Raw genomic sequence first — 461,373 nt, 5'->3', positions numbered from 1 at the left:
GAACAGTCGCTCTGATTTTCCGCATAGCTATGCCAGCGCGACCAGTGATGAGTACGCGCGTTTGGCTGTCGTCGGGAGAGCTTCCCGAACGCTCCTTCGAACGATCCTGGTTCTGCTGAACTTTGCGTGGCCACTTGGCGTGCGCACTGTCGAGCGAGCCGCCATAAGGGGAGCTGCGATGGTCCATGACTCCGAGGCACTCAGGGCGGGAGCTGCGTTGTTCGCCGTGTCTGTACTCGCGGGTGGCTATGAGCCCAGTCTGCCCGTCGAATCATCCGTCCGTCACTTCTCGGATCACGTCGGAGTAGGTGCGGAACAACCGCGGCGATGCAGCAGGGGTGTTGGTGCGCAGCAGGTGTGACCAGCAGTCGGCGACCAGGGTGCGGGCTTGTGTTCCGCTCCAGGGCTGTGGGAGCAACTCGGCAGGCAGTAGGGGGTCCGGGCTCATGGCTCGGGTGAACTCTGCAGCCAGTTCGATTGTGATGGTGAGCAACTCGGTATGCGTCAGTCCTCCGCCGCGTAGGCGGTCGAGGCGGCGTTGTGCGACGTCGGTGAGGCGTTGATGGCCTGCTGCGATCGCGTCCAGCGGCCACAGTCGTGCGGCCACCTCTGTGGGTGTGTCGGTTCGGCCGGTGCGGAGTTCGGAGGTGGTGAAGAATGTGAGGTGGTCGAGTACGTCGAGCTGGATCGCCGCGTCCTCGATTCGGGGTTCCCAGTGGTTTGCCGAGACATACAGGCCGCCTTGGATCGGTGCCCCGCCGAGGTGGACAATGGTGTCGCGCAATGAATCTCGTGCGATTCTGGCTTTTTCGGGAACTGCGAATGCAACCAGGTGCCAGTTGCCATCCCACGGCGCCGCGCCGCGGTCCTGCTGGTACATGTAACGCAGGAACTCGACATCGGGTTCGATCGAACGGCGCGTATCCTCGGTCGGTTGCAGGATCGCCCTGCGCCCACGGCCTTCCTGCGTGAACTGCCCGTCGGCGACCATCCGTTTGATGCACAGTCGGACCTGCTGATCGGTCATTCCGAGCGCTGCCGCGACCGAGTAGAGCTCACCCGCATCGACCGTGGCGTCCGCCCGGACCATGCTCTCCACGAGAACGCGGGTCGGCACCTCAACCTTGTCGTGGGACCACTCGTCCACTCGTCACTCCTGCCTGTCCTGCGGGATTCCTCCCGACCGCAATTCGTTCAACTATAGTACGTTCACTATCAATACGACCGTTTATGATCTGATAGTTCAACGAGGTGGAAGTTTCCGTGAATCCTGACGTGTCCCGATCTGAACGCCCGGAAACAGACGGCCCGCCGCGGCGGCGGCTCACCTGGTTGCTGGGCGCCCTGCTGGGCGTGGTGCTGCTCGTCGTCGGCGCGGCGGGATGGATTCTCGACCAGAACAGCTACGAGATACGCGAAGAAACTGTCACCATCACCGGCGGTCCGCAGCCGCTGCAGGGAGTGCTGGCGCTGCCCCAAACCGGCGCGGGGCCATACGGACTCGTAGTATTCGTGCACGGCGACGGGCCGATCGACGCGACTCATGAGACCTTCTACCGGCCGATCTGGGAGTCGCTCGCACGAGCCGGCTACGCGTCTTTGTCCTGGGACAAGCCCGGTGTCAACGGCGCTCCCGGCAATTGGCTGGACCAGAGTATGGACGACCGCGCGGCCGAGGCTCTCGCGGCCATCGCCTGGTCCAGGTCGCGGCCGGAGATCGATCCGCACCGCATCGGACTCTGGGGAGCCAGTCAGGCCGGCTGGGTCCTCCCCAAGGTGGCCGCGCAGGATCCGAGCCTGCAGTTCATGATTGCCGTCTCACCCGCTGTCAACTGGCTGCAGCAGGGCCGCTACAACACCCTCGCGGAAAGCCGCGCCGCGGGAGCCTCGTCGACGGAAGTCGAGGCGGCGCTGTCGAGGAGCGAGGCCACCTTGAACCAACTGCGCACGGGCGCGACGTTCGAGGAGTTTGCGGCGGCCGGCGGCGCCACCGACGGACTGACGGCCGACCGGTGGCGGTTCATTGCCGAGAACTACACCTCGGACGCGTCGGCCGACCTTGTCGCGGTGCGGATCCCGGTACTGCTGATCGTGGCGGGCCACGATCAGAACGTCGACGTAGTCGATACCGAGGCGACGTACCGGGCACTGTTGCGAGAGCCGGGGCAGTTGTCTGTCAAACACTATCCGGACGCGACGCATTCGCTGGTGCGTAAGGACATCGAGGACAGCGACGTGAAGACCGTGGTTGTCGCGACCGTCGCGCCCCGCTCCCTATTCGCCGACGGCTTCCTGACCGACCAGCGCCACTTCGTCGAGGCTCTCCAGAACCGTCCCTAGAGAAAGAGGAAACCGATGAAGGTGCTGGCTCTGGGTGGGCCTGGCCCGTCGACGTTCCCGGCACCGGCGACCAGGTAGACGCCGATGCGCAGCTGGCCGGTCCGGCTGGCCCGACAGCGGCGGCGGTGCACTGGATGCAGCAGATCAGCGGAACGGTAGCAGTCGTGCACGGCGGCACCCTCATTCAGCAGGCCCCGCTTCGTCCGGTTACCCTTTCGTTGCCGGGCAGGCGCCGCGGCACCGCCTACACGGTCGGCCATCTCGAGCCCGTCACTCTGCACCGAAGCCATTCGCCGAGCGGCAACGCTGCGAATCTGATGGTCATCACGCCGGGAACTGTCGCCTATCTCGACGTGCTTCGCTCCGATATCGACAGGGGCCGACTCACCAACGAGTCCGCTGCTGCCGATCTGGCCAAGCCGACACTGCGACGCGCGCTCCGCTCGATGGCAGGTGCCACCAAGTCTGCCTCGCCCGGTTCGCTGCCGCTCTTCTTCGCGGCGGCTACCGGCGCGAAGGGGAACGCGCACCTCACGGTCCTCGCTCACCTGGCGGGCGGCTCGGAGGTGAACTCGCCGACCTCGTCGTTGATGGCGAACATGGCCGAGGCAACCGGAATCCCATTGGCGCTCGGCCTGTCTCAGCTCGTCGACGGTACAGCCGCCCGTCCCGGTGTTCACGCGCCCGAAACCGTAATCGACCCCGACCGCTTCTTTCAGGATTTGGACCTGGTCATCGGTCGCGGCACCGGGCGTGGCAGTGTCCTGGTCGAGTGTGCCCTTACCGAAACCCTGCCGCGGCGGTGAGGTGCCTCCGACAACTGCAGAAGACACCTCCGCGGGGCCTGTCTCTTGACGCTCTCATGAGCGGTGACTGGTGCGGCCCCGCACAGGGCGGCGGCCCGTTCCGAGGTGTCCTTCCCTCCGCTCCGTGGCCATTTTCGTTGGCCGTGTCGATAACCGCGCGGGCGCACCTCACCCCGGTTTTCGTATCAGCGGTCGAGTTATCGGCGGGTAGCGGGCGGCCATTCCCCTCGAGCCGTCCAACGCGGCAAGGAGACCTGGGCCATACCCGCCACCCGCAACTCCAGGCGAGCACGTATGAGGCTAACCAGTTCGAGCCGGGGCGACGCAAACCGTCTCAGATCGTCTGGTGTGAATTCACCGCACTACCAGGTCGTGATCCGTAGCGCTGAGGGTGATCGGCACGATCCGTTTACCCCGACCCCAGTCGCGGATGAACGTGTCGAGGGCCGGATCGGTGCTCCGCGAATCGAAGGCCGCACGGGGAATCTCGATGGCGCCCACCAGCTGCCGCGGCTGATCGTCCAGACCAGCACCGCGTGGAGCGACCCGGAGCCCGTCCGCGGTGTGTATCAGCACCGGCAGAGTCTTTCCGTCCGGCGTCGTCACTGTCCCAGGACGGGTGGTGGCCACGGGATCGAAGTGCTCCACCGAGAGTCGGTACCCGGAGGGCCCCGCCTTCAGTCCGGCCTCGTCCAGCAGGCGTGGATCGAGAATCGAATACGGAACCTGCCAGTCGACGAGCAACTGCCCGTCGACGAGGGTGTCGCGGGCAGGCAGGGTTGCAGACAGGTTCCACGGCACTGCGGGCGCGAGCGTGTCCGAGGATCGGTCGGCCGGTGAGTTCGCCAGCTCGGTGCCGGGCAGCGGAGCGTCGGTGGGCGTGAACTCCCACACCGGGGCGGTCAGATCCTTGTGCCAGAACCCGGTGCGTCCGTCCTGCTTCCCGGCCACGCGCAGCTCCCGACGATTCGGGCCGACCCCGGTGGAGTGCACGCTGATCGCCGAGGTGATCTCGCCCGGGATCTTGGGCTGGTGGACCCAGTCCTGCGCCGGCAATTGGATTGCGGCGTAGTTCTTGAACCACGCTTCGAAGGCGGAGTTGGGAGCGGTGGGCTTGCCCGTCTGGTCGTCCCAGCTGTAGCGGAAGAATACCGAGTCGCCTCCGGAGGAGTCGATGTCGAAGTTGCGGGTGTACATGTCGCCGTATTTATTCGTGACGAAGGTCGTCGAGGCCGATGAGGAAAGCGCCATCGACTGGAACCGGCCCCCTACGGGCCCGCCGATTTCATAGCTGGAGTCGTCGGGCAGCCACGGGTCCGCGTAGGTGATGCGGCTGCCGTCGCCGGTGAGCGCGGGAATCATCGTCATCTTCGCCAGCCCGAAGTAGTGGAGTCGACCCGCGACGTCGGCGTAGGTCTGGTTGTCCCACGGGGAGCCGACGCTCAGCGCCCATGTGCCTGGATCGCCGCCGGGTAGCTGCTTGCCTTTACCGGTCCACATGGGGGCGCCGAACGCCGACGTCCAGTTCCACACAGTTGGTTGCTGTGACGCATTGTCCATGGTGTAGATCCAGCCGGACTCGTCGACGGCGATCAGCTCGTCATCGTCCACCGAGATCCCAACGAGGCGATCCCGCATGCATTCCGGCAGCGGCGCGTAACGCCACGGCTCGAGGTTGGGTCCGTTCCACACCCGGGGCCGCGTCAGCAACGCGTGGTCGACGAGTGCGTAGTCCCAGAACCTGTTGAACTGTGTTGTCTGCGTTCGCAGTTCGATGCTGGTCGGGGCGGTTTGATCATTGAACACCGGGAGGTTGGTAAGTCCATCACGACTGCCGAAGGACGGAAGCCCAGGCGGTAACTGCGCGGTGCCGAATGGCACGCAGGCCGCGGGAGCGTCGGCTGCGGGAGCGGCGATTGCGGCAGGGGCGGATGCCAGCAGGGCGGCCGTCATTACCGCGCAGAGGGCCGATGAACGAATGGGGATCTCGCAGAGGCGGTTGCGATGGGGAAGGCTAGTCACAGGAAAAGAGATCGAGTCTCAGTGACGAATTGTTACATTCCAGCTAATCCTTCCGCTGGGCTCGTCCGAAACCAGTTGCGATATCCACACCGGCGCCTCGGATGAAGCGGGCAACGGTGTCACTGCGGAGGTCGAGCGAACATCCTTGCCTGAGAGTGGTTTTCAGGAGATGGTGTAATAGCGATTTTCCGGAGATGCTGGCACGTTCTACGCATGGATCTTCCGCCTGAGTGGCCTCGCCAACGACGACGCCCGATCGTGCGGCTGAGGTTGTCGCACTGTGGCACCACTGGTGGCGATGACCGGCTTGGGCTGCTCTTCGAACAGCTGAAGGCATTCCGACTTCGGACCTACGCGATCACATTCGGGCGGGGAGCGGTTGTCAGCTCTACGGGCATACGTGCGGCAGGGGTGACTCCGGAGGTGACCGCTGATGCCGGGGACTCGGTTGCCGAGACAATTGATTTGCTGCTCGAGCGGACCCCAGGCGTGATCGTCTCGGCCCCACGCTCGAGGAATGCGAGCGGGGGATCGGCAACTGCGAATCCGGCATTGCCCTGTTGTGCAACGCATTTTGCTGAACCCTGGTGTGAAAACCCGCACACGAACACCGTCGTGGCCGACCCTCCGATCGCCACGATCACGGCGGCGATTGCAATGCCGAAGTAGCGCCACTCGGACGCGCTGCTGTAAGGGAAAGTGTCTGCCCAGTGCAAGCCGAGGCGCACGGCGACGGCACTGAGGGCCAAGCTCAGCACTCAACCGGAGATGATGAACAGAATGCGCTGCATCAACCGTAAGCACCAATTTCTCTATACCCTGGAACGCGAAGAACTCTTCGACGCCGTCGACGCTCTGACCGAAAAACCTTTCACCCGAAGCCAATCGCGCTCTCGAACCGATCATCGAGGAAACGTTGGATGACTGAACGATGCACGGCAATGGAGTGCAGAGCGACGAATGAACCTCCTACGGTCATCTGACAATCGGACAGGGAACCCTCGGCATGGCACCATCCAGCGATTCCGTGTCAACACTCTGGTCTCTACCCATACCCAGACACACCGGCACTCAGGCACTCCGGCAAACCCGTCGCCCCGACTTTGCCGCAGCGGGCGTCGCCCAGGCTCAATGGGATAGTGAGGCATGGAAACGACCATCACTACGCGACGAGCCGGACAACTCACTTTCGATACTTTCGAGGGGTATGCAGGTGACGTCACCTTCCACACCGATCACGGTCCTGTGCAGGTTTGGGTGCATATCTTCGAAAATGCCAGCGAAGACGACACCCTTCTTAGCCGGGTCAGCGGTGTTCTGGATGCTTTTCCCGAACTACTGCAAGCCGGTAGGGGAGCTCTCGAGGGCGATATCGCCGATGGTGGCCAAGCACTTCCCTTCGTCGAGTTCCACACCGAGGAACTTCCCCGCCCCTATCTGGACTCTGTCCTGCAGAAGTTCCGTACCGGCAGCATCGGCGCAAGGCAACTCATCACACAGTTCACTCCGCACGCGTTCGTCGTGATGCGTGATGATTCAAACCAATTGGCCTGCTGGATCGACTTCATCCTTCCGCCGTTCGAGTCGGACCAAGTTTTGACAGTCAAGTTCATGCCGGATCGGACGGTGAGAAGCGTTAGCTGGGAGAGCTGAAGCCGGCTCCCGGGGTTGTCTTCAGTAACGGTGCTTCTGCCTGGACGCACTGACCTTGTCTGGTGAACCCGGTCCCATGATTCGCCTTCCTGATATCAGGACGAGGGCCGCTTGCTCAGAGCTGAGAGGAAGCGAAGTCGATCTGCCGACGGGCGTTAGACACTGCGGTGACCACGCAGGTGCCGAGCGGGCCGGTCCTGTCGTAGAGCGTTGCAGTGCCGATCGAGATGCCTTCGGTGGCAATAGTGTTGTCCGCGCGCAGGCCCAGTTCGTAACCGAGAGGCAGTCGCGACAACGTGAGGGTCATGTCCGCGTTGATGTACCCGGCACCCTCGGATCCCCAGTGACATACGAGGTTCGTGGTGTCGCCGAGCACCGCCGCGCGCTGGAACGGCGAAATCGGTTCACCGTCGACGAGCGCGGGCAGGCTGTACCACGAGATTTTGCGGTCGGCGTTCTGATTCGCCGCAAAATCGTGTGTCCACTCGCGGTCGCTGCTCTTGAACAGCGGCGGAGATCCCAGTGGAGAGACGCATCCTTCCGGAGGCACAGGAAGGTCCACCTCCGGACTCCACACCTGCCCCGCCGGCTCGGCTCCGGTTGTCAAGAACACCACCGAGGCTCGTGCCCGCACCTGCTCGTCTTGGACGATGAAAGCATCCGCGGCGGTGATTCTCGTGCCTTGGCGGACGACCTCGCTGCGCACCTCGATCGGGGCGTTCGAGACCGGCTTGAAGAGGTCCACCGTCAGCCGGGCCGGGACGAACCCGGGCGGACAGTGAGTCTCGAGCTCGCGAGCAAGGAGACCACACACGGCGTGACCGCCCACTTGGGTCGGCGCCCAGGCGCTGACCGCCAACGCTTCCGCTGTGAGTAGGTCCCCGTGCTTAGTGAAGAAACTGACCATCGTTGCCGGCTTCCTTTTCAGTTCATCCACTCGAATAGTAAAAACGTAACACGTTACAGCTTTTTGGCGGATGGATCACCAATCTTGCCGACGTTTCTCGCAGAGCTCAGCACACTGCCCACGACGAACGTCCGCGCCCATTTTGCAAAGTGCAGGGAAGGCAACTAGCGGATGAAGGTTCGCTCGGCGTGCTGAGATGAGCGCATGAGTCGTGCTGAGATGAGCGCATGAGTACAGTCGACCCCGTCGCCGCGCGGTTACAGCGGCAGAATCGGCGAACGGGAGCTATCCAAGTTTCTGTAGCCCTCGCGCTGGGCTTTGGTTTGTCCTCCATGCTTGGCGGCGCCCCGCTTGGCCGCCGAAAGCGAGTTCGAGCCGGACGCGCGGCCGTCGCGTTCGCTATGCCCCCCACTCCGACAGTGGCACTTGCCGAGGACACGTCGCGGACCAGGCCCGTCCGAGTTTCCCGCCTGCCGGCCTGAGGTCGACGCCGAACTGCGCACCACCCCACAGGGATTGAGGAGGACTCGCGTTGACCGGAACCGCGCCGCTCTTTCGTCTTGGACACAGCACCGCCCAGTACCCACACCCCTCAGTGCGAAGCATGTGGCGTTGCCCACGGCGAACTTTGGGGCGAGGAGTTGCTCGCGGCCCTGCACCCCCTGGTCGTGGGGCCTGTTTTATGTGCTCGGACCTACCCTGCTGGCAGCTGCGGCAACCGGTGGCTGTCCGTCCGGCTCGTGATCTCAGTGGTCGTGATCATGCGCGTCCCTTCACCCGACGCTTGCTCACGGCCGTAGTGCTGCACAACGAGGCGGGTGAGCGGGTCGGGGAATTCCCAGAATGCCTCGTCCAACTTCTCCAGATGTTCCTTGTCGACCTCGGTAAGACGGTCGTGGATGTCCGAGATCGACTCGATCCCGCCGACGGCGAAGTGCAGTTCAACGACATTGAACATCCTCCGCAGGATGCTGGCGGCCACCGTGGCGCCGATGGCCTCCAGTGCGGCGACTGCGGTGTCATGATTGCAGATACCCCAGTTTCCGAGGAACTGCAGAAACCCTCCGTTGTTGATGTCGGCCTCCGCTCGCCACAGAGCGACCAGATCGCAGTCACGCGGCGAGATTGCATCCATGTTCCAATCGGCGGTCTTGAGTCGGGCCAGTGCGGCGTCGTAGAGGCGATCCTGCAGGATCGCCCACACACTCACCATTCCCTCAGAGCTCGGCTCCCACAGCTTCGGCCAGTTCACGCCGTGCCCGTCATCGGTCAGCCGCCACTGCTCTCGCTCTGCGGGTGTCGCCTTTTCCAGTCGAACATGGCGCCGGAACGGCTCCGTGAGTGTTTGCATATCGGCAAGGGTCAGGACGATGGCGGTATCAGTGAGGTCGACGCCGGTGACGCGGTACGTTACGTTGGCGTCGAATCGTTTCTCTGTCACGCGGAGATCCTAGTCGGCGTCCTGAACTGGGGTGATTATACGTTCTTGGGTCCAGCGCCGGGGCGGCCAGTCGATGACCACATTTCCCGCCTAACTACCGAGATCGACCGTGCCGCGCACGGTGGCGTCCGGCGTCGATGACCGTCTCCGTCCTCGCGGACTGATGAGTGGTCCAGACGGCACGCGCGAACGGGTAGTACGCGATTGCGTGCGATTCCCCCGGGGCGGGGCCCGCCGATCAGCGGAACGTCGGGGCCGTCTGGTTTAATATCGCCAGAATCGGACGCGGGAGGGTACGGACACCATGGGGACCTGGGGCAGCGGTAACTTCGACGACGACACCGCCGCCGATCATCTTTCGGACCTGACCGGCAGGCTCGTCGACGAGGTAACCACGGCTATGTCCGGCGACCTGGTCGATATCGAGCCGGACGAGTACTGGGGCGTTGCAGTGCCGTGCAACCTGGAGTTACTCCACTTGATCGCGCAGCAGCGTTATGTCGGGGTCTGCCTGCCCGACCCGGAGACCATCGTCGGCTGGAAAGACCGGTTCCTGGCAGTGTGGGACGGGGCGATCGACGGGTTGGAGCCTAAGCCTGACCACAAGGTGCAACGACGCGAGGTGCTCGTGCGAACTTTCGACCAACTGACTGAGGTGGCGAGGCGCGAGGGCTGAGGAGCCGGGTTGGCTCCCGACTGCCGTCTGCACGCCGGGCTGCGGGCGGCACGCTCACTGGCGTGGATGTTCGCGACAGGCCGTCAGGGCGGCATACGTCGGTTACCGCAGGACGATTGTTCGGCAGGAACGGCGCTGCTGCTCTAGGGTCGGTGCCATATTGATTTCGATTACGAATTCTGTTGTTGCCATAGTTGTTTCGCGGATCGTTCCTCGCGTTACCGTTACACCGCCACCGCGTCTGCCGACTGAAATCGAGGGGAAAGGCAACTCGTAGAGCATGTCGTCGACAATCGCCAGCCGTCAACGCCACCCCGTCATCTCTCTGGCGACGGCAACATTGGCTACACCGGACGCTTCTTGTGAGCGGTGAACTGCTCCCCTCGCTGACGCAAGCCCAGCACGCTGAAGTGTTATTCGCCGGACGGCGACTCAACCTCGGCTCCATCATCGCTGTCTGGGTATCGAACCGTCGGTTCGTCTCGACGGGGGATCGACTTCTGCCGTGCTGAAAACGCTCATGGTCGCGACGAACCCGGGTTCTGGGGGTGAGGTCGGTCAGGTGATCTCATATGTGCATGGCCCCGACTGGATATCGGTAGTGGCACCTGATGGTGAGGCGTACCTTGACGCATCACCTACGTGGTTCCGCGATCAAGTAGAAGAGTTGATCCAGGTCAGGGTCGCTGCGAGGCAGATCGCGGCGCGGTAGTTGGGGCGAGTTTGAGCGCATCACACCATGTTGCCTTCGTGGCAACGCTCGGGCGGGTTGACTGTCAATGATCCGGAAACCTATACCCGAGAACGGCTCTCCCTCGTCGCCGTTGCATTCGCTCAATCCGTGGGCAATCGAAACACACTGTCAGTCGGATCTGATTCAATGCACGCATGACATCACCTTCGATCGAACCTCTGCAGCTTTTCGAGACGTCACCGGGAAAATGGTCACTGATGCTCACGGACCAGCACTTCGGCAGAGTCGCAGCTGTATTCGAGCAAGTTGAAGGGTTCGAGGGGGGTGGATACGACTGGGCTTCGGTGGCTCACGCAGTGGTCGGACGCGATGCGCCGAATCTGGAAGGCCGATTCAGCACCGATCCCGAAGCCGGGATGTTTGTTGCATACGGCGGCGACCACGAAGCGCTCAGTGAGCTCGGAATCCTTCTCGCCAAGGCGTATTCCGATGCTGGGTATCTCGGCGGACTGGTCGCGATTTCCGAACTTGATTAGTCGGACTCAGAACTAGTCGGACGAGAACGATGAAGGCCCCACAGCGTGAATTGTGGTTAACACGGTGGTCGCGACATTCTCACATGAGGGGTTGCGACGACCGTGTTGATTTCGGAGGACTGTGCCCGGTTCGGTGATTCGGTAAGCGAACGTGCTCACGCCGTCGCGCAGGCAAGTGGGAACCGGAAGTCCACTCGGCAGAGGCGAATCGAAAGAATGCGAACCGCTGCTGACCGGGCAGTGTGGCTTTGTCATGTTAATCAACTACCTGGCCCTAAAGGGCCGGGTTTGCTGCTCACCAACCTAGCTGGATGCTAGAGCGGTGGCTGCTATAGGCACGGTTGATTGAGCGGCCCAATGCTTTTCATGCCCGAGCGCGGCAATATTGCGGGCAGCATTGTGATCCGCATGTGCGGTCCACCCACATTCTCGGCACTCGAACCTAGCTTGACTGCGGCGGTTTTTCTCATCGCAGAACCCACACTGAGAGCAGGTGCGGGAGGTGTTGCGCGGGTTGATTACCTGCACTGGGACTCCCGTCATCTCCGCCTTGTAGGTGACGAAGTCCCGCAACTGGGCGTAGGCCCACGAATGCACCTGTGCTCGTTGTTTCTTGGCCAGCCGTACCCGATCGCGGATCCCCGATAGATCTTCTATCGCGATACCCCGGTCGGTGCGTTGTGCCGCAGCGACAATTGTTTTCGACAGTTGGTGGTTGATGTCGGTGGCGAACCGTTGTTCCTTCCGTCGCCGTGTCTTCAACTTCCGTTTCGCGGACTTGGTACCCACCTTCTGTAAGGCTGTCCGCATGACCTGGTTCTTTTTCCGGCGGGCGGTGACGGCACCGCCGGACCACCGGACATCGAGAGCCTTCGGATCGTCGTCGGTGGTGACCGCCAGGTTCACGATCCCCAGATCCACTCCCAACCAACCATCTATCGGATCTTTCACCGGCACACCCGGTGTCGGCGCCGGTTGATCGACGGTGGCATACATGTAGAACGCGCCGTCGCGGTACACCAGATCGGACTCACCCTGGCGGTCTGCGAGGAGTTTGTGTTGCCACAGCGCGCACACGAACCGCACACCCTGCATCCGGCCCGAGCTCGTCCAGATGGAGACGGTCGAGGAATCGATCTTCCAGGACAGGCACCAGTCGTCGAACGGCTGCGCAGCATTCGACCGGAATCCGATCGCAGTATCAGCCACTGACACATACCGTTTCGACCCCGGACGCCCGTAGTTCCCGTTGGTCAGGTTCGCAGCTCGGGCGACGTACGCGTCGGCAACTTTCCGCAGAACATGCAACGACGGCTGCGCCGACAATCCCCGCGCCTTCACCATCGGGTACATCGCAACCTGCAAAGCCCGACGTGACCGCAGCTTCATCGACTGCGCCAACCCTGCTACCTCGTTGGCAACGTCGTTGCACAACACCAGCGTCGATTCCAGTGCAGCGAACTGCTCGGGCGTGGGTACGAGCTTGACCACGACAATCCGTTTCACCTCGCACCCACCCCCTCTCCACCACTCACGCCCATGTGGTCTAGTCACCAAATATCGTCGGGGAGCTTTCACTGACCCGATGCTGACACGGTGCGAATCGATCATGGCAGAGGTGTGCGACAAGTTCGGCGCTACGCTCACCGAATTTGACGGCGAATCCGATCACGTGCACCTTCTGATTCACTATCCGCCGACCGTTCAGCTCTCCACGTTGGTCAACAGTCTCAAAGGCGTCTCTGCCCGATACCTACGGCAAGAGTTTCCGGAACATATTCGCAAATACTTGTGGGGCAACCATTTTTGGTCGCCCTCAATCCGCGGCACCCGTACACCAAAGCGCTCATGGACTCCGTTCCTCATTCAGACCCAGGTGCATCACTGGCAACCGTCCGGTTGAAGGGAGAACTTCCCTCGCCGATCAATCCACCCAGCGGTTGTCGGTTCAACACCCGCTGCCCTCGCGTGGATGCACTGTGTACGGAGAGGGAGCCGGTTTTGGAAGACGTGTCGGCAGATCATGAGGTCGCCTGTCACCACCCGTTACCTGCTTCGTCGGAGCTGACACTACTGGAATTATTACCTGTGATTGATACACGCGGGTTTCAAGGAGGTTCTGCTTCGGTCAATGCTGTTGAAGCTAATGAAGATTGAGGAGATCTGCGTCCACTCCGATGGTGTAGCGGTGGAGCAGGTAGTCACGGTCGTGGGGGAGTTCTGACAGTCCTCATTGAAAGAGGATTCGGCACGCTGTCTCTGCAGACATTGGGTGTGTTGTCTATCGGCGCTGGGCCGATTCCACGATTTGCATCTGCCGCACGATCCATGGCGGTGGGATGTTCGCCGGAGGCTATGAGCCGGCCCGGCGCATTCCCGCTACCGACGATAGCTTTCGGATACAGGCGACTGCCGGGTATCCCGGCGTGATCGACAGGGGGTTTGCCGGACACTTTGAGTATGTATGGTTTGTAGCAACGGCTTTCATCGATTCGGCCATCGGTGCGGGGAGTCCACAGTATCGGGCGCGATGACCGGGGTACTCGGGCTGACCGAAGGTGATTGTTCCGTGGCCGGGCCGGTGACTTTGTCGGACCATTCAGGGGCCGTCGCGCCGGCCACGGTGGGATGCAGAACTCCACCACTTCTACGCCCGAGTCATGACAACTCCTCGATTACTGTGTCGTCACATCGAGGAGTTTGCCGTGCTGATGGAAAGTCGTGTTGGCGCAAGACTTTCCATCGACATCAGTTCCCGAGCTGAACCGGGACTGCCGCCGGGTACCCGTGTTAACTACGGTCCGCCCAGCGAGCCGACCACGCTGATTCGTCGGTATCGCCCCAACTTCAGCGATTACGCCCCTTTCCTGAATCTGTTTCGAGGCGAAAGAGTTCCACCGTCGTGTCCGGTAACTCGTTGTCGCAGCGCGCGAATCGGAACGCCATTGCTCCCTCGCTGTGTCCCAACGTCTCCAACCAGGTTGCGCCCGGAATCTTCGGGTCCCTGTGCGCCAGAACCAATTCGATGCGTCCGGTTTTGTCCGCTTTGGTGTCGAAGCTGGTCGCGTATACGCGGTTTCCGAAGCGCCACTCGAGGGACTCCATCCAGTAGTTCATCGGGACGAAGCTCCAGTACGCGCCACCTGGTGGCGTGAACGAGATGCGTAGCGCGTGTCCCTCCGGAATCGACCAATAGCCGTTCAGGTACTTGTGACCGGCTGGGGTGAAGATGTCGCCCGAGTCGTGCATGAGAGTGAGCTGATTCAGCTTCTCTGCTTTGTCTTTGCTAACCCACTCCGCCCAGATCCGAGTGTTGAACCAGGCGAACTGTGCGGCGCGCTCGAGACCTACTGCCAGGGTATCGGCGGTGACAGGCGGCGGGTTCACCGGACCACCGACTCTGCGAATCGACAACGGCCGCGGCTTGTCGAGGCGTGGATCACGGAGATAGCGCCTAACGGAAAGGGAGCTGGCATCGTCGTCGAGCCTCAGCCCGTTGCCTCCGACATGTCCGGCGGCAATTGTGAGGGTGAAGTTGCCGTCCGGTCCGGTATCGATGTCTTCTTCTGTGATCGCATCGATGAGACGGCGGGGTGTTTTGTTCGCGCCGCTCAAATCGCCGGAGTAGACGGTGAACTCGATGAGCTTCGTCTCGAGCATGTTTCCGGTGACGATGTACTGGTACTCCGACGACACGGGGCACGCGTCGTATAACTGTGCAGGGCTGTCGCCCGCAAACTTTCGCACACCTGCACGCGTCTTCTGATAGAAGTCGGGGTAGGCGGGGTCGGCATACTCGATAAATTGATCGATCCCGATCGATAGGTATCGTAGGAACAGTCGACTTCCTTCGGCGGCATCGATGGCATGCTCCGGCATCGGCAGTTGCGCGAATTTCTCGGGGAAATCCCTGATCGTGTCGGCAAGAAAGGTGAATGCCTCGACCGGCAGGTGAACGCGCTCCGGCGAAATCATGAGGGAATCTCCGGCGAGGCGCAACTGCCGAGCACTCGAACGGCAAGGACGGTGACAGACCGGGTTGTGCTTGCGGGTAGTCGTCTCAAGGTCGTGTGTCCCTTTTCTGTGTCCGTCTTCGTCGAAATCTCAATACTGTCGAAATGGGTGCAACGGGCCAGGTGAATATTCTGAACTGGTGGGAGTGTCCCTACTTTCCGGGCATCGATTCACAGCCACGACATCGGAATGCCCGTTGGCTTCGCGGAGTCCGTGAGGCAGGAGGTTCAGCTCTTCCATGCTTCGTCGAAGAGCATGATGCCGTCGATGCTCTGCATGAGGCCGTGAACGTTCTGGTTCCACACGTCGAAGGTCGGAACGTTGCCCCAAATCTGCCACGGCACGGTCTCGGTGGCACGTTGCTGGATCTTGGCGAGGACGGCCGTTTTGTCCTCGTCGGTGGTGGCGACACCGAGCTGATCGAGCAGAACGTCCATCTGGGCATCCGAGTAGCCGGTGGCGTTGTTGCGGCCACCAGTCTTGAGGCTCGCGTACAGCCGTTCGAACGGGTCGGCTTCGGAGAGGCTGAGCGCGCCGGTAGCCATGTCGTAGTCATGATCGACCAACACGCGTTTGGTGACGTCGCTTGCTCCGGTGACGTATTCGATCTGTACGTCGAATCCGATTGCGTTGAGCATGGCTTGTACAGCGAGAGCTGTTGCCTGTGAGGACGGTTCCTGGATGGAGAGGAACGTGACCTTGCCGTCGAAGCCGTCAGCCTTGGCCTGATTGAGCAGTTCCTTCGCCTTGGCCGTGTCGACACCGATCGGTGCGACGTCGTTGTGCCAGCGCGAGGTGTCCTGGAAGATGACCTGTCCGGGAAGGCCTTTGCCGTTGTTGACGCGGGTGTTCAGCGTCTCCGGGTCGATGGCCAGCGCCATCGCCTGCCGAACGCGCAGATCCGCGCCGGGGCGACCCGGAGCCATGTTCAGGTTCGCAATGTAACCGAGCGACGGGATGTCGATGAAGCCCGGGTTACCGTTCTCGATCAGATCCAGGATCGGGGCGAGCGTACGCATGTACGCAGCGTCGATGCCGCCCGACTTGAGAGCTTCAGCGGTGGGCTGAGCTCCCACGATGCTGATCAGCTTGAGCTTGTCGACGTTCGGTGCGCCGCCGTAGTAGTCGGGGCGAGCTGCCAGGACGAGTTCCTCGTTGGGGGCGAACTTCTCGAGGGTGAAGGCGCCGGCGCCGATCGGGGTGAACTGGTCACCCTTCTGTGCGGTGGGGGCGACGATCATGCCCGGTCCGGTAGCGAGCATCGACCGAATGCCGGTCCACGGATCAACGAGGTTGAAGACAACCGTCGTCGCGTCCGGGGTGTCGATCGAGGCGACCTTGGCAGCCCAGAGGCTGGACTGCGGTCCCTTGTTGGTGACGTAACGAGTGATGCTGTCGGAGACGGCTTTCGAGTCGAAAGGTGTTCCGTCGCTGAACTTGACGCCGTCACGAAGCTTCAATGTCCAGGTCTTGCTGTCGACGCTCGGCTCGAGCGACTTCGCCAACTGCGGCGCGAATGTCTTCTCGATGGGGTCGTAGCGCACCAGCGAGTCGTAGATCGCGCCGAGTTCGCTGCCACCGGCAGCTCCCGCGACCTGGCTCTTGGCGGGGTCGAGCGTCGTCACCGAAGAGAAGCCACTGAACGTCAACGTGCCACCCTTGGTGGGGGTGCCAGGGTCAGCCTGCTCGTTGACCAAACCGATCTCGAGCGCGGAACCCGACTCGACGGTTTCACCGCCGCCGCTCGACCCGTTGTCGGCGCACGACGCCAGGAACATGCTTGCGGTGACCGCCAGGGTGACCGCGGTCAATCGGCGGCGAGGGGATCTACGAGTCATGTGACGCCTCCAGATAGGATAATCGGTGAAATCTTCCGCGAAGATTCCCCATTGTGTGATGTGGATCATGATGAATGTCGTGTTGTCTCGCTCATCGGAATGTGGCGGACATCGGACCCGATTGAGGACAGCATCCGCGTTAGAACTCACAATCATCCGTGGGACTGTTCCAAGTTCCTGCTGCAGTCATCTGACTTGATGCCCGCAGGGAGACTGACCGAACAAATTGGCGGAGAGAGTGATTCGTGATTGTGTGCAGCGTGTGAATCGAACGACAACTGGTCGCGGCGATTCATCCCGGCCGGTACCGCGGTGATCGAAGTGCTTTTGGTATGAACTACTTTTGAGATTGGCAGCGCTCGATTATGAAGAGACGAATCGAGTCCCGCGGTGGGTCTTGCCCGCAAGGTCGATCCGACAAGTCGATCACAACGTGCGACCCAATCGGCTCGATCCGGAACCGATAGTTGCGCTATCCGGTGTACCGACGTACGTAGTCGTTGGCTCTCGAAGACTGCTGTTGTTCACGTTGCTGCATTGTGAGGAAGGAAGTACCTGCAGGCATTCGCTTGACAAGCTGTTCAAGTTTTACAATCTCGACGCTGCGGACGGCCAAGTTGATGGCAGCCTCCGCTGGCAGGGACTGCCAACGGACTGCAACCATCCCCGAATTATGACCTTCGGGGTCGAGCCAATTGTAGGCGCCCGGATCCTCACGGCAGATGACGAACGAGTACGTTCCATCCGAATTGGCTTCTGCTTGAACAGTATTCAGGCTACTCGTTCGGTGGATGTACTCGTACGCTACGCCCCACGGGTCAGAGATTTGAATACCGAGGGACTTAGCACCCAGAGGATCGACGGTGACAACCAACGCTTCTCCATCGTTCACGTCAAACCATCCCCCCGTTGACAGTCCGCGACCTGCGGGACGGCGGCGGGCTGACCGAACATGGTTCGCTGCCTCGGTATAGAAGTACTGGTTGAAGTAGTCGAGCCAGAACGGCGCTAATTGCGTCAGCAACTCCACCGAACGTGTAGTGAGCTGTTCCAAGCTTTGCGGCTCGCGAGCCGCAGGACCTGCAGTCCTGACCAGATCGAGTCGGACAACATTCTCGGTTGACCAGTCGTTGAAGAGATCCCGGACGATCAAGAACGAATCCTGCTCTGCGGGGATCTGGATGTGGTTACTCCGCCCGTTGGCAGGCTGGGCGTCCAGTGTGATGACAAAGGAGCCGTCTGCCGTGGCCACGATGTCATCGCTGTGCAGGCCTGCGAGCTGTGTGCCGCCTTCGGTGGTGAGGGCGGTGGTCCCGGGGACAGCGTCGCGCATCTCGAAGTGCTGCTCTGTCGGTCCCGGATAGTTGACCTTCCCGCGAATCTCGTAGGTCGAGGCGCCCGATATGGCTGCGTGCCGGTAAACATTGTCTGGGTTCTCGATTCCGAAACCGGACCTCGGGGAACTCAGTCCTTGAAACTCGTGTGGAGCGGTTACGCCCCACATGAGCCTCGGATCACCGGGGTCTGCGCAAATAGCGTATTGGGTCACTGCGGTAGCGAGGGAATGGGCAGCCCTGCTGATCGTCGCTTTTCCGGCCGGTGTCGAGCCCTGCGGGTCCGCCGCGTAGAGCATCTCGACATGTCGAATTGCGTTGCGGTAGGCGTCTGTCTCCAGAATCCTTCGGGTCAGTTCTTCACCTTCGCGTTGAACTGGGGTAGCGAGGGCGCCCACATAATCGACGTCAATCGATGTTTCCATTCGTTTCATCTGGAATTCCATTCTTTCCGGCTGGTGTCTGGCAACACAGACGGTAAAGACTTTGTCGCCAATGTCATTCCTGACTTAAATCTGTTGCAGCGCAGTCACTGTCAGGTTTCGATTCATTCGCGGCGGATCGACAGCTAGCCAGGATGAGAGTTTTCCGAGCGAGGCCAGCACGTAGGCGCATGTGACCTTGGGCGGTTTGCTTCACAACCTTCAATCAACAGTGTTACGTCGAGCTTTTCGGGCCTGCCTGTGACCTGTGGTTTACAAGTTCGGACGATTTCTTTGGTGCGAGGTCGGGCCGTGCGTATCGGCACGACCCGACCTCGCACCAGCAATTGAGAAATTGTGCGCAGTTCGCCTAAAGAGTGAACCGTTGTCAGGCGAAGGTTCCTTCAAACAAGGGCTCCGACGCTCCGTCCGGACGGTAGGAGGGACGCCCGCCCTCGACCGTGCAACGGCGCATCAGCCGATACTGCGGGTAGTGATCCGACAGTGCACGATGATTTGTGCAGCGCTCATCCCAAATCGCGACGTCACCGGCTTGCCAACGCCAGCGGACTTGGTAGTTGGGGTTTTCCACGAGATTGCTCAGATATCCGAGCAGCACGTCGCTCTCAGGCTTGCGCATGCCGACGATCTGATCAATGAAAGAGCTCAGGAACAGCGCCTGACCCCCAGTCTCCTCATGGGTGCGGACCAACGGCATTACGGAGCCCTTGAGTTTCTCCCGGATAATCTGCTCTGCTTCCCGGCCGTACACCTCCACGCTCGCCTCAATGAAGTGCTCGGAGGGCTTATGCAGAGCGCGCAGGCTCTGGCAGATCCGCTTCATCTCGTCAGAGAGGTTGTCGTAGACGGCGTACAGGCTGGCCCAGAGGGTGTCACCGCCGACGGGCGGGATGTCCAGGCCACAGAGGATCGCCAGGTTGGGCGGCTCCGGCCAGTAGGTTAGGTCCGTGTGGAATCCATCTGCGGCTGGCCGCTTCGTCGCGGTGTTCTCGACAGAATGCAGCACCGTATCGTCGCCCATGAGCTGCGCCACCGGGTTTGCCATGGGAGTGCCCCACCGTTTCGCCAAGGCGACGTGGTCATCCTCGGAGAGGTGCTGATTGCGGAGAAAGACCACATGGTGTTTGAGCAAGGCCTGATGAAGATCGGCAAACTCATCATCGCTCAGGTCGCTGAGACTCACCCCTTCGATAATCGCCCCAATGTTGGCGTTCAACGGCGTCACGCGCAGATTTCTGCCTTGATGAGGATCGAGGACCTGCGGATCACTGGCCAGTTGAGACGAATTCATTGTTATCTCCTTCTTGGAAATTGATCACTTCAATAGCGAGCTCCGGTATCCACGTCCAGTGGCACCTACAAGCGCGCCCCTAGCGAGGGCTCGGCGCCTTCTCGCCATCAGTGGTTGGCGCCGGGCGAGTCCTGCCCTGCCGGTCAGCCGTCCGATATGGAGCACCACGCCTCGGGTTGGCCCCAGCGCTGTCATCTCCGGTGCTGGGTCTTCGGGCCGCCGCCAAAGAGTAAGCTGACTCACATATGTTAGTCAACTACCAGTTTTGTGGCGGGTGCGCCGAGGACGCCGCCGTCAGCTCCGCGTCGGCTCACGCCGAGGTGCCCCTCGGTCAGCCGTAGTCTGGAGCCACTATGGGCCTACGAGAACGTAAGAAGCTTGCAACGCGCAATCGCCTCGTCGATGCCGCGCTACGCCGATTCGCCGAAAACGGCTACGACGCAACCACAGTCGAGGAAATCGCTGCCGACGCCCAGGTGTCGGTGACGACCTTCTTCCGATACTTCCGGTCTAAGGACGAGATCCTCTTCATCGACGCAGACAGCGCGACCCCGGACTTTTGCGCTGCGCTCACGGCTCGGCCGGCAGATGAGCCGGATCTCGAGGCGATCCGCCAGGTGATGCGCACTTTCCATGTGCGCGAAGATCCCCACGACGATCCACAACGCCGACTTCGCCAGCATCGTGTTGTGGCCGCGACTCCGGTGTTGCGTGGTCGGTATCACGAGGTCTCCGCACGATGGCAGCACGAGGTCGCCGCAGGCCTGTCTCAACGGCAGGTCGCGTCCCCCGGCGACCGTAATGTCCGACTCACCGCCGCTATCGCGTTGGCTATTGTCAGCTTCGCCGACGATGAGTGGTGCGCGCACGAGGGGGCTCTCGACTGGGTCACCATCCTCGACGAAGCCTTCGAGTCACATGCGGCACTCGCCCAGAGCAGTCTCGACCCTTGAACGCTCATATACTTCGCCGCGCGCGGCGGCGCACCTCTTGCGAGCACTGTCACGTTGATTGAAAGAACTGGCGGCGTCGTCGTTTGGAGTGAGCGGCGATGTAATCCCGTTGGGGTTGTTCACGTTTCAGGAGGCAACACCGCTCGCGGTGACTTCCGGCCAGACCGCGAATCGGTTGGCCATCTCGGGCGCGGTCAGTCGATGCTGGCAGGGCCGGAAATGCGGTGAGATCGAGCTGTACGCGGACGGGAACGTTGCGCGTGTGCGACCGATGTGAAGCGTTTCATAGCCTGCTCCCGCCTTGGGTCGGGGGATGGAATTCCCGGCCCGGTACTTGGATCGGCGACCACCGACCCCACCGTGCCTCATACGGAGTCCGATAGCTCTCATTAGAGGAGCTATAAACAGCCCCTCGGAACTGGATTTCTCAGTCCAACGGCAGGGGAGCAGTGCACTCAGATAGTGGGTATCCGTGTGGTGAAGAGAACTCGGACGTCACCGGATGGACGATATTTCGATGGCGGTGCCGATGTCAATATTCGCGGTGACGCCGTCTTTGTCCGACCGTATCCAATGTCGCGGGTGTAAATCGCCCGCGTTGGGTGAATCGCGGCAAAACTGGGGAGAGACGTGGTCGGGAAGTTCGGACGATCCAACACAAATCATTATCCTTGCCGACTGAGCGTAGCTACAGCCCAGAGATCCTGATCAGTTGTCGGCCCGGGCAAGCAAATCACGAGCGGGAGAGCTTCCGTCGAGTAGTCGGGTGGTGCGTTGCTTGATTTTCCACTCGCCCAGGACCTTCACAAGATCGAATCGGTTCGCTGCGACACGCCAGACGCGGAACGAATCGTCGCCTTCGTTTCGTCGTAGCAACTGAGAATGGCCTGTCGCAGTAGCCTTGTCTCCGTCGACGACGATGTTGAGCGGGGCCAGGAGATGACCGCAACCGGTGTTGATGTAGTCCTGGTGGGGTTTAGTGCGGACCATCTCGATGATCTCGGCGCGGCCGTTCAGGTTACGAATATCGATGTCGTACACGGCATCCTCGGTCCACATGGCGCCGACCTTGTCTGCCTCTCCGGCGTCGACGGCGGGACCGTACGCGGTGATGAGCTTCTGGATCGCAATCTCATCTTCGAGTATTTGCACTCGCTCGAGCAGTGAGTTGACTAGCGCGGCAATTTCGGTCATCGGATCTCCTTGGCGTGGTAAGGCAATCAGGTGTGTCGGCCGAGCTTGGGATGGAACATGCACGTATGTAAGCGAATTCGACGTGCGCTCCGCAGAGTAGCAGGTAGCCTTTGATTGCTGCCGCTGCGGCAGACCTCACCGATTTCTGCGATGCTCGGGGGACTTTTCTTGTTTCTTCTGGACTCGGTCACAGCGATGGGTCACGGTTGTTCTGGGTTCACAGCAGGCACGTGACGGCGCGGTGGTGTGGGAGATCGGGATGAGGTCGGAATCAATGATCTCTATCCGACGAATATTCGACTTTCTACGTCTCGGTGAACGGGCAACGCCCTTTTCGGTCACTGAGTTTCCTGCACTATTGCGTAGGACCGGAGGTGCCATTAGGTGCGCACGAATCCAACCCGCCGAGGCTGGTGCGATTGAGTGCAATCCACTGGGCGCGAAACATCTTGAGGTCTAGAAAACACGGCTTGCTACGGAATCTATCTACGCTACTGGAAAGGCTTCACTCGATGCCACACCGACCATTCGCCTTGCGTCAACAAGCCCGGACGTGCGTCGCACTCGCTGCGGCAGGTTCATTCCTGCTCGCCGGCACCACTGTTGCTACCGCCGAGCCGAGCACCCTCCCGTCATTCGGGTCGTCGGACTTCGGCTCGAGTGCACCGTCCGCCGTTGTGGCACCACGACTTGCATCGATAGACAATTTCCGCGATGTCGCAGGCACAGGATCCGGCTACGTCGGCACCGGCGGCCTGCATGTACGCCAGGGCGTGTTCTACCGCGCAAACGCGATCACCCCAAACGCCGAAGACCTGGCGACCCTCGAAACGCTGCATCTGACGGCGGTATACGACCTGCGCACCGAGGGCGAGATTGCCGCGAACCCGAACACCCTGCCCGACGGCGTTCGCTACGAGAAGATTCAGGTCCTCGCCGCTGATCCGAGCGGTGACGTCGCCTCCATCACCACGAAGCAGCAAGCCCTCGAGTATGTCCAGTCGGGATACCGGTCCACCGTCAGCGATCCCGTCTCCCGCGCCGGATTTGGTCAGCTGTTGACCGAACTCGCCGACACCCCGGGTCCGCAGGTATTTCACTGCACCGCCGGCAAAGACCGCACCGGATGGGGATCGGCACTGCTGCTGAGCATCGCCGGTGTCCCGCGAGAGACCATCATGGCGGACTATCTGCTCACGAATGAGTACTCTGCGGCAGCCATCGAGGCAAAGTTAGCTCGGATCGCCGCAGCGAAAGGACCGGAGTACGCGGAGGTCTACCGTCAGCTTCTCGGCGTCGACTCCAGCTATCTGCAGGCAGCGTTCGACGAATTGGACAGCACCTACGGTTCATTCGACCGCTATCTTGTTGACGGGCTCGGGCTTGACATGGCAACGATCGCGAACCTGAAGCTGAAGCTTCTCGTCGGACTCGTCTGAGGTGCCGTCGGGGTCGTGTGAGGTGAATTGAAAACTGATGGGCGCGTGATCGATGTGGTGGATCACGCGCCCAGCACCGTCAGGCCGCCTACATGTTCGCGGATTGCAGCAGCGAGTGGTTTCCATGAGTGCTCAGGCAGGTCGTGCCCGACTTCGGGGAGGATGAGCATGTGTGACCCGGGAATCCTGGCCGTGATGGCATGCGCGGCTTTGGGTTTGATCAGAGGATCGTCCTCACCGTGCACCACCAGGGTGGGCTGTGTGATTGCGGTGATCGGTGGTCCGCTCCACTGAGCGCCGATCTGTCGGCTCTGTGCCTCCTGGTCGTGAACCCCAGGGTCGGGACTGCTTTCCAATCGTGCTCGCATTGCGGCCTCGTCGAACTCGCGGCGCGGAGACGCCAGCAACCGTGCGACCGCGAGGCCGGCCTCGATCGCGCCCTCTCTGGTATCAGGAAACTTGAGGCGCGCAAACTTCGAGAGAGTACGCAAACGGATGTAGCGGAATGTGCGCAACCCGGTGACGTCGCCCGGGACGGCCGCGACCGACGTGAGAGAACGCACTCGGTCGGGATGCCGAAGGGCGACGCGTTGCGCGAGGGCGCCACCGAGCGAGACTCCGAGCACGTGCGCCGAGCTCCAGCCGAGTTCGTCGATCACCGCAATTGCATCGTCCGCCATGTCTTCGGCGGTGTATGCCTCACCGCGTTTGGCCAGCAGCGCGGCGATCGGGTTTCGTACGGCCGTCGGCGGCAGGTGAGTCGACTCTCCGCCGTCACGCTGGTCGTACCGCACGACAGCGAAACCGTGTTCGGCCAGTTGCTCACAGAACCCGTCGGGAACTGCGTGGCGATTGACGCCCAGTCCGGTGGCGATCAGTAACGGTTCTCCGCTGAGTTCCGGCCGGAATTGATCGAACGCGAGACGTACCGATTCGTTCTGTGCCCATCGCCGCGGTCCCCATGCGTTGTCGAGTGCCATTTTGAACCTCCCTTTACTGTGTTCACTGAACGCAGTTTTAGTATAGGTCACGACAGACAGCAACGAATGGAGAGTGGCGTCGAGTGACACAGTCCGGAATGGAGCAACCGCACACGACAGTGTGGGACCGCTCGTACGGCAAACGCGGTCCGGCGCCGGCCCATAGTCGCAACGATGTCGCCGACGCGGCGATCGAACTTGCAAACGAGGGGGGATTGTCCGCAGTCTCCACCCGCCGGATCGCGCAGAAACTCGGGGTGAGTCAGTCGGCTCTGTACCGTTACGTGGCGGGGCACGACGAAGTGTTCGACCTCATGGTGGATGCCGCTGCCGGCGAGATCGACCTCGATGTGGCGCTGCGCGGCGAGGCGATCGACGACCTCACCGCCCTCGCGGCTCGCGCGAGAAGCGTCCACGTGAGATACCCGTGGCTGCTTGATATTCCGGTCGAGGCGATGCGCGTCGGCCCTCGCGGAATCGACTTTCTCGAGTATGCGCTGCGCGCTATGGCGGTGGTCGAAGTGCCGGGGCCGGTGAAGCTGCAGGCGATCGCCGTTCTGAACACGCTTGTCCAGCAGTTCGCCCGCGCCGAGGTCGGTGGCGGAACGGCAAGTCGGGAGCGTCGAATCTCTCAGGTGATGTACTTGCACAAGACGGCCGCGGTCGGCGATCATCCGTATCTTGCGGCGGCGCTCCATATTTCGGATCCAGGCGCCGACCAGCCGGGCGACATGTTCGAGCCCGTAGTGCGCCGAGTCCTCAAGGGTGTATTGACGTCGGACTGAACCGCGACCCTTGCCGTGTGGCCTCCGATGCCACGGTCGAAGTCCGAGCGGACTGTCCTCGTTGAGGATTGAGCCGCCCCTGTGGCCTCTGATCCAGGTGTGCCGAGTCGATGAAGAAGATTGAGTTCGACGGCCAGTGGTGTTGGGGGACGACGGCCCGGATCGATCAGGAGGATAGGGTCCTGGAAGAGTCCTCGATCGATCACGGATTCTGTGTGGTTGTCGATCGTGACGTTGTATGAGGGAACGCGGCAAGTCAGGGTTTCGCGAGGAGCTGCGTGCAGGTTCTTCAGGGCCGCTTGGCGTCTCAAGCCTCGTCGTTCTTAATTGGGACTAGTCGCAGTGGTGAACTAGGTCGCTTCGTCGTATTCTTTCGGCCGTTCTTGCTTCCGCACACTCGCCTGCTGTCCATGAGGATGGGATGGCGTCGGATCACTCTGCTGGGCAACGCGGACCGACGCCGCACCACTCCGCAGAACGCTTAGCTTGCGATGTCATTCATTCCGATCCCGGAGAATGCCGGTAGCCGCGAACTGCATTCTTGGCCCTGCAGTCCGCCGCGCACCAGGCAGTCAGCGATTCACCGCGTGGGTCCCACACAGTCTGAGAAGTCGAATCGTGGGAGGTGGATCCATTTGCATGGAATCCGAGAGCTGCATCTGTCCCTCCTTGGCGGTTGCGGCGTAAAGACCAGCCAGCGCTTCGGTTATGTCTTCGGCCTCAATGTCGTACACCGCAACGTACGGGCCGTCATCCTGCACCGGAGCGAATCGCCGGGCTCCTGTAAATCCCGGTATTGCGCAGACCTCGCGCAGATGTAGGCCGTACCACTCGTTGTACTCGGCTTCTCGCTCGCGAGAGCTCGGGCGGGAGGTGACGTAAAGGATTCCTTGTTCCATACGGCTGAAAGTTAGATGACAGATTCTTCGAAATCAATGACGGGTGAACAGTTTTCGGGGGAGTGCCGGGAAAAGGGTGTAACTGGTCGGGCTACGCGAGCGTGAGTTGGAGGGGAGGCAACTGACCGTACCTGCAGGTCAAGGCTCTGGCGGCCACAAGGACTGCGGGCAGGAGTTCGTCGGTGAGGTTCATGATGAAGGGTTGGAGTCTGTTGGTGCCGGCTATTCAACCTGCAGGCGCACGAGTGGCCGGTTTAGTTGACTCATCGGCGAATTCGGGTGCACGAGTGCATCGGACTCAAGGGTTGTAGATAACGTAGTCATTGTCGGCGGCGGTCCTCGGAAATCAGCGCATTTCTTGATGAGTCTCCGCACTCCCTTGCCAAATGCTGAGACGTTTGACATCCTCGGGTTTGGATCTTGCTCAGCTGTGAACGCATCCATCCGAGCATGTGCGGTCTACTAGCTGTCTCCCAAATATTAAGTCGTGCACAGGTTATCGAGGTCAGATCCCATCGGTCGGCGCAACGTGTCGCCGTGGGTGCGGCTCCCGATCAAGACTGTCCGGGTCTCACATCGCCGGTGACGTCACGTCATCGCACAGCAGTCGGAGTCTTCGGGCGAACTCTCGCCGGTTCCGGCGAACGAAGGAGTTTCACATGAGCATCGACCCCGCATCCCCCACTGTGCCTGGCATCCCCGGAGCATCCGCTGGGGGCCGAAAACTCCTCCGACTCGAGGTTCGCAATGCCCAGACCCCGGTGGAGAGGAAGCCTCCGTGGATGAAGGTCAAGGTGCGTACGGGACCGGAGTACCGCGCGCTCACTGCGCTCGTCGAACGAGAGAACTTGCATACCGTATGTCAGGAAGCAGGCTGCCCCAACATTTTCGAATGCTGGGAGGACCGTGAGGCAACCTTCCTTATCGGTGGGGACCAGTGCACGCGGCGCTGCGACTTCTGTCAGATCGATACTGGTAAACCCGTCGATCTGGACCGCGATGAGCCACGACGGGTCGCCGAATCCGTCCGCTCGATGGGCCTTCGATATGCGACGGTGACTGGCGTTGCCCGCGACGACCTCCCGGACGGCGGATCCTGGCTCTATGCCGAAACTGTGCGTCAGATCCACCAACTGTGTCCGGACACCGGTGTCGAACTGCTTATCCCGGACTTCAATGCGGATCCCGCCCAACTGCGAGAGGTGTTCAACACGAGGCCAGAAGTGTTGGCACATAACGTGGAAACCGTACCCCGAGTATTTCGGCGGGTCAGACCAGCATTCACCTACGAACGGTCGCTCGAGGTGATCACTCGGGCTCGCGAGGAGGACCTGATAACCAAGTCGAACCTCATCCTCGGGTTGGGTGAGAACACCGATGAGGCGATCCAGGCCTTGCACGACTTGCATGGCGCCGGTTGTCAGCTGATCACGATCACCCAGTATCTGCGACCGTCTTCCCGGCACCATCCGGTAGAGCGATGGGCTGAGCCCGGGGAGTTCACCCACCTCGAACAGATCGCGCGCGAGATCGGATTCTTAGGCGTCATGTCCGGCCCGCTGGTCCGGTCCTCTTACCGCGCCGGCCGCCTGCATGCGGAGGCTGTCGCCGCCACCTCATCCTGCTAGATCCACCCCACACGATTTCACACTTCCGTCCCTGCACTTCCGTCCCCGTACAAGGAGATTCCCATGTCCATACCTTCCGCAGATGTCGTCGAACTCGGCGGCGTTTCCGGCGGGTCTGCCGCCGCACTCCGGTCCGCGGAACTAATCCAGTTCGGCGAACTTTGGGCGCCGTACGGCGGCGGAACTGACGAAGATATTTTCACTACCTTCGGAGTGCCGTCGTGCATCTACTTCACGCGGCTCGCGAATCTTCTCATCACTCAAGCCGGCCTGGTTCCAGACGAATCGGTACGGGCTGCGATGCTCGCTATCTGTGACCGTCGAATCGGCGGAGAGCCGTACAATAGGCGTTCGCATAGTGGGTGCCTCATGTTCTGCGACACTGAAGAGACATAACAGCGCAGATCGAACCGTTTGGGTTCTCGACCGTTTCCACGTGAGCTGAAACTTCGATGTAAGAGTGGAGAACTCGACGTCGCGAGGGGTTTGCGGTCCTTAATGGGGGGCGGCTGCCCGTGTGTTCGGTCTGTACGCGTCAGCCACGGTCTCTGTCAGCGCATTGTCGTAGGCATCGACGGAACTGCAGCTTCATATCTGCGCCCAACGCCTTCGTGATCACCTCGTCAGCTGACTGGGGCTCAAAAGAATTCAGCAACCGGATCGGAAATTTACACCGTTTTTCTGATACTCCCTCGATCCGCTTACACCTTTTTGGCAAAATTTGCCGTTACGGTTCAGATGATGGTCGATACCCCTTGACATGTCCTATCGATTCCGGGATGTTTGTGAAATGCCTATTGGCTCCTGAATGCTTGTGAAACGCACTCTTCATGAGAGTGAGGCGTCGGGAGTTCTTGTTTCAGGTTGGTTCTTTGTACGGGTTTTCGGCGCTTTCGATTTGTCGGCCTTATCAGAAGGAGTCTCATGGTCAGAAGGAATGTCATAGTGGAGCAACAAACCGATTATGGCGCCGTGATTGTGGGCTTCGAAACGGTGCCGAATCTTCGATGAAGCAAAGAAATCTCTAGAAGCAGTGCTTACCAGGTGGGTTGAAAATAGCTGGAAGGATATGTTTTGACTACTCAGATCGAGCAAACAAATTTGGCCGGAGATGGCGAATTGCCGCTACCAGATTTGGAGGTAAATCCGTGTCTCCCGGATCCCGATGTGGACACGTCCGAGGTTCCGTTCCGTATGGTGGATGGGATACATATCCCTGCTGAACGCTATTACGACCAAGAATTTACGAATCTCGAGAACCGTAAGCTGTGGATGCACACGTGGCAGTGGGCAGTCCGGGTGGAGGACGTCCAGTTACCTGGCGACTACATGGAGTACAAAGTCGCCGAAGAGTCTGTGATGGTTGTGCGGGTCGATGAGGAGACCATTAAGGTTTTCCATAACGTCTGCCCACATCGTGCCACACAACTCGCGCTCGATTGTGGCTCGTTCAGTGGCAAGCAGATTGTGTGCCCGTTTCATGGGTGGCGATGGGAGCTGGACGGTACGCAGTCATACCTTTATGCCCGGAACGGCTTCATTCCAGAGTCAATTGAGCCTTCAAAGATAAATCTAAAAGAGGTTCGTTCCGAGATTCGGTACGGATTTGTCTGGATCAATTTCGACGATGACGCGCCCTCGTTCGATGAGTTCATCGGTTCGATGGATAGGCATCTCGAGCCGATGTGGATGGACCGTATGCGGGTCCGGTGGTGGAAGTACCTGGACCTTCCTGCGAACTGGAAGGTGGCTACCGAGGCATTTATCGAGGCATACCACGTCATGCAAGCGCATCCGGAGCTGGCATTCGGTGCTGTCGGTGACGACTACAACGCGGACATGTTGGCGTACAGCCCTAAGGGTATGGGGCATTTCAATGTGGGCGCGCAGGAAAGTGCGCCTGACGTCGTAGGCACTTCGATGGAGTCTTTGCTTAATCCGCCGGTAAAGCATTTGCGATTCGGTGAATATTTCTTGGAGCAGAATAGAATTCTGTTCGAGGGAACCGCCGGCGCGTACGTTACCGAGCGCGAGGAATTCATCAGCGATCGAGTCCGCAACCAAGGACTTCCTGATGAGGAATTGGTGCCGGCGTTTTTCGAGGAGTATTTCGCATACGCGCAGGATGCCGGAATTCCGTTGCCTCCACCCGATCCTGAGGCGTCGTCGTATGGATTTGTCTTTCCGAACATGGTGTTTCTCGGCTTGACCGGGAATCTTCTGTTGTATCGGGTGCGTCCGATCGGGTCCGATCCGAATATGTGTCGTTTCGAGGTTTTTGCGCTGCAGATTCCGGTAGAGGCTGAAGGGGAGCAGGCTCCGGCACGTGCGGAGGGTCCGCTCGAGGTGGAGGATCTGCCGTTCGTTCTGCGTCAGGACGTCGAGAACATTGCACGTCAGCAGGCTGGGTATCGGAGCAGTGCGTTCCACGAAACAACGATGTCTCCTCGGTTCGAAAAAATGATCTACGGCATGCAGAACGAGATCGACCGCTACCTAGCGCGATGACGGGACCGCGTGGTGAGGGAAAACGGATGAGCAAGTTGCCACCGGACGACGTCGTTACCGGCCACATGACCGTTCAGCCAGCGGGCCATGTCATCGAAGTTCGGACGGGTGAATCCCTCATGCAGGCAGCGTGGCGCGAGGAGTATCACTGGCCGACATTGTGTTTCGGGGTCGGACAGTGCACGGCATGCCAATTCGAGGTTGTCGAAGGACTCGATCAGGTATCTCCGCACACAGAGCAGGAAAGAGAGATGCTCAGGGATCTCGCCGGTCGGAGACGACGGATAAATCCGCAGAGAATCAGGCTCGCCTGTCAGGTGAAAATTCGCGGCGATGTAGTGGTGAAAAAGCCCGGTGTCCGCAAAGCCGAACGAGATAAATAACTTCCAGATGACCCGATATGAAGTCCCCACTCGTCCACTCTCGAAGCGGACAGCCGAAATACGTGGGGCAGCGCAAAGGGAGGACAGCATGACGATTCAAATCGCTGCCGAGGATGAGCACGTGGTAGAGGCGGATATCCTCGTTCGCATCTTCACGACGGCCTCGAAATGCAAACTTTACGACGAGAAATACCGCGCGACGATGAGTGCCGGGAAGGTCAGTGGCATGTACTACTCCGCGCGTGGCCAGGAGATCATTCCGGCGGCTATCAATGCGGTTCTGGTACCGGATGACTACGTGTTGACGATGTACCGCGGCGTGCATGACCAAATTTCAAAAGGTGTTCCCCTGCGCACCTTGACGGCGGAATTTTTCGGTCGAGCGAGTGGTAGTTGTAAAGGCAAAGGCGGTCCGATGCACATCACGGACGTCAAGTCCGGCCTGATCGTGACGACCGGTGTTGTCGGCTCCGCAATCCCGATCGCAGTAGGCGTGGGATTGTCGGCCCAGATGCGGCGGAGCGGTCAAGTCGCTGTCGTCAACTTTGGCGATGGCGCCGCGAACATCGGCGCGTTCCACGAGGCACTGAACCTGGCTTCACTCTGGAACCTTCCGGTTATTTTCGTGTGCCAGAACAACCGCTATTCCGAATACACGCCCTACAGCGAGGGAACGTCCGTCGATCAGATCGCGAAGCGTGGAGCGGCTTACTCGATGCGTTCCATACATGTCGACGGCAATGACGCCGAGGCGATGTACCGGGCGGCGCGGACCGCAATCGATGCGGCGCGCGCCGGCGAAGGCCCGACGCTCATCGAGGCGGTTACTTATCGGTTCAACGGCCATCTCATGGGTGACGCCATGGAGTACATGCCGAAGGAAGAGTTGAAGGCCGCGATCGAGGCGGACCCGGTCCCACGACTTCGAGAACGCATCATCGCCTCCGGGCACCGCACGGAAGCTGAGCTCGCAGAGATCGAGCGCCAACTGCAGGCGGAGATCGACGACGCGTTCGAGTATGCGATGGCAGCACCGCTGCCTGATATTGCTGATCTGACCACCGATGTGTACGGAACGGAACCTCGATGACAGTGAAGAGCAAGACCCGCGACGACGCGGGGACTGGACGTCAGTTGAAGATGATCGACGCAATCTCCGAGGCCCTCGATATCGCGATGGACATCGATGACACAGTCTTCGAACTTGGTGAGGACATCCAAGACCCGAAGGGCGGTGGATTCGGGATACACAAGGGCTTGTCGACAAAGTACGGCCTCGAGAGGGTACGTCCGACGCCGATCTCCGAACAGGCGATCATGGGTGCGGCGATCGGTGCGGCGATTACCGGGATGCGGCCAGTTCCCGAGATCATGCTGATGAACTTCATGGCGGTATGTGCGGATCAGCTGATCAACCACGCGGCCAAGCTTCGCTATATGTCAGGCGGGCAGACCAACGTCCCGCTGACGGTCCGCACCGTGTCCGGTGCCGGCGGCGGGTTCGGAGCGCAGCACTCGGACATGCTTGAAGGACCGCTGGTTCATACCCCGGGCTTGAAAGTCGTCATTCCCTCGACGCCGGCAGACGCCAAAGGCCTTCTGCTGTCGTCAATTTTCGACGACGACCCGGTCGTATTCATCGAGATGCATCACCTGTACTTTTCGCCTACCGGTCATGTACCGGAAGGTGACTATCGAGTACCGCTCGGCGTAGCGAGGACCGCGCGCGCAGGGTCCGACGTCACCCTCATCAGCTGGGGCCGACAAGTCCACGAGTGCCTGGCTGTTGCGCAAGACCTCAGTGCTGCGGGTATCGAGGCGGAGGTACTCGACCTGCGTTCGCTCGTTCCTCTCGACCTTGATCGAATTCTCGAATCGGTCGGTAGGACGCGCCGCGCTGTCATCGTGCATGAAGCGGTCCGCCGCAACGGGTTTGGTGCGGAGCTTGCAGCAACGATCAGCGAAGAACTCTTTGGCGACTTGCATGGCCCGGTGCGCCGTGTCGCGGCCGCCAACACTCCGGTCCCTTACGCATCGGTGTTGGAGCAGGCGTTCATGCCGAGTCGCTCTGCCATCGAACAGGCAGTCCTGGGATTGTTCCGCTGAGCTGAACGTAGTACTGACGGCACGCCACCGCGTGCCGTCGAGGATTTCTTAAGGAGGCACAAGAACGATGGAACTGAGCATTCCCCAGTTGGGGGTCACGATGGTTGAGGGCACGTTGTCGGAATGGCTTGTTGCAGATGGGACGGCAGTCAGCGCCGGTGAGGGTATCTACCTCCTTGAAACAGACAAGATTGAGACTGAGATCGAAGCACCCGTCGACGGTGTCTTGAGAATCAAGGCCGAGGCTGACGAAACGTATGCAGTCGGCACCGTGGTCGGAGAGCTGATCTAGCTGGCCTTGTGCGGCGGCGATGCTCCGTCGGAGCTTCGCCGCCGCACAAGGATCTGGTTGAGCTTCCGCATCGCACACGCTGGTGCACTTTCAGCCTCAGCTGTCTTGATGCCGCAAACGCTCCTTGGCCGATCATCCGGCAAGGGCGTGATTCGGAGACCGTGTTATCGGAAATAGGGGAGTCTGGAATGGACAAGGTTGTCGGCACTGTCGTCGAAGCCCTCGACGGAATAGACGATGGAGCCAAGTTGTCGGTGGGCGGCTTCGGTCTGTGTGGCATTCCGAGTCTGCTGATTGCGGGGCTTTTGGAAAAGGGCGTGCGCGATCTTGTGACTGTTTCGAACAACTGCGGTGTCGACGACTGGGGTCTCGGGTTGTTGCTCCGCGAGGGTCGGATCAAGCGGATGGTGTCCTCGTACGTCGGTGAAAACAAGGAGTTCGAGCGCCAGTTCTTGGGTGGTGAACTCGAAGTCGAGCTCGTCCCACAGGGGACGTTGGCTGAGAAGTTGCGCGCCGGCGGTGCTGGGATTCCCGCCTTCTATACCGCGACCGGCGTGGGTAGCCAGGTCGCTGAAGGGGGCTTGCCTTGGTTGTTCGATCAAGACGGCAATGTCGTCGAGCAGAGCCCGCCCAAGGACACTGCGCAATTTGACTTCAACGGTCAGCAGCGGACTTTCGTGCTCGAAGACGCAATCACGTGCGACTTCGGACTGGTGCGGGCATGGAAGGGCGATCGACACGGCAACCTGGTATTTCATCGGTCGGCCCGAAACTTCAACCCGCTAGCAGCCATGGCCGCCCGGATCTCGATTGCCGAGGTCGAAGTGCTCGTTGAACCTGGCGAGCTAGACCCCGACGAGATTCATCTGCCCGGCATTTATGTGCATCGCGTGCTTGCGATGACATCAGCACAAGCGGCCGACAAGCGGATCGAAAAACTGGTGACTCGCAATCGTGCCGTAGACGCTGTCGCTGGAGTCGAATCATGCCCTGGCAGTATTGAATATGGTAGCTCGCGTGTAGGTCTCAGTCGTGATCAGATGGCGGCCCGGGCTGCGCAGGAATTATCGGATGGCAACTACGTCAACCTCGGCATCGGATTGCCGACGTTGGTTCCGGCTCACGTTCCCGATGACGTCGAGATCGTGCTGCAATCGGAAAACGGTGTCTTGGGTACCGGCCCCGCGCCGTACGTCGGCGACACAGATCCTGACCTGGTCGACGCAGGTAAGGCCACCGTCACGCTTCGCCGGGGCGCATCGATATTCGATTCGGCGGCGAGCTTCGGCATGATCCGCGGCGGGAAAATTGATGCAGCGATTCTCGGGGCAATGCAGGTCTCGGCCACTGGCGACATTGCCAACTGGATGATTCCGGGAAAGATGGTCAAAGGCATGGGCGGCGCGATGGATCTCGTGGGTGGAGCCCAGAAGGTTATCGTGCTCATGGAGCACGTTGCCAGGGACGGCAGTTTCAAGGTCGTCGACTCGTGCACATTGCCGATCACCGGCACGGGTGTGGTCGACCGAATCATCACCGACCTCTGTGTTTTCGATATCACCGAACAGGGGCTCGTCCTCCGGGAGTTGGCCTCGGGTGTCACGCTCGACTACGTCCGCGACCGCACCGGTCCGCCCTTCACTGTCGCGCTGTCAGTGGCCGATGTTGCGGCACTCGTCCGAGAAACACCGTGACTGGCTCCGCCGTCGCGGCTCGCTCACAACAGGTAACGGTCCCAGTATGGGCACTTATCGCGTTGATGACCGTCATCGGGCTGAACCTGCGTGCCTCGCTCGGCTCGATACCGCCGCTGCTTCAGGAAATGACTCGTGACCTCCAGCTGTCCGGCCTTACCCAAGGGCTGCTGACATCAGTTGCCGTGGCCTTCATGGGGATTGGCGCGCCGATGGGGCAGAAGGTCGCCGCTCGCATCGGAGTGAACAACGCGATGACCGTGATGCTCGGTGTGTTGTCGATCGGCTGCCTGGCCCGCGTTATCCCTGTTGGTATGCCACTGTTCCTCGTCTCATGCGCGGTGGTCGGGGCAGGAATGGGGGGAGCGTCCGCCTTGGTCCCGAGCCTGATCATTACTCACGTTGCGCGGAAGCGTGGGTTCGCGCTGGGTCTGTATTCGGTCGGAACTTCGGTGGGTGTGGCGCTCGCTGCATGGATTGCCGTGCCCACAGATCACTGGCTGGGCGGCTGGCGGCCCGCTCTCGCCCTCTGGGGCGCAGTCGCTGCGGTGACTTTGCTGGTCTGGGCAGGCACAGTGCGGAGGCTGCACAGCGTCCGGCCGGCAGATCCAGTTGTCGATCATCGCTTGCCTTGGCGCGCGCCGACTGCCTGGTGGATTACCTGGTTCACCGCATCCGCGATGATGATCGGATTCAGCGGGCTGGCCTGGGTTTCGCCGCTCTACATCCATGTGGGCGGCTCACAGCAGCAGGCCGCTGGTTACTTCGTGATTTTCCAACTCGCCGGACTCCTGGCGATGTTGACGCTGCCTTTACTCGCTGACTACACGTCGGACAGGCGACCGCTGCTCGCGCTCGTCGTGGCACTGTCAGCCGCCGGCATGCTTTGCCTGGTCATTGCGCCGCTGGAGCTTGCCATACCCGCAATGGTCATGTTCGGGCTGGGCGCCGGCGGCAGTTCGACACTGGCGATGGTTGTATTGGTGGACGTCACACACACGCAGGCGGACGCAGCGAGGCTCGGCGCCATGGTCATGTTCGTCGCCTACCTCGTCGGCGCCGCCGGCCCGGTGATGCTCGGCGTGCTGGCGCAGGTCACGGGAAGCTTCACCGCCGGATATGCAGTTCTGCTGGGACTCGCGTTTGTCTCATTGGCGACGGTGCCGGCATTTCATCCACGACGAAGTCTCGAGCCTATGTCTTGAGTCGGAAATCCGCTCGAAGATCGGTTCAGAATTCTCTTTCGCACCATAGTCGCGTGAATGCGAACTGTCGCTACGAAGTGTGTCCGGGGTAGGTTCATGCGGGAATCTAAGTGGACGGAATCCTCAGTCGTGGAGACTCGCTAAGCGACGGTAAATCGATAGGATCAATCGAGCGTCAGCTGCTGGGTATTCGCTTCTTTAACGAATATATCTGGTTCCCATCGCAGGGGACTTCTCGGCCGCGGGTGCTGCTTTGTCGCCGGAATTGATCTGCGACCTGTGTGGTTCCTCTCCGTGGTGCTCAGAATCTTGATGGAAGTAGTTACACCATTTTTCTGGCACTCCCTCGATCTGGTTACACCATTTTTCTGGCACTCCCTCGATTTAATTACACCGTTTTCTGAAATTCTTGATTATTATCTAAATTAGCGGCCAACGCCCTTGACATGGTCAATCGGTTCCTGAATCTTTATGAAATGTCGATTTCATGAATGCGGATCCGTGGTGTGGTCCTGCATCGAGTTGGTCCTTTGTTCAGTTTTCGGCGCTTTTGATTTATTCGTCTGTTATCAGAAGGAGTCTCATGGTCAAAAGGAGTGTCACGATGAAGCCGCAAAACGATTATGACGTTGTAATTGTGGGCTTCGGTGTGGCGGGAGCATCAGCAGCTATCGAGGCTGCTGATTCCGGTGCGCGGGTTCTTGTACTCGATCGCGGTTATGGCGGAGGTGCGGCTGCACTCTCAGGTGGAGTGATCTACGCCGGCGGCGGAACGCGGTACCAGCAGGCTGCCGGTGTGCAAGACAGCCCGCAGAACATGTTCAACTACCTTCGTCAGGAAGCGAACGGTGTGGTCTCGGATGAGACACTCCGTCATTTCTGTGAGACGAGTCCAGCCATGGTTGATTGGCTGGAACAGCAGGGTGCGCAGTTCCAGGGAACGTTGTCGCCCTACAAGGCGTCCTACACGCCCGACACGCACTACCTGTACTACTCGGGTAACGAAACAGCGTGGCCCTACAACCTCGAGGCCGTGCCGGCCGCCCGCGGGCACCGGCAGGTCGCCAAGGGCGTAAAAAGTGGTCATACGCTCACGATGAGCCTGTGTCAGTCGGCCATCGCCAAGGGCGTTGAGTTCAAGCCGTTGAGTCGTGTCAGCGAGCTCATCATCGAAGATGGCGCCGTCGTAGGTGTGGTTTATCGGAGCATGGATCCTGACGCCGAAAGCGGGGACAGCCACCGGAAGCTGAGCAAGGTCGGGGGCAAACTGGGGAACTGGATTCCGCCTGTCGGCGCCCGACTCAATGCCAAGGCAGAAAAGCTTTGGGAGAAAAACGCTGTTGAAACCAGCGTGCGCGCCAGTGCCGTGATTTTGGCGGCCGGCGGATTCGTCCTCAATTCCGAGATGATGGCCAAACATGCGGGCGTCGTCGAGGACCCCGGTTTTCTCCCGTTGGGCACGGTGGGCGACGACGGTACGGGAATCAAGCTCGGGATATCGGCTGGCGGTGTGGCCACCAACCTCGATCGGTTGGCGGTGTGGCGGTTCCTTTCGCCGCCCAGTGCCTTCCTGGAGGGTGTGACAGTGGGCCCAACAGGCGAGCGAATCATCAATGAGGATGTGTACGGCGCGAGGCTGGCCGAGGTCATGATCGCCGAGCAGCAAGGGCGGGGTTTTCTTATCCTCGATGCCAAGAGTTGGAAGAAGGCCCGCGGGCAGATCCGCAAGCAGTGCCGGCAAGCTTTCCAGTTTCCGCAGACCATGTATCTGTTCACAGCCGGGAACAAAAAGGCGGGCAGCCTGGACGCGCTTGCTGCCAAGATCGGGGTACCGTCGGCTGGCCTTACCCAGACAGTGCGCGCCTACAACGACGGAATCGCAAGTGAGAAAGGCGATCCGGGTCGCAAGGCGGCCGGACTGTGTGCGCCGATCGAGCAAGGACCCTTCAGAGCGATCGAGATCTCGATCAAGAACTCGTCGCTGTATCCGGCAACGGTGTTCACGCTCGGTGGTCTGCGGGTGGACGAGTCCTCGGGCCATGTCCTCAACAGTGAAGACCAGCCCATCGCCGGGATTTACGCCGTCGGTCGGTGTGCAATCGGTATTTGCTCCTACAGCTATGTCAGTGGCCTGTCACTTGCGGATGGTGTTTTCTCGGGACGCCGGGCCGGCGCGCACGCGGCGAAGAGCGCGCAGTTCCGGCGGATATCGCCCGTTCAAGAAAGAACTGGCACGTGACCGGCCGACGGTCATGCACCAACAGGATGACACCCCTGGATTTCCGCCACATCGTTCATAACGCAGGCCTTGTCAGAGGTCGAAATGGACACCAACTACTTCGGATTGGAACGCAATGAGTTCTGCATCTACTCCCCGTTATGGGGTCTTCGCATTGTCCACCGTTCCGCCGTGGCACAGCCACAACGTAGCGGTGAACAAAGCACTCGAGCAGATCAAACATGCCGACAAGCTCGGCTTCGAAGATGCCTGGGTGGCCGAACACAACGGTCGCAAGTACGGAATCACGGCTTCAGCGCAACTGTTGCTGGCCGCGGCCGCAGCCGCCACGACACGGATTCGTGTCGGATCCGCGGTCTCACGGTTGGCGATGCACCACCCACTGCGCCTGGCCGAGGACTACGCCTACATTGACCAGTTGAGTAGTGGCCGACTGAACTTCGGCATCGGCAAGGGTTACGATCCGGTCGAGTTCCAGGCTTACGACATCGACCTGACCGAGCGTGAGGAGCGCTACAACGAGGTCCTCGAAATCGTCATGCAGGCATGGCGGACCGGGAAGGTCAATTTCCAGGGCAAGTACTACCAGGTGCCCGGTGTCGGTGAAACGATCGACGAAGTCGAACTTTTCCCGGAGGTGTTCCAAAAGCCCATTCCGCCGACCTACGTCATGGTCAGTTCGAGCGAGGAGTCACTCCGGTCGGCCGCACGCCAAGGTTTCGCGTTCGTGCTCGGAGGTGCGACCCGTGACCAGGCGAAGTCGTTGGTCGAGGTCTATCGCGAGGAGGCACGTGCGGCAGGACACTCGTTCGACGCGATCGATGAAAACCTCGCTCGCAGTTCGCAGTTCAAAGCAACCCATGTCGCCGATACCGCCGAGCAGGCCAGACGCGAATTCCGCGAGGGCTATATGTGGTTCGTTGGGGAGAAGAAGAACCGTGCCAAGGTTGGCCTCAGCATCGAGGATCTCACTTTCGAACAATACGTCGAACGCAAGATGCTCATTCTGGGGTCGCCAGATGACGTCGCGGAAGAAGTGGCATCTTTCCACAGCTACACGGGCCTCGGAGGTTTGGTTCTCTGGTTCGACGGCGGCGGGAGCCAGCCGCAGGAGCAGGTTCTCCAGTCGATGACCACATTCGCCGAGAAGGTTCGCCCGCAACTCTGACGCTGTCGCGATCGAACCGGGGCCGCAGGTCGACCCCGGTTCGATCGCAAGAATTTCGGGTCTGTCCCTCGGTTGACTTGAAGCCGTAGAGACTTGCCCACTTGTAGATAGATTCCACAGTTCGTGCACATGGAGGAATTCACACCGATGGCCACTGTTCAGACCGTGACCGGCGACATCGACTGCCGGCAACTCGGGCGCGTGCTCATGCACGAGCACGTGTTCGTGATGAACCACGAGTATCAGGTCAATTACCCCGAGACCTGGGACGACGACGAACGCACGGACGACGCGGTCAAAAAGCTGATTGCGCTGAAAGACGCCGGTATAGACACGATCGTCGACTTGACGGTGTTGGGATTGGGTAGGGACATTCGGCGGGTGCGGGTGGTGGCGGAGAAGTCACCAGTGACGATCATCGCTGCGACAGGGTTCTATACCTTTGCCGAACTGCCTACCTACCTTCGTGTGCAGGGGCCGGGCAGGTTGTTCGGGGGTGAGGAGCCGCTGGTCGGTATGTTCGTCAAGGACATCACGGAGGGCATCGCGGGAACAGGGATCCGAGCGGGAATCCTCAAGTGCGTGACCGATTCTCCTGGCGTAACTCCCGATATCGAGAGAATTCTGCGGGCTGTAGCCCGTGCGCATCTCATTACCGGGGTTCCAATTTCCACGCACACCGATGCATTGTCGGAGCGCGGTCTGGACCAGCAGAAGATCTTCGCGGACGAAGGGGTAGATCTGGGTGCAGTGGTCATCGGCCACAGTGGGGACACCGACGATCTGGACTATCTGCAGCGATTGATCGATGCGGGTTCTTACCTCGGCATGGACCGATTCGGGCTCGACGGCATCATGACGTTCGAGAAACGAGTGGCCACTGTCGCCGCACTAGTACAGCGTGGATATGCGTCGCGAATGGTGTTGTCCCACGACACTTCATGTCACACCCAGAACGTTCCGGACGAGTACCGTGCGAAGAACTGGCCCAACTGGCAGTTTCAACACATCGTGGACGACGTCGTCCCCGCATTGCTGAACGCGGGCGTCACACCTCGAGACATCGAGACCATGCTTGTGGATAACCCGCGGGAGATTTTCGCAGGTTAGTCAGCACTTTTCATTCCCGGGACGAGTCAATCGCCTCCGAGGCGGTGTTGTCGAGGTAAGGACCAGCAGATCGCGGATGTTTCCCGATCTACTGGTCCTTACCTCTTTGTCCTGTACCGCGGCACGCCTGGTAACGACGGGCGGCTCGGCCTTCAGGAACGGGGAGCTTTGGGATTCGCGGCCCGAGTTATGGAAGCGTGTGGAACTTTCGCTTGAAATAGATCGTCGGGTTGCCGGCTCCCAGATATGTGTCGACAACCTCGCCGACCAGGATCGTATGGTCACCAGCGACGACCTTTTCGTGAGCGACGCAGTCCAGGCGTATAGACGCGTCAGACAGGACCGGCACGCCGTCGCAATTGACCTCGAACCCGGCGTTTGCAAACTTGTCTTCGCCACGTGTCGCAAACCGAACCGCGAGCTCGGAGTGGTCGCTGTGCAGGATGTGGATCGTCCACCGGTTAGCCGCGGCAAATGCCGGATGACATTGCGCTGTGTCTGCGAGGCATACGAGCACCAGTGCTGGGTCCATTGATACCGAACAGAATGATGTCGCGGTGAATCCCCAGAATTCGCCCGCGTCGTCGGTAGTCGTAACGATGGTGACGCCACTCGGGAACGAGGACATCGCGTCACGAAAGCGGGCACGTCCGTCGACGATCTCGTCGGTGGTCATTGTTATTTCACTCCTTCGGCCAGAGAATTGCTGATCTCTTCATCCAGGTGATGCTGCATCCGCAACCGCTTGGTTTGGAGGTAGTGCTCGTTCTCGGTGTTCGGCTCAACGGTCAACCGCTCTCGGCCGACGATGTTCAGTCCGTATCCGAGAAGGCCACGGAATTTGGACGGGTTGTTGGTCATCAGTCGGACGGACTTCACTCCTAGATCCCGAAGGATGTGCGCACCGATGCCATAGTGTCGGCTGTCCACAGGCAACCCCTGTGCAAGATTTGCGTCGACCGTGTCCAAGCCGGTGTCCTGCAGGTTGTATGCGCGCAACTTGTGGCTCAGGCCGATGCCTCGTCCTTCATGCCCCCGCAGATAGACAATCACTCCCTTGCCCTCGTTCGCGATGCGCCGCATCGCGAGCTCGAGTTGTTCACCACAGTCACATCGAAGCGAGGAAAAGATGTCTCCGGTGAGGCACTCCGAATGTACTCTGACCAGTACGGATGTTGAATTCGTGTCGATTTGCTCAACGTCGCCCAACACGAGCGCGACGTGTTCGGTGTCGTCAACAAACGAGCGGTAGGTAACAGCGGTGAACTGCCCGTATTTGTTCGGTATCCGCCCATGCGCGTCGCGGCGGACGAGCGTTTCCGTGCGTAATCGATACCGCACGATGTCGGCTACCTCGAGCGTCACCAACTGATGACGTTTCGCGAAGGCTGCCGCGTCGTCGCGGCGTGCCATGGTTCCGTCATCGTTGGTGACTTCGCAGAGCACGCCCGCCGGGAAAAGTCCGGCCAGTACACAGAGGTCGACAGCGCTCTCTGTGTGGCCACCACGCTGCAGAACGCCACCTCTGTGAGCTCGCAAGGGAAAGACATGACCGGGGCGTGAGAAGTGGTCGCCATCGACACCCTGCGCTGTAAGAGCCCGGATAGTTGCACTGCGATCTGACGCCGACACACCGGTACTGGTTGCGGACTTCAGGTCGATGGAAACTGTGAAAGCGGTTCCCCGTGGATCGTCAGCGTCAGACACCATCAGTGGAAGCCGAAGTCGATCGGCATGCTCCTCGGTGATCGCGACACACAACAGGCCACTCGAGTGGCGAATCATGAAGGCTACTGACTCCGGCGTCGCGAACTCTGCCGCAATGATCAGATCGCCTTCATTCTCGCGGTCGGCATCATCGACCACCAGAACCATACGACCAAGCTTCAACTCGGCGATGGCAGCCTCGACCGCACGGCAAGACCGCTTCTCACGCGCGTCCGCAAACTCGTTCAGTGCCATATTTGTGCTCCTTCTGGATGCAGTAGCTGCTTCGAGCCTGACACCGGGGGTCTGCCTGAGAAATGGTGTAACTGGCAGTTCCCATCGCAGGTTTTTCGGATTCGATCTGCCCTTGGCAAGCTGTGATGGGCATACGGTCGCCGAAGGTGATCGCGAACGCGTTGAGCGCTGGTTGCCAGCGCGTGGTCCATCGTTGCTGGCCAGTGCCCTTGGGATCCAGTGATCTGGTGACCAGGTACAGGAACTTCAACGCGGCCTGCTCGGTCGGGAAGTGCCCGCGGACGGTCACCGCACGCCGATAGCGCGCGTTCAGGCTCTCGACGGCATTCGTGCTGCAGAGCACTGTTCGGATCTCCACGTCGAAGTCCAGGAACGGAACGAACTGTTCCCAAGCGTTGCGCCACCGTTGGCCGATTGCAGGGTAGGCCTTGCCCCACTTCTCCTCGAAGTTCTCGAATGCCACCCATGCGGCCTCCCTCGACGGGGCCCGATAGATCGGCTTGAGATCTTCGGCGATTGCGCCCCAGAACTGCTTCGAGACATTTTTGAACGTGTTCCGGATCAGATGGATCACACACGTCTGGACTGTCGCTTGGGGGAACACCGACCCGACGGAGTCGGGGAGTCCTTTGAGGCCGTCGCAGACAATGAAGAACACGTCCTCGATGCAGCGGTTCCTCAGTTCGGTCAGAACCTGAAGCCAAAATTTCGCCGACTCCCCACCGCCGGTCCCTGCCCACAGTCCGAGGACGTCTTTGTGCCCAGTCAGGTCGACGCCGATCGCAGCGTAGAAGGGGCGGTTGACCACGTGCCCGTCGCGAACTTTGACGTAGACGGCATCGATAAATACTGCGGCATAGACCTTTTCGAGGGGCCGGGCGGCCCAATTCGCCATCTCGGTCAGGCCCCGGTCGGTGATCTTGGAGATGGTGTCTTTCGACAGCGACGCCCCGTAGATCTCCTCGAAGTGGGCAGAGACCTCCCCAGCGGTCAGACCCTTGGCGACCAACGAGAGCACGATCGTGTCGACTCCGCCTAGACGCCGCTGCCCTTTCTTCAGGATGGACGAGTCGAAAGTGCCGTCGCGGTCCCGCGGGACGTCGATTTTGACGGGGCCGACGTTGTCGGTCAGTACCGTCTTGACTCGGGTGCCGTTGCGGGAGTTTCCGCTGTCACGGCCGGTGGGGTCATGCTTGCTGTAGCCGAGGTGCTCGATCATCTCCTCGTCCAACGCGGTCTCGATCACCGTCTTGGTCAACGCTTTCAGAATTCCGCGTGGTCCGGTCATCGCGACGCCGCGGGCATGAGCAGAACGGACAAGCTCCTGGGCGATTGCCAGTTCCTCGGCCGTGAGCTCGGCGCTCTTGAGATCGACACCAGATTTGGGTTCGTCGGTGCTCACCACGCGATCCTCCGCTGGACCTCGGTGAGGGGCTGGTCCAATCGCCGCCCATCGGAAGCGACGAAGCAGCCTGTGTTGATCACCTTTTGAATTGCGGCACTGCCGCGGGGGAGCGTGGAACGAGCTTTCGACTTGGGCATTCCGACCAACCCTTCCTGGGCGGTCGCCATGAAGACAACGCCCGACCGACTATGTCCGATCAGAAAGACTGTACGACCTGTCTACCAAGAAGACAATGTGTTTTGACAACTCATTGGAATGTTCGCGTGGAGCGTGCCCGCCGCCCGTTCCCAAGCCATCTGGGTGATTGGGTTCGGACGGAGGTGATTACGCTGCGTGCGTAGTTGCACAAAAGTCGGGTTGATGGTGAAATTGCAATCCTGTTCCACAGCTGGATATTTGGGGCTGAGCCGCACTCGAATTCGAGGAGATCGCACTTTGCGCAACGTCGCTGCGCCCGGGCATGAAAGATCCACCCGTCGCTCCGGCAGGTCCGCAGCCACAACCGCTGAAATTGGTCCAGTTGTTAGGTTCTGGGTTGCCTCGGGAAGAAATCAGGCGTCTTGGTCTGCGGCCTGGGTTGGGGCTAGGTGGGCGGACTGACAGCTTTCATGCAGATATCAGCGAGCATTTTCACGAGTTGGTCATTGGTTAGCCCCGAGGAGGACAGCCATGTCCGATTGAGCAGCAAGGCCATCAACCGAATCCGTGCGCTCGCTTCGGGTCGACGTTCTGTCGGCCAACTCGACATGAGCAACGGCATGCAGTCGCTGAACTCAACTGTGGTGTTGAACAAGGTTGTGTACTCGGCTCGCTCGGTCGCGAGCACCTCATCGAGCACGAACATCAAGGTGCGATGCTGCTCGAAGTACGACAATCCGTCGCTGACCCAAGCTTCGATACCCGCGGTGTCGCCAGTCGCGAAGGACGAATCGGCCCGCTCGAAGTATGCCAAGATCTCGGGCGTCGCGTCCGTCATGATCGACTGCAGGAGATCGAGCTTGCTGCGAAAGTGAAGATAGAACGTCGCCCGACCGACGCCGGCCGCGATTGCGATTTCGTCAACGGTCGCCGCGGGGTACGTCGTATGTGCGAAAACATCCATGGCTCCGTCGATCAGCCGAGCCCGGGTTATCGCACGCTGCGCCTCGCGCAGCGACACTCGGGCGGGTCCACTCGGCGTCGTCGTGGCTGGCGCAGGATTGGCTGGGGCGGCCTTGGTTGACCTCTTCGTTGATCCACCTTCGAGTAGCTCGATTGGTGCAGGAGCGCCATCCGACCTCCCGGCCGCAATTCGCTTCGCCATGGCAAGAATCCTACATTGGCAGGTGCGTGTCTCACGGTAGTAGCGATGTCCGGCGTGCAAGCCCCGCGAACGATCCGTTCATGAGTTGGTCCAACCTGCCCCCGAGGCGACGCAACCGCATTGCCCGCTGAGGGTACGGAGCGCCCCAACGGTCGTCATCCTGCGAGCTGTAAGCGGTAGCTGACCTGAGTGGTGGCCGGCTCCGAGGCCGAGATGGACGGGAATGAAGACGGATCATGTTCTCCTGCAGTGGATTGTGACTATTATCGTCACAGCGATTCGTTTCGCGTCTGCTCCACCACCCATGCCGCGATCTGGGCGCGGGATGTGAATCCGAGTTTGGTGAGAAGGTGCTCGACATGTCCTTGCGCGGTTCGCGGCGAGATCACGAGTCGGGCGGCAATCTCCTTATTGGTCATGCCCTCGGCCACCAGTTCGGCGACTTCCTGTTCTCGTCTCGTCGGAGTCGCCGACGCATGACTGGGTGGTGCCTCCGGGAGCTCCTCACGCAGGGCATATGCGATGGCAGCGTCGAAGCCCAGCGACCGGCCCTTCCGTCGGGCGGCGTCGAATTCGCGCTGACCAAGTGCCTGGTGGCATGCCCGGTCGGACTCCTCGTGGTGGACGAAGAGGGCGGGAAACATGATCGTGACACTGCCGACTTCTCGCACAAGCTCCTCGCCCGCGGCCATCAGAATCACGGCACGACGTGGGTCGTTCTCACTGGCCGCGATCCAGGCCAGTGCCTCAAAGCACGTCGGGGCCATGAGGCGGTCTTTCACCTGTCGGCACAGCTGCAGAGAATGCTCGAGCAGCTGTATCGTCCGGGACCGGTCGCCCTGACGCCACATCGCAACTGCCATCGACCACAGTACGTATGACCGGTATACGGACTCTCCGCGTGACTCGGTGACAGCGAGCACACGTTCGTAGCATTCGATTGCCTTCCGTATTTCGCCCCCCTGCTCATACGCGATTCCGAGCATGTGCAAAATGCCAATCTGTGGCGCGTCGTCTCCCGGGCCAAATAATTCAAGGGCTTGTTCCAGGCGTGCACATGCCCGGGGGATGTCACCGCCGAACACCGCCAAGATCCCGTCGGAGTGCGCGATGTAGGCATGAGCCCGTGGGTCGGCGATCCGCGCCGCGAGCCCGCGCCCTTCCTCAGCCCGTTCGGCGCCCGCATCAATATCGCCTTGAACCTCGGCAAGCACACTGCTCGAGTAGAACGCTATGGCTCGCTCGGCCGTTACCTGCCCTGGTTGGCGCGCCAGGAGTCGGTCCAGCCAGTGCCGTGCCTCAGTGAACGGCCCACGCGAACTCCAAAACGGTAAGAGAGCGGCCGAGATGCGTAGCCCGGCGTCCGGGCTGTCGGACATGCAGAACTCCAGTGCCTCACGGAAATTCGGCTGCTCTTGCTCGAGGCGCGCGATCCACTGGAGCTGCCGTGCGCTTATCCACTCGGATTCGGCGTCAAGTGCGAGTTGCTGATACCAATCTCGGTGCATGCGACGGAGTTCCAGAAACTCATCGCGCCGCTGCAGTTGTTCCCGGCCGTAGTCACGGAGGGTTTCGAGCAGCCGGAATCGAACCGTGCCATTCGATTCCTCCCGTACGAGGATTGACTTGTCGACCAGGGAAATCAACGTTTCGAGCACGTCGTCGGGATTCATCCCTGTACCGCAGACTCCTTCCGCCGCATCGAGTCCGACACTGCCGGCGAACACCGACAGTCGTGCCCACACCAACTGTTCTTGTGGTGTGCACAGGTCATGGCTCCAGTCGATGCACAGTCGAAGGGTTCGCTGCCTCGACGGCGCACTCCGGTTGCCGCGTGTGAGCAGGGAGTACCGGTCGTCGAGTCGCTGCAAGATCTGCTCGGGCGACATGGCGCGTAGCTGCGCTGCCGCCAACTCGATCGGGAGGGGCAATCCGTCTAATCGGTTGCAGATCTGTGTGACCACACTGCGGTTGTCATCGGTGAGTTCGAAGTGGGGGACCGCAGAGGCAGCGCGTTCGACGAACAATGTCACCGCGTCGTATCGGGGAAGTCCACGAAGTGACGGTTCACAGTCGGGATCAGGAACAGTGAGGGGTGGAACTCGCATGACCGATTCGGCGCCGATTCCGAACGCCTCTCGGCTCGTCGCGAGAATACGCACGCCGGGGCAGGACCGAAGTAGCGTCTCCGACAGGGAAGCTGCCGCGTCCACCACCTGTTCGCAGTTGTCGAGGAGTAGCAGCACCTCGCGATTGGCGAGGAAATTGAGGAGGAGAGTGTTCGGAGACAGGGCCGACTGGTCCCGCAGTCCGAGCGCCGCCACGACGACGTCGACGAGCAGTGACTCGTCCGACAGTTCACCGAGTTCTACGAGCCAGACGCCGTTGCTGAAGTTCTGCTTCGCGTTTGCCGCTGCCCGCAATGCCAGTCGCGTTTTCCCGACGCCGCCGATCCCTGTCAACGTCACCAGTCGCGATGAATTCAGCAATACTTTCAGTTCTGAGAGTTCGTTGCGGCGGCCGACGAAACTGGTTAGTTCGAGTGGAAGTGTCCCGCTGGGGTTATGGGGGGTGTACGGATGGATTCTCGGGCGACTTCGTTGCGGTTCCGAGGGTGGTTCAGATTGTGCAGGTACGGCCCTGTCGTCGGCCGGGATATCTTGGCGCAGTTGGAGATCGCGAATCGCCTCGCCGAGTGTGGCTGCTGTGGGCTGTCTGTCGTCCGGATTTGCGGACGTTGCACGCTCGATCGCCGCGCACAAGGCGTCGGCGATGCCCTGCCTGCGCGGGTCTGGAATGGGCTGCGTGGCGATTGTCATGGACAAGTGCTCATCGGTGGGGCGTTCGAATACTGAGTGACCGGTCACGGCGCAATATAAAGTGGCAGCGAGACCGTAGATGTCAGACGCGGGGCTCGGAGATTTGCCCGCGAGGACCTCGGGTGCGGTGAATGTGGACGACGCAATCGGCGCCCCAGTCGTTGTCTCGAAACTGCTTGCAGTGTAGGCGATCTCGAAGGCGGCGAGTGCAGGCTCGTCGTAGTCCGTGAATAGGACGTTCGCGGGCTTTACATCGCGGTGCACGATCCCGAGTCGGTGCGCCGCTTCGAGTGCGCCGGCCAGTTTTACCCCTAGCCTCAATGTGTCTTCCAGGGACAGCGGGCCTTGTTGGCGGAGTCGAGCCTCAAGGGAGCTATGCAAGAGGTCTCGCGTCACAAGGAATGGGTGCCCGCTTTCGGTGACGTCGGCCTGTAGGACGGTGACGATGTGGGGGTGCCCGGCGAGTCGGCCCATTGCCTGTTGTTTCCGGAGGAAGCGCTTCTGGTCGCCGACGTCCAGGTTGGAGAGGAGGACCGTGACTGCCACTGTGCGATTGAGTGAGGTTTGATAGCACCGATAGACCGCACTGAAATCGTCATGCTCGATCTCGCGGGCGTTGTCGAATCCCGCGGCACTTAGTTCAATGCTGACGTCGGGGACCATGTCACCCCGCGTCTCGAACGGATTTCTGATCGGCCATCGGCTTCTGCGCACTTCACCCTCTTCGTGTCATCGAAGCAGGTGTGACGTATGCCACCTTGTCAACGATATTCTCAGGATATCTCTGCCCGGTGGCTGCCGGTAGTTTCGGCACTCGGAGGGGTGAGACTACGTGCCGATGGCGCAAATCTACGGAACCGCTCGGGGAGGGCGCTACAGGTTCCGTGCATGCAAAAGCCGCGCGCCGCTCTGCAAGTCAGCGCACCGAAGTCCCGAGGGAACGATCAGGAACTGCCGTAGTCAAACAACTGTCCATTAGTGGTGACAATCGTACAGTTGTCCGTTAGTGTCTGGTTGAGGGGCGCTGATCCCAACCCAACACGAGCTTGATAGGACGACGATGTCAACGATGAACATGATGGATCCTGAACTGGCCGCAGTCTGCGCTGCACTTGCTTCGGAAGCCATGGCGAACGGCGCGATGACAATCCCCGAGCGGGGCGACGCGTTGGGGCTTCGGGCCGTGCTCGAAACTGGGATGGCGGCCGTTCCTTCCCCTCCCTCAACCGGCGTCTCCGTAAGTTCGCACTTCGCCCCGACGCCTGACGGCTCAGAAATTGAATTACGTTTCTACAGCACCGATACCGGGACGACGACCGACCGTCCAGCAGTCGTGTACTTGCACGGCGGAGGGATGATCTCCGGCAAACTCGACCACTACGACGGAATCGTTCGCTACTACGTGCAGGAGTCGAATGTTCCACTGCTGCTTGTCGATTACCGACTGGCTCCCGAGCAAACGGGCACGGCGCTCGCGGAAGACGGATTCACCGGTCTTCAGTGGCTTGTCGACCACGCCGATGAACTAGGAGTGGATCCTGCTCGCATTGCAGTCATGGGCGATAGCGGCGGCGGCGGCGTCGCCGCAGGAACCGTGATTCTTGCTCGCGACAGAGGCGTACCGATTGCGAAGCAAATCCTCATCTACCCGATGCTCGATGACCGCAATACCGAACCGGATCCGATCCTCGAGGGTGCCGTCGCATGGACCCATGACAACAACTGGACCTCGTGGAGGGCGGTACTCGGAGCGGACTTCGGAAGCGACAGGGTCTCACCGATCGCCGCGCCGGCACGTCTCGAGGACTTTGCCGGTCTTCCTCCTACCTATATCGAAGTGGGTGAACTCGACATCTTCAGGGAAGAATCGATTGCCTACGCGCGCCGTCTGTACGAGGTGGGAATCTCATGTGAATTGCAGGTTCTTCCTGGTGTAATCCACGGACACGACCGCATGAGTCTCGATATCGGGGTGACCCGCCGCACTCTGGCGGATCGCTGCCGGGTAATCGCGGACCTGTAACCGTTTTCAGGGGAATCCCGCCGGTGATGTCGTGATGCCGGCGGGATTCGAGTCGTAGCGGCACTTGTACGGCGCAGTTGCGCACGGCTTCTGATCCGCTGACGTCGGGTCCAACGATGTACTGCTCCACGCCAGTAGGAAGGAACGAGATTGACATGACCGTCTCGCCGAATGCATCAGACGTCCCGCAGGCGTACCCGCCCAGCGCAGAATTTGCCGCGGCCGCCAACGCCGGACCGGAACTCCAAGCTGCCGCCGACACCGACCGCCTCGGCTTCTGGGCCGACCAAGCCGAACGTCTGCACTGGCACGAAAAATGGACCGACGTCCTCGACTGGACCGACGCACCCGTAGCCAAATGGTTTGTCGGCGGCAAACTCAACGTCGCCTACAACTGCGTCGACCGCCACGTCCTCGCCGGCAACGGCGACCGCGTCGCAATCCACTTCGAAGGCGAACCCGGCGACAGCCGCGACCTCACCTACAACGACCTGCTCGCCGAAGTCAGCCGCGCCGCAAACACATTCACCGACCTCGGACTCGTCGCCGGTGACCGCGTTGCCATCTACATGCCGATGATCCCCGAAGCGATAGTCACGATGCTCGCCTGCGCCCGCCTCGGACTGACCCACTCCGTCGTCTTCGCCGGATTCTCCGCCACCGCCCTACGCTCACGCATCGACGACGCACAAGCCAAACTCGTCGTCACCGTCGACGGCCAATGGCGCCGCGGATCTGCAGCCCCCATCAAGGAAGCCGTCGACGAATCCGTCGACGGCGCGCAATCCGTCCAAAACGTGTTGGTAGTCAACAGGACCGGCATCGACGTCGCCTGGACGCAAGGCCGCGACCTGTGGTGGCACGAAACCGTCGCTACAGCTTCCCCCGAACACGAAGCTCAGCCGTTCGACGCCGAGCATCCCCTGTTCATCCTCTACACCTCCGGCACCACCGGTAAGCCCAAGGGCATCATCCACACCTCCGGCGGCTACCTCACCCAGGCGTCGTACACCCACCACAACGTCTTCGATCACAAAGCCGGACAAGACGTTTACTGGTGCACCGCCGACATCGGCTGGGTCACCGGACACTCCTACATCGTCTACGGCCCACTCTCGAACGGCGTCACCCAGGTCGTCTACGAAGGCACCCCGAACTCCCCGAACGAGCACCGCCACTTCGAGATCATCGAAAAGTACGACGTCTCCATCTACTACACCGCCCCCACCCTCGTGCGCACATTCATGAAGTGGGGGCGCGAGATTCCCGACGCCCACGACCTGACCTCGATCCGCCTCCTCGGCTCCGTCGGCGAACCCATCAACCCCGAAGCGTGGCGCTGGTTCCGCGACGTCATCGGCGGCGGCAAGGCGCCCATCGTCGACACCTGGTGGCAGACCGAAACCGGCGCGATCATGATCTCGCCGCTGCCCGGAATCACCGCCACCAAGCCCGGATCCGCGATGGCACCACTACCGGGTATCTCCGCGAAAATCGTCGACGACGACGCAAAGATCCTCGGCGCCGGCGGAAACGGCTACCTCGTGCTCGACCAGCCGTGGCCGGCGATGCTGCGCGGCATCTGGGGCGACATGGAACGCTTCAAGGACACCTACTGGTCCCGCTACGCCGAAGAAGGCTGGTACTTCGCCGGTGACGGCGCCAAGTACGACGACGACGGCGACCTCTGGGTTCTCGGCCGCGTCGACGACGTCATGAACGTCTCCGGCCACCGCATCTCCACCTCCGAGGTGGAATCGGCACTGGTCAACCATCACGGTGTGGCCGAAGCCGCCGTCGTCGGAGCAGCCGACGAGACCACCGGCCAGGGCATCGTCGCCTACGTGATCCTGCGCGAAGGCGTCGAAAACACCGGAGAAATCCTGATCGCGGAACTCAAGGCACAGGTGTCCAAGGACATCAGCCCCATCGCCAAGCCCCGTCAGATCACTATCGTTCCCGAGCTTCCGAAGACCCGGTCCGGCAAGATCATGCGTCGACTCCTGCGTGATATCGCGGAAGGCCGCGACCTCGGAGACACCTCAACGCTGGTGGATCCCAAGGTATTCGACGCTCTCGTCGGAGAATCGTCCAGATAGGTGGTACCGGGTAGGCGGGAAAGTCACGTCGTCTCGACCTGAGTTTCTTGGTGTTCGGCACCCGTTTCCTCAGCCTTGTCATCCCGGCAGGGTCGGTGCGATCGTGTGATAGTTTTTGAACAATCGCACGTCTATGTCTCGTATTCAGGCTCGTGAGCGACCCTGTGAGTTATGTACTAGGAGCAACCGATGACGCAATCGGATCAATCGCAGACCGTGCTCCTCAGCGAGCCAGCGCCCCATGTTCGGCTGTTGACTCTCAATTTGCCTCGTCTGCGAAACGCGATGACGGAAGAGATGACTTCGGCCTGGTCCGAAGCGCTCTCTGACATGGAAAGCGATCGCGACGTACGAGCGTTGGTGGTGACAGGTGGTGGTACGTCATTCTGCTCGGGGGCGGATTTGTCATGGCTCGATGAGGCGCCTGCGACCGCACGCACGCCCGACCGTCTCCAGGGCAAGATGAGACCCTTCTACCGCGCGTGGCTAGCGCCGCGGGAGCTGCCGTTTCCTGTGATTGCCGCGGTTAACGGGCCGGCAGTCGGCGCCGGAGTCTGCCTCGCCCTTGCTTGCGATCTGCGTTATGCAAATAACAGTGCAGTGTTCAAGACGCCTTTCAACTATCTGGGCACGCATGGGGGGATGGGAATTACGGCGCTTTTGCCGGAGGTCATCGGTGCCGCGCGAGCGCGGGAAATGCTCTATAGCGGACGCGATGTCGGGGCGGACGAGGCTCTCGGATGGGGTTTGGTGACCGGAGTGCACGACGACGTACTCAGCTATTCGATTGATGTGGCGCGCACAATTGCCTCGGCGGCGCCCATTCCGACCAAGCTGACCAAGATGGGACTCGAACAGGGACGTGCCGGGCTGGCGGCTGCGGTGACCTGGGAGTCTCTGGCGCAACCCGTGACGATGGCCACGGCGGATCTGCACGAGGGGATCGCAGCGAGTCAAGAACGACGACGCCCGGTGTTCACCGGCGACTAGCGGGGGCAGTGCCCGACGCGAGTCGGGGGAGTCGGCCGAGTATGTGTGGTCGACGATCCCGGCAGAATAGGGCAGGAGAGACAGTGGCGCCGAGTTACGGTCGTCACTAATTTGATCTGTTTCATAGTTAACGACATGTTGTGGTTTATGATTGACTCATGTTGGGTGCAATGGAGTGGTCACACGATCGAACCGATTCCATGTCCGATGCGGGTGCGTCAGTCGACTCACTGGCTGAGGTCGGTCCGATGGACCTGCTCCGTGCTCTCGGAGACCCGGTCCGCTGGAGCATCGTTCGCCAACTGTGCGCCGTTGACGAGCTTCCGTGCAGCACACTCGAACACACATTGAACGTATCCAAGCCCACAATTTCGTACCACACGAAGATCCTTATACAGGCGGGTCTCATGTACCTCCGTAAAGAAGGTCGCAACAACTTCTACACGCTTCGCCCCGAAGCGTTGCACGCACTGATCGAGGCAGTTTCGGTACTTGCTCCGGATATCTCGCCGGCTGATGACGGCGTACTGAAGTTTCCCGCGGCTTCGGGCAGGGTACACGGGCAGACGGAGACAGATCGCACGGATCATCCGATAGCCGTTGGCGCGGAGCATGTTCCGGTCGTTACTACCTGGTAAGCGGTAGTTCGTACAGTTCAGGTACGTGGGCTATGGCTGCACCGCCGGGCGCACCACACGGTGCAGACCCGGCCTGTGGGCCTCAACGTATCCCGGCTAATTCGTCATTCAGTGAACGACTGTGCGTGTGACGGCTCTTCTTCTGTGCCCGCAACAATGTCCATCCATCTCGAATTTGCTTGTGCGATAGCGATATCCGTGAAGACTTGTTGAATTACAGCCGCCGTTGGACGGGGTGTGATCAGTCTGGTGCACGCGATTACAGCGTGAATGATGAGCATTCGCATGAGAAACTTCCAAGTCTGCGTGCGGTGCCGATACTCGGCCTGCTTTGCTATCGGGAGATGTTCTGGACTCATCGTGAAGGCGATGGCAGTCAGACGTAGCAGGTCAGTCTCTCCGTTGATCAGCTTCTGCTCCGGTGAGTGCCGCAAATCTGGCGCATTCTGCGGCACTCACCTGGGGACTATTGGCCTACTGGTGGCGGAGAGGTTGAGAATTTATTGACTCGATACGCGAATCTTGTCTTCCGATCTTCACGGACCGGTTGCGCTATTTCAACATGCAACCAGCGTCGACTGGCATTGCAACGCCGGTGACGTAGCGCCCTTCATCTGAGGCAAGGAACAGTACGGCGTTGGAGATATCCACGGATTCCAGCCACGGCAATGGAAGCGCATGGGACATGGCAAACCTGTCGGCCATCGTCTCCATTGTCCGTTCCTCTGGGGTCAAATCAGGAGCGTATACCTCGTACATGTAGGGATTCTGAATGATCGGTGTGTCAACCATGGCTGGGTGAACAGTGTTGACGCGGATATGATCCTGGGCGAGTTCGAGTGCGAGGCTGCGCATTAGCCCGACCACGCCATGCTTCGATGCAACGTAGGCACCGGCGTTTTGTGCGCCTCTCAATCCTGCAACCGAGCTGGTAATGACAATCGCACCGCCGCCGGACTCGCGGAGATGTGGGATCGTAGCTTTGGCTGTGTGCCATGCCCCCGTGAGATTTACGTCGATGATTTCTCGCCAGGCATTTTCCTCGAGGTCTTCCATACGGGCAGCACTGAAGATTCCGGAGTTGGCGGCGACGATATCGAGTCGTCCGAGTTGCGCAACCCCCTCGTTCACGGCCGCCTCTACCGCGTTGAAATCGCGCACGTCGGCCTGAGTGGCAACGATGCGCCGGCCGAGGGCCTCGACCAACCGCACTGTTTCGGCCAAATCGTCGGGTGTCGCCAGCGGATAGTCGACTGAATCCATGGGGCTGCAGATGTCGATTGCGATGATGTCTGCACCTTCTTCGGCTAGACGTACGGCGTGACTACGTCCTTGCCCTCGAGCAGCGCCCGTGATGAATGCGACTTTGCCCTGAACTCTTCCAGTCATGTGAAACCTTCCGGTTTTGGAATATGACGGCCATCACGATCTTCGCGGAACCGCCAGAAGTGAAGTAGGATCCGCATCCATATTTAGATGCATTTGCAATCATCTAAATATTCTTGAGGTCTGTCAAGGGCATGTACCGCGCCGGCCTCAGGAAAATGCAAGCCTCCATTCCCGGGATGTACTGCGCGGGAATCGAGTGAAACTCGATGATGGTCAACGACTTTCGCATCCCGTCTATGCCTGAGGTTGGAGGGCTCGAATTGGCTGTCACGTGTCCCACTACTCCCGACGAAGGCTGATGCACTCGGAGACAACAGGTTCCAGGGTCCATCGGGTCAATGATGTTGGGAGTGGAGGGCGCAGGTCTCGCTCGCCCAGGCTTCTCCACCGGTGCGTCCTCATTTTGAGAAGGGTGGATCGAGCGTCGTCGTTGGCATCGAGACGCGCTTCGCACTGCGATGGTTTCGAGAAACGCTAACGGACAACTGTCCAGTGCCAGCTGTTAGTGTTTATGGGACAAGGAGGTGACCTCATGGGCTTGACTGGCATTCCACCTGCAGTTTTCATGCGGGGGGAGATCCGATGGATCCGCGCTCGATGCGAACTCGTCGACAACTTTTGGAGGCCTTCGAACGGTCGCTGGAAGCAGACAAGATGCCGACGGTCGCCGAACTCGTCCGTGAGGCCGGGGTGAGTCGCAGTTCGTTCTATGCGCACTTCACGGGTATCGAGGAAGTGGGAGTCGCAGCGCTCCGGTCCATCTTGGACGAATTCGAGCCGGGGGAGAGTCTCGATGTGAATCGTCAGGACGGAACATCTGCCTCGGTTACCTTCGAAGATCTGTTTGCCCATCTCGGGCAGCATCGCCGCCTGTGTTCCGCAGTTCTAGTCTCCGATACACATCTGCCGGCACTGGCCGAGTTGAAGACAACGCTGGTGGACCAACTCACTGAGGCGATCCATCGGTCGCCCGGCAAGCCCGGCAGCCTGGACGCGGGGAAGGCCGCGTCGTTCTTGGTGGGAGGCATCCTTGCCATTCTGCTGGAATCGCTGCAAGAGGCTGGGCGAGACGACGACTTGGGCGCAACATTGGCCGCGATGCTGCCAGAATGGCTCACGCGGGAACCCACACTTGCTGCACCGATCTTGTTCGCGCCCAAAGCAGACGCTTCGCCGCAATAAGATTGCGGCGAAGCGTCTGCCGCGGGGTTCGAGGTCAGTCCTTACTGCAGTCCAACTACCGGTTCGTGAACGGGTCAGGCCAGCCGTTCGCGAAAGTAGGCTCGCGCTTCTCGGCGAAAGCGTGAGCGCCTTCGACGAAGTCGCCGGCGAGTAGCACTCGCTGCATGACCGACTCGTAGTACTTCTGCTGCTCGGCCAGCTGTACGTCACGCCAGTAGCGTAGGACTTGCTTGGTGCCCCGGACTGCAACCTGAGAATGTGATGCGATGGCGGCAGCTTTTTCGAGTGCTGTGTCGATGAGCTTCTCGGAAGGAACAACCTTCTGTATCAGTCCGAGACGAAGCGCATCCTCGGCGGAAAGACGTTCACCGGTCAACATCAGATCCATCGCAGCTCCGAAGGGCATTAGCCGCGGCAGGACGTTGGCGGCCACACCGGCCAGAAATCCTCGCTTGACTTCGAAAACACCGAACCATGCCGTATCGGCGGCGATTCTGATGTCCGCACAGATCGCTAACTCGAGCCCGCCCGCGACGGCCAAGCCGTTGACCGCGGCGATCACTGGCTTCTCGCTTGCGGCCACACCTGCGATGTCCGGTTGGGGAGAGAGCGGGACTGCATTCTTCGCCGGTCCTGAAGCCATGGCCTTCAGGTCTCCGCCAGCGCTGAATGCTCTGGTGCCGGCGCCGGTAATGATGGCCACTCGTTGGCCGTCGTCAGCGTTGAACTCTCGCAGGCCCTCCTCGAGTTCCGACATGATCGTGCCGTTCAACGCGTTCATCGCGTCCGGACGGTTCAGCGTGAATACGGTCGTGTCCTTGAGTTTGTCCACCAACAGATCAGTCATTGCATCAGCCTCTCAATAGTTCGATTGATGCAAAACTGTAGCATGACGTGCGCCACAAAATGGGGCGAATGTGAACTCGGACGGCGCTTTTTGGGTCTTCATCAAACTAAAACCTTGACTTGTGATGCAAATCATTAGAAGATCATCGAAGCTTCGAGTAGCGGGGGTGGTGCTAGTGCTAGAAAGCCACCGAGTCCGACAGTTTGCATTCGCGACAGGACCCGACTTCCCTGCGTTGATCTCGTCGCACAGCCAACGGCATCGACCGTGACGGCACTTGCTTCGAAAATTCCGACCTGACATCTGGTTCATTCGGAAGATGTGGGAGTGGGGCCGGCGCGTCGCAACCGTCTTCGGTCGCGCGTTCTGCGCGGCCCACTGTTATCCCCTGCCATCACAACAGTTACCTCGGAGGGCATATGAATCTAGAACTTGCGGGAAAAACGGTCATCGTGACCGGCGGTGCCCAGGGCATCGGCCTGGCGACTGCGCAAATCTATGCATCGCGCGGTGCACAAGTTGTCGTCGCAGATCTGAACGGTGACGCAGCCAAGGCGGCTCTCGAAACCCTGGAGTCGCACGGAGTTACCCACTTCGCTGTCGATGTCGACGTTTCGTCGTCAGCAAGCGTCGAGAGCATGAAAGAACGGGTGATGGAGGCCGTCGGCAAGGTTGATGTACTCGCCAATGTCGCTGGTATTTACCCGAACTCGTTGATGACGGAGACTCCGGATGATGTCTGGCGGCGCACGCTGGCGGTAAACCTCGACGGAACCTTCTTCATGTGCCGCGCCTGGGCGCCGGTGCTGAGCGAACAAGAGGGTGCGGCGATCGTCAACGTTATTTCAGGCGCGGCCCGCATCCCGTATCCCGGACTCTCTGCTTACTCGGCGAGTAAAGGTGGGGTCATTTCGTTCTCCCGTGTGATTGCGGCAGAACTCGCTCCTTCGATTCGAGTGAACTGTATCGGTCCCGGAGGCACGCTCGCCGACGGCAAGGTCGACTCGGACACCGATCCGCAGATGATGGCCTTGATCCCGATGGCGCGACTCGGGCGTCCCGAGGAGATCGCCGAGGCAATCGTTTTCCTCGGTTCGGACCGCGCACGCTATGTCACAGGGCAAATCCTTCATGTCAACGGTGGACGTTCGATGCATTGACATCGCCGCCACTGCCCAATGGCTCAAGTCTCAGAAAACGACACCCAATCATTCAAGGATAGGAAAACTGCAATGAAGTTCGGTATCTTCATGTCTCCGTACCACATTCCGGGGAAGAGCCCATCGGTATCGCTCGCACACGACCTCGACATCATCGAGCATATGGACCGACTCGGATACGACGAAGCGTGGATCGGTGAACACCATTCCGGCGGGTTCGAGATTGTTTCTGCTCCGGACCTCCTCATCGCGGCAGCAGCGCAGCGCACGAGTGACATCCGTTTCGGTACCGGCGTCACCTCTGTGCCCTATCACCATCCTCTGGTGGCAGCTGGACGTATTACACTGTTGGACAACATTACTCGTGGACGTTTCATTTTTGGTGCCGGTCCAGGTGCGCTCGTAACCGACGCGCACATGATGGGTATCGAGCCGAATAATCAGCGTCGCATGATGGAAGAAGGCTTGGACGCGATCAGCAGGTTGATCAAAGGCGAGACCGTCGACATGGAGACCGATTGGTTCACACTGCAGGACGCTCGTCTGCAGGTCCTGCCGTACAAGGGCCGCGAAGTGGAGATTGCAGTTGCTTCAGTCCGCTCACCATCGGGTGTCAAGCTCGCCGGCCGGTACGGATTCGGACTGCTGTCGATTGCCGCGACCGATCCGAACGGTGGCTTCTCGTTTGTCGGAGAAACCTGGCGCCTGATGGAGGAACGGGCTAAGGAATCCGGACAGTCGGTGAGTAGGGACAACTGGCGCGTGATGGCCCCGATTCACATCGCCGAAACGAAGGAACAGGCGTACGAGGATGTACGTCACGGCATGGTTCCGATGGCGAAGTTCGGTTCGACCGGCCCCTTCGCCGCTGAAGGCATGGATATCGAACAGGTGCTTGCCGCGACGACCCATGAAGAAATGGTTGACAACTTGAATACGAGCGGCGCGGGAGTGGTGGGAACACCCGAGATGGCCATCGAACTTGTCAGCCGCCTCGAGAAGCAGTCGGGCGGATTCGGAACACTGCTGCTTGCCGGGAGCGACTGGGCGAATCAGGCAGCAACGAAGAAGTCGTTGGAACTGTTCGCCCAGTACGTCATTCCCGAGTTTCAAGGCACCTCGGCGCCGCTGCTGTCGTCGTGGGATCGCCTGTACTCGGGTCGAAAAGCGTTCGGTGCGGAATTCCGCGCGGCGCAGGACAAGGCAATCGCAGATGATGCCGCGGAGCGCACCACGCTGGCCGGGGCTGTCCCGACGAGCTAGTGCGGACTTCGGTCGGCAGGAAAGTTGCGAGAGCGTCTTTTCATAACTGACTGGAACCGTTGTGACCGTTCTCATTACGAATGCGAATGTGATGTCACTGGGACCCAAAGCGGAGGTAGGTCCACCGTGATCAGGCTGGCAGGCTTGGACATTTTGCGGCCCGACCGAGATTCACTGCCGGCCCGACTCCGCGCCGTTCAATGCTCATCCGCTCGCCGGTCTTGATCGATCGTCGAGCGGATGGGCAGCGGTCGCCGTCCCAGCGACGCGTCCAGCTCGCAGGCAGTTACGCGGCCGGCGAGATCCCTGAAATGCTGGAGGTTTTCCCTTGATCATCCCGAACCCTTCCGAACCGATGGCACTACGCGCCGTCTACGGCACCTTCCCGAGTGGGGTGACAGCTGTCTGTGCACTGCGCGACGGTTCCCCGGTGGGTTTCGCAGCGAGCTCCTTCGTCTCGGTCTCGGTAGACCCACCTCTGGTGTCGGTGTGTGTGCAGGACACGTCGACGACATGGCCGCTACTTGTCGACCGCCCCCGACTCGGTCTGTCCGTGCTCGGAAGCGACCAAGGGCTTACCTGCCGCCGGCTCGCATCCAAGTCTGGGGACGACCGGTTCGCGGATACGTCCTATACGGTCACCGACGGTGGCGCGGTGCTCCTGCATGGGGCAGTTGCGTGGCTCGAGTGCACCATCCACGAGATCGTGCGGGCTGGGGACCATGATGTGGTTCTGCTTCGGGTTGAAGCGATGCAGGACCATCCGGACATCGCACCATTGGTCTTCCACGGCAGTAGTTTTCGGGCACTTGCGGTTGAGGCAGTGTGATGTCCCTGACGCCGGCCCTGCCTCGCAGCCATGCCTGGCAAGGCAGATCCGCAATCCAATCGGCTGTGTCGGCGTTGCAGGCCGGCCGACCCGTCCTTTTGCGCGCGGAGTCCGGTTCCGGTGGAGGATACGACGTTGTCCTGCCCGCCGCGCTTGCAGATACTGCGTGGACAGCCTGGGCAGTTCGGTGGTCGTCCGGCTTTTTGTACGCCCCGCTGCCCGCAGATCTGGCCGAGGCCCTCGACCTGCCTCTGATGGTGCGAGGTGGAGACAACCCCGCAACCAGGACGCACACTGTCTCGATCGACGCGGCGGTTGGGATCACTACGGGCATAAGCGCACTCGACCGGGCTCGGACCGCGCGGGTGCTTGCTGATCCGGGTTCCACACCCGCCGACTTCACCCGACCCGGACATCTCATGCCCGTCGTCGCTTCCAACGGGGGCGTCACGGTCAATCCGGGGCGTGTCGAAGCTGCAGTGGACCTTTGCCGCTTGGCCGGCCTTCCGCCGGTCGCCCTCACCGGGCAACTTGTACGTGACGACGGTGAACTCGTCCGTGAGCTCGACATGGCGGATCTCGGTGACAGTCACGATCATCCGATCGTTGATGTCGCTGATCTCGTCACGCACCGTCTGTTTGTCGGTGACGGTATTCGCGGCCGTGTCACCCGCGCTCTCGGCCTACCGTGGCACGCCGTCCGCAGTGCCCTCGAGGTCGTGGGCTTCGTCGACGCGGTCACCGGCGCCGAGCACATAGTGTTGCGCGGTCCGGGTACACCGTCGCGTCCTGTTGTGTCGGTACATGCGGAGTGCACGATGGGCGATATCTTCGGGTCGGACTCGTGTTTCTGTGGGCGCGAACTCGCCGAGGCCACCGAGCGAATCGCGGTCGACGGAGGTTTGCTCGTCTACCTGAGACGCCCCCATGGTCGCGGCGCTCCGGTGCCGACTGGACACGCTTGGACAGAGGCCGACGACGGCGCGCTCGCAGCAATTCTGCATAGTCTCGGGGCCACTTCGATCAGTCTGTTCGACGGGCCCGCCAGCCGTGACCGGCTTTCGCGGGCCGGTGTCACGTCACTGGATGTTGCGCGGGGCGCAGCTGAGAATGAACCCGAATTCTGAGGTTGTGTGAACGATGATCGCGAGCCTGGCGCATTCAGCAACGCCAGCACATCATTGCATATGCGGGATTACTGAAATGTGTTCCGCAGCTAAAACATCCACGAATAGGTAGATGCTGTTCGAAGCGGTTGGGGATCCGATCGCTCGGGCATCCGCATCTGCCAATCGGTAGTGGAAGAACGTCCTGTCCGGGCGACTACGTGATACAGGTCTGCGTCGGACACCGAAAGTTGCGAATTCATCCTCCTTACTTCTGAATATGAGGCACTTTCCATGGCTACTACTGCAACTCGGGCGCAGACCCAGGTCGGGCGTGCGCGCTGGTACCGAATTGGCGTCATGCTGTTCCTGATCTATCTCATCACGTTCGTCGACCAGTCCAGTTTTCCGATTGTGACTCCGCTGATCTCAACGGACTTGCAGATCACCGCGGCAGCGGCCGGTGTTCTGCTCAGTGCATTCTTCTGGGGCTACGTCATCACCCAAATTCCCGGCGGCATCCTGGCGACCAGATTTGGACCGAAACGCGTAATACTTGCGTCCTTGGCGATCTGGGGCCTGTGCGCCATTCTTTGTGTCATCGTTCCGAATTACGGTGCGCTCGTATCCATTCGATTCGCTATGGGCCTCGTTGGGGGCGCATTGTGGCCGACTTTCGCGGTGATCGTAGCGAACTGGTACCCGATGCGGGAGCGTGGGCGGGCGGCCACCTTCACCATGATCTCGATCCCTCTGGCCGCGGTAATCGCGAGCCTGTGCAGCGGAATACTGACCCAGGCGGTTACCTGGTACTGGATGTTCATCAGTCTCGGACTGGCTGCTTTCGTGATGGCCATCCTGTTCGCAGTCTTCGGTGCAGATTCTCCCGAGACGGATCGGCGACTCTCGGAAGCGGAGCGTAACTATATTCTGGCCGGCCGGCTGTCCGAATCGGCGACTGGACCGTTTGTTGGAGGCGTTTTTCGGCGTCCGATGGCATGGATCCTCGGCGGCATCTTCCTTCTTTGGCAATCTGCCTTCTACGGCATGGCCCTCTGGATGCCGAGTATGATTGCGCAGGCGTCAGGCATAAGCGTCGCAACGGTCGGACTTGTATCGATCGCACCGTTCGTCATTGCCGTTATCGCGATGCTGCTGAATTCTTTGCTGTCCGACAAGACCCCGTGGGGTCGGGGATGGCATGCTGCTGTCCCTCTGCTGATCGGTGGTGCCGCGCTGCTCGCGGGGGGATACATCCACGGAGGATTCAGTGTGGAGTTGCTTCTCCTTTACGTTGCTGTGGCAGGGCTCTATGCCGGACTCGGGTCCTGGTGGGCGTGGGTCATCGACAATTTCTCACGAAACTCGTCCGGCGTTGTCAGCGGATTCGTCAATTTCTGCGGCAACCTAGGTCTTGTCTTCGGGCCGATCCTGATCAGTGTCGTGGGCGGAGCCGCCCAGCTTTCCTCGAGTCTGTTCGTACTCGGTGGTTGTGCCCTGACGGCGGCCATCGTGATGATCGCGCTGTCGAGCAGGCGCAATATTCGGCCTGCCGGGGACGGGCCGGCGCCGGACGTGCCGGCCGAGTCTCGGGAGTGCGATCCGTCGAATACCAACGTGTAGTGGGTAATTGCCGAATCGCCGCGGGTGTGAGAATCCAGCGGCCGAATATGTGCAACGTCGGTCTTCGACACTTTGCTCATGACGAACAACTAGCCAACCAACCACCAACGAATGGAGTGCACTGATGTGCGAGACGCATGCGATCACCTGGGCGGCGCCTGATATCTGGCAATGCCCTTCTGCTACTGGCGATCCCAACACTGTGAGTACGAAGCATCGGCGAACCGAGGTCGGCCGATGATGCGTCGGAGCGCCGCGGAGATGAGGGATCTGGTCATCGATCCGGGATCGTGGCGGTGCTGGGACGAATCCCCACGGGACACCGTCGCGGATGACGACTATGTGGCCGAATTAGGCCGTGCCCGTGCAACAACGGGAACGGATGAGTCTGTCACGACTGGTCAGGCCACCGTGCAGGGCAAGCAGATTGCACTGATATTCGGTGAGTTCGGTTTCATGGGCGGCTCGATCGGTGTTGCGGCGGGTGAGCGGATTGTCGCGGCAATCCGCCGCGCAACTGCAGCTCGTCTTCCACTAGTCGCGCTGCCGGCCTCAGGTGGCACCCGAATGCAAGAGGGCACCACGGCCTTCCTTCAGATGATTCGGATTACTGCCGCTGTCAACCAACACAAGGCCGCACATCTGCCGTATCTGGTGTATCTACGTCATCCCACTACCGGTGGGGTCTTCGCCTCTTGGGCCTCGCTCGGACATATCACGTTCGCCGAACCTGGAGCGCTGCTTGGGTTCCTCGGACCCCGCGTGTACGAATCCCTCTACGGTGAGTCCTTTCCGGCGGATGTGCAGGTGGCCGAAAACTTGTTCCGGAACGGACTGGTCGATGCCGTTGTTCCGCCGCAGGAGTTGAGCCAACTCATCGCCCGCGCGTTGTCGATCATCTCGTTGCCGAGGACTGCTCGGATTGAGCCTGCAGGCGACGACATCGGTGCGCCCGTTCCGGATGACGATGGTGACGCCTGGGAGTCGGTGGTTGCGTCGCGAGCGGCTGAGCGACCCGGTGTGCGAGAACTACTCGAGTACGCCGCTACGGAGTCATTGGCTCTCAACGGGACCGGTCAAGGCGAGAAGGACCCGGCGCTGTTGCTTGCCCTGGTTCGCTTCGGTGATGTTTCGTGTGTGCTGCTTGGGCAGGACCGACGCGGTCAAACTACGTCGACGCCGTTGGGTCCGGCCGCCCTACGTGAGGCACGCCGTGGCATGAAACTCGCCAAAGATCTCCAGCTACCCCTGGTGTCGGTAATCGATACGCCAGGCGCAGCGCTGAGCAAGGCAGCCGAAGAGGGCGGCCTTGCTGGCGAAATCGCGCGCTGTATCTCCGATTTGATCGCTCTGGATGTGCCGACCGTATCGGTACTACTCGGACAAGGGACCGGCGGTGCTGCGGTGGCGCTGCTACCGGCTGATGCCGTCATAGCCGCCCAACACGGATGGTTGTCTCCTCTACCTCCGGAGGGTGCCAGTGCGATTTTGTTCCACGACGTCACACACGCGCCGGAAATGGCAGCGCGCCAACGTATCAACTCCGGCAACCTTCGCAAGGTCGGCTTGGTCGACGTGATCGTGCCGGAGTATCCGGATGCGGCGACGGAACCGGATTTCTTCAGCGTGCGGGTGGGTGCCGCGATAGCGGCGGAGCTTCGGAGATTGATGGCCCTGGAAGACGGGTTGAGGTGTCAACTGAGGATGGAGCGTTTCGAGAGCATCGGAATTCCGAGCGAAAATGCAACCCTCGGCTGAGGGTTTCGGGCGTTGGGACACATCGACGTGCAGGACGGCACTCGGAGTGATCGAGCGGCAGAGGCGACGCGGCGTCGTCTGACGTAATTAATTTGAAGATCATCAATCTATTTTCGGAAAATATGGCTCCGCACCTTGACAGAACCGCAATACGTTCGATTATTATCGAAACATCAAATTTATTCTGAGCTTTGTGTCTCGACGAATACGTACCGCTCAGAGTTTCGGGCTACCAACGGACGCTGCAATGGCACACAGCTGTATCGAGTCCACTGCGACTGACACTCACGCTGCGGCCCAGTCGAATTGAAACTGCAATTGGCTTACGCACGTGCGCGAGATTGATCTTTCACGACCACGAAAAATTCATCCATCAGCTCTCCTAGGGGTTCACTGTGACCGAAGTACATGCCGCCGGATCCGTATTAGCTCCCATAGTGACCGAAGTACCTGTGGTCACGTCGATCTTCATCAACGGAACGTGGAGTCCCGCTCGGACAGAGCGAACTTTCACGGTGACCGACCCCTCTAGCGGACGGTCGATTGCAAATGTTGCGGACGCAAGTGTTGACGAAGTTCGCTCGGCGATCGACGCAGCTCATGATGCCCTCGACGCGTGGAGCGCGCGCACCGCCTACGAACGCTCCGCCATTCTCTATCGTGCACACCATCTGATGTTGGAGCGCGCGGACGAATTGGCGGTGTTGATGACAACGGAGCAGGGTAAACCGCTTCGTGCCGCGAGGACCGAAGTCCAGTACGCCGCTGACTTTCTCATCTGGTTTGCCGAGGAAGCCAAGCGAATCTACGGTCGGACCATCCCGTCGGCCCGTCCCGATCAGCGTTTCGTGGTGCAGCACCAGCCCGTCGGGGTGGTGGGCGCTGTAACTCCGTGGAACTATCCGATCTCCATGATCACCCGCAAAGTCGCGCCCGCTCTCGCGGCGGGATGCACCGTTGTACTCAAGCCGGCCGAGGCGACGCCGCTCTGTGCGGTGGAGGTATTCCGGATCTTGGAAGAAGCCGGCGTCCCCCCGGGTGTGATGAACCTGGTGACGACATCCGACCCGCGAATGGTTGGAGAGGAATTCACGAGCAACGACAAAGTTGCGAAGGTGACATTCACCGGTTCGACGGCGGTCGGCCGGACATTGGCCGAGGGCGCCGGTCGTTCGCTGAAGCGCATTTCGCTCGAGCTTGGCGGGCACGCACCGTTCATCGTGTTCGGCGATGCGGATCCTGTGCATGCAGCAAAGGGCGCAGCAGCAATCAAGATGCTCAACACCGGCCAAGCGTGCATCGTTCCCAATCGGTACTTCGTACATTCGTCCATCGTTGACGAGTTCTGTGAGGTATTGACGTCCAGGCTTGGTCGGATGACCGTCGGTCACGGTCTGCAAGAAGGCGTTTCGGTTGGCCCCCTCATCAACGAAGCTGCCGTGGAGCGGATGGAACGGCACGTGTCGGACGCCGTGAACCACGGCGCGAAAGTGCGACTCGGTGGCCACCGTCTGACCGAGGGCGAATTGGCCGCGGGCAACTTCTACGCGCCGACAGTGCTGTCCGGGGTGACACCCGACATGCTGATCTACCGCGAGGAAACCTTCGGTCCGATTGCTCCGGTGATCGCCTTCGGCGACGAAGACGACGTTATTGCGATGGCCAACGACACCAGTTACGGGCTCGCGTCGTACATCTACTCACGTGACATCAGTCGCGTGCTGCGGACAGCCGAGCGCCTGAAGTTCGGCATGGTTGGCGTCAACGACATCAATCCCACTTCGGCGGCAGCACCCTTCGGAGGGGTGGGCGACAGCGGACTCGGTCGCGAAGGTGCGCAAGAAGGACTTCTCGAGTACCTGGAGACACGACTGCTTGGGATAAGCGTGTAACGCGGGCGGGCAAACGAGAACAAGGGCATTTTGGCTGCGCGTCTGGCAGACAGCGCTCCGATTCTCGAAACGAACACCTGCTCAATATTGCGGCGTTACGTCGCATGGTTAGCGAAATTACATGCAACAGAATGCAATTAGGCGATTTATAGCAGATCAGGAAGGCACAGCGGTGACGCAGACCGATAATTACCTTACGGCCACGACCCCGGCAGACAAGACGCTTCACAGGGTCCTGAAGCCGCGCTCCGTTGCCTTCGTCGGGGTCTCCGAGACCTCGCCGTTCGCCCACAGCGTGCATCGGACGATGCAGGGTGCGACAGAAGTACTTTTCGTTCATCCAAAACATGACACCTTGTTCGGGCAGCCATGTGTCCCTTCGGTTGCCGAACTCGGGCGCCCCGTTGACGCGGTTTTCAGCGCCGTGGCAGCCGCTCACACCGTAGGCATCGTCGAGCAGGCTGCGACCATCGGCGCCGGAGGAGTTGTACTTGTTGCGGGCGGTTTCGCCGAGGCCGGGGATACCGGTGCCAGGCTTCAGCAGCAAATAACGGCCATCGCGAACGGCGCGGGGATGCACGTGGTGGGCCCCAACGGAGTTGGCATGATCAACGTGCCGGACCAAGTCGACTTGACCGTGCTCGAAGCCTTCGGGCGCCGGCCGGGCGGACTTTCCGCTGTCACACACAGCGGCGCCATGATCGAGGCCATCGCAGCGGCGGCAAGCCGACCCGGCGGCGCCGGCCTGAATCTCCTCATTTCGGCGGGCAATGAGGCCGTCACGGATTTGGCTGACTATCTGGATTTCTTGGTCGACGACGAGCAAACCACGGTGATCGCGCTTGCTCTGGAAAAGATCCGCCGACCAGAAGCATTCTTTGCCGCCGCTGCCCGTGCACACGAGGCGGGTAAGCCGATCGTCGCGATCAAGATGGGTAGGTCGGAGCGAGGCCAGCGGATGGCAGCGTCGCACACCGGCAGTCTTGTCGGTGACGCCTGGGTCTACGAGGTGGGACTACGCCAGGCCGGAATCGAGCTTGCTCACGAGATCGACGAGCTCGTGGATCGGGTCCAGTTTCTCGAACAACTGGCCCCGCAGCGTTGGACTGAGGTCCGTGGTCTGGCTGTACTTACGGCCACCGGCGGGTTTGCCCAGCTCGCAAGTGATTTGGCAGAAGATACAGGCATCGATATCCCGGCGCTCGAGCAACTTCAGCCCTTCATCGATGAGAACATTCCCGGAAAGCCGCTCGCTAATCCGCTGGACGCCACCGGATTCGTCGGTTCGGTTCCAGGCCTGTGGGAGTCCATTGTCGATCGATATGCGGCCGATCCGGAGGTCGACGCGCTGCTCTACACAAGTCAGCACGCGGACTGGGATACAAATGGTCGCCAGCGAGCCGAGGAATTCGCCGAGCGTGCGCAGCTTTGGCCGGGTAAGCCGTTCCTCCTGGCGCCTCTTGCGGGAATCGGGGGCCAGTGGTTGGGCGACCTACGGAGAGACGGTGTCGGGGTCGGGAACGGGTTGTTGGGATGCCTACGCGGGTTGCAAACCATGGGCAATTTTGTCAGGTCACGCCACCAGGGGCCACGTGCTGTATCGGCCACTGATGTGCCTGTCCTGCAGATACGAGATGAAGAAGTCCTGGAGGTCGCGGAAGGGCGCATGTTGTCCTTCGGTGCCACCATGCGACTGCTGACCGAGGCCGGCATCCCAGTTGCACGCTGGGCCGTTTTCGACGGAGCCATCGAGTCCGTCCCATTCGCGGGCCCCTACGTCGTGAAGTTGGCCGATGTTGCGCACCGAACAGAGCACGATGCGGTGCGGGTGAACGTGGCGGAGAATGACGTGCAGACGGTGGCAGCCGAGTTGCGGGAGATCGCGCGCCGCGATGATCTGCCGACAACCGTTGCGGTGCAAGAAATGATCTCCGGCCACGGCGAGATTTTCATCGGCCTGCAAGGGGCGTCCGAGCTTGGACCATTGACTGTTTTCGGTCTCGGCGGCGTTTTCGTGGAGATAATGAAGAAGGTCGGCGGGCGCCTGGCACCCTTCGATCGCAGGGTTGCTCACGAGCTTGTCGGCGAAGTTGACGACACCGGAATAATGGACGGATTTCGCGGTGCGCCGGCCTGGGACCGCGAACGTCTCGCGGAAATTCTCTGCGCTGCCGGCGACCTGGCCGCACGAGGACGAGAATCGATCGATTCGCTCGATATCAATCCGCTGATCATCACGGCCGACGGACCCGTCGCCGTCGACGGACTGTGCCTGCTGCAGCAGACACAATAGTCGTTTCCAGAAATCGGGTTCCATCTGTCAACGGATACAAAACTCGCGGCCGCGTGCCCACTACTTCAGCAGAGCTAGTGCTGGCACTTGGTGAGTAGGCACGCGGCCGACCTTTGATTTGTCATGAGAGGAAACAACAAGTGATTCAGCGGAATCGGCCAGCAGTGATAGCTGGCATTCACCTGACAGAACAAGGTGACTTGTCCGACCGAGTCCAGTCGGAAGTATGGTGGGAGGCGGTAGCGGGAGCCTGCGCGGACGCAGGCCTCGAGGTAGGCGATATTGATGGTCTGGTGGGGGAAGCCCCGCAGGGTACCGGCATCCGTGCCGCACTTCCCGGTGCTGCGCTCGGCTACGACACGCTCGGAAAACCGTTGCGGTTTCATGCAACCGCAGCAATTGGTGCGGCGTCCGCAGCTGCCAACGTGCACCTTGCTGTCTACGCCGTGTCGGCTGGTTTGGCTGATGTAGTGGTGATCGCGACCGCAGCGGCTGGGAAGGCTCCCGGCTTGACCAGTGTGAACCGCGATGAAGCAGTCAAGACCATGGCGAAGCTCAGCGGGCCGTACGAGTACGTCTACGGAACGACGCGCGTATCCGACTATGCGGTGTTGGCGATGCGGCATATGTATGAATTCGGCACGACGCCTGAGCAACTCGCAGAGATCGCCGTTGCACAGCGTCAAGGCGCCGTCTTGCATCCGCTTTCCGTGTACGGGTCGAGGGGCGATCTCACAGTCGACGACGTCCTCAGTTCTCGGATGATCGCGGATCCGCTGCACCTACTGGATTGCTGTGCGATCAACCAAGGCGGCGGTGCGATTGTGGTGACGAGTCTGGACCGCGCTCGGGACTTGAAGCACCGTCCTGTGCAGCTGATGGGCTACGGCGAAGGCCACAGTCACATCGATCCCAATGCCAGCCCGGATCTGGCCACTTTTCCGGCGGCGAAGTTGGCTGCCGACACGGCATTCAAGACAGCCGGGGTTGCGCGTACCGATATCGATGTGGCCGGAATTGCCGATCACTTCACCATCAACGTTGTGTTCGGTCTGGAGTCGGCAGGATTTTGCGCTGTCGGTGAAGGCGGACCTTTCGCGGAATCTGGAGCACTGCGCGTGGGCGGCTCGTTGCCCACCAACACCGCCGGGGGCTTCCTTTCGTTCAGCCATGCGGGCTCTTGCAGTCTGTTTACCTTGATCGAGCTCGTCGAACAGCTCCGGGGCGATTCGGGAGAGCGACAGGTGCAGGGTGCCGAGCTGGCGTATCTCAGTGGAGTCGGCGGCGCAATGCAGAACAATTTCTCCGCAATCTTAGGAAGGGCGTAGCGGCGATGAACACTTATGACAAGTTCCTACCCGACGATATCCCGGCCTGGCAGACACCGTTCTGGCAGTCACTCAAGTCGAACAAGGTTGCGGTGCAACGGTGTGAGGCGTGCGGTACCTACCGCTATGTGCCCAAAGAGCTGTGCCCGTCGTGCCAGTCCGTCGCGGCAGTCTGGGCGCCGGTAGTTGGCGAAGGCACCATCTATACGTATTCGGTGATCCGTCGTGGGCCCACCGAAGCGTTTCAGGCCGATGTGCCATATGTGATTGTGCACGTAACGATGGCTGAAGGATTCCGGATGGTGGGCGGGTTGCTCGGTGTCGACCCCGAGGACGTAAAGATCGGGGCCCCGGTCCGGGTGCGCTACGTCCACGCTACTGATGATTGGACGCTGCTGGCGTTCGAACCTGCCTGATTCGGTTCTGGCCCTTGCCATGTTCTCTTGCTCCTCACAGGGGGAGGGAGAGAACATGGCAAGTCGTGTTCGGATAGGGCTGGAGTCGTCGGGCGATCCCGGGAGTCGCCGCTGAACCAGCCGTCGCGAATCCGAGGATCTCCACGTGGGTGTGTTCCGACGTTACTGAGACTCGATGTGCGCGACGATGCTTCGGCCGCCATCGCGAGTCCAACCCTTCTTGGTTGCGTAGTCCATCATTGCAGCCCAACGTCGCTCCCAATCCGGCGTCGGGTCAGTGCAGCGTGATCGTAGCGCTGCCGTATCGAGAACCACGCTGTTCTCTTCGCCCAGGTGGCCAAGCCCAGAGCTGCGTAGTGCGGTGTCGATTGCGATGTGGTCGGAGTCGGACTCTACGTGCATGCGGTTGAGGTCGTCGCTCTCGTGCACAGTGACCTCGAGGTCTGAGATGCGAATGATCATGTCGAACTCCTTAGTAATGGCGCCCAATGTATTTATCGGGTGCCGAGCTACAAATTGGCCGAAATTGGTGTGTAGTAAGAAGATTGTGATTCACAGGCAGGCTCTCGGGGCGGCTCTTTCTCTCCGAGGCCTCAAGCCAGCTGTTCGACGAAAGCGCCTAGTTGTTTGAGGTTGCGGAACTCGAAGACTCCACTGCAATGCTCACCATACCGGCCGATAATTGAATCGCCGGTGTCCCACATAGTCTTTGATTCTGGGTTGAGCCAGAATACATCGGCGGCCCGGCGACGTATGTCACCGACGATCCCTGCCCGGGTAGCGTGATAGTTGGTTCGCGCATCGCCCAGTATCAACACGATCGAGCGCGAATTGATCTGTTCCCCGAACCGCTGCCAGAACGTGTCGAGTGCATTGCCGTAGTCACTGTGACCGTTGAGCCAAACGCCGAGTCCCTCTTCGTTTATTCTCTGGCTCGCGCCCATGATCGTGTCCGACTCAGCGAGGATCGAGGTTACTTCATCGAGCCCATCCATGAAGACGAAGCTTCGCACCCGACTGAACTCGGAGCGGAGGGCGTAAGTCAGTTGAAGTGCAAAGGCCGCGAACGTCGCGACTGAGCCGGAAATGTCAGCGAGCACGTATAACTCGGGCTTGGCGAGTCGGGGGCGGCGAAACACGGGTTCGATCGGTGTCCCCCAACCGACATCGACCGCCGGACGGTTCGCCGGATGTCCAGCGCGCCATTACGGTGACTGTGACGCGCTAGCCGATCGGTGAGTTTCCTGCTCATCGGAGTGATCACCGGTCGCAATTCTTCGATGACCTTCAATGACGCGGTGAGAAACTCGACGTCCTCAGGCAGTGGCCGGCGCAAGGTCTCGGCGATGGCTTCGGCACCTCTGTCGGCAACGAGGAAGCGGCGAATCTCTGCCCCGATCTCCTGCTCGAATGTTGTCACATTCTGTTGGAACTTGTCGCGGCGCAACCGATTTAGCAGCGGATCGCTGATGCTCGAGCTGTCGCGGGCGATCAACTCGGCCAGCAGGCGATTCGGGTCGACCATCCTCAGGGTTCGGAACACGTAGTACGTGCCGGCAACTGCACGCCCAGGCTGGATTCCGGCATGCCGACCAATCATCTCAGCTGCAATCAAGCGGAGAAGCAGCGAAGGCTGTCCCTCCTCCTCGAGCGCACCGAGCAGAAGTTGTCGGAGTTCTGCTTCGTCGACGTCTTCGAACGGTCTACTCCTGGTGGCTGATTCCTCGGTCGGTACGATACTGCGCATGCCGAAATAGATATCGAAGACCGTTGAAAAGGCGGACTCGTGAGCATTGTTCTTGACGAGAACACTTGCGAGCGCGAATTTTACGGCTGTCCGGTTCCCCAACTCGATGTGGCGTAGTACGCGCAACGCGTCGATGTGTTCGGACACAGAGATCGGTAGGCCAATGTCGCGTAGCTCCCAGATCAGACCTTCGACAGCAGCTCTCATGAGGTGCTCACTACGGTCGATGTTTCGGATACGCTGATTCCATGCCTCATGAACCTGTCTTGATGGTCCACGGTGTCGGATCGTCCTTCGACCACAATTGGCAGGCCACCGGATGGGTCGATATTTTGGAAGGGGAGGGCCGCAACGTCATTGGCGTAGCGCTTCCCGGTCACGGAGTCGATTCCGTATCGGCATCGGAGGATCCGGCTGATGTTGTATTGCGGGGCTGTCCATCCGAGGGTAAACAGGTTGATGCGGTGGGCTTTTCGGCTGGCGGGCACGCACTGCTCAGGGCTGCAGCGCGGTGTCCTGCTGCATTCCGGAGAATCGCTGTGCTGGGCGTCGGGGATCCAGGTGAAGGCGCCGGTGACGCGATGCTGGGGACGATCGTGGATGCCCTCGAAGCAGATGACGAGCCTTCGGCAGGAACGGCCCGGACTATCCGCCGGCTCGTTGTCGGCGTGGGCAATGATCGATTCGCCGTAGCACGCTTCCTGCGGATGGATCGTCCGCAGCTCAGTGCCGAAGAATTGGCCGAGATCAGATTGCCGACGCTTGTTGTTATGGGCGAGAACGACTTTGCCGGTACTGCTGCAGGTCTGGTTGCGGCGCTGCCGACCGCAACGCTGGTGACGCTGCCCGGAACCGACCATTTTTCCACGCCGGCGAGTTTCTACGCCATCGAGAGTGTGCTGCGTTTTCTTTCGGACTGAGCGGTGCGGGTGGTTCATCGAGGTGTCTCGGCGAGTTCTTTCGTTGCCAGTGCTATGTCGGACTGATTTTTCAGCAGTACCGGCAGGGTGTCGAGGAGGACGTCCGAGCTGACCTCGTCGACGTTGAGAATCGTCAAAGTGCGGGCCCAGTCGAGAGTTTCCGAAATTGACGGCTTCTTCGACAGGTTCATCGAACGCAATGAACGAATCACCTCGGAAACGGTCTCAGCGAGCTGCAGTGAGATTCCCGGTACTCGAGCGGCGATGATGTCTCTTTCTCGCTCGGCACTCGGGTAGTCGATGTTCAAATACAGGCACCGGCGCTTGAGGGCGTCGGACAGATCGCGGCTGTTGTTGGACGTCAAGAACACGGCGGGGATGCGCGTTGCAGTGACCGTGCCCAGTTCAGGTATCGACACCTGGTATTCGGACAGCACCTCGAGTAAAAGAGCCTCGGTCTGAACGTCGATGCGATCGACCTCGTCGATAAGTAGGACAACCGAATCGGTGCTCCTGATGGCTTTCAGCAGTGGTCGAGTCAGCAGGAAATATTCGTCGAACAGGTCGAGTTCGGGTTCTGTTGTGATTGACCCTGGTTCTTTCTGCCCACGGGCTTGGAGGTGCAGTAGCTGTTTGCGGTAGTCCCACTCGTAGAGTGCCTTGGACTCGTCGAGTCCTTCATAGCACTGGAGTCGGATCAGTTGTGAATTAGTTGCCAGAGCAACAGATTTGGCTAGTTCTGTCTTTCCTGTTCCGGCTGGTCCTTCGACGAGAACCGGCTTTTGTAGCCGGTAGCCGAGATGAACGGCTTGGGCAATCCGATCATCGGCGAGGTATCCGACGGTGCGCAGTGCATCGCCCACCTCTTCGGCAGTGCTGAACACATTGTCGGGATCAACCTCGAGTGCCTTCATTTCTCCCTTTTCGGTCCATACTTTTTCAATCATTCAGGAAGTATCAAACTATGGGTCTTGCGATCTCTGGTCAAGTGGCAATTTCTGGGTCTTGACGGCGGTACCCACCCTCAATATATTGATGACATTCGAACATTCGATGCATCGTGTCGAGATTGCTCGAATCGGTGTCACTTCCACGCGCCGCTCTCGATAAGCCCCCCGACAGTGCGGCTGCGCCACTGGCACAGACCCCACGGTGGAGACGAAGAGATTTCTGTCGCAACAGTTTTCAGGGGCTTTAGCGGCGGCAAGTGACAGGCGCTCGATGGCCGTACCGGCGAAGCCCGGACGGGTAGGCATTTAGGAGGAGACTCGGTGGAGTTCGAACTAACCCCGGATCAGCAACTGTTCCGCGGGACGACAAAGGAATTTCTGGAAAAGGAATCGTCGCTGGAAAAGGTTCGTGAGCTGGCCGAAAGCGGCAAAGGCTTCGACCGCGACTGGTGGCAGCGAGGTGCCGAACTCGGCTGGATGTCGATGTTGGTGAGTGAGAAATCCGGAGGCGACAGCATTTCGGGGGCTGGTCTGCTCGACATGGCGATCGTCGCGGAAGAGATGGGTCGACTTGTGTCGCCCGGACCGCTTGTCGTGGCGAACGTGGTAGCTGCCGCTCTGTCGGAATCAAGCAACATGTCGGCGCACGTGAAGGTAATTGAACAGCTGATGGCAGGGGACGCGGTCGCTACCTACGCCATGTGTGAGATCGACCGAGGCTGGGATCCCGCTGGTACTCAGCTGGTAGCCGCTTCGGAAGGCGACGAACTCGTGTTGACCGGCGTCAAAGATCGGGTCGAGTCCGCCGAGCAATCCGAGTACATACTCGTGACTGCGCGCCGCGACGACGGACTCGCCCAGTATCTCGTGCCAACCGACTTGCCTGGATTGACGATCACGCCGCTGACCGGTATTGATCTCGTCCGCCAGTACTCGCAGGTCAGCTTCGATGGTGTGCGGATCCCCAGTTCGGCACTGGTCTTTTCGGGTGACGAGACCGGGCAGGCAATCGAGCGACAATTGCAAATCGCGGTCGTGCTTCAGTGCGCTGAACTGGTTGGCGTCATCAGCCGCGTGCTCGAAGACACGCTTCAGTGGATGTTCGACCGATACTCGTTCGGTCGCCCGCTCGCGTCCTATCAGGCGCTCAAGCATCGCGTCGCCGATATGAAGATGTGGCTCGAGGCTTCGCAGGGCACTACTGCTGCCGCGGCGCGAGCGGTAGAAAACCGATCACCGGAGGCCGCCGAAATGGTGAGCATCGCGAAGTCCTACATCGGACAGGTAGCAACCGACATCATCCAGGACTGTGTCCAGCTGCATGGCGGGATCGGAATCACCTGGGAACACGACATCCACCTATACCTGCGCCGCGCGACGGTGAATCGGGTCAGCTGGGGCACACCATCCGAGCATCGTGAGCGACTTGCCACGATCATCGGCGTTTGACACAAAGGGGAGTCATTATGGGATCACCGACCGAGATTGACGCTATCGAGGATGTCGAGTCCTTCCGATCGCGAGCCAAGAACTGGATCGCCGCCAACCTACCTCTGGCAAAGCCGGTTACGGGCGACGAACCTGAGAGCGAAGATTACGACGAAGCCGCGTGGGAACGCGCCAGCGAACTGCAGAAGTTGTTGTACAGCGGCGGTTTTGCAGGGTTGTGCTATCCGAAGGAATATGGCGGTCAGGGCCTGACGCCTGCACACCAGAATGCCTTTAACGAAGAGGTCGTCGGCTACGAGATGCCGCAGTTGCTCAACTCGCCGACGTTCAGCATTTGTGGCCCGACCATCCTCGATATGGGTACCGAAGAGCAGAAGAAGCAGCATCTGTCGGCGATGATCCGCGGCGAGGAAGCGCTGGTGCAGTTTCTCTCCGAGCCCAGTTGTGGATCCGACCTCGCCGGGGTGGTTACACGCGCCACCCGCGACGGTGACGTCTTTATTCTGAACGGGTCGAAGATCTGGAGTTCGTGGGCCTACGCAGCGGATTACGCACTATGCCTGGCTCGTACGGACTGGGATGCCCCCAAGCACCGAGGGCTGACAATGTTCCTCCTCAAGGTGCACCAGCCTGGTATCGAAATCCGTCGCATCAGGCAGGTGAACGGAAATGAGGAGTTCTGTCAGGAATTCTTCGACAACGTCGAGGTTCCTGTCGCGAACGTCGTTGGTGAAATCAACGGCGGTTGGGAAGTGGCATCGCGCCAGATGTTCCATGAGCGCAACTCCGTAGGCGGTGGCTCGCAGTACGTAAGCGGAAAGTTGATGGGGCCGAAGCGGCGTTCGCCAACCGAGGGAATGATCGATATCGCTCGCCGAACGGGTCGCTCGGAGGACCGTCACGTGCGGGAGCTGATCGCAGAGTCGCATGCGATGGGCAAGGTGCAGCAGCATCTGGTCGAGCGCGTTGTCACAGGCATGCGAACAGAGAGCCTGCCGGCGTCGTCCGCTTCGATCATTCGTCTGTTCAGTGGGCTGGGGCACCTTCGCCAAACCGAGATCGCACTCGAGATCGGTGGCTCGCACGGGATCGTTTCCCTTGCAGGCACAATCGGCGACCGCGCGATCGGCGAAACGTTCATCACGCGACAGGCAGCCTGTATGGGTGGCGGCACCACCGAGATTGCCCGCAACATCATCGCGGAGCGAGTACTCGGGATGCCGCGTGAGTATTCGGCCGACCGTGACCTTCCGTACAAGGATGTCCGTCGCGGTCGCTGAGGGTGCAGGCAACACAGGCATCACAGGCGTTTCAGGGGTTCCGCCCAGAACGAACGGCATGATCATGGCCGGCAATCAACGTGTCGGCTAACGATTGTAAAGTGTTAGTCCCCAGTGGATCTGACAACTTTCCATCGATGTTGGGCAGTAGTTTCCCAGAGCGACTCTGTTCAGACGGACAGAGTCGGCACATCTTTTGACCCATGAGGAGTGAACATGAGCAATCAAACCATCGACCCGACAGCAGACGCTGAGAAGTTCATCGATGCCTACAACAGCGGAGATCTTGGCCGCCTCGAGTCAGTGTTCGGTAAGGATGCTCAGCTGACCCACCACAATCGTGGGGGGACGTTGGCGGGACGGTCGGCGATCATGGCGATGTTCGAAGCGTCCGGGCAGATGATGCCGGGCAAGACCTTCGTCGACCGCCAATCACTGGACGTCCTTGGTCCCGATCGAGTCGTCGTTCGTCACACCTGGACAGTCACTCCGACTGTGGATGTTCCGGGTATGGCTGCTGCGGGCGAAAAAATCAGCCTCGATCTGGCCACATTTCTGACATTCCGTGACGGTGTGGTCGTGGACTACCACGACTTCGGATGATCTGTTCGGTTCAGGGCCCGGCGCACGGCGTCCGGGGCCCTGAACCGGATTTCCGTAGAAGACGGACCGGTAACACCGGACACTCGAATGATCTTGCCGCGCAGAAAATCTTCTAGAGTGCGCCGTGGGTAACTTCCAGGACGGCAAGCCGATCACATCAACGCTGCTGAGTTCCCCGACGGCTTCGAATCCATATCCCTGATGCTGAGTGGGCACTTCGAATCATCACTACCGAGATATCCCGTGTGACTGCGTCGCCACCGGGTGAACTCGAGATCGTTCCGTAACCGCCAAATCAGCTCTGTAAGAGGCATATTCAAGCCTGTTCCTCCTTGCAGATGCTCGAGACTCTTCGTGCTCGACTTGAAAAGGGATAAAGAAGAAAATGGATGGATCAACGGTGCCAACTACTTCGTCCGAGACTCGTCGGAAGCCGTACTTGCTGGTCCTCATGGCCATGGTCGCAGCAGAGTCGACCGGCGCGTTCGAGGCAGGCATGCTTATTGCGGTAGTCCCGAAACTGATCGCTGACTTCAATGTCACGACGGCCGATATCGGATGGGCATTTACCGGGTTCTACTTGATGGTCGGAGCATCCGCCGCGATCGGAGGCAGGCTTGGCGACCTCTTCGGACGTAAGAAGGTTCTGATAATCGTCCTGCTGCTGTCCATCATCGGCTCGGTAGTCAGCGTAGCTGTCGGAACGTTCACGGCAGTTGTTGTCGGTCGCACACTTCAAGGCGTTTCGGGGGCGGTGCTTCCACTTGTTCTCGGCGTCGCGCGCGAAGCTGTGCTGCCCAGGCGTGTACCGGTAACGCTTTCGGTTGTTGCGGGCGTTCAGACTTTGGCCGGTGCGGCCGGCTTCTACGTGTCGGGTCTACTGATCGAGCACGTCGGCTGGCAAGCAATCTTCATCGTCGCGGCGGCACTCGCGGCTTTCGCTGCCGTGGTGTGCGCAGTCGGTATCGAACGATCGCCCGTTACCCGGGTAAAGGGCGAACGTATCGATTTTGTCGGCGGTGCTCTCTTTGTTCCTGCACTTGCCCTAATTCTTTACGGCGCAACGTCTTCGCAGACCAAAGGATGGGGGAGTCCGACCGTGCTCTGCGGCATCGGCCTCGGAGTCGTCGTCGGAACGATCTGGGTCCTGTGGGAGTTGCGCGTGGAGAACCCCCTGCTGAACCTTCGTCTGCTTGCCAAATCGCAGTACGCACTGACTCTCGGAATTTTTGCCTTCGTGACATTCGGAGCGCTGGGCGGAATGCAATTGGTTCAACCAATTCTGTTCCAGGGGCCCACCTCTGCGCCTGTGGGGCTAGGGCTCACACCGTCTCAGTTCGGCCAAATAGCGCTGGTGCTTTCCATCGTGGGTTTCCTTTTCACTCCACTGTCCGGCAGGCTCGCCCGAATATCGGGGGCGAGGACGCCGATCGGGATCGGGATTGCGATCCAGTTGGTAACACTGCCCGGCTTCTATTTCCTACGAGAAAACCTGCCAGTGATGATTGCGCTGTTGATACTCGGCGGCACGGGTCTCACCTTTGTCCTGTCGGCGATTCCCAACTTGCTCGCAGAATTCCTTCCTCAGGAAAACATGGGAGAAGGGATGGGGGTAGTCGTCGTCGTAGGGGCAATTTGCAAGAGTGTAGGCATCTCGGCGTTTGCAGTCGTGTTGTCGAGCGCGGTCGTTCCAGGCACGCAGTTTCCACAAGTCAGCGCCTACGGCATTGCGATCGGTCTTGCGATCATCGGAGTTCTCATCGCGATGATTCTCGTCTTCCTGATACCTCGCCGGGCGCCTACTCAGCGCACTTTCGCTACCGGCGACGGCATCGGGACAAGTGCCCTGACGCACGAATAGCCCGGATGTCGTTACGCAACAGCGGTAATGAGGCAACTCTGAATCCAGCAGCTGCCAGGATTACGAGGGCGTCGGTGGCGGCGCCCCGACTTTGTCCGGGCAATCAAGCATGAAGTCCGACCCACACTCACACCTTCCGGAGGAATCGAAAATGGCAACGGAATCTGCGACACCCCGAGAGCTCCTCGCCCAACGAGTTGTCGAGTCATGCTCAACGCCGGACACGCACAGCCTAATCTTCAATGCAACACAGGGTTTGCTCCCTTCCTCTCCTGTGCATGGCGTCGTGGTCTACGGAGACCAGCGTGGTCGTCAACTTGGTTTCCCTACCGCCAACGTGCCGGTGGACTACCAACAGGACGTACCCACGGATGGTGTTTACGCCGGCTGGTTGAGGCGGATGGATACGCGGGACATTTACCCCGCGGCGATCAGCGTCGGCACGAATCCGACATTCGAGGGTGTACGCGATCGGCGTATCGAAAGCTACGTTCTGGACCGCACCGACCTCGAACTGTACGGAGTTGCGGTTGAGATCTCCTTTGTCGCACATGTGCGTGATGTGGAGTCCTTTGACTCGATCGAAGGCTTGATAGAGCAGATGGGCAGTGATGTCGATACGATCCGCAAGATTTTGGTCGGTGCCGACTACGTCGCGCAAGACGTCTGACCGCCGCTGGAGAATCGTTACGTCGAAATTTAGTGGCGGAAAGTAATTCGGACGGTTCATTCAGTGGCCTGATTCTGCCGCGTCGTAGTTCCCATGAACAGGAGAGAATCATGATGAAAAACAGTCAAGGTCAGATCGCTTTCATTCAGGCCACTTGGCATCGCAACATTGTCGACCGTGCGCGCAAAGGCTTTTCCGATGAGGTGACCACGCTGGGATACAGCAAGGAACGGGTGGAGTTCTTCGAGGTGCCGGGAGCATTCGAGATTCCATTACACGCCCAACGGTTGGCGCTCAGTGGTCGATACGATGCGGTCGTTGCCGCGGCACTGGTGGTCGACGGCGGCATCTACCGGCATGAGTTCGTATCGACTGCGGTCATTGACGGGCTTATGCGGGTTCAACTCGATACTGGTGTGCCGGTATTTTCAATCGTGTTGACTCCACATCACTTTCATGAGCACAGTGAACATACTGCCTATTTTACTGAGCACTTCGAGAAGAAGGGGGCCGAGGCGGCCAAAGCCTGTACGGCCACATTGACCTCATTGCGGTCACTTCCCGGCCTGTAGGCCTCGCCGGCCGCTGCGAGAATCGCCTGGAATGGGGGCCTTCCGCCGCAACGGATTCAGAGGGCACCAGTCCAATAGGTTTATTCGGCAGACTTTTCCGAAGGTGACTCGTTCGGTTGGCGGTCGGGGAATGCCGTGAACGGTGCTTTGGCGAGTGTTCGCAGAAAACGCTCGACTGGGATACCCCAGTCGAGCGTCATTGCGGTTACTGCATCCAGCAAAACAATCGCCGATGTTGCGAGGACCCTCGAGCTATCCGTTGGGGGTCTTTCGGTTTGATCTCATGCGAAGAGCGCGAGGTCTGAATGAAAAGAAGTCATCGAAGCAGGTCCCGCTACACGCCAGGACGCTTAGTTGCTCTAGTTCGAGCGATTCCACCACTAGAGCAGCATTGGGTGGCCACCTTGGATGGGGAGGGTGAACTGCGATCTACTGCTGTCGGGCGAAGATTGCATCGCCGCGGACAGTGGCGTCAGCTCCGCCATCGAGGAAGATTACTTGCCCGGTGACATGTGAGTTCTCTTCGCTGGCAAGCCAAGCCACCAGCTTTGCCGGGACGTGGGCATCGGCTGGGCCGTTGAGGGGCATCGGCACCATGTCGAGAAGTGATTGACGACTGTCCTCATTCTCCAGGATTGAGAAAGTCATCGGTGTGCGAATGATTCCGGGTGCCACGCCGTTGAGGGGAATGCCGTTTCCTGCCCATTGGGGTGTGATCGACTCACGTCGAAGCCACTGAGACAGTGCACGTTTCGAGGAAGGATAGAGAAGATCAGTTCTTCCTGACGCGGTGATTCGTTCGGTTTCTACCGCTGTTTTCTCTTCGTCTCCTTCGAGATAGGCGGCGAGAAGCCGGTCGTCGACCTCATTGAGCGCCGCGAACGAGGTCACGGCCACGGCTCGCGGCGCGGTTGAACCCGCGAGGAGTGGACGAAGTCCGTTCAGAGTCGCGATTGCTCCGAAGTAGTTGACGTTCGGAGGGCCGCCGGCGATTGCAAGGATGGCGTCGAGCCCGTCTGGGGCTAGCTCGGCCACCAAATCAGGGAGTGCGTTGCGGTCGGTGGGGTCGGACAAATCGATGTTGATGTCGGCGTCACGAAGATCGATCCCGATGATTCGGTGGCCTGACTCAGCGAGAAGATCTGCGGTTGCCTTGCCGATTCCTGATCCTGCACCGGTGATCGCGTAGGTCCTGGTACTCATGCGTGTTGCTCCGTTCGATGGACTGGTAATGGGTGGTGGGTGGTCTGCGCAATCAAGAGAGGTGGGGTTCTGCCGACGAGAAACGTCGCGACCGGTAGCGGGGCGCAGTGATTGTTGATCCAGCTACGCCACATTCTTGCCTCGGGTGAAGGCGAACGAGCTGGTGGTGCGGTTCGAGTGCGAAAGGTAGTTGGTGTCGTGTTCTAGTCGACCGAGGGTTTATCGGGTCTCTTTCACGTATAACTGGTACGGGAGGTATCCCGATTTTGCCCACTGACGCCTCCTAGATTCTCGGTGACACGACGACAAACCTACAGTTGTCCGTTAGCGAAAACAATCGTACAGCTGTTCGTTAGTTTCGCTTATCCAGTTCTCGGAGACTGGCCGAATCCTGAAGAGGACAGAAGATGGCATCGATGGACATGATCGATCCGGAACTTGCGGCGGTAGTCGCAGCGTTGACGGAGGAAATGATGGCCAACGGCATCCCGACGCTCCCCGAGCGTGGCGATGCACTCGGCCTTCGAGCGTTGCTCGATGAGGGTATGGCAGGGGTTCCCTCGCCGCCGTCGTCCGACGTCCTCATGAGTTCGTACATTACCTCTGCCCCCGACGGTAGTGACATCGAATTACGCTGGTACTTCATTGATTCCGACCCCTCGACTAGGTGTCCTGCTGTCGTGTACTTGCATGGAGGAGGGATGATCGGCGGCAAACTCGACTACTACGACGGGCTCGCGCGGTATTACGTCCAGGAATCGACTGTCCCGATGCTCCTCGTGGGCTACCGACTAGCTCCGGAGCGTACGGGAACTGGTTTGGCAGAAGACGGATTCACCGGTCTTCAATGGCTTCTCGAGCATGCCGGTGACCTTGGGGTGGACGGTACTCGAGTGGCTGTGATGGGTGACAGCGGTGGTGGCGGTGTCGCTGCCGGAATTGCGATCCTTGCGCGCGACCGAGGAGTGCAGCTGGCGAAACAGATCCTCATTTACCCGATGCTCGATGACCGCACCACTGAACCGGATTCGGGATTGGAGAACGTGGTCGCATGGACTTATGACAACAACTGGACGTGTTGGAAAGCTGTGTTGGGGGATGATTTCGGAACCGATGCAGTTTCCCCGGTTGCCGTGCCTGCTCGCCTGGAGGATTTCTCCGGGCTTCCCGCCGCTTATATCGAGGTGGGCGAACTCGACATCTTCAGGGACGAGTGCATCGCCTACGCGCAAGGTCTGCACGAGGCGGGTGTCTCTTGCGAACTGCACGTTCTTGCAGGAGTACTGCACGGGTATGACCGTATAAGTTTCGCAATTGAGGTGTCCCGGCGAAATCTTGCAGATCGGTGCAGAGTTATCGGCAGCTTGTGAGCCGGAGTTGTTGCCTCTCGGCAACGTGATGGTGGAGGTCGCTGTCGCGCAGACCATTCGATACGCCTAGGAACGCAGAAGTGCTCGGCAAGGGGTGCTCGTGCGGCAGGTTCTTATGTAGCCGGCATCGCGGCGTTCGTGATGAATTTGTGGGTGTGGTGAGCGATGTGGTCATGGAGTCGTGCCACGGCGGCGGTCGACTGATGATTGCCCGTTGCGAGTCCGATGGTCCGATCGCCTACCCGGGGCATGGGTATGGTCACGAGATCGGGATGTGGGGTTTCCGCGGATGGCAGCACAGCGATGCCGAGGCCGTGCCCGACAAGAACGCGGATCGTCTCGAACTCGCTGATCTCGAAGGCTACGTTTGGAGTGAATCCTTCAGTAGTGCAACATGAGTCGAGGGACTTCCTCAAGTGATAGGACGGCGGGTTGGCGATGAACTGTTCCTCTGTGAGTTCGGCGAGGTCGACCTCCGCTCGTCCGGCCAGGGGATGGGTGCGTGCGACATGAAGCAGGAGGCGTTGGCGCCCCAAGACAGTCACAGGCAGGTCGTCCGGTGGCGGGATCATCACCGCGAGATCGAGGCGACCATCGCGCACCATTCCGGCAAGTGCTTCGCCATGTGCTTGCACAAGATGAAGTCGGATTCTCGGTGCCTCCTGGTGGAACTCGGCGAGCATCGAGGGAATGCTCACAGGTCCGAGAGTGAGCGGGAACCCGAAACGCACGAGGCCGCTGTCGGGGTCGGCGTTGCTGCGCACCGCGTTCACCGCGTCGTCGAGGGCCCACACGAGGTCGCCGGTTCGTTCATGGAGTTCACGTCCGGCGGCGGTGAGGGCGACTCCGCGGCCGACCTGTTGGAACAGAGAAACTCCCAGCGTTTGTTCCAACGCTTTGAGGCGTCGACTCAATGACGACTGTGGCACTCCCAACAAGTCGGCGGCGCGGGTGATGTGGCCTTCGCGTGCTGCGGTGTCGAAGGCAGCCAATAACGGAACTGTAGCCGCAGCCTCGTCCGACAGAAACCGATCCATATTTAGATCATAAGACCTCGATTCATTCATTGGACGGATGAGTGCTGGGGGAGCACCCTGGATGCCACGTCCGGAGGCAAGGAGTGTGATCCCATGAACCACAGTGAATCGGTAAGCGGCGGAACGGGTATCGGAGACGAGGTGGTCGACCTCGTCCTCGTCGGAGGCGGCATCATGTCCGCGACGTTGGGGGCATTGCTTGCCAGGTTGCAGCCCGACTGGTCGATTGTCATGCTCGAGAGGCTCGACGAACTTGCAGGCGAGAGTTCGAGTCCGTGGAACAATGCCGGCACGGGCCATGCCGGGCTGTGCGAACTCAACTACATGCCTGATCCCGGCGACTCGACGAAGGCCGAGACCATCGGACGCCAGTTTCATCTCTCACGCCAGTTCTGGGCCGCACTCGTTGAGGATGGTGACCTCCCCGCTTGTGCGTCGTTCATCAACCCGACACCGCACATGGACGTCGTATTCGGCGACCGCGACGTCGAATACCTGCGAAATCGGTTTGTCACACTGCGCCGCTCGCCGTTGTTCTCTGCGATGGAGCACACCGAGGATCCCGACCTCGTCCGACAATGGGCGCCCCTGTTGATGGACGGACGCACCGATGCCGGGTCGATCGCCGCAACGCGCTACGAAGGCGGCACCGACATCGACTTCGGTGCACTGACTCGGGCACTGACCGACGTCATGGTCGACCGCGGCGCACAGATCCGCCTGCGACACGAAGTCATCGGGCTTTCCCGGGGAGGCACCGGTCAGTGGACCGTGACAGGCCGCGACCACAGTTGCGGCGATCGCTTCCGGATCAAGTCCCGGTTCGTCTTCGTCGGTGCTGGAGGATATGCCCTCAAGCTCCTGCAGAAGGCCAAGATTCCAGAGGTCCGCGGCTATGCAGTGTTTCCCCTCGGTGCGCAATTCCTACGAACCGACAACCCCGATGTCGTTGCACAGCACTCCGCGAAGGTTTACAGTCAAGCATCCGTCGGTGCCCCGCCGATGTCTGTACCCCACCTCGACAAGCGTGTCGTCGCCGGCATCGAGTCTCTGATGTTCGGTCCCTACGCGACGTTCAGCACCCGGCTTCTCAGGAGAGGTCGTCTCGTCGATTTGTTCACCACTATCCGGCTACGCAACATCGCCCCGCTCCTGGCAGTCGGCATCCAGAACCTGCCGCTTCTGCGCTATTTGATCGGTGAGTTGCTGGCCTCACGGAAACGAAAGTTCGCACAGCTGAGGCATTTCTACCCCGGCGCCGACCCCGCTGACTGGGAGTTGGTCCAGGCTGGTCAGCGTGCCCAGTTGATCAAGCCGCACCCCCGTAAGATCGGCGTGCTGACCTTCGGGACTGAATTGGTCGTCGGTGCCGATGGGACCATTGCCGGCCTGCTCGGCGCGTCACCGGGCGCCTCGATTGCGCCTTCTGTGATGGTCGACCTTCTCACTAGGTGCTTCCCGGCCTACCGCGAACGATGGGAGTCGACATTGCGGATACTCATGCCCGGCCTCGAAACCCAAGTAGATGCAGATCAGGATGCTGTTGACGTAAACCTCGACCGCACCGGCCGAATCCTCGGCGTGGCGTAGAGATCCAGCTTTCGAATCTACGATGCCGAGCTCAATAGAGTCAGCTACGCAGCGTCGACGGTGAATGACATTATCGAGCGGTCCGGCAGTGCTAGAGCGATGACGAACTTTCACTTCCGACCGCGAACGAGCCTGGCGGAGCACCTTGCGCAGGTGTGGGCAGGTGTAGTCGACACGGATTACATTGTCGTACAGGGCTTGTGAGGGCCGATGAGAGGTGCCACGTGCAAGCGGGTAGCATCTGGATCCAGTGATGGCACATCCGTGCGTCACAGACGTAGTCCACGGGGGCTCGCACCAGCGGGCTGAGAGGACGGCTAGGGCCGTCGACCGTCGAACCTGACCGGGTAATGCCGGCGTAGGGAGCATCCACAATGGGCACAGCTGTATCCGCAATCGCCTCTGTCACAACCGGCCCGATCCAGGGCAGCATCAAGAAATACACCGAAGGATTCGGCGGGATTCGGGTCCCGGCACGACGAATCCAACTCAGCAACGGCGACCATCTCGACGTGTACGACACTTCCGGCCCTTACACCGACACGGACGTCGTCATCGACGTCGCGGCTGGGTTGCCCCGCCGCCGCGGGCCGCGGTCGACCGAGCGAGAGGGCACTCAACTCGACGCTGCTCGCGCCGGCATCATCACCCCCGAGGTGCAGTACTGCGCTATTCGGGAAGATGTCTCACCGGAGTTCATCCGAGAGGAAGTTGCGGCGGGACGTGCAGTGATCCCGGCGAACCGTCGCCATCCCGAACTCGAACCCATGATCATCGGCAAGGCATTCGCGGTCAAAATCAACGCGAATATCGGTAACAGTGCCGTCACGTCTTCGATCACTGAAGAGGTCGAGAAGATGGTGTGGGCAATCCGATGGGGTGCCGACACCATCATGGACCTATCGACTGGGAAGAACATCCACGAGACCAGAGAGTGGATCCTGCGTAATTCGCCGGTTCCGGTGGGAACAGTTCCGATTTATCAGGCTCTCGAGAAAGTTAATGGTGACCCGACTGCTCTGACCTGGGAGTTGTACCGCGACACCGTGATCGAACAGTGCGAGCAGGGCGTTGACTATATGACCGTCCATGCAGGTGTTCTGCTTCGCTACATCCCGCTTACAGTCAAACGGGTGACGGGAATCGTTTCCCGGGGCGGTTCTATCATGGCGGCTTGGTGTCTCGCCCACCATCGAGAGTCTTTCTTGTACACCCACTTCGAGGAGCTCTGCGAGATTCTGCACCGCTATGACGTCACATTTTCGCTAGGTGACGGATTGCGACCCGGGTCGATCGCGGATGCCAACGATGAGGCTCAGTTCGCCGAGCTTCGAACTCTTGGCGAACTAACGAAAATCGCGAAATCTCATGGCGTACAGGTAATGATCGAAGGTCCGGGCCACGTGCCTATGCACAAGATCGTAGAGAATGTGCGACTTGAGGAAGAACTGTGTGAGGAAGCGCCGTTCTATACTCTGGGGCCATTATCGACCGATATTGCGCCTGCTTACGATCACATCACTTCCGCCATCGGTGCCGCGATGATTGCGCAGGCCGGGACGGCCATGTTGTGCTATGTCACGCCCAAGGAACATCTGGGTCTACCGAATCGAGACGATGTCAAGACAGGTGTTATCACCTACAAGATCGCAGCACATGCCGCCGATCTGGCAAAGCAGCATCCTCGGGCACAAGAGCGTGATGACGCCTTGTCCAAGGCTCGATTCGAGTTTCGCTGGCACGACCAGTTCGCGCTATCGCTTGACCCGGACACGGCCCGCGAATTTCACGACGAAACGTTGCCTGCGGAGCCAGCGAAGACGGCCCATTTTTGCTCGATGTGTGGTCCGAAGTTCTGTTCGATGCGCATCTCCGCCGATGTGCGTGAATATGCGGCTAAGCACGGACTGGATTCCGCGGAAGCGATCGAGGCGGGGATGGTTGAGAAGTCCAGTGAGTTTGCCGAGGGTGGTTCGAGAGTGTATCTCCCAGTGGAATCGAGATCGATCAGTGCCATTCGGACGGATCAACTCGACGATTCGACAATATGAAGTGACCGTCTTGTTTTGAGGGTTGTTTGCTGTTCGCCGATGTTCGGGGTTCCCGAGTGGGATCTACCCTGTCTGCTGATATCGACTGTTGCTAGGTTCCATGCAGGTCACAAAGCGTACGAGTGTCGATATTGATGTGACGGGGTGTCACTCAAGGTTGGCCATCTTGACAATCGTGCTGAGGTCACCAGATCGGGCGGGGCAGTCCTTCTCGCCCGATCTTCTCGAATGCAAGAATCAGCGGTGTCGTCGTGTCAGCGCGATTTCGTATTGCAAGCTGTTCCACAGCAATGAATTTCGCCTCCAGTGTGATCTGCTGGTCGGGGCCGACTGCCACATTGGCCGTGTGAGCAGCCGGTCCACGCCAGCCGACGCCAAAGTCTTTTCCGTCGACGTCGAGGAATTCGGTAGACCTCGCTGATTCTGCGGAATCGAGCGAAGCCGTCACCGAAAGCACGAAGCAACCGAATCGGTGCAGGACTGACCTGGCGTGCAAGGTCGGCTGACGATATGGACGTTGCCCGGATTCGACCAGCTGCGTTGCTATTTCTCTCCGATCAGTTGATGGCACGCCAGAGTTCTGGCCGCGCGCCCTGGACGGGGTACCGAGTTGAGGCAAAATGGTCGAATGGCCTTTTCTCAGAACACATTCGTGCGCGCGACAGGTGCAGTCGCCATAGCGACTGCAGTGAGTCGCGCGACCGGCTTCATCCGCACCCTCGCGTTGGCGGCGGTACTGGGTACAGCGGCCGTCGGCGACGCGTACAACGGCGCGAACAGCATGCCGAACATGGTGTATGAACTGCTCCTTGGCGGCGTGATGAGCAGTGTCCTTATCCCCGTGTTGGCTCGGGCACGGCTCCGCGGACGAACCTATTCGCGGGTTTTCACCCAACGTCTACTGCTGGCAACAGTTCTCGGAGCCGCGGTCGTCACGGCGATAGCGGTGGCGTGCGCCCCGTTGCTCGCCGTCGCATTGGTATCGGATGCCGAGCAGTCGCAGTTGGCGACTGTGCTCGCGTACCTGCTGTTGCCGGAGATTTTCTTCTACGCGATCGCTGCGACCGTGACGGCGGTGCTGAACGTGCGTGAGAGCTATGCGCCGGCGGCTTGGGCGTCGGTGGTCAACAACCTGATCGTGCTTGCGACGGTTGTGGTCTTTGCGGCGGTGCCGGGACCGGTGACATTGCTGCCGTCGACCATGACAACCGCGCAGGTTCTCGTCTTGGGTTTCGGGACCACGATCGGGATCGTGGGGCAGGCCGTGTGGACGGTGGCAGCGTTGCGGCGTACCGGATTCCGGTGGAGTTGGCGGGTTCGACCAGTGCCGTACACGTGGCGACCGGTCCGCGTCGGTGCGAGGTTGATCGGCTGGGTGCTGCTGTACGTCGCGATCAGTCAGGTCGGTGTCGCGGTCGTACTCAGAGTCGCGTTCAGCTACGGCGGAGTCTCGACCTATACGTACGCCGACCTGCTGTTCCAGGTGCCGTACGGCATCCTCGGGGTGTCCCTGTTGACCGTGCTCATGCCGCGCATCTCTCGTGCCGTAGCTGTCGGGGACCGTGATGCGTTGCTTGCCGACATCGGCCGCGCCGCCCGGTACTCGGTGCTCGCTCTCGTCCCTGCCGCAGTCGCGATGACCCTGCTCGGGCCGATACTGACCACGGTGATGTTTGTCGGCCGCGTCGATGTCGATGCCGCGCGCCTCATCGGTCTCGCGTTGGCGCTCTCGGCGTTCGGGCTTCCCCCGTTCGCGTTGGTCATGCTGCAACTGCGTGTCTTCTACGCGGGCAACGACATGCGCACCCCGGCATTGATCAACGCCGCCATGGTGGCCACAAAGATAGCTGCTATCGCGCTTGGTGTCGCCTGTCTTCCAGATCAGGCGATTGTGGTGATGCTGCCGGTCGCGAGTTCGCTGTCCTACATCGTCGGCGCGGTCACCGGGCACCTGGTGTTGCGTCACCGCTACGGCCTACTCGGCTTCCACGCTGTACTCGAGACGTTCTCGCGGGTGCTGTGGGCGTCGATAGCCGCCGGTGTTGTCTGCGTCATCGCAGTCTGGGCGTCGCATCAGCTGATCGACAATCCTCGCGCGGCCGCAGCAGCAGCGCTGGTGGCGGTACTCGTCCTCGGAGCACCGACATTCCTTATTTCAGCCAAGAAGATCGGCATCCCCGAAGTTCGCAACGCCAAAGCCTTGCTCAATCGGTAAACACGCAGCCGAGACTTTTGCGAAAAACTCCGCACCGTGCACCTTGTGGATTTGGCAGGTGTCGTGGAGTTGGCGGCTCTGTCGAGCGTGCGTTCACTCCAGTCGAGGTACGACCGGTAGGCACAACTGCACGCCGCCGACATGCATCTGCGCCTTCTCGTCTCCAGGCAGTCGAGGTACGTTTCCGTCTCCAGGATTGCGCACAAGACGCGGCCATCTAGGCGCACGTGGTGCATAACGTGCGCGCGGACTTCGGCAGACCCTAGAGAATCAACCGCCGGAGAGGTGTAATGGCCCCCCGTCAGCGGCGTGGGCAGCTGGCGTTGAGCAATGACGACTGATGTTTTTCAATCCGACTGATGTGCCCTGCCGCTCAACGCGTGACAGGCACCGTTCGTCCGCCCGGTTTCGACCGCTCGTCGGATATGCCGTGAGCGAGAACACGATCCGCGAAAAGGTAGGTCTTCGGCCACACTAAGCTGGTGGGCATGTCAGAAGCGCCCGCTGCCGTGTCGAGTGTCTACATCGCTTCCCCCGAAGGTGACACCGGAAAATCCACCATCGCGCTGGGTGTGCTGCAGATGCTGTGCGCGACCGTCGCTCGCGTCGGCGTATTTCGCCCGATCGCTCGGTCGACCGAGGAGACCGACTACATCCTCGAACTGATGCTCGAGCACACGACCGCGGGCCTGTCGTACGCCGACTCCCTGGGCGTGACCTACGAGCAAGCTCACACGAACCCGGAAGCGGCACTCGCGGACATTGTCGCCAGGTATCACACCGTGGCAGAGCAGTGTGACGCCGTCGTCATCATCGGAAGTGACTACACCGACGTCACGAGCCCAAGCGAACTCAGTTTCAACGCCCGCATCGCCGCGAACCTCGGCGCGCCGGTCCTTTTGGCGGTTCGAGGTGCTCGGCGCAGCGTCGACGAGGTCGCTCAGCTCGCGCATCTGTGCGCCGCCGAGCTGGCTGCCAACCATGCCCATCTGCTCGCCGTCGTCGCCAATCGTTGCGATCCCGACAAGCTCGACGAGGTCACGGCAGCGATGTCCGACATCGGCGTTCCGACATGGAGCCTGCCGGAGATTCCGCTGCTCGTCTCGCCCACGATGACCGAGTTGATGGAGGCCACCGGCGGCGAGTTGTACTCGGGAGACCCGGAACTGCTGCACCGCGAGGCGTTGAAGGTGATGGTGGGTGGAATGACCGCCGAGCACATCCTCGAGCGACTGGTCGAGGGCATGGTTGTCATCGCGCCGGGTGATCGCTCCGACGTCCTACTCGCCCTGCTCAATGCTCATGAGGCAGAAGGTTTTCCGTCGCTCGCTGGCATCATCATGAACGGCGGAATCACGCCGCACCCCGCGATTGCGGCCTTGATGGCTGGCCTCAAACAGCGCCTTCCTATCCTCACGACAACCCTCGGCACCTTCGACACCGCCAGCGCCGCAGCGCAAACCCGCGGACGGGTTGGTGTCGGTTCACAGCGCAAGGTCGATACCGCCCTGAGTTTGATGGAGCAACGAGTCGACGCCGAGGCGCTGATGGATCGTCTGACGCTGCCGATTCCGTCCGTCGTGACCCCGCAGATGTTCGAGTACAAGCTGATCGACCGTGCGCGCCGCGACCGTAAGCACATCGTCTTGCCGGAGGGGGACGACGACCGGATCCTGCGCGCTGCCGGCCGACTGCTGCAGCGTCAGGTTGCGGACCTGACGATCCTCGGCGACGAGCCGAGTGTGCGTCGGAGGGCGGCAGAACTCGGCGTGGACATCAGCGGTGCGCAGGTGCTCGCACCCGCGCAGTCCGAGTACACCGAGCGCTTCGCACAGGAATACACCGCGCTGCGTGTGCACAAGGGAATGACCATCGAGCGGGCCCGTGAGGTGATCGCCGACATCTCGTACTTCGGAACGATGATGGTTCACTTGGGGATTGCCGACGGCATGGTCTCCGGCGCCGCCCACACCACCGCCCACACGATCAGGCCGTCCTTCGAAATCATCAAGACTGCTCCGGGTGTCTCGACGGTGTCGAGCATCTTCCTGATGTGCCTGGACGACCGCGTTCTCTCCTACGGTGACTGCGCCGTTGTCCCCGACCCGACGTCGGAGCAGTTGGCGGACATCGCCATTTCGTCGGCGCAGACGGCGTCGCAGTTCGGTATCGATCCGCGTATCGCGATGCTCTCGTACTCCACCGGTGATTCGGGCAGCGGAGCCGACGTCGACAAGGTTCGCGCCGCGACCGCCCTGGTCCGCGAGCGTCGACCGGACCTGTTGGTGGAGGGCCCCATTCAGTACGACGCGGCCGTCGAACAGAGTGTCGCGGACAAGAAACTGCCGGATTCGTTGGTGGCGGGCAAAGCCACGGTATTCGTCTTCCCGGACCTGAACACCGGCAACAACACGTACAAGGCAGTGCAGCGCAGCGCCGGAGCAATCGCCGTCGGCCCAGTGCTGCAGGGACTGAACAAGCCGGTCAACGACCTCTCACGTGGAGCGTTGGTCCAGGATATCGTCAACACCGTGGCTATCACGGCAATTCAGGCACAGGGAGCGTAAGTATGAGCGACGGCACCGTACTGGTCATTAATTCCGGCTCGTCATCCATCAAATTTCAACTCGTACATCCGGATACGTCGGAATCGGTGGCGCACGGTCTCATCGAGCGTATCGGTGAGACCGATGGCCATATCGTCTACAACCACCGCACCGGAGTCGAAGATCGAAGCCTTCCCATCGCAGACCACCGTGCGGGTCTGAAGATGGTGCTCGCCATCGTCGCCGAGGTCGGGCGGCCGCTGAGCGAGGCAGGCATCATCGCCGTCGGGCATCGCGTCGTACACGGTGGTGACGTGTTCTACTCGCCGACACTCATCGACGACGGCGTTGTGAAGGCCATCGCGGACCTGTCGAACCTTGCGCCACTGCACAATCCGGCCAACGTGATCGGCATCGAGGTAGCACGCGAAGAACTCCCGGATGTTCCGCACGTAGCCGTGTTCGACACCGCCTTCTTCCATACGCTGCCCGCGGCGGCATCCACCTACGCGATCGATCGGGAGGTGGCCAAGGCCAACCAGATTCGCCGGTACGGCTTCCACGGGACCTCACACGAATACGTGGCAGGAAGGGTTGCAGACTTCCTCGGCAAGGATACAGCCGAGTTGAATCAGATCGTCCTGCACCTCGGAAACGGCGCTTCGGCCTCGGCCATCAAGGGCGGCAAGGCCATCGACACCACTATGGGCCTCACTCCGCTGGAGGGTCTGGTCATGGGTACACGGAGCGGAGACATCGATCCCGGCATCATCTTGCACCTCAACCGCAACTCCGGCATGAAGGTCGACGAGATCGACGACCTTCTCAACCGTCGCTCCGGTTTGAAGGGTCTCTCGGGAGTCAACGATTTCCGTGCCCTGCTCGCACTGATCGAGGGCGGCGACGAGTACGCCAAACTTGCGTACGACGTCTACGTACATATGCTCCGTAAGTACATCGGCGCCTTCATCGTTCAACTCGGCGGCGTCGACGTCATCACCTTCACCGGCGGCGTCGGGGAGAACAACGTGGACGTACGACGCGACAGCCTGGCCGGTCTCTCCCGTCTTGGTATCGATGTCGACCAGGTTGTCAACGAGGCGAAGAGTCGCGACGAACGGCGGATCTCCTCAGCAGAGTCCGCGGTCGCCGTGCTGGTTGTCCCCACCAATGAGGAATTGGCGATCGCCCGCGCGGCAAAGGCTTTGGTTGCCGCGCTGTAAGTCTCGAAAAGTTGCAAGACGTGACTATCCGGTCGGTCCAATGCACTGACTTCTGTGTCATCTCACGGGAGGCGTGCGGATCCACCAGCGCTAATTTCGAGGGTCGTTCCGGAGACGTACCGGGCCTGATCGGAGGCCAGGTACAAGACGACGGCCGTAGCGTCGGACACCTCGCTCCAGGGCACTCGCATGGGATTGAGGCTGGCGTACGGTTCCCGGGCAGACGGTGTTCGCGGTAACTCCACTCCTTGCCATCTTGAGGGCCAGGGATTTCGTCAGTCCGATCACTCCCCACTTAGCGGCGGAGTAGTCCCCGAGATTCGGCGTGCCCGCTCGACCGCCCATAGATGCGACCGTGATGATGCGGCCGAAATCTTGCTCGATCATCGGGGGCGCAGCAGCCCGAAGAGTATTGAACACCCCGGTGAGGTTGATGTCGATCATAGTGGCCCATTGAGCGTCGGTCAGGTCCGTGATCTTCCTGAAACTCACCACGCCCGCGTTCGCGATGCAGATGTCCAGCCGCCCGAATTCGGAGATGCTTCGGCTGACGACAGTTCGTATGCGGGCGCTGTCACGGGTATCTATTTCCATTGTGATGCAACGAGATGCGGGGTCTTCGACAAGACGTTCCGTTTCCCTCAGGTCTTCGGTGCAGGCGAGTGGGTACGGTATCGTCTCCACGTCCGCGCAGCAGTCGATCGCGATGAGCTGTCTGTAGGAACCGACCGTTGTTTCGATCGGCATGTTCGATCCGAAAGCAACACGGTCCCAACCGAATATCTTGATCGCACTTTCGATCCATGGTCGCAGTGCTACCGGTGACAGGTCGGCGGTCAGCATCCCCAACCCGGAGATCTTGCACAATGCGTTCGTGCGCTCCGAGCACGCGCGTATCGCGTCGTCCCATTGGTTTTGCTCAGCGCCCGTTGTTGACGAGGGCCGGCTGTAGTGCTAGAAGACCACAGCCAAGTCTGGATAAATTTCGACAGTGCGTAGCCACTCCGACATGTTCGGCGGCTGCGTGACCAAGTCGAATATATGGTTGCGATCGTTGAGCCATTGCAGCACAGCGCGTGCTGCGGTGCTGTCGGGGTGGAAGTCGTAGAGCACACGTACTCCGCAGAATCGGTCACTTTGGGCCTGACGTTCGAGGTCGGCAATGATCTCGGACTCCGACAGCGCGGGATCGATGGTGCCGATCGTCACCAGGTTCAGTGATGTGCGATCAGCGATTTCCTCGATCCACGACTACTCATCGAGGTATGTGCGCGTTGCCGTGGCGGCGGAGACGTACTGGAGACCGAGCCTGACATCGCTAAGGGTTCACCGAGTTGCTGAAGTCGGTGGTGCTCCCAGAAGTCGGTGCGAAGCGGTCGAGATATGACCAAGGTCTGCCCATCCAGACCGCGTACCGCGTTCTGGAGGTGTCGGAGTGCGGCTTCTAGGAGTGGCGCAATAGCCCACCCTCGGAACGCTCGCTAGGACGTGCCTGTCCGACGCAGCTGATCACCGAGGTGCAGATGGGATCGAACGGAACCGACAATGCCCGCCGGATCCACGGAAGGCTCATCCTCGGCCACAGCATTTCCGTGGGACACGGCTGTGCCGAATTGTTGATGAGACCTGCTGGTGTGAAGGGACTTCCGGGAAACAAACGGAAACGCCCGCAGCATCAGACCTCAACCGTTAGTGATCTCGTGGACCGTAAGGTCACCCGAGACGAGCCGAACAAGCTGTGGGTCATGGTCTTTCCCGGGAGCGCTTCGTGCATTCCGAATGGGTACGCCGCCATCTGCATTCACACGCATTCGGATGCTGAGTGGCTCATCAAATGGCGTCCTTCCAGGAGGGAAACACACGCGGCGAACGGCAAGTTGAACATGAGGTTGCCATTCGCCGCGATTCAACGGCCGGCTCGCTTATACTTCTTGAACCGTGTTGGGCGCGAGATCATTTCTCACCGCTGACTGTCGAATCAGGAAGCTGATCACCATGACGATCGCCCCACACAGTGCGAAGAACATCCACGCGTTGTCGTAATTGTTGCCTTCCGGCACCTTGGTCTTCGGAATGAACGATGCCGTCAGCAGTGCGGTGACAATTGCAGGGCCGATCGCGCCGAGCGCCGAGGCAACTATACGAGCAGCGCCACTGACCATTCCGGTTTCACCGGGTCGTGAGGCTCGCAAATACGCTGATGCCCCTGCAGTGACAGTCAAGGCGTAGGCCGTTCCGAGGAAGAAAAGCATCACCAGAAACTTCCAAGATGCTTCGTCTGTCATCGAGAACCAACCGAAGGTCAGCATCGTTACCAGTCCGCCGAGCGCAGAGACGGCCCGCACACCGAAACGCCCGATGATAGGGCGCATGATCATGCCACCAAATGCCATCATCATTCCCAGTGGGAGGAAGTAGAGGCCAACCATAAGTGGGGTCATGCCAAAGCCATAGCCCACCTTCTCGGGAGTCTGCAGATACTGACTCGCTGTCAGTACCGCGGACAAACCTACAAACGATGTCAGCGCACAAACGATGAATGCCGGCCATACCTCACGACGCAGGATCACTTTGAGGTCGATGATCGGAGAGTCGATACGTCGCTCCCATACAGCCCAAATCACCAGAAGGATCACCCCTCCGCCGAGAGAGGCGACAGTACTAATCGAAATCCAACCCCAGTCGTTTCCTTTGCTGAGCCCGAGAACAAGTCCCGTGAGCGCTGCGACGAGCAGAACGGCTCCGACGTAGTCGACGGATGTTTTACGCGAGTGTGGTTTTCGGGTAACGCAACCCACAGGAGAATGAGCACGACTACAGATAATCCGGTGATGATCCACAGGACAGTCCGCACTGAGCCGCCAAGCTCCATGATGGCGCCGCCGAGGATGAACGAGACGACCAAACCGCCACCGATCATGGCTGTCATGAATCCAGCTGCTGAATTCACTTCCCCTTCGGTGTCGCTTTGCAAGCGCAGATAGGCGTAGAACAGCGGAATACACGCGACTCCACCACCGATTAATGCTCGCCCTGCCATCATGCCTGTCGGACCGTCTGCAAGAGTGCAGATCAGGTTGCCGACACCCGCTATTGTCAGGCTGACCATCAGCATCCGCCGGACGCCGAACATGTCACCCAAGCGCGACATGACCGGTACGAATCCAGCCGCTGTCAATCCCGGTAGTGCCACCACCCAGGCGATCTGTGCTGCATCCAGTCCGTACTCGACGGATAACTCGCGAAGTAGCGGCAGGATGGACAGCGTCTCGCTGTCCGCGGACAGAATGAGCAAGGCGCCGATGACGTATATCGCAACTCGGGGTGGAAGTCCGAGTGGCCGTTTGGCAGCAGGCTTGGCACACTGCTGCATTGTCGGTGTGCTGTTCAATGGGTTCACTTTCAAATGCGTAGCACCACAAGGCGAATTGACGATACGCGGTCATCGACACGTGCATGTACGTTGCTCTGTGTTGCTGTTCGGGAAGGGACGGTGGCGCACTTTTGCATCAAAAATGCACATGACGGTGAGGACTACGTGGGGTCTGTTCCACGTATGTACTTACAAGTCAACATATTTGGATACCAGTGGCGAGATCGTCGACCTATGGACGACGTGCCCGTCGGGGTCAAATCGTCCGGGTGGGAACGAAGAAGGGCAACAGTCCGGGACTCACCTCGGCCGTACCGTCATCACATTCTCCATCGGTGTGATTCACGGTTGGCAATTTGCAAATTGTGTTGACTATCACAAGCTACATCATTTACTGGCCAACTGACAAGCAAAATGTCCTTCTTTATCGACGGCCTCCAGATGTAACCCCACACAAGATTGGGTACAACTGCACCACGCTGACGGAAATTGGCCGTTGCGCCGTACTGGGTCGCTGGCTCGTGACATTCCATTTCGGGTCGAAGGGGTCGCCTCCCAGGAGAATGCACAGCGCCTCGTCGGGTGGGGCGTCTCAGGACCTGCGACCGAGAATCTTCGACGTCTGGCTTGCCATCATCGAACAAGTCCATGCAGACCTCAAAAGTAGTGGTCTTGCGCAAGAATGAGGCCTGTCACTATCTGAAGATCCGACCCAATCCGTCGGCGTTCTCATCGATTTCGCCAGACTTCAAGGCGAACCGACACCGATTGTCGCCGGGGGGAGTACTGGCAGGTGATACCCGAGTAGTTCACCATCTGGCGTGAGATCACCGACAAACCCGGTCTTCGCCTGAACCACTCAAAGCAACATGCGACTCGCAATTCTGCACCCGAATCCGATGCCCTGTGGAACCTCGTAGTTGGCGCGACAGTGCCCGTGTGTGCCGAGTCGGCGAAGGTGCGCGCGCATCGTGGGTATCGAAGCGGCCGGCGGTGATCGGGACGAGCATCGGGACCCTCATGTCTCGGGAATTGCAGTTTGATGTCCGCCTAGATGTCGGGGATGGTGGTGTGGCAGTGGGGAAGATCATGTCGAATGAAACCAAAGCTGTTGCTTTATAGGTTAATTCGATTCGGCGTGAGCCGCTATGTCGCGGCCGATGATCTCCTTCATGATCTCGTTCGTGCCGCCGAAGATCGGCAGAATACGTGCGTCTGCGTAAGCTCTGGCGATCGGGTATTCGAGCATAAACCCGTAGCCCCCGTGCAATTGCAGGCACCGGTCGACAATCTTGTTGTGTATGTCGGATAGCCAGTATTTCGCCTTTGCTGCGTCGACAGCGGAGAGTTCACCGTCATTCAATAGCAGTGCTGCTCGATCGAGGAAGGAAATACCCGCATCGAGGTCGGTGGCGATCTCCGCGAGAGTGAAACGAGTAGCCTGAAAATTGCCGATGGCCTGTCCGAAGGCGTGGCGTTCGAAGCAATACCCGCGCGTCCACTCGAATGCTGCCATGGCCGCGGCGACCGCTGTAGCCGCGATTGACATTCGCTCGCGGGGTAAGCGTTCCATCACATGAACGAATCCTCGTCCTTCTACTCCGAGGAGACTGTCCGAAGGGACTCTGAGGTCATCGAAGAAAAGTTCAGCTGTGTCGTTGCTCCGAAGTCCAAGCTTCTCGAGTTTGCGTCCGCGGCGAAACCCTGGGGTGTTGGAGGGGATGATAAACAGACTCATGCCTCTCGCGCCCGACTCGGGAGCTGTCTTGGCCAAGACGATGACAACGTCGGCCAGGATACCGTTGGTGATGAAGATCTTCGAGCCTTGCAAAACCCAGTCGACGCCATCACGGGTAGCGGTTGTTCGGATACCTTGTAGGTCGCTACCGGCTCCGGGTTCAGTCAGCGCTAAGGCTCCGATGGCGGTGCCATCACATAGTGCCGGCAGCCACCGACTGTTCTGATCCTGTGTTCCGAGGTCCGCGAGATACGGGATCACTAGGTCGTCTTGAACGCTCGTGCCGGCGTTGAAGGAATTCGCGCCGACGCGGGCAAACTCTTCCATCTGCACCATGCGGAAGCGGAAATCAGGGTTGTCACCACCTCCGAATTCGCTGGGCACAGCAATACCAAGAAGCCCCGCCTCGCCGGCAGCTTTCCATGCCTCGCGGTCGATCAGCCCCTCGGAGTCCCATCGTTCGAGATTTGGGCTGATGTGCTTGGCGATGAAGGCCCTGACGCTTGAGCGAAAGTCGTCATGGTCTTGGTCGAATATCGTGCGTTTCATAGTTGTCCCATCGGAATTCGGTATCAGCGTGGTGCCATACGGATTACGCCGGCGAGACGGATGGTCTCGTCGTTGCGCATGGGGTTGGAGACGATGTGAGTGGCCAGTGCGCCATATTCGCTGGTATCACCCAAACAGGAGGGAACTGGTACCTGCTGGCCCAGTGACGCCTGTGCGGCTTCCAGCAAGCTGTTGAGCAGCAGCGTCTTGAACAGGTCGGACGCGATGGTGTTGACGAGGATCAGCAGCGATGCGAGATCGAGGGAGATGGCAGGGTGATGCCGACGACGCCACCTTTGGACGGGGAGTAGGCAGCCTGGTCGATCTGACCGTCGTACGCGCTGGCAGAGGCGGTGTTGATGATGGCACTGTCGCCGATGATCATGTGTATTCCTTTCGGGGACAGTGTGATTCAGATTCGTTCGATAATCGTGGCGTTTGCCATGCCTGCACCCTCGCACATGGTCTGCAAGCCGTAGCGTCCACCGGTGGCTTCGAGGTGGTTGACCATCGTGGCGAGCAGACGCGTTCCCGAGGATCCGAGTGCGTGGCCGAGCGAGATGGCGCCGCCCCACGGATTGAGCTTTGCCGGGTCGGCACCGAACTCATGCGCCCAGGCCAGCGGCACCGGAGCGAATGCTTCGTTGACCTCGTAGGTGTCCATATCGTCGATGCTCAGGCCGGCGCGAGCCAACACCTTGTGCGTCGCCGGGATGGGAGCGGTGAGCATGAGCAACGGATCGTCGCCGACGACCGAGAAGGAATGGAAGCGGGCACGCGGGGTCAGGCCCAGCTTGGACGCCATCTCTTCGCTCATGATCAGAGCGGCCGACGCACCGTCGGTGAGGGGCGAGGAGTTTCCGGGGGTGATGGCCCACTGCGCCTGCGGGAAACGCTCCGCGTACTTCTCGGAGTAGAACGACGGCTTCAATCCGGCCAGACCTTCAGCGGTGGTCGATGCGCGCACGGTCTCGTCGACGGTATGTGAAACGGTTTCTCCGGCAGCGTTGGTCACCGAGATGGGAATGATCTCCTTGTCGAACAGTCCGGCCGCTGACGCTGCTGCGGCGCGCTGGTGGGACTGTGCGGCAAATGCGTCGAGCGCTTCGCGGTCGAGCTTCCACTTGGAGGTGATCAGTTCTGCGGAGATGCCCTGGTTGATCAGGCCTTCGGGGTAGCGAGCGGCGATGCCGGGGCCGGATGCGTCTTTGCCCATCGAGGTGAAACCCATGGGGACGCGGCTCATCGATTCAACACCAGCGGCAATGACGATGTCATAGGCACCGGCGATGATGCCCTGGGCTGCGAAGTGTGCTGCCTGCTGACTTGATCCGCACTGGCGGTCGATGGTGGTGGCCGGCACCGAATCGGGGAAACCTGCCGAGAGCACAGCGCTACGGGTGATGTTGAGGGCCTGCTCGCCGGCCTGGCCGACGCAACCACCGATGACGTCGTCCACCAAAGCGGGATCGAGGCCATTGCGCTCGACGATGGACCGCAGGACATGCGCCATCAGTTCGACGGGGTGGGTTCCGGACAGCGCCCCACCGGGCTTGCCCTTGCCGGATGCAATCCGGACTACATCGACGATTACTGCCTTGGTCATCTGCGTTCCTTTCTTCACCAATGGTGAGGGTTCGACAATGGTGACTGTTCGGCGCGACAGCCACCGGTGCCGCAGTGAGCACGAGGGGCCGTGACACTGCGGCAGTGGGCAGTAGTTCGAGAAGGGACACCAACCACAGTGGTCACGAGCCTGTTGACCAAGTCGGTGCCTTTGTTTTGATGGGCTCAGATGGCAGCGCGAACTCGAGGAAATTCGGCCTCGGACGCGCTTCTGGAGACGACTATTGTCGAGGGCTGCGATACTCCAGACACAGTCGTACATACCTGTCAGCTTGGCGCATAATCACACCGCGCTCGGCGTCCGTGATGATTTATGTTGGTGTTGGTGCCTGGAGGATATGCACGACGCATACGGCACCGAGCCCGACCATATGCGCGAGGCCTGTTCTGGCTCCCGGGTGTTGGCGCGGGCCCGCTTCTCCACGGATTTGTTCGGTGATCTCCGCGATCTGAGCGATCCCTGTCGGGCCGATCGGGTGTCCGGAACCGAGGAGGCCTCCCGAAGTGCTGACCGCGACTCGGCCGCCTCGGTTGAACTCGCCGGCAGCGAGCGCTTTCGCTGACTGTCCTTCCGCCACGAGGTCCATGGCTTCGAGGTACTGCAGTTCCTCGATGGTGAAGGCGTCGTGCAGTTCCACCACGTCGATGTCAGCGGGTCCCACCCCAGCTTGTTCGTATGCGAGGGCTGTGGTTTCGCGAGTCAGTTCCGCGTCGAAGCTCTTGGCGCCGTATAACTGTTCGCTACGTTGAACCGACGCCAGAACCTGCACGCAGCGGGAACGATCGAGACCGAGTCGGTTGATGGCGTCGTCAGAGACCACCACGACAGCGGCTGCGCCTTCCCCTACCGGGCAGCATTGCAGTTTGGTCAGAATGCCCGAGATCGCGGACCCGGAGAGGACTTCGTCGAGGGTAAAGGCCTTCTGCCGCTGTGCGTACGGGTTGAGCGCAGCGTTGGAGAAGTTCTTCACCGCGACGCCGGCTATCTGCTCGGCGGTGGCGCCATAGGAGTTCATATACTCCTCGGCGAGTAAGGCGAAGTGGGTGAAAGGGGCAACATGATCCGCAGACAGTTCGGGAACACCGGTGTCATGTTGCGCGGGGCGGACTTTGCCGGGCTTGTCGACTCCGACGGCCAAAGAGATGTCGCTGATGCCACTGGCTACGTCGAGACAAGCGAGACGGAACGCCGAAGAGCCTGAGGCCGAGGCATTTTCGATCTGCGTCATCGGAGCGCCGTTGAGTCCGAGGTGCCGGAGCATGGGGCGTGAGCTGGCCATACCGAGCATCGCTGTCCCGGTGAAAGTGCTCTCGACGTCCGGCCACGCGATGCCAGAGTCGTCGAGCGCACGCCGGATCGCAGTCAACCCGAGCTGAATATATGGTGTGCTGCTCGGAGCCTGGAACGGGTGGCGGCCGATCCCGACTACGTAGACCGGGCGCAGTTCCCGGAGATGCTTGGTCATGATTTCGATTCCTTCTCAGTGGTGCGGAACCGTAGCTCATAGACCTCGTCCTCGCCACGGGGAACGGCTGTGGTGGTGGCGACCACTGTGTCGCCGATGCAGCCGCGGTCGTCGGCGTCGAGAATTCCCCGCACAAGGGGACCTTCCTCGAGCAGGATCGATGCGACGGTGAAGGGAGTTTCGATACCCGGACCTGGATGGAGTCGCACCGTTGCGGTCGCCGTGATCTGGCCGCGGCCGGAGAGGGTGACCGGGGTCAAGTCTGGGCCGTGGTCACCGTTGGATAGAGACCCCGCGTCCTGGACAGGGTATGAAATGAACCCACCGCTGTCCCGGATCCCGGTTAGAACTGGCAGGCCGTCTTCGTTCACCTCGTAAAGCCGAGGGTCGGCTGAGATTTTTGTCATGAGTGCTGCTTTCGGTGTAGTTCTAGAGCGCGAGTGAGTAGCCGCCGTTGACGGGAATGGTCTGACCCGTGATGAAGCTCGAGGCGTCGGAAGCAAGGAAGAGAACCGCGTTTGCGGCATCCTCGGGCTCACCGAACCGGCGGACGATGTAATTGGAGAGAACTTTCTTGGCGAATGCTTCGTCTTGAATGGCGTCCGCGATGGCGGGGGTGCGAGTTGCGCCGAGTGCGATGCAGTTCGCGGTCACACCGTGACGTCCGCCGAGCCGGGCCATGGCACGGGTGAATCCTGCTGCGCCGGCTTTGGCTCCGGAGTACACCTCCATGCCGTTGGTTTCTCCGACGCGTGCGGCATCGGAGATGATGGTGACGATGCGACCCCACCCGTTGGGAACCATCTGCGCGAGACCACACCGCGTCACGTTCATCACGCCATTGAGGTTGACGTGCAGGTAGCGCTGCCAGTCCTGAGGTTCCTGCTCCCAGAAGGGGACAAGAGTCGTCGGGGCAGGGCCGGCGCCAGCGTTGCCGGCGTTGTTGATGACAACCGAAACCGGGCCGAGGTCGTGTTCGGTGAACATGCGGTTTACTTGCTCGAAGTCGCCGACATCTGCTTGCGCAGCGATAGCGACTTTACCGGCGGCGGAGATTTCGTCGGCGACCTGTTTCGCGCGGTCGAGATCGAAGTCATTCACAATCACTTTGGCGCCGAAATCGGCTAGAGTGCTAGCGATTTGGCGTCCAACGCCCTGCCCTGCGCCGGTCACGAGGGCGACACGGCCTGACAGGTTCAATAGGTCGGAGGATGTCACAGTAGATCCTTTCGAAGTTCACGCTTGAGGAGTTTTCCCATTGGACTGACCGGAATTTGATCCACGAAGTGAAACTCGCGTGGCCACTTGTATTTCGCCAGCCGACCGTTGCAATAGCTCAGCAGTTCGTCCGCCGTCAGTGACGCGCCCGGTCTGAGCTGAATCGCGGCCACCGGCTGCTCGCCCAACTCGTCATGAGGAACTCCAACGACGGCAGAGAGTTCAACATCCTGGTGAGTGTCGAGTACTGCTTCGATCTCGGCGGGGTAGATATTGGCGCCACCCGCGATCACCATGTCGGTGATCCGATCGTAGATGTACAAGTAGCCGTCCTCATCGAGGTGACCGACATCGCCCGTTCGGTAGAACCCTCCGGGAAGGACCTTGCCCGACTCCAACGGGCCTCTGCCGATGTATCCACGGATCACTACTGGAGTCCGTGCGACAATCTCACCCGTCGAGCCCGCGGGCAGTTCCGTTCCAACTTCGTCGACAATCTTTAGATCTACATGACGGAACGCGCGGCCGCTGGTAGTGGGCCTCTCACGCAGATCGTTCGGTGTTGCCCCGCTCATCATCCCGGCTTCAGTGCAACCGTAGATCTCATGGAGCACTTCGCCGAAAAGGTCCGTGATCTGTTCTTTCAGATGAGGGGCGAACGGTGCAGCCCCTCCCAGAATGAACTTCATACTGGATGTGTCGTAGTGGGAACGTGTCTCCTCCGGAAGGCTCAGTACTCGCTGCAGCATCGTTGGCACGGCGATCCAGTGGGTGACCTGATGTAGCTCGATGAGTCGCAGCACGTCTTCGGGATCGAATCGGCGTTGAAAGATCACCATCCCGCCAGCCAGCAAGGTCGACCGTGTATACCCGGGTCCCGCGCCGTGATGCATCGGAAGGTTGATCAACATCGACGAACCGGATCCAGCGACGGCGCCATCGAAGTTCACCGACAGCGAGTAGTCTCGCCGAACGTCCGAATCAGGTGTGGACTGCCACTCGCCCAGTGGTGCGCCCTTGGGAGCACCAGTGGTACCCGAGGAATAGATGATGATCGGCGCGAAATCATCGGCTTGGCGTGCTTCGGGCTTTCCCTCCGTAAGAAGGTCTTCGAAGAGGTGCGCTCCGGCCACTCGCTGGTCGAGAGTAATGATTGCGGCCAAATCCAGTTCGGACCAGGCCTCCACTAGAGGCGTGGGATCGGCATCGTCGACAATAGCGGCGCGGACCTTGCAGTCTTTGAGAATGTACGTCGACTCTGGAGGGGCAAGCTTGAAGTTGACCGCGACTGCAATGGCGCCGACCTTGGCGATGCCAAGATTGACGATGAGCCATTCGATTCGAGTGTGAAGCCGGATAGCCACGACGTCACCGGGGCGAATCCCGAAACGCTCGAGCGATGAGCCGAATCGATTCGACAGGTCATCTAGTTCAGACCATGTCAGTGCACGGTCGTCTTCAATGGCACAGATGGTGCCGGTGTTCTCTGGCGCAAACGAGATGCCACTGCGTTGACTGGTAATCATGAAGTCTCCTCCGAGACCTGGCCTCAATCCGCGATGGCGAGGTCAAGTTTGATAGGCACGGAAAGTTGTCTCTCGTGGCTGACTCAGTCGAAGCCCCCGCGGGATCCGCCGCTTACCGCAATTACCTGTCCGGTGACGTAGTCGGAAAGGGGTGATGCCAGCCAGAAGATGGCATCAGCAGCTTCCTGGATAGTGCCCGTGCGCCCGAGGGTCGCCCTTTGTAGTGGTTGCGCGGCAAAGATATCCGGGGAATTCGTGTCGAGTCCGAGCGCGGTCAAAGTTTTGTCGGGAATTCCGAGTGGGATCTCGCGGCCACCGGTCTTGATCGTCTCGTTGGAGGACAGGGGAGCGCCGAGGCGGGTCTGGATGATTCCGAAGGAGACTGCATTCACGGTGACGTTGAATCGACCCCATTCGGAGGCGAGTGTCCGGGTCAGTCCGACCAAGCCAGCTTTGGCCGCGGCATAGTTCGCTGCACCGTGGTTGCCCCAGGACGCGGAGAGCGAGGCGACATTGACGACCTTGCGAGCGTGGGTGCGGCCGCTGCCGTTGGCTGCGGAGTCGCGAAAGTGGGGTGCTGCGGCCCGCAGAATTCGAAAAGGTGCGAGCAAATGGATGTCGAGCATCGCTTGGAACTGGTCGTCGGACATCCGGTGAACCGGAGCGTCCCAGGAGTAGCCAGCGCCATTGACGATGATATCGAGTTGACCGTGCGTACGAATTACGTGCTCGATCAGCGCATCCGGAACCGCGGGGTCCACCAGGTCACCGGCGAAGATCGAAGTGTCGCCGCCGATTTCGGCTTTCGCGGCCTCTGCTCTTGCCGGATCGACATCGGCGATGCATACAGAAGCACCATTCGCGGCCAAAGTCTCCGCGGTCGCGCGTCCAATTCCCTGCGCACCGCCGGTAACCAGAGCCACTTTGCCCCGCAATAGTTCGGAGGTGAGTGTGGGAGTGAAGTTCATGTCAGCGTCCTTTCCAGACGGGGTCACGCTTTTCGAGGAAGGCTCGGATGCCTTCTTGCGTGTCTTCGGACTTGATTGCAGGGCCGGCATAGTCGTGCTGTCGCGTCCATGCAGTCTCTTCGGTCCAGTCGTATGCGCGTCGCACGATTTCGGTGCTGGCTTTGACCGCGAGGGGACCGGATGCGACGATTTTGCGGGCGAGTTCGACCGCAGTTGGGAAGACAGAGTCGGTTTCGACGACGTAGTTGACCAAGCCCCACTGTGCGAAGTAGGAGGCAGATCGGGGTTCGCCGGTCAGAGCCAGTTCCATGGCGAGGTGGTAAGGCATGCGCTTGGGGAGGCGAAAGAGGCCTCCACCCACCGCTACGAGCGCCTTTGCTGCTTCGGGGATTCCCATCGTCGCGTCATTGGACGCGACGATCAGATCGCAGGCCAAACACAACTCGAATCCTCCTGCGAGGGCGTGCCCTTCGACTGCTGCGATCAGTGGCTTTGAGGGGCGTTGCCCCATTACTCCGAATGCGCCGCGACGCTCTGTTGTGCCGAAGTCTCCTAGGGCTGCGGCTTTGAGGTCCTGCCCCGCGGAGAAAGAAGAGCCGGCGCCTCTGATGATGGCAACGCGGGAATCGCTATCCGACTCGAAGGCGTCCATGGCTTCTTCCATGGCTTTCGCTGTAGCGCCGTCGAACGAGTTTCGTCGTTCGGGTCGATTGATAGTGATGACGGTGATGTGGTGGTCGATTTGTTCGCTGAGAACGAGAGGACCAGCTTCGGGTGCCATGTGTCTCCTTATTTGATGCCCTTGCTCGGGGGAGGGGCTTCCAACTGTGTCGTGACCCACGCTACACATTTGTTCGTCGGACAACAAGTATCTTTTCGGCTTCCTGATCCCATTCGAGTTTGCGATATCCATTTCTGGGTGTTTGCGCAGGCGATAACGGCTGCTCTCTCCAGCATTCCAAGATCCTCGGTCGGGTCTGGGATGGCAGAGTGGTCAGCGGGAAGGTGGACAGGTGCCGATACTGTTGTCCTACAGTCGAAGCCACGTATCCGGCATTGCCCGTACGTCGGGGGTCGAAGTATCGAAAAGCGCTGTGGGCGTGTCATTCGGGCAGGAACGTTGACGATCTTTCGGGGCAGCGTAGACCCGGACACGCGGAGCATTCTGTGGTCGATCGGAGCGAACAGGATCCACATCAAGTTGGCTCTGGACGATCCGGACGGCATGTGCGCCAGCGGTCCGAGATCAGGTCGGGAAACACATCTTCCATGATCGTTCGTGGCTGCACGCACCAGTTCTTTGTTTGGCGTGTCCGTAGACGGCGCGTACAAGTGAGTCGGTGTCGATGACAGGGCGGTCAGCGACACCGGGGGATCCCGGCGTGGTTTGCGAGTGCTACGAGGTGCCGGCGTGGTGCCGATTCGAGATAGCGATTGTGTTCGAATGTGAACTCGCGCAGTAGCCTTCCCGCCGTCGAGGGTGCGAGGCGTTGCCGAAGAGGTGTTGCATTAAGTTGGATCGGCGTAGGTCGATGTCGTCGATACCGGCACACATCAGTGCGATCAGCGCCGACAGTTTCGGTGCGAGATTTGCCGCTCCGGAGGCGACTTTCGGCGTGGTGATCGAGAAATTGTCAGTTCAGGGAGCACTTTCTGACACTCCGCTACTTGGGAATTTCATCAGCAATATCGGCGGAAACCTGGCCCTTCAGGGCCGGGTAGTTGATGGTGGATCGAGGCTTGGTTAAAGGCCCCGATGTTCGGAAGTTATCTAGAAGGTTCGAGTCAGCTGTTCACCAGTGCTGCACGAGTCAATTCGATCGACGCCTTGATTGCCGTTTCGCGATCGACATGCTCGGGATCCAGGAGAACTTGAATTAAGACGCCACGAAGAATCCCCGAGACGACCACTGCCGCACTCTCAGGGTCGCTCACCTGAGGTATTTGGCCGAGTTCGACCGCCTCTTCCAGCGAGTTGACGATCATCGTCCGGATGGCGACGTTGTTTTCAGAGACAGCGTGCAGCAGATCTGGACCCGCGGTCAGAGCCTCAACGATCACGACCAATAACGCCCGCGCGGCATACGACTCCGGCCACGTTTCCTTTAGGTACGTTCGGATGAGGTTCTCGATTGCCTCCATGCCCCGTAATTCGCGGGGTTTGAGGAGATCGGCCTCGATTAACAGACGGATGTGTCTAACGACTTCGACGATGCACTGCTCTTTGGACCCGAAGTGGTGGGTGACCAATCCGCGGCTGACTCCCGCAGTCTCTCCGATCGCGGCAAGGCTGGTCCGTGCATAACCGCGAGTGGCCAACAGTTCGATGGCGGCATCAATCAACCGGCGCCGTGACTCCGCTGTCCGTTCGGCTTGTGTCCTTCGTCTTTCCATGTGAATACACTATCGAGTCTCTCAATGGCATTTCGCTCGAATGCCTGCCTAAGGTGACTCGATTAACGATCGAAGGCCAAACATGCAGTGAACAAGATTCATAGATGAGAAATTTTTGTTGAGGTGATTCGCACCGGAGGGTCCGGAGATGATGTGGCCCGAGTTTCGTTGAGCTCGTGATATTTGACTTCAGGCCATGGTTCGATCCGTCGTCAGAGCATGATTCGGGCTTGAAAGGGATGTTCGTGAACTTGATCGGTGTCAGCATCCCGTGAGGGGATGCGCCGATGCCTGCGGCTGCGTTGATCTCACGGTAATCGAACGCAAAGTTGGCGAATTCGATCCTGTCTTCCATCTTTTTCGATTGAAGTGCCGGTTTGCGTTCCGTTCCAATATGATTCGATGACCGCATTTTGCTGGCAATTGCCGGTCGGACCCATCGACGCGACCGAGTCCGAGTCGTGTGCTCGGCGGATGGTAGTGCGCAGGTTTGTTCTTGGCTGCTCAGTCTGAATGAGACTACCTAGCATCGATCTACCGCAGAGTGGCCTCCCGTAGTGCTGCTGTCTTCTGCAGCACTACGGGAGGCCCACCTGTTCAGCGGATGGTGATCTGTGTCAGGCGCTCGATTTGGTGATCGTGCGATCGGCATCGTCGGCAAATACTGCGTTCGACGCGAGGTCTGTCCGGGCAGCGGTCTGTCGGATCAAAAGGCTTACCGCGACGACGAGCACACCGCAGGCTGCGATGAACCACCAGACGTTATTGTAATTCCCGGCTACGGGTACATGCGTCTTCGGAATGAACGCTGCAGTCAGCAAAGCTGAGACGATCGCCGGTCCGAGACCGTTGAGCCCAGTCGCGACGACACGCGCTCCGCCGGCGATCATTCCCTCTTCTCCGGGGCGAGAAGCTCGCATGTAGGCAGCAGCCGCCGAAGAAACAGTTAGGACGTATGCAAGGCCCCAGCAGATCAAGATGATCAAGTACTTCGTTGTCGTCGGGTTGCCGTCGAGTGCAAACCAGATGAAGGAGATCGTCGTAATCGCGCCACCAAGGGCGGAAGTGTTGCGTAGTCCAAGACGCTGCATCACTGGTCGGATTGTCAGGCCGCCGAAACCGATGATGATTCCGAGGGGAAGGAAGTACAGACCGATGGTGAAAGCGGACATTCCGAATCCGTACCCGGCCTGTTCGGGGGTCGCCATGTACTGGCTGGCGGTGAGGACGATAGTGGCACCGAGAAAAGAGCCGAAAGCGGCTGCTACGCACGCTGGCCAGACTTCCCGGCGGCTGATAACGCGTAGATCGATGATCGGACTTTCCGTGCGCAGTTCCCAGAAGGCCCAACTGATCAACAGGGCTATGCCGAGCACCAATAGTGTGATGATCGAGGGTGACGTCCATCCCCAACGATTTCCCTGGTTCAGACCGAGTGCCACGATGGTAAGAGCGACGATGAGCAAGCCGGCGCCTACGAGATCCAGTGAAGTTTTGACTTTCGTATTCCCCTTGGGCAACAGCCACAGTAGCGCGAAACCCAGGACGGCCAATGCTGCAATAACCGTCAGGACGGTCTGTGCGCTGCCGCCGAGCTTAATGATCGTGCCGCCCAAGAGGAACGATATGATCAATCCGCCACCGATGATCGCAGTCATGAAACCTGCTGCAAAGTCGACACTTTCGCTACTTCGACTCTGACTTCGCATGTACGCGTAGAACAGTGGGAGGCAAGCTCCTCCGACTCCGATGATGGCGCGACCGATGATCAGCAGAGTCGGGCCTTGGGCCACTGCGCAGAGGACTGTGCCGACTGCGGCGGCTCCGGCGGCGATGAGCAACATGCGGCGAATGCCAAACATGTCTCCCATTCGCGCCATGACTGGAATTAGTCCGGCTCCAACAAGTGCAGGCAAAGCCAGCGTCCACGTTAGTTGCGATGCGCTCAAGCTGTAATGGCTTTTCAGATCGGCGAGAATTGGGATCAGCGCGAAGGCCTCGGCGTCGAGAGAGAAGACGAGCAGTGTGGCCACGGTTAAAATAACAGCCTTGTGTGGCACCCTATCGGCTGATTGTGATTCGTCCACGGATGGGCCGGAGCCGGACAGGTCCGGCGTCGTCGATTGGTTCACGTCATGTCCTTCGATTCGTATTCAAATCCCATGTCCGCCAAGTCATCCGAGTTTCCATCCGGGTCTAGACATAGGGCCGGTCGGATTACGAGTGGAAGGGCGGGAGTTATGGGGTGGGGGACATACTTGGCGGGCGTTCGGCCGCTGGGGCGTCTACCGCCGTCATTGGCCAGAGTGTCGAGAGTCACAGTACATATAAGTTGACCGCATGACAAGTAAGTTTGGATGGTCGCTGCACTCGGACACTGTCGCGTTGTTGAAATCGACGAACTGAGAGACTCCACACCGTGAGCGGAGGTCAGTGACGAAACGATCCGGCGGTGGCGGCCAAGGAGTTCTCCCACATGAGACTGAAGGGTCGATCACCGCCACTTGAAGTGTCTTCAGCAATCGAGCCGAGAGCTCTCACCCACCTGCCAGTCAAGGCAAGCGGGCGATGAAACGGTTCACCGCGGTCGGACACGCACAACGGTTGGCGGTGCCGTCCAGGATCCGTCGGCGGTTTTCTGTCGCGTCCTTGCGGAGCGGTTTTCGCTCGTATTCTTTTGTGTCGTATGTCAGTTCGAAATAGTAGCGGTGTTCGGTGTATCGGTGAGTTGTATGTCAGAGGGAATCGTGACGGGTGTGGGCTTGCTCGGGATGAGTAGTGCCGCGGCGGCGCCGAGGGCACTGGCGATTGCGAGGATGGCAAACCCGGTGGTGTAGCCGGCTTCAGTGGGAAGTCCGTCGGGAAGTAGGTGTGCGGTCACGATGCTGGCCATCATCGCCGAGCCGATCGCACCGCCGATCGTGCGAATGTTCGCGTTGGTGCCGCTGGCCGAACCCGTCTGGTGTGAGGGAACTGCGTGCACGATGATGCCTGACATCGAGGAGAAAGCGAGGCCGAAACCTGCTCCCATCAGGAGCATCGACAGCATCACCTGCCAGATCGCCGAGTGTGCGAATGCCAAGATCAGCAGAGATGCGCTTGCGGCAACCGAACTGCCAACCAGGACTGCCTTCGCTCCGAAACGATGCGCCAGGGGACCGGAACCGATGCCGGCAAGAAGAAATGCCACGGACAGTGGTAACACGATCAAGCCGGATTCGGTGATCGACGAATTGAAACCGTAGCCGGCTTCCGGTGTTCCTTGCAGGAAGGCCGGTACAAAGGCGAAGATCGAGTACATTGCGATGCCGATCAGCAATGCCGCCAGGTTGGTAGTCCACACTGCGGGGATGCGCATCATCGCCATGTCGATCAATGGACTGTCACTGCGTAGTTCACACCTCATCCACAGCGCTGCAAGAACGGCAGCTGCCACGAGCAAGCCGAGAACTGAACTCGACGCCCAACCCCACTGGGGGGCCTCACTGATTGCGACGAGCAGGGCAATCAACCAGGACGAGAGTAGTACGGCCGCAATCCAACTCACGCGTCCGGGAGTTCGTACGGGAGACTCGGGAATGATCAGGTGTGTCGCAATTGCGGCGACAGCGATGGCGATAGCGGGAATCCAGAACAGCCAGTGCGCGTTGAGCCTGTCGACGATCGGGCCGCCCAAAACCAGGCCCAGGCCCCCTCCGACGCCGATCAATGCAGAGATGACGCCCACCGCTCCGGTCACTTTGTCTCGTGGGAGTTCGTCGCGGATGATCCCGAACGCCAAGGGGATGACGCCGCCCGCGATTCCTTGAATTGCTCGGGCCACGATCATGAGGGTGATCGATGATGCCAATGCTCCCAGAATGGAACCGATGCAGGCGATGACCAGTACTGCGGTCAGTACCTTCTTCTTGCCGATCATGTCACCGATGCGACCGAGGATCGGGGTGGCGACGGCCGCGGCCAGCAAGTATGCCGTCAGGATCCAGGTCACGGTGTTTCGATCGGTATGCAGGTCTTGCTCTAGTAGCGGCAGTACCGGTGCGACCAATGACTGCAACAACGAGTAGGCCGTGATGGCAAGCGCGAGTACCAGATACGTGAGTTGGTAGGGAACGGCTGTGCGCTCGGGTGGTGACGTTTCGGTCATGAAGTGACTCCTTCGTGGAGACTGGCACTCTAACCGGAACCCGCATTCCGGTGCCGGCCCTGCAATTCGCACCCGGACTGGCACTGTCACGTTGATGAAAAGTGTAGCGGCACAGTCCGCTATTGAGATTTTGCTATGGAATGCCTTAAGGTTCTTCGCTTTTCAGACGGCAAAATCGGTCGCGGCGACTTCCCACCACACCTCGAAGTCGGCCATCTCGGTACGCCATTCTGTCGCCGAGAGTCGGTGCCGATCAGGCCGGAAGAGCGGTGAGATCGAGCTGAACGCGGACAAGGACCGTTGTGTTTGTCCGACCGCGGTGAACCGTTTCATCGCCCGCTTGCCTTGACTGGCAGGTTGGTGAGAGCGCTCGGCTCGATTGCTGAAGACACTTCAAGTGGCGGTGATCGACCCTTCAAGTCTCGGACAGCGCCTCAGTTCCCGCTCAGTCGAATGTCAGGATTGGCTTGATTGCGATCCCGTTGGACGCGTCCCGGACTGCATCCTCGATTTTCTCGAAGGGGTATTTCGACACAAGCCGGTCTATCGGGAATCGGCCTGCCCGGTGAAGTTCGATCAATTGCGGGATGAGGGCGTCCGGTTCACTCAATCCGGTGGGATACCCGCGCACACCTAGTCCGTTGAGCGCAATACCGGTGTGGTTCAGGTTCAGATCCTGATCTGCCGGTCCAACGCCGAGGAGTGCGCATTCGCCACCACGAGCAAGGCTCTCGACAGCGGACCGAGCGACTGAAGCAACCCCCGTGGCCTCCACCGCAAACTGGACTCCATTCGCTGCGACTGCTCGTACCGACTCAGCAAGTGGATCGTTGCCCGCTGAAATCACGTGCGTTGCACCGAGTTCCATAGCAAGATCAAGTCTGTTCTGTTGACGGTCCACAACGATGATCGTGCTGCACCCACCTACTCGGGCAGCTAGGACTGCCGCCAAGCCGACAGTTCCCGCTCCGAAAACTGCGATCGACGATCCAACGGTAGGCCGCATGCCGTTAATCACAGCGCCTGCTCCGGTGAGGACGCCACAGCTGAACGCGGGCGCAAGAGTGAGATCGAACTGCGTATCGATCTTGGTTGCGTTGCGTTCGTGTGCAATGGCGTACGTGGCGAAACTCGACTGTCCGAAGAACTGCCCGTGAACGGGACGACCGTTGTGTGACAGAGTGGTCGATCCATCGGCTCGATGGCCGGCGACGTTTAGCGAGTGAGCATTGCTGCACAGATTCGAGTTTCCCGTCTTGCACTGCGGGCAAAGACCACAGCTGAGACGACTGAGGATTACGTGATCACCGCGCTTCAGCGTGGTGACGCCAGCCCCCACCGCCTCTACCACTCCGGCGCCTTCGTGACCCAGTACGATCGGCAACGGCAGCGGAAGGAACTGGTCGCGCGCGCTGAGGTCGGAGTGGCAAATGCCGGTTGCGACCATACGAACGACAATTTCCCCACGTCGGGGCTCATCTAATTCCAAATCTTCTATGACGAAAGGGGCTCCCTTTTCGTGGACGATCGCACCTTTGATTTTCATGTCTGATTGTCCGTTCTACGGCTGGTTTGTCGAGTGTTTCGGAGGCTGTGAATCATGCGGGCTGATGAGCGGGAAGGAAGATTGATTGGGTCTGGTAGTACTCTGCGAGCCCTTCCGGCCCCAGTTCACGACCGACACCTGAATGCCCGAACCCTCCGAATGGAATGGTTGGATCCAATGCAATCATTCCGTTCACATAGACGGATCCAACCCGGAGTTGCCGCGCAATTTCCTCTGCCCGGGCAATGTCTGTCGTCCATACCGAACTCGACAATCCGTACTCGGTGTCACGGGCGATGTTGATTGCCTCTTCCACAGTTGAGTATTTGATGACGCAGATGACGGGACCGAAGACCTCTTCCTTCGCTACCCGCATGTCGTTGGTAACGTCGGCGAGGATGGTCGGCTGGATGTAGAAGCCTTGGTCTCGAGTGTCAGGAATGTTGCCGCCGGCAGCAATTACTGCGCCTTCTGCTTCCGCACCCTTGATGTACTCGAGAACTCGGTCACGGTGTTCAGCGGTGATCAGCGGTCCGATCACCGTGCTGGGGTCAGTAGGGTCACCGATTGGAAGTGCATTCGCAGCTGCCGCAAGAATCGATACGACTTCGTCGTATCGTGAGGCGGGCACGAGGACTCGTCGCTGGGCAATGCATGCCTGCCCACTGTTCATTACCAGCCCAGTTGCCGTCAGTCCCTTCGCGATTAGCTCGGCTGGAGCGTCTTCGAGGACAATCGCCGCAGCGTTTCCGCCGAGCTCCAAGGCATATCGGCGAAAGTCGCCAGCGCACGTGGTCGCGATACTGCGCCCTACTGCCGTACTGCCGGTGAATGCCACCATGTCGACATCCGGGTGCGAGACAAGATGACGACTGCCCTCGGTATCTGCGGGAATGACGTTGAAGACACCCCGAGGAAGTTCAGCCTTATCCACTGCCTCCGCCACTAGATAAGCGAGCAGTGGGTTCTCCGGCGAAGGTTTGTACACGACGGTACATCCGGCAGCAAGCGCAGGTGCGATCTTCGACAATGCGCCGAGCAAGGGGATATTCCATGGGACCAAAGCGGCAACGACACCGATCGGTTGGCGCCGAACGACGGCCTGTGCACCGATCGCCGGACTCGGTCGGATGTCCTCGAAGGAATCCTGGCGCGCTAAGGATGCGTAATATCGGAGAAATTTCAGGGCGCCGTCGACATGGGTTGATGCCACAAACTGGGACGCAAACCCTCCTTCGGCAGTAATGAGTGCAGAGATTGATTCGGCTCTCGCGGAAAGGTTGTCGGCTATTCGATCAATGGCATCGGCCCTTTGAGTGCCCGTCAAGGACGACCAAACTCCCAAATCAAACGCCGTTCGTGCAGATGTCACCGCCCGGTCGACATCAGCTACTCCACATGCAGGTACGGTGCCGATGATCGCACCGGTTGCGGGGCTAATCACAGATAGTCGCTTGTCGGTCAATGCTGGGGTAAATTCCCCATCCACGTAGACCATTTCTTGACGATGAGCATTCACTGCATTCACTCCATGCGAGACAGGCACCGACCACGATGCGACATGAATCGAGGACAAGCTGAAGCGATCGCTCAGTCACTCGATGTTGCGTATTCCACTTTGCATTAAAGTTGCCATCTAGTCAACAAGTAAAAAATGCTTCGCCAATCCGCTGGCAAAACGACAACCTGCGTATTTGGGGGAGCCGGAGGCCGCAGGCTACGGCACTGTCCCGTTGACGAGGTCGGCAAACTGGGAGATTCCCTCACATGAGCACCGTCCTGCCGTCATACAAAGGCCGTCATACGCACCGGTACGCTGATTGAAACGTGCAGCGGCACAGTTAGTTTTTGAGATTTCTATGGAACGCCGTACGGTTGTTCGCATTTCAGGCGGCAACATCGGTCGCGGTGACCTTCCGTTTGGCTCAACGGTTTCTGGCGTCGTTCAGTGCGATCTTGCCGCACTCCAGGCCAGGATACGAGCTCACCGCGAGCGCTTACTGCGCTGAAAGGCCGACGGTTCGAACCTGGAACGATGTCACCGGTGTGCCCGCCGTCTGAACTGGTGTTCAACCAACAAAATCCGCCCAATGGTGGACGAATTCTGTTGACCCCAGTCATGTTCAGTCAATGTGATAGATCCGTTGAGGCCAAGGTCAAGCCTGAGGCATTGATCGGTGAGAAAGTCCCTGAAACGACGTTGCCCCCGTCTCATAGGACGGAGGCAACGTCGATTCGTGTCGATACGGGCAGAAAGGTCAGCTGCCGAAGATCGATCCGAGGGATCCGGTCGCGGGCGGGTCAACCACTGGTGCAGCGGTGACATTGACGGTGACGGTGAGTGTTAGATCAGGATCGACACCGTTGGCCGCTTCGAGGATGAACGTGTAAGTGCCTGCGGTGGTGGGTGTTCCGGACAGTGCACCGTCGGTGAAGGTCATACCGGTGGGCAGCTTCGAATCGTCGAGCACGGTGACGGTGGGCGTGGGGTTTCCGGTGACCGTGAACTCACGGGTCAATGCCGTTCCGGCAACAGCATCGAGCGTGACGGGTCCGGGGTCGGTGAAGTTCGGTGCCGACGGAGCATCCACCTCGGCCGCATCGAAGAAGATGCCCCCGAGTACGCCGTTCGGGCCTGAGGTGGCCGAAGCCCTGACCTGCACCGACTGGTCGATTTGGTACGAAAGCCACATCCCGTGCTTGTTGTCCGCGACGGCCTGGACGGGTGTCAGAGCAGTGCCGTCGGTGCTGTACAGCGCAACGGTCTGCTGTCGAGCCGTGTCGTAGCTGTTCACGTAGACGCGCAACGTGTACGCGTCACCGTCCGCGATCGCGACATCCACCTGCGCCGGTGTGCCGAACCAGGTCGCCGCGCGTCGGCTTGTTCCCGCCGGCGGCACTTGCAGCGCCGCCGCGTGCGTCGAGGTCGGTTCCCACGCGTATGCCGCAGTGCCGCTCGCCGGCGTGACGGTGACGCCATCGGGCAGGCTGGATGCGTCGCTCGGGATCGCGTAGCCGAGGGCACCGTACGTGCCGATCCAGTTGCCTTGGGTCGTGGTGTCGATGACGGGAAGCCCGGTCGGCCGGGTACCCGGTGTGGTGAACTCGAGCTGTTTCGGCTCGGAACGCGCGCCCCATACGTCGACGGCCGTCACGGTCGCGACGTAGTCGGTTCCGGGTGTCAGTTCGGCGGTTGCCGAGTCCAGCGGGATGCCGAGTCTGACCGACAACGGAATTTCGAGGACCGATGGGCGTGGGGAGAAGAAGAAGTCACTCGAGACCACTGTTCCCGCCCGGAGCGGAAGACCCGGAAGGCCTGTGTCGGCCTCCAACACCTTCACGTCGTAGCCGTAGACCATGTCGTCGCTGGTTGCCGCAGGGACGCGCAGTACGGTTTTGGACTCCGTGGCCTCAATGGTGGGGTCTGCACCCATGACTGGGGGCGTGCTGTCGGTTCGTGCCGCATCCGTGTAGGCGAAGTTCGCCTTGATCTCCTCGGTGGTAGACCCGTCCAGGCGGATGTTCCACGTCGGGCCTGCCAAGGTGCCTGCCCCATCGGCAGGTAGCTTGTCCGAGAACGGTTCCCACTCCCCGTTGCGATACAGCCGCTTGGCCTGGCCGTTGTACGCGATCCGGTCGACCTCCGTTCGATCGGCGTATACCTCGACGAAGAGCCCCTGCTGAGTCGCCAACGGGAATGTGTCGAGCAGTTTGTCGCCGTAGATTTGGTACGAGTCGCGCGGAATCTGGGCGTAGGACATCGATCCGTCGTTCAGCGCGGTGAAGTCTTTCTGGTGAATCGACTTCTCGCTGTTGAGGTTCAGGTGCGAATGCCCCGAGATGTAGACGGCCTGCGGGTAGGCAGCGAGGTCTTGCGAAAGGGTCGGATTCGAGGCCTGAGCGCCGTTGTTGACCGTTCCGGGCACGGGACGATGCGCGACGACGAAGACAGGCTTGTTCAGCCCACCCGGTTCCGCCGTGATGGCGGCCAGTCGCTCCTGCAGCCACGTGCGCTGCGCGCCGCTGTATGCCTCGGTATTGAGCCCGAGAAAGTGATAGCCGTTCACGACTTTGTCGAAGTAGCCGCCGCCGGTGTGGGGGAACCACTCCGTCGGGTAATGCTGTGTCATCACGTTCAATCGGTCATCGTGATTGCCGAAGGTCACCAGTACCTCCGAGTCGAGGTCGTGGCTCTGCAGTCCGTGGTTCAGAAGATTCACCACGTCTTCGTGGTCATGGCCTGTGTTGAAGTTGTTGTCAGAGATCTGATCTCCGTTGGAGATGATCAGATCGGGTGACTGAAGCGACGTGATCGTGTCGAAGTAGCTGCTCCAGCGGGCCTTGGTGGCGTCATCCGAGGTTGTGGTCTCGATGTCAGACATGACTACGAAGGAGAGCAATGGCTCCTCGTCCGTCTTGATGAGGTATCCCGCGACCTCTGCCGGGCTCACCTCTTCGCCACGGATGGAGACCGCTGCCAGGTTTGACGATTCGTCGATCGTGATTGGGCTTGTGTAGCGAGCGCTGCTCGCAGTGGGCGTCGACCCGTCCAGCGTGTATCGAATCTCGGCGCCCTCCGGTGCGCTGAGTTTCACGGTCGTGGGGCCCACATAGCGGCCGCCGTCCTGGCTGAAGCTCGGTGCGGCGAGCTCGCCGACCTCGCTGGGTTGCATCACCGGGCTTGCGCCCCACGCAATCGCGCTTGAAACGGCCATTACAACCGCTGCCATCTGTGTGATGGACATTGAATGGTTCTCCTCAAAAATTCGCTCGGGAATTTCGATCGGGCCTCGGAAACGGGCCTCGGAAACGGGCCTCGGAAACGGGCCTCGGAAACGGGTGGCGCTCAGCGCCACACTCAGTACTCTTGCACCGAATGGCGCCGTTTCCTGTCTATTTTTGGAAGTATTTAGATAGTGTTTACCTAATGTTGAATCGAGTGAACACCAGGTTGATCCGACGGATTGCCGACGACAAGCCGTCGACTGAGAAGTCGGCCGCTGAACAGCAACAACAGGCCCAGCATCATGTGCGGGACCTGAGAATCGGTGGTGACTGTTAGGTGTGCATGACTGCGGTGAAGGTCATGCGGTCACCGCGGTAGAGCGATCGCCGCTGTTCGATGGGCACTCCGTGCACGTCGTAGGAGACGCGGTTGAGTAGGAACATCGGGGTTCGGGTGTCGACGGTGAGCAATACTGCTTCTCTGGCGTCGGGTAGTACCGTCTCGATGCTGTCGACGACGCGATCGAATTGTATTCCGCGTGAACGAAGTTCGGCGTAGAGGGATTGTCGGTAGTCGAAGGTGTCGATGAGGCCGGGAATTCTGCTGGCGGGGATGCGGGTCGTTTCCAGTCCGACCCGCATGTCGTCTGTGGTGAAGACGCGCTCGAGTTGTATCACCGCTTCTCCCGGTGCGATCTGCAGCAGTTCTGCGAGGTCGTCGTCCGCGCTGTCTACGGACCACCCGACCAGGACGCGGGTGGCGGTCATGCCCTTCTCGCGGGCAGCCTCGGTGTAGGAGCCGATAGCAAGCGGCAGAACGACTTTGGGCTCAGCGACAACGGTCGTTCGACCACGCCGTTCGATGCGGCCGGCAACGAGCAATTCGCGCATCGCTTGACGGAGTGTTTCCCGAGACACGTCGTACCTTTCGGCGAGGTCGCGTTCGGAGGGAAACGAGTCTCCTGGTGACAGGTCGTCGAGCAATGCGTCGAGATTCTTGCGCACGATCTGATGCTTGAGCATCCGAGGTTTTGCGTCGACCGCCATGTGTCCGACAGTATCATTCCTTGGTCTAGACCAAGATGTCACCTGCCGTTCATTGTCAGTTCACGCAACGGATTCGCCTTGGTCTATACCAACCTGCATCGTGTGTCCCATGACGAATTCGACCGCGACACAAGTACTTCGCGAAACTGCCCCAGTTGGAACCGCAATCGAACTGGTTGTCATGGACATGGCAGGCACCACTGTCTCCGACGATGGTCTTGTCATCGAAGCCTTTGATGCCGCGGCCACTGCAGTCGGTCTCGCCGAGTTCGGCGCAGACCGCGAAGATGCTCGTCGCTACGTCCTCGAAACGATGGGCCAGTCCAAAATCGAAGTCTTTCGAGCACTCTTTGGCGCAGAAGACCGTGCGCAAGCGGCCAATCGTGCCTTCGAAGCCGCTTACGATGCGCGTATCGCCGGCGGCGTGACCTCAGTTCCCGGTGCAGGCGACGCCATCGCACAACTCCGCGAGGCCGGTGTTGCAGTGGTGTTGACGACAGGCTTTTCCCCGGCCACGCAGAATCGAATTCTGGACGCGCTGGGGTGGCACACGATCGCCAATGCCTACCTGGCGCCGGGAGATGGTATTCGCGGCCGCCCGTATCCCGATCTTGTCCTCGCCGCGGCACTGCGCAGCCAGGTCAGTGACATAGCGGCCGTCGCAGTCGTCGGCGACACTTCGAGCGACATTCGTTCGGGTCTGCGGGCGGGGGCGTCCATCGTTGCCGGTGTCCTCACCGGTGCGCACCGTGCCGAGACTTTGACCAGCGCCGGCGCGACCCACGTTCTGAACAGCGTCGCCGATCTCCCTGACATCTTCCTGCCCTGAACTCGACTTTCGTCTCCTCGCCTTCACTCGACTGAACGGACAACGACATGATTACCCGCACTCGCCGCCGCGTCGGCATCGCTGCCGCACTATTCTCCGCCACTGCGCTCGTCGCCTCCGGTTGTTCCGACTCCGGTGCTGAAACCACTACTGAACAGGGATTTCCGAAAACCCTCACTCTGGCAGCTATTCCGGCCGAAAACTCCACCGATCTCAAGGCAAGCTACGACCCGGTGATCGAACGACTGGAACGTGAGACCGGGGCGACCGTTGAATTCGTCCAGGCATCCGATTATGCGGGCGTGGTCGAAGGTCTCATTGCCGGCAACGTCGATCTTGCGTTCTTCGGTCCCTTCGCCTACGTCGTCGCTGGGATCAACGGTGCACAGATGACGCCCCTCGGTGCTGTCGTGAAGAACGAAGGGACTCCTCCCGGGTACCAGTCCTACGCAATCACCCGCTCGGACAACAAGTCCGTCAACGGTCTCTCCGATTACGCAGGCAAAAAGGTCTGCTTCGTCGACCCGAGTTCGACATCCGGATTTCTCTATCCCACTGCAGGACTCATCGAAGAAGGTGTCATCGCCTCAGGTTCGGAAGCGGACATCTCTGCCGCGGTCACGCCTATCTATGCAGGCGGACACGATGCGTCGGCACTCGCAGTCAAGAGCGGAGACTGCGACGCGGGTTTTGCATTCGACACCATGGTCGACAAGACCATGATCGACAACGGTGAGCTGGCGCCCGGAGAGCTCAAGACTGTCTGGAAGTCGGAAATGATCGCAGGATCGTTGTTTGCCGCCAACGACGAACTCGGCGCCGACGCGATCGCGAAACTGAAGGCTGTATTCAGCGAAGGCATGAACTCCGAGGCCTTCCAGGCTGACGGCATCTGCTCCGAGGAATGCCGCATCACCGACGAGCGTGCCTGGGGCGTAGTACCGGCAAAGGACAGTGATTACGACGGCGTCCGCCACGTATGTGAGGTCACCGGTTCCGAGAAGTGCCGAGGCTGATCGTGCCCACATCTCCCAACGACATCGTCGTCAGCGCACGCGATGTCACGAAGATCTTCGGTGCCACTACGGCGCTCAAGAACGTCAACCTTGACGTGCGCCGCGGCGAAATGCTGGTACTGCTCGGTCTTTCGGGCTCGGGCAAGTCCACTCTGCTTCGCTGCATCAACGGACTCCACCCGATCACTTCCGGCAGCATCACCGCGCTGGGTACCCACATCGACACCGCGCCATCGCGGCACGTGCGAGAACTGCGCAAGAACGTCGGGTTCATCTTCCAGCACTTCAATCTCGTCGGTCGACTCAATTGTCTCGAGAACGTCCTCGTGGGTGGGCTCGGACGGTTACGGATTCCTCGCTACGGGGCGTTGACGTACCCGAAGGCGATGCGGATCGAGGCACTGAACTGCCTCGATCGGGTCGGTCTCGCAGATTTCGCCGAGCGGCGCGCGGACACTCTGTCCGGCGGGCAGCAGCAGCGCGTAGCCATTGCACGCACCCTGATGCAGCGACCGAGCATCGTCCTCGCCGACGAACCCGTGGCCTCACTGGATCCGGAGAATGCCGACATTGTCATGGACCTGTTGCAGCGGGTGTGCACCGAAGAACAACTGACAGTCGTCTGCACGCTGCACCAGGTCGATCTCGCTCTCGGCTGGGCGCACCGATTGGTCGGCCTTCGCGATGGGGAAGTCGTTCTCGACCGTCCGGCGACCGGACTGCTACGCGAAGACATCATGCCGATCTACCAACGCATCCAGCCCGAGAAGAATGCGCTGTCGGTGGCGGGGTCGACGTGACCATCACACTCGGTCCACCACCTCCGAAAATCGATCCTGCGCAGAGTGATGTACGGCGCCGGCGGTGGCTTCTTCCAGCGTTGGGCTCGGTCGCGGTCGTCTTGACCGTACTGTCGGCCGGATACATCGATTTCGCTCCCGCCACATTGATCGACGGCCTTGACGATGTTCAGCGCCTGCTGGCCCGCATGCTTCCGCCACGTGTGGACGACACGGGTCGCATCGTCTCACTCGCCTTCGACACGCTGCTGATGGCGGTACTGGGAACCGTCCTGGCTGCGATTGCTTCGATTCCCTTGGCATTCCTCGCTGCTCGCAACACGACCCCTCATCCGTGGGTATACGGTGTCGCGCGGGCGATCATCTCCTTCTGCCGGGCCATGCCTGATCTTCTCTTTGCAGTTCTGTTCGTCCGGGCGCTCGGTATCGGTGTTCTGCCCGGTGTTCTCGCGCTGGCGCTGCATTCGATCGGCATGCTCGGCAAATTGTTTGCCGATGCCATCGAGCAGGCCGACAGTGGTCCGCGGGAAGCGATCCGCGCTACCGGGGTCGGATACGTACGCGAGATGATCAATGCCGTTGTTCCGCAAGTAGTTCCGGCGTGGATTGGCGCGTTTGTCTACCGCATCGACATCAATTTGCGCATGTCGGTCGTACTAGGATTCGTCGGCGCCGGTGGGATCGGGTTTGCGCTGCAGGATGCGTTGCGCGGGCTGATCTATCCGCGGGCGCTTGGTATCGTCCTCGTCATTCTGGTCATCATCGCCGCGATGGAACTGGTAGCGATCGCCATAAGGCGTACCCTGCTCGTCCCGTCGAAGGCAGGGCCCCACCGTGATCGAGCGATGCGTATCGGGGCATCGGTGCTACTGATCGTCTCCTGCATCGCCTCATTCGTCGTACTCGACATCGACCCCAGGGCGCTACTGACTTGGGTCGGGCCATCCGTGGAGGTCTTCAGCCGCATGCTGCCGCCTGACTTCTCCTCTCTCGGTGTCGATCTGCTCGATGCCACCGTTCAGACCGTCGCCATCGGCTTCGTATCTACGGCGATCGGCATCGGACTCTCGATTCCGGTCGGCATCCTGGCCGCTGCCAATGTGACGCCGCATCCGGTGCTCTATTGGCTGGCGAGGGCATGGATCGTGGTCGTGCGTGCCGTCCCCGAACTTATCCTCGCCGTGGTGTTCGTCGCAGCTCTCGGACTCGGGCCGGTAGCGGGTACCTGCGCTCTAGCGATCGGCTCGGTAGGTTTCCTGGGCAAACTCGTCGCCGACGCCGTCGAAGAGATCGACCCCGGCCCCCTCGACGCAGTAAAGTCCGTCGGCGGTGGATGGTGGAACCAAATCTTCAGTGCTGTTGTACCGCAGGCTATTCCATCGATGGTTGGGTCCAGTCTGTACCTGCTCGACGTCAACATCCGCACCTCCACCATCTTGGGCATCGTCGGTGCAGGTGGTATCGGGTTTCTGCTGTTCGAGTCGATTCGCACATTGAACTTCCAGGTCGCCGGCGCGATCGTCATCGTCATCTTCGCCGTCGTATACATCGTCGAAAGGATTTCCGGATGGATCAGGTCACTCCTCGTCTGACACGGGCCGCTGTATGGACCCGCGACGGCATCGACATCCGGGAACTCGAAATTCCCGAACTCGGACCGGGGGATGTCCTCGTTCGCGTCAGCCTTGCCACAGTCTGCGGCAGCGACCTGCATACCGTGTCCGGACGTCGAGATGCACCGTGTCCGTCGATCCTCGGGCACGAAGCCGTCGGGCGGGTGATCGCCATCGGACGTGGCGCACGCCCTCAGGTTGTGGGGGAGTGGGGGCATCCACTCGCTGTCGGCGACCGGATCGTGTGGTCGGTGACGGTTCCCTGCAACCGCTGCGCGCGTTGTGTCAACGGATTCACTGCCAAATGTGTGAACGTACGCAAGGTGGGACACGAACCGGCACAGGGTCCGTGGACATTGAGCGGGTCGTACGCCGCGCACATTGTTCTGCCGAGAGGGACCGCAATCGCTCTGGTGCCCGACTCTCTGCCCGATGCGGTGGCTGCACCCGCTGCGTGTGCAACTGCGACAGTGATGGCGGCTCTCGAGGCAGCGGGGGATCTTACAGATAAACGAGTGCTGATCTTTGGGGCAGGGATGCTCGGTGTCACTGCTGCCGCTGCTGCTGTTGAAGCCGGTGCGGATGTGCGTGTCGTTGAACCGAATCCGAGTCGGCAACGCCAATCCCACAGGTTCGGCGCCTCCGACGACGATGGGGCAACGACCGATATCGCCATCGACTTCTCCGGTGTGTGGACGGCAGTGGATGCTGCACTACAGCGCCTCGATGTTGGCGGCCGACTAGTTCTTGCCGGATCGGTCTCTCCAGGGCCAGCCATTGCGGTGGACCCGGAAGACGTTGTTCGTCGGTGGCTGACCATCACCGGAGTGCACAATTACGAGCCTCGCCATCTGAGCCGGGCTGTGGCACTGCTCGCGACAACGTGCGAGAAATATCCGTGGGCGTCCCTGGTCGCCGAACCTGTGCCGCTCGACGATGTGGCTCGTGTACTTCGGCCTACATCATCGCCTGCCATCCTCAGGGCGTCGGTCGCGCCTTAGCGTGTCGCCGGGTCGTCCGGATCGCGTTCTGTTCGTCCGTGAGTTTCGTCGACGGCGGACGTCTCTAACTGCCAAGCCGCGACGGCCAACTGTTGACGCCTGCGGGATGTTGACATGCTGCGCATCACGAAGCCCCCAACCTCGAACGGTTGGGGGCTTCGTGATGTGTTTGTGCGGGCCCGCTGTTGGGCAACTTGTCGTCGCTGCGGTGCTTCTGCGTGCGCGGAAGGCGGGCGCCGCCATGCCGTTATGGCTACTTACTGCGTCTGCTTCCACTCCTGTTCGATCAGGCCCTTGAACTCCAGATAGGTCCAGTCCGAGTCCGGCGTAAACTGCTTGATTTGGCCATTCTCGATGTAGTCGAAATATTCGTAGTGCGTATTGTCGCTGTCCGGGTAGCGGTAGGACTGGATGGTGGCGCAAAACGCTTCGCCCTTCGGCAGCGGATTTTTCAGCTGGTGAATCTGGTAGTAATCCGGAGTCAAAAATGTCACGTCACCGGTATTGAACGTCACCTTGCCCCACGGCGTCAGGATCGCCGGGCTCAGCGCAGGGAAGAGTGATACTTCGATTTGCCCGTAGAGCACATGAATGATCGCGCAGGCCCGCCCGTGATTGTGAATGGGGGAGCCATTGCCCGCCGGCCAGATTTCCAGCACATAGGGCTGGCCCGGTGAATCACCCAAGTTGCTGTCAATCGTCACCCGCAGATAGCCGAACGCCGGGTCTTTCTTCTTCAGTTCCTCGTAGCAGATACAGCCCGGCGTCATGATCGAATGCTGAATCGCCTGCGCAAACTGCGGAAAATCCGGCGGCGTAATGGTGATACCCCGGCCGGCCACCGTCGCATAAAGTTGCTGGCAGGCTGGCGGCAGGTCAGTGATCACGCTGCTCAGGTTGAACGAGAGGCTTTCCATCGTCACGGTGTCCGAAGACACGATGTACGGCGAAGGGTCCAGGTTCACCGGAATCGGCAATATCTCCAGCGCGGTTACCGTCACCGGCGTCACTTGCACCCGCGCCAGGTCCTTCGGGAAGGCAAGCAGCTGCTCCTGCTGCGCATCATTCGCCCAGCTGTACTCGAGCAGCATCAGCGTCCGCAACATTTCCCCCTTGCCGTAGCGGACCCGGCTGTTATTCGAATCTAGGCTCAGCCAGTACGGCGTAGTCGCGCTCTCGGCGGTCAGCCCGATATCCTGGCCCTTGCCCACCTCCAGCGTCGTCCGCTGCTGGCCGCTGTGATACCAGAGTGTCACCGCGCCCCTCTCAACGGTCAGCCCCAGCGCCGGAAAGTCACTCTTTTCCGGCCTGAAAACGATGTCGAAGGGCGTTGGGTTCGCGGTAATCAGCACCGACGCCGTGCCTTGTCCCTTCACCACCAGCGGCGCGCTGCTTTCGCCTGCCGCCGTCTTGCTGCTGAACAACTGCAGCCTGTTCGGTGTCGCCGTAAATGTGTTGGTCATCTGTCTCCTTGTGAGCGCTGCACAGGGTATTGAGTTGTTGTGTGAGAACTCAAATCATCCCAGTTCAGTGGGTACACCGGAGGTGATATCCCACATTGCAATCGAAATACTGTGGGAGGGAATGACGCCGCCGGAGGCCAAAGCGCGGTGGTACCGCGCGATCGCCGACATCGACGGAGTGGCGCTAGTTGATCCGAGTGCTGTGGCGACGGCATTCGTTGCCGCGAGAGGCATTGCAAACCTTGGTGATTGGTCGGAAGTGCGCCGAATCGTCGACCAGCTCGGAGCGGGCAGAGACTGGAAGTCACAGTTGTTCTCGAAGGCTTCGAGGTCGTCCTTGGGCAGGCTGTAGTCGATGAGCTGCGAGCAGCGGTGGCATTCGGCACCTCGCATCTTGCAGTGCTGCCTGAACTTGACTTGAAGTGCTTTATGCCGGCGCGTACTACATTCGTTGGCCATCGGCGCTTACCTTTTCGGCGTCGGGTGCGAAGTTGTCGACGGTATGGGCGATCTCTCCGCGCGTTCCTACTTGTCGAGGGACAACCTCCACTTGCGCCTACCGTCGACGCGTTCGTCAGAACGCTGACAGTGGTATCTGAATCGATGCGTGAGCATGTCCAGTAGATGGGCAGGATTTCGGCATAGGTAACAGCACGTTCTGCCGCTGGCGAACCGGTTCGGGCGGATCATGTCGGTTTCCTGTCAACGCATGACTGTTGGGGAGGCAATGGACGTAGGAGTTGCTCGGCGACCTATCGGGGTGAGCCCCACAGATGTGGGTTTCCGAAGTGCGAAAATCTGAATCACACGGAATCGACGAGGTCGCCGGCACTTCGTAGTCGGTCGGTGTGCGAGAGCCTCTGAGTGAACCGCGTACTAGCGCACGCCGTTCCCTGCCGAGTGATCGACGATTGCGCGGGCGAGTGCCGCTGTATCAGTCGACTTCCCGCCGATAAGCTGGTGGATCTGCTGACTCCAGCTTTCCGATCATCGCTATTGCTTCGCTATCCCGATCGAGTTGTGCCCCAGCCTGTTCGAGAACGTCACGCCACGGCGCCGAGTAGGGGAGAACGAATGTCGTTGCAACGACATTGATCTGAGCGAACAAGCTCGGTGGTGGACCTGCATTGATCATCAGGATCTAGTCGGGCTCGACCGACGTAACCCGAAGTCCAGGAATATGATTCAGTGCCGATGACGGTTCCGACCAAGATGGCGATGCCGGTCGTCGCGAAGACGGCGCCGGGGAGGTCGAGGGAACCGCCCTTGGCGCGCTGGCCGGCGGGTAGGCTGCGGGCGCCGGCAATCGCTGCGATCAGGGCAACCGGTGTGCCCGCGAACATCACCCATCGCCAACTGAGTCCTTCGGTCAGCACTCCGCTCAGCACGACGCCGAGTGCACCGCCGAGTGCTGACGTCATGGCTCCGATTCCGAAGTCTTTTGCCCGAGCGTGGCCGGTGGGGAAGGTCTGACTGAGGGCGGCGAGGCCGGCGGGGGCGATCATCGCGGCGCAGACGCCTTGAATTGCGCGTGCTCCGACGAGCATCTCGGCAGAGGTCGAGAAGGTGCCGGCAATGCTGACGAGAGCGAACAGCAGAAGTCCGGAGACGAGAACTTTTCGAGTCCCGATCACGTCGCACAGACACTGTCACGTTAAGCAATCAAGCGCTGATTATGGTCGATCCGTGCTCGGAAACCTCCTGCTCGTGTGTGACTCATGAGGCTGGTGGGATTTTGGGGAGGCACCGAATGGACTAACGTGACAGTGCCCTCGCCACAGTTACCGCAATTCGTCCGTAGTGGCTGATCAATTGCGATACCTTGATCCCGATCAAAGTGCTGGACGCTCGTCTAGGCGCTCGTGTAGATCCGTTGCGTCGACGTCTCAAGAAAGGGAACCATGAAGCAGAGCAACACTCTTCGTGCAATCGGAGGCCTGAGCGTATGCGCTGTGGCGGCCGGATTCGCGGTCGCGATCGGCGGCGGAATTGCAACTGCGGCGCCGGGTTCGACCACCTGGACCGACCAATACAGCACCTTCACCCGCACCATTGACAACGCCACCCCCACCGGCGACGACACCGTCACCGTCACCACCAAATGGGCCCGCATCGACTCCAACTGGGAAAAGCTCAATTGGGTGAAGGACTACCACTCGACCTGCCTGACCTACGTTTCGGGTTCCGCGAAGGTCACCGACGCCGCCGGCGTCCACACCATCGAACCTTACGTCGAGATGGCCGCCGACTACACTGCCGTCGACTTCACCAGCCTCGGCTACCAACCGACCGCAAAGAGGGGTGTCGACACCCCGATCCTGAGCATCCAGTACAAGGTCGGCTACGACTGCGACCGCGGCACCATCCTGACCGCCGGTCTGATCTACAACGGCTCGCGCGGCACCGGCATCTACACCAACCCAGGACCGTCGATCAGGGTCGCCAAGAATACCTCGACCACCACACTGGATGCGGTCCCCGCGCGCACGAAGGTGGGCCAAACGGTGCCGCTGAGCGCCGCGGTCACGGGCGGCGCCGATGGAGACATCGTCGAGTTCTACGACGGTACAACCAAAATCGGGGAGAGTTCGTTGGCAGCCGGCAAAGCGACGATGATGTGGACGCCGGCGCTGGGCGCGCACATCCTGACCGCGAAGTTCCTGGGCACGACGAAGGCCAACGAGTCGGTCTCGCCAGCACAGAACGTCCCGGTCGCCCCGGCGGACGTCGCCACCACCACGTCGGTGACCGGTCCGGCCACCGCGGTTGCGGGCACGGACGTGATTCTCGGCGTACAGGTTTCGCCCGCCCCGGCCCTCGGCGGCAAGGTCCAGTTCAAGGACGGTGGCACCGACATCGGCGGCCTGGTCGACCTCGACACCCAGGGCAACGCCTCCACTACGGCGGCACTCGCTGCCGGCAACCACGCCATCACCGCAGTGTTCACCGGATTCAACGAACACCTGGCATCGACCTCAGGTGCACACAACATTGCGGTCACGCCGGCCAACGTCGACACCACAACCACAGTGACAGCTCCGGCCACCGCAACAACGGGAGTCGAAGTAGAACTGGTCGTGAACGTCTCCCCGACCTCGGCCGGTGGAACCGTCCAGTTCATGGACGGCGACAACAAGATCGGTCTTCCGGTCACAGTGGTCAACGGCAAGGCGACGCTCAAGCACACCTTCACGAGCGCCGGCACCAGCAATATCACCGCGGTCCATAGCGACGCCGCAGGTAACGTCATCTCGACCTCCGAGATCCGCACGGTCACAGTTACCGATACCGAGACCCCCGGCGGCGGCAACATCGGCGGTTCGCTGGGGAACATCTTCGGATCCTGAAGAACTGTCTACTGAGGCCAACAATATGATTGTGGACCAACAGAATTGAACTAGTTCCCGATCATTGAACTAGTTCCCGATCATTGAACTGGTCACATAAGAGCCTGAACCTCAAGGGCCTGGGTCCGGTATCGCACCTGGATCCAGTCCCTCTTCGATTCCTGGTCAGTCCTCGCTGACCCACAGCGTCGGCGCCACACCACTTGAGAAGGCACTGTCACGTTAGCTGCGCCAGTCCATCGAGCGGTGTCGATTCCGGCGGGGGAAGCATGCATGATGGGCCTATCGCCCATCGTCGAGGGCGATCGCCCATCGCCGCATCGGTGCCCAGTCCCGACCCAGATGGCGGGGTCGATGACGGTATTGCCGAAGTCTTCGACGACGATCCCTATCTGCGGACCGGTAGTGGGGGACTGCGATTCGGAGGCCGGGGTCAACTTCACCCGGGAACCGACCGCAATGGCGTCGGCAGGCTTAGCTCCAGAGTCGGACGTGGATCTGATTTTGGCAGAGAATCCCCGCAAGTGTGGGAATGGGGAGGGCTACCCCGTTCGAGGTGACTCCTGAACTGAGAGTGTCGGTCTTGCAGTAAAGGCCGAATCCGATGATAACTTCGTTGCCTGTAATGCTGCTTTGTCACTTCGAAAAGATCCGAACCGTAGCCATCGGCGCAGGAATCTACCGCGCCATAGCCCAACTCGGAAACGATGCGAGCCTGGCTGTTGCCAAACGGAAACGGGCGCTGTGACATTCACCTTGTTTGACGAGTAGTAGCACGGTGGCATCCTGACGACCACGCGGCGTGGTGGTTGTACCGGCCACCTTCGGTGCTACCCCAGGAGGATGCTTTGCTGCGTTCTGCGATTCCTCGACCGTCGGCTCAGTCCAGCGGTTTCCGCTTCGTTCAGTCGTATCTCCTCGCACTTCCGCCCACCGCGGCACCGTATGACTGCCGCCGACCACCGAACCGAAATCCGCACCTGATTCCAGGTATGGGATCAGGTCGTCGAACAGACCGTCGCTACCTCACCGACGGCTTCGTGCGATGCCCTGTTGCGTACGAAAACTGTTGCACACCAAACAACTTGACAGTTTCGCCACAATGCTATTCACGCCCAAGGTGGCGAACCACCAGCATCTGAAGCATCTCGTCGCCGACTTCGGGATCGGCGAGTCGTTCCTGATCGCAACTGCGCTTGTTCCCCGGGCGCAGGTCGCTTGGAATAGTCGACTTCATCTATCGATCGCGGGTGCGTTCGACGGACCACGCGGCGATCTGGGTCCGGGAGGTGAAGCCGAGCTTGGTCAGCACGTGCTCGACATGGCCCTGAGCGGTGCGCGGAGAGATGAATAACTGTTCAGCGATCGCCTTGTTGGTCAGTCCTTGCGCCACCAAATCGGCAACCTGGCGCTCGCGGCGGGTCAGGTTCGTCGCGGCCTCAGCCGGCTCGGGTTCAACCGCTACGTGCTTCTCTCGGAGTGCGAACGCGACTGCGCCCTCGAATGTCAGCTCTCGGCCGTGGCGAAGCGCCACCTTGTACCCGCGTTCGCCGATCCCACCGACGATCTGTAGCCGGCACTCGTCGCGGTGAACGAGCAGGCTGGGAAATCGGACTGTCGGGCCGTCCACGATCTGCCACATTGCCATGGCCGAACCCCTCAAGGTGGCCGCTCGTCCGAACTCCTGCGCCGCGGCCGCAATCCATGCCAGCACGTCTAGGAACCATGCAGCGCTCAGCGGGTCGTCCACCGACCGCGTCAACCGCAGTCCTTCCTCGAACAGTGAGACCGCTTGCGCGGGGTCGCCCCGCTGCAACTCCGCCATACCCGTGGCCCACAACGAGTAGGTCCGGAAGACGGCTTCGCCGCAGGGTTCGGTGATCGCGAGCACTTCCGCGTGCCATGCGGCAGCCCGTTCCGCGTCGCCGAGTAATACCGTGGCTAACTCGAGACCGACCAGGCCCTCGACGATCTGCAGTCGCATGCCCTTCGAGCGGAAGACCCGGAGACTCGTCTCCAAGCATTCGCCTCCCCGGCCGAAGTCACCGGCTGCGAGTGCCAGAAGGCCCTCGACGTGGGTGATTAGGGCGTCTGACACGGCATCGTGGCCCTCCAGGTTCAGTTCACGCCCCTCCTTCACGCGGGCCATTCCGGCCTGGACATCGCCTTGCATTGAGGCAAGCGCGCTGCACGCATATAGCGCCTTGGCGCGTTCCGCCGGCGTGGCCGCGCTCGGGCAGGCCAATGCACGCTCCAGCCAGCGGCGTCCTTCGCTGAGCCGACCACGGGAAAGCCAGAAGGGATACAACGCGGTGGCCGTCCGCAGTCCTACGGCTGCTCCCTCCTCGTCCGCGGTGAGGCTGATCGTCAGTGTGTCGCGGAGATTAGCCTGTTCGCGTTCGAGGCGGGCGATCCACACCACTTGGTGAGGGCTGATCCACTCGTCCGCGGCCTGCAATGCAAGTCGTTCGTACCAGTCGCGGTACCGCCGGAGGAATGCCGTGTGCTCACCGGACTCACGGAGTTTCGCCTCGCCGTAGTCGCGGATCGTCTCCAACATCCGGTACCTCACGGCAGGACCTGACTCCTCGCGGATCAGGATCGACTTGTCGATCAAGGAGGTCACGCCATCCAACAGTTCGCCGTCGACGAAGTCTTCGGAGTAGATGCCCTCGGCTGCATCCAGTTCGAAGCTGCCCGCAAAGACCGCCAGCCGGTGCCATAGTTTCTGTTCCTGCTTCGAGCACAGTTCGTGACTCCAGTCGACGCACGCACGCAGCGACTGCTGCCGTGTCGGAGCCGAACGACTTCCCCTGTTCAGCAATCGGTAGCGGTCGGTCAGCCGGTCCTGGATCTGCTTCGCGGACATCGCCCGTAACCGTGCCGCCGCCAGTTCGATCAGCAACGGCAGACCGTCAAGCTGGCGACAGATCCCGACGACGGCGCCCTGGTTTTCTTCAGTGAGCCGGAACTCGGGAACGGCCGCCGCGGCACGCTCGACGAACAACCTGACCGCCTCATACTGTGGAAGTCCGTCCAACTGTGGTGCATGCCGCGGATCCGGGACCGACAACGGCGGAACCCGCATGACTGCTTCCCCGTCGATACCGAGTGGCTCGCGGCTCGATGCCAGAATGCGAATTTGAGGGCACCGGCGCAACAGCACCTCGCACAGTGGCGAGACCGCTTCGATCAGGTGCTCGCAGTTGTCCATGATTAGCAGCAGCCGACGTGATGCGAGATATTCCACCAACATATCCAGGGGAGGACGAGCGGCGCGGACGCGCAATCCGACGGCAATGGCGACCGCATCTTTCAGAGAGTCTGGGTCGTGGACCTCGGCGAGTTCGACCAGTCGTACGCCATCGCTGAAGGCCCTTCGAGAGTCTTCGGCGGTCTTCAACGCAAGCCTGGTCTTGCCGACCCCGCCGATCCCGGTCAGTGTCACCAAACGCGCAGCGGCCAGCAGTCGGCGCGCTTCGGTCAACTCACGACGGCGGCCGACGAAGCTGGTCAATGCGATGGGCAGGTTCCCGACCATGCCCGGTACGGCGAGCGCCATCGAACCGTCACTTCCGTAGACGTGTGCCCCGATACCTCCACGATACCGTGGGTACGCCGCCGACCGGCGGGATGTCCGCCACAGAGAACGCAGCGACGGGCTGCACAGGGGGAATCCGCTCTGTCCATGTAATGCTCGGCCGCCGGTGATGCCTGGAATTACGGGACCGACTGCGCCCGGCGAGCGCCCCGATGTTCGATCGGGCGAACGAGCCCGGCAAGGAGCCTTTTCGGGCAATGCCTACTTGTCTGGACACGACGCCTCGCTCTCCAGAGTTAGAGAAGAATTGCCAATACTGCTCTGGCATAGTCGATCTGGGCGTCGGTGACGATGCCCGTTGCCCTGAATGCTCATCATCTTTTTGCTCGTGAGAACTGATCACGTGATCGCTGCACGTGTGGCGGCGTCGGCTGCGAGAGCACCCCGCTCACGAGGGAGTCGCCGGTGCGTCGCCTGTTCAGCCAGGCGGGCTCGATCGTTCTCACGGGCGTATTCGGCGGCGGAGGACTTCAACCAGTCGATCTGCGCCAGCCTCCGCCGCAGGAAGGCGGTGGGGCGTGTGAGTTGCACAGCCGATACCCATCCGCAGGTTTGGGTGTCTTGGGTCAGTGCACGGGCGATGTCGCGGCCGGTCCATCGCCCGCTGAGGTTCAACCCATCTGACCATCACCTCGGATGGTTGCTGGTTGCAGTAGATCGCGCGGACCCGCTGAACTGTCGGTCCTTTCCGGATGTGGGGAGTGCATGGGGCGGTGAGAACCTGCCGGCCCCCCGGCGTAAGTCTCCAGCCGGAAGGCAGGCCGCGTGCGGCGACCTTGCCGCTGACGAACAACGTCTCGCAGCTTTGTCATAACCGATCGGGTCATGTCGAAACCCCAAGGCGCAAGAGCAGGGAAGTCGGGTACGTCCATCGCCTGCCGCCTCGCGCACACTGCGCGGAAGACCCATTGTGAAAGGCCCCCGACAGGTGCCGAGATGCTTGTTTAACCCTACGGATCGACAGCGATATAGAAGGCCCGGGGTTGGTCGATCGTCGTCGGTGGCGCGCACACAATGTGGAGGGCCTTGGTTTCGGTGTGCGGAGCGGTTCGTGCGCGGTCCAGCGGGTACCCGGTCCGCACGATCCCGCGCGGGGCGGATGGAAGAGGCACCCGTCGGTTTCGCACGTGAGACCACAAAGGGGCGGCTATGTCCGAGGAAATACTAGTCAAGCAAGCTCTGGCCAAGACAGCGACGTTAGGCGGAGCGGTTCTTCTAGTCACCGTCGGTGTGCTCGAATTCTTGCAGGGTATCTCCGCGATAGCCAAGGACGACCTCATCGTGGCGGGCCCCGAGTACACCTACCAGCTCAATCTGACCGCGTGGGGATGGATCCACCTCGTCCTCGGTATCGTCATCGTGGCGGTCGGTGTCATGTTGTTCACAGGGTCGACGTGGGCTAGGGTCGGCGCCCTGGTGATTTGCGGTATCTCGATCGTCGTCAATTTCCTGTGGTTGCCCTACTACCCGTGGTGGGCGATCACGATCATCGCCCTCAACGTGTTCGTGATCTGGGCGGTCGTTACATGGAACCCCGATATCATCTGAGCCGAGCGCCGTGTCCGACTTTACCCGTTGATGCTGATCATGCGGTGCGACAACAGTTTCCATCGAGGAAAGAACGCGGCTGGGCACCTCCCTGGGGTGGCCAGTGTCATCGCATCGTCACGTAAGGGTTGAATTGCATAAGGCCCTTACATCATGCTTGTCGCATGACAAGAACAGGGATCGCGCCGGTCAGTTGCATCCACCGCTGGGAGGCCGAATCTCGGCATCGGACGAGCGAAGGGACCGTCACCTACCTGCGCTGCCATTGCGGTTCGTGGCAGACCTTGCTTACCGAAGGGCTGTCAGGGAGCGCCGGGTCGGCCATAACCGCACCGATCAAGGCGAGGTCCAGAGCATGATCGACCGCGACCGGACGAATCGATCGCGCGTCACCAGAGCGAGCCCTTCCCGGATTAGGCGGATGCCAGAGTCGTCGCCCAGCGGTAGTCGGCTTTGCCGGCGGGGGTTCGTTTGACTTCGTCGACCAGCACGATCGTGCGCGGAATCTTATAGCCGGCCAACGTCTTACGGCAGTGTTCCTGAACGTCGTCCAGGGTTAGTTCCGGCGCTCCGGGGTAGATTGCGATCACCGCTGCGACCTGCTGGCCCATGCGTGCGTCGGGTGCGGGGACGACAAGTGCGTCGACGATCGACGGGTGGGCGTGAAGGGCTGCCTCGACCTCTTCGGCGAAGACTTTCTCGCCGCCGGTGTTGATGCATTGCGAGCCACGGCCGAGAAAGACGATGGTGCCGTCTGCTTCGACCTTGCCCATGTCACCGAGCACTGACAGTCGGGTACCGTCCTCACGGGTCGGAAACGTCCGAGCAGTCTTGTCCTCGTCTTTGTAATAGCCGAGCGGGACGTTGCCGATGCGCGCGATGTAACCCACGTCCTCGGAGCCGGCCGGGATCTCGTTCAGTCGCTCGTCGACCAGGACCATGTTCGGAGAGGGCGGCATTCGTAGATTGCCGGCCTCGTCAATGGAGAAGGCGCCGTCGTTACCGGACTCCGAGGCGCCGAAGTTGTCCCGCAACAGCAGGTCCGGCTTGACTGCCAGCATGCGGTCCCGAACGCTGGTGGACCAGATTGCACCGCCCGAAGTGATCGAGAACAGGGAGCTGAAATCGACCTCACCCTTGCGACGTTCCATCTCGTCGACCAACGGCATCCCCATGCCGTCGCCGACGATCAGGATCACCTGTACCGAATCCTTCTCGATCGCTTCGACGACCTTCTTGGGGTCGAAGTCGCGCCGCAGGACTACGCGAGCGCCGAGGGTGAAGAAGGTGAACAGCGAATACAACGCAGCGCCGTGCATGAGCGGTGCGGCAATGAGGAATGAGAGTTCGGGAAATTCCTTTGCAGCACTGGCGATCTCGGCGAGATCCTGCCGTGGCCCTTCGCCGTACGGGTTTCCGCCGGAGAGCGGCTTACGGAAAAAGTCGTCCTGCCGCCACATGACGCCCTTCGGGTATCCGGTGGTCCCTCCCGTGTAGAGCAGGTACAGGTCGTCGCCCGTGCGGGTTTCGAACTCCCCGGTGGACGGCAACTCGCGGGCCTCGGCTAAGGAAACGACGGTCACTGCGCGTGCCTTCGCGGCGGTGAGCAGTTCGGTGGTGATGTCGCCAATCACGATTACCGCCCGCACCTTCGGGCATGCGTCGAGAAGTGAAGCGAGGACACGCTGATGTTCGGGGAGTTCCACGACCACCGCGACCGAGTCGGAGTTGGTGAAGATGTACTCGAGTTCGGCGGGCGTGTACCGGTAGTTCACGTTGATCGGCACCGCGCGGATCTTGATCAATCCAAGAATTGAAGTGACGTGTTCGACGCTGTTCTTCAGGAACAGGGCGACATGGTCGCCCCGGGAGATGCCTGCCTTCGTGAGTAGATGGGCGGTCCTGTTGGCCTCTGCGTCCAACTGGCCGTAAGAGAAGTTCTCGCCTTCGTAGGTCAATGCAACGCGATCCGGTACGGAGCTGGCGACTGTCTCGAAAACGTCTGCGAGGTTGAACTGCATCGTCGGTCCTTTCAGAGGCAGCGCCGCGATGTGGACGCAGATTATCCTGAATCTAGACACGTTCCCTGCCGCCCGAAGCGAAACGCGCAGATTCGTTTCGTGCAGAGGCTGAATTTCTCAAATCCCAACAGCTGCACACCAAGTGGATCGACACCGGCGTGGTCTACTCCGACTCGAATGCGGGGCCTGGGTCGATCAGCGAATTATTGGTTTGGCAGATGGACGTGGGTAGGGTTCTCTTGATGCCGTGACTCACCTCAACATTGCCGATGTCGATTACTTCCTCCCCGATGGTCGACAGTTGCTCAGCGGTGTGAGCTTTCGAGTCGGCAACGGCGCCAAGACTGCATTGATCGGCCCGAACGGGACCGGCAAAACTACGTTGCTCCGCATCATCTCCGGGGATGCGGCCGCAGACGAAGGGGCTGTTACGCGATCAGGAACGCTGGGCGTGATGCGCCAGTTCGTCGGCCAAGTTCGTGACGAGTCCACCGTGCGTGATCTGCTGCTATCCGTGTCACCCGCCCCGATCCGCGACGCAGCACTGGCACTCGAAACCGCGGAGAACACGCTGATCGAGCGCGACGAAGAATCGACTCAGATGAAGTATTCGCACGCTCTGGCCGATTGGGCGGACGTGGGCGGCTACGAAACGGAAGACTTCTGGGACAAGGTCACCACTTCGGCTCTCGGCGTGCCCTACGACGTCGCGAAGTGGCGAGCAGCCAACTCGCTCAGTGGAGGAGAACAGAAGCGGTTGGTTCTGGAAGCACTGTTCGCCGGGCCTGACGACGCACTTCTTCTGGACGAGCCCGACAACTACCTCGACGTACCGGGAAAGCGATGGTTGGAAAAGACGATCTCGGAGTCTGCGAAGGTGGTCCTGTTCGTCAGCCACGATCGCGAACTGATTGCCAACGCCGCGACTCACATCGTCACCCTGGAACCAGGAATCAGCGGCGCTACGTCGTGGACACACGGTGGTGGTCTGGTTAGTTATCACCAAGCTCGTGAGGATCGCAACGCTCGCTTCGAAGAACTGCGTCGGCGTTGGGACGAAGAACTTGTGAAACTGCGTGCCCTGGTTCTCCGATTGCGTGAGAAGGCCAAGTTCAACGACGGCGTCGCTGCTCGGTATCACGCGTCGCAAACCAGGCTGGCGAAGTTCGAGGCGGCGGGGCCACCCGAGGCAATTCCGCTGCAGCAGAAGGTGACTGTTCGGCTCTCCGGTGGACGAACAGCCAAGCGCGCCTTGGTATGCCAAAATCTCGAGCTGACCGGGTTGATGAAGCCGTTCGATACCGAAATCTGGTACGGAGATCGAGTTGCCGTGTTGGGCTCCAACGGGTCGGGGAAGTCGCACTTCCTGCGACTCTTGGCGGGTGGAGGAACCGACCCGGGAACCGAGCACCTACCGGTCGAGGCGCTCGACATCGCTCCGGTAAAGCACGGCGGCACAGCGACGTTGGGCGCTCGGGTCCGTCCGGGACTATTTGCCCAGACGCATTCTCGGCCAGACCTGACCGGGAACACGCTGCTCGAGATCCTGCACATGGGCGACGAGCATCGACATGGGATGGGGCGCGAAGCGGCGAGCCGGGCTCTTGATCGCTACGGACTGTCCCTAGCCGCGGAGCAGAAGTACGACGATCTGTCCGGTGGTCAACAGGCGCGCCTGCAGATCCTGCTCCTGGAACTTTCCGGCGCCACGATGCTGTTGCTCGACGAGCCGACCGACAACCTCGACCTTCATTCGGCGGATGCCCTGGAGCAGGGGATCGCGCAGTTCGCCGGCACCGTCATCTCGGTTACCCATGATCGTTGGTTTGCGCGTGGGTTCGACAGGTTCCTTGTTTTCGGTTCGGACGGGAATGTGTACGAGAGTGAGTCTCCGGTGTGGGATGAAGCCAGGGTCGAACGGGCCCGCTGACGGAGCGGGGATGCCCCCGATGGTGCCTGATGACGACCCAGCACGCGACTGACTGCGTCGTTCTGTAACCGGTCTGCGGTCCTAGAGTTGCCCGAGGTCGGCAGACAGCCAGTGTTGTGGAGTCATGTAGATGGCAACCTGTTCGCCCAGCTGTGAACGCGCGAAATCGAGATACCCGTCGATTTTTTCCGGAGCCAGGTACCGCCGCGACACTTCGACCAACATTTCGTCTGTGCCCGGAACGATCTTGTCGACGGGACCTTCGACGCTCACATAGCGAATTGTCGGTTCAAGTCGTTGCGCCATGAGTGAGAAGTGCCCGGCAGACTCGATCAGGCGGGCCTTTGTCGAGCCCTTCCCCGTCAGAACCCAGGGACTTCCTCCTGGCGAATAGAGATACCAGATAGGGAGGGTCAACGGACCGCGCTGGGAACCGTTCGATACCGACAGCGCCGCTATATGGGGTTCGGCCAGGAATTGCTCACGCTCATTTTCGGAGAGTGCCATAATCCGAGACTACAACGGTCGTTGACGTCGCGAAATGACTTCGTCAGTTTCTGGCGCTGGTCAAGAACATCTGATTGGCAGTCTTGTGCCACAAAGAATGTGTGAGAGACGTTCTCGCCGTCTAGGATTCGGTCCATGCAAATCGATCGTGTGCGCGATGCCTATGCCGAGCGGGTGGACGAGTGCGTCGACGCTTTCGGATCGATGGATTCGGTGCACTGCGCGGATCGGGAGTTGGTGTCGGCCTGGTCGCAGGGAATCGATGGTCCCGTTGTCGACGCCGGCTGCGGGTCTGGCCAGTGGACCAACTACCTATTCGAACGCGGGGTCGAGATCGAGGGCGTCGACCTGGTGCCGGAGTTCATCGTGCACGCGAAGGCTAGGTTTCCGGATGTACCGTTCCGAGTCGGAAGGCTGGAAACGTTGAACGTGCCGGATGGTTCACTGGGTGGTGTGCTGTCGTGGTACTCGATAATCCACACGCCGCCCGCGGAGTTGCGCACGATATTGGCTGAGTTTGCGCGCTGCATCAGACCAGGGGGTGGACTCCTACTCGGGTTCTTCGAGGGTGCGACGGTCGAACCGTTCGCGCATCTTGTGGTCGAGGCGTATCGGTGGCCCGTGGAAGGATTGCGGTTAGAGCTGCTCGCGGCGGGATTCGAAACGGTCGAGACATATACGAGAACCGGCCCCGGCTACCGGCCGCACGGTGCGATCGTTGCCCGCCGCTCAGCTGTCTGATTCATTGCCCGAAAACGAAGGTTCTGACGTCACGAATCGGTGCGGATCGCTCACGCTTAACCCCAATGCTGTGTAACAGTAAGCGGATTGAGTGGGATTTACGTCATATGAAGAATCGTCAGTTGTTTGTCGCTGTAGGACTCTTTTCATTGGCCCTCACCGCGTGTTCCGGTGTCGATACCGATGGACCTGTGAGCGTGGGTTCATCGTCGTCAACCGTGCCCGTTTCGGTGAGCCGGACTCCGGTTACTGTTCCCGCGTCAGAAATGCCATCGGCGAGTTCGCTGCACTCGACTGTCGTCGATGCACCTGAATCGGAGACACCGCCGCCGCCTGCATACGTGCCTCCGGAGGCACGGGCCTGCGTCGATATCAGTTCGCCGGTCGTGAGCGAAGCGGTTCAATCGCTCGAACCATTTTCTGGTCGGTCATGGCGGGCCACGTCGGCAGGTGCGCCCTGCTCGACGTTGGTGTCGGTGACTGCTGATATCGAGGGCGCAACGGGGAGTTCGCCGACGAACGTCTTGTTCTTTGCCGGCGGCGAGTATCTCGGCACCGCGACCGCGAAGCCGACCGCGTTCACCCAGGTGGTCGGTGGAAATGACTACACGGTGGAGGTGCAGTACAAGTGGCTGGAACCAGGTGACGTCACCGCTGATCCCACCGGTGGTCCGGTGATCGTGCGCTACCTGTGGGACGGGTCGTCGGTACAGATGCTCGATCAGCTTCCGGTGCAGGTGACGGGCTGAATCGTTCCACCCGGGACAGGCGAGCTCAAAAATCTGTTCACGGCTAAATTCTTTAAAGGTGTTGCTGCACACCATAAGTCACTACTGTGTCACCTTGGGAAGTGACCACTTTTGCGTAGGGACGGATAGTTACCGGGCCGACAGCACCCTGCACATATCCGTGAACGCCCGACAAACGCACCGTGGCTTCCGGACCGTCGAATGGCTGGTTTGCCAGCAGTGGCACATCAGTGATTCCGCCCGGAGCCAGATTGAGAAGTAGTTGCTGCGACGGAATGATGTTGCCTCCGATTCCCGCAGTCCCTCCTGCCCGGTCACGCGTCGGATTGGACGCAATTCCGATATTCAGGTGGTTGTCGGTCGCCAACGCCCAGTCGAGGTTGGGCGAATTGACGACGACGATCGCACCGGGCAAAGAGATGGGGTAGCCGATCTGATAGCCGATCGTCAGTTTGGTACCGGTGAAACCGCCGGCGCCCGGGCCATCGATCTTCACACTGGCTGCGCCATCGTGGAAGAACTCGACACTGAGGGGCGAGCCGTCGAGCGGAGGGCTCGAATGGATGAATGTGTCACTCTGCAGGACTTCTATCCGGTTTCCTTTGGAATCGACGATCGAGCTGGAGTTGTCGATTCCGGCCGACGCGGTGGTGCTGCCAAGGGCGAGGACAAGGACCGTGGCAGCCCCGACCACCACGAACCGAGACCTATTCCCGAATGGGCCGCCACAAACCCGTGAAGTCCTCACGACGAACACCATCCCATTCGGTTGTGGTTTCCGACGCCTACCCAACAACTTTCGAGGTTGGAATCCGTCGAGGCTGCCGGAACGAGTTCGACGGCAAGCCCTTTTGAAGTACCCGTGTCACAGCTAGTCCAAACGGGCTCCGCCGCACGGTGGTTCGGTTAGCGAGCAACGGCGGCACCGCCGCGCAGGGGTGCGAGAGCACTGCTCCACGCAACAACCTGATCGAAGAGCACTCCGAGTGATGCGGCGTGATGGGCTGCCGGAGTGAACTCACTGAAGTTCACGAAGTCGGTGTACAGCGACAGCGCAACTTGGGCGCGGACATCGGCAACCTGAACCTCGGCCATCACCAGCCTGAGGTGTTCGACGGCGCGTGTGCCGCCGGCACTGCCGTAGCTGACGAAACCCGCCGCCTTGTTGTTCCACTCTGCATAAACGAAGTCGATGGCATTCTTCAGTGCGCCGGGTATCGAGTGGTTGTACTCGGCGGTGACGAAGATGAAACCGTCGAAGGATGCGATCTTGGCTGCCCATCGCTTGGTGTGAGGCTGGGAGTACTGCCCCATTGACGGAGGTAGCGTCTCGTCGAGATGCGGCAGGTTGTAGTCCGCAATATCGACGAGTTCGTAGTCGGCATCGGTACGTTCCTTGGCGTGGTCGAGGACCCACTGCGCGACGGGTGCGCCAATGCGGCCGGGTCGGGTGCTGCCGAGGATAATCGCGATCTTGGTCATTGTGGGGTGTCCGTTCCTGCGTGTGTGGGCTACTTTCCGGGTGAAGGCACGCCGCCGAGCTGCTGCGTGAGGAGAGCAGGTTGGCAACTCCCCAGTGTTCGACGATCTTTCCGTCGCGCAGCCGCATTGCGTGGACCGTCTCGAAGTGGATTTTCCGGCCCGTCGGTTCGATGCCGAGGAATGTTCCCCCGGTGCGTGCCGTGGTAAGCCTTGAAGATGGTGACGAGGTCCAGTTCAGCTGCCTGCCAGCGGATGTCGGCACGAAAGTCGGCGGACGACCACCTTCGCGGCTCGCTCACCGGGGTCGATCCCATGAGGATTTCCGATCCTTCGTTGCGCATCTGGACGCGGAAGTGACGCGTCGGCCGAGTTGGGTTCGGTCAGATGGCCGTTGGACGTCGCAATCGACGTGTCACGTGGTCTGCGCACGACTGTCGGTGACAAAGGCAGCATCGAAAGTCGTGTTACCCACCATGTGAGGAGTGCAAACGTCACGGGCGTCCGCCCGCGTGGCAATCGCGCGACGCTGGGAACCGTTCGATACCGACAGCGCCGCGATATGAGGTTCGGCCAGGAATTATTCACGCTGGTTTTCAATCGAGCCTAAGGCCGCATTCGCCGTCGCAATATTGCTCAGTCTGCATTCACCCCCTGGGGGTGAATTCTCGTCGCGCATGACAAAGCCTGATGTCCGAGGTGTTTTGATGGACTGGTACGGGCGTATTCGGAAGGTTGGAGGCATTCATTTGGAGGTTTCGATGACCGATGACGTGCTCTGCTTGCCAGATACGCGTCGAGGCTACTTCGTCAGCGGGGAGCGGTCTGATCCTGTCGATTGCACCGTCAGTGATTTCGCCAGATTCGGACCACCCCCCAGACAATTTGGGCTCATCCCACGATCTCGCCTGTATGCCACTCTGAATTCGGCAACCGACCACGCCGGACAGCAAGGGCATGTGACACTCCTTTGCGCTCCTGCCGGAACCGGCAAGTCGATGTTGCTGAGTCAATGGTGTATCGAGATTGAAGCGGGTACACAGATAAGGTGCGCTTGGCTGAGCCTGAGCGAGCACGAAAACAATGTGTCGGTATTTTGCGCATCGCTCCTCGCGGCCCTCGCGCGATCGGTGCCCCTGGCGAGCACTCGCCCGCCCGCAAGTTTCGACGCGTTCGATCGATTCATCGGTGATCTTTGTTCGGAGATAGAGGCGCTCGAAACTCCGATCGTATTGATCCTCGACGATGCTCACGAAATTCACGACCCTATCGTCGTCAGCTTTATCGATCGATTTCTCAGCGCGACGCCGGCAAATCTGTCTGTTTTAGTCTCGGCTCGATACGAACCGCCGCTGATGTGGCACAAGCTCTCTCTTGACGGGCGACTCTTTCGCGTCGAATCAGCCGAGCTTGCGTTTGACGCTACCGAAATTGCGACGGTCCTCGGCAACTGCGGGGTTGATCTCGATGATCGCGCGTTGGATACCGTTGTGAAACGAACCCAGGGTTGGGGGGCTCTGGTTCGATTCGCGGGAATGTATCTGGCCGGGCGGCAGGACATCGCCCAAGCTGTTGCGGAATTTGCGAACACTCCTCGTCCGGTATCGGATTTCCTTGTAGGAGAGCTAATCTCGGTGCTGCCGCGGCGTTCAACAGAATTCTTGCTGCGCACGTCGGTCGTCACAAGTTTCACGCTGGAGTTGGCCGTCGAGTTGGCGGGTGATTCTGCCGCCGCCACAGTGGCCGAGCTCGAGCGTGTGAACATGCCCATCGCGCGCAGTGATAGCACCGAAAAGCTGACGTGGTACTCGTATCACCCCATGCTGCGGGCCTACTTGTACGCCGAGTACCGCCGAACGGATGCTTCTGCCGTGCGGGATGCGCACCGAAACGCGAGTGCCTGGTTCGAAGCGCATCGACACGATCTCACCGCTTTCGAACACGAAACGATTGTCGGTGACCCCGAACGTACGAGAGCGTTTCTGGACCGCCGAGGATTCGGTATCGTCCTCGACGGATACGGCCAGGAACTGGTCGGTGCGCTCTCTCGCGTGCCCACCGAAGTAGGGGAGTATCTGGGCACTCGCCTGCTGCAACTAGCGGCAGCGGTGGCAAGTCGAGACTTCGCTACGGCAACGACCTATATCGACCTTCTGGAAAAGTCCACGTGGCCAACTGACGCGCAGTGCACCCTGTTCCGCGCCCTGCAGCTCGAAACCGTACGATGCCTCGCCGAACCCGGGCATTCCCGACTGACCGGAGATCTCGCCGGTAGACAAGCAACCGGCGACTGCGACATCGACGCCTACGTGAACCTGCAACTAGGGATGTCGCACAATCTCGGCTACGCCTTCGGCGAGTCCGTGACTTGCCTCGAACGAGCCGTCGCATTGGGAGAATTGCGTCATCGGACCGCAGTTGTTCTCGCGGCAATCACGAATATCGCCATTACTTCAGGACACTCGGCCGATATCGCCGCAATGTCGGAGCGGGCGCACTTCGCACTTCGATACGCCGCCAGGAACACCGCGGGAAACCGCCCGATCACCGAACACAGTGCGTCGGTCGCAGCGCTTGCCGAATACTTGCGTGCCGAGCCTCCTCACCCGACGACCGTCATCGACTTTGCCGACCTCACCCCCGTCAATGTTCTGGGAGTCGACGTACCAGCGTTCGGTTTGCGTGCAGCAGTTACCTTCGCGCTGCAGCAACTGGACCTGGCAGCCAACGATCGGCGACCGCTCGCGGCGACGTTGCGTGATACGACTATTCGACTGATTGCCGACGGTGATCACCCGATGGCGACGTTGTCGTTGATCCCCCTCGTAGTCCACGCCTGCCTGAATATCGGTGAAGTGGAATGGGCGACGAGGATCATTTCCAAGGCATCCGATCAGTTCGGTGAAACACCCGACATCAGGCTGGGACGTGCCGCGATATATCTCGCCACGGGAAAGCTTTCCGACGCACGGAGTGAAGTCGACACCGTGACCGCCGCCGCTGACCAACTCGTCCTGTCCGGCCCGGTATACCTGGCACTCCTCGACGCCTGTATCCACACCAGGCAAGGTCATCAGAGTTACGCCTGCGCGGCACTCGTCACAGCGTTGACGCGGGCGCGAACAAGCACCGTTCTTCGACCGTTTCTGGATATGAAGTCGATAGTGCGCCCGATGCTCGCTATCTTCACCGGCCGCTTCGGGGAGAACGAAGACTTTGCAGAACAGATAAGAAAGCGACTGGGTCCGGCAGAATCGACGGGTCGGCAGATTTTGACTCCGACAGAACTCAGTGTTCTGCGCGAACTTGCCTCCGGTGACACTGCTGAAGCAATCGCGAAGACTTTGTGGGTGTCGGTGAATACGGTGAAGACGCACTTGCGCGGTATTTATCGCAAACTCGAGGTCGGAAACCGCCGGGCAGCGTTGCTGGAAGCACGGTCCGTCGGACTTCTCTAGATTTTTTGTCGTCACACTTATCTCGAGCTGATCGGATCATTCTGGCTATGCGGCAAAAATCGATAACGGCCGTGTTCGCTGAATTCCGCTACCGAATCGAAGTCTGGACAACCGCAACGAGTGAGCGTCGACTGGCCCTTCGGGTGTCACTCGATGTTGCGCGGGCGGACGTTGTCGACAGTGCGATGACGCTGGCCGCGCAGTCATTCACGTCGCTATTACCGGTGATCATTGCTGCGGCAACGCTGGAGCAACTCGAACCGCTTGCGTCGAAGATTCGCGGCGAGTTCGGAATTGCCCTGTCTGGGTTAGGTACTGAATCGTCTGCTTCGGCGGCGTTCGGAGTGGTGGGTGTGTCGATGTTGGTGATCAGTGCAACCTCCTATGCTCGGGCGCTCGGCAGGATGTACGGACGTCTGTGGATGGTCCAAGCGGTGACCGTTCGGCAGGCGTGGCGGTGGATGGCCGTGGTCGTGTTGATCGCTGTCGCAGTCGCTTCGAGTATGTGGTGCAGTGCGTTGTCCGGGATTCGCCCACTCGGTCCGATCCTCGAACCACTCGTCGTATTCGCGGTGTGGGTCCTCGCCTGGTCAGGTGTCCCACGTTTGCTGACGGGTCGACAGTTGAGCCCGCGAATGATCTGGTGTTCAGGGATTCTCACCGGTGCGGGACTGACAGTTCTACATGTTGTGAGCGCATTGTTCCTGCCTCGGATGGCTCGCACATCCGAGGAACAATTCGGGGTCCTGGGTGTGATGTTCACGTTGGTCGGCTGGTTGTTCGTCTTTTCCGCAATTGTGGTCGTTGCCGCGTGCATCTGCAGTTCGTTCTCGCGTGAACCAAGCCGCGCCGGAGCATGGCTACGCAGTGGGTGTAGCGCAGAAAGTCCGGTCGCCATACCTGCTGCTGGGTGATTGCGTCGTCGACGACTATGTCTGTGCCGTCAGGAAGTTCGGGAGGTGCGTGTCGTTCCTCATCCGCTAGGGATGAGGGCTGCGAGGTAGGGATCGGGAACACTGAAGGGACATGTTGCTGCGATCCGAACTTGGCCTGCGGCCGCCGTCGGATCCACGAATTTGGCCAGTACCAGGCGCTTTCGCGCCGGTGAGAGGAAGATGGCTGTTGATGAGCGTTCCCACTCGATATCAGTTCCTCATCGACGGAGAAGTCTCGGAGCGGGTCGCTGCAGCTTTCCCGGAGCTCGATGTCGCAGACGCTGTCGGAGGATGCACCAGCTTGTACGGTCGGGTCGGGGACTCCTCGAAAATGCGCGGGATCATGGCCAGACTCGACGTACTGGGACTGACAGTGGTGGAGATGCGCAGACTCCCGGACTAGTTCGAACGCAGCTCACTCTGCCCTTGCTGTAAAAATTGTCACAGCCATTGCAGCACATGGCATTTCGATCTGTCGGAACGGGAGGCCTCGAGTGCGCGCACGACTCATCTGTTTCGGGTGATGCATGTACTCGAGTTCGGGTGGAAGTCTCTTCCCGTTAGCTCGATTCGTGAACTTCGAAGGGGAAAATACATGGCGCACACGGTCGAAAGACTGGACAGCGCTCCGGCGTGGATGCTTCCACGCGGTGTGATCGTCCTGCTCGGTTTGGCGGGGTTGATCGTCACAGTGGCGGGCTTAACTGCGTTCTCGAGTGTCATCGGGCCTGTCTTTCTCGCACTGATGCTGACCGTGGCCGTTCATCCTCTGCCGGGATGGTTGCAGCGCAAGGGATTACCGCGATGGCTCGCGACACTGTTGGCGCTGGTTGCGGTCTACGGCATCTTGAGCACGCTCGTCTTTTTCCTCATCTACTCCGTAGCTCGACTGGGAACGCTGCTCCCGGCCTATGCGGACGATTTCGACCAACTTGTCGATTCGGTGAAAAGCACGTTGAGTAACAACGGCATTGGATCCGATCAGGTGCAGAGCCTGCTCTCCGGTATCGACAGTGGAGTGCTGGTCAGTGCCGTCACGGGGGTACTCGAAGGTACCCTCGGCTTGCTTTCCAACTTGGTGTTCTTGGTGGTGTTGCTGCTGTTCATGACAGTGGACGGCAGTTCTTACACCGAGCGCATGCACACACTGTTGGCGGCGCGACCGGACATTGCGGGAGCATTCACATCGTTCTCTTCCGGAACGAGAAAATATCTGATCGTGTCGACGATCTTCGGCGCCATCGTCGCGGTTCTCGACATGGGGTTGTTGTGGGCGCTGGGCATCCCGCTGCCAATCCTGTGGGGTCTGCTGTCCTTCATCACCAACTACATCCCCAACATCGGGTTCGTCCTCGGGTTGGTGCCACCGGCACTGTTGGCGCTCATGCAAGGTGGCGTGGGATCCATGGTCACGGTGATCCTGCTCTACAGTCTCATCAACGTCATCATCCAATCGGTGATCCAACCGAAGTTCGTCGGTGATGCGGTCGGACTGTCCGTCACGCTGACCTTCTTGTCATTGGTGTTCTGGTCCTGGGTACTCGGTCCTCTCGGCGCAGTCCTCGCAATTCCGCTGACACTGATGGCGAAAGCGTTTCTCGTGGATATCGATCCGTCGACTCGGTGGGCCGATATCCTCTTGCGAGACACGATTCCGGCGACGGAGGCAGTAACTCTGAATCGTGAGTGCACCGGCGGGGAACTCGACGACCGTGACGACGAGAACGAGAAGTCGCAGCACCCGGAAGCAGAACCCGAAACGCCGGTTGATGCGGACAGCGTCCCGGCCACTGGACCGGGCCACTAGTTCCACTTCCTATACCCATTGTCGCTGACGCTGCCGATGTGGCGGCGTCAGCGATCCCTTTCGCGCCATCGCAGTACGTCCAGCGCAACCGCCACGTTGACGCTGGACTCGGAGAGTGGGCGGGGAAGTAGATCGTCGGCGCGGGCAAGTCTGCGCAGCAAAGTATTTCGGTGGGTGTAGAGCCGAGTCGCAGCTCGGGATGCGTTGCACTGCTCGGCGACGAAAGTCCGAACCGATTCCTGAAGTTCAGGGCTCGCTGACTCGAATTCACCCAGGACGTGCTTGACGAACGCACCGGCACGATCGGCATCCGCGGTAATAAGCGCGACCAGTTCGACGTCGGTGAACTTCGCGATCTGTTGCGGTGAATGTAGACGGGCCATCATCTGTTGAGTGGTGAGGGCATCGAAGTGGCTTCGGCGGAAGCCTGCGATGCCGTCGGCGTTCGGTCCGATCGCAATCCGGACATCGGGCGCAGAGCCGATCGTCCGCAGCAGCGAGTCCGTATCGACGGTTCCGCTGCGCGCCCACACCCACCGGGTTGCCGTGCTGGCCAACACGATCAGTGGGCGCGGCACCTCAGCTGCCTGCCCGAAGGCCTCGGCTGCCCGGTCGAGCCGGGTGAGGTCACCGTCGGGGTTGTCGGTCCAGATGACTGAGGCTGTATGTGGGCCGGTCAAGGCATAGCCGAGCCGGCCTTCGGCCCGTCGACGGGGGATAGGCGCGCCGCCGAGAATCAGGGCGACGGTCTCGCGAAGTTCAGCGTGTGTGCCGCGGGTGAGTTCGTCGCGTTCCAATTCGATTTGAGTTGCGATGCCGGCCAGCGTTTCGTCGACGAATGCGCTGATCGATTGGGAACACACGTCGAGTAATTCGCTCAGCAGCGATGGATCCGAGGTCAACTCGAATGCGATCTGCATCAGCCGCCGCCAGGCCACTCCTTCACCGACCCGGTAAGCATCGAGCGAGTACGCGTCGAGTCCCCGGCGAACCAACTCGCGGGCGACGTTCATCGGTTCGGGTCCGGCATTCGGTGGTACCGGTACCCCCGGGGCTCGTACGTTGGCGGTCCCCCAAAAGTGCATGTTTGCACGGTTGCTGCGACTGACAGCTGCGGCGAGTTCGGGGTCCGCCGCGATTGTCGGGTTGGCCCCGAGCACGGCGTCATCCATTTCGTCGAGCCATGCCGGTCGGGCATTGACCACGACCTGTGCGCATTGCCGGATCAGGTCTTGGACCTGCGCAGAGGGTGGGTTCCAGGACATCCGGTAACCCTACGGTGGTGGTGCAATCTGCACCACCATCTGGGCAAATTGAGATGTTCTGACCTGTTGCCGAGAGTGTTCGCTACGAGACGATTGTCACATCGTTTCAACCCCAACAGGGAGAAGTCACAATCATGACCCACATCGAGAACGTCGAGGTGCTGATCGTCGGCGCCGGTATCTCCGGCATCGGCGCTGCGTACTACCTTCAGCAGGAGCACCCCGGTCGCACCTACGCCATCCTCGAAGCGCGGGGTGCCACCGGCGGTACTTGGGACCTGTTTCGTTATCCCGGGATCCGCTCGGATTCCGATCTTCACACGTTCGGTTACGAGTTCAAGCCGTGGCGCGATGAACACGCCATCGCCAGCGCCGACAAGATCCTTACCTATCTACGTGAGGCCGCCTCGGAGAACGGTATCGACGAGAAGGTCCGGTTCCATCACAAGGTGCTCGGTGCGGCATGGTCGAGCGCCGAGGCACGGTGGGTTGTCGACGTCGAGCGGACGGACACCAGCGAAGTGCTTCAGATCAGTGCCAACTGGATCTTTTGCGCCGGTGGCTACTACCGGTACGACGAGGGCTACACCCCGCATTTCGAGGGTCGTGAACGATTCGCCGGAGAGGTCGTGCATCCCCAGCATTGGCCGGAAGACCTCGACTACAGCGGCAAGAAGGTCGTCGTCATCGGTAGTGGCGCTACTGCCGTGACCCTGATTCCGTCAATGGCCCGCACCGCCGGCCATGTCACGATGCTGCAGCGGTCACCGACGTACATCATGCCGGTGCCGTCGAAGGACGCCTTCGCCAACATTGCCAAGAAGGTACTGGGGGACAAGCGCGGATACGCGTTGACCCGGCGTAAGAACATCGTCAAACAGCGTGTGGTGTACCAGTTCTGCCAGAAGCATCCGGGTGCGGCCCGGAGACTGATCCGGCATCTCAACGCGAGGCAACTTCCCAACGGCTATCCCGTCGACGAGCATTTCAGCCCCAATTACAACCCGTGGGATCAGCGGGTGTGCGCGGTGCCCGACTCGGACCTGTTCGCGGCGATCAGCAATGGCAGTGCTTCTGTGATCACCGATCGCATCGCGACATTCACCGAGCGGGGTATTCGTCTGGAATCGGGCCGTGAACTCGAAGCCGATATCGTCATCACCGCTACCGGGTTGAACATGCAGGCCTTCGGCGGGATGTCGCTGTCCGTCGACGGCAAGCCGGTCAACCTGCCGGATACGGTGGCCTACAAGGGCATGATGATCACCGGCGTGCCGAATTTCGCGTTCGCCATCGGCTACACCAATTCGTCGTGGACGCTGAAAGTTGGTCTTCTCTGCGAGCACTTCTGCCGGTTGTTGGCCCACATGGATGAACACGGCTTCGACACCGCCCGCCCCGAACTGGACAATGCGACTATGGAAACCCGTCCGTTGCTCGACTTTTCGGCGGGATACGTGCAGCGGGCAATGGGTGATCTGCCGCGCCAAGGCACCGGGCGGCCGTGGTTGACCTCGATGAGCTACCACACCGATGTGAAAATGCTCCGCGGAGACACTGTCGTCGACCCCAACCTGAAATTGACGGCCGGCGCTCGGAGTGCCGCTGCATCCAAGGCGAGCAAGGCATGAGCATCACTGATCGCTTCTTCGTGCGCACCGACGGGAACCGCGTGTGCTTTCGAACATCCGGTGATCCGGCCGGGCGACCAATTGTTCTGATTGCCGGGCTGACTCTGGATTTGACCTCGTGGCCGACAGCAATGGTGGACGGTCTGGTCGAGCGTGGGTTCTACGTCATTCAGCCGGACAATCGCGATGTCGGGCGGTCGACCTGGGCAACGACCAAGCCGCCAAGCCTTCTCCGGCGCCTCGCCCGACGGCCCCGCTCCGACGGTTACGACCTGGGGGATATGGCCGAAGATACTGTCGGACTGCTGGATCACCTCGGCATCGCACGCGCGCATCTGGTCGGAATGTCGATGGGCGGGATGATCGCCCAGACCGTCGCTGCCCGGCACCCGGATCGGGCAGCATCGCTGACGTCGATCTTCTCCACGACCGGGAATTCGCGGGTCGGGCAACCCGCAGTGTCGACACTGAGACTGCTAGCCAAACCTGCTGCGCGGAAACGTGATTCGTTCATCCTGCGCCACCTCGAATTGATGCGGCACATCGCCGGTCGTAGATTCCCGTTCGAAGAGGCAGCGGCGGCCGACTACGCCGCCGGTGCATGGGAACGGGGGCCGGGACCGATGGCCGGATCCGGGGTCGCGCGGCAGATCAACGCGATCCTCAAGTCCGGTGATCGCACTGCCGAACTCCGCAACGTCACCGCTCCGACTGTCGTAATCCACGGTGATCGTGACCTGATTGTGGCTCCCAGCGGAGGACGCTCGACCGCGGCGGCGATTCGCGACAGCCACCTTGTCACCGTCGCCGGAATGGGCCATGACCTCGCCCCCGGAGTGATCAACCGGATCCTCGAGCTGATCGCTCAGAACGCCGGAAGGGCAGCTGAACAAGCGGGATCTGGCCTCAACCGATTACCGAAGACAACGGAACTCCGATCATGACGTTCATTTCGCCGCTCGATGCCATGTTCCTGGCGTCGGAAACCCGTGAGCATCCGATGCATGTCGGTGGTCTGCATATTTTCCGGTTGCCGGAAGGTGTCCCCGCCGATTACCTGCAGACGCTCCACCGACAACTGCTCGAGTGCACTGAACTCGCACCGATGTATCGGCGAAAGCCGGCGTGGCCCGGTCCCGTTCTCGGCGCGCTGCGGTGGGCCGACGACGCCGACGTGGACCTCGAATATCACGTTCGGCTCTCGGCGCTACCCGGGCCCGGACGGGTCCGTGAACTGCTTGTCCTGGTCTCTCGATTACATGGCAGCTTGCTCGACCGCCACCGTCCGCTGTGGGAGTTTCATCTGATCGAGGGGCTGGACGACAACCGATTCGCCGTTTACGTCAAGGTCCATCACGCTCTGACCGACGGGGTGAATGCGGTCCGGAATACGATGCGCATGCTGTCTCGGGAGCCGACCGGCGTGTTGCGTGCACTGTGGTCTCCCGGTCCGCGCCGCACCGTACCGTTGGTCGCGCCCGCCGCAGCCTCCATCGCGCCGCTGGCCCGGGCGGGAGTTCTGGCCGGAAACATGGTGGGAGTGTTGCCCACGCTCGCCCGCGCGGCAGTCGTCGGGGTCCGAAATCCTGACGCTGCACTGCCGTTCAGCGCGCCCATGACAGTGCTGAACCGGCCGTTGACGGGCGCCCGCCGGTTCGCGTCGCAGTCCTGGTCGCTCGAGCGGATCACTGTGGTAGCCAAGCGGTACGGCGCCACACTCAACGACGTCGTGTTGGCAATGTGCTCTGGTGCCTTGCGAGAGTACCTACGCGCCGAGGATGAATTGCCGTCGAAATCATTGGTGGCTGCTGTTCCCGTCGCCCTGCGCCGAACGGACGGGGACGGCAATGCCGTAACCATGGTGCTGTGCCGGCTAGCCAGTGATATCAGTGATCCGGCCACGCGACTGAGGAGCATCCAGGCGTCGATGGTCGCGGCCAAGGAAACGATGCGAGGCCGCACTCAGCTCCAATTGTCGACGATCGGCATGTTGACATCGATCGGGCCGAGTGGAATCAATGTGATCCCCGGATTCGCCGCGTCCGTACCGCCGCCGTACAACGTGGTGATTTCGAACGTGCCGGGTCCGCGCGAGCGATTGTTCTGGCATGCCGCCTCGTTGGAGGCGTGGTATCCGGTGTCGATGCCGATCGAAGGACAGTCGCTCAATATCACCGTGCTCAGTTACGGCGGGAACCTGGAGTTCGGGTTGATCGGCTGCCGACGAAACGTCGCGCATCTGCAGAGGTTGCTCGGTCACCTCGAAGACAGCTTGTCTGCGTTGGAAAATCACCCGACAGCGACCACGCCGAAGGCCGCAAGCGGGGTTACTTCTGGCTGACGCTGCGCCAGCAGTAGTCGGCCAGCAGGACACGGGTATCGGGAACAAACAGCCACGACGGATCCTGCAGGTGGGCGTCGAGTTCTTCTGGCGTCCACCACCATCCGTCGGCGATTTCGCTGGGCTGATGGTGGATCGGGCCGTCGTACCTGAGCTCGAAGGCAAACAAATGGCAGCGTAGTGCGCGTCCGTCCCACTGGCCGTCCCAGGTTGTTCGCGCAATTTCCTCGAGTCGCAACGGCGCATCCTTGGTGCCGAAGATCCCGAGTTCTTCGCCCACCTCGCGCACAGCGGTCTCGTACGGAGATTCTCCCGGATCTACGACGCCACCGGCGATGCAGTCGTGATGACCACCGAAGACGGTTTTGCAGGCAGTTCTGCGGTGAACGTACACGTGCTGACCGTCTGTGGAGCGCACCAGAACACCGGCGCTGGCGTGCCACAGACCGTCCCGGTAGACGACTGAGCGGGGCGTCTGGCCGATGGGATTGCCGTCTCGGTCATAGACGGCAACAACCTCGTCCGACGGGTTCGGCTGGGCGGCAGGCGGCTGATCCATTCTTACTACTGTGCCACCACTGCGGGTAATCATGCTCGATCGCATAGTCTCGAAGTTATGCAGCGGATTATCGGTGTCGAGGTCGAGTACGGAATATCTTCACCCAGTGAGCCTTCGGCTAATCCGATACTCACGTCCACCCAGGCGGTGTTGGCGTATGCGGCGGCCGCGGGGGTTCCCCGGGCTCGGCGCACACGCTGGGACTACGAGGTCGAATCGCCGCTCCGTGATGCCCGCGGCTTTGATCTCGGGAGGTTGAGCGGGCCTGCTCCCGTGATCGACGCCGACGAGATCGGTGCGGCAAACATGATTCTGACCAACGGTGCGCGCCTGTACGTCGATCACGCGCACCCGGAGTACTCGGCACCCGAGGTTGCGGATCCGCTCGACGCGGTGATCTGGGACAAGGCCGGGGAACGGGTCATGGAAGCCGCCGCACGGCATGCGTCCAGTGTTCCGGGTGCGCCGCGGTTGCAGTTGTACAAGAACAACGTCGACGGCAAGGGTGCGTCGTACGGAACCCACGAGAACTACTTGTGCTCGCGCGACACCCCGTTCAACGACATCATTGCCGGACTGACGCCGTTTTTCGCCTCACGTCAGGTGATCTGCGGTTCCGGACGCGTCGGGATCGGGCAGTCCGGCGACCAAGCCGGTTTCCAGCTTTCTCAGCGCGCCGATTACATCGAGGTCGAGGTCGGCCTCGAGACGACGCTCAAGCGCGGGATCATCAACACTCGCGACGAACCCCATGCGGACGCCGACAAGTATCGGCGTTTGCACGTCATCATCGGCGATGCAAACCTGGCCGAGATGTCGACGTATCTCAAAGTAGGAACGACGGCTCTGGTACTGGATCTGATCGAAGCGGGAGTCGACCTCACGGATCTGCAATTGGCCCGTCCGGTCACCGCTGTTCATCACATCAGTCACGACCCGACGCTGCGCAAAACTGTCGCCCTCTCTGACGGGCGTGAATTGACAGGTCTTGCACTGCAACGGATTTACCTCGATCGCGTCGCGAAGTTCCTCGACAGTGAGACTGATCGAGACCCGCGGGCGGACGACATCGTCGAAAAGTGGGCGATGGTCCTCGATCTACTCGAGCGGGATCCCATGGAGTGCGCGAACATTCTCGACTGGCCGGCGAAATTGCGTCTGCTCGAAGGCTTCCGCAACCGTGAAGGGTTGGCGTGGTCTGCGCCGCGCTTGCATTTGGTCGATTTGCAGTACTCGGACGTGCGCCTCGACAAGGGGCTGTACAACCGTTTGGTGGCCCGTGGATCGATGGAACGGCTTGTCACGGAACAGCAGATTCTCGACGCAGTGAGCAATCCGCCGACCGATACGCGCGCTTACTTCCGAGGTGAATGCCTGCGCCGATTCGGCGGTGACATTGCTGCGGCAAGCTGGGATTCGGTGATCTTCGATCTCGGCGGTGAGTCGTTGATCCGGATTCCGACCATGGAACCGTTGCGCGGCACCAAAGCCCATGTGGGTGCGTTGCTCGACTCTGTCGACAGCGCAGCGGAGTTGGTGGATCAGCTCACCCACTGATTCCCGTACAGATTCATCGTCGCGTCTCCCGGCACGTGACGGTGCCGCTCGGTAGGGTAAAGGTCCGAGCGGGATCAGTTACCGACTCTGCTGGGCCGAACAGGATGCTCGCGAGAGCTCCCTTCACATAAGGAGGTCGACGGCGATGGCTCAAGAACAGACGCAGCGTGCCGGTGGCGGCGAAGACGACGAAACCACGGGCGGCGACGGTAGTGCCGGCCAGGAGCGTCGTGAGAAGTTAGCTGCTGAAACCGACGACCTACTCGATGAAATCGATGATGTGCTGGAAGAGAACGCCGAGGACTTCGTTCGCGCGTATGTCCAGAAGGGCGGCCAGTGACGGGCGGTCGCGCTCCCCGGTTAGCTGACGGGGACACACGGCTGAGCTTCGGCTCCAATCTGTCGTCGTTCACGGAATATCTTCGAGTGCATGCACCGGAACATCTTCCGCAGAACCGTTTCGCCGACACGGGAGGTGTAGTCATGGGCGGGGGCGATCTCGCTCCGCACGGAACCACCATCGTCGCGATCAGTTATGCCGGTGGTGTGCTTCTGGCCGGAGATCGTCGGGCAACGATGGGCAATCTCATCGCCAGTCGCGATGTACAGAAGGTGTATGTCACCGACGACTACTCGGCCGCCGGTATTGCGGGCACCGCCGGCATCGCCATTGAATTGGTGCGGTTGTTTGCCGTCGAACTCGAGCACTACGAGAAAATCGAAGGCGTGTCGTTGACATTCGACGGCAAGGCAAATCGTTTGTCGTCGATGGTGCGCGGCAATCTCGGTGCAGCAATGCAGGGGCTTGCGGTAGTGCCGCTTCTGGTCGGATACGACCTTGATGCGGCCAACCCGCTCACTGCGGGCCGGATCGTGTCTTACGACGTCGTCGGTGGCCGGTACGAGGAACGCGCCGGCTATCACGCCGTCGGATCGGGTTCACTGTTTGCAAAGTCGTCTCTCAAGAAGCTGTATTCGCCGGGTATCGACGAAGACACTGCGTTGAGATTGGCAGTCGAGGCGCTCTACGACGCGGCTGACGACGACTCGGCAACGGGTGGTCCGGATTTGACGCGCGGTATCTATCCCACGGCGGTCACGATCACTGCGGCCGGGGCGGTAGAACTGTCGACGGCCAAGGCGTCCGAGATCGCGCGAGAGATTGTGGCGACGCGTTCCGCGCTCAATAGTCCGGAAGGGGATTCTGCGTTATGACGATGCCGTACTACGCATCAGCCGAACAGATCATGCGGGATCGTTCGGAGTTGGCGCGCAAGGGAATTGCCCGCGGACGAAGCGTTGTCGTGTTGACGTACCGAGACGGTGTGGTGTTTGTCGCGGAGAACCCGTCGACGGCGTTGCACAAGGTCAGTGAGTTGTACGACCGTCTCGGATTTGCGGCAGTGGGAAAGTACAACGAGTTCGAGAATCTGCGCCGTGCGGGCATCGTGCACGCGGACATGCGGGGCTACTCGTACGACCGCCGTGACGTGACGGGTCGCTCGCTGGCCAATGCGTACGCGCAGACGCTGGGCACCATTTTCACGGAGCAGCCCAAACCGTACGAGGTCGAGATCTGCGTCGCTGAAATCGGCCGTTTCGGCAGTAGTACGCCGGCTCAGCTGTATCGGATCACGTATGACGGTTCGATCGCCGATGAGCAGTCGTTTGTTGTCATGGGCGGCACTACCGAGCCCATCGTGACGGCGATGCGCGAGACGTATCAGCGGGATCTCGATCTTGAATCCGCAGTGCGTATCGCGGTCGGGGCTTTGCAGAAGGGCGGGCCGGCACCAGTCGGAACGGCCGAAGCGGAACCGCGGATACTGACCGTCGAGGCGCTCGAGGTTGCCGTTCTGGACAACAATCGTCCGCGTCGCGCATTCAAACGGATCTCGGGTGAGGCACTGGAAGCGATGCTTCCGGTTGCGGATGTCGAAGACAAAAAGAAGGATGCGCCGCCCGCCGAAGGCGACGCATCCTCCTGAGCTAGTTCTGCTTAATTCTGTAGACGGCCACCGCGCCCGGTTCGGTTTCGAAATCGAACCGGCGCGCGTCTGCCACAACCTCACCGTCGGTGGCAATCGCGACCGGGCTGTCGGCGACATTCACCGACAGTGATGAAACCAGCACGCGAACGTACACCCTTGAACTGCCCAATGTTCCTGTCGCAGCGGCAAACAGCAGTCGAGTGCGGGAGAGTCGCCGGTCGGCGCGCAGGTACCGCACGTCGAGTAGTCCCTGGTTGAGTTCGGGACGTGACATCGGAACCTGATCGCCGGGGGAGTAGCGGCCGTTCCCGACAAAGAGCATCCAGATGCTGGTCTGCGTACCGTCGATGGTGACAGACATCGGTTCCGCGGCTGCGAGTACGCGGATCATCGCTGCTCCCGCGGCCGGCCACTTGCCGAAGCGGGGTTCCCACTTTTCACGCAACCGAACGGCGTCCGGGTACCCACCCAGGCTGGCAGTGTTCAGAAACCGTGCGCTCACCCCGGCATCGGTTGTCACGACGGCGTGGTCCACAAATGCGGCCTGGCCGGTCTCGATGGCTCGAGCGGTGTCGTCGACGTCCACTACTCCTACGTCGCGGGCGAAATGGTTGAGCGTGCCACCCGGGAAAACTGCGAGCGGCATGTCGTGTCGGGTTGCCGCGTCGGCCACCGTGACGACTGTGCCGTCGCCGCCGCAGACTCCGAAGGCACGGGGCTTGAACTCGGCGATCTTCGCCTCGATTTGCTTGTCGAAGTCGATATCCGGATCGAATTCGACGATGACGGCGTCGGGGAGTGATGCGCGAATCGAATCAACGATGCCGTCGTTTTCATCGCCCGACCCCGGGTTGGTGAAGACGACGAGCCCTTCGCCGCCGGGCAGTGCGGGTACGACACATTCGGGACCGAGGTCGGCTGGTTCCTCGTCGCGAACGGCCCACCAGCGGCGTGTTCCTGCAGCTACAGCCCCGCCGACGGCGATTCCGGCGAAGACGTCGGACGGCCAGTGCACTCCGTTGTGCACGCGCGAATAGGCGACGGCAGCAGCCAGCGGCGCGATGACGGCACCGGCTAGGGGAGCCTCCATTGCAACGGCTGTCGTGAATGCGGCTGCCGAGGACGAATGCCCGGACGGAAATGACGAGGAGGTGGGAATTTGGACACCACGCTTCGGATTGAGCCACACCCGGGCCGGGGGCCTGCGCCGGGGGAACAACGGTTTGAGGATTCCGTTGGCCAGTGCACTCGATCCGGCCAACGCGAGCATTCCGCGAGCCGCTGCGCGTCTCGGCCGCCCACCGAGCAATGCGAGTCCTCCGGCGACAAACATCCACAACACCCCGTGATTCGCGGCGCGCGAGAGGAAACGCATGGCCGAATCAAGTCCGGAAGGTTGAAGCGCGCCAGTGCTTTCCATCAGTTTGGCGTCGGTGCGTACAAGTTTTCGACGAATGTTGCTCACCTGGACACCCTATGCCGGTTGTGTCCGTTGTCGACTCGTGATCTGACGGCTCCTCGACTACACGGGTGAAGCGGGCATTCTGGTTGTACTGTCGAAGTGTGCAGAGACGAATCATGGGTATTGAGACGGAATTCGGCGTTACCTGCACCTTTCACGGGCACAGGCGACTGAGCCCCGACGAGGTTGCCCGGTACCTCTTCCGCCGCGTGGTGTCCTGGGGGCGAAGTTCCAACGTCTTTCTTCGCAACGGAGCCCGGCTGTATCTCGATGTGGGTTCACACCCCGAGTACGCGACGGCCGAGTGCGACAGCCTCATCCAGTTGGTCAATCATGACCGCGCGGGTGAGCGTGTGCTCGAAGAATTGCTCATCGACGCGGAAGAGCGACTAGCCGAGGAGGGGATCGGCGGCGATATCTACCTCTTCAAGAACAACACCGACTCTGCGGGGAACTCGTACGGTTGCCACGAGAATTTTCTCGTCGCGAGAGCTGGCGAGTTTTCGCGGATTTCCGATGTCCTTCTGCCGTTCCTCGTGACACGACAACTCATTTGCGGCGCCGGAAAGGTCCTGCAAACACCCAAGGCCGCCACGTTCTGTCTTTCTCAGCGCGCCGAGCACATCTGGGAAGGTGTCTCGTCGGCAACGACGCGTTCACGCCCGATCATCAACACGCGAGACGAACCGCATGCCGACGCCGAGAAATACCGTCGCCTGCACGTCATCGTCGGTGATTCCAACATGGCCGAGACCAGCACGATGCTGAAGGTCGGTTCGGCTGCGCTGGTTCTCGAGATGATCGAGGCCGGAGTCTCGTTCCGGGACTTTGCACTCGACAACCCGATTCGCGCGATCCGCGAGGTCAGCCACGACGTCACCGGCAAACGTCCGGTCCGATTGGCCGGCGGACGCCAGGCGAGTGCTCTTGACATCCAGCGTGAGTACCACTCCAAGGCCGTCGAGCACCTCCAGAATCGTGAACCCGATCCGCAGGTCGAGCAGGTCGTCGATCTGTGGGGCCGGATGCTCGACGCCGTCGAAGCCCAGGATTTTGCCAAGGTTGATACCGAGATCGACTGGGTGATCAAGCGCAAACTGTTCCAGCGCTACCAGGATCGTCACGGATTCGATCTGTCGGATCCGAAGATCGCTCAACTCGATCTGGCCTATCACGACATCAAACGTGGCCGGGGCGTCTTCGACGTTCTGCAGCGCAAGGGTTTGGTCAAGCGGGTCACGGAGGACGAAACCATCGACGAGGCCGTCGACAACCCTCCACAGACGACACGCGCGAAACTTCGCGGCGATTTCATCACCGCAGCGCAGGCTGCCGGGCGAGACTTCACCGTCGACTGGGTGCATCTCAAGCTCAATGATCAAGCTCAGCGGACCGTGCTCTGCAAGGACCCGTTCCGTTCCGTCGACGAGAGAGTGGAGCGGCTCATCGCGTCGATGTAGCGCAGGGGCGTACCCGCTACCGGCGAGCCACTAGGATTTCGGCGTGGCGACATCGAAGATCGAGCGGTTGATGAACCTGGTGATTGCTTTGCTGTCCACCAGGCAGTTCCTCACCGCGGAGAAAATCCGTGACTCGGTGGCGGGTTACAACGATTCCGCCAACTACGAAGCGTTCAGTCGAATGTTCGAACGCGACAAGAATGAGCTTCGTGACCTGGGTGTTCCGTTGGAAACCGGTCCTGCCGGCCGGTTTTCGACGGTTGAGGGCTATCGCATCAACAGGAATGCCTATGAGCTTCCGGATGTAGATCTGACCAGTGAAGAGTCTGCGGCGGTCGCCGTTGCAGTGCAGTTGTGGGAATCTCCGGAGTTGATTGCTGCCGCGCAGAGTGCGCTGCTCAAACTTCGGGCGGCCGGTGTGCAGGTCGACGGCGAGGTTCCCGCCGCCCCGGTCACGGCTATCCCGGCCCGCACCCGAGGTTCCGAACCCGCGCTGGGCAAGCTACTCGCAGCAGTCGATGCCGGGCGCGCAGTTCATTTCCAGCACCGAGGCGCGCTCAATGAACCGTTCACGGAACGCACTGTCGAACCGTGGGGCGTCGTCACCCACAACGGCAAGTGGTACCTGGTCGGACATGACGTCGACCGTGATGCCATTCGAACATTTCGGCTGTCACGCATCGGCGACGACGTTCGTGAATTCGGTCCGGCCGGTGCGGTTCACAAACCTGAGGGACTCGATCTCCGGGAAGTAGTGGACCGAGTGACGGGTTCCGGCGTCGTCACCGGTACCGCAACGGTGTGGGTGGCGGCGAACCGTGCCCACGAATTGCGCAGGCTTGCATCGTCATCGACAGATCGGACGTTGACCGATCGTGAAGGGACCGTTTTGTCGATCCCCGTCCGGTCGTGGGAATGGACGGCCCGGTTGATCGCCGGCCACGGCGTCGACGCACTCGTTCTGGATCCGCCGGATCTGCGCGCCGATGTGATCGCGAAACTTCACGGCGCGGCTTCGCTGTCGGCAAGTATCGACTCGAAGGGAAACAATCGATGAGTAATCGTCTGTCGTCGAGGCTGGCGCGATTGCTGAACCTCGTTCCCTACTTCATCGCGAATCCGGGTATCAGCGCTGCCGAGGCCGCCGAGGAACTCGGTGTCAGTACGACGCAGTTGATGAACGATCTCAATCAACTCTGGGTGTGCGGCCTACCCGGGTACGGGCCCGGCGATCTCATCGACCTGTCGTTCTCCGAGGAAAGTATCGAAGTCACGTTCTCGGCGGGCATCGACCGTCCACTGCGGCTGACGTCGACCGAGGCGACTGCCTTGCTGATCGCCTTGCGATCCTTGGTCGAGATGCCGGGGATGGTGGATCCGTCGGCTGCGCAGCGGGCGATTGCCAAGATCGAGGATGCAGCAGGCTCTGCCGCGGCGCAGGCTACTGGTCGTGGCAGTGAATCCGAACCGGACGTGGACGTCGCCGAGGCACCGGTCACGACAACAGTGCGGGCGGCATTGGCGGATCGACATGCGCTGAAGCTGACGTATTACTCGGCATCGAGGGACGCAGTCTCCGAGCGCGTCGTGGATCCGGTCCGGATCGTGTTGGTCGACAACTTCAGTTATCTGCAAGCGTGGTGCCGGCAGGCCGAGGGGGTTCGGCTGTTTCGATTCGATCGCATCGACGACGCGGTAGAACTCGACGAAGAGTCGAACCCGCCGCCGCATGCGCTGGCGGACGATTCCAGCTTGGAGTTGTTCAGTGGAGACGGTTCGCTACCGGAAGCTCGGTTGTTCGTGGCCCAGAACTGCGTGTGGATGCTCGACTACTACCCGATGGACGTTCAGAAAGTGAACGCCGACGGCAGTGTCGAGGCCGGAATGAGTTTCGGGACACTCGAATGGATGGCACGGTTGGTGCTGGGATTCGGCGAAGGCGTCCGAGTCCTCGGCCCGCCGGAACTAGTCGTGGAGGTCCATAACCGGGCAATCGCGGCGCTCGATGCCTACGACACGATCGGCTCGTAACGCGCCTTCACAGGTGGCGTACAGGAAACAAACAGGTTAAAGGTAGCCGCAGTCGGGCCTTTACGCATCCGGACGCCGGTTGTGTCCGGTAGCATCGAAGAATCTGATCATGGGAGGTCGTTATGGGTGCAATGCAGCCGATGCATTGGCTGATTGTCGCTGTTGTCGTCGTTATTCTGTTCGGGTCGAAGAAACTTCCCGACGCAGCTCGAGGGCTCGGCCGGTCACTACGCATTTTCAAGAGTGAAGTGAAGGAAATGCAGAACGACGACGCAGCGACCACCGCTGCACCCGTCGTCGCTCCGGCTCCGGCTCAGCTTCCGGCGGCAACTGTCGCGACAAACGGTGCAGCTGCACCGATCGCGCAGCCGACCGAAATCAAGTCGCTCTAGTACACGCTGCGTTCTAACCGGGGTGAGAACTTTGTTCACCCCGGTTGTTTGCTGACCAAGACCAGGACGCAAAGAGCAGGATGCACCAGTGCGTATTCCGTTAGACCCGCGTAACCGCCAGCGGAAGGTCAATCCCGACGGCACGATGTCGCTGATCGACCACCTGTATGAGCTGCGGACTCGATTATTGTTCGCATTTCTCGGCGTGATCATCACGACAGCATTCGGATTTTACTGGTACTCGCATACATTGCTCGGGCTCGAAAGCCTGGGCAACTTGCTCACCGGCCCCTACTGTTCGCTTCCGGTCGAGAGTCGCGCCAGCCTCACCTCGGATGACGCTTGCCGCCTACTCGCGACGGGTCCGTTCGAGCAGTTCATGCTGCGGTTCAAGGTGGCACTCACCGCTGGCATCGTTCTGGCCAGCCCCATTTGGCTCTACCAATTGTGGGCGTTCATCACGCCAGGCTTGTATTCGAAGGAACGTCGATACGCAGTAGGGTTCGTCACCGCCGGTGCCGGTCTGTTCATGCTCGGCGCTGTACTCGCATACATGGTGGTTGCGAAAGCTCTGCACTTCCTCCTGACCATCGGTGACAACGTTCAGATCACCGCATTGAGTGGTTCCGAGTACTTCGGGTTCATCATCAACTTGCTGTTGATCTTCGGCGTGAGTTTCGAGATTCCGCTTCTTGTCGTCGTACTGAACTTTGCGGGCATTCTCACCTACGAGCGCTTGAAGGCCTGGCGTCGCGGATTGATCTTCGGTCTGTTCGTGTTTGCCGCCATCGCAACTCCGGGTTCGGACCCGTTCTCGATGATCGCGCTCGCGCTCTCGCTTACCTTGTTGTTCGAGTTCGCAGTTCAGATCGCAAGGATCAACGACCGCCGTAAGGCCAAGAAGGCCGGCGAGGATTGGGGCGCGCTCTCGGACGAGGAAGCGTCGTCCATTTCTGCGCCTTCGGATCTGAACGCGGCATTCGACGAACCGGCAAAGCCGAAAGCTGAATCGAGCGGTCTGTTCGGACGCAAGTCGAAGGCAAAGGCAGCGGCAACCAGCGAGCCCAAGTCCGGCGCGGGAGAGAACACATCCGGACAGGACTTCACCGACACGTTGTGAGCCGTGCGCCCGACGCGTTGTGAGCCCTGTGACGCTGTGAGTTTCGTGTCGCCCACGTGTGAAACGCTGACGGGGTGGTTATGAGCAATAGTGAACAGAGTTCCGATATGGAACTCAGCAAGTTCGTGTCGGGATTGAAGTTCGAACTCGACCCGTTCCAGGTCAAGGCCTGCCGGGCCCTCGAAGACGGTCACGGCGTGCTGGTGTGCGCGCCTACGGGCGCAGGCAAGACGGTGGTCGGTGAGTTTGCCGTCCACTTGGCGCTGGCGGCTGGGCGGAAGTGTTTCTACACCACGCCCATCAAAGCGCTCAGCAATCAGAAGTACGCCGAGCTGGTCGAGCGGTACGGATCCAGCGAAGTCGGATTGTTGACCGGAGACTCCAGCATCAACTCCGACGCTCCCGTCGTGGTCATGACCACCGAAGTGCTCCGCAACATGCTGTATGCCAATTCGGAAGCACTGCGCGGGCTCTCTCACGTCGTCATGGACGAGGTTCACTACCTCGCTGACCGGTTCCGTGGTGCGGTGTGGGAAGAAGTGATCCTGCACCTCTCCGAGGACGTGCGCTTGGTGAGTTTGTCCGCGACGGTCAGCAACGCCGAAGAATTCGGTGGGTGGATGGAAACGGTTCGCGGCGACACCACAGTCGTGGTCGACGAAACGCGCCCGATTCCGCTGTGGCAGCACATCATGGTGGGTCGCCGTATCTTCGATCTCTTCGACAGTCGCAGTCTTCCGTCGGCCGGTCCCAAGACATTTGTCGTCGATCAGGATCTGGTTCGGCACGTCAAGCAACGTCAGGCTCTCGATCGGGTGGAGAGCTGGCAGCCACGCGGTCGCGGTCGCAGTCATTATCAGAGTGCCAGTGATTTCCGTCCGATCCCGCGGCCCGACGTGATCGCGCAACTCGACAAAGACGGATTGCTGCCGGCTATCACCTTCATCTTCTCGCGCGCCGGCTGCGACGCCGCGCTCGCACAATGTGTTCGCTCGCGTCTGGATCTGACCACACCCGAGCAGGTGCGTGAGATCGACGCGATCATCACCAAGCACACCGGCGAACTTCCCAAGGACGACTTGGAAGTGCTCGGCTACTTCGAGTGGCGCAGGGCTCTGCAGCGCGGATTGGCTGCCCACCACGCCGGAATGTTGCCGGCCTTCCGCCAAACCGTCGAGGAACTTTTTGTCAAAGGTCTCGTGCGAGCGGTGTTCGCGACCGAGACGTTGGCGCTCGGCATCAACATGCCGGCCCGCACGGTCGTGCTCGAACGGCTGGTCAAGTACAACGGCGAAACGCATGCCGAACTCACCCCGGGTGAGTACACACAGCTCACCGGCCGAGCGGGCCGCCGAGGTATCGACGTCGAAGGCCACGCGGTTGTTTTGTGGCAGCCCGGCGTTGAGCCACTCGATGTCGCAGGTTTGGCGTCGACACGAACCTTCCCGTTGCGTAGTTCGTTCAAGCCGTCCTACAACATGTCGATCAATCTTGTCGATCGGATGGGGGCCGAGGAATCTCGCACGCTCCTCGAACGATCATTTGCGCAGTTCCAGGCAGACCGCTCGGTGGTCGGTCTGGTTCGAGGTATCGAACGCAACGAAGTAGCGCTGAAAGCGTTGCAGGAGAAGCTGGGCGGAGTGGACGGCGAGTACTACGAGTACGCGTCGCTGCGCGAGCGGCTGAGTGCGCGTGAGCGCAAACTCGAGCGTGAAAGCCGCGAAGACCGTCGGGACAGTGCTGTCGAATCATTGCGCACGCTGCGGCGCGGCAATGTGATCGCGATTCCCATCGGCCGACATTCCGGTACTGCCGTGGTGTTGGTACCCGACAATGATCCCAAGGATCCGCGGCCGCTGGTTCTGACCGAGGATCAGTGGGCCGGCAAGCTGTCTGCGGCAGATTTTCCGGAGGCGGCAGAAGTTATCGGTGAAATGCGATTGCCGAAGTTGGTGGATCACCACACCGCACGTGTTCGGCGTGATCTGGCGTCGTCGCTACGTAGTACCGGAATCACGGCGCCTCGGCGCAAGAAGCGGCACAAAGGCGGCGCGTCCGAGGACGCCGAGGTCGCGTCATTGCGGCGCGCGATTCGTGTACACCCGTGCCACAGTTGGCCGGATCGCGATCACCTCGGGCGAATCGGTGAGAAGTACAACCGGTTGGCACGCGAAACTCAGACGATGCGCGAGAAGGCGAAGGCCACCACCAACTCTCTGGCGCGAACTTTCGACCGCATTGTTTCTCTCCTGAAGGAACGCGGATACATGACCGCGGAATCGGCTCCCGAAGTGACGGAAGCCGGTCGACGTTTGAGCAGAATCTACTGCGAAAGTGACCTCCTGGTGGCCGAGGCATTGCGCACGGGCATCTGGAAGGGGCTGACACCGGCAGAACTCGCCGGAGTGGTGTCCTCGGTCATTTTCGAGTCACGACGCGAGGGCGACACCGCGGATCGGGTACCGAGCCAAGCGATTCGCCTCGCGCTCAACGACACCCAGCGGCTGTGGAGTGAATTGCGCTCCGACGAAATACGTCACAAACTGCCGCCGACGCGAGAGCCCGATCTGGGGTTTGTGACAGCTGTTTACCATTGGGCAAGCGATCACTCACTGGTCGAGGCATTGATCGCGACCGGTATGCAGGGTCGGGCGCTCTCGGCGGGCGATTTTGTACGCTGGTGCCGCCAGGTCATCGATCTACTGGACCAGGTGCGCCTGACATCGACGGATCCCGATGTCGCGAAGACTGCAGCCAAAGCGGTGGGAGCGATTCGCCGCGGGGTAGTTGCCGTCGACGCAGCTTGATCGCAGACTGTGTGGTTGGATTCGCAGGAGTGGCGTGTGCGTGGTAATTGAAGGCAGAAGCTTTCGAGCGTGACTGACAGATTTCGAGTGGAGGCGAAGATGAGCGGGCCTTACGGACCGAACGATCCGAATCGGCAGTGGGGTCCCGGTGAGCAGCCACCTCAGCAGCAGTGGGGACAACCTCAAGGGGGACAGCCGATGCCGCAGCAGGGGCAGCCCGCGTGGGGTCAGCCCGGATACGGACAGCCCGGCCAGCCGCAGGGGCAGCCACAAGGCCAGCCTTATGGTCAGCCGCAGCCGTGGGGTCAGCCCCAGCAGCCGGGACAGCCAGGCCAGGCGCAGCCCGGCCAGTGGGGTCAGCCGCCAGCAGGGGACCAGACTCAGGCCTGGGGTCAGCAGCCTGCCCCGCAGCAGCAACAGGCGTGGGGCGCCCAACCCGGCGGACCCGTGCCCGGCGCGCCGGTGCAGTGGAACCAAGGACCGCCGCCTCAGGGCGCAAAGTCGAAGAAGCCGCTGATCTTTGCCGCGATCGGTGTACTTGTCGTCCTGGCTGGTGTTGTGATCGGTCTGTTCGTGATGATGGGCAAGAACACGCTGGACCAGAACGCTGCCGCCAAGGGTGTCGAGCAAATCGTCACCGAGTCGTACGGGGCCAAGGGCGTCAGCAACGTTTCATGCCCGTCCGGTCAGGAAATCAAGACCGGTGGAAAGTTCACCTGCACGCTCTCGATCTCGGGAGAGAAGAAGTCCGTGACGGTGACGTTTGTCGACGACACCGGCACGTACGAAGTTTCTCGCCCCAACTGATCAGTTGGATCGGCTTGCCGCTGCAGACTCGAGCGCAGCGGCAAGCCGGCCTGCCGAACGTTCGATTCCGAGTGCAGCGGCCACAGTCTCGAAGCGTGCCGGGTCAACCGGCGCTGCGGGGAGTGCGTCTGATTTCGAGAACTGCACGTCCGCATCCCGGACCACGCGCACTACCGGCAATGCGGCGTCAAGGTACGCCTTCGCTTCCGGTGACGTAAGTTTTGCGCGAATGCCTTTTGCCATATCCGACGTGGGATCATCTGCGGCCGTACGAATTTCGGCGAGCGAACCGTATCGGAGCATGAGCGTCGACGCTGTTTTCTCGCCGACACCTTTGATTCCGGGCAGGCCGTCGGACGAATCTCCGCGCAGCACAGCAAGTTCCGCATAGGCCACACCGGCACGGTCGCCGGGCACACCGTATTTTTCGGCTACCTCGGCAGGTCCGAAGAGCTCGGCCTTGGACAATCCGCGGCCCACGTACAGGACCCGGACGGGTACGAAGTCGTCGGTGACAACTTGAAGTAGATCGCGGTCACCGCTCACGACGATGGTGAGATCGTCGCGTTCGGTGGCGGCAAGAGTGCCCAGGACGTCGTCGGCTTCGAGGCCTACCGCACCGGCGGTTGCGATACCGGCAGCTGCGAGAACATCCTTGATCATGTCGACCTGGGGCGTCAGGGTGTCGGGGACTTCCTCGGACGAGCCGTCGGAGCCCTCTGCCACCCGGTGCGCCTTGTACGTGGGTACGGCGTCGACGCGAAACTGTGGACGCCAGTCGAGATCGAGACACACCGCGAGGCGGCTCGGTTGGTGCTTGGTGATCAGTGACGCGACCATGTCGGTGAATCCGCGTACCGCGTTGACCGGCCTGCCTTCGGAATCGACAAACGACTCGGGCAGTGCGTAGAACGCACGAAACCACAGGCTGGCACCGTCAAGGAGAAGCAAAGGCCCACTCATGTTCAGTATCTTGCCAGTCGGCACTACTCACCGTGCCTGTCGGCACTAATCTGGACACCATGAACTCTCCCGCTGACCATGGTTCACGTTTCGCTTCTGCCGTCTACAGCTCTCGGATCGCCCGCGCTGCGGAGTTGGCGAGGGGAGCTGGTTTGGATGGTCTGGTGGTGACACCGGGGCCGGACCTGCGTTACCTGACGGGTTCGCGGGCCGATTCCTTCGAGCGACTGACGGCCCTGGTCATTGCAGCGGACGGCGCGCAGGCGTCGGTCGTGCTGCCGCGGCTGGAATTGGCGTCGTTGAAGGAATCTGCGGTGGGAGACCTCGGCTTGGATGTCCTGGACTGGGTGGACGGCGTTGATCCGTACGCCATCGTGGCTGGGCTACTGCCGGCCGGCGCGAAGTTGGCCGTCACCGACGCGATGCCCGCGCTTCACCTCATTCCCTTGGCGGACGCAGTGGGTACGCTGCCGATCCTGGCGACCGCGGTACTGCGGGAGCTGCGCATGGTCAAAGACGCTGCCGAGATCGATGCATTGCGTCGGGCGGGGCAGGCAATCGATCGCGTGCACGCACGGATGGCGGAGTTCCTGATCGCCGGACGGACGGAAGCTCAAGTGGCTGCAGCGATTTCAGCGGCAATTCTCGAAGAAGGTCATACGGCGGCTGCGTTTGTCATCGTAGGTTCGGGCCCCCACGGCGCCGATCCCCACCATGAGGTGTCAGACCGGGTGATCGAAAACGGCGACGTCGTGGTGATCGACATCGGCGGACCGGTGGAGCCGGGCTACAACTCCGACTCCACCCGCACCTACAGCATGGGGGAGCCGTCAGCGGAGGTCGCAGCGCAGTTCGCGGTTCTCGAAGCCGCGCAGCAGGCGGCGGTGGACGCTGTCCGCCCCGGCGTATCCGCTGAGTCAGTGGATATTGCGGCCCGCGAAGTGCTTGCAGCGCAAGGACTCGCTGAAGTGTTCGTTCACCGCACGGGCCACGGTATCGGCTTGTCGGTCCACGAGGAGCCCTACATCGTCGAGGGCAACACCATCGAGCTGACCGAGGGCATGGCCTTCAGCATCGAACCGGGAATCTACTTCAGCGGCAACTGGGGTGCCCGCATCGAGGACATCGTGGTTGTCACCGCCGACGGTTGTGAATCGTTCAACAACAGGCCGCACGGGTTGACGGTTCTTTAGACGATCCTTGAGGGACCGAAGACATCCTGTCCCGCGAATGAAACTCGGTCTCCGAAAACGTGTGTTGAGCTGCGTTTATAGGGAATTTCCAGTACGATAATGAATGCGATCGAATGTATCGCAGGGGAGGGCTTCATGACCAAAGCGCACAAGGTCACCACACGTACCGCATCACGTGGTGTCGAAGAGTCGGTTCAGTTCGCGACCGCAGGTGTTCGCCTCGCCGGCGGCACGGTTACCGAAGCCGACAAAGCTGCGACCCGGCGAGTGCTTACCGGAGTGAGCACGGCGGAACAAGAGTTGGCGGCGTTCCGCCAGGAACTCGGGCTCTAACGTCCATTGCCTGCGAAAACTTTACAGTTTCGTTCCTGGGATGACTACTTCATCCCAGGAACAACTGTTTTACGGAACAAACTGGTCAGCGCGGCCGAGCCGTACGGGACCACAGACGCGGAGAAGTTGCGGCGATTCGAGGAACGCGCGGCACATATCCGGATGGGTGAACTCCACCAGCGGCCTATTCCTGGCAAGTTCAACTACGACCACCTCAAAGCCACCCATAAGGCTTTGTTTGCCGATGTGTACGAGTGGGCCGGCCAGGAACGCACCGGACCGTTGAGTCAGATGAGCAAAAGCGGTCCTGACGTGGTGAACTTCGCGCCGGGTGACCCGAATGCTCCGATGGTCAACTACGGCTACTACCCCGCGCCGGCGATCGTTGATGCCTCGAACCTGCAGTTTCGGCGGCTCACCAATCAGGATTTACTGCGAGGCCGCGAACGCGGGGAGTTCGTTGCCGGCCTTGCCGAGCACTGGGGTGAGATCAACACGATTCACAGTTTTCGGGAAGGGAATACGCGGACGCAGTTCGTGTTCTTCTCTGAACTGTCCCGTCAGGCCGGATACGGGCTCGACTTCACACAGTTCTCCGAGAACGCACCGTTGCGGACCGAATTTGTCCAGGCCAGGTTCTACAACCAGTCGACTACAAGGACAGATCGATTGGAAGCCGTGCTGGACAGAACACTCACCGAAATCGAGTAGCCGGTGATATCCCTCTCGACTCCGAAGCCCACCGCGGTGGAGCGACTCGCCCAAAGCCATGCCCGTCATCGCCCTCCTAAGAGCATTGTTTGTCGACGGCGCTTCCACAGACTCCCGGAAACTATTTGAACGCCGGCGATCCGAGAATCCGGGCGACGTCAATTTCGATGACCACGCGGGCGGGATTGACTCGCGGCTGGCGGTACCGCTCGGCGTAACGTTCGACGGCGTCGGCCACGGATTCGGCGTCATCGAGCACTCTGGCGGGGCCTTCCAGCGTGAGCCAGCGTCCGCCGTCGACGGAGCCGATCGCGGCGTAACCACCCCGGGCTGCGTTGACAGCTTTCTGTGAACCCCCGCTGGTGATGACCCGCGCTTTTCCTGCTTCCTGATCCCAGGTGAACCCGACTGCAACAACGTGCGGAGTGCCGTTCGGGCGAAGTGTCGTCAGGGTGGCGAGATGGTATTCGCGGACGAAGGCCAAACCGTCTTCGGAGAGCGCGGCCGTAGTGCGGGGGGTGATGGTCATGCCACGACGGTAATCGAGGAGACTAATGTAGTGACTGCGGGTGCAAACAACGAAGATGCCGAGACGGTTCTCCTACTGGGAGGGCGCAGTGAGATCGGTCTGGAGATAGCCGTTCGACTGGCGCCTGGTCGACGGATCGTGCTGGCGGCGCGGCGGAGTGGTGAACTTGAACAGCAGCGCCAGATGCTGCTGGATGCCGGAGCTGCCGCGGTCGGTGTTGTCGAATTCGATGCTGACGCAACCGAGAGTCATGGATCGGTCCTCGAGCAGGTAATAGCAGCCCACGGACCGATTTCGATTGCCGTACTGGCTTTCGGGATCCTCGGTGATCAGTCGCGCGCCGAAGCCGATGCTGCGCATGCCGTCGCTGTTGTGCATACCGATTACGTCGCGCAGGTAAGCATCTTGACTCATTTGGCGGAGTTGATGAAGCGTCAAGGCCGCGGCAAGATTGTGGTCTTCTCGTCGGTGGCGGGCGTGCGGGTGCGGCGCGCAAACTACGTCTACGGTTCGGCCAAAGCAGGTTTGGACGGTTTTGCCAGCGGGCTCGGTGACGCGTTGCACGGCACCGGAGTTCAACTGCTGCTGGTTCGGCCGGGATTCGTGATCGGAAAGATGACGGAGGGTATGACGCCGGCGCCGATGTCGAGCACACCGTCGCAGGTTGCCGACGCCGTCGTTCGTGGTCTGAAATCCGGAGCTACGAGGGTGTGGGTGCCCCGGATCCTGCAGCCTGTGTTCTTTGTGATGCGACTTCTGCCGCAATCGATCTGGCGGCGGATGCCGCGATGATCGTGCGTGAACCCGTTGTTGTCGTCGGCTTGGGCGCCGACGGCTGGGACGGGTTGTCGGACGCCGCCAAGCGTGCGGTTCAGGGAGCGCAGGTGCTGATGGGTTCGCCTCGGCAACTGGAATTGATCCCGCGAATCGACGACCAGTCGGTTGACCGCATCGTGTGGCCGACGCCGATGATCCCAGCCCTACCAGGTTTATTCGAGGCCAACGCTGATCGGCACGTTTGTGTGCTGGCCAGCGGCGATCCGATGTTCCACGGGATCGGCGTCACGCTGGTGCGTCTGTTGGGTGCCGACAACGTTCGGGTGTTTACGCACCCGTCGTCGGTTGCATTGGCCAGCGCGCGAATGGGCTGGGCATCGGCCGATGTGGAGTTGGTGAGCCTGGTCAATCGCAGCGCCTCGACAGCGTTGGCAGCGGTCACTGCGGGAGCTCGCCTGTTGATCTTGAGCAACGGCAGCGCAACGCCGGGTGAGGTGGCCGCGTTGTTGGCCGAAGCAGGCTTCGGTCGATCTGTCTTGACGGTCCTGGGACAACTCGGTAGCCCGACCGAATCGCGGACCGTTGCGCTAGCGCAGGACTGGGATATCGACTCCGCGGATGTTGATGCATTGAATATTGTTGCGGTGGAATGTGTCTCGGACGGTACCCGCCCCCGGCTGACGCGCACCCCCGGACTTCCCGATGCTGCCTTCTCCGGTGACGGTCAGATGACCAAGCAGGAGATTCGCGCTTTGACGCTGTGCGCGCTCGCGCCGGCTCCCGGCGAGTATTTGTGGGACATCGGCGGCGGCTCCGGAACCATCGCGATCGAATGGATGAGAACTCACCCACGCTGCACGGCAACAACTTTCGAGCGGGTTCCGTCCCGCGTTTCGCAGATCGAGACCAATGCCCGGGCATTGGGTGTCCCGGCTCTCGATGTGCTGGGCACGGCGCCCGAATCGTTTGCAGAAGTGCGTCGTAGTCCCGATGCGATTTTCATCGGCGGCGGCGTCACCCAACCTGGAATGCTCGATGCCTGCTGGTCTGCGCTCGACATCGGCAGCAGGCTCGTCGCCAACGCGGTCACTGCGGAATCGGAAGCGCTGCTACTGGAGTGGTTCACGCGTTACGGCGGAACACTGCGCAGGCTGCAGGTGCAGCGTGCCGAACCCTTGGGAACATTCAACGTGTGGCGACCTCAACTGCCGGTAGTGCAGTGGTCGGTGACCAAAAAGCTGACGCTCGAAGATAGCGTCGACAAGTCGGAGGAAAACTCGAAATGACCGTCCACTTCATCGGCGCGGGGCCCGGTGCGGCCGATTTGATCACGGTGCGCGCGCAGCGAATTATCGCTTCCAGCCCGGTGTGCCTCTACGCGGGCAGCCTGGTACCGGCAGAACTGCTCGAATCGTGCCCCGCCGACGCGCAGGTTGTCGATACGGCTCGATTGAGCCTCGACCAGATCACGGCGCTGCTTATCGCCGCAGATTCCGCCGGGCATGACGTCGCGAGGTTGCATTCCGGCGACCCGTCAATTTTCAGTGCAGTCGCTGAGCAGGCGCGACGCCTCGACTCCGCAGGAGTCCGGTACGACATGATTCCCGGTGTTCCCGCATTTACTGCCGCTGCCGCCGCGCTGGGCCGTGAACTGACAGTGCCGGGCGTATCGCAGACAATTGTTCTGACCAGGGTGTCCACCTTGTCGACGGCGATGCCTGATGGTGAGGATCTTCGCTCGCTCGGCCGAAGCGGCGCAACGATGGTGATTCATCTCGGCGCGCACCGGATCGAGCAGATCGCTTCCGAACTGTCCGAGAATTACGGGTCGGACTGCCCCGTGGCTGTGGTTGCGTTCGCGTCGAGGCCCGAAGAAATCGTGGTTCGTGGAACTTTGGGATCGATCGTGAATCTCGTGCACGAGGCCGGCATCACCAAAACTGCTGTCGTGATCGTGGGCCGGGTGCTGACCGCGGAAGGTTTCCCGGACAGCTACCTGTACTCGGCTGCGCGTGAGCGGATTACGCACTGAACGAGCAACGCCGGCGCCGGGTGCTTGTGCTCGGCGGCACGGGTGAGGGACGCGAAGTCGCTGCCCGCTTGGCAGATTCGTCCGACCTCGACGTTGTGACGTCTCTGGCGGGTCGTGTCCGTGACCCTCGGTGGCCTGAGGGTGAAGTTCGGGTAGGCGGATTCGGGGGAGCGGAAGGGCTCGCGGAGTGGCTGCACGAGAACAGCATTCAGGCTGTGCTCGACGCCACGCATCCTTTTGCTGCTCGTATCACCGCCAATGCGCACCAGGCCGCCGCGGCCTGTTCGATTCCGTTTGCGATCTGCCGACGTCCACCGTGGCCACAACGTGACGGCGACACGTGGCTTCCCGCACGCGATCTCGATCATGCAGCGGAATTGGTACCGACACTGGGCAGGCGCCCGTTCCTGACAATCGGCCGGCAAGGTGTATCGGCGTTTGCCGGCGTTCACGGCGTAGATTTTCTGATCCGGTCCATCGATCCGCCGAGTGGCGAGATGCCGGAGTCGTCGACGTTGATCTTGGCGCGGGGGCCGTTCGACGTGGAATCAGAGGTCGCGCTCATGCGGCGCCACGACATCGACGTCGTGGTGACCAAAAGTAGCGGCGGCGATCAGACGTACGCCAAAATTGTTGCTGCACGAGCGTTGAAACTTCCCGTGGTGATGGTGTCGCGCCCGCTGGCGCCGACGGGTGCGCACACCTTCGATTCACCGGATACGGCCGCGCAGTGGCTCGAGTCTGTCCGAGGTTCAGAGCACGGATGACAACACCATCTGGTCGGTTTCAGGTTCGTCTAAGGTTCGCGGCACATACTGGAAACATGTGGGGAACGGGCAACAAACACCGAGGTCGGACATGAAGGTGTCCGTTCCCGTTCTCGGCCGTCGCCAGCATCCGGCGATCCATGTCCGAACGCTCCACGCCCGCGTGAAACTTCTCACGGCAGGCTTGGTGGCGATCGCTGTGATCGCCTCGGCGGCTTCGGTGTACGTCGTGTTCAACGCGTATCTGCAAGGCAATGTCGATCGGCAATTGGAACGCACGGCTGAGGCTATCGTCGATACCGTCAACTTCGGCGGGGTCACACCGGTTTTGGGGTTGACCACGGGAGCCGACACCGCAGTGATTCAGGCTGTCGGATTGGTGACAACGGATGGGGCGTTGGTGACCGCCACTCCCGGCCTGCCGCCGTTCAGCACCAGCAGTGACGCAATCAAATCCATCGCACACCGCGCGTCGGGTCCGACGATTGCGACGCTGGACGCCTATCGGGTGCTCGTCAGTCCGTCGGTCGCAGGTCAGACGCTCATCGTGGCGCAGTCCTTGGGTCCGACCCGTTCGGTGTTGAAACGGCTCGCGGTTGTGTTGGCTGCGTTGGGTGCAGCGGGTATTGCCCTCGCCTACGCAGCGGGAGATGCGGTGGCGCGCACCGGGTTGCGGCCGATTTCTCGATTGACCGCGGCAACACAGCGCGTCGCGGCTACCGATGATCTGACACCGATACCCGTCACCGGAGACGACGAGTTGGCTTCGCTGACTGTGAGTTTCAATCGAATGCTCGGAACGCTCTCGGAGTCCCGGACGCGTCAACGCGGGTTGATTACCGAGGCTGGTCAGGACTTGTTGGCTCCGTTGACTGCACTGCGGACCAACATCGAATTATTGATGTCGATGGACTCGGCGTCAGGCGCTGTATCGGAAATGGAGGTAGGTATTCTGCGAGACGAAATTTCCAACCAGATGATGGAACTGACGGTCCTGGTCGGAGAGCTGGTCGATCGCGCGCGGGTCGACGAAAGCGCATCAGGGAGAATTGATTCTCCACTGTAACGAGGCTCTCACCAGGGGATTATTGGTTACGAAATATCTACCGGTAGTCCAACGCTGATAAGTTGGGGGAATTGTGAATATTCTGGGTATAGCCGGAAAGTAGGTGCAAACCGAAAGGGTTTGCGGGGGCGGGGCCTCGAGAATGTGAAAGGGGTTTCAGTGGTCAAGCAAGCACGCGCCGAGTTGACTCGGCAGCAGATTGTCGCCGGTGCGGCAGCACAATTCGAGAAGACTGGTTACGGCAGCACGAGTATGAGCGACATCGTCGCGGGTGCCGGGACCACGAAGGGTGCGTTGTACTTCCACTTCGCGTCGAAAGACGAATTAGCGCAGTATGTGATCGCTGAGCAGCATCGGATGTCGATCGAATCTGTTCAGGCGATTTCGGCTACCTCTTCGTCTCCGCTCGAACAATTGGTGATGCTCACGCACGAGATGGCTCGACAGATAGTCGAGGAGCCAATTGTCCGCGCCGGTATTCGATTGACGTTGGAACTGAGCACGTTCGAAGGCCCGGTTGAGCCGTATGCGGATTGGATCGCGGCGAGTACCGATCTGGTACAGCGAGCGAAGGACGCAGGCCAGGTCAAGGGTTCGGTGGACATCGGTGCGCTGGGACGTTTCATTCCGGCGGCCTTTACCGGAGTTCAACTGGTATCCAATGTCATTGCTCGGCGTGCGGACCTCACGGAACGTGTCGACGAGATGTGGAAATTGATTTTGCCCGGAATAGTGTCCGATGCACTCTCCGGGGATGTCGACACATTGGTCAATAGTCGTTGGGTACCTGTGGCGGCATAGCCGTGTCAGACTGCCCAGATGACCGAAGAGCCGTTGACCTATCCCGAGGTGGGTTGTACCAGCGGTGAACTGCCGGCCGGCTATCACCACGTTCGCGAGAGCGCGGTAGTCGGGTTGGGCCGCGCAGAGTTCTCGACTGCCGCGGACACCGTCATGTCCTGGGGGATGCACCGCAGGGCAGGATTGCGGGTGCGGTCCGCAGCGGAGACGGCGGTTGCCGGGCAGGACGCTACGTTCGGATTCGGCCCGGTGTCGATTCCGGTACGCGTTGTCTATGTCGTGGACGAGCCCGACCGTCGGGGATTTGCGTACGGAACGCGTCGCGGCCACCCGGAATGTGGGGAAGAGTCGTTCATCGTCACATTCGACGAGGTCAGCAAACAGGTTCGCCTCGACATCACCGCATTCTCCAAACCTGGGACCTGGTGGGTACGGCTCGGAGCCCCAATTGGTCGATTGGTGCAGAAGTGGGTGACGCGGCGCTATATACGCGCTGTGATCGTGAAGGATTTCACTCTCTGAGCGAGTGAAATCCTTCACGATCAGTTAGGGATAGCGGCGCGGCGTGAACACTTGCCGACCGGATCCGGTATCGACGACCTTTGTCATCGAGGAGCCGACTATCAACAATGTCCGCATATCGATTTCCGACGGTTCCAATTCCCCGAGTGTGACAATTCGAACCGATTCCTCGGCGCCGGCTACATCGCGGCCGATGATCACGGGTGTTTCCGGGGAACGGTGTTCGAGGACGAGGTCCTTCATTGCCTGGACCTGCCACGTACGCGACTTCGACGCCGGGTTGTAGACGGCAAACGCCATGTCGGCGGCCGCGACAGCAGAAATACGGCGCGCCACGACGTCCCACGGCTTCAGGCGATCAGAGAGTGAGAGCACGGCGTAGTCGTGTCCCAAGGGAGCGCCGACGCGACTGGCGACGGCATTGGCCGCCGTCATTCCCGGAAGAATCCGGACGGGAACATTGCACCACTGGTCTTCGGCGGCAACTTCGAGAACTGCTGCCGCCATCGCGAATACACCGGGGTCACCGGACGAGACCACAGCGACACGGGCGCCGTTCTTGGCGAGGTCGAGGGCCATGGCCGCACGTTCCGCTTCGACACGGTTGTCGCTGGAGTGACGACGCTGCCCGGGCCGTGTCGGGACTCGGTCGACGTACGGACCGTAGCCGACAAGATCCGTTGCGAGTGAAAGTTCGTGGGCCACTTCAGGTGTGGTCCACGCGGTGTCTCCGGGGCCGAGGCCGACGACGACAACCTCGCCGCGTGAATCCTCTTGCGCTGCCGGGTTGTTCGATGGACTCGGTACGATCGCGATCGAGAAGTACGGCACACCGCCGGGATCGACATCGCCCGCAGCTTCGACGCGCTGACGCGTCGTACTTGCTCGCTCGACGTAGTGGGCTTCGGCGAGTCGGCCGGAGTCTTCGAGTGATCGCAGGACCGGAGGGAAGGTGCGGCCCAGCTTGAGGATCGCAGCGGAGTCGGTCTCTTTGAGCCGCCTGGTCAGCTCGGCCTGAGGGAGGGTTCCGGGAAGGATGGTGAGGATTTCATCGCCCTCGACCAGCGGCTTTCCGAGAGCAGCCGACGCGGCGCTCACCGATGTGACACCGGGAATGACCTCGGCTTCGAAACGAGGGGCGAGGCGTTTATGCATGTGCATGTACGAGCTGTAGAACAGGGGATCGCCGGCAGCGAGTAGCGCCACGGTGCGTCCGGCCGCCAGATGTACGGCCAACCTTTCGGCGGCGGCCTCGTAGAATTCGTCCATCGCACCCTGGTATCCACCGGGATGATCGATGGTTTCGGTGGTAACGGGGTAAACGAGGTGTTCCTCGATCTGGCCCTCACGCATGTAGGGCGCCGCAACCGCGCGGGAAATGCTCTTGCCGTGCCGCGCCGAGTGGAAGGCGATGACGTCGGCCTCACCGATAATGCGGGCAGCCTTGACGGTCACCAACTCGGGATCGCCGGGTCCGATGCCGACACCCCACAACTTGCCTTCGCTCATTCTACTTCGCTCGCAATCGCATTGACGACGGCCGCAGTGATGGCGCTGCCACCGCGTCGGCCTCGTAGTACCAAATGTTCTATGCCGCTGGGATGTTCGATCAGTGCTTCCTTCGATTCGGCTGACCCGATGAATCCCACGGGCCCGCCGACGATAGCAGCCGGCCGGGGCCCACCCGCTTCGATCAGATTCAGAAGATGGAACAGCGCTGTCGGTGCATTGCCGATCGCTACGACGGCACCTTCGAGCTTGGGTCCCCACAGTTCCAGCGCGGCGGCAGAGCGGGTGTTGTCGATGTTGGCTGCCAGTACGGGAACTCGCGGATCTCGAAGTGTGCAGATTACTTCGTTGTCCGCTGGGAGGCGCTTACGGGTGATTCCGGCGGCGACCATGTTCGCGTCGCAGAAGATCGGCGCACCATTTCGCAGTGCGGTCCGGGCAGCAGTGATGACGCCCGGCGTGAACGCGATGTCGTCAACCAGATCGACCTGTCCACTGGCATGAATCATGCGCACGACAGCTTGCGAGACATCCGCCGGGAAACGGCTCAGGTCGGCTTCGGCCCGAATGGTGGCAAAGGACTGGCGATAAATTTCCGCACCGTCACGGATGTACTCGATCATGTGCCACACGATAGAGGCATCACCGAACTGTCGGATTAACCCGGTAACCATCACCCGTTGCGATCACATCAGCTACGTCCCCGCGGGGACGTCCGCACGAACGGTCACAGCCGGCCCAGTGTTGACGGCCTTCGATCGGCAGTTTCTCCTGCTCGACGGCGGTGATTGCGTCGGATCGAACGTCGGCGAGTGACTTTTCGCAACCGGGGCTTCCGGTGCAGGCAGTGACGTCGAGCCACGGTGAGTTCTCGTCGAAGATCAAGCCCATTGGAGCGAGCACGCGCACTACCTGCTCGGCCGCGCCTTCGTCGAGGTCGAAGATCAGAACCGAACGCCACGGGGTTACGACCACGGGCTTTTCGATGGCGGCCAGGAACTCCGCGAGCCGTGCGTCGAGGAGTCCGAACTGCAGTCCGCCGCCCAAAGCCACCGTTCCGTCGCGCTGTTCGAGCCAGCCGATCGCCGGACCGGCGTCGGGCGAAAGGTCGATTGCACCGGCGAATTCGGCGCCGAGGCCCAGGTGGTCGATGGTTCGGGCGATTCCGTCAGGTACCTCGGCGAGACGCCAGTGCTGGTCCCGCACTGCGAGGAAGGCGTGGGCTGCGTCGAGGAGCAACGAGATGGCATCGTCCTCGTGGACGCGGTGGCTGGTGCGATGGCCGGCGAGAACCAACGAGTGCTCGGTTTCGCTGTGCGCGTGGAGACCGAAATCGCCGTGCAAGCCGCTGATGTCGCCGCGGCCGTCGTCGAGCGTGAACAGGGTTCGACCAGGTAGATCAGCTAATGCGTGATCGGATTGAACCGCGGAATCGAGTTGCGTCACCAGGTTGCGGATATCGGCTACGCCGCCGATGCGCCCCGAGAGTGGGGAGGCCAGAATGTTGCGGACACGCTCGTGCGTCGCCGACGGCAGCAGCCCCGCAGACGCGATCTGCTCGGCAAAAGCGTTGGGGTCCTTGACCGCTCGCAGCTGGATGTTTCCACGGGACGTGAGTTCCAGCTGCCCGTTGCCCAACCTGCGGGCGGCGTCGGCGAGGGTCTGCAACTGTGGCGGCGTCAATACTCCGCCGGGCAGGCGCACACGGGCCAATGCGCCGTCGGCGGCTTGGTGAACCTGCAGTGCACCGGGGCACGCATCTGGTTGTGAACGGTCCTTCGGCATGGTTCCAGGGTACGGCTGTCAGGTCCGCGGACTCCTGACCGGTAGCATCATCCGACATACGTGACAGTAGTTGAGGAAACCGGTGAGAAACCGGTGCGGTCGCGCCACTGTGAGTGAATCGAGCGGATTGTTTCCGTTTGTAAACACGAGTCAGACCCTCAACTGCCGTCGATGACCGAGCTTGGCCACGGGGCGCGAAACCCCAGGAAGGTTTCACCCGTGATTCTTCTGCTTTCGACGTCCGACACCGATCTGCTGAGCGCCCGCGCCGGCCAGGATGTCGGGGACGACGTCTCCTACCGCTGGGCCAACCCGTCGAGGCTCCTGGTCGCGGAAGACCTGCCGCCACTGCTCGAAGGCGTCGATCTCGTTGTCGTTCGCATCCTCGGCAGCCGTCGCACGTGGGAAGACGGCCTGGACATGGTCCTGGCGAGTGGTCTGCCCGTGGTGGTTCTGGGCGGCGAACACGCGCCCGACGCCGATCTCATGGAGTGCTCGACCGTCTCCGCGGGTGTCGCTGCAGAAGCACACAACTACCTGGCCGAGGGTGGCGCGCACAACCTGGCGAACCTGCACCACTTCCTCTCGGACACAGTCCTGCTCACCGGTCACGGCTTCGATCCGCCAACTCGACTTCCGTCGTGGGGCATCGCCGATTTTGCCCCCGAAATTGCCGAAAACAGCGGCCCCGTCATCGCGGTTCTCTACTACCGCGCACAGCACCTGGCCGGAAATACCCGCTACATCCAGGCATTATGTGATGCAATCGCTGACGCCGGTGGAACTGCGCTCCCGATCTACTGCGCATCACTGCGCACAGCGGAATCCGAACTTCTCACCACGCTTCGACGCGCCGACGCCATGGTCGTGACGGTTCTTGCAGCCGGCGGAACAAAGCCGGCAACAGCATCAGCCGGTGGAGACGACGAAGCCTGGGACGTCGCTGCCCTCGCCGCGTTGGATGTCCCGATCCTGCAGGGACTCTGCCTGACCAGTAGCCGCGCAACCTGGGAAGAGAACAGCGACGGGCTGACCCCGCTCGACGTCGCGACGCAGGTTGCCGTTCCCGAATTCGACGGCCGCATCATCACGGTGCCGTTCTCGTTCAAGGAAATTGACGCCGACGGTCTCTCCACGTACGCACCGGATCCGGAGCGCGCGGCCCGCGTCGCCGGCATCGCGGTACGCCACGGCAAGTTGCGGCATATCCCGACAACCGAGCGTCGTATCGCGTTGATGCTCTCGGCTTACCCGACCAAGCATGCCCGTATCGGCAATGCTGTCGGCCTCGACACCCCCGCCAGTGCAATCGATTTGCTCACCGAAATGCGTTCCGCTGGTTACGATCTCGGACCCATTGACGGACCCGATGCAGTGCCGGGTCTCGCGGCAAAGGACGGCGACGCCCTCATCCACGCTCTGATCGCCGCCGGCGGTCAAGATCCCGACTGGCTTACCGCCGAGCAGCTCGAAGGCAACCCGATCCGCATCTCGGCATCGCGGTACCGCGAATGGTTCGCGACCCTGCCGGAAGAACTGCGCAGCGGAGTCGAAGAGCACTGGGGTGACGCGCCCGGTGAGCTCTACGTTGATCGCTCGCAGGACCCCGAAGGCGAAATCGTCATCGCCGCACTGCGATTCAACAACATCGTTCTGATGGTCCAGCCGCCCCGGGGATTCGGCGAAAAGCCCGTCGCGATCTACCACGATCCCGATCTGCCCCCGAGTCATCACTACCTTGCTGCGTACCGCTGGATTGCCGCTGCGCCCGAGGCCGGTGGATTCGGAGCCGACGCCGTCGTTCACCTCGGTAAGCACGGCAACCTTGAATGGCTGCCCGGCAAGACACTCGGCATGTCCAGCAGTTGCGGGACCGATGCCGCGCTCGGTGACCTGCCACTGATCTACCCGTTCCTGGTCAACGACCCGGGAGAGGGAACGCAGGCCAAGCGCCGCGCACACGCAACGTTGGTGGATCACCTGATCCCGCCGATGGCGCGCGCCGAAAGCTACGGAGACATCTCCCGACTCGAGCAACTTCTCGACGAGCACTCCAACATCTCCGCTCTCGACCCGTCCAAACTGCCGGCCATCCGCCAGCAGATCTGGACGCTCATGCGCGCCGCCAAAATGGACCATGACCTGGGACTTGCCGAGCGGCCCGAAGAAGACGTGTTCGACGACATGCTCCTGCATGTCGACGGTTGGCTGTGCGAGATCAAGGACGTCCAGATCCGCGACGGACTGCACATTCTCGGCCGCGCACCGCAAGGCGACGCTGAAATCGAACTCGTTCTCGCGATGCTCCGTGCCCGCCAGATGTGGGGCGGCGAACACACGGTTCCCGGTCTGCGTGAGGCGCTGGGCCTGAGCGAGGACGGCGACGAATCGCGCAACCGCGTCGACGACATCGAAGCGCAGGCACACGCTTTGGTTCGCGCGATGTCCGAAGCCGAGTGGAATCCTTCGGCTGCCGAGGAACTCAGCGACGACCCGACGGTTGTGAAGATCTTGCAGTTCGCGGCCACCGAGGTGGTTCCGCGGTTGCGTCAGACCGACAACGAGATCAAGCAGGTTCTGCATGCGCTGAACGGTGGTTTCATTGCGGCCGGACCCAGCGGATCACCGCTGCGCGGGCTGATCAATGTGTTGCCCACGGGCCGTAACTTCTACTCGGTGGATCCCAAGGCGGTTCCATCTCGCTTGGCGTGGGAGACGGGTCAGGCGATGGCAGAATCCCTCGCGGCGCGGTACCTGGCCGATCACGGCGAGTACCCGCGCTCGGTCGGCTTGTCGGTGTGGGGGACCGCCGCGATGCGTACCTCCGGGGACGACATCGCCGAGGTATTCGCACTGCTCGGTGTCCGTCCGGTGTGGGACGAAGCCAGTCGGCGCGTCGTCAGCCTCGAGGTGATCGATCTCGAAGAACTCGGCCGCCCCCGTATCGACGTCACTGTCCGCATTTCGGGCTTCTTCCGTGATGCGTTCCCGCACGTCCTGGCACTTCTTGACGACGCCGTGCAGTTGGTTGCCGCACTGGACGAGACGGACGAGCAGAACTATGTTCGGGCCCACGCGCAGGCAGACCTGGCCGAACACGGTGATGCCCGGCGCGCGACCACTCGTATTTTCGGCTCCAAGCCCGGGACGTACGGCGCCGGCCTGCTCCAGTTGATCGACTCGAAGACCTGGCGTGGCGACGACGACCTCGCCGAGGTGTACACCAACTGGGGCGGCTTCGCCTACGGACGCGGCCTCGACGGCATCCCCGCTGCCGACGACATGCGCAGCGCCTACCGTCGAATCAACGTGGCGGCCAAGAACACTGACACCCGTGAACACGATATCGCCGACTCCGATGACTACTTCCAGTACCACGGCGGCATGGTTGCCACCGTTCGTGCCTTGACCGGCAAGTCTCCCGAGGCATATATCGGTGACAGTACCCGGCCGGAATCGGTTCGGACACGCACACTTTCGGAAGAAACGGCACGAGTTTTCCGGGCGCGCGTCGTCAATCCGCGGTGGCTCGACGCCATGCGCCGCCATGGATACAAGGGTGCCTTCGAGATGGCGGCTACCGTCGACTACCTCTTCGGCTACGACGCCACCACCAACGTTGTTGCAGACTGGATGTACGAGAAGCTCGCCGAGACTTATGTTCTGGACGAGCAGAACCAGAAGTTCATGACGGCCTCCAACCCGTGGGCATTGCACGGCATCGCCGAGCGATTGCTCGAAGCCGCCGAGCGCAAGATGTGGGAGCACCCGGAGCAGAAGACGCTCGACGGACTGCGTCAGGTGTATTTGGAGACGGAAGGCGAACTCGAAGGCGAGTAGTCCCAGCGTCCCAAAGGTTGTCGGCAGGTGTGCGCATAATGTCTGAATGGCTGTTTGCACGCGATTTCGTCGGGACGGTGTCCGGTGCACCAACGAGACCACCAATTACGACGGTTGGTGCCGCGACAGTGATTGTCACGGGTTTGCGCGTTCGGAACACTCGAAAGCTCCCGTGTCAGTCGGTTCACCGCGCGGGACGTCCAAGCACATCCGGATGTCGCAAGATACTCCCATTGGGGACATCACGATCGAGGATGTTGCGGACGTCCGCGTCTCGCTGCGCGCCGTGGACAGTTTCCGGTACCACCACGGTGGGGATCTGAAGGCTGCAGAGATTCAGTTGCGCAGCATGCTGGAAGATTTTCTGCTCAAGTCTGCGCGATTCCTATCGGGCGGTGGGTACCTGCAGATGTCCAGAGATGGCTATGCACTGGTCCTTTCGCCTGACCGGGGAACCATCACCGGCTATTCGACTGTGCACCGTGAACGCACTTGGGAACAGGTCAAGAGCGGCGTTAAATCCCGTTTCAAGAACCGCGGGGAATCGACTGCTCCACGGCCCCAAGTGGGGCCGCCGGTGTCGACGGCAGATTTTGCCGACAACTTCGAGCCCACTTCCGTGCACCTCACCGCGCGGGTGCGTCAGTCCTTCGCCCCGATCTGCGGCATACCGAGGACGGCGCATGCCGAGCTCGAGGCCGCAATTCGTGCAGTGATCGGTGAGTGGAAATCCGGGACCGTCGCGCACCTCGGCGACGGCCCCTTCGAGCTCGAGATCGACGGCCGATACTGGCTGGTCTCACCGGACTGCCGCGTGCTGATCGGGGTCAGGGACCACTCATTCCAGAGGCAGTGACTATCGCTTCGATCTGATGATCTCCGCAACGTTGCGCTCGGCCAACGCAGTGATGGTCAGTGACGGATTGACCGTGCCGGTGCTGCCGGGAATTGCAGCACCGTCCATGACGTAGAGACCGTCGTATCCCTTGACCCGGCCGTATCCGTCGGTGGCCTTGCCCAACACCGCGCCCCCGAGTGGATGAGCGGTGAACGAGGAGTTGACGTCCTGAGCCAGCGGCAGCGTGCCCGGCAGAGTTGTGCCGGCAAACGACATCTTGTTCTGCACTGCGCGTAACGCTTCCACGGTTGCGGCGCTGCCGTTTTTGGGCCAATTCAAAACGACGCGGTTGGACCGGGCGTCGTAGGTGAAATCTGCTCGCTGCGAATCGAGGGTCATGCCAAGGCTGCCGAGCAGTCCGATATTGACGGGAACGCCTGGTACATGCCAGTTTTCGAGCGAGAGCGGCATTCCGGTTTCGTCGACGATACGCGAAGCGGACGGTGCGGCCTGAGCATTGCCGTCGCTGAATCCGAAGGAACGCACCATGGCGCCGTCACCGTTGGTGCCCCAACCCTTGCCGATGTGTTCGTTGAGGTTCGGCAGCGCACCGGTCGCTTGGGCGCGCACCAATAGTTCGGAGGTTCCGATCGATCCGGCTCCGAGAAACAGGCGATCACAGGTGATGGTGCGACGGCTGAGAACCATCCCGGTGGGATCGCTTGATTCGACCTCGACGATGTATCGTCCGTCGCGGTCACGCCCGATGCTCAGCGCCTGATGGCCGTAACAGACCGTCGTTTTTCCGGTTGCTTCGGCGGCCGGAATGTAATTCTGGTTGAGGTCGAACTTGGCGCCGTTGGAGTTACCCATGTTCGTCTCGCCGGCAGAGGCTGACGGCCTGGCGCCGCCGCTGAGTTCGGAGCGGACAACATCCCAGTTCCAGATTCCGTCGATGCGCTGCGGGTCGAAGCCGGCGCGGCGGGCATCTCGATCCCAGCGACGTGAATGCCCGAAATTAGCGGTCTGGTACAAATCTTCGGGTAGGGGACTGAGACGAAGCATCTGCCGGACCTTGGGATACCAGGTGGATGCCATCTCGTCGTAGCTCAACGAGTTACCGAAGACAGCGTCGAAGAATCGCCGCTCCGGCGCAATCATCACACCGGTGAAGATGACGGAACCGCCGCCGACGGCAGCTCCACGCCAGACCGAGATGTTCTCGTAGTCGGTGGCGTCGAGAACTCCACTGAAGTAGTCGCAGACCACTGGCAGGCCGGTGAGGTTGGTGAACGACGTCCGGCGGAACACACCACGGCCGTCAGCGAGGAGGTCGGAAGTGTGGATTTCGCGAAGCGGATCCCGTGGCCAGCGCAAACCTCGCTCCAATACCGTGACCGCAGTGCCGTTCTGCGCGAGGCGCAGTGCCGTCGCGCTGGCACCGAATCCGGAGCCGATCACGATGGCTTCCGAATGAGCCGGCGCCGGCGGAGACGGAACGAACAGCTCGGGAACCAGGTTGCGGTAGTGATCGGCGCCCATGGGTAGTGCGTGCCGCGGCGATGGTGCTGCGTGCCCGACCGCGGTGGATGTGAGCGTTGTCGTAGCGGTAACCGCCACGCCGACTCCGGCTGCCTTCAAGAAATTTCGACGCTGCATGATGAAAAAATCGACTCCAGAAGCCTCGTAAATACAGTTAACGAAAGAATAGCTCGAGGTTGGTTTTTCTCATGCACCGAGATTGGGCGAAGGTGCCCAATGTCGGTATTTATCGGACAAATGGTCAATTATCAGACCGGTGATGCGGTCGCTGGGGATTATCTGACGTCTCTAGTTGCCTGATTGTTGGTGCACACACCTATCCTCGAGGGGTGAACCCAGACTTCAAACGAGTGACCGAATCCAAATACGTCTTGCTGACCACCTTCCGCAAAGACGGCACACCCGTCGCAACACCGTTGTGGGCTGCGCCCGACGGTGAGCAGTTGTTGATGTGGACGGTCACCGATTCGTACAAAGTGAAGCGGATCAAGCGAAATCCGTCAGTGACGATTGCCGCGTGTGATGCTCGTGGCAATCCCAAGGGTGAGCCCGTAGCCGCAAAGGCGGAGATTTTGGATGGACCCGGAACGGATCATGCGCGCGATGCGATTGCCCGTCGGTATGGCATCATCGGCTGGATCACCATGAAGGGCAGCCTCCTTCGCCGCGGCAAGACCGGCACCATCGGGCTGGCGATTATTGCTGCGTGACCTCAGTTTCCGGTGGTCAAGACCATGCGGAAGCGGGCCTTGCCGGTGAGCATCTTCTCGAAGGCGGTCCCGGCATCGTCCAGCGGCGCCTCCTCGGTCCAGGCCCGCACCCCGGTTTGGGCGGCAAAGCGCATAGTTTCCTCGATGTCGAGTGCGGTTCCGGACGCATGACCGTAAATCTTCTTGGTATTGTTGATGAACTGCAATCCGCTGAGCTGCAACAAATCTGGTGTTGCTCCGACGATGACGAGTTCGCCCCGTCTTCCCAGTCCGTCGAAGGTGGCGGTCATCGCCTCGCCGTTGGTGACCGTCGCTAATATGACCTTCGCGCCGCCCAGGGATTGCAGTGCGTGTGCGACGTTGTCGGTGGTGCTGTCGATGTAGTAATCGGATCCCAATTGTTTTGCCAATGAAGACTTTTCAGCGCCTCGGGCAATAGCGACGGTGACAAAGCCCATGTGGTGAGCAAATTGCACGCCGAGATGGCCCAGCCCTCCGAGCCCCAGGATCGCGACAACGTCGCCAGCTCGTGCGGCACTGCGACGCAGGGCGTTGAACACGGTTACTCCGGCACAGGCGAGTGGCGCTGCCTCGACGGCAGAAAGCTCATCTGGAATGGCTGCCAGTGCAATCGCGGGTACAACGACGGAATCCGCGAACCCTCCGGGGTAAGCGACACCGGGAATCTGCAACTTGGCGCAGTTTATTCCGTCACCGTCACGACAGGCGTCGCAATATCCGCAGCTACCGCCGTACCAGCCGACCGCAACGCGTTGGCCGAGCGCCCAGCCGTCCACTCCGTCTCCGACCGATTCGATCCGGCCGGCGATCTCATGGCCGGTGGTAAGCGGAAATGTTGTGCCGGGAAGTAGTCCGCCCGTGATCATCGCATCGGAATGGCAGACGCCGCAGGCCTCGACGGTGACGCGTACGTGGCCTGCTCCAGGCGGCGGGGTGGTGACCTGCGTCCGAACGAATGCGCCACCAGGTTCGGCGGTGTGCATTGCTCGGGTATTCGAGAGTGTCATGGCGTGTCCCTTCGCTGAAAGGCTGATGGTCGTCCTCATTCCAGACTCGTCCAGAACTCGGTCATTAGCCACGGGACCTACAACGGTTTCTTTCCTCGGGGACGGCACAGGCATACGTCGGCACAAAAAACCTCCGGAGCTGTGGCCGAGCGGAATCGCCCGACATTGCTCCGGAGGTGTGACGTTGGCCAGATTTCAGCTCATTCAGCTACCGAAAAGACTGAGCGATCCCAGCGATCCGGTCGACGAACTCCGATCGCTCACGGTGACAGTGAAGGTGCCCGAACCGATCGAGGGAGAACCAGCCCGGATGCTATGGACGGTGCAGGTCACAGTCGTCGTACCGACTGGAAATGCAATGGTCGTATTCATCGGGACAGCGACGTTCTGCGGTCGGGTACATCCGTCCAACGTCACGCCCTTCGCTCCCGCCGGTGCGGGAATCGTGACGGAAGCGCCATCCGCCGATGATGCAGTCGATCGGATGTTTGCCGGCACAACGCTGGTGCCGGTCAGTTTCGCTTTCGTCAGGTCCGTGCCGGTCAGGTCCGTCCAGGTCAGATCGGCGCCGGACAAGTTGGCGTCGGCGAGGTTCGCGCCGGTCAGGTTCGCGCCGGTCAGGTTCGCGTTCTTCAGGTTCGCGTCGCTCAGGTTCGCATTGATCAGTTCGGCGTTGGTCAGGTTCGCGTTGCCCAGGTCTGCCCCGCGCAGGGTTGCGTCGGACAGGTCTGTTCCAACTAGTTTCGCGTCGGTCAGGTCCGCACCGGACAGGACGGCGCCGACCAAATTCGTACCGGCAAGCTTAGCTCCGGAGCAATCGGAGACTTCGTTTTCAGATCCGTTCCACACCGGGTTCGGTACGTAGTGTGTGCATGTAGTGCGGAGGGTGTCGGCGACACTAGCGGCCGCGATTCCCGTTCCTGCTGTCAAGATCGCGGCTGCAGCGAGAACGGCACCACCGCACGCGGCAGCGACCCGGGTACGGCGGACGTGATCGATTGTTGTCATGTGAACTGTGTGCCCTTTCCGAACTGATCTCCGCACGGGTGCGGTGCGGCCACGAGAGCAACCACGGCCTCCGAACATAACGAACATTCACCCCATCTGGGCTCGATTGGGCAGAGCGGGTTTTCGGGAAACAGCGCGACCGGCAACTTGTTGTGGTCCACTCGAACCGGAAATAGCGGGCGTTGCCCGTTGTCAGCAGAGAGAAGAAACGGAGAAGCGATGCAGAAGTTGCGGTACAACGCTCCAAAAGTGGGAGCTAGGGGCCGATTGGCTCTGACAGCACTGACGGCTGTGCTGATTACCGCTTCTGCCAGCACCGCATCGGCGCTGCCCACCTGGGGGCCACTTGCCCCGGCGAACCCGTTCCTCGGACCTCAAGGAACCTCGACGATGCACGGAGACGCAGGTTCTTCGGATGCAACCCCGTTGGCTGGTCCGGGTACCGGAGCACTGGCAGTGGAGTCGCTTCCCTTGGCATCAGCATGCCCGACGTTGCTCGAAGGCTCGGACGGTCTGGTTTTGGCGTTGTGCACCAGCGTTCTCGGACAGGTTCCGACCCTGCATCTGATCGACACTTCCGACTTCGAAACGGGCTCGTTGGGTTCGTTGGGTATGTTGGCCGGATCGTCGGCGCCCGCAGCTTCCGTTGCGCAGCTCGAATTCCCGAAAAGTAGCCTGCTCGGCGGTGTCTACGCCTACTTGGACAACGAGGACCGGCTTGTTGCGGTCTTCGGTGACAACAAACTTGTGCGAGTGAAGCACGAGCAGTCAACGGACGGCGCCTGGCGACTATTCGTCGATCAGTCTGTCGACCTGAGTGGTTCGATCCCGGCCGGAGACAGTGTTACCGGCCTGGCGCCGGACTGGCAGGGCAATGTGTGGTTTGCGACCGGAGCCGGCTTGGTCGGCCGAGTGGATGGGGGAGGCGTCACCCGGACTGTGCAGCTGCCTGCCGGGGAGGGAGTGCAGAACTGAGGTTCACCCCGAAAAGTGGACAGTGGTCACGCGACCATCAAGGTCGCGGTCAGTGACTTTTCGTAGTTCGTGGGGCTGAGCATCCCGATCGTGGAGTGCCTACGGCGAGTGTTGTAGATGTGCATCCAGTTGTCAACTGCAGCAACTAATTCCGATGCATAGGCGAAAGCGTGTCGGTAGTAGTACTCGTGCTTGAACGTGGACCACAGACTCTCCGCGCCGGCGTTGTCCCAGCATATTCCGGTAGCTCCCATCGAACGGCGCAGCCCGTACCGTTCGCACGCCTGCTTCATGATGTCGGCCGTATATTGACTTCCTCTGTCCGAGTGCATGATTGTGCCGGCGACATCCCCGCCGCGAGCTGCTACCGCCATGTCCAAGGCTTCGATGACCAGTTCGGTCCGCATGTGATCGGCCACCGACCATCCCAGAACCTTCTTCGAGTGCTCGTCCTTGATTGCGCACAGGTACATGTCACCTTCACCGCAGGTCAGGTACGTGATGTCGGAAGTCCACACGGCGTCGACGCGGCCCTGATCGAACCGTCGTTGCACCAGGTCGTCCGGAAAGGAAGCAAACGGGTCGGCGACGGTGGTACGGATTTTGAACGTGCGCGGGCTGATTCCGACGATGCCGAGTGACCGCATGATCTTCGCGACGGTCTTCTCGGTAATAATCTCCCCGCCGTCGTGAAGTTCGGCGGTGATCCGCGGGGACCCGTACACACCTTTCGATTCTCTGTGGATGTCGAGGATCTTCACTTCCAGGTCCGCGCGCCGCTGTTGCCGTTCACCCAATCGTGTTCGGACACTGCGTTCTTGGTGTTTGTAGAAACCGGAGGTCGAGACATTGAGGAGTCGCGCCATCCGGTGGATCGCGAAGTTCGCGCACTCCGCAGCGATCAACGTGTAGAGCTCTACTTTTGTTGATGCGCCGCGAAGTACGCGGACGCTTTTTTCAGGAACGCTATGTCTTTCTCCTGCTCGGAGACCTGCTTGCGCAGTCGTGCCAGTTCGGTACGTTCCGCGGCGGTCAACGGTTGATCTCCGGACGTTGCAGCAGCATCGATGCGTCGTCGTTCGTCGGCGACCCACCGCCCGAGCAGATTCTCGCTTAACCCGAGGTCGCGGGCGACCTCGGCGATGGTGCGGCCGGTATCGATCACCCGGCGGGCGGCTTCGACCTTGTACTCGGTCGTGAACGACCTGCGCTTGCGGGACATGAGGACATCCTCCCAGCGGAACCTTTAGTCCCGCTATCTCGGTGTCCACCATCCGGGGTGAACCTCAAACAGTATTTCCACCTCGCCGACCGGTACTGCCGTCGCAACTACCCACGCCTTGTATCAGCTCAACGCAATGCAGGATGGCACACCGACGATCGACTGGCGTGCGCCCTACGATCGCGGCAGTGCGCGTAAGCCGGGCCAACTCAGTTGGGGAACCGGTTCGACTCCCACCTACTTCGGTCCCAACGGATCCGACTACCTGACCATTGTCGACAGTGCCGACACTCAGGTGAATCTTCTGGTCTACCGCGCATCGACCGGTGAAACTGTCTGCAGTCAACCAGTTCTCACCACCGGAGGCCCAGGCAGTGAGAATTCGCCGATCGGCATCGGCAATTCCGTATTTGTTGCCAGCACTTACGGATATCCCTACCCGGCGCAGCCTGCCGGCGCCGGACCCACCGTCCCTGCCAGCGCGCCGTTTACCGGCGGAATGACCCGAGTTGATGTCGACGTCGACGGTGAAGGTTGCCACACGGTCTGGAACAACGATGCTCGCAGCTCGGCTGTGCCACATCTGTCGACTGCCGATGGCAATCTGTATACCGTTGTGCGTCAAGTGAACTCGCCTTCCGGTGAAACTTCACCGGCCGACGGATTCGCTTTCACGGTGATCGATCCGGACACGGGAAATATTCTCACGACGCGGGATATGCCCGGGTCGATGATCAACGACACCTTGCAGATGTCGGCCCTGATCGACTCGTCGGGTAACTATCTGCAGGGAACGATCAGCGGAATGATCCGAGTAAGCGGCCAGTAGAATCGGTAGGTGATCGCCCCGCACACTCTTCAGTGTGTGGGGCGATTTTCTGGATCCAGTGTCACCGTGACGGTTACCCGGCCGCGGGCGTCACGGTGACTGACCGCGTGTCCGGTGCGGTCGACACCGTTGAGGGTGGCTGTTACCGGGGCGCCTTCATTCCGGAAATTTCGCCACCAATTCTTCTTGTCGGGCAGGGCAACCCTGATGGTGAGTTCGTTTCCTGATTGCGTGAACGACACAGGGAGCGTGAAGGTCTTGCCCGACTTACGTCCGGTGTAGGTGAGGACGAGCATCGACTTGCCGGCGTACTTCCCCAGGACGGGGATGTGCGTTGTGGCCAACACGATCTTGTTCACTGCGGCAGCGATCTTCTGAAACGTGTTCATTGTTTGATCCTTCCTGTTTCGGCCAACTTAATCAGCTCACCGGTTGTCACCGCAGGAAACTGCCCTGTCAGCGGACCACCAGGTCATGGTCGGTGGCACTGAGGGTGATCGCCGCGATATGCCGGTCGCGCATCCAGTCCCGGACAAACGCGTCCAGCGCGGGATTCGATCCTCGGGCCGCGTACGCTTCCGCCGGGATCTCGATCGCCCCGACGAGATGGCGCGGGTTGGCGTCGAGGCCGGGTGCGCGGGGTGTCATCCGGAGTCCGTCGGCGGTGTGCAGGATGACCGGAATGGCGGTGCCATCCGGTGCGGTCACGGTCGCGGTCCGAGTGGTGGCGACCGGGTCGAAGTGGTCCACCTCCAACCGGTAGCCGGATGGCTGCGCGTGCTGGCCGATCGCGTCCAACATGCGCGGGTCCACCACCGTGTACGGAAATCCGATGTCGATCAGTGTCTGGCCGTCGATGGCGCCGTTGCGCGCAGGAAGGTTCGTGGACAGGTTCCACGGGGCCGCGGGGGCCAGAGTGTCGGTCGAGCGGTCCGTCGGCGAGTTCTCGATCGGCGTACCGAGGAGGTCTGCGCCGGTCGGTGTGAATTCCCACGTGCCGCCCACGAGATCCTTGTGCCAGAAACCGGATTCGCCGCCGCTGCGGCCCTCCACGCGTAACTCCCGTCGATTCGGTCCGGGGCCGAGAGAGTGCACACTGATCGCGGACGTGATCTCGCCGGGAATCTTGGGTTGGTGCACCCACTCCGGCGCCGGCAGTTGGATCGCGGCGGTGCTGCGGTCGAGAGTCTCGACGACGAGATTGGGTGCGGTCGGCTTGCCCGACTGGTCGTCCCAGCTGTAGCGGAAGAAGATCGAGTCGGATCCTGACGAGTCGAAATCGAATGTGCGGGTGTACATGTCGCCGTACTTGTTCATCACGAAGGTGGTCGATCCGGCCCCCGACAACGATTCAGCCTGGAACCGTCCGCCGAGCGGCCCGCCGATTTCGTAGCTGTCGTCGTTGGGCAGCCACGGGTCCGCGTAGGTGATGCGGCTGCCGTCCCCGGTCAATGCGGGGAGCATCGTCATCTTGCCGAATCCGACGTAGTGAATTCGGCCTGCGATGTCGGTGAAGGTCTGGTTGTCCCAGGGCGACGACACACTCAGCGCCCACCCGTTCGGCCGGTCCCCGGGTAGTTGCCGGCCAGCGCCGGTCCACAGGGGTGCGCCCCACGCGGAAGTCCAGTTCCAGAACAGCGGGTCCTGGGACGCGTTGTCCATCGTGTAGATCCAGCCGTTGTCGTCAACCGCGACGAGTTCGTCGTCGTCCAGCGATATTCCGACCAGTCGTCCGCGCAGGCACTCGGGCATCGGCACGTAACGCCAGGGCTCGGCCGTGGGCGCACCGGCGTCCCGTGGCCGGGTGAGCAGGTCGTGGCCAACGAGTGTGAAGTCCCAGAACCGGTTGAACTGGGTGGTCGGAGTGCGAACCTCGACGGATGTCGGGGCGGCCGGGCCGGTGAATGTCGGCAGATTGGTCAGGCCGACTCGGCCTCCGCCGGAGGGTGCCCCGGGTGGAAGTTGGGCGGTCCCGAACGGTACGCAGCCCGCCGGTCCTGTTGCGGCGGGTGCGGCCGCAGCGAGGGGCATGGGCAACAGCAGGGTTGCTGCGAGGAGGATGCCGACGCGGAGCAGTCTCTGTCGGTGTGGTTGCGAATTTCCACGGCTGGTGTCGTTCACCGTCCGAGTGTCGCACGATTCGACACGTCGATTCCATTGATGGTGACGTGTCGGTCGCGGCGTTGGTGGTTCCGGCGCGGACTCAGAGTCCCCAAACCGATTGCGATCCTCTGCTATTGGAAACCTAGTTTGCTGCCGACTCGCGTCCTTGGATGGCTGAGATCACAAGATTGCTCTTGGGCAAACTCACTCCGGACTGCACGGCGTCGACCCACTCTGCCGTCGTGGCGACTGCAGCAAAGTTCGAGTGCAGAAGGACCATGAGGGTCCTGTGCAGTGACTCGGCTGATACCTGCCCTGCCTCGTTGGCCAAGTGGATCGACCCGGTGGCGTCGGCGAGAATCTCAGCGGAGAACCCCAGGGCGTCGGACTCTGCGGCGGTCGCAAGGTCGCAGTTGTTTGTCATGTAGCCGACGATCGTGATGGTGTCGACGTTTCTCTCACGCAACCATTCGGCGACACCGGTTCCGGCGAACACGCTTGCATACTGCTTTTGTACCTGCATCCACGCCGGATCGATGAGTTCCTCGAGTTCGGGGTGGAGCGACCAACCGGCCGTACCTTCGGCGAAGATCGGGGCGCCTACGGGTGTCCGGTGCGACACGATGACGACTGGGACTTCGTTCGCAGCAGCAACTTTAATCGTGCTGAGGATATTGGCCAGAGACTCGTCGCGCGGCGGGTACTGGATCTGCAGAGGTCCGTCGAAGTACTCCTGCTGGACGTCGACGACGATGAGGGCACGGCGGGGGATAGACACAGTTGATCACTCCTGGAAGGTCGATCGGGTTCAGCTTCGCGTCGGCGACGCTCTTTACCCATTCTTCGGTAGGTCGTTGGCAACAGTGAGTGGCACGGGTGCATACTTTCGATGACTTTGGGCCAACATTTTGGGGATCACATGCGAATTGCCGTCTACGCGTTCGACACCATCACGATGTTCCACCTCGCAGCACCGCTGATGGTGTTCGGCGAGGTAGGTCGTCTCGGGCTCGCACCGGCCTGGGAAACCAGACTTTGGTCTGATCGAGCAGGCGATGTTCGCACTGTCGAGGGGTACTCGATCGGCGACGTAGCGGGACCGAGCACACTCGATTGGGCCGATATTGTGGTCATCCCCTCCTGGCCGCTGCCACTTTCACCGATCAGCGAGCGATTACGAGCACAGCTGTCCAACGCGCACTCTCGCGGCACTCCGATTGTAGGGTTGTGCCTCGGAGCTTTTGCTGTTGCCGACGCCGGGTTCCTCGACGGACGCTCCGCCGTCACCCATTGGGAGATGATGCCCGCACTCGCTGAACTCCACCCCAGCATCCGCTTGGACGAATCAGTGCTCTACATCGATCACGACGATGTCATGACTTCTGCGGGGACGGCTTCCTCTATCGACGCGTGCCTGCATCTCGTGCGGAAGTACCTTGGATCGGCAATCGCCACTCGGGTGGCTCGGAGTCTCGTCGTTGCACCGCACCGAGAGGGTGGACAGGCGCAGTACATCGAGCGACCACTCGCGGAACCGGCCAGCGACACAGCCGTTGCGAATGTACTGGAATGGGCGCTGGGGCGACTCGACGAGCATCTTTCCGTCGACCGACTCGCAGCCCAGGCGCGGATGAGCCGATGAAACTTCGTACGGCAGTTTCGCCTTTCCACCGGTACTACACCGGCACGCTGGATTCTCGAACAACGACTGGGCGAGGCTCGTGTTCTCCTGGAAACGACAGACTGGAGCATCGAGGCCGTCGCAGTCGCATGTGGGTTCGGAAGCGTTGTCACCTTCCGGCAAAACTTCGTATCCGAGTTCGCAACCACCCCATCCTCGTATCGGAAGCAGTTCGCCGATCGCTCTGGTACTGGTAGGCGGACGGAACAGCACTGAGCGTTGTCGCCGTGCAACCGGCAGCTCGAGGTGCTTACGTGGCTCCGCCGCTCAGTTTGTCTGCAGCTGCGATCATCTCGGGGATAGCGGCTCGGGCGAGTTCTTCCGATGCCGTGATCAAGGTCAGGCATCCGGCTGGCTCGTTAGCTGGTTGTTTCAGGGGTACACCGAGTCCCCAATAGCCGGGCTCGACCTCACCGTAGCTGAGAACGAAACCGTCGCGGCGGGCGTCGGTTACCCGACTCGACTCGCCGGGAAGCGGAGGTTGACCGGCGAGTAAGGCATAGCCGGCTGCTCCGCGGTCTATGGGATGGCGACCACCCTCACGGAACGATACCCAGTAGCGAGCATTCTTCGGTTCGACCACCGCGACGGCTACCGCTTCGGTGCGTTCGCCGACGAACAGTGCGACGCTCGCGCCCAAGGAATTCGCGAGTCTGCGCAACAACGGTGTTGCTTCGTCCCGTAGTCCTGCGTAGAGGTCTCGAGCCAGTGCTGCCAATCCACCAGCGGCGCGGTACTTACCGTCCGTACTGCGTTTGATGAGCCGAAAGTCCGCGACCGTGGTGAGTAATCGCGACGCGATGGTCCGATGGACGCCCAGCGCGTCGGCAACTTCCTGGATGGTCATCCCGTCGGGCGTGGTGGCCACCAATTCGAGAGCCTGCAAGCCGCGGGCTAGTGTCTGCGAGCCTGGTTGTTTGACGGACGACCCATTTGATTCTGAAGTCACTGTATGGACTCTATTCCCTCGGGGCGTGCCCGCAGATCGTCACATGGTTCAAGCGGAGATTGCGTCGGTCGTATTGGGTTCCCGGCTTGCTTCCGGTGTCTCCGGGTTCTCGCTTCGGCCACGATAAGTGGCGTCGAGGAGCAGCGTCGCGATACCGGCCACCACCAAGACTCCACCGAACATCATGTAGACGGACTTCGGTGTCCATCCCCCGTTGAGAAGGTAGCCGGTGAGAATGGGGGCGATGATCGATACCGTTCGACCGCACCCGATCATCCAGCCGACACCGGTCCCACGAGCCGCCGCTGGGTAGATGGGCGGGCTGATCGCGTAGAAGCCTGTGATGCCTCCGTTTGCGAAAATGCCGACGAGCACCGCGAGCGCCAAAGCCAGTGCGACGATATGGAATCCGGTGGCATAGCCGACAAATGCAAGCACTCCGCCGAACATGAGGAGCGCAGTCACAATCCTGGGCCGCAACACAATCGACAGTCCGGCAAAGATGATCGAACCGATGACGCCACCGACGTTGACGAGTACACCCGCAGTCACGCCCATATTCGAGTCACCCGTTGCGTCTGAGAGCAACTTCGGTGTCCAGGTATTCGCGAAGTAGAACGACGCAATCAAGCATGAGTATCCCACCCACAGGAAGATCGTGCGTCGCAACATGATTCCCTTGAACAGTCCATCGCGCACGACGCGTTCCGTTGCGCGAATGGGAGTCGGTAGCTCAGTGGAACGTGTGTAACCGAGCTTGTCTGCGATCTGGTTGTACGCAGTCAAAGCGCCCCGGGGCCTCTTCTCGATCAGGAATTCGATCGATTCGGGCAGCGTCTTGACCACGACCACCAACATGATCGCGGTGATGACTGTGCCGAAGATAAATGCGGATCGCCAGTCGAAGACCGAAATCAGGACGCCGGAGATCGCTCCGCCGACAGCACCGCCGAGCGGGTATCCGACACCGTAGATTCCGAGTGCCGTGCCTCGTCGCTTGTCCGAACTGAATTCCGAAACCAGAACATTCAGATTGGCAACCAAACCGCCGATACCCAAGCCCGCAAATACGCGGAAGGCGATGAGTTGCGGGACGTTGACAGCGCAAGCGGATAACGCCATGCCGACGGTGATGCCGACCAGACACCAGATCGCCAGCCTGCGCCGACCGATCTTGTCCGCCAGCGGGGAAATGAAGATTGCGCCCAGTGCTGTACCGATGATTCCGGCGCTGAGCAGATAGCCGATCTCGACGGAACTGATGTCCCAAGATTTCCCCAGGTGCGGCGCTACGAACGCCATGACCAGAATTTCGAAACCGTCGATCATGCTGAGTATCAAACAGATTGCGATAGTCGAAATCTGGTATCGACGCATCGGTTGCGTTCGAATCGCTTCACGAACATCCATCGAGATCTACTTTCATAAGGGTGGAGGGGGCTTCGCCCTACTCGGTGGCGGTCAGGTTTCTCTCAAAACCGCTGTCGTGACGGCGAATCCGGAAATGTATTCCTTGATCGGCCGGTAGAACTCGTAAGTGATCTCGTAGTCACCGCACGCGCGAAGGGCTGAATACGCAGCGACCCAATTGCGTACCTCGTGAGAGGAGTGGCCCGCTACCGCATCCATGTCGTCGGCGGTGTATCGATCGAAGTCCTCGACACGTCCCGAATCGCAGACGTCGAGAAATCTTCGGTCCCACTCCGGATTGAGGTCCATGATGTCCGCCTCGTCGGCGGCGAATTTCACTGCGGTATCGATGACCCGCTGTTGCCGCGCCGCACGCGCTTCCGGCGTTGGATTCCGTCCGTCTGTGAGCATTTTGCGCTGTGCCTCGTTGGCCGTGGCGATCTGTGGAACCGGAGGGTCATGAGAGAGGCCACCGGACCCGATGAACAGGACTTTCTTGTCCGAGTTCTTGAAATACTCGCCGATAGCCTCGCCGAACTTGCGTACCCGCGCGACCTTCACGAACGGTCTGGCCACCGAGTTGACGAACACCGGGATCAGCGGCTTGGACGCCACGTCGCCGTAGATGATCTCCATCGGTTGCACCGCGCCGTGATCGACCTCCATTTGACGGGAAATCGCAATGTCGATGCCTTGGTCCATTACGTACTGCGCGAGGTCCTCGGCAAGTTCCGCGGGTACGTTCAGGTCACCGTCGAACGAGTCGTAGTCGCCGGTGCCTTTGGCTTTGTAGCCGATGCAGAACGGCGGCATCAGATCGTAGAAGAAGCCGTTGTAGTGATCGGGTCCGAAGTTCACGATCACATCGGGATCAAAATTGTGAACAAAGGCGCGTGCCTGGTCGAATGCGGCGTTCACTGATGCCTTGACGTCGGCCGGTGGATCGAGGTGGTGCAGTAGGGGACTGTGCGACATGCACAGCAGTGCCTGCTTCATGACCGGCTCACACCCCGAGAGGAAAGATACTCCGTGATAACCGTATTGAACTCTTCGGCACGTTCCACCTGTGACCAGTGACCGCACTGGCTGAAGATGTGCGAATCGGCATGCGGGATGACGTTGAGCAGTTCCCATGTCCGCGAAACAGGTATGACCACATCCTGCACGCCGTGGATCAGCAGAACGGGAATGTCCAAGCGGGACAACACCTCGAAGTCCAGGGGCAGTTCGGTGCGGTCACGGTCACGGGCCGCAACCACCTCGGCCAACCGATCCGACGCGGTGTCGTTGAGGGCCGATTGGTACCGCAGTGCCACCAATTCGTCAGTGACAAGGGACTTGTCGACGACGAAGAGTTCAAGTGTTTTGCGGATGCCCTCTTCCGTCAGGTTCGGATTGGAGTGTCCGGCCAATGCGCCCGTCAGCTTTGCCCCGCCGGTACCCATCGAGACGATGCCCAGTAGGCGCTCCGGGAAGTCGATTGCGAACTGGAAAGCCAGCCAGCCGCCGAGGGAGTTTCCGACGATCCACGTCTTCTCGATACCCAGTGCGTCGAGCACGCGCACGGCATGACGAACCCACTCTTTGATGCCGTACTCCGTGTTCGGAGCAACGACGCTCTGTCCGTAGCCGATGGAATCGATTGCAATGCAACGTCCCTGTCCGCTGAGGGTCGGAAGGTTGAGCCACCAGTTTGCGGCGGCGGTGACGCCGGTTCCTGACCCGTGCAGGAAGAGGATCGGCGTGCCTTCTCCCAGTTCGTGATAGTGGGTGAGTTCGCCGTCGGCGGTTTCGATCCACTTGTCGTCGAGGCCGAAGAATTTGTCAGTGGTGTATGCGGGAATCTCGGTAGTTGTCATGAAGTATCTGGCTTTCTCGGGAGGTCAGTGCTGTGAATCGAGGCGAGGTTAGCGAGCTGTCGGGACCCGGTTTTCGCTGCTGGTGCTGGATTCGTTGAACCGCATTGCTTTCAGAATCGCGTCCAGCGTTGCCGGAGCATGTTGTGTCAGGCAGGCTCCGGCCACAAACCGGTCGGGGCGGAGGAAAACCAGGGGAGTGGGTCGGTCGTCGAACCATTTTTTTAGTCGACCGGTGTGATCGCCCAGGACCAGCACATCCGAATCCATTTCCTTCTCGGCCCATTCGCGTTGGGTCTCCGGCACAACCGCAACCAGGCGGGCTCCGAGCGCGGACAACTTGTCGAGCGAGGCCTGCGGCAAGACGTCCTTGGGGTTGTTGCCCCAGACGATGACTGACCACCAGTTGCCGATCGCGTCGTCGAGTAGTTGATCCGATGCCGCGAGCGAGTTCACGCGCGGCTGGGGAAACTGAACGCCAACCGGGGAGTTCTTGACGTTGGCGGTCAGGACCGGAATGAGTTTGCTGGTGAGTTTTGCGCCGGCACTTCCCGATTCCTGTGTGTTCGGATCGGCCAGCACACCCTTGGTGTACCGCGGCATCGGCTTGAACCGCATGTCCGCGAAGTAGCTCTTGACCGGGGGGAAGAGGTTGAGCACTGACGATGCGGAATCCCGGAGAAATGCTCCTACCGGATTGGTGATCTTGATGAGCCGGCCGAAGGTCAGCGACAGGTCCACCATTGCTTGCGCATGGTCCTTACGCTCGGACGTGTAGGTATCGAGCAGAGCGTCATCCGCCTGTCCGGACAAGACGGCGGCTAGTTTCCAGCCCAGATTTGTTGCATCGCGCATTCCGGAGTTCCAGCCCTGGCCCATCCACACCGGCATCAGGTGCGCGGCATCGCCGGCGATCAACTGCCGACCCTTACGAAAGTTGGAGGCCACCCGGCCATGGTGGGTGAAGACGCGTCGACGGATGAAGTCCAGCTCCGACGGGTTCGGAACATGATCTGCCAGAAGGGCATTCACGTACTCCGGATCGGTGACCTGCTCTTCACTTTCGTCGTCGTGGAGCATGAACTCCCAGCGTCGAACAGCATGGGGTAAACCGATGGATACGTAGGGGCGCTTCGGATCTGCACCAAGGAAGACGTTGGGGGTTCCGAGTGGATCGTTGTTGACGTCCACGACAAGCCAACGGGTGGAGGGTGATTCGCCCTCGAAGCTGACGCCGAGACGCTTGCGGGTCGGAGACTTGCCGCCTTCACACCCCACCAGATACTGCGCACTGAAGCGGCGTTCCTCGACGGATCCATCCGGCCCTGTTACCAGCGCGATCGCGGTGACGGACTGTCCGTCTTCTTCCACATTCTCGACGAGATGCCCGAACAGCACCTGGACGTTGTCGAAGCGGGCAAGCCCCTCGTAGAGAGCCTTGTCAGCTTCGGGCTGGATGAAACCATGCTTGCGTTCCCAGCCGAATTCAACGGTCTGCGGATTGTTGACCAGAATGACCTTGCCTGCCCCGTTGACCAACCGCATGATGTGCTGCGGGTTGGTGTGCGGGCGGATCGCCTCCACCAGGCCCACCGTCTGAATGGTGCGGAATGACTCGTCGTCGAGTCCGACTCCGCGCGGGTAATCAATGAGCGCATCCATGGCTTCGAGCACTGTCACCTGCTTGCCGTACATGCCGAGGATGTTGGCAAGCATCAGGCCGGCGGGACCGGCGCCGACGATGAGTACTTCGGTGTCCTGAGTGGTTTTCATGGCTCCCCATCTGGGTGAATGCAACTATCGAACGTCATGGTGCGTTATTTGCTCTACGTGGACTATTAGAAACCAAGAATCGAGGTACGTCAATCAGCTTTTGTGACGGGCAGCGCAATCTGCGCGCAATGGGACGCCGCAGACAGAGGTCTCGATGACAGGGGAGCGATCGAAAACAGCAGGTAAGGACATTTTTCGACAAGGAGGACGAGGAAGTGGACTGTCGACGGCCGCGCGATAATGTTGCGCCAGGCTGTTCCGGGCGCTGGCAGGTCCACATGGCGACACGGTTAGCATCTGCGACGTTCGGTGTCGATGATTTCGCGCTGCGGCGCGTCTCGGCCGTGAGGCCGCATACCCGGTATTGACCGTGACCCGGGCACCTGATCGCTCGGGAATGACCCTGACAGCACGCGGGCGAACGCCCGATGCCGCCGAATCGCTGCTGATTGACGCGACCGACACACTCGATGGGATTCTCCGCCAACTCGTTGTTCGCGTGCCTACGCTCGTGGCCGATCCCGGCACAAGCGTCGTCGGGCAGGTCGACCAGGGAGTCCATCTCACGGATCAGTACCTCAGAACCTGCCGGAGATTGATCCGGTCCGGGGTATACGAGGCCACCGATGGCATGCTCGGGTGATGACGGCAATTCGGTTGGCGTGGTTCGTGTTGGCGATTGTCGCTACCGCACTCGGCGTGTTCGTGGCATCGTGGCAGATCTTCGAGATCACGACTTGCGAGATCGGACTCTCCTGGCCGCAGACCGAGTGTAATCAGTCGATCTGGGGCTATTTCGGGTGGTCGGTGGTGCCGGTTCTGGCGGTACCAGTGCTGCTGTGCTTGATTCCTGCTGTGATTCCGAGGCCTTGGATCGGGTGGTTTGTTGCGGGGTTGCTGTTGGTGATGTCGGTGGCGGGTTTCTTTTCGGCGTTCACGTCGCCGTCGCCGTCATTGGCGTCGGTGTCGGGTAGTTTCCCGCCGGCGTTGTTAGCGGTGTTGCTGGCAATCATGTTGCAGGTGTTCAGTATTGGTCGGAAGCGATTCCCCTGAAGCTGCGGCGGTGATCCACTGAACTGGGGTCTCTGATCAGACTTTGGGGGAGCCGTAAGCTTTGGACGTTTTCGCGATGGTCGCGTCACTGCCCGAGGTGACTATTTGCGGATGAACCGAATCTGTACGTGATTTTTTCAGGGAAGGTCTTGTCATGATTTTTCGGTGCATCCGGGCAGTGACTGGAATAGTCGTCGTTGTCGCGGGACTTGCCGTGGTTGCGTGCAGTCCCGTGGAGAAGCCGAGCGATGTCGCGGCGGCCGAGCAGACGCCGAATCCTCGATACTTCGCCGAACTGCCCGCAGATGCACCGATGGACCCGTCCGCACATTGTCTCGACGCAGATCTACCCAACATGAGCGTCGACGAGTCGGTTGCCTACTGGCAGAATATCTTCGACGACCAGCGCAACCACTACCCGGAACAGTCGTTCCCCTCGCGTCAGGACCTGGAAAGCCAGAAGAGGGCGGAATGGTCCCAAATTGTGAACGACTCGGTGCCGTCTGGCGGTGACGGCGCCTTCGCCCGGGATATCTGTGGGCTCCCGCAACTGGACGGTGCCTTGTACGCCGGGACCCGGTTGCGTGAGATTCGTGGTCACGCCGCCGAACTAGGTCGCCGGGCGTGTACGTCGATCGCGGAGCAAGGGGCCGTCGGTGTGTGGCAATCACTTCAGGCTCAGGGATCCCATCGTTCGGACATTGCCGCGTACGAATACCTCATCTATTCTGCGATCGTCCACGTGTGTCCGCAGCTTTCGGATTTCACATCTGGCGCCGTTGGTATCGAGAGGTGCGCCGACTTGATTCCCGATCCGTCAGCGCGGCCCGGCGACGGTGTTTTCTGCCTCGAGTAGCGCCCCATCGGGGGATCCGGATCTACAGTCACCAGGGTGGCGCAGCCTCGTCAGTTCCGGGGATCGGCTGTGCCATTGATGCGTGAGCGCAGAGTTGGCACACCCGCGCCGTCGAGCTGATTGATGTACGGCACTCGGCCCGCCATGCTCATCACGAGAGCAAGGGTCGATCCGGAGACCAGGGGACCGGAGCCCGTGGCAAATGGCCCGTCGTCCGCGCGGAGCTGGAGGCCGGCGACGCGGGTACGGCTGGGGACGGCGAAGTTACGTCGGGCGAAGAATTCGGCTACGGGCGTCAGTGCGTCGACGCTCGGTGTTCGGGGCAGGCCCAGCGGCTGGCGGATGTCTTGGGCGTGTACGACGACTTCGCCGAGGTAGGCCGGCGTGTGTCCGGAAGGTGTTGTGCTGCTGTTGATGACGGCTCGGAATTGTTCGAGGGTCTCGTCGGGGGTGGTGCCGAGGTGCTCCAGCATTCGACGTTGGTTATGCACATCGGGACGGAATCGCGCACCGATCATGCTGCGAACCCACTGCCACTGGTTGAGGCTCGCAGCAGCGGTGAGGTGGGCGACGACGTGCTCGACGTCCCACTGGCCACACAAGGTGCCGTGCCGCCACTGTTCTGCGCTGATGATTGACAGGTCTTCCGCCAACGAAGCCCGCTCGGCGTGAATCGACGCCATCAGGTGGTCGTCTTGTGCTCTCGCCATCGTCGGTCCCTTCTGTTGGGTGAGGCAACTCTACCTAGAGCTTTGGTGGTGCGTCGGTGGCGTTTCTACCTCGCGGCGAGCACGATCTCCAGGGTGATGTCGGTGGGAGTGACACGGCTTCGGATGCGACCGGACTGCTGGGCACTAGCGAGAAGCTCGATCGAACTGCATCGAACAACACAAAACAGTCTTAGTTGACCAACAGTTGGCAACCCCGGGTTTCGACGCTAAATGACGCGCTTGGTGGAGGGCAAGAACGGGTTCGATACGTTTTCTTCGGTCGACGCACCGGGTTGCCATTGCGAGATCCACGGTCCAGTGCCCTCACTCTGGTCGAGTACACCGCCCTCCATCCAGTTGTACTTACCGTCGAGCAGGCCGGCAGCGAGCTTGCCGTCGGTATCATCGGTGTTGTGCCACAGCGCGGCGAATAGTTTCTCCACTCGCAGTGTTGCTTGCTCGCAGAAGGCATCGGCCAGTTGGTATGCCGTCTCACCCTGTGCAGCGTCCTGGATGCGCTGACTTTCGGCGCGAACGATCACCGCGGACATGGCGAACAACTCGGCGCCGATGTCCACGATCCGACCGAGGAATCCTTGCCGGTACTCCAGCTTGGCCTGCCAGCGCGCCATCCCGTACAGCATCGAGCGGGCTAGTTTGCGGGAACTGCGCTCGATGAAGCGCAGATGTGTTGCCAGCGAGCCGAACTCGCTGTACGACGTCGGCAATTGACCCTTACCGGCGACGAGTTGAGGCATCCACTTGGCGTAGAAGCCGGTGGCCTTTACCGCAGATTTCGCCTTCGCACTCGGAGCAGCCTTGGGATTCACCAGATCGCCGGCTGCGACGATGTGCGCATCGGACGCCTCGCGCGCGACCAGCAGTCGCATGATTTCGCTCGACCCCTCGAAAATGCGGTTGATCCGCATATCGCGCAGAAGCTGCTCTGCCGGGACAGCCCGCTCGCCGCGCGCTTTGAGCGAATCGGCCGTCTCGTAACCACGTCCGCCACGGATCTGGACCAACTCGTCGACGACGAGCCATGACATCTCGCTGGCCCACAGCTTCGCGAGCGCCGCCTCGATCCGGATGTCGTTGCGGCCCTCGTCGGCCATCTGCCCCGACAAGTCGAGTACAGCTTCGAGTGCGTAATTTGTCGCTGCGATGAACGAAAGTTTGTTCGCAACAGCCGCATGCTCACCCACGGGCCGGCCCCACTGCACGCGCTCTGCTGACCATTCACGTGCGATCTTCTGGCTCCACTTACCGGCGCCCGAGCACATCGCAGGAATCGCCAGTCGTCCGGCGTTCAGCGTAGTCAGGGCGATCTTGAGGCCGTCACCCTCACGCCCGATCAAGTTTTCCTTCGGCACCCGGACCTTGTGCATTCGGGTGACGCCGTTTTCGATTCCTCGCAATCCCATGAACCTGTTGCGCCGTTCGACGGTGATTCCAGGGGAGTCCGCCTCGACGACAAACGCAGAGATTCCGCCGCGATGACCGTCGCTCGTTGGCACTCGTGCCATCACCACCAGTAGTTCCGCGACAACGCCGTTGGTAGTCCACAATTTCACACCGTCGACTTCGTAGGCTTCGCTGTCCTCTGTCGGGACCGCGGAACTCGCCATTCGGGCGGGATCGGATCCGACGTCTGGTTCTGTGAGCAGGAAGGCTGAGATCGCACCCTTCGCACAGCGCGGCAGGAACCGTGCCTTCTGCTCTGGCGTACCGGCAAGTTTGAGTGGCTCGGGTACGCCGATCGATTGATGGGCGGACATGAGTGCACCGAGGGATGCATGCACCGAGCTGATGAGCATCAGCGCCTTGTTGTAGGCGACTTGTGTAAGGCCGACTCCGCCGTACTCTTCGGAGATTTTCAGACCGAAGCACCCTAGTTTTGCGAAACCTGCGACGTATTCATCGGGAATGCGTTCTTCCCGCTCGATTTCCGAGCCGTCCAGCGAGGCGCAGTATGAGGCCAGCTTTTCCAGAAAATGGTCGGCCTTCGTGGATTCTTCGGGTGCCGGTTTCGGATAGGGGTGGACAAGATCGAGCTGAAACCGCCCGAGGAACAACTCCTTGCAGAACGAGGGTTTGTCCCATCCTTGGGTCCGTGACTCTTCGACGAGAGTTCTCGACTGTTCCTCGGTCGCTTTCAACTTTTGAGTGGCCATCATGTTGACTCCTCCTCGGCGATCGGCGATCGGCGATGTACTTCCAGTGTTCTCCCTTCGCAGGGGCGGTGGACTATTACGGGATGGTCAGATCGACGGTTGATCGGGTTGTGGCTCCCGGAGTTGTGTCACAGGCCATCCCAGCGCATCCCGTGGCGATGCTGGGAACGAAGAAATCGCGCTCGATGCCCGGCGAGCACGGCGTCGGTTTCGCACTGAATCTGGCGTTGGTGACGAGCGATGCCATATCTGACGACGGCATTGCGTTGATCGACCCGAGCAGCGAGGGCGGCTGCCGACGGGTCATCGAGAACAGCTGCCGCGATGCGGTCGCACTCGATCAGGAGTCGTTGGTAGGCAAGTCTTGCGTGGGCTGTTTCGTCGAGGAACGTTGGCAAAATTTGTTCGTCGATGCAGCGCAGGGGAATTCGGATCATTCGGTAGCCGGTGCGCATCACCAGACGTGTTGTGTTGCTGAGCAACATCATTGTGTGTGCCGGACGGTAGTGGGCGAAGAAGTGGCCCGCTGAGTCATCAGAGACCTTTCTCGCGGAAACAACACGTCGGTAATCCGGATGTGGATACCCGCAGAAGTGTCCGACAAACAGGTAGACGTTTCTCCGATGCGGGACAGGTTGCAGGTCCTTTCCCAGGCGAGACCGCCCGGCGTAATCCACCGCTCGCGATGTGCGCTCTCCCGATATCGTCTGACGGCCCCGCGCAAGCTCAATGCCCCGAGGATCTGATCCCGAACATCTTTCGGGGCTTGTCCGGCAGAGGTCGGGGCGTCATAGTCGAGATATGGATGGGTATCAGAACATGATGCCGAATGGGTTCTCGACTGAGAGGTCACTGCGCCGGGATGTGGAAAGTCATCGCCGGCAACGACCCAGCGCGAACATGCTGTCCGCCCATGATGAATGCGAACTCCGTGTACATGTTGGACGTCGGTGTGTGCACTCAGCGCAGGAGAGGTGATCTGGTTGGTTATCGACAACGATGTCTACAACCGTGTGGGGGAGTCTTGGTGGGAAGAGGACAACCCGCTCAATCTGCTGCACGGGAGTCTCACACCGGGACGATTCGCATACTTCCGCCGAGTGCTCGCCGAGCACCGCGGTTCCGACTACAGCGGACTGTGTGCCCTCGACATCGGTTCGGGCGGTGGGTTTCTCGCGGAGGAGTTCACTCGCATCGGGTTCCGGGTGGTGGGGGTCGATCCGTCCGCGGTGTCGGTCGATACCGCGCGCCGCCATGCCGCCAGTGGCGATCTCGACATCGAATATCGAATTGGGGTAGGAGAGCGACTGCCCGTCCCGGATTCCTCGTTCGACGTCGCGTATTGCTGCGACGTCCTCGAGCATGTGTCGGACCTGGACGCAGTGATAACCGAGACAGCTCGAGCGTTGAAGCCGGGTGGTCTGTATCTGTTCGACACCATCAACCGCACCTTGGTCAGTAAGCTGGTCGCGATCAAGATCATGCAGGAATGGCGGGTGACCAGGATGTTTGACACCCCCATCCACGATTGGTCCATGTGCGTCCGACCGGGGGAGCTGGAACCAGTCATGGAGCGGCACGGCCTGCAGCTCGGTGAGATTGTGGGGCTCGGGCCGAGGTCGAAGAATCCGCTTCGCCTCCTCGATCTCGCGCGTGCGGGGGGAGTGAGGCTGAGTTACGGAGAGCTGAGCCGCCGTCTGGACTTCGGGCAGATTCGGACTACCGCAATCTCGTATATGGGTTATGCGGTCAAGCGGTGATGGTCGCGTTGTCGTGAGCGACAAGCAATATCCTGCGTAGGGACGTGAGCTCGTGGCGGGTGTCGTGAGAGCGACGAGAGAGCGTGTGGTGTTGTTCTGCCCGGTTTCGTCCTGACAATACCAACCAGTCGGCGCTCAGCTGCCCGGGTATGCAGGCGTTTCGAGTCGTGTGCGATGGGTAACAAGAAAGAAGGCGACTCGAAGGAGAGCGGAATGGATTTAGTGGTCTGGACGGAATCCGAGGAACGTGAATTGTGGTGGCGTGGAGTTTTGGGGATCGGTGCAGGAGCACGGCATTGCGTGACAACGGATTTGAGCGAAGGGTCGCACTGAGTCCAGTTGACGACGAGAAGCCTCGAGCTTGAGACTCTGGCCCTTCAGGGCGCCGTCACGTTGATCGAAAATCGTAGCGACGACACCAGTTTGGGCACGATGCTATGGCAAGCCACTCGGGTCGTTCACTTGCAGGCGGTGTCGGTCGCGGTGACAATCTGGCGGACGGCGAATCGGTCGTCCGTCGGCGCAGCTAGTTCGAGTAGGTCTGTCCGATGGGTGCTCTCGCACGACCCCGAACGGTTAGCGGTTCCGCGCCAACGCTCGGATAACTTGGGCGGAAAGATTGTGCGCGTTGGTGTCCGGAGCACCTGCCGGTGATGTTTCGGCTAGTGCATCAAACAGATCCAGACGCGCCCCTGGACGACAAATGCGCGAGGTGGATGTCAATCCACAACTCGCGCGACAAAAATCAGCCTAACACTGATGTGGTTCAGCTCAGGTCATCGCCAGACCGAAGGCGGCGGACGCTCCGAGAAGTATGAGCGTGATGAGGATGACTGCGCGGGTGGTGTAAACGTGACGCATGAGAACTCCGATCAGACGAAGATGAATCGTTCGGTGTGTAGATGTGGCGCCGGCACTCCCAGTTCGGTGAGCGCATTCTCGATGGCATCGAGCATCGGGCCTGGCCCACAGACGAAGTACTGCAGACGCTCATGATGGTCGGGGAGATGGCGGGCAAGCATGTCGTGATCGAGGAACCCCTGTTCGCCAGTCCAATCCGCAGGTGGGGTCCTCAAGATATGGACGATTGTCAGGTTCAGACGCAGCTTCAGTTCATTTAGTTCCTCGTCGAAGGTGATGTCGTCGAGCGAGTTGCTGGCGTAAAAGAGCAGATAAGGCCGATTATCTCGGCGATCAGCCATGGTGCGCAGAATGCTCATCATCGGCGTTATGCCGACTCCACCTGCAATCAGAACGAAACCCGGGCCGTCATTGTGGTCCGGTGTGAAGACGCCGTGCGGTCCGTCGAGATAGGCCGGAGTGCCGGGGGAGATGGTTCCGACGGTGGAGGTGAAATCGCCGAGCGATTTGATGGTCATCGATATTGCCGTTCCGTTCTCAGCGCTGGACGAAAAGGAGAACGGGTGCGAGGTGACCGAGAATGGTGAGCGGTCGACGGTGAGCCAGCCGAATTGACCCGGTTCGAATCGGAAACCTTGATGACCGATCGGGACCATCGTCAACGTGACGGCGTCACCACGTTCCTGGACCACGGACTCGATTTTCCAGGGTTGGCGCAAACGCATGAGCGGCCTGATTACCCGAACCCACAACAATAGGAAGATCAGTGCGCCGGTCATGATCGCCCACAGCCATTTCTTCCACGCATCGTCGACGTAATAGCCGACCAGAAAAACATGCGCGAGTGCGAACGCGACGACCAGTACCGATACAGCACCGTGCAGCACCTGCCACACCTCGTAGCGAATTTTCATTCGCCGGCGCCAGATCGAGGTGGCAATGAGCACCAGCAACAGCACTGTCGAGGTCACTGCGAATCGTGCCCGCCAGGGAGCTTGCGCAAGATTGAGCAGGCCCACGATGTCGATTCCGGCAACCTGCAGAAGGATCGGATGAGCGAGAATGAACGCCAATGCGACATACGAAATCTCGCGATGGAATTGAACCAGCGCGTCCTCCCCGAAGGGTTTTGCCGCCGTTTGGAATCGTGCGACCAGCGCGAACTGCATCCCCATCATCGACAGTCCGATAAAGCCGAGGGCGACAGAGAATTCGGTGAGGAAACCGCGCCCCGGACCGGAATGGCCGAGTACCGCGAACACCAGCGGAATCACCGCCACTGCCAGATAGAGCCCGATCCAGGCGATTCCCCGTGATAGCAGCGTCATGATCGGACACGCCCTTCTTCGTCGCTCTGGGCAGGATGGTCCGGTGCCGAAACATCAGCAGTCACCTTCCGGGACGCTACTCCGAGCGGTGTCTGTCGGGGCTCGAACACGGGTGGATCGCACCGGCGCGTCGCGCGGGCCGGCCGTCGGCATCGAACCCTCGAACTGCTCAGGCTGTAACCAGGCCGCAGTGACTCCCGCACTGCTGTGGACCGTTTCCTCGAAAATTTGGTCGAATGCACCTTTGCTACAAGGTCTTTCGGGAAAATTTGTGGCACGTGATTAGAAGAAATATCGTCGCAAATATCGAGACAAAATAGGTCCCGAATTTTTGTATCGCGGACACCGTACACGAGTCACCTATTTTCTTCGTTATACTGAGGTAAATGTCGAACAAAATAGGGAGATTACTTTGACGCCAAAGATCGCGATTCTAGGAGCCGGTCCGAGTGGCCTCGCGCAGCTGCGAGCCTTCGAATCTGCACGGAAATCAGGTCTTGGCGCGGTCCCCGACATAGTGTGCTACGAAAAGCAAAGCGACTGTGGCGGCATGTGGAATTACAACTGGCGCACCGGTCTGGATCAAAATGGCGAACCAGTCCACGCTAGTATGTACCGATACCTGTGGTCGAACGGCCCCAAAGAATGTCTAGAATTTGCCGATTATTCCTTCGAGGAACATTTCGGGCATCCAATTCCTTCATACCCTCCGCGTGAAGTCCTCCTCGAATACATCATGGGTCGCGTTGAGAAGAGCGATGTGCGCAAGTACATTCGCTTCAATACCGCAGTCCACGGGGTGACCTATTGCGACGAGACCGAGAAGTTCACGGTCACCGTCATGGACCATGGCCGTGGACAACTCGAATCCAACGAGTTCGACTACGTCATCGTCGCCACCGGGCACTTCTCTACACCCAACGCACCTGACTTCGACGGCTTGGAACAGTTCCCGGGACGAGTTCTACACGCCCATGACTTCCGCGATGCACGCGAGTTCACGGGAAAACGTCTGCTCCTGGTGGGTAGCAGTTATTCCGCCGAGGACATCGGGACTCAGTGCTTCAAGTACGGGGCCGCAGAAGTCACCTTCAGTTACCGCACCGCCCCGATGGGACACGACTGGCCCGACGCCTTCTCCGAGGTTCCGCTGCTCACCGGGCTTGACGGCAACGTCGCCACGTTCCAGGACGGCAGCACCCGCGAAGTCGATGCCATTATTCTGTGCACCGGTTACCAGCATCACTTCCCATTCTTGCCAGACCATCTCAAGCTGAAGACCAAGAACCGGCTCTACCCCCGAGATATCTACAAGGGAATTTTCTTTCAGGACAATCCGAAACTGATGTATCTGGGAATGCAGGACCAGTACTTCACTTTCAATATGTTCGACGCACAGGCTTGGTATGCGCGAGACGCTATTCTCGGTCGTATCGCATTGCCCGATCGTGATACGCGGGATCAGAATATCGACGAATGGCGTGGGCGCGAGGAATCTCTGACCACTGCGTCCAGTGAAATCAAGTTCCAGGCCGCCTATATTCGCGACCTCGTCGATCAGACTGATTACCCGGAATTTCACGTCGAAAAGCAGGGTGAGTTGTTCGAAGACTGGAAGCGCGATAAAAAGAAAGACATCATGGGGTACCGGAACCAGAGTTATGCCTCGACGCTCACCGGAACTGTCGCGCCGCCGTTGCATGATGACTGGCTCGATATCCTTGATGACTCGTCCGAAGCATTCCTTCGAAACAGTCTCCCCACGCCTGCTCTGCAGCGTTGAGCGAGTGCTCGTGATCTAGGCGTTGTGCCCCAGAGTTCTGGGGCACAACGACCTTGCGTTCTACTGCGCTGCGCTGACCGACGACATGTGAAAGTCGGGGATCCGCAGCGGCGGCATGGCGGTACGGGTGAACCAGTCCTTCCACTCGCGGGGGAGTGTGACCTCGGTGCGACCGGCCTCGGTGACCCTCCTCAACAGATCGAGTGGGCTCTCGTTGAATCGGAAGTTGTTGACCGCTCCCACGATCTTTCCGTTCTCGATCAAATACACCCCGTCGCGCGTCAACCCGGTGAGCAGCAGCGTCGTGGGATCCACTTCCCGGATGTACCACAGAGTCGTGAGAAGGAGTCCCTTCTCGGTGTTGGCGATCATGTCCTCGATGGAACTGCCGTCACCGCCGGTCAGGAGCAGGTTGTCGCCGGGAACGGCGACCGGCCGACCGAATTCTCGGGCAGCGTGACGCGGATATGCCAGAGCGGCGATTGTGCCGTCCTTGATCCAATCGACCCGATCGATGTCCAGGCCGTTGTCGAAGAGCGAGACGGATTCGCTCGACGACGTGGTGACAACAAACGGCGCAGATTCCAGGCCTACTGCGTCGGGGTCGGACGTCAGAGTCAAGTTCAAGTTGCCGAGGGTTTCACCGATCCGCGTTCCGCCGGTAGTGGAAAGAGCCGTGTGGCCTTCCTCGGCTCCGCGACCCTCCATGGTCCACATCAGGTAGATCATGAGGTCGGCGACAGCGGACGGGGGCAGGATTGTTTCGTACCGTCCAGCCGGCAGACTCACCGTATTCTTTGCCCAGTCGAGACGAGTGGTCAACTGTGACAACAAGTTCGGTGTGGAGATATCGGTGAAGTCGACGGTGCCGGATCCGACCCAGGCGCTGGCGTCGCCGCGCTTGCCGTTGATTTCGATGGAACCGGTGCGCTGGACAGTGCGTCGACGCACTCCGCTCGAAGTACCCAGCCACGTCGTGTGCAGTTGGTGGTGGGCAAAGCCGAACAGTTGATCGTCACCGTCGAAACCGGTTGCAAGATCCGACGCTAGTTGCGTAAAGACACTGATATCGGTGAGCACTGGCGCCAGGTCCCAGTCGGAATCGGCTGGACCTGCCGGTATGAGATCGGAGGCGTCGTCGGCGGGTGTTGCTGTGCGTGCAGCCTCCTCGCTGGCCTTCACAACAGTGATGATCTGCTCAGGATCAACACTGCTGGAACTGACCGTACCGACGCGGGCAACGTCACCGGCGCGCACAATCGAAATGACCGTCCACGTGCGAGAGAGTGACACTCCGTTGGTGGTCATCGAATTGTTGGCCCACCGCAACGACGCTTCGCTGGCGTCGGTCACGATGACTATCGATTCGTCGACAGTCCGCGCAGCCAATGCGCGTTCGACTAACTGCTGCGCCGTGATCACTGCTGAGCCTCCGAACGGGTGTTGAGGATGTTGACTCCGCGGAACAGTGCGGACGGGCAACCGTGACTGACGGCCGCAACTTGCCCCGGTTGAGCTTTGCCACAGTTGAAGGCGCCGCCCAACTTCCAGGTCGATGCTCCGCCCACGGCTTCCATGGACCCCCAGAAGTCAGTGGTCGTGGCTTGATACGCGACGTCGCGGAGTTGGCCGTCGAGCTTGCCGTCACGGATCTTGAAGAATCGCTGACCGGTGAACTGGAAGTTGTAGCGCTGCATGTCAATTGACCATGACTTGTCGCCGACAACATAGATGCCGTTTTCGACGCGTGAGATCAACTCGGTCGTCGACGTATCAGTTTCAGGGTCCGCCGAGAGCGACACATTGGCCATCCGCTGGATCGGAACGTGGTGCGCGGAGTCGGCATACGAGCAACCGTTGGAACGCTCCAAGCCCAGACGCGGGGCAAACGCGCGATCGAGTTGGTAGCCGACCAGGGTGCCGTCGTTCACGAGATCCCACCGCTGCGATGCAACCCCGTCGTCGTCGAACCCGACGCTGGCCAGGCCGTGCTCGGCGGTTCGGTCAGCGGTGACGTGCATGATCGGTGTGCCGTATTTCAGAGTGCCCAACTTGTCGGGCGTCGCGAACGAGGTGCCGGCGTACGCGGCTTCGTATCCGATGGCGCGGTCGTATTCGGTTGCATGGCCAATGGATTCGTGGATCGTGAGCCACAGATTTGTCGGATCGATCACCAGGTCCGTCAGACCCGGTGTGACGGACGGAGCCTTGACCTTCTCGGCCAGCCACTCTGGGATGTGTGCCAGTTCGTCGGCCCAGTCCCAGGTGCTTTCCGAGCCCAGGTATTCCCAGCCGCGGGCCACCGGCGGAGCCAACGTCCGCATCGACTCGAAACTGCCTGCCGACTTGTCGACGGCAGTTGCCTCGAACTCGGGGTGCAGACGCACTCGTTGTTGGGTGATCGAGGAACCGGCCAGGTCGGCGTAGAAGGTCTGCTCCTTGACCTGCAACACGCTGGCCGTGACATGGTCGACGCCGTCGGATGCCTGCAGACGTCCGGAATAGTCGACAAGCAGATCAACCTTTTCAGCCGTCGGAACTGCGAAAGGATCCACCGTGTACGGCGAAACCCAGGTTGCGTCGGCATAGACAGGTTCATCGGCCAGAGTGACCGGGTCGCGATTGAGCGAACGCAATGCCAAGGCGACCTCGACGGCTTGGCGGGCGATCAGTACTGCGATCTCCGGCGACACCTCGGCGTGCGAAGCGAAACCCCACGTGCCGTCGACGATGACACGGACGGCCAATCCCACTTCGTCGCTGTCCGAGACGGCTTGAACCTTGCCGTCGCGCAACCGGATCGACTGGGTGAGTAATCGGTGTACGCGGACATCCGCGTGCTGCGCTCCGGCAGCGCGGGCTGCGGACAGCGCGGCGTCCGCAACGGCATTGAGGGGGAGGGCGAGGAAATCTGCATCGACATCTCGGGTGACGGTCACCGCCATCACGCTAGCCGAACTGCTGCCATCCCAGACGAATCACCATGGCAATCACCACAACCAACAGCGTGATCCGCACAAAGCCAGAGCCCTTGCTCAAAGCCATACGAGATCCGATGACCGCGCCCACCACATTGCACACGGCCATCGCCAGTCCCAAGCTCCACCACACATGGCCCGTGACGGCAAAATACGTCAACGCCCCGAAGTTGGATCCCAGATTGATCACCTTCGCCATCGCGGCGCTGCGCACAAACTCCGTACCGAGGAACGTCGCGAAGCTGATGATCAGGAAAGTGCCCGTGCCGGGGCCGAGCAAACCGTCGTAAAGCCCGATGAGGCCTGCCGACAGCAATATCACCAGCGCTGTTTTTCGTTGGGTCGGGCGATGAGTGGCCAGCGTTGTCCCCAAACTCGGGCGCATCGTCACAAACAGTGCGACGCCCACCAACACGACCATCACGATGGGTATGAAGTATTTTTGTCGATCAACGAGACTGCAGCTGCGCCGCACGCCGACGTGATCGCGGCCAAGATTGCTGCCGGGACGAGTTGACGCCATTGCATCGGGATCCGACGCGAAAACGTCCACACTGCGGCACTGGTGCCGGTGAACGCGGTCAGCTTGTTGGTGGCCAGCGCGGCCTGCGGCGTCAACTGGGGCGCAACCAGGAACAGTGCCGGGAGCAGAATCAAACCACCACCACCGACGACAGCATCTACCCAACCCGCCGCAGTTGCAGCTGTCATGAGCAGGCCCCAGTCCGCGATATCCACGGCGGTGACTCTTTCACAATTGTGACAGTCTTGAGCGCATGAGGAGGTTCAGCCTGTGGCTGCGGGGTAAACCGATGATCGCGGACTGTGGGCTGGCGCTGCTCTTCTTCGTCCTCGAGATTGTCGCTTTCGTGGGTTCAGACCGCGATGAGCGTTGGCCACAGCTTGTTCTCGGACTTCTGATCTGCCTGCCGGTCGTGTGGCGACGCAAGTACCCGCGTGTGTCGGCTGCAGCGATTCTCCTGATGTCGTTGACCAGCACGTTCATCATGTGGACGACAGGCAGTGCTGCAGGTGAGCATCCCGGTCTCCTGGCGCTCGGTGTCGCTCTCTATACGTTGGTGGCGTACGTCGACCGACGCACCGCTGCGGTCTACCTCGGTTTCCTCGTCGTCGACACCATTTTGTCCTCGTTGGTCGTGCGGCAGAACGTGATCCTCGGGATCATCATTTCTGCACTGCTGTTTGCCCTTGCCTGGATCACTGCTGAATTCTTCGGCGCAAGAAGGGCATACGACGAGGAAGTAGCGGCGCGTCTGAAGGTTGCCGAATACGATCGTGATCGACGCGCCGAAGAAGCTGTGGCAACGGAGCGCACGCGTATTGCCCGCGAACTCCACGACGTAGTCGCCCACGCGGTGAGCGTGATGATCGTCCAAGCCGACGGCGCTTCCTATGCCGTTGATACCAATCCCGCCCTGGCCAAAAAGGCGCTGGGCAACATCTCGAGTACCGGCCGTGACGCGCTCGCAGAACTGCGTCGCACCGTCTCACTTCTGCGATCCGAAGTCAGCGACGACGCGATGCCTCAGCACGGAACTGCCGGCATCGCCAAGGTCGTGGACATGATGCGCGCGACGGGGTTGCAGGTGCGGCTGGAATTGACCGGAGAACTCGACGACATCAGCCCGTCCGTCAGTTTGGGTATCCACCGCCTTGTTCAGGAATCGCTCACCAACGTATTGCGGCACGCCGGAGCAGATCCGAAAGCGCGAGTGACTGTGCGACGTACCGAGACCGCAGTTCTGCTCGAAGTGATCGACAACGGCTCTGTGAGATCCGCATTCATCGGAGGTTCGGGCAACGGATTGGTCGGGATGCGCGAGCGGGTCCATGTCTTGCATGGCACCCTCGAAACCGGTCGTCGCCCGGACGGCAGCTGGCGCGTGTACGCGGAACTGCCGCTCGAGATCAACGACTGACCGAACCGCGACCGACTGGATGTGAGCTCAGAACTCGCAGAATGCTCGTTCGGTCCGGCTCATCGATACCACCCTTCCTCGATGGAGAACAATCCGATCCTGCGGTGCCGTCGCGACTGCTTCTTCGAGGCTCCCCGCACGGATGGCTAGGAGTTCTGCCTGCAGCCCCTTCTTGATGCCCGCCCGAGGCAGTGACATGACATCACGGGCGGCGTCGCTTACGGCCTTGTAAGCCTCTTCGACGGTCAGGTGCCCGGCTGCGACGAGCAACATCGTTGTTTCCAGCGCATCACTGCGTCCGAGGGGGTTGTAGGGGTCACGGACGTTGTCGGCGCCGGCCGCGAACCGTACGCCGGCATCGATCAACGGTCTGGCAGCGGTCAGACCACGCGGCATTGCCACCGGGCTATCCCAGCCTTGGAGATACAGGTTGGTCATCGGCAGGCTGACGATCCCGATGTTGCTCTTTTTCACAGACTTGATCACTCTCGCAAGCACTTCCGGCGCGACCATTCCCAGGCTGACGCAATGACCCGCAGTTACCGGCATCGTCGTCGGCCAATCCCGAACGGAGTGTGCGAGCTCCTCGAGAGTGAGCATCTTCGGGTTGAGTTGCTCGTCGGTGTGCATGTCGACGCCGACGCGGCGTTCACGCGCAATTGCAAGGAGCCGTTGCAGGTTTCCGCTGGGGTCTGGGGTTTGGTGTGGATGTCCGCCGACGAAGTCGACACCAAGGTCAAGAGCAGCATGAACCGCGTCGTCACCCACGACGTACGGCGTCATCGCGACGAGCTGAATATCCATGACGCTCGACAGTTCGTCACGAACTTTCACCAGTGCTTGGATTCCGCGCAATGGCTGGTCGCCCCGCAGCAAATTGACGTGTGAGCGTACTGCGGTTGTTCCGTTGCCCAACAGAAGTAGTGCCGCCTGCCGGGCGCGTTCGGCAATACTTTCGACGGTCAGGGACGGGGTGTGGTTTTCCCAGGCTTCAATTGCGGAACCCAGATTGCCTGGAGGCGGACGGATTTCGTCGAACGAGAGTGCCTTGTCCAGATGTGCGTGTGGTTCTGCCGGCGCGGTGAGTAGAAGATACCCGGTGAGGTCGAGGTCGCCGTCGGCGAGCGCTCGCCCTTCCGCTGGTATGACGTCGTGCACCTGCCCGTCGACCAGGTGAACATCGACGATCCGTCCGTCAGTGAGTGTTGCATTGTGCAGGGTTGGTACTGCTTGTCCGCTCGCTACCGGCGGTGGCAAAAAATTTTGAGTCACGATGCTCCTGCGGTCAGTCGAGTGATCGGAAATCTTTCTTGCGAATCGAGCAGTGGACGCCTTTGACGAGGTCCACCACCTGCGTCACCGAAAAGTCGCCCGCAGCACTGAGATACAGGTAGGCCTCACTCGGCGTCATTCCGGTGTGTGAGGAGAGGAAGTCGACCGAGAGTTCTGCGCATTGGCGCATCGCCTCGTCCAGGCTCTCGTTCATCCCGAGAATGATCCAATGATCGTCGGTGTCGACAAAGGGCATTGCGGCTCGAGGCTGCGGCAGAGACTTTACGACGGTCAGCCTGGCAGTGACGCGAAGCGACCCTTCGAGGGCAGTGAGTGCTATCTCGCCGTTGCCCTGCGCGAAGTGCGGGTCACCCAGATAGAAGCCCGCACCGTCCACCTGAATCGGTAGATACAGCGACGTTCCGACCACCATCTCGCGCACATCCATGTTGCCGCCGAATGGACCAGGCGGGATGGTGCTCAGAGGTCCGTCGCCGGCGGGTGTCACTCCGCACAGTCCCATGAAAGGCCGCACGTCAATTGTTGCTGTGCCACTGCTGAATTCAAAGACTGCGAGGTCTGCGGTGTCGTCGAGTGAGCAGAACTTGCTGAATACGGCGGGAATGCTGCCGTCGAAATCTCGTGGCAGGATCTCCGGTAATGCACCGCGCTGATGTCTGCTCGAAATCACGCCGTACGGAACTCGCGGTGTCATCTCGAGGAAGTCGACGCGTAGCCAGTCTCCCGGCTCGGCCCCACGCACGTGTACGGGACCGAGCACCACGTGCGGAGCTTTGGGTGGAACGGGTTTGCGGAGGCCCGATGCGGCCAACTCGATGGAGTCGGTCAACACATTCGAGCGGTGGACTCCGTGTCGACCGAAGTAGGCCACGGGGTCGCGCCCTTGGTCCTCCATCAGGCCCTCTTGAGAGACGGTGTCGAAGGTGATTGTCCGTCCGCTGTCGACGGTGAGCACCGGCGTGGTCGCTGCCGTGGGAAGAGTGCCCCAACTGATCGTTTCCGGTGTGCACCAGAGGTAGTGCTCAGCGGAACCCGCGTCGATTCCGGCCTGGAGTATTTCCATCACGCGGTCGCGACAGTTGCCAGGTGCTCTCGCCAGCCACCGGGTGAGGTGATTTCACTGGCTGAGTCCGTGAGGCTGGGGAGTGATCGGCAGACCATGCTCAGCGAGCCGCGACCGTCCTCGAGTTGGATCACCGATAGCTCGAGTTCGGCCGGCTCGCGCGGCAGAAGCTTCTCACGCAACTCGGTGTACGACACCTCGTAGATCTCGCCGGGTACGGACCAACCTCCGTCCTCGACGGGAGCGAGTCCGGGAAATACGTCGTCGTACGAAAAGAATCGGTAGGCGGGAGCGGTTCGCACTGCACCGACGAAGCGCGCCGAAGACAATGCGTCGTTGAGTGAACCTCCACTCATCGCTTGGCCGTTGACGAACATGAGGACAGTGGTGGGTGACATCGAAGGAACTCCTTGTTGCGAGTGGATCAGCTGAGAGTGGTGTTGCCGTGCCCACGTAGCGCGTGGATACGCACTGCGGTAGTGGCACGGTCGAGGTCGCCGCTGGAGAGTTCGTCGAGCAGGGCACGATGTTGGGAAACCGGTTCGTGTCCTGATTGCTGGACGTAATCGTCGGTGGGATACAAGAATGCCTGTCGTTCCAGGAACGACGAGGTAATTGGGCAGAATGCCGCCCGATTGATGGCCAGATGAAATTCGAGATGTGCGATGGCGTACTGAGCGCTTCCCTCGCCGTGTTCGGTCAATGCGCTGTCGAGCGGTGCCAGCATCGCGTACAGCGAATCCCATTCCACGCTGGAGGTTTTCGTGGTGATGAGCTTCGCTGCCACCTGGTCGAACGCAACCCGAAGTTCGTGCAGTTCGGTGCGTGCCTGCGCATCGAAATCCACAACGATGAGCTGACCACGCCGAACTCGTTCGACGAGACCCTCACTGGTCAACCGCTGCAACGCTTCTCGAATGGGAGTTCGGCTGACGCCGAGCTCGTCGGCGATCTGTTCCTCGGTCAAGCGAGTTCCGCCGCTGAACTCGCCGGTGGTGATCTGTTGCCGAAGATACAGATACACGCGTTCCCGAGCACTGATAGGTTCGCCTCGACGGCTTGCGATCACGCTGTCCAACGGGCTCATGGTGTTCTTGCATTCGACAGCGCCGCCCGGCAAGAGTTGGTGGCACGTTGCATGAATGTTCCGGACATCACGTTCATGCCGGCCTGCAACGCAGTGGTCTGCAAGGCGCTCACACGATTGTTCAGGTCGAAGAACTGATTGCCCGGAGATACAAGATCCTGGAAGTCGAACACGAACGGCGACTCCTCCGAGGCATCCGTCTCGCCCCACGTTGTCGTGTTGACCAGCAGCGACGGTGAGCCCGCGCCGATGAGTGCGGCAACGTCACCCGGAGCTGCGAACTCGGCGCCGAAACGCCGCGCCCAGGCAGCTGAGGCATCGAGGTTGCGAGCACTACCCATCAACCTCACTTCGGGCCACGCGCGGCGGCAGGCCAATGCCACCGAATTCGACGAACCGCCCGAACCCAGAATCAAGATCGACGACGGTGTCCGGCCGCCCATCAGAGTTTCCATGGCCGCCTGCGATGCCCAACTGTTGGTATTGACTCCGACTTCACCCCGCGAGTCGCGGACTATCGTGTCGACGACACCGGTTTGCTCGGCGGACAGTGTCGACATTGCCAAATGCGGGGCGACGGCCTGCTTCCACGGGCTGAGGACGAGAGCGAGCGTCCAGGCGGAGTTCGCCAGTAGCGCTTCGGGATTGTCGAACGGAAGCGTCTCTGCCAGGTCGACGCCGTGATCCGACAACGCGTCCCGCAGCAGTTGGCCTTTCAATGCGTGCGCCGCGGTGGTGCCGATCCCGGCAATCACCGCTGGGCGCGTAGTCACCGAACCGGTGGAACCTCCGTAGACCTCATCTACACATCGCTCCACCGCAGCACGGATCGTGGCGGAACCGGTGCTCCCGAGCAGTGTGGACTCCATGTCGATCACGCGCTCTCCTCTTTGCTGTTCCTGAATTGTCATGGTGTGCGACGGCCGGTCAGTGCACGGACTCGGCCGGCACACGCGTCGGCCGAACCTGACGGCCACGGGGCGCACCGAGAACTTCGCCCTTCTCGTAGACCAGCCCGCCGCGCAGGTAAGTCGCGACAACACTGCCGGTCAGTGCCCAACCGTCATACGGAGTGACGTTGTGCTTGGAATGAAGCGAAGATTGGTCGAGAACCACTTCGGCTTCTGCGTCGACGAGTACGAAGTCTGCGTCGAAACCGGGTGCGATCTGCCCCTTGTCTGCCATCGACCAGCGTTGCGCCGGGGTGTACGAGCACAGGCGCACAATGTCTTCGACCGTCAGTTTGCCCTGAGCAGCGGCGGTGAGCATCAACGGAAGCATCGTTTCCACGCCGATAAATCCGCCGTACGCCTTCCACACATCTGTCTCGGCCTGCTCGTGGGCAGTATGCGGAGCATGATCGGTGGCAATGATGTCGACGGCCCCGCGGTCGATCCCGTCCCACAGTGCGGCCACGTCGGTGGCCGGGCGAATCGGCGGGTTGAGCTTGATCAGATTTCCGTAGGTGTCGTAGGCATCCTCGTTGAGGAACAGATGCGAGACAAGCGCTTCGACACTGACCCGATGCCCCTGCGCACGCAGATCCATCACGCGTTGCAGCCCGACAGCCGTCGACAGGTGATGGATGTGCAGCTTGGTCTTGGCTTCGGTTGCCATAGTGATGATGCGCGTAATTGCCTCGACTTCGACGAACGCGGGCCTGCCTTCGAGGTGAGCACGCGGATCCTTGCGACCGGACGCCTGGAGGCGGTCACCGAACATGCGCAGCAGATGATCATTTTCCGCGTGCACGCCGACGACGAGATCGGCGGCAGCTGCTGCCTCGAGTCCGCGGAAGATCGCGGCGTCGTTGGGACAACGGTTGTCACCGGTCGTCTGGCCCATGAACAGTTTGAAACCCATGGCGCCCAACTCCGCCATTTCCGCGATTTCGTCGGAGTTTTCGTGATCGAGCATTCCGTACAGCCCGAAGTCCACGTAGGCCTTGTTTTCTACCAGGTCCAGCTTCTGCCGGTACCGCTCGGCCGTTGCGACGGGGGGTTTGGTGTTGGGCATGTCCACCACAGTTGTGACGCCGCCGGCCGCTGCAGCCGACGTGCCGCTTGCGAAGTCCTCCTTCTCCGTCATTCCGGGCTCGCGCAGATGAACGTGCATGTCCACCAGACCCGGCAGAACGAGTAGCCCCGTTGCATCGACGGTCGGCACTCCCTCGACAACGAGGTTGTCGCCGACTGCGAGGATGCGTCCGTCTGCGATGGCGATGTCTAGGCGGCGGCGGCCGTCGTGGGAGACCACGGTTCCGCCGGTGACGATGAGGTCCGGGATTGCGGGAGAAGACATTTCAGAGCCTTTCGGTTGTGCGAAGAGTGCGTTGAAAACTGGATCGTCTATACGAGTGCCAGGTCCGGATTCTCTTCGTGGACTTCGCGAAGCGGGCCGAGATCGAACAGGTCGTCTACCGAGAGGTTCAGACCGCCGGCCGCGATGGCCTTGATGTTCGCTGCAGCAGTAGCATCGGAGATCGACAGAATTTGCTGTCCGGCCGAGCCGTCGCGGATGAGTTCGTTGCCCGCGACACAGCAGTCGTAAGTCGACTTCGGGTTCAGGTTGAGGTCCTTGCCGTACTCGTTGACGGTCAGGTCGGCCGCTAGTTGAGGGTCCGCGAGAACGTCCTTCCAGCCGCGGATCTCGGCGTGCAGGAACGCCTTGAGCTTCTCGCGGTTGTTGTCGATATTCTCCTGCGTCGTGACGTAGGTTTGCCCGACCAACGGGAATCCGACGTCTGCCAGGAGCATCGTGTTGATATCGAACCCCTTGTTGCGTAGGTCGACTACCTGACTGTTGACGAATCCGACGTAGCCGTCGATCTCCCCGACAGTCATACCGATCGGGTCACCTTGGACAGGCACGGTGTTGATGCGGGACTCGTCGAGACCGAGAGCTGCAATGAAGTTGCGCCAGACCGGTTCACTGGACGAGGCGCATCCAATGGTCTTGCCGTACAACTCTTCCGGTGTGTTGACGGGATTGTTTCCCATGGTCATGACGCATCCGGCGTAGCGACTGTAGACGGCGCCGACGATCTTCAGTGGCGCACCCTTTGCCACGGCAGATCCAACGATGGGGACCTGCGAGACTCCGGCGAAGGTACGGGAGAGGACGTCGGATTCGATCGGAGGTGCGGTGGGCCCGCCCGAGACCAGTTCGGAGCCACTAAATCCTGCGTCGGTGTAATAACCGTTCTTGTCCGCGAAGTAGCTGCCGGCGAACTGCGTGTTCTTGATCCACGACAACCGTTGGGATGCGATCCCGAAACCGTCGGCGGTGGCACTGCCGGAGTCGCCCGACATACAGGCCGTGAGTACGGCGGGCCCAGCTAGGGCGAAACCGCCCAGGGCGAGTCCTCGGGCCAGAAATTTCCTGCGATCGAACTGTGTGGTCATCGGATATCCGTTTCGGTAGTGGGAAAGTAGGTTTCGGTGCACAGCGTTTTCTGTGCTCAGAGGCGTCGGTCTCAGCGGGGAGCGCTCATGCGCGATGTGACAGCGGCTTCGACGACGCTGACGATCTGGTAGATGACGATGCAGGTGATGGTGAGTACGACGACCGAGGACCACAGTCGCGCAAATTCGAATTCGTTGGCATCCCTGAGCATCTGGCCGCCCAGTCCTTCGCCGGTCGCCAGCCATTCGGCCAGGAGTGCGCCGACCACCGAAGTGGTCACGGCTACCCGTGCCGCGGTAAACCAAGTGGGAATGGCATGGGGCAGTGCAACTTTCCAGAACGAGGATAGAGTGGATCCGCCGAAGGCAATCACCATGTCAGCATCGGTCCGTGGGGTACTGCGGATGCCCTGCAGCATGGTGAGTAGTGCAGGCACAACAACGATTGCCGCACCGATGACGGCAGTGCCAACCAATCCGCGACCGAAGATCAAGACCAGGATTGGGGCAATGGTGACCATCGGGATCGCGTGGAGGGCGGTGACCGACGGAATGAACATGGCCTCAGTGGTGCTCGAGAAATAGAAGAGCAGCGAAACGCCGGCAGCAAGAAGCAGTCCGAGAACAAATCCGTACGAAGCGTCCGTGAGGGTCCGGGCCAGATTCGACGCGATTTCTGCACGGTGCGTCGCTGCATCGGCATCGCTGACCAGGTAATTCCAGACGTCGGTGGGGGACTTCGCGACGAACGGGCTCACATTGACCACGCGAAGGAACACGGTCCAGACGGCGAGGATGGCGATCACCGACCCGACGAGTGTTGCGAGAGTACGGGCAGCGCTGCGCGCAACCGTGCGTACCTTGTTTCGCTGAGAGACGCGGGTGGCTGTGTCCCGGGAGGGAGCTTCCGGTGTGATGGTCATGCGCTGGCTCCCGACGTGCTCGCGGCCCATGGTGTGGCAATTTTCTCGACGGTATTGACGAGCAGGAATGCGAGACCGGCAATCAGACTTGCTATGAGCGTGATTCCCCAGGTGCGCACCACATCGCTCGATGACTGAGCGACCACGAGCGCAGCACCCAAACCGCGCTCCTGTCCCATGAACTCACCGATGATCGTTCCCAGAATCGCAGCGGGCACAGCGACTTTCAGTGCCGTCAAGATGCTCGGCAACGCGGACAGAAGTTGCACCTTGCGCAAAACGAGGTACTTGCCGCCTCCGTACGCCCGGATCAGATCTTCGCTGGACGCATCGGCATGCGACAGGCCGTTGATCGTGCCGACGAGGGTGGTGAAGAAGACTGATACCGCGGCCATGATCGCTGACGTGACAGCGCCGTCGAAGCAAGCCGCGAGAATGGGGGCGATTGCGATCAACGGGATGCACGCCGACGCGATACCCACCTGCAGAACCAACTTCTCGAGGGCCGGAACTGTCGTCACCAGTGCGGCGCAAGCGATCGCAGCGATGTTGCCCCACAAGTAACCCACCGACGCTGATGCCAACGTGACAGGAATATGGACTCCGTAGAAGGCGGCGCCGTCGTGCATCACTCCGCCCACAATGGCGGTCGGTGCGGCTATACCCGGTCCGAGCAGGCCTGTCATGCCGACGATCTGCCAGACGACGAGCACGATCGATGTGCCGATCAGTCCGAGGAATCGACTGTTTTTCATCGGCGGTCACCGACGGTAGCCAGTTCGTCGTCGCGGGTGTGCGCACCGAAGAGTACGGAGGACAAGAAGTCAACGTAGTCGTGAAATTCTCTGGTGCGCATCATCTCCGGTGTCCGAGGGCGAGGTAGGTCGATCGAGACCACTTTCTCAACGCGCCCCGGCCGGGCACTCATGACGACCACGGTGTCCGAGAGGAACACGGCCTCGGCGATACCGTGCGTAACCATGAGGGTGGTGGCAGGCCGCTCTGTCCAGATTCGGAGTAGTTCGATGTTGAGCTTCTGACGGGTCATGTCGTCGAGGGCACCGAATGGCTCGTCGAGTAGTAGGACCTGCGGCTTGACCACGAGTGCTCGCGCGATTGCCACACGTTGGCGCATGCCTCCGGAAAGCTGAGCGGGCCGGGCATTCTCGAATCCGGTGAGTCCGACGAGGTCGATAAGTTCCTGGACGAACTCGTCGGAACCGGAACGCTTCGAGACCTCGAGGGGAAGGCGAATATTGGCGCGGACCGACCGCCAGGGCAACAATGCCGAATCTTGAAAGGCGATGCCGAGGTGGTGGTGACGGCGCATATCCTGTGGGGTTTCGCCGTGTACGAGAACGGTACCGGCGCTCTGCGATTCGAGTCCGGCGAGGATCCGCAGCACAGTGCTCTTGCCACACCCGGACGGGCCGAGCAGGGTCACGAACTCGCCTTGATCGGACGCAATGTCGACGCCGTCCAACGCAGTTACTTCGGAGCGTCCAACCTTGAATTGCTTTGTGAGGCCGGCGATGTGGATTCCCGGCGAGGTAGGCGAGATCATCTGTTCTCCCTTGATCGGATGCGATCTTGCTTGCATCCAAGTTTGGATCCAAGTTCGTATCTCGAACTGTAGGGAGATTGTGTTTCGATTCCGTAAACCGCGGAAACAGACGAATTACATTGCGCTCACAGCCTTTTTCAAGCATGAGGGGAGATCAGTGTGGTGCGCGGGCCGGCACGAGCCCACTGCTGTGCGGGACGGCCGGTAGGTCCCCAAGTGGCGTTCTGCGTTGCGGCTTCTCGATGTGTCCGGGATCGGTAGGGGAGTGTAGGCAACCCGCGTCGGTGGGAATCATGCGCTCGATTCGGTGGCACACCGCCAAACTCAGCATTGGGCAGAGGCGATTCACCGCTCTCACGACGGTCTCGACGGCATCGTCTACCGGGGTCGGTACGCCGGGACGGTGTGTGTGGCGTTGTTCGAGCGTGCCGCCGATGCATTCCCCGTGCTCCCAGAGTTCTCGGCGCCGTTGAGGCATCCGGCGTTGGCCGACCGTATCTATACCGCGGCGTACGAACTTGGGTACACGATCATCTGAGGCGTGCCCTTCGGTGCGTCAGGGTGTGGTGAGTCGAGTGATGATGTCCTCGCACCACTCGTGAGTCGTGAGCGCGTCTTCGGCGTCCAGCGTGGTGCCGTCGCGGACGGACTGGAGGAAGTGCCGGCAAGCGCCTTCGATACCGCGACGGCGCCCGACCGGTTCCCAGTCGGATCCGCGCAGGAGTTTCGGTGCACGGTCATGTTCGATGACGTCGCCGAGATTGACAACCTCACGACGGTGGCCGGCACCTGCTGTTTGCAGGATTTCACCGGCCGAGCCGCTGCTGCGGTTCATGACGGCAAGACCGGTGAACCCGGTCTCTGCGAGGCGAAGGACGACATGGTGCAGTTTGCCGTTCTCAGTCTTGCCTTGGACGTCGATGTCGTGGGCACCGTGCGGTGCCAGCATCCGCAGGGTATCGACGAGATGAATGAAATCATCGAGCACACTAGTCCGCACGTCGCCCATGCCGTCTCGACGGTCCTTCTGGAGTATCACCAGGTCGCGGGGGTGCGCTAGCGCCTCGACGTAGCTCGGTGCATACCGGCGGTTGAAGCCCACCATGAGCGAGCGGCTCAACCCGCGTGCCAGTTCCACCATGTACCGACTCTCGGCAAGGTCGTAAGAGAGGGGCTTATCGACGAAAACGTCGACACCTGCCCTCAATCGGCGCACGACGATCTCATGGTGTTGATCGGTAGAGACATGGACGAACGCGGCCCGGATACCCGTTGCGATCAGCGCGTCAAGGTCTGAGGTGCGGGACTGTACCCGGTAGGTGTCCGAGATACGGTCGAGTTTCTGGCCGTCGCGTGTCATCAGATGCAGGTCCAGTCCGGGCTCAGTGCTGAGCACCGGAAGGTAGGCCTTCTGCGCGATGAATCTGCTCAGTGCAGATAGCCTCGACGTACGGTACGAGCGAGAATCCCGAGGGTGGACTTCAACGACGTTTCGGCGATCACCGGAAAGATCCCTGCCTCACGCCATTTGGGGTCAATGTCGGACCAGTCGTAGTACGACGTCACGAGGGAACCGGCGTCGGTCGGTTCGATCCGATAACCGTAGACGTGCCCGATCGCAGGTCGAATCGTTCCCAAGATCGTCCAGGCGATTTCGCGTTCCGGCACAAAGGTTTTGATGTTCACAGTCACGTCGTACTCGCCCATCGGAATGTCGCCGAGGGCCTCGCGATCCATGTGTACGACAAATCTGTCGCCGACCGCCGTCACGATGTCGCCGTCCGCATCCATCAACATTCCGGAGCCGTCGATGGCAACGTGTCCTTGGGGATCGCAGAGGACTGCGAAGATCGACGCGGGATCCGCGCGAATAGTCCGTTGAATTTCGATTCGCTCAGTAGTCATAGAAGGAATGCTGTCAGATGTTTTCTTTTGATGGATCAGAAAACTGACACGTCCGCGTCCATGACGTCGTTGTCGATAGCGGCCAGGATCTCCCTCGTCGACGTCAGTGTTGGAAGGACGTTCTTCGCGAAGAACGACGCCACCAAGAGTTTGCCCTCGTAGAAGGGCCCGTCTGCGGTAGAACTACCGCTATCGAGTGCCTTCATCGCTACTTCGGCCTGCACCAACAGTCGCCAGCCGATGAGCAGATCACCCACAGCAAGGAGGAACCGCACCGAGCCCAGTCCCACTTTGTACAGCTCCCCGGCATGCTCTTGCGAGGACATGAGGTACCCGGTGAGGATCCCGGCCATGCCTTGGACGTCCTCGAGCGCTGTGCGCAGTAGCGCGCGTTCCGCCTTGAGGCGGCCGTTGCCGGCTTCGCTGTCGATGAACATCTTGATCTGCCCGGCAACGTGAGCAAGCGCGACGCCACGGTCACGCGCGATCTTGCGGAAGAAGAAATCCTGCGCCTGGATCGCAGTCGTGCCCTCGTACAACGTGTCGATTTTGGCGTCGCGGATGTATTGCTCGATCGGGTAGTCCTGCAAATATCCGGACCCGCCGAACGTCTGCAAGCTCTCGGTGAGCCACTCGTACGCTCGCTCCGAGCCGACGCCCTTGACGATCGGAAGCAGTAGATCGTTCACGCGATGCGCCAGTTCCGCGTCTGCTCCGGACACATGCTGAGCTACGTCGGCATTCTGATGAGCCGCTGTGTAGAGGTACACCGCGCGCAGACCTTCGGCATACGCCTTCTGCATCGCGAGGCTTCGGCGCACGTCCGGGTGATTGATGATCGGCACCCGCGGCGCCGTCTTGTCTGCCATCTCGGTGAGGTCCGAGCCTTGGATACGTATCTTGGCGTACTCCAGCGCATTCAGATATCCGGTCGACAGAGTTCCGGCAGCCTTGGTTCCGACCATCATCCGGGCGTTCTCGATTACCTGGAACATCTGGGCGATACCGCTATGTACGTCGCCGACCAGCCAACCGACTGCGGGCACCTCCGTGGCACCGAAGGTTAATTCGCACGTCGGTGAGGATTTGATCCCCATCTTGTGTTCGACGCCGGTGACGTACACACCGTTGCGTTCGCCGAGATCGAGTGTCTCGGGATCGAAATGGAACTTCGGCACATAGAAAAGGCTCAAGCCCTTCGTTCCCGGACCCGCGCCCTCCGGACGCGCCAGTACCAGGTGGAATATGTTTTCGGCGGTATCACCGACATCGCCGCCGGAGATGAATCGCTTGACGCCTTCGATGTGCCAAGTTCCGTCGTCCTGTTGCCTCGCCTTGGTCCGGGCGGCGCCGACGTCGGAGCCGGCATCGGGTTCGGTCAACACCATCGTGCCCGCCCAACCGCGATCCAATCCGGTTTTGGCCCAGTGCTTTTGCTGTTCGGTACCCACGTTGTACAGCACGCTGGCCATCAGTGGACCCATGTTGAAGAAGCTGGCCGACGCGTTGGCGGCCACCATCATCTCGCCGATCGCCCAGACCAGGGGCGCGGGGGCCGGAACGCCACCGACGCCTTCCGGAAGTCCCAACCGGGACCATCCGGCTTCATTGACAGCTGCCACAGTTTTTCGCAGTGGACCGGGCACGATGACGCGATGGTTTTCGGCGTCGAATTCCACAGGATTGCGATCGGCGTCGACGTACGACGCCGCAACTGGCCCTTCGGCGAGCCTTGCAACTTCCGCAAGAATGTTCCGAACGGTATCGGTGTCGAGATCCCCGTAGGCCCCCGCGTCGAGTAGCCGGCCCAGGTCTAGGACCTCGAAAAGGTTGAATTCTATGTCGCGCACATTGCTCTTGTAGTGGCTCACAGCTTCTCCTACCGCAATAGACGGATGTTAGAAGCCTGCCCCAGAAGAGAATCCGTACGCAACCGTAGGTCGTTAACAGACGGTGGATCAGTGTGTTGCGCGGGCGCGGCGGGCGCCCTGCTTGCGCTCCCGCGAGAGATCCCAGAGGTAGTGGTCGAAGTCGACTTCCATCGTGTGTCGGGGCGAGGTGTAGAACTGTCGCTTGTTTCGGTCGTGTTCGGTTGCCATCTGCTTACGAATCTGTGCGTCAGCCGGCGGAAGGTATCGGCCGGTGAGGATGTCCGTGATCCAGGCGCATTGCGCTTCGGCGAGCGGCATTACTGCGCCGACGGGTTGCAGGAGTCCGATGAAGTACAGGCCCGGAAGATCCGGGTGCACTGTCCGCTTCCAGAGCGGAAGGTCGTTGTCGCGAGCACGGATCAGATTGGGATCGAGGAACGGAAAACTGACCCGGTAGCCGGTGGCCCACACGATGAGGTCGGCTCGCGTGCTGTGTCCGTCGGTGAAAACTACTGTGTTGCCGTCGAATCGGTCGACGCCCGGGCGTGGAACTATCGCGCCTGCATCGAGTCGTGCGCGCAGTTGCTCGGATTGCACCGGGTGCGACTGGCCCGGCTTATGCGTTGGCCGGGGCAAACCGTAACGGGTGAGACTGCCGGAGGCGACGGCGCCGAGCCTCAACCTCGCACTAGTCACCCACCACGGCATCCATCCGGGAAGCGCGACCTGATCGGCTGCTCTGCCGAAGAGTATCTTGCGCAGTACCCATTGGCTGCGCCGTACCGAAAGAGTGGTGCTGCGAGCAACTTTCGATGCCTCGACTGCGATGTCGAGCGCCGAATTCCCCATACCGACAACGACCACGTCACGGTCGGCGAGTTGCTCTCGGCTGCGGTAATCGTGGGCATGGATCTGAGTGCCGGTGAATGTGCCCGGGTAGGCGGGCTCGGGCCAGCGCGCATCCCAGTGATGACCGTTAGCAACGAGGACGGCGTCGTAGGTCTCGACGCGTTTGCCGGTGGGGCCGTTGGTGCGCACCGACCAGGTGCCGTCGGACTCGCGCCGGACCTCATCAACGGTGGTGTTGAAAGTGATGGTGTGCCGGAACCCGAAATGGTCGACATAGGACTCGAAATAGGCGTGGACCTGCTCGTGCCGCGCGTAGGGCGGGTAGTCGGCGGGCATCGCAAAATCCGAATACGCCATGCGCGGGCAGGAGGTGTTGATCTCCAACGATTCGTAGCAGGCGGACTGGCCATTGGGGTTGTTGTAGACCCAGTTGCCGCCGATCATGCTGCCTTTTTCGAAGCAGTCGAACGGAATGCCCGCGGTATACAGCGCCTTGGCTGCGGCGATGCCTGATGATCCCGCGCCGATGACACACACGCGGGGGAGCGATGGGTCTACCGGCACAGGCGCACTGACCGGCCGTGCGCGATGTCCGGGTTTTACCAGGTAGGCCACGGTATCCATTCTGGCACAGGCGCTGTGGCGTCGTCTGCACCTTGGCCCTAGAATCCTCTGACGAACACGTACCAGTCGCCGTCGAATTCTTCGTAAACGATGTCGCCGTCACTTCGCGGCTCGCCGAGATACGGCGCCCCGTCGGGCAAGTACGCCAATCCGATCGAATTGAGCAGTCCACCCTCGATCTGGAAGCGACAGCCATTGCTATCCGGCCAAATCTGAACCACCCGGTACACGCCAATCCTCTGGGCGTCCAAAGATTTCTGGCAATCTACGGCCACTGCGGCGAGGGAGTCCTTGGATACCGCGAACGCAACACGCGAGGGGACCGACACCATCACGAGCGTGAGTGTGATCAGAACAAGCGCTGGGGCGACGGCGCTCAAACGCAACGCTCGATACTTGATCCACCCAATGAGGCCCAGCACCAACCACACTGCCCCCAAGGTTGCGAGCACCGCTGATGCGAGCGCGAACACGGGAAAGAACACGACCGGCGGCATGAACGACCACACGATAACGCCACAGGCGAGGGCGACGAGTACCACTGTGAACCATGTGAGCACCGTCCACCAGGACGCCGGACGTTTATCGACTGTCATCTGCGAACCCTCGCACCAAAAGGAATGTGTAGGGCTGCAATAGCATCAATCGCGTCTGCGTCGCCGAGTATCGAACGACTGCAGTCGTCTCAGAATTCGACGGTCACCTATGGAACATAGAAAGTTGCGACGCCGGGGATGGTCGTTCCGCCAACAGCCGGTATGACGGTGACTGCAACCTGTCCGGCGCCGGTCTGCAGGATCGCCGCGGCGGGAATTCCGTTCAGTCCGTCCGAGAGTCGGGCGGAGCCGAATGCCCCGGTCGAGAGGTTCAGCCACAGCACCTCGGACGAGAGGAGGCAGCCCCATCGGTCTTCTTTGCCGCCGGTGATCGTCACCGCGCCAGGCTGCTCGCCGACCACGGCCGTACAGCGGATCGGCGGTACGTCGAAGCTACCGTTGGGGTTACCGAACGGCGCCGGGTTGATCTGGAACGGAACGGTTTGTGCAGCCGAGGCGACAGTCACCGACGTTAGAGCGGCACCGACCACGACGGATGTGCAAACGGCAACTCGGCGAACAAGATTCATCACGGCAACCTCCGATTGTCTGGGTAAGTGGGCGTGGCGCCCATCCTCCACGGCGAGCGCAGTCGGTGCAAGTGGGTTAGGCACTCCTACCGGCCGGAGAGATTTTTGATCTCTCGCGCCCGCTCCGGTTCCGGCGTCGGCCACATCTGAATCAGGTAGTCCTCCACGGGGTCCCCGAAGAGTGGACCGTCGTACTCGATGTCTCGACCTCGAGCATGGATCCGAACCCGATAGCGGTGTTCGCCTGCTGGAGTCAGCGTTTCGCCTACATTTTCGGGTATGGCCTGTTCAAAGCCACCGGAATAGAAATGCCAGACAATGACTCCACCGGGGTTGTCGTAAAACAAGTCGCCTTCGACGACGTCTTCCCAGTCGGTACCGTCATACGGTGGTGCCGAATCATGCATCTCCAGTACAAGATTCACTGGTCCTACCCTGATTCCGACTCCAACCCGGATCGATTGTCCTCCGAACACGGCGAGGGTGAATTCGGGATAGATTCCGTCGGGAATGCTGTCGGACTGGACTGGGTCGATGTGGAACTGGTGGTAATCAGTTTTCACCACCGATTGGAATCGTTCGACGAGCATTAGATGCACCTCTCGCTGCGATAGGTCTGGCAGCGCCACGCTATCTCGTTCGGGTGAATGCGAGACGAAACTGCCCGGTGACCGTCGGAGTCGACGGTCACCGGGCAGTGACATAAATAGGTGAGGGCTGGGATCAGCGGAGGTACTGTCCGCAGACGGGCCATGCTCCGACGCCCTGGCCTGCGAGGACGTTTTCGGCGACGCGTTCCTGTTCGGCCTGGCTGGCGTTGTGGGCGCTGCCGGATCCGCCGAAGGCGTTCCAGGTGCTCTGGGTGAACTGGAGTCCGCCGTAGAAGCCGTTGCCGGTGTTTGCAGCCCAGTTGCCCGATGATTCGCATTCTGCGACGCCGGACCAGTCGTGGGTGGCGGCGGATGCGGTGCCGGCGCTGAGTCCGAGGGCTCCTGCTGCGAGTGCTCCGGCTGCGGCGACGGTTGCGATGGTGCGGGTAACGGTGTTCTTGGTCATTCGGGGTGAATCCTTTCGGGTCCCGCCATTGGAAGACGGTGACCGTCTCAATTCCCACCACTAGGAATGATGTTGTCCGATATCGCGGGGTGGGATTTGGCGCCGGCGATTCGGTGCTGCCCGGTTGCTCGGGCTGAGAACAACGATAGAGAACGATTACGGATTGGTCACGGGTCAGCGTGTTTGCGCGGTTTTGTGCAACGGATGTGCATCGGTTGATGTTTTTGCAGGTCAATTGCCGTTATGTGGGTGCGAGAATCGTTACAGAATTGGCTTGAAATGTGATGTAGATCACTTTAATGACGGTCTTTCTTGGCCTGATATGCACTGATTTCGAGCGATTTGTGACATTCGAACGATCGCTGCGGGTGGTTCCGGTGGGGGAGTTTCGGCTGTGTTGTGGGCCGGTTCTTGTCGACCGACCGCCTTGGTTTTCCTTGCGGGCCAGAAGGATTGGAATCTTGAACCTGCAAGACGGCCCCGTCTTCATCCGTAACTTCTAGTGACGAGAGTGCCGTGGGCGTAGTTGCGATCTTCGCCGGAAGCGCCGTACTCGTATGGGTGGGCCTCGACGGCTGGGGACCGTCTACGTACGGTGCGGTTGGCGCGATCGCAGTCGTTGCCTTTGTTGCGTCATGCCTGTACTTCCCGGACCCGAGTGGCGCACGGTCGGGATGAATGGCCCACGCGCTCAACTCCATTCTCACGGACCCAATTTCGTCACTTTCCCCGGTTCGGGTCGGTTATCGGTGCTGCGGCCGCTACGGTGAATGGACATTGCTTCGAGGTCAGGAGTCCGTCGTGCCAAAGTTGGAGATCAAGCGGAAGTCCGAACTTTCCCGGAAAGAGGCCTCTGAGAGGCTTATTGCGCTGGGACATGCACTTGCGAGCGGTTCCGAGGTGGAATTGGGCTCCGGTGGAGACTCGATTGAAATCGTTGTCGCCGATCGGGTCCAGTGGGAGCTCGAGATTGAGGTTGACGGAGACAAGTGCGAGATCGAGATCGAGATCAGCTGGCGCGACGATCCGTCCAGCGACTCGAAGTCCGAGGCACCCGAGAAATCGGCGCCTCCAGCCAAGGCCGTGCGTCGTAGTCGGACGCGGAAGACCGCCGCAACCTGATCTGCCCCGGGCGTCGTCAGCGACAAGTTAAGCGTCGAACTCGGCGGCGAGGTGTCGGGCCTGCGCCAACTCCGCCGTTGCACCCTCGGCAGCTTGCTCGGCGGAGCGGCGAGCAGCGTCGGCGAACCGGCTCTCTGTCTCGGCTCGCGAGAGTTCGTCCCGGAGTTCTTCGACTCTGCGCGTCGCCTTTTCTGCTCGTTCGATCGCCCCGTTCAGCTCGGAATTCGTCTGGCGCACAGTGGTTTCTGCATCCGTGACGCGAGAATGTGCCTCACCGCGCGCCTGTTCGTCGGCTCCGCGGATGGTGTCTTCGGTCGGAGTTGGCGGCTCGGGCACCGATGCGAGGGCTGCCGGTCCGAAGCCGCTGTAGGACACGCCGCCGAGCATCCGCCCGCGTCGCAGGTCGTCGCCGATATCGGGGTCGGCGAGCGCAGCGGACAGCGTCTGGCCGATCTCGCGCAGCACTGTCTCCGGCAGTAGATGGCCCCGGTCCTTGGCCGCGGCTACTGCGCTGTCGGTGAGCTCAGACAGGAGTGCGGCGCGGCGGGTTGTCAGCGACCGCAGTTCGTCACCGCGTAGGGCTTGCTGCGCCGAGCGCAGCGCTGCCCCGAGATCGAGGAGCCGATCGAGATTCTCCGGCTCAGCCCGAGCGAGCAAGTTGAGGGCCCAACCCGTCGTTGTGGGTTTTCGCAGACTGCCCAGTTCCTTCACGAGCGGTTTGTCGCCAGCCTCCTTGGCTCGCATCACCCAGGCGTTTCGGGCAGCGACGAACTCCGAGGGTTCGAGCCCGTAGAGATCGTCGGCCGCGCTGTCGAAGTCCACACGTCATTGTGGCATTGCCGACGCCATCCGCACATGACGAAGCCGCTGGACTCCGTAGGGAGTCCAGCGGCTGTGTCAGTGCCGGTATCCGCCTTGCGCCTCTCGGCAAGTGGCCGCTCGAAGCGGCATTTCTGGGGTGGTACCCGGGGCAATGGATCGGACTCCGACCGCCTGTACAACGAGCACGTGCGACGGGACATTCCCCTTGCCCGGGATCCGCGGCTACCGGCTCGCGGCGATGCCCGCTCGGCGGCCGAAAAATGTACCGTCGCCGAGTGAGGTCCCGCTGACATAGCCCCACGAGTGCAGGCCCGACGTCGCGCGCCCCGCTGCGAACAGGCCGGTGATCGGGTCGCCGTCGAGGTCAAGGACGCAGCCGTCGACGGTGGTGTGCAAGCCGCCGATGGTGAATACAGCGGCTCCACCACCGCCGGTGCCGCTGTCGCCGAGCTCCGGTGGGGACATGCCGCGTTGGACGTCGATCGCGGCAAACGGCGACCGCAGTGGCCGCAACCAGCGCTCGGACTTGTGGAAGTACGGGTCCTCGCCGTCGGCCGCGAAGCGGTTGTACTCGCCGACGGTGTTTTGCAGTGCACCCTCCGGCATACCGATCTCTCGTTCGAGTTCTTCGAGGGATTCGGCGACAAAATGTGGTTGCACGCCCCATCGTTCGTCGACTGGTACCTCCTCGTACGCCTGCTCGTCGAGAATCACCCATACCTTCAAGTTGTGCTTGAAGAGCGCCGCCTGCCCGACTATGCCCGGGTATACGTCTTCGTTGATGAACCGTTGGCCCACGTTGTTGACGATCATGCCGCGCACCATCATTCCGGGCACCAGCGAGATCCCGACCTGGCCGGCCGACATGTGCTTGACTGCCGCGCCGGCAGCTTGCGCCATCACGATGCCGCGGCCGTCGTCGCCCCCGTCGCTGTTGACACTCAAGCCCACCAACTGCGGTGCGTGCTGCGCCAGCATTTCCTTGTTGTCGGCGAAACCGCCGGTGGTGATGACGACGCCGCGACGGGATCGGTAGGTGATCGTCTCGTTGAAGTGTCGGGCGAGGACGCCGACTACCCGGCCGTTGTCGGTGATCAGTCGAAGGGCTGTCGTGTCGGAGTGGACCGAGATGGCGCTCTTCTCGACGGCCTCGCTGAGCACCGCCATCAGGATCTTGCCGCCGAACCCGTCAGAGGTCACGCGGTGTCCGCGCGGCGCGGGCTTGGCGATCTCGTAAAAGGGATAGGCGTTCTCACCCATCCACATCAGGCCGTCGTCGGTGGGCGGAACCCAGGTGGGGGAGTCCCACAGCGACGGTTTGAACGGCACGCCATGGTCGACCAGCCACTGGTAGTGGGCGACGCTCTCACGGCTGTAGAGACCCACTTTTTCCTGGTCCGCGTCGGGTCCGAGTGCGGCGAGGAGGAATTTCTCCATGTCTTCGGCGGTGTCGTCGAATCCGCACGCCTCTTGGATGGGGGTGCCGCCGCCGAGGTACATTTCGCCGCCGGAGAGCGCCGATGATCCGCCTCCGCCGCTCTGCCGTTCGAGGAGGATCACGTCGGCCCCCGACTCCACAGCTTCGAGTGCGGCAGAAGCGCCGGCGCAGCCGTAACCCAGGACGAGGACATCGGTTTCGTGGTCGAAGGAATCGATCTCGGCAATGTCGATGGCTGTGACGGGTACGCGTGCGCTCATCCGGTTCTCCTGTTTGTCGACTTTGGTATCAGAGTGGTGCCAGTCACAGTAGGGGCGTTTCGGGGGATCGAGAATTCAATGACCCAGTCAGTGGGAGGCGACTGAATCGGTTGCGTCCCTGACATTCTCGGCCAGTTCGCCGGACCTTGGATTTCGCGCGGAAGGGCTAGTTCCTCAGGAACGTCGAGATTTCCGCTTCTTGTGCGTCCCGTCGCAGAAGAGCGGGATCGATGTGCCGCCGCATCGGCAGAGCGCTACAGTGGCTCGTTCGCGGTTGATCGGGTTGCCGTCGGCATCGATCCGGGTCCGGCCCACGAATGAGCAGCGGACCGTCCGCACACCTTGGGTATGCCTTGACTCGCCGGGGCGCCGAAGGCCGCTCTGGTGGAGGTGCAGGCAGACGAGTACGGAGGAGGGCGCCTCGAACGGATGCACTCGACGCTCTTTGCGACGACGATGCGCGAACTCGGCCTCTCGGATCGATATGCGCATTACCTCGATGTTGTTCCGGCGGTGACTCTGGCAGGACTGAATGTGCTTTCGTTCTTCGGACTGCACCGACGCCATCTCGGGGCTTTGGTCGGTCATCTGTGTGCGGTGGAGACCACCTCCTCACTGCCGAGCAAGAATTACAGCGCCGGCCTGCGAAGGCTCGGATTCGACGCTCGCGCCACCTTGTTCTACGACGAGCATGTCGAAGCCGACTCGGTTCACGAGCAGATCGCGGTTCGTAACCTTGCTGGGGGGCTCGCCGAGCAGGATCCCGCAATGGGTAGGAATATTCTGTTCGGCGCGGCAGCGTGTCTGGTGTTCGACGATCTACTGGCCGAACATATTACGGAAAGCTGGGCGCGGGGAGAATCTTCATTGCGCAGTTCCCGCGCTACGTGTTGACCTCGACATGTGATCGGGCCCCGCTCAGTACCGATTGCGCGATCAACAGAACGCCCGTAGGGATCAAAATCTGAATAGGCGGTATTCGGGTGGAGATATTATCTGTATCCTCTGATGCAGATAAGTTGTTTCCGGATGCCGATGTGCGTCCAAACCGAGAGCGACCGCGTGCCGTCTATTGGTTTGACCTGTCGACGGCGGCAGGGCGCGCGATCCGGTTTACTTCAGCGAACGGAGAGTGCAGTGTCCGATGTAAATGGAGACCTCCCCATTGATGGCGCACATACAAATCGATCGCATGTCGGTGAAGCGATCGCCGACGAACGTAGTTACCCCGGATGCATTCTGATCGGGCTTGGTCTTGCGGCGCTCGGATTAGCTTTGGTAGCAGCCGGTTACGGATTTCGCGGATGGGCACTTGTTGCAGGGATTGTGTGCGCGGTGTCCTTCGCATTCGGCGTGTTTGCTGTCTTGGCGGAGCGTCGGCGCATCAAGCGTCTCGAAGGGCGAGACCTTCTGGAACAGGAAGGTCACTGATTCACACCCGACTGACAGAGTCGATTTGATGGACTCGATCTGAAGGACATTGAAGGGGCCCATCGATGACTGGAAAGCCTGGAATTGCCAACGGAAACGAGCAGATCAACAGGCGGACAATAAGTTACGGGATCTCTGTAGTGGTGACAGTGACTGCGGTAATCATGGCGATTGTATGGCTGGGTGCTCGGCGGGGTGAGTGTGTAGACGTCGACACGTTGATCTGCTCGCGGAAGGACCGCCGTCTGTTGGTCTTCTTGCCAAGCGCGGCGCTGGCACTGGGCACTGTCGGTGCATTCTTGCGAGCTTCGCCGCGATGGCACCGCATGCAGCGCCTGTGCATCAGACCCTACCTAGGATGGATTCTCGCTGGGCTGACTTTGGCGTACGGGGTGGCATCCTTTTCGTTCCTGATCTGACCTTTGGGTAGGGCGAAAGTGGCCGTCGGGCCAGCTAGACCGCTCTCCACCTGCATTCCGCCTGGCATACCCAACCTGAATTCACCCGAAACCTATTGAGCTGATTCACTTTTAGTCCGTTCATTCGGGAATCTTCTAGCCCCTCCGGCACGTTGTTGAACTATGACTAACTACAAAACAGTCAATCCCGCGACAGGTGAAACCGTCAGGGAGTTCGACACTTTGGATGACAGCGGAGTGGAAGCCGCGCTCGCGAAGGTGCATCGCGGCTATCTGAGCTGGAAAAAGTCTGCACCGCAAACGCGCGCACAAGTACTGGGTAGGACAGCCGAGTTGTACATCGAACGCGCCGACGAGTTAGCGCGCATGATATCGCTGGAGATGGGCAAACCGGTTCGCGAAGCAAAGGGTGAAGTGCAACTGTCCGCGGCCATCTACCAGTGGTATGCCGATCACGGGCCGGCGTTGCTCGACGAAGAACACCTTGACGTTCCCGGAGCCGAAGAATCGGTGGTGTACCGGCGCCCCATCGGCGTGCTGGTGGGTGTGATGCCGTGGAACTACCCCTATTACCAGGTCGCCCGGTTCGCAGCGCCGAATCTTATGCTCGGTAACACGATCATCCTCAAGCACGCGTCCAACTGTCCGCAATCCGCACTGTTGATGGAAGAGATCCTGCGGCAAGCGGGTTTACCTGAGGACGCGTACGTCAACGTCTTCGCGAGCAACGAACAGATCGCTGACATGGTCGCCGACCCTCGAGTGCAGGGTGTGTCCTTGACCGGCAGTGAGCGCGCCGGCACCAGCGTCGCGGAAACCGCGGGACGCAACCTCAAGAAGGTAGTCCTCGAACTCGGTGGCTCCGACGTGTTCATCGTTCTCGATTCCGACGACATGGATGTCACAGTCGCATCGGCAACCAAGGCACGCTTGTCCAACGCTGGTCAAGCATGCAACGCGGCAAAACGATTCATCGTCACCGAAGATTTCTATGAAGACTTCACACGCAAACTGACTGCCTCATTCGAATCCGTCTCCGCTGGTGACCCTTCGGAAGAAAGTACAGTTCTGGGGCCACTGTCTTCGAACAGTGCAGTTGACACGTTGATCGAGCAGATCGAGGACGCGGTGTACAAGGGTGCGACATTGCTGACAGGAGGGAAGAAGATCGAAGGTCCGGGCGCATACGTTCAACCCACACTGCTGGCGGACGTCACTCCGGAGATGCGCGCGTACAGCGAAGAACTCTTCGGACCTGCTGGCGTCGTCTACAAGGTGAAGTCCGCGGAAGAGGCTGTAGAGCTTGCCAATTCGTCCGTCTACGGATTGAGTGGGTCGGTCTGGAGCACTGACCTCGACGCAGCGCGCTCGGTTGCTGCCGATCTCGACGTCGGAATGGCGTTTGTCAACGAACACGGCACGACGTTGCCCGGTCTCCCGTTCGGTGGAGTCAAACGATCCGGCGTGGGGCGCGAGCTGGGCCCCTGGGGAATGGACGAATTTGTCAACAAGAAGCTGATCCGCGTCTCCAAGGAGTAACGACCGATACGTCCCCCGACTCTTGTTCCGATGGAGTCGGGGGACATTCGTGCGAGCATCCATCCGAGTGGGTGAATCTCGCCGCTGGTCAGGCGACGAGCCCCTCGATCGTGGCTACGGATTTGGGCTTCGTGCCGACGGGCGCGAAGGTTTCCAGAAGCAGATCCGGGTCCTCGTATCGGGCTGTGCGTGTGAGAGCCTGATGCTGGGAAAGGATGTTGTGCACTTCGTCGCCCGTCGTCGGGTAATCCGAGACCGGGTGCCGCCAGTGCGCTGCCAACAGCACTCCATCGATCGTGAGGTGCTCCGCAACGTCGTCCAGGACGCGCGGAAGAGCGTGCGGTTCGAGGTAGTAACACACTTCGCTGAGAACGATCAGGTCGAATGTGGCGTCCGGCCACGGATCGCCGAGCGCCCAGTGGATGAATGTCACGTCGGGATGGGGAGTTCGCTCCAACCGCGACCGAGCTGACACGAGGGCAGAATCGACGATGTCGGTAGCCAGCAGGCGGTCGCATCGGGGCGCGAGCACGGTGGTGAGGTTGCCGATGGAGCAGCCTGGCTCGAACGCGTGACGGAATCGCGCGCGCGGCAGTATCGCGGCAGTGAGATTGCGTTTGCGGTGCTCGTACCACCGTTCGTCGAACCCCCATGGATCCGGGTTCTGCGCATACATCTGGGTGAAATAGTCGTCAGGCATTCTGCTCATGGGACGAACACCGTTTCGTGGTTGCGTATCAGCCGGGCGAGTACGTGTGGGGGGAGGATGGCCCGGTCCGCCGGGTGCTCCGAGAGATCGCTGATCTGGCTCGCGAACATTCCGGCTGCTGCCCGCTTCGCATCGAGCCTGTCCTTGGTGAGTGCGAAGCTCCGGGCTCGTGGCCAAGGAACTGACGGGTCACCGGGAAAGGACCAGTGCCACAGCCAGATCGGATACTCGACAAGAACCGCTCCGGCGTCGTGCGCAGCGCGTGCCGCGGCGCGGCCGGCGGCCTCATGGTCGGGATGGCCGTCGGTGCGCAACGGGGCTGCGCACCAGTAACCCGCCTGTAAGTAGGAACGGATCCGTGCAGCGAGGGTGTCCTCATGGTCGGCAACTGCCCCGTCCGGCAAGCCCAGGCGGAACGGCGAAGCTAGCCCGAGACATTGTGCGGCTCGGTTGGATTCGTCGCGTCTGCGGGTTGCCAGCTCGTGTGGGGTCACCGTCGGAGAATCGGGGTGGGAGGCATCTCCATCTGTGACGGACAGGATCGTCACCGGCACGCCTCGCGCCGACAATTCGGACGCCCACCCGCCGACGCCCAGGACTTCGTCATCCGGGTGAGGGGCGACTACGACCAGCGCCGGGCACCGCTGGTCGTCCAAGGGATCGAACAGTGTGCTCCCCGCCCAACGACTCTCGGGGTGCCCCCGTCCGCGACCGGTGAACTTTCGAAGCGTTGCGTACTCGTCATCAGTCTGCAACTTCCGTTCGCAAGGCCCGGGCTAAATCAGCGAGGTCTCGTTCGGCGTGACTCTGACGCACGTAGACCGTCAGGTCTGCGACGAGTTGGGCATGCCGGGCATCGTTACATAGGGGTGCGGCACCGAGCGCTCGGCCGACACGGTCGAGTACCTCGCTCACGGAGGACTCGACGACAGCCCGGACCCGTCGTGCCCGGATCTCCCCGGCGTTACGGTCGAGTGGGCGTCGGTCCAGGTCGAGGGCGGCGGCATCGAGGACGCTGCCGGCGGCGTACAGGGCGGCATCGACGCCGCCCAGGTGTGCGAGTCGATGGGGGTCGTCGCTCGTGGTTGCGCGTAGCGTGTCGGCGACTGCCTGAGCCCCGCCGTACCAGCACGCCGCTACGCCGATTGCGCCATGCCAGAAGCCGGGGCGGGTGAGATAGTCGCTTGCAGAACCAACGGGTTCAGCCGGTACTGCGGTGAAATCTACTGCACCAGAATCGCTTCGGGCCATGCCGACGGCAGGCCAGCTGTCCGGTACCGGTTTGATCCCGGCAGTGGAGAGGTCGACTGCGAAAAGTGCCGACTCGTCACCGGAGCGTGCAGTGACGAGTGCGTGAGTGCAGATGCTCGCGCCTGAACACCACAGCTTCCGTCCATCGAGAACAACGCCCTCCGATGTTTTTCGCGCAACAACCACCGCATGTGGAGGGTCGGCTGCCCACACACCCCAGAGTTCGCCGAATCGTGGGCGCGGGCCCGACAGCTCTCGGAGGATGGCGACCGCGTCAGCGTGCGCTTCGAGCATGCGGGCGCCGACGAGGTCGACTCGCGCCGCGTCGGCGAGTTTGTGCCACCGCTCGCGGGAGCAGCCCGATCCAGGGAGTGGCCACTGGGCCGCCTCATCGGGAGTGACCGACGGATGCACCGCTATGGATTTCACGGGTGCTCCGCGACTGCGACTGGACGGTGCGTCTGGGAGTCGTGTTCGAGACCGCGGAGATGATCGCCGAATCCGCCGCGTGCTCGAGGCGTTCTCCGATCGGACGTGGTCACCACATTCCGTTCATCCCACGCGATCCGTGCCCCCGCATCGCGCATCCGTTCCACCAGGTCGACATCTTCCGCGACGGCCAATGGGCGGAATCCGCCGACACGGTGGTAGAGGTCGGCCCGCATTCCCAGGTTGGCCCCGTGGATGTGGCCGTGATTGTTGTTCCCGCGAAGGCGATACGCGTTGTCGTATCGCCGACGGGTCCTCTCCGAATGTGTGGACCAATCGACCCGGACCTTGCCCACGACCACATCGTGGTGTGGCCAGTAGTCAAGTTGGTCGACGTACCACGACTCGGGAACTGTCGAGTCTGCGTCCGTAGTCGTAAACCAGACATCCTCGCGGCCGATGCTCCCGCTGGCGCTGAACCCCGCGGCTCTGGCGGCTCCTACGTTGCCGTACTCCACGACGAGGACGTCCGCGAAGTCTCCGACAGCAAATGCGGAACCATCCGAACATGAGTCGAGCACGACGATAGTCGTCACCGGAATCGGTGCGGAGTCGGCCGCGCGCCGGAGGCTCCGTAAACAGGCCGGCAGCAGTTGCTGCTCGTTATGGGCGGGTATGACCGTGACGACACCCCGCACATTGTGGGGAGATTTCAACAGCATCGACCATTCTCCTTGTTCGATCTACAGGTCCGCAGTGGCGGAACACTTGAACACCGACCGCTCTCCGGCAATGTCTCAGAGTCGACTCCAGACACGATGGGATTTGAGCAATGCGACTACCTGTTCGAGTACCGACGGACCGTCCTCGCCGATGATGATGCCGTCCGACGCAGTGAGCCCAGCGGATTCGAGAAGTACTGTCCCGTCGTTCCATGCGCCGATGACCTTGCCGTGGCGGAACATTTCGGCGAGAAGAATGTCCAGTCGCGGATCCGTCGGCGCCCCGGCAAGAAGAAGCGCATCGAATTCGATCGATCGGGCAGTGTCGAAGGTGCGCGAGACTGCGACAGTGGCTGAGTCCGAGTCCACTGTGCCGCCGTGCGGGCCGATCACCAGCGGCACCATTCCATCGGCGGCGAGAGCGGACACGGCTACTCTGACCCCGGCTAGGTCCGAGTTCTCATCGGCCACGATTCCGACCACCCTGCCGGCAACGGGCCATTCGGCGCCCACCTGAGACAGAGCGGGGCTCGGTGTCGGCGCGTCGTCGAATGGGACGGACGGTTTCGGGGCCGGCAGGCCCAGACCGGCTGCGACAGTCGCGCACAGTTCGGCATCGATGTTTGCGATCACGAGGAGGGTGCGTTCTTTGATCGGTTGCTCGTAGCACTTTCCCAGCTCGAAGGTGTACGCCTGCGCCACATGGGTTTTCTCGATATCACTGAGACTGCTGTAAAAGAGTCGCGCCTGTGAGAAATGGTCGTCGAATGAGGCCGGAGATGCCCGGAGTTTCGTCGCGGCCTCCAGCCCTAGCGGTACGTCGATGAATGCCCCGGACTCTGCGCCGGCCGAGAACGGGCAGCCCCCGTCCAACGAGTTCGGTTTGTACGGGGCGACACCGGAATGAACTGCGCTCTGGTGCATTCCGTCGCGGAACATGTCGTTGATCGGTGCATGCGGACGGTTGATCGGGAGCTGACCGAAGTTGGGGCCACCCAATCTGCTGATCTGGGTGTCCAAGTAGGAAAATAGTCGAGCCTGCAGTAGGGGATCGTCAGTGACGTCGATGCCAGGAACCAGATGGCCGGGGTGGAACGCGATCTGTTCGGTTTCGGCGAAGAAGTTGGTTGGGTTCGCATTGAGAGTCATCACCCCGATCGGCTGAACCGGGGCCAGTTCCTCGGGAACGAATTTGGTGGGATCGAGAAGGTCGATGCCTTCGAACATCTGCTCCGGAGTGTCGGGGAAGACCTGGATGCCGAGTTCCCATTCCGGGTAGGCGCCCGCTTCGATTGCGTCGGCTAGATCGCGGCGATGGAAATCGGGATCGAACCCGTTGATCAGCTGCGCTTCCTCCCAGACAACTGAGTGCACACCCAGTCGCGGCTTCCAGTGGAACTTCACCAGTGAGGTTTCACCGTCGTCGTTGAGCAACCGGAAGGTGTGAACGCCGAATCCCTCCATCATCCGATACGACCGCGGAATGCCGCGGTCGGACATATTCCAGAGAGTGTGTGCGGTGGCTTCGGTGTGTAAGGAGACGAAATCCCAGAACGTGTCGTGCGCGCTCTGTGCTTGCGGAATCTCGCGGTCCGGATGCGGTTTCGCAGCATGAACGATGTCAGGAAATTTGATGCCGTCCTGGATGAAAAAGACCGGGATGTTGTTGCCGACCAGGTCGAAAGTTCCTTCGTCCGTATAGAACTTGGTAGCGAAACCGCGAGTATCTCGCACTGCATCCGCTGAGCCGCGGGAGCCGAGCACTGTGGAGAAGCGAACGAACACCGGGGTTTCGACCGCTCGGCGCAGGAAGCCGGCCTTGGTGACCTTCTCAGCGGCACCGAACGCGCGGAATACGCCGTGTGCTCCGGCACCCCGGGCATGGACTACACGCTCGGGGATCCGTTCGTGATCGAAGTGGGTGATCTTTTCCCTTAATTGATGGTCCTGGAGCAGTGTCGGCCCGCGTGGTCCGGCTTTGAGGGAGTGATCGGTATCGCGGAGGCGCGCGCCTTGCGCGGTGGTCAGATATTCACCCTGCTGTCCGCGTGCGGACTCAGGTCCGTCGACAGTCGTGGCTGTTGCGGTGCGAAGCTGTGGGGAGGATTGATCGGCCTTCGGTGGCAATGGACCGCTGGGCTCGACCGGTTCTTCCAGCGGCGGTGTCGCGGGTCCGGGGGAGCCGGTGATCGGAGGGTTCTTCTTGGCGGGGTTCTTCTCAACCACTTTCTTGGACATGATTCCTCCTCAATTCTCTTGTCGAATAACTCGTCAGAAAAATGTGTCGCTGGCCGCGAAATGGGAGGTTTCAAGCGAGTTTGAGTCCGCCCTCGGCGGCGAAGACCAATCGGCCGTCGTCGAGTGCGATCGCCCACCGCTTCGCCGGTGCCCATTCCCGGCCTGTCCCCGAGGGGACGATGACCGCGTCGGCGAAGTCTTCGATGACGGACCCGATCTGAGTTCTGGCATCGTCGGTTTGAGATTCGGCGGCCGCGATCACCTGGACTCGGGTACCGACGACAATGCCGTTGTCCGAGACCAGTTCCGTGATGACGCCGTCGTTGTCGGGTATGTATCCAATTTCCCCTCGTGCTGCGCCGATGAGTTCTTCGGCCTTGTGCTTTGCCTGGTCGATGAAATCGGCCATGGTGATCTGATCCTCTCTGTTGGGTGACGCGGCCCTACTTGGTTTTTTGTCCCCGGATCGCTCGACGATCGATCCGGCAGTCTCTGGCGTCAATACACCATGTGGTATTTCCTCGGCCGCACGTTGCCGGGAGATTCGGTTGGTGGGTGGGATTCCGAATCAGGTTTCGGGGGTGCCGGGACGCATGTCGGCGACGACGGCAGTTCCTTGGCGTGCGGTACGAGCTCGGTCTGTGCCCGGAGGACCAGGGTGCGGTCACCGAGAATCGTTCCGTCTTTTCGGTCTACCGACTCGAGCATCTCTTGGTAGGTGATTCGCATGGTGCGTCAGTGTCGAACGCATGTACAACGAGGCGGTGCAGGACTGTCAGTGGCAATCGAATAACCTTGTATTGCTCGCTGACCGGTCATGTCTCCTGCGATTACTTGTGTGCAGCGGTCCGAGGAGCAAGTCAGACGAATCGAATATAGCTTATCTATGCCGTCAGAGGAAGATTTAAGAATAGGTGAGAACCCGATCAATCACCTTCTAGGGTTGATCGTCCGGAGCATGAACCGGAACACCGTTGCCGTTCCGGCGCCGATTATCGCGCCGGTGACAACATCGGCCAGTAAGGCACTGACTGTGACGGCGAGGATGATCGCAGTAACGATAACCAAGACGGCATCTGCTGTGTGTTGGCAGCGGCCGGCTTCCGCAGTGACCTTATCTGAAAGATCGATTGCGCTCTTCGTGGTGAGCAGATGCGAAACCGAGCGGAGCGATGTGATGATCGCCCGTGCGCACGGCTGCCACATTGTCACTGGAGTTCGTCCCTGTTGATTCAGTTGATTCTTGTGGTCATCTCCACGGCGATGGGGTCGCCGAAGATGAGTGCGATCGGTAGCTTCAGCTCGGCCGTGCCCAATGTGGAGCTGCGGAAGTGGGCCCCGTGGCTCTGTGTGGACCGAGCGCCAATCAACGTCAACATGCTTGCTCCAACGGTAGGGGTGCGCCAGTATTTTCCATCTACAGTGCGATTTTCCGTACCGTAAATCTATATTAGCTGACATAGATAATTAGCAAGATGCGAGTGAGAGAACTGGCACAGCGGGACCGTCGAATGATGGGCGCACATCCTGAGGCTGGTTGAGAGGGCACTCATCCCAGTGAAGGGGTGCAAATCCACAGTCGTCCGAAAACGACACCGTCGTCGCAACCTCTCATATGGGAGGTTGCGACGACGGCTGGAATGCAAGGTGTGAATGTTCGGTGGGGCGAGCCTACGGTCCGTCATACCCCAATCTCATTGCAATGCAACGTCATCCCGAACACAGCTGCCCGTTCAATCGAGAGTAGAGCGATGGTCGACGATGACCTTGCGAGCAAGGTCCGCGACCTTGACGTTCATCTCCTGAGAAGTTCGTATCAGGGTGTCGATGGCCTTGTCCTCGGATACTCGATGCAATGCCATCAACAGGCCGACAGCCTGGCCGATCTCACGGTTACTCGCCAGGCCTCGCCGCAGCGAATCCGAATCCTCACCTCGCGAAAGTGCTGTGACCGCGACAGACGCGAAAGAAGTCAATACGACCGCCTGGTCGGCTACGTCTTTCGAGAAGGCACCGGGTGTATCGGAGAAGAGGTTGAGGGCGCCAAACTTGCGACGGTCGACCATCAGTCGGAAACCCATCGACCCGCGAATCGGCGTCTCCGACACAGCTTTCTGCGCGAATTCGGGCCACTGATTCGGAGTCCTGAGATCGGATTCGAGTTGTGGGAGGTCCGTTTCGAGAGCGTCGATGCATGGACCTTCTCCCGTGGCGCGTTCCAGTTCGTCTGCGTAAGCGGCAATCTCGTCACTTGCAGCGACAGTGACGTTGGTCTTTCCCCGGCGCAGCATCAAACTGGCATGATCACAACCAGGAATCAACTCGACAGCGGCCGAACAAATTGCGTTGTACACCTCGGCGCTATCCTCTGCGGAGTAGAGAATCTGTGCCAACGCCGCGAACACCGCTGCGGGTTCTTTCAGTGTGTTATCGAGCCCAGCCATCGCCATACACCTCGGGTCTTCCGTTCATCCAAACGTGCATCGAACGGTTCGAATTCTACGTTCTCGCTGTTCGCGGGCTACCGCAGCGCGGCTTTGCCGGGGGCAAGTGGGGTCTCGTTTGGCACAGCGTTAAGCGCAGGCATCTCGAAAGATGTCTGCGCAGACCAACTTGTTGGGTTCATGCTGGTGGGGCGCTCCGACCGACTGCGATCAGAGCGCCCCACCAGGGCAGCATTTATGTGGTGGTTCAATACCAGACTTTGCGGCCGCCCACCGCGCGTCCAGTGGTGCCGAGGAGTGTCAACACTGCGCCCACGACCACCAAGATGATGCCGATCGTGGTCAGAATGCTGATCGTTGTGAAGTAACCGACCAATGCCAATATGATGCCCAGGACAATCATGGTGAATCCTCGTCTTTCGTTGTGCCGGAAGTTTCTTGATCTACTGATTGCGTAAACCGGGACCGATTTATCGGTTCACCGGACTCGGCAAGTGATTGAGGTGCTGCTCAGTTGGTCAACTTGTTCTTGAGATCGCTTGCAGCATCGGAGATGTCGTCGCCAACCTGTTTGGTCTTGCCTGAAATCTGATCCTTGGTGCCTTCGGCGGCGAGGTCGTCGTTGTCCGTCTTGTGGCCGATCTTTTCTTTTGCTTCACCGATGAGTTCTTCGGCCCTGTGCTTTGCCTTGTCGAGGAAATCAGCCATGGTGATCGTGATCCTTTCGGGTAAGTGTTGATCAGCTTCGTTCTTTGCGTCGGTCTGCGATCGATCCAGAGTTGACGGTGCTACCGGTACGTAGTGTGAGATTTTGCCGCGGTACGGGTCAGCGTCGGCCGGCGACGGCTTTGACGAGGAAGAGCAAGATCACCGCGCCGAGTATGCAAGTGAGGAAACTGAAGATCAGACCGCCACCGTTGACGTCGACACCGAGCAATTTGAGCAGGAATCCGCCGATCAGGCCGCCGATGATGCCGACGACGATATTCAGCACGATGCCCATGGAGGCATCGGTTTTCATGATCTTGCTGCCGATCCAGCCGGCGAGTCCGCCGATGATGATCCATCCGATAATGCCTAGGCCGAGCACAATGTGTCTCCTTTGAGTGGTGTAAACAGCTGGTGAGGTGTTATGGATCGGCAAGTGCCGACGGAAGCCGGATCGTGGTCCATTTCAGATCGTCACCTCAATGGGTCGGGCACTGCTTACCTGCGACGTACGATTTGTCGGCCACGCTGAGCGGCTGAACCTCACATCGGATTCTCGTGAGCGAGTGCCCGGTAGCTCTTGGCGCCGGCTCGGTCCACTGCTGCTTTCACTACTGCAAAAATCGCTCCCTGCAGCGCTGCCGCAATCAGCACTTCTTTGCTCGACCTGCTGAGGTCTTGTGGATCAGGGGCATTTTCGTTGTGTCCGAGGCGCTTCCAAACCTGCTGGAACACCGCCCCGGCGGCGATCCCACCAAGAACACTCGTTGCGAGTGAAAGTGGTCTGTACATCGCTTTGGGCATTGCACTCATTGCGTGAATTCCTCTGTCGTTTGAGTATGGTCGTTTTCCGAATACCTGCGTCAAACAATCTGGAAATGAACAACTTTGAGACATCTCCCAGCGTTGCGTACTGGGGGATACCAAGCGTTCTCGAGGAACCGGCCGGCTCGACGCGAGCACGGTGTGCGTGTGAATTTCCGCGACACGCTTTGCATTCCCCGGCTATGACGCGATCACATGAGCTCTTGAAGCTCTGTAGTACCTGCTCGAGTTCGTCACACCCGTGTTTGTGCTGATACGGGTGGCGTCTCGTCAGAGGGAGGCGATCGCTGAGGCGCCGAGCAATGTTCCCACCACAATCGAACCCAACAGCAACCGTTGCTGTAGTTGGAAGATGCGATGTTCGCGTTGCGGCATGGTTGGGGGTCTCCTCACATATCGGTGGTAGTCGGTCAGTCGAACCCGGAAGTAGTGGTGGGCTCAGTTTTGGCGGGCCTTATCGGCTGCGCCGAGCTCCGTCGAACTTCCTTCATGCACAAGGCTTCCGCCGGAATTCTCGAGGTGGGCTCGAACGAACCATTGGAATTTTTCCAACTGAGCGCTCTGGCCGATCAACATGTCTTCGGTGATCGGATCGATCTTTCCGACGGATTCGATCGCTGCACGGCAGTCGGTGATGACGCCGGTGTACACGAGGTCCAGGGCGGCGAGGTGTGCGCTGGCGTCGTCACGGCCGACGGAGTAGTCGTCCCAGGTGCGGTCGGCGGCGATGGCGCCGGCGGTTCCCTTGGGGGAGTTGCCCAGTGCAGCGATTCGTTCGGCGACGTCGTCGGCGAATCCGCGGACCAAATCAACTTGAGGGTCGATCATTTCATGTACGCCGATGAAGTTCGGGCCCACGACATTCCAGTGAATGTGTTTGAGAGTCAGATGCAGATCGTTGTAGGCGCTGAGTCGTTCCTGAAGAACTGCGGCGACACTCGTGCCGTCTTCAGTGCTCAGTCCCGGTACCGTGAAATTTGGCATGTGTCTTCCTCTCGTTGCAATCGCGAACTGTTCGCACGGTCTCGTGCGGTAGTTGCGGTGTCAAAGATCGTGTCTGCCGATTCAGTCGACCGCTTCAGTCGACGCTGTCGGCCACTCCTCCGATATGGGATCCCCGAACATCAGCGCGATTCGGTGCTTGAGTTCAGCCGTCGCCAAGGTGGAGCTTGCGGAGTTGATCTCGCCGTTCTGAGCGGGCGGGATGTCGATCGTCGTCATCTTGCTCCCGTGGTGGAGGGGTGTGTGCGGAGGGAATCGGGTGAACGGCTCCCCTTCGGCGTCGTGCTCTGCAGACTCACAGCACCCGAATGTGTATGCGATTCCGTAGGTCTGCGTCGTTCTAGGCGCCCTAAAATCTATACCAGCCGATGCAGATAATTAGCAACACCGAAAGAGGGAAAATTGACGTTCGGGGATTGCCTGAACGCCAAATTTTTGGCCTTGATCAGCCAATATGCCGAGAATTCGAAGAATTGAAATCTGATAATCCTGATCCGCCGATATGAAACCTATGTCTTGGCGGCTAGATTCAATGCCCTCGGATGCTAAGGTCGTGTGGTCGCCGATTACGCCTGGGAGGTTTGCAGTGACGTTGGAGTCTCAGTCACGTTCGCTTCGCGGCGTATACGGGATCTCGGTGATGTCTGAACTGTCCGGAGTTGGGCCGCAGACCTTGAGGCTCTATGAGCGGCGAGGGTTGTTGACGCCCACTCGCACTGACGGCGGAACCCGTCGGTACAGCGAATCGGATCTGGACATGCTGGCTCGCATCACGGCGTTGATCGATGACGGCGTGAATTTGGTCGGAATCCGGTTGATTCTCTCGCTCGAAGCCGAGAATTCAATTCTTGCGGCGCGGATCGCTCAGTTGAGCGAATCGGCTGACGGTCAGGCTTGATCTCCGAGGTCGTGGACATCAGCTGATGTCGACGTTTCGGAACGGCTGATGTCCCCGAAGTTTGCGTCGGCAACGATCTTGTTTCCGTCGGCTTCAAGGGATTCGAGCGCGGAATCGAAAGCGTCGATGAGCCATTGGTGGCTTGCTTCGGCGAGGAGTTGATCCGATTCACCGGCGATATTGGCCTGAATGAAGCGAACCCTCCAGGAGTCGCTGGATTCAGGTTCGTCAGACAATCCGAGGCGTGTGTTGGTGGCGACGACGTAGCGGTTGTATTCCAGATCGACACGGATCGCGTAGTCGCCGGCCACATTGACAACGCTGGCGGGGCGATGGGTAGCTGCTGCCAACGCAATCAGCGCATCGTTGTATGTTTCGGAATGTTTCACCGTGAGGGGCATGGCCTGCCTATCTGTTCGACGTGGCCGATGCAGCATCGCATGGCCGGGGTGAAGGCAGCCCATCGCCGCAGCTTGACGAAGAACTGAAATTGATCCTATCCCAGATGCGTGTTGCCCGATTTCGGCGGTATCGGGTGATCAGGGCTGAATCCGCAGAGAGGCTCTCAAGGCCTATTGGCTACAGGATACTCGAGCACTCGACCGTGGGTCCGTAGCTGCGCTGTCGAAGTCCACACGTCATTGTGGCATTGCCGACGCCATCCGCACATGACGAAGCCGCCGGCCCCGTAGGGAGTCCAGCGGCTGTGTCAGCGCCGGTATCCGCCTTGCGCCTCTCGGCAAGTGGCCGCTCGAAGCGGCATTTCTGGGGTGGTACCCGGGGCAATGGATCGGACACCGACAGCCTGTACAACGGCCAGATTCGACGGGTTATTCCACTCGTGGAGCTTCCGTGCGCGCGTTGCCCCTGACACCGCTCGGTGAGTTGCCTAGGCTAGCTGTGAAATCCAGCCCGGCACCGAGGAGACACTCCATCACTAATAACTCGCTACTCGAGCTTCGTACCGTCCGGAGTGCATCATGAGTCCCACTGTGTCGTCTACAGGTTCGGTTCTTGTAATCGGAGCGGGCATCGCCGGCCTGACCGCAGCACGCGACCTGGTTCGGCTCGGGCGTCAGGTGACGGTGCTCGAAGCACGCGAGCGTGTGGGTGGCCGACTGTGGACCGATCGCACGCGGCCCGAGATGCCACTGGATCTGGGTGCATCGTGGATCCACGGCATCGAGAAAAACCCCGTAACGCAACTACGCGACGAGTTCGGTCTGCCCACCGTGGTGCTCAACCAGAACCTGATCACCACCTACAGTGGCAGCCGGCACCTGGACCCGGCAGCGATGAACGCGTACGGCATCGACTTCGAGGGTGTCATGACGGCGATACAGGAGCTGGCCGGACAACCACGGTTCGCGAACACCTCCTTCGCCGCTGCCGTCGAATTGGTGCTGCCGCAGTTGGGGCTGAGCGACATTCGCGCCGACCTCATTCGAAACACCGTCCGACACTTCGTCCAGGACTCCTTCGGCGCCGACGCCGATCAAGTTCCCCTGTGGGTTGGGCAGCACCATGACAGTCATGGCGGTGACGAGGTGGTCTTTCCTCGCGGCTACGACGAGATCGCGACCCGGCTAGCCGAGAACCTCGACGTTCGGTTGGGGCAGGTTGTCAATCGAATTGCGTACAGTGCCGCCGGTGTTCGGGTGCACACCGACAACGATATTTTCGACGCCGACCATGTGATCGTCACCCTTCCACTGGGCGTATTGAAGGCGGGCTCCGTTACTTTCGACCCGCCCTTGCCCACAGCGAAACAAGCGGCGATTGGACGCCTCGGTATGGGCGTCTACAACAAGCTGTATCTGCGTTTCGACGTTCAATTCTGGGACGACGCCGAGATGATCGGCCAGTTCGGTTTGCCGGACGATCCGATGGCCGCATGGTTTCCGCTTCAAACGGTGGCCGGTGTTCCCCTGATCGTTGCGCTGCGCGGCGGCTCGGTCGCGCGCCGCATCGAATCCCTCGATGATGCCGCCACCGTTGCTGAAGGGATGCGTGCCTTGCGTGTCATCTACGGCGAGCGCGTGCCTGAACCGTGCGACTACCAGGTGACTCGATGGTCGACGGACCCTTACGCGCGCGGTTCCTACTCGTATCCCGGGATCGAGTCGACGCCTGACGACCGAGCAATCGTCGCCGAACCGATCGGAAACCGAGTCTTTTTCGCCGGTGAAGCCACACATGCCACCGAATCCTCCACCGTCCACGGGGCGCTGTTGACCGGTCAACGCGAGGCCGACCTCATCTCGAGAATCGGATGATCACGCCCGAAGTCGGTTGCTGCTCGTGTATGTGGTCCTCGGTGGCATCGCCGCTGTCTGCCCGATAGGTTTACGCCGTGCCTATCTCCGTGCTGATTGTCGACGACCAGGAACTGATGCGGATGGGGCTGAACATGGTCCTCGGTGCGCACGAGGATATTTCTGTCGTCGGCGAAGCTGGGGACGGGGCTGCCGCGGTTACGGCGGCAATTTCCCTGAAACCGGATGTCGTCCTGATGGACGTACGGATGCCGATCGTCGACGGCGTCAGGGCAACGGAACAGATTTTGGCGTCGGGAATCGAATCCCGAGTGCTGGTGATGACAACCTTCGATCTGGACGAACACGCACTCGGAGCATTGCGCGCCGGGGCCAGTGGATTCCTACTCAAGGACACACCGCCCGAAGACTTGGTCTCGGCGATCCGCAGTGTTGCCGCCGGCGATGCCGTCGTATCACCGAAGGTGACGCGGCGATTACTGTCGCGATTCATCGTCGACGGACCGGCACCCCGGCGTGATCCGATCATTCTCGACGTCTTGACCGAGCGTGAGCGTGAGGTTCTCGGCCAGGTTGCGACGGGACGATCGAACACAGAAATCGCGCAGCAACTATTTCTTTCCGAATCGACGATCAAGTCTCATATCGGCCGAATTCTGACAAAGCTGGATCTCCGTGACCGCGTTCAAGCGGTGGTGCTGGCCTACGAGACCGGATTGGTGACTCCGAGCGCGTAGGCCAGCAGTCGGTCACGCGTCGAAAGTTCCGACCGTCGGAAGTACGGTGCAGGACTTTCCGTCGGTGTAATCGACTTTGCCGAAGATTGACGCGAGTACCTTGCCGTTTCCGGTGTCGACCACCTTGGACAGCATGGGCGTACCCAAGATGGGGATCGAGTCGTCCAACGGGACGATGCCGCTCTTGAACGTGGTGGTGTTGAGCCATGCGACGCTCAAGCCGGATGTCTTCGGTATTGCAAGGTAGGCGGGCAGCGCCTGGAAGCGGAGCTGGTCATCTTTGATCGCTGGTAGTGGGAAGTTCGGGCCTGCTTGGGCGGTGCTGAGCGTTACCGTCGCCATTTGGCCGTCGAGACCACAACCCAACGTCGGAGCTGGATACATGAAGTTCTGAGTTTCGGTCTTGGCGATTGCCGGAAGGCCCAGCGCATCGGTGATCTGGTCGACGGCTGCCTTGCCGATCAGTTGCTGGATGGCAGTGGTCGCATCGGGGGAAATTGCGGTGGCCTGTGCAATCAATGCGCCAAGGTCGAAAGGTGCGGCGGGTTCGGCGCCTGCAGTGCCCGCGCTGATCATCGTGGATCCTGCGGTCAGGGCTACGACGGCGGCGGCGCCGACCAGTGCTGTGGGAATGCGGCGGGCGAGCTTCTTGCCGGGGAGTCGGCTCATGTCGGGCTCCTTCACGTTGACGGCCGACGAAATCCGGCCTGAAGCGACTCCACCATGTGCAGAGTCTAAACGTCAACTTGAGGGTTAGAATCGTTAGCGGAGCGTTAGTTAACGGCAAGCACCACCGCAGCGGCAGATTGTGACCCACAGCATGGAATCGGTGCACGCTCTCACTGCATCTCGGGAGAAAAATCGCGGTCTCGTACGTTGTATCCCTAGACAGTCTGAAAGGGGACGTCCATGATTGCCGCCGTTTTCCTGCTTTACGTCATCGTTGAGATCGCCGCACTGGTCCTTGTAGGCAACGCCATCGGTATCGCCTGGACGGTTCTGCTGTTCCTTGCGGGCTCGCTGGTCGGGTTGGTGCTCATGCGTTCGCAGTGGCGAAAAGTCATGGACGGATTCCGCAAAGCAACACGCGGCGAAGGTTCGCCCTCGCTCGCCGTCGCTGACGGAGCCCTGGTTGCAGCCGGATCGGCATTGATGTTCGTCCCCGGCCTTGTCACGTCCGTCTTGGGTCTGCTACTGCTGATTCCTCCGACGCGTTGGGCATTGCGTCCGCTGGCAGTCCTTCTGGCGGGCAAGCGTGCGGCAGCCTTCGCGGCCGGCGGCGACGCCTTTGCCGGAACGGTGGGCTACGCAGCGCGGATGCGCGGCAACGGTGAGGTCATCGACGGAGAAATCATCGTCGAAACACCTACCGCCACCACCGAATATGTGAGCAGCAACGGCAAGGAACTTGTCCTCGAAGGTGAGATTCTCGACACGGATACACCTACCCGTTCGCGAGGGCCGCAGTACTAGCAGGCAGACTTGGCGTTCGTGACTACTCGTCTGCTGGTCAACGGCCGGATCTACAGTTCTTTTGCACCTGACGCGACCTCGCTCGCCATCACCGACGGCATCGTCGTCTGGGTGGGCGAGGACCGCGCTGGACGTGCACTTCATCCCGACGCGGAAATCGAGGATCTGGGCGGTGCGTTTGTCACCCCAGGTTTTGTCGACACTCACGTCCACATCACCGCGTTGGGTCTCACCATCGTCGGACTCGATCTGGTGGGAACAACGTCGCTCGACGAATGCCTCTCGCGGGTAACGGCATTCGCCGACGCTAATCCTGACGCCGTCATCTGGGGTCACGGTTGGGACGACACCGAATGGGCGCAGCCCACCGCGCCGTCAACAGCCGATCTCGATGCCGCCGCACCCGGCCGCAAGGTGTACCTCTCTCGGATCGACGTGCACTCGGCAGTGTGCTCGAGTGCGTTGCGCGACGGGATCGAGGGGCTCACCTCCCAGGCCGGGTACTCCGCAGATGGTCCGCTCACTTTCGACGCCCACCACCTTGCGCGCGCTTCGGCTCGCAATCTCCTCACCGCTGAACAACGCAGTGCCGCCCGCACCGCAGCACTTGATCTGTGCGCATCACGCGGAATCGTCGCAGTCCACGAGTGCGGTGGCCCGGATATCTCCGGTCTCACCGACTTCCAGGAACTCCTCGCGCACGACCACGGCGTCGAGGTTCGCGGCTACTGGGGCGAGCACGTCACCACGGCAGAAGATGCACGCGCACTCCTCGACAAGACCGGTGCTCACGGACTCGGCGGCGACCTCTTCATCGACGGTTCCCTCGGATCCCATACGGCCTGGTTGCTCGAACCCTATGCAGATCAGCCGGATTCGACGGGTAACGCCTACCTTGACGTCGACGCTATCGCTGCACACATCCGCGCCTGCACGCTCGCCGGAATCCAAGCGGGCTTCCATGCCATCGGTGACGGCGCAGTGTCTGCGGCCGCGGCAGCATTCCGTCAGGTCGCTGAGGAACTCGGCGGACCCAAGGTCGCCGCTCTCGGGCATCGCCTCGAGCACGCCGAGATGATGTCGATCGCCGACGCCGAAACATTTGCGACAGTGGGCGTCATCGCGAGCGTCCAACCGGTTTTCGACGCACTGTGGGGCGGAACCGACGGCCTGTACGCAACGCGTCTGGGCGCCGAGCGCGCGGTCGCTCTCAATCCGTTTGCCCCGGCAGCTGCCAAGGGTGTCTCACTGGCATTCAGTTCCGATGCGCCCGTCACTCCGGTTGAACCGTGGGCGATGGTCCGGGCCGCAGTGCATCACCGCACCGACGGCAGCGGCATCTCACCGCGCGCAGCCTTCTCGGCGGCGACTCGTGGCGCGTGGCGCGCCGGAGGAGTTCGCGACGGAGCAGCCGGAACGCTCAATCCGGGTGCTCCGGCGTCGTACGTCATCTGGGAAGCCGGCGATCTCGAGGTGAGCGCACCCGCCGATTCGGTGCAGCGCTGGTCCACCGATCCGCGCTCACGGGTTCCGGCGTTGCCGCGACTGAGCGACGACGCTCCAGCCCCGGTGTGCGTTCGATCGGTGCATCGCGGACGCGTCGTTTATGAGCGTTGAACAGTCGACCGGTGAACGCACGCGGCTAGTCGAGGTGCTCACCGGTTCGATGTGGTTGCGCTCGCTGTATTCGGCGGCCGGCGGGTATCTGATCTTCGCGGGATTTCCGCCTCGGCCTCTGTGGTTTCTCGCGCCGATCGGTATCGCACTGCTGACCTGTGTGCTGACCAACTTCGGCCGCGGGGGACTGCGCCTGCGTGCAGGTTTCGGATACGGCTACCTCGCCGGCCTCGGTTTCCTGGTGCCGCTACTGCCGTGGATCGGTGTGTTTGTCGGCGCCGTGCCATGGATAGCGCTCGCTGCCGTGGAATCGCTGTTCATCGGACTGTTCGGGCTGCTGGCCGTACTGGTGTCGCGGTTGCCGTGGGCGCCGCTGTGGATTGCTGCCGTGTGGACATTGACGGAATGGCTCAGATCCAGTGTTCCGTTCGGCGGCTTCCCCTGGGGCAGGCTCGCATTTGGTCAATCCGAAGGGTGGCTGCTTCCGCTCGCGAGCATCGGCGGTGCGCCGCTACTCAGTTTTGCGGTGGCACTGACCGGAACCGGGTTGGCCGCAGTAGCGATTGCGGTTGCTGCCAAACATTGGCACCGAGGATTTTTCGGCGCTGTTGCGGCTGCGATCGTTCCCGTCATTCTGGCTGGCGTCGTCGCACCGTTTCTCGCCACGATGGATTCCGGTGATCGCACCGTCACCGTCGCAGCTATTCAGGGCAGCGTGCCGCGGTTGGGACTGGACTTCAACTCGCAACGCAAGCAGGTTCTCGACAACCACGTCGCCGAAACTTTGAGGTTGGCGGCGGAAGTCGACGCCGGACGCGTCAAACAACCCGACATCGTCATCTGGCCCGAGAATGCCTCCGACATAGATCCGTTGCGCAACATCGATGCGGCAGCTGACATCACCCGCGCGTCCGTATCGATCGGTGCGCCGATTCTGGTCGGCACTGTGCTCGTCAATGCCGACCACACGACCACGAACTCCGTGATCGTCTGGGACGGAAACAAAGGCCCGCAGGAGCAGCACGACAAGAAGATCATCCAACCGTTCGGCGAGTACCTGCCCTACCGAGACTTCTTCCGGAAATTCTCGGAATACGCAGACCGTGCCGGCAACTTCGTCCCCGGTGACGGCAACGGTGTCGTCCAGGCCGCAGGCGTGCCGATCGGTATCGCTACCTGCTACGAGGTGGCATTCGACCGGGCGTTCCAGGAATCCGTTCGCAACGGAGCGCAACTCCTCGCCGTACCGACCAACAACGCCACCTTCGGCGACACCGAGATGACGTACCAGCAGTTGGCGATGTCCCGCGTGCGGGCCGTCGAACACGGCCGCGCCGTTGTCGTGGCAGCCACCAGTGGCGTCAGCGCGATCATTTCTCCCGACGGTTCCGTAACCTCGCAAACCGATCTTTTTGTCCCCGAATTCCTCGTTGCCGATGTACCGCTGTCGACTGACAAAACTGTGGCTTCGCGCGTGGGCCCCGCACCTGAGGTACTGCTGTGCCTCCTCGCGGCGGGCGCAATCGTGATGGCAGTGATTATCCGGCGTCGTGAACGCACCCTTCCCGAAACAGGAGAGCAGCAATGACCGAGGTAGGTAAGGGTTCCAAGACCGATCTGCTCGACGCGAGTTACACCATCGCGATCGGCACCGGCGGTGTCGTGGACATTGCGGCAGTTCTGCTCGGCGCCGACGGGAAGGTTCGCACCGACGATGACTTCGTGTTCTTCAACAATCCGAAAGCGCCGGGCGTGGCGCTCGTTTCGGATGAGGCAATCACCGTCGACCTCGCTGCACTTCCGGCCGATGTTCACCGCGTCCTGATCACCGGCAGTACCGAGGCGCAGGGCAAGAACTTTTCCGATGTGGCGTCGATTCAAGTGGACACGCGCGGGGCCTCGCAGCAATTGTCTTTTGTCCCAACAGGTTTGACTACCGAAACCGTTTTGCAGTTGGTGGCGTTGTATCGACGCGGCACCGGGTGGCGTCTCGACGCCGTCGGGCAGGGATACAGCGCCGGGTTGGCAGCCTTTGCCGCCGAACACGGTATCGACGTCGATGACGACGAACCGAGCAGTGCTGCGGAACCGGAACAGCCCGCAGCCAGTCCGGCGCCGACCATCAGCTTCGAAAAAGTGTCCGTCAGCCTCACGAAAGACTCTCCGGACAAGACTGCGCGCATTGACCTGCGTAAAAGTCAGGGCGACCCCAGTTGGGTCTTGACCGTGGGTCTGGAATGGGACGGCCGCGGCGCAAAATACGACGACAACGGCAAGGTCAAGAAGTACGGCGAAGGCGACCTCGACGTGTACTTCTTCTGCCGCAACGAGGACACCAACGACTACGTCGTGATCAGCGGTGAGCCGAATCATCGTGGCGGACTGGAAACCTGGCCGCACATCTACCACTACGGCGACAGCGCGGGACCCGGTAAGGGCAAGAAGGCTGCCGTCGAGCAGGTTCGCGTCATTCCGCACGAGAACGGCGATCTGCTGGTCAACGTGTATCAGAGCGTGGACAACGGGGCCGGCGCCATCGACACCTTCGGTAAGCCTCGCGTCGCAATCCGCTACGGCAAGGCTGGCAAAGATGGACTGCCTGGCCCTGACGCCGATGAAATTCTTGTCTTCGTCGGCAACGGCAAGAACTCGTTCTGGGCGACCATCGCGCACATCGATGTCCAAGACGGCGTTCTGACCGTCGACGGCGAGACTCGATACAGCAAAACGCTCAGCGAACGGATGCCTGGTCTGGACACCGACGGCCAATGGATGCAGCGTCCCAAATCGGGTCCGAAGGGTCGAAGCAAGAAGGCGAACAAGGGCGTCGGACTCGACAAGTACTCCGGCCAATGCGAACCGGCGCCGAAGAAGCGTCGCTGAGGCAGGACTCGCCTAGCCGGGAATATCGGTCCACTGAGCTTCTTGTTCGGGCGTAACCGGGATCGGGTGCACGATGCGCTCGGTCACCGGTAGTGCTTTCACGGCCTCGATGGCTTCCCATTTGAATTCACCGCACCGTCCCAACGGGAGCGCCGGCCGCATTCCGAGTCCCTGATCGTCGATCAGCCATACGGTCGGTGGCATTGGCTGATCGACGTGACAGGTCATGTCTCTTGGATCCGACGGCACCGCGTAGGCAGCCAGAACAGCAGTCAGATCGCCGCGGTGACGCATTTCGACCAGGGAAAGTGCGTGATCGACAACCCCGACAGACCTGTCGAATTCGCAGATGACCGCGCCGGTGGGAACGAAGCCGTCCGGGATGACGGTCAGTTCGGGAACCTGCACACCGTTGCGAACTGAATCTGTCAGGTTCTCGGCGATTTCTCTTTGTGGTGGTGACTGTTGCACTTTCTGGGTATTCGGCGGTGGAAGTCCACCCCGAATGAACAGAGGCAACGTCCATGACCGAAGTGCAGAACGCCGTCCGCAAGCCCAGCATTGTCGATTCTGTTCTCAAATCTCCGCTCGCCGGATTGGCGCCGTGGATTCTGCTGTCGTTGGTGTCCGGACCAGGCCGATTCGAGGCTTCCGCCGCAGCGGCGCTCGGGTTGACGCTGCTGATCGCCGCTGCGAGTCACCGTCGGGGCAGCAAACTGAAGTTGTTGGGAATGTTCGACATTCTGTACTTCGGGATACTCGCCGCAATTGGTTTGTTCGCGTCGGCCGACACCATCCGATGGTTCGAACTGTGGGGCGGCGAAATGACCAACATCGCCTTGGTGGTCTTCGCATTCGGTTCGATGCTTCTGCGCAATCCGTTCACTATGCAATACGCGAAAGAGTCTGCACCACCGGAAACGTGGACAACACCGCTCTTTCTGCGGATCAACTACACCATCACATTGGTATGGGCACTGTCGTTCCTGTGGTCGGCAATCGTCGGGTTGTACGGTGACGCCGTGTTGGGCTCCAGCGGCAATTTCTGGACCGGGTGGATCCTGCAGTTGGGCGGCATGATCTTCGCAATCTCCTTCACCGAGTGGTATCCGGAGTACGCACCGAACAAAGCGCTCCAAGCACTGGGACTGCCGACTGATCCGCCGCAACCGATCGCTCGACTGTTCGACTTCCTACCGGTTTTTGTGGTCATCACCGGAATTGCGGGATTGGTGACGGATTCGGTGTCCACCGCAGTGGGGATCGCGCTGATTGTCCTCGGTGCGATTGCCTATGTGACCATGTGGCGCATTGCTGCGCGCGTTCTTCCTGAGAGCGACGGAAGCTAGGCCCCTTTGCCTCTAGTGAGCACCCTTTCCAGCGTGCTGGAGACGGTGCTCACTGAGCACAAACGGTGCCAGCTTCGTACCGAGCACGTTCTGGCCGCTCACTACCGCCCTGAACTCCCCGGTGATCCGAAGTTCTCGAGCAGATCGATCGGCGCCCCCGCCTGGATAAACGCGAGCACTGCAATCGCGTCGTTGACCGTGTGAGTGAGGTAGGTGCTGACCGCGTCGGCAACATCGCCGAGGGCACCGGCAGGAGTGATCGTCACCGCGAACGGACGTTCCGCGGTCGGGAGATCAACGGTGACGGTAGCGGTGACGACGGTGTCGGCGGTGTTGGGCAACGCCATCAAGTTGGTGTTGAAATCGGTGACCGGAACGTCGGCTGATGCCGTGCCGACTGGACCGCCCAGGGTGATCGCGACAGCGAGTGCGCCGGTGCCGAGTACCGCGGCGGTCCGGGACCAACGAGTGGGCGCTTCGAGAACATTCACAAACGGACTCCCTTTTCGCGGTGACTGAATCCCTGCACGGGATACAGAGCGGCCGCGAATGCAACCACTATCGAGGAAGATAACGGACATAGGCCGCAATGTGGCGTTGTTCGGTGCGATGTGTTCGGCCGGGTTTCGGAAGCTAGGCCCCTTTTCCTCTAGTGAGCACTGTTTCCAGCATGCTGAAAACAGTGCTCACTGTGCAGAAACGGTGCCAGCTTCGTGCGAGGTGGCTATCTACGAGCCGTAGTTGCCGAGCGATCCGAGCGATCCGGTTGCCGGTGGCGTGTTGTCGGTCATCGCGGCGCCCGGCCGACGGTGATGGGGTTGCCGATGACGGTGTTGGTGTCGGTGTCGATCACCGAGACCGTGCCGGCGCCGATGTTGGTGACGTACGCGTTGCCGTTGGGAGCGATCCTGATCCCGGTCGGTTGGATTCCGACGGTGATGGGGTTGCCGATGACCGTGTTGGTGGTGGTGTCGATGACCGACACTGTGTTGTCAGTCCGGTTGGCGACGTAGGCGCGAGCGCCGTCGGCCGTGATCGCCACACCCCACGGTGCTGCACCGACGCCGATGACAGGGGTGAGGACGGTGTCTGCCGATGCAGTACCGACCGCACCGCCGAGGGCCATGGTCAGGGCGAGTGCACCGGCGCTCAACGCTGCGGCGGCTTTGGGCCACTGTTTGAGCGGATGCGGTCGATTGAGAATTATCACCGACATAGGCCTTTCCAGTTGCAGTCCGCACCGTTGATGGATGCGTAGCGGCGCAGGAAGGCAACCACCGCAACGGCAGATACTGGACATTCACCTCGAAAGTAGTGGCAGCCGGAAATTGGCGTCGAGGAGACAAGGCTCGCGGACCCACTGTTTTCTACCTGTGACGTTTGGTCCCGAGTAGGCCGGGGGATACAGCAAACACTGGCTCATTCATCCGTGCCGATAGTTGTCTTGCGCGATATTCGCGCCTGCCACCTGCCGGCACGGGTGTATGCCTGATTGGTGAAAGTTGTTGGACTGAAATAGTTTCGGAGTGAGTTCGTATCAGAGAAGGGCTCGCAGATGATGTCTGTATCGCAGTACCCCATCCAACGACAAAGACCGCCCGGTAAACAACCGGACGGTCTTGATCGAAGTGTTCGGGAGAGTGCTAGAGAATCAAGCTCCGCGACGCTTGGCCTTGAGGAGATCCATACGCTCCTTGAGGAGTTCTTCGAGTTCCTCGACGGAACGACGCTCGAGCAGCATGTCCCAGTGGGTGCGCGGCGGCTTGACCTTCTTGGCTTCGGGAGCAGTTCCCTCCATGAGGGCACCCTCGAGGCCGTTGCGGCACATCCAGACGCCGGGGATCTCGGCTTCGTCGGCGAACGGGATGTCAAAGATCTCACCGTTGTCGCACTTGTATTTCGCCATACGACGGGGGGCGAGGTCATGGTCACGGTCGGTCTCGTAGCTAACAGCTCCGAGACGGCTACCTCGAAGTACGCGATCTGCCATGGTGGTGTCCTCTCTTCGTTCGTCACCGCTGGTGGGCGCCCGGTGTTGGGGCGTAGACGCTCACACTCATCTACAACGCCACGAGTCCCCGATTGGTTCCCGTGTGGCGAGAAGACGCAACCTCCCCATCTTACCGGGTACTGCACGCGCACATTGAGGGCCTCCGAATCTCGAGTAAAGTGTGCAGACATGACGACCAGCATGCGACCGAGAAGCGCCGGGAATCCCTGCGTCTGGTGCGGTCGTGCGGTTGCGGCGGTCGGAGTCGGACGTCGGCGGCGGTACTGCTGCCAGTCGTGCCGTCAGCGCGCGTATGAGCAGCGTAGTGCTGTGAAAGGCACCGCAATTCCCGCTGACGCTGTCATCTTGACGGCCGGCGAGGCATCCGAACTCGTTGATCGGATGTTCGAAGTGCGCTGCGCTGCGGAAGATGTCGCGACTGCGGTCGCGGAAGGTGCCGATACTGCCGAGCTCATTTCGATGTGTGAGCAGTTGACGGCACTTGCCCGCGAAGCTGAACGTTTCCGATGACGCTAGCCTGGGCAACCAGTTTGTAGCTGTGTGTACGGCACCGCGCCAGTGTGGCGTGCCGGACACATAACGAAACACAACTCAAATCCTTACAGTTCGGACCTTCGGGGAGGTTCGAACTCCGAGCCGACCCGCTTTCACGGTCGATGACCTCACCGGCCGGGCTCACAAGGATCGTTCACATGGTTTCCACTCTCGATATCGAGGCGGTGCGATGTACTTCTTCAATCCCCGAACCACACTTTCTTCACTCCACACCCAGCACACCAGCCGGGGGTGGTTGTGATGAGCACCGAGAATCCGAACAACGAGGTCAGTGCCCGAGAGTCTGCACCGAGAACACTCCCGGCCGGCGCTTTCCCGTTGTCTGCGGTGCAGCGGAGCATGTGGTTCGCGCAGCAGCTTCATCCGAGCGTTCCGTACTTCGTCGCGCAGTACATCGAGGTCCATGGCGATCTGGATATCGGCTTGTTGTCTCGATCTGCGGTGACGGCGGCGCATGAGTTCGAATCGCCGTTCCTGCGGTTGATGTACCCGGACGGGGAACCGTGCCAGATAGTCGACCCCACGATCGATGCAACCGTCGACTACTTCGATTTCCGTAACCATGAGGATCCCCGCGCAGCTGCGTCGGAGTGGATGGACAACGACCACGCGACCACCCTCGATCTGACCCGGGATCGGCTGGTCGAGATGACGATCCTGCAAACGGGGGATCGAGATTACCTGTGGTACACACGAATTCACCATGTGGCGCTCGACGGCTACAGCGGCATGACCATCGTCAACCGGATCGCGGCGCTCTACACGGCTGAACTCGAAGGCCGTGAACCCGCCGTCAACAAGGCCCTTGATCTGGCGAAGCTCTCCGAATTGGACCAGACGTACCGTGCGTCGAGTCGTTTCGATGCGGACCGCGAGTACTGGGCGGAGCGGGTTTCCGGCGTGGAACACGGTTCGACGCTTTCGGATCGGGAAGCGCCACCTCAAGCCCACTCGCAGGTGGTGACCGGGGAGCTTTCGGAGGAGTCGCTAGGCTCCTTGGACGAGTGGAGTTCACGTTCGGGCGCCACGTCGGCGGCAGTATTGATCGCGGCGTTGGCCTGCTATTTGTCGCGTCGTACAGGTTACGCAGATGTACTGATCAATTTGCCGGTGTCGGCGAGAACTACTGCGCCGTTGCAGCGGTCCGGCGGCATGTTGGTGAACGTCGCACCCCTGCACATCGAGGTGCGACCCGGAGACAGCGTCGACGATCTGGTGGGGCGGGTGCAGTTGGAACTGCTCGGCGCTCTGCGACATCAACGATGCAGCCTCGAGGACATTCGACGTGACGCCGGATTGTCCGCCGAGGACACACGCTTGTCCGGCCCGATGATGAACGTGATGCTTTTCCGTCAGGAAATCACGCTGGGTTCGATGACCGGCGAGTACCACATCGTGACGTCGGGTCCGGTCGAGGATCTGCTGGTCAACATCTATCAGAGCGGTACTCCGGTCAAGACGCTGATCGAGTTCCGAGCCAATCCCGATCGCTACACCCGGGAGGAACTCGACGAGCATCAGGCCGATTTCTCGGAGTTGGTCCGTGAACTGATTGCAGCGGGCCCCGGAACGCCGCTCGACGAGGTGCATCGCCCCAGCGCCAAGGCCGGCGAGCAGATCACGAGGGACCGTGAACTCGAAGCGTTCTGGGCTTACGAGTTGATGGACGCTCCCGAAGGCGCCTCGGTAGTCCTCGATCGTCCCCGGACATCGGAGGTGCGGGCAGATTTCGGCACCGTGCGGGGGACTATGTCGCCGGAGGTCTACGACCGTGTCGTGGCAATGACCCGCAGTGCCGAGACCACGGTCTTCAGCGTCGTCCACGCCGCGCTGGCGGTCATGCTCTCGCACATCACGAACACGGACGACATCGTGCTCGGCGCCCGGTTCCGATCGGACTCGCAGTTGGTGCCGGTGCGCATCACGATCACCCCGGATCGGCCCTTCACGGATCTGTTGAATGCTGTTGCCGACCATGACGACGAGATCCGCCGACATGTCAGCCCTGACGCCGTGGATGCGGCAGAAATTCATGTAGCCCTGAACGAGGGAAGCCCCGACGTCAGACGCGACGACTTCAGTCCGGCAATCGACATCAGTCTGGAAATCGACGTCGTGGAACAAGAAGGAACGCTGACTTTCGTGGTCGCGTTCGACCAGAGCGTTCTCGACGAACAGTCCGCTCACCTGGTGTGCACGCGGATCCAGCGAATACTGGCCGGCGCACTCGATTCCCCCGACACCGCCGTCGGTGACCTGCAGATTCTCGACGGCACGGAATTCGAACACCTGCGCTCGGTGTCCGGCTCACCCGCGTCGGAAACTCAAACACTTGATCAGATTCTGTGTACCGCAGCGGAATTGAATCCGGACGCCGATGCGATTGTTCTCGGCGACCGGATTCTGACCTACCGTGAACTCGACGGCCGATCGAACGCCCTGGCCCGGGAACTGATCACGCGCGGCGTCGGACCGGGCACGTACGTGGCACTTGCACTGACACGTTCGATGGAATCGGTGATCTCGACCTGGGCTGTGGCAAAGGCCGGCGGCGCATTCCTGCCCGTCGATCCCAACTATCCACCCGGCCGTATCGAGCACATGCTCACTGATTCCGGGACACGCATCGGGATCTGCCTTCCTGGCGCCGCAGACAGTTGGGGCGTTGACGCCTTGTGGCTGGCACCGGGAGACCAGCAGCATTCGACTGAGCCCCTCGACGACACCGACCGCATCAGGCCGCTGAGAATCGACGACCCTGCCTATCTGATTTACACCTCGGGTTCCACCGGTCTACCCAAGGGCGTCGTGGTCACTCATCGCGGGTTGAGCAGTTTCGCGGACGAGCAGAGGATCAGGTTCGGCGTTACACCGGATTCACGGAGCTTGCACTTCTCGTCCCCGAGCTTCGACGCGTCAGTTCTGGAGCTACTCCTTGCCTTCGGCGCCGGCGCCACCATGGTGATCGCGCCGCCCACGGTGTACGGCGGGGAGGAACTGGCGGAAGTCCTACGCGACGGGAGGGTGACGCACGCCTTCATCACTCCGGCAGCTCTCGCGACGGTTGATCCGGACCACCTGCCACTCCTGCGGGTAATCGTGACCGGCGGCGACGCATGCTCGCCGACGCTCGTCGAGCAGTGGGCGGGGCACCGGTTGATGTTCAACGCCTACGGGCCCACCGAGACGACAGTGGTTGCCACGTTGTCGAGACCGCTCCACAGGGACGTTCCGGTCACGATCGGAGTGCCGATGCGGGGAGCGTCGGCAATGGTGCTGGATTCTCGGCTCCATCCCGTCCTGGTGGGTGTCGCCGGGGAACTGTATGTCAGTGGCGTCGGCCTGGCCCGCGGCTATCACGGACGCGCCGCCACGACGGCACTGCGCTTCGTGCCTGCGGCGAACGGCTTGCCGGGGGAGCGGATGTACCGGACGGGCGATCTGGCTCGCTGGACCCGCGACGGCGAGTTGGAATACCTGGGCCGCAGTGATTTCCAGATCAAGATCCGCGGTTTCCGTGTCGAACTCGGTGAGATCGACGAAGTGGTGCGTCGGCATCCGAGCGTCGACGAGGCAGTGACCGTCGGAGTGACCGGCAACAGCGGCGAGACGCTGCTGGCGTCGTACGTCACGACTGCGCCCGGGATGCGTGTCGACGTATCCGAGTTGACGGCGCACGCGGCGGCATTCCTGGCGCCGCACATGGTTCCCTCACGCATCGTCGTGCTGGACACGATTCCCCTGACTCCGGCCGGCAAGATCGACCGGAACTCCCTGCCGTCCATCGACACCGAAGCAGGCGCTCGCGAGTACCGCGCCCCCGAAAGCTCCACCGAAAAGCGTATTTCCGCCGTGTACTGCGATCTCCTCGGAATCACCCGCGCCGGCGCCGACGACAGCTTCTTCGAACTCGGCGGCGACTCACTGGTTGCGACGCGAGTCGTGGCCCGCGTGAACGGCGCTCTGGGCACTTCGCTCAGTGTGCTCGACCTGTTCGAGGCCCCGACGGTCTCCGCATTGGCTGTGCGCGCTGACAATTCCGACTCGCGTGAAGTCCAGCTGCCGGCATTGACGAGGATTCCACGACCCGATCCGATTGCGGCGTCGTTGGCACAACAGCGGATGTGGTTGATCAACCAACTCGATCCGGCGTCGCCGGCGTACAACATTCCGATCGCGGTGCGAATGACGGGTGATCTTGATTTCTCGGCACTCGAGATTGCACTGCGCGATGTCGTCATCCGGCACGAGTCGCTGCGCACAGTGTTCCCGGCGTCCGCGAACGGACCTGTTCAGCACGTTCTCGACGTGGACGATGTGGCATCCGAACTCACTGTCGAGGTGTGCACGGCCGGTGCGGTGCGTGCCCGCGCCGACGAAGTCGCACGCGCCGGGTTCGACGTCACGTCCGCTCCGCCGGTACGGATGGTTCTGTTGGAAGTGTCCGATCAGGATCACGTGTTGGTGCTGGTCGTGCACCACATTGCCGGCGACGGATTGTCGATGGCCCCGCTGGCCCGTGACGTGATGGTCGCGTACACCGCCCGGGTATCGGGGCGCGTTCCGGCGTGGCTACCGCTCGAGGTCCAGTACGGCGACTTCAGCGAGTGGCAGCGGCGTGCGCTCGGTGATGCGGCGACACCGGATTCGATCCTCGGCTCACAATTGCGTTTCTGGACGAATGAACTCGATGCCCGCGACGAACTACCGGAACTTCCGATGGATCATCCGCGGCCGGCGCAAGGCGCTCAGCGCGCCCATGACCTCGATTTCACGATCGACACACCGACGTATCAGCGGATAGCAGCAATCGCTGCCGATCACGACGCCAGCGTGTTCATGGTGGTCCACGCCGCTCTGGCGGTACTCCTCTCCCGAGAATGCGGGGGAAACGACGTCATCATCGGCACGCCGGTCGCGGGTCGCAGTGAACGTGCACTCGACGACGTCGTCGGCATGTTCGTGAACACGCTCGCGCTGCGAACTGTCATCGACGGCGAAGCGAGTTTCGAGGACACCGTCTCGCGTACTCGCACGGCGGATGTGGCGGCGTTGCGGCACAGCGACATTCCCTACGACGTCCTGGTTGACGCCCTGGAGAGTGATTCACCGCTGTTCCAGGTCATGCTGGTCATGCAAGGTGCCCCGCCGACGGAGGTGCTGCTGCCGTCGCTGAACGTCGAGGTGGAAGAACTATCCACCGGTGCAGCTAAATTCGATCTTCAGGTGATCATCACCGAGCAGTCCGATCACCTCGACGGCCGATTGACGTACGCCAGTGATCTGTTCGATTCCGACACCATGTCGGGGTTGGCGGACCGGTTCGTTTCCCTGCTGGACGAAGTGAGTGCACACCCGGACTCCGTGGTCGGCGACATCGATCTGTGTGCGCCGGGCGAGCGGGCTCTGGTGCTCGAGCGGTGGAACGCAACACACCGGGACCTGGGCGAACACACTCTCGACGATCTGGTTCGCACTCAGGTAGCGCGGACACCTCAGGCGCCGGCTCTACAGTTCGGCGACACCGTTCTGACCTACGCACAATTCGACAATCAGGTGAACGCGCTCGCTCGAACGTTGATCTCGCGCGGCGTCGGCCCTGATCAGCGCGTCGCAGTAGCTCTACCGCGCTCGCTGGAACTGCTGGTCGCCATTCATGCGGTCATTCGCGGCGGCGGCGCGTACGTCCCGGTCGATCCGGATCATCCGGCCGAGCGGATCGGATACGTCTTCTCCGTAGCCGACCCCGTGTGTGTCCTCGCGATGGCCGGTAGCCACGGACACCTGCCGACGGATGTCGAGATCATCGATGTCGACCTGGCGGAGGAGGAGACTACACAACCGATCACCGACGCTGATCGGATTTCACCGCTCCGGCCCGACAACACCGCCTACGTCCTCTTCACCTCCGGTTCGACCGGACGCCCGAAAGGTGTTGCAGTATCGCACCGTTCGATTGTCAATCGTCTGCGGTGGATGCAGGGAACCTACTCCCTCGAAGCGTCCGACGTCGTACTTCAGAAAACGCCGATCACCTTCGACGTGTCGGTGTGGGAGTTGTTCTGGCCCCTGAACGCCGGCGCCCGATTGGTGATCGCCGCACCGGACGGTCACCGCGACCCGGCATATCTGTCCGCTCTGATCGCCGAGCGCGCAGTAACCACAGCCCACTTCGTTCCGTCGATGCTCGCGGAGTTCGTTGCCGCGACGTCGCGGGGCGCGTGCGCGAGCCTGCGCCAGGTGTTCAGCAGTGGTGAAGCTCTACCGTCGGCAACTGCCCATGACTTCACCCGCATCAGCAATGCATGCCTCTACAACCTGTACGGACCCACCGAAGCGGCCGTGGACGTGACCGCGGCCGAGTTCCTGCACCAACCCGGCGCGTCGGTTCCGATCGGTGCCCCGGTCTGGAACACACAGGTATACGTGCTGGACTCGCGCCTGCACCCGGTTCCCGTCGGGATTCACGGCGAGTTGTACCTGGCCGGCGTGCAGTTGTCCCGCGGATACTTCGGGCGAAGCGATCTCACCGCCGACAGATTTGTTGCCGATCCTTTCACCGCGACAGGTCCGACGCGGATGTACCGCACCGGCGACATCGTGCGCTGGCGCGCCGACGGCCAACTCGACTACATCGGTCGACGCGATTTCCAGGTCAAGATTCGTGGTCTGCGGATCGAACTGCCCGAGGTGGAAGCCGCGATGCTGCGCGCGCCCGGCGTCATTGCGGCAGCAACACGCGTGCACCACGACGCCACACTCGGCGATTCACTGGTGGGGTATGTGATCGGGGCGAAGGGGGAGACACTCGATCACGACGAGATCCGACGTGTTCTCCGCTCGGAACTTCCCGCGTACATGGTGCCGCCCGTGATCATCGAGATGGATGCCTTCCCGTTGGGTTCCACCGGAAAGCTCGATCGACCGGCCTTGCCGGCCCCCTCGTTCGGCGGCTCTCGCACCTATCTGGCACCGAGCACACCCGTCGAATCGCAGTTGGCGCACGTCCTCGAGGATCTGTTGGGCATCGACGCGCTCAGTGTGGACGACAATTTCTTCGAGCGAGGCGGCAATAGCCTGATCGCGGCGCGCGCGATCGCCCGCATCAATGAGTCTCTCGCACTCAACCTTTCGATCCGCGACCTCTTCGATGCGCCGACGGTCACCGAACTGGCCGCGGTCTGCGAGAGCTCCCACACCCTGGCGGCCGGCGTTCCGCTCGAATCGATGCCCCGCCCCGGCCGAATCCCGTTGTCACTGGCGCAGAAGCGAATGTGGTTCATCAACCAGTTCGACACCACCTCCTCCGCGTACAACGTTGCCATCGCGATCCGGTTGCGCGGCGCACTCGATCGCAGCGCGATGGAGAGCGCGATCGGCGACGTTCTGACGCGGCACGAGTCGCTGCGCACACAATTCCCGATGATCGACGGAATTCCGGCCCAGGTCGTTGTCGAACCCCAGGACGCGCTGTCGAGCCTTCCGCTCTCACTCGCCGGAGCCGACGAAGTCTCGGACCGGATAACCCAGTTGACGGAGCGAGGATTCGACGTCACGAGCGCGCCGCCACTGCGAGCGGAACTGATCCGGGTCTCCGAACGCGAGCACGTCCTCGTCGTGGTGGTTCATCACATTTGCGCCGACGGTTTCTCGATGGCGCCGCTGGCCCGAGGCATCATGTCCGCGTACTCCGCCCGTACCCGCGGAAATGCGCCCGATTGGGATCCGCTGCCCGTTCAGTACGCAGACTTCGCGCTGTGGCAGCAGCGGGCGCTCGGGGAGATCACCGACGGAGCGAGCGTGCTGTCCGGTCAACTCGACTACTGGAGCGCACGACTGGCGGGGCTCCCCGAACTGTTGCAACTTCCGGTGGACCATCCGCGCCCCCGGGTGCAGGATCTGTCCGGTGCCGTGGTGCCGTTCGAGATCTCGGCCGAGGTTCACCGGCGGCTGATCATGGCCGCGCAGGACAATCGAAGCAGCCTCTTCATGGCAGCGCACGCCATGTTCGCGCTCCTGCTCTCACGGCTGTCCGGGATGGACGACATTGCGATCGGTTCACCGATCGCCGGGCGCGGTGACGCACTGCTCGACCGCATGGTCGGCATGTTCGTCGGAACCTTGGTGCTGCGCACCGGACTCGACCCGGCACGTTCGTTCGCCGAAGTGCTCACCCAGGTGCGCGGCGTCGACCTCGATGCTTTCGGCAACGCCGACATTCCGTTCGAACGGATCGTGGACGCAGTGGCGCCCGAACGGTCCACATCACACTCTCCGCTGTTCCAGGCGATGCTGGAGTTCAAGAACACCGAGACTCCGACGCTGAGTTTCGAGGGCCTGGACGTCGATGTTCTCGATCTGGCGACAGTGGTCTCCAACTTCGACCTCCAATTGACGCTCGCCGAGAAATTCGACGAACGCGGTGAACCAGCCGGAATCGACGCCGGTTTCACCTACGCCACCGCACTGTTCGACCGTTCCAGCGTCGAACGCTTCGCGCAGTACCTGATCCGCATCGCGGAGGCGGTCACACAATCCCCGCATTCGCCGGTCGGTGACATCGAGTTGGTGGAGCGCACCGAAAATGCGCCCAGCGGAAACGTCCCGGAACCTGCGCTGCTGCACCACATCCTCGAAGCGAATTACCGCAGCGATTCCGTCGCCCTCGTCTTCGGTGACACCGAGATCACGTTCGAAAATCTCGATCGCCAAGCCAATCAGCTTGCGCGAGTACTCATCTCGCGTGGGGCCGGGCCGGAAACGGTTGTCGCGCTGGCCTTGCCGCGATCCGTGGAATCGGTCGTGGCAATCTGGGCGCTCGCGCGCACCGGTGCCGCGTTCGTTCCCGTCGACCCGGCGTATCCCGCGGATCGCATTCGGCACATGATCATCGATTCCGGTGCCCGCACCGTGTTGACCGTCGCCACCCACGAGGACGCGATTCCGGACGGCGTCAGCACCCTCGTGCTCGATTCGCTGGATGTCCGCGCAGAATGCGCCGCCACGTCCGGCGGTGCGATTGACGAGCGCGAACTTCACGCTCCACGTTCCCTCGACCACCCGGCCTACGTCATCTACACCTCCGGTTCGACGGGACTCCCCAAGGGCGTCATGGTCACCCACCGCGGGTTGGCGGCGCTCGCCGAGCAGGAACGCACCACCTTCGGTGTCACCGCACGTTCACGGACCTTGCACTTCAGCTCACCGAGCTTCGACGCATCCATCCTGGAACTGCTGATGGCGGTGAGCGGCGGCGCCGCGATGGTGATCGCACCACCGACCATCCTCGGCGGCGACGAACTCACGGCATTGCTGCGCGATCAACACGTCACGCACGCCTTCATCACCCCGGCGGCACTGTCGACGGTGAACGCGAGCAGTCTCGACGAACTCGAAGCCGTCGGAACCGGCGGCGACGTGTGCCCACCGGAACTCGTCGCCGCGTGGGTCCGCCCGGGCCGCATCTTGATCAACGCGTACGGACCCACGGAATCGACCGTCGTCGCGAGTATCACCCGGCCGTTGGCTCCGGCGCGCACTGTCACGATCGGCCACCCCTCACTCGGAATTGCCTGCTCCGTCCTTGATGCCCGATTGCATCCGGTACCGATCGGAGTGGCGGGGGAGTTGTACGTGAGCGGCGACGGTGTGGCACGCGGGTACCGAAACCGGGCCGCGACCACCGCCGAACGTTTTGTCGCCGACCCCGCCGGAATTTCCGGCTCGCGCTTGTACCGCACCGGCGACCTCGTCCGCTGGAACACCTCCGGTGAACTCGAATACCTGGGCCGCAGTGACTTCCAGGTCAAGATCCGCGGATTCCGCATCGAACTCGGCGAAATCGAGGCGGCACTCGCCCAGTGCCCCGGTGTGGCGCACTCCGTCGCAACCACCTTCACCCGCGACAACGGGCCCGCCCGCATCGTCGGCTACGTCGTGCCGTCCGACCCTGCGGCGGCGCCGCTGGACCCCAGCGACATCATCGCGGTGGTCACCTCACACCTCGCGCCGCACATGGTCCCGTCGGCGATCGTGATCCTCGACGAACTGCCCCGCACGTCCAACGGCAAGCTTGATCGCCGAGCACTCCCACAACCCGACTTCGCCGCCCAACACCCACGCTCCCGCAGTGCGGAAACCGAACTGGAAACGACCTTGGCGGCGTTGTTCTCCGACGTCCTGGCCGTGGACACCGTCGGCGTGGACGATTCCTTCTTCGCACTCGGCGGAGATTCGATCATGTCGATCCAACTTGTTGCGCGTGCCCGCAGTGCCGGATTGGTGTTCTCCCCCCGTGATGTGTTCGAAGCCAAAACCGTTGCGGGGCTGGCGACGGTCATCGAACTCGACGAAGGCTCCGCGCAGGTCGTGCTGGACGAGCTCGAAGGCGGCGACATCGGCGCCATGCCGCTGCTCCCGGTGGCCCAGTGGTGGCTCAGCAGGTTCGGCGACACCGTGAGAGACAATCCAGCCGGCCTCGACTCGTTCTCCCAAGCCACCGCCCTCAATGCGCCGGCCGACCTTCACTCCATCGAACAACTCACAGCGGCACTGCAAGTTGTTCTCGACCGGCACGGCGCCCTGCGCGCGCGGCTCGAACTGACCCCGACTCGGCAGCTGATCGTCGGCGACGTCGGCAGCATCGACGCCGCCCATGTCTGCCGGCAAGTGCGGGTGAACGCCGAACCGGGAACCGGGGACTTCGATGCCGCCATCGCGGACGCACTCAACGACGCCCGTGACGCACTGGACCCGCGAAACGCGTCGATGGTCCGCGTGGCCTGGTTGGTGGGCCCCTCGGGTGCCGGTCGCCTACTCCTGGTGATCCACCACCTCGCGGTGGACGGTGTTTCCTGGCGCGTGCTGGTACCGGAACTCGCCACGGCGTTCCATCAGCTCGACGCCGGTCTCATCCCCGTCGTAACAGACACCTCTGCTGTAACAGCCGCTACTGCCGAGACATCGTTGCGGCGGTGGAGTACGGCACTCACCGAGATCGCGCCCACTCGCCGCGGCGAAATCGGCCTGTGGCGATCCATGCTCACCGGCGCCGATCCGCAGATCGGTGCACGTGCGCTCGATCCGCGCCGCGATACTGCGTCGACGCAGGCCCGAGTGTCGGTGGATGTGTCCCCGGACGTGTCCGAGACTGTGCTGACCGCTCTGCCCGCCTTGTACCGGGGATCAGTCAACGACGGACTGCTGGCCGCCCTGGCCCTGGCGCTGACGCAGTGGCGTTCCTCGCGGGGAGTGCGCACCAATGACGTGCTCGTTTCGATGGAGGGTCACGGCCGCGAGGCTCACGTTGTTCCCGGCGCCGATATCGTGCACACGCTCGGGTGGTTCACCACGGTGTTCCCGGTACGGGTCGACCTTTCCGTGGTTGACGTCGGTGCTGTCATGGCCGGGAGCGGAAACGCCGGCACCCTCCTCAAGTCCGTGAAGGAACTGCTCCGCAGCGTTCCGGACAGCGGCATCGGTTACGGCCTGCTTCGATACCTCGACGATGAAGGGCAGCAGCAACTTTCGGATCTTCAGGCGCCGCAGGTTTCGTTCAACTACCTCGGTCGCTTCGGCGGCAGGGACGCAGATCAGGACACGACGGGCGATTGGGCGTTGACATCCGACATCGATCTCGAGGCGTCCGCACGCGGATCGGACATGCCGCTCGCCTCGGTCCTCGACGTCAATGCCGTGGTCACCGATATCGACGGGCGTCCACATCTGAGTGCCACGTGGGGATATCCGTCGGAGATGCTCGAGGAAAGCGATGTCCGCGAAATCGCTGATCTGTGGGTGAGCGCCCTCGGAGTGCTCGCCGAGCACGCCGAGCACGCCGAACAGGGCGGTTTCACCCCGTCGGACCTCAACCTCGTGCACCTCAGTCAAAGCGCGATCGAACGCTTCGAGGAGCAGATCCCCGATCTCGCCGACATCTGGTCACTCTCGCCGTTGCAATCGGGATTGTTGTTCCATGCGCGGTACGCCGAGCACACAGTCGACGCGTACACCGTCCAGTTGACCCTCGAACTCGACGGCGTCGACCCCGCTCGACTTCACCGCGCCGCGCAGGCACTCCTGGACCGCCACGAGAACCTCCGGACGTCGTTTGTCACGGACGACGACGGCAATTCCGTGCAAATAGTGCATAGCGATGCCGTCGTGCCGTGGACCGAGATCGATATCTCCCCACTGCCCGCCGGTGATCAGCAAGCGGAACTGCAGGACCTCATGCGGGCGGATCGCATCCGCGGATTCGACATGGCCACTGCGCCTCTGCTCCGGTTCCTGCTCCTGCGCACCGGCGACGACACCTACCGGCTGATCCTGACCAACCATCACATCCTCCTCGACGGTTGGTCCATGCCGTTGCTGGTGCGCGACCTGCTCACGCTGTACGCGACGGATTCCGATACCAGTGCACTCTCACGCGTGCACCCGTACCGGGCGTACCTCGACTGGCTCTCGCACCGGGACACCGAAACTGCACTGCGCGCCTGGTCGCAGGCATTGGACGGACTCGACGAGCCGACCATGCTCACGGAAGCACGTTCCGTCGGAGAACTGTCCGCCACCTCACGGTCGACGCTGATCTCGCTCGACGAACACCACACACAGGCACTACGCGAGTTCATCCGCTCCCGCGGACTGACCATGGCGTCGCTCGTTCAGGTCGGCTGGGGAATTGTGCTGGCGGATCTGATGGGCCGCGACGACGTCGTCTTCGGTGGGACTGTCTCCGGGCGTCCACATCAGGTGGCCGGTGTCGAGTCGATGATCGGCCTGTTCATCAACACCGTGCCCATCCGCGTTCGGCTGGACGCGCAAGAATCGTTGGCCGACTTGTGTGTTCGAGTCCAAGACGAGCAGAGCGCGTTGCTCGACCATCATTACGTCGGGCTGCCCGACATCTCGACCGCGGTGGGCGCCGCTGCCACCTTCGACACGTTGACGGTGTTCGAGTCGTATCCGGTGGATCGGACGGGACTGTCTGCCGGCACCGATATTGCCGGAATGCACGTCCTCGACGTTCATGACGCCGAAGACGCCGCGCATTACCCCCTGGCTGTTATCGCCTCCACCGCCGACGGACAGTTCCGGCTCAAGTTCGAATACTTCCCCGGCGTCCTCGCCGACCGAGACGTCGACTCCATCGCACATCGGCTGATGCGGACCGTCGAACTGATTGCCGCCCGTCCCGAAACACCGTTGGCGCACCTCTCGCTGATGCCCGAGCGTGAAGTGCGGGAGCTGGTTCCCGCCCGCGGCCGGCCGGGAGGATCGTCGCGCACTCTCGGCCAGATCCTCACCGACACCGCCGCGCGGTTCCCGGAGCGGATCGCCCTTTCCGCCGGGGATCACCGGCTCACCTATGCCGAGCTCGACGAACGGTCCGATCAACTCGCACACGTCCTCATCGCCGACGGTGTCCGGCCCGAGGATCGTCTGGCCATCGGTATCAGTCGATCCGTCGAATCCGTCGTCGCGATGTGGGCGATAACCAAGACCGGCGCCGCGTTTGTACCCGTCGATCCCACGTACCCGCGCGAGCGCATCACATTCATGCTCGACGACTGCGACGCACGCGTCGGCCTGACCACCGCCGAGTTCGCCGCGAACCTGCCCGCCGGTATCAGGTGGATCGTCCTCGACGATGTCTCCGTCGCACCATCTCGCGGTCCAGTTCTGATCCCGACTGGCTTGGGCAACGCCGCCTACGTCATCTACACCTCCGGATCCACCGGGCAACCGAAGGGCGTTGTCGTCACGCACTCCGGACTGGAAAACTTTGCCGACGCACAACGCGAGATCTACGGGGTGGACGAACACTCCCGGACCGTTGCACTCTCCTCTCCGAGTTTCGACGCTTCCGTCCTGGAATACCTCTTGGCGTTCCCGAACGGCGGAACGATGGTTCTGGTCCCGACAACCGTGTACGGCGGGACGGAACTCGCCACCGTGCTCCGCGACAACGCCGTCACCCACGGCTTCTTCACTCCCGCCGTCCTCAACTCGGTAGACCCGAGCGGAATCGACTCGCTGACATCGGTCATCGTCGGCGGTGAAGCCTGCCCCCCGGAACTACTCCGCACCTGGGCACCCGGCCGATCCTTCTTCAACCTGTACGGACCCACCGAAACCACCATCGGCGCCAACATCAGCGACCCGATCCCGGCCGACGGCGTCGTGGTGCTGGGTGGACCGATTCGCGGAGTCCGCGAAGTAGTCCTGGACCGCAGGCTCCAACCCGTATCCGTGGGCGTACCGGGGGAGTTGTACATCGCCGGCGCCGGGCTTGCCCGCAACTACCATCGGCGCAGCGCCCTGACCAGCGCACGGTTTGTCGCAGATCCGTACGGAGACCCCGGCGACCGGATGTACCGTACCGGCGACGTGGTGCGCTGGCGCAGCGACCACACCATCGAGTATCTGGGCCGTAGCGACTTCCAGGTCAAGATCCGCGGATTCCGGATCGAACTCGGGGAAATCGACACCGCCCTTGCCTCGATGCCCGGAGTCGAGTTCGCCATCACCGTGGCTGTGGCGGGTCCGGCCGAACACACCGCACTCGCGTCGTACGTCCTGATCGGCAACGACGTATCCGTGACCGTCGACGAGATCACAGCGCACGCCCGTGGGCAGTTGCCCGCACACATGGTGCCGGCGAGTGTCATGATTCTCGACGAACTGCCGTTGACCGGAACCGGAAAAATTGACCGAGCAGCACTTCCGGAACCCCAGTTCGATACTGCTGCAACAGAATTCATAGCACCCACCACGGAATTCGAACGATTGGTAGCGGCCGCCTTCGAAGAGGTGCTCGAAACAGGTCCGATCGGCATCTCCACCCACTTCTTCGACGCCGGCGGAAACTCCCTGACCGCGACTCGCGTCGTCGCCCGGGTCAACTCTGCCCTCGGTACGGACATCGGCGTGCGCGCGCTGTTCGATTCCCCCACAGTGCGGGCACTGGCCCATCACGTCGAGACCACAGACCCCGACCGCGCGCCGCGCCCACCGTTGACCCGACGCGAGTACCCCGAACCGATTCCGGTCTCGGTCGCCCAGAAGCGGATGTGGTTCCTCAACCAGTTCGACGTCACCTCACCGGCCTACAACATTCCGCTCGCCGTCCGGCTGACCGGGCACCTCGATCGGGACGCTCTGGCCGGTGCCATCGGAGATGTCCTCGCCCGACACGAAAGCCTGCGCACAGTGTTCCCGTCCATCGACGGAACCCCCACGCAGCGCATACTCGCCGTCGCCGACGTCGTGCTCAACCTCGATCCCGAGCATGTCGAGGAACGGGAACTGATCAACCGGATCCTGGAGTTCGGATCTGACGGCTTCGACGTCTCACAATCGGTTCCGCTTCGCAGTGCAGTCTTCGAACTGGCTCCGGACCAACACGTCCTCGTGATCGTTGCTCACCACATCATCGCCGACGGCTTCTCCATGAACCCCCTCGCCATCGACGTCGCCACCGCCTACGCAGCCCGCAGCGCCGGCGCAGCACCGACGTGGGCGGAGCTACCGATCCAGTACGCAGACTTCACACTGTGGCAGCTCGAACATCTCGGCAGCGAGGACGACGACAACTCGGAAATCACGCGGCAACTCGCGTACTGGACGCGTCAACTCGCGGACTTGCCCGAACCGATCGCGCTCCCCACTTCATTTGCCCGGCCGGCTCAGCAGTCGATGAGGGGGGCCGTCGCATCATTCGACATCCCCGCGAGCACGCACCGACTCCTCGCCGACGTCGCCCGTCGACACGGTGTCACCATGTTCATGGTCATGCACAGCGCGTTGGCGGCCCTCGCGGCACGCTTGTCCGGGACCGACGACATCGTCATCGGCACACCCATCGCCGGACGAGGTGAAGCCGAGCTGGACCACCTCGTCGGCATGTTCGTGAACACACTGGTCCTGCGAACTCAACTTGCCCCGGACTCGTCATTCGCAGATCTCCTCGATCAGGTACGCGAGGTGGATCTCGGGGCCTTCCATCACGCCGATCTACCCTTCGAGCGACTGGTCGACGCCCTCCATCCCGACCGCTCGACGTCGCAGACTCCGCTGTTCCAGGTACTCCTCGAATTCCGCAACAATGTGGAGCCGACGCTCGACCTTCCGGGTCTGACCGTCTCCGGAGTGGAGATCGATCTACCCGTCGCCAAATTCGATCTGCAACTCTCCGTCACCGAACACTACGGCGAACGCGGTGAACCCGACGGAATTGCTGCTGAATTCATTTATGCCCGTGACCTTTTCGACGCCGAACTTATGGCGACCTACGCACGCCGATTTACTTCACTGCTCACCGCCGCGGCGCAGGAGCCGACCGTCGCACTCGGCGACATCGAGATCCTCGACGATGCGGAGCGCCGCGCTGTCCTGACCGAGTGGAATGCACCGGGATACGCCGAACTCACCGGCACCGAAACCATCTCGAGCCGCTTCTCCTCGATGGTGGCCGACCACGGCGCGGCAACCGCGCTCGGCGACGAACACACCTCCATCACCTACGCAGAACTCGACGCCCGCGCCAACCGTCTGGCCCGATTGCTCATCGCCCAGGGCATCGGTCCCGAGTCCGTCGTCGCCGTGGCACTGCCGCGCACCGTCGACCTGGTGATCGGACTGCTCGCCGTCATCAAGAGCGGCGCCGCGTATCTACCGATCGACGTCACCTATCCGGCCGAGAGGATGCGGTTCCTCTTCGACGACGCCGCGCCGCGATGCTTGATGACCACCGGCGAATTCCGGGGCATGCTGCCCGCCGAGGTAGTCGATTCGGCCTACTCCGTCATCGAACTGGGATCAGGTGAGACCGCGGAACAGCTCAATCACCTTTCTCCGTCCCCGATCACCGACGTCGATCGCCTGTCACCGCTGCACCCCGAGTCGATCGCGTACATCATCTACACCTCGGGATCGACGGGTCAGCCCAAGGGTGTGCTCGTCAGCCATCGCAACGTCCTGACCCTGATGGACAATGCGTCGCCGACATTCGAGTTCGATCACACCGACGTATGGACGATGTTCCACTCCTACGCCTTCGACTTCTCCGTCTGGGAACTGTGGGGACCACTCCTGCACGGCGGCCGCCTTGTTGTCGTCGACTACTACACCACCCGATCACCGGACATGTTCGACGAACTGCTACGCCGCGAACGCGTCACCGTCCTCAACCAGACCCCGACCGCGTTCTACCAACTGGCCGAAGCCGATCGCGCACACCGTACGAGCGACCAAGAATCCGATCTGGCCCTGCGTTACGTCATCTTCGGCGGCGAAGCCCTCGACCTCGGCCAACTCCGCAAGTGGTACAGCCGACGGGCCACTGCGTCGCAGCAGATCGATACTGCCGGGTCGCCGCAGTTGGTCAACATGTACGGCATTACCGAAACAACCGTCCACGTCTCTCGCATCGCACTCACCCGCGACGACGCGGATCACGCCTCCGCCAGCATCATCGGCCGCGGCCTGCCCGGAATGAACGTCTACGTCCTCGACCAGCGGCTACGCCTCGTGCCGCCCGGTGTCGTCGGCGAAATGTACGTTGCGGGTGATCAGGTCACCCGCGGCTACCTCGGGCGGCCGGCATTGACCTCTACGCGGTTCCTACCTGATCCTTTCGGTGGTTCGGGGGATCGAATGTATCGAAGTGGGGACCTGGCGAAGTGGAACGGCGCAGGGCAGCTGGAGTATCTAGGTCGCAGCGATTTCCAGGTGAAGGTGCGCGGTTTCCGCATCGAACTCGGTGAAATCGAAGCGTCCATGCTCCGCTGCCCTGGCGTCGCGCAATCGGTAGCGATGGTGCGAAGTGACGGAGGCTCGAGTGAGCGGATAGTCGGGTACGTGGTGGCCGAAGCGGGCACTACGATCGATTCCGCCTCGGTGATCAACTCCGTCTCCGCAGAGTTGGCGTCGTACATGGTTCCGACGGTCATCGTCGTACTCGACGCGTTGCCGTTGACCGTCAACGGAAAGCTTGATCGCCGTGCTCTGCCGGCACCGGATTTCGCAGTCCTCGCCACGAGCTCGGAGTCCAGCCGAAGTCCTTCCAGCGCAGCGGAATCCGTGCTCGCAGATCTGTTCGCCGACGTTCTCGGTTTGCTCAGTGTCGGCATCGACGATTCGTTCTTCGGGCTCGGCGGCGATTCCATCATGTCGATCCAGTTGGTTTCCCGAGCCAAGGAAGCGGGGCTGACGTTCACTCCTCGCGACGTGTTCGAAGCCAAGACCGTCGCCGGTCTGGCGCGTGTCGCTTCGCTCGAACCCACCGATACGGTGCCGACGCTCGAAGAACTCCCCGGCGGCGGAATCGGAAGTCTGCCGCTCACCCCGATCATGGAATGGCTGCTGCAACGAAGCGGCGGTGATCTCGAACTGATCCGCAGCTACAGCCAAAGCGCACTGTTGTCATTGCCGCGGCACGTCGTCGGGAGTGCGCTCGAACAGGCCCTGCAATCGCTACTCGATCACCACGACGTACTACGCAGCCGCCTCGACGTCGGAGAGCGAAGCGAACCGGGTGACGTTGACGGAACGCATCGACTGATCGTCGCCGAACCGGGCAGTATCCGCGCCGAAGAGATCGTTCAGCGCGTCGAAATCACTTCCGAAAGCGGACCCGACTTCCTCGAGGCCGCAGAACGTGCGATGCGCGAAGCGTCGGGACGGCTCGATCCGACAAACGGCGTCATGATCGCAGCCGTCTGGCTCGACCCCGTCGGAGGCCGCGAGCACGGCCGGTTGCTGCTCGTCATTCATCACCTCGCTGTGGACGGGGTGTCCTGGCGGATCCTCGTGCCCGATCTTGCGGTCGCCTACGGCGCCGCGCTCGAGAACACGCCGGCCCCATTGCCCGTCTCGGGGACTTCGGTGCGCCGGTGGTCCACCGGACTGGCAGAACACGCACCCACCCGGCGCACTGAACTGGCACTGTGGAAGAACACCGCAGGTAAGGACGCCTTGCTCGGTGCACGGCCCCTCGACCCCGCCGTTGACGTCGGATCCACAGTCGACCGGATCACCGTGGATATTCCGACGGCAGTCACCGACGCAATCCTGACCGCTGTCCCACGCACATTCGGGGGATCCGTGAACGACGGACTCCTGGCTGCCCTCGCACTGGCCGTAACGGGATGGCGCCAGTCGCACGGCAAACGAGGCACCGACGTCCTGATCAACCTCGAAGGCCACGGCCGTGAAGAAGACGCCGTGCCGGGCGCAGATCTTTCGCGCACCGTCGGTTGGTTCACCACCATCTTCCCGGTGCGGCTGGATCTGGCCGGGATCAGCGTGATCGACGCATTGTCCGGCGGCGATGCCATCGCGTCGGCCGTGAAGTCCGTGAAGGAGACACTGCTCGCGATTCCGGACAACGGCATCGGCTTCGGAATGTCGAAATACCTCGACCAGTCGGCGCCCCTGCACGCGCTGACCACACCGCAGATCTCCTTCAACTACCTCGGCCGCTTTACCGGCGCCGACGCGGGAGCCGGGGAAGTACCGTGGTTGCCGGTTCCCGGCGTCACGCTCGACGAAGTCCACAGCGGCGACCTGCCGGCAGCGTCGGTCCTCGACATCAACACCGTCACCACCGACACCGCAGCCGGACCCGTCCTACGCAGCACCTGGTCATACCCTCGCGGCATCCTGACCTCCCACGACGCGTCGGAACTTGCCGAACTGTGGACTCTGGCCTTGACCGCTCTCGCCGAGTACACCGCAGGCGCCGACCGCCGCGAACTCACACCGTCGGATCTCGACCTCGTGAGCCTCGACCAACCCGCGATCGAACACCTCTCCCGTAGGTTCCCCGATCTGACCGATGTCTGGTCACTCTCGCCCCTGCAATCGGGATTGCTGTTCCACGCCCGATTCGACGACACCGGTATCGACCCCTACATGGTGCAGCTGACCCTCGAACTGGGTGGTCGGATCGAGCCGGATCGGATGCGACGCGCCGCGCAGGCACTGCTGGATCGACACCCCAGCCTGCGAGCCGGGTTCATCGCGGCGCCAGGGGGACGGGCACTGCAGGTCATTCGGTCCGCCGTCGACGTTCCGTGGACCGAGATGGACCTTTCCGGCATGGGAGCTGCGGAACAAGAATCCGCCTGGACGCGGATACTCGAAGACGACCGCACACTGCGTTTCGATATGGAAACAGCACCGCTCGTCAGATTCATGCTGGCCAGAACCGGACCGGACTCCGCCCGATTGGTCATCACCAACCATCACATCCTCCTCGACGGCTGGTCGACGCCCCTGGTCCTGCGTGACCTACTCACGCTCTACGCCACCGACGGCGATCCCGAAATCCTCCCGCGCGCCCCGCACTACCGCGACTACCTGAGCTGGCTCAGCGGACAAGACGCCGAAGCGTCCCTCACCGCCTGGCGGGAGACCCTGCGCGGCATCGACACACCGACACTGCTCGCGCCCACTACTGACGACGCCGAACGAGTGAGCGAAGTCGTCTCCGTCAGTCTGCCGTCGGACCGCACGGACGCACTGCGCTCCTTCGTCCGCTCACACGGACTGACGATGCCCACAGTCGTCCAGGTCGCCTGGGGAATTGTGCTGGGGGAGTTGCTCGGCCGCGACGACGTCGTCTTCGGCGGCACAGTCTCCGGACGCCCACCCCAAGTTGCGGGTGTCGAGTCGATGGTCGGACTGTTCATCAACACCGTTCCCGTTCGGATTCAGCTCAATGCCCGAGAATCGCTGGCCGAGTTGTGCATTCGAATCCAGGGCGAACAGGCAGACGTACTGGACCACCACTACGTCGGACTCGCCGACATCTCTGCCGCTGTAGGCCCCGCCGCATCCTTCGACACGTTGACAGTCTTCGAGTCGTACCCTGTCGATCGCGCCGGACTCTCCGCCGGCACCGACATCGCGGGTATGCACGTCATGGGGATCGACGGACGAGACTCCGCGCACTACCCCCTGGCCGTCGTCGCCTCCGAACAAGACACCCTCGACATCAAGATGGAGTACCAACCGGCCCAGTTCAGCGAACGCGAAGCTGTGACCATCGCCGAACGCATCCTCATTGCCATCGAACACATCACTGCAACACCCGACGAACCACTGGCCACAGTGTCGATCCTGACCGAATTCGAAACCCGGGACCTCGTCCCCGTCTTCGGTGCCCCCGGCCGCTCGGCCCGAACCCTTCCCGAAATCTTCGCCGACGTCGCCGCAACATTCCCGGATCGAATCGCACTGTCCGCGCCGGACCGATCAGCACTGTCCGCGCCGGACCGATCCACGCTGTCCGCCGGCACCAGCACTCTCACCTATTTCGATTTGGACCGACGTTCCAACCAAATGGCGAGGGAGCTCGTCAAACGAGGCGCCGGCCCCGAAACTTCCGTCGCCATCGGCATTGCCCGCTCGATCGAATCCGTACTCGCCGTCTGGGCTGTCACCAAAACCGGAGCAGCCTTCGTACCCATCGACCCCACCTACCCGGCCGACCGCATCGAACACATGCTCACCGACTCGAACGTGCTCTTCGGACTCACCGTCAGCGACGCTGTCGACTCACTGCCGAACACCGCATCCTGGGTCGTCATCGACGAAGAACCCTTCGATCGGGACGTATCCATCGCCTGCACCCTCCCCATTCGCCAAGACGAACGCCTCGGCGCACTCGAGATGAGCAACGCCGCCTACATCGTCTACACCTCCGGATCGACCGGAAAGCCGAAGGGTGTCGTCGTCACCCACGCGGGCCTCGACAGCTTCGCACTCGACCAGCAACGACGCTTCCACGCCGACCACACCTCTCGCACACTGCACTTCGCCACCCCCAGCTTCGACGGCGCGATCTTCGAGTACCTCCAAGCGTTCGGTGTGGGCGCCACGATGGTCCTCGTACCGACCGATGTCTACGGCGGCACCGAACTCGCAAACCTCATCAAAGCGGAACACGTCACCCACGCCTTCATCACCACCGCAGCCCTCGCGACGGTCAGCCCCGTCGGCCTCGACGAATTCCGGCACGTCGTCGTCGGAGGAGAAGCCTGCCCACCTGACCTCGTCACCCGCTGGGCACCCGGCCGCGAACTGGCCAACGCCTACGGACCCACCGAAACCACCGTCATGGCCGACATCAGCGCCCCCATGACCGTCGGCGCACCGATCACCATCGGTGGACCCATCCGCGGAGTCAGCGAACTCGTCCTCGACACCCGATTGCAGCCCGTACCCGTCGGCGCCCACGGCGAGCTCTACATCGCCGGCGTCGGACTCGCCCGCGGATACCACCGCCGCGCGCCCCTGACCAGCGAACGGTTTGTCGCCAACCCCTACGGCAAGCCCGGCGACCGTATGTACCGCACCGGAGACATCGTCCGCTGGCGCAGCGACCACACCATCGAATACGTCGGACGCAGCGACTTCCAGATCAAGGTCCGCGGATTCCGCATCGAACTGGGGGAGATCGACGCCGCAATCACCACCATCGACGGCGTCACCAACTCCGTCACCCTCGGTGTCGAAGGACCCGGCGGAAGCATCGTGCTGGCCTCGTACCTGACCACAGCGGACGGCTCCGACCTCAGCCCCGCAGCCGTCGTCTCACACCTGTCCGGCCGGTTGCCCACGCACATGGTGCCCACCAGCATCACCATCGTCGACGAACTACCGCGCAACGCCGTCGGCAAAATCGACCGCCACGCGCTGCCCGCGCCGGACTTCACCGCAACAGCCCCCGAATTCCGGGCACCACGCACACCCTTGGAACGCCAAATCGCAGACGTCTTCGCCGAAATCCTCGACGTCGACAAGATCGGCATCGACGACAACTTCTTCGACCGCGGCGGCAACTCCCTGATCGCCACCCGCGTCGTCTCGCGGCTCAACACGGCACTCGAACTGGACCTCGGAGTGCGAACACTCTTCGAATCACCCACAACAGCGGAACTCGCGGAGCAACTCACCGCAGCACCCACAACCAGCATCCACGTACCCCTCACCCGAGCAGAACGCACCGGAAATATTCCACTCTCACTCGCACAGAAACGGATGTGGTTCCTCAACCAATTCGACACCAGCTCAGCGGCATACAACATTCCGTTTGCCGTCCGCCTCACCGGTGACCTCGACGTCGACGCCATGAAAGCCGCCATCGTCGACGTCGTCGGCCGACACGAAAGCCTGCGAACGGTATTCCCGACCGTCAACGGTGAACCAGTACAGCGCGTCCTGACCGTCGACGATGCCCTGCCCACGATCAGTACCGTTCCCGTCACCGACTCCGAACTGCTCCCACGCATGACCGCCCTCGCGCAGGAAGGGTTCGACGTCGCCAACGAACTTCCACTACGGGTGTCCCTGTACCAACTCGAGACCCCACCGGAACAGACAGAGACCCACGTGTTGTTCGTCGTCGTCCACCACATCTGCGCTGACGGCGCATCCATGGCGCCACTCGCACGCGACGTCATGATCGCCTACCTGTCCCGCACCGCCGGCACCCCGCCCGCGTGGGAACCGCTACCGGTCCAGTACGCAGACTTCACCCTGTGGCAACAACACGTCCTCGGCTCCGAAACAGATCCGACGTCGATCATCAGCAGTCAACTGCACTACTGGAGCGAACAACTCGCCGGACTCGACGACGTCATCGCACTACCCACCGATCACCCACGCCCACTCCAACAAACCTTCCACGGCGACCGCTTCGACTTCCGAATCGACGCCGACACACACCGAGCACTCACCGCAGTGACCCGTGAACAGGGCGTCACCATGTTCATGGCACTGCACGGCGCGCTCGCCGTCCTACTCGCCAAGCTCTCCGGCGCCGACGAAGTCAGCATCGGCACCCCCATCGCCGGCCGCGGCAAAGAAGAAGTCGAGAACCTCGTCGGAATGTTCGTCAACACGCTTGTCCTACGCACCGCCGTCGACCCGGATCAGACATTCACCGACCTACTGCGGGGGATACGAGAGACGGACCTCGCCGCCTACCAGCACGCTGACCTGCCGTTCGAACGGCTCGTCGACGTCATCAACCCCACCAGGTCCACCTCGTACTCACCGCTCTTCCAAGTGGCACTCGAACTGCAGAACAACGAAAAAGTCGTACTCGAACTGCCCGGCCTGACCGTCGAAGCTGTGGGAACCGACTCCAAAACCGCCAAGGAAGACCTCGAACTCGTCGTCAGTGAATCCTTCGACGCCGACGGACAGCCGGACGGAATATCAGCAGCGTTCATCTACGCCGTGGACCTCTTCGAACCCGGCACCATCGAAGAGTTCTCGCAGCGCCTGCGTCTGATCCTCGAATCCGTCGGGGCCGACACCGACCTCCAACTCGCTGACATCGACATCCTCGGCACCGAGGAGTCCGCCGCACTCGTCCCAGCACTGGGGGAGCGCGCAACCCAAGCACGGACCTGGCCTCAAATCCTCGCCGCCTCCGTCGAACTCAATCCGAGCGGCCAGGCAGTGTCCAGCCAAGACTGGAACCTGACCTACGAGGAACTCGACACCGAATCGACACGACTCGCACATCTGCTGCTCGCTCGCGGAATCGGACCGGAAAACTTTGTAGCACTAGGCCTTCCGCGATCAGCCTGGGAAGTAATCGCAATCTGGGCCGTCACCAAAACCGGCGCCGCATTCCTACCCGTCGACCCCAACTATCCCGAAGACCGCATCGTGCACATGCTCGACGACTCCGGAGCCGTCCTCGGACTGACCGTCACCTCCCGGCGAGACCTACTACCCGACAGCATCGACTGGATCGTGTTGGACTCAGAACGCTCGCGGCACACTCTCGACAACCAGGACACCACACCCATCACTGACGCCGAACGCACATCCCCACTACACCTCGAACACCCCGCCTATCTCATCTACACCTCCGGATCGACCGGCAAACCGAAGGGCGTCATCGTCACACACCTCGGCCTGTCCAACCTCAACGCCGAAGAACACCAACGATTCAACGTCAAGACATCCTCACGCATCTCCCACCTCGCATCACCGAGCTTCGACGCCTCCGTCTTCGAACTCATGATGGCCTTCGGTAGCGGAGCCTGCCTGGTCATCATTCCGCCGGCCGTCTTCGGCGGATCCGAACTCGCCGACATCTTCGCCGACGAACACGTCTCCCACGCCTTCATCACACCCACCGCGCTGAGCTCCATCGAAAGCTCCGCACTACCCGAACTGCGCGTCCTCGCAGTCGGCGGTGAAGCCTGCACACCCGAACTCGTCGACATCTGGGGACGCGACCGCCGCATGTTCAACGGCTACGGACCCACCGAATCCACCATCCAAGCCAGCGTCAGCACACCCATGAGGCCAGGGGAGAACATCAACATCGGACACCCCGCCATCGGATTCGCAGACCTCGTCCTCGACGCACACCTACGCCCCGTACCCGTCGGCGTCATCGGCGAGCTCTACATCACCGGCCCCGGCCTTGCCCGCGGCTACCACCAACGCCCTGGCCTCACGTCGGACCGATTCATCGCCGACCCGTACGGCCAACCCGGCCGCCGCATGTACCGCACCGGCGACCTCGTCCGCTGGCGCGCCGACCACACCCTCGAATACATGGGGCGCAGCGACTTCCAGATCAAGGTTCGCGGATTCCGCATCGAACTCGGTGAAATCGACTCCGTCCTCACCGCTCACCCGTCAGTCGGCTTCGCCGCGACCCTCGGCCAACAATCACCGGCCGGCGACACCGTACTCGTCGCCTACGTACAACCCGTCGAAGGCCACACCGTCGCGGAAGCCGAACTCAGACACCACCTCTCCGCGCGCCTACCCGCACACATGGTGCCCGCCGCCATCATCGTCGTCGACAAGATCCCGATGACACCCGTCGGAAAACTCGATCGCCGGGCACTTCCGTCACCGGACTTCGAACACCGAACCGTGCCCTACGCGCCGCCCACCACGCACACCGAACGCATCGTCACCGACATCTTCGCCTCCGTACTGGGCCACGACACCGTCGGCATCGACGACAACTTCTTCGATCTCGGCGGCAACTCCATAGTCGCCACCCGCATCACCGCCGAACTCGACAAGCGAATCGGCCGACGCGTACGACTGCAATCGATCTTCCTCGACCCCACACCCGCCGGAGTCGCCCGCGCAGCCGACCTGATCGAACACGAGAACCAGCGGACGGACATCTCCGCCGTACTCGCCCCCGTCATCACGCTGCGCGCCGACGGAACACAGCCGCCACTGTTCTTCATCCACCCCGGCATCGGATTGTCGTGGGGATACTCAGGGTTCGTCAGCCACATCGACGCCGGCCGGCCCATATACGGACTCCAGTTGCCCTCGCTCAGCGGCGGACCCACCTTCGACACACTCACAGAACTGGCGAAGAACTACGCCGACCGCATCCTGGAACTCGCACCCGACGGTCCCATCCACCTCGTCGGCTGGTCACTCGGCGGCGTCATCGCACACGCCATAGCCCACGAACTCGAGACGCGAGCCGTACCGGTAGCCACCGTCGCGATCCTCGACAGCTACCCGGCAAGCAGTGACGACCAACCGGAAGAACTCTCGGTCACCGAACTCATTGCAGGACTGGGACTTCCGCCCGACGAAACCGAGATCGAAACATTCGCCGACGCCGCGGCCCTCCTCGAACGCACACTAGGCCCCGGTACCGGAGTCGAAGCGCAGCACCTCGAACGCATCAGCGCCGGATACTCACACTCCGTCGCACTCACCAACGCACACCGACCGACGCGTTACGACGGAGACATCACGTTCTTCGTCGCCAGGCAATCCGCCGACAACGGCCACGACGTCACCGAATGGCGCGAATTTGTCGGCGGCGACGTCGCAGTCGACGACGTGGACTGCCGGCACAACCAGATGATCGAACCCGGACCGATTGCCCACGTCGCCGCAGCGATCAAGCGCCACCTGCTCGCGGAAGATGTCTGAAACCAGTCCCACCGGGGTATGAGACAACAGGTAGGTACCGGCAGGCACCTATCGGGAGTTCATGTGTCGATGTCCATTAGGTGGAGGGGAAACCATTGCAATCCAGAACTCGGATATTCAGAACTCGGCGTAGGTTCACCGGAGCGATGCTGACAACTGCATTGCTATCGCTGGCACTCACTACCGGACACGGAATGGCAAACGCCGTCCCCGCGTACCCGGCCCCGGACCCCGACCCGTTCTATGCACAAACCGAAGCCGCAACCGGCCCCGTCGGAACACCGATTTCGGTACGCCGAGCTCCCGACCTCCCCACCTTCCCCGGCGCCTCGTTCTGGCAGGTCAGCTTCCGCTCGACCAACTCCGAGAACAATCCGATCGTTGCAGTAACCACCGTGCTTGTGCCCGCCAATCAACAGCCTGACGGTCCACTGCTGTCCTACCAGCACATCGTCAATGCACTCGGGTCAGAATGCGCACCATCGCGCACCCTCTACACCTCCGACCCCAACAAGGTCTTCCGCGAAGCCCCGGTACTGAACGTCGCACTACAACGAGGCTGGACCATCGCACTACCCGACCATCTGGGCCCCAACAGTGCCTACGGCGCAGCACGCCTCGGCGGCCAAATCACTCTCGACGGCATACGTGCCGTCCAGAAAGTGCCCGAACTACGCGTCGCGTCCAGCCCCGTCGGGATCGCCGGATACTCCGGCGGCGGCATGGCAACAGCATGGGCAGCTGCTCTTGCACCCACCTACGCGCCCGAGATCAACCTCGTCGGCGTAGCCCAAGGCGGCGTACCGATGAACATCGGCAAAATGGCCAACGCACTCGGTCAAGACCCCCATCCCGCATTCGGTCTCGCATTCGCCGCCGCGATGGGCCTCGAACGTGAATACCCGAGCGAACTGCCACTGAGCAACGAACTCAATGCCGCCGGCCGCGCCATGGAAGTGCAACTGACCAATGCCTGCACCAACGACATCCTGGTCGCCGGAGCCGGTCGAAGCGCTCGCCAGGTCACAGACTCGATAGCGATGCTGACCAGCCCCCAAGCCGTCAGCGTCATGAACGCCAACAGCGTCGAACTCTACCCCGGCGTCCCTACCGCGCCGATATTCGAATGGCACAGTCCCACAGACGCTTTGATCCCCGTCGATTCTGTACTCAACACCAATGCCCGGTACTGCGCCGCTGGCGCAACCGTCGAATCCCAGCTCTATCCCAGCCCGGATCACCTCACCACCGCGGTCCTCGGCCTGCCGGACGCATTCGACTACCTCCAAGATCGATTCGACGGCAAACCCGCACCGAGCAACTGCTGACATGGCTCTCTCACATGGCGCAAGCCCCCGACGCATGGAATCGTGGAGTCATGAACGATGCGGATGACACCGGTGCAGCAGCCGAAGGCGGTTACAGCCTCGATCCCGACGATCAACTACAACCCGAAGACACACTGATCGACCGAGGCGTAGACGACATCCTCGACGAAGGAATCTCACCGCCCGAGCGTCCCTACCTTCTCGGAGATACGGATGTGGGGGAGACCCTCGACCAACGCCTCGCCGAAGAAGAGCCCGATCCAGCAGCCAAACTCGGTGATCCGTTGTACGAGCCTGCCGACGCTGACGATCCCGTACGGGAAGCGGAATTCCCATCCCCACGCGAGGTCGGTAACCGCCGTGCCGGCAGACTCGTCGCCGAGGACGAAGGCCGCTACGAGGACGAGGAAAGTGAACTCGTCGCCGAGGATGTCGGTGTCGACGGTGCGGCTGCATCCGCAGAAGAAGCTGCCGTTCACATCATCGAGGACTAGACCTGCTCGATTCGAGGGCTGCGCCGCTCAGGGCGACGTCATCACAATTGTATGGACGCGATCTCCGCCAAGGCGTTTACTCTCGTACATCGCGGAATCCGCCAGACGGTGGAGTTCGTCGACTCCGGCATCCATCGCATCCGTATCGGACCACAGACCGTTGTGGATGGCGATTCCGATACTCGTGGTCGAGCGGGGTTCGACCAACGAACCATTCATGACACCGTGAATCCGGGAAAGAAGCTCACCGACGGCAGCGAGCGGCATGATCTGAACGACGACAAATTCATCGCCACCAACTCGGGCAACGGCAGCGTCCGGTCGCGCCCACTCGGTCAGTCGATTCGCGGTGCGGAGGATGACGCGATCGCCGACATCATGACCGTAGGTGTCATTGAAATGCTTGAACCTGTCGATATCGATAACAACGACCAGCAATGACTGCCCAGGCCGGGATTTGGACCGTACCAATTCCGACGTACGACGCGTAAGACCCCGCCGATTGAGCAGGTCCGTCAATGGATCGAGCTCGGAACTCTGTGCGTCGTTGCTGAGAAGTGCCAGCGCAATTTGAGTCAGCAACGGCATTACCGTGATGAGGCTGATCGCAAAAATGATTCGCCCGAGAACATCGAAAGCAGTTGTCGGCGCATCCGTGAACACACCGATGCTGGCAACGATGATGACTACCGTCGAGAACGATAGGTGCCAGATCTGAGCTCGCACGTTGTGAAAGAACGCGATGTACGAGCCGACTAGCCCGAACACGAGTGAACCCATCAGTCGCTGTTCAAGATTCGCTTCGGTGAGCACAATGATCGCAATGGCGAGATCGCCGGCGATAACAAACTGGTACGAGCGTTCCCGAGTGGTTGCGAGTTTCGGCAATGCAACCCCGCCGATGATTGCGAGGACACCGATGATCAGATCGAGCGGAAAACTGATTACCTGGGACGATTGAGTTCCCAGCCGCTTGAGAAGAATCGTCAGGCCCATGGAAATCACCATGAGTCCGATGACATTTCGAGTTATCGACAAGAGTCCGTTGTCACGGAGAAAACGGGTAAATCGATCAAATTGGTCAGGTACCGCGAGCCATCGTTCGGCCACGTCGCGTAGGGGTTTCACTGAGGATGCAAACCTCGTGAAATGGCGGGCCGAAGACAAAGCATGTCGCCGATCCTAGTCGGTATTCCGAATTGTTCGATGACGCGCGCCGGGTACTCACACCTCAATACGTCACAGTGACGTATTGAGGTAAGGGGACTGCGACAGGGGTGTTCGATCCAGATTCGACTCACTGCCGTATCGGGATGTGCCGAGTGCCTGTATCGGCCCCGTTCATGCCTGCCGGTTCAAGGGGCCAGGGGTACGCGGCGGGATCACCTAGCCGTGGATCCGGCTCGGCAGAAGTCCGAGGGGCGTGTGAACCCCGCCAACTGTCAGGCTAGGTACACACGGAGCCCGGCAGGGTAAATCTCTGTGCGCGTAGGTACAGAGACGGCAGGTACAGGCGCATGTAAGTCGATGGACAGGAATGGAACTCAGCACCCATATCCGCAGGTCATAAATTTGCCGATAATCTACATTATGTCAAGTAACGGCAATCTGGCGCTTCCCCCTGACGTTCAGTGACAGCTTGCGCAGGCCGATTCCGGAATCGTGTCGACTTGGATGCGTCGTCGCCACATCTCTACTTGGAGTCGACGCAACAACGACGGATGCTGCAGTCGATGGTCTAGGTTGTTGCCAGCCGCGTCGCGGCGAATCTTCACCGACGAACTGCAATCCCACAACGCCAGCGCATCACCGTCGCCGTACGCAGTCCGGTAATGAATTCCGCTGACGGAATCTCCAGCTGGTCGATCCTCGAATATCGCCCGGGCCCATTCCTGCGTCGACGCCCGAGGTTCTGCGCCTTGGGCCAGCGCGGGCAAAGCGCCGATCGCCATCGCCGAACCAGGTCCGGCGAGATCAAGCATGTCCAGCGATGTCGCCGGTTCTACGATCGAGACTCGATAGTTCGGACAAATCTGTGCGACACCGGCCTCACCGAAGACCTCACTTGCCGCTGTGGCGAGATTGTCCGCGACGTACAGCACGGCTCGTCCGTCGGGATCTAATGCCGGCGGATTCGGTGTGTGATGGTCAAACCTGCTGACAGGCCCAAATGATCGGAAGGTCGCACCATCCGGAGTATGCGAGCTGCGATGGTACACGCGGCACCACTGCCACGACTCCCCTGGGTCTGAACTGGGCGGAATCCATTGCCAGAGAACACCGCCCGCCGACAGGGGTCGTTGCGGCGAACTCAGTGATTTCACCATGCAGCGGCGGTGAGGCGCTTCGCGTGTGCGACGACTCCGTCCGGTCCGTGCGCGAGTAGCTCCTGCAATGGGGTGCGCCCGTCGAACTCGTTGCTCGGCTTGTTCATCCAGGCCGACAAGCTCACCGGTCCACCCGGAAATACGGCTTGTAGCGTGTCCAGGCGTGGAACGATTCCGGAAGCATTGTCCGGCACGAATTGCCAAGCCGGTAAACGCCATTCGCGTCCCCGCTTAAGGCCGATCAGCTTGCCCTCGTCAATTTTGGCTGTGATTGCCTGTTCGCGGATACCCAGTAGATGTGCGGCCTGCTTACAGGTCAGACCAGTAGCCGCGAGCGACTCCCGCGCTGCATATTGGTCGGACAAGTCCCCCACGACGGCTTCAAGCGCTTCGGCTTGGGTTGGTGCCGGTCCCCAGGACGCTTCATCAAGATCGCCGTCTGCCGACACTGCGGACGCAACCCGTGCAACGTCGCCGGCGTTGGATCCGGCGAGCAGTTCCGTAAGGGCGGAAAGCAGCTCGTCAGCGCCGTTTTCGGAACTCGGAACCGGAGCCAAGGTGACCTTGTGGTCGGCGATCAACCGCTGCATCACCAGGTCTGCTTCTTCAGCTGATGTGTGTGCGGCAGCTCGAACTGCATCGGCGTCGGCCTCCGTGAGATCGGCAACCAGATGTAGGCGCGCACGCCGTACTTCGGGCGTGGAACTGCTGGTGTGGTGCTTCCGTGTAGCGACCATCAGATCTCCTTCTCGCGGTGCAGCACAAGCTATGAAAGCTAACCGTGTATTGAGTGTACGCCGCGCCGACCTACAAGTGCAGGCCCAGTCATGTGCGGACGGATAGCTTTGACACATGGATCTCGTCTCACTAGTTCTGGGTTCGCCGCGCGGACGGTTCTTCTGCGCGAATATCGGCTTTGCCTGCAGCAACAAGGGAGAATCCGGCTACAACCGACGACACACGTCGAGTGATGTCCTTGACGACCTCGCCAACGTCGACGTTCAAGCGATTGCTCAGCTATCGGAGTTCGAACTGCTTGACGTGTTGTCGTCTGCCGTGGATGTCGCACGCTATTGGCAGCCACCGGACGAAGAAGACGAAATATTCGCTCTCCCTGAGGTCCTCACAGTCTTGCGGCCGATTGCCCAAGCGATCTTGGAGTCACCGCACACCAGTTGGTGGAGTGAGCCAGTCGATCTCGCCAACCAGCGAGTGGTGCAGAAATTCGAATCGATTCCTGACTCGCCCGCGGAGCCCCTGCGCATTCGTCAACTCGGCGACGGCCTCGAACGCTGGCACGAACACATGTTGGCTTACGAAGCACAGTTCGTCGAGTACGTGAAGGCAGATCCTGACAGGAATATCGGCGGCCAATGGTGGTCGATCCCGGCGGCCGACGGGGTATATGACACGACCCGAGAACGCGATGGCATCGGCGCGATGGAACTGATGCTTCAAGAAGACAGCCCAGGATGGGGTTATCCACGTGCCTGGCCTGTGCGCGTCCATGGAACGCCCCGTGTCTACGAGATCACCTGTCCCGCAGACTGGGCTCACCTGGTCGATGCCTATCCCCTCGCTGTGCCGGCATCGCGTCGTTTCGTTTGGCACGACACCACCGGCGACTACCGAAACTGGTTCGTTCCGGATTGGACCGGTGTAGTTGCCGATTACGACGCCGTGCACCTGACCATGACCGGCTATCTCTCGACTCCGGGGATCACGATCCCCCTGACCCGACACTCCGGCGCCACGGTGCTTGCCGGCTGGAATCCTGACGTCACGTACTGGCTGTCCAGCGATTTCATCACTCTCGGCGACACCATGACGGAATGGCGGCGCTCCCCTGACGGCCCGTGGGTAGCTACCAGCTAGCTTTTATAGATGGATGCCGTTGCACTGATGATGAATTCGCCGCGTGGCCGGCATTTTTGCGCGAACATCGGCTATGCGTGCAGCAACGGCGATGGTTCGTATCGCAGTCTTCGACGCAATGTTCTTGATGTCCTCGCGAAAGTCGATGTTCGAGCGATTGAACAGTTGCCCGAAATCGAGATACTCAATGCTCTGGCATACGCCGTCGATTGCGCGCAGTATTGGCAGCCGCCGGACGAAGAAGACATCGTGTTTGCACGCCCGGAGACCGTCGCAGTTTTGAAGCCAATTGCTGAGACGTTGTTGGCGTCGGCAGGTGCGAGTTGGTGGACCGAGCCCGTCGACCTTGCCAACCAACGATTGGTCCAGAAGTTCGACTCGACTCGTGATGTGGCCGAGTTACCGCTGCTCATTCACCCGGTAGACGACGGACTGCAGCGATGGCGAGAACGTGCACTCGCCCAGGAAGCGAAGTTTGTCGAGTATCTGATCGAGGATCCCAACAGCCATGTCGGTAGTGAATGGTGGTCGATTCCGCTCGCCGACAGGGTTTATCGCACGACCCGATCGAGGGAATGCGTCGAAGCGATGGACCTCATGCTTGAAGAGGACGGCTTTGGATGGGGACATGCACGTATCTGGCCAGTGCAGGTACAGGGAACGCCTCGGGTGTACGAGATTACGAGCCCAGCGGACTGGGCTCACCTCGTCGATACTTATCCCCTCGCTGTACCGGCATCGCGTCGTTCAGAGTGGCATTACACCACTGGTCAGTATCACGACTGGTTCATTCCGGATTGGACCGGCGTGGTCGCCGACTACGACGCCGTTCACCTCACGATGATGGGTTATCTCTCGACGCCGGGGATTACGATCCCTCTTACTAAGCAGCCGGGGGCGACGGTTCTCGCCGGCTGGGATCCCGACCAAACGTATTGGTTGAACAATGACTTCCTGGCACTCGGCGACATGGGAATTTGGTGTCACTCCCCCGACGGTTCGTGGGCGCCGGCCTGATCTGCGCGGGTGGTCTCGACCGCCGTGCTCATCTTGGTCAGGAACTCACCGATCGTCTCTAACTGCTGCGGCGTGAAGGTTTCCAAGACATCGATGGCGTGCCCGATGAGGGGGCCGAAGAATGACAAACCCAGGTCCTTCGCGCGGTCGGTAACACCGAGAAGCACTCGTCTGCGGTCGTTGTCATCCCGTTCGCGCTCTACGAGGCCGTTTTTGTTCATTCGATCGATCAAGGCTGTCACGGATGCGGAGTTCAAGCCCAACTGTTGGCCCAGCCATCCCGGTGTCGCATGGCGACCAGAGCGTTCGGCATCGAGAAGGCAGATAAGCGCACGCACATCGGTGGCGTGGAGTCGGTGTTGCGTCGCGAACTCCGCGCCGAACAAGTCCAGCTGAACAACCAGTGCACGCAACTGATGCACCATCTCGTGGCCACCGGCGCTCGGTGCCTTCTTCTTATCGGTCACTTCGACTCCATTTGCTCGACGAATTTACTTCCATTGTCTATTATCTCGATCATCGAGATAAACGAGGATGGAGAGAAATGTTGATCAGATCATCGATCGATCAGTTTGCGTCCACAGATGCTGGTGAGGCTTTCCATCGCGCCTATGACGCGGTCCTTGCCAAGTGGCCCAATGGAACCACTTCTATGGCACTCGAATCCGATTACGGCACAACCCATGTCATCACCTGCGGCCCGCAGGACGGCCCACCGGTGATTCTGCTCCCGGGCGCTGGTGCGACTTCGACGGTGTGGTTTGGCAATGCAAGTGCGCTCAGCGCACACAATAGGGTCTACGCGGTGGATCTGATCGGAGACGCCGGTCGCAGTATCCCCCACGGCAAGTCGGTGAAGACTGTCGATGACCTGCTTGATTGGCTCGAGAGCGTCATCGACGGTCTGGGGCTCGACTCCCCCAGCCTGATCAGCCACTCGTACGGTGCGATGATCGCCTTGGCCTACGCCATACGTAACCCTGATGCCGTGAATCGCCTGGTGCTGATTGACCCGAACTCGTGTTTCGCCGGCATGAAGCCGCAGTACCTCCTGCACGCGTTGCCAATCCTCTTGCGTCCGAACGAAAAGCGTGAACGCGCCTTCATCGAATGGGAAACCGATGGCGCGTCACTGGACGAAGACTGGTTGTCGCTGCTCGCTCTCGGTGCAGCTAGTTTCCCGAAGTCGAAGACGATCGTGCCGAAGCACCCCGACAAGGCGGCTCTGGCTTCGCTGCCTATCGAAACCACCGTCATTCTTGCCGGGCAGAGCAAGGTTCACGACAGCCGACGATTGGAAGCGTTGGTACGGGCTTCGATTCCTCACGTCAGAACAGCGATTGTCGATTCGGCGACGCACCACACCCTTCCGATGCTGCCGGCTGCCGAACTCAACGCAGCGCTCTGCTCTGTTGTCGGATCGTAGTAAGTTCTCTCCTGCATGCCGACACGGCAGGTACGCGGTACACTGATGGCACAACTGGAGGTGATGACATGCTCGTCGACCGGGACCGCGCACGTGATTCGATTCATGCCTTGTCGGATCAGGACCTTGTGGTGCTACTTGCCGAGGAGTTCTCACGCCGACCCAATCTGCGACCAGTGCGCGATGATGTGACTGCGCTTCTAGCTATGGGACCTGCACTGGCATTGCAGCACGAGTCAGCAGTAGCGAATCCTGCCGCCGCCGCAGTTGCCCGAACCCGCATCGTTGCCTCTGCACTCAATTCGATTGTCGAAGAGCACGAGATGCTCGACTCGACTGCAGTCAGTCGTGTCCTGGGCAGATCTGCGACAAGTCGAAATACAGCCAGTCGACTCACCTCTACCGGTACCGTCATCGCCTTACCGGCGTCGGGGCAGAAGCTTTATCCAGCTTTCCAATTCGACTCTGAACATCAGAAGGTGCGACCGATCGTCGCTCAGATCAACCGGATCCTTGGCGCCAAAGATGATCCGTGGGGCGTCGCATCGTGGTGGCTGAATCCGACTGCGTTTGCCGACGACCCTCGTTCGCCCGCCGAACTCGCGGTCACGGGAGGGCATGAACAGGATCTGCTCGATATGGTCGACGATCTGACGCAGGGCTGAGTGGATTTGGATTACACCGATCCACCCTCGCCGCTACCTCCTGTATTGATCACCACAATCCCTGTCGGTATGTCGCTGTGGCGTATTCACAGCGCAACACGTGGCGCTGCGGATCTCAACCCCATCGCGAGGCCTCGCGTACGTGTGGGTGGCCGCTTCGACAGTATCGACGGTTCGTACTCATATCTCTATCTCGGCGACAGCCCAGCCGCAGCGGTGGGCGAGACGCTGTGCCGGAACCTGCCGGTGAATCATTCCCCTCGCCTCATCCCGCGTGCTCAGATTGTCGACCGGGTACTTAGTGAGCTTCGGACTGTCCGTCCGGTGCAGGTGGTCGACTTGACGGGAACGGGTGCAGCGCGAATCAATGCCGGCGCTTGGCTGACCAAATGCGATCCGTCCGGATACCTCCACACACGACGATGGGCTGCGGCAATACTCGCAGCGAATCCTGATGTCGACGGAATACAGTATCGGCCCCGACACGATGAGAACACTCTGTCTTGGATGCTGTCCGACTCCCCCAGCGTTTCTTCTCATCCTGCCGTCGAGGCCGTCGCTGGGCTGATTCCACTCGACTGCGCCGACGGTCACTACCTACTTGGCACGCTGCTGACCGCTCACAATGCAGCGCTAGGGCCGATCTGAACACCCACCCTGCGGGTCGAAGATTTGTGTAGTCATTAGTGGTGGCAATGGTGGCGTTGATGCTGAGACTGAAGTCGCGTTGGTACTTGTAGACCTAGGATATAGATTCGGAAAATCCTATGGTTCCGTCACCCGCTGATATTGATTGCTTCGAATGTCGACCACATTGGGGTCGACCGCCACTTTTTTGATCGCGATTCGATTGCGCAAGGAGACTACTCTCCCACCCGAATTGCCAACCGCGCCGGCTAGCGTATCCGAGGCCCCTCGCGGGACGGCAGCGAAAGCGCCAAAGTCCCCCAATGTCAACGAAGTAAACGAAAAGCGCCCCCTTCTGCCCTTGCCGCAGTTCCATACCAGCGGCATATTTACCCTTCCGCTCAGGACACTCCCCCCAGTGTGCACTGAGCGGGGGTCGTCACCCGACTCCCCGACCTCCTTGCGGCAGCGGTGAATTGGTTTGGAGGGCGTGAGGTTGTGAGTTTCTGGTTTGCAATGGTGCGAACTAAGACCCCTTCCCGAGATTCGGGAAACTTCATGTTTCCGTAGTTGACTGATATTTGACACTCCGAACATGGAAAGGGTTTCTCGGCGTTCGGGCAGACTTTCGATCTACTTCGAACGCGGGATGACCCTACACCGGCATTCGATCATCAGTTCGAAGGCATCTCCCAAGGAGTGTCGGGTAGTACGTGCCCTGTTTCGAGGAGTGACTTCAAATTGGACAGAACCGCCGGCCAACCCTGGGAAATATCGTTGTACTCCCCCTCGTCGACGAGGTTCTCGTGCATCACGGTGAGCCTCACTATCGCGCCGAAGGGTTCGATAGTGAAGGTCACTTGCGACGAGGTGTCGCCGCTACCGTCGGACGCTGCCCAAGTCGTGACCAGTCGGTGTGGCGGTTCGCTCTCGATTACTGTGCCGACGATATCGGCGATGCCGGACCCGTCGATCCGGCGATGTTCCCAGGGGAATCCACATTCCAGTCCGAAACGTTACTGTGGCCCCAGTATGACGCCGAGATGTCGGCATCGGTGATTGCTTGCCAGACCGCCTCGGGCGAACTCTCGATATACGTGACGTACTTGTAGGTGGGCTTGGTGGTCATGTGTGCCTCCGCCTGTCGTTTGATGTCGCTGAGTGCGCTCAGTCGTGAATGTTCGAACGTATCGATCCACCGTTCCCGAATATCTTCGAGCGGAACGGGATTGAGGTAGTGAAGCTTCTCCCGGCCTTGCCGGACACTGCTCACCAGATTGGCTGCTTCGAGTACGGACAGGTGCTGCGTTGCCGACTGGCGCGTCATTGCGACGCGTTCGCACAGCTCCCCCAGCGTCTGTCCGTTGTTTTCTCGGAGGCAATCGAGCAGGAATCTCCGTGTCGGGTCGGCCAAGGCCTTGAAGACTAGATCGGTCGATGACTCCATGACCCGATAATATGCAGGTATTTACCTGCATGTCTAGTGTCCTGCAACAGACTGGATAGTCCGAACTCTCGATAGTTTGTCGGTTCGTCTCGCTAACCTCGTGATAACCGCAGATCGACACTGTCGGTCGAAACAACTCGAAGAGTTGCGTGATGCGTGAACGAGATCGAGACGGTTACCGAGGTCCATTCATTCGAACCACTAGCAGCGTGGCTCCCGATGAAATACCCACGCCGCGGGGGCTTTCCGTCGTCGATTCCAGAGTCTGATCCAAGTGCGGACCTGCGCGTCGACGAGTACGTCCTGGCCGCGCGTCGCCATCGCCAAGGCGACACCTCCCCTCTCGGCGCGGCAGCACTGTTCAGGCTTCTCACGCGGCAGTGGTACGGACCGGACTCCGAGACGTCGAACTTCGCCGATCACTGGGTCTCCGAGTTCGGGCTCGCCGACGCCTATGTCATGTACTCGAAGGACGGTCCCCCACCCGAGGCCATCGCGCCATTGGGATACGCCAGCGCGCGCATGTACGTCGCCACCAGGTTACGAGCACTGCTCGTGGACGCCGAGGCCGGCGAGTATGAGGCTGCTCGGGCGGTTGCACAGCGACTACGCACGACTGCGGTTCGTGCCATGATCGCCACATTCTTGTTTCCCACGGAACGCGCCTGGGCTGACGAAGTGTTCCTCAGTGGCGCCGAACCTTCGTGGCAGTGGAGGATTCTGACGCTGGCATGATCCATTTGATCGGTTGTCGTCGCGTCAGCACGGGGCCGGCCTCAAGCACGATCTCAAACCGATCTATACCGTCCGACCGAGGCGGGAGCTCGAGCAGCGTTCGACGACCTCGCTGAGCGTTGGGGCGAAACGTCGAGGGCAGTCCCTTGGAGCTAAACCTCAGGCAATCTTTCGAGTAGGTCCGAGATCGATGGCGCCACTGCCGCTTGCCCGCTCGCTTGCCGCGGGAAGGAGTGCGTCGAGAGCCGCGGAGGCTGCCTAATGTCGTTTCTTATTCGCCAAAACAAGAGGCAGCGCCCAAGGGGTGTAGGACTTCGCCGGCCACGGGTGTTCCGGCGAAGTCGAGCGGCAGTAGAAGACTTGTGCTGCAGATTCCGGCTCCAATTATCTTCTTCCGGTTAACGTCTCACGAAACACAAGCGATCGAGACATCACGAAGCCGATGGTGTGGCACTACATCTTGACGTATCGGGCCATCGCGAAGCAGTACAGACCGTAGGTGATGATCCCCAGGCCCGCCAAGACAAGGAGTGTCGCGCCGTACGGCTGGGCTAACAGTGCCTTGAAGGCGCCGTCGAGTCCGGTGGCTTTGTTCGGCGCTGATTGGGCAGCGGCGAGGATGAACAGTAAACCGATCGCCGCGATGGCCAGACCCTTCGCGATGTAACCCACAATGCCCAGTCGTCGTACTAGGTCGCTGGGTTCACCCTTGAGGTCCTTGACGAAGTTCCGGCTGGCTCCCTTGTAGACGTGGTAACCGCCGACCGCGATGACGATCAGGCCGACGACGATCAGCGCGACGGTTCCCGCGGTACTTTGCATGAGGCGGGCGCTCAGGCCCGAGCTCTGGGCGCCACTGGATTTTCCGCTGCCCCGGGCGAACCCGAACGCGGTGAATGCGAAGGCGAAGTAGACCACACTCAAAGAAAAGGCCTTGATGCGGTTGATCACTTCGGATGACGTGCGCTCGGATCCCGGTTCAGACGACTTTCCGAGCGCAGATTCGGCGAGGCGCCACAGTGCCATTACCAGGAATGCGACAACACCTACCCACAGTGCGATCTTTCCGCCCGGCTTGCTGGCTAGTTCCGCCATCGCGCCGGATTGGTCGGTGGCACCAGCAGCGCCGCCCAGGGCAACCCGGATGGCGATGTAGCCGATGATCAGGTGGACGATTCCGCTGGTGACGAAGCCTGCTCGGGCGAATCTTTCGAAGATACTGTTCTGGGCTATCCGGCCCGCCACCGAGGTCAAGTTGTCGTACGACGCTGAGTGATCACCGTCCGAGGATGTCGTAGACGAGTTGGGTTCAGCCATCGCGTTCGCTCCGTCTCGGTCGATGAATGCCGTGAGGTGTGACGGGCGGGGTCCGCTGCGCGGTCCGAAGTCCGATTCGAGCGGCCCCGGCAGGCTGGTCGCCGGCTGGGCGGAACTTGAGTTCGGAGGCGGTCTCCGGTGCGTCGTCCGCGGACGCGGTGAGAAACCAGTCCGGCAATGCCAGTTTGTGGACGGTGCGGAGAACCAGAAGGTATTGCCATGCAAGGGAACCTGTGGTGTAGGGCAGGTCGAACTTCTCGCACAAGGCACGTACCATCGTCGAGATCTCCGCATAGCGATTGCTGGGAAGGTCGGGAAACAGGTGGTGTTCGATCTGATAGCAGAGGTTGCCGCTCATGAACGCCATCACTTTTCCGGCCCGGAAGTTGGCGGTGCCGAGCATCTGGCGTAGATACCATTCCGCTCGGCTCTCATGCTCGAGTTCCGCCAGAGTGAACTTCTCGGCACCGTCGGGAAAGTGCCCGCAGAAGATCACGATGTACGCCCACAGGTTCCGCAGCAGGTTGGCCGTGATGTTCGCTTTCAGGGTCCGTCGCCACCGTCGCCCGCTGAGGATCGGGAAGAACAGGTAGTCCTTTCCCGCCTGGCGGGCGATCTTCCCGAGCAGTGCCCGCGTGTAGGTGGATTTCTCGGTGTCGGTGCCTGCGCGGGCGCGTTCGGAGTACAGGCCATGTAGGGCGATGCCCCATTCGAACGTGGCCGCCAGCAACAGGTTCCGTAGGGGTTGGAGCAGATGATTCGGCTGCCACGGCTGGTCGCGGGTGACGCGGATGACGCCGAAGCCGAGGTCCTCGTCCATACCGACGACGTTGTTGAACATGTGGTGGCGATAGTTGTGGGAGTAGCGCCACTGCGAGGACAGGCCCGCCATGTCCCACTCCCAGTTGGTGGAGTGGATTTCGGGGTCGTTCATCCAGTCCCACTGACCGTGGGACACGTTGTGCCCGATCTCCATGTTCTCGATGCTCTTCGCCGCGGCCAGCGCTGTCGTTCCCAGTGACCAGCCGGTCGTCGTGCGGCTGCCGACTATCAGGAGCCGAGCGGCGGTGTCCAGCATCCGCTGGAATGCGATGGTGCGGCGGATATACGCTGCGTCCGCCGCACCGAGCGAATCGGTGACCTCGCGGCGGATACTGTCGAGTTCGCGGCTCAACTCCTCCACATCTCTACTGCTGAGATGCGAGTATTCCTTGATGTCGGAGATTGCCATGAGGGTTCACCAGTTGTTCGAGACCGAGAACCCGTGGGCTCTGTGGCGTGGGGATGGGACGGCGGTCAGTAGTAGTGGCGTCGGCCACCGACTGCATGGCCCGCCGAGCCCGCGACCATCAGCACGATACCGATGATGAGAAGGATGACCCCGAGATACAGCAGCACGGGGATCGAGAGTATCCATCCGGCGACAGCGAGAATGATTCCGAGGATGATCATGACGAATTCCTAGTTGGTGAATCGACAGAGCGTGAAGTGGAGGTGGGTCCCCGGCATCGCGACGACCCGATCAGGTGGACCCGGGGTTGTCGGGTCAGTGCTTGAAGGCGTCTTTGGCTTTGGCGCCCGACTGTTTGAGGTTGCCCTTGGCCTGATCTTGAGGTTGCCTTCAGTCCTTAGACGGGTGTTGCCGGTAACCCTGCCGACCACTTTCTTGACCGACCCCCCTTTGCGGCTTCAGCCTTGTGGGCGATCTTTGCCGATGCTCATGGCGATGTTTCTGCTTCCTCTGATGTTCGACCGACGGGGATGCGTCGGACACTCCGAGGGGCTAGCGGCCGGACTGTGCCGGTGGTCGTTCGGGTGTGGCACCGAGCCCCTGCCAGAGCACGCGTGCCAGTCCCAAGACGATGATCATGGTGGCCTACGGCGCCACACTGTCGTACCTAGTCAACGCCGCATTCGATGGCGCGTCAACAGTGTAGTTCTATGCTTAAGACCTACAGTGAGAGAAAGGGATAGAGGGTTGCGATGTCGAAAGAGCCAGCCCGTCGCTCGACAAGTCGCGGGGTCGGTAAAGCTGACGGCGGCCCGATCACCCGGCAACGGATCCTTGAGGTCGCGCTCGAGATCATCGATCGCGACGGCATCGAGGCGCTGTCCATGCGTCACCTGGGAAGGCCCTCGGCCGTGATCCGATGACTCTCTATCGGCATGCCCCGAGCAAGTCCGCGCTCCTCGACGGCGTTGCCGAGAGTGTTCTCGACCAACTCAAGGTCGGTGACGGTGACTGGGTCACCGAACTCCGCGCGATCGCGTGGGATTTTCGCCGATTGGCGCTCGACCATCCTCAGGTGGTGCCGCTGCTCGTCACCCGACCGCTCTCGACGCCCCTCGGGCTTCGGCCGCTGGGAACGCTACGCCCACTTGAAGCCATCCTTGCGCTGCTCATTCGGGCCGGCTTCAGTGACGCCGAGGCACTGCACGTCTACCAGGCATTGTTCGGCTTCCTGCATGGGCAAGTTCTCAATGAGCTGCAGAAACTCGTCGAACGGCCCGAGGAGACCGACGACCTGCTGCGCCTGGGGTTGCACCGCCTTCCGATCGGCGACTTTCCCCATCTGCGTGGCATTGCGCCCGTGCTGGCTGCGTACGACGGCGAAGTCGAACTCGAACGTGGTCTCGACATCCTGTTTGCAGGCCTGGCGGCAACTCTGACCGATTCCTACAGTCAAGCGCCGCGGTCGTCTAAACCTGTAGATCGTGTTGTAGGTCTACACCATTGGCGTAGGTCGACCTGCGGAGTTAACTGAAGCGCTTTGCTGCACATCCATGCCGCCACAGTCGCGCATCGTCATCATCAGTAGTGATGCATCGACCTGTTGGGACCAAGATCGTTTTTCGACACTCGGCTGGAATTGTGACCACCGCACGATCCACGCATCTGCTGATATGCAGGTTTCAGGCAGAGCCGAAACTATCATCCACATGCTTTCGGCCGATCTTCTCTACAAGCCGGGGGCGCTTGGCATTGCACCTTCAGCTGAGATGGTAGACAAAGAACCCAGATACAGACTTCCTAGCTCTATCGGAAACCAGTCATCGTAGATAGGCTGGCCCATAATAGCGATGATCTTATTCATTTCAAACTCACCTCCTCTCTCCGTCTAGAGACCGGCAGCATTCGCTACTGCATACAGGGCAGAGGTCCTGCCATCGAAATTGGGACCTGCAATGTAAGCAGGCGAGCCTGGAAGTACTACGCTAACGTGACAGTCCTCGAAACTGGGGTATTTCTTCGAGCTTTATCCAGTTCTCCCGGATCCGGAGTTTATGAGTCGATCCACGGATGATCCGAGCAGGCACAAGATGTAGGTTGGTGAGGGTTTTTAATGTGCCGGGCGGTGGTCGCGCATTGGGACTTGCGGTTAGGACTGTCCGGCACTGAGGAAGAATACTTACTTGATGCTTTTTGAAGGTGATTTTTGACGGACTTGGGTCTTTTCACAGTTGTGATTGTGAGAAGACCTGCACTCTTGCGTGAGTTGTGGTCCTCGGCGTCCGGGTGCGCTAGGACAGATCGTTTGTGCAATATTCAACTAATAAACTGCGCGGAATTCAATATAGTTCCGTATGGCTGCTTCGGTCGGGGATGCCCCGTTCGCCAGATCGATCCCGAAGGTCGAGAGAGGTGGCCTGTCTTATAAACCTACAGTTTTCCGAGACACTGGGCAGGCCAGATTCAGGCTGCAGCTCCCGCAGGATATCCACCACAACATTGTCTCGGAAAGTCATCTCATCGACACTGGTGTCTCACAGTTCCGAAAAAGGGGCTTTTCGAGGCAAAATAGGAGAGTGAGGATGCTCGGCTACACCCGAGTGAGTACGACAAGTCAGAACGCGCAATGCTGGCGGGTTCTCCGGCTCCACGTCGAAGACCACATCCCGCTCGCCGCCATCGCGCGCGAAACCAGGATCAGCCAGCGCACACTGCAACGCTGGCATCAGCTCTACCGGGCCGGAGGCGTCGCTGCACTCGACCCGCACCCACGCTCCGACACCGGTACCCGGCGCACCGCCGCCGAGACGGTGACCTTCATCGAAGGACTCGCCCTGACGAAACCACGCCCCAGCCTCGCGACACTGCACCCGAGCGCCGAGCTATTCCACCGTCCGGAACATCGTGCGGGCCCTGGATCCAGCCCTGGTCACACTTGCACTCGAGGGTCCCGTCTCATACCGAGACCGATACGAACTCGTCCTCCGCCGACGCGCTGATCATCCGAATCAGATATGGCAGGCCGACCACACCGAACTCGACATCCTCATCACCGGCGCCAACGGGAAACCCGACCGGCCGTGGCTGAGCGCCGTGATGGACGACCACTCCCGCGCGATCTGCGGCTACACCGGCGCCCCGTCAGCACTCAATACCGCGCTCTCTCTGCGGCAGGCGATCTGCCGCAAAAGCGAACCAAGCTGGGTTATGTGCGGCATCCCCGACATCCTGCACGTCGATCACGGTTCCGACTTCACCAGCCACCACCTCGAACGCACCGCGATCGCCCTGCACATCCGCATCATCCATTCCATCGTCGGCCGGCCTCAGGGACGCGGGAAAATCGAGCGATTCTTCGGCACCGTCAATACCGAACTCCTGGCAACACTTCCCGGACACCTCGGACCGGGAAGCCGAAAACCGGAACCCACACTCGACCTGCCCGCACTCGATCGCGCGATCGGCGACTTCATCGGCACCTACAACGCCCGACCCCACCGGGAAATCGGCATCTCTCCCCGCGACTCCTAGGTCGCCGACGGATGGCTCCCTCGAATGCCCGACAGTCTCGAAGAACTCGACGGACTCCTGCTCACTGTTCCCAAGCACCGCACGGTCCAACGCGACGGTATCCACTTCCAAGGCCAGCGCTACCTCGCGCCGACACTCGCACCCTTCGTGGGGCGCACCATCACGATCCGCTACGACCCCCCGCGACATCTCCGAGATCCGCGTCTACGACCACGACACCTTCATCTGTGTCGCCGTCGACGAAGACCACCCCAACCTCCGCCTCAGTCTCCGCGACATCGAAGCCGCCCGCCGAGCCCGCCGCCGCGAACTGCGCCACACCATCAACGACCGCATCCCGACCATCGCAGTCCACGAAGAACCACACACTGCCCCGCCCTCACCGCACCGGATCCGGTTGCGCACCTACGAAGAGGACGAATGATGAGCGCGGCCTTCATCGTCACCAAGGAGCACCGACGCTTCACCGAGTTCGCCAATGCCGTTCGGAAGGAGCGAACCCTCGGGATATGCCACGGCGACGCCGGCGTCGGCAAGACCAACTCCGCCCGCCGGTATGCGAACTGGGATGCACTCGAGCCTTACATCACCGAGTGGGGACCACGCGGCGACCAGGACGCCAAGCACTTCGCCCTCGCCAACCGATCCCGCACCGTCTTCTACACCCCAGAAGTTTTACCCCGGCCCAAAGATCTCATGCGCGACATCGATCGTTGGCAGCTCAAAGTCGGTATTTGTGTCGGTGAACATCAGGGATGCCTCGGAACGGTGCCGCACAAGACCAGTCACGCCGCCTACCTGGTGGAACTGCTCATCATTGACGAGGCTGAACGACTTACACCCACAGTGCTCGAGCTCCTCCGTGATCACCACGACCGCACGCACCTCGCGATGATCTTCATCGGGATGCCCGGAATCGACCAACGATTCCGGCACTACCCCCAGCTCTACAGCCGCCTCGGATTCTCCCACCGGTACCGGGCCCTCGGACACGACGAACTCCTCTTCGCCCTCGACCGACATTGGAAACGTCTCCACCGCACCCTGGACCCCGATGACTTCACCGATGCGCAGGCCATCGCCGCGATCGAGCGCATCACGCGAGGCAACTTCCGGCTCCTCGAGCGGCTGTTCCTGCAGATCGCGCGAGTTCTCCAGATCAATCAGCTCGAGGTCATCACCGACGACGTCGTCGAGGCCGCGGCGAGCATCCTTGTTATCGGCACTTAGCGACAGCGAGTGATCGCAGAACGCCGCCACAAAGCGCTGAAATCCACACATATTCGCAGCTCGGAGCTGTCGAAAACCCGTGTCGAGAATCAATGTCGAATCATTGCGAGTGCCAGGGGTTGTCGACGGAATTGAGCGCGATCGGGAACTCGGTCTCTGGGACGATCAATTGCATATCCGTTGGCAAGCCGGCGCGAAGCGATGGCGCGGCAGACACGGACAGACACGAAGGCCTCGAGGTCATTCTCCACCCGAATTTTCGGGTGGTCATGGTGCTTTTGCTCGAACCTCACCACAGTGCAGGTGGCGCGAACGCCTCACGCCCGCGAGCAGCGACAACGGATCCCGTCGAGAACGGTTGGACATCACCGGGACGGGTATACAGCTCACTGTCCGCGTGGTGATGTCGCTTCACGGGGCATGTTGCACAGCGTGGTCGACCGTTCGTGGACCCGCGACCGGACCAGTACACAAAGGAGAAGGAGAAGCCCATGGGTGCCGTCGACAAGGCCAAGAACAAGGCCGAAGAGTTGGCCGGCAAGGCCAAGGAGAAGGTCGGGCAGGCGACCGGAGACAAGGACACCGAAGCCGAAGGAAACAAGGATCAGGCCAAGAGCAACCTGAAGCAGGCCGGCGAGAAAGTCAAGGACACCTTCAAGGACTGATTCCCGTCGACGACTTTTGTCGTCTCGTCGACGAACACGGCCAGGCGGGAACACGGTGCCGAACTGCAGTCCCTACCAGGGTCTCGCGTCAAGTGTTCTAGCCCGTGCGGGCATCGAACCCAGCACGCTGGTGTCAAGCCGAAAACCGGACGATCTACGTGCTTTCTGTGCTCGTTTGGTCGTGGTATTCGCCGAGCAGAATGCGACGACGTATCACTCGCTTTCGAGAAGGAGTGGACTTATGGCCAGTCATGACATGTCTCGTCACGATCCGGGGGGCGCGCACTCGGTGGATCCAATCTCATCGGATGACTACTCGCCACCGACGACCGCGGAGAAAGCCGCCGGTACGACGCCCGGCCGGATGTGGGTACCCCGTAGTCGCGGCGCAATCTCCGGGATACTGCTGATTCTGCTGGGACTGTGGGGTGCGTTAATTCCGTTTGTCGGCCCGTACTTTTCGTTCTCCTTCGTACCGGACGAGGCGTGGACCTGGACATCGGGTCGAGGCTGGCTCGAGGTGCTACCAGGTGCGGTGACCATGGCGGGTGGAGCCTTGCTTCTGTTCAGCGCACATCGTGCCGTCGCCAGCCTTGGCGCCTGGCTCGCCGTTCTCGGTGGTGCCTGGTTCATTGTCGGTCCGACTCTGGCACCGGTCCTGCACACCGGCGACCCGGGTAGTCCTACAGCGATCAGGCCGGCGAGCGAGGCCTTGCAGCAGTTGGCATTCTTCGAGGGCATCGGCGCTGCGATCTTGTTCCTCGGTGCTATGGCCGTCGGGCGTCTGTCTCTTCGCAGTTATCGAGACGTGCAGAGGGCACAGACGTACCCCGCGACGTAGACCCGCCCCACCTCGAATATCCGGAGTATCAGAACACGGAATGGCGCTCGGACCCGCACTCTTGTGGGACCGCGGGGTGGCAGACCGGGCGATGGGCAACCGAATGGCGCTCAGGACCAAGCGTGGACGTGACTTGGAACCAGCGGCAAGACCATGCCGAATCGTCGCCGAGATTGCGGTGTGGTTTTGTCCGGTGTGGGGTGCTCATCGCTCATATGATTCGATCCGCCCCTTTCGAGGTGGGTTTCGTCATGCACCAGGTTTATGCATGCTCGAGCGTGGGCATCTATCGCTTGCGGCAGAAGTCTCCCCTGGGCGGGGGTTTGCCGTGTACGGCCAGCCGTTCCGGCTTTCACTCGTCGGAGGTGGGCCCGAAACCGCGCATCATTCCGGTTCGATGCGTATAGCTCATCGGTGCGCCGCCTTCACAGGCACGCGCCGGTGAGCCGCTTCCCTGACAGAAGAATCCCCCACTCTCGCAACGTGCGGATTCAAGGGAGTGTTGAAACACCGGTGATAAGTTCGCCACCGTCAAAAGTTTCCTCGCCATAGTGGGACACGCGTTCAGCAGCGGAAGGATCGCCGTAATTTGCGTTCCGCAAACAACTGACTACCCCGAGTAGGTTGCGATAGGTGGGGACGTCCGAGGCCACCTGCCGTGACTCCTGCCGTGACTCACTGAGATTCGCCGCCGATGGGGCCTTGGTCGGCTCTGATATCCGAAATCGAACATTGCGATCCTGAGAGTTTCGCCCAATGGTCGTCAGCGGCACCCGCGCTCTGCGGCATGCTGCCCGGACGACTCTGGAATCCACTCAGGAACGTCGAGATTTCCTCTTCTTGTGCGTACCGTCGCAGAAGGGCGGAATAGCTGTTCCGCCGCACCTGCAGAGCGCAACAGTGGCTCGTTCGCGGTTGATCGCGTTGCCGTCGGCGTCGATCAGAGTCGCCGGGCCGCGCACGAGCAGCGGACCGTCCGGGCATACCGTGATCGTGACATCACGATCCTCACATCCAGGATTGGAAACGGAGCTCACATGTCCTCCACAGACCTTGATCGAGCACCATCACACACAACCAACGTCACGACACGCATGCCGATCCCTGCTGCGCGAGGACCGGTCAGTGCGAGGTTGATCGCGGTGCTGTCCGGTTCCGACGCTAACCCTGCGGCCTTCAACGCTGCCGCCCGGGGGTTGGCTGAGCAACACGATGGACGATCGATCCTGTTCGACGAGGACGCACAGCTGACGCTGACACTGCTGTACGAACTGCATCTACAGGGACTTCACGGTGTGTCCGACGATTGGGAATGGAACCTCGACCTGCTCGCAGGACGTGCCGCACTGGAAACGATCTTCGAAGCAGCGGTGTGTGACGTCGTGGGCACGCAGCAGGTCAAGGATGGCGATGTGGTGTCCGCCCTGTGGGCGATGACCGCCCCGTCGGCGGGCCCGAGTATGTCCAAATTCATGGCAACAGAAGCCAGTGCAGACCAGTTCCGAGAGGTGCTTGTCCACCGTTCGCTCAACCAACTGAGGGAATCCGACGTTCACACCTTGGGTATACCTCGACTCGCCGGAGCACCGAAGGCCGCTCTGGTGGAAGTGCAGGCAGACGAGTACGGAGGAGGGCGCCTCGAACGGATGCACTCGACGCTCTTTGCGACGACGATGCGCGAACTCGGCCTCTCGGATCGATATGCGCATTACCTCGACGTCGTTCCGGCGGTGACTCTGGCAGGACTGAACGTGCTTTCGTTCTTCGGACTGCACCGACGCCATCTCGGGGCTTTGGCCGGTCATCTGTGTGCGGTGGAAACCACCTCCTCACTGCCGAGCAAGAATTACAGCGCCGGCCTGCGAAGGCTCGGATTCGACGCTCGCGCCACCTTGTTCTACGACGAGCATGTCGAAGCCGACTCGGTTCACGAGCAGATCGCGGTTCGTAACCTTGCTGGGGGGCTCGCCGAGCAGGATCCCGCAATGGGTAGGAATATTCTGTTCGGCGCGGCAGCGTGTCTGGTGTTCGACGATCTACTGGCCGAACATATTACGGGAAGCTGGGCGCGAGGAGAGTCGTCATTGCGCAGTTCCAGCGCTACGTGTTGACCTCGACATGTGATCGGACGGCGCGAAGGACAACGATCTCTTCCGTGCGTTGCCCCACGGCAATGAGTCCGCGAGCCTCGAACAGTGCTGCGCGCGCGGAAAGTACACGCCCGAAAGGTATTTCCGCTCGGGCAACGATTTCGACTGATAGTCCTTGTTCTTCCAGCATGGCTTGAGTCTTTTCGACCCCGCTCAGTGCCGACTGCGCGATCAACAAGATGCCTGACGCCGCGAGCACCCCGGGTGCTTGCACACAGATTCGATCCAGAAGCATGCGCCCATCCACACCCGCATCCCACGCTCGCTCAATACCCCGAGTGGGCAAGACGTCGTCGTGTGCCGGAACGTACGGCGGATTCGATACCACGACGTCGAAACGCTGATCTCGAACGGGCGAAGTCAAGTCGCCGTATACGACGCGGATCGACAGCCGGCGCAGACGGGCGTTGATCCAGGTGGTGGCCAGTGCGCGTCGGGAAATATCTACCGCAGTGACGCTTCCGGCGCCGGCAGACGCGGCACGCAAGCTCAACGCACCGGCGCCGGTGCAGATGTCGAGAACCCGTGAGCCGGGCCCGAGATTCTCAGCTGCCAAGGCCTCGGCGAGCAACCATGTGTCTTCTTGCGGTGGGTATACGCCTGGCAGACGAAGCAGCATCGGCACTCCTCGAGATCGCGCGGATTTACATCAGTGTCTGGCCGAAGTGATGCCAGGTGGACTCTTGCGTGAACGAGGGCGCCAATTCCGGATCGGATCGGCTTGCGGATCGCACCCTTCGAATGTGCGCTGCGCGGATTCGTCGATCACGTCGGCGACCTTGCCGCGACAGGCAAGCGTGCGGCGTTGAACGATCGCCCCGTTGCCGTGGTCGAGCACCGACGCAAGTGACGTAGTGACCTGCTCGAGTTCGCCGAGTTCGGCGAGTGTCGATGCGGTGTGAGCCAGAAGCCGGCGGACCAAGTGGTGAGCGGGCACCAGACGCTTCCTATTCACGTCCAGCCCGCATCCGGAGAGTCCGTCGCGGGCAGCTCGCCAACACGCCGCGTGAAGTACTGCTTGGTCGACGATCGGCGCGGACTCGCCTCGGCTGATCGCCTTCATCGCCGTGGTGACCAAGGCGTGTACCAGCGCGGCAAATGTCATCGTCTCTTCGACAGTGGCCGGCACGTCACTGATCCGGATCTCGATGGTGGGGAGGTGATCCGATATGCGCACGTACCAATAGACCATGTGCGGATCGAGGATGACTGCAGTCTCGAGCATCGTAGCGACGGCGGCGTCGTAGTCGTGAGGGGACTCGAAGTACGGCGGTGGCCCGGAGCTGGGCCACCGTCCGAACAGGATGTAACGCCAACTGGCGTAGCCGGTATCGACACCGGCACTAATCGGTGAGTTTGCAGTCAAAGCCAACAGAGTCGGCAACCACGGCCGTAGGTGGTTGATTACCTGCACCGCTTGTTCGCGGTCTTCCACGCCGACGTGCACGTGGCACCCGCACATCACACCGGTGGTGAGGGCGCCGAATTGTTCAGCCATCTGCTGATATCTCGGTGTGACGGTGATCGAGTCCGGGGGTGGATCGTAGAACGGCGTTCCCACCGCGAGCAATTGACATCCGGTGCGTGCAGCAGCGTCGGCGGTGACCGCACGCGATTCGCACAGTTGATCGCGAAGGTCGCTGATGTGGGTGCCGATGGATGTGGACGTTTCGATCTGGCAGCGGGAGAGCTCGAGTTGGAGGGTGAGGCCGAGTTCACCAGCCGCGGCGGCAACTTCGGTGTTGCGTAGGCTCGGCCGTCCGGTGTGCGGATCGCAGACGAGAAACTCCTCCTCCACACCGAGTGTGGGTGTCTCTGCGGAGTTTTGGTGGGGAGCGGCCTTTTCCACCATGAGATTTCCTCCAGTTTCGATCCCGGATTCTCAGCATACGATCTTGCTGGGTCTCGCGTCCTTTCCGCTAGGTTGCACACTGCGTTCTCGAGAGATGCTGGCTGCGGCGCACTTCGCCCAGTTTCGTCGGTGCATCGATCGGGTAATTGCGAAATGGGCCGACGATGGCTGCGAAGCGTGCCTCCTCATGATTTCAGGATGGAGAGTGTGGTGACCGATGAGAACGGGGGCATTCCCGTGGACGATGAACGCACGATTCGGTCGCATGCCGGTGAGGCGATCACCGACGGACGCAACTTTCCCGGATATCTACTGATCGGACTTGGGTTGGTGACGCTCGGATTGACCTTGGTAGCAGCAGGTTACGGATTTCGGGGCTGGGCGTTGATCGCTGGGGTCGTATGTGTGGTGTCCTTCGTAGTTGGAGTGCTCGTCATTGTGAGAGAACACCGTCGCGTCAAGCAACTCGAAGGTCAAACGCTCTTCGATCAAGAAGGACATTGAGAAGGAGGACCAAGACGTTCAAGTGAAACGGGAACTCGTCCGTTCTGGTTTCGAGAATGTCCCGGCGGGTAATTGCGATGTATGTGTGCACGAGAGAGAACGGGCGGCAGGACTACGCCGGTCAGACACGACCGCGGAGGTGCTTTCGGCAGGACCACGGACAGTGACAACCTCGCGGCGGTAAGCGACTCGTCCGGTGCGGCGGCGCGGTCATCGAAGACAGCGAAAAGGTCAACCGCCGCTTCCGTCGGGGCTTCGGGGCGGCTGCCACGCAGGCGACCGCTACCGCCCAGGCCACCGGCTGCCGCGAAATCATCCCCAACCTCGTCCCGTGGCAGCGTTTCAGGCGGGAAGAATTCGGCGCCTCGACCGTCACGAGCCGATGCCGCCGCCGAACCCGCGTCGGGCAGGCCCCGCCGGCGGCGCCCCGACCGTGCCGCATCCCCAGGACGTGCGCGGTCCTCCGAAGTCACCGTGAAGCCAGTGGCTCGGACGTCTGCCCGAGATAAGTCCCGCACGTCCGCACCCCCCCGATCCACCGCGCAGAATCGCACGCGTCGACCAGACCAGCCTTCACAGGAGACCACAGGCGACCAGCCTTCGGAGGCTCCTCGCGGCCGAGTGGCGCGGTCGGTCGAGGCGATCATCGAGTGGTTGAAAACCTACGTTCGCCGACAGCTGGACGCGGTGCGAGACCGCGGTGAGACGGTGACGAGGAAAATTCAACAGAAAATCCGGGATGGGATGGATACGCTCGTCGACGGGGTCGCACGCAGCCCGGGGATGAAAGCCGGGCTCGCAGGCATTCGGGCGGTCCTGACGGGCAAGAATCCTGCGTGGGCCGCGATCAAAGCGCTGGTGACCGGACTGAGCGGAAAGACCAAGATCGCCCTCGCACTGCTCCTGATCCTCGGACTCCTACTCGGTCCGGTACTGCTCGTGGTTCTCCTACTGGCGCTCGTCGTCGCGGCTGTAGTCGCAGCGGTGCGGTCCGGTGCCGAGTGACATGACGACCGGCGAGAGTTGTTGAGCAGCAACACTGTTTCGTAAAAATACCTAGATGCTCGGCGCGGTCGACAACGGAAGCGCCGAGCAAGAAAATCGACATGTTTGGGCCTTCCACACCAATGCGCTACCCCCGGCGTTGCGTCGGGGTGAGCGGATGAATCCGTCACCGGCTCCGGGACACAACAAGTCACAATTGTCGTGGTCGGGAGATCACAGCAGCCAACTGGCGGATCGCCGCCGGCCAGGCTTTTCGGGCAGGTAACGACTGCGCACCGTCGCCGCGCGGGAGTTGGCCGAATCGAGGGGTCGGCAGCTGGTTGAGTGTGTTGCGAGTGGGTAGTCGAAAATGGCGCCTCCCTTACCGCGCACGGTTTTGCGAACACATTCCCGAGCATGGACCTGCGACACAATGCCGCGACGTTGGCAAGAGACGCGCCTGTGACTACTCGGCAAAAGGGGTTCGACGATGAAAACCAAAGGTCAGGTGGCGTTGGCCGTCGGCGCGGGATACGTGCTGGGCCGCACACGCAGAATGAAGATGGCGCTGATGCTCGCCGGTGCGGGGGCGACCGGACGCTTCCCTGGGGGGCCGCGTAACTTACTCGAACGCGGCACCAAGATGCTCGCGGGTTCCCCCGAGTTCGCCAAGTTCAGCGACTCGGTTCGGGAAGAGCTGGTCAGCGCGGCGAAGGCCGCGGCGGTTACCGCCGCAAGTCGGCGCATTGATTCGCTCAACAACCGACTCCTCTCAGGCGGTGGAGCAGCCGTGGACACCGTGGACGACACCGTGGGCGGGATCGGCGACTCGGTAGGCAAGCTCAGCAAGGTCGGAAAACTCGGTGCTAAGCGCCGCGGTCGGTCTCAGAACGACGAGTACGACGAATCCGAAGTCGACGAAGAGCCGGACGAGCCGGACGACGACGAGGAAGACGAGTACGAGGAGCCCGACGAGGAAGAAGCCGCTGACGAGGAACCGGCGCCACGTAAGCGGCCCGCTGCGCGCCGGCGGACGTCCAACAACAGCTCGGGGCCGACCAGCAGGTCGCGGCCCGCGAAATCTGACGAGGATGACGAAGAAGTTCCGTCGCGCGGTCGCCGGACACGGGCCAAGGCGACGACTGATTCTGCGCCCGTCCGGCGAGGAGGACGGTGATAGCGATGACGAACGCCGCGAATCAGCAAGGAGAATCCGTATCGGGCGACGGGCAGGGATCGTCAGGTGTGTTGCAGGGTGCAGTGCAGAGGCTGGTCGGCACGGTGGCCGACAAGGCACTCTCGTCGGTCTCGGACAAGGTGCAGAACGCATCGGGCAGGCTCGCCGACTACGCCGAGGGTGGCGGTGGAGGACTGATTTCCGCTGTTACCGGTTCCGAGAAAAAGTCCGAGAAGCAGACAGAGGGTGAGTCACCGATCAAATCTGCGGTGAGCGGAGGCTGGGAGGGCGCCAAGCAGATGGTCAAGGACAAGGCTTCCGACGTCAAGGAGGCCGTCACCGGTGGTGGGAGCACGGGCGGCGGCAAGGGCAAGAAGCTCAAGTTGACCAATATCGTCGAATCAATCGATGTGGGCGCCCCAGTCCAGTTGGTCTACAACCAATGGACTCAGTTCGCCGATTTTCCGTCCTTCATGAAGAAGGTCGAGCGGGTCGAGCAGGAATCGGAGGAGAAACTCGAGTGGAAGGCGCAGGTCTTTCTGTCGCACCGAACCTGGGAATCGTCGATCATCGAGCAGGTTCCCGATGAGCGGATCGTGTGGAGCTCGAAGGGTGCCAAAGGTTTTATCGACGGTGCGGTGACGTTCCACGAGGTGACTCCCGATCTCACTCGAATCATTTTGATACTCGAGTATCACCCGAAGGGCCTTTTCGAGAAGACGGGAAACCTGTGGCGTGCTCCGGGGCGACGAGTTCGGCTGGAGTTGAAGCACTTTGGACGCCATCTCATGACGCAGGCTGTCCTCCATCCCGACGAGGTGGAGGGCTGGCGTGGGGAGATCCGGGACGGCGAGGTGGTCGAACTCGAAGAAGCCGACGAGGCCGACGAGGCCGACGAGGCCGACGAGGAGTCGGAGGAAACCGCGGAGGACGAGGCTGAGCCGGACGATGATGACGATGATGATGACGAGGAGGAAGCCCCGTCGCCGCCGAAACGCCGCAGACCTCCGCGTAAGACCGCAGCCGCTGATGAGGACTCGGCACCCCCGAAACGGCGTGGCCGATCGAGTAAGAGTGCGCCCGCCAGTTCCAGACAAGGCGCAGAGCGATGACGGCGATACAACCGGCGGGCGGAGGCGGCGGAGTCAGCGGCGGCCCCAGCTCCAGTAGCCTCGCCGACGTCATCGACACCATCCTCGACAAGGGCCTGGTAATCGACGCCTACGTACGCGTCTCCCTGGTCGGCATCGAACTGCTGACCATCGACGCACGCGTCGTCGTCGCCAGCGTCGACACCTACCTGCGTTTTGCGGAGGCCGCGAACCGACTCGAAGTCGGCAGTGGTGAGCCGCAGGGCCTGACAGACCTGGTGGGATCGGTCACCGAGGGCGGCGCCAAATCGAAAACCAAGGGCGCGCTCGAGGCAGCTGGTGAGAAACTCGGCGACATCCTCGGAGGCGGGCAGGAAGAACCTGAGCGCGAACGGGTTTCGCGTAAGTCCACTCGAGGTGATATGTGATGTCGACGTCAAACCAGAGCACCGATTCACCCGAGGAACCGCGCACCAGCGGTGTCTACGTGTACGGCATCGTGCCCGCGGACATGGAAGCCGAAGAGGATGCGGTCGGCGTGTGTGACGGCCCGGTCACCATCGTCAAGCACGGCGGCATCGCAGCACTCGTGAGCGAAATCTCGGTGGACAGACCGCTCGGGAAACCCGAGGACCTGCAAGCCCATGCACACCTACTGGACGGCACATCTCGTGTGGCACCCGTACTCCCACTTCGTTTCGGTGCGGTCATGACCGATGAAGAGTCCGTCGAGAAGGAATTGCTCGCAGCACACGCCGACGAGTTCGCCGCGGCGCTGCAGGAACTCGAAGGTCGAGCCCAATACGTCGTCAAGGGACGGTACGTCGAGCAGGCAATCCTTCGTGAAGTGATCGACGAGAGCGAACAAGCCGCCCAATTGCTCGGCGCGATCCGCGATCAGCCCGAGGAAAGTACCCGCGATGCCCGGATGGCGCTCGGCGAGATCGTAAGCAACGCCATCGTCGCCAAGCGGGACGCCGACACGGGCAAGGTGCTCGAGGCACTCGACTCGCTGTCCGATTCGGTCAACGTACGGGAACCGACTCACGAGGAAGAGGCCGCGCAAGTGGCCGTCCTCGTCGAGGTGGCCCGGCAGGAAGAACTCGAGAAGGCGGTGGGGGAACTGGCCGAGCAGTGGGACGGCCGGGTCGACATGAGTCTGCTCGGACCTCTCGCCGCCTACGACTTCGTGGTGACCCAGAAGTCGGAGGGCTGACCGATGGGTCTGCTGTCGTTCATCGCCACCCTGCCACTCGCTCCCGTTCGTGGGGTGATATCGCTGGCCGAGTTGATCCAGCGACAGGTCGAAGACGAACTCCACAATCCCGCGAGTGCCCGCCGCGCTCTCGAGGAGTTGGAGGACGCCCGCGCGGCGGGCGAGATCTCCGCCGAAGAGGAAGAGCAGGCTCAGCAGGCGATCCTCGACCGAATGACCGGGACGGGGCAGCCCACCACTCCGGAGAAGGAGTGATCGGTGATGGCAGAACAGGAACCACCGTTGCCGGCACCCGAGATCGCCGAGATCGCAACGCATGACATCGCACAGTTGACCGGCAAGAAACCGTTGGGCGCGACGTCGGTCATGCCGACCGACGACGGATGGACGGTGGAGGTCGAGGTAGTCGAGGATCAGCGAATCCCGTCGTCGACGGACATGCTCGCACTGTACGAGGTGGTGTTGGATCTGGATGGAGAACTGTTGTCCTACCGCAGAACTCGCCGCTACGTACGGGGTGTCGGTGACAGTGGGAGTGGGCTGTCATGACCATCGCCGGTGGCGGTGCGAGCAACCTCCCGCAGAGCTCGGGTGGCGGATTGGGTGGCGGGCACCAGTCGACGAACCTCGGCGAGATCCTCGAGCGGGTGCTCGACAAGGGACTCGTGATCGCCGGGGACATTCAAGTCAACCTGCTCGATATCGAATTGCTGACCATCAAGGTGCGACTGGTGATCGCCTCGCTGGAGACCGCGAAGGAGGTGGGCATCGATTGGTGGGAGCATGACCCTTGGCTGACCGGCAGGAACAGTGACGTCGAACTCGAGAATCGGAAGCTGCGGGAGCGGATCGCCGAACTCGAGTCCGACAGGTCGGTACATTCTGCCATCGAGGCCGCTGAACCGATCGAGGTGGAGGCGAAGCGGCAGGAGCCTGGCGATGACCGCGGATGACGGTGTCTGGCTTTACGGCATCACGACCGACAGCATCGGCGACGCACAACTCGCCGGGGTCTCTGGGGTGGCCGGGGAGCCGGTCCGGGCCGTGGCGTCGGCGGGTCTCGTCGCGGTGGTGGGGACGGTGAGCCTGAGCGAATTCGGGCAGGCACCGCTGCAGCACAACCTCGAGGACCTCGACTGGCTGGCCACAACCGCGAGGGCACACGACGCTGTGGTGGCCGCCATGTTGCGCTGCGGTCCCACCGTTCCACTGCGATTGGCCACTGTCTACCTCGACGACGACCGGGTTCGTCTACTCCTCGACGAACGACGGGAGGAGTTCAGGGCAACGTTGCGGAGGGTGACCGGACGGAGCGAGTGGGGCGTCAAAGCGTACGCAGACTCGAAGACCTTGGCTCAGAACGCGAAAGCGGAATCTTCCCCGACCCGTGCGGGCGGAAAGGGGACCGCGTATCTACTACGCCGTCGTGCTGAGTTGAGCGCGCAGCAAGACGTCGAACGCAGGGCGGCGGGCCATGCGGAGGAGATTCACTCGGCGCTCTTGGGCAATGCTGTCGGCGGGCGCCGGCGACAGGTCACCGATCCGGTGCTCACTGGCAAGCGTGCCTGGATGATCTTCAACGGCACCTACCTGGTGGACTCCGAGCGGGTCGACGACTTTGCCGCGCTCGTCGCGGCCCTCGACGACGAGCGCCCGGGCGTCACACTGGAACTGACCGGACCGTGGCCACCGTACTCCTTCGCCGGGATCGACGAGTGAGCCCATGAGCGAGATGGTTCCTTCGGACGACACGCGCCGCATCGCTCTCGTCGACCTGCTCGATCGAGTGCTCGGTGGTGGTGTTGTCATCACCGGCGAGATCACTCTGTCGCTCGCCGACGTCGACATGGTCCGAATCTCGTTGCGCACGCTCATCGCATCGGTCAGCGCACTCGTCCCAGACCCGGCCGGTCAGGAGCCTAGCGATGACTGAGCCCGAGCCCGAGTCGGATGCGCCGACCGACGTCGGTCGCCGGGTTCTGCCTCAACGGATCGATGCCGACCCAGAGTCCGTCGAGAAGGGCCTGGTCGCACTGGTCCTCACCATCGTCGAGCTCCTACGCCAGTTGATGGAGCGGCAGGCGCTACGCCGAGTCGAGCACGGGGACCTCAGCGACGAGCAGATCGAACGCATCGGCACGACACTTATGCTGCTCGAGGAGCGAATGGCGGAACTGCGTGATCATTTCGATCTCACACCTGAGGACCTGAACATCGACCTCGGACCGCTGGGGCCGCTGCTGGCGAACGAATAGCCGGTTTCACAGAGTTTCGGTCGGACTCACCGAACGATGATCAATGTTTGAAAGCGTTCTTGATCTTCTTTCCAGCGTCCTTGACCTTGTCCCCCATTTGTTTGGCGTTGCCCTTGGCCTGTTCCTTGCTTCCCTCTGCTTCGAGGTGGGCGTTCCCGGTGGCCTTGCCGAAAGCCTTCTTGGCGGCGCCTTCCGCGGTTTCGACCTTGTGATGGATCTTCTTTCCCATGCTCATGACCATGTCCTGTTCTCTGTGATCCCTCGGTGCGGCCGCCCGCACTCCTTGGGAAGAATGTGCCCAAGCGGTCGGCGGTGCGGTGAGAGACAAACGTGGTGAGCCCGTCGGCGCGGCGGTATGCCGCCCTTTTGTCACCGAGACTCCCGTCGCATCGCCTAGTTCCGCACCCGGGCCAGGTATATGGCTGACGCCGATACTGACCCTGACTGCTCTTGATTGCTCACGCCTCCAGCACCAGTCAACTCGTCTACAGCACTGCTGTCGAGAACGTTTGACCGTCATCTACCCGCGGCCGACGAGCCCCTCACCCGAGGGAGATGATCGGGGCCCGTACAGGGCGCCTCCATCGGGCCGGGGTGACTCGATGGAGGCTTCACGGTCAACGTCCGGGGTTCAGGGCGCCTAACCGCGACTCTTCCAGTGTAGGAACAACTTTGCAGTTGTGAAATGCACAGACAGGGGCGCTACATCCTCACGTGCGTACGAAGGTTCGACGAGGCTGCCGACGACCGCAACTCGATGTGATGCTGGCACACGTGGCCTGGCTATCGCAGGCCTGGTCCTGGGCTATCTCTTTGTTGCTTTTTGGCTGTTGATCTTCATTTTCGCGGCCGTCGCTAGGTGTATGAGGCGCGGACGTTAGTGACAGCCTATTGACGGGTCCAGGATTGGCCGGTCACACCGTGCTGGAGTGGACCCCGAAAGTTGGACCGCATAACTACGCGTCCAACTTCCAGTGAGGCCGCGGGAAGTGGCAGGTATAGCCATCCGGGTAATGCTGCAGATAGTCCTGATGCTCGGTCTCCGCCTCCCAGAAGGTCCCGGCGGGGGTCAACTCGGTGACTACCTTGCCGGGCCACAGACGTGAGTCCTCGACATCGACGATGGTGCCCAGCGCGACCCCCTTCTGATCGTCGTCGAGATAGAAGATCGCAGACCTATAACTGGATCCGAAGTCGCGGCCCTGGTAGTTCAGTGTCGTCGGATCGTGAATCTGGAAGAACAACTCCAACAGCGCCCGGTAGTCCGTTTGCGCAGCGTTGTAGACGATCTCGACGGCCTCCGCGTGACCTGGATGGTTGCGATAGGTCGGCCGATCATTTTGCCCACCGGTATAGCCAACTCGCGTCGCGATCACTCCCGACTGCTGGCGGATCAGGTCCTCCATACCCCAGAAACATCCGCCTGCCAGTATCGCCTTACGGGTGTCAGTCATTCCGCCCCTTCACAATGAGCCATATGTTTGCGCAGCATTCCCCCTCGACGCTACCTGTCGAGATTCAGACGATTCCCGGCATCCGACGGCTCATTCATGATTTGTGCACGGCCGGCAACGATAGTTGCCCTTGTCGTCCATTTCCGCCGAAATCGACTACCCTGCAAGTTTTTCCGTCGGAAGTCTTGTTCGATGACGTATGCACGGAAGATGCGAAAGAAGGTCCGTCAGTTGTAGCGGCTGGTCGTCGCTCCGGCCGTAGTTTCGGTCCAGACCAGCGGAAGGTCGACAGCTAAAGCATCCTCGATACTCTTGCCCCTATCTCGACTCAACTAGCTGCGAGTGCTGCGATCAATGACTCGTAGGTTCCCTCTGCGGTGGAACGGTCGGCGTCGATTACGAGGTAGTTCCAGCGAATCCGCAGGTACTCGGTGAGATGGTCGTGAATTCGTTCAAAGAAGTCCATCTCCTCCGTTCTGCACGATCACCTGGTCGAGTTGCTGCTGACGGGTGACCTCCAAGTGCGCACTTCGTTCGGCGAATCGAGCGAGCGCCTGTTCTTTGCTGCCGATCAGTACGACCTCGAGATACTCGGCGTGGTTAGTTTTTGCCGCTTCCTCAAAGTCCTCGATTTCGGTAATTCGGGTGACTAGCTGCGGCATCACCACATCGTGCCCACTCTGTAAGTGGGTTGCCGCCATGCTGACGGCGAGCTGTCTTGCTGCAACCAAGGCGGTCCAGAAGTTGTCTTGCCATCCACCGACGAGACTGACCATATGGTCGGTGTCGAGGTTGAGCACTCCGGGGTGACGGTCGGCGTACATCTGGCGAGCGTGGACTTCCCGATACCGGAGGCTCCATTCAGGTGAATCAGTCGCGGCATTCTGCAAACACTAGTTACGAAGCGTCGCGTTTCGACGGTTACCCGCTGAACGGCCTCCTGCGGGTTTGGGTGTGCGTTTTGACCATCGACAAACAGGACGATTTTCATCTGATCGGATGTGCTCAGTGCGGATTGTGCGAGTAGAGGATCGAAGGTCCCAGCATCCACGTCTTACCCTGGGGAAACGAGCATTTGAATCACACCGGAGTTTCCGGAGACTTTGGTGCCGTATGTCGTCGATGGGAAAGGCAAGGCGTCGAAAAGCCTGCCGAGGCCTGGTGCGAATGACGATCCGGTCCTGGCCGAGGCTGCCCGCGCACAGTTCACAGCTTTCAAGCGTGAGATCAAGTCGGTCGCTACCGACCAGATTAGGCGGCTCAATCGTGCGATGGTTACCGGGCGTCGCTGGAGTGGTGACGAATTCTCGCAGTATCTGCTGGGCCATCCGTTGGTGATTCATCTAGTCAGACGATTGCTGTGGGCGTCGTTCGGTGAGAACGGTGCGCCCACGACGGTGTTCCGGGTTGCCGAGGACAACACGTTCGCCGATGTAGAAGGTCAAGGCATTCAATTGCCGGACGGCGTGATCGGTCTCGTGCATCCAGCGCACATCCCCGACTCGATCGGTGCATGGTCGCAAGTGTTCCGTGACTACAAGATTCTGCAACCGTTCTCACAGTTGGGACGCCTGGTCTACAACGCGATGCCCGACGATCTGGACGGGCGTGGGCTTGCCCGCTTCACCGGCGTAACGGCGACGCCGAGTCAGGCACTGCGGTTGACGTATCGCGGTTGGGAACCGGGGTGGGAGAACCCGGCGTCGTGGGGCCAGGGATTGCTGTACCAGCTCAGTGATTCGGTCTCCGTATTGCTGGGGCTCGAACCAGGTATGGGTACGGGTAGCCCGTACGACGGCTACCCGGATCAGACATTGGCATCTGTGGACGTGCGCGGTGGCACGTTGGCCGAGGTAGATCGTGCGACAGTTTCGGAATTGCTCGCCGATCTCACGGATTTCGCGTCGTGAAAAGTGCTCCAACTCAATCGACTCTCACGCACAGCCAACCAGCGCGCGGTGTCCTCGATCCCCGCTTCGAGGGTGCGCGACGGCACCCATCCGAGTACCTGGGCTGCGAGGGTTTTCGACGCATAGGCGCCGGCAGTATCTCCCGGTCGCCTCGATGACGTCCTTACCGCGACGTCGTGTCCGAGCACCTCCTCGAAGGCTCTGACCAGTTCCCACACCGTGGTCCCCCGACCGCTTCCGAGATTGACGACGGTGGTGCTGGTCGAGTCGGCTGTAATCCGATCGAACCGTTCCAATGCGCGGATATGCGCGTCGGCAAGGTCCCAGACATGGACGTAATCACGTACTCCGGAGCCGTCTCGCGTCGGCCAGTCGGTTCCAGCTACGGCGAAAGGTGTTCCGGTCGAATAAGATTCGAAGAGATTCCCCAGAGCATGCGTCGGATGCTCTGATTGTAATCCGCTGCGCAGGTCGGGATCTGCCCCGATCGGGTTGAAGTAGCGAAGTGAAACGGCAGCCAGGTCGGTCGCTGCGACGATGTCCGCGAGCATCGATTCGAAGTGCGCCTTGCTTCGCGCGTAGGGACTCTGGGGCGCCATAGCGGAGCGTTCGTCGACACATCCCCCGTCCGCGGCCGCATACACCGCGGCGGAGGAACTGAACAGGAGGCGTAGGCACCCGTTACGGAGCAAACTCGAGATCAGAGTGAGCGCCTTGACGACGTTGTTGTCGTAGTACGTCACCGGACTGGTCACGGAGTCGCCGACGACGATCAGCGCTGCGCAGTGAACGGTTGCCTCGATGTCGGGATGGTCAACAAAGATGGTGTCGAGAAGTGCCTCGTCCGCGATGTCTCCCCGGTAGAACGGGAAACGCTGTGCGAATTCGATTCGGCCTGTCACCAGGTTGTCGAGGATCACGACATCGATCCCGGCGTCAGTGCATCTCGACGCAATGGTGCTTCCGATGAATCCACCTCCGCCGGTGATGAGTACCTTCACGCTGCTCCCCCGGCATCTCCGAATGCAGTGCGCGCTCGCCTGGTGAAATGTGACAGACGAGCCCGAGCCAACGCGAGTCCGTGCAGGTCGTGGCCTTCTCTGATGGAGAGTCTGTCCCGATCGAGGAACAGCGGCACCATCACCGCGTCGCGGTAGAGCGAATGCAGACGCGGACGATCCGCCAACCACAATGTCCATCGCCACCACAGCCGCGCAGAACGGGTAGTACCGAGGTCACTGCGCCCGAACACTGATTCCACCGCTGCCAGGTGCACGTTCACTGCTCGGCGGACATCACGTGGCAATGGGAGCCTCGCCAATTGGGCGGCGAGCGCCGGTTCGAAAGCAAGGAGGTATCCGACGTCGATGACGCTGTTCAGGGCAGGGTCTGCGCGAATCAGTGCGCGATCCGCAAGCCGTGCGTGCGCGATGATGTGCAGCGCAGCATCGCTGATTGCCAACGTGGGCGGGTCGAATGTGGCGGGAATGCCCTGGACTGCACGCTCTCGTGTCAGTGCATGACGAGCAAAGCGTGGCAGCAGATGTGAGTGGATCTCGACGGACCCGTGACGGTCGTCGCGGAGCAATGCCGGTTCCTGGTGATCGTCATGATCGATGGATTCGCCGTCAACCTCGTCCGGTTGCACCATCCGATATCCGAATTCGATAATGGCGTCGTTTGCGGAGACAGCGTGAGTAGGGTCGATGACCAGGAGATCGATGTCGGTCATCCGCCTCGCTGCGGGATTGGGCCAGACCTTCCATTCGAGAAGCGCCGCGCCTTTGAGCGCGACGGTCGGAAATCCCTTGCCTCGCAGCATCTCCTGAATCTCGACTCGCTGGGATTCCAAGTCCGCGATACGGAGCGCATTGCGGTGATGGACCAAACTCAAAGTCAATTCAGGACTCGACGCGGGGGCCGTGGATTCTGCGAGCATCTTCGCGAAACTTGGCGGCAACGTCGACGCGAATCCGGCGTCGACAGCTGCGGCAGCCAGAAGTGGTAGCACCTTGTGCCGGGCGGCGGTGTCGATGACCCGGGGCCAGTCCCCGGCGGAACACGAACGGATCAGGTCTGGCCCAGCGGCCGGATCGAGCATCGCAATCAAGTACCGCGTGTCACGCATGACGCCACCAATTCCTCGACGGAAGCAACCCCGGTGTCGGCGTGGTGCCGAGTGAGGCTGTAGCAGGCGGTGTTCGACAGCAAGGCGGCGATGTTTCGCAGTGTGAGGCCGTGGCCGTCGGACCACAATGCAGACTGCTCAGCAAGCGAGCGCAGAGCCACCGCCGTGGGCATCGGCTGGATGGATGTCTCACTCTCCCCCCACCCGTCGAGAATCAACAACACGTCGATGCCGCGTACGGCTGACGAGGCGGATGGTGGATTTGGCAGTGTTGTGGGATCGAGCGCCCAGACCGGCGGTTCGTACGGCAGAGGAAGTAGCTCGAGCGCACGGATCTCGGGGAGAACGTCGAAAGTGCCGGCCTTGATGTGTATCCGCCGAGGCAGCCCTATCGCATCGTGCCCTCGAATGAAGATCCCTTCGTCCGAATGAAGCTGCGCGCCCCGTAACGCCAGTGCCAGAGCCGAGGTGGTCTTGCCGGCACCCGAATGCCCGGCAATCGCCACTCGCACCCCGCCGCAATCAACCAGTGCCGCATGTAGGCGCGTCCACCCTTCGACACGAGCCGCCGACATGACATCCCGGTGAACCGTGCGATAGATACTCTCCGCGATATGCAGACCATCGAGACCGATCAGGGTCTCCGTGTCTGCTGCGATCGTGGAATCAATTGTCACGTTCCAGCGATGCGAGGCGGATTCGTTCGGCATTATGTTCGCGTTCACCCGGTGATCGGCAGACCACGGGCTCGCGAGCTTGTGTTCGACGACGCCGACCTCGGGTATCAACGTCCCGGTGACAAGGGCATCAACCCACAGGTAATGCGCGCGGATTTCCTGGTCGCCGTGTGCATTCACCACGATTCACACCAACAAACGGGAGGTGATGAATTGTCCGAGCGTTTCGTTGACGATCGACTCTGCTTCGATCACGGGGATCTCCAAGACCTCGGCAACCGCATCGACGATGTCGCTGACAATCCGCCCGTCACACAACTCCCACACCAACGTCGCGACAGGGTTGAGATGATGCGCAATCTCGACGGAACTGTCGTACAACACAACACCGTCGGTGAGGTCGTTGCTCTCCACGCTGGATGAGCGTTGTGGTCTCGTATCTACAAGCAACTCAGTCACGGAAACTCCCTGCATATCTTGGTGAACGGTCAATGGCCGAGTGTGAATCGTTGCGAATAGTCGGACTCGACCGCGCCGGCGCGGAGCAAGTCACGGTTGGTGGCGATTCCCGGTGAGAGCGAGCAGCACGTCAACGTACCGGCGACGTTGCCGTCAACCAAGAAATCGCCGATGGTGCGGTAACGCCCCGCCCACGTCGTAAATCCCTCCACATCCGAATTCGGGTCGGGAATGGAGTCGAGAATCCGCTCGAACGCACGCGAATGGACCAGAACGGCGTGAACTCCACGGTTTTCGGAAGCTGCACGCATCAGTGAAGAACCGTCGAGCAATGAGCCACTGCGAGATTTTGCATCGTGCCCCAACTGCACCACATCCCACGAACTGTGTTCGAGTTCAGTACGCGCCGATTCCAGGATCGAACTGGACGCATCGAGTAGGTCGACGTCGTCGGCGGTGACGAGAACCGAACCCCACTCCTTCTCCGCAGCCAGGGCAATTGCACGGCGCCAGGAGGCTGCGAATCCAACCTCCGGGTTGGCACGGTCTTCGGACGCCGAAAGCCGCACTACCTCAGTAACATTCAGAAGTTGATTGAATGTCTGCCACGACGAATTCCATCTGTCGATATCGATATCGAGGTTGACGACGGCAACGCCCAGTGTCGAGATCGGAGTTGCTGTCGACTCGCCGATCTCAGATGCAACTCGCGCTGATGTCAAAGGTTGCCTCAGCACAACGTCCGTTGCGCCCTGCAAGAGCAACCACGTCGGCAAATCGAATACTGACGCACCGGCGTCGGCGATCATGCCGGACAGTTGATCCCGCAGGCCCTGATATGCGCTCGCGCGCACGACCAACACGGAATCGGAAAAGTCGTCGAGGACCGAGTGGATGACCGCAGCGTCAACGCTGTCGATGAGTTCGCCATCGATGTTGCGGAGTTTGTACGCAAGTGCGCCGTCAATCACCTGATCTTCCCGTAAAAAGACCACCGATTTCCAACCCAACAGAATCGCTTTGTCGACGCCGGAGACAAACGCACTGGCAATTCGCCACGGATCCGGTGTTTCGTCGGCAGGCAGGGCACGGTGAATTGCCAACCCAATCGACTCGGCTTCTCCCAGACAGGACCGCCACGGCGCAATCCGGCGATCATCACTGAGCGCCAGTACTCCACCGAATATCAGTTCAGGCCGCTGCACACGGAGTTCGGCCTCCCGACGAATGTTCGGATAGGACCCACCCAGGTGTATCGAAAATTGGCGGTGAACAGATTCGACGTCCCAACCGATCTCTTGCCAGCCCAGCAGGTAGTTGTGAATCCGATCCGGCCAATTGATGCGGTACGGGACGCCCAACGGCCGTTCGAATCGATGCAACCAGCGGAACCTCGGCAGGCAGATCACTTTTCCGCCATTGATGCGGAACTTCTCGTGAATGTATCCCTCTTCACCGCCGAAGCCCGTGAAGTGTTCGTTCAACCCCGGCCAGGCCTCACGACGGCATGCAAACGAACCCAACCCTTGCATGTCGATCTCGAACGGGACCTCGGGGTTTTCCTTGGCCCGTGGGTCTACACCCCAGGCACCGAACATGCCTCGCTTCCACCGAGGTTCCATGTGGGTAGCCGCAATGTGTGAAGAATCCTGCGACAGCATCGGACCTTGAATCAGATCGTCGGTGTCGGGATCTGCATCGAAATGGGCCAACAACGACGCCAGCGATCCGGGAGCCAAAATCACATGAGAGTCGAGAACGAGTACATATTTTCCAGTTGCCTTGCGGAACAATATATCTCGGACTGCCGTGGACCGAACATCCGTGAACGGAATATAACGGAACCGCGGAACGTACTTCGCGAACGACTCCAGCATCGGCGCCGGCAGTCCCTCGGGAAAATTGTCCAACAGTACGAACTCGACTCGATCGAGAACTTCACGATGGTGAGTCAATATCGAATGAATCGTGAAATACGCACCGTCGAAATCGTCATACGTCGCAATCGCAATCGTCAGATCCACAGACTCGCCATGGGGCGGTGTCTCCTTGACCTCCACTGCACCCGCGCTCTGAAGCTTCTTCAGAGCGCGGTGCAGTGCGACATCGAACTCACTCATCGTGAACTACCCTTCAATGCCAACCTGCTACTAGTTCGATTCGGTCGGGTCGGTCGGTACTTCGGGCGGCATTGTCGGGCTGACGGTCGGCGGTGTCGGCCTGACGGTCGGCGGTGTCGGCACTTCGCGAGGCGTCGGGTTGGCGGTCGGCGTTGTGGTTCCACCCGAGCTACCCGAGCCTGATCCTGTCGAGCCTGATCCCGAGCTACCGGACGAACCTGAACTGCCCGCGCTACCCGACGAACCTGAATCTCCGGGCTGACCTGGCGGTGTGCCATTACCGCCTTGGCCACCGCCGCCATTTCCCTGGCCGCCGTTACCGCCTTGGCCTGTCCCGTTTCCACCATCGCCCGACTGTCCGCCTTGGCCGTTCTGGCCCTGGCCGCGATTCGGAACACCCGACAGGTTGGGAGTGTCGCCCGAAGCGAAAGCCGGTGCAGCACCTCCCAAACTGATAGACGTCACGATCGGAACCGAAACTGCTGACGCGGCCAATACCGTCTTGACGAACTTGCGGCGACCGACCGGCACATTCTGAAATGCATCGCGACTCATAGCTACCTACCCCCGGGTTCTCGAGTGCCGAAGCACCAATGGTGACGAATTGGCAGAACCGTAGCATTCTTCCAGTTACGAAATTGGCCAACTTGCCAAACATTGGTCGGTTTTATGTCCTATTTGTCCCCAATTTCGCACTGAATTCCCACTAGAACCACCCATTGGTCTCATTTTGGTAAACTTTCAGTTACTTCAGGCCAAATGTAATATCCGCTGGTCACGGAAGATCTTGGCCCAACCCCGCCCGAAATTTCGCGATCACCATCACTCGCGCCCGAAATCGCATCGAATTCGAATCAATCGCCACGGCGCGCCGCACGTGAGTCTCGCTGCCGATTCCGCCCCGGCATCAGTACGGTGATGTGATCGAACCATCAGTTCGAAATGGATGAGAGGGTAAGCACATGGATTGGGCATCAATCGGTGTAGGCGTCGGCTACGCGTCGGTCGCATTGTCGATACTGGTATTCGTGGGCGGATGTATTGCGCTGTTTATCTTGTCGATTCGGCAGTAGTCCCCGCGGACCGCAATCTGGCCGCTCCCTGCACGAAATGATCACGGTGGGGAGTCGCCGGCTTGTTACTGGATCGATTCCGCTCAAGGTGGACATCTTGCGAACTCGCAGAGAACCTGAGCGCTCGTGGGACTACCGTAGGACCCGTCGTCTACAACTCGAGGAGCATGGAATGAGCATCCAGTCGGTTGAATCGCACCGCCACAGAGTTGTGGTGATTGGTTCCGGCTTCGGTGGACTGTTCGGCACTCAGGCTCTCAAGAAAGCCGATGCCGACATCACGATGATCGCGCGTACCACCCATCATCTTTTCCAGCCGCTCCTCTATCAGGTAGCTACCGGAATTCTCTCGGTGGGCGATATCGCTCCCGCTACCAGGCTCGTCCTGCGCAAGCAGAAGAATGCCCAGGTTCTGCTCGGTGAAGTCGAGACAATCGACCTCGAAAACCGAACTGTCACATCACGGCTCTTGGAGCGCGTCACCGTCACTCCCTTCGACAGTTTGATCGTTGCCGCGGGTGCTGGTCAGTCGTACTTCGGCAACGACCATTTTGCGGAGTTCGCCCCCGGAATGAAGACGATCGACGACGCTCTCGAGCTTCGCGGTCGTATTCTCGGTGCTTTCGAGCAGGCTGAACTGTCCGACGATCCGGCCGAGCGAGCCAGGTTACTGACATTCGTTGTTGTCGGCGCGGGCCCGACGGGTGTGGAGTTGGCCGGTCAGATCGCGGAGTTGTCGCGGCGCACTCTCGACGGTGCGTTCCGCAAGATCGATCCCCGTGAGGCTCGCGTTGTCTTGCTTGATGGTGCGTCGGCGGTTCTTCCGGTCTACGGCGGCAAGTTGAGCCGTAAAGCAGCGGAAACGCTCGAGGGCCTCGGTGTGGAGATCCAGTTGGATGCCATGGTCACCGATGTCGACAACGACGGGCTGATTATCAAGGAGAAGGACGGCACGCTGCGCCGCATCGAGTCGCAGTGCAAGGTGTGGTCGGCTGGTGTTCAGGCCAGCCCACTCGGAAAGCAGTTAGCGGAGCAGAGTGGCGGCGAGACGGACCGCGCCGGCCGTGTGATGGTCAATCCGGACCTGTCGTTGCCCGGTCATCCCAACGTGTTTGTTGTCGGCGACATGATGTCGTTGGACAAGTTGCCGGGTTTGGCGCAGGTCGCGATGCAGGGCGGCAAATATGCGGCCAAGCAGATCAAAGCCGAAATTGACGGCCAGGCCCCGACGGCGCGCGTGCCGTTCAAGTACTTCGACAAGGGAAGTATGGCCACCATTTCGCGTTTCAGTGCGGTGGCCAAGGTCGGCAAGCTCGAGATCAGTGGTTTCATCGGCTGGGTTGCATGGCTTGCCATTCACCTGCTGTACCTGGTCGGGTTCCGCTCGCGCGCATCCACGATTCTGTCGTGGGTCGTGACGTTCTTCGGCCGCGGCCGCGCTCAGATGGCGTCCACCGAGCAGCAGGTATTTGCTCGAAATGCCATGGGCGAGTTGGAGAAACATCAACAGAAACAGTCAGAAGTCAAGGCGGGCAAATCTGCTGACAAGCAGGACAAGGCAGCCGGCTGAGATCCTCAGCTAGAGGAGAACGGCGGCGGAATTTCGATTCCGCCGCCGTTCTCCTATTTCAGCCGTTCTGACGTCAGTTTCCGATGGCTGCGGTATCGGTGATGTTCGCGAGGCGAACTTGGCCCTTGGAGACCAACCGGCCGCTCTCGTCGGATATACGAACTTCCCAGAGCTGCGATGTGCGCCCTCGGTGAATCGGGTTGGCCTCAGCGGTCAGCGTGCCTTCGCGGGTTGCCCGCAGGAAATCGGTGTTGTTGTTAACGCCGACAACATGCCCGCGCTCCCCCAGCCACACTGTGCCGCCGATGCTGGCCAGTGACTCCACAACGGAGCAATACACGCCGCCGTGCTGAATCCCGGCGGGCTGGTGCAACGTGGGCTTGACGGTCCACTGTGCGCGGACACGGTCCGGTGTCACTTCGGTGTATTCCAAGCCGATGGTGGCGTCGAAGCCTGTTCCCAACAAGTTCTTCAATTCGGCAATGTCAGCTGTGTCGGCCATGCCTTCTCCATCTGTGGTTCCGTGGCGCCGGAGTGGCTGCCGCTGACTACTTGCCTACACGAGTAGCTACTCGAGCCTGGACTCAGGTCTGGAAACAAGAACCGGCGGGCTCCGCATCGTGTGATGCGAAACCCGCCGTGGGAAGGACCGGGAGTCTCTGCAGCCCTCAGGACTCCGGCGCGGTCCGGCAGTTGATTGCACTGTGCGGGCTGGTAACTCCCGCTCCGTGCCACATAAGCATAGGCAAGGTTTACCTAATTACGCAAGGGGCTTCGTCGAGCGTGCGCCAACGAGGACGCAAGGGGCTTCGTCGAGCGTGCGCCAACGAGGACGCAAACCGCCCTTTCGACGCGTCCGCACGGGGACCCCGGCGTCGACAAATGCGTCGAGCAATCCCTGTCCACGTCGCCACGCCACAGTTTCGCCTTCACCCGCAAGGATTGGTACATACGCAGTCGCACCCAAGATCGATTCCCCGACCAGACCCCAGAATCGGACGGAGTCGATGGGCGCACGCCGCGACACCGCGTTGTGCACCGCGCGAAGCGATGTCAGGCATCGATGCGCTACCCAGATGGACAACGCCGCCTCACAGGGCATGTCAACAACCCCATCGCGGCCGTACTGGGAACTTCCGGGGGCAACGCGCAGTGTTTCGTCAGCGACACCGGCCCAGTCGATGCCACTGTCGCTGTCCATGTGGATCCAGAGATTCTCCAGGCCCGGATCCCAGGCGGATCCGTCTGCCACGATCGACGCCGCAACCCTGCCGACGACGGCATGGATCAACGACGTTGCCACTTGCACTGCGGCAGCTTCGCGATTACCGAGGTCCTGCAACGATCGCGCCAGCAAGTTGTCCACGCGGTCCGACTCCAAGCCGGTGCTCAGTTTCCACCACCGCCGTTTTCCTTCGCCTGCCATCGCGGCCACCGCGTAAACCCGCGGGTAGTCAGGGTTGAGGGCCCGCAACCGGGCGCATGTGCAAGCGAATGCGTCAGTTCGGAGGTCGAGATCTCGTGACTGCACATGCTGGGTGGTCATGGTCATGGTCACCATGCGCTCCAATTCGCCGAAGTTATGTTGCCCGTTTAACATAGGTTAGCCTCACCATAATTCAAGAAATTGATTGCTGTGACCCTGAGCACCCGGATCAGATCCGAACCTAACCCGAACCGACGCCAGCTTCATAGGGTTCCGTAACCTAAGATTCGAATCCCCTGCGAGCACAGACCAGGAGCTCGATCCACCAGTGACCATGACCGACACGCCCCGGAGCGAACGACCTCCCGGGCCCAGTGAGACCTACGGACGACGTATCGTCCCGCGCGGACCCGCCCCTGTTCGCCTGCGTGTACTCGCCGCCGCATTCGACGCCGGAATCTTCGCGTTACCCCTGATGATCGGCTGGTACGTCGTCTCGTCACTGCGCGACGCGAACGGCGGCGGTGAAGCCGACCGAGCAGTATTCGGTGGCACAGCCATCGCCATCGCGCTCGGGCTGGCGATCTGGAATCTCGGATTCCGCGAAGGCAACACCGGCCGGACGTCAGGCAAAGGCTGGGTCGGTCTGACCACCCGTGACGCGTCGACGAAGCAGCCGATCGGACCTCGACGCGCGCTCCTACGCCCGTTCAATCGAGCCGGAATCGAAGTTGTTCGCGAAAGCACTGCGCGCGACGAAGGATTCGAAGAACTCGAGCGGGACACCAGCGCCGGCGCCATGCGGCGACGCAGACTTACCGGGCTCGCAGTACTGGCGATCCTGTTACTCCTCGTGATGCTCGCCAGTATCGCGGTCGGGGCGCGACCGTTGACGTTCGCCGAGATCTTTCACGCGATCTTCAGTTCGGAAGGCTCACAGACCGACATCATCGTCCGCACATTGCGTGCCCCCCGAACAGCCCTGGGATTGGCTGTCGGCATTGCACTCGGCATTGCCGGTGCGCTCATTCAAGGTCATACGCGCAACCCCCTCGCCGATGCCGGCCTACTCGGATTGAACGCCGGCGCCGCGTTCTTCGTCGTCCTGGCTATCTACTTCTTCGGCTTCACGGCTCCGAGTCAGTACATGTGGTTCGCGTTTGCCGGTTCATTTGCCGCGAGCGTCGTCGTATTCGGGTTGTCCTCGATCGGTAGCGGCGGTTCCAGTCCGCTGAGCCTGGCACTCGCCGGCGCGGCGGTCGCGTTCTTCTTGCAGGCGATGACCGATGCCGTCATCATTCTCGATCAGACCAGCTTGGACGCCTACCGCTTCTGGGTGGTCGGTTCGGTATCCGGTCGAGGATTCGACGTGCTGTGGCAAGTCCTTCCCTTCCTGATACTCGGCTTGGTGATCGCACTCGCGAGCACGCCGGGCCTGAACGTTCTGAGCCTCGGCGACGACGTTGCTCGGGCACTCGGAACCAACATCGCATTCAGTCGGACACTCGGCATCGTCGCGATCACCCTGCTCACGGGTGCTGCCACCGCAGCGTGCGGTCCCATTGCCTTCATCGGCCTGGTCGTACCCCACGTCGCACGCGCCATCACCGGTCCCGATTACCGCTGGCTTGTGCCCTACGCGGGTTTGCTCGGCGCGATCATGTTGATCACCGCCGACGTCGTCGGACGGGTTGTCGTCCGTCCGGGTGAACTGCAGGTCGGAATCATTCTGGCCATCTTCGGTGCACCATTCTTCATTGCGCTCGTACGCCGCAGAAAGCTGGCCAGTCTGTGACGCTCACACACAGCGAACCTCGGGCACTGCCCCGGACCGTTCCCTCTCGCAAAGCTCTTCGTCTCGGTTCGTTTTCACTGGTGTATCGACCACTGCCGGTCGCGGTGTGCCTTGCGCTCACGGGCGCGCTGTTCCTCCTGCTCTGTATCAACCTCGGACGCGGTGACTACCCGATTTCGATCCCGGACGTCATATCAGTGCTCCTCGGAAACGGCTCGAAGACGCAAAACCTGATCGTTCTCGACATGCGTATGCCCCGTGCGCTCACTGCACTTTTCATCGGAATGGCACTCGCTATCGCCGGAGCCATCACCCAGACGATTGCCCGGAATTCCCTGGCAAGTCCCGATATTCTCGGTATCACCGCAGGTTCCAGTGCAGCTGCAGTCGCGCTGATCGTCCTGGGCGGCGGCGGATCGTTTGTGGGCCTGTTTTCGACGATCGGTATTCCGCTGGCAGCTCTTGCCGGCGGCCTCGTCACCGCGGTGGTTATCTACACACTGGCGTGGCGCAAAGGGGTCGAAGGATTCCGGCTGATCCTCATCGGCATCGGTATCAATGCCATGTTGGTCGCGGCCACCCGCTGGCTCCTGATCTCCGCGGATATCAACGACGCATCGCGCGCGCAGGTGTGGCTGAATGGGTCTCTCAACGGCGCGAGTTGGAACCAGATGTGGCCGGTCGCGATTGCTCTCGTAGTCGTCGGCGGGTACGCGGTCATCGCATCGTTCACCATGGGCGCCTTGCGATTGGGTGAGGACAATGCGACGTCGCTGGGCGTGCGACTTCAGTCGTCGCAGGCCACGCTTCTACTCTCGGCGGTGGCACTGGCCGCGATCGCGACGGCAGCTGCCGGCCCCGTGGGTTTCGTGGCGTTGGCCGCGCCGCAGGTCGCGATGCGTCTGGTGCGATCGGCCGGTCCTCCGATTGTCGCGTCCGCACTCGCCGGTGCCGTGTTGGTGGTCGGCAGTGACGTGATCGCTCGAACGATTCTTCCGGTGGAACTGCCCGTCGGCATCGTTACCTCAGCACTGGGTGGACCGTTCCTGATCTACCTCTTGGTCCGCAACAATCGAAAGGTCACGGGATGACCACCACGTCCACATCCGTCGACGCACCGTCGCGGCTCGTCGCACAAAATCTCACTCTCGGTTACGGCGACCGCATCATCGTCGACGGGCTCGATCTCGAGATCCCGACCGGTGTGATCACGACGGTCATCGGCCCCAACGGTTGCGGCAAGTCCACGCTCCTGCGAGCCCTGGGGCGTCTACTCAAGCCCAAGAGTGGGTCAGTTGTTTTGGACGGCAAGGCAATCAGTTCCATGAAGACCAAGGAGGTTGCGCGGATCCTCGGCATGCTTCCCCAGACACCCGTCGCCCCGGAGGGCCTGACTGTCGCGGACTTGGTTGCGCGTGGACGCCATCCGCACCAGTCGTGGATCCGCCAATGGTCTTCCGACGACGAGGGCGAGGTAGCTCAGGCTCTCGCGTTGACCGGAGTTTCCGATCTGGCGGATCGTCCGGTCGACCAACTCTCCGGTGGTCAGCGTCAGCGGGCCTGGATCTCGATGGCCTTGGCTCAAGGCACCGACATCCTCCTACTGGACGAACCGACGACGTACCTCGACCTTGCGCATTCCATGGAGGTTCTCGACCTCGTGGATCAGTTGCACGAGGAAATGGGCCGAACCGTCGTCATGATTTTGCACGACCTCAACCTCGCGGTGCGCTACAGCGACCACCTGATCGTGATGCGCGACGGCGCCGTTGTCGCCGCCGGGATTCCCAAGGACATCATTTCCGCCGAACTTCTCCTCGAGGTGTTCGGCCTCGAGGCAGTGGTGATCGACGATCCCGTATCGGATCGGCCACTGATCGTGCCGATCGGAACCCGGCACGTGTTCGGCGCGGTCGGCGGTCCGGTTGCAAGGCCCGCGAATTCCCCCACCCCAGTTTGAGCGAACGTACCTTTCGGCGCCTTGGATCGACCGAAAGGTACGTTCGCTCGGTCAGCGGCCCAGGATCGTCCGCACCAACTTCACTCCCTGACCGAGAGACACCGTCGGCAAGTACGCCCGCCCGACTGCGTTACCGATGCTCGGCAGCGCTGCTGGGTCGGCGAACACCATGTGCATCGGGACGTATCGCGGCTGGAACTTCGATTTGAAAGCCAGGAGCGAGCGGAACCCGTAGACCGGTTCGAGTGTGCGGCCTAGAAGGTCGAGGACGTTGTCCATAACTGCCGAGAGCGTCGTCGCTTCCGGCTCGTCGAGATTCGACTCTCGATCCGAGGCAACCTTTGCGAGTGGCGCACCGGAGAGACTCAGGAACTCGACCCCCTCTTCTTCGAGTGTGAGGGCGGCCGACGCGATCAGAAATTCCATGGCCGGGCGGAAGCCTTCGGCGCGTCGTCGCATGAAATCGAGGGTCCAGCCGACGATCTGACCGTCTCGGTAGACCGGCAGCCAGGACGTCACTCCGTGGACGGTTCGTTCCTCGTCGAGGGCGACCAGGCATCGCACTTCGTCGTCGTCGACCTCGTCGAGTCCGCCGAGTGTGAAACCCATTTCCGGCATTCCCTTGTCCGCGACCCATTCCTCGGAAATTGCAACGATCTGGTCTTTGATCGCGAGCGGTGCGTGCGGGAATCGAATCCATTCGGCGGTGATGCCGGTCTTCTTTGCCCGGTTCAAGGCGGTCCGCACGTCTTGGAAGCGTTTGCCGGTGAATGCGATCTCCCCGAGATCGAGGACAGTCTCCTCCGCTACCTCGAGGCCACTCCAGCCCATCGAATCGGTAATGGCCCGCACATCGTCCGTGACCGAGTACAGACAGGGGATCCAACCGTTGTCGGACACGAACTCGGCGAATTCCTCGATGGTTCGACGCATCCGATCCGGCGGCCCGACCGGATCACCGGTGGTGAGTGCGACGCCGACGACGACGCGGTACGCAACGTAGCTCGAGCCGTCGGAACTGAACCAGTACGAATTGCCTTTCCAGGTCGTCATCCAGGACAGCGGACTGCCGGTACCCGCCCGCAACATCGCTCGCGCACGGCCAGTTGCTCGTGGATCGATTTCATTGGCAGGTTTCAAGAGCGTCGCGAACACGAGAATCGATGCGGCGACCCAGAATACGACGCCCGTCCATTCGAAGAGCAAGGTCGCTTCGACGTCGACGGGCAGGAGGCGAGGATTGACCAGTTGCAGGTATACCGGCGGCACCAGTCGTTGGGGGAAATCTGCGAGAAGCATCAAGGCGGTGGGCTCACGGTCGAATCCGTGCCGCGCCACCATCCCACCCCCCACGTAGACGACGATCAAACCCGCCACGAGCACCAACAGCGAGACACCCAGTTTGCGGTAGGTCCTGACCGGGGCCGCCACGTCGAAATAGCGCCGCGTGAAAATCAGCATGATCAACACGAACAGTGGGGTCAGGAACGGCACGAGAGTCCGGTACACGTTGGGATCACCGATGCCGTAGAACAAACTGTCGCTGTCGGCGGCCTCGATGAAGCGGACAACGAAGTTGCCGATCGAGAGAATCAGCAGGACCACCTGAGCGCAGACGGCGGCGATCCACGCGAACCGTCGTCCGCGGCGCAATCCGTCGCTGAGCACGAGCACGAAGATCGACGGCATCAGTGAAAGCAGGGTCGGGCCGATGCCGGATAGACGGAGTTCCAACAGGCCCCGTCGGCAGTCAGGGGCAGTGGCCGACTCGGCGCACAGGTCCCGTACCTCGGACACCGTCCACGGGACCCCGCGAAAGAGATCACGGAGAACTGCGAGCGGACCGACAGCTTGTGGCGACAGAGCGGCAATCATCGGGCCGATCGCACTGGCCGCCACCACGATGGCAACGAGCACTCGGCCTTCACGCTGCGTTCCCACGATCCGATCACCGCGGGCAGACCTCCCCACGATCCACGCACCGATCACCAACCCCACAACCCCGGAGCACAGTCGGATCACATCTTGCAATTGACCACTGAACAAGGCGAGCGTGATGGTCAGCGCGAGAATGCCGACACGAATGCGTCGACGCCACAGAGTCCCCATGTTTGCACTCGCGACCATCAATGCGCCCACGATCCAGGCGCTGGCCCCCACGGCTATTCCGACGTGAAGGCGGAAACCCCAACTGGAGTCGAAGACTTTCGCGAGCGACGCCCATCCCAGTCCGAGGATTACTCCGAGGATCTGGGTGCTGACGGCTGCGATGGCCAGTTTCCGGGTACCCATACGGCGTTCGAGGGGGGCGGCGACGACAAACAACAGGATTGTCGCCCCGATGTATCGCAGCAGGTTGCCTTCCCACAACGCGGACGTGAGCGGTGTCCAGATCCGTCCGTGCTGCAGCGAACCCATCCCGGTGGCGATGTGATAGGCGAGAGCTCGCGACGGTCCGTGCACGAGGCTTCCGGTTATCGCGCCCAAGGCCCACATGACAACGGCCAGTGATGTGGTCATCGGAGCATCTCGGATACCGAAACGAACGATGTTGCCAACTTTGCCGACGTACCCAGCCAGGCGGTTCGCTGGACTCGCGGATACCGGGGAACTGTCGATCTTCATCTACGCGTGGCTACTTTCTGTTGATCGACTGTGCTGACCGACTACAGACGTGCTTACCATCTCCCCTCACGTTATCTGTAGTGCAGCTCACTATGGCCAATACCACACCACTGAGGGGGCGCTTACTACTACCAGTAGTACGTATTTCGTCGTGGGAGTCCGTAGAATCGAAGAATGGCAGGTCTAGGTGAACTCGAACGCGCGGTGATGGATCATTTGTGGTCCACCACGGAACCGCAAACTGTGCGGCAAGTACATGAAGCCCTCGCGACGCATCGCGAGTTGGCGTACACAACAGTGATGACGGTTTTGCAACGTCTAGCGAAGAAGCATCTGGTAATTCAGCAACGTGACGACCGCGCCCATCGGTACCTTCCGGTGAACAAGCGTGAAGAGTTGGTTGCCAGTTTGATGGTCGACGCACTCGCCCAGGCTCCGGAGTCCGGTGGCCGGGCGGCAGCATTGGTGCACTTCGTGGGCCAGGTCAACGCCGACGAAGCCGATGCCCTTCGGGAAGCACTCGCGGCCCTCGAGGTTCGTGAATCCACGAAAAATGCTGCGCAGCCCGGAACTTCTAGGCCTCACTGAATTTTTCATGCATGATGTCTAGGTCATGAACGCCACCACTGCACTGGTTTTCGGCCTCCTTGCATTGCTGCTCGCAGGACCGATCCCAGCACTCCTGAGCCGCTCGACGTGGCCGTACCGCGCACCCCGCGCGGCACTTGTCCTCTGGCAGGCTGTCGCCCTCGCTGCCGTACTGTCAGCATTCAGTTCAGGTTTGGCAATTGCCAGTCAGCTACTGGTACCCGGTGCCGACGGGCGTCCGACTACGGCGCCGACAGCTGAAATCGACGCTCTCGGTTTGCCGTTGTGGATTCTGTACGTCGTGATCTTTGCGCTGACCCTGCTCATCGGCGCGAAGCTGATCTTCTCGATCATCCAGGTAGGGGTGCGCACGCGTCGTCGACGCTCGCGTCATCGGATCCTGGTGGATCTACTCGACGACTGCGCAATGCCGGCTTCGGTGGAACGAACCCCGGACCTGCGGGTTCTCGATGTCGAAGAGCCGATCGCCTACTGCCTGCCCGGAATCCGCCAGCGTGTGGTGTTGAGTCAGGGAACATTGCAGAATCTCGACCACGCCGAGGTCAAGGCGATCCTGACGCACGAGCGTTCACATCTTCGTGCCCGTCATGATTTGGTCCTCGAAGCCTTTACTGCCGTAAACCATGCTTTCCCCCGTTTCGTCCGTAGCAAGTCCGCGCTGGGATCTGTTCAGCTTCTCGTGGAACTGCTCGCCGACGATTCGGCTGTGCGGGTCACCGGTCCAACGCCGCTCGCCCGGGCGCTCGTCGCGTGTGCCGGCTCGACTGCACCGCGGGGCGCAATGGCTGCAGGTGGCCCCTCCACATTGATTCGTGTGCAACGACTCTCGGCAGATGACGGCGATCCCCGCATTGCGGTCTGCGCGTATCTCGGGGCGGTTGCCATTCTGGTGGTGCCTACAGTTGCAGTTGCCGTGCCGTGGCTCACAGAGCTTCGCTTGCTTTTCAATGCCTACTGATCCTTGACCAGCGAAACTGGGTGTAGTAGTACAGGTCACAAGCCGGGCTACCTGACTTACAGAGGGCATGTGGCGTACAGTGGATCACGGCCACCATCGTGGTTCATCAACATTTAATGGCACACAGCCCAATTCCCCGCAGTATGCGTTCGGATTGCCAGGTGACATGTGCCCTGGCTCGTCCCTTTGCGAACTGTGTCGTGTGTTCAAGCATGGCTTCTTCCGCTCCGCGACGTGCCCGTAGTCCGGAGAGGTTTCCGCGTGACCAACGCTGTCCAAATGTCGTCTTCCGAGAACATTACCGATGACGCAGTCATTGCTAGTGCAGTAGAAGATGTAGTCGTTACACCCGCTCGTGAAGAAGAAGTTGCCACCGAGGCAGTTTCCACCGAGCCCACCGTTACATTTGCTGAAATCGGCTTGCCCGAGCAGCTCGTTGCCGCACTTGCGCGCAACTCCATCACCAGCCCGTCGCCCATCCAGGCGCTCGCCATTCCCGATGCGCTCAACGGAATCAATGTTCTGGGCCGCGCCCAGACCGGTTCGGGTAAGACGCTGGCCTTCGGCCTGCCGATGCTGACCCGCCTCTCGCGTCACGAGGATCGCCCGGCAGCCAAGCGCCCCCGCGCCCTGGTTCTGGTCCCCACCCGTGAACTCGCATTCCAGGTCGTCGAATCGTTGACCGCGTACGCCGGCGCTCTCGGACTCACCGTCCGCCCCGCCGTCGGTGGCACACCCTTCTCCAAGCAGGTCGATCAGCTGCGCCGCGGCGTCGACATCCTGGTGGCAACACCGGGTCGTCTCGGCGACCACCTGCGTCAGGGCACCTGCATCCTCGACTCGGTGGAAATCACCGCACTCGACGAAGCTGACCAGATGGCCGACATGGGCTTCCTGCCCGAGGTTCGTTCGATCCTCGGCGAGACCCCGGCCGACGGACAGCGTCTGCTGTTCTCCGCCACTCTCGACCGCGAGGTCCAGTCGCTGGTTCGCCAGTTCCTGTCCAACCACGTCACGCACTCCACCGAAGACGGCCGCGCCAGCGTCGACACCATGGAGCACTACGTTCTCCTCGTCGATCGCGGCCAGAAGGACTCCGTCCTCTCCGAGATCGGCGCCCGTGACGGACGCACCATCATGTTCGCTCGCACCAAGCTCGGTTGCGAAGGAATCACCGATCGCCTCCGCGCAGTCGGTATCGCCGCTGAGTCGCTTCACGGTGGCAAGGCACAGAACCAGCGCACGCGCGTCCTCGAGCGTTTCAAGACCGGCCGCACGCCGGTCCTCGTCGCCACCGACGTCGCAGCCCGCGGCATCCACGTCGACGGTATCGACCTCGTTGTGCACGTCGATCCCCCGGCAGATCACAAGGACTACCTTCACCGCGCAGGACGTACGGCTCGTGCCGGCGAGAAGGGCACCGTCGTTGCGATCGTTCTGCCGAACCAGAAGCGTGGCTTCAAGCGTCTGACTTCCATGGCCGGCGTCGACGCCGCAGCTGTTCCCGTCACCCCGGGCTCCGCTGAACTCGCTCGCATCACCGGCGCCAAGAAGCCGACCGGAGAACCGTTGCGCGAGAGCTCTTCTCGTGGCGAGCGCTCCTTCGGCGGCGGCGGATCCCGTGGCTACCAGGGCAATCGCGAAGGCGGCGGATACCAGGGCAACCGCTCTTCCGGTGGATACCAGGGCAACCGCGAAGGCGGCGGATACCAGGGCAACCGTTCATCCGGTGGATACCAGGGCAACCGCGAAGGTGGCGAAAGCCGCGGCGGCTACCAGGGCAGCCGTCCCTCCACCGGTGGTTACCAGGGCAACCGTGACGGCGGCGAAAGCCGCGGCGGCTACCAGGGCAGCCGTCCCTCCACCGGTGGTTACCAGGGCAACCGTGACGGCGGCGAAAGCCGCGGCGGCTACCAGGGCAACCGCGAAGGTGGCGGCTACCAGGGCAACCGCTCTTCGGGCGGGTACCAGGGCAACCGCGAAGGTGGCGAAAGCCGCGGCGGCTACCAGGGTGACCGTTCGTCCGGTGGATACCAGGGCAACCGCGACAGCCGCCCCTCCACGGGTGGATACCAGGGCAACCGCGAAGGTGGCGGCTACCAGGGCAACCGTTCATCCGGTGGATACCAGGGCAACCGCGAAGGTGGCGAAAGCCGCGGCGGATACCAGGGCAACCGCGACAGCCGTCCGTCGACAGGTGGCTACCAGGGCAACCGCTCCTCGGGCGGATACCAGGGCAGCAACTCGTCCGGCGGATACCAGGGCAACCGCGACAGCGGAGACCGCGCTGCATCGACCAGCGGTGGTGGCTTCCGCAGCCGCACCGATCGTCGTAGCTACGACGGCTTCGACGGCCCGAAGCGCGACCAGCGCTAAACAACCGTTGAGCTGCGGCTCGACAACTGAATACTGATTACACTCCGGCCACGCCGGAAGCTGTATCGAGACGGATGCAGGTCACTGCAATAAAGTGATCTGCATCCGTGCTTTGTATGCACGGTCTGTTGTTCACGCGCGTCGTGACCACAGAATTTTTCGCTGCGCGAGGCGCAGGATTTCACAGCCGCGGACCGAGAGGGAAAGCTGTAAGCATGTCAACCAATAGCACCGAATCACCCCGAGCTCAGATCGGCGTCACCGGCCTGGCCGTCATGGGTTCGAATATTGCCCGCAATTTCGCCCGCCACGGACACACCGTTGCGCTGCACAACCGAAGCATCGCGAAGACCGATGCACTGATCGCCGATCATGGTTCCGAGGGCGATTTCGTGCGTACCGAAACCATCGAAGAGTTTGTCGCCGCGCTGCAGAAGCCGCGTCGCGTGCTGATCATGGTCAAGGCCGGCGATCCGACGGACGCTGTCATCGAAGAGCTCGCGAACGCGATGGAGCCCGGCGACATCATCATCGACGGCGGCAACTCGCTGTACACCGACACGATCCGTCGCGAGGCTGCGATCCGTGCCCGCGGACTGCACTTCGTCGGCGCTGGAATCTCCGGTGGCGAAGAAGGCGCACTCAACGGTCCCTCGATCATGCCGGGCGGCCCGAAGGAGTCCTACGAGGCTCTCGGCCCCCTTCTCGAGTCCATCTCGGCTCACGTCGACGGCACCCCGTGCTGCACGCACATCGGCCCCGACGGCAGCGGCCACTTCGTCAAGATGGTGCACAACGGCATCGAGTACGCCGACATGCAGCTCATCGGTGAGGCGTACAACCTTTTCCGCGACGCTCTGGGTTACGACGCCGGCCAGGTGGCCGACGTCTTCACCGAGTGGAACAAGGGCACCCTCGAGTCGTACCTGATCGAGATCACGGCCGAGGTCCTGCGTCAGGTCGACGCCGAGACCGGCAAGCCGTTGGTCGACGTCATCGTCGATGCTGCCGAGCAGAAGGGCACGGGCCGTTGGACGGTCAAGTCCGCTCTGGACCTGGGTGTGCCGGTCACCGGTATCGCCGAGGCCGTGTTCGCTCGCGCACTCTCGGGTAGCCGCACGCAGCGCGCTGCAGCTCAGGCTCTGGATCTAGCGTCCGGTGCACTCGGCGACAAGCCATCTGACGCCGAGCAGTTCGCAGCAGATATCCAGGCGGCGCTGTACGCGTCGAAGATCGTGGCGTACGCGCAGGGATTCGACCAGATCGCTGCCGGCAGTGCCGAGTACAACTGGGACGTCAAGCCTGCTGACCTGGCAACCATCTGGCGCGGCGGCTGCATCATTCGTGCGCAGTTCCTCAACCGCATCAAGGATGCCTACGAGACGGATCCGGCACTGCCGAGCTTGATTCTGGCTCCGTACTTCCGTGAAGCCATCGAGGCCGGTATCGACAGCTGGCGCCGTGTTGTCGCCACCGCGACGATGCTCGGTATCCCGGTTCCCGCGTTCGCGTCGTCGCTCTCGTACTACGACGGTCTGCGTGCGAAGCGTCTGCCGGCTGCGTTGACTCAGGGTCAGCGTGACTTCTTCGGTGCTCACACCTACGAGCGCATCGACAAGCCGGGCAAGTTCCACACGTTGTGGAGCGGTGACCGTAGCGAAATCGAGGCCTGACTCACACTGGGTTCCGGTAGGCAGAGTTCGCTCTGCCTACCGGGTACCCTGGGTTAATGCCTGAATCGACGATCGACTCGCCCACTTCTACCGACGGGCGTTCGTTCATCGACCTCGGAATCCCCGCTGTAATGGTGCATGCTTTGCGCCGCAGCGGGATTGATGCTCCGTTCCCCATCCAGGCCGCAACCATCCCTGATGTTCTTGCCGGCCGGGACGTCCTCGGACGCGGTGCGACGGGTTCCGGAAAGACTTTGGCCTTCGGGCTTCCGATGCTGGTTCGCCTCAAAGGTGGGGCGAGCAAACGGAATCGTCCGCGTGGTTTGGTGCTCGCTCCCACCCGCGAACTTGCGATCCAGATTCACAAAGCACTCGACGACGCCGCAACCGAGGTCGGTTTGCGTGTGGCCAGTGCGGTGGGCGGTGTCCCGATCAAGCGTCAGGCCGATATCCTGGCCCGCGGTGTCGACCTGCTGATTGCCACTCCCGGACGGTTGCTCGATCTGGTCGAGCAGAAGTCGGTGCTTCTCGACGACGTCGTGATCACCACCATCGACGAGGCCGACCACATGGCTGACATGGGGTTCATCGACGAGGTCGCGAAGATTCTTGATACGACTCCCAAAGATGGTCAGCGCCTTCTCTTTTCGGCAACACTGGATGGCAAGGTCGATGATCTGGTCGCCGGTTACCTGCGTAATCCGGCGTCGCATTCCACGGCTCCCCCGGTCGCCACGGTGTCGACGATGGATCATCACCTGCTGTTCGTAGACCCGGTGGACAAGAGATCCGTTGTCGCACATATCGCTTCGCGCGCCGGGCGCACCATCATGTTCGTCAAGACCAAGCACGGCGTGGATCGTCTGGCTCAGCAGCTGCATTTGATCGGTGTGTCTGCCGGATCTCTGCACGGCGGTAAGACTCAGAACAACCGGACCAAGACTCTCGCATCGTTCTCCGACGGCACCACGCCCGTACTGGTTGCCACCGATGTCGCTGCCCGAGGCATCCACGTCGACGACGTCACCCTCGTGGTCCACGTCGATCCCCCGGCCGAGGCCAAGGACTACCTGCACCGCGCCGGTCGAACCGCGCGCGCCGGCGAATCGGGTGTTGTGGTCACCATCGTCACCGACGAGGAACGCGAAACCGTCGAAAAGCTCACCAAAGCGGCCGGCGTGAAGGTGCACAGCGTGCGCGTACGCCCGGATGATCTCGAGCTCACTCGCATTACCGGAGCGATGGAACCGACGGGCATTCCCGTTGCAGCTCCGGACACCACCGTCGAGGTCAAGCACACGGCCAAGCGTGGCCGTCAGGAACATGACACGGCAGGCCGCACCGCGGTCGGTGGACGCATGAAGAAGGACGGCGACAAACGCGCCGCGCCTTCGCGTCGGGTCAGCGATCCCAAGAGTGTGAAGAAGATCCGTGCGGACGGCACGCCTGTCCCCACTCGGGCGGAACGTTTGGCGTCCAAGGGTCTGACACCGCGCCGCGGAACGGGTATGCCCAACTCGGGTCGCCCAACTGCCGGAAAAGCCGGCGGCAAACGCGCACACTGAGATCTATGGGTGATCTTCCACTGATCTCGATAATCTGTGCTCTTGCTGCCGCACTGCTGTTCGCGTGCGCTTCGGTGGCCCAACAGCGGGCCGCGTCGGCGGTAGCGGAAGACGAAGCGTTGGTCGCGTCGTTGATTCGGAGTCCGCGGTGGTGGGCTGGTCTGCTCGGCGACGGTGGCGGGTACGTGATGCAGGCGTTGGCGCTCTCACTCGGCTCGGTGTTGGTGGTCCAACCGCTGATCGTGTCGTCCCTGCTGTTCGCACTGCCGTTGTCCGCGAAATTTTCGGGTATCCGGATCACTCGCTATGCGTGGACCTGTGCCGTCATGCTCGCGATTGCGTTGGCGGTGTTCTTGGTTGTCGGCGATCCCACCGAAGGAAACAGCAATGCTGCCTTCGGTGATTGGATTGCGCCGCTGGCACTTACGGTGGGCGTTGCGGTTGTCGCCACCATCGCCGGGTTGTCGAAACTCGATGCCGGCTGGCGCGCATTGCTTCTGGGCGCGGCCGCGGGCGTCTTCTTCGGCGTTGCGGTTGCCTTCACCAAGTACGTGACCGATCTGCTCGGACACGGATTGGCCGGGGTCCTGGGTGCGTGGCAGACCTGGGCGTTGATCGCATCCGGGGCCGTCGGCGTCTACCTACAGCAACGAGCATTCCAAGTGGGCCCGTTGTCGGCGTCGTTGCCGGCGTTGACCATCGCTGAGCCCATCGCGGCGATCTTCCTGGGAATGACGGTGCTCGACGAACGTCTGCGTGTCGACGGCCCGGGAATTGCCCTCATCGGGTGCGCGGTGGCGGTCATGATCTTCACGACCATCGCGCTCTCACGGTCGCAAGGCCGCGAAACACCCGGCGTAAGTGCGCCGTCGCCGGTAGTCTCGTGAAGCGTGCAGTTCCTCGAAGGGCAACGCCCGCCATATGACCTGACCTACGACGACGTCTTCCTCGTCCCCAACCGGACCGATGTGACGTCCCGGTTCGATGTTTCTCTCGCATCGAACGACGGATCGGGAACCACCATTCCTGTCGTCGTCGCCAACATGACCGCTGTTGCGGGCCGCCGAATGGCTGAAACCGTCGCGCGCCGCGGTGGTCTCGTGATCATTCCGCAGGACATCCCGACGGAGGCCGTCGCCGAGACGGTGGCGTTCGTGAAGAGCCGTCATCTGGTTGCGGATACTCCGGTGACCTTGAGTCCTGACGACGCCGTCTCCGACGCGTTGGCGTTGCTGTCCAAACGCGCTCATGGGGCTGTCATTGTCGTCGAGAACGGCAAGCCTCTCGGTGTTGTCACCGAGGCTGCGTGTGCGGATGTCGACCGCTTCACCCGCCTACGTGCCGTGGCGATCACCGACTTCGTGACCGCACCGGTCACCGCGACGCCGCGCGAGGTGTTCGAACTTCTCGAGGCCAAGCACGATCCACTGGCCGTGATCCTCAACGACGACGGCACCCTCGCCGGCGTTTTGACCCGTACCGGCGCTATTCGTGCGGGAATCTACGATCCCGCCGTGGACGCCCGTGGCGCACTGCGCGTGGCGGCAGCGGTCGGTGTCAACGGCGATGTCGGGGCTAAGGCCAAGGCGCTTGTCGACGCCGGAGCGGACGTCATCGTCGTCGACACGGCGCACGGTCACCAGCAACGCATGATCGATGCCCTGACCACGCTCAAGGCCCTCGATCTGGGTGTGCCGCTCGTTGCCGGAAACGTGGTGTCGGCGCAGGGAACCCGCGACCTCATCGCGGCCGGCGCAGACATCGTCAAGGTCGGCGTCGGACCCGGCGCCATGTGCACGACGCGCATGATGACGGGCGTCGGCCGTCCGCAGTTCTCGGCTGTCGCCGAATGTGCCGCCGCGGCCCGTGAGCTCGGTAAGCATGTCTGGGCCGACGGCGGTGTGCGTCATCCCCGTGATGTCGCGTTGGCGCTCGCTGCGGGCGCGTCCAACGTCATGATCGGCTCGTGGTTCGCCGGAACGTACGAGTCGCCCGGCGACCTCAAGGTCGATCAGGCCGGAAACGCGTACAAGGAGAGTTTCGGTATGGCATCCAAGCGCGCTGTTGCTGCGCGCACCGCCACCGAAACAGGCTTCGACCGGGCCCGGAAGGGACTGTTCGAGGAAGGCATCTCGAGTTCACGGATGCGCCTCGACCCGGAACGTCCGGGTGTCGAGGATTTGATCGACCAGATTTGTTCCGGTGTTCGTAGTACGTGCACGTACGCGGGCGCTCGTTCGCTGGAGGAACTGCACGAGAAAGCTGTGCTCGGAGTGCAGTCCGCGGCTGGGTTTGCCGAGGGACGCCCCCTTCCGTCGGGTTGGTGAGACGCAGGTAATGCCGATCGGTGGGTGCTCGGGTCCCAATACCGGAGCACCCGCCGGTATCATTGGACGTGGAAACATCAAGAAAACTCGGTCGGGAGCCCTAGGGTGGCCCGGCCGAGTCCGCTAGAGCCGAGAAGTCTTCGGCCTCGACGAGAGGAACCCGGTGCCCGAGGCACCCACACACTTACCCGGCGCAACACCCGTCGTCATATCCGAGGAATCGTCCGATTCCGCTGGTTCGGAGGGCTCCTCTAGCGAGCCGGGAGACAAACCCGGCGCGCTCCGCTCAATTCTCAGGTGGCGATGACCCATGGACATCGTTTTCACCATTCTCAGCCTGCTCGGTTTCGTTGCCCTGACTGCAGGCACCGCCCTCTTCGTGGCGGCAGAATTCTCCCTCACTGCCCTCGAACGCAGCACTGTCGACGAAGCAGCACGTAACGGCGATCGTCGTTCGCGTCAGGTTCAGCACGCGCACAAGACACTCTCGTTCCAGTTGTCCGGCGCGCAACTCGGCATCACGCTCACCACGCTCATCACCGGTTACCTCGCAGAACCTGTGCTGGCCCGCTTCATCACCCCGGTGATGAAGGCCATCGGACTGAGTGAATCGGCAGCCTCTACAACGTCATTGGTGATCGCACTGGTCCTCGCCACGTCGTTCTCGATGATCTTCGGTGAGCTTGTCCCCAAAAATTTGGCGATCTCCAAGCCGATGCCGACTGCGCGCGCGACCGCCGGCATGCAGGCCGGGTTCTCACTGATCTTCCGGTGGGCGATCAACGGACTCAACGGAGCCGCAAACTGGATCGTGCGCCGCATGGGCATCGAGCCTGCGGAAGAACTACGCTCGGCGCGGTCGCCTCAGGAACTCGGCTCGCTGGTTCGTACGTCGGCGCAACGCGGTTCGATTGACAAGGGCACCGCACTCCTCGTTGATCGGTCACTGCAGTTCGGTGAACGCACCGCAGAAGAGTTGATGACTCCACGAGTGAAGATCGAATCGTTGGAACTCTCCAACACCGTCGCGGACCTGATCGTGACAGCGTCACGGACCGGCTACTCACGGTTCCCCGTCGTGCGCGGCGACCTGGATGACACTGTCGGTGTCGTTCACATCAAGCACGCGTTCACCGTTCCGGCGGACCGTCGTCGTACGACGCGAGTCGACACCCTGGCCCAGCGGGTCCCCGTCGTACCGTCGAGCCTCGACGGTGACGCCGTCATGGAACGCATCCGTTCCGACGGTATGCAGGTGGCCCTCGTGGTCGACGAGTACGGCGGAACTGCCGGCATCGTCACCATGGAAGACCTCATCGAGGAAATCGTCGGCGACGTGCGAGACGAGCACGACGAACCCGAATTGGATGTGGGACGCGCCGGCGACGGCTGGTCCTGCTCCGGTCTCCTGCGTATCGACGAGGTCAACTCGGCTACCGGATATACCGCGCCCGAAGGTGACTACGACACCCTCGGCGGTTTGGTGCTCACCGAATTGGGGCGCATTCCCGAGGAAGGCGACGAAGTCGAATTGCCGGACGTCGATTCCTCCGGTGATCATCGCGGAAAGTGGATAGCGCGGGTGACCAGCATGGACGGCCGACGTATCGACCGCGTAACCATTACCCCGGTCCCGGGAGATGTCGAACCCGAATCCGCTGACAGCAAGAAGGAGTCCGACGATGAATAACCTTTTCGGCGTACTCCTCACCGTCGTACTGTTGGCCGGCAACGCCTTCTTTGTCGCAGCGGAATTCGCACTGATCTCAGCTCGTCGTGACCGCCTCGAAGCGTTGGTCGCGCAGGGCAAGAAACGCGCGCTGACCGTCATCAAAGCCGGTGAGAACCTGTCGCTGATGCTTGCCGCTGCGCAGTTGGGCATCACGATCTGTTCGATCCTGCTCGGTAAGGTTGCCGAGCCTGCCATCGCTCATCTCCTCGAGGTGCCGATGGAAGCCGTGGGTCTGCCCGACGGTCTGCTGCATCCGATTTCGTTTGCCATCGCTCTGTCGCTGGTGGTTGTTCTGCACATCCTGCTCGGTGAGATGGTTCCGAAGAACATCGCCTTGGCCGGGCCGGAGAAATCCGCGATGTTGCTGATTCCGGTGCATCTGGCGTTTCTCAAGATCGCTCGACCGCTCATCTCGTTCTACAACGTCTGCGCAAACGGCACACTGAAGCTTCTGCGGGTCGAACCGAAAGACGAACTCGACGTCACAGTTTCAGCAGTCGAGTTGTCCGCGATGATCGGCGAATCACGATCCGAAGGTCTCATCGACGCCGAAGAACACCGGCGTTTGACGCAGGCCCTCGAATCGACTGATCGCACCGTGTCCGAGGTCCTCATTCCCCTCGACAAGGTGCGCACCATCCCGCTGACCCCGTCCGGCACCACGCTGGGCGACATCGAGCGGGCAGTCATCGAGACGGGTTACTCCCGGTACCCCGTGAGGGCTACCGACGGCACCCTCGCCGGATACGTTCACCTCAAGGATGTGCTCGACGAGGTGCTCGACGAAGCAGCCGGCCCCGACACCGTCGTTCCGACGTCGGACATCCGTCCCCTGCCCATCGTTCCGCTCAGCACCCCGCTGGCCGAAGCACTGGCAGGACTGCGCCGGGCAAGCTCGCACCTCGGTGCGGTCACCGACGCCGATGGCATTGTCATCGGCATCGTCGCCCTCGAAGATCTCCTCGAGGAGTACGTCGGAACAGTTCGTGACGGCACTCACCGCGGAACTGATGCTGTGCCCGGACAACGGAACAACTGACCCATGACACGTTCGGTGGCAACACTCGCACTCGCACACAGCGAGTGGACGGCCCGGCAAAGCATCCACTTCGACAAGGTGGAGCAACTTGTCGGGCCGCACCGAGCGCGTCGTAGCGCCGGAATCTCGCACCCGGTGCACGACTTCCTGTTCACGTATTACAACTTCAAGCCCGCCCAATTGAGGCGTTGGCATCCCGGGTACGGCGTGGCTTTGGAAAACGGTTCCTCGTACGCCGAGTTCTCCGGATATCGCGTCGATGAATCAGGCTGTGCGACGGTCGACGACTCCGTGTTGGAGCGTCGACGAAACACCGTCGAATTCGTCGGGAATCTCCTGAGTCGAACTGCTTCTCGCCCTGCCGTTCTGGGTTGCTTCGGCCTCCACGAGTGGGCAATGGTCTACCGCGGCGGTGAGGAAGCAATCCGTCACCAGGCAGTTCCACTTCGACTCGGGTTCGCCGGGACTGATGCCGTGGTGGAGTCCTTGCCACTCAAGTGCACGCATTTCGACGCATTCCGGTTCTTCACACCCGATGCTGCGCCCAAGAATGCCTTGACCCTGGTCCGGGAGACGCAGATCGACTACGAGCAGCCCGGTTGCCTACATGCCGGTATGGACCTCTACAAATGGGCATTCAAACTATTGCCGTTGGTCGATTCGGATCTGGTGATGAAGTGCTTCGAGCATGCACTTCTGGCCCGTGAACTCGACATGCGCGCCAGCCCCTACGATCTGAGCGAGTACGGGTACTCCCCGATTGCGATCGAAACCCCGGCGGGCCGCGCCGAGTATGTTCGTCAGCAACAGCAGTTGGCTGATCGGGCAATGCCGTTGCGGGCCGCTCTGACGAAGCAGTGCCAGGTTCTGCTCGAGATGTGACGCAGTGCTCGACGAAAGGATCGACATGCAGCATGGGTACGGGTTCTATCTGGACGAGTATCTGCGCGATGTCGGACTACATGTCGACGACCGACGAGAGTTTATCGAATGCCCTGATTCCGCCGGATACCTGTCAGCGCACCTTCCTGTGTTCGATCTGGCCGCGGGTTCGGTAGCGGCCTTTGCCTCGGCGATCGATCGCGCGACCGTGCGTAATCGTCCACAAGTTCACGAATTCGGCGGAAACCCGCGAGTTGACGCAAGTTCTGTGCACTCGAGCACGGGAAGCGCCCGCTGGAAACTCGATCCGCAGCGAATTGCCGCCTCCTTCACCAGCGACCGACTACTGCGGATAGGCGGTCAACCCGTTGACGCGTTCTCGCAATACTCCGGCTTCTTTGCCGCCCGTGACGGCTGGCTACGCACCCACGGAAACTATCCGCACCATCGCGACCGCCTCCTCGCGATCCTCGAACTAGCACCGGGTGCCTCCAAAGCGGAAGTCGCGCACCGCATATCCGCAATGGACGCCATCGAAATCGAGCAGGCCGCTGCCGAGAACGGCGCCATTGCAGTGCGCGTGCGCACCGAGAACGAGTGGCGGTTGAGCGAGCAGTATGCGGCGGCACGGTCGGCGCCGCTCGTATCCATTCGGGACAGGACTGCTGGAACGCCACGGGAGCGTCCGACGCGTTTCCGTGTTCTCGACCTCACGCGCGTCATTGCCGGGCCGGTCGCGACGCGTGCGCTTGCGCTTGTCGGCGCCGACGTCCTACGCATCGATCCCCCAGCTATCCCCGAAATCGAATGGCAGCACCTCGACACCGGACAAGGAAAGCGCTCAGCTGTCCTCGATCTGAAGAGCGCCGACGGGTTGGCAATTTTCCGGAACCTTCTCGAGAGCGCTGACGTGCTGGTCACGGGCTACCGGCCAGGCGCTATTGAATCCCTTCTCGGGCAAGAACTCCCTGCGCACCTGATACACGGACGCGTCAGCGCGTGGGGCTGGGACGGACCGTGGGCGGATCGGCGCGGGTTCGACTCCATCGTTCAGGCGGCCTCGGGGATTTCGCTCCTCGAAGGCGTCGACAAGCCCGGGGCGCTGCCCGCCCAGGTGCTTGATCATGCGACCGGATACTTTCTCGCTGCGGGAATCGTGGATGCACTGACCTTGCGCGCCCAGGACGGTAGCGGACGCGACGTCGACGTAGCTCTGGCCCGAACCGGGGCGCGACTGCTCGATGCCCCGGGCCGAAACCTCCATCCCGATCCACCCACCGCCCCCGGGGAGGACGTCGTCGTCACCCACGGTGCGGCAACAACAGCCCGGCCGGCGCTCGCCGAATTCGACGATTATCCGGCGCCGGCACAGGCGTGGGGAACTGATCAGCTGACTTGGTTAGACCGTTCTCCGTAGGCCGACGCGGGCGTATCGTGAAGACAGTCGATGAGGCGCGCCTTCATTGCGCCTATCAGTGCGGATGGCTTCTCACACGTGTGACACGGCGAAGTTGCTCGGTTGGGAGGTTGGCCATGCACGGTAGCCCTTCTGGTGGATCGAGCGCATCCCAATTCCTGTGTCCACCAAGGCGTGTGGCAATCGCGGGAGATTGGCACGCGAATACCCGATACGGCACGGAAGCAATAGCGCACGCGCGCAAACGCAATGCGGATGTTGTGGTCCAACTGGGAGATTTCGGGTTCACCTTCACCGAGCCCTACCTGAATGCTCTCGACGGCGCGCTCGAGGAACACGATCTTGTCCTCGGATTTGTCGACGGCAACCACGAGAATTTCGACTGGCTGCTCGCACAGCCCATCGCACCGGATGGGTTGCGGTATCTACGTGATCGCATCGTTCATCTCCCCCGTGGGTTCCGTTGGTCGTGGGGCGAGACACGTTGCCTGGCAGTCGGTGGCGCGTACTCGATCGATCGAATTCTCCGGATGCCGGGTAAGGCGTGGTGGCCCCAGGAGGTCTTGACTGCGGACGATGTCCGAGACATTGCCGGGGCCGGCGGCGCCGACGTGATGTTCTGCCACGACTGCCCCTCCGGCATCACTGGGCCGGCGATGGACCGAGCCCGGTACGGATTCCCGGACGCAGAACTCTCTGCCTCCGAAGCGAACCGCGCGAAACTGAGGCAGATCGTCGACGGCGTTCGACCGCATCGCCTCTGGCATGGCCATTTCCACCACCGCTACCAGGCGATTCTCGAAGGCATCGACTATCGGACCGTCGTCGACGGACTCGGACGCGACAAGGGACCGATCGACAACAACATGGTCGTGATCAACCTCGACGATCTGGGGCGACACCGAACCCTGGGAAAGGCGTGCCAGACGTAGCACCGGTGTCCGTACGCGCCAAGCCCACACAGGGGCCGGGAAACCCCAGCCGGGCGTCGCCCGTACGCAGAGTTCGACGAATGCCAACCGCGATGGTTCGACCCAGTTCCTGAGCGCGCGTCAGTGCACGTAACTGTGCGCGCGCCGCCACATCCAGCCATCCCACGGCGAGTTGTGTGCGATTACGAACGTCGCCCCACGGTCGACCTCACTGTCTCGAAGTTGGTGCCAAGCAAATCAAGGTTTCAAGGCAAGATGGACTCGTGAAGTCGCATACCTACACTCTGGATCTGCAGTGGACCGGCGACCTGGGGACTGGCACCTCCAGCTCACAGGCATATTCGCGTGACCATTCCGTCTCAGCGGACGGAAAGCCTGAACTGCTCGGAAGTTCCGATGCGTCGTTCCGCGGCGATCCCGAACGCTGGAACCCCGAAGAACTGCTGGTCGCGTCGCTCGCTCAGTGCCACATGCTCTGGTACCTCGGACTTGCTGCCGAAGCCGGCGTAGTCGTTCTCGACTACACCGATCAGCCCGTCGGAACCATGATCGAGGAGGCGGACGGGGACGGTCAGTTCATCGAAGTAACCTTGCATCCAACAGTTTTGGTGGCTGATTCATCGATGGTCGAGAAGGCGGCTGCGCTTCACGGCCCTGCCCATGCCAAGTGTTTCATCGCACGTTCCGTGAACTTTCCGGTCCTGAACTCCCCGACAACTGTGGCGGCCAGCAATGAATGAACAGCACAAACTGATCGTGGACGTCGATACCGGGATTGACGACTCCCTTGCCCTCCTGTACCTCCTCGCCAGCCCCGACGCCCAGATTCTGGGGATAGCGAGCACTGCCGGGAACGTCCCCGTAGAGCAGGTCGCCGCCAACAACCTCAACTGGTTGGCGCTCTGTGGAGCCCCCGAGATCGAGGTTGCACTGGGCGCCACGGTGCCCCTGGTGATCCCGCTGCGCACCACCGAGGAAACTCACGGACCTCAAGGCATCGGTCACGCGATACTTCCCGATTCCGGGCGCGAACTGTCGGTACGGACGGCCACCGAAATGTGGGTGGATCTTGTTCGCGAATACCCGGGTCAGATCACCGGATTGGTGACGGGTCCGCTGACCAATCTCGCTCTGGCGATCAGGGTCGAACCGGACCTCCCGAACCTGCTGAAACGACTGGTCGTCATGGGCGGGTCATTCAACTACCCCGGAAATACAACCCCGACAGCCGAATGGAACGTCTCGGTCGATCCACATGCAGCCAAGGAAGTCTTCGACGCGTTTTCCGTCGTGCCGGCGCACCGACGCCCGATCATCTGCGGCCTCAACGTCACCGAGTCCATCGAGATGTTCCCGGAGCATGTGCGTCGGCTCGCGGAGGCTGCGGACAGCACACCGGATGAGATCATCTCCCCCGACGACGGTCCCGACGTCCGTAGCAGCGCATCCAACAGCGTCATCCGACATACTTCCGACGCCATCCGCTTCTACATGGAGTTCCATCGGGACTACGACCAGGGCTTTCTCGCCCATATGCACGATCCGTTTGCCGCTGCTATCGCGTTGGATCCGTCGTTGGCAACAATGAAGCCGGCAACCGTGGATGTCGAAACCGAGAGCCCATTGATGATCGGGACCACCGTCGCCGACTGGGTGGGCCATTGGAAACGTGAACCCAATGCGGATATTGCGGTCAGCACGGATCCGGCAGAATTCTTCGATCGACTTGTCCACCGTGTGGGAAAGTATGCCCGCGCTGTGGGCTGACCACGGCTTCAGCGGTTATGCTCCGAAGGACAGTGAACCAACGAACGAGAGATTAGGGCCCCGACGTGCAGATTCCCAGCCACAATGCCTCACCGGCATTCGCGCTCGGATTGATGGCGTTCTGGCCCACTCGTCGTAGCGCATGCTTCGATCAGGCGTGTTGCTGAGCGGCGATTCTCGCTGCCTGCACCCCTGACTTTGTCGCTACTTCGCTCGGAGTCTGTTTCCTCATGTTCAACCTTCTGTTGTTCACCCTTGTCGGTGCCGGCGCTCAACTTGTCGACGGCGCCCTCGGTATGGCATTCGGTGTCACTGCCACTACCCTGCTGATGATCGGCGGGCTCGGCCCGGCGCAAGCAAGTGCTGCAGTGCATTTGGCCGAAGTTGGTACCACCTTGGCTTCCGGGCTTTCGCACTGGAAGTTCAAGAACATCGACTGGAAGTTGGTCGCCAAGCTCGGCGTTCCGGGCGCGATCGGCGCGTTCATCGGTGCAACAGTGTTGTCCGGCCTGTCCACCGAAGCAGCCGTACCGATCACAGCCACCATTCTGATTGCAATCGGTGTCTATGTGGCCCTGCGCTTCTCGGTACGGCCGCCTGCTACCGCGCAGGCGCGCACCACTCCGCACACTGCGCGCTTTCTGTCGCCGCTCGGCTTGTTCGGCGGTTTCATCGACGCCTCCGGCGGCGGCGGTTGGGGTCCCATCACCACCAGCACACTGCTCTCACGCGGAAAGACCGCACCTCGGACGGTAATCGGCTCCGTCAGCGCGTCGGAGTTCCTGGTCGCATCGGCCGCCTCACTCGGTTTCCTGGTGGGATTGGGCCGCGAATCGGCCGGAAACCTCCTGGTCGTTGCAGGTTTGGCGCTTGGTGGAGTGATTGCCGCGCCGTTCGCAGCGTGGCTGGTCAGCCGAGTACCGGCGACCTTGCTGGGCACTGCAGTCGGCGGCGTGATCGTGCTGACCAATACGCAGAAAATGTTCAAGTCCTTCGATATCACCGGCGCCGTGACGGTGGCTGGATACGTAGCCATCCTCAGCGCGTGGGTCGCGCTGCTGGTTTACGCGTGGCAGCGTTCCAAGCTCACTGCAGCCGAAGCTCAGGGCGAGTTCGCCGGTATCGAACTGGCCGTCGAGAAAGAAATCAACGGACCTGCGATCCAGCCCGAGAATCGATAGTCACCTCACGCACGAAAAACACCTCCGGGGCAGAACTGCCCCGGAGGTGTTTGCGGCGAAACGACGCCCCGCTGCGGTTCATCTGACGCTGGTCCCGAGAACAAAGCGTGGCCGCTGTAATTCCCCAGCTCGGAGAATTTCAACGACCACGCTGTCCCTGCCCTGACGAACGCTTCTAGTTGCTTCCGTCGAATGCGTCGAGAATCCGCTGAGCGGCCAAAGCCGCCGTCAAGGATCCGTCGCGCACGCTCGTCTCGACGTCCGCGCGGATAGCCCGAACCCGTTCGTTACTCGAAAGTCTGCGCAGCAGTTGGTCGTTGACCATGGTCCACGTCCAATCGACTTGCTGCTGTCGACGCTTCTCCTCGAACTGACCAGCTTCGGTGAGCACCTCACGATGCTTGACGACAGTTCCCCAGAACTCGTCCAGGCCGAGGCCCTCGAGGCCGCTCATCGTGATGACAGGCGGCTTCCAGATCGCGTCGTGCGGGTAGATCAGACGTAGTGCACCGGCGAGTTCGCGGGCCGCACCTTTCGCTTCACGTTCGTGCTTTCCGTCGGCCTTGTTGACGGCCACCAGATCTGCGAGTTCGAGGACACCCTTCTTGATGCCCTGCAACTGATCTCCGGTGCGGGCGAGCGTCAGGAAGGTGAAGCAGTCCACCATGTTTGCGACGGTGACCTCGGACTGACCGACACCGACCGTCTCCACCAAAATCACGTCGAAGCCGGCCGCTTCGAGCAACACGATGGTTTCGCGGGTCGCCTTGGCAACACCACCGAGCGTGCCGGACGTCGGTGACGGCCGAATGTACGCGTCAGGTTCGACGGTAAGCCGAGCCATGCGCGTCTTGTCACCGAGAATGGAACCGCCGGTACGGGTAGACGACGGATCGACCGCCAACACCGCAACGCGATGCCCCTTGCCCAGCAAGTACATTCCGAGCGCGTCGATGAATGTCGATTTGCCGACGCCGGGAACACCGGTGATACCGATGCGGTGCGCTCCCCCGGCCTCAGGCAGCAACTTCAGAAGAAGCTGCTGAGCCAGGGCGCGGTGATCGTCGCGAGTGGACTCGACGAGGGTGATCGCCCGAGCGAGGCCGGCGCGCTGATTTGCGCGCACGGCCTCGGCGAGGGAATCAATGTCGATGGGCCTACGTGCCATCTTCAGTGAACCCCTTCTCAGGTGAGATCGTGACCCAGTGCGACGGCCAACTTCTCCAACAATCCGCTGGCAGCGTCGGCGATGACCGTGCCGGGCGGGAAGATCGCCGTAGCGCCTGCCTCGTACAGTTCGTCGAAGTCACCGGGCGGGATAACGCCACCGACAACGATCATGATGTCGGGGCGACCGGCCGCAGCCAGAGCTTCCCGCAATGCCGGCACCAAGGTGAGGTGACCGGCTGCCAACGACGACACACCGACTACGTGGACGTCGTTGTCGGCCGCCTGGTTGGCGACCTCTTCGGGGGTCTGGAACAGCGGTCCGACGTCCACGTCGAATCCGATGTCGGCGAAGGCCGTGGAGATGACCTTCTGGCCGCGGTCGTGACCGTCCTGGCCCATCTTGGCGACGAGGATGCGGGGACGACGTCCCTCTTCCTCGGCGAACTTCTCGACCAACTTCATTGCATTGCTGATGTTGCTCACCGATCCTGCCTCGTCGCGGTATACGCCGCTGATGGTGCGGATTTCGGCCTGATGACGTCCGTACACCTTTTCGAGGGCGTCGGAAATTTCACCGACGGTGGCCATAGCCTTTGCTGCGACCACGGCGAGGGCGAGCAGGTTGTTCTCCATGCCGCCTTCGGCGGAGGCAGCGGCGCGGGTGAGGTTCGCGAGTGCAGCTTCGACTGCGTCCGAATCACGTTCCGCGCGAAGGGTAACCAGCTTCTGGAGCTGTTCCTTGCGCACCTTGGAGTTCTCGACCTTGAGGACCTCGATGGTGTCGGCCTCGTCGGGAACGTACTTGTTGACGCCGATCAGCGGCTGGCGACCGGAGTCAATGCGCGCCTGGGTGCGTGCTGCGGCTTCCTCGATACGGAGCTTCGGGATGCCTTCGTTGATTGCCTGAGCCATGCCGCCGGCCTCTTCGACCTCGGCGATGTGCGCGCGGGCCCGGTTGGCGAGCTCGTTGGTGAGCCACTCGACGTAGTACGAGCCGCCCCACGGGTCGATGGGACGCACGGTGCCCGATTCCTGCTGCAGGAGCAGCTGGGTGTTGCGGGCGATGCGAGCGGAGAAGTCCGTCGGCAGAGCCAACGCTTCGTCGAGCGCGTTGGTGTGCAGCGACTGGGTGTGGCCCTGAGTGGCGGCCATGGCTTCGACGCAGGTACGCGGAACGTTGTTGAAGACGTCCTGCGCGGTGAGCGACCAGCCCGAGGTCTGCGAGTGGGTACGCAGCGACAGCGACTTCGCGTTCTTGGGATCGAACTTGGCAACAAGTTCAGCCCACAGGAGACGGCCGGCGCGCAGCTTGGCGACCTCCATGAAGAAGTTCATGCCGATTGCCCAGAAGAAGGACAGGCGCGGCGCGAACGTGTCGATATCCATGCCGGCTTCGAGGCCGGCGCGGATGTACTCGACGCCGTCGGCGAGGGTGTATGCCAACTCCAAATCGGCTGTGGCGCCGGCTTCTTGGATGTGGTAACCCGAGATGGAGATGGAGTTGTACTTCGGCATCTCAGCGCTGGAATACGCGAAGATGTCGGAGATGATCCGCATGGAGGGCTTGGGCGGATAGATGTAGGTGTTGCGAACCATGAACTCTTTCAGAATGTCATTCTGAATTGTTCCGGCCAGCTTGTCCGGGCTGACACCCTGCTCGGCTGCCGCAGCAACGTAGAGCGCGAGGATCGGCAGCACAGCGCCGTTCATCGTCATCGACACTGATACCTGCGAGAGGTCGATTCCGTCGAACAGCTGACGCATGTCGAGGATGGAATCGATTGCCACGCCGGCCATTCCGACGTCGCCTGCGACGCGCGGGTGGTCGGAATCGTAGCCGCGGTGCGTTGCGAGGTCGAAGGCAACCGACAGGCCCTTCTGGCCGGCCGCGAGGTTACGACGGTAGAACGCGTTGGACTCGGCAGCCGTCGAGAAGCCGGCGTACTGGCGAATCGTCCACGGCTGGTTCACGTACATGGTCGGGTACGGACCACGCAGGAACGGTGCTGCGCCGGGGAAACTGTCCAGCGGGTAGCCGGACTGCGCGGCAGCATCGCGGTCTGCACCGGTGTACACCGGTTTGACGTCGATACCTTCAGGGGTGGACCACACAACCTGCTCGGCGGCGTAGTTGTTGGCGGTGGCACCCTCTTCGATGAGTGCCTGCGTCTGCTGCGCCGACGGCGGGGTGGGTACCGGAGACTGCGGGTCCTCGAGTGGGACCTCGGCGAAACTGCCGATCACGTGCTTGACCTCTCGTGTCGTCACTTGGAGCTTCCCGTCTCGATGAAGTCGAGCAGTTCGGTCAGTGCCGAGACTGCGTCGATGCGGGCTGTGAGGAATCCGTCCGGGCGGTTCTCGCCTGTAGCGTCGGCGACTGCCTTTTCCGGTCCGGCCAGCAGCACCTTGGTGATGCCGGCTGCGCGGAGTTCCGCGACAGCGGCTGCGGCATTTTCGCCGTAACGCTTGTCAGTGCCACACAGTACGGCGACGGTTGCACCGGAAGCCTTGACGGCTGCGGAGATTGCGTCGGCGCCAACTTCGAGCTGACCAGGGTTGACGGCGTCGATACCACCCGATGCGAGCAGGTTGGACGCAAAGGTGGTGCGCACGTTGTGTTCTGCGACGGACCCCAGGGGGGCGAGCAGAACGGTCGGGCGGGCACCGCCGGCACTCAGGAACGCGTCCGAGCGATCACGCAGAGCCTCGAAGGCGGCTGCGTAGCGGGCAACAACCTGACCCGGCTCGACGGCTGCTGCGGAAAGCGGCTCTTCGCCGAGGTTCGGGAACTCGTTGACTCCGGTGACGGGTGTCTTGCGGTGTGCGATGTCGGAGTCGCGCTTGGCCTTGGTGGCGGCGATGCGATCGGAGACGATTCCCGCCTCGAGCGCGGCCAGGTATCCACCGGCTGCTTCGATTTCCTGGAAGAACTCCCACGCCGTGGCGGCGATCTGCTGCGTCAGGTCCTCGACGTACCAGGAGCCTGCCGACGGATCCAGCACGCGGCCCAGATGCGACTCTTCGAGAAGGAGCAGCTGCGTGTTGCGGGCGATGCGTGAAGAGAAGGACTTGGTGACGCCGAGTGTGCCGTCGGCCAAGGCGACGTCGAACGGAAGAACGGTGACGGCGTCTGCTCCGCCGACGCCCGCGCCGAACGCCGCGAGCGTGGTGCGCAACATGTTCACCCAGGGATCACGCTGGGCCATCATCGCCGCCGAGGTAACCGCGTGCTGCGGAGCTCCACCGAAGTCGGAGGCTCCACAGACCTGCGCGATACGTGCCCAGACGAGACGGGCGGCACGGAACTTCGCGATGGTCTGGAACTGATCGTCGGTAGCCGAGTAACGGAAAGCCAACTGCTGCATTGCAGCTCCGATGGTCAATCCGTTTTCTGCGGTGAGCGCACGCAGGTACTCGAGGCCTGCTGCGATCGCGGCGCCGAGTTCCTCGGCGTCGCCCGCACCGGCATTGTGGAATGCGGTGCCGTCGACGGTGATCGCGTGCACGGTTTCGGTGCGAGCTGCAGCGAGTGCTGCCAGTTCGACGGCTTCAACCAGATCGACATCGGCTGCACCGGAGAAAGAACTGGTGAGTGGCGCGGCACCGAGGTGGACGCGGATGCTGCTGCGGTCACTGACGCCGTCGCCGGCTTCGGCGCGAGCATCGAGGAGTGCCAGCACTGCGCGAGCAGCTGCACTTGCCTCTGCGCCGGCATCGAGTGTCAGCGGTGCGAGATCGAGGAGAACGCCGTCGAGTGCTGCGGCGAGGTCAGCGACGGGAACACCGTCGACGCCGGCCTTGAGCCAGAGTGCACTGACACCGTTCTCGAGGGAATCGAGGATGGTGCGATTGGTGTCGGCGGCGGAGGTGGTTCCGAACTGCGCGGAAACCAACCAGCCGGCGTTGACATCGCGGTGGGCGTCGACGCCACGCACGTACGGGAAGCTGCCGGGCAATGTCTGCTCGGGGCGCTCGTCGCGAGGGCTGTAGAGCGGTGCGACAGTGACTCCGTCGTAGGTGACGGTTTCGAGCAGCTTCTGCGGCTCGGGGCCTAGTTCTGCTGCGTCGACTCGACGGGACTTGGCGAGCACTCCGGCGACGGAGCGTTGCCACTCCGCGTATGCCTGCTCGACAGCCTCGGCTTCTGAAGCTAATGACACTGTGTCCGCTGCCTCTCATTGTGCGTGAGCGTTATACCGGTAATCGGTTTTCTGCGTTAGTTCTGTGATGCTAACCCGCGTCAGGACGCACATATCGTGAGGATCACGTCACGTTCGCGGGTAGTGAGTCTGCTAGGGCCCGTTTTTTACGCCTGGACCCGCATACTGAGCGCACCCCCGGTCAATTTCCCAGTCCTTACCTAGCGATTGTTCAGCATGTTTGCGGGTTACCGGCGAGTAGTTTCATTGAGCAGGACTGCGCAGGTCACCTACCCTGACAGGGCAGTGGCATTCATCACACGATGCTGATTGTGGCGTGAATTCTCGGATTTCTCGAGCAATGAACGCGGGCATTCTGCACCGGCACCGGTAGCCTTAGGCCCTGTGATGCGGCGCCTGCTGGACCGAAGATTGATCGTGATAGTCCTGGTTGTGCTCGGCCTGTTCGCCGTAGCCCTCCTGGCCCCTCACCCAACGGTGTCCCAGATGCGCGAGTGGGCAGATTCCGTCGGACCGATGTTTCCCCTCGTTTTCTTCCTCGTTCACGCACTGGTCACTGTCGCGCCCGTTCCGCGCACAATTTTCACTTTGAGCGCCGGCGTTCTGTTCGGTTCTGCGATGGGTATTGCCCTCACCATTGCGGCTACGACAGTCAGCGCAATCCTTGCCCTCTACCTGGTGCGCGCCATCGGCCGTGACGTCGTCTGGCAACGGATATCAAGCCCGACGATCAGGCGAGTGGACGAACGAATCGAGAAACGCGGCTGGCTGGCAGTGGGCTCACTGAGACTGATCGCGTTCGCCCCCTTCTCTGTTGTGAACTACTGCTGTGGCATCTCATCCATCCGCCTGGTGCCGTATGTACTGGCCACCGTGGTGGGGATTCTGCCCGGCACGGTTGGCATCGTCGTCCTCGGCGACGCCCTGTCCGGCGAAGCCGATCCGCGGCTGCTCATTCTGTCGGGAATCTGCATAGCCGTCGGGATCGGTGGATTGCTGTTCGATGCACGGAAGACGACTGCGGATCTGAAGCAATATCCTGTGAGTCAACCCATTGATATTGATCTTGCAAAGTCAACTGTTAAAGATTGACTTGCCATTGTCAACCTCTTACTGTTGACCTATGTTCGTGCTGACGGTAGACCAACGGCGCAGTCGCCACGACATCGATCGTGTCGAAAACATCCTTCATGAATTGCGGTCCACTCCGCTCCTTCGCCCATTCGAACGGACTGCCGGCGACGAAGTCCAGGCGGTCACCGACAACCCTCACCTCGTGGTGAAACTCGTACTCGGCCTCTTGCGACGCGAATACTGGAGTATCGGAATCGGGCTGGGTCCCGTCGAAGAACCACTTCCGGCCCAGACACGCGCCGGTCGGGGTGCCGCATTCGAAGCCGCCCGCATTGCCGTCGAACGCGCCAAGAAGGCCCCGGCACGCATCGCCGTCGAACAAGCACCGGCCGATACAACCCTGGCCGAACATGCCGCCGACATCGACGGTGCATTCACCCTGCTGGGCACAATCGTGATCCGCCAGACCCCGGACGGACGTGAAGCTATCGCCTTGATGGATGCCGGACTCACTCAGGTTGCCGCAGCGCAGCAACTCGGAATCACCAAGCAGGCCATGTCGAAACGACTCCTGACCGCGGGGTGGCAGGCCGAACTTGCCGGTCGACGACTCGCCGAGAGGCTCCTGGCCGCGGCTACGGACGGGCATCGCTGACCAATGAGAACCTTTCTTGCGCAGCATCAACGCCGAATTCTGTTGATACTTCTCGTCGGCGTGCTGGTCGTCGTCGGAAGTCTGTGGTGGACAAAGACGATCAACTTCTCACGAAACATGCTGGTCGTCTTCAATTCCGAATCGCTGACGTCGTCGCAAGGCATCGACATCAGTGACTACTTCCAGCCTTCCGACATAGAGAAGGTCGCTGACACGCTCGCAGAAACCAGAGGCGGTAACCGGGCGGACTACCTCGCGAATCTGACCATCACTGCACTGCCGAATCCTCCGGGAATCCTGGTGGCAGCGCTCGGCCGAACCCCCGGCGCCGCACAAACACTGGCCAACTACGCCGCGCAAGCACTGAGTTCCATGATCAACGACACCGCCCTTGCCCGAACCGGTGAGACGAACATGACTTCACTCCTCCTCGAAATTTAGTCCACCCAGCGTGCCTTCACATTCGATCAGGAATCAAGAAGCGCCCACGCGATCCGGCAACTAGCGTCCTTTCCATGAACCTCACCATTCACTCCGCCTTCCTCCCCCACCTCGATCACGAGGCTTCGCTGGCCTTCTACCGAGACATTCTCGGCTTCGACGTTCGCAAAGACGTCGGCTACAACGGGATGCACTGGATCACCGTCGGCCACCCGAACCAGCCCGACACCTCACTCGTCCTGCACCCGCCGACCGCCGACCCCGGAATTACCGACGACGAACGCCGCACCATCACGGAGATGATGGCCAAGGGAACGTACGCCATCCTTACGTTGGCGACCCCCGACCTCGACGCGACATTCGCTCAGCTCGCAGCGAGCGGCGCCGAGATCGTCCAGGAACCTATCGAGCAGCCGTACGGAATCCGCGACTGCGCCGTACGCGATCCCGCCGGAAACCTGATCCGGATCAACGAGGTGAAGTGACATGATCACCATCGAATCAGTCGTACTCGAGGTCGCCGACCCCTCAGCCGCCGAAGTCTTCTACAAGAACTTCGGTGTCGGCGACCACGTGAAGGTCAGCGCCTCGGAAGCACCGACCACCGGATTCCGCAGCTACACACTCTCACTCGTCGTATCCCAGCCGAACATTGTCGACGCCTTCATCGAGGCTGCCCTCGACGCCGGCGCAACAACATTGAAACCCGCGAAAAAGGGATTCTGGGGTTACGGCGGTGTAGTCCAGGCCCCGGACGGCGCGATCTGGAAAGTTGCGACATCCTCGAAGAAGGACACCGGACCGGCAACAAAAGAGATCGACGACCTCGTGTTGCTACTCGGAGTCGAGGACGTCAAGGCAAGCAAACAGTTCTACGTCGACCAAGGCCTCGAAGTAGCGAAGAGCTTCGGACGCAAATACGTCGAATTCTCCAGCCCCGAGAAAACCGTCAAGGTAGCGCTCTACGGGCGCCGTGCCCTCGCGAAAGATGCCGGCGTCTCCCCGGAAGGCACGGGATCACACCGCATGGTCATCGTCAGCGACGCCGGGATATTCACCGACCCGGACGGCTTCACCTGGGTAACCAACCACGACTGAAAACCGTTCCGGTCGTTCGCAGTTGCGCCAAGCGACTGTGGGATACGGTCACACTCCGCACCACCGCACGGTGATGCGGAGTTTCGTGCATCCGAGCACGACTTCCGTTCATCGCCGAAGTGAGCCGCAATGAAGCTGGTCGAGCTACCCTTGACGATCATTTCCGGCTGGCCGGTCATCGGACCATTCCATCAACTCAGCACTCTCGTGCCCAATGCCTGGAAACGGTTTCTCGAAACGCAGCATGGCATTGCTGTCCCGGCCGAAGGCTTCGCCGAGATCAGCACCCACCTGGGCGATGGCGTTTATCACGAAGTTGTCGGCATTCTGCACCCTGATTCGGAGACGTCCCGCCCCGAGGGACCAGTCACCATGACGATGCCAACAGGTCGATACGTCTTCGCCCGCCACGACGGACACGTCGAAGATATCGGGCACACGTTCGGAGCAATGCAAGAGTGGGCCAGTTCTCGTGAACTGACTGTCGGCCGCCACAAACTTGATGTCGGATACAGACTGTCGACCGGACCGGAGAAGCACGATCTGTACCTCCAACTTGTCGATCCAGCGGAAATATCCCCTACTGCTCAGTAGATGAGAGGCACTCAGTTGCCCTCGGTCCGATATCCGAACCTGGTCGCAGCAATGGCGTCACCAACAATTGATTGCAATTATATTGGCCAATCTTTATTGGCACATTTGCAAACTATGGTACAAAACCTTTAGCCGTTACTCATGATCACGGTCACACGAACGGCGTCGGTGTACTCCTGAGTTGCCGTCAAAACAAGCATGTCGCGGAAAGCCCGCGTTGCTCAGTGCGTCACAAGATTTCTCAGTCGCTTTATGGTCTCTCGCTGCAATGCGTTCGAACGGTTTCTACACCGACCTCAAGGAGAACGAGTGATTAACAGTACTGCTCCCAAGCGCCGCAAGCAGCTCTCGCGCCTGGCAATGATCGGAGGTGCCGTGGGCGCCTCGATGACCCTCATCGCGCCGACCGCGTCGGCTGCACCGATTGTTCCGATCCCGGGCGGCGCCGTCTGCGATCCGGTCCTCACCGAAGGCTGCCTGTCCGTCGTGGTGAACAGTGGAACTTTCGCCAACAACGGGTTCAACTTGCCAATTGCGAACGGCGACATGATCATCGCCGGAAATCTCGGCGAGACGGACTTCATTCCGCGCGACGACGGCTACCTGGGCGTCTACAGCAAGCCGATGACCGTTCCCGGCGGCGTGCTCGGCATTGACCTGCCATTCAACAACCTGTTCGGTCTGGCCGGGGTGAAGGCGACGGTCCAGGCCGTGGAGGTGCCGATCATCGGCGAGAACCTCACCACCTACGAATTCACGCTGCCGGTGCGAATGAAAATCGAAAATGCGTTCCTCGGCAACAACTGCTATATCGGGTCCAAGGAAACGCCTGTGGTCTTCGAACTGAAGGCCGCGAACCCGCCGGGCGACATGCCCACGACCGATACCACCACGGCGTATCCCGTCGGGACAGCTGCACTCACCAACGTCCAAACTGCCGACGCCGACTTCGCACTACCGGGCGCCACCGGGTGCGGTCCCTTCGGAGTGCTCAATCCGATCGTCAACTGGCGAGCCAAGGTGCCCAACACCACCGGCACGTCGCTGAAGACCACGGCCACCGGGTACTTCTTCCCGTCAACCGAAGCCCCGACGAATGCCACCGACCCCGTCGACGGACTGCCCGGCGAGAACGGCTCCGGCGGATCGAGCGGTTCCAGCGGAAGCTGAGTAATCGGGTGTCCTGTCGATCTCCGAGCGGTCGACCGGACACTCGGTCTCGCCTGAACTAGGCGCTGATATTAACGCCCCAGAACTTCGCGGACCGCGGATCGAACGTGCTCGACGCTCTGACCTGACTCGATCAACTCGGTGCCCATATGCATGAGCGCGTTGATCAGCTTGGCCGTCAAATCCGGGTCAGGTACGCCCTGAGCGCGGAGCGCATCTACCAGGGGAAGCACCAGACTGTCATGCATTTCCATGATCCGTGAATCGCGAAATGTCTGCGGCGTCAACGTCGCCAGCGCCCCCACGATCGCATGCTCACCTTCAGCCACGAGTTGCAGATTCGCGTCGACGTACGCCCACACCGGGTCGTCGGCGCCCGCCATTGCTTCGACGATCTTGCCGTTCCAGCGCGGGAACATATCCTCGACGACGGCGCTGAGCAGATCGTCGCGTGACCGGAAGTAGTGGTAAACGCTGGATCTGGCGAGCCCCGCCTTCGCTGCCACCTCGCCGAGCCCCGGCGGCTGATCCGGGGTCTCGGACAGGAGAGCGTGGGCGGCATCGAGGAGCGCACGGCGCTGAGCAGCTCGATGCTCTACGACGGTGGCGGCATCGATTTTCGGCACCGAACCTCCTCTACTCCTCATGCTGGGCTTACTCGAGCGGATGCAGTTGGCCGTCAACCATTTCGAGGATGCGGTCACAATGCACCAGCACGTTGTGGTCGTGGGTCACCATGATCGTAGCGACGCCCGCTTCATGAGTTTCGCGCGCCAGCAGTTCGACGACCTCATGGCTGCGTTTACGGTCGAGGGCCGCTGTCGGCTCGTCGACAAGCAGTAGCGACGGACTACTCATCAAGGCTCGAGCGATACCGACACGTTGGCGTTCGCCGCCGGAGAGCTGCCCGGGCCGTCGGTCGGCACGGTGGCTCATGCCGACCGAGTCGAGGAGTTCGTCGACGTCGCGGCCCGGCCGACGCGTGATCTTCGGGACAAGCCGGAGCTGATCGCGCGCCGTCAGTGCGGGAATGAGGTTTCCGGACTGAAACACGAAGCCGATCTTGTCGCGGCGAACTTTTGCCAACGCGCGATTGGGCATGGATGTGATGTCGAGGCCGTCGATGAACACCGATCCACTCGACGGACGTCCGAGGGCACCGGCGACGGCGAGCAGGCTCGACTTTCCGGCGCCGGACGGTCCGACGATCGCGACGAGCTCTCCGCGGGGTACCTCCAAATTCACGTCGTCAAGCCCGAGCACGGTGGAATCACCGTCGCCGAATCGGAGGCTGACAGCACTGAGTGCGAGCCCGGTGGTGGTCTTTTCGATGGTGGTCATCGGTTCTCTCCCAGTGCCGTGAGCGGGTTGATGCGGGTGACGCGGACTATGGCAATCGCCGCGCCGATCAGGCCCAGCACGGCAAGCAGCAAAGCGCCGTTGACGATGGGGCCGGATTCGAGCGCGAACGGCATTCCGCTGCCCTCGAGTCCCGATCCGAGCCCGACGCCCAACAACACACCGACGGTGATGGAACCGAGGAGCACTGCGACTGCCTGCATCAGTCCGTCGCGCAGCAGGAATCCGGTGGAGGCTCCCATTGCCCGCATTACCGCGAGTTCACGGCCACGCTGAACGGTCCAGATGCCGAAGAATGCTCCGACGACAAGCGCGGAGATCGCGTACAGGAACGCCTTGATCATCGTCATCGTCATCGTCTCGGCGGAAAAGCCTGGAGACGAGTCGAACGAGTCCTCGAGCAACTTCGAGGATGTCCCTGCCGCCACATCACCCTCAGCAAGGTTCGGCGGCACGTCGTCTATGCCTCGAATCGCGACGACGCTGGCTTCGGTATACGCGCTGGCGCTCGGGGTTTCACCAAGTTTGGCACCGGCGTGAACTTCCTGCCAGGTCCGCAGCGGCAGGTAGGCGACGCCGACGTGCCCGAAAGTGCGCTTGTCCTCGGTGAATCCGACAACTTTCAGTTCTGTGCCGAGTCGATCGAGGATGACTGTGTCACCGAGTGCGACACCCTCGTCGCGAAGGGTGGGGCTGACGATGATGTCGGTGGCGCCGTGCAGCGATGTTCCCTCGGCGGGGGCTGGTTCGAGGAAGGATCCCGGTTCGATACCGAAGAGCGTGAGGTCGACGGGAGTACCGCCGTCGGTCTTGGCATTGACGATCATGTTTCCGAAGAGTTCGGCCGCTTGGACGTCGGGCTGCGCGCGCCACGCCTGTGCCTGGTCCTCGGTGACGACCGAGCGTGAGAATGCCGAGTCCGCCTTGGTGCCCGGCGCGAAGGCGAATGCCTGGATCGGCGTCCGCTGTAGGGCCGAGACACCGTCGTTGACCAGGCCTGACGAGAGCCCCGACAGGATCACCATCAAGATCGAGATCAGGGCGACAACGGCGCCCATCAAGAGAAATCTGTTACGCGCAAACCACAGTTCACGCAGAGTGAGGAACATGCCGGGAGGCCCCCATGTCATCGGTACGGATCACGTCAACTTTTGTCGACGCCATGTTGGCATCATATCGACAACATGTCGACATGTGATGTGATCCGCATTACTACATTTAGTAGTAGATGGGTGCCGTCCCGACGGAGTCAGTCACCCCCACGACGAAAAAGCTTGTTGCCCAACCAAACCACCGGGTCGTAGCGCCGATCCACGACCCGTTCCTTCATCGGAATGATCGCGTTGTCGGTGATCTTGATGCCTTCCGGGCACACTTCAGTGCAGCATTTGGTGATGTTGCACAGGCCGAGACCGAACTGGTCCTGGGCAGCATCCCGGCGGTCCGCCGTATCGAGAGGATGCATCTCGAGTTCGGCGACGCGGATGAAAAAACGCGGACCGGAGAATGCTTCCTTATTGTCCTCGTGATCGCGCACGACGTGACAGGTGTTCTGACACAGAAAGCACTCGATGCACTTACGAAACTCCTGCGAGCGTGCGACGTCGATCTGCTGCATCCGATATTCACCCGGAGCCAACCCGGACGGCGGTGTGAACGACGGAATCTCACGCGCCTTGCGGTAATTGAAGGAGACGTCGGTGACCAGATCGCGGATGACCGGGAACGCCCGCATCGGTGTCACCGTCACCACCTCGTCCTCGTCGAAGGTCGACATCCTCGTCATGCACATCAAGCGTGGCCGACCGTTGACTTCCGCCGAGCACGATCCGCATTTGCCGGCCTTGCAGTTCCACCGCACTGCCAGGTCCGGGGTCTGGGTGGCCTGCAGGCGGTGGATGATGTCGAGCACTACTTCGCCCTCGTTCACCGGTATCGAATAGTCCTGGAGCTCACCTCCGCCGGCATCGCCGCGCCACACCCGAAATTTCGCGTCGTAGCTCATGTCAGGTTTTCCTTCCCGGATGGTCGGCGAGTTCGGCATCGGTGTAGTACTTGGCCAGTTCGTCGATCTCGAAGAGCGCCAAAAGGTCTGGTCGCATCGATGATTGAGGCTCGGCGGTGACCAGCACCTCCGGCACGGCGGCGTCCGGATGCGCGGCCATATCCCCCACTGTGGCGCACACCAACAGGGTGTTGCGCCACTGGGCCTGCATCGCCGGGTGATCGTCCCGGGTGTGCCCGCCCCGGCTTTCGGTCCGCAGTAACGCGGCCTTCGCCACACATTCGCTGACCAGCACCATGTTTCGCAGATCCACCGCCAGGTGCCATCCCGGATTGAACTGCCGATGTCCCTCCACCACCACGGCACCGATCCGGACCTTGATCTCGTCGAGTGTGCGTAGCGCACGCTCGACTTCCGCGGCGGTGCGAATAATGCCCACCAAGTCGTTCATCGTCTGCTGCAGTTCGGTATGCAGGGTGTACGGATTCTCGAGTGCAGCATGACTTCCTTGAGTCTCGAACGGCGAGAGCAGCATTCGCGCCGCGGCATCGATGTCGGCCGGAGCCACCACCGGGCGTGCGGGCAGCGATTTCACATACGTTGCAGCGCCGAGGCCGGCGCGGCGGCCGAACACCAGCAGGTCGGACAGTGAATTTCCGCCCAGACGGTTGGAGCCGTGCATTCCGCCGGAGCACTCGCCGGCCGCGAACAATCCCGGCACGTTCGAAGACCCGGAGTCAGGGTCCACCTCGATACCACCCATCACGTAATGGCAGGTGGGGCCCACTTCCATCTGTTCCTTGGTGATGTCGACGTCCGCGAGTTCCTTGAACTGGTGGTACATCGACGGCAGGCGACGCTTGATTTCCTCGGCCGGCATCCGGGACGCGATGTCGAGATACACCCCGCCGTGCGGGGTTTCGCGCCCCTCCTTGACCTCGGTGTTGATGGCGCGCGCCACCTCGTCTCGGGGCAATAGATCGGGGGTGCGGCGGTTGTTCTCCTGGTCGTCGTACCAGCGGTCGGCTTCTTCTACCGTCTCCGCGTACTGGCCTTTGAACACCGGTGGGATATACGAGAACATGAAGCGGTCACCCTCGGAGTTCTTGAGCACCCCACCGTCGCCGCGCACGCCCTCCGTCACGAGGATGCCTTTGACACTCGGCGGCCACACCATGCCCGTCGGGTGGAACTGGACAAATTCCATGTTGATCAAGTTGGCACCTGCGCGCAGGGCCAATGCGTGACCGTCTCCGGTGTACTCCCAGGAATTGGACGTGACCTTGAACGACTTGCCGATTCCGCCGGTCGCCATCACCACGGCCGGGGCCTCGAACAGCACGCAGCGTCCGCTCTCGCGCCAGTATCCGAAGGCCCCGGAAATGCGGTCGCCGTCCTTCGTCAGTTCCGAGATGGTGCATTCGGCAAAAATCTTGATGCGGGCCTCGTAGTCGCCGGTCTCCGCGAAATCTTCCTGCTGCAGCGAGACGATCTTCTGCTGCATCGTCCGAATGATCTCGAGTCCGGTGCGGTCACCGACATGGGCGAGCCGCGGATACGTGTGACCACCGAAGTTGCGTTGACTGATCCGGCCGTCGGGAGTCCGATCAAACAGGGCGCCATAGGTTTCCAGTTCCCACACCCGATCCGGGGCTTCGCGCGCATGCAGTTCCGCCATCCGCCAGTTGTTGAGGAACTTGCCGCCGCGCATGGTGTCCTGGAAGTGCGTCTGCCACGTGTCCTTCTCATTGGCGTTGCCCATCGCGGCAGCGCACCCGCCCTCGGCCATGACGGTGTGGGCCTTGCCGAACAGCGACTTGCAGACCACGGCAACGGAGAGTCCTTGCTCTCTGGCCTCGATCACCGCGCGTAGCCCGGCTCCCCCCGCCCCGATCACTACGACGTCGTAGTTGTGCCGTTCGACTTCGGTCATGTACTCCCCCTCCGGGTTCGGCGGTCAATTGAACAAACGCAGGTCGTTCACCGTTCCGCTGGCCACGAGCATGATGTAGAAATCGGTGATCATCAGCGTGCCGAGCGTGGTCCAGGCCAGTTGCATGTGTCGGGTGTTGAGCTTGCTCACCTGCGTCCACAGCCAGTAGCGGACCGGGTGTTTCGAGAAGTGGGTGAGCCGCCCACCCGTGACGTGCCGACATGAATGGCACGAGACCGTATATGCCCACAGCAAGCAGACATTGACCACAAGGATCAGTGTGCCGAGCCCGATCCCGAAACCACCGTCGGCGCCGCGAAATGCGCGAATCGCGTCGTAGGTATTGATCATCGACACAAGAAGTGCGGCATAGAAGAAGTACCGATGCGAGTTCTGGATGATCAGCGGAAGTCGAGTTTCACCCGAGTACCTGCGATGCGGTTCCGCGACAGCGCATGCCGGCGGCGAAAGCCAGACGGACCGGTAGTAGGCCTTGCGGTAGTAGTAGCAGGTCAGCCGGAATCCCAGCAGGAACGGCAGTACCAGAAATCCAAGCGGGATCCACATCGGCAATTCGCCAATAGGTGTGCCGAAATCGCTGGCACCGGGCGCGCACGAATCACTCAGACATGGTGAGTAGAACGGGGTCAGATAGTGATAATCCTCGACCCAGTACGCAGTTCGGACGAAGGCACGGATCGTCGCGTAGACGACGAACACGGACAAGCCCAGCACGGTCAGCAGCGGAGCCTGCCACCACCGATCGGTTCGCAGCGTGCGCGCAGCAATCTGCGCACGCGAGGGCGCGCCCACTCCGTCGGCATCGACGGGCGGCGCACTCATGTGTCGTGATCTGCCGGGTGGCCACCTACGCCCTCGTCGTCGGCGCCTTGCCACATCGACGCGTCGTACGGGGTGTCGGGCACTTGAATCCGCTCGACGGGTCTGTGATGCGTCAGGTGCGGGGGCGATACCTCGAGGTCGACGTAATCGATCTCGAGCCGCTCCACATCGTTGACCAACCTGCGTACTGCCGGTGCGTCGCCGTACAACGACTGCAGCGACGCGACGCAGTGCCGGAGGTTGTCGATGGTGCGCCTGAGTTCGAGCATTTCTGTGGTTGACATAGACCTCTCCAACCAATCGGTAGAAGTGGTGACTCATATCACGTTACGACATTGGCGCCGCAATGGCAGGTTTGTCCGAATTTGGGTCCCGGCCGACTTGCGATCACTTCGGATACCCGGCGCCGTTCGAGCCGAGGATTCCTGTCCCGAAATTGCGCTATGCGATACGCTGCGCGGAGGCAGAAGTTCCTGACTGCCTCGGCCGCGGTGTTGACGCTGGCCCTTCTTGCGGCACTTCCAAGCGCACAGTCCCCGACGGCAAGCGGATCGCATTCCCCCTATCCCCCGGCCCGTTTCTCGGCGCCAGAAGGTTCGCTGCCTTGGATTGCCGTTTTACGTAACCCCGCCCGACCGAAACAGCGAACGGCCCTTAAGCAACCAAACTACAGAATCGAGTGAAAACTTATGTCCACCAACATAATTACCACCGGCACGGAACGGTCGATCATCGAGAACATGCTCGACCGCAACCGCCAAACACTGATCGAGACCGCACGCGGCCTCTCCGATGCCGACGCTCGCCGACGGCTCGTTGCATCTCTGACGACACCGATCTCCTTGATCAAGCATGCCGCTGCCGCGGAACGGATTTGGTTCCAGCGGTTCTGGGCGGGACTCGGTGAATCCGAATGCGATGGATACTCGCGCCGCGACGAGGGCACCTTCACCGTCACCGACGACGAGTCACTGTCAGACGTCATCGCCGAATTCGAGCGCGCAAGCCAACGATCACGTGAGATCGTGTCCCGCTTCGACCTCGACGACACCATGGACACTCCCCGCGAGGGAACCGTCAGCATGCGATGGACACTGCTTCTCATGATCCAAGAGCTCGCCAGGCACGCAGGTCACGGCGATATCCTCCGCGAACAGATCGACAAGCTGGTCGTGCACAACACTCCTGAAACCTGAATGTCAGAAACGAGCACCGGAAGCCAAGGATCCTCCTCGCGGGCGGCCCCACTCCCACGCCTCCATCACTGATGACTACCCTCGCACCAAAGAACAACCGACGCTGGGTGGGAGGTGTCCGTGGAGGCATTCCTCGCTCCGCTCCTGTCCCCGGCCGGGCTGGCGCTTGCGCTACTGGGCGCAATTACCTGGCTGTCCTTCAGTGCCACTGGTCGAAACACACGCAGGTCTGCGGCTGCAACCTCCGTGCTGCTGTCGATCTGTGGATCGATCGCCTTCCTCGGGTTCGCCGGCATCGACGACTACAACGACTACCCCGGCTATACCTGCTCCCTGCGCGACGGGAACGTGCCGGACGGCTTCCCCTCCGACCAGCTCCCACCACCAAACCCAAACCTGGTGAGCAGGTTTCATCCCAATATCGCCTGGTCCCACGAGTACGAGCTGTTCCCTGCCGGCGTGCGCTGTACCTACTGGACCAAGGACGACCCCCGCGTCACCGTAGTCACCCACAGCCCCGGGGCGTACTCGGTGTGGATCTACGGACTACTCGTCATCGCGCTGGCCCAAGCCGCGCGAGTGGTCAACCCTGACCTACTAGCCCGACGCGCCGGCTAACCCATGCGCGAAAACGCCGATCTACACGATCCCGAAAACCGCCCTAGCTCACACCGTCACGCAGCGACAGCAGAACACCGCCACGCAGCGGTAAGATCCACAACCTTGACGATCGCGTCGGGGTGCGATTCCTGGCCATAACGAACTCACTGAGCCCTCCGCGGTCTCGCGGTTTCGACCTCCGAATCCCACGCCAGCGGTTCATGGTTCGGTGGGAGTGTTTCGGATGACCCTTGCCGGCGATCCCGCTGCGACGACGTGATCAGGAATGTCATGCAGAACGACGCTTCCAGCGCCGATGACCGAATTACGGCCGATAGTGACCCCAGCTCCGACGGTTACCGCAGCGCCCAGCCACACGTTGTCTTCTATCGTGATCGCGTGCGCGCGTTCCCATCCCTCTCGGCGGCGGTGGTGGTCATCGACGGGATGCAGAGCGGTCATCAACTGTGCGCCCGGTCCGATCCTGCTGTGATTCCCGATACTGATGACCGCGTCGTCCATAAAGAACGCGTTGGCATTGACGAAGACATCGTCTCCGAGCCGGGTGTTGTATCCGTAGCTGCACTGAAACCGCGGGACAATTACGGTGCCTCTACCTACTTTGCCGAGAAGCCGCGCCAACGCCTTGGAACGTGCATTGTCATCGTCGGCGGATGCGGCGTTGAATATATCGAGCTGTCGCCAGCAATCTCGACGCTGCTCGCGCAATTCGTCGTCGTCGAGATACCACTCACCACGCGTGAGCCGACTCAATTCTTCCCCCATGCGCCAATAATCGCACAACGCCCATCGGCCGGTGTCATGAAAATTGGCCGATACTGTCTCATGAGCGATATCGGCACCGGTGCATACCTCTCGATTCGGCAACGGCGGCAAGGGTTCGGAATTCGGACCGATGCCGATGAGTTTTGCATCCCCACCGAGTCTCAACCTCAGGACCATCATCATTGACACTGACGGAGAACAAAATGAGCCAGCTACTGCGAGTCCAGAACTTCAACATCTCGAGCGACGGAATCGCTGCCGGACCCGACCAAAGCTTCGAGAGTCCGTTCGGACTCGATCATGGCGAGATGTTCGCTTGGGCCGGCGCCACGGCCAGCTGGCCGATGCGCACCGATCCCGGTGGCAGCCGAGGCCTCGACGACTACTTCACGCGAGATTACGACCGCAACATCGGCGCCGAGATTATGGGCCGCAACAAGTTCGGTCCCCAACGCGGCCCCTGGGAGAACCATGAGTGGCTCGGGTGGTGGGGCGACGAACCTCCATTTCGTACTCCGGTATTTGTCATGACTCACCACACGCGTCCTTCGTTCACGCTCACCGACACCACGTTCCACTTCGTCGACGGCGACCCGGCAACAATCCTGAAACAGGCGCGAGAGGCCGCGCAAGGCAAGGACGTTCGACTCGGCGGCGGGGTGAGCACCATCCGGGAGTTCCTCGACGCTGATCTTGTCGACACCATGCATGTGGCGGTCTCACCGATCGCGTTCGGGTCCGGACTGAAACTCTGGGACTCACCCGACGAACTGCTCGATCGGTTCAACCTCGAGGTCATCCCCAGCCCCAGCGGCGTACACCACCATCTGTTTTGGCGAAAGTGAGCGCAGCCTTGACCTTGACACGGTGACAAGGATTCCAATGGTCGACGAAGGAGGTGGTTGTCATCAACACAACCAACCATGGCGGGCTGCATGCCCACCTCGTCGACGCACTGTCCGCAGCCGACTCGTCCGCTCGGCTACGGGCAGCACTCTCTGCCGGCACGGACCCCGATCCCAACTTCACGGACTCACTCGTCGATCGGTGCGCCGTCGAACCGGATTTCTTCGTCCGAGACATGCTGACCTGGGCATTGTGCCGCCTGCCGGCCGAGAGCACGGTGCCCAGACTGGTCCAAGAGCTAGAGTCCGGCACCGTGCAGGCTCGCAGTCAGGCGCTGCACACCCTGTCCAAGATCGGGGATCGGCACGCGTGGCCCGCCGTAGCTGCACTGCTACACGACGTGCATGACGAGATCGCGCGCACCGCGTGGCGGACGGCAGTGGCGCTGGTGCCGCCCGGCGACGAGGCAACCGTCGCGGCCGATCTTGCTACCGAACTCGGACGGGGTGACCACGATCTGCAGCTGAGTCTGAGCCGTGCGATGGTGGGACTGGGAGAACCCGTCCTAGCAATCCTCGATGCAGCTCAGGCGAGTTCCGATCCAGGCATTCGCGCCCATGCGGAAGCCACCAAGGTGCTCTACCTCGACCCCGACAGCACATTCACCCTCTCTATCGAGATGGCGAAGCGCGTCGCAGTCATAGGCTCGGACACGTAGGAGATGAGATGTTGATCGGCGAGGTCTCGCGGCGTTGCGGCGTCAGTACGAGAATGCTGCGGCATTACGACGCGTTGGGGCTGGTAATGCCGACGGGCCGCACGTCCGGCGGCTACCGCGAGTACTCTGCCGACGACATCCGGCGTCTCTTCCATGTCGAGAGCCTGCGGACTCTGGGTCTCTCACTGAACGATGCCAAGCGCGCGCTCGACGAACCTGATTTCGCTCCAGCCGATTTGGTCGGTGACCTCATGCGGCACACTCGCGCGCGCATCGAAGCCGAGGAAGAATTGCTCACGAAGCTCGAGCGCGTCGACGCGGCCTCACCCGCGGAGTGGGATGATGTTCTGCGCATTGTCTCTCTGCTGCGGGCGCTCGAATCGGAGTCCGCGGCCTACCGCCAACAAGCGATCCTGTCGCAGGACGGGAAAGCGTCGCTACCTGTCGATGCTCTGGTCGAGGCCTTCTTGTCGGAGGACGACGCCAATGTGGCTGGTGCACTTCAGTGGTCGTTGGCGAGGGTTGCCGGTCAGGGACTCGCGGCCCTGGCCAAAGGTATCGACTCGGAGAAGGTTGGCGTTCGGCGGCGGGCTATTGCCGCGATAGCAGCCATCGACACCGCGGAGGCGACGGAACACCTCAGGCGTGCGCTCGATGATTCGGACACCACGGTCCGCGCCGAGGCTGCCCTCGCTCTCGCCGCTCGGGGACGTGTCGAGCCAATCCCCGAACTCCTCGACATGGTGACCGAAGGACGGCGCGACGTCGAGGCTGCCGAGGCATTGGGCTTGCTGACGGAGGCGGCACCTCCGACCGTCGACATCGCACAGGCCCTACAGGACAAGCTCGACACCACCGATGACGTGCCCACACGACTGCGAATCACACAGGCACTTGCGGAAATTCCCGGTAAAGCGGCCCAGGAAGCGCTGAACCGATTGTCCCACGACGGCGATCGGACAGTCGCGGCCACAGCAGCAGCGATCCTTACCGGTCAGCGAATTCCAGGGCATCGAAAGCCAGATCTTCGGCATCGGCGTCCATTTGGGCAGTTAACCGGTCAGGAGCCGTCATAACGGCGACGATCGGCACGGCCAACGCGAGTAGTCCGAACACGAAGACAGGAAACAGGAACGCGAATACCCCGATGCCTTCGGGCGCCGGCGCCGACGGATCGTGCACCACGCGCACCGCAGCCATACCCGTGTAATGCATTCCGACGACGGCGATTCCCATGATCACACCGCCGATGAAACGCAGCATCGTGGATTCCAGAACCATCGTGAACCACAACGCGGCGGTTCCGGCGACAACGGCGATCAAGACCGACAGTGCGACAAAGTACATGTTGTAGTGAATCTCGCCTTGAAAGCGGAAGGCGCGCATACCCAGATAGTGCATCACGCTGACTGCGACACCCACCACGAGACCACCGGCGAGAAGCCTATTCAAGCGGTACTCGGTGCCGATGATCAACAGGCCGATAAACACACCGGTCACGGAAATCACGGCAGAGACGATCGTCCACGCCAGACTGTAGCGAATGGGGCTGCCGGGCACCGCAAATCCGAGCATTGCAATGAAGTGCATCAGCCAGATTCCTACGCCGCCGATCGACAACGCACCCATCAGCAACCACAGCATCCGAGTCGCGCCGCGGGTGGTCTCCGTGGATTGACGTGTACACGCCAAGCCGACAACCGATCCGACGACGGAAACGACGAAGGCGAGTCCGAGCAGCCAGAGTCCCATCGAGAAATGATGCATTTCATCCGACATGCTGGTTCCTTTCGATGCAATGGTGTTAAGCGAGTGCTGCGGCAGCAAGGCGTTCGAGCGAGTATTCGGTGACTGTGATCAACGCTTGTTTAGCGGATGCGCGGTCGCGTGCGTCGATTTCGATCAGCGGAATCTGATCGGATAACGCCAGCGCCTGGCGAAGATCGTATGCAGAATGAACCGGTGCTCCATCGAAACGGTTGACCGCCACGATGAATGGAAGTCCGCGGGCCTCGAAGAAATCGACGGCCGCAAAACTGTCTTCGAGCCGCCGCGTGTCAATGAGGATGACCGCCCCGATGGCGCCGGTGATGAGGTCGTCCCACATGAACCAGAAGCGCCGCTGACCAGGTGTTCCGAACAGGTACAGGACGAGGTCGTCGGCCAGCGTGATACGACCAAAATCCATTGCCACCGTTGTGGTGTCCTTGTTCGGAGTCGCGCCGAGGTGATCGATACCGTCACTGGCATCGGTGACCATGGCTTCAGTCCGCAGCGGGACGATCTCGGAAACCGTTCCCACCAGGGTCGTCTTTCCGACGCCGAATCCTCCGGCGATCACGATTTTTGTCGATTTGACGCGAGACGGTGCGTCAGAGTGCCCGAAGTCCACTGAGGGTCCTTTCGATCAATTCGCGGCGCTCGACGCTGGTCGCATCGCTTCGCAGAGTGGCTTGTACTTCCAATGCCCCGGCGACGACGAGATCCGCCACCAGAACCCGCGCCACGCCGATCGGAACAGCGAGGTGCGCAGCGATTTCCGCGATGGAGATTCGATGCTCACACAGGGCGACGATCGACGCACGGATGTCCTCCGGTGCAAGGCGTTTCGTGACCGCGTCTTCAACCGTCGCGACAATCGCTTCGAGCGGAAGATCGATGGACGGCTTCGTCCTGCCTTCGGTGAGCGCATACGAACGAACGAGGCTGGGTTCAGGATCAGTGTGCTCGGGGTGATGATGTGGCATCGAGATCAAATACCCCGACCTGATCGCGGAGCGATGTCCATGGTGGTTCCGACCCGATCGACCAGAGTTGCCATTTCGTAACCTATCTGGCCGATATCGCATCCCACGACGGCAAGCGCCGCGAGGTACGCACCGCTACCGACACCCATGAGCAGCAGGTAGCCGTTCTCCATTTCAACCACCGATTGCAGGACGGCACCGCCGTCGAACAGTCGCGATGCACCGGCCGAGAGGCTGGCGAGTCCCGATGTCACGGCAGCCAGTTGGTCTGCACGATCGAGCGGAAGGTGGGTGCTCGCTGCGCTCAGCAACCCGTCGGCCGAGACGATGATGGCGTGACTTACTCCTGGAACGTCGCGCGCAAAGCCCGATACCAACCAGTCGAGTGCACGAGGGGTTTCTGGGGCTCCGACAGAATTCACTGCTCTCCTTCGTCTTTCTGAACATATGTGGACGAGTGTAGGGATGTGTTGTTCTCACTCATGGCGTGCCGTCGTCCGCGACTGACGCCTGATTGGTAGTCAGTCCATCCCCGTCGGATGTTTTCCGGGTCGGCGCTCTGTCGGTGGGGTCCGGGACGGGAAGGGCCAGTTGCCGTTCCGACAGCTCCGGGAACCAGTCGTGCGCCGCGGTCCCGGATCGGGAGACCGGAATCGGAGATCCTGGTGACGGGCATGCCCGTCGACGCGCGCGCGGCAACCCAACCCTCGTCAGCTTCGGTTGTCCAGATGCTTTCGCTTGTCGCACTGGATTTGTCGTCTGTCGGATCGACCAGCCACTCGGTCACCATGCGGGCAAAGATCGGGGATGCAGTCGGCGGATTGGCAGAGGTAGCCTCGGGAGCAACCTCGCTGAAGACGTCCACATGCGGCGGTATCGCGTTGCGCGTCCGGGAAGAGAAGAACGCCGCAGTGTTGGTCGGACTGGGGGTGTTGAACAGGTGCCGCGGCGCAGGTTTCGGGACACTCGTATCCGGTTGAGAGACGGATGTTTCCGTGACGGCCGGTGCCGGTGCCGGTGCCGGTGCTGGTGCTGGTGCTGGGTCAGTTGCGAGGGCATTACCGACGCCGGGTACCCCACTGTTCCCGGGGGTACGGCGAGGAAGTGTGTTCGCCGTGGGAAGCATGCTGTCAGCCGACGGTGAAACGGCTGCAGCGGGAGCGCCCCAAGCAGGTGGCGGCAAGGTGACCGCAAAGGTATTGCTCGGTTGGCGCAGCGGAAGTCCGTTAGCCGATACGGCCGGTGCCTCAACCACCCGAGTTGCGGTGCGTTGGACCGTCGTGACCGAGTACGCAGGTTCATTCGCAGCAGGCGCGGGAAACCCCGGAGCAACAAAGGGAACGGTCGGCGGTCGAACTGCATTGTCACGGGGGGCCTCGAGCAACGCCGCAGGCAGGTAAACCATAGCGGTGACACCGCTGTGGTCTGATGACGTGTGCGACGGGCGCAGGCGTACCGAAATATCGTATCGACGACTGATACGACTGATAACGAAAAGCCCCATGTGGCGGGCAGTTTCGGGGCTCATCTCCCCTTCGGATGCGAGACGTCCATTGGCGTCGAGCAAATCGGCCGAGGACATGCCGATACCGAGATCGGCAATCTCCACGAGCACTGAACCGTCGTTGGTGCGAGCGCCATCGATCGTCACCGGAGTTTCGGGCGGTGAGTATCGCAACGCATTATCGAGGAGTTCGGTGATCAGATGCACGACATCGGCACTGGCCTGCCCGCTGACCACCGCAGACGGAATCTGCCCGAGCTCGATGCGAACGTAGTTTTCGACACCGGAGACGGCGGCACGCAGCGCGTCGAAGAGCGCGATCGATTCGGTTCGTACGGTTCGTACGCGTCGTCCTTCGCCACCGGAGAGGATCAGAAGGTTATCGCTGTTGCGTCGCATTCGCGTGGCGACATGGTCGAGGCGGAAGAGGTTCTCGAGGCGTCTCGGGTCGTCTTCGTCCTGTTCGAGCTGCTCGATCAAGCTGAGTTGCTGCTCGACGAGGGACTTGTTGCGGCGGGAGAGCGTTTCGAACACGTCGTTGACCTGACGACGGAGTGTTGCCTGCTCGCCGGCGAGTGTGATCGCTTGGCCGTTCAGGTCGTCAACAGCCCGTGCAAGTTGTCCGATTTCCTCGTGCGTGTCGATGGGGACACGCGGTAATTCGAGGTCGGTGACATTCTCACCGGCGCGGATTCGTTCGATCGCTTCGGGGAGTCCGTGTCGTGATGCCGTAAGAGCTGAGAATCGAAGGCGCCTAATGGGATTTACCAGCGAGCGACTGATGACCAAAGCTATGACGAGGGCCGCGAGCACGGCGCCAATAACCAGTGCAGCGTCTCGAAGAGCTGCGGATTGGGCGGCGCTGGTTTCGGCGGTCACGGCGGGAACAAACCGGGCGATCGCTGCCGTGGCGATGGCGTCGTACTGATCGCGACTGGTCTGCAGGCCGATGCCGATCTCGCCGCTCAACGGGGACGTCGACGCTGTGGCGCCGATTTCGCCGATGCGACTCATTGCGGATCCCTGCGGGGGCTTCAGTGCAGCAAAGGGATCCTGGGCATTGCCTTCGTCGATTGGCGGGAGCACCCCACCTGGCGTGGCAATTCGCATGACTCCACCGAGGCTGGTGAGTTCTGAGCCGGCCGTGGAAGTGAGGATGGTTCGCGTTTGTTGATCGACGTCGCCGGTACCGTACAAAATGCTCTGATTGGTGAGTGCTTGACGGGCTCCCCACATCGCCTCGAACTCGGCACCTCGCTTACTCAGAAGCGGCAACTGTGATTTATTCATGACATCGGAGAACGGTGTCCAGATCTGGTTCGACATGTCGGTGAGGCGGGAGACGAGTTGATCTGGAGATAGTGAGCCGACTGAAACTTCGTCGACGAAAGCTTGGCTGTTCCGAAGAGTCCTAGAGACCTGGTCGTAGAGCGCTGCGTCGGTTTGGAACACGATCCCGGCGGTAGCAAATTCTTGTATCGCGGTTGTGGCTTCCGCGACGGCAGTATCCATTTCGCCGCCGGAGGCGGATGTGACTGCTAGGTCGTTGAGGGCTTGCTCCAAGCGAAGTGCCGCCGGGAGGGCGAACGTACGTTCTGCCGATGTACTGAGGTTCGAGGCGTCGGTCAGTTCGTTCTGGACCCGAATGCCGCCGAGCAGGACGGCGACGAGCATCGGAACTGCGAAGACTGCGAAAACCTTCCAGCTGAGGCGCCATTCGCCGATCGACCACCACGGGGTTGTGTGTGCATCGTGTTTCATACGGACTAATGCCTCTTCGCGTCTGCTATTGAAGTCTGTCAACCCCAACTGTTGGGGTATCGGCTGACTTTCCTCAACTAAACGCAGTCGAAAGAAAGCGATCCGTACCGTAACAGAATGAATTCCATTCCCGAGGGCAAATCGTCCTTAATGTCCAAATGCTGTCGATGGGGACTACCCCGGGTTGGATACTCCTATTGTGCGGAACGGCAGATACAGGTTTGTGTTCAACCGACCTATCAGCGGAAACCTGACAAATTACCGTCGCGCGCGGGCGAGCCATGCGACCGCGCCAACCACGGGTACAGCCCACACCACTGCCACCCACAACAATCGATCTACGACGCCGATCTTCGATGAAACAATCGCGACGGTTGCGGAGCCGGCCAGTCCCAGCCATAAGACCACGAGAACTCCGATGATCACGAAAATAATCAGGAATGCACCGAAGCCGTGCGTACAGTCGATGTCGGACTGTGCGCATTCGCTCAACCCGGCCTCAGCCAACAGTCCTTCCACCATGGTCACTGGTTTACCAGGTCAGCGTCGTACTGCAACGAGTCGTCCGGATTGATGGGAAACGCTTCGAGATCGCTGCATGCGAGGATCGCGTTCGCAGCCTCACAACTGCAGCCGACAAGAGTCGAATCGAAGTCAACCTCGGTCGCCACACACCACGAATGATCCTGCGGCCAGACAAGATTCGCCGACGGTCTCCCCGGCCGCGCGCCGATGATGTCGGGGATTGTCGACGCTTCCCTCAACGAACCGGACAGCACTACGTAATCCCGGCCGGGATGTCGCATATGCGGCCCATCGATCAATCTGGACGCCATCGGAGCAACAGGGACAGGACGTGAGAAGAACCGCCTGACTCCGGTGGCGTACTGCGCCGTGGCACCGGCGCGGAGGAAACCCCAGCCGTCCCACAGCGCAAAATATAGGTTCTCAGGCGAATTCGTATGGTGAGCAAGCAAATCGAGAAGCCGTTGATTGTCCGGTTGGTCGATCGAACCGACTTCAGGCTCGTCGCCGTCCCACAGTTCGCTCTGCGGGTTGATGGAATCTTCCGCGTCGATCAGACGCCACCACTGAACTAGAGGGTGCAACCTTCGCCCTGTTGCCGCAGCAACATCACGCCACCGCACCACGTGATCGCCGTCGACTTCAATGGGATGCAGGACCCGCACATAGGCGTCGAAGCCAGCAGGCACCACAGCGGTGATTGCGGCCCTTCCCTTGGTTAAGCGGGGTTCGATCCAGTCTCCGACCGACGCATCACTGACAGGTTCCATCCCCGGATCGTGTCAGACGGCGGACGGCATTGCGCTCAGCCACTGCCGATTCCATCGAGTAACATCGCACTTCGACGAGGCGGGGGATCGAAAAAGATATGGTCGTTCTGGCATTGATTGCACTGGCGCTCGCGGCGGCAGCACCGGTTGTTACCGCTGCCATGCCAAAAGTCAGTGGTGGCCACATCCAGATTCCTGAATGGGCGTCTGCGACGGTGTCACTGCCTGCGCTCGGTGTTGCAGCGCTTGCCGCCACTCGAACTATGCCGGTCACCGGATTCGCGCTGGGAGCAACGCTGGTACTTTGCGTACTCGCCGCCGCGACGGCCGGAGCACCAATCGTATTGGCCACCTTCAAGATTGCTCGACGACAACCCGACGGAAGTCCAGCCCCCAATGCGGGACCGCTGCGAGGTGGCCGTGTCATCGGCGTGCTCGAGCGCGTCGCCGTCGCGGTCTCCATTCTGGCCGGATGGCCTGAAGGTATTGCAATCGTCCTGGCAGTCAAGGGTTTAGCGCGCTACCCCGAACTACGTGAACCGCATGCATCCGAACAGTTCATCATCGGCACCTTCGCCAGCGTCCTTTGGGCGATCGCCGTCTGTGGAACGGGAAAGGCGCTGATCACGTAAGTTCGGTGATCAGCGCCTTTCCGTCAGTCAAGCAGTTCAGTGCCTGGGTCCGCCTTCTGGCGGCTGATCCTGGTACGGGTACTTCTGCTGGAACTCTTCACGGTCGGACTGCACGGGAGGCTGTCCGGGGAAGGCACTCTCGCCCGCCGGTGGGAGTTCCGGCTCGGTGAATCCTGAAGCCGGAGCCTGCGGGACAGTGTCACGAAGCGATCGAACGGCCGTTGCCGGATCCTCGACGGGTGTCCGAGCAGCAACTTCCGCTGCGCGCACAGTTTCCGCGATGGCCGGATCAGACTTGGACTCGAACCACTCTGCTACCTCGGCTGAATCGTCCTCAGGCTTTGGGAGGTCCGCGTCGGCTGTGGACGGTTCGTAGCGGAATACGCCATCCTGACCCTGTGCACCAAGGGTTGTCGCGAAACCCTTGAGCGCATCTCCGAAGTCACTCGGAACGAGCCACACCTTGTTGGCATCGCCCTGCGCCATTTGCGGCAATGTCTGAAGGTACTGGTACGCAAGCATTTCCGGGGTGGGCTTGCCAGCCTTGATTGCGGCAAAGACCTTCTCGATAGCCTTGGCCTCACCCTGCGCCTGCAGGTACTTGGCAGCGCGATCACCTTGCGCACGAAGGATCTGCGACTGACGCTCACCCTCGGCGTTGAGGATGGAGGCCTGCCGGTTGCCCTCCGCGGAAAGGATCTGGCTCTGTTTGGCGCCCTCGGCGGTCTTGATCGCAGATTCACGATGACCCTCAGCAGTCAGAATCATGGCGCGCTTCTCACGGTCGGCCTTCATCTGCTTTTCCATCGACTCCTGAATCGACGGCGGCGGATCAATGCTCTTGAGCTCCACACGGGCGACGCGCAAGCCCCAACGTCCGGTTGCTTCGTCGAGTACGCCGCGCAGCTGACCGTTGATGGAATCACGCGAGGTCAGCGTCTCTTCCAGCGTCATACCGCCGACGACGTTACGCAGCGTCGTCGTGGTCAACTGCTCGACAGCGGCAATGTAGTTACTGATTTCGTAGACCGCTGCCTGCGGGTTGGTGACCTGGAAGTACACGACGGTATCGATGGACAGCGTCAGGTTGTCCTGGGTGATCACCGGTTGTGGCGGGAACGACACGACGCGTTCACGCAGGTCAACCTTCGCGCGCACCCGGTCCGCGAACGGGATCAAGAATGTGAGCTGACCCGATACCGTCTTCGAGTATCGACCGAGCCGCTCGATGACCGCGGCCTCAGCCTGCGGCACCAGTGCTACCGACTTCGCGACCACCAAGATCACGAAAAGCACCACCACACCGAGCACTATGAGTGCTGCCATTTTTAAGGTCCCCTCCAGACAACTGCTGTTGCGCCGTTGATTTCCATCACCGTCACCGTGGTGCCCGGCGGGTACACCTCGGAGCTATCGAGGGGGCGAGCCGTCCATACTTCGCCGTTCAGTTTGACCTGACCGGCATGCTCTCCCACCTCTTCGAGAACGATGGCGTGCTTGCCTTCGAGTGCCTGAATTCCCATCGCGGTGGGCGGCGGGGTGCCGAAGCGCCGCAACAGAAAAGGCCGAACGACCAATATCAATGCTGCCGACGACACACCGAACATCACGGCGTCCACCCACACGGGAAAATCCGTGACCGAACTGAAGCCGGCAGTGGCCAGCGCGCCACCGGCGAGCATCAGCAGGAAAAAATCTCCTACCAGTGCTTCGGCGCCGGCGAGCACGAGTGCTCCGATAAGCCAAATAAGTGCAGCCACAACACCATCTAACCAGAATGTGTGATCTGCGCCGTGCTCCCGTTAGTTCGGTTCGGTTACGAAGTCGACGAGTTGTTCGACGGCACCGATCAGTGGCGCTTCCAGATCCCGGAAACTCTCCACAGCGTTGTAGACACGTCGCCAACCCTCCTGAGGAGTTCCCCAACCAAGTTCGCGGCAGATTCCGGTCTTCCAGTCCTCGCCCCGCGGAATCTTCGGCCACGCAGCGATTCCGACGGCTTTGGGCCGCACTGCTTCCCAGACATCGATGTACGGATGGCCGGTCACCAACACATTCGGACCGAGTCCCTGCGTCAACTGCGTTTCCTTCGAGCCCGTGACGAGGTGATCCACCAGGACACCCACCCGTCTGCCGGGACCGGGTCCGAAGTCCGCAAGCCGCTCCCCCAGATTGTCGAGGCCCTCGAGGTGTTCAACCACAACACCTTCCACGCGCAAGTCGTGTCCCCACACTCGCTCCACCAGCGCCGCGTCGTGGACACCTTCCACCCAGATCCGGCTCGGCAGCGCTGTGCGAGCGCGCAATCCTTCGACCCGCGTCGAACCCGAAGCAGATCGCGCCGGCTTCGCCGAAGCCGCCTTGGGCGCCGGACGCACCAACGTCACCGGTGAACCGTCGATGAGGAACGCCGCCTCACGCATCGCGAACAATCGGGTCCGTGACCGTCCGTCCTCGAGTCGGACGAAATCGCCGTCGTAGGTTCGCTCGAACCCGACAACCGCACCGCAGAATCCCGTCGCCACGTCTTCGACAACGAGGTCGCGTTCGGCCGCTACCTGGGGCGTCACACGCTTCTGGGCGCGGGTATGGCCCGCAAAAATGTCACCGTATCCATTACCGCTCACGCCGAATAACGCTAGGTCACGATGCCCGCGCGGCACAGGTTGCCACGCCGAACTAAACTCCTCTGACATGAGTTCCCCCAGCGCAACACTCACAGTGTGGGCAGCGTCATGGCTGGCCGGTGACAGTGCGCCGGACGACGTCATCGACGCACTCGCGGCATGGGCGCCGATGCATCTGATCGGTTCCGCCGACGCCGATACCGCCTCGGCCCTCGGGCTCGACTGGCCAGGCATCACCGACGGCGGTGCCCCGATGTTGCTCCGCGTACTACGACGCGCCGGGAACATCTCACCGGCCGAATTGCGATTAGTCCTGCCCGCTGCCGGCGATGTCCGAGGCCTACCGGCTCGAACAGATTTCGCCGCCGCTGCGTTGTCCACCGGTGAAGGCGTGTTGATCGGCGAACCAGGATCCGCCGGGTTCGGTCTGGTTCCGGTTGTCGAGGGACCCGACGTTCTGAGATGGACTGTGTACTCCGTCCCGAACGTGTCCGGTCCGGCTGAACACATCGGGTTGGGTGAGGCTGAATACTCGATGCGCGAGGCCGTCCGTAATGCCGCAGCGGCGCTGCTCCAATTGCAGACGGTTCCCACGGGCACACCCACCGACGACGCTCGCGCCAAGATCGCCGATGCCCTCTCCGAGCATGCGCATCATCGATACCCGGAATCACTCTCGTCCCGAGCACTGCGCGTCCTCGACAGCGCTGATCAAGTTGCCGCAATTTTGGCTGTGGCGGAACATGATTCCACCAACGAGGCACCGAGTGTGTCTGCCACCCAGGCCCGCGAATCAATGTTGCGACCGTTGTGGACCGCGGTCCGATCGGCCCGAATGGCAGCGGCGGCAAGCGTCGCAACCCACCACCCGGCCAGCGGGCAATAGCGCCTGCTGGTGCTCGTTTCGGTACGTCTCCAGCGGGCAGGAATTCCTGCATCGAACGGCGCATCTCCCCTACTGTCGAGCTTTGGCGGCGTCGATACGCTTGCGTTGCCCGCCGACGCAGCTTCGCACTCGTGCGGCCGCGAGACCATCGACAGTCCTTGAACGTACCCATGCCGACTTAGAAGCCGGACGCTACGAGGCCAAGGTAAGAGCTGGGATGCGATCGCATCAACTCTCGGCGTTGGCCGTTCTTCTGTGAGTCGAGCACTGAATCAGAGCTGAGGACCATCGAGACCTTGGCGGCTGACCACGAGACAGTCGCCGCGCTACGCAGTGAACTGTCACGTGCTACGTCCCGAGGCGCGCCAGTTTCGTGGGTAGTGCGTCGGCAGGTGTGGGTCCGGTTCCCCAGGTCAGCGGCACAACGTATCCAGAAGGTGTGCTCCACGTGAACCGTCGTAGCAACTGATACAGCACAGTCTTGACGGTCATGTCGGCGAATTGTTGGCCGATGCATTTGTGGGCGCCGCCACCGAACGGCGCGAAGGTGTAGCGGCTGATCGCTTCGTGTTGGGCAGCGGTGGTGAAGCGGTCGGGGTTGAAGGTGTCGGGGTCGGGCCACCAGTCGTGCAGACGCATCGACGCATACACGTTGATCGCGATCTGGCTTTTACGCGGGATGAAGTGCCCGCAGATCTCAGTATCGGCAATCGCTTGCCGGAACAGCGTGCCTGCCGGGGCGTACATGCGCAGGATTTCCTTGAACGCCGCATCGAGCAGTGGGTAGTTCTCGAGGTCCGTCAACGTGGGTGATTCGGCGGGCGATTGTGCGGCTTCCTCCCGCAATACGTTCTGCCAAAGTTGGTTTCGGCCGAGTTCGTAGACCAGCATCGACAGTGCGATGGCGGTGGTGTCGTGGGCGGCCATCATCAGGAAGATCATGTGGTTGACGATGTCCTGGTTGCTGAACCGTTTGCCGTCGTCGCTCTCACTGCGGCACAGCATAGAAAACAGGTCGGTGCCGTCGCCCTGCCGGCGGCCGGGTATCTGGTGGTGGAAGTACTTTTCGAGGCGCTCCCGAGCGCGAAGGCCACGTGCCCAGGTGCCGCCCGGAACGTCGGCGCGGATGACCGCCTGACCGCCGCGCACGGTGTCGTGGAAGTCGTGGGCGAGTTGGTCGGCTTCCGGCCCTAGTTCGGTGCCGATGAACACCTCGGCGGCCTGCTGGAGTAGCAGGTGCTTGATCGATGGATACATCGGGAACCGTTGCGCTGGATGCCAATTACTGAGCGAATGTCCGATCCTGGTCGACGTGAGTTCCAGGTAGCCGTTGAGCGCGTTGCGGGTGAAGGCTTGCTGCATGATGCGGCGGTGGTCGCGGTGTTCTTCGAAGTCGAGCAGCATGATGCCGCGGTCGAAGAAGGGTCCGATGACGGGTTGCCATCCGCGGGTGCTGGACAACGCCTTGTCTTTGTTTCTCCAGGCGGCCTCCAATGCTTCGGGGCCGAGCAGTGTGACGACGCGGAAGCCGACACCACCGGCCCACGACACGGGGCCGTACTTGGCGTAACGGTGGCGCGCGAAGTCCAGTGGTTCGGCGGTCGAGGACAGGATGTGTCCGAGGAAGGGAAATCCGAAGTTCCCCATCACGGGCGCGAGGCGCGATCCGACTGGAGGGGATGCTAGCGATTGTTCGGCACTGGGATAACGGGATGTGACGGCAGCGCCAAGTGATTGGAGGCGACGTTTGACGCCGGCGGGCAACTCAGGAATGGTGATCCCGTTGAGCAAGGCTGTCATCGGGGGATCCGGTCGAGATACGCGCGGCGCTGGGTGTCGTCGTAATCCCCGGGTGGCCGGTTGCGGGTGACAACACGCTTAGCGACTTGCAAGAGACGTTCTGGCGCAGCTTCCTCGAGCGTGCCTATCGGTGCCAACCAGCGCGGGACTGTGACCTCGCGACCCGGTCGGCGTGCAGTGTCGGCGATGGCGCGACCTACCTGTTCGGGTTGCAGCGTGGGTTGCAGATCGAGCGAAACACCAGAGGTGAGTTCGGTGTTGACTGCCGCAGGCATGATCGTTGTCACCGTGACTGCGGTGTGGGCAATTTCGGCACGCACCGCCCGCGACAGGGCGGCGACGGCGAACTTGGTGGCGCAGTACACCGCGATTCCTGGTGTGGTCACCTTGGCGGCCATTGATGCGACGTTGACGATGTGGCCGCAGTTGCGGGCCAACATGTCGGGGAGGAAGACGTGCATGCCGTTGATGACGCCGCCGAGGTTGACCGCCACCTCCTGATGATGGCCTTCGAGGCTTTGGTCCACGAACGGCCCTAGCCGCATAATTCCGGCGTTGTTGACGAGCATCCGAACCGGGCTGTCGGCGCTGGCGGCAGCCCAGAATTTTCGCAGACTGTCCTCTTTGGTGACATCGAGATGCATTGACTTGGCATCGATTTCAGCAGCGGTGCGGGCGGCCTCCTCAGTGTCGAGGTCACCGATCCACACTCGCGCTCCCCGGCGAGAAAGTTCAGCAGCAGTGGCACGTCCGATGCCGCGGGCTGCGCCGGTGACACAGACGACGGCACCGTCGAGTTCGATCATGACCGAACCTCCTCGTTCTCGAAGTGGCGCAACGCAAAGTGGGCGATGGTACGAATCTCACCGCTGTGCATCCTGAGTAACGCTCTACCGAGGTACAACCCTGGCAGCAACTCGACGATCTCGTCACGGGTGCGTTTGATCGGGAAGGTCCGCACACTCGGATTGCTGTACTCCTCGACGCCATAGTTCAGCGCGATCAAGGGAATGTTGGGAGTGACCAGTCCGACATCGGCACCGTAGTGGAAGTCGAAGCCCACGATCTCCGGGCCGACCCGACGCAAGCCGCGGTAGAGCGGCGCGATCACCCGCATCGCATAGCGCGCCAACGGGATCAGCCGATTGAACCCCGTACCTGACTCAGCGTTGAACGTCTTGCCCCGCCACGTTGGGTTGATCGCGAGCAGCGGATTGGCCAACGTTGCCTCGGGAACATTGAAGAGTTTGCCCACGATCAAGCCTTCGTAGGCACCATCGAGCTGTTCGGGCCGCGTTCCGGCGGCAAACAACGCGGCGATCTGGTCGCGGCGGTCGGCCGCACTCAGCTCACGCAGGTACCGCCATCCCTCTACTCGCGCTCGACCCGGCGCGTGTTGGGCGAGCTCACGCAACTCGGCCAGTATCGGCCCGCTCACCGCTGTGACGGCGGATGAAAGTTGGGTGGTAGCGGTAGCAGCAGGCGGTGTGGGTGACATCGGAGAACGTCCTCTCAGTGACCAATGAACTATTCTGGTACTAAACTGTGCCAAATATGATCGACGGGTGTCAAGACCCCTACGCAGCGAACGAGACGAGGCAAATGCCACTATGGCTGTCATGAATGCCCAGCCTGCGCGGAGCTACGGCGGAATCGAAGCCGGCGAGCGGGTGCGGGTTCGCCGCAACCAGCTGATCGACGCCGCACTGGGAATCATGGCCACTGACCAGTGGCGCACCGCGACAGTCGCCAGGGTGTGCTCGACCGCTGGGCTGAACAAACGCTACTTCTACGAAAGCTTCGACACCCTCGATGCACTGGCGGCGGCCGTCGTCGAGGAAACCGCACGTCACGTAAGCGAGAGTGCCGTCCTCGCATTCGCAATATCAGCAAACAAGACCCTGCAGGAAAGGGCCTTTCAGAGCATCGACGCTGCGGTGCGAGCCCTGGTCGAGGACCCTCGTCGCGCCAGGGTGCTCTTCGATGCGGTTTCCGCGTCCCCTGCGGCGTTGGCCCACCGGGCCGCGGTCGTTCAAGGCCTCGCGATGATCCTGGTTCAACACGCCCGCGAAATTCACGATGTAAAACTCGAACGAGACAGCCTGGCCCGAGTTACGCCGGCGTTCCTCGTCGGCGGCACCGCCGAGGCGATCATGAGCTGGCTCAACGGCACCGTCGATATCACCCTTGAGCAACTGATCGACGACCTGACCACGCTGTGGCTGATCACCGGCAACGGCGCCGCCGACCACGCCCGCCGGCGACTGCCCGAGGAAAAGCCGTGAGCACTGCAGAGTTGATTTGTTTCCTTACCGTCTTTACTGGGCGGTTCCGGGTTATTGCTCGTAGGTTCGGAGCTGTCGGGGGACGCTGCGGTATGACAAGTTGCGTAAAAACATGCCCCAAAAATTTCGGGAGCCACACGGAAACGATTCTCGGTGAGCTGCATGCGTGATCGGGCTTTCCGGTTTCGCTGCTCGAATAGATCGCGACCGCGTAGCTTGTCCCGTAGGCGATAGCGACAGTTGATCGCGGGGGTGTTGCTGCACCGCTGGCAGGATTCAGTGCTGGATACCAGCCTAGAAGCGCCCAGAAACGAAAGCCAACGCAGAGTGAACGGCAGAATAATGTCGTCATTGGCCCGGCCTTTCGAGTTGAACGGGCGTCCATTTAGGTGTTTTGCTTGCCAGCGCACCGAACCGAATCGACCAAGAGGCCTGTGATGGAATCCAACCCAATAGATCGCCGCAAATTCTTGGCCCGTGCCGCCGTCACGGGGGCAGCCATACCCGTGGCAGCGATGGCGTCGGGAACCGCGAACGCCACAGATTTCAACAATGCCGCCGCAGACAACGGCAAGTTCCCTTTTCCCGCCGACAACGACCTTCGAGTGCTCCTCACCGGGGACGCCGGCACTGGTACGCCTGCACAATGGGCAGTTGCCGATGCGATCAGGGAACTACATACCCGTGAAGCGCTCTCGATGGCGCTGGGCCTCGGCGACAACATTTACGAGCTCGGCCCCAACGGAGTCAATGACGGTCAGTTTGCCGCGAAATTCGAGGATCCGAACCACGGTCTCGATTTTCCGTGGGCGATGGCGTTGGGCAATCACGACAACAGTGCTGTTTTTCCGGGCGACGGTGGATGGTTGTTGCGCGGGGACGACGAGGTGGCCTACCACTCTCGCTCGCGCCGTTGGTGGATGCCGAGCCGGTACTACTCGGTGCGCGTGCCGGAGGAAAATCCGGTCGTCGAGTTCTTCGTTCTGGATCTCAATCCGCTCGCAGCGTCTCTGCCGCCGCTGTTTGTGCAATATTGGGCGGTGGACGGGCAGTACATGAATGAGCAACGCGCATGGCTGGATGCGGCGATCGACGCGTCGCCGGCAAAGTGGAAGATAGCGTGTGCCCACCATCCGTACTTGAGCAACGGGTCGCACGGTGATGCCGGTGAGTACGACGGCATGCCGATCGAGCCGATGAACGGCGTGCACGCCAAGCGGTTCTTCGAGGAACATGTAGTCGGCCGTTGCCAGTTGATCCTTTCGGGCCACGATCATTCGATGCAGGTACTCGAGCCGACTATCGAGTCGAAGGGCACCCGGCAGATCGTCTCTGGCGCGACTGCGAAGAACAGCCACGGTAAGACCGGGCCTCGGGCCGACGATCGCCGCACCCTCTTTCAAAACTTCACCGACGTCGGGTTCATGGTGATGGATCTGAACGCCGACGAGGTCCGGCTGCGAACCTACACAGTCGATATCGCGACTGGGGCCTCAACTCTCGCATTCGACCGTCGCCTGGTCTGATCCATGTCGATGCACACCAGGTCACCGGACGCTGATTCCGCTCGCGGTGACCTGGTGTACCGAACACGACATCACCTTCCAGACGTCCGGGCTCGATGCGTGTATCCGCGTCGGCACTGCGTTCGTCGATTGCAACCATGTTCCGTATCCGTCGCCGGCCGCGGGTGTGTTTCTTCCCGCGAGGTCTTCGAACTCGGCCGATCGGAGTCAAGTTCGCGACCCGCCCGCAACCGGATCCCGCGGATCGATCTTCGGGCAGCCTGAGTTTTCTGCCTCCGGAGGGATCTCAGTAGTCTTGCCTGCATGACACGCCTTGGCATTGAGAACGTTCGTGCGGAAATTGATGAGTTGGATCGGCAGATCGTTGAACTTGTTTCACGGCGGCAACATTGGGTGCAAGAGGCCGGCAAGTTGAAGGTCGATCGTGACGATGTCCGAGCGCCCGATCGGGTTGAGAAGGTCATTTCAAAGGTACGTGCCCTCGCTGACGCGTCTGGTGCAGCTCCTGATGTTGTTGAGCGAACGTATCGGGCGATGATCGCGGCGTTCATTGATCTGGAGCTGTCGGTTCACGAGAACCACAATGGTACTAACCCGGTGACTGCGGGCGACCGTCACTGACCTTTCACCAACGTCGTCGGCGTGTGTGCGGCCTTCCTATCCGACTGCGTAGGAACTGACAACGCGACCACATGCAGTCGCGACGTTGGTGGAGCGTCCAGATGCCCCGGTGAACTGCGGGTGTCCGCGTCGGCACTGCGTTAGTCGATGGAGACCATGTTCCGTATCCGTCCACGACCGTGGGAGCGCTTCTTCCCTCGTGGTCGTCGGATCGGCCGATCGGTACGCACAACTGATGATGTCGGCGAACAGCCCCATGCTCCTTCGGGCAGGACTTGTGCACGGCGACACCGACGCTGGAGTCCTGGCCGCTGGGCAGGTCGTCGGCATGATCGACGACCTGCCCAGCGTTTGCGAGCTCATCGAACGGATCGTCTTCGAAGCCGAAAGCAGGCTCGACGAACTCCACCAGGCCCGGTAGTGATTCGATCCGGCGAACGAAGAGCCTCAAGTCTCGATCCCGCCGGCGGTCGTACACCTTTCGAAATTCCGGATCGGCATCGCTGGCGCAAATATTTCGGAAGTTGTTGGACACGAACGTGTTTAACACGTCCACGGAGGCGTTACGGTTCCGCCGTCGACAGTGACGGCAGTCAAGCCCACCGATGTCGTCACCCACAGCGAGGCATCGCTGTCACCCGGATTGTCGAGCTGAACCGTCGCCAACTCCGGAACCAACACAACATCTCCAACAGAGAGTTCGTCTCGCTGGCCATCCAAAGTGATCACAGGCGACCCATGAAGAACGAGAAAGACCTCCTCGTGCGAGACAGTGTGCGGTGCTCCGGCAGTACCGGACTCCAGTTCCGTACGCCAGGCGCACAGCTGTCGACTACCGCGAGAGGGCGCCACATAGGAGTGAAATTGTGCGCCGTGCAATTGGTGGGTGTGATGGTCCCCGTTTTTTCGGATCGGCATGCCAACATCCTTTCGTCAGTTCAACTGTCTTTATTGGACAGGTAGACTGACGACATGTCAAGGGACGAACCCCACGCCGATTTGCTGATGTTGCTGATGCGCAGCGCATCTGCCCTGGCAGAGCAGATCAACGCCGCCGTCGTCGCGAAAGGCCATCCGACGCTACGTCCCGCGCATGGCCTGGTCTTTCAGCGAGCGGCCGGCGACGGGGCCACTGTCAGCGAGATAGCCGGCTATCTGGGTATCACGAAACAATCCGCGGCGGTGATCGTCGACGAGCTGGTCGCATCCGGGTACGTGAACAAGGAGCCGCACCCGCACGACCGCCGTTCGCAGCTCGTTCGCCTGACCTCCGCCGGCGTCGACGTGACCACTGCGGCTACCGACGCTGCCCTCTCCTGTTGGAACGCAGCGAGCACGACACTAGGCGCAGACACGATGGCATCACTGGTACGCGCACTCGAGGAGATCGGGAGAGACAGCACACCACGTCCAGTCTGGTGACCCTCAACGACATTGACGCCCAACTGCAAACACACCGACATACCGCGGCAGTGACACGGAGCCGCATGAGTTCGCCACACGGATACGCGAGCGGATCGGTATCGACCTCACCGTCTCTGCCGCCGACTTCGACGGACTGCGCAAACGAGGGAACCCCTCACCGTGCCATCAGCCTGATTGATTGATGCTCACAGGACTCGCAAGAACCCTTGCGGTCGGATCGGGAAGAGCCGTCGACGGTCATCTCCCTCTAGAACGCCAAGGAACGACGAGAGAACGCCGCCAAATAGCGCCGCGAGCCACACGCGGTCTGCCCGGGACAGACCGTCCATGACGGGACGTGATGTTGATGTTCGACGTCAAGGCTTTACTGATAGTGCAAGGTCGCGCACTGCGCTGCCCCGTTCCTTTCTGTTGCCTAGCCCAATAGTCAGACACCGGCCAAAAGCCGACAGTAGCGAACGAATCTGAGACTGAGCGCTAGACCAGGTGCGATGCCGAACTCAGCGGACGTTGAAAGGAGCGGAGAATCACGGCCCCAACAATGATGTAATGACATTATGCATCTAAACCCTTACGGTGAGTATGCCGTCCTGCTTGCCGCATCTCTGGCCAACGATTGGCCAGCCAACCGGGATGGAATCGTCGAGCGGACGCGCGACTTCGGGATGACCATGGACTTCCCCCACTCCACCGTCGACGACCATGCGGTAACCCGCGCGGTCATTGACGCCTGGCTGACGGTCGTCGACGCACGTGATCCCCAAGAACGAGCCGGCCTGCTCAACAGCCATATGGCTTCAGCCGCTGCGTATCCGCGGCTCACAGACCACAACGACGAGGGGTGGCATCTGCACTATCGCGACCGCGACCAGACGCTTTCGCACGTGCTGCTCGCCGTCATCAGCGTCGGGACCGCACTGCACCTCAGCACTCGCGGCATGCACCGCCTTGGCCGATGCGCCGCGGGAGACGCTCCCGGTGACCTGTGCCAGAACGTCGTTGTCGACGTCACTCGCAATGGCCGACAACGCTATTGCTCGGTTCGCTGCGCAAACCGTTCCGCCGTCCGCCGACACCGCGCCCGAACTCACTGACCGACGGCTCGAAAATGCCGCTATCAACACGTCAGCCGGTACAACTGACAGATGAGAACCTTCGTCTGGCGCAATCGCACCCTGATCGTTCTTGCTGTGGTGCTCGCGGTAGTCGGCGGTCTGTGGTGGACGAGAACAACGGATTTCTCGAGGACGGCTGTCGTCGCGTTCAGCCCTGGTAGCCCATTCACACCGTGGCCAGAAAATGAACAGGACTCGTCGCCGGGCATTTTTATTCGAATGCGTTTCACCGCCGAAGATGTACGGGAGGTTGCCGATCGAGTCGCCGAAACCTACGGCGGTTCCGGGGCGGACTACGAATCGGATCTGAGCATCACCAATGCGTCGGAGATCGCCGGAATGGTGGTAACAGCTCACGGTCGAACACCCAGTTCGGCACAACGATTGGCGAACTACGGCGCCTTCGCACTGAGCGCCCTGATCAACGAGGAAACCTTGACGAACACAGGAAAACCGAACGCGACATACGTGCAGGCCACGGAGTAAGACTGCCAGGTAGAGGTCAGGAATCTCTAGCGAAAGAAGCCGTAGACGCTGCTGATTCTTCCGTTCTCCAACACCGCAACGTGCCAGCCGTGGGCCACAGGCGATTCATTTGCCGGGCCAAAGCTCCAGTAGAAGTGCGCGAGGTATCGAAACGCTCACCAACTCTCATGATGCGCTGGCCCGATACATCGACAATGCCAGGACAGCTGTCCCGGGTGATCGACCCTGGGGCTCGACGACAGAGTGACCAGCTAGAACTCGCCGTTGAGTCCGTAAGTGACGGCTGCCGACGAATCAAGTTTCGATCGAAAGAGCAACTAGCGCAGTCAATTACGATCATCCTCCGGTCCACCGAAACAAGACTGTGCGCCATCCCCGTTCCCCCGACTCCGAAGTCGAGGAACCGGCCCAAGCAACGTATCCATCGGGCCGGACGAGTAGCGCGGGTCCGACGTCCGTCCGTCGGGCTTGGATGAGGAACTCTGTTCCACCGTTATCCATCGAGATACTGTCGTGCTCGCGGATGAGGACAAACCCTGGGCGCCTTTGCAGTTCGGTTAACCGACCCTCGTAGAGCGGAACCTCCGTGGCACGAGTTCCGACCAGCTTGCTCTCCCCGGCCGCGGACGGATAGCGCAGTTCGGTGCCGGCGAAACTACCGGCGATAAGGTCACGCAACTTCGGGATCGACAGGACCAACGAAACGAGCAGATTACGCATGACCCTGGCAGGGCGCGCGTGCACAATGACGCTGCGCATCATCAGCCCCGACTGCCTCAGTACTCGCTTACCGATCGGATACCGTTCCCGCTGATAGGTGTCCAGGATCGTCTCGTCGGCACCGGCAAGAACCGCTCCGAGCTTCCACGCCAGGTTGACGCCATCTTGAATGCCGGTATTCATCCCCTGCGCACCCATCGGCGAGTGCACGTGCGCGGCGTCTCCCGCAAGGAAGACTCTGTCGATGCGATAGTCGCGGACCTGACGCTCATCGCAGTGGAAGCGCGAATGCCACCCAACCTCGATGACACCCACGTCATGTCCCATGGCCAGGTTCAGCACACGCACGATCTCGGCCTCGGACACCGGATCGGTATCGGGTACCTGATGATTTCGATCCCAGGTCATCGAGCGATACCAGGAACCGTTCTCATCCTCACGTCCGTAGGGAGCGAGGAATCCGAACTCGTTCGGTGTATCCCCCAAGGTCAAGCCGCCATTGTGCGGGCCGCCGGTCGCCTTCACGTCGGCAAGAATCACCGACGACAGTACGGATTTACCCGGGAACTCGAGCCCGACCAGGTCGCGGACTGTGCTGTGCGCGCCGTCAGCCCCGACGACGTACGTGGCGCGCCACGTCACGCTGGAGCCAGGGTTGTCGTCGCCGCGGGGCCGAGCGCTGACAGTGACACCCGAGCCATCCTGAGCAAGGTCGACAACTTCGACACCGCGGTGAATGTCCGCGCCCTGCTCTACCGCGTACCGTTCGAGGGCCTGGTCGACGTTGGTCTGCGGAGTGATCATCGCGAACTGGTAGCGAGATCGCAGGTGGGTAAGGTCCAGCTTCGCGCGGTTGAACAGCTTCACGCCGGGGGTGGTCGTGCTCGTCGCCAGTAGTTGGTCGGCCAGTCCGCGGGCGTCGAGCAACTCCAGCGTTCGCGCCATGGTTGCAAAAGCGCGACTGGACGGGTTGATCGTCGGCCACCGCTCCAATACCGCTACCGAATGACCAAGGCGCGCAATATCTCCCGCTACAGTCATACCTGCCGGCCCACCGCCGACTACGACTACGTCGACGTGATGGTCCGGCGTCGCACGTCCCGCCGCCGGGATGCTGTTGTTCGGGCCTGTCGTCATCGTCGCTCCGGTTGATAGGAGTTTCGTTTGACGAGTACCCGCAATAGTGGCTTTCAGTGCGGCGGGTGTCTCACTCGCGTAGCGCTTGACTGATCCGCGCTGCCTGCCGGGTGAGGTGATGACGTTCCGCAAGGTTGGGTGCAGACAGCGCCGCATCGGCATACAGCCGCGCAGCGATCGAATGGTCGCCTGCCTTCTCGTGGAGGTACGCCGACGCTGCGGTGTAGCGGGGCAGGTCAGGGTCCACCACGGCGAGGGCAGCAAGTCCTGCGACGGGGCCATCGGCCTCACCGATCGCGACAGCCCGGTTGAGTTGCACTACCGGACTGCCCGTGAGCCGAAGCAACTCGTCGTACCAGCCGACGATCTGAACCCAGTCAGTCTCCTCGGCGCGCGGCGCGTCGGCATGCAGCGCGGCGATAGCGGCTTGGGCCTGGAACTCGCCGAGTCGGTCATGAGCCAGGGCTGTCTGCAGGATGTCGACGCCTTCGGCAATGAGCTCGGTGTTCCACAAAGAACGGTCCTGCTCGGCGAGGGGCACCAGACTGCCGTCGGGCCTGGTTCGCGCCGCGCGCCGAGCATGGTGCAACAGCATTAGCGCCAGCAGTCCCGCGATTTCCTCGTCAGCGACCATCGTCCCCCGCGAGCGCGACGTTCCCGCCAACTGCCGGGTCAGCCGAATCGCTTCGGCGGACAGGTCGACGTCACCGGTGTAGCCCTCGTTAAAGACCAGGTAGAGCACCCGAAGCACGGTCGCCAGGTCACCGGGCTGATCAAACCGCACGTCACGGACCGTGCGTTTGGCCCGGCTGATCCTCTGCGCCATTGTTGCCTCCGGGACGAGGTAGGCCTGGGCGATTTGCCGCGTGGTCAAGCCTCCGACGGCACGCAATGTAAGGGCCACCGCGGAAGCCGGAGTCAATGACGGATGAGCGCAGAGGAAGAAGAGCTGCAACGTGTCGTCGGCGGTCTCCGTCGGTCCGGGTGGTGGTTCGAGGTCGAGTAGCCGTTCACGGTTGCGGCGGGATGCCTCGGAGCGATGGGCGTCGAGAAACTTCCGCCAGGCAACCGTGACTAACCAGCCCTTCGGGTCGGACGGCGGTCGGTCCGGCCAGGTCAGCGCGGCCTGGATGAGTGCTTCCTGCACGGCGTCCTCGGCCGTCGCGAAATCAACTCCGCGGCGCACAAGGACACCGATCACTGCGGGAGTCAGCTCCCGCAACAGCATGTCGTCCATCACCTGGTCTGCCCTGGCCGGCCGGATCACTCGGTGACCGTCGGAGGTGCGGTCAGGAACGGTCGCACCTCGAGCCACTCGTGAATCGGCTTGCCACCGGCTCCGGGGGCGGCTGACAGCTCGCCGGCGAGCTCGAGTGCCCGCTGGTAGGTGTCGACGTCGATGACCATCCAGCCGGCGATCAGGTCCTTGGTCTCCGCGAAGGGTCCGTCGGTGACCGGCGGCCGACCCTCCCCGTCGTAACGGACGAACGTGCCCTGGGGCGAGAGTGCCTGGCCGTCGACGAACTCGCCCGTAGTCTCGAGTCGCGTGGCGAAATCGGACATGTATTTCATGTGGTCCTCAATTTCGCCCGGTGTCCATTGGTCCATCGGGACATCGTTGACGGCCTGGGGTGCGCCGCGGTAATGCTTGAGTAGCAGGTACTTTGCCATGTTGATCTCCTTGGTGTGTGCGGCCCTGTTTGCCGCGTCTACCCCTGGAACGGAGCAGCTAGGCCGTTCTCGACATCCTCGCGAAACCAACCGTGAAGCCCATTCACTCAAAGCACGATGACAGCTTCGATCGGGGGTGCGGAGACGTGGGGAGTGCCGGTACTCAACCAGAATCGGACGCGTCCGAGGCCTGACGCAACAGTGGCGGCGTTGCCCGAGGATTGGTAGCGATCTGCGCGGCTGTCCATCGGATACACCGTCCGACTGCCAGACCCGCCCGTATCGAGATTTTCCCAATGCACGGTGACCGGAATCAAGCATGACGTCAGTTGATGCGGCGCACCCTGCAGTTCCGCAGGTACGTAGAACTCCGGCGACAGCAAGATGTACGCCTCAGCGCCCGGCCACCCAGTCGTCAAACCCACCGTCATGGGGATGCGTGCCACGCCGCATCGTGCGACATCGTCGGCTACCGCCCACGTGTCGCCGGCCTGAACTGGCCCCGAAGCGGCGGCAACTGATCCCGAACCGATCACCGCAGTGAGTGCGATTACTGCGGAAACGACCGCAATTCGGCCCGCGGACAATACTTTTGGCGCAAACATAGGTCTCCTCGGATTCAGCAGATTATCGTCGTGAACCACTATCCCGCGACTCGGCAATATCCCGAGGAATAAACATCACCGTTCGCAACCGAAACGTAATCGAGTCTCTGTCGCTGCTAGGTGTCTGAGCGCGCCGGCGATCACGAATTGAACGTGTTCAACTCTGAAGCGTATCCTCTATTTGAACACGTTCAAATAGAGGAGCCGTCATGAGTGATCGCGGGATCGAGACACGGGAAAAGCTGGTCGAGACAGCACTACGACTCTTCCGGGACGAAGGCTTCCAGGCGACGACCATGCGCCGGATCGCGAGCGAGACCGGCGTCTCGCTCGGCAACGCCTACTACTACTTCGCCGGCAAGGACGAACTCGTCAGCGAGCTGTACGTGGTCATTCAGCGCGATCACCGCGACCGGGCGCTTCCACTCCTGCGCGACGGTGGTTCCCTCGAGGAGAATCTCAAGACCGTTCTGCACGCGGGTCTGGATGTCATGAGTCCCTATCACGGCTTCGGCGGCTCATTCCTGCAGATTGCACTACCGTCCACATCCCGATCCAGCCCGTTTTCGGTCGAGTCGACCGAGGCGAGAGACATGGCGATCGATCTGATGCGGCAGGTTCTGACGGCCTCGAAGCAGCGGACGCCACCGTCCTTGGAAACACAGCTGCCCACACTGCTGTGGCTGACGTATCTGGGCGTGACTTTGCACTGGGTTACCGACTCGTCTCCTGGTCAGACGCGTACCCACACTCTGGTCAACGGTCTTGTCCCCGTCGCCTCGAAGGCAATCAAGCTGGCTCGATTGCCAGTGGCCCGCGGCCTGGTCGGCGACATCGCCAAGCTTATTTCCAATACCACTGCTAGAGAACAGGTTGCAGAGCGATGAACACACTGAACGATGTCGTCATTTGCGGAGCATCGGGTTACATCGGGCGGCAAGTTCGTCAGGCGTTGGAAGCGAGCGGAACCAAGGTGCGGACCATCGGGCGGGGCGGCTCGAGCGATGCCGTCTGGTCCGACGAGCAAGGTGTCGTCGACCTTCTGAACGGCGCAGATCTGGTGGTCAACCTTGCCGGACGCTCCGTAAGCTGCCGATACAACAAACGCAATGCCGATGAGATCTTCTCATCACGGGTGGAAACAACAGCACAACTTGGTCGCGCGCTGGCACGTACGTCGCAGCCGCCCTCACTGTGGGTGAATGCCAGCACCGGCACGATCTATCGAGACGCTCGTGATCGGCCGATGGACGAGAAGTCCGGTGAACTGGGGAAAGGATTCTCCGTCGCAGTCGCCCGGGCCTGGGAACAAGAACTCTTCGATGCGCCCACGCCCGTACGGAAGGTGGCGCTACGTATGTCGATCGTTCTCGGCGCCGGTGGCGGAGCGATCAACCCACTCATCAATCTGGCTCGGATGGGCTTCGGCGGAAAAATGGGCGATGGCAGGCAGATGTTCAGCTGGGTGCACATCGATGATGTCGTTCGCTCGATCACCCACATTGCCGAACATCAGGACATCGCCGGTCCGGTCAACATCGCGACGCCCTTCCCCGTGACCAATGACGAAATGATGAGTAAGGTGCGGGCGACCCTGGGTCGGCAGCGCGGGTTGCCGACACCCGGCTGGATGTTGGAGTTCGGCGCACGGATCATCCGCACCGAATCTGAACTTGTACTCAAGAGCCGCTGGGTCGAGCCGGGAGTACTCGCTGACACGGGATTTCAGTTCAAGTTTCCGACGCTGGATTCGGCGCTCGAGCAGATCGCTCGAGAAACACCGCGAGGCTTGCTGCCGGTAGCGCTGGGCTGAGCGTCAGGCGCGACTCCGGGCTACGTAGAGCAGCTATCCGGTCGGCTTGTGATTGATCGCGATATGCCGGTCGATTCGGATGTGCTCGTCCAACGTCGGGTAGCGCAGGCCCGTGTCCTGCCCGTATCCCTGGGGCCGCAGCCACGCCAGAACATCGCCCCAGAACCAGATACCTCCGGCCACGGAGTTGTAGGGAACGGGGAAGGGCGTCGACGCCTGTCTTACTCCGCGCACCCACTGCCCCACTGCTTGCCTCGTTACTCCGGCGCGATCGGCGATGTCCTGCCTCGAGACGAGGTCCGGATGGGTCCGCTCCGGCCTTACGCCTTCGCCGACGAGTTGGTCGACGAGAGTGATCGCGGTGGTAGCAGCCCGCATGCCTTCTGCGGTGAGGGTCAACAGTTGAAGGCCTTTGCGCTCTTCTACCCTGCCGCCCAAGGTGTTTGCGAGCATCTGCTCCTGCGAGAGGGTCAGCAAGGGAATGATGAAAGTGAATTCGTAACGCTGGTACAGATCGTCGGCCACTCCAATAACTTAGCCGCACGCTGCACTGTTTCCGGATGGACACACCCGTAACGCCTGGCACCCGCACAATGGGCTGATGATCGAAGTGGAAGACGCGCAGTTCGAGGAGATGGTCAAGCGAGCCTTAGATGGTTTGCCGCCGAAATTAGGCCGCGAAATGGCCAACGTTGCTGTCACCGTCCAACTCGAGGGGGGACCCCCCAATTTGCTCGGCCTCTACCAAGGCATTCCCCTCACCAAGCGAACAACGACGTACGCGGGTGTACTTCCGGATCGCATCACGATCTACCGTCGTTCAATCTGTTCGATCTGCAACACCGAGGACGATGTCATCGAGCAGGTACGACGCACGGTGATCCACGAAATCGGCCACCACTTCGGGATCGGGGATCCGCGTCTGCGGGAGCTAGGCTGGTAAGCGCGGTCAGACCCGTGACGTCCTCACCACGCGTATCACCGTCATGATCAGCGCGAGCACCGCAACTCCGATCGCGGCATAAATCAGGGTGCTCACGCCCCAATCGTTCTGTATGACCACGAAATCTCCGGTATCGACATCTGTTCCGCTACATTCATTGCCGATCGGCCACCAAGTCTGTGCATCTTCAACTGAACCGATCGCCTGTTCCCAGTTAGGTGCCCGGTACCCGAACTGTTCCGGAAAAATCTCGCGACACCCATGCGAGTTAATCCATCGATACTGAGCAACAGAGAGCGCGCCGTAGGCCAGCAGCATCGCGGTTCCGGCCAAACCCGCGCATCGTTTCACCACCTGGTCGCGGGACCGAACTGCGACGCCGAAAACCATGACGATGATGATGATCGCAAAAAGTTGCATAGCGCACACAGTGCCACAAAGCGACCAGGTGGTATCCACATTGACGGACGTTGAAACTGCGACAGATCGGTTACTCCGTACGCCCGATTTCGTAGGACAGAACGAACTGATAGCCACCGTCACTGTGTCCGGCGATAGACAAGTCAGCAACGCCGCGTAGGTCGACCAATCCCCCGGTTCCCAGACCCGGCACCACCTCTACCCGCGCCGACACCGCTCCTTGATCTTGACTACCGATGTGCTGAAACACGCACGTTCCCTCATGTCCACCGATCGAACCCTCGAAGCGCTCGAGTCCGAGAACGGGAGCAGCATCAGCCTTGTAGGCAATCAGATACACCAATGTGCTGGTCCCTTCGAGGTCTCCGGTGTACGAATAGCTCACTGCGGCTTGGGTAACACCGCGCTGTGGATAATAAGCGCCGCCGGCAGTCGTCCCGGTGCCGTCGATGTCCGTGACCAGGGATTCAGACCACGACGCGATGGAAAACTTGGCTTGCGCGCTCTGTGAGAAGTTCATGTCTAGAGACTCTAAGTGCCTGACAGACACGGTTTCTTGAACAAATGCGACACGTATTCTGGACGAATGCCCCCTGTGTCAGGACACCCCGAGGCGATAGTCCACCCAACACCGGGTGCCGAAGCATTCCAGGTCGAACGGATCGCACCTCGACGCGAGTTGGCTGAATTCGTGGATTACCACTGGCTTGTGCGGTGGGCGGTAACGGAGCCACATCGGCAACAAGTAGTTCCTCAACCACGGGTTCATATCGCTGCCGAAGACGGACAACTGCTGGTACACGGGGTCTCGCGGAAACCGTTTTACCGAACACTCACCGGAAGTGGACACGTGTTGGGCGCGGCCTTCCACCCCGGAGGGTTCCGGCCGTTCCTCGGTGGGAGCGTCGGTGCGATTTCTGGAACGGTCCAGCCCGGACGCACGTTACTCGGCGACGACGATCGCCCCTCTGCCGCAAGGATTCTCACGGGCACAGACAGCGCCGAGATGATCGACACCTTCGAGCGGTATCTCCTGCGAACAAATCCAGTTCCGGATCCCAAGAGTCGCGAGGTGAACGCCCTGGTTACCGAGGCCCACAACAACCACACCATAGTCCGAGCCGACCAACTCGCGACTCATGCCGGCTACAGTCTCCGTACCCTGCAGCGGTTGTTCACCGACTACGTCGGCGTCGGGCCAAAATGGGTTATTCAACGGTTCCGTATCCTCGACGTGGCCGGTGTCGCCCATTCCGGTGACCGGGTCGATTGGTCTGAGCTTGCCTACTCACTCGGCTTCAGCGACCAGGCTCATCTGACACGCGCCTTCACCCACGTCGTCGGAACACCGCCGGCGACCTACCGACGCGAACGTGCAGGGTGACATCAAACTCACCTAGAGGCCGAAAATTAGCTAGAGGTTGATAATCGGCGACTAGTGATGTCAGCTGTACCAACACACCGCAATAACTGAACACTTACAGGAGTTCGCATGGTCAACCTGATCCAGATCGACCCAGCCGTCCCGGCAACATACGCGATGAGCCGACAGAAGGCTGCCGAATTCTTGGGCATCTCGGTAGACAGCGTGGGTTTCCTTCTCAAATCCCGCTACCTCCCGGACCTCGACGCTCGTCGCCTCCTGTCGATGGCAGGCCAGCCGTGGCTCTACAGCGACGGCGACTACCCCGTCCTGCAACAGGGCGCTTCGGAACACGCACCCAAGAAGTTGGTCCCGCCGCGTAAGTACATCGGTGAGAGCGCTGCTCACTCCGACATCGAATGCGTCGAAGCCAACCAGGGCGTCTGGGCCGGATTCAACGTCGACCATGTTCTGGCCGCACGTTTCCTTCCCGTCACGCTGCGCAAGTTCCCCGTCTCCGTCCTCCAGATCCACGAAGCGAACAGCGCCGACGAAGAGCGAGTGTCGTTTGTCGCTACCCTCGCGGGCCGTGTCCGCGAACTGGGAGCCCCGCACCTCAACTACATCGACAAGTCACTGAGCGCCGAAGATCAGGAGATCGTCAGGACTCTCCTCACTTCACGCAGCACCTCGACAGTGCCCGGTCCGTGCGGAAAGCTCAAGCAGCCCAACGCTTAACGAGAAGGCCTCTGCACTGCTGCGCAGCAGTTGATTGCGCAGGAAACACCGTTGGCGGTTCCGCCCAGCAACGGCTCGTTCCCCAGCCGCAGAGGCCTTTCACCGTTCATCAGTTCCGCGATAAGCGTCGGCACCAACTGGGCAAAACGTTGATCTCGGCCGGGTGTCGCGGCGCGCACGAAGTCCAGACCTAGTTCTGCCGCTTTGTCTTTGGCCTCGGTATCGAGATCCCACACCACTTCGAGGTGGTCGGACACAAATCCGACCGGACAGACGATGACGGCGCGAACGTCCTTGGTGGACAACACTTCCAGGTGATCGCAGATGTCGGGATCGAGCCACGGTACCTGCGGCGGTCCTGATCGCGACTGCCACACCAGATCAAAATCGTCGACGCCAACTGCCTGCGCGACGAGTCGTGCAGCCTCCGCGACTTGACGGCTGTACAGGTTGCCGCCGAGTTCCGGCGGTCCGGCATTCTTGTCGGCAGCGATCGGCACCGAATGTGCGGTGAACACCAAGCGAGCGCCATCGCGCGTAGCTTCCGGCAAGGATGCTCGTGCGTCGCGCACTCCGTCGGCAAAAGCGCCGATGACCAGCGGATGGTCGTAATACTGGCGAAGTTTCGTGAGCGTGGGTGCGCCCGCGCCGACAGCAATCCGAGCTCGAGAAATATCCTCGTGATACTGACGGCAACCGGAGTAACCGCCCCACGCCGACGTCGCAAACACCGCTGCGTTGCGAATTCCGTCGTCACGCATTTTTGCGACGGTGTCCTCGACCAGGGGATGCCAATTGCGATTTCCGAAGTAAATCGGCAATTCCAGCCCTGCACTGGCCAGTTCCGATTCGACGCGTGCGATCAGGTCTCGGTTGAGTGCGTTGATGGGCGAGACGCCACCGAAATGCATGTAGTGCTCAACAACTGCGTCGAGACGCTCCGGAGGTACTCCCCTTCCCCGCGTGACATTTTCGAGGAAGGGCCTGACGTCTTCGGGTTTTTCGGGACCGCCGAACGACAACACGAGAAGGGCATCGAACGAGGTGTCCACACTGGCGGTCATACGTTCAATCTTGCGTGATGCCGTTATCGGGGAGAAATCCGGGTACTCGAGCCATGGCGACTGAACAGCCACGAGGAGGAACCCATGAGCATCACTGATAACCAGTCACAGACGACCCAGCGACTATCCATCCAAGAGGTCGACCCCGACGCCTACAAGGGCATGCTGGCCATCGAAAAATACGTCCACTCGGGCGACCTCGAACCCAAAACCATCCATCTGCTCAAGATCCGCGCCTCACAACTCAACGGCTGCGCCTACTGCTTGGACATGCACACCACCGAGGCCCGAAAAGACGGCGAAGACCAACGTCGACTGGACGTCGTATCAGCTTGGCGGGAGGCGACCTCGTGGTTCAGTGAGCCGGAGCAAGCCGTCCTGGAATTCACCGAACAAATGACGCTGATCGGGCAAGGCGGAGTGTCGGATGAGGTCTGGGCACGTGTGAAGGCGTCGTACACCGACAGTCAGGTAGTCCGCCTGTTGATGGCAGTCTCAGCAATCAACGTCTGGAACAGGCTGGCAATCTCGACGCATCAGACACTGCCCGCTCTGTAGTCCAGGATCCACATCACGCGGCAGGTTCGTCTTCACCGGGAGGCGGAACCTCCTGGTGAAGACGAACCGATAAGACCTGCGTGTATCAGCCAACCATCGCGTGGAAGCCACCGTCGACGTAGATGATCGACGCGGTGGTGCCAGGCAGCCAATCCGAGAGAACGGTGCACACGGTCTTGGCGACGGGCTCGCGGTCGTCGACATCCCAACCGATCGGTGCAGCGCCGTCCCATGCGGTGTTCAGCTTGTCGAGCTCGGCGCCCGGGCCGGTGCTGTCGCCGGCAATAGCCTTGGCTGCGAGCGTCTTGATCGGGCCGGAAGACACCAGGTTGGAGCGAATGCCTCGCACACCGACCTCCTTGGCGACATACCGGTTGACAGCCTCGAGAGTGGCCTTGGAGACGCCCATCCAGTTGTAGAACGGCATCGCGCGTGCCGGATCGAAATCCATGCCGACGATGGACCCGTTGTCATTGAGCACCGGCATCAGGGCCTTGGCCAATGCACTGTACGAGTAGGCGGAAACCTCCAGTGCGACAGCCACATCGGACCACGGTGCATCCATGAACGGACTGCCCAGGCACGAACGGGGTGCAAATCCGATGGAATGGACGACGCCGTCGATACCCTCGGGTGCCAACTCGCGGACGCGATCAGCCAGGGTGGCGAGATCCTCGGGGTTCTGAACGTCGAGAGAGATGGCGGGCGGCACCGGCTGCGGCAGACGCTGAGCGATGCGGTCGATCAGGCGCAGACGATCGAATCCCGTGATCAGCACCTTGGCGCCCTGCTCCTGCGCGACCTTGGCCACGTGGAACGCAATAGACGCATCGGTAATGATGCCGGTGACAAGAATGGTCTTACCCTCGAGCAAACCGCCCATGAGTTGTCCTCCTGATGTGAGACGAAACGAAGAATGGAAGTGTGAAGACGGAGCTAGTGACCCATGCCCAGGCCACCGTCAACAGGAATGACCGCACCCGAAACGTAAGCCGAATCATCGGAAGCGAGGAAACTGACCACTGCCGCAACATCTTCCGGCTTTCCGGTGCGCTGCAGCGGGATGAACTCGGTGGCCTTGTCCTTGACGTCGTCGCCCAGAGCGGCCGTCATGTCCGTCTCGATGAAGCCGGGAGCGACAACATTTGCGGTGATCGAGCGGGAGCCCAGTTCACGCGTCAGTGACCGTGCGATGCCGATAATGCCGGCCTTGGACGCGGCGTAGTTGACCTGGCCGGCTTGACCGGCCATGCCGACGACGGAGCCGAGAAAGATGAACCGGCCGAAACGGGCACGCAGCATCGAACGCGTCGCACGCTTGGAGAGGCGGAACGTGCCGGTGAGGTTCGCGTCCAGGACGCTGGTGAACTGCTCTTCGCTCATCCGCATGATCAAGGTGTCGTCGGTGACTCCGGCGTTGGCGACGATGACCTCGACGGGTCCCTGATGCGCCTCGACCTCTTTGAATGCACGGTCGATCGACTCGGTATCGGTGACGTCGCAGACGACGCCGAACAGGCCTTCGGGGACACCGGATCCGCGGTGCGTGACCGCTACCTTGTGTCCGTCGGCGGCCAGGCGCTGAGCTACAGCCAAGCCGATGCCGCGGTTGCCGCCGGTGACGAGTACCGAGCGCGGAGTCGTGACGGTCCGTTCGGACACCACAGGGGTGGAGGGGGTAGACATGGCGATCAACCTATCAATTCTGCGAGGGCCGAGTACCGGCAATTGACGGACAGTGAGAAACAGTTCGTGGCTACGGCAGTCGCTGGCGGGTTACCAGAGCGACGATCAAACCTGCAGTGGCAAACAAAACTCCGAGGATCAGCCACGGTTTGCTGGCGTCGCCGCGAGTGGTCTCGAAACCGATCTGCTCTTCGAGCGTGTCGTAGACGTCGCGCAACTCTTCGAGACTCGACGCCGTGAAAAAACTTCCACCGGACAGATTCGCGATTTCCTTGAGCGACGCATCGTCGACGGGAACGGGGATGCGGTCACCTTCGATCTCGACTCGGCCGTAGGTTGTGCCGAACGAGATGGTGGAGATCGGAACGCCTTTGTCCTTGGCCTGACGGGCTGCGGTGAATCCGCCGCGCGGGTCGTCCTCACCTTCGGGGACGGTCTGCTTGCCGTCGGACAGCAGCACGATTCGGGCCGGAGGCGCCTGATCACTACCACCGAGGACGGCAGCCAACGTCTCGATCGACTGCAACGACGTGAAGATCGCTTCGCCGGTCGCCGTCCGCTCACTGAGTTTGAGGTTGTCGATGGCAATCTTGGTCGCGTCGCGATTTGTCGTGGGAGACACCAGGACTGATGCCGTGCCCGCAAACGCGACCAGCCCGAGATTGATGCCCGGCGTCAGACCGTCGGCAAACGACTTGGCGGCTTCCTGCGCCGCCGCAAGGCGAGTCGGTTCGACGTCGGTGGCCTGCATCGACAGAGACACGTCGATCACGAGGATCACGGTGGCGCGGTTCCGCGGAACCTTCTTGTCTGCAGTCGGACCTGCCAACGCCACGGTGAAGAACACCAACGAGATCACCATCAAAATGGCAGAGACGTGGCGCCAACGTCCGGGCCGCGACGGCGCCACCTTCTCGAGGAGCGCGAAGTTCGTGAACCGCATTGTGTGCTTCTGCCGTTGCTTCTGCACAACGACGTAACCGACCACCAACGCGATGACAACAGCCAGGAACAGCAGCCACCACGGCGCAGTGAATTGCGAAAGACTCACGAACGAACTCCCCCAGATCCGGCGCCGGCACCATACGTGTGGCGGCGAGCCGAGATGAATCGAACAACGTCGGCGATCCAGTCACGATCGGTATGCAGCGACATCAGCGGTGCCCCACACCGGCGCAATGCCTGCTGAACCTCGACGCGATGCTCCGCCGCCACGCGCGCAAAATCTGCACGCAACTGCGGAGTAGTCGAAAACTCGCGTGTCCGACCGGACTCCGGATCGTGCAGAACCACATCACCGACGTCGGGCAATTCGAGATCGCGCGGATCAACAACCTCGACGCCGAGCACGTCGTGGCGACCGGAGATTGCACGCAACGGTCGTTCCCAATCGGTGGGTCCGAGGAAGTCGCTGATCACCACAGCCAACCCGCGACGACGCTGCGGGCGACGCAAGGCCTCGATAGCGCCCACAAGATCTCCGCGCACCCCGTCCGGAGCGTGCGGCGTCGTGGCGATCTTGCGAAGCATCGCCTGAGCATGAACACGACCACCACGAGCCGGAATGCGCGTCATCTGCTCACCCGTCGAAATGATTGCGCCGACGCGATTGCCACCCGAACTCGTCAGGTGGGTCACCGCGGCAGCGGCAGCAACAACCAGATCACGCTTCTCACAGCCCGCAGTACCGAAATCGAGACTCGCGGACAAGTCGATCACCAGCCACGTCTCGAGTTCCCGGTCCGCCACCGACTGCCGCACATGCGGGTGCGTCGTACGAGCCGTGACCGACCAATCCATTTGCCGCACATCGTCACCGGGCTGATACTCGCGAGCCTCACCTGGTTCGGAGCCAGGCCCCGGGATGAGCCCGAGATGATCGCCGTGCAGTACGCCGTCGAGGCGTCGGCGAACCGTCAACTCGAGCGTCCGCAAAGCCGCGGTCAATCGTGGATCACGAAGTTCACCGGACTCGAACGACGGCGGTGCGCCGGCATGTCCGGGAAGGTGACTTTCGGTCACTGCGGGCGACTCATCGGATCAGGACTCATGACCGGTGCGCCGTTCCCTTGACCGTTGACGCTGCCCGGCGGAGTGAATTGCGGTGCAGGCGCGACCTGTTGGGCCTGCGGCGGTCCGGTGACCGTCGGTACCGGACGTGCAGCGATCTGCGGCAAGCCGACAGTCTGCAATACCCGCGCAATGACGGCGTCGGGAGTGACTTCGTCAGCCAAAGCGTCGTAGGACAACACGAGACGGTGACGCAAAACGTCCGGGATGACCTCGACGACGTCCTGAGGCACAACGTAATCGCGGCCCCGAACAAATGCGAGGGCACGTGAGGCGGCAATGATGCCGAGCGTCGCACGCGGCGATGCTCCGTACGCGATCCAACCGGCGACGTCGTCCAAACCGAACTCGCGCGGCGTACGGGTGGCCGCGATGACACGAACCACGTAGTCGACCAACGCGTGATGGACAAAAACGCTACTTGCGACGCGTTGGAGTCGAACCAACTCTTCGGGCCCGAGGATCTGGTGCGGCTCCGGTGCTGCGACGCCCATGCGATAGACGATTTCGCGTTCTTCTTCGACCGTCGGGTAATCGACCAGGATCTTGAACAGGAAGCGGTCACGCTGCGCTTCGGGAAGCGGGTAGACGCCCTCGTTCTCGATGGGGTTCTGCGTTGCCATCACCAGGAACGGGTCCGGCATGTGGTAACGCTTGCCGCCGATGGAGACGTGACGCTCAGCCATGACCTCGAGCAAAGCCGACTGCACCTTGGCGGGCGCACGGTTAATTTCGTCGGCAAGGACGAAGTTCGCGACGACGGGGCCGAGTTCGGTGTCGAACTCTTCGCGTCCCTGACGGTAAATGCGCGTACCGATCAAGTCGGTAGGCACGAGGTCCGGAGTGAACTGCACGCGGGAGAAAGAACCACCGACCACCTTCGCGAAGGTTTCGACGGCCAGCGTCTTGGCCACGCCGGGCACACCTTCGAGAAGCACATGTCCCTTGGCCAACAGGCCGACGAGTATCCGCTCGACCAGACGATCCTGACCGACGATGACACGTTTGACCTCGTAGATCGCTCGTTCCAAAGTCTGCACGTCGGCAGCGAGAGACGGCGCTACCCCGCCAGTAGTTCCACTCGCTTTGTCTACGTCGACCGATCCGATCGAATCTTCACGTGAGGTCACCAAGAATCCATCGCTTTCACCTAGAAAAGTTCCGACAGTAACGCGTTCCATGCCAACTATTCCAGGTAGTTGCCCGCGATGCCGTAACCCCACGTCGACACGGGCAACCGAACCAGACAACAGGGGCGTCGAGGACTCAGCTGTTGGTTGCGATCAAGACACCAATCGCACGGCATACGGCGTCATACCGCCCCAGCGGACAGGCGAGACCATGACACTGGAACCGGACTGCGGAGCTTCGAGCATCTGCCCGTTGCCGAGATAGAGCGCCACGTGCTGACTTGCGTTGGGGCCATAGAAGATCATGTCGCCGCGCTTCATCTCCGACGCCGGAACCTGGGTACCCGCGGTGTACTGGTAGCCGGTGTAGTGCGGCAAGGAGATTCCGACACCCGCGAAGGCATAGATCATCAGACCCGAGCAGTCGAACCCGATTTTGTTGAAGTCGCCGTAACTGTCGGCTACTCCGCCGTCACGGATTCCGCGTGTCGGCCCGTTCTCGTCGCCGCCGCCCCATGCGTACTGAATGCCGAGCTGCGACATTCCCCGGTCGATGACCGATTCAATTGCAGAACTGCCACCGACAGCGGGCGGCGTCGGCTTGGGCTTCGGAGTCGTCGTCGGCGGCGTGGGCTTCGGTGCGGTGGGCTTCGGCGTCGTGGGCTTCGGTGTGGCGACCGGAGTGTCCTCGTCGGTCGAGGTGTCCTCGTCCGTCGATGTGTCTGTGTCAGTCGACGTGTCCTCGTCATCGTCGCCGGGGATGACGGTGGGCGTCGGATCTTCGACGGCGGTGTGTGGACGCTGAGCAGCGGCCAGAGCGGCAGCGCGGTCCTTTGCTGCCTGATCGGCGGCAGCGCGTGCAGCAGCTTGCGCGGCGGCTTCCTTCGCTGCCGCTTCGAGAGCAGCCTGATGTGCTTCTTCGGCGCGACGCTGTTCATCCCAGGTTGCGTATGCCTGACGCTGACCTTGAAGACCGGCAACCGCATTGCGAGCGGCGTCCAGCTGAGCTTGCGCAGAGTTGCGATCTGCTTCGATGGCGGCCTTTTTCGCAACCTGCTGATTAAGTGCGTTGCGGGCAATCTCGATTGCCTGCTCGGCCAAGGCCTTCAAATTTGCGGCAACCTCAGCCGCAGCATCGGCTTGCTGCTTGGCCTGACGGGTCTCGGAATCCTTGTTTGCCTGCTCGGTCCGTGCGCGTTGCAAACCGTCGAGCACGGCACGCTGAGAACTGGAGAGCAATTTGAGGACCTGAGCGCGGTCCAAGACGTCGCCCGGGCCCTTGGCATCGAGGAACGACGAGATCGATGCCGTGTTGGTGCCCTTGACGTAACTCGATCGGGCATATTTGTCGAAATCGGTCTGCGCTACCGCGATCTGCGCCCCGGCGTCCTTGAGTGCTTGCTTGGTGACACCGACGGCTTGGGCCGCGGTATCCGCGGCGCCTCGTGCGTTCTGCAGGTCGACAAGGGTCTTGTTGACGTCTTCGCGTTTGATGGCAACGTCGTTGTCGAGCGACGTCAACTGTTCGTTGGCTGCAGCAACTTGGTTGATCAGTGCGCTGACGGTGCCGACGTTCGACGAAACCTGAGAATCTGCGGAAGCGATTTCGGAATCACTGGGATTGCGCGGTGGCGGAGGTACTGCTGCACCGACGCCGGGTGTTCCGACGACCAGTGCGCTGACAATGCCGATACCGACTACAAGCTGTGCCAGGCGGGCCGACGCTCGGGAAGGTCCACGACGGCTGAGTCCGCCACGTGTTACTTGCCTCACAAATAACTCTCCCTCGCGTGTTCGCCACGGGCCCGCTGGGTCGCCGATCCGTGCGGGGAGGGAATGCGCAGGAAGCTATGACGCCGCGTGGGCGTCATCGGTGAGCGTGAGCCGAATCGGTTCCGCTCTCCTTGATGCGGTTCGACTTCGATGCCTGGCGCCCGAAAATGTGCGGCGTCATGCAAAGTCCATCGAACAACAACAGTCTTTCTGCGACACTTCTTCCCCAAAAAGTGCCAGTTGCACCGTACGACACTTGAGAGAACTTTGGAAACTTTAGCCACAAATAACACAAAGAGTATTTCGCCAGGTGAATGGCCGTATCTACCAAAAAGTGCAGGTACTCACCCCAAATGCGGGTGAGTACCTGTTTTCACGAATTATGTGGAGGTTTTGCGTGTCGCGCGACGCTTACGCCGATCCGGTGGGTCCGACGGTCCGTTGCACCGAACTCTCAACGTGCCCGCTTTGTTCGGTTTCGGGCTCTCGACGCCACTTCGCCACAAAAGTAACCGCTGCAATGATCGCCACGATTGCCACCAACAGCACTGTGTACAGCGCCCACGGAGGCCCCGGTTCGACGATCTCGTGCGAGAAACGATCAGCGGTACTGGCAGCACTGTCACCGAACGCAATATCCTGTGCAGTCTCTAGTTGGACTCGGCTGACGGAATCGCTGTAGCTGCCCATCCAGTTCGGGCTCAGGACCAGAACAGTGCCACCTTCGGTTTCACCGACCGTGGTGGCGAGATCCCGCAAATCTGTATCCCGGCCTGGGTTCTCGTCGAGCACGACCACGCTCAAGTCGATTCCACGCTCACGGGCATCAGCGACTACCGCCGTCAGAGCGGCGACGTCGCCGGCCGGCGCGGAAACTCCGCTCTGCGCAACGTCCGCGAGAACGTCGTCGAGATCGACGGTCGACGGGACCTCGACATGCAGCGGCTGGCTCGACTGCAGGGGCGTGAAGACCAAGTGTGTAGGAGCAGACATCTCTCATCCGGGTGCTGTTCGGATTCACCCAGAACGTAACTGTGTGAAATTCATCCGAGGTCATGGTCGGTGGCTCGGCCGCCGAGGTATTCAGTGGCACAGCCGTGGCGGGCCTGAAAGCACACTACTTGAGGTTGAGTGCGACTCCGCGTCACATCGACGCATGGCACATCTCGACGCTGAACGATTGTGTGCCCGGTCACCCAGTCCGCCCTGCGTTGCGCAGCCTCGCAGACTACGTGAAGATTGTGTCGGTCGAGTTGCCCCGAAGTCTCACAGGACAAGCGTACTGTTAGACTTCAGACCGAGAGGTACCTCGGTTCGGCCGAGTCCGATTCAGCTCCGATGTTCAGACAGTTCCGAAAATGAACTGTGCGATTGGCGTGAGCTGGCAATGGATACGCCGAGTAGAAGTACCTCGCTTCAGCTGCCGACACAGCCCCGTCGGTGGCGACCCTCATAGACGAGTGGAGCAGACGTGAGCACCAGTATTGATTCGTTCGGAGCCAAGGGAAACCTCGAGGTCGGTGAGAACTCTTACGAGATCTTCCGCCTCTCGGCAGTCCCCGGTACCGAGAAATTGCCTTATTCCTTGAAGGTTCTCGCTGAGAACCTTCTCCGCACCGAAGACGGTGCCAACATCACCGCGGATCACATCCGCGCAATCGCAAGCTGGGATCCCGCAGCGGAGCCGAGCATCGAAATCCAGTTCACGCCGGCCCGCGTGATCATGCAGGACTTCACCGGCGTTCCTTGCATCGTCGACCTCGCCACCATGCGTGAGGCTGTCACCACCCTCGGCGGCGACCCGAACAAGGTCAACCCCCTCTCCCCCGCCGACATGGTCATCGACCACTCGGTCATCCTCGACGTCTTCGGCCAGGCCGACGCTCTCGAGCGCAACGTCGACCTCGAATACCAGCGCAACGGCGAGCGTTACCAGTTCCTCCGTTGGGGCCAGGGCGCATTCGACGACTTCAAGGTCGTCCCCCCGGGAATGGGCATCGTTCACCAGGTCAACATCGAGTACCTGGCGCCCACCGTCATGTCCCGTAACGGACAGGCATACCCCGACACCTGCGTCGGCACCGACTCGCACACCACGATGGTCAACGGCCTCGGCGTGCTCGGCTGGGGCGTCGGCGGCATCGAGGCCGAGGCAGCAATGCTCGGTCAGCCCGTCTCCATGCTCATCCCGCGCGTTGTCGGCTTCAAGCTCTCCGGCGAGATCAAGCCCGGCGTCACCGCTACCGACGTCGTTCTGACCGCTACCGAGATGCTCCGTAAGCACGGCGTCGTCGGCAAGTTCGTCGAGTTCTACGGTAAGGGCGTCGCCGAGGTTCCGCTCGCGAACCGCGCAACCCTGGGCAACATGAGCCCCGAATTCGGTTCCACCGCAGCGATTTTCCCGATCGACAGCGAAACCATCGATTACCTGCGCCTCACCGGCCGCAGCGACGAGCAGCTTGCTCTCGTCGAGGCGTACGCCAAGGAACAGGGTCTGTGGCACAACCCCGATCAGGAGCCCGTCTTCTCCGAGTACATCGAGCTGGATCTGGGAACCGTTGTTCCCTCGATCGCCGGCCCGAAGCGCCCGCAGGACCGAATCCTGTTGTCGGAGTCCAAGCCTGCATTCCGCAAGGACATCCACACCTACGTGGACGACAACGCCCCGGCCGAGCACACTCAGCTCGACGAGGCTGTCGAAGAGTCCTTCCCGGCCTCCGATCCCGCTGCGCTCTCGTTCGCTGACGACGGAGCGGTCAACGTTCTCTCGGCTGCAAACGGCGCACAGGGCCGTCCGAGCAAGCCGGTAGTCGTCAAGTCCGAGGCCGGCGAATTCGTCCTCGATCACGGCGCCGTCGTCGTTGCCGGCATCACGTCCTGCACCAACACGTCCAACCCGTCGGTCATGCTCGGTGCCGCACTTCTCGCGCGCAACGCCGTCGAAAAGGGTCTCTCCACCAAGCCTTGGGTCAAGACGAACATGGCTCCCGGCTCGCAGGTTGTCACCGACTACTACGAGAAGGCCGGCCTGTGGCCGTACCTCGAGAAGCTCGGCTACTACCTCGGCGGATACGGCTGCACCACGTGCATCGGTAACACCGGACCGCTGCCCGAGGCAGTCTCCAAGGCGATCAACGACAACGACCTTTCGGTCACCGCCGTGCTCTCCGGTAACCGTAACTTCGAGGGTCGCATCTCCCCCGACGTGAAGATGAACTACTTGGCTTCCCCGCCGCTCGTGATTGCATACGGGCTCGCCGGAACCATGGACTTCGACTTCGAGACCGACTCGCTCGGCAACGACACCGAGGGCAACCCGGTCTTCCTCAAGGACATCTGGCCGTCCACGCAGGAGATCGAAGAGACGATCAAGTCGTCGATCGATCAGGACATGTTCCGCAAGTCCTACGCGACCATCTTCGCGGGCGACAGCCGCTGGCAGAACCTCGAAACCCCGAAGGGTGACACCTTCGAGTGGGACGAGAACTCCACCTACGTGCGGAAGCCACCGTACTTCGACGGCATGACGATGGATCCGGCTCCGGTCAAGGACATCAAGGGCGCTCGCGTTCTGGCACTGCTCGGCGACTCGGTCACCACCGACCACATCAGCCCGGCAGGTCCGATCAAGGCCGGTACCCCCGCCGCGCAGTACCTCGATTCCCATGGCGTCGCGCGTGCGGACTACAACTCGCTCGGTTCGCGTCGCGGCAACCACGAGGTCATGATTCGCGGAACGTTCGCGAACATCCGTCTGCGCAACCAGCTTCTTGATGATGTCTCGGGTGGATACACCCGCGACTTCACGCAGGAAGGTGCGCCGCAGGCGTTCATCTACGACGCGTCGCAGAACTACCAGGCAGCCGGCATCCCGCTGGTAGTCCTGGGTGGCAAGGAGTACGGCTCCGGCTCCTCGCGTGACTGGGCAGCCAAGGGCACCAGCCTCCTCGGCGTCAAGGCCGTCATCACCGAGTCGTTCGAGCGTATTCACCGCTCCAACCTCATCGGCATGGGCGTTGTCCCGCTGCAGTTCCCGGTCGGCGAATCTGCCGGCTCGCTCGGCCTCACCGGCACCGAGACGTTCGACATCGTCGGCGTCGAGAAGCTCAACGAGGGCGTTACCCCGAAGACCATGAAGGTCATCGCCACTCGCGAGAACGGCGACAAGGTCGAGTTCGACGCAGTCGTGCGCATCGATACCCCCGGTGAAGCGGATTACTACCGCAACGGTGGCATCCTGCAGTACGTGCTCCGCAACATGATCCGCGGCTAGTTCGCCAGCCTGCCTTTAACCGCGCGGCGGACTCAGCGATCTTGCTGAGTCCGCCGCGTGCGTTAGGTACCGGTTTATGGGTGAAACCGATTCTGCGGGAGCCGAATCGGATGAGCAGAGAAGCGCGAGACGAGGACAACAACGTGCCCAAGGTCAGTGAAGACCATCTCGCGGCACGGCGCAGTCAGATCCTTGACGGCGCCCGCCGCTGCTTTGCGGAATACGGCTACGACGGCGCCACCGTCCGCCGACTCGAAGAAGTGACCGGGTTGTCCCGTGGGGCGATCTTCCATCACTTCAAGGACAAAGACGGCTTGTTCCTCGCCCTGGCCAGTGAGGACGCAAGCCGTATGGCGGACGTCGTCGCCGAAGAAGGTCTTGTTCAGGTGATGCGCGACATGCTCGCGCAGCCCGATCAATTCGATTGGCTGGGAACACGACTGGAGATCGCCAGGCGACTTCGGAATGATGCGGACTTCCGTGCGAAGTGGTCTCAGCGGTCAGCTGAGCTCACCGAAGCGACCAGCGCACGTCTCGCTCGCCAAAAATCAGCTGGCCGGCTGCGTGACGACGTCCCCACCGACGTCCTGATCGGATACCTCGATCTGGTGTTGGACGGTCTTGTCGCGCGCATCGCGTCCGGCCATGCCGGAGACAATCTGTCAGCCGTGCTCGATCTGGTCGAAGAATCCGTGCGGCGACGGGACTAGGGGCTTCGCCCCTGTGCGCGCTTTTGGTAGTGCTGACTACCAAGAGGGCGCACAGGTCCGAAGGCCCTAGAATTCGAACACCGACCAGCAGATGTCGTTTCGCAACCGTTGATCATCAAGTACCAGCTCGCGGATCGCCTCCGGAAGCTGGTCACGCTGCCACTGGCACTCCAGTCGCCCAGCAGCTTCGCCCTCGCCATCCGGCGCAGCAGCACGTGCGGCCTTGATCGCATAGGCGGCCGCACCGAGCTCGTGTGCTGCGACGTGCGCGACGGCTCCGGCCTGACCGGCAGCGTACGCAGCATGCCGCGGTGCCCCACTCAGGTCTCGGGCCGCTCCCATTGCGTGGCCGCCCGCAGCGCGAGCCTCCATCATCTTTACCTCTCCGCGCACCCAGGCGCGAGCATGCTCAATCCCCTGGCGCGGCCGTGGATCATCAGGCCGAGCCGACTCGAAGAGGTCCAATACATGCTCCGCGCACGATGCCGCCCAGAGCGCGAGGAGATGGTGATCCGAATCAGTGAGGGTCCCACCGCGGCGGATCGTCACGAAGCGAGGGTCCCGAATCTTGGGGAGGATCATCGTGTGGGACTCCTCTATTTGCAGTGTCACTCTTCGAATTTCGTGGCACGAAGAACACTACGAATTCATCGATCGTAGACGTGACGGACCGGCTTCGGATTAGTTCCCGAACGCCGGGAGCATACCAACATCCCACTCGGCGGGTGCCAAATCAATATCCACGAAGCACACTGAACTCTTCAAACCTGTCTTCTTGCATAGTATTTCGATCTCGAGAGGGTTTGCCTAACCTGAAACGGGGGTGCGATAGAACCGCCGACACAACCCTGATAACACCGCCATCGACTGGGTCCCTTACTTCAGTTCGAGTCCGTCCGTCGGAATGCAGGTATACATCCAGGTATGTAGACCGGTGTGCATCATCCGTTTCGATGTCATGGTTCGAGTGGGTGATCGTGAGTCACTCGAATCCGACCGAAAGGAACAAGGAAATGATGTCCCTCGAGTACCAGGTGTACGACTGCGAGGTCCTCATCGCCCGAGCAGAGCGTATGGGCAACTACGACGCAGTTCGACGATTGACAGAATACGAAAACACTCTGCGTCAGCAGTACCGCCCGTCGCAGAGCCAGAATCAGCAAGCATCCTAATTGCCCAATCCCCCGAGGCCGAGAGTCACACAGCGCGCAGTTAGGCGGGCATCCCGGTCGAGGTACTTCGGCGGGGTGACGTTCGACGCCTCCGAAATCCTCGTCACCATCGGCGGCAACACCATCACATCACCAGGACAGCCCGCACTAGAAAGGTCCGCAGCACCGGAATAATTTGCGCAGTCCTGAAGTCAGGCCAGCTGATCGAATCTGACCCGTACCTCGAGAACCTGAACTGCAACCCTGGGTAGCAATCCCTCTTGAACAGAAATGAAGGAAGTCGAGCATCGGACTGACCAATGCCATGTTCGAGTACCTTGAGCTCGCCCATCCACGGCACAGAGCCCTTTGGAATGCCAACTTTGAGAGAGCCAGATCGACGGTCTCCAAAAGCTACATCACCTCGCAAATTCGGGGCACATTCCATCAAACGTCAGATAGACCTTTCCAGTCGACGACCCCGCCGGATGATGGCCGCTGCCACGCGCTCTCTCGGCTGGCATAGGAACTCCTCGATTACAGGAGTGACCTCAGCTGGGTTAACTCAGCCGCGCGGGCGGGCCGACTGATGCCGGGTGGCGTCGTAGGCCTCGAAATACGACTCACCCACGACGAACATTCCCCGCTGCGGCAGCCAGAAGTCTCCGAGGCGCGCCTGAACGGACAATGGCCCAGACGGTCCGACGTCCACCCCATCGATCGTCGCGCGGCTAGCGTCAACAGTCCACAGCATCCGCGGGTTGGCGCGGAATCGCTGGCCATTCGGGGTCGTGCCGGTCAGCCGTACCCGACCTACGCCCAACGAGGGCCCCGCGGCGCGTCCCATCGCAGACAGGACGGCATTGCTCCGCCACAACGCGCCCGGCATGAGTTCGCCCAGGGTCGTCATCGCGGCAGTGGCAGCTGACCGGCCCAATTCGAGATCCCACACGAGCCACTTGTCCACCGTCACCGTGAAAGCGAACGGACCGCTCCACGTCACCGCGATCTCTGCAGTTCGTGCTTCCTCGACAGCCGAGCCAAAGTATCGGGCGCAACTAGCCTCGGGTGGGCTACTGCTGTAAATGACCCAGCTTCCCGCTGGGTCCCGATGCCATACCGAGTCGTACCCGCTACCGAGAGAGCTGGCAGGAAAGTGGCGCATCGCCAAGTAGTGACCACTCGCGAACGGCTCGCCCATCACCCCGTAACCGGCGAAGCGTTCCTGTCCGTCGCCCGGAGGTACAGCCATGGTCCGTTCAACAATCGATCGTGGATTGTCAGTCATCCTCGAGTCCTTTCCGAATCTGCCCCTTAGACGTGTACCCGATCACGGTCGGTGACACCGTCGGCGAACTGGCTCGGACAGGACCGGAATCCGCGCAGCGTCTCCGGACGCACTGAGTTCGTGCTGCGCCGCGTCCGATGGCATGAACATTTCAGAACGCGCCACAGCGAGGAGTTCAATAACGGCTCGCGATACCACGGCCCGCGCTTGGAGATGCTTCCCCGACCGGCTGATCGAGATCTGAATCGTCATCGGACTGTCCTCCGAAACGACAATGCCGGCCAACTCGTATCGAGTTGGCCGGCATTGTTGTCGGTCTGATCAGGCGAGCTGAATGAGTTCCAGGTATTCCTGCGACCAGTGATCCTCATTGCCGTCGGGCAGGAGGATGACGCGCTCGGGGTTAAGGGCCTCAGCCGCACCCGGATCGTGAGTCACCAGGACGACGGCGCCGGTGTAGCTACGGAGTGCGTCGAGGACCTGCTCGCGTGAGATCGGGTCGAGGTTGTTAGTGGGCTCATCGAGAAGCAGGACGTTGGCGGCAGACGACACAAGACCGGCCAGCGCCAGACGCGTCTTCTCACCACCGGAGAGAGTACCGGCGGGCTGCTCGAGCTGCGGGCCCGTGAACATGAAGGCACCGAGGAGGGAACGCAGTTCCTGCTCCCCTGTATCCGGCGCAGCGTGGCGGATGTTCTCCCACACCGAAGCGTCGTCGTCGAGGGTGTCGTGCTCCTGAGCGAAGTAGCCGACCTTCAAACCGTGACCCGCGATGAGCTCGCCCGCGTCAGCCTTCTCGGCTTCCGCGAGGATGCGCAGCAGTGTGGTCTTACCCGCACCGTTGAGGCCGAGGATGACGACGCGTGACCCGCGGTCGATAGCAAGGTCGACGCCGGTGAAGATTTCGAGTGAGCCGTAAACCTTGGTCAGGTTCTTACCCATGAGCGGGGTCTTGCCACACGGCGCAGGCTCGGGGAAACGAATCCGCGCAACCTTGTCGGACACACGTTCCGCGTCGAGGTTGGCCATCAGCTTGTCGGCACGCTTCGCCATGTTCTGCGCGGCGACAGCCTTGGTTGCCTTGGCGCCCATCTTGGCTGCCTGGATACGCAGAACGCCGGCCTTCTTCTCGGCGTTGGCGCGCTCACGGCGTCGACGCTGCTCGTCCGTCGCGCGGGCGTCGAGGTACTTCTTCCAGTTCATGTTGTAGATGTCGGCCTCACTACGGACGGCATCGAGGAACCAGACGCGGTTGACGACATCGTTGAGCAAGTCCACGTCGTGACTGATGACCACGAGGCCACCCTCGTGGTTCTGGAGGAACCCGCGAAGCCACGTGATGGAGTCGGCGTCGAGGTGGTTGGTGGGCTCGTCGAGGAGCAGGGTCGTATCGGAGCGCGCACCGCTGCCGTCGGATGCGGCGAAGAGAATGCGTGCCAACTCGACGCGTCGACGTTGACCGCCGGACAGGGTACTGAGCGGCTGGTCGAGGATGCGGTCTTCGAGTCCGAGGCTGTTGGTGATGCGGGCAGCTTCACTTTCGGCTTCGTAGCCGCCGAGTGCGGAGAAACGATCTTCGAGCTGTCCGTACTTCTTGACGGCCTTGTCCTGCTCGGCCTGGTCCATGACCTCGCCCATGAGGATCTGCTGCTTTTCCATGTCGCGAAGCATCGTGTCGAGGCCGCGCGCGGACAGGACACGATCCTTGGCGAGGATGCTCAGGTCGCCCTCTTTGGGGTCCTGCGGTAGGTATCCGAGGTCACCGGTGCGAACAACCTTGCCCGCGTAGGGCTCACCTTCGCCGGCGAGGAGGCGCAGCGTCGTGGTCTTGCCGGCGCCGTTGCGGCCGACCAAACCGATGCGGTCACCGGGCTGAATGCGCAGGGACGGGCCGGGCGCCGTGAGAAGGGTGCGGACACCGGCACGAACTTCGAGGTCAGTGGCGGTAATCAAGCAGAACTCCTCAGAACATGGCTACTACGGGTGAAGGATGCCTGACGGCAGACACAAGAACTTCCAATTTTACCGTGAGGAATCGTCTCTGCCGACCAGCAGCGTGTGAATCCGCTAACAGTGAGAGTTGCAGGCAATCGATGCAATTGTGGACAGATGGCACTTCGAATCCAGACCGCTGACGTCGTGATCGTGGGCGGCGGGCCGGCCGGCCGGGCCTTGGCGACGCGATGCATCGCTCACGATCTGTCGGTGATTCTCGTTGATCCGCACCCGTCGCGACGATGGGCTGCGACCTATGCGGCGTGGGAGGACGAACTCCCGGCCTGGTTGCCGGCCGAGGTCGCGTCTACCCGTATCGAACGGCCGTCAGCGTGGGCCAAAGGTGCCACAACCCTCGATCGCACATATTGCGTATTGAATACACCATTGCTGCAATCATTACTGTCAAACTCATCAATGCAGGTCATCGCCACCAAAGCCATTCGCCTGACCCGTGCTTCGGTTTTCTGCGCCGACGGCACACACGCCGTCGGCTCAGTGGTTGTCGATGCCCGCGGCACCACGATCACTCCCCGATCGGCCCAACAGACCGCGTTCGGAATCGTCGTGAACCGTGCTGCCGCCGAGCCGGCGCTCGACGGCAGCGCCGCCTGGTTCATGGACTGGCGTCAAGACAACGGAACTCACGGCGGCGATCAACCGTCGTTCCTCTACGCCGTTCCACTCGACTCCGAACGGATGTTGCTCGAGGAAACCTGTCTGGTAGGTCGGCCGCCGATCCCGCTAAGCGAGCTGCAACGTCGATTGCACATCCGACTCGACAATCGCGGAGTGATCACACCGGAAGGCTCCGCGATAGAACGCGTCCGGTTCGGCGTCGAACCACCACCAGGACAACGCGGAACGATCTTCCGGTTTGGTGCACGCGCCGGTCTGATGCATCCGGGCACCGGTTACAGCGTCGCGGCTGCCTTGAATGAAGCTGACGTTGTGGCGTCGGCGATTGCGCGCGGAGACGATCCACACCGTGAACTCTGGCCGCATTCTGCGAGGGGCGTCGCTGCGCTTCGCCGAGTCGGCCTGAACGCGCTTCTCACTCTCGATCCCGATGACGTCGAAGCGTTCTTCGCGAGGTTCTTTGCACTACCCGTCGATCAGCAACGGGCCTATCTGTCCGATCGCCGCGACGTGGCCGCCACAGCGAAGGTGATGATGTCGATCATGGCTTCCTCGCCGCGGCGGGTGCGGAAGACTCTGATGACGGCACCATTTCACCGGAACACTCGCCATGCTCGACCGTCACCGACACCCGATTGAGCAAGTCGCGCAGCAACGCCCGATCAGCTTCTGACAGGCCGGAAAACAGTTCGCGCTCAGCTTCGTCGAGAGCTGACTGCATGGCTTCCAGTGTTGCCGCACCGGCCTCGGTTAATTCCACGATGTGACGACGGCGATCGATCGGATCGCGGCGACGCTCGAGCTGTCCGCGGCACTCGAGGTCGTTGAGGATCGCGACGAGCTGGCTCGGGTCGATCTCGAGAATGTCCGCGATCTCGCGCTGACTCCTCGGGCCGTCACGCAGATGCATCAAAGTCATGGCGTGGCGTGGCGGCAGGTTCACAGCGCCCATCGCAATCTGTATCCGCGCCTTGGTGGCATCACCACGCGTGGCCAGGAGGAACCCGAGCCGATCGGTGAGGTTCGCGGATTCCGATACTGCTGACATGCACCTACCGTATCAGCGACAATATTGTAGATCTGGATAAATCGTTTATAGTTCTCAACGATCATCCCGCATCTACCGTTGGAGCCAGACCATGTTCATCGCATATGTCGTTATCGCGGCGATCCTGACCGCAACCCTCGCCGGTTCCGCCTACCTCGATCTCACCCGAGAAGAGAAGCTGGTCGCGAGCTTGACCGGACTGGGTGTTCCCGAAGATCGGATCCCGCAACTCGGACTGATCAAGTTGGCCGGAGTCATCGGACTACTGGTCGGGTTGTGGATCCCCGCGATCGGAATCGCTGCCGCCATCGGGCTGACCCTGTACTTCATCGGCGCAGTTGTCGCCCACCTCAAAGCAGGCGACCACCAGATCGCGCCGCCGGCAATGCTCGGCCTTCTGTCGGCCGCCGCGTTGGTGCTTCGCATCGTCTCGATGTGATGGCTACCGACCGCAGTTCAGTGTGAAGCCGGCACCGTTTCTGCATAGTGAGCACAGGCAGCATCGCACTGGAACCTGTGCTCACTCGAGGAAACCTGTGCTCACTCGAAGAATTAGATGTGAACCACTCCTTTCTCTCGCGCAATCGGCCGGCAGCGACCATCATGGAAACCATGCGCTCGATTTGGAAAGGCTCGATTGCGTTCGGTCTGGTCAATGTTCCGGTCAAGGTGTATTCCGCGACCGAAGACCACGACATCAAGTTTCACCAGGTCCATGCCAAGGACGGCGGCCGGATCAAATACAACCGTGTGTGCTCGGAGTGCGGAAACACCGTCCAATTCGCTGATATCGACAAGGCGTACGACGCTGAAGACGGCTCACGTGTAATCCTCACCGACGAGGATTTCACCAAGCTGCCGGCCGCCGAAAAGCATGAAATCCCTGTGCTCGAATTTGTTCCGAACGATCAAATCGACCCTGTCCTCTTCGAGAAAAGTTACTTTCTCGAACCAGATTCGGCGTCTCCGAAAGCCTACGTCCTTCTCTCGACGGTACTGGCGGAGAGCGACCGCACTGCGCTCGTTCACTTCACCTTGCGGCAGAAAACTCGACTCGCCGCGATGCGCGCCCGCGACGGCGTACTGGTTATCCAGACGTTGCTGTGGCCCGACGAGGTGCGCGCCGCGGAGTTCCCTTCACTCGACGGCGTCGAAAAGCCGAAGGACAAGGAACTGAAGATGGCCCAGACCCTCGTGGAAAGCATGGCGGGGGATTTTGATCCGACCGAATTCACCGACGACTATCAACTTCAACTTCGCGGACTGCTCGACGAGATGATCGAGAATGGCGGCAAGAAGGTCATACCTCCGGCCGAAGTCGATCACGGTGGTGAGGACGCCGACGTCGTCGACCTCGTCGCTGCCTTGCAGCGCAGCGTCGACGAAGCAAAATCTAACGCTGAGAAGAGTCGGAAACGCGCCTGATCGCCGGTATGGGCGCAAGGATCGGCGACGGAAGGGCAGCAATGTCGATGTTTCCGTCGGCGCCGGTGGGAAACGAATCGACGACGTGGAAGCTGTCAGGAACCATGTACGACGGCAGATGATCCATTGCGTGTGCCGCTAACGCGTTGAGGTCGACGATGGACTGCGAACTATCGGTGTGTGCACTTCTGACATAGGTGATCACTGCGCCACCGGCCGGAGTGGCCGCCACGACGGTGATGGAATCTTCGACCCCGGGTAGTGCAGTCACTACGGCATCGATCTCGTCGAGGTCGACGCGGACGCCTCGCACTGAGGCTGTCCGCGCGCCGTATTCCAGATGCTCGAGTTGCCCCGTTGCAGTCCAACGACCCCGTTCGCCAGTGCGGTACAGGCGGCGCCCGTCACGATTGAACGGATCTGCCACAAAATCGACCGCCGTTTTTCCTGGTCTGCGGAGATATCCGCGCGGCAGGTGGCCGTCGATGATGTAGATCTCCCCCGGGACTCCGATCGGCACCGGCGACAAGTGGTCGTCCAGAACATAGACGGAGTGACCCCGAACCGGCGGAAATTCGCCGGGATAATGGAAGTCGTTGCTGGGGATCAGAGTTCGGCCGTGCAACAACGCGCCCCAGATTCCCGCTGCCCCTGACGCAATCGCGGCACCCTGTGTCACGCTCAATCCGTACGAGCGACCCGAGTACTGGATGTACGCAAGAGCATTCGCACCGCGCCGATCCGTGCGTTGGGGACGCTCCGACGAATAGCCGTCCGCGTCGGTACTCACGAAAACCTGGCCGGGAATTTCGGAATCAGCTATGACGCAATGCGGTTGCGCGTCGCACAGCTTGAAGGCCTGTCGCAGTGCGGGCCCCTTGCTGTCGAGAAGGAAGTACGCTCCCCCGGCTTCGAGCACGGCAATGATCGCGACAACTGTGTTGACCGACCCCGACAGGTGAATAGCAACCAAAGTCTCGGCCTCGACCCCCATTCCGATCAGCTTGTGCGCCAGCCTGTTCGACCTCACGAACAGTTCTCCGTAGGTAATCCGATCGGCATCCGATGTCACCGCGATTGCGTCCGGATTCTCCAGCGCGACCTGTACAAATCGCTCCGAGAGGTCCCCGATCACCGGGTTCGGTTGCGTCGCAGCCATTAGTTCTTTCCGCTCGTCCGGACGCAGGAGATCGACGGAACCGAGCGCAGTATGTGAGTTGTCGACCATCGCTCGAAGGATGCGAACAAATCGAAATGCAAGGCCGTCGACCTGCTGCGGCGACGAAAGGCAGTCGAAGAATCCGACGATCGGTTGCACATGTCGATCGGAATTTCGCTGCGGAATTGGCAGCGCCACATATACTTCCGGCATGGCTGCGAGGTCGAATCCGACCGGAATTCCAACCATGACCTCGGGAAACTGTGGGTGCGTATCGATGGGATCTTGGGCAGACACCAGAACGCGGAACGGTGGACCGGAGTCGACCGAACGCCCGTCCCCGACATGTGCCATCACTGCGGACAAGCGAATATCAGCATGGATCAAGGCGTCGACGATGACGTCATCCATCTGCTCGATCAACCGGGCCAGGCTCACATTCGTGTCCACCGCCGATCGGAGCACAAGTTGGTTCGCAAACATCGACACAAATTCGTCTGCAGTTGTTGCTCCGTAGCCACGAACCGAGATCCCGATCGAAATTTCCGACGCCGAACCCATCCGCCGCAAGAGACCTGCCACTGCCGCCTGCAGCAGCACGAACATGCTGGTACACATCGAATCTGCCAACGCTTCGAGCCCGCGGTACAACTCTGGGTCGATCACGATCGCTGCTGACGAACGCTCGCCGACAGGCGCGGCGAGCAATCCTAGTTCCGGCGCGGGTGACGCCAGCACGGTGCTCCAGTAGGCCAGATTGCGCGAATGCCGAACAGCTGAACCCCAGACCATCCCGGTTCGGGAGTCCACATCCACCAACTGGGTCCGCGGTTCGGTGGCACTGAATAGTTCGAGGAAATCGAGGAACCGTCGATGATGAACAGTCAGCGCTTCGCCCGTATACGCATCAGGGTTGGCCGCAAAACTGATCTCGAGTTCCGCGTCCCGCGAAACCTGGCTCACCGCAACGTCCAGATCTTCGACGGGTCCGGCCGAGAACCCGTGCAGGACACCCTCAGCATCACCGATGGTGAGTACAACTGGAAACAGATTCAGAGTAAGGACCGGCCCCTGATGTAGCCGCTGGTCCCGGTACTTCTGATGACGCAGCGCTCCAACCAATTCGAACTTGACTGCCCGCAACAATTCGTCAACACCGACGCGAGGATCGACAATCAGCCGTAGGGGAACAATATTCGACATCGTTCCGCCCGACTGCCGGACGCTGTGCGTCGTCCTTACGGGGACCGGAAGACGGAGAATGAGGTCGTCGGAACCCGTCATCCGCGCAAGGTACATTGCGAACGACGCAGTCACGACGGTCGACAAGGTGACACTCTGCGATTCCGCGAGATGCACCAGCGACGCGGTCACACCAGGCGGCACAGTAGCCGATCTGACCAGCGGCTTCGCGGAGGTAAGCTCACCAGGCTCAGCCAACGACGTTCGTACCGGAGCGCCTGCGAGCTTGGCATCCCAGTACTGCCTGTCGGCATCCCATCGCGTCGACCCGCGATACGCCTGTTCGGTATCGGTCATCGAGTGCACCGACCGTGCCGAAGTCAATGGAACTGGCGTCTTGCGAACCAGGGCTGTATAGACCTGGGCTGCGCGGGCAGTCATGGAACGCGCTCCGGCCCCGTCGAGCACGATCTGGTGAATTCGGGTGTACCACAACCATCGTGCGTCGCCGATCACCAGAACTGCACTACCGGTTAGCGGATCGGACAGTAGATCAAGGGGGCGGACGGATTCGTTGCCCATCCAGTTCTGGGCAGCCGATTCTGGATCTGATTCGCCGCGCAGATCGATGACCTCGATACGGTCCAGCCCGTCCTTGCCGATCCGAGTCATCACGACGCCCTGCGATGCCTGCAAGATCAGGTCTGAGCCGAATTCGTGGCCGGCCTGCGCGATCGACGCTTGCAGGCTCGTAATATCCGGTGTCCCTGCCACATCGACGTAGTGACTGACACACAGCGGAACATCCGGTCGGCGTTGCTGTGAATCGAAGATTGCTTGTTGAAGCGGAGTGAGCGCGCACAATTCACTCGATCGAAGTATCTGGCGATCCGGTGGTGTTCCGAATCCGCTTCTTCGACCGGGACTGCGTTTCACACAAATCTCCCTCGGGACGTATGTCACTAGACGGGCAGAGCGCTTCAATGGTAAACATCGCACGACCACATAACGGCGTTACCGGACATAACGACAAACGCCGGCACCTGGATCAGGTACCGGCGTTCGCCATCAAAAATGTCCGTGCAGGAAGAACTTCCGTCAGACGGTGAAACCCAAAGCGCGGAGCTGCTCGCGGCCGTCTTCGGTGATCTTGTCCGGGCCCCACGGCGGCAGCCACACCCAGTTGATCTTCATGTCAGTGCATAGGTCGCTACGCACCAATGCACCGCGCGCCTGATCCTCGATGACATCCGTCAAAGGACATGCAGCCGACGTCAAAGTCATGTCGACGGTGACAATTCCGTCGTCCTCGTACAGTCCGTACACCAGACCGAGATCAACGACGTTGATACCCAGTTCGGGGTCCACGACGTCGCGCATCGCTTCTTCGAGTTCGTCGAGGCGCTCCGGCGACGGGACGGTACCGGTGCCCTGGGCGCCACCGAATTCCGCCGTGGAATCGGGGTTCGGGTTGACCGGTGCAGTCACCTCGGACGCCTGCTCTGATTGTGTCTCGGTCATTATCCCTGTCCTTTAGTCGTGTCGACCAATTCGGTTTTGCCGTCCACTATCTGAACGACTGCATCCTTGAACGCCATCCATCCGAGCAACGCGCACTTCACGCGTGCCGGGTACTTCGAAACTCCGACAAAGGCAATACCGTCGCCGAGTACATCCTCGTCGCCCTCTACCTTGCCGCGACTGCTGACCATCTCGCTGAATGCGGCGACGGTTTCGAGCGCGTCGGTAACCTGCATGCCGATCACGAGATCGTTGAGTACCGACGTCGACGCCTGGCTGATCGAACAGCCCTGGCCGTCGTAGGACACGTCGGCGACACTTCCGTCGTCCGCGATCTGCACCCGAAGGGTTACCTCGTCGCCGCACGTGGGGTTGACGTGATGCACTTCGGCACCGAACGGTTCACGCAAACCGCGGCCGTGCGGATGTTTGTAGTGATCGAGGATCACTTCCTGGTACATCTGCTCCATACGCATACTTCAGCTCAACTCCCCTGTGACACCGAAAAATTCCTGCGCGCGCTTGATCGCCGCAACCAACACGTCAATTTCTTCGACGGTGTTGTACAGAGCGAACGATGCCCGGGCGGTTGCCTGCACACCGAGGCGACGATGCAGCGGCCACGCACAATGGTGTCCGACGCGGATTGCAACGCCGTCGTCGTCGAGGATCTGGCCGAGGTCGTGGGCATGAATGCCGTCGACGACGAACGAGATTGCGCCGCCGCGATTCTCGGCGGTTTTCGGACCCACGATCTGGAGACCCGCGATTGTCGACAGCTTCTCCAACGCCGCTTCGACCAGCACATGTTCGTGGGCCGCAACAGCGTCCATTCCGACGTCGTTCAAGTAGCGCACTGCGGCGCCGAGGCCGACAACCTGGGAGGTCATCTGCGTTCCGGCTTCGAACCGCTGCGGCGCCGGCGCATACGTGCTGGCTTCCATCGTGACGGTTTCGATCATCGATCCACCCGTGATGAACGGAGGGATCTCGGACAGCAACGAAGCCTTGCCGTACAGAACGCCGATCCCGGTGGGGCCGAGCATCTTATGGCCCGAGAACGCCGCGAAATCAACATCCAGAGCATGGAAGTCGACTGCCATGTGCGGCACGGACTGGCACGCATCGAGAACTACCAGCGCACCCACAGCGCGCGCCCGACGGACCAACTCTTCCACCGGAGCGACCGCACCGGTCACATTGGACTGATGGGTGAACGCCACGACCTTGACGGCCGGGGTGAGCTCGAGCGAATCGAGATCGATCCGTCCGTCGTCGGTGATGCCGTACCACTTCAGCGTTGCACCGGTACGCCGCGCAAGTTCCTGCCACGGAACAAGGTTGGCGTGATGCTCGAGTTCCGTGATGACAATTTCGTCGCCGGGTCCGACATGCCGGTCGAACCGGTCGTCACCGAGAACGTACGTCACCAGGTTCAGTGCCTCGGTGGCGTTCTTCGTGAAAGACAGCTCGTCGGATTCTGCACCGACGAACTCTGCGATCAGAGTCCGTGCGTCTTCGTACGCATCGGTGGCTTCTTCGGCCAGCTGATGAGCACCTCGGTGGACGGCCGCATTACACGTGGTGAGGAATTCCCGCTCGGCATCGAGTACCTGGAGAGGCCGCTGCGAAGTCGCACCGGAATCCAAGTACACCAAGGGTTTTCCGTCGCGCACGGTACGCCCCAGGATCGGGAAGTCTTTCCGAATCCTGGTGACGTCGAGCGCACGCACCGAGGTGGTCATCGCGCTTATGCTCCCTGAGTTGCTGAAGCGTCCGCGGTGAAACGAACGTAGCCGTTGGTCTCGAGCTCGTCAGCGAGTTCCGGTCCACCGGACTCGACGATGCGGCCGCCGACAAACACGTGGACGAAGTCGGGAGCGATGTAACGCAGGATGCGTGTGTAGTGCGTGATCAGCAGAACGCCGCCGTTCTCGCGCTCCTTGTAGCGGTTGACACCCTCGGAGACGGTACGCAGTGCGTCGACGTCGAGGCCGGAGTCGGTCTCGTCGAGGATCGCGATCTTCGGCTTGAGCATGCCCAGCTGCAGGATCTCGTGGCGCTTCTTCTCGCCGCCGGAGAAGCCTTCGTTGACGGAACGCTCGATGAACGAAGGATCGATTTCGAGCTCGGCCAGCGATTCCTTGACTTCCTTGACCCAGTGGCGCAGCTTGGGAGCCTCGCCGCGCACTGCGGTAGCAGCGGTGCGCAGGAAGTTGGACATGGAGACGCCGGGAACCTCGACGGGGTACTGCATTGCCAGGAACAGGCCGGCGCGTGCACGCTCGTCAACGCTCATCGCGAGGACGTCTTCACCGTTGAGGGTGATGGAACCGGAGGTCACCTGGTATTTCGGGTGGCCGGCAATGGCGTAGGACAGCGTCGACTTGCCGGAGCCGTTGGGGCCCATGATGGCGTGGGTCTCGCCGGAGCGAACCGTCAGGTTCACACCCTTGAGGATCTGGATCGGCTCAGCGTTGGCGTCGGTGTTGGCAACCTGGACGTGCAGGTCACGAACCTCGAGAACGGAGTTGGTGTTTTCACTGGTAGACATGAAATTCCTTCAAGATGAGAAGTAGCTGGCGGTCAGGAGCCGACGGCAGCGAGTTCGGCTTCGACCGCGGCTTCGAGGCGATCGCGCACCTCGGGGACAGCGATCTTGTTGATGATTTCGTGGAAGAACCCACGCACGACCAGACGACGCGCCTGATCCTCCGGGATACCGCGAGCACGTAGGTAGAACAGCTGCTCGTCGTCGAAACGTCCGGTGGCACTGGCGTGCCCGGCTCCGACGATCTCACCGGTCTCGATTTCGAGGTTCGGCACCGAGTCGGCGCGGGCGCCGTCGGTGAGAACCAGGTTGCGGTTCAGTTCGAAGGTGTCGGTGCCTTCGGCTGCCGCACGAATCAGAACGTCGCCGATCCACACTGTGTGCGCATCAGGCTTGCTCGAGTGGGGATCGCCCTGCAGCGCACCCTTGTAGACCACGTTGGACTTGCAGTTGGGCTGCGAATGATCCACGAGCAGACGCTGTTCCAGATGCTGACCGTCGTCGGCGAAGTACACGCCGAGCAGTTCGGCGTCGCCGCCGGGGCCGTCGTACTTGACCGTGGCCGACAGGCGAACGAGGTCGCCGCCGAGGCTGATCGAGGTGTGGCGAAGAACGGCGTCACGGCTCAGTCGAGCGTGATGCGACGTCACGTGGACGGCGTCTTCAGCCCAATCCTGAACTGCGACAACGGTCAGGTGCGCACTGTCACCGAGAACGAATTCGACGTTCTCCGCGAAGGTTCCGCTGCCACGCTGATCGATGATGACCGTTGCCTTGGCGAACTGAGCCAGACGAATCTGGGTGTGTCCGTAGGCGACCTTGTCGACGCCGGGGCCCGTTATGGTGACGACTACCGGCTTCTCGACCTCAATTTCGGCACCAACGGAAACAACCGTTGCTGCTTCGAAGCTCGAGTACGCCTGTGCCGCAATGCGATCGGCAGGAACGCCGGCCTTGCCCAAACGCTCGTCGTCACGACCGACGGTCTCGACGGTGACGTCGGCACCAGCCTCGACGTCAACGGTGATTGCCGCGTTGGCAACAGCACTGCCGTCGTGCAGGCCGCGCAGACGACGCAGCGGGGTGAACCGCCAGATCTCGTCGCGTCCGCCGGGAACCTCGAATGCATTGACGTCGTACGACGCGAATGCTTCACCCTTGTTGGTGATGGGTGAGCCTGTAGATGCTCGCTTGACTGGAGCGGCCGGGTTTTCCCCTGCAACTGCCCCGATTACACCGGTTTCTGGCGTGGTCACTAACCCACAGCCCCTTCCATCTGAAGTTCGATAAGGCGGTTGAGCTCGAGCGCGTACTCCATGGGGAGTTCCTTCGCGATGGGCTCGACGAATCCACGGACGATGGTGGCCATCGCCTCGTCCTCGGTCAGGCCGCGGCTCATCAGGTAGAAGAGCTGATCGTCGCTGACCTTGGAGACTGTGGCCTCGTGGCCCATCGTGACGTCGTCCTCGCGGATGTCGACGTACGGGTAGGTGTCGCTGCGGCTGATCTGGTCGACCAGCAGAGCGTCACACTTGACGGTCGACTTGGAACCGTGAGCACCCTTGTTGATCTGCACCAGGCCGCGGTACGACGCGCGTCCACCGCCACGGGCGACGGACTTGCTGATGATGGTCGACGAGGTGTGCGGCGCGAGGTGGAGCATCTTGGCGCCGGTGTCCTGGTGCTGTCCCTCGCCCGAGAATGCGACGGAGAGAACTTCACCGCGGGCGTACTCACCCATCAGCCAGACGGCCGGGTACTTCATGGTGACCTTGGAACCGATGTTGCCGTCGATCCACTCCATCGATCCACCGGCTTCGACCTTGGTGCGCTTCGTCACCAGGTTGTAGACGTTGTTGGACCAGTTCTGGATGGTCGTGTAGCGGCAGTGGCCGCCCTTCTTCACGATGATCTCGACAACAGCCGAGTGCAGTGAATCGGACTTGTAGATCGGCGCGGTGCAACCTTCGACGTAGTGCACGGAGGCGTTCTCGTCGACGATGATCAGGGTGCGCTCGAACTGCCCCATGTTCTCGGTGTTGATGCGGAAGTACGCCTGCAGCGGGATGTCGACATGCACGCCCGGGGGGACGTAGATGAACGAGCCACCGGACCACACAGCGGTGTTGAGCGCGGAGAACTTGTTGTCGCCGGCCGGGATTACCGAACCGAAGTACTCGCGGAACAGTTCCGGATGCGTCTTGAGGCCGGTGTCGGTGTCGAGGAAGATGACACCCTGCTGCTCGAGATCCTCACGGATCGAGTGGTAGACAACCTCGGACTCGTACTGAGCTGCGACGCCGGCAACCAGGCGCTGCTTCTCGGCCTCGGGGATGCCGAGCTTGTCGTACGTGTTCTTGATGTCTTCGGGCAGGTCTTCCCAGGACTCGGCCTGCTTCTCGCTCGAGCGCACGAAGTACTTGATGTTGTCGAAGTGGATGCCTTCGAGGTCGGAGCCCCAGTTCGGCATCGGCTTCTTCTCGAAGGTGCGCAGAGCCTTGAGACGGATGTCGAGCATCCACTCCGGCTCGCTCTTCTTCGCAGAGATGTCCCGCACGACAGCCTCGGAGAGACCGCGCTGGGCGCTGGCTCCGGCTACGTCGGAATCGGACCAGCCGTAGCCGTAATGACCGAGGGAAGCAATGGCCTCGTCCTGCGTGAGCGGCTCGGTGCCTGCAGCTGCAGTGGTAGTCGCCTGGTCTGATGTGACGGTCATGCGAGCTCCTTCCGGAGTCTTGTTTCTTGACGGCTGCTTACTTCGCTACGAGGGCTGAGTTCGAAGCGAGGCAAGCAATTCTGACTGTGAAGAACTAACGGGAAAATTTGGGGGTTAACGGTCGAGAAGTTTCATCTGCTCCCGTTCGATACGAGGGGAACGTGTGTCGTGCAGGCACAGTCACCGTTCGCGATGGTCGCGAGACGTTGAACGTGCGTGCCGAGCAGTTGACGGAACGCTTCCTGTTCGGCGTCGCACAGCTCCGGAAACTCCTCTGCCACATGCGAAACGGGGCAGTGGTGCTGGCAGATCTGAACGCCGTTACCCACCGGCCTGGTCGAGGCGGCAAATCCGACGGAGTTGAATGCTTCGGCGATAGCGTCTGCTGTCGCCTCCACATTCGCGACGTCGGTGGGATCGGCCGGTTCGACGTCTCCCACGATTGCCTGGACTCGACGCTTCGCAAACTCCTCGATTGCCGCATCTCCGCCGATTTCGCGGAGCTGACGCATTGCGGCTCCGGCAAGATCGTCGTAGGCATGACCGAGACGGCCGCGTCCGGTGGCGGTGATCTGAAACTGCTTGGCCGGGCGTCCACGTCCACGCTGACGGAGCGACGACGCCGATGCAGCGCGAGCTTCACCGGATTCGATCAATGCGTCGATGTGACGTCGGACACCTGCAGCGCTAAGGCCCAGTCGAGTACCGATTTCGGAGGCTGTGATGGGGCCCTCTTCGAGCAGCAACTTGACTACTGCAGCACGGGTCTGCCCCTCGACACTCACCGTTACCGGTGCTGCGACAGCACTCTGCGAGGAGGCTGCAGCATTCTGACCTGCATCTTCCTTGCTTCGAGTACCTGTCGCATTTCTTTCACAACACAAGTGTGACGGAATTACCCGCGCAGGTCCACTAAGGGCAACCTGCATTACATTTCGGAATAGTCGGACTGCCCGCATTGTTCGCAGTTGTCTAGGCATTAAGAGGGAGCCGCTACGCTTCCTGGGTGCCACAGACCCCCACGCAGACGACGACCGCGCAGTCCACCCGCGCGATCCTGCTGGACAAACCCAAGCATCTAGCCCTTTCCGTTCTCGGCGTCCGTCCCTTCGGGTCGAAGCCGCGGCAGTCGATGACGGCCGCACTTCACGGCGACGAAGACGAGCGCCCCGGACTCAACGAGAAGGAAACCGCGCAGCTACGCGGGATTCGGCGATTCGGAGCCACCGGCTCGGTACTGATGGCAATCGGCGCCCTGGGCGCCGGCGCGCAGCCGGTCCTCCAGAACCCGACCGCCGGACTGCGGGTGTTGAGCCTTCCCGGCCGCATGCCGACCGTATCTCTCACGATGACGATGACCGGCACCGTTCTCGTTGTACTCGCGTGGTTGATGATGGGCCGGTTTGCCGTCGGCGATCTACGCAGCCGCAAGGGTGCGCCGCGGAGAATGAGCCGATCCCAGCTCGACCGGACGCTCCTGCTGTGGATCCTTCCGCTGTCCGTCGCACCGCCGATGTTCAGTCGGGACGTGTACTCGTACCTCGCGCAGAGCGAGATCGCGGCGCGTGGACTCGATCCCTACTTGATCGGCCCCAAGGCTGCTCTCGGTGTCGACCACGTTCTCACTCGCACTGTTCCCACGATCTGGCGAGACACACCAGCTCCGTACGGGCCCTTCTTCTTGTGGCTCGGACGCGGAATCAGCTCGCTGACCGGTGACAACATCGTCGCCGGCATTTTCCTTCATCGCCTCCTCGTCCTCTTCGGCGTTGCACTGATCGTGTGGGCCCTGCCTCGGTTGGCCAAACGATGTGGGGTCTCCGCAGTCAGCTCCCTGTGGCTCGGTGCGGCCAATCCGCTTCTGCTGTTCCACCTTGTGGCCGGAATCCATAACGAAGCCCTCATGCTCGGACTCATGCTCGCCGGAATCGAGGTGGCGCTTCGAGCCGTCGAAGGCACGGGCCCCATCCGTGGACGCTCACTGGCGTTACTGATCGCCGGATCCGGATTGATCGCATTGTCAGCGACCGTCAAGATTCCGTCCCTGCTGGCGCTCGGATTTGTCGGAATGGCCTTGTCCCGCCGCTGGGGCGCGAACTGGAAGGCGTTCTTCTCGGCCGCGGCGCTGTTGGCTGCGGTCACCGTCATCGTGATCGGCTTCATCAGTGTTGCCAGCGGTCTGGGTATGGGCTGGGTCAACACGCTCAATACCGCGACGGTCGTTCGCAGCTGGATGTCGATACCCACAATCCTGGGCGTCGGCACCGGCTTGGTCGGCGTACTCCTCGGACTCGGCGACCATACGACGGCGATTCTCACCATCACCCGACCCATCGCCTACCTGGTCGCAGTTCTGATCACGGCCCGAATGATGATGGCCGTCTACATGGGCCGCATCCACGCGGTCGGTGGACTCGGCATCGCGCTGGGTGCCATCGTTCTGCTGTTCCCGGTTGTCCAGCCGTGGTACCTACTGTGGGCGATACTCCCCCTCGCAGCCTGGGCAACCGCACCGATCTTCCGAGTACCGGCCGTTGTTTTCACGTCGATCGTCAGCGTCATGCTGATGTCGAACGGCGCCGAATACCTGCCGTTCATGATCGTGCAAGCAGTTGTCGCCACCATCATCACCGCAGCATTGTTGATCTACATCACCCGAAAGTCACTTCCCTGGCGCATCGACAAACCAGTAGCGGAAATCACGAAATCCGGGCCAGCGGACCAAGTCGGCTCCCCGGGGGCTTACGCTGATTCCCCGTGACCTCGAGAGCTTCAAGATCGTCGACGCCGGCCGTGCGCATCGAAGGTGTCGTCAAATCGTTCGACGGCGTGCGCGCCGTGGACGGTATCGATCTCACCGTTGAATCCGCGCAGGTCGTTGCCCTGCTCGGACCGAACGGTGCCGGAAAAACCACCACCGTCGAGATGTGTGAAGGTTTTGTCACACCCGATTCAGGCACTGTGCGCGTTCTCGGCCTCGATCCCATCGCAGACTCCGGAGAAGTTCGTTCCCGGATTGGCGTGATGCTCCAAGGCGGCGGTGCGTATCCCGGATCCAAGGCCGGCGAGATGCTCGACCTCGTCGCTGCCTACTCCGCTGATCCCCTCGATCCCACGTGGCTCCTGTCGAAGCTCGGACTGACCGACGCCCGGAAAACCCCGTACCGACGCCTCTCCGGCGGCCAGCAACAGCGACTGTCGTTGGCGTGCGCTCTCGTCGGGCGTCCGGAGCTTGTCTTCCTCGACGAGCCGACGGCGGGCCTCGACGCCCAGGCCCGCCTGTTGGTGTGGGAATTGATCGACGCACTGCGTCGTGACGGCGTCAGCATCCTCCTCACCACTCACCTCATGGACGAAGCCGAAGCGCTTGCCGACGAGTTGGTCATCATCGACCACGGTCGCATCGTCGCATCGGGAACTCCGGCCGAGGTGACCAGCAAGGGTGCCGAAGGACAATTGCGGTTGACCACGACCGCCGGGTTGAGCGTCGACTCCTTGGCGACGTCCCTGGCGGGATTCCGCGTCGCCGAATCCAACCCCGGAACATATTTGATCGAGGGTGCGATCGAGCCGTCTACAGTCGCGACGGTGGCGACGTGGTGCGCTGAGCAGAATGTACTGATCAACGACATTCGCGTCGATCAACGTAGTTTGGAAGACGTCTTCCTCGAGTTGACGGGTCGTGATCTGAGGGGATGACGGGAATCAAGGTCGTGAACGAAACAGTGTCGAACAGTCAGAACAGCGCCCGAGACCGACGATTGGCCGAGAACCGCTTCGAGCCCGGGACGTTCTCCCCCGATCCTCGAGCTAACTCCGCGTCGAAAATGATGGCGGCACAGACCAAACTCGAACTGACGTTGTTGCTGCGCAACGGTGAGCAATTGCTGCTCACCATGTTCATCCCCATCACGCTGCTCATCGGACTGTCACTCCTTCCGATCGGCGATCTCGGCGATTCCCGGGTCAGTACCGTACTTCCCGGCGTCATGATGGTCGCTGTGATGTCGACGGCTTTCACCGGCCAAGCCATCGCCGTGGGCTTCGACCGCCGATACGGCGCCCTCAAACGCCTTGGTGCGACGCCACTTCCACGTTGGGGAATCATCGCGGGCAAGAGTGCATCCGTCATCATCGTCGTCGCTCTGCAGTCGCTACTGCTCGGCGCGATCGGATTGGCATTGGGTTGGCGCCCAACGTTTACCGAACTCTTGCTCGGCGCAGTTGTCATCGCTTTGGGCACCATCACATTTGCGTCACTCGGACTTCTTCTCGGTGGCACTTTGCGGGCGGAAATTGTTCTCGCACTTGCCAACATCCTGTGGTTCGCCATGGCAGGCATCGGCAGCATGGTCTTTGTCAGTGGAGACATTCCCGACGCTGTGCAGACCCTGGTGCGGTTGGTTCCATCCGGAGCATTGGCCTACGCACTCGACGCAGCCCTCGCCACATCCATGGACTGGTTCGCAATCCTGGTCCTCGTCGTCTGGGCTGCACTCGGTACCGTCGGCGCAGTACGTTGGTTCAAGTTCACCTGAGCCGAGGACGAACAGGACCCCCAGTGCTTGTGGCTACGGGACAGTCCACACACCGGCGCCGGGCAGCGCCGTTATGGGCAGTCCAGCACCACTGACTGTTGCCGTGGCAACCAGAACTCCTGAGCCCGTGGCTGCAATCCCCGCAGTCGGTGAAGCCCATACCGGGGATGGGTCGAACCCCGCGAAGGTGTCGCCGGTCAGCCCCGTCGACAGATTGCGCCAGTGAACGACGCAGGCACAACCACGTTGCCCGCCGAGGAACTGGGTGATTCCCGGGGTGTCAGTATCGGTCCTGGCAGTGATGAACTGGCTGAACGCCTCACCGTAAAGGCCTGTCACGCCGGTGGCGACGCCTGCGATCGGTATGGCGAGGACGCTATCGGTCGGCGCCGCTGAAGCAGCGGGTGCGCCCGCCAACGAGAGAATGCCAAGGATCGCAATTCCGGCACAGTATCGGCGGCCTGTCGGGGTGCGCAGACTTTCGGTCATGGATTCCCTCCGATTTCACCGCTTTCGACTACGGGAGTTTCTCCGGCGCGCCTCGTCGAAACCTTGCGTCGATGCACGCAACTCGACCAGCGACGGTTGGTCCAGCCATAACGACACGAGTTGTGTGCGATCACGATCACGATCGCGCTGCCCCAACGACACTGCGTAGTTGATGGCCAACTACCATCGTTGGCGTGGTGAATCGTGCATATTCCGGATTTTTGAGCTTGGTGGATCGACTACCTCTCCCCTCGCTGAAGACACAGAAGATCATCGCGTTCATCGTGATCTTGACCCAGGGCGGCATCGCTGTCACGGGTGCGGTTGTGCGCGTGACAGCATCCGGGTTGGGTTGCCCCACGTGGCCGCAATGCTTCCCGGGCAGCTTTGTTCCGGTCGGCCACGGCGAGGTTGCGGTTGTTCACCAAATCGTCGAGTTCGGTAACCGCCTGCTCACGTTTGTCGTAGTCATCGTTGCTGCCGCAATCGTGCTGGCTGTGACGCGTGCGCGTCGTCGTCGCGAGGTTCTTGTGTACGCGTGGATGATCCCCCTCGGCACGGTTCTGCAGGCAATCATGGGCGGCATCACCGTCCTTACCGGGCTGCTCTGGTGGACGGTTGCCATTCACCTGGTCGCGTCGATGCTGATGGTCTGGATTGCCACCGTCATGTACGCCAAGATAGCGGAACCCGACGATGCGACAACGTTGATCGTCATGCCCAAGCCGCTGCGCTGGCTCGCCGCACTGTCCGGTGTCGCACTCGCCGGTGTGCTGGTGGCCGGCACCCTCGTGACGGGCGCTGGTCCCCACGCGGGAGACAAGAACCTGGACCGGATTGTGCCGCGACTCCAGATCGAGATCGTCACCCTCGTCCATCTGCACGCACAGATGTTGGTCGCCTACCTCGCACTTTCGGTTGGTTTGGCGTTCGGCGTCTACGCCGTCGGTGCGTCCAGTGCAGTGAAAAAACGTCTGCAGGTTCTGCTTGTTCTGATCGTTGCTCAGGGTTTGATCGGTCTTGTTCAGTACTTCACCGACGTCCCGGCGATCCTGGTCATCTTCCACGTTGCCGGCGCCGGATTGTGCACAGCTGCAACTGCAGCTGTCTGGGCAGCGGGCAAGACGAGGCAGTACGAACCCGCGGCTGTACCGGCCTGATACCTACAGATACAAGTGGGGCGGTCAGAACACCGACAAGGTGTTTCTGACCGCCCCACTTCTGTTTTCAGGATTCGTTGCGTGCCTTCGGGAAACGCGTCTGGTTGGCGACCCATCCGGCCATCTTCTTGAAGTGACCGTCCACCGGAGTGACGATGCTGGTGAGTTCACGCTCCCACTCGGCAACAGTGACAGTGTCGAAGGACGCGACGACGGCATTTGCCGTGGCAAGGTCCTCGACTACCTGGTCGCCCAGGCTGCCGTCGGCACCCACGAGTGTGATGCGAACGCCGGCTAGGCCGACAGGCTGAATGACGGCGCTGGCGGAGCCACCGTGCTCAGCAACGAATTTGGTGATTGCCTTGACCGTGGACTTCGGAAGTTCCGGCGCAGCAGCGGACGGTGTGGCGTCCGACTTCTCGGTATCGGTGCTCATAGCTCGACAATACTGGGCAGTAGAACAGCTGCAACATGAGGCATCGACCCAACCGGTGTAGAACAGAAAACATGCAAGCCATCTACGTTTCAGAAACCGGCGGACCAGACGTTCTCACTGTGTCCGAACAACCCGACCCCACACCCGGCGCCAACGATCTGCTCGTTCGCACCGAAGCAATCGGCATCAATTTCATCGACACCTATTTCCGGATGGGCATGTATCCGAGAAATCTCCCCTACATTCCGGGCGACGAGGGCTCTGGCGTCGTCGAAGCAGTGGGCACAGATGTGACGGAATTCTCCGTCGGCGACAGGGTTGCGTGGGCGGCAGCCACCGGAAGTTACGCCGAAAAGGTGGTTGTCTCGGCCGCTGTCGCCGTGAAAGTTCCCGATGGTGTTCCGGCCCCGGTTGCCGCGTCGGCACTCCTACAAGGAATGACTGCGCACTACCTCGCGAAGTCGACGTACCCGATTCAAGCGGGCGACACCATCCTCGTTCATGCCGGTGCCGGCGGAGTGGGTTTGATCCTCACCCAGATGGCAGTAGCCCTCGGCGCACGGGTCATCACGACGGTGTCTTCGGATGCAAAAGAACAACTCTCACGCGATGCCGGGGCGTCGGAAGTTCTGCGGTACGACGACGACATCGCGGCCCGCGTACGTGAGCTGACGGGCGGTGATGGAGTGGCTGTAGCCTACGACGGAGTGGGCGCCACGACGTTCGATGCCAGCCTGGCGTCGGTGCGAATTCGCGGAACGGTAGCGCTTTTCGGCGCTGCCAGTGGCGCTGTTCCGCCGCTCGATCCGCAGCGGCTCAATGCGTCGGGATCACTCTTCCTGACGCGTCCGACGTTGGCTCATTACATCCGGACCCGTGAGGAAATGCTGTGGCGAGCCGGTGAAGTGTTCGACGCCATTGCAGCGGGAACTTTGAATATTCGCGTCGGAGCCGAGTATCGGTTGGCAGACGCTGCCCAGGCTCATCGCGATCTGGAAAGCCGAGCGACTACGGGATCGATCGTGCTGATCCCGTAGTCGATTCAGATGCTGCAGGCGATCAGCTGAACATGTTGCCGATCGTCTGCAGCCCGAGTACGGAGTCGATGGCCAGGCCGACGAACAGCACGGACAAGTAGTTGTTGGACTGCAGGAACAGCTTCAACGGCTTGACCTCGGCGCCGCCGCGAACGCTGCGGTACAACTGGTGCCCCATGAGCAGGAACCAGGCACCGGCAAGCAGAGCAACGATGGCGTAAACCAGGCCGGCAGCGGGAACCAAGAGGAAGCTGGTGATAACCATTGCCCAGCTGTAGAACAGGATTTGCTTGGTGACGTGCTCTTCGGTCGCGATGACGGGGAGCATGGGAACGCCGGCAGCCTTGTAGTCCTCTTTGTAACGCATGGCGAGGGCCCAGGTGTGCGGAGGCGTCCAGAAGAAGATGATCAGGAACAGAACAATGGGTTCCCAGCTGATCGAACCGGTGACAGCGGCCCAGCCGACCATGACGGGCATACAACCCGCAGCGCCACCCCAGATGACGTTCTGCCAGGTACGACGCTTGAGAACCATCGTGTAGATCAGCACGTAGAACGCGATGGTGATGACGATAAGCACGGCCGCCAGCAGGTTCGCGCGCCACCACAGCCACAGGAACGACGCCAGTCCGAGAACCAAACCGAAGATGAGCGCATTGCGCGTCGGGACGGCTTCTCGTGCCAGTGGACGCTTGGCGGTGCGCTTCATCACCTTGTCGATGTCTGCGTCGACGACGCAGTTGAGGGAGTTGGCGCTTGCGGCGCCCATCCATCCACCGAACAGGGTGCTCAGCACCAGCCAGAGGTCGACATTTCCGCGGTCTGCCATGAGCATCGCCGGAATTGTTGCTACCAACAGCAATTCGATGACTCGCGGCTTCGTGAGCGCGATGTACGCCAGAACCTTGCCCAATGCGCGACCTAGAACCGAGTTCTGATTGGTCGCCCGTGGGGCTGCTCCGGGGCTGCCGAAGCCATGTCCGCTCGGCTGCTGCCCTGTCCGCACGTTCTCTCCTTGCACCACGCGTTACCGCACTATCTCTTCACGACACACTGCTGACACTTCTGATGGACTATCGGTTTTTCTACTACGCACGATGGTAGACCGCGGCCTTCGTGGAACCGAATCGACCCGGACAGCTGGGACCATTAGGCTAGGTGACGCAGTGGAGGGACACCCCACCCCTCGCAATCCACGTACACAATGTCAGGAGACATCTGCCAGTGTCGATCACAGACGAGATCCACGTCCTCACGCAACCAGTCCATCCTTCGGACTGGACCGACCTGGACACCAAGGCTGTCGATACCGCCCGCGTGCTCGCCGCTGACGCGGTTCAGAAGGTCGGCAACGGCCATCCCGGAACCGCAATGAGCTTGGCGCCGTTGGCTTACACCCTGTTTCAGCGCGTCATGCGCCACGACCCGTCGGATGCAGAGTGGGTCGGGCGCGACCGCTTCATCCTCTCCTGCGGCCACTCGTCTCTGACGCTGTACACGCAGCTCTACCTGTCGGGCTACGGCCTCGAACTGGCGGACCTCGAAGCTCTCCGTACGTGGGGCGCCCTCACTCCGGGCCACCCGGAGTTCGGTCACACCGTCGGCGTCGAGATGACGACGGGTCCTCTCGGCCAGGGCCTCGCGTCCGCTGTGGGCATGGCGATGGCTTCACGCCGCGAGCGTGGACTGTTCGATCCGGAGACCCCGGTCGGAGCCTCGCCTTTCGACCATCACATCTACGTGATCGCGTCGGACGGTGACATCGAAGAAGGTGTCACGTCTGAAGCGTCGTCGCTGGCGGGTGTCCAGGAACTGGGCAACCTGATCGTCTTCTACGACGACAACAAGATCTCCATCGAGCACGACACCGCCATCGCTCTCGGCGAAGATGTCGGCAAGCGCTACGAGGCATACGGCTGGCACGTTCAGCATGTCGAGGGCGGCGAGAACGTCTCCGGCATTCTCGACGCAGTTGCCGCGGCCAAGGCCGTCGTCGATCGTCCGTCGATCATTTTGCTGCGCACCATCATCGGTTTCCCGGCACCGAAGAAGATGAACACCGGTGACGTTCACGGTTCCGCTCTGGGTGCTGAGGAAGTTGCGGCAGTCAAGGAAGCTCTCGGCTTCGATCCGTCCAAGTCGTTCGACGTCGACGCCGACGCTCTGGCTCATGCCCGTGAGGTTGTCGCCCGCGGCGCCGACGCACACAAGAGCTGGCAGGTCGAGTTCGACGCCTGGGCAGCGCGTGAGTCCGAGGCCAAGGCCCTCTTCGATCGTCTCCACGCCGGCGAGTTCCCGGCGGGCTGGGCTGACGCTCTCCCGACGTACGAGCCCGACGCCAAGGGTGTTGCCACCCGTAAGGCTTCCGGATCCGCGCTCAACGCGCTGGGCCCGATCCTGCCTGAGCTGTGGGGCGGTTCCGCTGACCTCGCGGGCAGCAACAACACCACCATCAAGGGCGCCGATTCGTTCGGCCCGTACTCCATCTCCACCAACGACTGGAACGCGAAGCCTTACGGCCGCACGCTCCACTTCGGTATCCGTGAGCATGCGATGGGCTCGATCCTCAACGGCATCGCACTCCACGGCCCGACCCGCCCGTACGGCGGAACGTTCATGGTGTTCTCCGATTACATGCGTCCGGCCGTTCGCCTGGCTGCATTGATGAAGACGCCGGTCACGTACGTCTGGACCCACGACTCCATCGGCCTGGGCGAAGACGGCCCGACGCATCAGCCGATCGAGCACCTCGCTGCTCTGCGCGCTATCCCGAACCTGTCCGTGGTGCGTCCGGGTGACGCCAACGAGACTTCGTTCGCCTGGCAGGCAGCTCTCGAGCACAAGACCGGCCCGACGGCTCTGGCACTCACCCGCCAGGACGTCCCCGTTCTCGAAGGCACCCGGGAAAAGGCAGCCGCCGGCGTCAAGCGTGGCGCCTACGTGCTGGCCGATGCCGCCAACGGTGCACCCGAGGTCATCTTGCTGGCCACCGGTTCCGAGCTGCACCTCGCGACCGAGGCTCGTGAGACCCTCGAAGCTCTGGGCGTCGCCACTCGCGTCGTTTCTGTTCCTTGCCTCGATTGGTTCCTCGAGCAGGATCAGGCGTACCGCGACGAGGTCATTCCGCCTGCCGTCCGCGCACGCGTGTCCGTCGAAGCCGGCATCGCGATGCCGTGGTGGCGCATTCTCGGCGACGCCGGCCAGGCCGTCTCGATCGAGCACTACGGCGCTTCTGCCGATTACAAGACCTTGTACCGGGAGTTCGGCATCACTGCCGACGCGACTGTCGCGGCCGCGCAGCGCTCCCTCGCAGCTGTGAAGGGATGATCTCGATGACACAGAATGTGAACACCGAAAAGCTCTCCGCTGCAGGCGTTTCCATCTGGCTGGATGATCTTTCGCGAGATCGCATCCAGTCCGGAAACCTGCAGAACCTCATCGACACCAAGTCGATCGTTGGCGTCACGACCAACCCGTCGATCTTCCAGGCTGCTCTCTCCAAGGGCTCGGATTACGACGCGCAGGTTCGTGAACTCGCCCAGAGCGGCGCCGATGTCGACGCCACGATTACGGCAGTCACCACCGACGACGTCCGCGCAGCGTGCGACATCCTGGCACCGCAGTTCGAGGCCTCCAATGGTGTCGACGGTCGTGTGTCCATCGAGGTCGATCCTCGTCTGGCACACGACACCGATGCCACTGTCGCGCAGGCAATCGAACTGCACAAGATCGTGGATCGCCCGAACGTTCTCATCAAGATCCCCGCGACGCTGGCCGGCATTCCCGCCATCGCCAAGGTGATCGGTGAGGGCATCAGCGTCAACGTCACCTTGATCTTCTCGGTCGAGCGTTACGAAGCCGTCATGGGCGCGTACCTCGACGGTCTGGAGACGGCCAAGGCTGCCGGCCGCGACATCTCGTCCATCGAGTCCGTCGCGTCGTTCTTCGTCTCCCGCGTGGATTCCGAGATCGACAACCGCCTGAACGCCATCGGCACGCCGGACGCTCTCGAGCTTCGCGGCAAGGCTGCTCTGGCCAACGCCCGTCTGGCGTACAACGCGTACCAGCAGGTTTTCGAGGTCGCGCCGCGATTCCAGGCTCTCCTCGCTGACGGTGCCAAGGCGCAGCGTCCCCTGTGGGCGTCCACCGGCGTCAAGAACACCGCCTACCCGGACACGCTCTACGTCACGGAACTGGTTGCACCCAACACGGTCAACACCATGCCGGAAAAGACGCTCGACGCGCTCGCCGACCACGGCGACGTCACGGGCGACACCATCTCCGGCACGGCTGCAGCTTCTCAGGCGATCTTCGATCAGCTTGTAGCCGTCGGCATCGATCTCACGGACGTGTTCAACGTTCTCGAGACCGAGGGCGTCGACAAGTTCGAGGTTTCCTGGAACGAACTGCTCGAGGCCACGGCCGAGCAGCTCCGCGTAGCAACCCAGAAGAGCTGAGCCGGTGAGCGATTCCGCGGCGGCAGCAGATTGGGTCAATCCCCTCAGGGACAGTACGGACAAACGTCTTCCGCATATCGCCGGGCCTTGCGCCCTGGTGATTTTCGGGGTCACCGGCGACTTGGCCAGACGCAAGCTCATGCCGGCAATCTACGACCTTGCCAACAGAGGACTGCTGCCGCCCGGATTCGCTCTGGTCGGGTTCGCCCGGCGTGACTGGACTGACGAAGACTTCGCCCAGGTAGTCCTGGACGCAGTCAAGGACGGTGCACGCACCAAGTTCCGTCAAAGCGTGTGGGAGCGTCTGGCCGACGGCATCCGTTTCGTCAAGGGCAACTTCGACGACGCCGAAGGTTTCACGAACCTGGCCAACACGTTGGCGACGCTCGATACCGAGCGTGGCATCGGCGGCAATCACGGTTTCTACCTGGCGATTCCGCCGGACGACTTCCCTCAGGTTCTCGAGCAGTTGTCGGCATCCGGGCTCGCCCAAGCCGAGGAGGGTCAGTGGCGACGCGTCGTCATCGAGAAACCGTTCGGTCACGATCTCGAAAGTGCTCGTGAGCTGAACGCGGTCGTCAACAAGGTGTTCCCCGAGGACACGGTCTTCCGTATCGACCACTACCTCGGCAAGGAAACGGTTCAGAACATCCTGGCTCTGCGTTTCGCTAACCAGTTGTTCGATCCGATCTGGAACGCGCACTACGTCGACCACGTGCAGATCACCATGGCCGAGGACATCGGTCTCGGTGGCCGCGCGGGTTACTACGACGGCATCGGCGCTGCTCGCGACGTCATCCAGAACCACCTGCTTCAGCTGTTGGCGTTCACTGCAATGGAAGAGCCGATCAGTTTCGAGCCGCTCAACCTTCAGGCCGAGAAGATCAAGGTCCTCTCAGCCACCCGTCTCGCCGAGCCACTCGACGAGACCACGGCCCGCGGTCAGTACGCGGGCGGCTGGCAGGGAGGTCTGCCCGTCATCGGACTCCTCGAGGAGGACGGATTCGCAGCCGATTCCACTACGGAGACGTTTGCGGCCATTACCCTCGAAGTGGATACGCGCCGTTGGGCCGGTGTTCCGTTCTACCTGCGCACCGGCAAGCGGTTGGGTCGTCGTGTCACGGAGATCGCGGTCGTGTTCAAGCGTGCGCCGCACCTTCCGTTCGACAAGACCATGACCGAGGACCTCGGTCAGAACGCACTGGTCATCCGTGTGCAGCCTGACGAGGGCGTCACCATGCGGTTCGGTTCCAAGGTTCCGGGATCGAGCATGGAAGTCCGTGACGTCAACATGGACTTCTCGTACGGTCAGGCCTTCACCGAGTCGTCGCCGGAGGCGTACGAGCGTCTCATCCTCGATGTTCTGCTCGGTGAGCCGTCACTGTTCCCGGTGAACGCCGAAGTCGAATTGTCTTGGGAGATCCTCGATCCCGTCCTCGAACACTGGGCAGCCGGCGGCAAGCCGGAACCCTACGAGGCCGGCACGTGGGGACCACCCTCAGCCGACGAGATGATGAACCGCACCGGACGCGAATGGAGACGACCCTAGTGATTCTCGATTTGCCGTCCACCACAACGGTTCAGGTCAGCAAGAAACTGGTCGAGCTGCGTAAGACCGGCGGCGCCGTCACGTTGGGTCGCGTGTTAACGCTTGTCGTCTGCACCCGCGACACCGGCAACGCCGAAGCCGCAATCGAAGCCGCAAACGAAGCAAGCCGCGAGCACCCGTGCCGCGTCATCGTGCTTCTGCGCGGAGACGAGCAGAGTGAACCTCGCCTCGACGCACAGATTCGAGTCGGCGGCGACGCCGGTGCGTCGGAAGTAGTGGTGTTGCGTCTCTACGGTCCCCTCGCGGATCACGAGAGCAGCGTTGTCATCCCGTTCCTGCTCCCCGACACACCGGTCGTCGCGTGGTGGCCGCTCGAGGCTCCCGAGATTCCGGCCAAGGATCCGGTGGGCAAGCTTGCGATCCGTCGTATCACCGACGCCACCGGCGCACCCGATCCCACCGCCACCATCAAGGCTCGACTCGCGTCGTACACCGCGGGTGATACCGACCTGGCGTGGAGTCGCGTGACGTACTGGCGTGCACTTCTGGCGTCGGCGCTCGATCAGCCGCCGCACGAGAAGATCGTCTCGGCAGTGGTCTCCGGCCTGAAAACCGAACCGGCACTGGATATCTTGGCCGGCTGGTTGGCTGCCAAGATCGACGGTCCGGTGTACCGCCGCACGGGCGAACTGTGTGTCGAGATGAAGCTCGAAACGCGCAGCATCTCCATCAGCAGGCCGCAGGAAGGCACCACGGCAACCCTGATCCGGACGGGGCAGCCGGATGCGCTTGTCTCGTTGGGTCGCCGCGAAACCCGCGACTGCCTGGCTGAGGAATTGCGCCGACTCGATCCCGACGAAATCTACGAAGAGGCCTTGGCCGGTTTGGAGAAGGTTACCTATGAGTGATGTTGTCGTAGAGAAGTTTTCGGACGCAGGACAGCTCGTCGATGCTGCCGCAGAACGCCTGGTGGCAACGATCGTCGACGCCCAGAAGGCTCGAGGCTTCGCTTCTATCGTCCTGACCGGCGGCGGCACCGGCATCGCATTGCTCGAGAAGTTGCGCAAAGCGCCCGGCGACATCGACTGGGCGCAGATCGACCTGTACTGGGGCGACGAGCGTTTCCTTCCCGCCGGCGATCCCGAACGTAATGAAGTTCAGGCGCGGGAAGCACTCCTCGATCACGTTCCGGTCGATCCGGAACGTGTGCATCCGATGGCAGCATCAGACGGAATCTACGAGGGCGATCCGCAGGGCGCAGCAACGGCATACGAGCAATTGCTGGGCGCGCAGGCACACGGAAATCAGGTTCCGACGTTCGATGTCCACCTCCTCGGGATGGGCGGTGAAGGGCACATCAACTCACTGTTCCCCGATACCGACGCCGTTCGCGAAGAATCTCGATTTGTTGTCGCGGTCACGGACTCCCCCAAGCCCCCGCCGGTTCGCATCACCCTGACGTTGCCTGCGCTCCAGCGCGCAAAAGAGGTGTGGCTGCTGGTCTCGGGCGCTGCAAAAGCCGAGGCTGTTGCAGCCGCTGTCGGCGGCGCCGCAGCTGTGGACTGGCCCTGCGCCGGTGCCACCGGCTTGGTTGCCACTCGCTGGTTCCTCGATTCGGACGCTGCATCACAGTTGTCCTGATCTTCGATTCACACCGACTGGGAGTCGTCCTCGGGCGACTCCCAGATCGGCGGAACGTCCGCGGCGCGGCAAATTTCAGCCGATCGTAATGCCGCGAGTCTCCCCGAGTTTCGCTGCGACACAACCGAACTCATCGTCGAGACACCATTTCTCCAGTGGGCACTCTGCCCACGCAACGATTCATGTTCCCCCCGGTCCACGTTCTTTCAGTAGTCATAAACTTTGACGCGCCGTCGGCCCATTCGGTTCCTCGAACCGTACGAGGCCTTGAAACGAATCGGCTACTGCGAGAAGAATCGACCAATGACGTGGACACCGAATGCAGATGCCCTGCGCGGGCGAGTAGCAGTTGTAGCCGGAGCAACCCGAGGCGCCGGGCGCGGAATTGCCGCAGCCTTGGGGGAAGCCGGGGCAACAGTAATCTGTACCGGCCGGAGTAGTTCCACGGGCATACTTCAGTCCGACTACCCACGTAGCGAAACCATCGAAGAGACTGCGACGCTGGTCGACGAGGTGGGCGGCATCGGAATACCGATTGCTGTCGACCACCTCAAGAGCACTCAGGTGGCGCACCTGGCGGAACGATTACGCGCCGACTTCGGCCACATCGACATTCTGGTCAATGACATCTGGGGTGCTGAACTACTCAAGGGCGGCCCCGAAGAGTGGAACACCCCCGTCTGGGAGCACGATCTGGACCGAGGATTTCAGATCCTGCGCCTGGCCCTGGACACGCACATCATCACGTCGCACCATCTCTTGCCTCTGATGATCGACCGACCAGGCGGCCTGGTGGTCGAAATGACCGACGGCACTACCGAATACAACGCGTCAAACTATCGAATATCCGTGTTCTACGACTTGGCAAAAGTGTCGGTGAACCGACTCGCGTACTCGCAGGGTCACGAACTCGCGCCATTCGGTTGCACCGCAGTAGCTCTCACGCCCGGATGGTTGAGGTCGGAAATGATGCTCGACAATTTCGTTGTCACAGAATCGGATTGGCGAAAGGCACTCGATCCGGAGCGCGAAGGACCCACTGCTCCCCCAGATTTTGCGCGGTCGGAATCCCCGCGGTTTGTGGGCCGAGCGGTCGCAGCCCTCGCCGCAGATCCAGAACGCGCTCGATGGAACCAGCGCTCGGCCAGTTCCGGCGAACTAGGCGTCGAATACGGTTTCACCGATGTCGACGGCACACGGCCCGATTTCTGGCGAACCGCCTGACACCGCTGGAACGCCGGTCAGTACACCGAGTGCGTGATGGTCATGGAGTAGTTGTCCGGTGCCACATCGGCGGGAACTGCGACCCCCACCTCGGATGTCCAGCGTGCATCGGGGCAACTCTGTGTGGACGTCGCCACGGTCGCGGCCTGCGCTGTCAACGGCATGGTTCCATTCGAGGAACTGCATGCGGTGTCGGACGCACGATAATAGGAATCTGGGCCGGGCGTGAAACTGCCACCACCGCTGCCGTACGCGTCCGTGGTCTTGACATCGACATTCCACCCCGTGGACAGGGGCCGGTTGTCCGCAACCTGGACCGTCATCTGTCCGCTCACGACGCCGCCCGGCTTCGGTGCCGCATTCAACACCAGCGGACCCGTCGACACTGTGAGTCCGCCAGTGCCCTCGTGCTTGTCGACGCCTTGGACCGGTGTCGCGCTCGTGGTCGGCGACACAGTGGTCGTGGGGCCTTCGTCGGCGCTTGTGGTGAGCTCATCGGAATCGGGTGTCGGCACGCGAGTGCGTGTGGCCTTCGGCGTTGTTGTCGCCGACGTTGTACTGGGGGTTGCAGTTTCCGGCTCCGATTCGATCGGAGTGGACGTCGCAGAGCTGGTCGACGGCGTTGGCTCGGCCAC

The 461,373-nt window shown here is 61.2% G+C and carries 404 protein-coding genes and 18 pseudogenes (1 of these 422 only partly in view); 211 read left to right on the top strand and 211 right to left on the bottom strand.

The annotated features are described in order from the left end of the window. Positions 1 to 271 precede the first annotated feature (271 nt). Positions 272 to 1,147 (bottom strand): PaaX family transcriptional regulator C-terminal domain-containing protein, encoded by an 876-nt coding sequence (locus BDB13_RS19940; RefSeq protein WP_254922890.1) that lies wholly within the window; start codon positions 1,145 to 1,147, stop codon positions 272 to 274. A gap of 185 nt (positions 1,148 to 1,332) precedes the next feature. Here BDB13_RS19940 and BDB13_RS19935 point away from each other — a divergent pair, with 185 nt between their 5' ends. Then, positions 1,333 to 2,340, top strand: coding sequence for an alpha/beta hydrolase family protein (locus tag BDB13_RS19935; protein ID WP_094275049.1), 1,008 nt, complete (start codon positions 1,333 to 1,335; stop codon positions 2,338 to 2,340). A 134-nt stretch (positions 2,341 to 2,474) separates the two neighbouring features. After that, positions 2,475 to 3,146, top strand: a complete 672-nt coding sequence (locus BDB13_RS19930) for a hypothetical protein (RefSeq protein WP_094273288.1) — start codon at positions 2,475 to 2,477, stop codon at positions 3,144 to 3,146. Positions 3,147 to 3,500: 354 nt separating this feature from the next. On the opposite strand, the gene BDB13_RS19925 is transcribed toward BDB13_RS19930, so the two are convergent. Further along, positions 3,501 to 5,099 (bottom strand): hypothetical protein, encoded by a 1,599-nt coding sequence (locus BDB13_RS19925; RefSeq protein WP_094273286.1) that lies wholly within the window; start codon positions 5,097 to 5,099, stop codon positions 3,501 to 3,503. 419 nt (positions 5,100 to 5,518) lie between these two features. Further along, positions 5,519 to 5,926 carry a hypothetical protein gene (locus BDB13_RS19920; RefSeq protein ID WP_094273284.1) on the bottom strand — a complete coding sequence of 136 codons (408 nt, stop codon included), beginning with the start codon at positions 5,924 to 5,926 and terminating at the stop codon, positions 5,519 to 5,521. A 388-nt stretch (positions 5,927 to 6,314) separates the two neighbouring features. On the opposite strand from BDB13_RS19920, the gene BDB13_RS19915 reads away from it, so the two are divergent. After that, a complete protein-coding gene (locus tag BDB13_RS19915) occupies positions 6,315 to 6,821 on the top strand; it encodes a DUF2004 domain-containing protein (RefSeq protein ID WP_094273282.1) in 507 nt (168 codons plus the stop codon). 115 nt (positions 6,822 to 6,936) lie between these two features. On the opposite strand, the gene BDB13_RS19910 is transcribed toward BDB13_RS19915, so the two are convergent. Together BDB13_RS19910 and BDB13_RS19905 are read right to left on the bottom strand one after the other, a co-directional pair. After that, entirely contained in the window at positions 6,937 to 7,728 is a 792-nt protein-coding gene (locus tag BDB13_RS19910; protein WP_094273280.1) for a thioesterase family protein, read from the bottom strand. Positions 7,729 to 8,422: 694 nt separating this feature from the next. After that, positions 8,423 to 9,169, bottom strand: coding sequence for a DMP19 family protein (locus BDB13_RS19905; RefSeq protein ID WP_217902140.1), 747 nt, complete (start codon positions 9,167 to 9,169; stop codon positions 8,423 to 8,425). 304 nt (positions 9,170 to 9,473) lie between these two features. Between BDB13_RS19905 and BDB13_RS19900 the strand changes: the two genes are divergently transcribed. Next, on the top strand, positions 9,474 to 9,845 hold the full coding sequence (locus BDB13_RS19900; RefSeq protein ID WP_094273278.1) for a DUF4259 domain-containing protein: 372 nt from the start codon (positions 9,474 to 9,476) through the stop codon (positions 9,843 to 9,845). A gap of 888 nt (positions 9,846 to 10,733) precedes the next feature. Beyond that, positions 10,734 to 11,075, top strand: a complete 342-nt coding sequence (locus BDB13_RS19890; protein ID WP_094273274.1) for an Imm51 family immunity protein — start codon at positions 10,734 to 10,736, stop codon at positions 11,073 to 11,075. A gap of 303 nt (positions 11,076 to 11,378) precedes the next feature. On the opposite strand, the gene BDB13_RS19885 is transcribed toward BDB13_RS19890, so the two are convergent. Beyond that, complete coding sequence (locus tag BDB13_RS19885) at positions 11,379 to 12,566, bottom strand: RNA-guided endonuclease InsQ/TnpB family protein (protein WP_441347203.1); 1,188 nt, start codon at positions 12,564 to 12,566, stop codon at positions 11,379 to 11,381. 50 nt (positions 12,567 to 12,616) lie between these two features. On the opposite strand from BDB13_RS19885, the pseudogene tnpA reads away from it, so the two are divergent. Then, positions 12,617 to 12,894, top strand: a pseudogene (tnpA, locus tag BDB13_RS32590) (IS200/IS605 family transposase); the annotation flags it as partial. 29 nt (positions 12,895 to 12,923) lie between these two features. Further along, on the top strand, positions 12,924 to 13,232 hold the full coding sequence (locus tag BDB13_RS19875; protein WP_094273271.1) for an oligopeptide/dipeptide ABC transporter ATP-binding protein: 309 nt from the start codon (positions 12,924 to 12,926) through the stop codon (positions 13,230 to 13,232). Between the two features lie 690 nt (positions 13,233 to 13,922). Here the strand turns inward: BDB13_RS19875 and BDB13_RS19865 are convergent. From BDB13_RS19865 to BDB13_RS19850, 4 genes are all read right to left on the bottom strand, one after another. Next, complete coding sequence (locus tag BDB13_RS19865; RefSeq protein WP_094273268.1) at positions 13,923 to 15,050, bottom strand: hypothetical protein; 1,128 nt, start codon at positions 15,048 to 15,050, stop codon at positions 13,923 to 13,925. Between the two features lie 266 nt (positions 15,051 to 15,316). After that, positions 15,317 to 16,927, bottom strand: a complete 1,611-nt coding sequence (locus tag BDB13_RS19860) for an ABC transporter substrate-binding protein (RefSeq protein WP_094275047.1) — start codon at positions 16,925 to 16,927, stop codon at positions 15,317 to 15,319. Positions 16,928 to 17,399: 472 nt separating this feature from the next. Beyond that, entirely contained in the window at positions 17,400 to 18,695 is a 1,296-nt protein-coding gene (locus BDB13_RS19855) for a DUF1214 domain-containing protein (RefSeq protein ID WP_176459633.1), read from the bottom strand. A gap of 376 nt (positions 18,696 to 19,071) precedes the next feature. Next, the gene (locus tag BDB13_RS19850) at positions 19,072 to 19,995 is read right to left on the bottom strand and encodes a TauD/TfdA dioxygenase family protein (RefSeq protein WP_094273264.1); all 924 of its coding nucleotides are present in this window, start codon (positions 19,993 to 19,995) and stop codon (positions 19,072 to 19,074) included. A 353-nt stretch (positions 19,996 to 20,348) separates the two neighbouring features. Here BDB13_RS19850 and BDB13_RS19845 point away from each other — a divergent pair, with 353 nt between their 5' ends. After that, on the top strand, positions 20,349 to 20,948 hold the full coding sequence (locus BDB13_RS19845; protein WP_094273262.1) for a TetR family transcriptional regulator: 600 nt from the start codon (positions 20,349 to 20,351) through the stop codon (positions 20,946 to 20,948). 126 nt (positions 20,949 to 21,074) lie between these two features. Here the strand turns inward: BDB13_RS19845 and BDB13_RS33835 are convergent. Both BDB13_RS33835 and BDB13_RS19835 read right to left on the bottom strand, forming a co-directional pair. Then, positions 21,075 to 21,293: pseudogene (locus tag BDB13_RS33835) on the bottom strand (IS6 family transposase); the annotation flags it as partial. A 363-nt stretch (positions 21,294 to 21,656) separates the two neighbouring features. Then, on the bottom strand, positions 21,657 to 22,142 hold the full coding sequence (locus BDB13_RS19835) for a nuclear transport factor 2 family protein (protein WP_094273258.1): 486 nt from the start codon (positions 22,140 to 22,142) through the stop codon (positions 21,657 to 21,659). Positions 22,143 to 22,654: 512 nt separating this feature from the next. Between BDB13_RS19835 and BDB13_RS19830 the strand changes: the two genes are divergently transcribed. Continuing rightward, positions 22,655 to 23,581, top strand: coding sequence for a tyrosine-protein phosphatase (locus tag BDB13_RS19830; protein ID WP_094273257.1), 927 nt, complete (start codon positions 22,655 to 22,657; stop codon positions 23,579 to 23,581). A gap of 62 nt (positions 23,582 to 23,643) precedes the next feature. Here the strand turns inward: BDB13_RS19830 and BDB13_RS19825 are convergent, their stop codons facing one another. Beyond that, the gene (locus tag BDB13_RS19825) at positions 23,644 to 24,561 is read right to left on the bottom strand and encodes an alpha/beta fold hydrolase (RefSeq protein WP_094273255.1); all 918 of its coding nucleotides are present in this window, start codon (positions 24,559 to 24,561) and stop codon (positions 23,644 to 23,646) included. An 83-nt stretch (positions 24,562 to 24,644) separates the two neighbouring features. On the opposite strand from BDB13_RS19825, the gene BDB13_RS19820 reads away from it, so the two are divergent. Continuing rightward, entirely contained in the window at positions 24,645 to 25,346 is a 702-nt protein-coding gene (locus BDB13_RS19820) for a TetR/AcrR family transcriptional regulator (RefSeq protein ID WP_217902139.1), read from the top strand. A gap of 110 nt (positions 25,347 to 25,456) precedes the next feature. Beyond that, positions 25,457 to 25,588 carry a hypothetical protein gene (locus BDB13_RS33055; protein WP_254922889.1) on the top strand — a complete coding sequence of 44 codons (132 nt, stop codon included), beginning with the start codon at positions 25,457 to 25,459 and terminating at the stop codon, positions 25,586 to 25,588. Positions 25,589 to 25,918: 330 nt separating this feature from the next. Here BDB13_RS33055 and BDB13_RS19815 read toward each other — a convergent pair whose 3' ends face one another. Next, positions 25,919 to 26,245 (bottom strand): hypothetical protein, encoded by a 327-nt coding sequence (locus BDB13_RS19815; protein WP_094273252.1) that lies wholly within the window; start codon positions 26,243 to 26,245, stop codon positions 25,919 to 25,921. Between the two features lie 659 nt (positions 26,246 to 26,904). Here BDB13_RS19815 and lipA point away from each other — a divergent pair. The 13 genes and pseudogenes from lipA to BDB13_RS19755 all read left to right on the top strand — a co-directional run bounded on the left by lipA (position 26,905) and on the right by BDB13_RS19755 (position 40,578). Beyond that, positions 26,905 to 27,873, top strand: coding sequence for a lipoyl synthase (gene lipA, locus BDB13_RS19810; protein ID WP_094273250.1), 969 nt, complete (start codon positions 26,905 to 26,907; stop codon positions 27,871 to 27,873). A gap of 63 nt (positions 27,874 to 27,936) precedes the next feature. Beyond that, positions 27,937 to 28,269, top strand: a complete 333-nt coding sequence (locus BDB13_RS19805; RefSeq protein ID WP_094273248.1) for a hypothetical protein — start codon at positions 27,937 to 27,939, stop codon at positions 28,267 to 28,269. 798 nt (positions 28,270 to 29,067) lie between these two features. Continuing rightward, positions 29,068 to 29,370 (top strand): annotated as a pseudogene (locus tag BDB13_RS33605) (Rieske 2Fe-2S domain-containing protein); the annotation flags it as partial. 165 nt (positions 29,371 to 29,535) lie between these two features. Continuing rightward, positions 29,536 to 30,381, top strand: coding sequence for an SRPBCC family protein (locus tag BDB13_RS33050; protein ID WP_254922888.1), 846 nt, complete (start codon positions 29,536 to 29,538; stop codon positions 30,379 to 30,381). Positions 30,382 to 30,407: 26 nt separating this feature from the next. Continuing rightward, the gene (locus tag BDB13_RS19795; RefSeq protein WP_176459632.1) at positions 30,408 to 30,764 is read left to right on the top strand and encodes a 2Fe-2S iron-sulfur cluster-binding protein; all 357 of its coding nucleotides are present in this window, start codon (positions 30,408 to 30,410) and stop codon (positions 30,762 to 30,764) included. Positions 30,765 to 30,852: 88 nt separating this feature from the next. Next, positions 30,853 to 31,854 (top strand): thiamine pyrophosphate-dependent dehydrogenase E1 component subunit alpha, encoded by a 1,002-nt coding sequence (locus BDB13_RS19790; RefSeq protein ID WP_094273242.1) that lies wholly within the window; start codon positions 30,853 to 30,855, stop codon positions 31,852 to 31,854. Continuing rightward, the gene (locus BDB13_RS19785; RefSeq protein ID WP_094273240.1) at positions 31,851 to 32,870 is read left to right on the top strand and encodes an alpha-ketoacid dehydrogenase subunit beta; all 1,020 of its coding nucleotides are present in this window, start codon (positions 31,851 to 31,853) and stop codon (positions 32,868 to 32,870) included. Before BDB13_RS19790 ends, BDB13_RS19785 begins: the two co-directional genes overlap by 4 nt. Before the next feature lie 67 nt (positions 32,871 to 32,937). Further along, on the top strand, positions 32,938 to 33,162 hold the full coding sequence (locus tag BDB13_RS19780; protein WP_094273238.1) for a lipoyl domain-containing protein: 225 nt from the start codon (positions 32,938 to 32,940) through the stop codon (positions 33,160 to 33,162). Positions 33,163 to 33,350: 188 nt separating this feature from the next. After that, a complete protein-coding gene (locus tag BDB13_RS19775) occupies positions 33,351 to 34,856 on the top strand; it encodes a 3-oxoacid CoA-transferase (protein ID WP_094273236.1) in 1,506 nt (501 codons plus the stop codon). Next, complete coding sequence (locus tag BDB13_RS19770) at positions 34,853 to 36,061, top strand: MFS transporter (protein ID WP_141210668.1); 1,209 nt, start codon at positions 34,853 to 34,855, stop codon at positions 36,059 to 36,061. Before BDB13_RS19775 ends, BDB13_RS19770 begins: the two co-directional genes overlap by 4 nt. A gap of 487 nt (positions 36,062 to 36,548) precedes the next feature. Next, a complete protein-coding gene (locus tag BDB13_RS19765; RefSeq protein WP_369597454.1) occupies positions 36,549 to 38,300 on the top strand; it encodes an FAD-binding protein in 1,752 nt (583 codons plus the stop codon). Between the two features lie 115 nt (positions 38,301 to 38,415). After that, positions 38,416 to 39,468: an LLM class flavin-dependent oxidoreductase gene (locus BDB13_RS19760; protein WP_094273231.1), complete on the top strand. Its 1,053-nt coding sequence runs from the start codon at positions 38,416 to 38,418 to the stop codon at positions 39,466 to 39,468. A 147-nt stretch (positions 39,469 to 39,615) separates the two neighbouring features. Further along, the gene (locus tag BDB13_RS19755) at positions 39,616 to 40,578 is read left to right on the top strand and encodes a phosphotriesterase family protein (RefSeq protein WP_094275046.1); all 963 of its coding nucleotides are present in this window, start codon (positions 39,616 to 39,618) and stop codon (positions 40,576 to 40,578) included. A 187-nt stretch (positions 40,579 to 40,765) separates the two neighbouring features. Here BDB13_RS19755 and BDB13_RS19750 read toward each other — a convergent pair whose 3' ends face one another. The 5 genes and pseudogenes from BDB13_RS19750 to BDB13_RS19730 form a co-directional block, all read right to left on the bottom strand. Beyond that, positions 40,766 to 41,254 (bottom strand): flavin reductase family protein, encoded by a 489-nt coding sequence (locus BDB13_RS19750; protein ID WP_094273229.1) that lies wholly within the window; start codon positions 41,252 to 41,254, stop codon positions 40,766 to 40,768. Positions 41,255 to 41,256: 2 nt separating this feature from the next. Further along, positions 41,257 to 42,540 carry a bifunctional 3,4-dihydroxy-2-butanone-4-phosphate synthase/GTP cyclohydrolase II gene (locus BDB13_RS19745; protein ID WP_094275045.1) on the bottom strand — a complete coding sequence of 428 codons (1,284 nt, stop codon included), beginning with the start codon at positions 42,538 to 42,540 and terminating at the stop codon, positions 41,257 to 41,259. 127 nt (positions 42,541 to 42,667) lie between these two features. After that, positions 42,668 to 43,942, bottom strand: a pseudogene (locus BDB13_RS19740) (IS256 family transposase); the annotation flags it as partial. Positions 43,943 to 44,528: 586 nt separating this feature from the next. Next, positions 44,529 to 45,248 carry a TetR/AcrR family transcriptional regulator gene (locus BDB13_RS19735; RefSeq protein WP_094273228.1) on the bottom strand — a complete coding sequence of 240 codons (720 nt, stop codon included), beginning with the start codon at positions 45,246 to 45,248 and terminating at the stop codon, positions 44,529 to 44,531. A gap of 269 nt (positions 45,249 to 45,517) precedes the next feature. Continuing rightward, positions 45,518 to 48,730 carry a protein kinase domain-containing protein gene (locus tag BDB13_RS19730; protein ID WP_094273226.1) on the bottom strand — a complete coding sequence of 1,071 codons (3,213 nt, stop codon included), beginning with the start codon at positions 48,728 to 48,730 and terminating at the stop codon, positions 45,518 to 45,520. 397 nt (positions 48,731 to 49,127) lie between these two features. Here BDB13_RS19730 and BDB13_RS19725 point away from each other — a divergent pair, with 397 nt between their 5' ends. From BDB13_RS19725 to BDB13_RS19710, 4 genes are all read left to right on the top strand, one after another. Continuing rightward, the gene (locus tag BDB13_RS19725) at positions 49,128 to 50,090 is read left to right on the top strand and encodes an alpha/beta hydrolase (protein ID WP_254922887.1); all 963 of its coding nucleotides are present in this window, start codon (positions 49,128 to 49,130) and stop codon (positions 50,088 to 50,090) included. 155 nt (positions 50,091 to 50,245) lie between these two features. Next, complete coding sequence (acs, locus tag BDB13_RS19720) at positions 50,246 to 52,189, top strand: acetate--CoA ligase (RefSeq protein WP_094273223.1); 1,944 nt, start codon at positions 50,246 to 50,248, stop codon at positions 52,187 to 52,189. Between the two features lie 189 nt (positions 52,190 to 52,378). After that, a complete protein-coding gene (locus tag BDB13_RS19715) occupies positions 52,379 to 53,179 on the top strand; it encodes an enoyl-CoA hydratase/isomerase family protein (protein WP_094273221.1) in 801 nt (266 codons plus the stop codon). A gap of 158 nt (positions 53,180 to 53,337) precedes the next feature. Continuing rightward, complete coding sequence (locus BDB13_RS19710; RefSeq protein ID WP_254922886.1) at positions 53,338 to 53,817, top strand: ArsR/SmtB family transcription factor; 480 nt, start codon at positions 53,338 to 53,340, stop codon at positions 53,815 to 53,817. A 552-nt stretch (positions 53,818 to 54,369) separates the two neighbouring features. Here BDB13_RS19710 and BDB13_RS19700 read toward each other — a convergent pair. Further along, positions 54,370 to 55,206: a mycofactocin-coupled SDR family oxidoreductase gene (locus tag BDB13_RS19700; protein ID WP_094273217.1), complete on the bottom strand. Its 837-nt coding sequence runs from the start codon at positions 55,204 to 55,206 to the stop codon at positions 54,370 to 54,372. Between the two features lie 582 nt (positions 55,207 to 55,788). Here BDB13_RS19700 and BDB13_RS19695 point away from each other — a divergent pair. Further along, positions 55,789 to 56,388, top strand: coding sequence for a TetR/AcrR family transcriptional regulator (locus BDB13_RS19695; protein WP_094273215.1), 600 nt, complete (start codon positions 55,789 to 55,791; stop codon positions 56,386 to 56,388). 55 nt (positions 56,389 to 56,443) lie between these two features. Here the strand turns inward: BDB13_RS19695 and BDB13_RS19690 are convergent, their stop codons facing one another. After that, positions 56,444 to 57,235 carry an enoyl-CoA hydratase/isomerase family protein gene (locus BDB13_RS19690; RefSeq protein ID WP_094273213.1) on the bottom strand — a complete coding sequence of 264 codons (792 nt, stop codon included), beginning with the start codon at positions 57,233 to 57,235 and terminating at the stop codon, positions 56,444 to 56,446. 419 nt (positions 57,236 to 57,654) lie between these two features. Here BDB13_RS19690 and BDB13_RS19685 point away from each other — a divergent pair, with 419 nt between their 5' ends. The 10 genes from BDB13_RS19685 (at position 57,655) to BDB13_RS19640 (ending at position 70,903) form a co-directional block, all read left to right on the top strand. Next, the gene (locus BDB13_RS19685; RefSeq protein ID WP_094273211.1) at positions 57,655 to 58,395 is read left to right on the top strand and encodes an SDR family NAD(P)-dependent oxidoreductase; all 741 of its coding nucleotides are present in this window, start codon (positions 57,655 to 57,657) and stop codon (positions 58,393 to 58,395) included. 72 nt (positions 58,396 to 58,467) lie between these two features. After that, on the top strand, positions 58,468 to 59,658 hold the full coding sequence (locus BDB13_RS19680; protein ID WP_094275043.1) for an LLM class flavin-dependent oxidoreductase: 1,191 nt from the start codon (positions 58,468 to 58,470) through the stop codon (positions 59,656 to 59,658). Between the two features lie 355 nt (positions 59,659 to 60,013). Next, the gene (locus BDB13_RS19675; RefSeq protein ID WP_094273209.1) at positions 60,014 to 60,487 is read left to right on the top strand and encodes a flavin reductase family protein; all 474 of its coding nucleotides are present in this window, start codon (positions 60,014 to 60,016) and stop codon (positions 60,485 to 60,487) included. After that, positions 60,487 to 61,614, top strand: a complete 1,128-nt coding sequence (locus tag BDB13_RS19670; protein ID WP_094273207.1) for a 3,4-dihydroxy-2-butanone-4-phosphate synthase — start codon at positions 60,487 to 60,489, stop codon at positions 61,612 to 61,614. Before BDB13_RS19675 ends, BDB13_RS19670 begins: the two co-directional genes overlap by 1 nt. A 273-nt stretch (positions 61,615 to 61,887) precedes the next feature. Next, a complete protein-coding gene (locus tag BDB13_RS19665) occupies positions 61,888 to 63,216 on the top strand; it encodes an MFS transporter (RefSeq protein WP_094273205.1) in 1,329 nt (442 codons plus the stop codon). Positions 63,217 to 63,453: 237 nt separating this feature from the next. After that, the gene (locus BDB13_RS19660) at positions 63,454 to 64,974 is read left to right on the top strand and encodes a carboxyl transferase domain-containing protein (protein WP_094273203.1); all 1,521 of its coding nucleotides are present in this window, start codon (positions 63,454 to 63,456) and stop codon (positions 64,972 to 64,974) included. Positions 64,975 to 65,369: 395 nt separating this feature from the next. Further along, positions 65,370 to 66,866, top strand: coding sequence for an NAD-dependent succinate-semialdehyde dehydrogenase (locus BDB13_RS19655; RefSeq protein ID WP_254922885.1), 1,497 nt, complete (start codon positions 65,370 to 65,372; stop codon positions 66,864 to 66,866). A gap of 172 nt (positions 66,867 to 67,038) precedes the next feature. Next, the gene (locus BDB13_RS19650; protein ID WP_176459631.1) at positions 67,039 to 69,159 is read left to right on the top strand and encodes an acetate--CoA ligase family protein; all 2,121 of its coding nucleotides are present in this window, start codon (positions 67,039 to 67,041) and stop codon (positions 69,157 to 69,159) included. Between the two features lie 200 nt (positions 69,160 to 69,359). Beyond that, entirely contained in the window at positions 69,360 to 70,487 is a 1,128-nt protein-coding gene (locus tag BDB13_RS19645) for a thiolase C-terminal domain-containing protein (RefSeq protein ID WP_141210667.1), read from the top strand. A gap of 5 nt (positions 70,488 to 70,492) precedes the next feature. Next, positions 70,493 to 70,903, top strand: coding sequence for a Zn-ribbon domain-containing OB-fold protein (locus BDB13_RS19640; protein ID WP_094273197.1), 411 nt, complete (start codon positions 70,493 to 70,495; stop codon positions 70,901 to 70,903). Between the two features lie 162 nt (positions 70,904 to 71,065). Here the strand turns inward: BDB13_RS19640 and BDB13_RS19635 are convergent, their stop codons facing one another. The 3 genes from BDB13_RS19635 to BDB13_RS31715 form a co-directional block, all read right to left on the bottom strand. Next, a complete protein-coding gene (locus tag BDB13_RS19635; protein ID WP_094273195.1) occupies positions 71,066 to 71,365 on the bottom strand; it encodes a hypothetical protein in 300 nt (99 codons plus the stop codon). Positions 71,366 to 71,496: 131 nt separating this feature from the next. Then, positions 71,497 to 72,003 carry a VWA domain-containing protein gene (locus tag BDB13_RS19630; RefSeq protein WP_254922884.1) on the bottom strand — a complete coding sequence of 169 codons (507 nt, stop codon included), beginning with the start codon at positions 72,001 to 72,003 and terminating at the stop codon, positions 71,497 to 71,499. Beyond that, positions 71,946 to 72,857, bottom strand: a complete 912-nt coding sequence (locus tag BDB13_RS31715) for a hypothetical protein (protein ID WP_141210666.1) — start codon at positions 72,855 to 72,857, stop codon at positions 71,946 to 71,948. Before BDB13_RS31715 ends, BDB13_RS19630 begins: the two co-directional genes overlap by 58 nt. Before the next feature lie 41 nt (positions 72,858 to 72,898). On the opposite strand from BDB13_RS31715, the gene BDB13_RS19620 reads away from it, so the two are divergent. Next, on the top strand, positions 72,899 to 73,570 hold the full coding sequence (locus BDB13_RS19620) for an alpha/beta fold hydrolase (protein WP_094273190.1): 672 nt from the start codon (positions 72,899 to 72,901) through the stop codon (positions 73,568 to 73,570). A 14-nt stretch (positions 73,571 to 73,584) separates the two neighbouring features. Here BDB13_RS19620 and BDB13_RS19615 read toward each other — a convergent pair whose 3' ends face one another. Next, positions 73,585 to 74,517, bottom strand: a complete 933-nt coding sequence (locus BDB13_RS19615) for an AAA family ATPase (RefSeq protein WP_254922883.1) — start codon at positions 74,515 to 74,517, stop codon at positions 73,585 to 73,587. A gap of 324 nt (positions 74,518 to 74,841) precedes the next feature. Here BDB13_RS19615 and BDB13_RS19610 point away from each other — a divergent pair, with 324 nt between their 5' ends. From BDB13_RS19610 to BDB13_RS19585, 6 genes are all read left to right on the top strand, one after another. Next, positions 74,842 to 75,969 carry an acyl-CoA dehydrogenase family protein gene (locus BDB13_RS19610; protein WP_094273187.1) on the top strand — a complete coding sequence of 376 codons (1,128 nt, stop codon included), beginning with the start codon at positions 74,842 to 74,844 and terminating at the stop codon, positions 75,967 to 75,969. 17 nt (positions 75,970 to 75,986) lie between these two features. Next, a complete protein-coding gene (locus BDB13_RS19605) occupies positions 75,987 to 77,249 on the top strand; it encodes an acyl-CoA dehydrogenase family protein (RefSeq protein WP_094273185.1) in 1,263 nt (420 codons plus the stop codon). Positions 77,250 to 77,465: 216 nt separating this feature from the next. Further along, a complete protein-coding gene (locus BDB13_RS19600) occupies positions 77,466 to 77,852 on the top strand; it encodes a nuclear transport factor 2 family protein (RefSeq protein ID WP_094273184.1) in 387 nt (128 codons plus the stop codon). A 400-nt stretch (positions 77,853 to 78,252) separates the two neighbouring features. Continuing rightward, positions 78,253 to 79,713 carry an MFS transporter gene (locus tag BDB13_RS19595; protein WP_176459629.1) on the top strand — a complete coding sequence of 487 codons (1,461 nt, stop codon included), beginning with the start codon at positions 78,253 to 78,255 and terminating at the stop codon, positions 79,711 to 79,713. A 151-nt stretch (positions 79,714 to 79,864) separates the two neighbouring features. Then, the gene (locus BDB13_RS19590) at positions 79,865 to 80,383 is read left to right on the top strand and encodes a riboflavin kinase (RefSeq protein ID WP_217902138.1); all 519 of its coding nucleotides are present in this window, start codon (positions 79,865 to 79,867) and stop codon (positions 80,381 to 80,383) included. Between the two features lie 113 nt (positions 80,384 to 80,496). Further along, positions 80,497 to 80,955 carry a 6,7-dimethyl-8-ribityllumazine synthase gene (locus BDB13_RS19585; RefSeq protein ID WP_094275041.1) on the top strand — a complete coding sequence of 153 codons (459 nt, stop codon included), beginning with the start codon at positions 80,497 to 80,499 and terminating at the stop codon, positions 80,953 to 80,955. A 429-nt stretch (positions 80,956 to 81,384) separates the two neighbouring features. Here BDB13_RS19585 and BDB13_RS19580 read toward each other — a convergent pair whose 3' ends face one another. Beyond that, positions 81,385 to 82,158: an SDR family oxidoreductase gene (locus tag BDB13_RS19580; protein ID WP_094273178.1), complete on the bottom strand. Its 774-nt coding sequence runs from the start codon at positions 82,156 to 82,158 to the stop codon at positions 81,385 to 81,387. 407 nt (positions 82,159 to 82,565) lie between these two features. On the opposite strand from BDB13_RS19580, the gene BDB13_RS19575 reads away from it, so the two are divergent. Continuing rightward, a complete protein-coding gene (locus BDB13_RS19575) occupies positions 82,566 to 83,528 on the top strand; it encodes an alpha/beta hydrolase (protein ID WP_217902137.1) in 963 nt (320 codons plus the stop codon). Between the two features lie 113 nt (positions 83,529 to 83,641). On the opposite strand, the gene BDB13_RS19570 is transcribed toward BDB13_RS19575, so the two are convergent. Further along, positions 83,642 to 84,565: a LysR family transcriptional regulator gene (locus BDB13_RS19570; RefSeq protein WP_094273176.1), complete on the bottom strand. Its 924-nt coding sequence runs from the start codon at positions 84,563 to 84,565 to the stop codon at positions 83,642 to 83,644. A gap of 93 nt (positions 84,566 to 84,658) precedes the next feature. Here BDB13_RS19570 and mqo point away from each other — a divergent pair, with 93 nt between their 5' ends. Beyond that, complete coding sequence (gene mqo, locus BDB13_RS19565; RefSeq protein ID WP_094273174.1) at positions 84,659 to 86,155, top strand: malate dehydrogenase (quinone); 1,497 nt, start codon at positions 84,659 to 84,661, stop codon at positions 86,153 to 86,155. Positions 86,156 to 86,529: 374 nt separating this feature from the next. Then, positions 86,530 to 88,206: a phosphomethylpyrimidine synthase ThiC gene (gene thiC, locus BDB13_RS19560; protein WP_094273172.1), complete on the top strand. Its 1,677-nt coding sequence runs from the start codon at positions 86,530 to 86,532 to the stop codon at positions 88,204 to 88,206. A 184-nt stretch (positions 88,207 to 88,390) separates the two neighbouring features. Here the strand turns inward: thiC and BDB13_RS19555 are convergent, their stop codons facing one another. Continuing rightward, positions 88,391 to 88,654 carry a hypothetical protein gene (locus BDB13_RS19555; RefSeq protein WP_141210665.1) on the bottom strand — a complete coding sequence of 88 codons (264 nt, stop codon included), beginning with the start codon at positions 88,652 to 88,654 and terminating at the stop codon, positions 88,391 to 88,393. A gap of 180 nt (positions 88,655 to 88,834) precedes the next feature. Between BDB13_RS19555 and murJ the strand changes: the two genes are divergently transcribed. The 3 genes from murJ (at position 88,835) to BDB13_RS19540 (ending at position 94,190) form a co-directional block, all read left to right on the top strand. Next, positions 88,835 to 90,421: a murein biosynthesis integral membrane protein MurJ gene (gene murJ / locus BDB13_RS19550; protein ID WP_094273168.1), complete on the top strand. Its 1,587-nt coding sequence runs from the start codon at positions 88,835 to 88,837 to the stop codon at positions 90,419 to 90,421. A 488-nt stretch (positions 90,422 to 90,909) separates the two neighbouring features. Beyond that, positions 90,910 to 92,988: a phosphate acetyltransferase gene (gene pta / locus BDB13_RS19545; RefSeq protein WP_094273166.1), complete on the top strand. Its 2,079-nt coding sequence runs from the start codon at positions 90,910 to 90,912 to the stop codon at positions 92,986 to 92,988. 2 nt (positions 92,989 to 92,990) lie between these two features. Next, positions 92,991 to 94,190, top strand: a complete 1,200-nt coding sequence (locus BDB13_RS19540) for an acetate kinase (RefSeq protein ID WP_094273164.1) — start codon at positions 92,991 to 92,993, stop codon at positions 94,188 to 94,190. Between the two features lie 90 nt (positions 94,191 to 94,280). On the opposite strand, the pseudogene BDB13_RS32585 reads toward BDB13_RS19540, so the two are convergent. The 21 genes and pseudogenes from BDB13_RS32585 to BDB13_RS19430 all read right to left on the bottom strand — a co-directional run. Further along, positions 94,281 to 95,132, bottom strand: a pseudogene (locus BDB13_RS32585) (SDR family NAD(P)-dependent oxidoreductase); the annotation flags it as partial. Positions 95,133 to 95,144: 12 nt separating this feature from the next. Further along, positions 95,145 to 95,399: a hypothetical protein gene (locus tag BDB13_RS19530; RefSeq protein ID WP_094273160.1), complete on the bottom strand. Its 255-nt coding sequence runs from the start codon at positions 95,397 to 95,399 to the stop codon at positions 95,145 to 95,147. 713 nt (positions 95,400 to 96,112) lie between these two features. After that, positions 96,113 to 96,925 carry an MFS transporter gene (locus BDB13_RS19525; RefSeq protein WP_254923037.1) on the bottom strand — a complete coding sequence of 271 codons (813 nt, stop codon included), beginning with the start codon at positions 96,923 to 96,925 and terminating at the stop codon, positions 96,113 to 96,115. Beyond that, the gene (locus BDB13_RS19520) at positions 96,823 to 97,590 is read right to left on the bottom strand and encodes an MFS transporter (RefSeq protein ID WP_141210664.1); all 768 of its coding nucleotides are present in this window, start codon (positions 97,588 to 97,590) and stop codon (positions 96,823 to 96,825) included. The genes BDB13_RS19525 and BDB13_RS19520 overlap by 103 nt, the downstream gene beginning before the upstream one ends. 1,096 nt (positions 97,591 to 98,686) lie before the next feature. Further along, entirely contained in the window at positions 98,687 to 99,850 is a 1,164-nt protein-coding gene (locus BDB13_RS19515; RefSeq protein ID WP_094273154.1) for an acyl-CoA dehydrogenase family protein, read from the bottom strand. Between the two features lie 23 nt (positions 99,851 to 99,873). Then, positions 99,874 to 100,214, bottom strand: a pseudogene (locus BDB13_RS19510) (SDR family NAD(P)-dependent oxidoreductase); the annotation flags it as partial. A 48-nt stretch (positions 100,215 to 100,262) separates the two neighbouring features. After that, positions 100,263 to 101,456, bottom strand: a complete 1,194-nt coding sequence (locus BDB13_RS19505) for a thiolase family protein (RefSeq protein WP_094273152.1) — start codon at positions 101,454 to 101,456, stop codon at positions 100,263 to 100,265. A gap of 331 nt (positions 101,457 to 101,787) precedes the next feature. Then, positions 101,788 to 102,942 carry a thiolase family protein gene (locus BDB13_RS19500; RefSeq protein ID WP_094273150.1) on the bottom strand — a complete coding sequence of 385 codons (1,155 nt, stop codon included), beginning with the start codon at positions 102,940 to 102,942 and terminating at the stop codon, positions 101,788 to 101,790. After that, entirely contained in the window at positions 102,939 to 103,349 is a 411-nt protein-coding gene (locus BDB13_RS19495) for an OB-fold domain-containing protein (RefSeq protein WP_094273148.1), read from the bottom strand. Before BDB13_RS19495 ends, BDB13_RS19500 begins: the two co-directional genes overlap by 4 nt. A 22-nt stretch (positions 103,350 to 103,371) precedes the next feature. After that, positions 103,372 to 104,160, bottom strand: a complete 789-nt coding sequence (locus BDB13_RS19490; RefSeq protein ID WP_094273146.1) for an SDR family NAD(P)-dependent oxidoreductase — start codon at positions 104,158 to 104,160, stop codon at positions 103,372 to 103,374. Then, complete coding sequence (locus BDB13_RS19485) at positions 104,157 to 105,686, bottom strand: class I adenylate-forming enzyme family protein (protein ID WP_094273144.1); 1,530 nt, start codon at positions 105,684 to 105,686, stop codon at positions 104,157 to 104,159. Before BDB13_RS19485 ends, BDB13_RS19490 begins: the two co-directional genes overlap by 4 nt. Before the next feature lie 83 nt (positions 105,687 to 105,769). Then, on the bottom strand, positions 105,770 to 106,654 hold the full coding sequence (locus tag BDB13_RS19480) for an SDR family NAD(P)-dependent oxidoreductase (RefSeq protein ID WP_094273142.1): 885 nt from the start codon (positions 106,652 to 106,654) through the stop codon (positions 105,770 to 105,772). A gap of 1 nt (position 106,655) precedes the next feature. Next, on the bottom strand, positions 106,656 to 107,435 hold the full coding sequence (locus BDB13_RS19475; RefSeq protein WP_094273140.1) for a crotonase/enoyl-CoA hydratase family protein: 780 nt from the start codon (positions 107,433 to 107,435) through the stop codon (positions 106,656 to 106,658). 1,004 nt (positions 107,436 to 108,439) lie between these two features. Then, positions 108,440 to 109,048 (bottom strand): TetR/AcrR family transcriptional regulator, encoded by a 609-nt coding sequence (locus tag BDB13_RS19465; protein WP_094273136.1) that lies wholly within the window; start codon positions 109,046 to 109,048, stop codon positions 108,440 to 108,442. A gap of 617 nt (positions 109,049 to 109,665) precedes the next feature. Next, complete coding sequence (locus BDB13_RS19460) at positions 109,666 to 111,081, bottom strand: MFS transporter (RefSeq protein WP_176459628.1); 1,416 nt, start codon at positions 111,079 to 111,081, stop codon at positions 109,666 to 109,668. Between the two features lie 656 nt (positions 111,082 to 111,737). After that, positions 111,738 to 113,195, bottom strand: a complete 1,458-nt coding sequence (locus BDB13_RS19455; RefSeq protein ID WP_094273132.1) for an MFS transporter — start codon at positions 113,193 to 113,195, stop codon at positions 111,738 to 111,740. Positions 113,196 to 113,357: 162 nt separating this feature from the next. Continuing rightward, positions 113,358 to 113,607, bottom strand: a pseudogene (locus BDB13_RS19450) (IS6 family transposase); the annotation flags it as partial. A 33-nt stretch (positions 113,608 to 113,640) separates the two neighbouring features. Then, entirely contained in the window at positions 113,641 to 114,741 is a 1,101-nt protein-coding gene (locus BDB13_RS19445; protein WP_094273131.1) for an NAD(P)-dependent alcohol dehydrogenase, read from the bottom strand. Positions 114,742 to 114,793: 52 nt separating this feature from the next. Beyond that, positions 114,794 to 116,239 (bottom strand): aldehyde dehydrogenase, encoded by a 1,446-nt coding sequence (locus tag BDB13_RS19440; protein ID WP_094273130.1) that lies wholly within the window; start codon positions 116,237 to 116,239, stop codon positions 114,794 to 114,796. 760 nt (positions 116,240 to 116,999) lie between these two features. Further along, positions 117,000 to 119,486: a chitobiase/beta-hexosaminidase C-terminal domain-containing protein gene (locus BDB13_RS19435; RefSeq protein WP_094273129.1), complete on the bottom strand. Its 2,487-nt coding sequence runs from the start codon at positions 119,484 to 119,486 to the stop codon at positions 117,000 to 117,002. A gap of 313 nt (positions 119,487 to 119,799) precedes the next feature. Continuing rightward, positions 119,800 to 120,513 carry a GntR family transcriptional regulator gene (locus tag BDB13_RS19430; RefSeq protein ID WP_176459625.1) on the bottom strand — a complete coding sequence of 238 codons (714 nt, stop codon included), beginning with the start codon at positions 120,511 to 120,513 and terminating at the stop codon, positions 119,800 to 119,802. Between the two features lie 109 nt (positions 120,514 to 120,622). Here BDB13_RS19430 and BDB13_RS19425 point away from each other — a divergent pair, with 109 nt between their 5' ends. From BDB13_RS19425 to BDB13_RS19405, 5 genes are all read left to right on the top strand, one after another. Beyond that, positions 120,623 to 121,342: a phosphonatase-like hydrolase gene (locus tag BDB13_RS19425; RefSeq protein ID WP_094273128.1), complete on the top strand. Its 720-nt coding sequence runs from the start codon at positions 120,623 to 120,625 to the stop codon at positions 121,340 to 121,342. 47 nt (positions 121,343 to 121,389) lie between these two features. Beyond that, positions 121,390 to 122,358 carry a phosphate/phosphite/phosphonate ABC transporter substrate-binding protein gene (locus BDB13_RS19420; protein WP_094273127.1) on the top strand — a complete coding sequence of 323 codons (969 nt, stop codon included), beginning with the start codon at positions 121,390 to 121,392 and terminating at the stop codon, positions 122,356 to 122,358. Then, complete coding sequence (gene phnC, locus BDB13_RS19415; RefSeq protein ID WP_094275038.1) at positions 122,358 to 123,158, top strand: phosphonate ABC transporter ATP-binding protein; 801 nt, start codon at positions 122,358 to 122,360, stop codon at positions 123,156 to 123,158. Before BDB13_RS19420 ends, phnC begins: the two co-directional genes overlap by 1 nt. Positions 123,159 to 123,238: 80 nt before the next feature. Continuing rightward, positions 123,239 to 124,750, top strand: a complete 1,512-nt coding sequence (gene phnE / locus BDB13_RS19410) for a phosphonate ABC transporter, permease protein PhnE (RefSeq protein ID WP_254923036.1) — start codon at positions 123,239 to 123,241, stop codon at positions 124,748 to 124,750. Continuing rightward, entirely contained in the window at positions 124,726 to 125,772 is a 1,047-nt protein-coding gene (locus BDB13_RS19405) for a zinc-binding dehydrogenase (protein ID WP_094273125.1), read from the top strand. The genes phnE and BDB13_RS19405 overlap by 25 nt, the downstream gene beginning before the upstream one ends. A 257-nt stretch (positions 125,773 to 126,029) precedes the next feature. Here BDB13_RS19405 and BDB13_RS19400 read toward each other — a convergent pair whose 3' ends face one another. The 3 genes from BDB13_RS19400 to BDB13_RS19385 all read right to left on the bottom strand — a co-directional run bounded on the left by BDB13_RS19400 (position 126,030) and on the right by BDB13_RS19385 (position 128,869). Continuing rightward, positions 126,030 to 127,235 (bottom strand): hypothetical protein, encoded by a 1,206-nt coding sequence (locus BDB13_RS19400; RefSeq protein WP_094273124.1) that lies wholly within the window; start codon positions 127,233 to 127,235, stop codon positions 126,030 to 126,032. A 54-nt stretch (positions 127,236 to 127,289) separates the two neighbouring features. Next, positions 127,290 to 127,628, bottom strand: a complete 339-nt coding sequence (locus BDB13_RS32205; protein ID WP_176459624.1) for a hypothetical protein — start codon at positions 127,626 to 127,628, stop codon at positions 127,290 to 127,292. 650 nt (positions 127,629 to 128,278) lie between these two features. Beyond that, entirely contained in the window at positions 128,279 to 128,869 is a 591-nt protein-coding gene (locus BDB13_RS19385) for an MFS transporter (protein WP_254922882.1), read from the bottom strand. Between the two features lie 267 nt (positions 128,870 to 129,136). Here BDB13_RS19385 and BDB13_RS19380 point away from each other — a divergent pair, with 267 nt between their 5' ends. Next, positions 129,137 to 130,582, top strand: a complete 1,446-nt coding sequence (locus BDB13_RS19380) for an Ig-like domain-containing protein (protein ID WP_094273122.1) — start codon at positions 129,137 to 129,139, stop codon at positions 130,580 to 130,582. 1,237 nt (positions 130,583 to 131,819) lie between these two features. On the opposite strand, the gene BDB13_RS19375 is transcribed toward BDB13_RS19380, so the two are convergent. Further along, positions 131,820 to 134,144, bottom strand: coding sequence for an ATP-binding protein (locus BDB13_RS19375; RefSeq protein ID WP_094273121.1), 2,325 nt, complete (start codon positions 134,142 to 134,144; stop codon positions 131,820 to 131,822). A gap of 378 nt (positions 134,145 to 134,522) precedes the next feature. Then, positions 134,523 to 134,798 (bottom strand): hypothetical protein, encoded by a 276-nt coding sequence (locus BDB13_RS19370; RefSeq protein WP_094273120.1) that lies wholly within the window; start codon positions 134,796 to 134,798, stop codon positions 134,523 to 134,525. 534 nt (positions 134,799 to 135,332) lie between these two features. Here BDB13_RS19370 and BDB13_RS19365 point away from each other — a divergent pair. Further along, a complete protein-coding gene (locus tag BDB13_RS19365) occupies positions 135,333 to 135,731 on the top strand; it encodes a DUF7144 family membrane protein (RefSeq protein WP_094273119.1) in 399 nt (132 codons plus the stop codon). A gap of 413 nt (positions 135,732 to 136,144) precedes the next feature. Here BDB13_RS19365 and BDB13_RS19360 read toward each other — a convergent pair whose 3' ends face one another. Further along, positions 136,145 to 137,752 (bottom strand): AMP-binding protein, encoded by a 1,608-nt coding sequence (locus BDB13_RS19360; protein ID WP_094273118.1) that lies wholly within the window; start codon positions 137,750 to 137,752, stop codon positions 136,145 to 136,147. 247 nt (positions 137,753 to 137,999) lie between these two features. On the opposite strand from BDB13_RS19360, the gene BDB13_RS19355 reads away from it, so the two are divergent. Then, positions 138,000 to 139,682 (top strand): ATP-binding cassette domain-containing protein, encoded by a 1,683-nt coding sequence (locus BDB13_RS19355; protein WP_094273116.1) that lies wholly within the window; start codon positions 138,000 to 138,002, stop codon positions 139,680 to 139,682. Positions 139,683 to 139,763: 81 nt separating this feature from the next. Here BDB13_RS19355 and BDB13_RS19350 read toward each other — a convergent pair whose 3' ends face one another. Next, complete coding sequence (locus BDB13_RS19350; protein WP_094273115.1) at positions 139,764 to 140,189, bottom strand: pyridoxamine 5'-phosphate oxidase family protein; 426 nt, start codon at positions 140,187 to 140,189, stop codon at positions 139,764 to 139,766. 135 nt (positions 140,190 to 140,324) lie between these two features. Here BDB13_RS19350 and BDB13_RS19345 point away from each other — a divergent pair, with 135 nt between their 5' ends. Together BDB13_RS19345 and BDB13_RS33040 are read left to right on the top strand one after the other, a co-directional pair. Then, positions 140,325 to 140,930: a class I SAM-dependent methyltransferase gene (locus BDB13_RS19345; protein WP_094273113.1), complete on the top strand. Its 606-nt coding sequence runs from the start codon at positions 140,325 to 140,327 to the stop codon at positions 140,928 to 140,930. A gap of 65 nt (positions 140,931 to 140,995) precedes the next feature. Beyond that, positions 140,996 to 141,679: an LppP/LprE family lipoprotein gene (locus BDB13_RS33040; RefSeq protein WP_094273111.1), complete on the top strand. Its 684-nt coding sequence runs from the start codon at positions 140,996 to 140,998 to the stop codon at positions 141,677 to 141,679. Between the two features lie 52 nt (positions 141,680 to 141,731). Here BDB13_RS33040 and BDB13_RS19335 read toward each other — a convergent pair whose 3' ends face one another. From BDB13_RS19335 to BDB13_RS33035, 3 genes and pseudogenes are all read right to left on the bottom strand, one after another. Then, entirely contained in the window at positions 141,732 to 142,376 is a 645-nt protein-coding gene (locus BDB13_RS19335) for an MspA family porin (RefSeq protein ID WP_254922880.1), read from the bottom strand. A gap of 209 nt (positions 142,377 to 142,585) precedes the next feature. Then, entirely contained in the window at positions 142,586 to 143,161 is a 576-nt protein-coding gene (locus tag BDB13_RS19330) for an NADPH-dependent FMN reductase (protein ID WP_094273107.1), read from the bottom strand. Between the two features lie 130 nt (positions 143,162 to 143,291). Continuing rightward, a pseudogene (locus tag BDB13_RS33035) lies at positions 143,292 to 143,423 on the bottom strand (hypothetical protein); the annotation flags it as partial. A gap of 820 nt (positions 143,424 to 144,243) precedes the next feature. On the opposite strand from BDB13_RS33035, the gene BDB13_RS19320 reads away from it, so the two are divergent. The 4 genes from BDB13_RS19320 (at position 144,244) to BDB13_RS19305 (ending at position 149,358) form a co-directional block, all read left to right on the top strand. Next, complete coding sequence (locus BDB13_RS19320) at positions 144,244 to 146,616, top strand: LuxR C-terminal-related transcriptional regulator (RefSeq protein ID WP_176459623.1); 2,373 nt, start codon at positions 144,244 to 144,246, stop codon at positions 146,614 to 146,616. A 47-nt stretch (positions 146,617 to 146,663) separates the two neighbouring features. After that, entirely contained in the window at positions 146,664 to 147,530 is an 867-nt protein-coding gene (locus tag BDB13_RS19315; RefSeq protein ID WP_094273103.1) for a hypothetical protein, read from the top strand. Between the two features lie 211 nt (positions 147,531 to 147,741). Continuing rightward, complete coding sequence (locus BDB13_RS19310; RefSeq protein ID WP_094273101.1) at positions 147,742 to 147,954, top strand: hypothetical protein; 213 nt, start codon at positions 147,742 to 147,744, stop codon at positions 147,952 to 147,954. Between the two features lie 192 nt (positions 147,955 to 148,146). After that, a complete protein-coding gene (locus tag BDB13_RS19305; RefSeq protein WP_094273099.1) occupies positions 148,147 to 149,358 on the top strand; it encodes an AI-2E family transporter in 1,212 nt (403 codons plus the stop codon). Positions 149,359 to 149,405: 47 nt separating this feature from the next. Here BDB13_RS19305 and BDB13_RS19300 read toward each other — a convergent pair whose 3' ends face one another. Further along, positions 149,406 to 150,623 carry an Rv1453 family transcriptional regulator gene (locus tag BDB13_RS19300; protein ID WP_094273097.1) on the bottom strand — a complete coding sequence of 406 codons (1,218 nt, stop codon included), beginning with the start codon at positions 150,621 to 150,623 and terminating at the stop codon, positions 149,406 to 149,408. Between the two features lie 134 nt (positions 150,624 to 150,757). Between BDB13_RS19300 and BDB13_RS19295 the strand changes: the two genes are divergently transcribed. The 3 genes from BDB13_RS19295 to BDB13_RS19285 are packed head-to-tail and all read left to right on the top strand — an operon-like array spanning position 150,758 to position 154,595. Beyond that, on the top strand, positions 150,758 to 152,254 hold the full coding sequence (locus BDB13_RS19295; RefSeq protein WP_094273095.1) for a flavin-containing monooxygenase: 1,497 nt from the start codon (positions 150,758 to 150,760) through the stop codon (positions 152,252 to 152,254). Beyond that, complete coding sequence (locus BDB13_RS19290) at positions 152,251 to 153,198, top strand: alpha/beta fold hydrolase (RefSeq protein ID WP_094273093.1); 948 nt, start codon at positions 152,251 to 152,253, stop codon at positions 153,196 to 153,198. Before BDB13_RS19295 ends, BDB13_RS19290 begins: the two co-directional genes overlap by 4 nt. Next, positions 153,195 to 154,595 carry a WS/DGAT/MGAT family O-acyltransferase gene (locus BDB13_RS19285; protein ID WP_094273091.1) on the top strand — a complete coding sequence of 467 codons (1,401 nt, stop codon included), beginning with the start codon at positions 153,195 to 153,197 and terminating at the stop codon, positions 154,593 to 154,595. The genes BDB13_RS19290 and BDB13_RS19285 overlap by 4 nt, the downstream gene beginning before the upstream one ends. Here BDB13_RS19285 and BDB13_RS19280 read toward each other — a convergent pair. Next, positions 154,582 to 155,154 (bottom strand): NUDIX hydrolase, encoded by a 573-nt coding sequence (locus tag BDB13_RS19280; RefSeq protein WP_094273089.1) that lies wholly within the window; start codon positions 155,152 to 155,154, stop codon positions 154,582 to 154,584. The genes BDB13_RS19285 and BDB13_RS19280 overlap by 14 nt on opposite strands. A 57-nt stretch (positions 155,155 to 155,211) precedes the next feature. Between BDB13_RS19280 and dop the strand changes: the two genes are divergently transcribed. From dop to prcA, 4 genes are all read left to right on the top strand, one after another. Beyond that, positions 155,212 to 156,711, top strand: coding sequence for a depupylase/deamidase Dop (dop, locus tag BDB13_RS19275; protein WP_094273087.1), 1,500 nt, complete (start codon positions 155,212 to 155,214; stop codon positions 156,709 to 156,711). A gap of 145 nt (positions 156,712 to 156,856) precedes the next feature. Further along, on the top strand, positions 156,857 to 157,051 hold the full coding sequence (locus tag BDB13_RS19270) for a ubiquitin-like protein Pup (RefSeq protein WP_003944925.1): 195 nt from the start codon (positions 156,857 to 156,859) through the stop codon (positions 157,049 to 157,051). Further along, positions 157,048 to 157,926, top strand: a complete 879-nt coding sequence (prcB, locus tag BDB13_RS19265; protein ID WP_094273084.1) for a proteasome subunit beta — start codon at positions 157,048 to 157,050, stop codon at positions 157,924 to 157,926. Before BDB13_RS19270 ends, prcB begins: the two co-directional genes overlap by 4 nt. After that, the gene (prcA, locus tag BDB13_RS19260; RefSeq protein WP_094273082.1) at positions 157,923 to 158,699 is read left to right on the top strand and encodes a proteasome subunit alpha; all 777 of its coding nucleotides are present in this window, start codon (positions 157,923 to 157,925) and stop codon (positions 158,697 to 158,699) included. Before prcB ends, prcA begins: the two co-directional genes overlap by 4 nt. A gap of 1 nt (position 158,700) precedes the next feature. On the opposite strand, the gene BDB13_RS19255 is transcribed toward prcA, so the two are convergent. Beyond that, a complete protein-coding gene (locus BDB13_RS19255) occupies positions 158,701 to 160,122 on the bottom strand; it encodes a bifunctional phosphatase PAP2/diacylglycerol kinase family protein (RefSeq protein ID WP_176459734.1) in 1,422 nt (473 codons plus the stop codon). A gap of 143 nt (positions 160,123 to 160,265) precedes the next feature. On the opposite strand from BDB13_RS19255, the gene pafA reads away from it, so the two are divergent. The 7 genes from pafA (at position 160,266) to BDB13_RS19220 (ending at position 168,781) form a co-directional block, all read left to right on the top strand. Then, the gene (gene pafA / locus BDB13_RS19250) at positions 160,266 to 161,624 is read left to right on the top strand and encodes a Pup--protein ligase (protein ID WP_217902135.1); all 1,359 of its coding nucleotides are present in this window, start codon (positions 160,266 to 160,268) and stop codon (positions 161,622 to 161,624) included. 43 nt (positions 161,625 to 161,667) lie between these two features. Continuing rightward, positions 161,668 to 162,681: a helix-turn-helix transcriptional regulator gene (locus BDB13_RS19245; RefSeq protein ID WP_094273076.1), complete on the top strand. Its 1,014-nt coding sequence runs from the start codon at positions 161,668 to 161,670 to the stop codon at positions 162,679 to 162,681. Then, positions 162,678 to 163,655 (top strand): helix-turn-helix transcriptional regulator, encoded by a 978-nt coding sequence (locus tag BDB13_RS19240; protein ID WP_094273074.1) that lies wholly within the window; start codon positions 162,678 to 162,680, stop codon positions 163,653 to 163,655. Before BDB13_RS19245 ends, BDB13_RS19240 begins: the two co-directional genes overlap by 4 nt. Positions 163,656 to 163,777: 122 nt before the next feature. Beyond that, positions 163,778 to 164,047 carry a Sec-independent protein translocase subunit TatA gene (gene tatA / locus BDB13_RS19235; RefSeq protein WP_094273072.1) on the top strand — a complete coding sequence of 90 codons (270 nt, stop codon included), beginning with the start codon at positions 163,778 to 163,780 and terminating at the stop codon, positions 164,045 to 164,047. 88 nt (positions 164,048 to 164,135) lie between these two features. Further along, positions 164,136 to 165,167, top strand: a complete 1,032-nt coding sequence (gene tatC / locus BDB13_RS19230; protein WP_094273070.1) for a twin-arginine translocase subunit TatC — start codon at positions 164,136 to 164,138, stop codon at positions 165,165 to 165,167. Positions 165,168 to 165,247: 80 nt separating this feature from the next. After that, a complete protein-coding gene (locus tag BDB13_RS19225; RefSeq protein WP_441347202.1) occupies positions 165,248 to 167,974 on the top strand; it encodes a DEAD/DEAH box helicase in 2,727 nt (908 codons plus the stop codon). Between the two features lie 99 nt (positions 167,975 to 168,073). After that, positions 168,074 to 168,781, top strand: a complete 708-nt coding sequence (locus tag BDB13_RS19220) for a DUF4333 domain-containing protein (protein WP_094275037.1) — start codon at positions 168,074 to 168,076, stop codon at positions 168,779 to 168,781. Here the strand turns inward: BDB13_RS19220 and BDB13_RS19215 are convergent, their stop codons facing one another. Further along, the gene (locus BDB13_RS19215; RefSeq protein ID WP_094275036.1) at positions 168,782 to 169,744 is read right to left on the bottom strand and encodes a 5'-3' exonuclease; all 963 of its coding nucleotides are present in this window, start codon (positions 169,742 to 169,744) and stop codon (positions 168,782 to 168,784) included. Positions 169,745 to 169,803: 59 nt separating this feature from the next. Between BDB13_RS19215 and BDB13_RS19210 the strand changes: the two genes are divergently transcribed. From BDB13_RS19210 to BDB13_RS19200, 3 genes are all read left to right on the top strand, one after another. Next, a complete protein-coding gene (locus tag BDB13_RS19210) occupies positions 169,804 to 170,937 on the top strand; it encodes a M24 family metallopeptidase (protein WP_094273066.1) in 1,134 nt (377 codons plus the stop codon). A gap of 135 nt (positions 170,938 to 171,072) precedes the next feature. Then, a complete protein-coding gene (locus BDB13_RS19205; RefSeq protein ID WP_094273064.1) occupies positions 171,073 to 171,270 on the top strand; it encodes a hypothetical protein in 198 nt (65 codons plus the stop codon). A 162-nt stretch (positions 171,271 to 171,432) separates the two neighbouring features. Continuing rightward, positions 171,433 to 171,981: a Fic/DOC family protein gene (locus BDB13_RS19200; RefSeq protein ID WP_254922879.1), complete on the top strand. Its 549-nt coding sequence runs from the start codon at positions 171,433 to 171,435 to the stop codon at positions 171,979 to 171,981. A 121-nt stretch (positions 171,982 to 172,102) separates the two neighbouring features. Here the strand turns inward: BDB13_RS19200 and BDB13_RS19195 are convergent, their stop codons facing one another. Continuing rightward, the gene (locus tag BDB13_RS19195) at positions 172,103 to 172,510 is read right to left on the bottom strand and encodes a PPOX class F420-dependent oxidoreductase (protein WP_094273060.1); all 408 of its coding nucleotides are present in this window, start codon (positions 172,508 to 172,510) and stop codon (positions 172,103 to 172,105) included. Between the two features lie 30 nt (positions 172,511 to 172,540). Between BDB13_RS19195 and BDB13_RS19190 the strand changes: the two genes are divergently transcribed. From BDB13_RS19190 to BDB13_RS19160, 7 genes are all read left to right on the top strand, one after another. Further along, positions 172,541 to 173,302 (top strand): SDR family NAD(P)-dependent oxidoreductase, encoded by a 762-nt coding sequence (locus BDB13_RS19190; RefSeq protein WP_254922878.1) that lies wholly within the window; start codon positions 172,541 to 172,543, stop codon positions 173,300 to 173,302. Then, positions 173,299 to 174,573, top strand: coding sequence for a precorrin-6y C5,15-methyltransferase (decarboxylating) subunit CbiE (gene cbiE, locus BDB13_RS19185; RefSeq protein WP_176459622.1), 1,275 nt, complete (start codon positions 173,299 to 173,301; stop codon positions 174,571 to 174,573). Before BDB13_RS19190 ends, cbiE begins: the two co-directional genes overlap by 4 nt. Further along, positions 174,570 to 175,319 (top strand): precorrin-4 C(11)-methyltransferase, encoded by a 750-nt coding sequence (gene cobM / locus BDB13_RS19180; RefSeq protein ID WP_094273057.1) that lies wholly within the window; start codon positions 174,570 to 174,572, stop codon positions 175,317 to 175,319. The genes cbiE and cobM overlap by 4 nt, the downstream gene beginning before the upstream one ends. Before the next feature lie 20 nt (positions 175,320 to 175,339). Then, positions 175,340 to 176,086: a cobalt-precorrin-6A reductase gene (locus BDB13_RS19175; RefSeq protein WP_094273055.1), complete on the top strand. Its 747-nt coding sequence runs from the start codon at positions 175,340 to 175,342 to the stop codon at positions 176,084 to 176,086. A gap of 91 nt (positions 176,087 to 176,177) precedes the next feature. Continuing rightward, positions 176,178 to 177,152, top strand: coding sequence for a HAMP domain-containing protein (locus BDB13_RS19170; RefSeq protein WP_206041521.1), 975 nt, complete (start codon positions 176,178 to 176,180; stop codon positions 177,150 to 177,152). 159 nt (positions 177,153 to 177,311) lie between these two features. Continuing rightward, entirely contained in the window at positions 177,312 to 177,953 is a 642-nt protein-coding gene (locus tag BDB13_RS19165) for a ScbR family autoregulator-binding transcription factor (RefSeq protein WP_094273053.1), read from the top strand. A gap of 18 nt (positions 177,954 to 177,971) precedes the next feature. Continuing rightward, positions 177,972 to 178,475, top strand: coding sequence for a DUF1990 family protein (locus tag BDB13_RS19160; protein WP_094273051.1), 504 nt, complete (start codon positions 177,972 to 177,974; stop codon positions 178,473 to 178,475). Between the two features lie 24 nt (positions 178,476 to 178,499). On the opposite strand, the gene cobJ is transcribed toward BDB13_RS19160, so the two are convergent. Genes cobJ through cobG form a run of 3 tightly spaced genes read right to left on the bottom strand, consistent with a single transcriptional unit; the run spans position 178,500 to position 181,769 of the window. Then, on the bottom strand, positions 178,500 to 179,984 hold the full coding sequence (gene cobJ / locus BDB13_RS19155; protein WP_094273050.1) for a precorrin-3B C(17)-methyltransferase: 1,485 nt from the start codon (positions 179,982 to 179,984) through the stop codon (positions 178,500 to 178,502). Then, positions 179,981 to 180,607, bottom strand: a complete 627-nt coding sequence (locus BDB13_RS19150; RefSeq protein WP_094273048.1) for a precorrin-8X methylmutase — start codon at positions 180,605 to 180,607, stop codon at positions 179,981 to 179,983. The genes cobJ and BDB13_RS19150 overlap by 4 nt, the downstream gene beginning before the upstream one ends. Before the next feature lie 19 nt (positions 180,608 to 180,626). Next, on the bottom strand, positions 180,627 to 181,769 hold the full coding sequence (cobG, locus tag BDB13_RS19145) for a precorrin-3B synthase (protein ID WP_094273046.1): 1,143 nt from the start codon (positions 181,767 to 181,769) through the stop codon (positions 180,627 to 180,629). Between the two features lie 219 nt (positions 181,770 to 181,988). Here cobG and cobN point away from each other — a divergent pair, with 219 nt between their 5' ends. Next, positions 181,989 to 185,609, top strand: coding sequence for a cobaltochelatase subunit CobN (gene cobN / locus BDB13_RS19140; protein WP_094275033.1), 3,621 nt, complete (start codon positions 181,989 to 181,991; stop codon positions 185,607 to 185,609). Between the two features lie 214 nt (positions 185,610 to 185,823). Beyond that, entirely contained in the window at positions 185,824 to 186,465 is a 642-nt protein-coding gene (locus BDB13_RS19135; RefSeq protein WP_141210662.1) for a hypothetical protein, read from the top strand. Here the strand turns inward: BDB13_RS19135 and BDB13_RS19130 are convergent, their stop codons facing one another. Further along, positions 186,466 to 188,106: a GMC oxidoreductase gene (locus tag BDB13_RS19130; protein WP_094273042.1), complete on the bottom strand. Its 1,641-nt coding sequence runs from the start codon at positions 188,104 to 188,106 to the stop codon at positions 186,466 to 186,468. A gap of 212 nt (positions 188,107 to 188,318) precedes the next feature. Between BDB13_RS19130 and BDB13_RS19125 the strand changes: the two genes are divergently transcribed. Next, positions 188,319 to 188,699, top strand: a complete 381-nt coding sequence (locus BDB13_RS19125; RefSeq protein ID WP_094273041.1) for a PPOX class F420-dependent oxidoreductase — start codon at positions 188,319 to 188,321, stop codon at positions 188,697 to 188,699. A 2-nt stretch (positions 188,700 to 188,701) separates the two neighbouring features. Here the strand turns inward: BDB13_RS19125 and BDB13_RS19120 are convergent, their stop codons facing one another. Next, positions 188,702 to 189,727 carry an alcohol dehydrogenase catalytic domain-containing protein gene (locus BDB13_RS19120; RefSeq protein WP_176459621.1) on the bottom strand — a complete coding sequence of 342 codons (1,026 nt, stop codon included), beginning with the start codon at positions 189,725 to 189,727 and terminating at the stop codon, positions 188,702 to 188,704. Between the two features lie 204 nt (positions 189,728 to 189,931). Further along, positions 189,932 to 190,735 (bottom strand): pentapeptide repeat-containing protein, encoded by an 804-nt coding sequence (locus BDB13_RS19115; RefSeq protein ID WP_206041518.1) that lies wholly within the window; start codon positions 190,733 to 190,735, stop codon positions 189,932 to 189,934. A 219-nt stretch (positions 190,736 to 190,954) separates the two neighbouring features. Here BDB13_RS19115 and BDB13_RS19110 point away from each other — a divergent pair. Then, positions 190,955 to 191,707: pseudogene (locus BDB13_RS19110) on the top strand (hypothetical protein); the annotation flags it as partial. A 29-nt stretch (positions 191,708 to 191,736) separates the two neighbouring features. Here the strand turns inward: BDB13_RS19110 and BDB13_RS19105 are convergent. Both BDB13_RS19105 and BDB13_RS33030 read right to left on the bottom strand, forming a co-directional pair. Then, on the bottom strand, positions 191,737 to 192,615 hold the full coding sequence (locus BDB13_RS19105) for an IS3 family transposase (protein WP_176459483.1): 879 nt from the start codon (positions 192,613 to 192,615) through the stop codon (positions 191,737 to 191,739). An 11-nt stretch (positions 192,616 to 192,626) separates the two neighbouring features. Continuing rightward, positions 192,627 to 192,932, bottom strand: coding sequence for a transposase (locus tag BDB13_RS33030; RefSeq protein ID WP_094271004.1), 306 nt, complete (start codon positions 192,930 to 192,932; stop codon positions 192,627 to 192,629). A gap of 67 nt (positions 192,933 to 192,999) precedes the next feature. On the opposite strand from BDB13_RS33030, the pseudogene BDB13_RS19095 reads away from it, so the two are divergent. Further along, positions 193,000 to 193,761: pseudogene (locus BDB13_RS19095) on the top strand (hypothetical protein); the annotation flags it as partial. 29 nt (positions 193,762 to 193,790) lie between these two features. Here BDB13_RS19095 and BDB13_RS19090 read toward each other — a convergent pair. The 3 genes from BDB13_RS19090 to BDB13_RS19080 form a co-directional block, all read right to left on the bottom strand. After that, positions 193,791 to 194,150, bottom strand: coding sequence for a nitroreductase/quinone reductase family protein (locus BDB13_RS19090; RefSeq protein ID WP_094273036.1), 360 nt, complete (start codon positions 194,148 to 194,150; stop codon positions 193,791 to 193,793). 67 nt (positions 194,151 to 194,217) lie between these two features. Beyond that, positions 194,218 to 195,792: a hypothetical protein gene (locus BDB13_RS19085; protein ID WP_094275032.1), complete on the bottom strand. Its 1,575-nt coding sequence runs from the start codon at positions 195,790 to 195,792 to the stop codon at positions 194,218 to 194,220. A 214-nt stretch (positions 195,793 to 196,006) separates the two neighbouring features. Next, entirely contained in the window at positions 196,007 to 196,642 is a 636-nt protein-coding gene (locus tag BDB13_RS19080) for an isochorismatase family protein (protein WP_094273035.1), read from the bottom strand. A gap of 141 nt (positions 196,643 to 196,783) precedes the next feature. Here BDB13_RS19080 and BDB13_RS19075 point away from each other — a divergent pair. Continuing rightward, positions 196,784 to 197,761: pseudogene (locus BDB13_RS19075) on the top strand (GlxA family transcriptional regulator). 34 nt (positions 197,762 to 197,795) lie between these two features. Here the strand turns inward: BDB13_RS19075 and BDB13_RS19070 are convergent. From BDB13_RS19070 to mhpA, 5 genes are read right to left on the bottom strand one after another with little or no spacing between them, the layout of a single operon-like run. Next, positions 197,796 to 198,494, bottom strand: coding sequence for an IclR family transcriptional regulator (locus BDB13_RS19070; RefSeq protein WP_094273034.1), 699 nt, complete (start codon positions 198,492 to 198,494; stop codon positions 197,796 to 197,798). Between the two features lie 48 nt (positions 198,495 to 198,542). Then, positions 198,543 to 199,904: an MFS transporter gene (locus BDB13_RS19065; RefSeq protein ID WP_094273033.1), complete on the bottom strand. Its 1,362-nt coding sequence runs from the start codon at positions 199,902 to 199,904 to the stop codon at positions 198,543 to 198,545. A gap of 51 nt (positions 199,905 to 199,955) precedes the next feature. After that, entirely contained in the window at positions 199,956 to 200,900 is a 945-nt protein-coding gene (locus BDB13_RS19060; RefSeq protein WP_094273032.1) for a 3-carboxyethylcatechol 2,3-dioxygenase, read from the bottom strand. Beyond that, complete coding sequence (locus BDB13_RS19055) at positions 200,897 to 201,763, bottom strand: alpha/beta fold hydrolase (RefSeq protein WP_094273031.1); 867 nt, start codon at positions 201,761 to 201,763, stop codon at positions 200,897 to 200,899. The genes BDB13_RS19060 and BDB13_RS19055 overlap by 4 nt, the downstream gene beginning before the upstream one ends. Positions 201,764 to 201,811: 48 nt before the next feature. Further along, positions 201,812 to 203,533 (bottom strand): bifunctional 3-(3-hydroxy-phenyl)propionate/3-hydroxycinnamic acid hydroxylase MhpA, encoded by a 1,722-nt coding sequence (gene mhpA, locus BDB13_RS19050; protein WP_094273029.1) that lies wholly within the window; start codon positions 203,531 to 203,533, stop codon positions 201,812 to 201,814. Between the two features lie 397 nt (positions 203,534 to 203,930). Between mhpA and BDB13_RS19045 the strand changes: the two genes are divergently transcribed. From BDB13_RS19045 to BDB13_RS19035, 3 genes are all read left to right on the top strand, one after another. Beyond that, positions 203,931 to 204,176 carry a hypothetical protein gene (locus tag BDB13_RS19045; RefSeq protein ID WP_094273027.1) on the top strand — a complete coding sequence of 82 codons (246 nt, stop codon included), beginning with the start codon at positions 203,931 to 203,933 and terminating at the stop codon, positions 204,174 to 204,176. Then, positions 204,176 to 204,586: a hypothetical protein gene (locus tag BDB13_RS19040; protein ID WP_254922877.1), complete on the top strand. Its 411-nt coding sequence runs from the start codon at positions 204,176 to 204,178 to the stop codon at positions 204,584 to 204,586. The genes BDB13_RS19045 and BDB13_RS19040 overlap by 1 nt, the downstream gene beginning before the upstream one ends. A gap of 154 nt (positions 204,587 to 204,740) precedes the next feature. After that, on the top strand, positions 204,741 to 205,442 hold the full coding sequence (locus tag BDB13_RS19035; protein ID WP_094273023.1) for a hypothetical protein: 702 nt from the start codon (positions 204,741 to 204,743) through the stop codon (positions 205,440 to 205,442). A gap of 50 nt (positions 205,443 to 205,492) precedes the next feature. Here BDB13_RS19035 and BDB13_RS19030 read toward each other — a convergent pair whose 3' ends face one another. After that, positions 205,493 to 206,152 carry a maleylpyruvate isomerase family mycothiol-dependent enzyme gene (locus BDB13_RS19030; protein WP_094273021.1) on the bottom strand — a complete coding sequence of 220 codons (660 nt, stop codon included), beginning with the start codon at positions 206,150 to 206,152 and terminating at the stop codon, positions 205,493 to 205,495. A 227-nt stretch (positions 206,153 to 206,379) separates the two neighbouring features. Then, positions 206,380 to 208,329 carry an acyl-CoA dehydrogenase family protein gene (locus BDB13_RS19025; protein ID WP_094273019.1) on the bottom strand — a complete coding sequence of 650 codons (1,950 nt, stop codon included), beginning with the start codon at positions 208,327 to 208,329 and terminating at the stop codon, positions 206,380 to 206,382. An 80-nt stretch (positions 208,330 to 208,409) separates the two neighbouring features. On the opposite strand from BDB13_RS19025, the gene BDB13_RS32195 reads away from it, so the two are divergent. After that, positions 208,410 to 208,856 carry a hypothetical protein gene (locus BDB13_RS32195; RefSeq protein ID WP_094273017.1) on the top strand — a complete coding sequence of 149 codons (447 nt, stop codon included), beginning with the start codon at positions 208,410 to 208,412 and terminating at the stop codon, positions 208,854 to 208,856. Positions 208,857 to 209,300: 444 nt separating this feature from the next. Further along, positions 209,301 to 210,086 carry a bifunctional 2-polyprenyl-6-hydroxyphenol methylase/3-demethylubiquinol 3-O-methyltransferase UbiG gene (ubiG, locus tag BDB13_RS19015; protein ID WP_094273015.1) on the top strand — a complete coding sequence of 262 codons (786 nt, stop codon included), beginning with the start codon at positions 209,301 to 209,303 and terminating at the stop codon, positions 210,084 to 210,086. Positions 210,087 to 210,958: 872 nt separating this feature from the next. Here the strand turns inward: ubiG and BDB13_RS19010 are convergent. Next, on the bottom strand, positions 210,959 to 212,275 hold the full coding sequence (locus BDB13_RS19010) for a ferredoxin reductase family protein (protein WP_094273014.1): 1,317 nt from the start codon (positions 212,273 to 212,275) through the stop codon (positions 210,959 to 210,961). Between the two features lie 412 nt (positions 212,276 to 212,687). Here BDB13_RS19010 and BDB13_RS19005 point away from each other — a divergent pair, with 412 nt between their 5' ends. Beyond that, complete coding sequence (locus tag BDB13_RS19005) at positions 212,688 to 214,058, top strand: flavin-containing monooxygenase (RefSeq protein ID WP_094273012.1); 1,371 nt, start codon at positions 212,688 to 212,690, stop codon at positions 214,056 to 214,058. A gap of 60 nt (positions 214,059 to 214,118) precedes the next feature. Here BDB13_RS19005 and BDB13_RS19000 read toward each other — a convergent pair whose 3' ends face one another. The 3 genes and pseudogenes from BDB13_RS19000 to BDB13_RS18990 all read right to left on the bottom strand — a co-directional run bounded on the left by BDB13_RS19000 (position 214,119) and on the right by BDB13_RS18990 (position 217,774). Further along, on the bottom strand, positions 214,119 to 215,480 hold the full coding sequence (locus BDB13_RS19000) for a metallopeptidase TldD-related protein (RefSeq protein ID WP_094273010.1): 1,362 nt from the start codon (positions 215,478 to 215,480) through the stop codon (positions 214,119 to 214,121). Further along, entirely contained in the window at positions 215,477 to 217,003 is a 1,527-nt protein-coding gene (locus tag BDB13_RS18995) for a TldD/PmbA family protein (protein ID WP_094275031.1), read from the bottom strand. The genes BDB13_RS19000 and BDB13_RS18995 overlap by 4 nt, the downstream gene beginning before the upstream one ends. Before the next feature lie 4 nt (positions 217,004 to 217,007). Beyond that, positions 217,008 to 217,774: pseudogene (locus BDB13_RS18990) on the bottom strand (TSUP family transporter). A gap of 38 nt (positions 217,775 to 217,812) precedes the next feature. Here BDB13_RS18990 and BDB13_RS18985 point away from each other — a divergent pair. After that, positions 217,813 to 218,976, top strand: coding sequence for a sensor histidine kinase (locus tag BDB13_RS18985; RefSeq protein ID WP_176459619.1), 1,164 nt, complete (start codon positions 217,813 to 217,815; stop codon positions 218,974 to 218,976). A gap of 27 nt (positions 218,977 to 219,003) precedes the next feature. On the opposite strand, the gene BDB13_RS18980 is transcribed toward BDB13_RS18985, so the two are convergent. The 10 genes from BDB13_RS18980 to BDB13_RS18935 form a co-directional block, all read right to left on the bottom strand. Next, positions 219,004 to 220,248: an amidohydrolase family protein gene (locus tag BDB13_RS18980; protein WP_254922876.1), complete on the bottom strand. Its 1,245-nt coding sequence runs from the start codon at positions 220,246 to 220,248 to the stop codon at positions 219,004 to 219,006. 13 nt (positions 220,249 to 220,261) lie between these two features. Further along, the gene (locus BDB13_RS18975; RefSeq protein WP_094273007.1) at positions 220,262 to 221,332 is read right to left on the bottom strand and encodes an acetamidase/formamidase family protein; all 1,071 of its coding nucleotides are present in this window, start codon (positions 221,330 to 221,332) and stop codon (positions 220,262 to 220,264) included. After that, a complete protein-coding gene (locus BDB13_RS18970; RefSeq protein ID WP_094273006.1) occupies positions 221,332 to 221,730 on the bottom strand; it encodes an allophanate hydrolase-related protein in 399 nt (132 codons plus the stop codon). The genes BDB13_RS18975 and BDB13_RS18970 overlap by 1 nt, the downstream gene beginning before the upstream one ends. Positions 221,731 to 221,756: 26 nt before the next feature. After that, positions 221,757 to 222,419 carry a GntR family transcriptional regulator gene (locus BDB13_RS18965; protein ID WP_094273005.1) on the bottom strand — a complete coding sequence of 221 codons (663 nt, stop codon included), beginning with the start codon at positions 222,417 to 222,419 and terminating at the stop codon, positions 221,757 to 221,759. Then, the gene (locus BDB13_RS18960) at positions 222,416 to 223,297 is read right to left on the bottom strand and encodes a hypothetical protein (RefSeq protein ID WP_141210659.1); all 882 of its coding nucleotides are present in this window, start codon (positions 223,295 to 223,297) and stop codon (positions 222,416 to 222,418) included. Before BDB13_RS18960 ends, BDB13_RS18965 begins: the two co-directional genes overlap by 4 nt. A 49-nt stretch (positions 223,298 to 223,346) precedes the next feature. Continuing rightward, positions 223,347 to 224,720 carry an allantoinase AllB gene (allB, locus tag BDB13_RS18955; RefSeq protein ID WP_094273001.1) on the bottom strand — a complete coding sequence of 458 codons (1,374 nt, stop codon included), beginning with the start codon at positions 224,718 to 224,720 and terminating at the stop codon, positions 223,347 to 223,349. Positions 224,721 to 224,767: 47 nt separating this feature from the next. Further along, positions 224,768 to 225,823 carry an ABC transporter substrate-binding protein gene (locus BDB13_RS18950; RefSeq protein ID WP_094273000.1) on the bottom strand — a complete coding sequence of 352 codons (1,056 nt, stop codon included), beginning with the start codon at positions 225,821 to 225,823 and terminating at the stop codon, positions 224,768 to 224,770. Between the two features lie 71 nt (positions 225,824 to 225,894). After that, entirely contained in the window at positions 225,895 to 226,746 is an 852-nt protein-coding gene (locus BDB13_RS18945) for an ABC transporter permease (protein ID WP_176459618.1), read from the bottom strand. After that, complete coding sequence (locus tag BDB13_RS18940; protein ID WP_094272996.1) at positions 226,743 to 227,501, bottom strand: ABC transporter permease; 759 nt, start codon at positions 227,499 to 227,501, stop codon at positions 226,743 to 226,745. Before BDB13_RS18940 ends, BDB13_RS18945 begins: the two co-directional genes overlap by 4 nt. After that, entirely contained in the window at positions 227,498 to 228,310 is an 813-nt protein-coding gene (locus BDB13_RS18935; RefSeq protein WP_094275029.1) for an ABC transporter ATP-binding protein, read from the bottom strand. Before BDB13_RS18935 ends, BDB13_RS18940 begins: the two co-directional genes overlap by 4 nt. A 307-nt stretch (positions 228,311 to 228,617) precedes the next feature. On the opposite strand from BDB13_RS18935, the gene BDB13_RS18930 reads away from it, so the two are divergent. Next, positions 228,618 to 228,848, top strand: coding sequence for an RES domain-containing protein (locus tag BDB13_RS18930; protein ID WP_094272995.1), 231 nt, complete (start codon positions 228,618 to 228,620; stop codon positions 228,846 to 228,848). Positions 228,849 to 228,866: 18 nt separating this feature from the next. Here BDB13_RS18930 and BDB13_RS18925 read toward each other — a convergent pair whose 3' ends face one another. The 8 genes and pseudogenes from BDB13_RS18925 to BDB13_RS18890 all read right to left on the bottom strand — a co-directional run. Further along, on the bottom strand, positions 228,867 to 229,706 hold the full coding sequence (locus tag BDB13_RS18925; RefSeq protein WP_217902134.1) for a Gfo/Idh/MocA family protein: 840 nt from the start codon (positions 229,704 to 229,706) through the stop codon (positions 228,867 to 228,869). A gap of 32 nt (positions 229,707 to 229,738) precedes the next feature. Further along, positions 229,739 to 230,215 carry a polyketide cyclase gene (locus BDB13_RS18920; protein WP_094272993.1) on the bottom strand — a complete coding sequence of 159 codons (477 nt, stop codon included), beginning with the start codon at positions 230,213 to 230,215 and terminating at the stop codon, positions 229,739 to 229,741. A 35-nt stretch (positions 230,216 to 230,250) separates the two neighbouring features. Next, complete coding sequence (locus BDB13_RS18915) at positions 230,251 to 232,086, bottom strand: acyl-CoA dehydrogenase (RefSeq protein ID WP_094272991.1); 1,836 nt, start codon at positions 232,084 to 232,086, stop codon at positions 230,251 to 230,253. Between the two features lie 87 nt (positions 232,087 to 232,173). Next, complete coding sequence (locus BDB13_RS18910; RefSeq protein WP_094275027.1) at positions 232,174 to 233,550, bottom strand: flavin-containing monooxygenase; 1,377 nt, start codon at positions 233,548 to 233,550, stop codon at positions 232,174 to 232,176. Positions 233,551 to 233,597: 47 nt separating this feature from the next. Beyond that, on the bottom strand, positions 233,598 to 234,155 hold the full coding sequence (locus BDB13_RS18905) for a hypothetical protein (protein WP_094272989.1): 558 nt from the start codon (positions 234,153 to 234,155) through the stop codon (positions 233,598 to 233,600). A 107-nt stretch (positions 234,156 to 234,262) separates the two neighbouring features. After that, on the bottom strand, positions 234,263 to 234,685 hold the full coding sequence (locus BDB13_RS18900) for a hypothetical protein (RefSeq protein ID WP_094272987.1): 423 nt from the start codon (positions 234,683 to 234,685) through the stop codon (positions 234,263 to 234,265). An 86-nt stretch (positions 234,686 to 234,771) separates the two neighbouring features. Next, positions 234,772 to 235,275 (bottom strand): hypothetical protein, encoded by a 504-nt coding sequence (locus tag BDB13_RS18895; protein ID WP_094272985.1) that lies wholly within the window; start codon positions 235,273 to 235,275, stop codon positions 234,772 to 234,774. A gap of 139 nt (positions 235,276 to 235,414) precedes the next feature. Further along, positions 235,415 to 235,741 (bottom strand): annotated as a pseudogene (locus tag BDB13_RS18890) (transglycosylase family protein); the annotation flags it as partial. 516 nt (positions 235,742 to 236,257) lie between these two features. On the opposite strand from BDB13_RS18890, the gene BDB13_RS32190 reads away from it, so the two are divergent. Then, on the top strand, positions 236,258 to 236,419 hold the full coding sequence (locus tag BDB13_RS32190; protein WP_176459617.1) for a hypothetical protein: 162 nt from the start codon (positions 236,258 to 236,260) through the stop codon (positions 236,417 to 236,419). Between the two features lie 123 nt (positions 236,420 to 236,542). Continuing rightward, complete coding sequence (locus BDB13_RS18885; RefSeq protein ID WP_094275026.1) at positions 236,543 to 236,863, top strand: amphi-Trp domain-containing protein; 321 nt, start codon at positions 236,543 to 236,545, stop codon at positions 236,861 to 236,863. A gap of 27 nt (positions 236,864 to 236,890) precedes the next feature. Here BDB13_RS18885 and BDB13_RS18880 read toward each other — a convergent pair whose 3' ends face one another. From BDB13_RS18880 to BDB13_RS33025, 3 genes are all read right to left on the bottom strand, one after another. Next, positions 236,891 to 237,685: a hypothetical protein gene (locus BDB13_RS18880; RefSeq protein WP_094272982.1), complete on the bottom strand. Its 795-nt coding sequence runs from the start codon at positions 237,683 to 237,685 to the stop codon at positions 236,891 to 236,893. A gap of 222 nt (positions 237,686 to 237,907) precedes the next feature. Then, positions 237,908 to 239,383, bottom strand: coding sequence for an FAD-dependent oxidoreductase (locus tag BDB13_RS18875; RefSeq protein ID WP_094272980.1), 1,476 nt, complete (start codon positions 239,381 to 239,383; stop codon positions 237,908 to 237,910). 174 nt (positions 239,384 to 239,557) lie between these two features. Next, positions 239,558 to 239,698 carry a CDGSH iron-sulfur domain-containing protein gene (locus BDB13_RS33025; protein ID WP_254922875.1) on the bottom strand — a complete coding sequence of 47 codons (141 nt, stop codon included), beginning with the start codon at positions 239,696 to 239,698 and terminating at the stop codon, positions 239,558 to 239,560. A 21-nt stretch (positions 239,699 to 239,719) separates the two neighbouring features. Between BDB13_RS33025 and BDB13_RS18865 the strand changes: the two are divergent. The 3 genes and pseudogenes from BDB13_RS18865 to BDB13_RS18850 all read left to right on the top strand — a co-directional run. Continuing rightward, positions 239,720 to 240,277, top strand: a pseudogene (locus tag BDB13_RS18865) (iron-containing redox enzyme family protein); the annotation flags it as partial. Between the two features lie 243 nt (positions 240,278 to 240,520). Continuing rightward, complete coding sequence (locus BDB13_RS18860) at positions 240,521 to 240,814, top strand: hypothetical protein (protein ID WP_094272978.1); 294 nt, start codon at positions 240,521 to 240,523, stop codon at positions 240,812 to 240,814. Positions 240,815 to 241,395: 581 nt separating this feature from the next. Beyond that, positions 241,396 to 242,772 (top strand): NAD-dependent succinate-semialdehyde dehydrogenase, encoded by a 1,377-nt coding sequence (locus BDB13_RS18850; protein ID WP_094272976.1) that lies wholly within the window; start codon positions 241,396 to 241,398, stop codon positions 242,770 to 242,772. Positions 242,773 to 242,860: 88 nt separating this feature from the next. On the opposite strand, the gene BDB13_RS18845 is transcribed toward BDB13_RS18850, so the two are convergent. The 16 genes from BDB13_RS18845 to BDB13_RS32175 all read right to left on the bottom strand — a co-directional run bounded on the left by BDB13_RS18845 (position 242,861) and on the right by BDB13_RS32175 (position 253,319). Beyond that, complete coding sequence (locus BDB13_RS18845; protein ID WP_094272975.1) at positions 242,861 to 243,481, bottom strand: class I SAM-dependent DNA methyltransferase; 621 nt, start codon at positions 243,479 to 243,481, stop codon at positions 242,861 to 242,863. Further along, on the bottom strand, positions 243,478 to 244,236 hold the full coding sequence (locus tag BDB13_RS18840; protein ID WP_094272974.1) for a PIG-L deacetylase family protein: 759 nt from the start codon (positions 244,234 to 244,236) through the stop codon (positions 243,478 to 243,480). The genes BDB13_RS18845 and BDB13_RS18840 overlap by 4 nt, the downstream gene beginning before the upstream one ends. Continuing rightward, a complete protein-coding gene (locus BDB13_RS18835; protein ID WP_254922874.1) occupies positions 244,226 to 245,161 on the bottom strand; it encodes an acyl-CoA dehydrogenase family protein in 936 nt (311 codons plus the stop codon). Before BDB13_RS18835 ends, BDB13_RS18840 begins: the two co-directional genes overlap by 11 nt. Further along, the gene (locus tag BDB13_RS18830) at positions 245,158 to 245,883 is read right to left on the bottom strand and encodes a glycosyltransferase (protein ID WP_094272973.1); all 726 of its coding nucleotides are present in this window, start codon (positions 245,881 to 245,883) and stop codon (positions 245,158 to 245,160) included. The genes BDB13_RS18835 and BDB13_RS18830 overlap by 4 nt, the downstream gene beginning before the upstream one ends. A 75-nt stretch (positions 245,884 to 245,958) precedes the next feature. Next, entirely contained in the window at positions 245,959 to 248,121 is a 2,163-nt protein-coding gene (locus BDB13_RS18825; protein WP_094272972.1) for a catalase, read from the bottom strand. A 70-nt stretch (positions 248,122 to 248,191) separates the two neighbouring features. Then, entirely contained in the window at positions 248,192 to 248,530 is a 339-nt protein-coding gene (locus BDB13_RS33830) for a hypothetical protein (RefSeq protein WP_254922873.1), read from the bottom strand. A gap of 89 nt (positions 248,531 to 248,619) precedes the next feature. Next, positions 248,620 to 248,850, bottom strand: a complete 231-nt coding sequence (locus tag BDB13_RS18815) for a hypothetical protein (protein ID WP_094272971.1) — start codon at positions 248,848 to 248,850, stop codon at positions 248,620 to 248,622. A gap of 201 nt (positions 248,851 to 249,051) precedes the next feature. Further along, complete coding sequence (locus BDB13_RS18810; protein WP_141210658.1) at positions 249,052 to 249,333, bottom strand: hypothetical protein; 282 nt, start codon at positions 249,331 to 249,333, stop codon at positions 249,052 to 249,054. Between the two features lie 20 nt (positions 249,334 to 249,353). Further along, complete coding sequence (locus tag BDB13_RS32185) at positions 249,354 to 249,500, bottom strand: hypothetical protein (RefSeq protein ID WP_176459615.1); 147 nt, start codon at positions 249,498 to 249,500, stop codon at positions 249,354 to 249,356. Between the two features lie 354 nt (positions 249,501 to 249,854). Next, entirely contained in the window at positions 249,855 to 250,571 is a 717-nt protein-coding gene (locus tag BDB13_RS18805) for a GAF and ANTAR domain-containing protein (protein ID WP_094272969.1), read from the bottom strand. Between the two features lie 241 nt (positions 250,572 to 250,812). Further along, positions 250,813 to 250,968: a DUF6131 family protein gene (locus BDB13_RS32180; protein ID WP_094272968.1), complete on the bottom strand. Its 156-nt coding sequence runs from the start codon at positions 250,966 to 250,968 to the stop codon at positions 250,813 to 250,815. 107 nt (positions 250,969 to 251,075) lie between these two features. Continuing rightward, on the bottom strand, positions 251,076 to 251,273 hold the full coding sequence (locus BDB13_RS18795; RefSeq protein ID WP_094272967.1) for a CsbD family protein: 198 nt from the start codon (positions 251,271 to 251,273) through the stop codon (positions 251,076 to 251,078). Positions 251,274 to 251,391: 118 nt separating this feature from the next. Continuing rightward, positions 251,392 to 251,655 (bottom strand): GlsB/YeaQ/YmgE family stress response membrane protein, encoded by a 264-nt coding sequence (locus tag BDB13_RS18790; protein WP_094272966.1) that lies wholly within the window; start codon positions 251,653 to 251,655, stop codon positions 251,392 to 251,394. 161 nt (positions 251,656 to 251,816) lie between these two features. Beyond that, positions 251,817 to 252,086: a DUF4235 domain-containing protein gene (locus BDB13_RS18785; RefSeq protein ID WP_094272965.1), complete on the bottom strand. Its 270-nt coding sequence runs from the start codon at positions 252,084 to 252,086 to the stop codon at positions 251,817 to 251,819. Positions 252,087 to 252,536: 450 nt separating this feature from the next. Continuing rightward, positions 252,537 to 253,082: a Dps family protein gene (locus BDB13_RS18780; RefSeq protein ID WP_094272964.1), complete on the bottom strand. Its 546-nt coding sequence runs from the start codon at positions 253,080 to 253,082 to the stop codon at positions 252,537 to 252,539. Positions 253,083 to 253,163: 81 nt separating this feature from the next. Further along, a complete protein-coding gene (locus BDB13_RS32175) occupies positions 253,164 to 253,319 on the bottom strand; it encodes a hypothetical protein (RefSeq protein WP_169633588.1) in 156 nt (51 codons plus the stop codon). A 367-nt stretch (positions 253,320 to 253,686) separates the two neighbouring features. Between BDB13_RS32175 and BDB13_RS18775 the strand changes: the two genes are divergently transcribed. Beyond that, a complete protein-coding gene (locus BDB13_RS18775; protein WP_094272963.1) occupies positions 253,687 to 253,998 on the top strand; it encodes a MerR family transcriptional regulator in 312 nt (103 codons plus the stop codon). Here the strand turns inward: BDB13_RS18775 and BDB13_RS18770 are convergent. Then, positions 253,989 to 254,399 carry a hypothetical protein gene (locus BDB13_RS18770; protein WP_094272962.1) on the bottom strand — a complete coding sequence of 137 codons (411 nt, stop codon included), beginning with the start codon at positions 254,397 to 254,399 and terminating at the stop codon, positions 253,989 to 253,991. The two genes, BDB13_RS18775 and BDB13_RS18770, sit on opposite strands and share 10 nt — an antisense overlap. A gap of 579 nt (positions 254,400 to 254,978) precedes the next feature. Here BDB13_RS18770 and BDB13_RS18765 point away from each other — a divergent pair. Both BDB13_RS18765 and BDB13_RS18760 read left to right on the top strand, forming a co-directional pair. After that, a complete protein-coding gene (locus tag BDB13_RS18765) occupies positions 254,979 to 256,274 on the top strand; it encodes a flavin monoamine oxidase family protein (protein WP_094272961.1) in 1,296 nt (431 codons plus the stop codon). Positions 256,275 to 256,351: 77 nt separating this feature from the next. Beyond that, the gene (locus tag BDB13_RS18760; protein WP_094272960.1) at positions 256,352 to 257,011 is read left to right on the top strand and encodes a response regulator; all 660 of its coding nucleotides are present in this window, start codon (positions 256,352 to 256,354) and stop codon (positions 257,009 to 257,011) included. Positions 257,012 to 257,023: 12 nt separating this feature from the next. Here the strand turns inward: BDB13_RS18760 and BDB13_RS18755 are convergent, their stop codons facing one another. Then, a complete protein-coding gene (locus BDB13_RS18755; RefSeq protein ID WP_094275023.1) occupies positions 257,024 to 257,680 on the bottom strand; it encodes a hypothetical protein in 657 nt (218 codons plus the stop codon). Positions 257,681 to 257,920: 240 nt separating this feature from the next. On the opposite strand from BDB13_RS18755, the gene BDB13_RS18750 reads away from it, so the two are divergent. Genes BDB13_RS18750 through BDB13_RS18735 form a run of 4 tightly spaced genes read left to right on the top strand, consistent with a single transcriptional unit; the run spans position 257,921 to position 262,984 of the window. Continuing rightward, positions 257,921 to 258,484, top strand: a complete 564-nt coding sequence (locus BDB13_RS18750; protein WP_094272959.1) for an FxsA family protein — start codon at positions 257,921 to 257,923, stop codon at positions 258,482 to 258,484. An 18-nt stretch (positions 258,485 to 258,502) separates the two neighbouring features. Then, complete coding sequence (locus BDB13_RS18745) at positions 258,503 to 260,101, top strand: amidohydrolase (RefSeq protein WP_094272958.1); 1,599 nt, start codon at positions 258,503 to 258,505, stop codon at positions 260,099 to 260,101. Between the two features lie 49 nt (positions 260,102 to 260,150). Further along, complete coding sequence (gene lnt / locus BDB13_RS18740; RefSeq protein WP_094275022.1) at positions 260,151 to 261,689, top strand: apolipoprotein N-acyltransferase; 1,539 nt, start codon at positions 260,151 to 260,153, stop codon at positions 261,687 to 261,689. Then, the gene (locus tag BDB13_RS18735; protein ID WP_094272957.1) at positions 261,686 to 262,984 is read left to right on the top strand and encodes a TerD family protein; all 1,299 of its coding nucleotides are present in this window, start codon (positions 261,686 to 261,688) and stop codon (positions 262,982 to 262,984) included. Before lnt ends, BDB13_RS18735 begins: the two co-directional genes overlap by 4 nt. 12 nt (positions 262,985 to 262,996) lie before the next feature. On the opposite strand, the gene BDB13_RS18730 is transcribed toward BDB13_RS18735, so the two are convergent. Beyond that, on the bottom strand, positions 262,997 to 263,455 hold the full coding sequence (locus BDB13_RS18730; RefSeq protein WP_141210657.1) for a hypothetical protein: 459 nt from the start codon (positions 263,453 to 263,455) through the stop codon (positions 262,997 to 262,999). 53 nt (positions 263,456 to 263,508) lie between these two features. On the opposite strand from BDB13_RS18730, the gene BDB13_RS18725 reads away from it, so the two are divergent. After that, on the top strand, positions 263,509 to 264,333 hold the full coding sequence (locus BDB13_RS18725; protein WP_254922872.1) for a hypothetical protein: 825 nt from the start codon (positions 263,509 to 263,511) through the stop codon (positions 264,331 to 264,333). 101 nt (positions 264,334 to 264,434) lie between these two features. Here the strand turns inward: BDB13_RS18725 and BDB13_RS18720 are convergent, their stop codons facing one another. From BDB13_RS18720 to BDB13_RS18710, 3 genes are all read right to left on the bottom strand, one after another. After that, entirely contained in the window at positions 264,435 to 264,824 is a 390-nt protein-coding gene (locus tag BDB13_RS18720; RefSeq protein ID WP_094272955.1) for a hypothetical protein, read from the bottom strand. A gap of 296 nt (positions 264,825 to 265,120) precedes the next feature. Next, positions 265,121 to 265,549, bottom strand: a complete 429-nt coding sequence (locus BDB13_RS18715) for a YncE family protein (protein ID WP_254922871.1) — start codon at positions 265,547 to 265,549, stop codon at positions 265,121 to 265,123. A 435-nt stretch (positions 265,550 to 265,984) separates the two neighbouring features. Further along, complete coding sequence (locus BDB13_RS18710) at positions 265,985 to 266,323, bottom strand: RNA polymerase-binding protein RbpA (RefSeq protein WP_094272953.1); 339 nt, start codon at positions 266,321 to 266,323, stop codon at positions 265,985 to 265,987. Between the two features lie 201 nt (positions 266,324 to 266,524). Here BDB13_RS18710 and BDB13_RS18705 point away from each other — a divergent pair, with 201 nt between their 5' ends. The 4 genes from BDB13_RS18705 to BDB13_RS18690 all read left to right on the top strand — a co-directional run bounded on the left by BDB13_RS18705 (position 266,525) and on the right by BDB13_RS18690 (position 295,682). Further along, a complete protein-coding gene (locus tag BDB13_RS18705; RefSeq protein ID WP_374230516.1) occupies positions 266,525 to 266,854 on the top strand; it encodes a hypothetical protein in 330 nt (109 codons plus the stop codon). 285 nt (positions 266,855 to 267,139) lie between these two features. Beyond that, positions 267,140 to 293,860: a non-ribosomal peptide synthetase gene (locus BDB13_RS18700; protein ID WP_094275021.1), complete on the top strand. Its 26,721-nt coding sequence runs from the start codon at positions 267,140 to 267,142 to the stop codon at positions 293,858 to 293,860. Between the two features lie 146 nt (positions 293,861 to 294,006). Beyond that, positions 294,007 to 295,188, top strand: coding sequence for a lipase family protein (locus tag BDB13_RS18695; protein ID WP_094272951.1), 1,182 nt, complete (start codon positions 294,007 to 294,009; stop codon positions 295,186 to 295,188). Between the two features lie 50 nt (positions 295,189 to 295,238). Beyond that, positions 295,239 to 295,682, top strand: a complete 444-nt coding sequence (locus BDB13_RS18690; protein WP_094275020.1) for a DUF5709 domain-containing protein — start codon at positions 295,239 to 295,241, stop codon at positions 295,680 to 295,682. Positions 295,683 to 295,709: 27 nt separating this feature from the next. Here BDB13_RS18690 and BDB13_RS18685 read toward each other — a convergent pair whose 3' ends face one another. The 3 genes from BDB13_RS18685 to BDB13_RS18675 form a co-directional block, all read right to left on the bottom strand. Continuing rightward, a complete protein-coding gene (locus tag BDB13_RS18685) occupies positions 295,710 to 296,810 on the bottom strand; it encodes a GGDEF domain-containing protein (RefSeq protein ID WP_254922870.1) in 1,101 nt (366 codons plus the stop codon). Positions 296,811 to 297,310: 500 nt separating this feature from the next. Next, positions 297,311 to 298,009, bottom strand: a complete 699-nt coding sequence (locus BDB13_RS18680) for an RES family NAD+ phosphorylase (protein ID WP_094272949.1) — start codon at positions 298,007 to 298,009, stop codon at positions 297,311 to 297,313. Beyond that, the gene (locus tag BDB13_RS18675) at positions 298,003 to 298,746 is read right to left on the bottom strand and encodes a helix-turn-helix domain-containing protein (RefSeq protein ID WP_176459613.1); all 744 of its coding nucleotides are present in this window, start codon (positions 298,744 to 298,746) and stop codon (positions 298,003 to 298,005) included. Before BDB13_RS18675 ends, BDB13_RS18680 begins: the two co-directional genes overlap by 7 nt. A 115-nt stretch (positions 298,747 to 298,861) precedes the next feature. On the opposite strand from BDB13_RS18675, the gene BDB13_RS32170 reads away from it, so the two are divergent. Both BDB13_RS32170 and BDB13_RS18665 read left to right on the top strand, forming a co-directional pair. Beyond that, positions 298,862 to 299,884 carry a hypothetical protein gene (locus tag BDB13_RS32170; RefSeq protein ID WP_094272947.1) on the top strand — a complete coding sequence of 341 codons (1,023 nt, stop codon included), beginning with the start codon at positions 298,862 to 298,864 and terminating at the stop codon, positions 299,882 to 299,884. A 9-nt stretch (positions 299,885 to 299,893) separates the two neighbouring features. Continuing rightward, positions 299,894 to 300,901, top strand: coding sequence for a hypothetical protein (locus BDB13_RS18665; RefSeq protein ID WP_094272946.1), 1,008 nt, complete (start codon positions 299,894 to 299,896; stop codon positions 300,899 to 300,901). Here the strand turns inward: BDB13_RS18665 and BDB13_RS18660 are convergent. After that, on the bottom strand, positions 300,868 to 301,326 hold the full coding sequence (locus BDB13_RS18660) for a MarR family winged helix-turn-helix transcriptional regulator (protein ID WP_094275019.1): 459 nt from the start codon (positions 301,324 to 301,326) through the stop codon (positions 300,868 to 300,870). The two genes, BDB13_RS18665 and BDB13_RS18660, sit on opposite strands and share 34 nt — an antisense overlap. 119 nt (positions 301,327 to 301,445) lie before the next feature. Between BDB13_RS18660 and BDB13_RS18655 the strand changes: the two genes are divergently transcribed. The 3 genes from BDB13_RS18655 (at position 301,446) to BDB13_RS18645 (ending at position 303,640) form a co-directional block, all read left to right on the top strand. Further along, positions 301,446 to 302,327: an alpha/beta fold hydrolase gene (locus tag BDB13_RS18655; protein WP_176459612.1), complete on the top strand. Its 882-nt coding sequence runs from the start codon at positions 301,446 to 301,448 to the stop codon at positions 302,325 to 302,327. A 68-nt stretch (positions 302,328 to 302,395) separates the two neighbouring features. Then, positions 302,396 to 302,992 carry a hypothetical protein gene (locus tag BDB13_RS18650; RefSeq protein ID WP_094272945.1) on the top strand — a complete coding sequence of 199 codons (597 nt, stop codon included), beginning with the start codon at positions 302,396 to 302,398 and terminating at the stop codon, positions 302,990 to 302,992. A gap of 45 nt (positions 302,993 to 303,037) precedes the next feature. After that, positions 303,038 to 303,640, top strand: coding sequence for an RES family NAD+ phosphorylase (locus BDB13_RS18645; RefSeq protein WP_254922869.1), 603 nt, complete (start codon positions 303,038 to 303,040; stop codon positions 303,638 to 303,640). Between the two features lie 653 nt (positions 303,641 to 304,293). Here the strand turns inward: BDB13_RS18645 and BDB13_RS18640 are convergent. Further along, a pseudogene (locus tag BDB13_RS18640) lies at positions 304,294 to 305,066 on the bottom strand (ArsR/SmtB family transcription factor). A 219-nt stretch (positions 305,067 to 305,285) separates the two neighbouring features. Between BDB13_RS18640 and BDB13_RS18635 the strand changes: the two are divergent. Continuing rightward, the gene (locus BDB13_RS18635) at positions 305,286 to 305,801 is read left to right on the top strand and encodes a hypothetical protein (protein ID WP_141210656.1); all 516 of its coding nucleotides are present in this window, start codon (positions 305,286 to 305,288) and stop codon (positions 305,799 to 305,801) included. A 453-nt stretch (positions 305,802 to 306,254) separates the two neighbouring features. Here BDB13_RS18635 and BDB13_RS18630 read toward each other — a convergent pair whose 3' ends face one another. The 3 genes from BDB13_RS18630 to BDB13_RS32165 form a co-directional block, all read right to left on the bottom strand. Then, positions 306,255 to 307,118, bottom strand: coding sequence for a DUF1206 domain-containing protein (locus BDB13_RS18630; RefSeq protein WP_094272943.1), 864 nt, complete (start codon positions 307,116 to 307,118; stop codon positions 306,255 to 306,257). Further along, on the bottom strand, positions 307,111 to 308,349 hold the full coding sequence (locus BDB13_RS18625; RefSeq protein ID WP_094272942.1) for a fatty acid desaturase family protein: 1,239 nt from the start codon (positions 308,347 to 308,349) through the stop codon (positions 307,111 to 307,113). Before BDB13_RS18625 ends, BDB13_RS18630 begins: the two co-directional genes overlap by 8 nt. A 65-nt stretch (positions 308,350 to 308,414) precedes the next feature. Then, entirely contained in the window at positions 308,415 to 308,570 is a 156-nt protein-coding gene (locus BDB13_RS32165; protein ID WP_094272941.1) for a DUF6131 family protein, read from the bottom strand. 531 nt (positions 308,571 to 309,101) lie between these two features. Here BDB13_RS32165 and BDB13_RS18615 point away from each other — a divergent pair. The 4 genes and pseudogenes from BDB13_RS18615 to BDB13_RS33005 form a co-directional block, all read left to right on the top strand. Beyond that, positions 309,102 to 309,883 (top strand): annotated as a pseudogene (locus BDB13_RS18615) (TetR/AcrR family transcriptional regulator). A gap of 820 nt (positions 309,884 to 310,703) precedes the next feature. Beyond that, positions 310,704 to 311,348 (top strand): helix-turn-helix domain-containing protein, encoded by a 645-nt coding sequence (locus BDB13_RS33590; RefSeq protein WP_369597452.1) that lies wholly within the window; start codon positions 310,704 to 310,706, stop codon positions 311,346 to 311,348. Further along, positions 311,254 to 311,880 carry a DDE-type integrase/transposase/recombinase gene (locus tag BDB13_RS33010; RefSeq protein WP_254922867.1) on the top strand — a complete coding sequence of 209 codons (627 nt, stop codon included), beginning with the start codon at positions 311,254 to 311,256 and terminating at the stop codon, positions 311,878 to 311,880. The genes BDB13_RS33590 and BDB13_RS33010 overlap by 95 nt, the downstream gene beginning before the upstream one ends. 24 nt (positions 311,881 to 311,904) lie before the next feature. Continuing rightward, a pseudogene (locus tag BDB13_RS33005) lies at positions 311,905 to 312,000 on the top strand (hypothetical protein); the annotation flags it as partial. A 40-nt stretch (positions 312,001 to 312,040) separates the two neighbouring features. On the opposite strand, the gene BDB13_RS33000 reads toward BDB13_RS33005, so the two are convergent. Beyond that, positions 312,041 to 312,247, bottom strand: a complete 207-nt coding sequence (locus tag BDB13_RS33000; protein ID WP_254923070.1) for a hypothetical protein — start codon at positions 312,245 to 312,247, stop codon at positions 312,041 to 312,043. A gap of 53 nt (positions 312,248 to 312,300) precedes the next feature. Here BDB13_RS33000 and BDB13_RS18605 point away from each other — a divergent pair, with 53 nt between their 5' ends. The 3 genes from BDB13_RS18605 to BDB13_RS18595 all read left to right on the top strand — a co-directional run bounded on the left by BDB13_RS18605 (position 312,301) and on the right by BDB13_RS18595 (position 314,616). Continuing rightward, on the top strand, positions 312,301 to 313,110 hold the full coding sequence (locus tag BDB13_RS18605; RefSeq protein WP_254923035.1) for an AAA family ATPase: 810 nt from the start codon (positions 312,301 to 312,303) through the stop codon (positions 313,108 to 313,110). Positions 313,111 to 313,601: 491 nt separating this feature from the next. Then, complete coding sequence (locus tag BDB13_RS18600) at positions 313,602 to 313,775, top strand: CsbD family protein (protein WP_094275016.1); 174 nt, start codon at positions 313,602 to 313,604, stop codon at positions 313,773 to 313,775. A gap of 241 nt (positions 313,776 to 314,016) precedes the next feature. Further along, positions 314,017 to 314,616 (top strand): hypothetical protein, encoded by a 600-nt coding sequence (locus BDB13_RS18595; RefSeq protein ID WP_176459611.1) that lies wholly within the window; start codon positions 314,017 to 314,019, stop codon positions 314,614 to 314,616. 815 nt (positions 314,617 to 315,431) lie between these two features. Here the strand turns inward: BDB13_RS18595 and BDB13_RS18590 are convergent. Further along, a complete protein-coding gene (locus tag BDB13_RS18590; protein WP_094272939.1) occupies positions 315,432 to 315,653 on the bottom strand; it encodes a CDGSH iron-sulfur domain-containing protein in 222 nt (73 codons plus the stop codon). On the opposite strand from BDB13_RS18590, the gene BDB13_RS18585 reads away from it, so the two are divergent. Next, positions 315,654 to 316,727 carry an iron-containing redox enzyme family protein gene (locus BDB13_RS18585; RefSeq protein ID WP_094272938.1) on the top strand — a complete coding sequence of 358 codons (1,074 nt, stop codon included), beginning with the start codon at positions 315,654 to 315,656 and terminating at the stop codon, positions 316,725 to 316,727. On the opposite strand, the gene BDB13_RS18580 is transcribed toward BDB13_RS18585, so the two are convergent. After that, the gene (locus BDB13_RS18580) at positions 316,717 to 317,385 is read right to left on the bottom strand and encodes a HemK2/MTQ2 family protein methyltransferase (RefSeq protein ID WP_094272937.1); all 669 of its coding nucleotides are present in this window, start codon (positions 317,383 to 317,385) and stop codon (positions 316,717 to 316,719) included. The genes BDB13_RS18585 and BDB13_RS18580 overlap by 11 nt on opposite strands. Positions 317,386 to 317,415: 30 nt before the next feature. Further along, entirely contained in the window at positions 317,416 to 318,618 is a 1,203-nt protein-coding gene (locus tag BDB13_RS18575; RefSeq protein ID WP_094272936.1) for a glutamate--cysteine ligase 2, read from the bottom strand. A gap of 198 nt (positions 318,619 to 318,816) precedes the next feature. Here BDB13_RS18575 and BDB13_RS18570 point away from each other — a divergent pair, with 198 nt between their 5' ends. The 12 genes from BDB13_RS18570 (at position 318,817) to BDB13_RS18515 (ending at position 325,845) form a co-directional block, all read left to right on the top strand. Further along, the gene (locus BDB13_RS18570) at positions 318,817 to 319,122 is read left to right on the top strand and encodes a hypothetical protein (RefSeq protein WP_094272935.1); all 306 of its coding nucleotides are present in this window, start codon (positions 318,817 to 318,819) and stop codon (positions 319,120 to 319,122) included. Positions 319,123 to 319,866: 744 nt separating this feature from the next. Further along, the gene (locus tag BDB13_RS18565; RefSeq protein WP_254922866.1) at positions 319,867 to 320,127 is read left to right on the top strand and encodes a hypothetical protein; all 261 of its coding nucleotides are present in this window, start codon (positions 319,867 to 319,869) and stop codon (positions 320,125 to 320,127) included. Positions 320,128 to 320,596: 469 nt separating this feature from the next. After that, positions 320,597 to 321,283 carry a hypothetical protein gene (locus BDB13_RS32160; protein ID WP_094272933.1) on the top strand — a complete coding sequence of 229 codons (687 nt, stop codon included), beginning with the start codon at positions 320,597 to 320,599 and terminating at the stop codon, positions 321,281 to 321,283. A gap of 5 nt (positions 321,284 to 321,288) precedes the next feature. Then, positions 321,289 to 322,395 (top strand): SRPBCC family protein, encoded by a 1,107-nt coding sequence (locus BDB13_RS18555; RefSeq protein ID WP_094275015.1) that lies wholly within the window; start codon positions 321,289 to 321,291, stop codon positions 322,393 to 322,395. Continuing rightward, positions 322,392 to 322,802: a gas vesicle protein GvpJ gene (gene gvpJ, locus BDB13_RS18550; RefSeq protein ID WP_094272932.1), complete on the top strand. Its 411-nt coding sequence runs from the start codon at positions 322,392 to 322,394 to the stop codon at positions 322,800 to 322,802. The genes BDB13_RS18555 and gvpJ overlap by 4 nt, the downstream gene beginning before the upstream one ends. Beyond that, positions 322,802 to 323,590, top strand: coding sequence for a GvpL/GvpF family gas vesicle protein (locus tag BDB13_RS18545; RefSeq protein ID WP_094272931.1), 789 nt, complete (start codon positions 322,802 to 322,804; stop codon positions 323,588 to 323,590). Before gvpJ ends, BDB13_RS18545 begins: the two co-directional genes overlap by 1 nt. A 3-nt stretch (positions 323,591 to 323,593) precedes the next feature. Beyond that, positions 323,594 to 323,845, top strand: a complete 252-nt coding sequence (locus tag BDB13_RS18540) for a gas vesicle protein GvpG (protein ID WP_094272930.1) — start codon at positions 323,594 to 323,596, stop codon at positions 323,843 to 323,845. Positions 323,846 to 323,851: 6 nt separating this feature from the next. Beyond that, entirely contained in the window at positions 323,852 to 324,139 is a 288-nt protein-coding gene (locus BDB13_RS18535) for a gas vesicle protein GvpO (protein WP_094272929.1), read from the top strand. Beyond that, positions 324,136 to 324,543, top strand: a complete 408-nt coding sequence (locus tag BDB13_RS18530; RefSeq protein WP_094272928.1) for a gas vesicle protein — start codon at positions 324,136 to 324,138, stop codon at positions 324,541 to 324,543. The genes BDB13_RS18535 and BDB13_RS18530 overlap by 4 nt, the downstream gene beginning before the upstream one ends. After that, positions 324,530 to 325,309, top strand: coding sequence for a GvpL/GvpF family gas vesicle protein (locus BDB13_RS18525; RefSeq protein WP_094272927.1), 780 nt, complete (start codon positions 324,530 to 324,532; stop codon positions 325,307 to 325,309). Before BDB13_RS18530 ends, BDB13_RS18525 begins: the two co-directional genes overlap by 14 nt. 4 nt (positions 325,310 to 325,313) lie before the next feature. Further along, positions 325,314 to 325,523 carry a gas vesicle protein gene (locus tag BDB13_RS18520; protein ID WP_094272926.1) on the top strand — a complete coding sequence of 70 codons (210 nt, stop codon included), beginning with the start codon at positions 325,314 to 325,316 and terminating at the stop codon, positions 325,521 to 325,523. Continuing rightward, positions 325,516 to 325,845, top strand: a complete 330-nt coding sequence (locus tag BDB13_RS18515; protein WP_094272925.1) for a gas vesicle protein K — start codon at positions 325,516 to 325,518, stop codon at positions 325,843 to 325,845. The genes BDB13_RS18520 and BDB13_RS18515 overlap by 8 nt, the downstream gene beginning before the upstream one ends. A 40-nt stretch (positions 325,846 to 325,885) precedes the next feature. On the opposite strand, the gene BDB13_RS18510 is transcribed toward BDB13_RS18515, so the two are convergent. From BDB13_RS18510 to BDB13_RS18500, 4 genes are all read right to left on the bottom strand, one after another. Next, positions 325,886 to 326,080, bottom strand: coding sequence for a CsbD family protein (locus tag BDB13_RS18510; protein ID WP_094275014.1), 195 nt, complete (start codon positions 326,078 to 326,080; stop codon positions 325,886 to 325,888). A 721-nt stretch (positions 326,081 to 326,801) separates the two neighbouring features. After that, positions 326,802 to 327,299 (bottom strand): peptide-methionine (S)-S-oxide reductase MsrA, encoded by a 498-nt coding sequence (msrA, locus tag BDB13_RS18505; protein ID WP_094272924.1) that lies wholly within the window; start codon positions 327,297 to 327,299, stop codon positions 326,802 to 326,804. Between the two features lie 328 nt (positions 327,300 to 327,627). After that, positions 327,628 to 327,765: a hypothetical protein gene (locus BDB13_RS32155; protein WP_169637405.1), complete on the bottom strand. Its 138-nt coding sequence runs from the start codon at positions 327,763 to 327,765 to the stop codon at positions 327,628 to 327,630. Then, positions 327,752 to 328,099, bottom strand: a complete 348-nt coding sequence (locus BDB13_RS18500; protein WP_141210653.1) for a hypothetical protein — start codon at positions 328,097 to 328,099, stop codon at positions 327,752 to 327,754. Before BDB13_RS18500 ends, BDB13_RS32155 begins: the two co-directional genes overlap by 14 nt. A gap of 306 nt (positions 328,100 to 328,405) precedes the next feature. Here BDB13_RS18500 and BDB13_RS18495 point away from each other — a divergent pair, with 306 nt between their 5' ends. Further along, positions 328,406 to 329,209: a DUF4132 domain-containing protein gene (locus BDB13_RS18495; RefSeq protein WP_176459610.1), complete on the top strand. Its 804-nt coding sequence runs from the start codon at positions 328,406 to 328,408 to the stop codon at positions 329,207 to 329,209. Here BDB13_RS18495 and galE read toward each other — a convergent pair. Genes galE through BDB13_RS32150 form a run of 6 tightly spaced genes read right to left on the bottom strand, consistent with a single transcriptional unit; the run spans position 329,107 to position 335,148 of the window. Continuing rightward, positions 329,107 to 330,210 (bottom strand): UDP-glucose 4-epimerase GalE, encoded by a 1,104-nt coding sequence (galE, locus tag BDB13_RS18490; protein WP_094272921.1) that lies wholly within the window; start codon positions 330,208 to 330,210, stop codon positions 329,107 to 329,109. The two genes, BDB13_RS18495 and galE, sit on opposite strands and share 103 nt — an antisense overlap. Further along, a complete protein-coding gene (locus BDB13_RS18485) occupies positions 330,207 to 331,337 on the bottom strand; it encodes a nucleotidyltransferase family protein (RefSeq protein WP_094272920.1) in 1,131 nt (376 codons plus the stop codon). Before BDB13_RS18485 ends, galE begins: the two co-directional genes overlap by 4 nt. Next, a complete protein-coding gene (locus BDB13_RS18480) occupies positions 331,316 to 332,197 on the bottom strand; it encodes a hypothetical protein (protein ID WP_254922865.1) in 882 nt (293 codons plus the stop codon). The genes BDB13_RS18485 and BDB13_RS18480 overlap by 22 nt, the downstream gene beginning before the upstream one ends. A gap of 3 nt (positions 332,198 to 332,200) precedes the next feature. Further along, complete coding sequence (locus BDB13_RS18475) at positions 332,201 to 332,473, bottom strand: PqqD family protein (RefSeq protein ID WP_094275012.1); 273 nt, start codon at positions 332,471 to 332,473, stop codon at positions 332,201 to 332,203. 29 nt (positions 332,474 to 332,502) lie between these two features. Then, a complete protein-coding gene (locus tag BDB13_RS18470; RefSeq protein WP_094272919.1) occupies positions 332,503 to 334,593 on the bottom strand; it encodes a glycosyltransferase in 2,091 nt (696 codons plus the stop codon). A 30-nt stretch (positions 334,594 to 334,623) separates the two neighbouring features. Continuing rightward, complete coding sequence (locus tag BDB13_RS32150; protein WP_176459609.1) at positions 334,624 to 335,148, bottom strand: hypothetical protein; 525 nt, start codon at positions 335,146 to 335,148, stop codon at positions 334,624 to 334,626. A gap of 690 nt (positions 335,149 to 335,838) precedes the next feature. On the opposite strand from BDB13_RS32150, the gene BDB13_RS18460 reads away from it, so the two are divergent. Then, positions 335,839 to 337,236 carry an NAD(P)/FAD-dependent oxidoreductase gene (locus BDB13_RS18460; RefSeq protein WP_094272917.1) on the top strand — a complete coding sequence of 466 codons (1,398 nt, stop codon included), beginning with the start codon at positions 335,839 to 335,841 and terminating at the stop codon, positions 337,234 to 337,236. Between the two features lie 73 nt (positions 337,237 to 337,309). Here BDB13_RS18460 and BDB13_RS18455 read toward each other — a convergent pair whose 3' ends face one another. Together BDB13_RS18455 and BDB13_RS18450 are read right to left on the bottom strand one after the other, a co-directional pair. After that, on the bottom strand, positions 337,310 to 337,738 hold the full coding sequence (locus BDB13_RS18455) for a PaaI family thioesterase (RefSeq protein ID WP_094272916.1): 429 nt from the start codon (positions 337,736 to 337,738) through the stop codon (positions 337,310 to 337,312). 258 nt (positions 337,739 to 337,996) lie between these two features. After that, positions 337,997 to 338,782: a hypothetical protein gene (locus tag BDB13_RS18450; protein WP_254923034.1), complete on the bottom strand. Its 786-nt coding sequence runs from the start codon at positions 338,780 to 338,782 to the stop codon at positions 337,997 to 337,999. 214 nt (positions 338,783 to 338,996) lie between these two features. Here BDB13_RS18450 and BDB13_RS18445 point away from each other — a divergent pair, with 214 nt between their 5' ends. The 3 genes from BDB13_RS18445 to BDB13_RS18435 are packed head-to-tail and all read left to right on the top strand — an operon-like array spanning position 338,997 to position 342,417. Then, positions 338,997 to 340,457 carry a FecCD family ABC transporter permease gene (locus BDB13_RS18445; protein WP_094272915.1) on the top strand — a complete coding sequence of 487 codons (1,461 nt, stop codon included), beginning with the start codon at positions 338,997 to 338,999 and terminating at the stop codon, positions 340,455 to 340,457. Continuing rightward, positions 340,454 to 341,548: a FecCD family ABC transporter permease gene (locus tag BDB13_RS18440; RefSeq protein ID WP_094272914.1), complete on the top strand. Its 1,095-nt coding sequence runs from the start codon at positions 340,454 to 340,456 to the stop codon at positions 341,546 to 341,548. The genes BDB13_RS18445 and BDB13_RS18440 overlap by 4 nt, the downstream gene beginning before the upstream one ends. Next, positions 341,545 to 342,417, top strand: a complete 873-nt coding sequence (locus BDB13_RS18435) for an ABC transporter ATP-binding protein (protein WP_094272913.1) — start codon at positions 341,545 to 341,547, stop codon at positions 342,415 to 342,417. Before BDB13_RS18440 ends, BDB13_RS18435 begins: the two co-directional genes overlap by 4 nt. 51 nt (positions 342,418 to 342,468) lie before the next feature. On the opposite strand, the gene BDB13_RS18430 is transcribed toward BDB13_RS18435, so the two are convergent. Continuing rightward, a complete protein-coding gene (locus BDB13_RS18430) occupies positions 342,469 to 345,042 on the bottom strand; it encodes a rhomboid family intramembrane serine protease (RefSeq protein ID WP_094272912.1) in 2,574 nt (857 codons plus the stop codon). Positions 345,043 to 345,216: 174 nt separating this feature from the next. Between BDB13_RS18430 and BDB13_RS18425 the strand changes: the two genes are divergently transcribed. The 15 genes from BDB13_RS18425 (at position 345,217) to BDB13_RS18355 (ending at position 363,500) form a co-directional block, all read left to right on the top strand. Continuing rightward, positions 345,217 to 345,630 carry a BlaI/MecI/CopY family transcriptional regulator gene (locus tag BDB13_RS18425; RefSeq protein WP_094272911.1) on the top strand — a complete coding sequence of 138 codons (414 nt, stop codon included), beginning with the start codon at positions 345,217 to 345,219 and terminating at the stop codon, positions 345,628 to 345,630. Positions 345,631 to 345,655: 25 nt separating this feature from the next. Beyond that, positions 345,656 to 346,609, top strand: a complete 954-nt coding sequence (locus BDB13_RS18420) for a M56 family metallopeptidase (protein WP_094272910.1) — start codon at positions 345,656 to 345,658, stop codon at positions 346,607 to 346,609. 279 nt (positions 346,610 to 346,888) lie between these two features. Continuing rightward, positions 346,889 to 348,985: a DEAD/DEAH box helicase gene (locus BDB13_RS18415; RefSeq protein ID WP_441347240.1), complete on the top strand. Its 2,097-nt coding sequence runs from the start codon at positions 346,889 to 346,891 to the stop codon at positions 348,983 to 348,985. Between the two features lie 215 nt (positions 348,986 to 349,200). Further along, complete coding sequence (gene gndA / locus BDB13_RS18410) at positions 349,201 to 350,658, top strand: NADP-dependent phosphogluconate dehydrogenase (RefSeq protein ID WP_094272908.1); 1,458 nt, start codon at positions 349,201 to 349,203, stop codon at positions 350,656 to 350,658. Positions 350,659 to 350,714: 56 nt separating this feature from the next. Continuing rightward, complete coding sequence (locus tag BDB13_RS18405; protein ID WP_094272907.1) at positions 350,715 to 352,223, top strand: DEAD/DEAH box helicase; 1,509 nt, start codon at positions 350,715 to 350,717, stop codon at positions 352,221 to 352,223. A 5-nt stretch (positions 352,224 to 352,228) separates the two neighbouring features. After that, positions 352,229 to 353,110 (top strand): DMT family transporter, encoded by an 882-nt coding sequence (locus BDB13_RS18400; protein ID WP_094272906.1) that lies wholly within the window; start codon positions 352,229 to 352,231, stop codon positions 353,108 to 353,110. A gap of 3 nt (positions 353,111 to 353,113) precedes the next feature. Further along, positions 353,114 to 354,550: a GuaB1 family IMP dehydrogenase-related protein gene (locus BDB13_RS18395; protein ID WP_094272905.1), complete on the top strand. Its 1,437-nt coding sequence runs from the start codon at positions 353,114 to 353,116 to the stop codon at positions 354,548 to 354,550. A gap of 310 nt (positions 354,551 to 354,860) precedes the next feature. After that, complete coding sequence (locus BDB13_RS18390) at positions 354,861 to 356,240, top strand: hemolysin family protein (RefSeq protein WP_094272904.1); 1,380 nt, start codon at positions 354,861 to 354,863, stop codon at positions 356,238 to 356,240. Continuing rightward, complete coding sequence (locus tag BDB13_RS18385; RefSeq protein ID WP_094272903.1) at positions 356,233 to 357,321, top strand: hemolysin family protein; 1,089 nt, start codon at positions 356,233 to 356,235, stop codon at positions 357,319 to 357,321. Before BDB13_RS18390 ends, BDB13_RS18385 begins: the two co-directional genes overlap by 8 nt. Positions 357,322 to 357,324: 3 nt before the next feature. After that, positions 357,325 to 358,203, top strand: coding sequence for a 3-methyladenine DNA glycosylase (locus BDB13_RS18380; protein ID WP_094272902.1), 879 nt, complete (start codon positions 357,325 to 357,327; stop codon positions 358,201 to 358,203). Positions 358,204 to 358,228: 25 nt separating this feature from the next. Then, the gene (locus tag BDB13_RS18375; RefSeq protein WP_094275010.1) at positions 358,229 to 359,620 is read left to right on the top strand and encodes a CoA transferase; all 1,392 of its coding nucleotides are present in this window, start codon (positions 358,229 to 358,231) and stop codon (positions 359,618 to 359,620) included. Between the two features lie 176 nt (positions 359,621 to 359,796). Further along, complete coding sequence (locus tag BDB13_RS18370; protein WP_254922864.1) at positions 359,797 to 360,552, top strand: metallophosphatase; 756 nt, start codon at positions 359,797 to 359,799, stop codon at positions 360,550 to 360,552. 263 nt (positions 360,553 to 360,815) lie between these two features. Beyond that, on the top strand, positions 360,816 to 361,292 hold the full coding sequence (locus BDB13_RS18365) for an OsmC family protein (protein WP_094272900.1): 477 nt from the start codon (positions 360,816 to 360,818) through the stop codon (positions 361,290 to 361,292). Continuing rightward, entirely contained in the window at positions 361,285 to 362,319 is a 1,035-nt protein-coding gene (locus tag BDB13_RS18360) for a nucleoside hydrolase (protein ID WP_094272899.1), read from the top strand. The genes BDB13_RS18365 and BDB13_RS18360 overlap by 8 nt, the downstream gene beginning before the upstream one ends. 230 nt (positions 362,320 to 362,549) lie before the next feature. Beyond that, a complete protein-coding gene (locus tag BDB13_RS18355; protein ID WP_094272898.1) occupies positions 362,550 to 363,500 on the top strand; it encodes a sulfite exporter TauE/SafE family protein in 951 nt (316 codons plus the stop codon). A gap of 175 nt (positions 363,501 to 363,675) precedes the next feature. Here the strand turns inward: BDB13_RS18355 and meaB are convergent, their stop codons facing one another. From meaB to mutA, 3 genes are read right to left on the bottom strand one after another with little or no spacing between them, the layout of a single operon-like run. Further along, positions 363,676 to 364,668: a methylmalonyl Co-A mutase-associated GTPase MeaB gene (meaB, locus tag BDB13_RS18350; protein ID WP_094272897.1), complete on the bottom strand. Its 993-nt coding sequence runs from the start codon at positions 364,666 to 364,668 to the stop codon at positions 363,676 to 363,678. Positions 364,669 to 364,685: 17 nt separating this feature from the next. Next, a complete protein-coding gene (gene scpA / locus BDB13_RS18345) occupies positions 364,686 to 366,938 on the bottom strand; it encodes a methylmalonyl-CoA mutase (protein WP_094272896.1) in 2,253 nt (750 codons plus the stop codon). Next, complete coding sequence (gene mutA / locus BDB13_RS18340; protein WP_094272895.1) at positions 366,935 to 368,830, bottom strand: methylmalonyl-CoA mutase small subunit; 1,896 nt, start codon at positions 368,828 to 368,830, stop codon at positions 366,935 to 366,937. The genes scpA and mutA overlap by 4 nt, the downstream gene beginning before the upstream one ends. Positions 368,831 to 369,214: 384 nt before the next feature. Here mutA and BDB13_RS18335 point away from each other — a divergent pair, with 384 nt between their 5' ends. From BDB13_RS18335 to BDB13_RS18305, 7 genes are all read left to right on the top strand, one after another. Beyond that, complete coding sequence (locus tag BDB13_RS18335; RefSeq protein WP_094272894.1) at positions 369,215 to 369,922, top strand: TVP38/TMEM64 family protein; 708 nt, start codon at positions 369,215 to 369,217, stop codon at positions 369,920 to 369,922. Between the two features lie 31 nt (positions 369,923 to 369,953). After that, complete coding sequence (locus BDB13_RS18330) at positions 369,954 to 370,559, top strand: hypothetical protein (protein ID WP_094272893.1); 606 nt, start codon at positions 369,954 to 369,956, stop codon at positions 370,557 to 370,559. A gap of 3 nt (positions 370,560 to 370,562) precedes the next feature. Then, on the top strand, positions 370,563 to 371,000 hold the full coding sequence (locus tag BDB13_RS18325; RefSeq protein ID WP_094272892.1) for a hypothetical protein: 438 nt from the start codon (positions 370,563 to 370,565) through the stop codon (positions 370,998 to 371,000). Between the two features lie 74 nt (positions 371,001 to 371,074). Further along, complete coding sequence (locus BDB13_RS18320) at positions 371,075 to 371,485, top strand: VOC family protein (protein ID WP_094272891.1); 411 nt, start codon at positions 371,075 to 371,077, stop codon at positions 371,483 to 371,485. Position 371,486: 1 nt separating this feature from the next. Beyond that, positions 371,487 to 372,098 (top strand): glyoxalase, encoded by a 612-nt coding sequence (locus BDB13_RS18315; RefSeq protein WP_094272890.1) that lies wholly within the window; start codon positions 371,487 to 371,489, stop codon positions 372,096 to 372,098. Between the two features lie 129 nt (positions 372,099 to 372,227). Continuing rightward, positions 372,228 to 372,692, top strand: a complete 465-nt coding sequence (locus BDB13_RS18310) for an effector binding domain-containing protein (RefSeq protein WP_094272889.1) — start codon at positions 372,228 to 372,230, stop codon at positions 372,690 to 372,692. Between the two features lie 309 nt (positions 372,693 to 373,001). Next, positions 373,002 to 373,862 (top strand): hypothetical protein, encoded by an 861-nt coding sequence (locus BDB13_RS18305; RefSeq protein WP_254922863.1) that lies wholly within the window; start codon positions 373,002 to 373,004, stop codon positions 373,860 to 373,862. 71 nt (positions 373,863 to 373,933) lie between these two features. On the opposite strand, the gene BDB13_RS18300 is transcribed toward BDB13_RS18305, so the two are convergent. The 7 genes from BDB13_RS18300 to BDB13_RS18270 all read right to left on the bottom strand — a co-directional run bounded on the left by BDB13_RS18300 (position 373,934) and on the right by BDB13_RS18270 (position 380,286). After that, positions 373,934 to 374,488 (bottom strand): TetR/AcrR family transcriptional regulator, encoded by a 555-nt coding sequence (locus BDB13_RS18300; protein ID WP_094272888.1) that lies wholly within the window; start codon positions 374,486 to 374,488, stop codon positions 373,934 to 373,936. Between the two features lie 28 nt (positions 374,489 to 374,516). Then, positions 374,517 to 375,203 carry an ABC transporter ATP-binding protein gene (locus BDB13_RS18295; RefSeq protein ID WP_094272887.1) on the bottom strand — a complete coding sequence of 229 codons (687 nt, stop codon included), beginning with the start codon at positions 375,201 to 375,203 and terminating at the stop codon, positions 374,517 to 374,519. Next, the gene (locus BDB13_RS18290) at positions 375,200 to 376,330 is read right to left on the bottom strand and encodes an ABC transporter permease (protein WP_094272886.1); all 1,131 of its coding nucleotides are present in this window, start codon (positions 376,328 to 376,330) and stop codon (positions 375,200 to 375,202) included. Before BDB13_RS18290 ends, BDB13_RS18295 begins: the two co-directional genes overlap by 4 nt. Positions 376,331 to 376,470: 140 nt before the next feature. Continuing rightward, positions 376,471 to 377,226: a succinate dehydrogenase/fumarate reductase iron-sulfur subunit gene (locus tag BDB13_RS18285; protein ID WP_094272885.1), complete on the bottom strand. Its 756-nt coding sequence runs from the start codon at positions 377,224 to 377,226 to the stop codon at positions 376,471 to 376,473. Position 377,227: 1 nt separating this feature from the next. After that, positions 377,228 to 379,159, bottom strand: coding sequence for a fumarate reductase/succinate dehydrogenase flavoprotein subunit (locus BDB13_RS18280; protein WP_094272884.1), 1,932 nt, complete (start codon positions 379,157 to 379,159; stop codon positions 377,228 to 377,230). 24 nt (positions 379,160 to 379,183) lie between these two features. Continuing rightward, positions 379,184 to 380,002, bottom strand: a complete 819-nt coding sequence (locus BDB13_RS18275) for a hypothetical protein (protein WP_094272883.1) — start codon at positions 380,000 to 380,002, stop codon at positions 379,184 to 379,186. After that, positions 379,999 to 380,286: a hypothetical protein gene (locus BDB13_RS18270; protein ID WP_094272882.1), complete on the bottom strand. Its 288-nt coding sequence runs from the start codon at positions 380,284 to 380,286 to the stop codon at positions 379,999 to 380,001. The genes BDB13_RS18275 and BDB13_RS18270 overlap by 4 nt, the downstream gene beginning before the upstream one ends. Positions 380,287 to 380,691: 405 nt before the next feature. Between BDB13_RS18270 and BDB13_RS18265 the strand changes: the two genes are divergently transcribed. Both BDB13_RS18265 and BDB13_RS18260 read left to right on the top strand, forming a co-directional pair. Further along, positions 380,692 to 381,198: a DinB family protein gene (locus tag BDB13_RS18265; RefSeq protein ID WP_094272881.1), complete on the top strand. Its 507-nt coding sequence runs from the start codon at positions 380,692 to 380,694 to the stop codon at positions 381,196 to 381,198. 120 nt (positions 381,199 to 381,318) lie between these two features. Next, on the top strand, positions 381,319 to 381,816 hold the full coding sequence (locus BDB13_RS18260; protein WP_141210652.1) for a hypothetical protein: 498 nt from the start codon (positions 381,319 to 381,321) through the stop codon (positions 381,814 to 381,816). Between the two features lie 201 nt (positions 381,817 to 382,017). On the opposite strand, the gene BDB13_RS18255 is transcribed toward BDB13_RS18260, so the two are convergent. After that, complete coding sequence (locus BDB13_RS18255; protein ID WP_094275008.1) at positions 382,018 to 382,584, bottom strand: sugar O-acetyltransferase; 567 nt, start codon at positions 382,582 to 382,584, stop codon at positions 382,018 to 382,020. 203 nt (positions 382,585 to 382,787) lie between these two features. On the opposite strand from BDB13_RS18255, the gene BDB13_RS18250 reads away from it, so the two are divergent. From BDB13_RS18250 to BDB13_RS18240, 3 genes are read left to right on the top strand one after another with little or no spacing between them, the layout of a single operon-like run. Further along, on the top strand, positions 382,788 to 383,429 hold the full coding sequence (locus tag BDB13_RS18250; RefSeq protein WP_094272879.1) for a dihydrofolate reductase family protein: 642 nt from the start codon (positions 382,788 to 382,790) through the stop codon (positions 383,427 to 383,429). A 53-nt stretch (positions 383,430 to 383,482) separates the two neighbouring features. Beyond that, positions 383,483 to 384,148 (top strand): HEAT repeat domain-containing protein, encoded by a 666-nt coding sequence (locus tag BDB13_RS18245; protein WP_176459608.1) that lies wholly within the window; start codon positions 383,483 to 383,485, stop codon positions 384,146 to 384,148. 8 nt (positions 384,149 to 384,156) lie between these two features. Next, a complete protein-coding gene (locus BDB13_RS18240) occupies positions 384,157 to 385,224 on the top strand; it encodes a MerR family transcriptional regulator (RefSeq protein ID WP_094272878.1) in 1,068 nt (355 codons plus the stop codon). Here the strand turns inward: BDB13_RS18240 and BDB13_RS18235 are convergent. The 7 genes from BDB13_RS18235 to BDB13_RS18205 form a co-directional block, all read right to left on the bottom strand. Next, on the bottom strand, positions 385,136 to 385,927 hold the full coding sequence (locus BDB13_RS18235; protein ID WP_094272877.1) for an MHYT domain-containing protein: 792 nt from the start codon (positions 385,925 to 385,927) through the stop codon (positions 385,136 to 385,138). The two genes, BDB13_RS18240 and BDB13_RS18235, sit on opposite strands and share 89 nt — an antisense overlap. Positions 385,928 to 385,952: 25 nt before the next feature. Further along, entirely contained in the window at positions 385,953 to 386,540 is a 588-nt protein-coding gene (locus BDB13_RS18230; RefSeq protein WP_094272876.1) for a GTP-binding protein, read from the bottom strand. Next, positions 386,521 to 386,895 carry a DUF742 domain-containing protein gene (locus BDB13_RS18225; protein WP_094272875.1) on the bottom strand — a complete coding sequence of 125 codons (375 nt, stop codon included), beginning with the start codon at positions 386,893 to 386,895 and terminating at the stop codon, positions 386,521 to 386,523. Before BDB13_RS18225 ends, BDB13_RS18230 begins: the two co-directional genes overlap by 20 nt. A gap of 5 nt (positions 386,896 to 386,900) precedes the next feature. Beyond that, entirely contained in the window at positions 386,901 to 387,317 is a 417-nt protein-coding gene (locus tag BDB13_RS18220) for a roadblock/LC7 domain-containing protein (protein WP_094272874.1), read from the bottom strand. Next, positions 387,314 to 390,160: a sensor histidine kinase gene (locus BDB13_RS18215; protein ID WP_094272873.1), complete on the bottom strand. Its 2,847-nt coding sequence runs from the start codon at positions 390,158 to 390,160 to the stop codon at positions 387,314 to 387,316. The genes BDB13_RS18220 and BDB13_RS18215 overlap by 4 nt, the downstream gene beginning before the upstream one ends. A gap of 258 nt (positions 390,161 to 390,418) precedes the next feature. Next, positions 390,419 to 390,682, bottom strand: coding sequence for a hypothetical protein (locus tag BDB13_RS18210; protein WP_094272872.1), 264 nt, complete (start codon positions 390,680 to 390,682; stop codon positions 390,419 to 390,421). Positions 390,683 to 390,684: 2 nt separating this feature from the next. Next, a complete protein-coding gene (locus BDB13_RS18205) occupies positions 390,685 to 391,455 on the bottom strand; it encodes a hypothetical protein (RefSeq protein WP_094272871.1) in 771 nt (256 codons plus the stop codon). Positions 391,456 to 391,553: 98 nt separating this feature from the next. Here BDB13_RS18205 and BDB13_RS18200 point away from each other — a divergent pair, with 98 nt between their 5' ends. Then, positions 391,554 to 392,087 carry a hypothetical protein gene (locus tag BDB13_RS18200; protein WP_094272870.1) on the top strand — a complete coding sequence of 178 codons (534 nt, stop codon included), beginning with the start codon at positions 391,554 to 391,556 and terminating at the stop codon, positions 392,085 to 392,087. A 36-nt stretch (positions 392,088 to 392,123) separates the two neighbouring features. On the opposite strand, the gene BDB13_RS18195 is transcribed toward BDB13_RS18200, so the two are convergent. Genes BDB13_RS18195 through BDB13_RS18185 form a run of 3 tightly spaced genes read right to left on the bottom strand, consistent with a single transcriptional unit; the run spans position 392,124 to position 394,714 of the window. Continuing rightward, positions 392,124 to 393,413: an SPFH domain-containing protein gene (locus BDB13_RS18195; RefSeq protein WP_094272869.1), complete on the bottom strand. Its 1,290-nt coding sequence runs from the start codon at positions 393,411 to 393,413 to the stop codon at positions 392,124 to 392,126. A 2-nt stretch (positions 393,414 to 393,415) separates the two neighbouring features. Further along, positions 393,416 to 393,847 carry an NfeD family protein gene (locus BDB13_RS18190; protein ID WP_094272868.1) on the bottom strand — a complete coding sequence of 144 codons (432 nt, stop codon included), beginning with the start codon at positions 393,845 to 393,847 and terminating at the stop codon, positions 393,416 to 393,418. Between the two features lie 42 nt (positions 393,848 to 393,889). Further along, positions 393,890 to 394,714: a DUF3097 domain-containing protein gene (locus tag BDB13_RS18185; RefSeq protein WP_094272867.1), complete on the bottom strand. Its 825-nt coding sequence runs from the start codon at positions 394,712 to 394,714 to the stop codon at positions 393,890 to 393,892. Between the two features lie 67 nt (positions 394,715 to 394,781). Between BDB13_RS18185 and BDB13_RS18180 the strand changes: the two genes are divergently transcribed. After that, positions 394,782 to 395,600 carry a hypothetical protein gene (locus BDB13_RS18180; protein ID WP_094272866.1) on the top strand — a complete coding sequence of 273 codons (819 nt, stop codon included), beginning with the start codon at positions 394,782 to 394,784 and terminating at the stop codon, positions 395,598 to 395,600. A gap of 348 nt (positions 395,601 to 395,948) precedes the next feature. Here BDB13_RS18180 and BDB13_RS18175 read toward each other — a convergent pair whose 3' ends face one another. The 3 genes from BDB13_RS18175 to BDB13_RS18165 are packed head-to-tail and all read right to left on the bottom strand — an operon-like array spanning position 395,949 to position 398,898. Continuing rightward, on the bottom strand, positions 395,949 to 397,400 hold the full coding sequence (locus BDB13_RS18175; protein WP_094272865.1) for a cytochrome P450: 1,452 nt from the start codon (positions 397,398 to 397,400) through the stop codon (positions 395,949 to 395,951). Further along, the gene (locus BDB13_RS18170) at positions 397,397 to 398,206 is read right to left on the bottom strand and encodes an SDR family oxidoreductase (protein WP_094272864.1); all 810 of its coding nucleotides are present in this window, start codon (positions 398,204 to 398,206) and stop codon (positions 397,397 to 397,399) included. The genes BDB13_RS18175 and BDB13_RS18170 overlap by 4 nt, the downstream gene beginning before the upstream one ends. Then, positions 398,203 to 398,898, bottom strand: a complete 696-nt coding sequence (locus BDB13_RS18165; protein ID WP_254922862.1) for a hypothetical protein — start codon at positions 398,896 to 398,898, stop codon at positions 398,203 to 398,205. The genes BDB13_RS18170 and BDB13_RS18165 overlap by 4 nt, the downstream gene beginning before the upstream one ends. A 121-nt stretch (positions 398,899 to 399,019) precedes the next feature. On the opposite strand from BDB13_RS18165, the gene BDB13_RS18160 reads away from it, so the two are divergent. From BDB13_RS18160 to BDB13_RS18140, 4 genes and pseudogenes are all read left to right on the top strand, one after another. After that, positions 399,020 to 399,685, top strand: a complete 666-nt coding sequence (locus BDB13_RS18160) for a TetR/AcrR family transcriptional regulator (protein WP_094275006.1) — start codon at positions 399,020 to 399,022, stop codon at positions 399,683 to 399,685. A gap of 434 nt (positions 399,686 to 400,119) precedes the next feature. Beyond that, positions 400,120 to 401,211 carry a metallophosphoesterase gene (locus BDB13_RS18155; RefSeq protein ID WP_094272862.1) on the top strand — a complete coding sequence of 364 codons (1,092 nt, stop codon included), beginning with the start codon at positions 400,120 to 400,122 and terminating at the stop codon, positions 401,209 to 401,211. 303 nt (positions 401,212 to 401,514) lie between these two features. Then, positions 401,515 to 401,832 carry a chorismate mutase gene (locus BDB13_RS18145; RefSeq protein WP_094272860.1) on the top strand — a complete coding sequence of 106 codons (318 nt, stop codon included), beginning with the start codon at positions 401,515 to 401,517 and terminating at the stop codon, positions 401,830 to 401,832. Positions 401,833 to 402,067: 235 nt separating this feature from the next. After that, positions 402,068 to 402,253: pseudogene (locus tag BDB13_RS18140) on the top strand (nitronate monooxygenase); the annotation flags it as partial. 122 nt (positions 402,254 to 402,375) lie between these two features. Here BDB13_RS18140 and BDB13_RS18135 read toward each other — a convergent pair. Continuing rightward, complete coding sequence (locus BDB13_RS18135) at positions 402,376 to 402,750, bottom strand: cupin domain-containing protein (RefSeq protein ID WP_094272859.1); 375 nt, start codon at positions 402,748 to 402,750, stop codon at positions 402,376 to 402,378. Positions 402,751 to 402,804: 54 nt separating this feature from the next. Here BDB13_RS18135 and BDB13_RS18130 point away from each other — a divergent pair, with 54 nt between their 5' ends. The 3 genes from BDB13_RS18130 to BDB13_RS18120 all read left to right on the top strand — a co-directional run bounded on the left by BDB13_RS18130 (position 402,805) and on the right by BDB13_RS18120 (position 404,858). Next, positions 402,805 to 403,254, top strand: coding sequence for a MarR family winged helix-turn-helix transcriptional regulator (locus BDB13_RS18130; protein WP_094272858.1), 450 nt, complete (start codon positions 402,805 to 402,807; stop codon positions 403,252 to 403,254). 560 nt (positions 403,255 to 403,814) lie between these two features. Continuing rightward, positions 403,815 to 404,351 (top strand): CGNR zinc finger domain-containing protein, encoded by a 537-nt coding sequence (locus BDB13_RS18125; RefSeq protein ID WP_094272857.1) that lies wholly within the window; start codon positions 403,815 to 403,817, stop codon positions 404,349 to 404,351. Positions 404,352 to 404,402: 51 nt separating this feature from the next. After that, positions 404,403 to 404,858 carry a hypothetical protein gene (locus BDB13_RS18120; protein WP_094272856.1) on the top strand — a complete coding sequence of 152 codons (456 nt, stop codon included), beginning with the start codon at positions 404,403 to 404,405 and terminating at the stop codon, positions 404,856 to 404,858. Between the two features lie 336 nt (positions 404,859 to 405,194). Here BDB13_RS18120 and BDB13_RS18115 read toward each other — a convergent pair whose 3' ends face one another. The 4 genes from BDB13_RS18115 to BDB13_RS18100 all read right to left on the bottom strand — a co-directional run bounded on the left by BDB13_RS18115 (position 405,195) and on the right by BDB13_RS18100 (position 408,991). Beyond that, positions 405,195 to 406,715 (bottom strand): FAD-dependent monooxygenase, encoded by a 1,521-nt coding sequence (locus BDB13_RS18115; RefSeq protein ID WP_094272855.1) that lies wholly within the window; start codon positions 406,713 to 406,715, stop codon positions 405,195 to 405,197. A 70-nt stretch (positions 406,716 to 406,785) separates the two neighbouring features. After that, the gene (locus tag BDB13_RS18110; RefSeq protein ID WP_094275005.1) at positions 406,786 to 407,952 is read right to left on the bottom strand and encodes an RNA polymerase sigma factor; all 1,167 of its coding nucleotides are present in this window, start codon (positions 407,950 to 407,952) and stop codon (positions 406,786 to 406,788) included. Positions 407,953 to 407,978: 26 nt separating this feature from the next. Next, complete coding sequence (locus BDB13_RS18105; RefSeq protein WP_094272854.1) at positions 407,979 to 408,386, bottom strand: YciI family protein; 408 nt, start codon at positions 408,384 to 408,386, stop codon at positions 407,979 to 407,981. A 107-nt stretch (positions 408,387 to 408,493) separates the two neighbouring features. Beyond that, on the bottom strand, positions 408,494 to 408,991 hold the full coding sequence (locus BDB13_RS18100; RefSeq protein WP_094272853.1) for a hypothetical protein: 498 nt from the start codon (positions 408,989 to 408,991) through the stop codon (positions 408,494 to 408,496). A gap of 209 nt (positions 408,992 to 409,200) precedes the next feature. Between BDB13_RS18100 and BDB13_RS18095 the strand changes: the two genes are divergently transcribed. Both BDB13_RS18095 and BDB13_RS18090 read left to right on the top strand, forming a co-directional pair. After that, the gene (locus BDB13_RS18095) at positions 409,201 to 409,878 is read left to right on the top strand and encodes a TetR family transcriptional regulator (protein ID WP_094272852.1); all 678 of its coding nucleotides are present in this window, start codon (positions 409,201 to 409,203) and stop codon (positions 409,876 to 409,878) included. Further along, positions 409,875 to 410,804 (top strand): TIGR01777 family oxidoreductase, encoded by a 930-nt coding sequence (locus tag BDB13_RS18090; protein ID WP_254922861.1) that lies wholly within the window; start codon positions 409,875 to 409,877, stop codon positions 410,802 to 410,804. Before BDB13_RS18095 ends, BDB13_RS18090 begins: the two co-directional genes overlap by 4 nt. 33 nt (positions 410,805 to 410,837) lie before the next feature. Here the strand turns inward: BDB13_RS18090 and BDB13_RS18085 are convergent, their stop codons facing one another. Next, positions 410,838 to 411,329 (bottom strand): helix-turn-helix domain-containing protein, encoded by a 492-nt coding sequence (locus BDB13_RS18085; protein WP_094272851.1) that lies wholly within the window; start codon positions 411,327 to 411,329, stop codon positions 410,838 to 410,840. Positions 411,330 to 411,405: 76 nt separating this feature from the next. On the opposite strand from BDB13_RS18085, the gene BDB13_RS18080 reads away from it, so the two are divergent. Beyond that, a complete protein-coding gene (locus tag BDB13_RS18080) occupies positions 411,406 to 411,747 on the top strand; it encodes a metallopeptidase family protein (RefSeq protein ID WP_094272850.1) in 342 nt (113 codons plus the stop codon). A gap of 6 nt (positions 411,748 to 411,753) precedes the next feature. On the opposite strand, the gene BDB13_RS18075 is transcribed toward BDB13_RS18080, so the two are convergent. Continuing rightward, positions 411,754 to 412,167: a hypothetical protein gene (locus BDB13_RS18075; RefSeq protein ID WP_094272849.1), complete on the bottom strand. Its 414-nt coding sequence runs from the start codon at positions 412,165 to 412,167 to the stop codon at positions 411,754 to 411,756. Between the two features lie 70 nt (positions 412,168 to 412,237). Further along, the gene (locus BDB13_RS18070; protein WP_094272848.1) at positions 412,238 to 412,687 is read right to left on the bottom strand and encodes a DUF3224 domain-containing protein; all 450 of its coding nucleotides are present in this window, start codon (positions 412,685 to 412,687) and stop codon (positions 412,238 to 412,240) included. Between the two features lie 66 nt (positions 412,688 to 412,753). Here BDB13_RS18070 and BDB13_RS18065 point away from each other — a divergent pair, with 66 nt between their 5' ends. Together BDB13_RS18065 and BDB13_RS18060 are read left to right on the top strand one after the other, a co-directional pair. After that, a complete protein-coding gene (locus tag BDB13_RS18065) occupies positions 412,754 to 413,551 on the top strand; it encodes a helix-turn-helix domain-containing protein (RefSeq protein ID WP_094272847.1) in 798 nt (265 codons plus the stop codon). 108 nt (positions 413,552 to 413,659) lie between these two features. Continuing rightward, the gene (locus BDB13_RS18060) at positions 413,660 to 414,268 is read left to right on the top strand and encodes a transcriptional regulator (protein WP_094272846.1); all 609 of its coding nucleotides are present in this window, start codon (positions 413,660 to 413,662) and stop codon (positions 414,266 to 414,268) included. Here the strand turns inward: BDB13_RS18060 and BDB13_RS18055 are convergent. Then, the gene (locus BDB13_RS18055) at positions 414,265 to 415,332 is read right to left on the bottom strand and encodes a ferrochelatase (protein WP_094272845.1); all 1,068 of its coding nucleotides are present in this window, start codon (positions 415,330 to 415,332) and stop codon (positions 414,265 to 414,267) included. The two genes, BDB13_RS18060 and BDB13_RS18055, sit on opposite strands and share 4 nt — an antisense overlap. A gap of 84 nt (positions 415,333 to 415,416) precedes the next feature. Between BDB13_RS18055 and BDB13_RS18050 the strand changes: the two genes are divergently transcribed. After that, the gene (locus BDB13_RS18050) at positions 415,417 to 415,890 is read left to right on the top strand and encodes a carboxymuconolactone decarboxylase family protein (protein ID WP_094272844.1); all 474 of its coding nucleotides are present in this window, start codon (positions 415,417 to 415,419) and stop codon (positions 415,888 to 415,890) included. Positions 415,891 to 415,975: 85 nt separating this feature from the next. Here the strand turns inward: BDB13_RS18050 and inhA are convergent, their stop codons facing one another. From inhA to BDB13_RS18015, 7 genes are all read right to left on the bottom strand, one after another. Continuing rightward, on the bottom strand, positions 415,976 to 416,773 hold the full coding sequence (inhA, locus tag BDB13_RS18045) for an NADH-dependent enoyl-ACP reductase InhA (RefSeq protein WP_094272843.1): 798 nt from the start codon (positions 416,771 to 416,773) through the stop codon (positions 415,976 to 415,978). 53 nt (positions 416,774 to 416,826) lie between these two features. Beyond that, positions 416,827 to 417,576, bottom strand: a complete 750-nt coding sequence (gene fabG1, locus BDB13_RS18040) for a 3-oxoacyl-ACP reductase FabG1 (protein ID WP_094272842.1) — start codon at positions 417,574 to 417,576, stop codon at positions 416,827 to 416,829. Positions 417,577 to 417,646: 70 nt separating this feature from the next. Continuing rightward, positions 417,647 to 418,627, bottom strand: coding sequence for a VWA domain-containing protein (locus BDB13_RS18035; protein WP_094272841.1), 981 nt, complete (start codon positions 418,625 to 418,627; stop codon positions 417,647 to 417,649). Then, a complete protein-coding gene (locus BDB13_RS18030; RefSeq protein ID WP_094272840.1) occupies positions 418,624 to 419,598 on the bottom strand; it encodes a DUF58 domain-containing protein in 975 nt (324 codons plus the stop codon). The genes BDB13_RS18035 and BDB13_RS18030 overlap by 4 nt, the downstream gene beginning before the upstream one ends. Then, positions 419,595 to 420,776, bottom strand: coding sequence for an AAA family ATPase (locus tag BDB13_RS18025; protein WP_094275003.1), 1,182 nt, complete (start codon positions 420,774 to 420,776; stop codon positions 419,595 to 419,597). Before BDB13_RS18025 ends, BDB13_RS18030 begins: the two co-directional genes overlap by 4 nt. Positions 420,777 to 420,929: 153 nt before the next feature. Next, positions 420,930 to 422,549: an NlpC/P60 family protein gene (locus BDB13_RS18020; RefSeq protein ID WP_094272839.1), complete on the bottom strand. Its 1,620-nt coding sequence runs from the start codon at positions 422,547 to 422,549 to the stop codon at positions 420,930 to 420,932. A gap of 411 nt (positions 422,550 to 422,960) precedes the next feature. Continuing rightward, on the bottom strand, positions 422,961 to 423,542 hold the full coding sequence (locus BDB13_RS18015) for an Rv1476 family membrane protein (RefSeq protein ID WP_094272838.1): 582 nt from the start codon (positions 423,540 to 423,542) through the stop codon (positions 422,961 to 422,963). Between the two features lie 478 nt (positions 423,543 to 424,020). Between BDB13_RS18015 and acnA the strand changes: the two genes are divergently transcribed. Together acnA and BDB13_RS18000 are read left to right on the top strand one after the other, a co-directional pair. Beyond that, entirely contained in the window at positions 424,021 to 426,822 is a 2,802-nt protein-coding gene (gene acnA / locus BDB13_RS18005) for an aconitate hydratase AcnA (RefSeq protein ID WP_094272836.1), read from the top strand. Positions 426,823 to 426,965: 143 nt separating this feature from the next. Next, positions 426,966 to 427,532: a TetR/AcrR family transcriptional regulator gene (locus BDB13_RS18000; protein WP_094275002.1), complete on the top strand. Its 567-nt coding sequence runs from the start codon at positions 426,966 to 426,968 to the stop codon at positions 427,530 to 427,532. A gap of 66 nt (positions 427,533 to 427,598) precedes the next feature. On the opposite strand, the gene BDB13_RS17995 is transcribed toward BDB13_RS18000, so the two are convergent. Next, positions 427,599 to 428,114 (bottom strand): putative immunity protein, encoded by a 516-nt coding sequence (locus tag BDB13_RS17995; RefSeq protein ID WP_094272835.1) that lies wholly within the window; start codon positions 428,112 to 428,114, stop codon positions 427,599 to 427,601. A gap of 431 nt (positions 428,115 to 428,545) precedes the next feature. Here BDB13_RS17995 and BDB13_RS32145 point away from each other — a divergent pair, with 431 nt between their 5' ends. Further along, on the top strand, positions 428,546 to 428,704 hold the full coding sequence (locus tag BDB13_RS32145) for a hypothetical protein (protein WP_169634453.1): 159 nt from the start codon (positions 428,546 to 428,548) through the stop codon (positions 428,702 to 428,704). A gap of 544 nt (positions 428,705 to 429,248) precedes the next feature. Here the strand turns inward: BDB13_RS32145 and BDB13_RS17980 are convergent. Together BDB13_RS17980 and BDB13_RS17970 are read right to left on the bottom strand one after the other, a co-directional pair. Beyond that, the gene (locus tag BDB13_RS17980) at positions 429,249 to 429,971 is read right to left on the bottom strand and encodes a hypothetical protein (protein WP_254922860.1); all 723 of its coding nucleotides are present in this window, start codon (positions 429,969 to 429,971) and stop codon (positions 429,249 to 429,251) included. 321 nt (positions 429,972 to 430,292) lie between these two features. Next, positions 430,293 to 431,924 (bottom strand): ABC-F family ATP-binding cassette domain-containing protein, encoded by a 1,632-nt coding sequence (locus BDB13_RS17970; RefSeq protein ID WP_094272831.1) that lies wholly within the window; start codon positions 431,922 to 431,924, stop codon positions 430,293 to 430,295. 156 nt (positions 431,925 to 432,080) lie between these two features. Here BDB13_RS17970 and BDB13_RS17965 point away from each other — a divergent pair, with 156 nt between their 5' ends. Then, entirely contained in the window at positions 432,081 to 433,244 is a 1,164-nt protein-coding gene (locus tag BDB13_RS17965) for a lycopene cyclase family protein (RefSeq protein ID WP_094272830.1), read from the top strand. On the opposite strand, the gene BDB13_RS17960 is transcribed toward BDB13_RS17965, so the two are convergent. Next, positions 433,147 to 433,653, bottom strand: a complete 507-nt coding sequence (locus tag BDB13_RS17960) for a MarR family winged helix-turn-helix transcriptional regulator (RefSeq protein WP_094272829.1) — start codon at positions 433,651 to 433,653, stop codon at positions 433,147 to 433,149. The two genes, BDB13_RS17965 and BDB13_RS17960, sit on opposite strands and share 98 nt — an antisense overlap. Before the next feature lie 91 nt (positions 433,654 to 433,744). Here BDB13_RS17960 and BDB13_RS17955 point away from each other — a divergent pair, with 91 nt between their 5' ends. Next, positions 433,745 to 434,092, top strand: coding sequence for a DoxX family protein (locus BDB13_RS17955; RefSeq protein WP_094272828.1), 348 nt, complete (start codon positions 433,745 to 433,747; stop codon positions 434,090 to 434,092). Between the two features lie 173 nt (positions 434,093 to 434,265). Then, positions 434,266 to 435,078 carry a non-homologous end joining protein Ku gene (ku, locus tag BDB13_RS17950; protein ID WP_176459730.1) on the top strand — a complete coding sequence of 271 codons (813 nt, stop codon included), beginning with the start codon at positions 434,266 to 434,268 and terminating at the stop codon, positions 435,076 to 435,078. Here ku and BDB13_RS17945 read toward each other — a convergent pair. The 8 genes from BDB13_RS17945 to BDB13_RS17910 all read right to left on the bottom strand — a co-directional run bounded on the left by BDB13_RS17945 (position 435,047) and on the right by BDB13_RS17910 (position 444,992). Beyond that, on the bottom strand, positions 435,047 to 438,355 hold the full coding sequence (locus tag BDB13_RS17945) for a condensation domain-containing protein (protein ID WP_141210650.1): 3,309 nt from the start codon (positions 438,353 to 438,355) through the stop codon (positions 435,047 to 435,049). The genes ku and BDB13_RS17945 overlap by 32 nt on opposite strands. 162 nt (positions 438,356 to 438,517) lie before the next feature. Beyond that, positions 438,518 to 438,940, bottom strand: a complete 423-nt coding sequence (locus tag BDB13_RS17940; RefSeq protein WP_094272826.1) for a metal-sulfur cluster assembly factor — start codon at positions 438,938 to 438,940, stop codon at positions 438,518 to 438,520. Beyond that, positions 438,940 to 439,416 carry a Fe-S cluster assembly sulfur transfer protein SufU gene (gene sufU, locus BDB13_RS17935; RefSeq protein ID WP_094272825.1) on the bottom strand — a complete coding sequence of 159 codons (477 nt, stop codon included), beginning with the start codon at positions 439,414 to 439,416 and terminating at the stop codon, positions 438,940 to 438,942. The genes BDB13_RS17940 and sufU overlap by 1 nt, the downstream gene beginning before the upstream one ends. A gap of 3 nt (positions 439,417 to 439,419) precedes the next feature. Then, positions 439,420 to 440,685: a cysteine desulfurase gene (locus BDB13_RS17930; protein ID WP_094272824.1), complete on the bottom strand. Its 1,266-nt coding sequence runs from the start codon at positions 440,683 to 440,685 to the stop codon at positions 439,420 to 439,422. Between the two features lie 5 nt (positions 440,686 to 440,690). Further along, complete coding sequence (sufC, locus tag BDB13_RS17925) at positions 440,691 to 441,494, bottom strand: Fe-S cluster assembly ATPase SufC (protein ID WP_094272823.1); 804 nt, start codon at positions 441,492 to 441,494, stop codon at positions 440,691 to 440,693. A gap of 32 nt (positions 441,495 to 441,526) precedes the next feature. Next, positions 441,527 to 442,747, bottom strand: coding sequence for a Fe-S cluster assembly protein SufD (sufD, locus tag BDB13_RS17920; RefSeq protein WP_094272822.1), 1,221 nt, complete (start codon positions 442,745 to 442,747; stop codon positions 441,527 to 441,529). Continuing rightward, positions 442,747 to 444,207 carry a Fe-S cluster assembly protein SufB gene (gene sufB / locus BDB13_RS17915; RefSeq protein ID WP_094272821.1) on the bottom strand — a complete coding sequence of 487 codons (1,461 nt, stop codon included), beginning with the start codon at positions 444,205 to 444,207 and terminating at the stop codon, positions 442,747 to 442,749. Before sufB ends, sufD begins: the two co-directional genes overlap by 1 nt. 131 nt (positions 444,208 to 444,338) lie before the next feature. Further along, positions 444,339 to 444,992: a helix-turn-helix transcriptional regulator gene (locus BDB13_RS17910; protein WP_094272820.1), complete on the bottom strand. Its 654-nt coding sequence runs from the start codon at positions 444,990 to 444,992 to the stop codon at positions 444,339 to 444,341. A gap of 221 nt (positions 444,993 to 445,213) precedes the next feature. On the opposite strand from BDB13_RS17910, the gene mptB reads away from it, so the two are divergent. Genes mptB through BDB13_RS17895 form a run of 3 tightly spaced genes read left to right on the top strand, consistent with a single transcriptional unit; the run spans position 445,214 to position 448,745 of the window. Then, on the top strand, positions 445,214 to 446,968 hold the full coding sequence (mptB, locus tag BDB13_RS17905) for a polyprenol phosphomannose-dependent alpha 1,6 mannosyltransferase MptB (protein ID WP_094272819.1): 1,755 nt from the start codon (positions 445,214 to 445,216) through the stop codon (positions 446,966 to 446,968). Next, entirely contained in the window at positions 446,965 to 447,906 is a 942-nt protein-coding gene (locus BDB13_RS17900; RefSeq protein ID WP_094272818.1) for an ABC transporter ATP-binding protein, read from the top strand. The genes mptB and BDB13_RS17900 overlap by 4 nt, the downstream gene beginning before the upstream one ends. Continuing rightward, the gene (locus tag BDB13_RS17895) at positions 447,903 to 448,745 is read left to right on the top strand and encodes an ABC transporter permease (RefSeq protein WP_094272817.1); all 843 of its coding nucleotides are present in this window, start codon (positions 447,903 to 447,905) and stop codon (positions 448,743 to 448,745) included. Before BDB13_RS17900 ends, BDB13_RS17895 begins: the two co-directional genes overlap by 4 nt. A 33-nt stretch (positions 448,746 to 448,778) precedes the next feature. On the opposite strand, the gene BDB13_RS17890 is transcribed toward BDB13_RS17895, so the two are convergent. After that, positions 448,779 to 449,234 carry a hypothetical protein gene (locus BDB13_RS17890; RefSeq protein WP_094272816.1) on the bottom strand — a complete coding sequence of 152 codons (456 nt, stop codon included), beginning with the start codon at positions 449,232 to 449,234 and terminating at the stop codon, positions 448,779 to 448,781. 15 nt (positions 449,235 to 449,249) lie between these two features. Further along, complete coding sequence (locus BDB13_RS32140; RefSeq protein ID WP_176459607.1) at positions 449,250 to 449,414, bottom strand: hypothetical protein; 165 nt, start codon at positions 449,412 to 449,414, stop codon at positions 449,250 to 449,252. A 14-nt stretch (positions 449,415 to 449,428) separates the two neighbouring features. On the opposite strand from BDB13_RS32140, the gene BDB13_RS17885 reads away from it, so the two are divergent. After that, a complete protein-coding gene (locus tag BDB13_RS17885) occupies positions 449,429 to 450,394 on the top strand; it encodes a COX15/CtaA family protein (protein WP_254922859.1) in 966 nt (321 codons plus the stop codon). A 67-nt stretch (positions 450,395 to 450,461) separates the two neighbouring features. Here the strand turns inward: BDB13_RS17885 and BDB13_RS17880 are convergent, their stop codons facing one another. Beyond that, positions 450,462 to 450,830, bottom strand: coding sequence for a hypothetical protein (locus tag BDB13_RS17880; RefSeq protein WP_094272815.1), 369 nt, complete (start codon positions 450,828 to 450,830; stop codon positions 450,462 to 450,464). Between the two features lie 71 nt (positions 450,831 to 450,901). On the opposite strand from BDB13_RS17880, the gene BDB13_RS17875 reads away from it, so the two are divergent. Beyond that, entirely contained in the window at positions 450,902 to 451,867 is a 966-nt protein-coding gene (locus BDB13_RS17875) for a quinone oxidoreductase family protein (RefSeq protein WP_094272814.1), read from the top strand. Between the two features lie 22 nt (positions 451,868 to 451,889). On the opposite strand, the gene BDB13_RS17870 is transcribed toward BDB13_RS17875, so the two are convergent. Then, positions 451,890 to 452,873 carry a heme o synthase gene (locus BDB13_RS17870; RefSeq protein ID WP_094274998.1) on the bottom strand — a complete coding sequence of 328 codons (984 nt, stop codon included), beginning with the start codon at positions 452,871 to 452,873 and terminating at the stop codon, positions 451,890 to 451,892. A 218-nt stretch (positions 452,874 to 453,091) separates the two neighbouring features. Here BDB13_RS17870 and tkt point away from each other — a divergent pair, with 218 nt between their 5' ends. The 6 genes from tkt (at position 453,092) to BDB13_RS17840 (ending at position 460,738) form a co-directional block, all read left to right on the top strand. After that, entirely contained in the window at positions 453,092 to 455,194 is a 2,103-nt protein-coding gene (tkt, locus tag BDB13_RS17865; RefSeq protein ID WP_094272813.1) for a transketolase, read from the top strand. Between the two features lie 5 nt (positions 455,195 to 455,199). Continuing rightward, positions 455,200 to 456,324: a transaldolase gene (gene tal, locus BDB13_RS17860; RefSeq protein ID WP_094274997.1), complete on the top strand. Its 1,125-nt coding sequence runs from the start codon at positions 455,200 to 455,202 to the stop codon at positions 456,322 to 456,324. Positions 456,325 to 456,328: 4 nt separating this feature from the next. Then, positions 456,329 to 457,873, top strand: a complete 1,545-nt coding sequence (zwf, locus tag BDB13_RS17855; protein ID WP_094272812.1) for a glucose-6-phosphate dehydrogenase — start codon at positions 456,329 to 456,331, stop codon at positions 457,871 to 457,873. Further along, positions 457,873 to 458,781 (top strand): glucose-6-phosphate dehydrogenase assembly protein OpcA, encoded by a 909-nt coding sequence (opcA, locus tag BDB13_RS17850; RefSeq protein WP_094272811.1) that lies wholly within the window; start codon positions 457,873 to 457,875, stop codon positions 458,779 to 458,781. Before zwf ends, opcA begins: the two co-directional genes overlap by 1 nt. After that, entirely contained in the window at positions 458,774 to 459,514 is a 741-nt protein-coding gene (gene pgl / locus BDB13_RS17845) for a 6-phosphogluconolactonase (RefSeq protein ID WP_094272810.1), read from the top strand. Before opcA ends, pgl begins: the two co-directional genes overlap by 8 nt. 303 nt (positions 459,515 to 459,817) lie before the next feature. Then, entirely contained in the window at positions 459,818 to 460,738 is a 921-nt protein-coding gene (locus BDB13_RS17840) for an SDR family oxidoreductase (protein WP_094272809.1), read from the top strand. A 17-nt stretch (positions 460,739 to 460,755) separates the two neighbouring features. Here the strand turns inward: BDB13_RS17840 and BDB13_RS17835 are convergent, their stop codons facing one another. Beyond that, a protein-coding gene (locus BDB13_RS17835) for a hypothetical protein (protein WP_094272808.1) crosses the window boundary here: on the bottom strand, positions 460,756 to 461,373 show its 3' portion. The gene runs 93 nt beyond the window's last position; the window shows 618 of its 711 coding nt (coding positions 94-711); its start codon lies off the right edge, out of view; the stop codon is at positions 460,756 to 460,758.

The organism is Rhodococcus sp. OK302 (assembly GCF_002245895.1).
Lineage (GTDB): Bacteria > Actinomycetota > Actinomycetes > Mycobacteriales > Mycobacteriaceae > Rhodococcus_F.
Note: the sequence above shows the minus strand (reverse complement) of the source record. Positions and strands in the feature narration are given on the sequence as shown.

What these genes read in the sequence shown, in the direction of transcription:
- BDB13_RS19865 (WP_094273268.1), bottom strand. Translation starts at nt 15,050, where the DNA reads ATGATTTCGCCGGAGCGCGTTCACCTGCCGGTCGAGGCATTCACCTTT.
- BDB13_RS17840 (WP_094272809.1), top strand. Translation starts at nt 459,818, where the DNA reads ATGACGTGGACACCGAATGCAGATGCCCTGCGCGGGCGAGTAGCAGTT.
- BDB13_RS18660 (WP_094275019.1), bottom strand. Translation starts at nt 301,326, where the DNA reads ATGGTGCATCAGTTGCGTGCACTGGTTGTTCAGCTGGACTTGTTCGGC.
- BDB13_RS19590 (WP_217902138.1), top strand. Translation starts at nt 79,865, where the DNA reads ATGGCAACGGAATCTGCGACACCCCGAGAGCTCCTCGCCCAACGAGTT.
- BDB13_RS17955 (WP_094272828.1), top strand. Translation starts at nt 433,745, where the DNA reads ATGTTCATCGCATATGTCGTTATCGCGGCGATCCTGACCGCAACCCTC.
- BDB13_RS19295 (WP_094273095.1), top strand. Translation starts at nt 150,758, where the DNA reads ATGACCCACATCGAGAACGTCGAGGTGCTGATCGTCGGCGCCGGTATC.
- BDB13_RS19220 (WP_094275037.1), top strand. Translation starts at nt 168,074, where the DNA reads ATGAGCGGGCCTTACGGACCGAACGATCCGAATCGGCAGTGGGGTCCC.
- sufC (WP_094272823.1), bottom strand. Translation starts at nt 441,494, where the DNA reads ATGTCTACCAGTGAAAACACCAACTCCGTTCTCGAGGTTCGTGACCTG.
- BDB13_RS19710 (WP_254922886.1), top strand. Translation starts at nt 53,338, where the DNA reads ATGTTGGGTGCAATGGAGTGGTCACACGATCGAACCGATTCCATGTCC.
- BDB13_RS19900 (WP_094273278.1), top strand. Translation starts at nt 9,474, where the DNA reads ATGGGGACCTGGGGCAGCGGTAACTTCGACGACGACACCGCCGCCGAT.
- BDB13_RS19665 (WP_094273205.1), top strand. Translation starts at nt 61,888, where the DNA reads ATGGCTACTACTGCAACTCGGGCGCAGACCCAGGTCGGGCGTGCGCGC.
- BDB13_RS33040 (WP_094273111.1), top strand. Translation starts at nt 140,996, where the DNA reads ATGCTGTGTAACAGTAAGCGGATTGAGTGGGATTTACGTCATATGAAG.
- lipA (WP_094273250.1), top strand. Translation starts at nt 26,905, where the DNA reads ATGAGCATCGACCCCGCATCCCCCACTGTGCCTGGCATCCCCGGAGCA.
- BDB13_RS18690 (WP_094275020.1), top strand. Translation starts at nt 295,239, where the DNA reads ATGAACGATGCGGATGACACCGGTGCAGCAGCCGAAGGCGGTTACAGC.
- BDB13_RS33830 (WP_254922873.1), bottom strand. Translation starts at nt 248,530, where the DNA reads ATGGCCGATTTCATCGACCAGGCAAAGCACAAGGCCGAAGAACTCATC.
- BDB13_RS18280 (WP_094272884.1), bottom strand. Translation starts at nt 379,159, where the DNA reads ATGACCGAAGTCGAACGGCACAACTACGACGTCGTAGTGATCGGGGCG.
- pta (WP_094273166.1), top strand. Translation starts at nt 90,910, where the DNA reads ATGTCAGAAGCGCCCGCTGCCGTGTCGAGTGTCTACATCGCTTCCCCC.
- BDB13_RS18050 (WP_094272844.1), top strand. Translation starts at nt 415,417, where the DNA reads ATGAGCATCACTGATAACCAGTCACAGACGACCCAGCGACTATCCATC.
- BDB13_RS19225 (WP_441347202.1), top strand. Translation starts at nt 165,248, where the DNA reads ATGAGCAATAGTGAACAGAGTTCCGATATGGAACTCAGCAAGTTCGTG.
- BDB13_RS19860 (WP_094275047.1), bottom strand. Translation starts at nt 16,927, where the DNA reads ATGACTCGTAGATCCCCTCGCCGCCGATTGACCGCGGTCACCCTGGCG.
- BDB13_RS19675 (WP_094273209.1), top strand. Translation starts at nt 60,014, where the DNA reads ATGGCACTACGCGCCGTCTACGGCACCTTCCCGAGTGGGGTGACAGCT.
- BDB13_RS19915 (WP_094273282.1), top strand. Translation starts at nt 6,315, where the DNA reads ATGGAAACGACCATCACTACGCGACGAGCCGGACAACTCACTTTCGAT.
- BDB13_RS18940 (WP_094272996.1), bottom strand. Translation starts at nt 227,501, where the DNA reads ATGAAAAACAGTCGATTCCTCGGACTGATCGGCACATCGATCGTGCTC.
- BDB13_RS18555 (WP_094275015.1), top strand. Translation starts at nt 321,289, where the DNA reads ATGACGAACGCCGCGAATCAGCAAGGAGAATCCGTATCGGGCGACGGG.
- acs (WP_094273223.1), top strand. Translation starts at nt 50,246, where the DNA reads ATGACCGTCTCGCCGAATGCATCAGACGTCCCGCAGGCGTACCCGCCC.
- BDB13_RS18425 (WP_094272911.1), top strand. Translation starts at nt 345,217, where the DNA reads ATGGCAGGTCTAGGTGAACTCGAACGCGCGGTGATGGATCATTTGTGG.
- BDB13_RS19930 (WP_094273288.1), top strand. Translation starts at nt 2,475, where the DNA reads ATGCAGCAGATCAGCGGAACGGTAGCAGTCGTGCACGGCGGCACCCTC.
- gndA (WP_094272908.1), top strand. Translation starts at nt 349,201, where the DNA reads ATGTCAACCAATAGCACCGAATCACCCCGAGCTCAGATCGGCGTCACC.
- BDB13_RS18570 (WP_094272935.1), top strand. Translation starts at nt 318,817, where the DNA reads ATGGAGAGTGTGGTGACCGATGAGAACGGGGGCATTCCCGTGGACGAT.
- BDB13_RS18530 (WP_094272928.1), top strand. Translation starts at nt 324,136, where the DNA reads ATGACCATCGCCGGTGGCGGTGCGAGCAACCTCCCGCAGAGCTCGGGT.
- BDB13_RS17995 (WP_094272835.1), bottom strand. Translation starts at nt 428,114, where the DNA reads ATGATCCTCCCCAAGATTCGGGACCCTCGCTTCGTGACGATCCGCCGC.
- BDB13_RS18845 (WP_094272975.1), bottom strand. Translation starts at nt 243,481, where the DNA reads ATGAGCAGAATGCCTGACGACTATTTCACCCAGATGTATGCGCAGAAC.
- BDB13_RS19835 (WP_094273258.1), bottom strand. Translation starts at nt 22,142, where the DNA reads ATGACCGAAATTGCCGCGCTAGTCAACTCACTGCTCGAGCGAGTGCAA.
- BDB13_RS18225 (WP_094272875.1), bottom strand. Translation starts at nt 386,895, where the DNA reads ATGCCACATCATCACCCCGAGCACACTGATCCTGAACCCAGCCTCGTT.
- BDB13_RS18920 (WP_094272993.1), bottom strand. Translation starts at nt 230,215, where the DNA reads ATGACTACTGAGCGAATCGAAATTCAACGGACTATTCGCGCGGATCCC.
- BDB13_RS18595 (WP_176459611.1), top strand. Translation starts at nt 314,017, where the DNA reads ATGGCCAGTCATGACATGTCTCGTCACGATCCGGGGGGCGCGCACTCG.
- BDB13_RS18405 (WP_094272907.1), top strand. Translation starts at nt 350,715, where the DNA reads ATGCCTGAATCGACGATCGACTCGCCCACTTCTACCGACGGGCGTTCG.
- BDB13_RS19445 (WP_094273131.1), bottom strand. Translation starts at nt 114,741, where the DNA reads ATGAAAATCAAAGGTGCGATCGTCCACGAAAAGGGAGCCCCTTTCGTC.
- BDB13_RS18665 (WP_094272946.1), top strand. Translation starts at nt 299,894, where the DNA reads ATGGATGCCGTTGCACTGATGATGAATTCGCCGCGTGGCCGGCATTTT.
- BDB13_RS19845 (WP_094273262.1), top strand. Translation starts at nt 20,349, where the DNA reads ATGGGCCTACGAGAACGTAAGAAGCTTGCAACGCGCAATCGCCTCGTC.
- BDB13_RS19495 (WP_094273148.1), bottom strand. Translation starts at nt 103,349, where the DNA reads ATGACAAAAATCTCAGCCGACCCTCGGCTTTACGAGGTGAACGAAGAC.
- BDB13_RS32185 (WP_176459615.1), bottom strand. Translation starts at nt 249,500, where the DNA reads ATGTTGACGTTGATTGGCGCTCGGTCCACACAGAGCCACGGGGCCCAC.
- BDB13_RS19680 (WP_094275043.1), top strand. Translation starts at nt 58,468, where the DNA reads ATGAAGTTCGGTATCTTCATGTCTCCGTACCACATTCCGGGGAAGAGC.
- BDB13_RS19780 (WP_094273238.1), top strand. Translation starts at nt 32,938, where the DNA reads ATGGAACTGAGCATTCCCCAGTTGGGGGTCACGATGGTTGAGGGCACG.
- cobG (WP_094273046.1), bottom strand. Translation starts at nt 181,769, where the DNA reads ATGCCGAAGGACCGTTCACAACCAGATGCGTGCCCCGGTGCACTGCAG.
- ku (WP_176459730.1), top strand. Translation starts at nt 434,266, where the DNA reads ATGCGCTCGATTTGGAAAGGCTCGATTGCGTTCGGTCTGGTCAATGTT.
- BDB13_RS18430 (WP_094272912.1), bottom strand. Translation starts at nt 345,042, where the DNA reads ATGAAGATCGACAGTTCCCCGGTATCCGCGAGTCCAGCGAACCGCCTG.
- BDB13_RS19575 (WP_217902137.1), top strand. Translation starts at nt 82,566, where the DNA reads ATGGCATCGATGGACATGATCGATCCGGAACTTGCGGCGGTAGTCGCA.
- BDB13_RS32165 (WP_094272941.1), bottom strand. Translation starts at nt 308,570, where the DNA reads ATGATCATCCTCGGAATCATTCTCGCTGTCGCCGGATGGATACTCTCG.
- BDB13_RS19615 (WP_254922883.1), bottom strand. Translation starts at nt 74,517, where the DNA reads ATGATTGAAAAAGTATGGACCGAAAAGGGAGAAATGAAGGCACTCGAG.
- mhpA (WP_094273029.1), bottom strand. Translation starts at nt 203,533, where the DNA reads ATGAAAACCACTCAGGACACCGAAGTACTCATCGTCGGCGCCGGTCCC.
- murJ (WP_094273168.1), top strand. Translation starts at nt 88,835, where the DNA reads ATGGCCTTTTCTCAGAACACATTCGTGCGCGCGACAGGTGCAGTCGCC.
- BDB13_RS19035 (WP_094273023.1), top strand. Translation starts at nt 204,741, where the DNA reads ATGATTTTTCGGTGCATCCGGGCAGTGACTGGAATAGTCGTCGTTGTC.
- BDB13_RS19580 (WP_094273178.1), bottom strand. Translation starts at nt 82,158, where the DNA reads ATGAGTACCAGGACCTACGCGATCACCGGTGCAGGATCAGGAATCGGC.
- prcA (WP_094273082.1), top strand. Translation starts at nt 157,923, where the DNA reads ATGACGATGCCGTACTACGCATCAGCCGAACAGATCATGCGGGATCGT.
- BDB13_RS18905 (WP_094272989.1), bottom strand. Translation starts at nt 234,155, where the DNA reads ATGACAGTCGATAAACGTCCGGCGTCCTGGTGGACGGTGCTCACATGG.
- BDB13_RS18605 (WP_254923035.1), top strand. Translation starts at nt 312,301, where the DNA reads ATGATGAGCGCGGCCTTCATCGTCACCAAGGAGCACCGACGCTTCACC.
- BDB13_RS18420 (WP_094272910.1), top strand. Translation starts at nt 345,656, where the DNA reads ATGAACGCCACCACTGCACTGGTTTTCGGCCTCCTTGCATTGCTGCTC.
- BDB13_RS18510 (WP_094275014.1), bottom strand. Translation starts at nt 326,080, where the DNA reads ATGAGCATGGGAAAGAAGATCCATCACAAGGTCGAAACCGCGGAAGGC.
- BDB13_RS18755 (WP_094275023.1), bottom strand. Translation starts at nt 257,680, where the DNA reads ATGAGCCGACTCCCCGGCAAGAAGCTCGCCCGCCGCATTCCCACAGCA.
- BDB13_RS18015 (WP_094272838.1), bottom strand. Translation starts at nt 423,542, where the DNA reads ATGTCTGCTCCTACACACTTGGTCTTCACGCCCCTGCAGTCGAGCCAG.
- BDB13_RS18320 (WP_094272891.1), top strand. Translation starts at nt 371,075, where the DNA reads ATGAACCTCACCATTCACTCCGCCTTCCTCCCCCACCTCGATCACGAG.
- BDB13_RS19815 (WP_094273252.1), bottom strand. Translation starts at nt 26,245, where the DNA reads ATGGAACAAGGAATCCTTTACGTCACCTCCCGCCCGAGCTCTCGCGAG.
- BDB13_RS18290 (WP_094272886.1), bottom strand. Translation starts at nt 376,330, where the DNA reads ATGTTCCTCACTCTGCGTGAACTGTGGTTTGCGCGTAACAGATTTCTC.
- BDB13_RS18895 (WP_094272985.1), bottom strand. Translation starts at nt 235,275, where the DNA reads ATGCTCGTCGAACGATTCCAATCGGTGGTGAAAACTGATTACCACCAG.
- BDB13_RS19405 (WP_094273125.1), top strand. Translation starts at nt 124,726, where the DNA reads ATGGATCAGGTCACTCCTCGTCTGACACGGGCCGCTGTATGGACCCGC.
- BDB13_RS18875 (WP_094272980.1), bottom strand. Translation starts at nt 239,383, where the DNA reads ATGAGCGCACGCGTACCCGTCACAGCCATCGACATTGCCGAGATCGAT.
- BDB13_RS18255 (WP_094275008.1), bottom strand. Translation starts at nt 382,584, where the DNA reads ATGGGGGAAGAATTGAGTCGGCTCACGCGTGGTGAGTGGTATCTCGAC.
- BDB13_RS19065 (WP_094273033.1), bottom strand. Translation starts at nt 199,904, where the DNA reads ATGGATGTTCGTGAAGCGATTCGAACGCAACCGATGCGTCGATACCAG.
- BDB13_RS18900 (WP_094272987.1), bottom strand. Translation starts at nt 234,685, where the DNA reads ATGAATCTTGTTCGCCGAGTTGCCGTTTGCACATCCGTCGTGGTCGGT.
- BDB13_RS19685 (WP_094273211.1), top strand. Translation starts at nt 57,655, where the DNA reads ATGAATCTAGAACTTGCGGGAAAAACGGTCATCGTGACCGGCGGTGCC.
- BDB13_RS19290 (WP_094273093.1), top strand. Translation starts at nt 152,251, where the DNA reads ATGAGCATCACTGATCGCTTCTTCGTGCGCACCGACGGGAACCGCGTG.
- BDB13_RS18060 (WP_094272846.1), top strand. Translation starts at nt 413,660, where the DNA reads ATGGTCAACCTGATCCAGATCGACCCAGCCGTCCCGGCAACATACGCG.
- gvpJ (WP_094272932.1), top strand. Translation starts at nt 322,392, where the DNA reads ATGACGGCGATACAACCGGCGGGCGGAGGCGGCGGAGTCAGCGGCGGC.
- BDB13_RS31715 (WP_141210666.1), bottom strand. Translation starts at nt 72,857, where the DNA reads ATGAGAGCTGCTGTCGAAGGTCTGATCTGGGAGCTACGCGACATTGGC.
- BDB13_RS18215 (WP_094272873.1), bottom strand. Translation starts at nt 390,160, where the DNA reads ATGAAACACGATGCACACACAACCCCGTGGTGGTCGATCGGCGAATGG.
- BDB13_RS19795 (WP_176459632.1), top strand. Translation starts at nt 30,408, where the DNA reads ATGAGCAAGTTGCCACCGGACGACGTCGTTACCGGCCACATGACCGTT.
- BDB13_RS19360 (WP_094273118.1), bottom strand. Translation starts at nt 137,752, where the DNA reads ATGCAGTTCAACCTCGCAGACGTTTTCGAGACAGTCGCCAGCTCCGTA.
- BDB13_RS19300 (WP_094273097.1), bottom strand. Translation starts at nt 150,623, where the DNA reads ATGTCCTGGAACCCACCCTCTGCGCAGGTCCAAGACCTGATCCGGCAA.
- BDB13_RS19240 (WP_094273074.1), top strand. Translation starts at nt 162,678, where the DNA reads ATGAGTAATCGTCTGTCGTCGAGGCTGGCGCGATTGCTGAACCTCGTT.
- BDB13_RS19690 (WP_094273213.1), bottom strand. Translation starts at nt 57,235, where the DNA reads ATGACTGATCTGTTGGTGGACAAACTCAAGGACACGACCGTATTCACG.
- BDB13_RS19090 (WP_094273036.1), bottom strand. Translation starts at nt 194,150, where the DNA reads ATGAACACGTTTCAGAAGATCGCTGCCGCAGTGAACAAGATCGTGTTG.
- BDB13_RS19475 (WP_094273140.1), bottom strand. Translation starts at nt 107,435, where the DNA reads ATGGCACCCGAAGCTGGTCCTCTCGTTCTCAGCGAACAAATCGACCAC.
- BDB13_RS19465 (WP_094273136.1), bottom strand. Translation starts at nt 109,048, where the DNA reads ATGGAAAGACGAAGGACACAAGCCGAACGGACAGCGGAGTCACGGCGC.
- BDB13_RS18700 (WP_094275021.1), top strand. Translation starts at nt 267,140, where the DNA reads ATGAGCACCGAGAATCCGAACAACGAGGTCAGTGCCCGAGAGTCTGCA.
- BDB13_RS19025 (WP_094273019.1), bottom strand. Translation starts at nt 208,329, where the DNA reads ATGATGGCCACTCAAAAGTTGAAAGCGACCGAGGAACAGTCGAGAACT.
- BDB13_RS19605 (WP_094273185.1), top strand. Translation starts at nt 75,987, where the DNA reads ATGGGATCACCGACCGAGATTGACGCTATCGAGGATGTCGAGTCCTTC.
- BDB13_RS32205 (WP_176459624.1), bottom strand. Translation starts at nt 127,628, where the DNA reads ATGCGAGGTGCCGAATGCCACCGCTGCTCGCAGCTCATCGACTACAGC.
- BDB13_RS18770 (WP_094272962.1), bottom strand. Translation starts at nt 254,399, where the DNA reads ATGCCCCTCACGGTGAAACATTCCGAAACATACAACGATGCGCTGATT.
- BDB13_RS18935 (WP_094275029.1), bottom strand. Translation starts at nt 228,310, where the DNA reads ATGATCTCGCCTACCTCGCCGGGAATCCACATCGCCGGCCTCACAAAG.
- BDB13_RS17980 (WP_254922860.1), bottom strand. Translation starts at nt 429,971, where the DNA reads ATGACTGACAATCCACGATCGATTGTTGAACGGACCATGGCTGTACCT.
- BDB13_RS19425 (WP_094273128.1), top strand. Translation starts at nt 120,623, where the DNA reads ATGACGAATTCGACCGCGACACAAGTACTTCGCGAAACTGCCCCAGTT.
- BDB13_RS19725 (WP_254922887.1), top strand. Translation starts at nt 49,128, where the DNA reads ATGTCAACGATGAACATGATGGATCCTGAACTGGCCGCAGTCTGCGCT.
- lnt (WP_094275022.1), top strand. Translation starts at nt 260,151, where the DNA reads ATGTGGTTGCGCTCGCTGTATTCGGCGGCCGGCGGGTATCTGATCTTC.
- BDB13_RS18330 (WP_094272893.1), top strand. Translation starts at nt 369,954, where the DNA reads ATGTTCGTGCTGACGGTAGACCAACGGCGCAGTCGCCACGACATCGAT.
- BDB13_RS18390 (WP_094272904.1), top strand. Translation starts at nt 354,861, where the DNA reads ATGGACATCGTTTTCACCATTCTCAGCCTGCTCGGTTTCGTTGCCCTG.
- BDB13_RS19085 (WP_094275032.1), bottom strand. Translation starts at nt 195,792, where the DNA reads ATGCCCCTCGCTGCGGCCGCACCCGCCGCAACAGGACCGGCGGGCTGC.
- BDB13_RS19195 (WP_094273060.1), bottom strand. Translation starts at nt 172,510, where the DNA reads ATGACCATCACCCCCCGCACTACGGCCGCGCTCTCCGAAGACGGTTTG.
- BDB13_RS18250 (WP_094272879.1), top strand. Translation starts at nt 382,788, where the DNA reads ATGAGCCAGCTACTGCGAGTCCAGAACTTCAACATCTCGAGCGACGGA.
- BDB13_RS19875 (WP_094273271.1), top strand. Translation starts at nt 12,924, where the DNA reads ATGGACTCCGTTCCTCATTCAGACCCAGGTGCATCACTGGCAACCGTC.
- BDB13_RS18585 (WP_094272938.1), top strand. Translation starts at nt 315,654, where the DNA reads ATGTCCTCCACAGACCTTGATCGAGCACCATCACACACAACCAACGTC.
- BDB13_RS18100 (WP_094272853.1), bottom strand. Translation starts at nt 408,991, where the DNA reads ATGTTTGCGCCAAAAGTATTGTCCGCGGGCCGAATTGCGGTCGTTTCC.
- BDB13_RS19775 (WP_094273236.1), top strand. Translation starts at nt 33,351, where the DNA reads ATGGACAAGGTTGTCGGCACTGTCGTCGAAGCCCTCGACGGAATAGAC.
- BDB13_RS17965 (WP_094272830.1), top strand. Translation starts at nt 432,081, where the DNA reads ATGGCACTTCGAATCCAGACCGCTGACGTCGTGATCGTGGGCGGCGGG.
- BDB13_RS18090 (WP_254922861.1), top strand. Translation starts at nt 409,875, where the DNA reads ATGAACACACTGAACGATGTCGTCATTTGCGGAGCATCGGGTTACATC.
- BDB13_RS18210 (WP_094272872.1), bottom strand. Translation starts at nt 390,682, where the DNA reads ATGGTGGAAGGACTGTTGGCTGAGGCCGGGTTGAGCGAATGCGCACAG.
- pgl (WP_094272810.1), top strand. Translation starts at nt 458,774, where the DNA reads ATGAGTGATGTTGTCGTAGAGAAGTTTTCGGACGCAGGACAGCTCGTC.
- BDB13_RS32145 (WP_169634453.1), top strand. Translation starts at nt 428,546, where the DNA reads ATGATGTCCCTCGAGTACCAGGTGTACGACTGCGAGGTCCTCATCGCC.
- allB (WP_094273001.1), bottom strand. Translation starts at nt 224,720, where the DNA reads ATGTCTTCTCCCGCAATCCCGGACCTCATCGTCACCGGCGGAACCGTG.
- BDB13_RS18135 (WP_094272859.1), bottom strand. Translation starts at nt 402,750, where the DNA reads ATGCCGATCCGAAAAAACGGGGACCATCACACCCACCAATTGCACGGC.
- BDB13_RS19700 (WP_094273217.1), bottom strand. Translation starts at nt 55,206, where the DNA reads ATGACTGGAAGAGTTCAGGGCAAAGTCGCATTCATCACGGGCGCTGCT.
- BDB13_RS19715 (WP_094273221.1), top strand. Translation starts at nt 52,379, where the DNA reads ATGACGCAATCGGATCAATCGCAGACCGTGCTCCTCAGCGAGCCAGCG.
- BDB13_RS19760 (WP_094273231.1), top strand. Translation starts at nt 38,416, where the DNA reads ATGAGTTCTGCATCTACTCCCCGTTATGGGGTCTTCGCATTGTCCACC.
- BDB13_RS18275 (WP_094272883.1), bottom strand. Translation starts at nt 380,002, where the DNA reads ATGAGTGCGCCGCCCGTCGATGCCGACGGAGTGGGCGCGCCCTCGCGT.
- BDB13_RS18625 (WP_094272942.1), bottom strand. Translation starts at nt 308,349, where the DNA reads ATGGCAATCTCCGACATCAAGGAATACTCGCATCTCAGCAGTAGAGAT.
- BDB13_RS19455 (WP_094273132.1), bottom strand. Translation starts at nt 113,195, where the DNA reads ATGACCGAAACGTCACCACCCGAGCGCACAGCCGTTCCCTACCAACTC.
- BDB13_RS18385 (WP_094272903.1), top strand. Translation starts at nt 356,233, where the DNA reads ATGAATAACCTTTTCGGCGTACTCCTCACCGTCGTACTGTTGGCCGGC.
- mqo (WP_094273174.1), top strand. Translation starts at nt 84,659, where the DNA reads ATGAACCACAGTGAATCGGTAAGCGGCGGAACGGGTATCGGAGACGAG.
- BDB13_RS18120 (WP_094272856.1), top strand. Translation starts at nt 404,403, where the DNA reads ATGAGAACCTTCGTCTGGCGCAATCGCACCCTGATCGTTCTTGCTGTG.
- BDB13_RS18145 (WP_094272860.1), top strand. Translation starts at nt 401,515, where the DNA reads ATGACACGCCTTGGCATTGAGAACGTTCGTGCGGAAATTGATGAGTTG.
- BDB13_RS19365 (WP_094273119.1), top strand. Translation starts at nt 135,333, where the DNA reads ATGTCCGAGGAAATACTAGTCAAGCAAGCTCTGGCCAAGACAGCGACG.
- BDB13_RS18195 (WP_094272869.1), bottom strand. Translation starts at nt 393,413, where the DNA reads ATGGCAGCACTCATAGTGCTCGGTGTGGTGGTGCTTTTCGTGATCTTG.
- BDB13_RS17875 (WP_094272814.1), top strand. Translation starts at nt 450,902, where the DNA reads ATGCAAGCCATCTACGTTTCAGAAACCGGCGGACCAGACGTTCTCACT.
- BDB13_RS18265 (WP_094272881.1), top strand. Translation starts at nt 380,692, where the DNA reads ATGTCCACCAACATAATTACCACCGGCACGGAACGGTCGATCATCGAG.
- BDB13_RS19010 (WP_094273014.1), bottom strand. Translation starts at nt 212,275, where the DNA reads ATGACGCTGCTATCACGGGGAATCGCCTGGATCGGGCTCTATCTGGCA.
- cobM (WP_094273057.1), top strand. Translation starts at nt 174,570, where the DNA reads ATGACCGTCCACTTCATCGGCGCGGGGCCCGGTGCGGCCGATTTGATC.
- BDB13_RS19825 (WP_094273255.1), bottom strand. Translation starts at nt 24,561, where the DNA reads ATGGCACTCGACAACGCATGGGGACCGCGGCGATGGGCACAGAACGAA.
- BDB13_RS18080 (WP_094272850.1), top strand. Translation starts at nt 411,406, where the DNA reads ATGATCGAAGTGGAAGACGCGCAGTTCGAGGAGATGGTCAAGCGAGCC.
- BDB13_RS18180 (WP_094272866.1), top strand. Translation starts at nt 394,782, where the DNA reads ATGAGTTCCCCCAGCGCAACACTCACAGTGTGGGCAGCGTCATGGCTG.
- BDB13_RS19330 (WP_094273107.1), bottom strand. Translation starts at nt 143,161, where the DNA reads ATGACCAAGATCGCGATTATCCTCGGCAGCACCCGACCCGGCCGCATT.
- BDB13_RS18805 (WP_094272969.1), bottom strand. Translation starts at nt 250,571, where the DNA reads ATGGCGATGGCTGGGCTCGATAACACACTGAAAGAACCCGCAGCGGTG.
- BDB13_RS18735 (WP_094272957.1), top strand. Translation starts at nt 261,686, where the DNA reads ATGACCGAGGTAGGTAAGGGTTCCAAGACCGATCTGCTCGACGCGAGT.
- BDB13_RS18415 (WP_441347240.1), top strand. Translation starts at nt 346,889, where the DNA reads ATGTCGTCTTCCGAGAACATTACCGATGACGCAGTCATTGCTAGTGCA.
- BDB13_RS18975 (WP_094273007.1), bottom strand. Translation starts at nt 221,332, where the DNA reads ATGGAAATACTCCAGGCCGGAATCGACGCGGGTTCCGCTGAGCACTAC.
- BDB13_RS32180 (WP_094272968.1), bottom strand. Translation starts at nt 250,968, where the DNA reads ATGATTGTCCTGGGCATCATATTGGCATTGGTCGGTTACTTCACAACG.
- tal (WP_094274997.1), top strand. Translation starts at nt 455,200, where the DNA reads ATGACACAGAATGTGAACACCGAAAAGCTCTCCGCTGCAGGCGTTTCC.
- BDB13_RS18285 (WP_094272885.1), bottom strand. Translation starts at nt 377,226, where the DNA reads ATGAGCTACGACGCGAAATTTCGGGTGTGGCGCGGCGATGCCGGCGGA.
- BDB13_RS18965 (WP_094273005.1), bottom strand. Translation starts at nt 222,419, where the DNA reads ATGAGCCCGTTGGACAGCGTGATCGCAAGCCGTCGAGGCGAACCTATC.
- BDB13_RS18240 (WP_094272878.1), top strand. Translation starts at nt 384,157, where the DNA reads ATGTTGATCGGCGAGGTCTCGCGGCGTTGCGGCGTCAGTACGAGAATG.
- BDB13_RS18630 (WP_094272943.1), bottom strand. Translation starts at nt 307,118, where the DNA reads ATGGCTGAACCCAACTCGTCTACGACATCCTCGGACGGTGATCACTCA.
- BDB13_RS19400 (WP_094273124.1), bottom strand. Translation starts at nt 127,235, where the DNA reads ATGACCAACACATTTACGGCGACACCGAACAGGCTGCAGTTGTTCAGC.
- BDB13_RS18575 (WP_094272936.1), bottom strand. Translation starts at nt 318,618, where the DNA reads ATGGTGGAAAAGGCCGCTCCCCACCAAAACTCCGCAGAGACACCCACA.
- BDB13_RS32175 (WP_169633588.1), bottom strand. Translation starts at nt 253,319, where the DNA reads ATGACGACGATCGACATCCCGCCCGCTCAGAACGGCGAGATCAACTCC.
- BDB13_RS18235 (WP_094272877.1), bottom strand. Translation starts at nt 385,927, where the DNA reads ATGTCGGATGAAATGCATCATTTCTCGATGGGACTCTGGCTGCTCGGA.
- BDB13_RS18540 (WP_094272930.1), top strand. Translation starts at nt 323,594, where the DNA reads ATGGGTCTGCTGTCGTTCATCGCCACCCTGCCACTCGCTCCCGTTCGT.
- BDB13_RS18815 (WP_094272971.1), bottom strand. Translation starts at nt 248,850, where the DNA reads ATGCGAATCACCTACCAAGAGATGCTCGAGTCGGTAGACCGAAAAGAC.
- BDB13_RS18315 (WP_094272890.1), top strand. Translation starts at nt 371,487, where the DNA reads ATGATCACCATCGAATCAGTCGTACTCGAGGTCGCCGACCCCTCAGCC.
- BDB13_RS19735 (WP_094273228.1), bottom strand. Translation starts at nt 45,248, where the DNA reads ATGGCGAAGCGAATTGCGGCCGGGAGGTCGGATGGCGCTCCTGCACCA.
- BDB13_RS19380 (WP_094273122.1), top strand. Translation starts at nt 129,137, where the DNA reads ATGAAGCAGAGCAACACTCTTCGTGCAATCGGAGGCCTGAGCGTATGC.
- BDB13_RS19120 (WP_176459621.1), bottom strand. Translation starts at nt 189,727, where the DNA reads ATGACACTCTCGAATACCCGAGCAATGCACACCGCCGAACCTGGTGGC.
- BDB13_RS19745 (WP_094275045.1), bottom strand. Translation starts at nt 42,540, where the DNA reads ATGGCACTGAACGAGTTTGCGGACGCGCGTGAGAAGCGGTCTTGCCGT.
- BDB13_RS19505 (WP_094273152.1), bottom strand. Translation starts at nt 101,456, where the DNA reads ATGACCAAGGCAGTAATCGTCGATGTAGTCCGGATTGCATCCGGCAAG.
- BDB13_RS18170 (WP_094272864.1), bottom strand. Translation starts at nt 398,206, where the DNA reads ATGATCGAACTCGACGGTGCCGTCGTCTGTGTCACCGGCGCAGCCCGC.
- BDB13_RS19440 (WP_094273130.1), bottom strand. Translation starts at nt 116,239, where the DNA reads ATGGTCTACGTGGATGGGGAATTTACCCCAGCATTGACCGACAAGCGA.
- cobJ (WP_094273050.1), bottom strand. Translation starts at nt 179,984, where the DNA reads ATGAGCGAAGGCAAGTTGTGGGGTGTCGGCATCGGACCCGGCGATCCC.
- BDB13_RS18055 (WP_094272845.1), bottom strand. Translation starts at nt 415,332, where the DNA reads ATGACCGCCAGTGTGGACACCTCGTTCGATGCCCTTCTCGTGTTGTCG.
- BDB13_RS32160 (WP_094272933.1), top strand. Translation starts at nt 320,597, where the DNA reads ATGAAAACCAAAGGTCAGGTGGCGTTGGCCGTCGGCGCGGGATACGTG.
- BDB13_RS18710 (WP_094272953.1), bottom strand. Translation starts at nt 266,323, where the DNA reads ATGGCAGATCGCGTACTTCGAGGTAGCCGTCTCGGAGCTGTTAGCTAC.
- BDB13_RS18360 (WP_094272899.1), top strand. Translation starts at nt 361,285, where the DNA reads ATGAATGAACAGCACAAACTGATCGTGGACGTCGATACCGGGATTGAC.
- BDB13_RS18850 (WP_094272976.1), top strand. Translation starts at nt 241,396, where the DNA reads ATGACTAACTACAAAACAGTCAATCCCGCGACAGGTGAAACCGTCAGG.
- BDB13_RS19790 (WP_094273242.1), top strand. Translation starts at nt 30,853, where the DNA reads ATGACGATTCAAATCGCTGCCGAGGATGAGCACGTGGTAGAGGCGGAT.
- BDB13_RS19215 (WP_094275036.1), bottom strand. Translation starts at nt 169,744, where the DNA reads ATGAGTGGGCCTTTGCTTCTCCTTGACGGTGCCAGCCTGTGGTTTCGT.
- BDB13_RS18065 (WP_094272847.1), top strand. Translation starts at nt 412,754, where the DNA reads ATGCCCCCTGTGTCAGGACACCCCGAGGCGATAGTCCACCCAACACCG.
- BDB13_RS18535 (WP_094272929.1), top strand. Translation starts at nt 323,852, where the DNA reads ATGGCAGAACAGGAACCACCGTTGCCGGCACCCGAGATCGCCGAGATC.
- BDB13_RS19305 (WP_094273099.1), top strand. Translation starts at nt 148,147, where the DNA reads ATGGCGCACACGGTCGAAAGACTGGACAGCGCTCCGGCGTGGATGCTT.
- BDB13_RS33030 (WP_094271004.1), bottom strand. Translation starts at nt 192,932, where the DNA reads ATGTCCCGCAAGCGCAGGTCGTTCACGACCGAGTACAAGGTCGAAGCC.
- BDB13_RS19045 (WP_094273027.1), top strand. Translation starts at nt 203,931, where the DNA reads ATGACCCTGACAGCACGCGGGCGAACGCCCGATGCCGCCGAATCGCTG.
- BDB13_RS18445 (WP_094272915.1), top strand. Translation starts at nt 338,997, where the DNA reads ATGACCGACACGCCCCGGAGCGAACGACCTCCCGGGCCCAGTGAGACC.
- BDB13_RS18655 (WP_176459612.1), top strand. Translation starts at nt 301,446, where the DNA reads ATGTTGATCAGATCATCGATCGATCAGTTTGCGTCCACAGATGCTGGT.
- BDB13_RS18455 (WP_094272916.1), bottom strand. Translation starts at nt 337,738, where the DNA reads ATGGCCGACACAGCTGACATTGCCGAATTGAAGAACTTGTTGGGAACA.
- BDB13_RS18830 (WP_094272973.1), bottom strand. Translation starts at nt 245,883, where the DNA reads ATGCTGTTGAAATCTCCCCACAATGTGCGGGGTGTCGTCACGGTCATA.
- BDB13_RS19620 (WP_094273190.1), top strand. Translation starts at nt 72,899, where the DNA reads ATGCCTCATGAACCTGTCTTGATGGTCCACGGTGTCGGATCGTCCTTC.
- BDB13_RS19170 (WP_206041521.1), top strand. Translation starts at nt 176,178, where the DNA reads ATGAAGGTGTCCGTTCCCGTTCTCGGCCGTCGCCAGCATCCGGCGATC.
- BDB13_RS18110 (WP_094275005.1), bottom strand. Translation starts at nt 407,952, where the DNA reads ATGGACGACATGCTGTTGCGGGAGCTGACTCCCGCAGTGATCGGTGTC.
- sufU (WP_094272825.1), bottom strand. Translation starts at nt 439,416, where the DNA reads ATGCGTATGGAGCAGATGTACCAGGAAGTGATCCTCGATCACTACAAA.
- BDB13_RS19485 (WP_094273144.1), bottom strand. Translation starts at nt 105,686, where the DNA reads ATGATTACCAGTCAACGCAGTGGCATCTCGTTTGCGCCAGAGAACACC.
- BDB13_RS19925 (WP_094273286.1), bottom strand. Translation starts at nt 5,099, where the DNA reads ATGACGGCCGCCCTGCTGGCATCCGCCCCTGCCGCAATCGCCGCTCCC.
- BDB13_RS19480 (WP_094273142.1), bottom strand. Translation starts at nt 106,654, where the DNA reads ATGAACTTCACTCCCACACTCACCTCCGAACTATTGCGGGGCAAAGTG.
- meaB (WP_094272897.1), bottom strand. Translation starts at nt 364,668, where the DNA reads ATGGCACGTAGGCCCATCGACATTGATTCCCTCGCCGAGGCCGTGCGC.
- BDB13_RS18795 (WP_094272967.1), bottom strand. Translation starts at nt 251,273, where the DNA reads ATGGCTGATTTCCTCGACAAGGCAAAGCACAGGGCCGAAGAACTCATC.
- BDB13_RS19540 (WP_094273164.1), top strand. Translation starts at nt 92,991, where the DNA reads ATGAGCGACGGCACCGTACTGGTCATTAATTCCGGCTCGTCATCCATC.
- BDB13_RS19040 (WP_254922877.1), top strand. Translation starts at nt 204,176, where the DNA reads ATGACGGCAATTCGGTTGGCGTGGTTCGTGTTGGCGATTGTCGCTACC.
- BDB13_RS19135 (WP_141210662.1), top strand. Translation starts at nt 185,824, where the DNA reads ATGTCGCAAGATACTCCCATTGGGGACATCACGATCGAGGATGTTGCG.
- BDB13_RS19350 (WP_094273115.1), bottom strand. Translation starts at nt 140,189, where the DNA reads ATGGCACTCTCCGAAAATGAGCGTGAGCAATTCCTGGCCGAACCCCAT.
- thiC (WP_094273172.1), top strand. Translation starts at nt 86,530, where the DNA reads ATGGGCACAGCTGTATCCGCAATCGCCTCTGTCACAACCGGCCCGATC.
- BDB13_RS19855 (WP_176459633.1), bottom strand. Translation starts at nt 18,695, where the DNA reads ATGAAACGAATGGAAACATCGATTGACGTCGATTATGTGGGCGCCCTC.
- BDB13_RS18095 (WP_094272852.1), top strand. Translation starts at nt 409,201, where the DNA reads ATGAGTGATCGCGGGATCGAGACACGGGAAAAGCTGGTCGAGACAGCA.
- BDB13_RS18075 (WP_094272849.1), bottom strand. Translation starts at nt 412,167, where the DNA reads ATGCAACTTTTTGCGATCATCATCATCGTCATGGTTTTCGGCGTCGCA.
- BDB13_RS18705 (WP_374230516.1), top strand. Translation starts at nt 266,525, where the DNA reads ATGCGACCGAGAAGCGCCGGGAATCCCTGCGTCTGGTGCGGTCGTGCG.
- BDB13_RS32155 (WP_169637405.1), bottom strand. Translation starts at nt 327,765, where the DNA reads ATGGACTTCTTTGAACGAATTCACGACCATCTCACCGAGTACCTGCGG.
- BDB13_RS18715 (WP_254922871.1), bottom strand. Translation starts at nt 265,549, where the DNA reads ATGTCGGTGATAATTCTCAATCGACCGCATCCGCTCAAACAGTGGCCC.
- BDB13_RS18765 (WP_094272961.1), top strand. Translation starts at nt 254,979, where the DNA reads ATGAGTCCCACTGTGTCGTCTACAGGTTCGGTTCTTGTAATCGGAGCG.
- cbiE (WP_176459622.1), top strand. Translation starts at nt 173,299, where the DNA reads ATGATCGTGCGTGAACCCGTTGTTGTCGTCGGCTTGGGCGCCGACGGC.
- BDB13_RS19910 (WP_094273280.1), bottom strand. Translation starts at nt 7,728, where the DNA reads ATGGTCAGTTTCTTCACTAAGCACGGGGACCTACTCACAGCGGAAGCG.
- BDB13_RS18725 (WP_254922872.1), top strand. Translation starts at nt 263,509, where the DNA reads ATGACCGAAGTGCAGAACGCCGTCCGCAAGCCCAGCATTGTCGATTCT.
- BDB13_RS19830 (WP_094273257.1), top strand. Translation starts at nt 22,655, where the DNA reads ATGCCACACCGACCATTCGCCTTGCGTCAACAAGCCCGGACGTGCGTC.
- BDB13_RS18125 (WP_094272857.1), top strand. Translation starts at nt 403,815, where the DNA reads ATGCATCTAAACCCTTACGGTGAGTATGCCGTCCTGCTTGCCGCATCT.
- BDB13_RS18400 (WP_094272906.1), top strand. Translation starts at nt 352,229, where the DNA reads ATGGGTGATCTTCCACTGATCTCGATAATCTGTGCTCTTGCTGCCGCA.
- BDB13_RS18200 (WP_094272870.1), top strand. Translation starts at nt 391,554, where the DNA reads ATGGTCGTTCTGGCATTGATTGCACTGGCGCTCGCGGCGGCAGCACCG.
- BDB13_RS19150 (WP_094273048.1), bottom strand. Translation starts at nt 180,607, where the DNA reads ATGATCGAGTACATCCGTGACGGTGCGGAAATTTATCGCCAGTCCTTT.
- BDB13_RS33590 (WP_369597452.1), top strand. Translation starts at nt 310,704, where the DNA reads ATGGCTGCTTCGGTCGGGGATGCCCCGTTCGCCAGATCGATCCCGAAG.
- BDB13_RS19030 (WP_094273021.1), bottom strand. Translation starts at nt 206,152, where the DNA reads ATGGCGAGAGCACAAGACGACCACCTGATGGCGTCGATTCACGCCGAG.
- BDB13_RS18325 (WP_094272892.1), top strand. Translation starts at nt 370,563, where the DNA reads ATGAGAACCTTTCTTGCGCAGCATCAACGCCGAATTCTGTTGATACTT.
- BDB13_RS19210 (WP_094273066.1), top strand. Translation starts at nt 169,804, where the DNA reads ATGAACTCTCCCGCTGACCATGGTTCACGTTTCGCTTCTGCCGTCTAC.
- BDB13_RS18160 (WP_094275006.1), top strand. Translation starts at nt 399,020, where the DNA reads ATGAATGCCCAGCCTGCGCGGAGCTACGGCGGAATCGAAGCCGGCGAG.
- BDB13_RS18460 (WP_094272917.1), top strand. Translation starts at nt 335,839, where the DNA reads ATGAGCATCCAGTCGGTTGAATCGCACCGCCACAGAGTTGTGGTGATT.
- BDB13_RS18635 (WP_141210656.1), top strand. Translation starts at nt 305,286, where the DNA reads ATGAAATACCCACGCCGCGGGGGCTTTCCGTCGTCGATTCCAGAGTCT.
- BDB13_RS18680 (WP_094272949.1), bottom strand. Translation starts at nt 298,009, where the DNA reads ATGGTGAAATCACTGAGTTCGCCGCAACGACCCCTGTCGGCGGGCGGT.
- BDB13_RS18950 (WP_094273000.1), bottom strand. Translation starts at nt 225,823, where the DNA reads ATGACCACACAGTTCGATCGCAGGAAATTTCTGGCCCGAGGACTCGCC.
- BDB13_RS19280 (WP_094273089.1), bottom strand. Translation starts at nt 155,154, where the DNA reads ATGGATCAGCCGCCTGCCGCCCAGCCGAACCCGTCGGACGAGGTTGTT.
- BDB13_RS18470 (WP_094272919.1), bottom strand. Translation starts at nt 334,593, where the DNA reads ATGAGTGAGTTCGATGTCGCACTGCACCGCGCTCTGAAGAAGCTTCAG.
- BDB13_RS18175 (WP_094272865.1), bottom strand. Translation starts at nt 397,400, where the DNA reads ATGACAGCCTTGCTCAACGGGATCACCATTCCTGAGTTGCCCGCCGGC.
- BDB13_RS19805 (WP_094273248.1), top strand. Translation starts at nt 27,937, where the DNA reads ATGTCCATACCTTCCGCAGATGTCGTCGAACTCGGCGGCGTTTCCGGC.
- BDB13_RS18580 (WP_094272937.1), bottom strand. Translation starts at nt 317,385, where the DNA reads ATGCTGCTTCGTCTGCCAGGCGTATACCCACCGCAAGAAGACACATGG.
- BDB13_RS18310 (WP_094272889.1), top strand. Translation starts at nt 372,228, where the DNA reads ATGAAGCTGGTCGAGCTACCCTTGACGATCATTTCCGGCTGGCCGGTC.
- BDB13_RS32195 (WP_094273017.1), top strand. Translation starts at nt 208,410, where the DNA reads ATGGTCAGATCGACGGTTGATCGGGTTGTGGCTCCCGGAGTTGTGTCA.
- BDB13_RS18780 (WP_094272964.1), bottom strand. Translation starts at nt 253,082, where the DNA reads ATGCCAAATTTCACGGTACCGGGACTGAGCACTGAAGACGGCACGAGT.
- BDB13_RS32170 (WP_094272947.1), top strand. Translation starts at nt 298,862, where the DNA reads ATGGATCTCGTCTCACTAGTTCTGGGTTCGCCGCGCGGACGGTTCTTC.
- BDB13_RS18825 (WP_094272972.1), bottom strand. Translation starts at nt 248,121, where the DNA reads ATGTCCAAGAAAGTGGTTGAGAAGAACCCCGCCAAGAAGAACCCTCCG.
- BDB13_RS18450 (WP_254923034.1), bottom strand. Translation starts at nt 338,782, where the DNA reads ATGACCACCCAGCATGTGCAGTCACGAGATCTCGACCTCCGAACTGAC.
- BDB13_RS18105 (WP_094272854.1), bottom strand. Translation starts at nt 408,386, where the DNA reads ATGGCAAAGTACCTGCTACTCAAGCATTACCGCGGCGCACCCCAGGCC.
- BDB13_RS18520 (WP_094272926.1), top strand. Translation starts at nt 325,314, where the DNA reads ATGAGCGAGATGGTTCCTTCGGACGACACGCGCCGCATCGCTCTCGTC.
- BDB13_RS19430 (WP_176459625.1), bottom strand. Translation starts at nt 120,513, where the DNA reads ATGGCGGTCGACGCAAAACCTCGGATGCTCAAGCATCAGATCGTGCGC.
- BDB13_RS18485 (WP_094272920.1), bottom strand. Translation starts at nt 331,337, where the DNA reads ATGCGTGACACGCGGTACTTGATTGCGATGCTCGATCCGGCCGCTGGG.
- BDB13_RS18995 (WP_094275031.1), bottom strand. Translation starts at nt 217,003, where the DNA reads ATGGCGGTGACCGTCACCCGAGATGTCGATGCAGATTTCCTCGCCCTC.
- BDB13_RS19420 (WP_094273127.1), top strand. Translation starts at nt 121,390, where the DNA reads ATGATTACCCGCACTCGCCGCCGCGTCGGCATCGCTGCCGCACTATTC.
- BDB13_RS18675 (WP_176459613.1), bottom strand. Translation starts at nt 298,746, where the DNA reads ATGGTCGCTACACGGAAGCACCACACCAGCAGTTCCACGCCCGAAGTA.
- BDB13_RS19600 (WP_094273184.1), top strand. Translation starts at nt 77,466, where the DNA reads ATGAGCAATCAAACCATCGACCCGACAGCAGACGCTGAGAAGTTCATC.
- BDB13_RS18295 (WP_094272887.1), bottom strand. Translation starts at nt 375,203, where the DNA reads ATGACCACCATCGAAAAGACCACCACCGGGCTCGCACTCAGTGCTGTC.
- fabG1 (WP_094272842.1), bottom strand. Translation starts at nt 417,576, where the DNA reads ATGTCTACCCCCTCCACCCCTGTGGTGTCCGAACGGACCGTCACGACT.
- BDB13_RS19055 (WP_094273031.1), bottom strand. Translation starts at nt 201,763, where the DNA reads ATGACAACTACCGAGATTCCCGCATACACCACTGACAAATTCTTCGGC.
- BDB13_RS18565 (WP_254922866.1), top strand. Translation starts at nt 319,867, where the DNA reads ATGGATACGCTCGTCGACGGGGTCGCACGCAGCCCGGGGATGAAAGCC.
- BDB13_RS18070 (WP_094272848.1), bottom strand. Translation starts at nt 412,687, where the DNA reads ATGAACTTCTCACAGAGCGCGCAAGCCAAGTTTTCCATCGCGTCGTGG.
- BDB13_RS17930 (WP_094272824.1), bottom strand. Translation starts at nt 440,685, where the DNA reads ATGACCACCTCGGTGCGTGCGCTCGACGTCACCAGGATTCGGAAAGAC.
- BDB13_RS19640 (WP_094273197.1), top strand. Translation starts at nt 70,493, where the DNA reads ATGAACACTTATGACAAGTTCCTACCCGACGATATCCCGGCCTGGCAG.
- BDB13_RS19345 (WP_094273113.1), top strand. Translation starts at nt 140,325, where the DNA reads ATGCAAATCGATCGTGTGCGCGATGCCTATGCCGAGCGGGTGGACGAG.
- BDB13_RS19270 (WP_003944925.1), top strand. Translation starts at nt 156,857, where the DNA reads ATGGCTCAAGAACAGACGCAGCGTGCCGGTGGCGGCGAAGACGACGAA.
- BDB13_RS17895 (WP_094272817.1), top strand. Translation starts at nt 447,903, where the DNA reads ATGACGGGAATCAAGGTCGTGAACGAAACAGTGTCGAACAGTCAGAAC.
- BDB13_RS19850 (WP_094273264.1), bottom strand. Translation starts at nt 19,995, where the DNA reads ATGAATTCGTCTCAACTGGCCAGTGATCCGCAGGTCCTCGATCCTCAT.
- BDB13_RS17960 (WP_094272829.1), bottom strand. Translation starts at nt 433,653, where the DNA reads ATGTCAGCAGTATCGGAATCCGCGAACCTCACCGATCGGCTCGGGTTC.
- BDB13_RS19435 (WP_094273129.1), bottom strand. Translation starts at nt 119,486, where the DNA reads ATGTCCATCACACAGATGGCAGCGGTTGTAATGGCCGTTTCAAGCGCG.
- BDB13_RS19570 (WP_094273176.1), bottom strand. Translation starts at nt 84,565, where the DNA reads ATGGATCGGTTTCTGTCGGACGAGGCTGCGGCTACAGTTCCGTTATTG.
- BDB13_RS18970 (WP_094273006.1), bottom strand. Translation starts at nt 221,730, where the DNA reads ATGTCACCCACCACTGTCCTCATGTTCGTCAACGGCCAAGCGATGAGT.
- BDB13_RS18750 (WP_094272959.1), top strand. Translation starts at nt 257,921, where the DNA reads ATGATTGCCGCCGTTTTCCTGCTTTACGTCATCGTTGAGATCGCCGCA.
- BDB13_RS19695 (WP_094273215.1), top strand. Translation starts at nt 55,789, where the DNA reads ATGGATCCGCGCTCGATGCGAACTCGTCGACAACTTTTGGAGGCCTTC.
- BDB13_RS18115 (WP_094272855.1), bottom strand. Translation starts at nt 406,715, where the DNA reads ATGACGACAGGCCCGAACAACAGCATCCCGGCGGCGGGACGTGCGACG.
- BDB13_RS19730 (WP_094273226.1), bottom strand. Translation starts at nt 48,730, where the DNA reads ATGGTCCCCGACGTCAGCATTGAACTAAGTGCCGCGGGATTCGACAAC.
- BDB13_RS18355 (WP_094272898.1), top strand. Translation starts at nt 362,550, where the DNA reads ATGTTCAACCTTCTGTTGTTCACCCTTGTCGGTGCCGGCGCTCAACTT.
- BDB13_RS18380 (WP_094272902.1), top strand. Translation starts at nt 357,325, where the DNA reads ATGACACGTTCGGTGGCAACACTCGCACTCGCACACAGCGAGTGGACG.
- BDB13_RS17940 (WP_094272826.1), bottom strand. Translation starts at nt 438,940, where the DNA reads ATGACCGAGACACAATCAGAGCAGGCGTCCGAGGTGACTGCACCGGTC.
- BDB13_RS18525 (WP_094272927.1), top strand. Translation starts at nt 324,530, where the DNA reads ATGACCGCGGATGACGGTGTCTGGCTTTACGGCATCACGACCGACAGC.
- BDB13_RS19130 (WP_094273042.1), bottom strand. Translation starts at nt 188,106, where the DNA reads ATGCAGCGTCGAAATTTCTTGAAGGCAGCCGGAGTCGGCGTGGCGGTT.
- BDB13_RS19500 (WP_094273150.1), bottom strand. Translation starts at nt 102,942, where the DNA reads ATGACCAAGCATCTCCGGGAACTGCGCCCGGTCTACGTAGTCGGGATC.
- BDB13_RS19115 (WP_206041518.1), bottom strand. Translation starts at nt 190,735, where the DNA reads ATGACAACAATCGATCACGTCCGCCGTACCCGGGTCGCTGCCGCGTGC.
- BDB13_RS19585 (WP_094275041.1), top strand. Translation starts at nt 80,497, where the DNA reads ATGAAAAACAGTCAAGGTCAGATCGCTTTCATTCAGGCCACTTGGCAT.
- BDB13_RS18515 (WP_094272925.1), top strand. Translation starts at nt 325,516, where the DNA reads ATGACTGAGCCCGAGCCCGAGTCGGATGCGCCGACCGACGTCGGTCGC.
- BDB13_RS18785 (WP_094272965.1), bottom strand. Translation starts at nt 252,086, where the DNA reads ATGAGTGCAATGCCCAAAGCGATGTACAGACCACTTTCACTCGCAACG.
- BDB13_RS18545 (WP_094272931.1), top strand. Translation starts at nt 322,802, where the DNA reads ATGTCGACGTCAAACCAGAGCACCGATTCACCCGAGGAACCGCGCACC.
- sufB (WP_094272821.1), bottom strand. Translation starts at nt 444,207, where the DNA reads ATGACCGTCACATCAGACCAGGCGACTACCACTGCAGCTGCAGGCACC.
- BDB13_RS17880 (WP_094272815.1), bottom strand. Translation starts at nt 450,830, where the DNA reads ATGAGCACCGATACCGAGAAGTCGGACGCCACACCGTCCGCTGCTGCG.
- BDB13_RS19315 (WP_094273103.1), top strand. Translation starts at nt 146,664, where the DNA reads ATGCGGCAAAAATCGATAACGGCCGTGTTCGCTGAATTCCGCTACCGA.
- BDB13_RS19785 (WP_094273240.1), top strand. Translation starts at nt 31,851, where the DNA reads ATGACAGTGAAGAGCAAGACCCGCGACGACGCGGGGACTGGACGTCAG.
- BDB13_RS19635 (WP_094273195.1), bottom strand. Translation starts at nt 71,365, where the DNA reads ATGATCATTCGCATCTCAGACCTCGAGGTCACTGTGCACGAGAGCGAC.
- BDB13_RS18165 (WP_254922862.1), bottom strand. Translation starts at nt 398,898, where the DNA reads ATGTCACCCACACCGCCTGCTGCTACCGCTACCACCCAACTTTCATCC.
- BDB13_RS18270 (WP_094272882.1), bottom strand. Translation starts at nt 380,286, where the DNA reads ATGTCAACCACAGAAATGCTCGAACTCAGGCGCACCATCGACAACCTC.
- BDB13_RS19375 (WP_094273121.1), bottom strand. Translation starts at nt 134,144, where the DNA reads ATGGCGCTCGCCGTACCGGGCATGGTCGGGAACCTGCCCATCGCATTG.
- BDB13_RS32150 (WP_176459609.1), bottom strand. Translation starts at nt 335,148, where the DNA reads ATGAGTCGCGATGCATTTCAGAATGTGCCGGTCGGTCGCCGCAAGTTC.
- BDB13_RS19755 (WP_094275046.1), top strand. Translation starts at nt 39,616, where the DNA reads ATGGCCACTGTTCAGACCGTGACCGGCGACATCGACTGCCGGCAACTC.
- BDB13_RS19670 (WP_094273207.1), top strand. Translation starts at nt 60,487, where the DNA reads ATGTCCCTGACGCCGGCCCTGCCTCGCAGCCATGCCTGGCAAGGCAGA.
- msrA (WP_094272924.1), bottom strand. Translation starts at nt 327,299, where the DNA reads ATGACTGACACCCGTAAGGCGATACTGGCAGGCGGATGTTTCTGGGGT.
- BDB13_RS18130 (WP_094272858.1), top strand. Translation starts at nt 402,805, where the DNA reads ATGTCAAGGGACGAACCCCACGCCGATTTGCTGATGTTGCTGATGCGC.
- BDB13_RS19765 (WP_369597454.1), top strand. Translation starts at nt 36,549, where the DNA reads ATGAATGCGGATCCGTGGTGTGGTCCTGCATCGAGTTGGTCCTTTGTT.
- BDB13_RS19750 (WP_094273229.1), bottom strand. Translation starts at nt 41,254, where the DNA reads ATGACCACCGACGAGATCGTCGACGGACGTGCCCGCTTTCGTGACGCG.
- BDB13_RS19200 (WP_254922879.1), top strand. Translation starts at nt 171,433, where the DNA reads ATGGGTGAACTCCACCAGCGGCCTATTCCTGGCAAGTTCAACTACGAC.
- tatA (WP_094273072.1), top strand. Translation starts at nt 163,778, where the DNA reads ATGGGTGCAATGCAGCCGATGCATTGGCTGATTGTCGCTGTTGTCGTC.
- BDB13_RS18650 (WP_094272945.1), top strand. Translation starts at nt 302,396, where the DNA reads ATGCTCGTCGACCGGGACCGCGCACGTGATTCGATTCATGCCTTGTCG.
- BDB13_RS19205 (WP_094273064.1), top strand. Translation starts at nt 171,073, where the DNA reads ATGACCAAAGCGCACAAGGTCACCACACGTACCGCATCACGTGGTGTC.
- BDB13_RS18375 (WP_094275010.1), top strand. Translation starts at nt 358,229, where the DNA reads ATGCAGCATGGGTACGGGTTCTATCTGGACGAGTATCTGCGCGATGTC.
- BDB13_RS19255 (WP_176459734.1), bottom strand. Translation starts at nt 160,122, where the DNA reads ATGGAAAGCACTGGCGCGCTTCAACCTTCCGGACTTGATTCGGCCATG.
- inhA (WP_094272843.1), bottom strand. Translation starts at nt 416,773, where the DNA reads ATGGGCGGTTTGCTCGAGGGTAAGACCATTCTTGTCACCGGCATCATT.
- BDB13_RS18205 (WP_094272871.1), bottom strand. Translation starts at nt 391,455, where the DNA reads ATGGAACCTGTCAGTGATGCGTCGGTCGGAGACTGGATCGAACCCCGC.
- BDB13_RS19660 (WP_094273203.1), top strand. Translation starts at nt 63,454, where the DNA reads ATGATGCGTCGGAGCGCCGCGGAGATGAGGGATCTGGTCATCGATCCG.
- BDB13_RS19060 (WP_094273032.1), bottom strand. Translation starts at nt 200,900, where the DNA reads ATGAAGCAGGCACTGCTGTGCATGTCGCACAGTCCCCTACTGCACCAC.
- BDB13_RS18945 (WP_176459618.1), bottom strand. Translation starts at nt 226,746, where the DNA reads ATGACCATCACACCGGAAGCTCCCTCCCGGGACACAGCCACCCGCGTC.
- BDB13_RS19285 (WP_094273091.1), top strand. Translation starts at nt 153,195, where the DNA reads ATGACGTTCATTTCGCCGCTCGATGCCATGTTCCTGGCGTCGGAAACC.
- BDB13_RS17890 (WP_094272816.1), bottom strand. Translation starts at nt 449,234, where the DNA reads ATGACCGAAAGTCTGCGCACCCCGACAGGCCGCCGATACTGTGCCGGA.
- BDB13_RS19310 (WP_094273101.1), top strand. Translation starts at nt 147,742, where the DNA reads ATGAGCGTTCCCACTCGATATCAGTTCCTCATCGACGGAGAAGTCTCG.
- BDB13_RS18985 (WP_176459619.1), top strand. Translation starts at nt 217,813, where the DNA reads ATGAGGAGGTTCAGCCTGTGGCTGCGGGGTAAACCGATGATCGCGGAC.
- BDB13_RS19160 (WP_094273051.1), top strand. Translation starts at nt 177,972, where the DNA reads ATGACCGAAGAGCCGTTGACCTATCCCGAGGTGGGTTGTACCAGCGGT.
- BDB13_RS33055 (WP_254922889.1), top strand. Translation starts at nt 25,457, where the DNA reads ATGAAGAAGATTGAGTTCGACGGCCAGTGGTGTTGGGGGACGACGGCC.
- BDB13_RS18435 (WP_094272913.1), top strand. Translation starts at nt 341,545, where the DNA reads ATGACCACCACGTCCACATCCGTCGACGCACCGTCGCGGCTCGTCGCA.
- BDB13_RS18600 (WP_094275016.1), top strand. Translation starts at nt 313,602, where the DNA reads ATGGGTGCCGTCGACAAGGCCAAGAACAAGGCCGAAGAGTTGGCCGGC.
- BDB13_RS33050 (WP_254922888.1), top strand. Translation starts at nt 29,536, where the DNA reads ATGGATAGGCATCTCGAGCCGATGTGGATGGACCGTATGCGGGTCCGG.
- BDB13_RS18695 (WP_094272951.1), top strand. Translation starts at nt 294,007, where the DNA reads ATGCTGACAACTGCATTGCTATCGCTGGCACTCACTACCGGACACGGA.
- BDB13_RS19890 (WP_094273274.1), top strand. Translation starts at nt 10,734, where the DNA reads ATGACATCACCTTCGATCGAACCTCTGCAGCTTTTCGAGACGTCACCG.
- dop (WP_094273087.1), top strand. Translation starts at nt 155,212, where the DNA reads ATGCAGCGGATTATCGGTGTCGAGGTCGAGTACGGAATATCTTCACCC.
- BDB13_RS19515 (WP_094273154.1), bottom strand. Translation starts at nt 99,850, where the DNA reads ATGAAACGCACGATATTCGACCAAGACCATGACGACTTTCGCTCAAGC.